The sequence below is a fragment of the Providencia sp. Marseille-Q8014 genome (assembly GCF_965112055.1).
This window is the reverse complement of the sequence record NZ_CBCOPT010000001.1, coordinates 2,422,200-2,883,572: the sequence shown is the minus strand read 5'-3', so window position 1 is coordinate 2,883,572 and position 461,373 is coordinate 2,422,200. Positions and strand designations below refer to the sequence as shown.

Annotated in this window: 412 protein-coding genes, 9 tRNA genes, 1 other RNA gene, 7 pseudogenes, 3 CRISPR repeat arrays, 1 riboswitch and 1 other annotated feature (2 of these 434 running past the window's edge); of the genes and pseudogenes, 214 read left to right on the top strand and 215 right to left on the bottom strand. The window is 39.9% G+C overall.

The features are described 5' to 3' along the window. The 22 genes from ACWPW6_RS12755 to tssB form a co-directional block, all read right to left on the bottom strand. On the bottom strand, positions 1-115 hold the start of the coding sequence (locus ACWPW6_RS12755; RefSeq protein ID WP_154635717.1) for a CPBP family glutamic-type intramembrane protease. The gene continues 608 nt to the left of window position 1, outside the view; only the first 115 of its 723 coding nucleotides appear in the window; the start codon lies at positions 113-115; its stop codon lies beyond the left edge, outside the window. 98 nt (positions 116-213) lie between these two features. Continuing rightward, positions 214-1,392, bottom strand: a complete 1,179-nt coding sequence (locus ACWPW6_RS12750; RefSeq protein WP_154623920.1) for a DUF3828 domain-containing protein — start codon at positions 1,390-1,392, stop codon at positions 214-216. A 52-nt stretch (positions 1,393-1,444) separates the two neighbouring features. Then, on the bottom strand, positions 1,445-2,797 hold the full coding sequence (locus ACWPW6_RS12745) for a VasL domain-containing protein (protein ID WP_196713458.1): 1,353 nt from the start codon (positions 2,795-2,797) through the stop codon (positions 1,445-1,447). A 56-nt stretch (positions 2,798-2,853) separates the two neighbouring features. Continuing rightward, positions 2,854-3,282, bottom strand: coding sequence for a type VI secretion system baseplate subunit TssE (tssE, locus tag ACWPW6_RS12740; protein WP_154623921.1), 429 nt, complete (start codon positions 3,280-3,282; stop codon positions 2,854-2,856). A 2-nt stretch (positions 3,283-3,284) separates the two neighbouring features. Beyond that, positions 3,285-3,824, bottom strand: a complete 540-nt coding sequence (tssJ, locus tag ACWPW6_RS12735; RefSeq protein WP_154623922.1) for a type VI secretion system lipoprotein TssJ — start codon at positions 3,822-3,824, stop codon at positions 3,285-3,287. 15 nt (positions 3,825-3,839) lie between these two features. Then, positions 3,840-4,931, bottom strand: coding sequence for a type VI secretion system baseplate subunit TssG (gene tssG, locus ACWPW6_RS12730; protein WP_454209808.1), 1,092 nt, complete (start codon positions 4,929-4,931; stop codon positions 3,840-3,842). Then, positions 4,907-6,658, bottom strand: coding sequence for a type VI secretion system baseplate subunit TssF (tssF, locus tag ACWPW6_RS12725; RefSeq protein WP_154623924.1), 1,752 nt, complete (start codon positions 6,656-6,658; stop codon positions 4,907-4,909). Before tssF ends, tssG begins: the two co-directional genes overlap by 25 nt. A 40-nt stretch (positions 6,659-6,698) precedes the next feature. Beyond that, complete coding sequence (gene tssA, locus ACWPW6_RS12720) at positions 6,699-8,309, bottom strand: type VI secretion system protein TssA (RefSeq protein WP_249999073.1); 1,611 nt, start codon at positions 8,307-8,309, stop codon at positions 6,699-6,701. 20 nt (positions 8,310-8,329) lie between these two features. Further along, entirely contained in the window at positions 8,330-11,686 is a 3,357-nt protein-coding gene (locus ACWPW6_RS12715; protein WP_282563463.1) for an ImcF-related family protein, read from the bottom strand. Position 11,687: 1 nt separating this feature from the next. Continuing rightward, positions 11,688-12,776 (bottom strand): hypothetical protein, encoded by a 1,089-nt coding sequence (locus tag ACWPW6_RS12710; protein ID WP_249999069.1) that lies wholly within the window; start codon positions 12,774-12,776, stop codon positions 11,688-11,690. Between the two features lie 21 nt (positions 12,777-12,797). Continuing rightward, positions 12,798-13,055 carry a PAAR domain-containing protein gene (locus ACWPW6_RS12705; protein WP_249999067.1) on the bottom strand — a complete coding sequence of 86 codons (258 nt, stop codon included), beginning with the start codon at positions 13,053-13,055 and terminating at the stop codon, positions 12,798-12,800. An 87-nt stretch (positions 13,056-13,142) separates the two neighbouring features. Next, positions 13,143-13,439, bottom strand: a complete 297-nt coding sequence (locus ACWPW6_RS12700) for a hypothetical protein (RefSeq protein WP_249999065.1) — start codon at positions 13,437-13,439, stop codon at positions 13,143-13,145. A 235-nt stretch (positions 13,440-13,674) separates the two neighbouring features. Continuing rightward, entirely contained in the window at positions 13,675-14,784 is a 1,110-nt protein-coding gene (locus ACWPW6_RS12695; protein ID WP_249999063.1) for a T6SS immunity protein Tli4 family protein, read from the bottom strand. Continuing rightward, entirely contained in the window at positions 14,771-16,474 is a 1,704-nt protein-coding gene (locus ACWPW6_RS12690; RefSeq protein ID WP_249999062.1) for a lipase family alpha/beta hydrolase, read from the bottom strand. Before ACWPW6_RS12690 ends, ACWPW6_RS12695 begins: the two co-directional genes overlap by 14 nt. 41 nt (positions 16,475-16,515) lie before the next feature. Beyond that, positions 16,516-19,038 (bottom strand): type VI secretion system Vgr family protein, encoded by a 2,523-nt coding sequence (locus tag ACWPW6_RS12685; RefSeq protein ID WP_249999060.1) that lies wholly within the window; start codon positions 19,036-19,038, stop codon positions 16,516-16,518. Continuing rightward, on the bottom strand, positions 19,035-21,698 hold the full coding sequence (tssH, locus tag ACWPW6_RS12680) for a type VI secretion system ATPase TssH (RefSeq protein WP_249999058.1): 2,664 nt from the start codon (positions 21,696-21,698) through the stop codon (positions 19,035-19,037). The genes ACWPW6_RS12685 and tssH overlap by 4 nt, the downstream gene beginning before the upstream one ends. Positions 21,699-21,868: 170 nt before the next feature. Further along, complete coding sequence (locus tag ACWPW6_RS12675) at positions 21,869-22,360, bottom strand: Hcp family type VI secretion system effector (protein WP_004912469.1); 492 nt, start codon at positions 22,358-22,360, stop codon at positions 21,869-21,871. Positions 22,361-22,362: 2 nt separating this feature from the next. Further along, a complete protein-coding gene (locus tag ACWPW6_RS12670) occupies positions 22,363-24,099 on the bottom strand; it encodes an OmpA family protein (RefSeq protein WP_154623939.1) in 1,737 nt (578 codons plus the stop codon). A gap of 2 nt (positions 24,100-24,101) precedes the next feature. Continuing rightward, positions 24,102-24,758: a type VI secretion system protein TssL, short form gene (tssL, locus tag ACWPW6_RS12665; RefSeq protein WP_154623940.1), complete on the bottom strand. Its 657-nt coding sequence runs from the start codon at positions 24,756-24,758 to the stop codon at positions 24,102-24,104. Continuing rightward, on the bottom strand, positions 24,755-26,092 hold the full coding sequence (gene tssK, locus ACWPW6_RS12660) for a type VI secretion system baseplate subunit TssK (RefSeq protein WP_196712939.1): 1,338 nt from the start codon (positions 26,090-26,092) through the stop codon (positions 24,755-24,757). Before tssK ends, tssL begins: the two co-directional genes overlap by 4 nt. Before the next feature lie 23 nt (positions 26,093-26,115). Then, a complete protein-coding gene (tssC, locus tag ACWPW6_RS12655) occupies positions 26,116-27,660 on the bottom strand; it encodes a type VI secretion system contractile sheath large subunit (protein ID WP_375097468.1) in 1,545 nt (514 codons plus the stop codon). 19 nt (positions 27,661-27,679) lie between these two features. After that, complete coding sequence (gene tssB / locus ACWPW6_RS12650; RefSeq protein WP_154623943.1) at positions 27,680-28,177, bottom strand: type VI secretion system contractile sheath small subunit; 498 nt, start codon at positions 28,175-28,177, stop codon at positions 27,680-27,682. A 1,067-nt stretch (positions 28,178-29,244) separates the two neighbouring features. Between tssB and ACWPW6_RS12645 the strand changes: the two genes are divergently transcribed. Next, positions 29,245-29,559 (top strand): hypothetical protein, encoded by a 315-nt coding sequence (locus ACWPW6_RS12645; RefSeq protein ID WP_196712940.1) that lies wholly within the window; start codon positions 29,245-29,247, stop codon positions 29,557-29,559. Between the two features lie 524 nt (positions 29,560-30,083). On the opposite strand, the gene ACWPW6_RS12640 is transcribed toward ACWPW6_RS12645, so the two are convergent. Together ACWPW6_RS12640 and ACWPW6_RS12635 are read right to left on the bottom strand one after the other, a co-directional pair. Further along, on the bottom strand, positions 30,084-30,407 hold the full coding sequence (locus tag ACWPW6_RS12640; protein WP_230085868.1) for a hypothetical protein: 324 nt from the start codon (positions 30,405-30,407) through the stop codon (positions 30,084-30,086). 367 nt (positions 30,408-30,774) lie between these two features. Continuing rightward, on the bottom strand, positions 30,775-31,662 hold the full coding sequence (locus tag ACWPW6_RS12635) for a PhzF family phenazine biosynthesis protein (protein ID WP_154623945.1): 888 nt from the start codon (positions 31,660-31,662) through the stop codon (positions 30,775-30,777). Positions 31,663-32,650: 988 nt separating this feature from the next. Between ACWPW6_RS12635 and ACWPW6_RS12630 the strand changes: the two genes are divergently transcribed. After that, positions 32,651-32,881 (top strand): hypothetical protein, encoded by a 231-nt coding sequence (locus ACWPW6_RS12630; RefSeq protein ID WP_231131744.1) that lies wholly within the window; start codon positions 32,651-32,653, stop codon positions 32,879-32,881. Between the two features lie 157 nt (positions 32,882-33,038). On the opposite strand, the gene ACWPW6_RS12625 is transcribed toward ACWPW6_RS12630, so the two are convergent. The 8 genes from ACWPW6_RS12625 to ACWPW6_RS12590 all read right to left on the bottom strand — a co-directional run bounded on the left by ACWPW6_RS12625 (position 33,039) and on the right by ACWPW6_RS12590 (position 41,045). Further along, the gene (locus ACWPW6_RS12625) at positions 33,039-33,788 is read right to left on the bottom strand and encodes an ankyrin repeat domain-containing protein (protein ID WP_154635716.1); all 750 of its coding nucleotides are present in this window, start codon (positions 33,786-33,788) and stop codon (positions 33,039-33,041) included. 186 nt (positions 33,789-33,974) lie between these two features. After that, positions 33,975-34,196 carry a hypothetical protein gene (locus ACWPW6_RS12620; protein ID WP_249999054.1) on the bottom strand — a complete coding sequence of 74 codons (222 nt, stop codon included), beginning with the start codon at positions 34,194-34,196 and terminating at the stop codon, positions 33,975-33,977. A 1,002-nt stretch (positions 34,197-35,198) separates the two neighbouring features. Then, positions 35,199-35,975, bottom strand: coding sequence for a 3-hydroxybutyrate dehydrogenase (locus ACWPW6_RS12615; RefSeq protein WP_196712943.1), 777 nt, complete (start codon positions 35,973-35,975; stop codon positions 35,199-35,201). Between the two features lie 130 nt (positions 35,976-36,105). Then, positions 36,106-37,500 (bottom strand): GntP family permease, encoded by a 1,395-nt coding sequence (locus tag ACWPW6_RS12610; protein ID WP_454210157.1) that lies wholly within the window; start codon positions 37,498-37,500, stop codon positions 36,106-36,108. Between the two features lie 45 nt (positions 37,501-37,545). Continuing rightward, positions 37,546-38,469, bottom strand: a complete 924-nt coding sequence (locus tag ACWPW6_RS12605) for a 3-hydroxyacyl-CoA dehydrogenase family protein (RefSeq protein WP_249999052.1) — start codon at positions 38,467-38,469, stop codon at positions 37,546-37,548. Next, positions 38,459-39,664, bottom strand: a complete 1,206-nt coding sequence (locus ACWPW6_RS12600) for an acetyl-CoA C-acetyltransferase (RefSeq protein WP_249999050.1) — start codon at positions 39,662-39,664, stop codon at positions 38,459-38,461. Before ACWPW6_RS12600 ends, ACWPW6_RS12605 begins: the two co-directional genes overlap by 11 nt. 14 nt (positions 39,665-39,678) lie before the next feature. Beyond that, positions 39,679-40,335, bottom strand: a complete 657-nt coding sequence (locus ACWPW6_RS12595; RefSeq protein ID WP_154623979.1) for a 3-oxoacid CoA-transferase subunit B — start codon at positions 40,333-40,335, stop codon at positions 39,679-39,681. An 11-nt stretch (positions 40,336-40,346) separates the two neighbouring features. After that, entirely contained in the window at positions 40,347-41,045 is a 699-nt protein-coding gene (locus ACWPW6_RS12590; protein ID WP_154623978.1) for a CoA transferase subunit A, read from the bottom strand. 142 nt (positions 41,046-41,187) lie between these two features. On the opposite strand from ACWPW6_RS12590, the gene ACWPW6_RS12585 reads away from it, so the two are divergent. The 4 genes from ACWPW6_RS12585 (at position 41,188) to ACWPW6_RS12570 (ending at position 45,910) form a co-directional block, all read left to right on the top strand. After that, the gene (locus ACWPW6_RS12585) at positions 41,188-42,078 is read left to right on the top strand and encodes a LysR family transcriptional regulator (protein WP_249999048.1); all 891 of its coding nucleotides are present in this window, start codon (positions 41,188-41,190) and stop codon (positions 42,076-42,078) included. Between the two features lie 551 nt (positions 42,079-42,629). After that, a complete protein-coding gene (locus tag ACWPW6_RS12580) occupies positions 42,630-43,559 on the top strand; it encodes a Dyp-type peroxidase (protein ID WP_154635618.1) in 930 nt (309 codons plus the stop codon). Positions 43,560-43,986: 427 nt separating this feature from the next. Further along, positions 43,987-45,363, top strand: a complete 1,377-nt coding sequence (locus ACWPW6_RS12575) for an alanine/glycine:cation symporter family protein (RefSeq protein WP_154623233.1) — start codon at positions 43,987-43,989, stop codon at positions 45,361-45,363. Between the two features lie 181 nt (positions 45,364-45,544). Continuing rightward, complete coding sequence (locus ACWPW6_RS12570; RefSeq protein ID WP_196712947.1) at positions 45,545-45,910, top strand: hypothetical protein; 366 nt, start codon at positions 45,545-45,547, stop codon at positions 45,908-45,910. A 39-nt stretch (positions 45,911-45,949) separates the two neighbouring features. On the opposite strand, the gene ACWPW6_RS12565 is transcribed toward ACWPW6_RS12570, so the two are convergent. The 5 genes from ACWPW6_RS12565 to ACWPW6_RS12545 all read right to left on the bottom strand — a co-directional run bounded on the left by ACWPW6_RS12565 (position 45,950) and on the right by ACWPW6_RS12545 (position 52,130). After that, positions 45,950-46,900: a substrate-binding domain-containing protein gene (locus ACWPW6_RS12565; protein ID WP_375097499.1), complete on the bottom strand. Its 951-nt coding sequence runs from the start codon at positions 46,898-46,900 to the stop codon at positions 45,950-45,952. Positions 46,901-46,993: 93 nt separating this feature from the next. Next, positions 46,994-48,034 carry an ABC transporter permease gene (locus tag ACWPW6_RS12560; protein ID WP_154622946.1) on the bottom strand — a complete coding sequence of 347 codons (1,041 nt, stop codon included), beginning with the start codon at positions 48,032-48,034 and terminating at the stop codon, positions 46,994-46,996. Positions 48,035-48,078: 44 nt separating this feature from the next. After that, a complete protein-coding gene (locus tag ACWPW6_RS12555; protein ID WP_154622947.1) occupies positions 48,079-49,581 on the bottom strand; it encodes a sugar ABC transporter ATP-binding protein in 1,503 nt (500 codons plus the stop codon). Then, entirely contained in the window at positions 49,578-51,089 is a 1,512-nt protein-coding gene (xylB, locus tag ACWPW6_RS12550; protein WP_196712948.1) for a xylulokinase, read from the bottom strand. Before xylB ends, ACWPW6_RS12555 begins: the two co-directional genes overlap by 4 nt. Positions 51,090-51,092: 3 nt before the next feature. Then, positions 51,093-52,130 (bottom strand): NAD(P)-dependent alcohol dehydrogenase, encoded by a 1,038-nt coding sequence (locus ACWPW6_RS12545; protein WP_249999046.1) that lies wholly within the window; start codon positions 52,128-52,130, stop codon positions 51,093-51,095. 212 nt (positions 52,131-52,342) lie between these two features. On the opposite strand from ACWPW6_RS12545, the gene ACWPW6_RS12540 reads away from it, so the two are divergent. The 5 genes from ACWPW6_RS12540 to ACWPW6_RS12520 all read left to right on the top strand — a co-directional run bounded on the left by ACWPW6_RS12540 (position 52,343) and on the right by ACWPW6_RS12520 (position 55,878). Continuing rightward, positions 52,343-52,894, top strand: a complete 552-nt coding sequence (locus tag ACWPW6_RS12540) for a D-lyxose/D-mannose family sugar isomerase (RefSeq protein ID WP_196712949.1) — start codon at positions 52,343-52,345, stop codon at positions 52,892-52,894. A gap of 76 nt (positions 52,895-52,970) precedes the next feature. Then, positions 52,971-53,984 carry a LacI family DNA-binding transcriptional regulator gene (locus tag ACWPW6_RS12535; protein WP_195848154.1) on the top strand — a complete coding sequence of 338 codons (1,014 nt, stop codon included), beginning with the start codon at positions 52,971-52,973 and terminating at the stop codon, positions 53,982-53,984. 160 nt (positions 53,985-54,144) lie between these two features. Then, complete coding sequence (locus ACWPW6_RS12530; RefSeq protein WP_249999044.1) at positions 54,145-54,738, top strand: YcxB family protein; 594 nt, start codon at positions 54,145-54,147, stop codon at positions 54,736-54,738. Between the two features lie 98 nt (positions 54,739-54,836). Further along, a complete protein-coding gene (gene aac(2')-Ia / locus ACWPW6_RS12525; protein ID WP_249999042.1) occupies positions 54,837-55,373 on the top strand; it encodes an aminoglycoside N-acetyltransferase AAC(2')-Ia in 537 nt (178 codons plus the stop codon). Positions 55,374-55,614: 241 nt separating this feature from the next. Then, complete coding sequence (locus ACWPW6_RS12520; RefSeq protein WP_154622954.1) at positions 55,615-55,878, top strand: DUF2798 domain-containing protein; 264 nt, start codon at positions 55,615-55,617, stop codon at positions 55,876-55,878. Positions 55,879-55,923: 45 nt separating this feature from the next. Here ACWPW6_RS12520 and ACWPW6_RS12515 read toward each other — a convergent pair whose 3' ends face one another. Beyond that, positions 55,924-56,367 carry a PACE efflux transporter gene (locus tag ACWPW6_RS12515; protein WP_154622955.1) on the bottom strand — a complete coding sequence of 148 codons (444 nt, stop codon included), beginning with the start codon at positions 56,365-56,367 and terminating at the stop codon, positions 55,924-55,926. 97 nt (positions 56,368-56,464) lie between these two features. Here ACWPW6_RS12515 and ACWPW6_RS12510 point away from each other — a divergent pair, with 97 nt between their 5' ends. The 7 genes from ACWPW6_RS12510 to ACWPW6_RS12480 all read left to right on the top strand — a co-directional run bounded on the left by ACWPW6_RS12510 (position 56,465) and on the right by ACWPW6_RS12480 (position 64,123). Continuing rightward, on the top strand, positions 56,465-57,370 hold the full coding sequence (locus tag ACWPW6_RS12510) for a LysR family transcriptional regulator (protein ID WP_249999040.1): 906 nt from the start codon (positions 56,465-56,467) through the stop codon (positions 57,368-57,370). Between the two features lie 30 nt (positions 57,371-57,400). Continuing rightward, positions 57,401-57,724, top strand: coding sequence for a YnfA family protein (locus tag ACWPW6_RS12505; protein ID WP_249999039.1), 324 nt, complete (start codon positions 57,401-57,403; stop codon positions 57,722-57,724). Between the two features lie 411 nt (positions 57,725-58,135). Then, on the top strand, positions 58,136-61,183 hold the full coding sequence (gene fdnG / locus ACWPW6_RS12500) for a formate dehydrogenase-N subunit alpha (protein ID WP_154624643.1): 3,048 nt from the start codon (positions 58,136-58,138) through the stop codon (positions 61,181-61,183). A gap of 12 nt (positions 61,184-61,195) precedes the next feature. Beyond that, positions 61,196-62,077, top strand: a complete 882-nt coding sequence (gene fdxH, locus ACWPW6_RS12495; protein WP_154624642.1) for a formate dehydrogenase subunit beta — start codon at positions 61,196-61,198, stop codon at positions 62,075-62,077. Further along, the gene (gene fdnI, locus ACWPW6_RS12490; RefSeq protein ID WP_196712953.1) at positions 62,070-62,723 is read left to right on the top strand and encodes a formate dehydrogenase-N subunit gamma; all 654 of its coding nucleotides are present in this window, start codon (positions 62,070-62,072) and stop codon (positions 62,721-62,723) included. Before fdxH ends, fdnI begins: the two co-directional genes overlap by 8 nt. Before the next feature lie 105 nt (positions 62,724-62,828). Further along, positions 62,829-63,509: a hypothetical protein gene (locus ACWPW6_RS12485; RefSeq protein WP_249999035.1), complete on the top strand. Its 681-nt coding sequence runs from the start codon at positions 62,829-62,831 to the stop codon at positions 63,507-63,509. 155 nt (positions 63,510-63,664) lie between these two features. Continuing rightward, the gene (locus ACWPW6_RS12480) at positions 63,665-64,123 is read left to right on the top strand and encodes a YbaK/EbsC family protein (protein WP_249999034.1); all 459 of its coding nucleotides are present in this window, start codon (positions 63,665-63,667) and stop codon (positions 64,121-64,123) included. 7 nt (positions 64,124-64,130) lie between these two features. Here ACWPW6_RS12480 and ACWPW6_RS12475 read toward each other — a convergent pair whose 3' ends face one another. After that, entirely contained in the window at positions 64,131-64,685 is a 555-nt protein-coding gene (locus tag ACWPW6_RS12475; RefSeq protein WP_249999032.1) for a GNAT family N-acetyltransferase, read from the bottom strand. 14 nt (positions 64,686-64,699) lie between these two features. Continuing rightward, complete coding sequence (locus ACWPW6_RS12470; protein ID WP_154624637.1) at positions 64,700-65,140, bottom strand: acetyltransferase; 441 nt, start codon at positions 65,138-65,140, stop codon at positions 64,700-64,702. A 309-nt stretch (positions 65,141-65,449) separates the two neighbouring features. Here ACWPW6_RS12470 and agp point away from each other — a divergent pair, with 309 nt between their 5' ends. Next, positions 65,450-66,703: a bifunctional glucose-1-phosphatase/inositol phosphatase gene (gene agp / locus ACWPW6_RS12465; RefSeq protein WP_163862415.1), complete on the top strand. Its 1,254-nt coding sequence runs from the start codon at positions 65,450-65,452 to the stop codon at positions 66,701-66,703. 87 nt (positions 66,704-66,790) lie between these two features. Then, a complete protein-coding gene (locus ACWPW6_RS12460) occupies positions 66,791-67,402 on the top strand; it encodes a GNAT family N-acetyltransferase (RefSeq protein ID WP_230085906.1) in 612 nt (203 codons plus the stop codon). Positions 67,403-67,583: 181 nt separating this feature from the next. On the opposite strand, the gene ACWPW6_RS12455 is transcribed toward ACWPW6_RS12460, so the two are convergent. The 12 genes from ACWPW6_RS12455 to ttrS all read right to left on the bottom strand — a co-directional run bounded on the left by ACWPW6_RS12455 (position 67,584) and on the right by ttrS (position 81,125). Continuing rightward, positions 67,584-68,021, bottom strand: a complete 438-nt coding sequence (locus tag ACWPW6_RS12455) for a universal stress protein (RefSeq protein ID WP_154624635.1) — start codon at positions 68,019-68,021, stop codon at positions 67,584-67,586. 223 nt (positions 68,022-68,244) lie between these two features. Beyond that, a complete protein-coding gene (locus ACWPW6_RS12450; RefSeq protein ID WP_154624634.1) occupies positions 68,245-68,811 on the bottom strand; it encodes a tetratricopeptide repeat protein in 567 nt (188 codons plus the stop codon). Between the two features lie 537 nt (positions 68,812-69,348). After that, positions 69,349-69,834, bottom strand: a complete 486-nt coding sequence (locus ACWPW6_RS12445; RefSeq protein ID WP_154624633.1) for an AmiS/UreI family transporter — start codon at positions 69,832-69,834, stop codon at positions 69,349-69,351. 3 nt (positions 69,835-69,837) lie between these two features. Continuing rightward, positions 69,838-70,851 (bottom strand): AAA family ATPase, encoded by a 1,014-nt coding sequence (locus ACWPW6_RS12440; RefSeq protein ID WP_249999030.1) that lies wholly within the window; start codon positions 70,849-70,851, stop codon positions 69,838-69,840. 205 nt (positions 70,852-71,056) lie between these two features. After that, positions 71,057-72,103 (bottom strand): aliphatic amidase, encoded by a 1,047-nt coding sequence (locus tag ACWPW6_RS12435; RefSeq protein ID WP_154624631.1) that lies wholly within the window; start codon positions 72,101-72,103, stop codon positions 71,057-71,059. A gap of 484 nt (positions 72,104-72,587) precedes the next feature. Further along, complete coding sequence (locus ACWPW6_RS12430; RefSeq protein WP_154624630.1) at positions 72,588-72,998, bottom strand: acyl-CoA thioesterase; 411 nt, start codon at positions 72,996-72,998, stop codon at positions 72,588-72,590. Positions 72,999-73,256: 258 nt separating this feature from the next. Further along, a complete protein-coding gene (locus ACWPW6_RS12425; protein WP_163862408.1) occupies positions 73,257-74,048 on the bottom strand; it encodes a PhzF family phenazine biosynthesis protein in 792 nt (263 codons plus the stop codon). A 155-nt stretch (positions 74,049-74,203) separates the two neighbouring features. Beyond that, on the bottom strand, positions 74,204-75,736 hold the full coding sequence (locus ACWPW6_RS12420) for a peptide MFS transporter (RefSeq protein WP_154624628.1): 1,533 nt from the start codon (positions 75,734-75,736) through the stop codon (positions 74,204-74,206). Between the two features lie 436 nt (positions 75,737-76,172). After that, positions 76,173-77,393 (bottom strand): multidrug efflux MFS transporter MdtG, encoded by a 1,221-nt coding sequence (gene mdtG / locus ACWPW6_RS12415; RefSeq protein WP_154623011.1) that lies wholly within the window; start codon positions 77,391-77,393, stop codon positions 76,173-76,175. 69 nt (positions 77,394-77,462) lie between these two features. Then, positions 77,463-78,407, bottom strand: coding sequence for a Kdo(2)-lipid IV(A) acyltransferase (locus tag ACWPW6_RS12410; protein WP_154623010.1), 945 nt, complete (start codon positions 78,405-78,407; stop codon positions 77,463-77,465). Between the two features lie 162 nt (positions 78,408-78,569). Continuing rightward, positions 78,570-79,166, bottom strand: a complete 597-nt coding sequence (ttrR, locus tag ACWPW6_RS12405; protein ID WP_154623009.1) for a tetrathionate respiration response regulator TtrR — start codon at positions 79,164-79,166, stop codon at positions 78,570-78,572. Between the two features lie 225 nt (positions 79,167-79,391). Next, complete coding sequence (ttrS, locus tag ACWPW6_RS12400) at positions 79,392-81,125, bottom strand: tetrathionate respiration histidine kinase TtrS (protein ID WP_249999029.1); 1,734 nt, start codon at positions 81,123-81,125, stop codon at positions 79,392-79,394. Between the two features lie 265 nt (positions 81,126-81,390). Here ttrS and ttrB point away from each other — a divergent pair, with 265 nt between their 5' ends. Genes ttrB through ttrA form a run of 3 tightly spaced genes read left to right on the top strand, consistent with a single transcriptional unit; the run spans position 81,391 to position 86,235 of the window. Continuing rightward, entirely contained in the window at positions 81,391-82,128 is a 738-nt protein-coding gene (gene ttrB, locus ACWPW6_RS12395; protein ID WP_154623007.1) for a tetrathionate reductase subunit TtrB, read from the top strand. Continuing rightward, positions 82,128-83,156 (top strand): tetrathionate reductase subunit TtrC, encoded by a 1,029-nt coding sequence (gene ttrC / locus ACWPW6_RS12390; RefSeq protein ID WP_154623006.1) that lies wholly within the window; start codon positions 82,128-82,130, stop codon positions 83,154-83,156. The genes ttrB and ttrC overlap by 1 nt, the downstream gene beginning before the upstream one ends. Then, positions 83,149-86,235: a tetrathionate reductase subunit TtrA gene (ttrA, locus tag ACWPW6_RS12385; protein ID WP_163862398.1), complete on the top strand. Its 3,087-nt coding sequence runs from the start codon at positions 83,149-83,151 to the stop codon at positions 86,233-86,235. The genes ttrC and ttrA overlap by 8 nt, the downstream gene beginning before the upstream one ends. Before the next feature lie 137 nt (positions 86,236-86,372). Here the strand turns inward: ttrA and ACWPW6_RS12380 are convergent, their stop codons facing one another. Continuing rightward, the gene (locus ACWPW6_RS12380) at positions 86,373-87,398 is read right to left on the bottom strand and encodes a nickel/cobalt transporter (protein ID WP_249999027.1); all 1,026 of its coding nucleotides are present in this window, start codon (positions 87,396-87,398) and stop codon (positions 86,373-86,375) included. Continuing rightward, positions 87,389-88,024: a DUF1007 family protein gene (locus ACWPW6_RS12375; protein WP_154623003.1), complete on the bottom strand. Its 636-nt coding sequence runs from the start codon at positions 88,022-88,024 to the stop codon at positions 87,389-87,391. Before ACWPW6_RS12375 ends, ACWPW6_RS12380 begins: the two co-directional genes overlap by 10 nt. 268 nt (positions 88,025-88,292) lie before the next feature. Between ACWPW6_RS12375 and trhO the strand changes: the two genes are divergently transcribed. After that, entirely contained in the window at positions 88,293-89,339 is a 1,047-nt protein-coding gene (trhO, locus tag ACWPW6_RS12370; protein WP_154623002.1) for an oxygen-dependent tRNA uridine(34) hydroxylase TrhO, read from the top strand. A gap of 31 nt (positions 89,340-89,370) precedes the next feature. On the opposite strand, the gene ACWPW6_RS12365 is transcribed toward trhO, so the two are convergent. From ACWPW6_RS12365 to ACWPW6_RS12345, 5 genes are all read right to left on the bottom strand, one after another. Beyond that, positions 89,371-89,964 (bottom strand): LuxR C-terminal-related transcriptional regulator, encoded by a 594-nt coding sequence (locus ACWPW6_RS12365; RefSeq protein ID WP_163862390.1) that lies wholly within the window; start codon positions 89,962-89,964, stop codon positions 89,371-89,373. 248 nt (positions 89,965-90,212) lie between these two features. Continuing rightward, positions 90,213-90,467 carry a biofilm formation regulator BssS gene (bssS, locus tag ACWPW6_RS12360; protein WP_154635662.1) on the bottom strand — a complete coding sequence of 85 codons (255 nt, stop codon included), beginning with the start codon at positions 90,465-90,467 and terminating at the stop codon, positions 90,213-90,215. Positions 90,468-90,679: 212 nt separating this feature from the next. After that, on the bottom strand, positions 90,680-91,729 hold the full coding sequence (pyrC, locus tag ACWPW6_RS12355; RefSeq protein WP_154624502.1) for a dihydroorotase: 1,050 nt from the start codon (positions 91,727-91,729) through the stop codon (positions 90,680-90,682). A gap of 185 nt (positions 91,730-91,914) precedes the next feature. Continuing rightward, positions 91,915-91,990: transfer RNA gene (locus ACWPW6_RS12350), tRNA-Asn, on the bottom strand. 259 nt (positions 91,991-92,249) lie between these two features. Beyond that, positions 92,250-92,325 (bottom strand) — tRNA-Asn (locus ACWPW6_RS12345). A gap of 221 nt (positions 92,326-92,546) precedes the next feature. Here ACWPW6_RS12345 and ACWPW6_RS12340 point away from each other — a divergent pair. After that, the gene (locus ACWPW6_RS12340) at positions 92,547-94,262 is read left to right on the top strand and encodes an arylsulfatase (RefSeq protein WP_249999025.1); all 1,716 of its coding nucleotides are present in this window, start codon (positions 92,547-92,549) and stop codon (positions 94,260-94,262) included. Positions 94,263-94,274: 12 nt separating this feature from the next. Continuing rightward, complete coding sequence (locus ACWPW6_RS12335) at positions 94,275-95,450, top strand: anaerobic sulfatase maturase (RefSeq protein ID WP_249999023.1); 1,176 nt, start codon at positions 94,275-94,277, stop codon at positions 95,448-95,450. Between the two features lie 49 nt (positions 95,451-95,499). On the opposite strand, the gene ACWPW6_RS12330 is transcribed toward ACWPW6_RS12335, so the two are convergent. Together ACWPW6_RS12330 and ACWPW6_RS12325 are read right to left on the bottom strand one after the other, a co-directional pair. Further along, a tRNA-Asn gene (locus tag ACWPW6_RS12330) sits at positions 95,500-95,575 on the bottom strand. 122 nt (positions 95,576-95,697) lie between these two features. Then, complete coding sequence (locus tag ACWPW6_RS12325; protein ID WP_154624497.1) at positions 95,698-96,216, bottom strand: YlaC family protein; 519 nt, start codon at positions 96,214-96,216, stop codon at positions 95,698-95,700. Positions 96,217-96,687: 471 nt separating this feature from the next. On the opposite strand from ACWPW6_RS12325, the gene cspE reads away from it, so the two are divergent. The 4 genes from cspE to mgtA all read left to right on the top strand — a co-directional run bounded on the left by cspE (position 96,688) and on the right by mgtA (position 101,148). Next, positions 96,688-96,900 carry a transcription antiterminator/RNA stability regulator CspE gene (cspE, locus tag ACWPW6_RS12320; RefSeq protein ID WP_008911725.1) on the top strand — a complete coding sequence of 71 codons (213 nt, stop codon included), beginning with the start codon at positions 96,688-96,690 and terminating at the stop codon, positions 96,898-96,900. A gap of 106 nt (positions 96,901-97,006) precedes the next feature. Then, entirely contained in the window at positions 97,007-97,198 is a 192-nt protein-coding gene (gene dsrB / locus ACWPW6_RS12315; RefSeq protein WP_195848191.1) for a protein DsrB, read from the top strand. A 395-nt stretch (positions 97,199-97,593) separates the two neighbouring features. Next, positions 97,594-98,292 carry an MgtC family protein gene (locus ACWPW6_RS12310; protein WP_154621814.1) on the top strand — a complete coding sequence of 233 codons (699 nt, stop codon included), beginning with the start codon at positions 97,594-97,596 and terminating at the stop codon, positions 98,290-98,292. A gap of 153 nt (positions 98,293-98,445) precedes the next feature. Further along, on the top strand, positions 98,446-101,148 hold the full coding sequence (mgtA, locus tag ACWPW6_RS12305) for a magnesium-translocating P-type ATPase (protein ID WP_249999021.1): 2,703 nt from the start codon (positions 98,446-98,448) through the stop codon (positions 101,146-101,148). Between the two features lie 478 nt (positions 101,149-101,626). Here mgtA and ACWPW6_RS12300 read toward each other — a convergent pair whose 3' ends face one another. Beyond that, the gene (locus tag ACWPW6_RS12300) at positions 101,627-101,938 is read right to left on the bottom strand and encodes a DUF5339 domain-containing protein (RefSeq protein WP_154621816.1); all 312 of its coding nucleotides are present in this window, start codon (positions 101,936-101,938) and stop codon (positions 101,627-101,629) included. Positions 101,939-103,132: 1,194 nt separating this feature from the next. On the opposite strand from ACWPW6_RS12300, the gene fliZ reads away from it, so the two are divergent. Beyond that, a complete protein-coding gene (gene fliZ / locus ACWPW6_RS12295) occupies positions 103,133-103,645 on the top strand; it encodes a flagella biosynthesis regulatory protein FliZ (protein ID WP_154624120.1) in 513 nt (170 codons plus the stop codon). 357 nt (positions 103,646-104,002) lie between these two features. On the opposite strand, the gene putA is transcribed toward fliZ, so the two are convergent. Beyond that, on the bottom strand, positions 104,003-107,986 hold the full coding sequence (gene putA, locus ACWPW6_RS12290; protein ID WP_249999019.1) for a trifunctional transcriptional regulator/proline dehydrogenase/L-glutamate gamma-semialdehyde dehydrogenase: 3,984 nt from the start codon (positions 107,984-107,986) through the stop codon (positions 104,003-104,005). 455 nt (positions 107,987-108,441) lie between these two features. On the opposite strand from putA, the gene putP reads away from it, so the two are divergent. Further along, a complete protein-coding gene (gene putP, locus ACWPW6_RS12285) occupies positions 108,442-109,926 on the top strand; it encodes a sodium/proline symporter PutP (RefSeq protein WP_154624122.1) in 1,485 nt (494 codons plus the stop codon). Between the two features lie 244 nt (positions 109,927-110,170). Here putP and ACWPW6_RS12280 read toward each other — a convergent pair whose 3' ends face one another. Both ACWPW6_RS12280 and cycA read right to left on the bottom strand, forming a co-directional pair. Further along, positions 110,171-110,917 carry a glutathione S-transferase family protein gene (locus ACWPW6_RS12280; protein WP_249999017.1) on the bottom strand — a complete coding sequence of 249 codons (747 nt, stop codon included), beginning with the start codon at positions 110,915-110,917 and terminating at the stop codon, positions 110,171-110,173. Positions 110,918-111,334: 417 nt separating this feature from the next. Next, positions 111,335-112,738: a D-serine/D-alanine/glycine transporter gene (cycA, locus tag ACWPW6_RS12275; RefSeq protein WP_249999016.1), complete on the bottom strand. Its 1,404-nt coding sequence runs from the start codon at positions 112,736-112,738 to the stop codon at positions 111,335-111,337. 224 nt (positions 112,739-112,962) lie between these two features. Between cycA and ACWPW6_RS12270 the strand changes: the two genes are divergently transcribed. Then, the gene (locus ACWPW6_RS12270) at positions 112,963-113,154 is read left to right on the top strand and encodes a hypothetical protein (protein ID WP_272657456.1); all 192 of its coding nucleotides are present in this window, start codon (positions 112,963-112,965) and stop codon (positions 113,152-113,154) included. 711 nt (positions 113,155-113,865) lie between these two features. Here ACWPW6_RS12270 and ACWPW6_RS12265 read toward each other — a convergent pair. Genes ACWPW6_RS12265 through ACWPW6_RS12250 form a run of 4 tightly spaced genes read right to left on the bottom strand, consistent with a single transcriptional unit; the run spans position 113,866 to position 118,532 of the window. Then, positions 113,866-114,855 (bottom strand): Csu type fimbrial protein, encoded by a 990-nt coding sequence (locus ACWPW6_RS12265; RefSeq protein ID WP_454209780.1) that lies wholly within the window; start codon positions 114,853-114,855, stop codon positions 113,866-113,868. 54 nt (positions 114,856-114,909) lie between these two features. Further along, positions 114,910-117,288, bottom strand: a complete 2,379-nt coding sequence (locus tag ACWPW6_RS12260) for a fimbria/pilus outer membrane usher protein (protein ID WP_249999014.1) — start codon at positions 117,286-117,288, stop codon at positions 114,910-114,912. Further along, on the bottom strand, positions 117,260-117,976 hold the full coding sequence (locus ACWPW6_RS12255; protein WP_249999012.1) for a fimbrial biogenesis chaperone: 717 nt from the start codon (positions 117,974-117,976) through the stop codon (positions 117,260-117,262). The genes ACWPW6_RS12260 and ACWPW6_RS12255 overlap by 29 nt, the downstream gene beginning before the upstream one ends. Before the next feature lie 31 nt (positions 117,977-118,007). Next, complete coding sequence (locus tag ACWPW6_RS12250) at positions 118,008-118,532, bottom strand: Csu type fimbrial protein (RefSeq protein WP_154623039.1); 525 nt, start codon at positions 118,530-118,532, stop codon at positions 118,008-118,010. Positions 118,533-120,464: 1,932 nt separating this feature from the next. On the opposite strand from ACWPW6_RS12250, the gene flhD reads away from it, so the two are divergent. The 12 genes from flhD (at position 120,465) to ACWPW6_RS12190 (ending at position 132,563) form a co-directional block, all read left to right on the top strand. Continuing rightward, entirely contained in the window at positions 120,465-120,812 is a 348-nt protein-coding gene (gene flhD, locus ACWPW6_RS12245; RefSeq protein WP_154622961.1) for a flagellar transcriptional regulator FlhD, read from the top strand. After that, complete coding sequence (gene flhC / locus ACWPW6_RS12240; RefSeq protein ID WP_154622986.1) at positions 120,812-121,399, top strand: flagellar transcriptional regulator FlhC; 588 nt, start codon at positions 120,812-120,814, stop codon at positions 121,397-121,399. Before flhD ends, flhC begins: the two co-directional genes overlap by 1 nt. A 96-nt stretch (positions 121,400-121,495) precedes the next feature. Continuing rightward, positions 121,496-122,383 (top strand): flagellar motor stator protein MotA, encoded by an 888-nt coding sequence (gene motA / locus ACWPW6_RS12235; RefSeq protein WP_163862359.1) that lies wholly within the window; start codon positions 121,496-121,498, stop codon positions 122,381-122,383. 7 nt (positions 122,384-122,390) lie between these two features. After that, positions 122,391-123,350, top strand: coding sequence for a flagellar motor protein MotB (motB, locus tag ACWPW6_RS12230; protein WP_154622962.1), 960 nt, complete (start codon positions 122,391-122,393; stop codon positions 123,348-123,350). A gap of 67 nt (positions 123,351-123,417) precedes the next feature. Next, on the top strand, positions 123,418-125,517 hold the full coding sequence (gene cheA / locus ACWPW6_RS12225) for a chemotaxis protein CheA (RefSeq protein ID WP_249999010.1): 2,100 nt from the start codon (positions 123,418-123,420) through the stop codon (positions 125,515-125,517). A 22-nt stretch (positions 125,518-125,539) separates the two neighbouring features. Further along, positions 125,540-126,037, top strand: coding sequence for a chemotaxis protein CheW (gene cheW, locus ACWPW6_RS12220; protein ID WP_154622964.1), 498 nt, complete (start codon positions 125,540-125,542; stop codon positions 126,035-126,037). 93 nt (positions 126,038-126,130) lie between these two features. Continuing rightward, positions 126,131-127,816, top strand: a complete 1,686-nt coding sequence (locus ACWPW6_RS12215; RefSeq protein ID WP_249999008.1) for a methyl-accepting chemotaxis protein — start codon at positions 126,131-126,133, stop codon at positions 127,814-127,816. Positions 127,817-127,928: 112 nt separating this feature from the next. Next, a complete protein-coding gene (locus tag ACWPW6_RS12210; RefSeq protein WP_249999006.1) occupies positions 127,929-129,494 on the top strand; it encodes a methyl-accepting chemotaxis protein in 1,566 nt (521 codons plus the stop codon). A gap of 69 nt (positions 129,495-129,563) precedes the next feature. After that, positions 129,564-130,400, top strand: coding sequence for a CheR family methyltransferase (locus tag ACWPW6_RS12205; RefSeq protein WP_154622967.1), 837 nt, complete (start codon positions 129,564-129,566; stop codon positions 130,398-130,400). Beyond that, positions 130,400-131,467, top strand: coding sequence for a protein-glutamate methylesterase/protein-glutamine glutaminase (locus tag ACWPW6_RS12200; protein ID WP_154622968.1), 1,068 nt, complete (start codon positions 130,400-130,402; stop codon positions 131,465-131,467). Before ACWPW6_RS12205 ends, ACWPW6_RS12200 begins: the two co-directional genes overlap by 1 nt. A gap of 40 nt (positions 131,468-131,507) precedes the next feature. After that, positions 131,508-131,900: a chemotaxis response regulator CheY gene (cheY, locus tag ACWPW6_RS12195; protein WP_154622969.1), complete on the top strand. Its 393-nt coding sequence runs from the start codon at positions 131,508-131,510 to the stop codon at positions 131,898-131,900. 24 nt (positions 131,901-131,924) lie between these two features. Further along, positions 131,925-132,563: a protein phosphatase CheZ gene (locus ACWPW6_RS12190; protein ID WP_154622970.1), complete on the top strand. Its 639-nt coding sequence runs from the start codon at positions 131,925-131,927 to the stop codon at positions 132,561-132,563. A gap of 100 nt (positions 132,564-132,663) precedes the next feature. Here ACWPW6_RS12190 and ACWPW6_RS12185 read toward each other — a convergent pair whose 3' ends face one another. Further along, positions 132,664-133,221 carry a hypothetical protein gene (locus tag ACWPW6_RS12185; protein WP_154622971.1) on the bottom strand — a complete coding sequence of 186 codons (558 nt, stop codon included), beginning with the start codon at positions 133,219-133,221 and terminating at the stop codon, positions 132,664-132,666. Positions 133,222-133,556: 335 nt separating this feature from the next. Between ACWPW6_RS12185 and flhB the strand changes: the two genes are divergently transcribed. Both flhB and flhA read left to right on the top strand, forming a co-directional pair. After that, positions 133,557-134,708 carry a flagellar biosynthesis protein FlhB gene (gene flhB, locus ACWPW6_RS12180; RefSeq protein ID WP_163862351.1) on the top strand — a complete coding sequence of 384 codons (1,152 nt, stop codon included), beginning with the start codon at positions 133,557-133,559 and terminating at the stop codon, positions 134,706-134,708. Then, positions 134,701-136,797, top strand: a complete 2,097-nt coding sequence (gene flhA, locus ACWPW6_RS12175; protein WP_154622987.1) for a flagellar biosynthesis protein FlhA — start codon at positions 134,701-134,703, stop codon at positions 136,795-136,797. Before flhB ends, flhA begins: the two co-directional genes overlap by 8 nt. Before the next feature lie 558 nt (positions 136,798-137,355). Here the strand turns inward: flhA and ACWPW6_RS12170 are convergent. From ACWPW6_RS12170 to flgA, 3 genes are all read right to left on the bottom strand, one after another. Further along, on the bottom strand, positions 137,356-137,796 hold the full coding sequence (locus ACWPW6_RS12170) for a flagella synthesis protein FlgN (RefSeq protein ID WP_154622973.1): 441 nt from the start codon (positions 137,794-137,796) through the stop codon (positions 137,356-137,358). Between the two features lie 10 nt (positions 137,797-137,806). Next, positions 137,807-138,109: a flagellar biosynthesis anti-sigma factor FlgM gene (gene flgM, locus ACWPW6_RS12165; protein WP_154622974.1), complete on the bottom strand. Its 303-nt coding sequence runs from the start codon at positions 138,107-138,109 to the stop codon at positions 137,807-137,809. A gap of 172 nt (positions 138,110-138,281) precedes the next feature. Beyond that, positions 138,282-138,938, bottom strand: coding sequence for a flagellar basal body P-ring formation chaperone FlgA (gene flgA / locus ACWPW6_RS12160; RefSeq protein ID WP_247047025.1), 657 nt, complete (start codon positions 138,936-138,938; stop codon positions 138,282-138,284). 276 nt (positions 138,939-139,214) lie between these two features. Between flgA and flgB the strand changes: the two genes are divergently transcribed. The 11 genes from flgB (at position 139,215) to flgL (ending at position 149,432) form a co-directional block, all read left to right on the top strand. Beyond that, the gene (gene flgB / locus ACWPW6_RS12155) at positions 139,215-139,628 is read left to right on the top strand and encodes a flagellar basal body rod protein FlgB (protein WP_154622976.1); all 414 of its coding nucleotides are present in this window, start codon (positions 139,215-139,217) and stop codon (positions 139,626-139,628) included. Between the two features lie 5 nt (positions 139,629-139,633). Next, a complete protein-coding gene (gene flgC, locus ACWPW6_RS12150) occupies positions 139,634-140,038 on the top strand; it encodes a flagellar basal body rod protein FlgC (protein WP_154622977.1) in 405 nt (134 codons plus the stop codon). A gap of 12 nt (positions 140,039-140,050) precedes the next feature. Then, the gene (locus tag ACWPW6_RS12145; RefSeq protein WP_154622978.1) at positions 140,051-140,884 is read left to right on the top strand and encodes a flagellar hook assembly protein FlgD; all 834 of its coding nucleotides are present in this window, start codon (positions 140,051-140,053) and stop codon (positions 140,882-140,884) included. A gap of 30 nt (positions 140,885-140,914) precedes the next feature. Beyond that, positions 140,915-142,135 (top strand): flagellar hook protein FlgE, encoded by a 1,221-nt coding sequence (gene flgE, locus ACWPW6_RS12140; RefSeq protein WP_154622979.1) that lies wholly within the window; start codon positions 140,915-140,917, stop codon positions 142,133-142,135. Positions 142,136-142,150: 15 nt separating this feature from the next. After that, positions 142,151-142,906 (top strand): flagellar basal body rod protein FlgF, encoded by a 756-nt coding sequence (locus ACWPW6_RS12135; protein ID WP_154622980.1) that lies wholly within the window; start codon positions 142,151-142,153, stop codon positions 142,904-142,906. Between the two features lie 19 nt (positions 142,907-142,925). Then, positions 142,926-143,708 (top strand): flagellar basal-body rod protein FlgG, encoded by a 783-nt coding sequence (gene flgG / locus ACWPW6_RS12130; RefSeq protein ID WP_154622981.1) that lies wholly within the window; start codon positions 142,926-142,928, stop codon positions 143,706-143,708. Positions 143,709-143,798: 90 nt separating this feature from the next. Beyond that, positions 143,799-144,566 carry a flagellar basal body L-ring protein FlgH gene (locus ACWPW6_RS12125; RefSeq protein WP_375097498.1) on the top strand — a complete coding sequence of 256 codons (768 nt, stop codon included), beginning with the start codon at positions 143,799-143,801 and terminating at the stop codon, positions 144,564-144,566. A 37-nt stretch (positions 144,567-144,603) separates the two neighbouring features. Beyond that, the gene (locus ACWPW6_RS12120; protein WP_154622982.1) at positions 144,604-145,707 is read left to right on the top strand and encodes a flagellar basal body P-ring protein FlgI; all 1,104 of its coding nucleotides are present in this window, start codon (positions 144,604-144,606) and stop codon (positions 145,705-145,707) included. Continuing rightward, a complete protein-coding gene (gene flgJ, locus ACWPW6_RS12115; protein WP_163862343.1) occupies positions 145,707-146,687 on the top strand; it encodes a flagellar assembly peptidoglycan hydrolase FlgJ in 981 nt (326 codons plus the stop codon). Before ACWPW6_RS12120 ends, flgJ begins: the two co-directional genes overlap by 1 nt. Before the next feature lie 140 nt (positions 146,688-146,827). Continuing rightward, on the top strand, positions 146,828-148,468 hold the full coding sequence (gene flgK, locus ACWPW6_RS12110; RefSeq protein ID WP_249999004.1) for a flagellar hook-associated protein FlgK: 1,641 nt from the start codon (positions 146,828-146,830) through the stop codon (positions 148,466-148,468). 28 nt (positions 148,469-148,496) lie between these two features. Further along, entirely contained in the window at positions 148,497-149,432 is a 936-nt protein-coding gene (gene flgL / locus ACWPW6_RS12105) for a flagellar hook-associated protein FlgL (RefSeq protein WP_154622985.1), read from the top strand. Between the two features lie 1,171 nt (positions 149,433-150,603). On the opposite strand, the gene fliR is transcribed toward flgL, so the two are convergent. From fliR to fliF, 13 genes are all read right to left on the bottom strand, one after another. Then, entirely contained in the window at positions 150,604-151,386 is a 783-nt protein-coding gene (fliR, locus tag ACWPW6_RS12100; RefSeq protein WP_154623806.1) for a flagellar biosynthetic protein FliR, read from the bottom strand. Between the two features lie 2 nt (positions 151,387-151,388). Next, entirely contained in the window at positions 151,389-151,658 is a 270-nt protein-coding gene (gene fliQ, locus ACWPW6_RS12095; protein WP_163862337.1) for a flagellar biosynthesis protein FliQ, read from the bottom strand. A gap of 46 nt (positions 151,659-151,704) precedes the next feature. Next, positions 151,705-152,448, bottom strand: coding sequence for a flagellar type III secretion system pore protein FliP (gene fliP, locus ACWPW6_RS12090; RefSeq protein WP_154623804.1), 744 nt, complete (start codon positions 152,446-152,448; stop codon positions 151,705-151,707). Positions 152,449-152,460: 12 nt separating this feature from the next. Further along, entirely contained in the window at positions 152,461-152,889 is a 429-nt protein-coding gene (fliO, locus tag ACWPW6_RS12085; RefSeq protein ID WP_154623803.1) for a flagellar biosynthetic protein FliO, read from the bottom strand. A gap of 19 nt (positions 152,890-152,908) precedes the next feature. Beyond that, complete coding sequence (gene fliN / locus ACWPW6_RS12080; protein ID WP_154623802.1) at positions 152,909-153,325, bottom strand: flagellar motor switch protein FliN; 417 nt, start codon at positions 153,323-153,325, stop codon at positions 152,909-152,911. After that, the gene (gene fliM, locus ACWPW6_RS12075) at positions 153,318-154,325 is read right to left on the bottom strand and encodes a flagellar motor switch protein FliM (RefSeq protein WP_154623801.1); all 1,008 of its coding nucleotides are present in this window, start codon (positions 154,323-154,325) and stop codon (positions 153,318-153,320) included. Before fliM ends, fliN begins: the two co-directional genes overlap by 8 nt. A gap of 5 nt (positions 154,326-154,330) precedes the next feature. Continuing rightward, positions 154,331-154,813 (bottom strand): flagellar basal body-associated protein FliL, encoded by a 483-nt coding sequence (fliL, locus tag ACWPW6_RS12070; RefSeq protein ID WP_163862334.1) that lies wholly within the window; start codon positions 154,811-154,813, stop codon positions 154,331-154,333. A gap of 163 nt (positions 154,814-154,976) precedes the next feature. Beyond that, on the bottom strand, positions 154,977-156,335 hold the full coding sequence (locus tag ACWPW6_RS12065) for a flagellar hook-length control protein FliK (RefSeq protein WP_249999002.1): 1,359 nt from the start codon (positions 156,333-156,335) through the stop codon (positions 154,977-154,979). Then, a complete protein-coding gene (gene fliJ, locus ACWPW6_RS12060) occupies positions 156,336-156,779 on the bottom strand; it encodes a flagellar export protein FliJ (protein ID WP_154623798.1) in 444 nt (147 codons plus the stop codon). Positions 156,780-156,786: 7 nt separating this feature from the next. After that, on the bottom strand, positions 156,787-158,154 hold the full coding sequence (fliI, locus tag ACWPW6_RS12055; RefSeq protein ID WP_163862329.1) for a flagellar protein export ATPase FliI: 1,368 nt from the start codon (positions 158,152-158,154) through the stop codon (positions 156,787-156,789). Next, positions 158,151-158,882 carry a flagellar assembly protein FliH gene (fliH, locus tag ACWPW6_RS12050; RefSeq protein WP_249999000.1) on the bottom strand — a complete coding sequence of 244 codons (732 nt, stop codon included), beginning with the start codon at positions 158,880-158,882 and terminating at the stop codon, positions 158,151-158,153. The genes fliI and fliH overlap by 4 nt, the downstream gene beginning before the upstream one ends. Then, positions 158,875-159,867, bottom strand: a complete 993-nt coding sequence (gene fliG, locus ACWPW6_RS12045) for a flagellar motor switch protein FliG (RefSeq protein WP_154623795.1) — start codon at positions 159,865-159,867, stop codon at positions 158,875-158,877. Before fliG ends, fliH begins: the two co-directional genes overlap by 8 nt. Next, positions 159,864-161,546, bottom strand: coding sequence for a flagellar basal-body MS-ring/collar protein FliF (gene fliF / locus ACWPW6_RS12040; RefSeq protein WP_163862325.1), 1,683 nt, complete (start codon positions 161,544-161,546; stop codon positions 159,864-159,866). The genes fliG and fliF overlap by 4 nt, the downstream gene beginning before the upstream one ends. 238 nt (positions 161,547-161,784) lie before the next feature. Between fliF and fliE the strand changes: the two genes are divergently transcribed. Beyond that, on the top strand, positions 161,785-162,096 hold the full coding sequence (fliE, locus tag ACWPW6_RS12035; RefSeq protein WP_163863616.1) for a flagellar hook-basal body complex protein FliE: 312 nt from the start codon (positions 161,785-161,787) through the stop codon (positions 162,094-162,096). A gap of 139 nt (positions 162,097-162,235) precedes the next feature. Here the strand turns inward: fliE and ACWPW6_RS12030 are convergent, their stop codons facing one another. Then, positions 162,236-162,958 carry a YadA-like family protein gene (locus ACWPW6_RS12030; protein WP_244316433.1) on the bottom strand — a complete coding sequence of 241 codons (723 nt, stop codon included), beginning with the start codon at positions 162,956-162,958 and terminating at the stop codon, positions 162,236-162,238. A gap of 814 nt (positions 162,959-163,772) precedes the next feature. Here ACWPW6_RS12030 and def point away from each other — a divergent pair. Further along, positions 163,773-164,276, top strand: a complete 504-nt coding sequence (gene def, locus ACWPW6_RS12025) for a peptide deformylase (protein WP_154624561.1) — start codon at positions 163,773-163,775, stop codon at positions 164,274-164,276. A 41-nt stretch (positions 164,277-164,317) separates the two neighbouring features. Here def and fliT read toward each other — a convergent pair whose 3' ends face one another. Genes fliT through fliD form a run of 3 tightly spaced genes read right to left on the bottom strand, consistent with a single transcriptional unit; the run spans position 164,318 to position 166,528 of the window. Next, positions 164,318-164,707 carry a flagellar protein FliT gene (gene fliT, locus ACWPW6_RS12020; RefSeq protein ID WP_154624562.1) on the bottom strand — a complete coding sequence of 130 codons (390 nt, stop codon included), beginning with the start codon at positions 164,705-164,707 and terminating at the stop codon, positions 164,318-164,320. Beyond that, on the bottom strand, positions 164,697-165,095 hold the full coding sequence (gene fliS / locus ACWPW6_RS12015; RefSeq protein ID WP_154624563.1) for a flagellar export chaperone FliS: 399 nt from the start codon (positions 165,093-165,095) through the stop codon (positions 164,697-164,699). Before fliS ends, fliT begins: the two co-directional genes overlap by 11 nt. Before the next feature lie 5 nt (positions 165,096-165,100). After that, a complete protein-coding gene (fliD, locus tag ACWPW6_RS12010; RefSeq protein ID WP_249998996.1) occupies positions 165,101-166,528 on the bottom strand; it encodes a flagellar filament capping protein FliD in 1,428 nt (475 codons plus the stop codon). Positions 166,529-166,877: 349 nt separating this feature from the next. Here fliD and ACWPW6_RS12005 point away from each other — a divergent pair, with 349 nt between their 5' ends. Next, on the top strand, positions 166,878-168,050 hold the full coding sequence (locus ACWPW6_RS12005; RefSeq protein ID WP_249998994.1) for a FliC/FljB family flagellin: 1,173 nt from the start codon (positions 166,878-166,880) through the stop codon (positions 168,048-168,050). Positions 168,051-168,265: 215 nt separating this feature from the next. After that, on the top strand, positions 168,266-168,991 hold the full coding sequence (locus ACWPW6_RS12000) for an RNA polymerase sigma factor FliA (RefSeq protein ID WP_163862319.1): 726 nt from the start codon (positions 168,266-168,268) through the stop codon (positions 168,989-168,991). A 172-nt stretch (positions 168,992-169,163) separates the two neighbouring features. Here the strand turns inward: ACWPW6_RS12000 and ACWPW6_RS11995 are convergent, their stop codons facing one another. Both ACWPW6_RS11995 and ACWPW6_RS11990 read right to left on the bottom strand, forming a co-directional pair. Then, positions 169,164-169,781, bottom strand: a complete 618-nt coding sequence (locus ACWPW6_RS11995) for a bifunctional 4-hydroxy-2-oxoglutarate aldolase/2-dehydro-3-deoxy-phosphogluconate aldolase (protein ID WP_154624566.1) — start codon at positions 169,779-169,781, stop codon at positions 169,164-169,166. 2 nt (positions 169,782-169,783) lie between these two features. Beyond that, positions 169,784-170,737, bottom strand: coding sequence for a 2-dehydro-3-deoxygluconokinase (locus ACWPW6_RS11990; protein WP_249998992.1), 954 nt, complete (start codon positions 170,735-170,737; stop codon positions 169,784-169,786). A gap of 239 nt (positions 170,738-170,976) precedes the next feature. Between ACWPW6_RS11990 and kdgR the strand changes: the two genes are divergently transcribed. Both kdgR and ACWPW6_RS11980 read left to right on the top strand, forming a co-directional pair. Next, a complete protein-coding gene (kdgR, locus tag ACWPW6_RS11985; RefSeq protein WP_249998990.1) occupies positions 170,977-171,762 on the top strand; it encodes a DNA-binding transcriptional regulator KdgR in 786 nt (261 codons plus the stop codon). 209 nt (positions 171,763-171,971) lie between these two features. Further along, positions 171,972-172,325 (top strand): hypothetical protein, encoded by a 354-nt coding sequence (locus ACWPW6_RS11980; protein ID WP_249998989.1) that lies wholly within the window; start codon positions 171,972-171,974, stop codon positions 172,323-172,325. A gap of 32 nt (positions 172,326-172,357) precedes the next feature. Here ACWPW6_RS11980 and ACWPW6_RS11975 read toward each other — a convergent pair whose 3' ends face one another. Continuing rightward, the gene (locus tag ACWPW6_RS11975; protein ID WP_249998987.1) at positions 172,358-173,308 is read right to left on the bottom strand and encodes a chitinase; all 951 of its coding nucleotides are present in this window, start codon (positions 173,306-173,308) and stop codon (positions 172,358-172,360) included. A 310-nt stretch (positions 173,309-173,618) separates the two neighbouring features. Further along, positions 173,619-175,661 (bottom strand): choline transporter, encoded by a 2,043-nt coding sequence (locus ACWPW6_RS11970; protein WP_154624571.1) that lies wholly within the window; start codon positions 175,659-175,661, stop codon positions 173,619-173,621. A 210-nt stretch (positions 175,662-175,871) separates the two neighbouring features. On the opposite strand from ACWPW6_RS11970, the gene betI reads away from it, so the two are divergent. From betI to betA, 3 genes are read left to right on the top strand one after another with little or no spacing between them, the layout of a single operon-like run. Beyond that, positions 175,872-176,468 (top strand): transcriptional regulator BetI, encoded by a 597-nt coding sequence (betI, locus tag ACWPW6_RS11965; RefSeq protein WP_154624572.1) that lies wholly within the window; start codon positions 175,872-175,874, stop codon positions 176,466-176,468. Positions 176,469-176,497: 29 nt separating this feature from the next. Then, a complete protein-coding gene (gene betB / locus ACWPW6_RS11960) occupies positions 176,498-177,976 on the top strand; it encodes a betaine-aldehyde dehydrogenase (RefSeq protein WP_249998986.1) in 1,479 nt (492 codons plus the stop codon). 39 nt (positions 177,977-178,015) lie between these two features. Further along, positions 178,016-179,683: a choline dehydrogenase gene (gene betA, locus ACWPW6_RS11955; RefSeq protein WP_154624574.1), complete on the top strand. Its 1,668-nt coding sequence runs from the start codon at positions 178,016-178,018 to the stop codon at positions 179,681-179,683. A 337-nt stretch (positions 179,684-180,020) separates the two neighbouring features. On the opposite strand, the gene cutA is transcribed toward betA, so the two are convergent. Continuing rightward, positions 180,021-180,368, bottom strand: a complete 348-nt coding sequence (cutA, locus tag ACWPW6_RS11950) for a divalent-cation tolerance protein CutA (RefSeq protein WP_154624575.1) — start codon at positions 180,366-180,368, stop codon at positions 180,021-180,023. 688 nt (positions 180,369-181,056) lie between these two features. On the opposite strand from cutA, the gene ACWPW6_RS11945 reads away from it, so the two are divergent. Next, the gene (locus tag ACWPW6_RS11945) at positions 181,057-182,529 is read left to right on the top strand and encodes an anion permease (protein ID WP_154622932.1); all 1,473 of its coding nucleotides are present in this window, start codon (positions 181,057-181,059) and stop codon (positions 182,527-182,529) included. 84 nt (positions 182,530-182,613) lie between these two features. Here ACWPW6_RS11945 and ACWPW6_RS11940 read toward each other — a convergent pair whose 3' ends face one another. Next, the gene (locus ACWPW6_RS11940; RefSeq protein ID WP_154622931.1) at positions 182,614-182,829 is read right to left on the bottom strand and encodes a 3-oxoacyl-ACP synthase; all 216 of its coding nucleotides are present in this window, start codon (positions 182,827-182,829) and stop codon (positions 182,614-182,616) included. Positions 182,830-183,137: 308 nt separating this feature from the next. On the opposite strand from ACWPW6_RS11940, the gene ACWPW6_RS11935 reads away from it, so the two are divergent. Next, positions 183,138-184,010 carry a DMT family transporter gene (locus ACWPW6_RS11935; protein ID WP_154622930.1) on the top strand — a complete coding sequence of 291 codons (873 nt, stop codon included), beginning with the start codon at positions 183,138-183,140 and terminating at the stop codon, positions 184,008-184,010. A 159-nt stretch (positions 184,011-184,169) separates the two neighbouring features. Further along, positions 184,170-184,490, top strand: coding sequence for a hypothetical protein (locus ACWPW6_RS11930; protein ID WP_154622929.1), 321 nt, complete (start codon positions 184,170-184,172; stop codon positions 184,488-184,490). Positions 184,491-184,544: 54 nt separating this feature from the next. On the opposite strand, the gene ACWPW6_RS11925 is transcribed toward ACWPW6_RS11930, so the two are convergent. Further along, complete coding sequence (locus ACWPW6_RS11925; RefSeq protein WP_154622928.1) at positions 184,545-185,636, bottom strand: NADH:flavin oxidoreductase/NADH oxidase; 1,092 nt, start codon at positions 185,634-185,636, stop codon at positions 184,545-184,547. 605 nt (positions 185,637-186,241) lie between these two features. Between ACWPW6_RS11925 and ACWPW6_RS11920 the strand changes: the two genes are divergently transcribed. From ACWPW6_RS11920 to ACWPW6_RS11910, 3 genes are all read left to right on the top strand, one after another. Beyond that, positions 186,242-187,558 (top strand): CitMHS family transporter, encoded by a 1,317-nt coding sequence (locus ACWPW6_RS11920; RefSeq protein WP_163862299.1) that lies wholly within the window; start codon positions 186,242-186,244, stop codon positions 187,556-187,558. 276 nt (positions 187,559-187,834) lie between these two features. Continuing rightward, a complete protein-coding gene (locus tag ACWPW6_RS11915) occupies positions 187,835-188,545 on the top strand; it encodes an RNA ligase family protein (protein WP_154623071.1) in 711 nt (236 codons plus the stop codon). Continuing rightward, the gene (locus ACWPW6_RS11910; RefSeq protein ID WP_154623070.1) at positions 188,542-189,663 is read left to right on the top strand and encodes an AAA family ATPase; all 1,122 of its coding nucleotides are present in this window, start codon (positions 188,542-188,544) and stop codon (positions 189,661-189,663) included. Before ACWPW6_RS11915 ends, ACWPW6_RS11910 begins: the two co-directional genes overlap by 4 nt. Before the next feature lie 67 nt (positions 189,664-189,730). Here the strand turns inward: ACWPW6_RS11910 and ACWPW6_RS11905 are convergent, their stop codons facing one another. The 8 genes from ACWPW6_RS11905 to citC form a co-directional block, all read right to left on the bottom strand. After that, entirely contained in the window at positions 189,731-190,786 is a 1,056-nt protein-coding gene (locus tag ACWPW6_RS11905; RefSeq protein WP_249998984.1) for a 4-oxalomesaconate tautomerase, read from the bottom strand. A 178-nt stretch (positions 190,787-190,964) separates the two neighbouring features. After that, positions 190,965-192,398 (bottom strand): anion permease, encoded by a 1,434-nt coding sequence (locus ACWPW6_RS11900; RefSeq protein WP_154623068.1) that lies wholly within the window; start codon positions 192,396-192,398, stop codon positions 190,965-190,967. Positions 192,399-192,634: 236 nt separating this feature from the next. Then, positions 192,635-193,519 (bottom strand): triphosphoribosyl-dephospho-CoA synthase CitG, encoded by an 885-nt coding sequence (gene citG / locus ACWPW6_RS11895; RefSeq protein ID WP_249998983.1) that lies wholly within the window; start codon positions 193,517-193,519, stop codon positions 192,635-192,637. Beyond that, positions 193,500-194,045: a citrate lyase holo-[acyl-carrier protein] synthase gene (gene citX / locus ACWPW6_RS11890; RefSeq protein ID WP_249998981.1), complete on the bottom strand. Its 546-nt coding sequence runs from the start codon at positions 194,043-194,045 to the stop codon at positions 193,500-193,502. Before citX ends, citG begins: the two co-directional genes overlap by 20 nt. Positions 194,046-194,049: 4 nt before the next feature. Beyond that, positions 194,050-195,576, bottom strand: coding sequence for a citrate lyase subunit alpha (gene citF, locus ACWPW6_RS11885; RefSeq protein WP_249998979.1), 1,527 nt, complete (start codon positions 195,574-195,576; stop codon positions 194,050-194,052). A 10-nt stretch (positions 195,577-195,586) separates the two neighbouring features. Next, positions 195,587-196,483 (bottom strand): citrate (pro-3S)-lyase subunit beta, encoded by an 897-nt coding sequence (citE, locus tag ACWPW6_RS11880; protein ID WP_154622462.1) that lies wholly within the window; start codon positions 196,481-196,483, stop codon positions 195,587-195,589. Then, positions 196,483-196,779, bottom strand: coding sequence for a citrate lyase acyl carrier protein (citD, locus tag ACWPW6_RS11875; protein WP_154622461.1), 297 nt, complete (start codon positions 196,777-196,779; stop codon positions 196,483-196,485). Before citD ends, citE begins: the two co-directional genes overlap by 1 nt. Further along, the gene (gene citC, locus ACWPW6_RS11870) at positions 196,776-197,852 is read right to left on the bottom strand and encodes a [citrate (pro-3S)-lyase] ligase (RefSeq protein WP_154622460.1); all 1,077 of its coding nucleotides are present in this window, start codon (positions 197,850-197,852) and stop codon (positions 196,776-196,778) included. Before citC ends, citD begins: the two co-directional genes overlap by 4 nt. Positions 197,853-198,220: 368 nt before the next feature. On the opposite strand from citC, the gene dpiB reads away from it, so the two are divergent. Further along, positions 198,221-199,849, top strand: coding sequence for a sensor histidine kinase DpiB (gene dpiB, locus ACWPW6_RS11865; protein ID WP_247047373.1), 1,629 nt, complete (start codon positions 198,221-198,223; stop codon positions 199,847-199,849). A 1-nt stretch (position 199,850) separates the two neighbouring features. Then, entirely contained in the window at positions 199,851-200,534 is a 684-nt protein-coding gene (gene dpiA / locus ACWPW6_RS11860) for a two-component response regulator DpiA (protein WP_154621838.1), read from the top strand. Between the two features lie 49 nt (positions 200,535-200,583). Here the strand turns inward: dpiA and ACWPW6_RS11855 are convergent, their stop codons facing one another. Then, a complete protein-coding gene (locus ACWPW6_RS11855) occupies positions 200,584-201,609 on the bottom strand; it encodes an SEL1-like repeat protein (protein WP_196712983.1) in 1,026 nt (341 codons plus the stop codon). 1,038 nt (positions 201,610-202,647) lie between these two features. Between ACWPW6_RS11855 and dtpA the strand changes: the two genes are divergently transcribed. Next, on the top strand, positions 202,648-204,117 hold the full coding sequence (gene dtpA / locus ACWPW6_RS11850) for a dipeptide/tripeptide permease DtpA (RefSeq protein ID WP_163862279.1): 1,470 nt from the start codon (positions 202,648-202,650) through the stop codon (positions 204,115-204,117). Positions 204,118-204,183: 66 nt separating this feature from the next. Here the strand turns inward: dtpA and ACWPW6_RS11845 are convergent, their stop codons facing one another. The 3 genes from ACWPW6_RS11845 to ACWPW6_RS11835 all read right to left on the bottom strand — a co-directional run bounded on the left by ACWPW6_RS11845 (position 204,184) and on the right by ACWPW6_RS11835 (position 206,904). Then, on the bottom strand, positions 204,184-204,672 hold the full coding sequence (locus tag ACWPW6_RS11845; RefSeq protein ID WP_154621837.1) for a DUF4822 domain-containing protein: 489 nt from the start codon (positions 204,670-204,672) through the stop codon (positions 204,184-204,186). A gap of 188 nt (positions 204,673-204,860) precedes the next feature. Then, the gene (gene glpX / locus ACWPW6_RS11840; RefSeq protein ID WP_154621836.1) at positions 204,861-205,844 is read right to left on the bottom strand and encodes a class II fructose-bisphosphatase; all 984 of its coding nucleotides are present in this window, start codon (positions 205,842-205,844) and stop codon (positions 204,861-204,863) included. A 136-nt stretch (positions 205,845-205,980) separates the two neighbouring features. Beyond that, entirely contained in the window at positions 205,981-206,904 is a 924-nt protein-coding gene (locus tag ACWPW6_RS11835) for an AEC family transporter (protein WP_154621835.1), read from the bottom strand. Between the two features lie 580 nt (positions 206,905-207,484). Here ACWPW6_RS11835 and ACWPW6_RS11830 point away from each other — a divergent pair. From ACWPW6_RS11830 to ACWPW6_RS11765, 14 genes are all read left to right on the top strand, one after another. Next, positions 207,485-210,217 carry a DUF2339 domain-containing protein gene (locus ACWPW6_RS11830; protein WP_249998975.1) on the top strand — a complete coding sequence of 911 codons (2,733 nt, stop codon included), beginning with the start codon at positions 207,485-207,487 and terminating at the stop codon, positions 210,215-210,217. Further along, on the top strand, positions 210,201-211,679 hold the full coding sequence (locus ACWPW6_RS11825) for a DUF3999 family protein (protein WP_272682958.1): 1,479 nt from the start codon (positions 210,201-210,203) through the stop codon (positions 211,677-211,679). Before ACWPW6_RS11830 ends, ACWPW6_RS11825 begins: the two co-directional genes overlap by 17 nt. Before the next feature lie 208 nt (positions 211,680-211,887). Beyond that, positions 211,888-212,169 carry a hypothetical protein gene (locus ACWPW6_RS11820; protein ID WP_154624558.1) on the top strand — a complete coding sequence of 94 codons (282 nt, stop codon included), beginning with the start codon at positions 211,888-211,890 and terminating at the stop codon, positions 212,167-212,169. Between the two features lie 47 nt (positions 212,170-212,216). Beyond that, complete coding sequence (locus ACWPW6_RS11815) at positions 212,217-212,621, top strand: GFA family protein (RefSeq protein WP_250000508.1); 405 nt, start codon at positions 212,217-212,219, stop codon at positions 212,619-212,621. Positions 212,622-212,827: 206 nt separating this feature from the next. Next, positions 212,828-213,244 (top strand): phosphate-starvation-inducible protein PsiE, encoded by a 417-nt coding sequence (gene psiE, locus ACWPW6_RS11810; protein ID WP_154624556.1) that lies wholly within the window; start codon positions 212,828-212,830, stop codon positions 213,242-213,244. A 292-nt stretch (positions 213,245-213,536) separates the two neighbouring features. After that, positions 213,537-215,090: an AbgT family transporter gene (locus ACWPW6_RS11805; RefSeq protein WP_154624723.1), complete on the top strand. Its 1,554-nt coding sequence runs from the start codon at positions 213,537-213,539 to the stop codon at positions 215,088-215,090. Positions 215,091-215,123: 33 nt separating this feature from the next. Next, positions 215,124-216,356, top strand: coding sequence for a peptidase T (pepT, locus tag ACWPW6_RS11800; RefSeq protein WP_154624724.1), 1,233 nt, complete (start codon positions 215,124-215,126; stop codon positions 216,354-216,356). Positions 216,357-216,576: 220 nt separating this feature from the next. After that, positions 216,577-217,263, top strand: coding sequence for a LuxR C-terminal-related transcriptional regulator (locus ACWPW6_RS11795; RefSeq protein ID WP_154624725.1), 687 nt, complete (start codon positions 216,577-216,579; stop codon positions 217,261-217,263). Beyond that, positions 217,230-219,062 (top strand): excinuclease ABC subunit UvrC, encoded by a 1,833-nt coding sequence (gene uvrC, locus ACWPW6_RS11790; protein ID WP_249998972.1) that lies wholly within the window; start codon positions 217,230-217,232, stop codon positions 219,060-219,062. Before ACWPW6_RS11795 ends, uvrC begins: the two co-directional genes overlap by 34 nt. Positions 219,063-219,119: 57 nt before the next feature. Then, a complete protein-coding gene (gene pgsA / locus ACWPW6_RS11785; protein WP_154624726.1) occupies positions 219,120-219,668 on the top strand; it encodes a CDP-diacylglycerol--glycerol-3-phosphate 3-phosphatidyltransferase in 549 nt (182 codons plus the stop codon). Between the two features lie 163 nt (positions 219,669-219,831). Further along, positions 219,832-219,907 (top strand) — tRNA-Gly (locus ACWPW6_RS11780). 24 nt (positions 219,908-219,931) lie between these two features. Then, positions 219,932-220,005: transfer RNA gene (locus tag ACWPW6_RS11775), tRNA-Cys, on the top strand. Between the two features lie 7 nt (positions 220,006-220,012). After that, positions 220,013-220,099 (top strand) — tRNA-Leu (locus tag ACWPW6_RS11770). A gap of 275 nt (positions 220,100-220,374) precedes the next feature. Next, entirely contained in the window at positions 220,375-220,665 is a 291-nt protein-coding gene (locus tag ACWPW6_RS11765) for a YdcA family protein (RefSeq protein ID WP_249998971.1), read from the top strand. Between the two features lie 20 nt (positions 220,666-220,685). Here ACWPW6_RS11765 and ACWPW6_RS11760 read toward each other — a convergent pair whose 3' ends face one another. Then, entirely contained in the window at positions 220,686-220,913 is a 228-nt protein-coding gene (locus ACWPW6_RS11760) for a hypothetical protein (protein ID WP_196712986.1), read from the bottom strand. Positions 220,914-220,922: 9 nt separating this feature from the next. Then, the gene (locus ACWPW6_RS11755; protein WP_250000507.1) at positions 220,923-221,102 is read right to left on the bottom strand and encodes an ogr/Delta-like zinc finger family protein; all 180 of its coding nucleotides are present in this window, start codon (positions 221,100-221,102) and stop codon (positions 220,923-220,925) included. A gap of 370 nt (positions 221,103-221,472) precedes the next feature. On the opposite strand from ACWPW6_RS11755, the gene ACWPW6_RS11750 reads away from it, so the two are divergent. From ACWPW6_RS11750 to ACWPW6_RS11740, 3 genes and pseudogenes are all read left to right on the top strand, one after another. After that, positions 221,473-221,652, top strand: coding sequence for a hypothetical protein (locus tag ACWPW6_RS11750; RefSeq protein ID WP_272682959.1), 180 nt, complete (start codon positions 221,473-221,475; stop codon positions 221,650-221,652). Between the two features lie 1,002 nt (positions 221,653-222,654). Next, positions 222,655-222,831 carry a hypothetical protein gene (locus ACWPW6_RS11745; RefSeq protein ID WP_249998969.1) on the top strand — a complete coding sequence of 59 codons (177 nt, stop codon included), beginning with the start codon at positions 222,655-222,657 and terminating at the stop codon, positions 222,829-222,831. A gap of 997 nt (positions 222,832-223,828) precedes the next feature. After that, positions 223,829-224,336: direct repeats of the CRISPR family, unit length 28 nt; unit sequence GTTTACTGCCGCATAGGCAGCTTAGAAA. 93 nt (positions 224,337-224,429) lie between these two features. Then, a pseudogene (locus ACWPW6_RS11740) lies at positions 224,430-224,720 on the top strand (DUF1367 family protein); the annotation flags it as partial. A gap of 534 nt (positions 224,721-225,254) precedes the next feature. On the opposite strand, the gene ACWPW6_RS11735 reads toward ACWPW6_RS11740, so the two are convergent. After that, complete coding sequence (locus ACWPW6_RS11735; protein ID WP_247048017.1) at positions 225,255-225,881, bottom strand: LysE family translocator; 627 nt, start codon at positions 225,879-225,881, stop codon at positions 225,255-225,257. A gap of 246 nt (positions 225,882-226,127) precedes the next feature. Between ACWPW6_RS11735 and ACWPW6_RS11730 the strand changes: the two genes are divergently transcribed. From ACWPW6_RS11730 to ACWPW6_RS11710, 5 genes and pseudogenes are all read left to right on the top strand, one after another. Next, on the top strand, positions 226,128-226,283 hold the full coding sequence (locus tag ACWPW6_RS11730; RefSeq protein WP_249998967.1) for a phage holin family protein: 156 nt from the start codon (positions 226,128-226,130) through the stop codon (positions 226,281-226,283). 152 nt (positions 226,284-226,435) lie between these two features. Then, positions 226,436-226,829: pseudogene (locus ACWPW6_RS11725) on the top strand (M15 family metallopeptidase). A gap of 348 nt (positions 226,830-227,177) precedes the next feature. Further along, positions 227,178-227,270 (top strand): lysis protein, encoded by a 93-nt coding sequence (locus ACWPW6_RS11720; RefSeq protein ID WP_250000505.1) that lies wholly within the window; start codon positions 227,178-227,180, stop codon positions 227,268-227,270. A gap of 462 nt (positions 227,271-227,732) precedes the next feature. Beyond that, positions 227,733-227,852, top strand: a pseudogene (locus tag ACWPW6_RS11715) (hypothetical protein); the annotation flags it as partial. Next, positions 227,831-227,965 (top strand): lysis system i-spanin subunit Rz, encoded by a 135-nt coding sequence (locus tag ACWPW6_RS11710; protein WP_336298468.1) that lies wholly within the window; start codon positions 227,831-227,833, stop codon positions 227,963-227,965. The pseudogene ACWPW6_RS11715 and the gene ACWPW6_RS11710, both read left to right, overlap by 22 nt. 5 nt (positions 227,966-227,970) lie before the next feature. Here ACWPW6_RS11710 and ACWPW6_RS11705 read toward each other — a convergent pair whose 3' ends face one another. Next, positions 227,971-228,465, bottom strand: a complete 495-nt coding sequence (locus tag ACWPW6_RS11705) for a hypothetical protein (RefSeq protein ID WP_154635773.1) — start codon at positions 228,463-228,465, stop codon at positions 227,971-227,973. 150 nt (positions 228,466-228,615) lie between these two features. Here ACWPW6_RS11705 and ACWPW6_RS11700 point away from each other — a divergent pair. From ACWPW6_RS11700 to ACWPW6_RS11680, 5 genes and pseudogenes are all read left to right on the top strand, one after another. Further along, positions 228,616-229,282: pseudogene (locus ACWPW6_RS11700) on the top strand (terminase small subunit); the annotation flags it as partial. Between the two features lie 564 nt (positions 229,283-229,846). After that, positions 229,847-230,188, top strand: a complete 342-nt coding sequence (locus ACWPW6_RS11695) for a hypothetical protein (RefSeq protein ID WP_154623575.1) — start codon at positions 229,847-229,849, stop codon at positions 230,186-230,188. Positions 230,189-230,642: 454 nt separating this feature from the next. After that, the gene (locus ACWPW6_RS11690; protein ID WP_154623574.1) at positions 230,643-231,356 is read left to right on the top strand and encodes a carbonic anhydrase; all 714 of its coding nucleotides are present in this window, start codon (positions 230,643-230,645) and stop codon (positions 231,354-231,356) included. Positions 231,357-232,587: 1,231 nt separating this feature from the next. Further along, positions 232,588-232,956 carry a hypothetical protein gene (locus ACWPW6_RS11685; RefSeq protein ID WP_154622959.1) on the top strand — a complete coding sequence of 123 codons (369 nt, stop codon included), beginning with the start codon at positions 232,588-232,590 and terminating at the stop codon, positions 232,954-232,956. Between the two features lie 944 nt (positions 232,957-233,900). Then, entirely contained in the window at positions 233,901-234,071 is a 171-nt protein-coding gene (locus ACWPW6_RS11680; RefSeq protein ID WP_167520921.1) for a hypothetical protein, read from the top strand. A gap of 284 nt (positions 234,072-234,355) precedes the next feature. Here ACWPW6_RS11680 and ACWPW6_RS11675 read toward each other — a convergent pair. Further along, positions 234,356-235,348, bottom strand: a pseudogene (locus ACWPW6_RS11675) (chitinase); the annotation flags it as partial. Between the two features lie 951 nt (positions 235,349-236,299). After that, positions 236,300-236,567: direct repeats of the CRISPR family, unit length 28 nt; unit sequence GTGCACTGCCGTATAGGCAGCTTAGAAA. Between the two features lie 276 nt (positions 236,568-236,843). Here ACWPW6_RS11675 and cas1f point away from each other — a divergent pair. The 8 genes from cas1f to ACWPW6_RS11635 all read left to right on the top strand — a co-directional run bounded on the left by cas1f (position 236,844) and on the right by ACWPW6_RS11635 (position 248,680). Beyond that, on the top strand, positions 236,844-237,821 hold the full coding sequence (cas1f, locus tag ACWPW6_RS11670) for a type I-F CRISPR-associated endonuclease Cas1f (protein ID WP_154623414.1): 978 nt from the start codon (positions 236,844-236,846) through the stop codon (positions 237,819-237,821). Next, complete coding sequence (cas3f, locus tag ACWPW6_RS11665; protein WP_249998960.1) at positions 237,818-241,345, top strand: type I-F CRISPR-associated helicase Cas3f; 3,528 nt, start codon at positions 237,818-237,820, stop codon at positions 241,343-241,345. Before cas1f ends, cas3f begins: the two co-directional genes overlap by 4 nt. Before the next feature lie 211 nt (positions 241,346-241,556). Then, on the top strand, positions 241,557-242,828 hold the full coding sequence (gene csy1 / locus ACWPW6_RS11660) for a type I-F CRISPR-associated protein Csy1 (RefSeq protein ID WP_196712995.1): 1,272 nt from the start codon (positions 241,557-241,559) through the stop codon (positions 242,826-242,828). Next, positions 242,825-243,772: a type I-F CRISPR-associated protein Csy2 gene (gene csy2, locus ACWPW6_RS11655; RefSeq protein ID WP_257759845.1), complete on the top strand. Its 948-nt coding sequence runs from the start codon at positions 242,825-242,827 to the stop codon at positions 243,770-243,772. Before csy1 ends, csy2 begins: the two co-directional genes overlap by 4 nt. A 2-nt stretch (positions 243,773-243,774) precedes the next feature. Beyond that, entirely contained in the window at positions 243,775-244,800 is a 1,026-nt protein-coding gene (csy3, locus tag ACWPW6_RS11650) for a type I-F CRISPR-associated protein Csy3 (protein ID WP_154623418.1), read from the top strand. Between the two features lie 8 nt (positions 244,801-244,808). Next, positions 244,809-245,450, top strand: a complete 642-nt coding sequence (cas6f, locus tag ACWPW6_RS11645; RefSeq protein ID WP_196712997.1) for a type I-F CRISPR-associated endoribonuclease Cas6/Csy4 — start codon at positions 244,809-244,811, stop codon at positions 245,448-245,450. 130 nt (positions 245,451-245,580) lie between these two features. Continuing rightward, positions 245,581-246,327: a CRISPR direct-repeat array (repeat unit 28 nt; unit sequence GTTCACTGCCGTATAGGCAGCTTAGAAA). Positions 246,328-247,105: 778 nt separating this feature from the next. Further along, the gene (locus ACWPW6_RS11640) at positions 247,106-247,888 is read left to right on the top strand and encodes an elongation factor Tu (RefSeq protein WP_247048133.1); all 783 of its coding nucleotides are present in this window, start codon (positions 247,106-247,108) and stop codon (positions 247,886-247,888) included. Positions 247,889-248,206: 318 nt separating this feature from the next. Then, complete coding sequence (locus ACWPW6_RS11635; RefSeq protein WP_249998901.1) at positions 248,207-248,680, top strand: anti-virulence regulator CigR family protein; 474 nt, start codon at positions 248,207-248,209, stop codon at positions 248,678-248,680. A gap of 254 nt (positions 248,681-248,934) precedes the next feature. On the opposite strand, the gene copM is transcribed toward ACWPW6_RS11635, so the two are convergent. The 17 genes from copM to ACWPW6_RS11550 all read right to left on the bottom strand — a co-directional run bounded on the left by copM (position 248,935) and on the right by ACWPW6_RS11550 (position 264,734). Next, a complete protein-coding gene (gene copM / locus ACWPW6_RS11630; RefSeq protein ID WP_154621784.1) occupies positions 248,935-249,300 on the bottom strand; it encodes a CopM family metallochaperone in 366 nt (121 codons plus the stop codon). A gap of 325 nt (positions 249,301-249,625) precedes the next feature. Further along, positions 249,626-250,057, bottom strand: coding sequence for a hypothetical protein (locus tag ACWPW6_RS11625; RefSeq protein WP_154621785.1), 432 nt, complete (start codon positions 250,055-250,057; stop codon positions 249,626-249,628). 750 nt (positions 250,058-250,807) lie between these two features. Next, entirely contained in the window at positions 250,808-252,451 is a 1,644-nt protein-coding gene (locus ACWPW6_RS11620; RefSeq protein WP_154621916.1) for a thiamine pyrophosphate-binding protein, read from the bottom strand. Between the two features lie 68 nt (positions 252,452-252,519). Beyond that, complete coding sequence (locus ACWPW6_RS11615) at positions 252,520-253,989, bottom strand: aldehyde dehydrogenase (RefSeq protein WP_249998899.1); 1,470 nt, start codon at positions 253,987-253,989, stop codon at positions 252,520-252,522. A gap of 13 nt (positions 253,990-254,002) precedes the next feature. Beyond that, positions 254,003-254,797 (bottom strand): aspartate dehydrogenase, encoded by a 795-nt coding sequence (locus ACWPW6_RS11610; protein ID WP_154621918.1) that lies wholly within the window; start codon positions 254,795-254,797, stop codon positions 254,003-254,005. Between the two features lie 10 nt (positions 254,798-254,807). After that, positions 254,808-255,602 (bottom strand): SDR family oxidoreductase, encoded by a 795-nt coding sequence (locus ACWPW6_RS11605; RefSeq protein WP_154621914.1) that lies wholly within the window; start codon positions 255,600-255,602, stop codon positions 254,808-254,810. A gap of 22 nt (positions 255,603-255,624) precedes the next feature. Beyond that, a complete protein-coding gene (locus ACWPW6_RS11600) occupies positions 255,625-256,455 on the bottom strand; it encodes an alpha/beta fold hydrolase (protein ID WP_247047560.1) in 831 nt (276 codons plus the stop codon). 15 nt (positions 256,456-256,470) lie between these two features. Continuing rightward, complete coding sequence (locus ACWPW6_RS11595) at positions 256,471-256,986, bottom strand: cupin domain-containing protein (RefSeq protein WP_154621913.1); 516 nt, start codon at positions 256,984-256,986, stop codon at positions 256,471-256,473. 30 nt (positions 256,987-257,016) lie between these two features. Continuing rightward, the gene (locus ACWPW6_RS11590; protein ID WP_249998897.1) at positions 257,017-258,291 is read right to left on the bottom strand and encodes an MFS transporter; all 1,275 of its coding nucleotides are present in this window, start codon (positions 258,289-258,291) and stop codon (positions 257,017-257,019) included. Between the two features lie 22 nt (positions 258,292-258,313). Further along, positions 258,314-259,528, bottom strand: coding sequence for an NAD(P)/FAD-dependent oxidoreductase (locus ACWPW6_RS11585; RefSeq protein ID WP_249998895.1), 1,215 nt, complete (start codon positions 259,526-259,528; stop codon positions 258,314-258,316). 4 nt (positions 259,529-259,532) lie between these two features. Continuing rightward, entirely contained in the window at positions 259,533-260,459 is a 927-nt protein-coding gene (locus ACWPW6_RS11580) for a VOC family protein (protein WP_251464366.1), read from the bottom strand. A 109-nt stretch (positions 260,460-260,568) separates the two neighbouring features. Beyond that, positions 260,569-261,345 carry an IclR family transcriptional regulator gene (locus ACWPW6_RS11575; RefSeq protein WP_154621909.1) on the bottom strand — a complete coding sequence of 259 codons (777 nt, stop codon included), beginning with the start codon at positions 261,343-261,345 and terminating at the stop codon, positions 260,569-260,571. A gap of 32 nt (positions 261,346-261,377) precedes the next feature. Then, positions 261,378-262,133, bottom strand: a complete 756-nt coding sequence (locus ACWPW6_RS11570; RefSeq protein WP_154621908.1) for an SDR family oxidoreductase — start codon at positions 262,131-262,133, stop codon at positions 261,378-261,380. After that, positions 262,126-263,163, bottom strand: coding sequence for an aromatic ring-hydroxylating oxygenase subunit alpha (locus ACWPW6_RS11565; protein ID WP_154621907.1), 1,038 nt, complete (start codon positions 263,161-263,163; stop codon positions 262,126-262,128). The genes ACWPW6_RS11570 and ACWPW6_RS11565 overlap by 8 nt, the downstream gene beginning before the upstream one ends. 63 nt (positions 263,164-263,226) lie before the next feature. Further along, positions 263,227-263,535 carry a recombinase-like helix-turn-helix domain-containing protein gene (locus ACWPW6_RS11560; protein ID WP_249998892.1) on the bottom strand — a complete coding sequence of 103 codons (309 nt, stop codon included), beginning with the start codon at positions 263,533-263,535 and terminating at the stop codon, positions 263,227-263,229. A gap of 2 nt (positions 263,536-263,537) precedes the next feature. Beyond that, positions 263,538-263,852 carry a Rieske (2Fe-2S) protein gene (locus tag ACWPW6_RS11555; RefSeq protein WP_154621905.1) on the bottom strand — a complete coding sequence of 105 codons (315 nt, stop codon included), beginning with the start codon at positions 263,850-263,852 and terminating at the stop codon, positions 263,538-263,540. Positions 263,853-264,308: 456 nt separating this feature from the next. Then, complete coding sequence (locus tag ACWPW6_RS11550) at positions 264,309-264,734, bottom strand: universal stress protein (RefSeq protein WP_154621904.1); 426 nt, start codon at positions 264,732-264,734, stop codon at positions 264,309-264,311. Between the two features lie 330 nt (positions 264,735-265,064). Here ACWPW6_RS11550 and ACWPW6_RS11545 point away from each other — a divergent pair, with 330 nt between their 5' ends. The 4 genes from ACWPW6_RS11545 (at position 265,065) to ACWPW6_RS11530 (ending at position 268,861) form a co-directional block, all read left to right on the top strand. Further along, the gene (locus ACWPW6_RS11545; RefSeq protein ID WP_154621903.1) at positions 265,065-265,262 is read left to right on the top strand and encodes a ParD-like family protein; all 198 of its coding nucleotides are present in this window, start codon (positions 265,065-265,067) and stop codon (positions 265,260-265,262) included. A 1-nt stretch (position 265,263) separates the two neighbouring features. Beyond that, positions 265,264-266,058 (top strand): type I methionyl aminopeptidase, encoded by a 795-nt coding sequence (map, locus tag ACWPW6_RS11540; RefSeq protein ID WP_154621902.1) that lies wholly within the window; start codon positions 265,264-265,266, stop codon positions 266,056-266,058. 876 nt (positions 266,059-266,934) lie between these two features. Then, positions 266,935-267,285, top strand: a complete 351-nt coding sequence (locus ACWPW6_RS11535) for a phage holin family protein (RefSeq protein WP_154624736.1) — start codon at positions 266,935-266,937, stop codon at positions 267,283-267,285. Positions 267,286-268,048: 763 nt separating this feature from the next. Continuing rightward, entirely contained in the window at positions 268,049-268,861 is an 813-nt protein-coding gene (locus tag ACWPW6_RS11530; RefSeq protein WP_251464362.1) for a bestrophin-like domain, read from the top strand. Positions 268,862-268,933: 72 nt separating this feature from the next. Here the strand turns inward: ACWPW6_RS11530 and ACWPW6_RS11525 are convergent, their stop codons facing one another. From ACWPW6_RS11525 to ACWPW6_RS11515, 3 genes are read right to left on the bottom strand one after another with little or no spacing between them, the layout of a single operon-like run. Next, entirely contained in the window at positions 268,934-270,190 is a 1,257-nt protein-coding gene (locus ACWPW6_RS11525; RefSeq protein ID WP_154624734.1) for a PTS ascorbate transporter subunit IIC, read from the bottom strand. An 11-nt stretch (positions 270,191-270,201) separates the two neighbouring features. Next, positions 270,202-270,489 (bottom strand): PTS sugar transporter subunit IIB, encoded by a 288-nt coding sequence (locus ACWPW6_RS11520; protein ID WP_154624733.1) that lies wholly within the window; start codon positions 270,487-270,489, stop codon positions 270,202-270,204. Between the two features lie 18 nt (positions 270,490-270,507). After that, positions 270,508-270,951: a PTS sugar transporter subunit IIA gene (locus ACWPW6_RS11515; protein ID WP_154624732.1), complete on the bottom strand. Its 444-nt coding sequence runs from the start codon at positions 270,949-270,951 to the stop codon at positions 270,508-270,510. A 235-nt stretch (positions 270,952-271,186) separates the two neighbouring features. On the opposite strand from ACWPW6_RS11515, the gene ACWPW6_RS11510 reads away from it, so the two are divergent. Together ACWPW6_RS11510 and ACWPW6_RS11505 are read left to right on the top strand one after the other, a co-directional pair. Further along, the gene (locus tag ACWPW6_RS11510) at positions 271,187-272,221 is read left to right on the top strand and encodes a LacI family DNA-binding transcriptional regulator (RefSeq protein ID WP_154624731.1); all 1,035 of its coding nucleotides are present in this window, start codon (positions 271,187-271,189) and stop codon (positions 272,219-272,221) included. After that, positions 272,221-272,967, top strand: a complete 747-nt coding sequence (locus ACWPW6_RS11505) for a YnfC family lipoprotein (RefSeq protein ID WP_163862093.1) — start codon at positions 272,221-272,223, stop codon at positions 272,965-272,967. The genes ACWPW6_RS11510 and ACWPW6_RS11505 overlap by 1 nt, the downstream gene beginning before the upstream one ends. 145 nt (positions 272,968-273,112) lie before the next feature. On the opposite strand, the gene ACWPW6_RS11500 is transcribed toward ACWPW6_RS11505, so the two are convergent. Beyond that, on the bottom strand, positions 273,113-273,403 hold the full coding sequence (locus ACWPW6_RS11500; RefSeq protein WP_154624729.1) for a hypothetical protein: 291 nt from the start codon (positions 273,401-273,403) through the stop codon (positions 273,113-273,115). A 1,009-nt stretch (positions 273,404-274,412) separates the two neighbouring features. Between ACWPW6_RS11500 and ACWPW6_RS11495 the strand changes: the two genes are divergently transcribed. Next, positions 274,413-274,802 carry a hypothetical protein gene (locus ACWPW6_RS11495; RefSeq protein ID WP_154635772.1) on the top strand — a complete coding sequence of 130 codons (390 nt, stop codon included), beginning with the start codon at positions 274,413-274,415 and terminating at the stop codon, positions 274,800-274,802. Between the two features lie 155 nt (positions 274,803-274,957). Here ACWPW6_RS11495 and fetB read toward each other — a convergent pair whose 3' ends face one another. Continuing rightward, positions 274,958-275,734: an iron efflux ABC transporter permease subunit FetB gene (fetB, locus tag ACWPW6_RS11490; RefSeq protein ID WP_249998886.1), complete on the bottom strand. Its 777-nt coding sequence runs from the start codon at positions 275,732-275,734 to the stop codon at positions 274,958-274,960. Between the two features lie 9 nt (positions 275,735-275,743). Beyond that, a complete protein-coding gene (fetA, locus tag ACWPW6_RS11485) occupies positions 275,744-276,397 on the bottom strand; it encodes an iron efflux ABC transporter ATP-binding subunit FetA (protein WP_163862089.1) in 654 nt (217 codons plus the stop codon). 262 nt (positions 276,398-276,659) lie between these two features. After that, a riboswitch (Fluoride riboswitch) is annotated at positions 276,660-276,732 on the top strand. Between the two features lie 113 nt (positions 276,733-276,845). Between fetA and crcB the strand changes: the two genes are divergently transcribed. The 4 genes from crcB to ACWPW6_RS11465 all read left to right on the top strand — a co-directional run bounded on the left by crcB (position 276,846) and on the right by ACWPW6_RS11465 (position 281,867). Beyond that, complete coding sequence (crcB, locus tag ACWPW6_RS11480) at positions 276,846-277,226, top strand: fluoride efflux transporter CrcB (protein ID WP_196713006.1); 381 nt, start codon at positions 276,846-276,848, stop codon at positions 277,224-277,226. Positions 277,227-278,149: 923 nt separating this feature from the next. Beyond that, entirely contained in the window at positions 278,150-279,373 is a 1,224-nt protein-coding gene (locus tag ACWPW6_RS11475) for a hypothetical protein (protein ID WP_154623350.1), read from the top strand. A gap of 3 nt (positions 279,374-279,376) precedes the next feature. After that, positions 279,377-280,615 (top strand): Zn-dependent hydrolase, encoded by a 1,239-nt coding sequence (locus ACWPW6_RS11470; protein ID WP_230086027.1) that lies wholly within the window; start codon positions 279,377-279,379, stop codon positions 280,613-280,615. A 67-nt stretch (positions 280,616-280,682) separates the two neighbouring features. Further along, on the top strand, positions 280,683-281,867 hold the full coding sequence (locus ACWPW6_RS11465) for a M20 family metallopeptidase (RefSeq protein WP_154623351.1): 1,185 nt from the start codon (positions 280,683-280,685) through the stop codon (positions 281,865-281,867). A gap of 756 nt (positions 281,868-282,623) precedes the next feature. Here ACWPW6_RS11465 and ACWPW6_RS11460 read toward each other — a convergent pair. Next, on the bottom strand, positions 282,624-282,800 hold the full coding sequence (locus tag ACWPW6_RS11460) for a DUF2526 family protein (RefSeq protein ID WP_249998884.1): 177 nt from the start codon (positions 282,798-282,800) through the stop codon (positions 282,624-282,626). A gap of 116 nt (positions 282,801-282,916) precedes the next feature. Here ACWPW6_RS11460 and ACWPW6_RS11455 point away from each other — a divergent pair, with 116 nt between their 5' ends. Next, positions 282,917-283,270, top strand: coding sequence for a hypothetical protein (locus ACWPW6_RS11455; protein WP_230085767.1), 354 nt, complete (start codon positions 282,917-282,919; stop codon positions 283,268-283,270). Between the two features lie 492 nt (positions 283,271-283,762). Here the strand turns inward: ACWPW6_RS11455 and ACWPW6_RS11450 are convergent, their stop codons facing one another. Beyond that, the gene (locus ACWPW6_RS11450; protein ID WP_154621824.1) at positions 283,763-283,954 is read right to left on the bottom strand and encodes a YegP family protein; all 192 of its coding nucleotides are present in this window, start codon (positions 283,952-283,954) and stop codon (positions 283,763-283,765) included. A gap of 270 nt (positions 283,955-284,224) precedes the next feature. Further along, complete coding sequence (locus ACWPW6_RS11445; protein ID WP_154621825.1) at positions 284,225-284,539, bottom strand: hypothetical protein; 315 nt, start codon at positions 284,537-284,539, stop codon at positions 284,225-284,227. 288 nt (positions 284,540-284,827) lie between these two features. On the opposite strand from ACWPW6_RS11445, the gene ACWPW6_RS11440 reads away from it, so the two are divergent. Continuing rightward, positions 284,828-285,838: a luciferase-like monooxygenase gene (locus ACWPW6_RS11440; RefSeq protein ID WP_163862079.1), complete on the top strand. Its 1,011-nt coding sequence runs from the start codon at positions 284,828-284,830 to the stop codon at positions 285,836-285,838. 305 nt (positions 285,839-286,143) lie between these two features. On the opposite strand, the gene ACWPW6_RS11435 is transcribed toward ACWPW6_RS11440, so the two are convergent. From ACWPW6_RS11435 to hxpB, 4 genes are all read right to left on the bottom strand, one after another. Beyond that, complete coding sequence (locus ACWPW6_RS11435) at positions 286,144-286,530, bottom strand: YkgJ family cysteine cluster protein (protein WP_249998880.1); 387 nt, start codon at positions 286,528-286,530, stop codon at positions 286,144-286,146. Between the two features lie 292 nt (positions 286,531-286,822). Next, a complete protein-coding gene (locus tag ACWPW6_RS11430; RefSeq protein WP_154621828.1) occupies positions 286,823-288,214 on the bottom strand; it encodes an L-cystine transporter in 1,392 nt (463 codons plus the stop codon). Positions 288,215-288,393: 179 nt separating this feature from the next. After that, complete coding sequence (locus ACWPW6_RS11425; protein WP_154621829.1) at positions 288,394-288,969, bottom strand: metal-dependent hydrolase; 576 nt, start codon at positions 288,967-288,969, stop codon at positions 288,394-288,396. A gap of 189 nt (positions 288,970-289,158) precedes the next feature. Then, a complete protein-coding gene (hxpB, locus tag ACWPW6_RS11420; RefSeq protein ID WP_249998879.1) occupies positions 289,159-289,824 on the bottom strand; it encodes a hexitol phosphatase HxpB in 666 nt (221 codons plus the stop codon). 324 nt (positions 289,825-290,148) lie between these two features. Between hxpB and ACWPW6_RS11415 the strand changes: the two genes are divergently transcribed. Beyond that, positions 290,149-290,688 (top strand): YniB family protein, encoded by a 540-nt coding sequence (locus ACWPW6_RS11415; RefSeq protein ID WP_154621831.1) that lies wholly within the window; start codon positions 290,149-290,151, stop codon positions 290,686-290,688. A 42-nt stretch (positions 290,689-290,730) separates the two neighbouring features. On the opposite strand, the gene ACWPW6_RS11410 is transcribed toward ACWPW6_RS11415, so the two are convergent. Further along, positions 290,731-291,600 (bottom strand): fructosamine kinase family protein, encoded by an 870-nt coding sequence (locus ACWPW6_RS11410; protein WP_154621832.1) that lies wholly within the window; start codon positions 291,598-291,600, stop codon positions 290,731-290,733. A 415-nt stretch (positions 291,601-292,015) separates the two neighbouring features. Here ACWPW6_RS11410 and ACWPW6_RS11405 point away from each other — a divergent pair, with 415 nt between their 5' ends. After that, the gene (locus tag ACWPW6_RS11405; protein WP_163862073.1) at positions 292,016-294,304 is read left to right on the top strand and encodes an FdhF/YdeP family oxidoreductase; all 2,289 of its coding nucleotides are present in this window, start codon (positions 292,016-292,018) and stop codon (positions 294,302-294,304) included. Between the two features lie 78 nt (positions 294,305-294,382). Here the strand turns inward: ACWPW6_RS11405 and ACWPW6_RS11400 are convergent, their stop codons facing one another. From ACWPW6_RS11400 to ACWPW6_RS11385, 4 genes are read right to left on the bottom strand one after another with little or no spacing between them, the layout of a single operon-like run. Beyond that, positions 294,383-295,249: a metal ABC transporter permease gene (locus tag ACWPW6_RS11400; RefSeq protein WP_154622294.1), complete on the bottom strand. Its 867-nt coding sequence runs from the start codon at positions 295,247-295,249 to the stop codon at positions 294,383-294,385. Beyond that, positions 295,242-296,132, bottom strand: a complete 891-nt coding sequence (locus ACWPW6_RS11395) for a metal ABC transporter permease (protein ID WP_154622293.1) — start codon at positions 296,130-296,132, stop codon at positions 295,242-295,244. Before ACWPW6_RS11395 ends, ACWPW6_RS11400 begins: the two co-directional genes overlap by 8 nt. Further along, complete coding sequence (locus tag ACWPW6_RS11390) at positions 296,129-297,019, bottom strand: manganese/iron ABC transporter ATP-binding protein (protein ID WP_250000501.1); 891 nt, start codon at positions 297,017-297,019, stop codon at positions 296,129-296,131. Before ACWPW6_RS11390 ends, ACWPW6_RS11395 begins: the two co-directional genes overlap by 4 nt. A 2-nt stretch (positions 297,020-297,021) precedes the next feature. After that, entirely contained in the window at positions 297,022-297,933 is a 912-nt protein-coding gene (locus tag ACWPW6_RS11385) for a metal ABC transporter substrate-binding protein (protein WP_154622292.1), read from the bottom strand. A gap of 267 nt (positions 297,934-298,200) precedes the next feature. Here ACWPW6_RS11385 and ACWPW6_RS11380 point away from each other — a divergent pair, with 267 nt between their 5' ends. Then, the gene (locus tag ACWPW6_RS11380) at positions 298,201-298,860 is read left to right on the top strand and encodes a transglycosylase SLT domain-containing protein (protein WP_163862070.1); all 660 of its coding nucleotides are present in this window, start codon (positions 298,201-298,203) and stop codon (positions 298,858-298,860) included. On the opposite strand, the gene ACWPW6_RS11375 is transcribed toward ACWPW6_RS11380, so the two are convergent. Further along, entirely contained in the window at positions 298,854-299,558 is a 705-nt protein-coding gene (locus ACWPW6_RS11375; RefSeq protein WP_154622290.1) for a MarC family NAAT transporter, read from the bottom strand. The two genes, ACWPW6_RS11380 and ACWPW6_RS11375, sit on opposite strands and share 7 nt — an antisense overlap. A gap of 556 nt (positions 299,559-300,114) precedes the next feature. Here ACWPW6_RS11375 and fos point away from each other — a divergent pair. The 5 genes from fos (at position 300,115) to ACWPW6_RS11350 (ending at position 303,138) form a co-directional block, all read left to right on the top strand. Further along, positions 300,115-300,531 carry a fosfomycin resistance glutathione transferase gene (gene fos, locus ACWPW6_RS11370; protein WP_249998877.1) on the top strand — a complete coding sequence of 139 codons (417 nt, stop codon included), beginning with the start codon at positions 300,115-300,117 and terminating at the stop codon, positions 300,529-300,531. A gap of 76 nt (positions 300,532-300,607) precedes the next feature. Then, the gene (locus ACWPW6_RS11365; RefSeq protein WP_249998875.1) at positions 300,608-301,132 is read left to right on the top strand and encodes a GNAT family N-acetyltransferase; all 525 of its coding nucleotides are present in this window, start codon (positions 300,608-300,610) and stop codon (positions 301,130-301,132) included. A gap of 129 nt (positions 301,133-301,261) precedes the next feature. Then, positions 301,262-301,663: a hypothetical protein gene (locus ACWPW6_RS11360; RefSeq protein WP_154623094.1), complete on the top strand. Its 402-nt coding sequence runs from the start codon at positions 301,262-301,264 to the stop codon at positions 301,661-301,663. Between the two features lie 118 nt (positions 301,664-301,781). Further along, positions 301,782-302,231, top strand: a complete 450-nt coding sequence (locus ACWPW6_RS11355) for a methyltransferase family protein (protein ID WP_249998873.1) — start codon at positions 301,782-301,784, stop codon at positions 302,229-302,231. Between the two features lie 307 nt (positions 302,232-302,538). Beyond that, the gene (locus tag ACWPW6_RS11350; protein WP_154623091.1) at positions 302,539-303,138 is read left to right on the top strand and encodes a LysE family translocator; all 600 of its coding nucleotides are present in this window, start codon (positions 302,539-302,541) and stop codon (positions 303,136-303,138) included. A 59-nt stretch (positions 303,139-303,197) separates the two neighbouring features. Here ACWPW6_RS11350 and ACWPW6_RS11345 read toward each other — a convergent pair whose 3' ends face one another. Together ACWPW6_RS11345 and ACWPW6_RS11340 are read right to left on the bottom strand one after the other, a co-directional pair. Next, a complete protein-coding gene (locus ACWPW6_RS11345) occupies positions 303,198-303,395 on the bottom strand; it encodes a hypothetical protein (RefSeq protein WP_154635597.1) in 198 nt (65 codons plus the stop codon). Between the two features lie 314 nt (positions 303,396-303,709). Then, positions 303,710-304,345: a lytic polysaccharide monooxygenase gene (locus ACWPW6_RS11340; protein ID WP_154623354.1), complete on the bottom strand. Its 636-nt coding sequence runs from the start codon at positions 304,343-304,345 to the stop codon at positions 303,710-303,712. Between the two features lie 555 nt (positions 304,346-304,900). Between ACWPW6_RS11340 and thrS the strand changes: the two genes are divergently transcribed. The 8 genes from thrS (at position 304,901) to ihfA (ending at position 313,066) form a co-directional block, all read left to right on the top strand. Beyond that, positions 304,901-306,829, top strand: a complete 1,929-nt coding sequence (thrS, locus tag ACWPW6_RS11335; protein ID WP_163862056.1) for a threonine--tRNA ligase — start codon at positions 304,901-304,903, stop codon at positions 306,827-306,829. A gap of 3 nt (positions 306,830-306,832) precedes the next feature. Continuing rightward, positions 306,833-307,372 (top strand): translation initiation factor IF-3, encoded by a 540-nt coding sequence (gene infC, locus ACWPW6_RS11330; protein WP_163863604.1) that lies wholly within the window; start codon positions 306,833-306,835, stop codon positions 307,370-307,372. Between the two features lie 441 nt (positions 307,373-307,813). Beyond that, positions 307,814-308,353 (top strand): translation initiation factor IF-3, encoded by a 540-nt coding sequence (gene infC / locus ACWPW6_RS11325; RefSeq protein WP_163863602.1) that lies wholly within the window; start codon positions 307,814-307,816, stop codon positions 308,351-308,353. Positions 308,354-308,445: 92 nt separating this feature from the next. Further along, positions 308,446-308,643, top strand: coding sequence for a 50S ribosomal protein L35 (gene rpmI / locus ACWPW6_RS11320; RefSeq protein WP_004263702.1), 198 nt, complete (start codon positions 308,446-308,448; stop codon positions 308,641-308,643). Between the two features lie 42 nt (positions 308,644-308,685). Continuing rightward, positions 308,686-309,042 (top strand): 50S ribosomal protein L20, encoded by a 357-nt coding sequence (rplT, locus tag ACWPW6_RS11315; protein WP_004263714.1) that lies wholly within the window; start codon positions 308,686-308,688, stop codon positions 309,040-309,042. Positions 309,043-309,131: 89 nt separating this feature from the next. After that, positions 309,132-309,256 (top strand) — a sequence feature (Phe leader region). A gap of 123 nt (positions 309,257-309,379) precedes the next feature. Continuing rightward, complete coding sequence (gene pheS / locus ACWPW6_RS11310; RefSeq protein ID WP_154623356.1) at positions 309,380-310,363, top strand: phenylalanine--tRNA ligase subunit alpha; 984 nt, start codon at positions 309,380-309,382, stop codon at positions 310,361-310,363. 14 nt (positions 310,364-310,377) lie between these two features. Then, positions 310,378-312,765, top strand: coding sequence for a phenylalanine--tRNA ligase subunit beta (gene pheT / locus ACWPW6_RS11305; RefSeq protein ID WP_249998871.1), 2,388 nt, complete (start codon positions 310,378-310,380; stop codon positions 312,763-312,765). A gap of 4 nt (positions 312,766-312,769) precedes the next feature. Continuing rightward, positions 312,770-313,066 (top strand): integration host factor subunit alpha, encoded by a 297-nt coding sequence (gene ihfA, locus ACWPW6_RS11300; RefSeq protein WP_004263721.1) that lies wholly within the window; start codon positions 312,770-312,772, stop codon positions 313,064-313,066. Between the two features lie 246 nt (positions 313,067-313,312). On the opposite strand, the gene ACWPW6_RS11295 is transcribed toward ihfA, so the two are convergent. After that, positions 313,313-314,311, bottom strand: coding sequence for a Rho GTPase-activating protein (locus ACWPW6_RS11295; protein WP_249998869.1), 999 nt, complete (start codon positions 314,309-314,311; stop codon positions 313,313-313,315). Positions 314,312-314,431: 120 nt separating this feature from the next. Between ACWPW6_RS11295 and btuC the strand changes: the two genes are divergently transcribed. The 11 genes from btuC to ACWPW6_RS11240 all read left to right on the top strand — a co-directional run bounded on the left by btuC (position 314,432) and on the right by ACWPW6_RS11240 (position 325,439). Beyond that, the gene (btuC, locus tag ACWPW6_RS11290; RefSeq protein ID WP_196713014.1) at positions 314,432-315,433 is read left to right on the top strand and encodes a vitamin B12 ABC transporter permease BtuC; all 1,002 of its coding nucleotides are present in this window, start codon (positions 314,432-314,434) and stop codon (positions 315,431-315,433) included. 2 nt (positions 315,434-315,435) lie between these two features. Next, the gene (locus ACWPW6_RS11285; RefSeq protein ID WP_231131755.1) at positions 315,436-316,212 is read left to right on the top strand and encodes a vitamin B12 ABC transporter ATP-binding protein BtuD; all 777 of its coding nucleotides are present in this window, start codon (positions 315,436-315,438) and stop codon (positions 316,210-316,212) included. 130 nt (positions 316,213-316,342) lie between these two features. After that, positions 316,343-317,488, top strand: a complete 1,146-nt coding sequence (gene arnB / locus ACWPW6_RS11280) for a UDP-4-amino-4-deoxy-L-arabinose aminotransferase (RefSeq protein ID WP_154623360.1) — start codon at positions 316,343-316,345, stop codon at positions 317,486-317,488. Continuing rightward, a complete protein-coding gene (gene arnC, locus ACWPW6_RS11275) occupies positions 317,488-318,480 on the top strand; it encodes an undecaprenyl-phosphate 4-deoxy-4-formamido-L-arabinose transferase (RefSeq protein ID WP_163862047.1) in 993 nt (330 codons plus the stop codon). Before arnB ends, arnC begins: the two co-directional genes overlap by 1 nt. Further along, the gene (gene arnA / locus ACWPW6_RS11270) at positions 318,480-320,462 is read left to right on the top strand and encodes a bifunctional UDP-4-amino-4-deoxy-L-arabinose formyltransferase/UDP-glucuronic acid oxidase ArnA (RefSeq protein ID WP_154623361.1); all 1,983 of its coding nucleotides are present in this window, start codon (positions 318,480-318,482) and stop codon (positions 320,460-320,462) included. Before arnC ends, arnA begins: the two co-directional genes overlap by 1 nt. Continuing rightward, entirely contained in the window at positions 320,462-321,355 is an 894-nt protein-coding gene (gene arnD, locus ACWPW6_RS11265; RefSeq protein WP_154623362.1) for a 4-deoxy-4-formamido-L-arabinose-phosphoundecaprenol deformylase, read from the top strand. The genes arnA and arnD overlap by 1 nt, the downstream gene beginning before the upstream one ends. Before the next feature lie 7 nt (positions 321,356-321,362). Further along, positions 321,363-323,021 (top strand): lipid IV(A) 4-amino-4-deoxy-L-arabinosyltransferase, encoded by a 1,659-nt coding sequence (gene arnT / locus ACWPW6_RS11260; protein ID WP_163862041.1) that lies wholly within the window; start codon positions 321,363-321,365, stop codon positions 323,019-323,021. Then, a complete protein-coding gene (gene arnE, locus ACWPW6_RS11255) occupies positions 323,018-323,365 on the top strand; it encodes a 4-amino-4-deoxy-L-arabinose-phosphoundecaprenol flippase subunit ArnE (protein ID WP_154623364.1) in 348 nt (115 codons plus the stop codon). The genes arnT and arnE overlap by 4 nt, the downstream gene beginning before the upstream one ends. Next, positions 323,362-323,760: a 4-amino-4-deoxy-L-arabinose-phosphoundecaprenol flippase subunit ArnF gene (arnF, locus tag ACWPW6_RS11250; protein WP_196713016.1), complete on the top strand. Its 399-nt coding sequence runs from the start codon at positions 323,362-323,364 to the stop codon at positions 323,758-323,760. The genes arnE and arnF overlap by 4 nt, the downstream gene beginning before the upstream one ends. 99 nt (positions 323,761-323,859) lie before the next feature. Next, positions 323,860-324,348 carry a C40 family peptidase gene (locus tag ACWPW6_RS11245; protein ID WP_154623366.1) on the top strand — a complete coding sequence of 163 codons (489 nt, stop codon included), beginning with the start codon at positions 323,860-323,862 and terminating at the stop codon, positions 324,346-324,348. A 74-nt stretch (positions 324,349-324,422) separates the two neighbouring features. Beyond that, positions 324,423-325,439, top strand: a complete 1,017-nt coding sequence (locus ACWPW6_RS11240; protein WP_249998867.1) for a lipoate--protein ligase — start codon at positions 324,423-324,425, stop codon at positions 325,437-325,439. Positions 325,440-325,516: 77 nt separating this feature from the next. On the opposite strand, the gene ACWPW6_RS11235 is transcribed toward ACWPW6_RS11240, so the two are convergent. The 11 genes from ACWPW6_RS11235 to ppsR form a co-directional block, all read right to left on the bottom strand. Continuing rightward, positions 325,517-327,094: a phosphoethanolamine transferase gene (locus ACWPW6_RS11235; protein WP_249998866.1), complete on the bottom strand. Its 1,578-nt coding sequence runs from the start codon at positions 327,092-327,094 to the stop codon at positions 325,517-325,519. Positions 327,095-327,423: 329 nt separating this feature from the next. Next, positions 327,424-327,795 (bottom strand): helix-turn-helix domain-containing protein, encoded by a 372-nt coding sequence (locus ACWPW6_RS11230; RefSeq protein ID WP_154622097.1) that lies wholly within the window; start codon positions 327,793-327,795, stop codon positions 327,424-327,426. A gap of 650 nt (positions 327,796-328,445) precedes the next feature. Continuing rightward, the gene (locus ACWPW6_RS11225) at positions 328,446-329,231 is read right to left on the bottom strand and encodes a heme ABC transporter ATP-binding protein (protein ID WP_163862038.1); all 786 of its coding nucleotides are present in this window, start codon (positions 329,229-329,231) and stop codon (positions 328,446-328,448) included. Positions 329,232-329,236: 5 nt separating this feature from the next. Further along, a complete protein-coding gene (locus tag ACWPW6_RS11220; RefSeq protein WP_249998864.1) occupies positions 329,237-330,238 on the bottom strand; it encodes a FecCD family ABC transporter permease in 1,002 nt (333 codons plus the stop codon). Further along, on the bottom strand, positions 330,235-331,056 hold the full coding sequence (locus ACWPW6_RS11215) for a heme/hemin ABC transporter substrate-binding protein (RefSeq protein WP_163862032.1): 822 nt from the start codon (positions 331,054-331,056) through the stop codon (positions 330,235-330,237). The genes ACWPW6_RS11220 and ACWPW6_RS11215 overlap by 4 nt, the downstream gene beginning before the upstream one ends. A 15-nt stretch (positions 331,057-331,071) precedes the next feature. After that, a complete protein-coding gene (locus ACWPW6_RS11210) occupies positions 331,072-332,121 on the bottom strand; it encodes a hemin-degrading factor (protein ID WP_163862029.1) in 1,050 nt (349 codons plus the stop codon). Positions 332,122-332,147: 26 nt separating this feature from the next. Beyond that, entirely contained in the window at positions 332,148-334,148 is a 2,001-nt protein-coding gene (locus tag ACWPW6_RS11205) for a TonB-dependent hemoglobin/transferrin/lactoferrin family receptor (protein ID WP_272682961.1), read from the bottom strand. 114 nt (positions 334,149-334,262) lie between these two features. Next, entirely contained in the window at positions 334,263-336,416 is a 2,154-nt protein-coding gene (locus ACWPW6_RS11200) for a TonB-dependent hemoglobin/transferrin/lactoferrin family receptor (protein WP_163862022.1), read from the bottom strand. 89 nt (positions 336,417-336,505) lie between these two features. Beyond that, positions 336,506-336,691: a hemin uptake protein HemP gene (hemP, locus tag ACWPW6_RS11195; protein WP_154622091.1), complete on the bottom strand. Its 186-nt coding sequence runs from the start codon at positions 336,689-336,691 to the stop codon at positions 336,506-336,508. 226 nt (positions 336,692-336,917) lie between these two features. Next, positions 336,918-337,967, bottom strand: a complete 1,050-nt coding sequence (locus ACWPW6_RS11190; protein WP_196713021.1) for a 3-deoxy-7-phosphoheptulonate synthase — start codon at positions 337,965-337,967, stop codon at positions 336,918-336,920. Positions 337,968-338,094: 127 nt separating this feature from the next. After that, a complete protein-coding gene (ppsR, locus tag ACWPW6_RS11185; RefSeq protein WP_154622089.1) occupies positions 338,095-338,955 on the bottom strand; it encodes a posphoenolpyruvate synthetase regulatory kinase/phosphorylase PpsR in 861 nt (286 codons plus the stop codon). 272 nt (positions 338,956-339,227) lie between these two features. On the opposite strand from ppsR, the gene ppsA reads away from it, so the two are divergent. Beyond that, positions 339,228-341,603, top strand: coding sequence for a phosphoenolpyruvate synthase (ppsA, locus tag ACWPW6_RS11180; protein ID WP_154622634.1), 2,376 nt, complete (start codon positions 339,228-339,230; stop codon positions 341,601-341,603). A gap of 392 nt (positions 341,604-341,995) precedes the next feature. On the opposite strand, the gene rprA is transcribed toward ppsA, so the two are convergent. Both rprA and ydiK read right to left on the bottom strand, forming a co-directional pair. Beyond that, positions 341,996-342,105, bottom strand: an RNA gene (gene rprA / locus ACWPW6_RS11175) — antisense sRNA RprA. 244 nt (positions 342,106-342,349) lie between these two features. After that, positions 342,350-343,465, bottom strand: coding sequence for an AI-2E family transporter YdiK (ydiK, locus tag ACWPW6_RS11170; RefSeq protein WP_154623914.1), 1,116 nt, complete (start codon positions 343,463-343,465; stop codon positions 342,350-342,352). A 267-nt stretch (positions 343,466-343,732) separates the two neighbouring features. Here ydiK and ydiJ point away from each other — a divergent pair, with 267 nt between their 5' ends. The 9 genes from ydiJ to ACWPW6_RS11125 all read left to right on the top strand — a co-directional run bounded on the left by ydiJ (position 343,733) and on the right by ACWPW6_RS11125 (position 354,734). Further along, positions 343,733-346,789, top strand: coding sequence for a D-2-hydroxyglutarate dehydrogenase YdiJ (ydiJ, locus tag ACWPW6_RS11165; RefSeq protein ID WP_249998862.1), 3,057 nt, complete (start codon positions 343,733-343,735; stop codon positions 346,787-346,789). Further along, a complete protein-coding gene (locus tag ACWPW6_RS11160) occupies positions 346,786-347,202 on the top strand; it encodes a hotdog fold thioesterase (RefSeq protein WP_154623916.1) in 417 nt (138 codons plus the stop codon). Before ydiJ ends, ACWPW6_RS11160 begins: the two co-directional genes overlap by 4 nt. Positions 347,203-347,572: 370 nt before the next feature. Next, positions 347,573-347,953 carry a Fe-S cluster assembly scaffold SufA gene (gene sufA / locus ACWPW6_RS11155; RefSeq protein ID WP_154625058.1) on the top strand — a complete coding sequence of 127 codons (381 nt, stop codon included), beginning with the start codon at positions 347,573-347,575 and terminating at the stop codon, positions 347,951-347,953. Positions 347,954-347,969: 16 nt separating this feature from the next. Further along, positions 347,970-349,469, top strand: a complete 1,500-nt coding sequence (gene sufB / locus ACWPW6_RS11150) for a Fe-S cluster assembly protein SufB (RefSeq protein WP_163862014.1) — start codon at positions 347,970-347,972, stop codon at positions 349,467-349,469. A 45-nt stretch (positions 349,470-349,514) separates the two neighbouring features. After that, complete coding sequence (gene sufC / locus ACWPW6_RS11145) at positions 349,515-350,261, top strand: Fe-S cluster assembly ATPase SufC (RefSeq protein WP_154625060.1); 747 nt, start codon at positions 349,515-349,517, stop codon at positions 350,259-350,261. After that, positions 350,236-351,540: a Fe-S cluster assembly protein SufD gene (gene sufD / locus ACWPW6_RS11140; protein WP_249998860.1), complete on the top strand. Its 1,305-nt coding sequence runs from the start codon at positions 350,236-350,238 to the stop codon at positions 351,538-351,540. The genes sufC and sufD overlap by 26 nt, the downstream gene beginning before the upstream one ends. 7 nt (positions 351,541-351,547) lie before the next feature. Then, positions 351,548-352,786 (top strand): cysteine desulfurase SufS, encoded by a 1,239-nt coding sequence (gene sufS, locus ACWPW6_RS11135; RefSeq protein WP_154625062.1) that lies wholly within the window; start codon positions 351,548-351,550, stop codon positions 352,784-352,786. 187 nt (positions 352,787-352,973) lie between these two features. After that, the gene (gene sufE / locus ACWPW6_RS11130; protein ID WP_249998859.1) at positions 352,974-353,390 is read left to right on the top strand and encodes a cysteine desulfuration protein SufE; all 417 of its coding nucleotides are present in this window, start codon (positions 352,974-352,976) and stop codon (positions 353,388-353,390) included. 270 nt (positions 353,391-353,660) lie between these two features. Beyond that, positions 353,661-354,734, top strand: coding sequence for a L,D-transpeptidase family protein (locus tag ACWPW6_RS11125; protein WP_249998857.1), 1,074 nt, complete (start codon positions 353,661-353,663; stop codon positions 354,732-354,734). 106 nt (positions 354,735-354,840) lie between these two features. Here ACWPW6_RS11125 and ACWPW6_RS11120 read toward each other — a convergent pair whose 3' ends face one another. From ACWPW6_RS11120 to ACWPW6_RS11095, 6 genes are all read right to left on the bottom strand, one after another. Next, complete coding sequence (locus ACWPW6_RS11120) at positions 354,841-355,077, bottom strand: major outer membrane lipoprotein (protein ID WP_004919171.1); 237 nt, start codon at positions 355,075-355,077, stop codon at positions 354,841-354,843. A gap of 544 nt (positions 355,078-355,621) precedes the next feature. Then, positions 355,622-357,034, bottom strand: coding sequence for a pyruvate kinase PykF (gene pykF, locus ACWPW6_RS11115; protein ID WP_154625065.1), 1,413 nt, complete (start codon positions 357,032-357,034; stop codon positions 355,622-355,624). Between the two features lie 409 nt (positions 357,035-357,443). After that, positions 357,444-357,520: transfer RNA gene (locus ACWPW6_RS11110), tRNA-Val, on the bottom strand. A 27-nt stretch (positions 357,521-357,547) separates the two neighbouring features. Next, a tRNA-Val gene (locus ACWPW6_RS11105) sits at positions 357,548-357,624 on the bottom strand. 26 nt (positions 357,625-357,650) lie between these two features. Next, positions 357,651-357,727, bottom strand: a tRNA-Val gene (locus tag ACWPW6_RS11100). Between the two features lie 158 nt (positions 357,728-357,885). Next, on the bottom strand, positions 357,886-359,259 hold the full coding sequence (locus tag ACWPW6_RS11095; RefSeq protein ID WP_163862008.1) for an MATE family efflux transporter: 1,374 nt from the start codon (positions 359,257-359,259) through the stop codon (positions 357,886-357,888). A gap of 283 nt (positions 359,260-359,542) precedes the next feature. Here ACWPW6_RS11095 and ACWPW6_RS11090 point away from each other — a divergent pair, with 283 nt between their 5' ends. Continuing rightward, entirely contained in the window at positions 359,543-360,199 is a 657-nt protein-coding gene (locus ACWPW6_RS11090; RefSeq protein ID WP_154625066.1) for a riboflavin synthase subunit alpha, read from the top strand. 183 nt (positions 360,200-360,382) lie between these two features. On the opposite strand, the gene ACWPW6_RS11085 is transcribed toward ACWPW6_RS11090, so the two are convergent. The 4 genes from ACWPW6_RS11085 to punC form a co-directional block, all read right to left on the bottom strand. Then, positions 360,383-360,670 (bottom strand): putative quinol monooxygenase, encoded by a 288-nt coding sequence (locus ACWPW6_RS11085; protein WP_154625067.1) that lies wholly within the window; start codon positions 360,668-360,670, stop codon positions 360,383-360,385. A 27-nt stretch (positions 360,671-360,697) separates the two neighbouring features. Next, on the bottom strand, positions 360,698-361,453 hold the full coding sequence (locus ACWPW6_RS11080) for a helix-turn-helix transcriptional regulator (protein WP_247047079.1): 756 nt from the start codon (positions 361,451-361,453) through the stop codon (positions 360,698-360,700). 158 nt (positions 361,454-361,611) lie between these two features. Continuing rightward, a complete protein-coding gene (cfa, locus tag ACWPW6_RS11075) occupies positions 361,612-362,760 on the bottom strand; it encodes a cyclopropane fatty acyl phospholipid synthase (protein ID WP_163862004.1) in 1,149 nt (382 codons plus the stop codon). A 362-nt stretch (positions 362,761-363,122) separates the two neighbouring features. Further along, positions 363,123-364,343: a purine nucleoside transporter PunC gene (gene punC, locus ACWPW6_RS11070; RefSeq protein ID WP_154625069.1), complete on the bottom strand. Its 1,221-nt coding sequence runs from the start codon at positions 364,341-364,343 to the stop codon at positions 363,123-363,125. A 123-nt stretch (positions 364,344-364,466) separates the two neighbouring features. On the opposite strand from punC, the gene punR reads away from it, so the two are divergent. Then, on the top strand, positions 364,467-365,372 hold the full coding sequence (punR, locus tag ACWPW6_RS11065) for a DNA-binding transcriptional activator PunR (protein ID WP_154625070.1): 906 nt from the start codon (positions 364,467-364,469) through the stop codon (positions 365,370-365,372). Here punR and purR read toward each other — a convergent pair whose 3' ends face one another. After that, the gene (gene purR / locus ACWPW6_RS11060; RefSeq protein WP_154625071.1) at positions 365,373-366,398 is read right to left on the bottom strand and encodes an HTH-type transcriptional repressor PurR; all 1,026 of its coding nucleotides are present in this window, start codon (positions 366,396-366,398) and stop codon (positions 365,373-365,375) included. Between the two features lie 281 nt (positions 366,399-366,679). On the opposite strand from purR, the gene cydH reads away from it, so the two are divergent. Further along, positions 366,680-366,763 (top strand): cytochrome bd-I oxidase subunit CydH, encoded by an 84-nt coding sequence (cydH, locus tag ACWPW6_RS11055; RefSeq protein WP_101495216.1) that lies wholly within the window; start codon positions 366,680-366,682, stop codon positions 366,761-366,763. A gap of 77 nt (positions 366,764-366,840) precedes the next feature. Here cydH and sodB read toward each other — a convergent pair whose 3' ends face one another. Continuing rightward, positions 366,841-367,419 (bottom strand): superoxide dismutase [Fe], encoded by a 579-nt coding sequence (gene sodB / locus ACWPW6_RS11050; RefSeq protein WP_154625072.1) that lies wholly within the window; start codon positions 367,417-367,419, stop codon positions 366,841-366,843. A 503-nt stretch (positions 367,420-367,922) separates the two neighbouring features. Here sodB and ACWPW6_RS11045 point away from each other — a divergent pair. After that, complete coding sequence (locus tag ACWPW6_RS11045) at positions 367,923-368,270, top strand: Grx4 family monothiol glutaredoxin (RefSeq protein ID WP_163861998.1); 348 nt, start codon at positions 367,923-367,925, stop codon at positions 368,268-368,270. Between the two features lie 106 nt (positions 368,271-368,376). Here ACWPW6_RS11045 and rnt read toward each other — a convergent pair whose 3' ends face one another. Beyond that, complete coding sequence (gene rnt / locus ACWPW6_RS11040; RefSeq protein WP_154625074.1) at positions 368,377-369,018, bottom strand: ribonuclease T; 642 nt, start codon at positions 369,016-369,018, stop codon at positions 368,377-368,379. 118 nt (positions 369,019-369,136) lie between these two features. Beyond that, complete coding sequence (gene gloA / locus ACWPW6_RS11035) at positions 369,137-369,544, bottom strand: lactoylglutathione lyase (protein WP_154625075.1); 408 nt, start codon at positions 369,542-369,544, stop codon at positions 369,137-369,139. 170 nt (positions 369,545-369,714) lie between these two features. On the opposite strand from gloA, the gene ACWPW6_RS11030 reads away from it, so the two are divergent. Both ACWPW6_RS11030 and slyA read left to right on the top strand, forming a co-directional pair. Next, positions 369,715-369,954: a DUF1289 domain-containing protein gene (locus tag ACWPW6_RS11030; RefSeq protein ID WP_154625076.1), complete on the top strand. Its 240-nt coding sequence runs from the start codon at positions 369,715-369,717 to the stop codon at positions 369,952-369,954. A gap of 543 nt (positions 369,955-370,497) precedes the next feature. Continuing rightward, positions 370,498-370,932: a transcriptional regulator SlyA gene (gene slyA / locus ACWPW6_RS11025; RefSeq protein WP_154635589.1), complete on the top strand. Its 435-nt coding sequence runs from the start codon at positions 370,498-370,500 to the stop codon at positions 370,930-370,932. A gap of 498 nt (positions 370,933-371,430) precedes the next feature. On the opposite strand, the gene ACWPW6_RS11020 is transcribed toward slyA, so the two are convergent. Continuing rightward, a complete protein-coding gene (locus tag ACWPW6_RS11020) occupies positions 371,431-371,898 on the bottom strand; it encodes an outer membrane lipoprotein (protein ID WP_249998854.1) in 468 nt (155 codons plus the stop codon). A 533-nt stretch (positions 371,899-372,431) separates the two neighbouring features. On the opposite strand from ACWPW6_RS11020, the pseudogene anmK reads away from it, so the two are divergent. The 4 genes and pseudogenes from anmK (at position 372,432) to pdxY (ending at position 376,773) form a co-directional block, all read left to right on the top strand. Further along, positions 372,432-373,550: pseudogene (gene anmK / locus ACWPW6_RS11015) on the top strand (anhydro-N-acetylmuramic acid kinase). Between the two features lie 24 nt (positions 373,551-373,574). Continuing rightward, entirely contained in the window at positions 373,575-374,228 is a 654-nt protein-coding gene (gene pdxH, locus ACWPW6_RS11010; RefSeq protein ID WP_154622764.1) for a pyridoxamine 5'-phosphate oxidase, read from the top strand. A gap of 159 nt (positions 374,229-374,387) precedes the next feature. Continuing rightward, a complete protein-coding gene (gene tyrS, locus ACWPW6_RS11005; RefSeq protein WP_154622763.1) occupies positions 374,388-375,662 on the top strand; it encodes a tyrosine--tRNA ligase in 1,275 nt (424 codons plus the stop codon). 247 nt (positions 375,663-375,909) lie between these two features. Then, positions 375,910-376,773, top strand: coding sequence for a pyridoxal kinase PdxY (gene pdxY, locus ACWPW6_RS11000; protein ID WP_154622762.1), 864 nt, complete (start codon positions 375,910-375,912; stop codon positions 376,771-376,773). A 48-nt stretch (positions 376,774-376,821) separates the two neighbouring features. On the opposite strand, the gene gstA is transcribed toward pdxY, so the two are convergent. The 8 genes from gstA to ACWPW6_RS10960 form a co-directional block, all read right to left on the bottom strand. Further along, positions 376,822-377,427, bottom strand: a complete 606-nt coding sequence (gstA, locus tag ACWPW6_RS10995; protein WP_249998852.1) for a glutathione transferase GstA — start codon at positions 377,425-377,427, stop codon at positions 376,822-376,824. A 371-nt stretch (positions 377,428-377,798) separates the two neighbouring features. After that, positions 377,799-378,587 carry an enoyl-ACP reductase FabI gene (fabI, locus tag ACWPW6_RS10990; RefSeq protein ID WP_154622761.1) on the bottom strand — a complete coding sequence of 263 codons (789 nt, stop codon included), beginning with the start codon at positions 378,585-378,587 and terminating at the stop codon, positions 377,799-377,801. A gap of 150 nt (positions 378,588-378,737) precedes the next feature. Beyond that, on the bottom strand, positions 378,738-379,541 hold the full coding sequence (gene sapF / locus ACWPW6_RS10985; RefSeq protein ID WP_154622760.1) for a putrescine export ABC transporter ATP-binding protein SapF: 804 nt from the start codon (positions 379,539-379,541) through the stop codon (positions 378,738-378,740). After that, positions 379,541-380,536, bottom strand: coding sequence for a putrescine export ABC transporter ATP-binding protein SapD (gene sapD, locus ACWPW6_RS10980; RefSeq protein ID WP_154622759.1), 996 nt, complete (start codon positions 380,534-380,536; stop codon positions 379,541-379,543). The genes sapF and sapD overlap by 1 nt, the downstream gene beginning before the upstream one ends. After that, complete coding sequence (gene sapC, locus ACWPW6_RS10975) at positions 380,536-381,426, bottom strand: putrescine export ABC transporter permease SapC (protein ID WP_154622758.1); 891 nt, start codon at positions 381,424-381,426, stop codon at positions 380,536-380,538. The genes sapD and sapC overlap by 1 nt, the downstream gene beginning before the upstream one ends. Beyond that, positions 381,413-382,378 carry a putrescine export ABC transporter permease SapB gene (gene sapB, locus ACWPW6_RS10970; RefSeq protein ID WP_154622757.1) on the bottom strand — a complete coding sequence of 322 codons (966 nt, stop codon included), beginning with the start codon at positions 382,376-382,378 and terminating at the stop codon, positions 381,413-381,415. Before sapB ends, sapC begins: the two co-directional genes overlap by 14 nt. After that, entirely contained in the window at positions 382,375-384,060 is a 1,686-nt protein-coding gene (gene sapA, locus ACWPW6_RS10965; protein WP_247047472.1) for an ABC transporter substrate-binding protein SapA, read from the bottom strand. The genes sapB and sapA overlap by 4 nt, the downstream gene beginning before the upstream one ends. 368 nt (positions 384,061-384,428) lie before the next feature. Continuing rightward, positions 384,429-385,037 carry a hypothetical protein gene (locus ACWPW6_RS10960; protein WP_163861993.1) on the bottom strand — a complete coding sequence of 203 codons (609 nt, stop codon included), beginning with the start codon at positions 385,035-385,037 and terminating at the stop codon, positions 384,429-384,431. A 210-nt stretch (positions 385,038-385,247) separates the two neighbouring features. On the opposite strand from ACWPW6_RS10960, the gene umoC reads away from it, so the two are divergent. Next, positions 385,248-385,676, top strand: coding sequence for a lysozyme inhibitor LprI family protein (umoC, locus tag ACWPW6_RS10955; RefSeq protein WP_154623861.1), 429 nt, complete (start codon positions 385,248-385,250; stop codon positions 385,674-385,676). An 86-nt stretch (positions 385,677-385,762) separates the two neighbouring features. Here umoC and pspF read toward each other — a convergent pair whose 3' ends face one another. Further along, the gene (pspF, locus tag ACWPW6_RS10950; protein ID WP_154623860.1) at positions 385,763-386,791 is read right to left on the bottom strand and encodes a phage shock protein operon transcriptional activator; all 1,029 of its coding nucleotides are present in this window, start codon (positions 386,789-386,791) and stop codon (positions 385,763-385,765) included. Between the two features lie 278 nt (positions 386,792-387,069). On the opposite strand from pspF, the gene pspA reads away from it, so the two are divergent. The 9 genes from pspA (at position 387,070) to ACWPW6_RS10905 (ending at position 394,048) form a co-directional block, all read left to right on the top strand. Continuing rightward, the gene (gene pspA, locus ACWPW6_RS10945; protein ID WP_154623859.1) at positions 387,070-387,741 is read left to right on the top strand and encodes a phage shock protein PspA; all 672 of its coding nucleotides are present in this window, start codon (positions 387,070-387,072) and stop codon (positions 387,739-387,741) included. 79 nt (positions 387,742-387,820) lie between these two features. Continuing rightward, positions 387,821-388,051, top strand: coding sequence for an envelope stress response membrane protein PspB (pspB, locus tag ACWPW6_RS10940; protein ID WP_154623858.1), 231 nt, complete (start codon positions 387,821-387,823; stop codon positions 388,049-388,051). After that, positions 388,051-388,407, top strand: a complete 357-nt coding sequence (gene pspC / locus ACWPW6_RS10935; protein ID WP_154623857.1) for an envelope stress response membrane protein PspC — start codon at positions 388,051-388,053, stop codon at positions 388,405-388,407. The genes pspB and pspC overlap by 1 nt, the downstream gene beginning before the upstream one ends. A 92-nt stretch (positions 388,408-388,499) precedes the next feature. Beyond that, entirely contained in the window at positions 388,500-388,682 is a 183-nt protein-coding gene (locus tag ACWPW6_RS10930; RefSeq protein ID WP_163861986.1) for a hypothetical protein, read from the top strand. A 119-nt stretch (positions 388,683-388,801) separates the two neighbouring features. After that, positions 388,802-390,199 (top strand): YcjX family GTP-binding protein, encoded by a 1,398-nt coding sequence (locus tag ACWPW6_RS10925; RefSeq protein ID WP_249998851.1) that lies wholly within the window; start codon positions 388,802-388,804, stop codon positions 390,197-390,199. After that, positions 390,196-391,251, top strand: a complete 1,056-nt coding sequence (locus ACWPW6_RS10920; protein WP_249998849.1) for a YcjF family protein — start codon at positions 390,196-390,198, stop codon at positions 391,249-391,251. The genes ACWPW6_RS10925 and ACWPW6_RS10920 overlap by 4 nt, the downstream gene beginning before the upstream one ends. Before the next feature lie 238 nt (positions 391,252-391,489). Next, entirely contained in the window at positions 391,490-393,055 is a 1,566-nt protein-coding gene (gene tyrR / locus ACWPW6_RS10915; RefSeq protein WP_154623853.1) for a transcriptional regulator TyrR, read from the top strand. Further along, complete coding sequence (locus tag ACWPW6_RS10910; protein WP_154623852.1) at positions 393,048-393,470, top strand: hypothetical protein; 423 nt, start codon at positions 393,048-393,050, stop codon at positions 393,468-393,470. Before tyrR ends, ACWPW6_RS10910 begins: the two co-directional genes overlap by 8 nt. Positions 393,471-393,673: 203 nt before the next feature. Further along, a complete protein-coding gene (locus tag ACWPW6_RS10905) occupies positions 393,674-394,048 on the top strand; it encodes an ATP-binding protein (RefSeq protein ID WP_154623851.1) in 375 nt (124 codons plus the stop codon). A 47-nt stretch (positions 394,049-394,095) separates the two neighbouring features. Here ACWPW6_RS10905 and tpx read toward each other — a convergent pair whose 3' ends face one another. Then, on the bottom strand, positions 394,096-394,599 hold the full coding sequence (tpx, locus tag ACWPW6_RS10900; protein ID WP_163861972.1) for a thiol peroxidase: 504 nt from the start codon (positions 394,597-394,599) through the stop codon (positions 394,096-394,098). A 502-nt stretch (positions 394,600-395,101) separates the two neighbouring features. On the opposite strand from tpx, the gene ACWPW6_RS10895 reads away from it, so the two are divergent. Both ACWPW6_RS10895 and zntB read left to right on the top strand, forming a co-directional pair. After that, positions 395,102-396,724: a peptide ABC transporter substrate-binding protein gene (locus tag ACWPW6_RS10895; protein ID WP_154623849.1), complete on the top strand. Its 1,623-nt coding sequence runs from the start codon at positions 395,102-395,104 to the stop codon at positions 396,722-396,724. A gap of 363 nt (positions 396,725-397,087) precedes the next feature. Further along, positions 397,088-398,071 (top strand): zinc transporter ZntB, encoded by a 984-nt coding sequence (gene zntB, locus ACWPW6_RS10890; RefSeq protein WP_154623848.1) that lies wholly within the window; start codon positions 397,088-397,090, stop codon positions 398,069-398,071. A 369-nt stretch (positions 398,072-398,440) separates the two neighbouring features. Here zntB and ttcA read toward each other — a convergent pair whose 3' ends face one another. The 3 genes from ttcA to ACWPW6_RS10875 form a co-directional block, all read right to left on the bottom strand. Continuing rightward, positions 398,441-399,355, bottom strand: a complete 915-nt coding sequence (ttcA, locus tag ACWPW6_RS10885) for a tRNA 2-thiocytidine(32) synthetase TtcA (protein ID WP_249998848.1) — start codon at positions 399,353-399,355, stop codon at positions 398,441-398,443. 719 nt (positions 399,356-400,074) lie between these two features. After that, positions 400,075-400,323, bottom strand: a complete 249-nt coding sequence (locus ACWPW6_RS10880) for a helix-turn-helix domain-containing protein (protein WP_154635587.1) — start codon at positions 400,321-400,323, stop codon at positions 400,075-400,077. 387 nt (positions 400,324-400,710) lie between these two features. Continuing rightward, complete coding sequence (locus ACWPW6_RS10875) at positions 400,711-401,403, bottom strand: aspartate/glutamate racemase family protein (RefSeq protein ID WP_154635586.1); 693 nt, start codon at positions 401,401-401,403, stop codon at positions 400,711-400,713. A 251-nt stretch (positions 401,404-401,654) separates the two neighbouring features. Between ACWPW6_RS10875 and ACWPW6_RS10870 the strand changes: the two genes are divergently transcribed. Further along, positions 401,655-401,987: an MliC family protein gene (locus tag ACWPW6_RS10870; protein ID WP_154635585.1), complete on the top strand. Its 333-nt coding sequence runs from the start codon at positions 401,655-401,657 to the stop codon at positions 401,985-401,987. A gap of 131 nt (positions 401,988-402,118) precedes the next feature. Here the strand turns inward: ACWPW6_RS10870 and ACWPW6_RS10865 are convergent, their stop codons facing one another. Both ACWPW6_RS10865 and ACWPW6_RS10860 read right to left on the bottom strand, forming a co-directional pair. Continuing rightward, on the bottom strand, positions 402,119-402,745 hold the full coding sequence (locus ACWPW6_RS10865) for a glutathione S-transferase family protein (protein WP_154623612.1): 627 nt from the start codon (positions 402,743-402,745) through the stop codon (positions 402,119-402,121). Positions 402,746-402,903: 158 nt separating this feature from the next. Next, positions 402,904-406,209, bottom strand: a complete 3,306-nt coding sequence (locus tag ACWPW6_RS10860; RefSeq protein WP_249998846.1) for a M66 family metalloprotease — start codon at positions 406,207-406,209, stop codon at positions 402,904-402,906. 512 nt (positions 406,210-406,721) lie between these two features. On the opposite strand from ACWPW6_RS10860, the gene ACWPW6_RS10855 reads away from it, so the two are divergent. From ACWPW6_RS10855 to ACWPW6_RS10815, 9 genes are all read left to right on the top strand, one after another. Further along, a complete protein-coding gene (locus ACWPW6_RS10855; protein ID WP_375097497.1) occupies positions 406,722-407,645 on the top strand; it encodes a substrate-binding domain-containing protein in 924 nt (307 codons plus the stop codon). A 55-nt stretch (positions 407,646-407,700) separates the two neighbouring features. After that, positions 407,701-409,257 carry a sugar ABC transporter ATP-binding protein gene (locus ACWPW6_RS10850; RefSeq protein ID WP_154622583.1) on the top strand — a complete coding sequence of 519 codons (1,557 nt, stop codon included), beginning with the start codon at positions 407,701-407,703 and terminating at the stop codon, positions 409,255-409,257. An 11-nt stretch (positions 409,258-409,268) separates the two neighbouring features. Then, entirely contained in the window at positions 409,269-410,288 is a 1,020-nt protein-coding gene (locus ACWPW6_RS10845; RefSeq protein WP_154622582.1) for an ABC transporter permease, read from the top strand. Positions 410,289-410,649: 361 nt separating this feature from the next. After that, positions 410,650-410,874 carry a stationary-phase-induced ribosome-associated protein gene (gene sra, locus ACWPW6_RS10840; RefSeq protein ID WP_249998845.1) on the top strand — a complete coding sequence of 75 codons (225 nt, stop codon included), beginning with the start codon at positions 410,650-410,652 and terminating at the stop codon, positions 410,872-410,874. A gap of 285 nt (positions 410,875-411,159) precedes the next feature. Beyond that, entirely contained in the window at positions 411,160-411,942 is a 783-nt protein-coding gene (locus ACWPW6_RS10835; RefSeq protein ID WP_154622118.1) for a YaeF family permuted papain-like enzyme, read from the top strand. A 371-nt stretch (positions 411,943-412,313) separates the two neighbouring features. Then, positions 412,314-413,243 (top strand): Gfo/Idh/MocA family protein, encoded by a 930-nt coding sequence (locus tag ACWPW6_RS10830; RefSeq protein ID WP_249998844.1) that lies wholly within the window; start codon positions 412,314-412,316, stop codon positions 413,241-413,243. Positions 413,244-413,523: 280 nt separating this feature from the next. Continuing rightward, positions 413,524-413,952, top strand: coding sequence for a universal stress protein (locus ACWPW6_RS10825; protein WP_154622120.1), 429 nt, complete (start codon positions 413,524-413,526; stop codon positions 413,950-413,952). A 186-nt stretch (positions 413,953-414,138) separates the two neighbouring features. Then, positions 414,139-414,477 carry a hypothetical protein gene (locus ACWPW6_RS10820; RefSeq protein ID WP_154622121.1) on the top strand — a complete coding sequence of 113 codons (339 nt, stop codon included), beginning with the start codon at positions 414,139-414,141 and terminating at the stop codon, positions 414,475-414,477. Between the two features lie 191 nt (positions 414,478-414,668). Further along, a complete protein-coding gene (locus ACWPW6_RS10815) occupies positions 414,669-415,106 on the top strand; it encodes a universal stress protein (protein WP_154622122.1) in 438 nt (145 codons plus the stop codon). A gap of 148 nt (positions 415,107-415,254) precedes the next feature. On the opposite strand, the gene ACWPW6_RS10810 is transcribed toward ACWPW6_RS10815, so the two are convergent. Beyond that, a complete protein-coding gene (locus tag ACWPW6_RS10810; RefSeq protein ID WP_154622123.1) occupies positions 415,255-415,548 on the bottom strand; it encodes a DUF5339 domain-containing protein in 294 nt (97 codons plus the stop codon). A gap of 243 nt (positions 415,549-415,791) precedes the next feature. Between ACWPW6_RS10810 and ACWPW6_RS10805 the strand changes: the two genes are divergently transcribed. Then, a complete protein-coding gene (locus ACWPW6_RS10805) occupies positions 415,792-416,199 on the top strand; it encodes a hypothetical protein (protein WP_163861954.1) in 408 nt (135 codons plus the stop codon). 4 nt (positions 416,200-416,203) lie between these two features. Here ACWPW6_RS10805 and ACWPW6_RS10800 read toward each other — a convergent pair whose 3' ends face one another. Next, a complete protein-coding gene (locus tag ACWPW6_RS10800) occupies positions 416,204-416,833 on the bottom strand; it encodes a TetR/AcrR family transcriptional regulator (protein WP_154622125.1) in 630 nt (209 codons plus the stop codon). Positions 416,834-417,035: 202 nt separating this feature from the next. Between ACWPW6_RS10800 and ACWPW6_RS10795 the strand changes: the two genes are divergently transcribed. From ACWPW6_RS10795 to ACWPW6_RS10785, 3 genes are all read left to right on the top strand, one after another. After that, positions 417,036-417,845: a threonine/serine exporter family protein gene (locus ACWPW6_RS10795; protein WP_163861951.1), complete on the top strand. Its 810-nt coding sequence runs from the start codon at positions 417,036-417,038 to the stop codon at positions 417,843-417,845. After that, positions 417,836-418,306: a threonine/serine exporter gene (locus ACWPW6_RS10790; RefSeq protein ID WP_163861948.1), complete on the top strand. Its 471-nt coding sequence runs from the start codon at positions 417,836-417,838 to the stop codon at positions 418,304-418,306. Before ACWPW6_RS10795 ends, ACWPW6_RS10790 begins: the two co-directional genes overlap by 10 nt. A 378-nt stretch (positions 418,307-418,684) precedes the next feature. Further along, positions 418,685-419,671 carry an endonuclease gene (locus tag ACWPW6_RS10785; RefSeq protein ID WP_410241965.1) on the top strand — a complete coding sequence of 329 codons (987 nt, stop codon included), beginning with the start codon at positions 418,685-418,687 and terminating at the stop codon, positions 419,669-419,671. An 80-nt stretch (positions 419,672-419,751) separates the two neighbouring features. On the opposite strand, the gene ACWPW6_RS10780 is transcribed toward ACWPW6_RS10785, so the two are convergent. Then, entirely contained in the window at positions 419,752-420,297 is a 546-nt protein-coding gene (locus ACWPW6_RS10780; RefSeq protein WP_163861946.1) for a toxin-antitoxin system YwqK family antitoxin, read from the bottom strand. A 511-nt stretch (positions 420,298-420,808) separates the two neighbouring features. Here ACWPW6_RS10780 and phoH point away from each other — a divergent pair. After that, positions 420,809-421,594, top strand: a complete 786-nt coding sequence (gene phoH, locus ACWPW6_RS10775) for a phosphate starvation-inducible protein PhoH (RefSeq protein ID WP_154623910.1) — start codon at positions 420,809-420,811, stop codon at positions 421,592-421,594. 61 nt (positions 421,595-421,655) lie between these two features. On the opposite strand, the gene zinT is transcribed toward phoH, so the two are convergent. The 6 genes from zinT to ACWPW6_RS10745 all read right to left on the bottom strand — a co-directional run bounded on the left by zinT (position 421,656) and on the right by ACWPW6_RS10745 (position 426,286). Then, positions 421,656-422,300 (bottom strand): metal-binding protein ZinT, encoded by a 645-nt coding sequence (gene zinT, locus ACWPW6_RS10770; RefSeq protein ID WP_154623909.1) that lies wholly within the window; start codon positions 422,298-422,300, stop codon positions 421,656-421,658. Positions 422,301-422,474: 174 nt separating this feature from the next. Continuing rightward, the gene (locus ACWPW6_RS10765; protein WP_249998842.1) at positions 422,475-422,657 is read right to left on the bottom strand and encodes a hypothetical protein; all 183 of its coding nucleotides are present in this window, start codon (positions 422,655-422,657) and stop codon (positions 422,475-422,477) included. A 154-nt stretch (positions 422,658-422,811) separates the two neighbouring features. Next, positions 422,812-423,651, bottom strand: a complete 840-nt coding sequence (locus ACWPW6_RS10760) for a siderophore-interacting protein (protein ID WP_163861943.1) — start codon at positions 423,649-423,651, stop codon at positions 422,812-422,814. 161 nt (positions 423,652-423,812) lie between these two features. Further along, positions 423,813-423,992 (bottom strand): DUF2474 domain-containing protein, encoded by a 180-nt coding sequence (locus ACWPW6_RS10755; RefSeq protein ID WP_154623908.1) that lies wholly within the window; start codon positions 423,990-423,992, stop codon positions 423,813-423,815. After that, complete coding sequence (gene cydB / locus ACWPW6_RS10750) at positions 423,949-424,959, bottom strand: cytochrome d ubiquinol oxidase subunit II (RefSeq protein WP_154623907.1); 1,011 nt, start codon at positions 424,957-424,959, stop codon at positions 423,949-423,951. The genes ACWPW6_RS10755 and cydB overlap by 44 nt, the downstream gene beginning before the upstream one ends. After that, positions 424,949-426,286 carry a cytochrome ubiquinol oxidase subunit I gene (locus tag ACWPW6_RS10745; protein WP_196713043.1) on the bottom strand — a complete coding sequence of 446 codons (1,338 nt, stop codon included), beginning with the start codon at positions 426,284-426,286 and terminating at the stop codon, positions 424,949-424,951. Before ACWPW6_RS10745 ends, cydB begins: the two co-directional genes overlap by 11 nt. A 247-nt stretch (positions 426,287-426,533) precedes the next feature. Between ACWPW6_RS10745 and ACWPW6_RS10740 the strand changes: the two genes are divergently transcribed. Next, entirely contained in the window at positions 426,534-427,958 is a 1,425-nt protein-coding gene (locus ACWPW6_RS10740) for an aminotransferase-like domain-containing protein (RefSeq protein ID WP_154623905.1), read from the top strand. A 99-nt stretch (positions 427,959-428,057) separates the two neighbouring features. Further along, positions 428,058-428,639, top strand: a complete 582-nt coding sequence (locus ACWPW6_RS10735) for a HutD/Ves family protein (RefSeq protein WP_247047530.1) — start codon at positions 428,058-428,060, stop codon at positions 428,637-428,639. A gap of 146 nt (positions 428,640-428,785) precedes the next feature. Here ACWPW6_RS10735 and ACWPW6_RS10730 read toward each other — a convergent pair whose 3' ends face one another. The 3 genes from ACWPW6_RS10730 to ACWPW6_RS10720 all read right to left on the bottom strand — a co-directional run bounded on the left by ACWPW6_RS10730 (position 428,786) and on the right by ACWPW6_RS10720 (position 431,347). Then, positions 428,786-429,382: a lytic polysaccharide monooxygenase gene (locus ACWPW6_RS10730; RefSeq protein WP_154623903.1), complete on the bottom strand. Its 597-nt coding sequence runs from the start codon at positions 429,380-429,382 to the stop codon at positions 428,786-428,788. A gap of 559 nt (positions 429,383-429,941) precedes the next feature. Continuing rightward, the gene (locus ACWPW6_RS10725) at positions 429,942-430,358 is read right to left on the bottom strand and encodes a structural protein (protein WP_249998841.1); all 417 of its coding nucleotides are present in this window, start codon (positions 430,356-430,358) and stop codon (positions 429,942-429,944) included. 443 nt (positions 430,359-430,801) lie between these two features. Further along, positions 430,802-431,347, bottom strand: a complete 546-nt coding sequence (locus ACWPW6_RS10720) for a hypothetical protein (protein WP_154621834.1) — start codon at positions 431,345-431,347, stop codon at positions 430,802-430,804. A gap of 1,078 nt (positions 431,348-432,425) precedes the next feature. Between ACWPW6_RS10720 and ACWPW6_RS10715 the strand changes: the two genes are divergently transcribed. The 4 genes from ACWPW6_RS10715 to ACWPW6_RS10700 all read left to right on the top strand — a co-directional run bounded on the left by ACWPW6_RS10715 (position 432,426) and on the right by ACWPW6_RS10700 (position 438,858). Then, on the top strand, positions 432,426-434,000 hold the full coding sequence (locus ACWPW6_RS10715) for a S8 family serine peptidase (protein WP_154635656.1): 1,575 nt from the start codon (positions 432,426-432,428) through the stop codon (positions 433,998-434,000). A gap of 426 nt (positions 434,001-434,426) precedes the next feature. Continuing rightward, positions 434,427-436,004, top strand: coding sequence for a S8 family serine peptidase (locus ACWPW6_RS10710; RefSeq protein WP_249998839.1), 1,578 nt, complete (start codon positions 434,427-434,429; stop codon positions 436,002-436,004). A 439-nt stretch (positions 436,005-436,443) separates the two neighbouring features. Next, positions 436,444-437,817 (top strand): ATP-dependent RNA helicase DbpA, encoded by a 1,374-nt coding sequence (dbpA, locus tag ACWPW6_RS10705; protein ID WP_249998837.1) that lies wholly within the window; start codon positions 436,444-436,446, stop codon positions 437,815-437,817. Positions 437,818-437,880: 63 nt separating this feature from the next. Continuing rightward, a complete protein-coding gene (locus ACWPW6_RS10700) occupies positions 437,881-438,858 on the top strand; it encodes a Gfo/Idh/MocA family protein (protein ID WP_257759849.1) in 978 nt (325 codons plus the stop codon). A gap of 81 nt (positions 438,859-438,939) precedes the next feature. Here ACWPW6_RS10700 and ACWPW6_RS10695 read toward each other — a convergent pair whose 3' ends face one another. Then, the gene (locus tag ACWPW6_RS10695) at positions 438,940-440,589 is read right to left on the bottom strand and encodes an alpha-keto acid decarboxylase family protein (protein WP_249998834.1); all 1,650 of its coding nucleotides are present in this window, start codon (positions 440,587-440,589) and stop codon (positions 438,940-438,942) included. A gap of 125 nt (positions 440,590-440,714) precedes the next feature. On the opposite strand from ACWPW6_RS10695, the gene ACWPW6_RS10690 reads away from it, so the two are divergent. From ACWPW6_RS10690 to ACWPW6_RS10665, 6 genes are all read left to right on the top strand, one after another. Next, on the top strand, positions 440,715-441,593 hold the full coding sequence (locus tag ACWPW6_RS10690) for a LysR family transcriptional regulator (protein ID WP_154624116.1): 879 nt from the start codon (positions 440,715-440,717) through the stop codon (positions 441,591-441,593). Between the two features lie 202 nt (positions 441,594-441,795). After that, on the top strand, positions 441,796-443,343 hold the full coding sequence (locus ACWPW6_RS10685; protein WP_249998832.1) for a type I restriction-modification system subunit M: 1,548 nt from the start codon (positions 441,796-441,798) through the stop codon (positions 443,341-443,343). Further along, positions 443,340-444,467: a restriction endonuclease subunit S gene (locus ACWPW6_RS10680; RefSeq protein ID WP_249998831.1), complete on the top strand. Its 1,128-nt coding sequence runs from the start codon at positions 443,340-443,342 to the stop codon at positions 444,465-444,467. The genes ACWPW6_RS10685 and ACWPW6_RS10680 overlap by 4 nt, the downstream gene beginning before the upstream one ends. Before the next feature lie 64 nt (positions 444,468-444,531). Further along, positions 444,532-447,771 carry a type I restriction endonuclease subunit R gene (locus tag ACWPW6_RS10675; RefSeq protein ID WP_249998829.1) on the top strand — a complete coding sequence of 1,080 codons (3,240 nt, stop codon included), beginning with the start codon at positions 444,532-444,534 and terminating at the stop codon, positions 447,769-447,771. Between the two features lie 829 nt (positions 447,772-448,600). After that, entirely contained in the window at positions 448,601-448,744 is a 144-nt protein-coding gene (locus ACWPW6_RS10670; protein WP_154635653.1) for a hypothetical protein, read from the top strand. Between the two features lie 848 nt (positions 448,745-449,592). After that, the gene (locus ACWPW6_RS10665) at positions 449,593-451,158 is read left to right on the top strand and encodes a DKNYY domain-containing protein (protein WP_249998827.1); all 1,566 of its coding nucleotides are present in this window, start codon (positions 449,593-449,595) and stop codon (positions 451,156-451,158) included. A gap of 384 nt (positions 451,159-451,542) precedes the next feature. Here ACWPW6_RS10665 and ACWPW6_RS10660 read toward each other — a convergent pair. From ACWPW6_RS10660 to pth, 3 genes and pseudogenes are all read right to left on the bottom strand, one after another. Further along, a pseudogene (locus tag ACWPW6_RS10660) lies at positions 451,543-451,903 on the bottom strand (Arm DNA-binding domain-containing protein); the annotation flags it as partial. Between the two features lie 201 nt (positions 451,904-452,104). Beyond that, the gene (gene ychF, locus ACWPW6_RS10655) at positions 452,105-453,196 is read right to left on the bottom strand and encodes a redox-regulated ATPase YchF (RefSeq protein WP_154622881.1); all 1,092 of its coding nucleotides are present in this window, start codon (positions 453,194-453,196) and stop codon (positions 452,105-452,107) included. A 120-nt stretch (positions 453,197-453,316) separates the two neighbouring features. Further along, a complete protein-coding gene (gene pth, locus ACWPW6_RS10650; protein WP_163861917.1) occupies positions 453,317-453,907 on the bottom strand; it encodes an aminoacyl-tRNA hydrolase in 591 nt (196 codons plus the stop codon). Positions 453,908-454,201: 294 nt separating this feature from the next. On the opposite strand from pth, the gene ychH reads away from it, so the two are divergent. After that, positions 454,202-454,474, top strand: coding sequence for a stress-induced protein YchH (gene ychH, locus ACWPW6_RS10645; protein WP_154623230.1), 273 nt, complete (start codon positions 454,202-454,204; stop codon positions 454,472-454,474). A 651-nt stretch (positions 454,475-455,125) separates the two neighbouring features. On the opposite strand, the gene prs is transcribed toward ychH, so the two are convergent. The 3 genes from prs to lolB form a co-directional block, all read right to left on the bottom strand. Then, positions 455,126-456,073 (bottom strand): ribose-phosphate diphosphokinase, encoded by a 948-nt coding sequence (gene prs, locus ACWPW6_RS10640; protein ID WP_006661866.1) that lies wholly within the window; start codon positions 456,071-456,073, stop codon positions 455,126-455,128. A gap of 64 nt (positions 456,074-456,137) precedes the next feature. After that, entirely contained in the window at positions 456,138-457,013 is an 876-nt protein-coding gene (gene ispE / locus ACWPW6_RS10635; protein WP_196713052.1) for a 4-(cytidine 5'-diphospho)-2-C-methyl-D-erythritol kinase, read from the bottom strand. Then, complete coding sequence (gene lolB, locus ACWPW6_RS10630) at positions 457,010-457,648, bottom strand: lipoprotein insertase outer membrane protein LolB (protein ID WP_375097495.1); 639 nt, start codon at positions 457,646-457,648, stop codon at positions 457,010-457,012. The genes ispE and lolB overlap by 4 nt, the downstream gene beginning before the upstream one ends. 572 nt (positions 457,649-458,220) lie before the next feature. Between lolB and hemA the strand changes: the two genes are divergently transcribed. The 3 genes in view from hemA to prmC are tightly spaced (at most 31 nt apart) and all read left to right on the top strand, a layout consistent with a single transcriptional unit that may run on beyond the window. Further along, the gene (gene hemA / locus ACWPW6_RS10625; RefSeq protein ID WP_154623341.1) at positions 458,221-459,483 is read left to right on the top strand and encodes a glutamyl-tRNA reductase; all 1,263 of its coding nucleotides are present in this window, start codon (positions 458,221-458,223) and stop codon (positions 459,481-459,483) included. Positions 459,484-459,514: 31 nt separating this feature from the next. Then, positions 459,515-460,597 (top strand): peptide chain release factor 1, encoded by a 1,083-nt coding sequence (gene prfA / locus ACWPW6_RS10620; protein WP_154623340.1) that lies wholly within the window; start codon positions 459,515-459,517, stop codon positions 460,595-460,597. Then, positions 460,597-461,373 carry the 5' portion of a peptide chain release factor N(5)-glutamine methyltransferase gene (gene prmC, locus ACWPW6_RS10615; protein WP_249998826.1) on the top strand. It continues 69 nt past the right edge of the window, so 777 of the gene's 846 nt are visible here — the first part of the coding sequence; its start codon is at positions 460,597-460,599; its stop codon lies beyond the right edge, outside the window. The genes prfA and prmC overlap by 1 nt, the downstream gene beginning before the upstream one ends.

Genomic DNA, 461,373 nt, shown 5'->3' with positions numbered 1-461,373 from the left:
AAATTTGCAATAAATTATAATCAAGGTTAAACCATATTACTGCCAAAGAAATAGCTAAAAAAATTTTCAATCCATTTTTTTCTTTTATTCGAGTTGTTATGTCAGTGAAGTTCACTTATTAGAATCCTTATTGAAATTAAAAAATCAGTCTGTTTTACCATTATAATAAACAGGGATTTGCATAAAATAGCGCTAACCAATTCATTAAAATAACTATTTAACCTTAACCTCATCAATTTGATTAATCATCCATTTTCCATCCGTGTTGATTAACCGAACAATTAAATGAAGCGGATAAGGTTTTCCCTCACCTAAAATTAAATCGACAATGGCATTTTGTTTGTTAATTGACAGTACTTTGGCTTTGCGATTCTCTACCCATGAATTAAGGACATCTTGTGACTTAGTATAATAGTTAGCGCCTCCTGGTATCCACGTCCCATCCCAATTACATCCTCGTTGATCGCATTCCCTTTCTATATCACAAATGGCTTTTTGCTCTGCTGAAAATTCATCTTCATCACCATAATCACATGTGATGGAGTTTGAAATTTTATCCAAAAGTTCAGGTGTAATGAAATCAGACTCATAGTTGTGGTGAAATGAGTAGTCAGAGGGGAGTAGGTCATTATCATAAAAGTCTAAAACAACGATATCTGGCGGTATAGCTGGCAGTTCGTTAGGGTCCATTACATTAGGCACTGAAACAAGCGGTTGTGTTTGTAGCCAGCCAAACGTATGTGTCCCTGTAGAGGAATGAGTAAAGCTTACAAAATAAAAACCATTAATGGGGTCCGGGTATACTGCTTTAACGCGGTCATTTTGAATTAAGTAACGTTTATTATCTTGGCAATCAAGATCTGGCGCGGAATATATGGGGGTTCTTGGATAATTAATCAAATAGGTCTGACCCATTCTTCCTTTTTGGGTGCTTGCTTCTTCCTGCGCTAATTTATTAATTTCATCACAGTTTTTTTCCTCAGAGGCTTCCACTTGACGTGTATCTATCCAGCCAAATACCCCATTATAACTAAGAAGTATATATGTATGCTCATCATTAACAATGGGGGGTTGAGTCGTATACCCGACGAAACCTAAACGGTCCCCAGGGATCACAAATTTATTTTCATAACGGCACATTTCTGATGGAAAGGCATGAAAATAGGCCCTTTCATTACCTGTTATGATAAAAGTACTCGTGGTAGGCAGTGAAGCCCTTAATGGTGTACTATCAATCAGTGTTTGGCAGGCTATTTCGCGTTGTTGACATTGCTCATATTTATCATTGTTTTGGTTGTATTTTTCACAGTTAAAAAGTGAATCAGATGGTTGTGCTACGACAACAATGGGGTAGCTCAGAGAAAGGAATACGGGCAATAAATATTGTGTCATTTTTTTACCCCATGAATGAAAGCAGTTGGCTTAAATGTAAGTGATAGGATATTCATGATTTTTCCTGCGTATCGCGTAACAACGCATATCGATTCAGTAATTGTTTAAAATGGGTATCGATACGTTGGTATTCCGATTCAGGTACCACACCTTGTGCTTGCCGCTCTTCCAAGCGGCGAAGTTCTTCCTCAAGGGGTAAACCTTGATTAAAATGCTGGCGAGCAGTAAAAATAATCGTTTTTAGTTCAGAGCCCGTGATGTAGCTGCGCGGTTTACCGTCTAATTTGTCCAATCGTTCACTCAAATGATTAAGCTGCTCCATTCCCTGAGACCACTGCCTCATTTGCGTTGCTGAAACGGCATTGATCTGCATGGCTTGTAGCCATTTATCATTCAATACGCGCACTTCAGGTTGAGTGCCAAATTGAGTTGTCAGGTAATTGACCATATTCCAGCTATATTGCTGTGCCCAAATCGGTGATACCGCGCCCAGTTCGGTTAGATAGCGGTCAATAGCACTCAGTTTCTCATTAGAAAAAGAAGTTGTTTGGTTTGGATTAGGTTGTAATTGTTGCTCAATTATCGATGCAATATTAGGTGTAAATTCAGGTAATTGGGGTAGTACTTGCGCTAAGATATGGTTATTGACTGGTGGATGGAGAATATATAATGCCCCAGCACAAAGTGTCCCTGTAAGAACGGTGCCCAAAGCGATCCCAATACAAAGTCCCTTACGATAAGATGGCTTAGTGGGAGGCGCAGTACTAATGGTTGCATTAGCCTTAATCGATACAGGTGTTGTCGCGATATTGGCATGAAACGTAGTAGGGGGGACTTTTGGTATCTGTAACGGTGTTGGTGGGATAAAACCACTGTCTGGCGCATCGGTGCTTTCTAATTGTTTTGCTTGAGTTGTCAGTAAGTTGTGCAGCCGTTCTAGTTGGGTAAGGTGTTTTAATTCTAGAGTTTGTAGCAACTGTCCAATCTGTTTGAGGTGAGATTCGGCTTGGTAAAGTGCAGAAAGGTCGGTATAGACAGGGGGATGACTTCGTAATCCAGTGATTAATTGTTGACTCAGTGTCGCCAGAATTTCAACACGAGCGTGAATTTGTTGCGGCCAGAGCCCTTGCCAGTGCTGATTCAATAAATGTTGAAGTAGAATGAGGCCTTCATTGAGGCCAACAATACCGTTTTGGTGTTGGCGAATTAAGGTAAACCAAGCACAAGTTTGTAAGTCAGCCCCGTTTTGATTGAATAAGGATAAGCACAGCTCATGTGCACGCGTCCAGTCAATATCGGGACGAGCAGGGTGAAAGCGTTTATTTAGTTCATTTTTTAGAGCAGAAAAATCAGCTAATGTGCGTGGGTCGCCGCCTAGGCGTAATGTGTTCAAATCAGGGGTCATCATCGTCTCATGCAATTGTTGGTCTAAATCGAAGAAAAAAGCACACTTGGTAGAAATTAAATTGTGTCAAATTGTTTTTTTAAATGATGGAGTAGAATACGTCCATCAGGTACAAACTCAGTACCATAGCGGATCAACCCTTTTTCATATAGTTCCACCTCAAGGGCATAACGTAGTGTCCCAAAACTATTTTGTGGCAATAACACTAATGAGAGTGACTTGATCCTCGGTTCATACTTTAGTAGCGTTTTTGATAAAAGATTCATCATATTATGAGCTGTTCCGGGAAGCCCTTGGATAAGTTTGCTCATATCAGGCAAACCATAATCAGGCAGGTGCTCAATGCTACCTGCGCGTGCGTTAAGGATACGACGGATATTATCCATGACAGAAAGGATCACCTGATCGTGTTCAGGAATGTCATCAATCATTAGCCCCCCAGCAAAGTAGCCCGTCAACATTTCATACAGCGAAGGTTGGGACATGATCATTTTTCTCCGAGTGGCTTTAAAGTCATAGTGTTATCGAGAAGAGTAAGTAGGCGAGGCTCATCAGGTAGTAAACGTTTTTTAGGAATAATTACTCGCCAGTTGTCTGTCACAAGGTCGGGATGATGGAACATAGCAGCAACCGCGACAAATTCAGCCTCTTTTTCGAGGGGCATATCGAGAGAAATCGATTCACCAGGACGAATTCGCAGGTCTTTTTGTGTAACTAATGAGGATTTGAGTACTTGGCTATCTTTAGCGAAAAGTGTGGCATAGTCGCTTTCTGCAAAGCTTTCGAAATTTTTTAGTTGATAAACACGGATAATGGTTGATAGCGAGGTGCCAGTATCATCGGTATTTAAGGCTTCTCGTGCAACAAAATCTAAGTGTACAACTTTGACTTGTTTGTAGAAAATCGCGTTTGCAGCACTACGAGTACCATCACTGACCATTTGGGTGAGCCCACAAGCCGTGAGGTTTATCGTGGCGATTAACAATAAAGCTTTACCGAAAAATGACAATAAAAGTCTCTGTTTCATGAATATATTCCAAAATTAAAATCGATAATTAGCATAATTTGTGGTGGGTATAGGTTGTGGTGAAGGAGTCAATCGCTGATAGCGCCCCAAATTTAACACAATCAAAGGGTCATTAAGGTTAGCTTGAGGGTTTAATGCGCCCATGGCCGCAGTGCGGCCTAGTTGTACTCCTTGATGAGATTGTGTACTTAACGCTGCATTAGGTAATAATGATCTCGGTAATTTTAGGCTGAGTCGAGCATTAACGCGCGAACCAAGATAGACATGAAGTAACGCGAGTAAATCCTGATACAACTGCCCATCAGGTAGCCAGTTGCGTGCCTCATTAAGGTTATCTGTTTGTAACATAATTAAGATTTGACTATTTACATCCGTTGCATACTGACCTAAAACGGGTTTGTTGATTAATGTCATTGGCTTTTGACAAGATAGCTTTGATAGACTTTCTTGCTCAATACGTCTCGGGTCATGAGGTTTTACTTGTACCTGAGTATCAGGAGCGAGTAATTTCACTAGTGAAATGACGCCTTCAGCAGTGCGCGTCGGAAAACGTAATGTGCCGAGTAAAGCTAAAAAGCGCGATAGTGGTGCTTGAATATGCTGCGCTGTTCCTGGGATACCTAAGCCGATTAATCCATATAAATACTGGGAAGTTTCATCTTTACCACCCGCTAAAAAAGTGGCTGGATAGGAATATTTACGCCATATGCGATAAAACTGGGTGATGAGCCGATGGTTAAAAATATCTAGAAAATCGGTGAGTGATTCAGTGCCTTCTCGCCTCTGCGCTATGTCATCAATATAGGCAGTTGGTAGTGGAGACGTTATACCATATAAGCCTAAAAAAGTGGTTCGAATACTGGGAACGGAGCTGTTTCGATATCTATCTTCAATATCCAGCCCTTTAATTTCAGTGACTGGAAATCCCATTCCGCGATGAGGGCGAAAGCGAATGGCGTCTGTTTTTGGATCTTGAGTGTTACCTAAAGGTAGGTGTTGCTGATTATACTGCTCTAGAAGTTGACAAAACCGATAGAAATTAACTAACGGAAGGCGTGCCCCAAGAGCATCAATAATTTGATTTACTGAGGGTGATTCTCTGTCCATGTTAGGCTATTTCCTGTCGGTACAATATGTAAAGTCAGTTGATTAAATAGGTGTACATCAGTATAGAGAGCAAAAAAGCGATTAAGCATTTCACCAAAAAGATGGATATCCCCATCACCATTAAAACCACTACTGTCGAGAGTGATGTCAATAGCAATACCACGTTGCAGAAAACCTTTCTCAAAACGTTCGATAAGATGCTGTTCAACATGGAGCATGGCGTCGAGTTTACGGCTGTTGAGATCATCTTCTCGCCAATCATAAAGCGCCAAAGTGCCACGTAACACATCCACATTGTCCATCATATTAAGAAAGCTAGCACCGAGATGGCTTAATACACGCCAGTGAAACCTATCTTCAGCGGGGGGATAGCATGGTAAGGTCGGTTTGCATAAGTTATGCACCCTTAAGTGGGTTTGTAAGGTTTCTTCAGTTCTATCGAGTATTGTACTCTGTAGTGATTTGCGAGGAAGCTGCCCGTTCGTACCTGTTAATTGTAGAGATAGTGTTTCGCTTTCAAGGGATGCGATTGGGGGTTCACGCTCTCCACCTAAAATTAACCAAGTGTCATGCAAACCGTTTACGCCACGCTTAATTCGCGTATGGTAGTAATGCTCAGGAGCATTGTGACGTAGCATACCTCCACGATGGCGAAAACTACTAAAAGGCACATAATGAATATGCTCTCCTCGTCGTGTGCCATGAACCTTATCGACAGCATAAATTTCTGTATGCCCATCTTGCAAGCGGCGAGGACGCAGTAAATATTCACTTTCTAATCCGTTTACAGTGAGTGGGTCGGCCTCAACATTGAATAAATTAATGACTGGAACGCTATGTAGTTTTAAATTATCTATACTTAACGGGATGTCACTATCCCATTGTGTGTTAAGCACAATATCCAACTCAAAATGGCTAAGCTCTGTGGGGAGCTGGATTTCCCCCAGTCCTTTCAAGTTGACGAAAAAAAACTTTTCACGAAAAGAAAAATACTCAAGCAGTAATTGATAACCGCTAAAGGTACTATCGGCTTTTGGCCAAAGACGGTCTTCTTCGGCAAATCCACCTGGTGAAAACCAGTATGGTAAACGAATACGATCAGGTGAAGAAGGCAAACGAATATAGGTTGCTGCAACTTGCTTTGTTAGCGCTAAGTGGAGTGCATATGTGGTTGGCACATCGCCAGCCAAATAAAAAGAAATTGTATTAAGGGAAATTTGTTTCCAGTCTGCTAGCTTTGCACAGTCGAAACGCAAACGCAAAACTGAGCGACCGTCGGGCTCAGTGGATAAATTGACCTCCGATAAGGCAATTGGGTTGAGTGTTAAATCGCGTGTTGTACGGTAGCGGCATACGGTTTTTTTGGGGCCTATAGGACGTGAAAGCACTTCAAAGCCAGCAGGGATCACTGATGAAAGCTTCATTTCCTGAATATCCGGCGATAGCTCAACAATTGACAGAGATGGAATTGTTTGCAAGTAATGTGGCCATAACAGACTTACTAGTCCTTCCGTTAACTCTGGCAAATCATCATCAATTTTTTGACGAAGTTGCCCCATTGAAAAGGCAAAACCTTCAAAGAGTCGTTCTACAAAAGGATCGGGAGTTCCGGCTTTATCTAAATCTAATAACGCTGCGCGATCAGGGTGAGCTTGAGCGAACTCTTTCGCTGCTTCACGCAAATATCGCATTTCGGCATCATAGTAGCGAAGGGTTAAATCATCCATTAGCGTGACTCTCCGTTCATCAAGTTTAATAGTGTTAATTTTAAGGATAAAGTACGAGTGCTCTCACGGGGTCTAACCGTGTTAATTGAGCGAGTAAATCTGTCATTTGATGATGTAAGTCGGCTTTATCTGGGGTGTTACGTTGGCATTTTCCTCGTAGTAAATGTAACTGGCGCGCTTTGATTTCGAAAATAAAATGAGGTTCCCAATCAGAAAGGTGCATTTGTTCAGCGCGATGGTCTAATTCTCGCAGTAAATTCAAGGCTAAATCATGGCGAGCAAATTGCTCTGCGACTCTTGCCATCACCAGTTGCAATAACCATTTTTGGCGGGAGGTTTGTATATGCGGACGAGACATTAACCACGCTAAAGCGGCCTCCACGCCTTCCATGTCGGCTTGGGTTAAGGCTTCTTGTTCTAACGCAAATATGGAACCGTTATCCCCTTCATCGGTATCTTGAGTGGGTATATGGTGTAGGGATTGCATATTCTCTTCAAGGATATGTTGTTTGATCCAAGCTAATGTGACTTCATCGGCAAAAGGAGTGCCATCTTCCCAAGCGAGATTTTCTAATCCAGGCAAACGAAGTAAAAATTGTTTTAAATCAGACGCAATCACGTCCGCCCAACCATCCCAAGGTGCAGGTGATTTACTCAATGCTTGATGTAAATACCACTGCACATCTAACCAAAAATGGTTAACACCCTCGGCAAATAATCGGTCAGCTTGCTCAGTTAGCTCTAGCCAATTTTGTTGTAAATATAAACGTTTTAATTGCGCTCTGGCATCTGAGCGTGGAGGGGCAAGTCGAGTACAACCTTGCTGATTTTGAGGAGGAGACTGGTGTAGGGTATCCCAACGTACTGATTTCATCAGTCGATGACCGGATAGCCAACCATTGGGTTGGTTACGTAGATAATTCGCTAATACTTTAGCTTGATCCAGTAACTCTCGACCCGATTGGATAGGGGCAATTGTGCTGATGCCTGAAGCCGTTTGTTTGGAGGATATATTTTCAGCAGCTTTGATATTCTGCGGAACAACAGTATTCGCTCCCCCCGATTGGGCGAGTCGGTTTTCCAATGCTCGTAGTAGTGGACTGAGGTTAGGGCGACTCGCTTCATCCCATGCCGTAAATTCTTCAGTAATAGCTCCAAGTAGTGCGACGATGCGAGAAAACTCGTTGCTATCCACTTCAGGGTAGAGAGACAAGCTATCAATAACACGTTGACCTGCAAGCCATTCAATGGCTAATTTCCGACTATTTGGGCGGCTTGGTAATAAGGTATCATGGTAACGGCGAAGTAACCCTGCGAGTAAACCTAATCCGTCGGCTAAACCTTTTTCGCCTTCTCGATGTAATCGCGCCCAAACGTAGTAAGTAACAACACGTACATCCTTACACCTGTTAGTCAGAAGATTTTCGGCAAGGGAACAAATCAATTCGGTATCTGATCCTGACAGTTTATTGACTTCTTCTTTCATGCGTTCGAAGTCATCATCATAGCCAGGATCTTCTCCAATTGGATTTTCGGGAGTAATAGGCAGTAACCAGCGTTCCCACAACACAACTTGTTGTTCTACTAATTGATCCGCAGCAAGTGGGTTACCTGTAAAGCAGGCTGTGCGTAATGCAGTCATTAAAGGCATGTAACAATTTCCTATTAGGACTAATCCAAGAAGATTTTTTCTGGCAGTACAAAGTTGCGAAGTTTTAATAATGCCAGTGGGCCTTGGCCCATTTCAGTGCGAAGTTGATAATTGAGCGTGCTACCATCAGGTGTTTTCCATGTCACAGTATAGCTACTGGTGCTTCCCGCATAGGGGGCAACATGGGCAGTTTCAAGTAAACGAATAAAACCCCATACTCCAGGGTAATCGCCATAGAGTCGTGTTCCCGTCGAAGTCGCCATCCAAGAAAGTGATGCACCAGACGCAACTGTATCGGCAGGCCACACAAAGCGTTGCCATTGCGGGAATTGGTTATCGTAGGTAAGTTTTTGCTTATCAATCACCAATATGGTTTGCATCACCTGTTTACTAGTTCCCGGACGTAGCTCAAAATAGAGGCGTGCTTCTCCATTGGCGAAGGCTACATCGCCTAATTCAGTGAGCGTGTTTAACGCTTTCAAAAATGCGGGATTAAAGTGTAACCCTTGCGCATTAGTACTATTTGGCACCCAGTGATTCCCTTCTTTACGTAAAACGCCTTGCAAACGAGTTTCTAAGAAGCGCTGAATACGGCCACTGTCAGGGCGCAGGTATTGTGCCATCAAAGGCAAAGAAATATTACTTTGGGTCTCTTTGAGTGGGTAGCGCCCACCAAAGGCGTTATTCCATTCATTGACAATGGCATTTTTCCATTCGCTATTGATGCCTTGAGCGGTTGGTGTCAGTAATTGTTGCCAAGCTTGGGTCATAGGTTCTACTAACAGTGCATCACCAAAACTTTGCCACTCTTGTCCAAAACTGGCGGCTATCAAGCTACCCATATCTCGTGTTTCGGAAAAATCAACGCTTTTTCCTTCTAAAATGCTTTGAGCAAAGGATTGGGACATCGCTTGTGGATCGGGGGCATTGACCACTTGCTGTAGTTTTAATCGTACGCGAGTGATACGGGTTAAATAGGCTTGCAAACTGAGGTTATCGCCAGCTTGAGAGTTGGCTTGCGGCTCGACAAAGTTCAGAATGGGAGCGAAGGTGTTTTCCAATGGCCCCGTAAACTCTGCTTTTTGGCTGATCACCGGTTTTTGTTCTTTGTTGAGAAGTTCTTTAGCTGAGTTGACAAAAGAGTCAGCCAGTTTTTCTGTTTGACGCCCAGTTTTACCTTGGTAAGCAAGGGTATTCATCAGTGCAATTACGGGGGACTGGCGAACATCGCTCATTAATGAGAGTTGGTCAATGGTATCGGATAGGCTTTCGGTATGTCGCCATTGCAGACTGTTCAAAAAGTTTAACCAGCTGCTTGAAAAATCGGCAAAATAACGCTCAGTTAGCTGCTGTTTGAGGACTTCTGGGGAAACCTCTTGGCTCAGTTCGTGCTGGCTATCACTCAGTACCCAATCAATTTCATTGCGGCGCGATTCGACAGTTTTTATGATTGCTGGCTCAATGGACTCTTCCCACGCTTTGCGGGTGAAAATTCCCGGTACAAACTCTTCAGTAGTTAATAAGAAGCTAACATCGGTATCGCCAGTCATATCATTTAATGTCATATCAGGGAATTGATGTTGTGCTTGCAAAAGCACCTTTTGATATAACGAGGCACTTTCGCTACGTTGGCCGATTTGTCGAATGAGCAACGTACGACTTTGATTGATAAGGTTATTATTAGATTTTAATTGCCACTCAGGATGTTGGAGTAGCTGCTGGGCATAGAACATTAACAACTCTTTTCCGAGTGTGTGCCATTCTCCTTCATTCATTCCTTTAGGTGCGGGAAGGTTAGTCAGAACGCTGTTGGTGAAAAAAGTCGGATCCATACGCTCTGGTGTACTCATCATTAGATAAGTTTTTAAATCTTGATACGCACTTTGAGTAGCTTGGCGACGTTCATCACTATTTGGTGATAATTGGGCATAGGCTTGTAATCGTTGCTCAAGTTGCTGGCGGATATTATCTCGCAGAGGAGGGAGTACTGTTTGCTGATACAGTGGCCATAAATGGGCTAATAGTGGCTGATTACTGTTTAGCCCAAAATGGAGCCAGAAAGGCACAGAAGTTTGTTCGCGATGATTGAGTAAACCTAGGGTTTGCTGAAAATCATATTGGGCTTTGAGGCGTTCTGTTTCAGGTAATTGGTTATTTGCGGCGACGGTGGCACTTTGATAGCTTTCTTCAATAAGTTGGCGGTTGGCAAGGTAAGAGACAATCATACCTACGCCCCAGAGCGTCATGGCAGTGGCGGCACCGTATTGAACGATACGTTTCTTATCAACACCTAAAGAAGCGGGTTGTAAAGCTGCTGCCAGTTCAGATTGCACATTTAACCAGCTTCTCCAACGGATATCAGGATGCCAGCTATTAGGTAAACGTTGCTGATTGGCGCGGCTGATCGAAGGGCTAAATGCGATCCCCGAAAAAGGCAGTGTACGTAATTGTGTATTGAGCGGCGCTAATGCAGTGGCGAGTTGTTGGCTTCCTCCAGCTTGTAAAAATTGTGCTAAAGCAAGCAGGTATGTGTGTTTTTGTTCACGTAGTAACGCTTGAGTTCCATTAACGATTAATGCAGGAATGAGGCTTAGCAGGCTGGGTGAAAGTGACTCAGCAGACATATTAGGCTCAGTCATACAGAGGATGGAAGGGGTTTCTGCTGCACTAAGGGATTGTTGTTGATCACTGACACTCCAAACCCAGACAGGGGCGCGCCAACCTAACGTTTGAAAGAGGTTTTGGATAGTCCGCCCCGCGTTATGAGCTGTAGCAGTATTCAGGTTGGTGAAGTTAATTTTGTTGTCTAAAAGTTGAGATGAAATGCTGTTTTCTGTCACCCAAATCACGCCATTGAGCGGGCGACGTCGACGCAGCTGTTTGAGGGTATTCAATCGCTCAGTGTCTACCGAACTACCAATATCCCCACCGTAGATAAGCAAGGTACCATCACACTCTTGCCAGATTTCTTGCGTCAGGCTAGGAGCAAGTTTTTCGACGGCAGAGTGGGAGCCGAGGAGAAGGTAAATGGAGACCTTGGAATGCCAGAACGTGCCGTATTGACGACGTAGTGATTGAATAATGTCATCATACAATAGACTAAATTTTTTAGTTTCAATATTTAAATCCATCGAGCTACTTTGCGGCTTAAATTCTTTTTGTTGTTTTTTTTGTGAAAATTGATTTTTTATAGGATAAAAATAAATGCCTAATAAAGTAATTACACTAACTATAGATATTCCGATATAGAACGGCATTAAATCAAAATGTTTATATTGATAAGCCACAAACAGAACAATTGATAAAATTACAAGTAAGAGTAAAAAAATCACAAATAGTTTCCCACGAGGAAAGCTTGCGGATATTTTATTTTTCATATTAAGACCTGTGAATGTAAACTGCGTAACTGGCACCGTGAGGATTTGGATGAATGAGGACTTGGTCTGTTTCTGTTTTTGTTGATATTTCTGTTATTAATGAAAGATACGTTAAAAATGCATTAGGATGAGGCTTTGAATAAGATAATGCTAAGGAACGAATAGGGTGGTGTTGATCATATTCAATATTTCTTTCTGTATAGGTGATGAGAATCTTATCTACTATATCTTGTTTAAGATCTGTTATCCAAGTCTGAAATTTATTTTTTTTCGATATTCCACTGTAATCAATATACTTTATTATTTCATTATCTATGTTTTGGATGTCTATTTCCATTATTCGTTCTATTTTTACATTCGTATCCTTTGAACTCATGAGCTGACTGTTTGTTGAAAACAGTTGAGCTGAAATAAATTCGCTATATACTGCTTGCGACTGGATCGTTATAATTAAAAAGGCCTCGTTTTGTTTGTTATCATCATAGACTGAAAAAATATCTTGATAGCGAGGTGATCGAATCGGTTTGAGCTGCCAATGTTCATAAATTAAATTTTCATTACTATTATGATTATTACTATCGTAGAGATAAATTTTTGAAAGATAACACCGATAATTAGGGCACTGTCTTTCGAGTTGTTTATCAAGGTTTGTAATGAAGTTGTTATCAAGTTGCAGAAGATTGAATAAACGACGTGGTTTATCAGGAAACATCGGAACGGCTTCTGCATCTTGAAAAAAAACGTCAGTACCATCTTTATCGGGGGTATAGATAACGTTTGCTATTGAGGTAATCGAAGATTGGCACCATATTTGCCATTCCCTTTTTGTGATTTTTTTCTCTTTTTCCCAGTTATGGCAAGTAACAACAGAATGCTGATAACGAATATACAAAAAACTTATACATGCAAAAAACAGGAGGGCGATAATGGGAAATGCAATAAATAATAATCGTGTTTTTTGCTCAGCCGGTAATGTGACACTATAAGTATAAATTGCCGCAACAATTGTCGTGAAAAAAATAAATATAATCTTATAGTTGGGTTTTTTTATCGGTGTTTTATCAGGGAGTGTAGGGATATTCCAATTCATAAATGCGATGTCCTTATCTGCTTATTCAGTATGTGTTTCAGACTCCGAGCTGATCACTCGGCACCCACAAGCACATAGGCACTGATCAACCACTATGGCAATGCCATTATCAAAAGCGGAAGCTGCCCCTTCAATAATGGGGTTATTTCCATGTTTGGGGCAGGAAACAATATCCCCGACGAGCGCAACTTGTTTTCCATTAATATACATTGTGGATGAAGCCGAAACTACATGGCCTCCATGAGTGTTTTTGTCGCCAAGACAGACAATTCCTTTCATAATAAACCAACTAGAATTAAAATTTTTTATTAATAAAATATCAAGTGACTATTATCAAATAAGATTAAGAATAGTGGTTAGATAATATTAAAGGCCCTGTTCTTTACAATCATTGTCTGACAATAATGATAATCTAACAGAAATATCTTTATCTGCAATTTCAGGTATCACTAAAGGGTGACCGTCTTTATCTAAACGGCCATAATAATCTTTATTTTCTGCGGTGATTTTATAGCATAGCCCTTCAGTAGAGCCACCAAAAGGGTTTTCTAAAGTAATATTTTTATTTCGCTCAGTGGTCATTGTTTTAGTTGCACAACCTGAAACAGTGGCGATACCGATAATTAATGAGGATAGGGTAAATAACTTTAAATAGGAGTTCATAATAGTTCCTTGAAGTAAAATAGAGAATAATGAAAGTGATTTTAATGCCTAACTATTTTCCATGTAGGGTGAAATAGTTACGATATAAATTATGTGATTTATCTTTAATAATAAATAGATTGCAAGATTACAGTTTTTTCATGATTGTATATTTTATTTAGAATATTCAAAAACATTTTAGCTTAGCAATCATCAATGATATTGACGTTTTTTCTAAATAGCATTGTTCCCAATATTAAAGTGAATTCGGTTTATACCGAAGAGAACCGACAATGCGATCCCAAATTTCGACCATTTGGGCTTGGTTATATTGGCTTTTCTTACTGGCGTTATTCATCCCAAAAGAAAGCCAAGGTTGTTGATAGGAAGCAATTGATTCATTTGCGAATAAAATAAAGTGATAAGACGGAAAAGGTTTACCTTGACCATGGAGATTTTGTTCACCTGAAATCAACCACTCTTGTGCTGGAATTTTTCCTAACAGCAATTCACCTTTCTTTATTGTGCGTTGATTAGATTTGAATAGTGCGCCATATACACCGAGACTCCTGCTTAATAACGTATCATCGGAGCCTAAAATAGTATCATCAACATCGACACCAAAGATAAGGTCATTATTCTCATATGTATATGAAATTCTATTTTTATGGGCATTATTATCATCAGCAATAAAACCATTGGGAATACAGATGCCTTTTTCCGTCGGAATAATCGTATCATTGAGGCGACCACTTAATCGTGATATTAGTGATTTCATTTGAGCGAGCCGTAAGGGCTTTGTATTTGTATCTTTCTCATTGAATCCTGAAATATTAATATATGAATATTTTTCTTCAGCATATTTCGGATCTGAGAGATCTATAATATCTGTTGTGATAATGAAAGCGATATTATCTACATAAACATGAGCTTCTAAAACTCGATATGCATCCTCAGCACCTGATTGATTTCTATCAAAAATAACACCTTTATTATCAGGAAGATAAATTATTTCTTTCACAAATGGAGCATTGTGTAATTTATTTTGAGGTTGATTGATAGCTTCATTTAGCTCTATCTCGCGTAATTCAACGCGCTGTTTAAAGGCTGGAGGGTAAATAAATTTGCTCTCTATCTTAAACTCATCAATAAAAATAAAGTCATTAAGTTGATTATTAAAGGATGCAGGAACATCTATGAGATAACGCCCAATACACTGAGGCTTGGTTTCTTCAAATAATGAATCTATCATAACTTTATCCTTTTTAGTTAGAGGAGAAGGTGAGGTATAAAGTAACCAACCGCCAATCGTGAGTAAGCAAATGATAATACCTAAAATCAATGTAAGATAATTATTGACTTTCACTTGATGGAATATCCTTAACCATTTTTGCAATTGCTCTTAGTGTAAACTTAATGGCCGGTTTATCAGAGATATTAGATAAACTAGCAGCCTCATAAGCACTTTGATGCTCTACATTAGTAGCAAGAATACTTTTAATCGAGCAACTGCTTTTTATAGCATCAAACGATTCTATAGGAACAGTTCCATCACCGGGTGTTTCGGATGATGTTAATTGAAATTCTTGAAGAGGATACCCAGATTCTAGTACTCTCCTATGTTTAGTGGGAGGCGGCCTAATTCCGATGTGAGGTGAATAATTTGCAGTAGAAACTACTTGATTCCATATTAATTTCCCATCACTTTTTTCTTTGTTTCCATAGAAAACATAAGTATTAGGGTGATATTCACAAGTCGCTAATTCAGTTATAAAACTCTTAACTTGGTTTTTCATTAATAGATTGTAACGGAACCAATTACTTTCACTAGTGACTTTATCTTTATCTATGATGTCAGACTCATAGAGACGCCACCATGCATCTTTTTGCAAATAAATCTCACTAAATGGATCATGATTTTTAGGGTAAAACACATCATTATCAATTGAGAAACGTGTAATAGTTAACCATGGAGAACGATATTTTGGTGAGGGTAACAATTGTAGTGCAGATGGCGCCTGTGCTAAAACAGGCATGAGTTCTTCAGCTGTAGAACCAAGTACATGCCCGGCGGTTCCTAAAAATCCCTCACCCTCAGCACCTACTTTCATTCTACGATAGGCTGCTGGTGAACCCAAATCAGGAATAACGCCGTGTATAATCCCCAATATTTTCTCTTTCATACCTAAAACTTGAGAGGTATAACGTGCGATCAAGCCGCCCATCGAGTGAGTCACTAGAATGACTTTTTCTTGTGCGAGTCCATATCCATGTTGTTCCCTATATAGCTTTAATACATCATCGATATAGGTTTTAAGCGATTCGGCAGATATTTTATTATCTTGTAACCAGTTATAACCAAACACATGAACTGGAAATAAAAAACGTTTGAAATGGTTAAACTCATTAGGTGTTAATGGTTCTTCGCTTTCTTTTTCATGGGTATCAAACTTTTTTCCAACAAGTTTGCTCACAGTGCCTGAATATTTTAGTGTTACACTTTGTATTTCAAATGTATCGGGGTCTCTATAGCTGTATTTTTTTTCATAATTAACAAGTTCCGTTTGCCAATCATCAAGTAATGCAGCTTGAAATACGTTCAAAAAACGGCCATAACTAAATCCAAGCGCAGCACCCCAATTACGATTTTTTCGGCTAGGAAATAAGCAACCATCATCAGAAAAAGGTGTGAGTATTTCCTTTTCTATATTGCCTCTGTTATCTACAATTGTGGTATTCGGGTCAAGTGATTGTTGCCGCTGACGCCCTCCTTTAGAATGCCATTCCCAATAAACACTAGCTAATGAATCTCCTCTCCAAATTTCTTTTTTATCGGAGTTTTTGGACATCAGGTTCGTCCCCATAATTCCCGGAATAAAAATCACAGGGATCACTTTAGTTGGTGGCACAATGCATTTAGCTTCTGCATTGAGGGACTTGCGTTGAAGTTGAATATTAATCCAACTACATTTTCCATTTTCATCCCATTGAGGAAGGTGATATGAGGTATGCTGGCATTCACTGGATATTGCTGACAGGTCTAATTTATCTGTCATAAAGGCTCCTAAAAATGAAATTTCAGACTGTTAGACAGCTATTATTTATCGTCAAGTTTAATGTCGAGTTGATCTAATCCTAAACCTTTACGTTCAGATAAATTTCCTTGAGCATCACTAGTACTAGTGCTCTTTGTGCCTTCAGCATAAATACCAACGGGTTTTGGTTGATGAGGGCTACCTAAATCTCCTAAATTAACCAGTTGAGGCTTAACTGCAAACTCAGAGCTTTCCCATGATTGCATTGCCTCACTGATACTTTGGCCGCCAAATTTTTGCCAAACAGCACCGCGTTCAATGATTTTATCGGGTGCGGCACATTCCACCGTACCATCTGCAATACGAATATAACCCCCACCACTAGTTAAAATAATTTCTTTTTTAGCTTTGATAATGACTTTGCCATCATGACTACTGATACTTAAATCCTTTAATGAATCTAATGACATTTCATCATGCTGTGCCTCAATAGCAATTTTTCCTTGGTTAGCAAAGATTTTTATGCCTAGTTTTTGGGCAAATAGGCTGATAATTTCACCTGCTGCAACGGTGAATTTTTTAGCAATGCTAAAATCGGCGCTTTGGCGAGCCGTATTGATGATATTTTCACCTGCCGATGTTTGAATACTTTTTGGGGTGGTATGCGCAATACCTGCTGGCGAGGAAACAAGCAGGGCAGATTGTTTAAGTTCATTGAGTGTTTCAGACAAGAGGTCTTTTTGTGCTTGTAAATCTGCAAGCTCAGCTTTTGCAACATTAGCGGCCTCTTTGAGGGATTCGGTGAGTTGTTGCGCTTGCTTTAACTGGGCTATTGCCTCTCCCATCGCCAGCACTTCACCACCGGCTTTGTCTTGTTTATCGGTGGTAATAAACAACCCTTTACCCGCGCGAATTGCGCCCCAGCTGTCGGTGCGTAGCTCAAAACCATCACCACGCTGTTCACGCTCGGCATTCACCAAATGCCCCAAATTGAGCTGGGTTTTTCCAGCATATTCGGTACTGAGCTTGATATGCTCTTGCCCGCGTTTATCCTCCATACGCAGTTTATTATTGGCAGGGGTACGGATCACATTGCGGGTGTTATTTTTATCCGTCACATGGTCAGGATGGCGGGAGTCATGGAGTGCATGAGCGATATAAGGGCGGTCAGGATCACCCTCATGGAATGCAATGGCGACTTCAGTACCTTGGATCAGCGGGAAATGCATCCCATACGTATCGCCAGCGTATGGTTTTGCTAAACGCACAGGCATACTTTCATAGCCTTTGGTTTTTTCATCGCGATCAGCGTCAAATTTTACCCAATAAAATCCGTGCTCATTTTGGTGGGCATAAATATCGTGGTCTTTCGCGCTGGTCACGCGTGCCATTAACGTTCCCGCAATGACTGGACGCGGTTTAAGGGCAGGGCGCCAACACAGCGACTCTGTGTAAGGTACGGCATCAAAACGTACGGTTAAGGCCTTATCTCGGCTAGCTGTAAAGCGTAATCGCGTAATTAGAATTGGCGATTTGAAGACGGTAGGCAGTGTTGAGGTAAGTGAGTTGTCTTGAATATTTAATACTAATAATGGTGTTAGGTCTGCTGCACTACTTTCTCCACGAAGCAATGTTTGCCTTGCTAAAAAACGTTCGTGGTCGAGTCTTGCCCAGAAGTTAGCGGTTTCAGTTTCAGGGTGAATTTTATCCCCACGGGTTAAGTGACGACCTTTATAGTGGTAAACATCGCCGTAGTTGGTTTTCTCTCCATCACCGTGCGTCATGTCAGCGACAGCGGAAATTAAGGTATCTTCCGCAAGCCGATGATTATAATCTTTGGCAAAAACAGTGCTTTCAACCACTTGATGACGTAAAGATAATCCCCAAACACTGTCAACATGGTTATCGCTCAGCCCAGATGGGCTATTTAATGGCAGCGTTTTGTCATACACATAGCCGCGTTGACTATCGGTAAAATGAAGTACCTCGGTTTGGGTTTCATCTTGTAAACCAAAACGATAAAAAATCCCCACTTCACTCAATAAACGTTCGATAAACTGACGGTCACTTTCATTGATTTGGTTAATTTGTTCGCGTTTAGGATACGTTTTTTCTAAATTAAACTCGAATTCCCAACCTTTAAAGTTATGTTCACGCAGAATCTGTTCAACCACATCAGGGATAGATTGATTGATAAAGAAACGGTGGCTACGAATTTGGTGACGTAATAAGGCGAAAAAAGGCTCAATCACCAGTTGATAGCGCGCTTCATCAGCAGAGCCTGAAAGGCGACGAAAATCGGTGACCACGCCATGGACGCGTTTGGCAACACTAGGTTGAGTGGCGAGTCCCATTAAGTTACTCATTGGCGCTGAAAAAGTCAGGTTGGCATTGCGGCGTAAGAATTGTTGTGCGGAAAGATCTTGGGCTGAACATGTAAATGTAATTTGATAGCGATAGGTATCGCTGGCGGCTTCACGCCCTGTAAAATGTTCAACATCTAATAATTCATTACAGCCTTGCACTTCAAGACGATAGCGATTTTGACCTTGTTGCAAGTTTTTGACTGTGTCGAGTAGGCTCATAGAGTCATCTCCTTAATATCACCAAAACTCAAGGTGATCCCTTCCTCTTCGCTGTAACCTAAGGTGAGGCTTTGAGCTTGCTGGTGGTTAGCTTGTCGCATGAGTAATTGTTGACTAAGTACTGGTAAAATTTGCTGGTTGAGTAGGCTATCAATATTGCGTGCACCGGTATCGGGTAATAAACAGGCACTCACGAGGGTGTCATATAGGGTTTCTTCCACAATGCATTCAAGTTTGTAGTGGGTATAGAGGCGTTTGATGACGCTGCCCAGTTTCATTTCGACAATTTTGTGTAGCGCCTCTGTTCCTAATGGGCGGTAAATTAGTGTTTGGAAACGGGCAAGTAAAGCGGGCTGGAAGTGGTCGCGCAAGGTTGGGCGCAGTAGTTCTTGTAGTTCCCCGTCTGTCGATTCAGGGAATTCTTCCAGTTGTTGCATCAATAAATCACTGCCTAAATTGGCGGTCATTAAAATCACGGTATTGCGAAAATCAATTTCACGACCTTCACCATCACGCATAAAGCCTCGGTCGAAGACTTGATAAAATAGATTAAGGACATCGCGATGCGCTTTTTCCACTTCATCGAGTAAGACCACACTGTAAGGACGTTTGCGTACCGCTTCAGTCAAAATACCCCCTTGACCGTAGCCCACATATCCCGGAGGGGAGCCTTTCAATTGGCTAACTGTATGAGATTCTTGGTATTCAGACATGTTGATAGTGATAAGGGATTTTTCACCGCCGAATAACACATCTGCCAAGGCTAAGGCAGTTTCCGTTTTCCCTACACCACTTGGGCCGACCAGTAAAAATACCCCTTGCGGGCCATTTTCTGATGCGAGTCCCGTACGAGCGGCACGCAGTCGTTGTCCAAGCCCCAATAATGGGCTTTCTTGACCAACTACGCGTTTGCCCAAAGAATCTTCCAGTTCAAGTAGTTCGGTTTGCTCGTCTTTTAATAAGCTGGATAATGGCACGCCAGTCCAGTCGGCAATCACAGTGGCCACCGTTCGCACATCGACATCAGGGGTGATCAGTGGTTCGCCTTGCTGCACTTGTTCTAATTGAGATTGGATGTCACTCACATCTTGTGATTGGCGGCGCTGCTCGAGTAGTTCACTGATAAGATTTTTTTCTTTCTCGAAGCGCTGTTCCAGCTCCGTTAGTTGTATCGCTATTTGTGCATCTTGAGTGACTAATTCACTCAGAAGGGTTTGGTTAGCGGTATTGCCTATGGCGAGATCATCAAGGATCGCCTGTTGCTCCAGTTCTAATGCATTGCGCTTGGCTTTTAAACACGTCAGCTCTTCAGGCAGCGTGTCGAGGCTCATACGAATACGCGCACTGGCAGTATCAAGTAAATCAACTGCCTTATCAGGTAGTTGACGACCGGTTAAATAGCGGCGAGATAAAGTAACAGCAGCTTTTACTGCATCATCTGTGATATGAACACCATGGTATTTAGCATAGCGTGATTTTAAGCCACGTAACATTAAGCAAGCTTTTTCATCATCTGGCTCATCGACTTTTACTACTTGGAAACGGCGTTCAAGAGCAGCATCACGCTCAAAGTATTGCTTGTATTCTGACCATGTTGTTGCAGCAATAGTGCGCAACTCACCACGAGCGAGAGCTGGTTTGAGTAAGTTTGCTGCATCGGCACCTCCTGCTTGGTTACCGGCCCCAATGATAGTGTGTGCTTCATCAATAAACAGCAAAATTGGTGTAGGGGATTGTTGTACTGCTTCAATGATATTCTTTAGGCGTTGCTCAAACTCACCTTTGACACCCGCACCTGCTTGCAGTAGACCTAAGTCTAAGGTGCGTAGCGCAGTAGTTTGTAAGCTGACAGGCACATTTCCCTCAGCGATACGTAGGGCTAAGCCTTCAACTAATGCGGTTTTTCCCACTCCAGGTTCACCCACTAAAATTGGGTTGTTTTTGCGGCGACGAGAAAGAATGTCCACCATTTGGCGAATTTCATCATCACGCCCAAACACAGGGTCAATCGCACCTTCACGGGCTTTTTCCGTGACATCGACAGTAAATTTATTCAGTACTGCAAGTAAAGCCTCATTCAGTGTATCGCCTATGGCATTCGGGGTTGTGTGGGCTTCTGTTGATGATGGCTCAAGTGGGGTTTCTCGGGATAATAATTGATTATGTGCGGCCAGTTGTTGTACGTTGGGACGCTCATCAGATTGAGCATCAAGCATGGGCCTTAAGCGTTGAAGTTGAGTTGCACTTAATGTCATTAGTGGCCATAAGTTATCGTTAGGCACCAGTGACGGTTGCTGAGTCATAGCAGACAATAAATGTACGCTGCGAATATGTTCGATATCTTCATCTAATGACGCTATTACCCATGCTTGTTGAATGAGTTTAAGTAGGGATTTCGATAAGGCAGGGCGGGTATGAATAGAACGCGGTAAGCTATCGATTTCAGTCAGTAAGTCTTGCCAAAGGGCGGAAACATCCCATTCGTAGCGACGAGCTAATACGGTGATATCACTTTCACCCATTTCCAATAATTTGAGCAACCAATGTTCAATGGTGATTTCCGCATGCGCTCGTGTCTGGCAGAGCGAAGCCGCGGCTTCTAATGCGCTGGCACAGTAAGGGTTTAGGCGACGTAATAGCATCACGGATGAATTGTCCATATTCTCTCTCTCGTATTGGGGGGAAAAGTTTTTTTAGGGGCAGCAAGGCATGCTACCGCCCCTAACCGTTAACCGAGGTTCATTAGGTATCAAGATAAATTGTGTGTTGTGTGTATCATTGGGGTGCAAATAAGCACAAAAAAGCAGGCGGCAAGCGCCTGCATAGATCATTAAGCGGTTGCACGCTCATTCCATGAGTCGGAATGAATGATGTTGCCGTCTTTATAAGTCCAAGTGATTTTTTCGTAGCGCAGCTCAATCTCTTCTAAGTGATTGTGCTTCTCTTTGTTTGGGTCTTTGATATCGTGCATTTTAGGCGCGACTTTCACGACTTTGACGTTTTCTAGTTTAGTGTTGAAATACTCAACTTCTTGCCCTGCATCATCAATGCGGTACCATTTGAATTCAGCCTCTTTCAAGGTTTGACCAGTGGTGACCGCTTTGTACAGATACGGGCTGGATGCATCAATTTCTTTCACAAAAATGAATGGTGTATGGATACGGGTTCCAGTTAACTTACCAGTATTATTATCGGTTGGTATGTATAGGTTATGGTCTTGTGCAACCACTTCAATGCTACCTTCACGATCTTGTACATTAACAGAGCCCTTGATATCCGCGCCACCGTCATCTTTTAGCCATAAATAAACAGGAATAGCCATTGTTATTTCTCCTTTTGGGTCGAATGTGTGTCATCGTCCATCGATGACACGATTTGAGTATTTGTTCCTTGACAAGCATCAGCTTGGGGGATCAAACGAATTTCAACGCGCCGATTCTTTGCTCGACCTTCAGCAGTCTGATTATCGGCAACGGGGTTATTTTGACCGTCTCCTCGAACGGCAAAACATGCTGGGCTGATATCACTGGTAGAAATCATCCAATCCCTGACGGATTCCGCACGTTTTAAAGACAGTGTTTGGTTAAGTTCAGCGTTTCCAGTGTTGTCGGTATAGCCGGAGACGACAATTAACCAACCGGGCTTCGCTTTAATATTGAGTAATGCATCTACCAAGACTTTAGTGGCGCCTGCTTTGAGTGTGTATTGGCCCACATCGAATAACGCTAAGCTGTCAAGCGTAACCACTTCTGGAGCATTTTGAATAATGGTAGGTGGTGATGGTTGTGGTGGTGCCCAACTACTTAATAGTGAGTGCAAGTAAGGCAACATACGATCACCTTGGTATAAGGCGAGAGAATAAGACGTTGGGATTCCCTCACGCGCCCAACTTGCTAATTGAGCCGCATCATCTTGCAGTTGCTGGTAAGCAGTCATTTTAGGGGGCAATGGGGTATCGGATAACTGTAAAAAACGCGTTATGTCTTCCCCTGTATGACGAATTAATTGCTGATTGTGGTAGTAACTACCAATTAAAGCGCCTATTAAGAAAATGCCAAAAATAAGTCCAGTCATACCGACAGTTTTCTCTGTACGACTTAAACTAATATCATGATGTAAACGGCGTAACATGACATCGGGTAAAGGTAGTACGTCGACTTTTTGAGTAGAGACAACGAGTGGTAGCGAGGTTTTCGCTTGAATGAATTGTTGCCATAAATTATTAGGCTCACTCGTTACATCAATCCATTGGATTGCCCATGCAGAGGGCGTCAGTTTAGGAGCGCCTGTTTGAGCTAAAGTAAACTGAGGAACTAAAATCTGATTTAACCAATGCTGTAAGTTATCAAGCCATAAAGAAAGTTGAAGGCGTTGCTCAGAATGACCAATATGTGTAGGTAACCATGCAGAGTATGCAAGGGAAATAGCCCCTTCTTGTTCTACTTGAAACTCTGTTTGATGACTGAGTAAGGTCATCCACGGTATCTGCCCATCACTTAGAGAGAAGATATCTTCAGATTGTTGTGGAAATGTCAGGTAAATAGTAACCCAAAACGGGAGTTTTACCCCTGTTTTTTGGCGACCTTCACCGATGGCTCTACGCCAGTTGAGGGCGTCTTGAGTGAGTGTTTCTTGTTGGGTCAATTGCTGCGGTAATACAGCATAAAGTAATGACATTTGCCCTGATAATGAGGGAGCATATTCCATCAATGCTACTAGTAAGTTAACGAGCTCTGGTGGATTAGGAACACGAAGGTACCAGCCTTGCTCGGTTTCACGATGCAATTGCTCATCAGGAAATAGTGCTTGTGATTGCCCGCATACCAGAATGACGGGACCTTGGTAATTATTGGCAGGAAGTACATCATGATAGTTATGCTGAGTGGAAAGCGTTTGCGCCCGTTGTTTGTATTGCCAAAATAGTACCCCGCTAGTGAGTACGAGGACTAAGATGGAAACAAAAAGGGTGACAGTTTGCCCAAGGGACCAAAATCCCCAGAGTAACCACAGAAAAAGTCCCATCGCAAAAAGCGTTAGGCATTGCTTAATTAGATTTTGCATGCCTACCCTTGTATCATCCATTGTTGCAATAATTGTTCTAAGGATGTACTGAATCCCCACCACATGGCAGCGAGCACAAGAATACCGGCGACCCAGCCAAACCAGTAAAGTCGGCGACGACTGAAACGTAGCTTTGGCTTCACCACAAGCGGAAGCTCTGACGAAATTAAGTAATCGGGTAGTTGGGTATTGAGCTGAACAACAATACGCTCACGTTCAGGTGCATCTATCCGGCGAAACTTTCCCACAAATCCAAGTGTAAGCACGCGATGAAAACACAGTAATACATCTTGGTTTGGCGTGGTTTCATTTAAGATCTCACGTAGGCGATCCCATAGTTTATCGCCCGCCTCTAGTGTATTGAAATAACGAGCTTGTAATGGGGATTGGAGCCAAGTGTTATAGCCTTCATCTTTTTGCTGACGGTTCATCACACTTTCGTCAATCAGTGCACATTGGGCATATTGCATGTGCTCAATAGCGGCTTCCGAATATCCGAGCTCAAGTAATTTTTGTCGAGTTTCATCGATTAATTGGCAGACTCGACGATAAAAACTATCACCGTGGGCGATAGATATTCCTTGATGAAGTTGACAGACCATCAACCAAGTTGGCGCAAAGATCATATCAATAGTATGGTGTGATGTAGTTTTATTCATGAACGAAGTACCGCAAATAGCTCTAATTGAACATCACCTAATGTACTGGGGACATAAAAAGCACACTGGCTAGAGGACAACATGGCTTGACCCTCTGGTGTTTCAATATCTAACGCGAAATATTGATTTTCTAAGCGAAGAGGAACTGCCGTTGGCACATGGCTAAGAGGTTTTAGCGGTATACCATTTAAAGCAATATTCACTACATCCGCGACATCGTCATAGCTACCAGCTTTGCACAGGAGAGGGAACTGGGCGATTAATAAATGCGCAGGTAAGGAGGAGCGAACAGATAAATAAAAATCGGCTTCCTCACGTAATCGACCATCATGGAGTTGCCCTTTCCAGAATGGACCTTCTTTTATCAGTTCAATATTGATGACGCGAGAAGGTAAACTGGCTTCAAGTAAGGTGTTTAATAGTGCAAAAAGTGGTGGGAAAACCTGTTCAGGTTGATCATGCTTATACAGCGGAATATCTTCCAGCTTACTTTCTAATGAGAAAGTTAATAAGCTTCCAGCTAAACGAGCAAGTTCCCGATAGAGTAATTCAGGATGACGATGTAATGCCGTACAAAATTCATTTAATACGGGTTCTGCACTATTTAGAGAATTTAATAGCCAAAATAGTGATACATCAGCCACCACGAAGTCAGCCATTTTTTCATTACTTTCACGGCGTAATGTCATTAAACGACGGCGTTTGGCCACTAAACGATGCATAAACTCAGAGAGCAGCTTTCGTAACTCGAGACTTCCCTGACAGGCAAGTAATGGTGGAATAAAATGGCTGTCGAACTCCCACATGCCTTGCGTATTACGTATGAGTCTAGCAACAGGGCAAGTCATGTAAGCTTTGTTTTCATCGTGGGCAAAACGCAGTGTTGCTTCATGGCGTAATACAGCAATATCCGTTTGTTCATGCCCCAGTAAATCTTGGACTTTAACCCATTCTTGGTTAAATCGACGTGGACGGTCTGTTCCGGTTTCAGGGACTAAGTTACCGCCATTAGCCAACATTAAAGGCAGTGCTAAAACGATATCTAATGACTGGCGATCAGCATAGTCATTGAGGGATAATACTGGAGGTAATGAATCAGCAAGAGCAGTATCAATGAGTGTACCATCTTGGAATCGCACAACCATTTTTTGAGCGCTGACTCGAGAGAGCGTTAAGGCGCTCTCATCAAATTCAACGTTAATCACACCCCATGTTGAGGCTATGCCCATCTTGGCAACGACTTCGGCAACATAGCTATCCCAACGGGATTGTTGCTGGAATTGTTGGGGGGCCAAAAAGGCCCCGTCAGTCCATAGGGGACGATAGATTTTCATCCTGAAATGACCTTTAATAACCGTTAGGATTTTGCTTTAGGCATCTGTGAAACTAAAGATAAATCGACATCCATACCTTCAACTTGGAAGTGTGGAACTGCATACAGTTTCACTCGGAAGAAGCCAGGGTTGTCTTCAATGTCCTCAACCACGACTTTCGCATCGCGCAGAGGGTGGGAGGCCTGTAAGTCATCACCTGGATCAGTCATTTCAGTCACTAAGCCACGTACCCAATTGTTGAGTTCTAGCTCAAGTAGGCGTCTATCTTTGGTCGTACCGATATTTTCACGCTGAATAAGTTTCAGATAATGGGCAATACGTGATAGCAAGAAAATGTATGGTAAACGGGAGTTGATGCGACTGTTAGCGGTTGCATCTGCCGTGTCATACAGGGCTGGCTTTTGCGCTGAGTTAGCAGAGAAAAAGCAGGAATAATCACGGTTTTTGTAGTATGACAGCGGAATAAATCCAAGATTTGCAAATTCAAATTCACGTGTTTCAGGGATCATTACTTCGGAAGGAATTTTCACCTGACTGCCAGTGCCTAAGTCAAATAAATGGATTGGCAAATCTTTAACTGCACCACCAGCTTGAGGCCCTCGGATTTGGACACACCAGCCATTATTAATAAAACTTTTCACCATATTCGCTGCAAACGCGAAAGTTGCATTTGTCCACAAATATTTCTCATGATCTGGCCCTTTAACTTCTTCAACATAATTGAAGCTACGAACAGGGACTGTATCGGGGCCATAAGGTAGACGACCCAACACACGAGGCATAGTTAAACCAATGTAACGGGCATCATCGGAATCACGGAATGCTTTCCATTTGATATATTCAGCGCGGTCAAAGTAGTTACCAATGTCTTTAATTGCAGCCACTTCTTCCATTGTATCTTTGCCGAAGAATTTAGGGCCTACTGAACCAATAAATGGCATATGCGCTGATGCGGAAACTTTTGAAATATTACGTAATAGCGCAATGTCTTGGGCACTACGGTCAAATTCATAGTTGGAGATCATTGCGGCAATTGGCTCACCACCTGGTGTGTCGTATTCGGCAATATAGGTGTGATGGTATAGACCACTTTGAATGACTTCTGGACTATCTTCAAAATCTTGACGTAGGTCGTCTTTTGAAATATCGAGCAGTTCAATTTTAACATTTTGGCGAAAATCGGTGCGATCAACGAGAAATTTCAACCCACGCCATGTTGATTCGACTTGTTGAAATTCGGAATGATGCATGACTTCATCTAGTTGTTGACTGATTTGTTTATCAAGCTCAGCAATATGGTGGTCGAGTAGATTGCGGTCTAAACGCTCCACTTTTTGACCTGAAGATTTCAAACGGTCAAGAAAGACTTGAACTGCGACGGTAACACGTTCATCTGCGGTTGCATCGGCTAATGCAGCATTATCTTGGAATGCATTAATATCACTGATACTTGCTACAGGGGTTAAATTAATTTTTTCAAACAAAGAGGCATAAACACCGTGATTTGAGGTGTCATCAAGTACCGTGGTTGCGCCTTGTGTTGGTTCATTTTTTACAGACATCAGCATAATCCTTTCGTAATCCAAATTAATCTTTTTTTGGTGCTAATTGAGCAAGCTCTTCACGCAACTCATCACTAAGTGATGGGTCTTTAAGGATATTTTCAAGTTCTCGACGGAACGTGGCGTTATCGAGCAGATTAGATTTCAGATCACGTAATAAGTTACGCATGGCTAACATGGCACGAAGCTGAGGAATCTGGCGAGCGACTTGCTCAGGTTCAAAATCTTTCATATTTTTAAACGTCAATGCGATGCTTTCTTCACTGCCATCCGCTGCAAGGGTGTTTTTGACTGTTAAGTTCACTGACGGGGAGAATTCGGCTAACACGCTATCAAAGTTATTCTTGTTAATATTGATTTTTTCGCGTTCAGATAACGCTCTATCATCCTGCCCGTGGCTGTAATCACCAACGGCTAATAATTTTAGAGGTAATTCGACTTTTTTCTGAGCGCCACCGGTGTGCAGATCCAATTTAATATTAACCCGAGCTTTGGGGACTTCATTTTGAAAGCTATCTGACATGCGAAGTATTCCTTGAATTTGTCACGCATATTGAAATGCATATTGATAAATGGTTGCAATAACATTGCGTTTATTTCACTTATGTTGTTATTCAATTTATATCTTTATTGATGGAATAAATCAACTTTTCTTATCAGTAAATGTGACGGTAAATTTAGTATATGGCCTGTTTTATTTTGCCTTAAATTAAAAAGTAAATAATATCAATTGGTAATATTGTTTTTTGTATGTCTACTTATTAAGATGTATCAAATAGATTTATACGCAATATTTGATATGTGAAAGTATGTGGGTGTCATATATAAGATTTTTTACTCGTTTTGTTAGTAGATTGTCGTTTTTTGATTAAAATAGTCTTACTATGAAAAAGGAATATATGACTGTCTATCAAAAATGATTGTTCCTGAGGTCTTTGGAAGGCATGCGGTATATTGAATGTCATTAGGGTTGCAGTAAAAAATACAGCGAACCTATACCGAAAAATACGGTGTAGCCACTTTGAAATTAAAAACACTCACGTTAATAACGTAACAAAATAATACTGAAAATAAATTACAGTGGTGTCATTGATTGAATCATATACAACACAATGTTTAACTATCTGTTATTAAATGTGATTTTTAATTTTTAATTGAGGTGTGCAGTACGTGCGTATTCAGTTTGGTATTAAGCTAGATTACTTATTTTTTGGAATTATCTTAATTGTTGAATTTATTATCTAAGGTGTCATGGGGTGGCTGGAATTTTATTTTAATTAGTATGCTTTCTGTGATTGTTTTAAGATGAATAAACCAAATAATGGAAGTTTGAAATCATTTAAGTTAACTGTCTCAGGGACAAAAATAAAAAATTTGTCATGAACTAAAATAGCGACAGATAAAGTTATCGCTATAATGACCATTCAGATTAAGAGCGACAAACGTAGCTCATCCAATGATACTCGATATTTGCGCGCTGGAGTTAATGACTTGCCAGAAAGTAAACAAAGTAACCGCTACAAGTCGTGATGATTGGTTTAATGGCTATCAGCTAATAAGAGCAATAACAATTTAATGACAATGGATAAAATGGAACACAAAGTTAATATTGTTAAAGCAATAAATATCATTGATGAAAACTCTAAAGTTCTTTACGGAATCTTTGGGATGATTGATAGCTCAGGTTATTTTCCTCCTTGTGATTTTTTGAATGAATTTTTATTTCATGGAAGCGACCCTTGTGACCAAGATTATAGAATGGGGGAATGGAAGCCTTTTATTCTCACAAAGCAAGAATATGAGGGAGTCAAAAAATGGTGGTATGAATTACATCCCGAAGCTATTGAATCGAGCTTAGACTGTAAATGTTGGTGCGATTGGGTACAGAAAATATTAAGTCAATAATTGACCTTTATTCATTTTTCGCAACGTTTTTAAGCCTTGGATTGTTCGGCAAGTACGCTAGTGAGTTTGACCTTTTGCGGCAATAATGAGTTTCTTTATCGGTTCATGATCGGGCTCAGTACGATGAACGAAATATAGATTGACTGTTTTTCATGTCAGTAAGGAGTCTCCACTCCTTAATCAAACGGGCTATGGTATAGCCATAAGTGACGGTTGACTCTTATTAAGTAAGACATAGTAATTTAGAGTTTTCTCGTTGTTTTCGATGTCTCTCCGTTGGGGGGAATTAAACTTTTATGAGTTTAGTTCAGTTCAATTCAGGTTGTAGCTTTGGCAGAAAATCTGATTATAGCTGTCTCACTTTAGGGGAGGTGGAGAAGTGTAAACACCTCAATAGCTGTTGAGTTTATTCATTAATTCCTAAGATACAATCTGGTAATACTCGCTAAGTAACTTTTAAAGAGTCTTTGCTTATGTTTATTGATGAAAGTCTATAATGCCAAACTTTGAGGCGTTAAGGTTAGCTAAGTCAACATTTCTTTTTTCCAAGTGAAAATATTAGAAGGCTCGATATATATACCCTTTTGAGGGTCAAAAAGTACGCCATCAGTTAATTTTATGAGGCAGTATATGGATATCACCGTTATGGTTAGTTCTAAGGGATTGTTACCGATTGAAAAACACATACAGAAATCAGCACTAGGTATATTAACCTCTTGTTTTTCTTCATGGTCTATAAACCATGAACAGTATTCAAAGCCCGTTACTTCTTGATTAAATTGAAAAGGCAGAAAGCCAGAGAAAGTGACTAAGTTAATGTCAGTATCCATAATCAGCGAGCTATTCATTTTTGTTATTTCCGCTTGCCATTTAGAAGGCGATGGTAGCGATTTAGTCGCGAGGTAAACGTGAAAATTTGTCGACATAAAGACCAACTTAAGCAAATATATTTTATGTCACATCAGTATACTCAATATTTTCCACTCATGAGTGTTTTTAGTCTTCGCCATCACAAATTTTCGGGTGAGTCTTCTTTCAGGTACGGTTGTTGCAATATCAACAAGGCGTGACATGCATAATCTATCAACACAATAATATTACGGGGCCGGATGTAGCAAAGATGCGAGTAAAGCATTTATATTGCTTTTGGCGATAATCGTAGCTTTTTACACTGACATTATCTGAGTTAAACCCACGTAATATTCATTTGTCTTTTTAAATTCTAACTATTTTTGTACCAACCATCGCAGCTTGCCCACCAACTCTGACACGATTTATTGTTTGTCCTTGTTTATTAATTATCACCTGAAGGAGGGAAGAACATGCCATAGCACGCCCTTGCTCTAACAGAAAATGCGTGTCATTAGGCAAGACATGCTTGACTAAATAGCATCCTAAAGCGCCGCTGGAACTCCCCGTTGCAGATTCTTCATTTATGCCATAAAGAGGTGCAAAGTTACGGCAGTGGGCGGTGATAGATGCATCGCTGCTTAGTTCAAATACATGGAAACCTATCGTATTAAATTGGCGACTTAGGTTGGTGATTTGCGCATAGTTTGGACGTAGGTCATCTAATTGGCCGGGCTGTACGGGAATAATAATGTCTGGTAATCCTGTTGAGATCACCTCTATGGGGAGACCCGTTGCCTCGATAGTTTCTTGTGGTATGCCAAGAGCGCTTGCAACATCTGCAACATCAGGTCCTTTGCGTATGATTGGTAAAGCTTGCTCCATGATGATCCCATCAGAACTGACATCGACACTCAGAATTCCAGCTTTTGTTTTCTGTGTATAATGCCCAGAAGTCAGCTGATGAAGTGAAAAAAGGGTAAAAAATGCGGCTAGTGTAGCGTGCCCACAAAAGTCTACTTCTGCTTCTGGAGTGAAAAAATCCACCTTGAAATCGGTTTTTTCGCCACGATAGACAAACGCTGTCTCGGAAAAGCCAACTTTCCGTGCGATGGCTATTTTTTGTGCATCGCTTAGCTCAGGGGGATAGAGCACGACCCCAGCGGGATTACCGCCAGAATTATTTCGTGTAAATGAATTTATGAGGTGTACCTGAACGTCGAGTCCAACCGAATCTAGTATCTCGTTTTGCATCTATTCTCCAATATTTTTTGACTCAGTTTGCTTGATTTTTCTGAGTATAAAGCTTTCTTATCGTTGATAGAGATAAATAATTACTATGAACGTTTACCATTTCAGCCGAAACATGGTTGCTTAATCGAATCGCGATGAAGTCGGTCAATAAATGGTCTAAAAAGGTCAAGCTTGAATAATTTTTTACAGCCAGATGGTCGGGATTTCATATTTTTGACTATTTCTCTATACAGGACTAGCGGAACTTATGACTCATTACCATCATCAAGTGGTTTTGTATAACAAAAATGATTTTTTCTCTCTTTTTAGGTAGAAAGTGGGTAGAACATCAATGCCCAGTTTGTTTAAAATCGGCTCATTAGTGATATCAGACAGGGTAAAGGAAAAAGACGAATTATAGAGTCCTCATTCTATTACAGTGGAGACTATGGCGCTTTATTGACCATTAGCTAACGCCTATTTGATCATCGGGTTGATGTATGCGGGGCTTACCTCTGCTCTGTAGTGACTCGCGATATACTTGATGTGACTTTTTGAGCGTTAACAGACATTGAGGACATTATTTTGGGTGTTATAGGAATAGAAGATTTTATGGTTATATCCTTACGATTATACGTGAAGGGTTGGTGATAATAGCAAGCTGGTAATAACGGTAAAGTGGCGATATAACAGTATCATGTCATCAATGGGATAATGATGAATGCTTGAGTCTTGTTGTTGATAAATTGAGCCATGTGACATATTTATGTCATGTACAATAGGAATATCATATCTGTAGGTTGAAGCTTATTTAAATTAGAGAAATTAAACCATGCAAGAGCGGTTAATTAGCCTTAGTGACAGATCATTGTCTAGAATTCAGTTAGATAATTTTCATTATGACTTACACGCTATTTCTTTAATTTTGAGTAGTGCAGAGGAAATATTCAAATTAACATTTGAATGGGTTTATTCATTTAGGGTAACGGATGAAGGAAACCTCTTAAAAATGCTTGACTATTTTGACGGTCAGATGACGACAGGGTTATATAAAGTCGCAAATTCATCCTATTTACAGTGGTTTCATGAGCAAAGTGCGAATATCCATGATGCGTGTGTTGAACATTATTTAGTTGTGACAAATGATGATGTGATAGACATTATCACATCGGCGAAACCTTTGTTTGAATCTTTATCAGAACCTAAAAAAACACTCGATTGTGATACTCTTTTGCGATAATGATGCGTGATTAAAAGTTATAGAAGTAATTAATTAACTCATTGAAATACCATCAAAAAACTAGTTTTTTTGATGGTATTATTATATGAAAGCAAAAACGATGTTAGCAAGGGTATTTTGATAAAAATACCGTCTATGGTAGACGGTATTTTCAGCGTTATTCGTCGCAAGATGGTTTACCCGTACGGTGATTTAATGCGCCATTAGCAATTAATAACTTTTGCATATCTGGCAGATTATTCTTACATGCATAGGTTAGTGCGCTTTGATCGTAGGAAGGGTAGGTTTTATCATCGGTTGTCGTGGAGCGATTAATATCAGCACCTTGCGATAAAAGATATTTTACGATATCAAGGCGGTTATTGCTGGCGGCGACCATAACAAGTGTTTCACCGTCGCTTTCAAGCGTTTGGTCATTTAAATCAACATCTTTTTTCATTAAATTATGGATTTTTTTAACGACATTAACATTATTCCCAAGCACTGCGGATTTTAATACGTTATACACATCTCCTTTATCAGTTGCCCATAGATTCGCATTCTGAGAGATAAGGTAATCAACCATTTCTTCATCACCGATAAATGCAGCCCAGCCAAGCGCTGTTTGGTCTAAACTACCAGTATCTTTTGCTTCGATATTTTGCCCATTAGCGACCATTTTTTTGACTTTGACTAAGTCACCTTGTTTTACTGCATCAAACCATTCAGCGTTTTCGCCTGTGCTGGGTGTTTTATAGAAAATTCTATGAGGTAAGCGATTTTCATTAGCTAATTCAATCATTTCAGAATAATTATATTTAAATGATTGATATTCTGGCGGATTATTTTTATTGATAACCTGAGCTTGAGCGTATGCTGCCACCATTGATAAAGATAATAGAACAACTTTTAATCCGAATACTCGCATTATTAACTCCAATATTATTTTTTGACGATCAGGTTATTATTTTAACTAAAAATAAATTATTTGCATTTAAATGATGCTAAAGTGAAATTGATTGTTTAATTGGAAATGTGGTTTATGTAATTATTTGATTTTATTTGATAAAGTGATTTTTAATCAATAAAAAATTGCTTAGAGGGCACTTGCTCTCTATAAAAACGTTTCGTTAGTTTTTTCTGGTGTCTTGTCCTTGAAGGAGCAGTTCTGTTTAAACTCAGGATTGGATATTGCTATGGTTGCAATAACAATACCTTTGGAGCTGGTTTTATGGCGGTCAGCGGGGGAGATAAACTTGATGTGATAGTTTGGCAAAGGGTCAACAATTTTAACGGGTGCCATGGCATCTAAGGCTTCAAACTGATCAAATAACACGATGTTAGCATGTGAGTTTTCATGGTGAGTTTCTTAATATCAGAGCAGTGTAGCTATAACGAGAGATATCGGAAGAGCCAAACAATGTGTTCGTGATATTGGATGTGAGTCTTATAAAAATATTCTAAAACTTCTGATAATGATAACTGTCTATGCCTGTTGAGAAAATAATGAGCGCTCACTTACACCATATCAAGCAAGCATCAAAAGGTCGTAATAGATATGATATTGTTGAGAGTGCTAGTGTTATGACGGTGTAGCAAAATAAAAATCGTCATGATGGCCAGTATTGACTCGGAAATAGTGTGCTCTTGTTATCACAAGGGCGTTGTTGAGCAATAGAGAGTTAGGTAACAAGCTATGATTGCCTTTCAATTTCTTCTATTCTTTTTATCACAGAGGTTGTATCGCTGTTGGCATATTCCATTGTACTCAGGTAGATAATATTTTTTGTGTCAAAATCCTTTTTGTAAAATTGGTATTTTAATCCTGGAATACAAATAAGCAGGGAGGCATTTTGTTGTATCAACATTTTAATATCTGACTCTGTATTATCCTTATAAACAATCTAATTTAAATTCTTTTTTTGGATAGTGGATTGTAATAGAGAGACATAGTGCTCAACGGTATTTCCTGACAATATACGGGCGATGAAATTAGAACCATCTAGCCATGTAAAGGCTGCTCTACCAAGTGTTGGACTAAGTTGATAAATAAGGTAGACTTTTTTTCTTCTATTGTCACGACGACTATCCTTATGAGGATGGAGATAGTTTTAAGGATTAAAACTATAGCATGCTTTGGTGTGATCAATGTTTTTATTTTAAAGAGTGATATTCACTAAAAATAAACGGATTCATTGATGATTTATTTTAAGTTTCAAATAATTTATCAGCGGAATATATGTTATCAAAAATAATAAATAAGGCAGTGGTATGGATGGTTAGTATTATTTAATAGTAGAATAATTAACCACAACGACTGCCTAACTTCAATGGGTGTTTATTGGGCTACCCATCCACCATCCATATTCCAAGCAACGCCTCTGACTTGTGTGGCGCTATCAGAACATAAAAAGAGGGCTAATTCGCCTAATTGTTGAGGTGTAACAAATTGGCCTGACGGCTGTTTTTCTTCGAGTAAGTCTTTGAGTGCTGCTTCGGGCTTTGCTCCATCAGCGATACGCTTATCGATCTGTTGCTGTACCAGTGGGGTTAATACCCATCCCGGACAAATGGCATTGCAGGTAACATTAGTGCGAGCGGTTTCAAGAGCGACGCTCTTGGTTAAGCCTATGACACCATGTTTAGCCGCCACATAAGCGGATTTATTTTTTGACGCGACTAGACCATGTACAGAAGCAATATTGATAATCCTTCCCCAATTATGTTTAAGCATATTTGGTAGGGCTAGCCGCGTGGTATGAAATACAGACGAAAGATTGATGGCGATGATAGCGTTCCATTTATCGACAGGAAAGGATTCTGTTGGGGAGACATGTTGGATCCCTGCATTGTTAATCAGAATGTCCACACCGCCAAATTCCTTATCTGCATAGTGCATCATATCGATGATTTGTTTTTCATCGCTTAGATCGGCATTGTGGTAACCCGGTATATTGCCATTTTGTTTTTGTGCCACCGCGGCTTTTGCCATCTCGATATCGCCAAATCCATTGAGAATAATTTTGGCGCCAGTTTGGGCGAATACTTGTGCAATTCCTAATCCTATACCGCTAGTGGAACCTGTAATAAGTACTGTTTTTCCATGTAAATTCATGATTATTCTCCTCAAATAAAGCGAACTGTATAAAACAAATCAATAAGGTGTTTTTGAGCTACCGTATTGTTAACGATCAATTTACTGTGCACTAACTTATGCATAATGCGGCTCATTTTGAACAGGAGGCTTACACAATACCTGTCATATAAAAGACACCGATGACGAAAAAGACGGCGAGACTTTTAATGATGGTAATAGCAAAGATCCCACCATAAGCTTGCCTATGGCTCAAACCTGTAATAGCGAGTAATGTGATCACCGCACCATTGTGAGGAAGGGTATCCATGCCACCACTAGCCATTGATGCTATACGGTGAAAGACTTCAAGAGGGATATGTGCAGCGTGAGCCGCCGCAATAAAATTATCGGCCATTGCCGCTAATGCAATACTCATTCCTCCGGATGCTGAGCCAGTGATACCTGCTAATGTCGTGATACTAATAGCTTCGTTAAGTAATGGGTTCGGAATGGTTGAAAGCGCGTTAGAGAGAACTAAGAATCCCGGTAATGCGGCAATAACGGCACCAAAACCGTATTCAGACGCTGTATTCATAGCGGCAAGAATCGCACCACTAACAGCACTTCGGCTTCCTTCAGCTAAACGCCCACGGATATTACGGAACCCCAAAATGATAACTAATAAAATACCGGATAGCAGGGCGGCTTCAACAGCCCAAATTGCAGTAATTTTACTTAAGTTAGTCATGATGGGCGCAGCAAGCCCCGGTAACATTAACTCGTGTTCTGGCCCATACCATTTAGGAATGAGATAAGTGAATACTAAGTTTAAGACACCCACTAAAATTAAAGGTGAAATAGCGACAATAGGATTAGGCAGATCAATATTTTTGGGCGTTTCTGGTTCATTGAGTAATTCGGTTCCATAACCTTCATTTTTTATTTTGGCCTTACGTCTTTGACGTTCTAAATAGATAAGGCCAAGTAAAATGATAAATAATGAACCAATTAAACCCAGCCAAGGAGCTGCCCAAGCGGTTGTCCCAAAAAAACTGGTTGGGATGATATTCTGTATTTGTGGGGTACCCGGCAACGCATCCATGGTGAAAGAAAAAGCACCAAGAGCGATTGTTGCTGGGATCAAGCGTTTGGGGATATTACTTTGCCTAAAGAGTTCGGCGGCAAATGGGGAAATAGCAAAGACCACCACAAATAAGGAAACTCCGCCATAGGTTAATAATGCACAGGCTAATACGATGACTGGAATAGTGTGGCGTTGCCCTAATATTTTGATGGCAGCGGCAACGATTGAATGAGAAAAACCAGATAATTCAATTAGTTTTCCAAATACGGCACCTAGAAGAAAGACGGGAAAGTATAATTTTACGAAACCGACCATTTTCTCCATAAATAGCCCTGTGAAGGCTGGCGCTACAGCACTAGGGTCGGTGAGTAATACAGCACCGAGAGCTGCGATTGGCGCAAATAGAATAACGCTATATCCACGATAGGCTGCCAACATTAGAAGGCACAGTGCGGCTAGGGCAATTAATACACTCATTATGGCACCTCAATTTTTTGCTTGTGCTTGTGGAAAATCAAAGAGACGTTATGGTTTTAAGCCAAAACGTAATTGGTGTTCTCTGCGTTTTTGAATGTATTCCTTGCGTGAATCATCCCAGCGATAAAACCCTTGCCCACTACGTATCCCTATATGCCCAGCCTTAATTTTTTCATCGATTAAGGCGACCATGTCACTTCCGTTTGCCAATTCAGGTAGTAAATGACGATAAATATCTTGCACAGTAGCAAGCCCGGTCATATCCGCAGCTTCAAATGGACCTATCATTGCATAGCGTCGTCCTAATGACGCTCTCATGACTTGATCGACGGTTTCAACGCTAGCAATGCCACTGTTCACGATGTGTAGCGCTTCTCGGAGTAAGGCAAATTGTAAACGGTTACCAATAAAGCCTGGTGCAGCACGGTTTAGTACCACAGCCTCCAATTGCATGCTAACGAGTATCTTTTGCAGCATATTGAGATATTCAGGTTGTGTGGCTGAACTAGGAACAATTTCTACAAGCGGAATAAAATGAGGAGGATGCCAAAAATGAGCGATTAATAAACGCTCTGGGTAGGTAAGGTTTTCTGCTAGCACATCGGGAAGAAAACCGCTGGTATTGCTAGCAATAATAGCATTTGGCGAAATAAGTTGTTCAAGTTGGGCATACAGTGCATGCTTTAAGTCCAATTTTTCAGGTATAGCTTCGATAATTAAATTCGATGGCGCGATGTCATTTAATGAAGTCGTTCCTTTTAAACGCAGGATAATCTGTTCTTTATCATCTGGAGAGCATTGTTCAGCGGCAATCAACTCATCAAGAATGTGGTTAGCAACAGTGCCGATTTCAGCAATTCTTGTATCATCAGTGTCATACAACCAAATTGTATGTCCATGTCTTGCAAAATGCGTGGCAATCCCAACGCCCATTAAGCCTGCACCGATAACGCTAAAATGATTATTCTGCATAAGACGCTCCTTTTGGTCGTTCAACGGCTAATGCAATGCCTTGGCCTCCGCCAACACAGAGGGTGGCTAACCCTTTGTAGACATCTCGACGAGCCATTTCATGAAGTAGAGTGACAAGAATACGGCATCCCGATGCGCCAATAGGGTGGCCCAGTGCAATTGCTCCCCCATTAACATTAACTTTTTCGCTATGCCAACCTAACGTATTGCTCACCGCGAGCGCTTGGGCCGCGAACGCTTCATTCGCTTCAATTAGGTCTAAATCGTCAATGCGCCATCCCGCTTTGGCTAAACAGCGACGTGATGCATCGACTGGACCAATTCCCATGATGGCGGGGTCAACCCCTGAGACCGCATAACTCACAATTCGAGCCAAAATTGGCAGACCGAGTGCTTGAGCTTTTTGTTCACTCATTAGCATGACGGCGGCAGCACCATCATTAATTGAAGATGAATTTCCAGCGGTCACTGAACCATGGTTAGCGCGGAATGCGGGGGGAAGCTGGGCTAACTTTTCAGCTTGAATATGCGGTCTCGGTTGTTCATCGGTATCGACGGTTATCGTAGTTTTATTCTTTTGTGGGATATTGACAGGAGTGATCTCACTGGCAAAGCGACCGGTTTCTATTGCCATTGCCGCTTTTTTCTGAGAATTCAAGGCAAATAGGTCTTGTTGTTCACGGCTTATGTTAAATTGTTCGGCTAAATTTTCTGCGGTGATCCCCATATGGTAATCATTGAAAGCATCCCATAATCCATCATGTACTAGGCTATCTTTTATTGTGTGATGACCCAGACGCATTCCTGAACGGGCGCCATCAAGATAATAAGGGGCTTTGCTCATATTTTCTTGCCCACCTGCAATCACAATGTTGGCATCACCACAACGAATCGCTTGAGCTGCCTGTTTCACTGCTGCAAGACCTGAGCCACAAACTAAGTTAATTGTAATCGCTGGGGGTGTTTCGGAGAGCCCCGCAGTTAAGGCAGCCTGTCTGGCAGGGTTCTGCCCACAGCCTGTTGTTAATACTTGCCCGAGTATGACTTCATCGACTTCATCTGCCGAGATAGCCGTTTTTTCGAGGAGTGAACGGATCACGGTCGCGCCAAGTTCAACGGCTGAAAGAGAGGATAATGCTCCCTGAAAAGCTCCAATAGGCGTACGTGTGGCTGCAACTATAACGACGTTTTGCATCATTTACTCCTTAATTAGGCAACATTCATTTCAGGAACATGTTCTGGAATAATTAATTTTCCAGCCGTTTTCATCGCGATTTCATCAATGCTTATTCCTGGAGCGCGTTCGCGTAAAATAAATGCTCCATCAGCAATATCAAGTAACGCTAAATCCGTTAGAACCCGTTTGATACAGGCAGCCCCCGTCAAGGGTAGAGTACAGGCAGGTAGTAATTTAGATTTTCCGTCTTTGGCAGTATGGGTCATCACAACAATGATATTGTCAGCACCCGCCACTAAATCCATTGCTCCGCCCATACCTTTAACTATTTTTCCAGGAACCATCCATGAGGCGATATTGCCATTGACATCAACTTCAAATGCACCTAATACCGTTAAGTCAACATGGCCGCCTCGGATCATGGCAAAGGATAATGCGGAATCAAAAATAGCCGCCCCCTTGCGAGCAGTAATAGTTTGTTTTCCTGCATTAATCATGTCTGGGTCAAGCTGTTCTCGCGTTGGAAAAGCCCCAATACCCAATAAACCATTTTCTGATTGCAACATGACATCGATGTCATCAGGAATGTAGTTAGCAACCAGTGTCGGGATACCGATGCCGAGATTCACGTAATAACCGTCTTGTAATTCACGGGCAATACGCATTGCCATTTGTTCGCGTGTTAACATGTTTATAGCCCTCAACTACGCAGAGTTTGTTGTTCGATGCGTTTTTCAAAGTGACCTTGTATTAGGCGGTCGACAAAAATGCCGGGGGTGTGGATCATGGCAGGGTCAAGCTCACCTGGAGGAACGATTTCTTCGACTTCGACAACGGTAATGCGCCCAGCGGCAGCCATAAGTGGATTAAAATTTTGTGCAGTATTACGGTAAATGACATTGCCATACCAGTCGGCTTTCCATCCTTTAATGAGTGCAAAGTCACCGGTGATCGCTTTTTCCATAATGTAGTGACGCCCATCAAATTCACGAACTTCTTTACCTTCTGCAACGGGGGTTCCATAACCCGTAGCAGTGAAAAAAGCGGGAATACCGGCACCACCTGCGCGTAATTGCTCAGCTAATGTGCCTTGTGGGGTGAGTAATGCTTCAAGCTCCCCATTGAGAACCTGTTTTTCAAATAAGGCATTTTCGCCGACATAAGAGGCAATGATTTTGCGTATTTGTTGTGTCTCAAGGAGTACGCCTAGACCAAATCCATCAACACCACAGTTATTAGATACAACAGTCAGTTCTTTCACTCTACGGCGACGAACTTCTGAGATGAGATTTTCAGGGATACCACATAGCCCAAAGCCGCCAGCAAGCACGACCATATTATCAGTTAACCCTTCAAGCGCGTCTTGATAGGAGGTAACACGTTTATCGAGTCCAGCCATAGAAATACTCCTTCAGTTGTCTTTACAGACATGATTCATGACCAAAAATGATTTGTTAATTTTAAATTTGTGACGGATTCATTTGTTTTTCTTATTAATATAATGTTAATTAAATGTATTCATAAAGTTAACGAGATTGGTCATGAGGATGAGTATCAAACAGCTACGCGCATTTTCAGCGGTAGCTCACACTTTAAGTTTTGCCCATGCCAGTGAACGATTAAATATGTCTCAGCCAGCACTTAGTTTGACGATTAAGGGGTTAGAAGAAACGTTAGGGGGACCGTTATTATTGAGGACAACCCGCAAAGTAATGTTAACGCCAGAAGGTGAAACTCTGCTGAAGATGTCTCGTCAGCTACTCTCTGATTGGGACAGTACAGAAGAAGCGATGCGCCAACACTTTAATCTTCAGTGTGGTAAGGTTTCTATCGCGGCTATGCCATCATTTGCGACGAATGTGTTACCACCAATACTTAAAACATTTCGTATGCGTTATCCTGGGATCAATATTACGGTTCATGATGTGATTAATGAACAAGTGATCGAGATGGTTCATGAAGGACGGGTTGAGATAGGTATCGTTTTTGAGCCTAATTGCTCTGAACAGGTTAATTTTACACCTTTAGGTCTCGAACGTTTTATTGCAATAGTGCCCCCTGATTGTCATCTAGCAAATCGTGAACGTATCTCATGGCGAGAATTGCTCAGCCTTGATTTTATTACTTTACAGCGTCCGTCATCGGTACGTTTTATGTTAGAAGAAGAACTGAAAAAAAATGGGCGTTCGTTGAAAGTGGCATTTGAGAGCCATCAACTGGTAACGGTTGGTCAATTAGTGGCAAATGGTTTGGGGGGAAGTGCTGTTCCTGCTCTGTGTCGTACTCAGATGAAAGAATTGGGTGCGGTGTGCCTTGAGTTGGATAATCCCGTTATTGAGCGTCGTGTAGGCTTGCTATATTCAGCACATAATCAGTTTTCTACTGCGGCACAGGCGTTGGTGAATACCTTAAAGAAAGCCTATACCCCCTAACGGGGCTTGTGGTTGTTGACAAAGTGGGATAAAAGCGTGGTTTTTCCCACTTTGTGTTATCAGCCGAAAATCAATAAATTGATTTTCGTAGTCTATTTTCAAAACTTATTCGACTTGCCGCCAAACATAATAGGTTTGTCAGCGGTCTGTAGTCCCTAACAGGGCTTTTTTGTCTCTATTTTAACCATGACAGCGAAAGTTTTATAAAGGCTTTATAGGATAGTGAATAGTGTGAAGCCCTTCCTTTCTAATTAATTTAGATGATGATATAACATTTTATATAGAGTTATTTTTTATTATCTGACAATAATAAAAATAAATTAAAGATGTTTTTTAATATTAGATGTTTTTTTTAGAATGTGATTGTCTTTTTTGGATTGAAATTTGATTTTCTTTGCTTGTTTATGGGGATTAATATTTTTATCGTTTTATTAAAAGTGCGTTAAAGGTGTTTTTAATAAAGGTTAATTTAAATAAAAGAGATAAATTATGATGTTTTTAAATCAAATAACAATCTTAAAATGAATGAAAATAGAAAGGGTATAAATTATATGAAATATCAAGATGTGACTAAAACCCCAGGTGAAAACTCTTACTTTCTTGTTTTTAATCTCTTAGATAAAGAAAAAAACCGAGATGAACTGGTGTCTTTTTGTAATAACTTATCAGGTCTAATACGTAGTATGAGAACACGTTTTCCAGCACTGGAAACGAGTTGTGTCATGGGATTTGGTGCAGAAGCTTGGGAACAATTATTTCCCCAATTGCCTAAACCTAAGCAATTGAGTCCTTTTAAAGAAATTAAAGGGGAGCATTACACCGCGGTATCAACTCCGGGCGATCTTTTTTTTCATATCCGTGCATTGAATGTTTCAGCCTGTTATGAGCTAGCCTCAATGATCAGCCAACAATTAAATGGAATCGTGACTCACATCGATGAAGTTCATGGTTTTCGCTATATGGACGGGCGATCAATTATTGGTTTCGTTGATGGAACAGAAAACCCAGAAATGGAAGATGAACGTGCTGAATATGCGGTGATTGGCGATGAAGATGCACAATTCGCTGGTGGCAGTTATGCATTTGTTCAAAAATATATCCATGATATGACAGCATGGCAAAACTTGAGTGTTGAAGAGCAAGAAAAGGTGATTGGTCGTCATAAGTTTAATGATATCGAATTAACGGATGAGCAAAAAATACCTAGCTCTCATAATGTCGTCACGAATATTAAAGATGAAAAGGGTGAAGATCTGAAAATTGTTCGAGCCAATATGCCATTTTCTAGTCCTTCTAAAAATGAATATGGCACTTATTTTATTGGTTATGCAAGATACTTTACAACAACGCGACGCATGTTAGAAAGTATGTTTCTAGGAACAGAAAATGGTGCAACAGATGAGTTACTCAAATACAGTACAGCAGTAACAGGTACTTTGTTTTTTGTTCCTTCACCGTCGCTATTAGATGATATTGAATAAAAGTGTAGAGTATTATTTTAAAGGTCATTTCGAGGTTATTAAATTAACCTCGAAGATTATGGCTTAAAATTTATGATTGAAACTTAGTCAGTTCGGTGAGCGATTTAAATAATTTTCGTTTAAATAAATAAAATATCCAATATATTCTTCCATTTCTTGTCGTCATGTAGATTAAACGAATCACAATAATAATCTTGAATGAGTCTGATGGATTTATTCAGGATGATCTGCGTCCAAAAAATAACTCGTATGATTTAAATTCAAATAGTAACTAGTGACGTCACTCACATTCTTTCACTAATAATGTCATTTTGTGAAATTTTTTCTCGCACTAAATCTGTTTATCGTCTTTATTAAAAATTATAAGAAAATGTTATGGATTTGTAATGGACAAATAAAGAGCAATAAAAAATGGGGGAAGGGTAGGATGGAGCTGATAACAACTTGGCTAGGTGAGTTAAACAGTATTGTATGGGGGGTACCGATGTTGATAGGTATCCTCGGCGTTGGGATCTATATGCAGCTACGGCTAGCATTTTTGCCTATTCGTAAACTCGGGACAGGGTTTAAATTATTATTTCAAAAGAATGAATCCCGAGGGGAAGGGCAAATCTCACCATTTAATGCCTTAATGACTGCATTATCAGCGACCATTGGTACGGGGAATATTGCTGGTGTTGCGACTGCTGTTGTTATGGGAGGGCCTGGAGCACTATTTTGGATGTGGATGACGGCATTAGTCGGTATGGCAACGAAATATTCTGAAGCTGTACTTGCGGTCCGTTTCCGTGAAGTTGACAAATATGGGCAATATGTGGGCGGCCCAATGTATTACATCAAAAACGGTTTAGGGCCGAAATGGATTTGGTTAGGAACGCTCTTTGCGCTTTTTGGTGCATGTGCAAGTTTCGGTATTGGTAATACAGTGCAAGCAAACTCGGTAGCAGATGTATTAGAAAGTAATTTTGGTATACATAAATGGTTAACTGCTGGGGCGCTTGTCATACTGGTTGGTGCTGTTTTAATTGGTGGCTTACGTCGTATTTCTGATGTGGCAGGGAAATTAGTGCCCTTTATGACAGTCGCTTATTTTGGTGCTGGCTTGTTGGTGTTAGGGATTAATTTCAGCGAAATTCCCGCTGCATTCTCTTTAGTTGTGACTTCTGCATTTACACCAGTTGCAGCTCAAGGAGGATTCGCTGGTGCGGCAGTTTGGGCCGCTATTCGTTTTGGTGTCGCTCGAGGGGTATTTTCCAACGAAGCGGGTTTAGGTAGCGCACCTATCGCACATGCCGCAGCGAAAACGCAAAATCCTATTCGCCAAGGTTTGATTGCCATGTTAGGCACATTTATCGACACGATTATTGTTTGTTCGGTAACAGGTTTAACGATCATTATTACGGGGGGATGGCTGACAAGTGAAACAGGTGCAACACTCACCGCATCTTCTTTCCAATCAGCAATTCCTGGTGGGAACTATATTGTTGCAGTTGCTTTAGCCATATTTGCGTTTACGACGATTCTTGGGTGGAGCTTCTATGGTGAAAAATGTGTGCAATACCTGTTTGGCTTGAGGGCAATTAAGGTATTTAGAATATTATGGTTAATTGCTTTACCTATAGGCGCGACACAATCACTTGATTTTGTATGGTTATTAGCTGATACCTTGAATGCCATGATGGCAATTCCAAACTTGATTGCATTGATCATGCTAAGCCCTGTGGTTTATCGGTTAACTCGAGACCATATTAAAGATGTCAATGCTGATAGCATTGATATGGCTAATAAGCTTTATGAAAAATAACTCGTTTAATATTAAAGCCCCGTCAGTATGAGGGGCTTTATACATGTGTGATTGAAGAATACATTAGGTGCTCAATTAATCATCAAAATTTTTTGCAATTGAGGGAATGAAATGTTTTTATAGAAGCCATCCTCAGACCTTGGATGAAGATGGTTCAGATTATTTTTAATATGGAGTCACAATGATAAAAAGGGTTTTTGCGATAGCTATGTTGTGTGCGGCTTATATGCCAGCGCAAGCCATGAAAGAATATCAGTTACAGTGTCCTGAAAGAGATGTGATGACAATACTCCATACCAATTATTTGATCACGACATTGAAGTGGGGCTCTAGTTTTATTATTTCTCATCCAACGGTTCGTTATAGCGATAATAATATCAAATATAAAATCTATAATTTTTTAAATGGAGATTCGTTAGTTAAAACAACAGGCGATAATAAGCATTACTATTTTGTTTATAAAAATGGTCACAAAGTAGAGTGTAATAAAATAAAGGAAACGGAATTAGAAATAACAAAATTACCAAGAGTGCATAATGTTGGGTAATTCATCGTCACCCAAGTGATGAGTGACGATGAGATGTGCTTATTGACGAGCGTCTAAGAGTTGTTGTGCGTTGTCTTTTGTGACAACAGTCCAAGGAATTTGATAACGTTTGTCTTTACCATCGTTCCACTGTAATTGATCTGCATACTGTTTCCAGATAGCAGACTTCGGTTGATAGCTATCACCTTTAACGGATTTCATGGCAATATCGATAGAGCCTTGCATTTGTGCGTTTGCATCTTGCAGGATAGATACCATTTCGCCATTTTGAACAGCAATGATGGCATCGGAAACCCCATCAACCCCGGCAATCGCAAAACTATTTACCTCAAGGCCCGCACCTTTGATTGCTTCGATTGCTCCCAGCGCCATTTCATCATTTTGCGCGATAACACCATTGATTTTGCCGCGATGTTTTTGTAACCAGTTTTCCATTAATGGCATCGCTTCTGCACGTGACCAGTTTGCAGTCTTGCGCTCTAATACTTTGATTTTACCTGGGCCACATTCTGCAATAGCTTTATCGTTACCTTCACCACGCTGGATTTCACCGCTACCCCCTTTAGGGCCTTCAATGATAACGACATTACCTTCACAGTTCATTTTCTCGAGGACATTTTTGGCTTCCATATAGCCACCTAAAACGTCATCTGAAACGACTTCCGCGGTCATTTTATCGGTATTAAGGCGTGCGTTAGTCACAATAACCGGGATTTTGGCATCATTTGCCATAGTGACGACATCAATGTTTGCTTCATAATCCATTGGATTGATGATAATCGCATCGGTCTTGGTCTGAATAGCCGTTTCTGCTTGGTTATTCTGTACCATCGGGTCATAACGGCCATCATAGACGGTAATTACTGCTTCACCGTCTTTAACCGCAGGGTGTTCTTTGGCCGCTTTTTCCATTAATTGCACGAATTCCGCTTTCATTCCATACATCAAAATAGCAATTTTGACGGGATCTTCTTTGGCGGCGATCGCCATATTACTGATAAATAATGCAGAGGTAAGAGCTGCAATTTTAGTCATTTTTTTCATTATAATACCTTTCACAGTTAGGGTTCAGTGTTGTTTTAATTAATCACGTCTTTGTTTACGTGAAGGGTCGAGCAGTACGGCAATGACGATCAAGGCGCCTTTAATAATTTGTTGGTAATAAGAAGGAACGCCCAATAAATCTAATCCATTGTTCATGACACCGATGATCAATACGCCAAAGAAAGTACCAACCAAGGTGCCTACACCACCAGACATACTGGTTCCACCGATAACAACGGCGGCGATGGCATCTAATTCATAAGCACCACCAGCACTGGTTTGTGCAGAACCCGTTCTTGCCGTTAAGATCAATCCGGCAATACCAGCTAACGCACCACACAGGGTGTAAACTAGGACTTTTACTTTGATGACACTGATACCTGATGTTCTTGCACTTTTAGGGTTTCCACCTACGGCATAAACATAGCGGCCGAATGTTGTTTTATTTAGCAGCACCCAAGCAAGTGCGAATATGACGATCAATAACACGACAGGTACAGGAATATCAAAGATGTAGCCGTTACCTAGCCACCTAAAGTCACTATTAAGTTGAGAAACAGGGTTACCGTCAGTGGTTAATAATGTTAAACCACGGGCTGCTGAGAGCATTCCCATCGTTACGATAAAGGGCTGGAGATTGAATTTAGCTAAAATAGTACCGTTAATCAGGCCACAGATAATACCGATGCCTAAGGCAATGATCATGGGCACCATCACGGCATTTGCAGTATCGCCAATCGATAAGCCAGCATTTGTTGTGGCAAAACGAGCAGCAACAATACCACTAAGAGCAAGAACAGAGCCGACTGATAAGTCAACACCAGCAGTAATAATAACGAAGGTCATCCCTATCGCTAAAATACCGTTAATGGATATTTGACGTAAGACAATCAGCATATTGTCTTGGCTAAGGAAATAGTTATTTGTCCATTCGCCGCGCGCCACTTGCACTTCACCAATAACAGCGACAATCAGGCAAAGAACAAAGAAAGCCATAATAATGCCGTACTTATGCATATTCTTCTTATTGCGAGCGAGAAAGGACATCCCCGGTGTTGGTGTAGAGTAAGTACTATTCATTGTTTTTCTCTTTATTATTTAAAATAAAAATCAATGTCACTGAATTAAACAGCAAGTTTCATTAATTCTGTCTGAGTTGCTTCAGCAGCAGAAAGTTCGCCAGCAAGCTCACCGTTACGGAAGACAATAATGCGATCGCTCATCCCGATAATTTCCGATAATTCGGAGGAGACCATGATGATCCCTTTACCTTTCAGAGCAAATTCCGACATATAACGATAAATCTCTTTTTTGGCGCCAACATCAATACCCCGAGTAGGTTCATCAAGTAACATCACTTCAGGGTCAAGCAGTGCCCAACGGCCTAGAACGACTTTTTGTTGATTACCGCCACTGAGATTTCCTGCCAGTTGATCGGCATCGGGGGTTTTAATGTTGAATAATTTGATCATGTCATCGGCGCGAGCTTGTTCTTTCTTCTCATTAATGAAACTGGCACGACTAATCTCTGAAAAAGAGGCGATGTTAATATTTTCATTAATTGAACGGCCTAACATTAAACCCGTTTCTTTTCTATCCTCAGTTACATAAGCAATACCAGCTTTGATCGCATCTTGAGGAGAGTGCTTGCCTAATTCAGTATTGTTAACTTTAATGGTTCCCGCAGAGGCGTGCTCAATACCGAAAATAAGATCGAGAAATTCACTTCGCCCTGAGCCGACAAGTCCATATATTCCCAGAATCTCCCCTTTTTTAAGGGTTAAACTGATATTTTTGATTTTATCGAGCCAACTTAACTGTTCGACAGTTAAGATCGTTTCATTGGTAGGCTGATTAAATTTGGCAAATTCATCTTTAAATTCACCACCAATAATATGTTCAATGAGCTGCTCACGTGTGATATCTGCAATTGCACCTTCTGTAATAAATGTGCCATCGCGGAAAATAGAAAAAGTGTCAGCAATTTGAAATATTTCAGAGAGACGGTGGGAAACATAAATAATCCCTTTCCCCATTTGCGCTAAACGAGTAATAACGTCAAAAATCTTTTGTGCATCTTCTTCACCAATTGCGGATGTCGGCTCATCCATAATGATGATATCAGCGTCAGAGTGAGACAGTGCTTTGGCTATCTCGACCAGCTGTTGTTCAGCAACACTGAGATTACGCACTTTTTCTGTGGGTGAGAGATCAAAATGCAAGTCTGCCATTAAATCAGCCGTTAGCTGATTCATTTTTTTGAAATCGACAAAGCCGAGCTTTTTAGGTTCGCGACCTAACCAGATATTCTCAGCAATGGTGAGATCAGGAATTGAGCTAAGCTCTTGTTGAACAATTGCAATGCCTGCATTAAGTGCATCTTTTGGTTGATGAAAATGGCAATGTTTGCCTTTCACTATGATGTCACCCGAATCAGGCTGGATGAACCCCATTAGGATACTTAAAAAGGTCGATTTGCCAGCGCCATTTCCGCCGCATAAAGCATGAATAGACCCTTTTTTCAGGCTAAATTGTGCATTTTTTAATGCCACTACAGGCCCAAATGATTTTTTAACCCCAGTGATATGTAAAAGTTCATCCGCTTGAATGTCCACTGAGTTTGTCATATTGCCACCTCTGGATATTCAGTTTGGAGTAACGAAAGGTAATCTTGATATAAACCTTCATAGCAAGATACGTTTTGGTTGTCGGGTATGACGAGTGTGCTCTCATCAAGATGCACAAATTGCCGACAAATTTTTTCTAATAATGCTGTTTTATCATCATGTTCAGTTAAGGTATCGCACCAGATAGCTTGAATTGCCGCGCCCAACGCCGCCGCTTCACTATTAGTGACGCAAATAACAGGAACATTCATAATATTTGCAACAATTTGACGCCATTTGGCACTTTTCGCGCCACCGCCAGTGAGACGAATTTCATGAGCATGTATTCCTTGTTTACGGAATAAATCAATACCAAAACGTAGGCCATAAGTTGCACTTTCAACAACGGCGAGGCTTAGGTTTTGAGCATTGAGATTGCTGCTATCAATATTATGAATACTGGCTTTAGCTTGCGGTAATTGTGGAACCCGCTCGCCATTAAAGAATGGCAACATTTTCAAACCATTAGCGCCAGGTTCGGTCTGTTCTAAGGCTTGATTAAAGCTCTTTAAATCAAGATTGAGGAATTTTTGTACTGCCGTGGTTGCTGAGGTCACATTCATTGTACAAATTAATGGTAACCAGCCATTTGTTGATGAACAAAAACCAGCAATCATCTCTGAATTTGCGACAACAGGCGTTTTCGAGTAGGTAAAGAGTGTGCCTGAAGTCCCCAAGCTCATTGTGATGATACCGGGTACAATATTGCCAGTGCCAATGGCTGCCATCATATTATCACCGCCACCAGTCGCCACTTTTGTTTGGCTCGATATGCCTAATCGACAAGCAATTTCCGGCAATACAGTACCAATACAGGTTTCAGCGGTAACCAACGGAGGAAGCGCTCGCTGTAAACGGCCTGAATCATCAATCAGATTGATGGTATGAGTATCCCATTCACGCGTGCGAATATTCAGTAGCCCAGTTCCTGATGCATCGCCAAATTCAGCAATACGAACACCCGTTAGCCAAAAATTAAGGTAATCATGTGGCAGCAACACCGTGTCTAATTGTTCCCAAAGTTCAGGATGATGTGTTTTTAGCCACAAAATTTTAGAAATGGTATAACCCGTTTGAGGCATTAACCCTAGTTGGGATAAAGCACCTTCTGTGCCACCTAATGCATCAACAATGTTTTGATTTTCTGCGGCCGTTTCAGTATCGCACCATAGTTTAACGGGGGCGATAACATGACCTTGACTATCGAGTGGAACAAAACCATGTTGTTGACCCGAAACGGCAACAGCAGCAATTTCTTTACCTTCAATTCCAGCGTTATTAATTGCTTGGTGAAATGCTATTTCCAGTGCATCTGTCCACCAAGAAGCATGCTGTTCACGGCGCCCAGATGCTTCGCTTATGAGAGGGTGAGGCGCGGAACCTTCACCCAATATTTGTGCGCTTTCGCTATCAACGATAACGACTTTAGTACTTTGCGTACCGCAATCGATCCCAGCATACAGTGTCATGTATTACTCCATTTCTAATACAATCTTAATATCGGTTGGGCGACCTTCGGCAGCGCGCTCATAAGCTTCAACACTGTCCTTAAACTTATAGGTTGCTGATAATAATGGTTTTACATTAAGTTTGCCGGCACTGAGTAAACGGATAGTACGTGGGTACATGTTTGCGTAACGGAAGATGGTTTTAAAGGTAATTTCTTTCGCTTGTGCAGACACGATATCTAAAGGTGCAGGATCGATTGGCATACCAACGAGCACAGCGGTTCCACCCGGCGCCATGTGTTCAGTGATGTTGGCAATAACGGCTTTGGCACCACTGCACTCAAACAGAACATTCACGCCATTACCTTCCGTCAATTCGTTAACTTTATCTGCGATGGCTTGGGTATCTTTACTGTTAATTGGGTGTAGCCCCGGATATTGCTTAGCAACTTCCAATTTTTTATCAAATAAATCACAGATAATAACGTCTGAACAGCCGCCAGCGAGCGCAGACAACGCGGTGATGATGCCGATGGTACCTGCACCAATAACGAGAGCGATATCACCGGGCTTAATTTCTGCTTTTGTCGCAGCTTGCATACCGATAGCAAGAGGTTCAACCATTGCGCCTTCAGCAAAAGAAACATTCTCAGGAAGCTTGAAGGTAAAGGCGGCTGGATGAATAACGCTTTCACGCAGACAACCGTCAATCGGCGGAGTTGCCCAGAATCGAACCGCAGGATCTAGGTTATAGAGGCCCGCACGTGATTGCATTGATTGTAAATTAGGAATGCCAGGCTCCATACAAACACGATCACCGACTTTTAAATGAGTGACATTTTTACCGACAGCGGTGATCACACCTGATGCTTCATGCCCTAGAATCATCGGTTTTTCAACGACAAATGGACCAATACGCCCATGTTGGTAGTAGTGAACATCACTACCGCAAATACCCACAGTATGAATTTTAATTTCGACGTCATCCTCACCGAGGACTTCAGGGCTTTGCCAATCCTGAATAGAAATTTTTCCTGCTTTTTCGAGTACTAATGCTTTCATGATTACCTCTGGCTCATTTCTATGGTATCGATATCATTTTAATGATGCGGATATTAGATCGAATTTTATTATTTTTATGTGATGTAGGTTGTAGTTTCATTAAATGAGTAGCATTTTTGTAAATGCAAGGGGGGAAATAGGCTAGTGGATCACATTTTTTGTAACCATGATGCCGCTATAATGTTATCGGTATCATTAAGGAGATTCATCTGATGAATAAAGCACAATATCAACAGCAAGTCGTTAATTTCCTAGAGAAAGCACAACTGCGTATCACTGAAGAAGAAAAAGCACGTATTGAGATTGCGAGTTTTGGATTACCTGATTATCCTCGTTCAGGCTTACAACTATTAACTTATTGTAATAACGAACGTTATTGTGCTAAAGAATTGGTTCTTTTTCCTGATCAAGTGTGCCCAGAACATCGGCACCCACCGTTCGGCTCTTCAATCGGTAAGCAAGAAACCTTTCGTTGTCGTTGGGGGGAGGTGTACTTGTTTGTTGATGATGACTCATTAACATTGAATGAAAATGAATCAGGTGAACCCATTTGTCATAAACCGGAAGGGGATGAGCAATGGTATCAATGTAACCGTTTTATTCTATTGAAGCCGGGGGAGCAGTACACCATCAAACCGAATACACTACACTGGTTTAAAGCGGGTAGCATGGGGGCGGTAGTGTCAGAGTTTTCCAGCGAAAGCCGTGATGAGTTCGATATTTTTACGGATCCTAGAGTACGTCGTTTAGAAGGTATTGAATAATATTGTGGGTTTTACATGACTGAAACGATTAAATGATACTATAATGGTACGAAATGATACTTAATTTAATAAGGAGATGAAATTGGCAGAGCATAAGTCACAGAAAGTGACGTTAGAAAACGTAGCGGCACTTGCTAATGTAAGTAAAATTACAGCATCTCGTGCTTTTTCTCAGCCAGATAAAGTTCATCCCGAGACGTTGAAAAGGATTTTAGAAGCGGCGGATAAAATCGGTTATGTTGTTAATGCGGTTGCTCGTAATCTACGTGCGAAATCATCAAAAACGATAGGCATCGTTACCCCTGATATGGGAAACCCCTTTTTCGGGGGGTTAGCGAAATTGATGACACAAGAAGCCTATCAAGTCGGTTATGATACATTAGTTTTTGACTCTTACGAATCGAAAGAAAATGAAGCGCGAATCATTGAAAAACTGATTGGTTACAATGTGGATGCGATTATTCTTTCGGTTGTTTCTTCTGACCGTTTTTATCAGCCCGCTTACTTTAAGCAACTTGAACTGCTTAATATTCCCGTTATCCTTGTTGATCGGGAAGTGGATATTAAACAATGTAGTGGTGTCTACATCGATAATTTAGATTGTGGGCTGCAAGCAGGGCGTTTTATCCAATCGCAGGATGCAAAAAGTGTTGTTATCGTATCAGGGCCTGAAGATTCAAATGTTGCCCGCGATAGGGTGACAGGGCTGAAAGCCGCTTTACAAGGTAGTGTTAATCATGTTGAGATTTTATATGCGGATTTTCTGATGGATGAAGCCTATAAGATTACAGATAGTTATCTTCAAAAAAATAAATCTCCCGATTTTTTTGTTGGTTGTAATAACCAAATTTCGTTAGGAATTATTAAGGCTTGTATTAAAAATCAAATATCATTGCGAGATGATGTTTCATTGTTCAGCATTGATGAAGTTTCTTATTCATCAATCTATGGTTTTAACTTCCCTTGTATTTCACACGATTTGCAAGAAATATCGTGGCAAGTGATTAATATGGCGGTGAGAAGAGCATCGGATGAAACGGCAAAACCTGCAAAGGTTATTGTTAGAGGGAAGCTTACGAATACATTTTAAACGCTATCTATTCGCGACGAGTGGGTATTATGCATTGTTATTCGATGACTTACCCACTGCGACAGGTATGGCATCTCTGTTTCATCGTGGCTATTAGAGTTAGCAATGTTATGATACTTTGAGCGTATCAGAGCCACTATCACTATTAAGTATCTGTAAGATGAAAGATCGCTACGAAGTCAAATTTTCACTTTCTATTTCTGAAATAAGAAAGATCCAAAAACAGATAAAAGAATATCAAAGAATTGAAATCGCTAAGCCTTATCAGTGGGTACTCTATTTAGCAAAGATCGGTTTATACAGCCTGAGTATTGGTGGCCTATTCATTATTTTTATCGTGTTATCTCTGCTAATGTTATCAACAGATATCGATCCTGAAATAGCACGGTTACAGAGAATGAGCTGGTTAGGCTTGGCTTTGGTTGTTGTTGCATTATTCGCATTTTTTCTATCTCAAAAGTTAGAAAATTATTTTATGAAAAAATATGAAAATAAAGAACAGAATGATGAAACCTATCTACGTCATATCAAAATAAATCGATATTTTATTGAGTTCATCCAAGATAACAGTAGTTATAAAGTGTTTTGGCCGCGAGTAAAAAAAGTCAAACGAGATAACGAACTGATATTTTTACAAACCAGTGACAACGATTTTATTATTTTTCCTATTCGTGCTGTTTCATCAATAGAAGAGTTTAATCAACTCTATCAGTTTATGAGTACACAAATAAAGCATCACATCACTCAGCCGTGAGGCGTTGAGTTCAACAGCACAGCACATTTTTTCCGTTATTTGATAAATGTTTTGAATATACTGACTACGACTTTTATCAATGCTTATATAGGATTTTTATGGCTATCGAATATCGCAATCTGCATACATCCCAATTATCACAAGATGAAAAAGAGAGGCTTTATCACTTGCTTGTGGAAGGCTTTGAAGGGGATTTTACGCATGATGATTTTGCACATACTCTCGGTGGAATGCATGTGGTTGCCTTTGACCAACAAAAAATGGTTGGCCATGTTGCGATAATTCAGCGTCATATGGCAATCAATGAAGCGCCTATTTCTGTTGGTTATGTTGAAGCTATGGTGGTTTTACATGACTATCGACGTCAAGGGATTGGGCGACAATTGATGTTACAAACGAATAAAATCATTGGTTCATGTTATCCGTTAGGTTTGTTATCGGCTTCGGAAGAAGGAGAGAAATTGTATCATTCGGTTGGCTGGAGAGTATGGAAAGGCAAACTATTCGAATTAAATCAAGGCCACTATATCCGCTCTATTGAAGAAGAAGGTGGGGTTATGGGCTGGAAAGCTGATGGTGAAATTGATTTGAGTGCTTCACTGTATTGTGATTTTCGCGGCGGTGATCAATGGTAATTAATCAGCAGAGTTGGGTTTGTAGAATAATTGCTCATTAGGTAAGAGCCAACCACATGTTATGGATAATTAAAATCGGAATTACTGTTGAGATATACTATTTGACAAGCAGAAAGATATACTTAAAATATGACTTTCTATTGGTCTAAAAGACTCGTAAGCGTTTACGTTAATCAACGCATATAACTTTGTTATGCAACAGTTATATGCTGTTGTATGCGTGTAATTTGGAGTCTATAGAATGTCATTAGAAAATAAAAATACAATTTTGGGGATCCCCAAACTTCCTACCAGAGCTTTGATTTTTCTTATTCCTTTTTTCTTATCATTAGTGATGAGCGGTATTGTTTCTTTTATTAGTATTGTAAAAGCCTTGGGCTTGAATAGTGAAATATTCGCACCTTGGTTAAGTTCTTGGTTGTTATCATGGATGATAGCTTTTCCGACAGTATTAATTGTTTTACCGCTAGCGAAAAAAGTGTCTTTATTTTTTGTTAAAAGCTAATGACTTTGCCATCTTTATGTAAGATGGCATATCATTAACGTCATATTACTGAATCATATTCTCTTCTTGTGGTAAGGCCGATTTAGGTAAGCCAAATATTTTGTCAAAAGCCCAATTAAAGAAGAAAGTATAAATAGGAATAAATATAATTAACGCAAAATCGAGTATTAAGGCTTGCAGCAAACTAACCGATAACCACCATGCAATAAGTGGAATTAAAAAGACCACTAAGGTTAGCTGAAATAAAATTGCATGGGCAAACCGTCGACGGAATGTCCTGATCCTCGATTTTTGTTTTGACTCCCAATATTCGAATGCGGTATTGAAAATAAAATTCCAGCTCACGGCAATCGTCGTGATAACAAGCGCTAATGGCCCTGTGGTTTCTGCCGAATTACCAGAAAGAAAGGCAAGTGCCAGTGATGAAATTAACCAGCCAATCACTTCATAGGCGGTAATAAAAACGACTTTTCGTTTGATACCTTGCATTTTTTATCCTACATACTGTGTGTTTTAGTCTGGTAAATTAAATCAACATTGATGATAATAAAAGTCAGCTAATATCAATATAATTGAAAGGTTGGATATGCCATTTAATAGCGAAAATCTCACTATCTTTTTGACTGTACTGGAGAAAGGCTCATTTTCGGCTGCTGCAAGAGCGTTGCATCGAGTTCCCTCTGCGGTGAGTATGGCGATCGCTAATTTGGAAGCTGAGTTGGGTTTTTTGCTGTTTGAAAGGCATACTAGAGAACCTAAGCCTACTGAAAAGGCCCTTTCTCTAGAGCCTTATGCGCGTACCATTGTCGATAATCTGCGGCAGTTAAATGTTTTTTCGCGAGAGTTAACACAAGGGGTGGAAAGCATCTTAACTATCGGGATTGTAGAAGGCATTAACCCCAATTTATTATTTGATTCATTGAAAACATTGAGTCAGCGTTATCCTTTAATGCACGTCGAGTTAATGACGGCCCCCCAAGATGACATTCTGTCGTTATTACACCAGAACCGCCTACACCTTGCGATTGCCTTTGGTGGTATTTCTGTTAACGCTCAAGAACAATTCCAATGTATTGGTTATGAATTGTTGGTTGCAACCATTTCAGCGGCTCATCCATCGATTAAACAGGCATCTTCTTTATATATGGAAGATCTTGTTCAAACTCGGCAGATTGTCATAACCAGTTTTGAACATGAGTTGAGTGATATTCGTGCCGTTGTGGCAAGTAATTATTGGCGAACGGATAACTTTGCAATGGCATTAGGTTTAGTTGAAGCCGGAATGGGGTGGGGTAACTTACCAATTTCATTAATTAAAGATAAGTTAAAACACGGTACGCTTAAGCGATTAGAGTTTAAAAATACGCCAAATGGGTTAGAGTTACCGATTCATATAGTTTGTTTAAAAGGGCAGGTATTAAAACGCGGTGCACAGGAATGTATCGAATTATTAAAGTCAAATAATCAAGTCATCAAAGTTCCTCGTGTTTGAGCCCTAGACCCTACGCTAGAGAATATTATTATGTCATTAAAAATTATTGGTTTGTTTTTCTTAACTGCGTTAGCTGAAATTGCAGGTTGTTATTTCCCTTATTTGTGGATGAAAAAACAAGCTGGTGCATGGGTATTATTACCTGCGGCGCTGTGCCTTATGGTGTTTGTGTGGTTACTGACGCTCCACCCTGAGTCTAGCGGCAGAATTTATGCAACTTATGGCGGAATTTATATTGCTACAGCATTATTATGGTTACGTGTGGTGGATGGCATCTCTCTAACGACAACCGATTGGATTGGTGCGCTGGTGGTATTTATTGGTGCTGGAATTATTATTAGCGGTTGGAAATAAAGTTAAATTAATTTGACATAAAAATGTAAATTTTAGTTATGGGAATAGAGTGCTTTTTTATTATTAATAAATTTTTTTAATATAGAAGGCGTGTCAGAGTAGAGATGGTTTAGTGAATACTGATAAGGAAAACTTAATTTAAATTAAGTAAGCGTTTATTATTGAGGCAAGTGTTATACGCTAAAAATTGATCCTGACTTTGTTTTTATATTTAATGTGTTTTCTTGTTATTTGATCTGTATCATTATTTTAAAATATTACTCTATTAGTAGTATATTTAATTGAGGATTAACTACTCAGTTAATATTAATTTACCTTTTATTTTCACATTCATTGATTTTAGGCAATATATAATTATCATACGTTGATATTCTCCCTCCGATTTATACAATAAATATAAAGAGGGAAGCAATGAACGTCAGTCGCAGAAAGTTTTTTAAAATCTGTGCCGGCGGGATGGCAGGTACGACAGTAGCTGCGTTAGGTTTTATGCCTTCAATGGCAATGGCTAATGTACGTGAATATAAATTACTCAGGTCTAAAGAGACTCGTAATACTTGTACTTACTGTTCTGTAGGTTGTGGATTATTAATTTATAGCATGGGCGATGGTGCCATGAATGCTAAATCTGCTATTTTCCATGTTGAAGGGGACCCTGATCATCCTGTCAATCGAGGAGCTTTATGCCCTAAAGGGGCTGGGCTACTGGATTATATCCATAGTGAAAACCGCTTACGTTATCCTGAATATCGCGCGCCAGGTTCTGATAAATGGCAACGCATCAGTTGGGATGATGCCTTTACCCGCATTGCACGGTTAATGAAAGATGATCGTGATGCCAATTTCATCGAAAAAAATGAACAAGGTACAACAGTAAATCGTTGGTTATCGACGGGGATGCTTTGTGCATCAGCGGCAAGCAACGAAACGGGTATGTTAACTCAGAAATTTGCACGTTCCCTCGGCATGTTAGCCGTCGATAACCAAGCACGTGTCTGACACGGACCAACGGTAGCAAGTCTTGCTCCAACATTTGGTCGCGGTGCGATGACCAACCACTGGGTTGATATTAAAAATGCGAATGTTGTTGTTGTGATGGGCGGAAATGCTGCGGAAGCTCACCCTGTTGGGTTCCGTTGGGCGATAGAAGCGAAGAATAACAATGATGCGACACTGATTGTGATCGATCCGCGTTTCACTCGTACGGCATCTGTGGCCGATCACTACATACCAATTCGCTCAGGTACTGATATTACTTTCTTATCAGGGGTTCTGCTATATCTGATTGAAAATAATAAAATTAATGCGGAGTATGTTCAACACTATACCAACGCAGCGTTGTTGGTCAGAGATGATTTCAGCTTTGAGGATGGTTTATTTAGTGGTTATAACGCGGAAAAACGTGCTTATGACAAAACGACATGGAACTACCAATTTGATGAAAATGGTCACGCACTACGTGATGACACGCTACAAAACCCACGTTGTGTATGGAACTTACTGAAGCAGCATGTTTCTCGTTATACACCTGAAATTGTAGAACAAATTTGTGGTACACCGAAAGATGACTTCTTGAAAGTTTGTGAAATCTTAGCTTCAACAAGTGTGGCGGATAGGACAACGACTTTCTTGTATGCATTAGGTTGGACCCAACATACGGTTGGCGCGCAAAATATTCGCACAATGGCGATGATCCAATTGCTATTGGGTAACATGGGAATGGCAGGTGGCGGAGTCAATGCGCTACGTGGACACTCAAACATCCAAGGTCTTACCGATTTAGGCTTGTTATCGACTAGCTTACCTGGCTATCTCACTTTGCCATCTGAAAAAATGCTGACGGTAGAGAGTTATTTGGCCGCGAATACGCCAAAAGCCACTTTACCTAATCAGGTTAACTATTGGAGTAATTATCCAAAATTCTTTGTTAGCTTGATGAAGTCTTTCTATGGTGATGCGGCACAAAAAGATAACCAATGGGGTTATGACTGGTTACCAAAATGGGATCAAGCTTATGATGTGATGAAGTATTTTGACATGATGAGCAAAGAACAAGTCAATGGCTATATTTGCCAAGGCTTTAACCCTGTTGCGTCATTCCCAGATAAAAACAAAGTGGTTAGCTGCTTAAGTAAACTGAAGTATTTAATTGTTGTTGACCCACTCGTCACTGAAACGGCTAACTTCTGGCAAAACCATGGTGAAATGAATGATGTTGATACGGCATCCATTCAAACTGAGGTATTCCGTTTGCCATCAACATGTTTTGCTGAGGAAGATGGTTCGATCGCTAATTCAGGCCGTTGGCTACAGTGGCACTGGAAAGCCGCAGATGCACCTGGTGAAGCACGTAATGATGGTCAAATCCTAACCGGCATTTTGTATAAAATCCGTGAGCTTTATGAGCAAGAAGGTGGTCAGGGTCGTGACCCGCTTATGCAGATGCGTTGGGATTACAAGCGCCAATTCCATCCAGAATCAGAAGAAGTAGCCAAGGAAAATAACGGTATTGCATTGGCTGACCTCTATGATGCGGATGGTAATTTGCAAGCGAAAAAAGGCGAGCTACTCAGTTCTTTTGCGTTATTACGCGATGATGGTTCTACGGCATCATCTTGCTGGATCTATACAGGTAGCTGGACAGAAAAAGGCAATCAGATGGCAAATCGTGATAATAGCGACCCATCTGGCATTGGTAACACATTAGGCTGGGCTTGGGCATGGCCACTCAATCGTCGCGTCATTTATAACCGTGCTTCTTGTGATACACAAGGTAAGCCATGGGATAAAAAACGCATCTTGATTGAATGGAATGGCAAAAAATGGGTCGGTAATGATATTCCTGACTTCAATGCTTCTGCGCCTGAAGTAGGAACTGGACCATTTATTATGCAACCGGAAGGTTTAGGTCGTTTGTTTGCGATTGATAAAATGGCGGAAGGTCCATTCCCTGAGCATTACGAACCATTTGAAACGCCATTAGGAACTAACCCGTTGCACCCGAATGTGGTTTCAAACCCAGCAGCACGTATTTTTGAGGAAGATAAAAAACGCCTCGGAAATCACGAGCAATTCCCTTATGTCGGTACCACTTATCGTTTAACTGAACATTTCCATACATGGACTAAGCATGCTCGTTTGAATGCGATTGTACAGCCTGAGCAATTTGTGGAGATTAGCGAAACTCTGGCAAAAGCGAAAGGCATCGTGAATGGCGATAAGGTTAAAGTCAGCAGTAAACGTGGCTTCATTAAAGCGGTGGCTGTGGTCACTCAACGATTGCAGACATTAATGGTGGATGGCAAACCGATCGAAACGGTCGGGCTACCTATCCATTGGGGCTTTGAAGGTGCAACCCAAAAAGGGTTTATTACGAATACATTAACTCCATCTGTTGGTGACGCGAACTCTCAAACTCCTGAGTATAAAGCGTTTTTAGTTAATATCGAGAAGGCGTAAGGGAGGGAACGAATGCAATCTCAAGACATTATTAAACGTTCCGCGACCAATAGCATTACGCCTCCCCCACAGGCGCGTGATGATAAGTTTGAAGTTGCGAAACTGATAGATGTGACATCCTGTATTGGTTGTAAAGCCTGTCAGGTTGCGTGTTCAGAATGGAACGATATTCGTGATGAAGTCGGTCATTGCGTTGGTGTTTACGATAACCCAATGGATTTGAGCGCGAAATCATGGACCGTGATGCGATTTAGCGAAACCACTGAAAATGGCAAGCTAGAGTGGTTAATTCGTAAAGATGGTTGCATGCATTGTACGGACCCTGGGTGTTTAAAAGCCTGTCCGTCGGCGGGAGCAATCATTCAATACGCAAATGGTATCGTGGACTTTCAATCTGAGCACTGTATTGGTTGTGGGTATTGTATCGCGGGTTGCCCGTTCAATATCCCGCGTTTAAATCCAAAAGATAACCGTGTTTATAAATGTACACTGTGTGTGGATAGGGTTGCGGTAGGGCAAGAGCCTGCTTGTGTGAAAACTTGTCCAACAGGCGCGATCCATTTCGGTACCAAAAGAGAAATGCTGGAGTACGCTTCCGAACGTGTTGATAAGCTACAAAAACGTGGTTTTAAAAATGCGGGGATCTATGATCCAGAAGGTGTTGGCGGTACTCATGTAATGTATGTGCTACAACATGCGGATAACCCAGAGTTATATCATGGTTTACCGAAAAATCCGCAAATTGATACCCCAATTAACCTGTGGAAGGCGGTGTTAAAACCACTTTCAGTGGTGGGCTTTATTGCCACTTTTGCAGGGCTAATTTTCCACTATGTTGGAATTGGTCCTAATAAAGAAGTGGATGATGAAGAGGAGGAAGATGGTCATGAGTAAAAAGAGCAAAATGATTGTTCGGACAAAATTTATTGACCGAGCATGCCACTGGACCGTGGTTATCTGCTTCTTTTTAGTTGCTTTGTCAGGGATTGCCCTATTTTTCCCAACATTGCAATGGCTGACAGAAACCTTCGGAACGCCGCAAATGGGACGGATTCTGCATCCTTTCTTTGGTGTATTAATTTTTGTGGTGTTGATGTTTATGTTTTTCCGTTTTGTGAAACATAACATTCCGGATAAACAGGATTTACCTTGGATTAAGAACATCGTTGAAGTTTTAAAAGGTAATGAACACCATGTAGCGGATGTGGGAAAATATAACGCTGGGCAAAAAATGATGTTTTGGAGCATTATGAGTATGATTTTTGTACTCTTAGCGACTGGCATCATAATATGGCGTCCTTATTTTGCGCATATCTTCCCAATGTGGATGGTTCGCTGGAGCTTATTTATTCATGCAGCAGCAGCCATCATCTTAATTCATGCCATTTTGATCCATATGTACATGGCTTTTTGGGTTAAAGGGTCGATTAAAGGCATGGTAGAAGGTAAAGTCAGCCGACGTTGGGCGAAAAAACATCACCCTCGTTGGTATCGTGAAGTTGAAGCGAAAGAGGCGGAAGCGGAAAAAAACCAACCGTAAGCTTATAAACTGCCGTTATTTGAGCCACCGTCATTTTATGCGGTGGCTTTTTTGTATGTTTTTTTGCTAATGTTCTTTATCACGAGTGTTGTCATAGGAAAAATAATGCGGGCTGATCAATATATTGCGTACTGTTTTGTGAGGGCAATGAAGCGGGAAAAAGATATTTTATTATTGCAAAAAATGTCTTATGTGAAACATTGGGTATTATGTAACCAAGCGGGTGTTGAGGTTATCAGAACGGTAGAAATTACATATTTCCTTGATAAATTACGCGATTATCTGGATGGAATGATAAGCAAACAGGTTTATTTCAATCAACAACAACAGATCGTCATCGCGGATGGTGATGTATGTGTAAAATTGTTTACTTTGGAATGGACGGGAGAAAATGCAGTTTTAATTGAGACAGTGGCGGAACAATCCATATCGTCATTGCAAAATGAAAGACATAATCAACAGGCATTTTTAAAGACGCTACAAGAAATTGAACGGCTAGCAATGCAAATTGGGGAAACAGGTTTTGCCGCTATTTTTAGATCACAAGCAGAAAAACTACTAAAACCAGTTAAAAATAATGAAATGCTTTGTGAATGCTTATTTGATGTGGCTTGTGGTGCTTGGGTTTTTGGTGGGATGGGCTCATGGAATGATTCAGCGCCTTTTTTAGCTTATGAAAAAGGCTTAGAACCTGAGTATGATAAGCTAACTCACCAATTATACCATCATATTCAGCATGCTCTCCGTTATTCAGCAAATCATTGTGATGTGAGCACCGAGAGCTAAAAAACGCACATTTTCTGAAAAGTTTTCATTAAAATCATCCTATTTTAGGGTGGTGGTTTTCATTAATTTGCGGTACCTAATGGTATTTTTTAATTTCTAAACCAATAAACGAAAAAATAATAATCACTTGCAAACCATAACAAAAGAGTACAACGATGAGTATAGAATCTGTTAGAAAGTTTATCGCCCAACATGCTCCTGATATTGAGATTATTGAGACTGACGGGGTGACAGCCACTGTTCAGCAAGCCGCACTTGTTCATAATGTCGAGCCTAATCAGATAGCGAAGACCCTATCACTAAAAGTAAAAAATGAGGTTATCCTTGTCGTGTGTGCAGGAGAGGCTCGTTTGGATAATCAAAAGGTCAAACAGGCTCTCGGTTCGAAAGCAAGAATGCTCAGAGCGGATGAGGTGATGGAGTTAACCAGCCACCCTGTTGGGGGTGTTTGTCCTTTTGGTTTGCCTTCAGCGTTAGCGGTATATTGTGATATATCGCTACAACAATATACTGAGGTACTACCTGCCGCAGGGTCGGTTAACAGTGCATTACGTATTTCACCTCAGCGCATGTTAGAACTTACTCAAGGTTCTTGGATCGATATTTGCCAATAATGATGGATTAATTTGATAAATAAGGGTTTTGTAGACGATATAATACATGCTCTTGTAGCCAATGGCCTTCAGGGAGGGCGGGATGAGCAAAGTTTTCAGGGTCTTTCGTCATGCCCAATTTTTTCATCACGCCCTCAGAAGGTGTGTTAGCGACCGCGGTGAAAGCAACGATCTCATTTAATTTCAGTTGATTAAAAGCAAACTGAATTGCAGCTTGAGCCGCTTCAATGGTATAACCTTGTCGCCAATATTGAGGACGTAATCGCCATCCAATTTCGGTACACGGCGAGAAAGGAAATTGATATTCGGGAATATTTAGACCAACAAAACCAATTAATTCATGTGTCGACTTTAATTCAACAGCCCACAATCCCCATCCTCCTTGGCTGGCAAATCGCGCCATAATCGTATCCATAAAGTGATCGCTTTGTGATTTATTTAATACGAAAGGAAAATAACGCATGACTTCAGGGGAATTATTCATTTCAAAAAACAGCGCTTTGTCTTGTTCAGTCCAGCCACGTAGAAGTAAGCGGGGAGTTTCAAGTGTAATAATTGACATATAAAAGCCTTATATTATTTTGTGTGTAGCCTCAGATGAAGAATGGGGAAGGGATTACCTTCACCATCTTTTTCTGAGCGTGCAAATTGCCTAAATCCCATATGCTGGTAAAAACCAATGGCCTGTGGATTTTGCTCATTCACATCAACGTCAGTAATTGCGAGTTGCTCAATAGCAAAACGAAGTAATTGTTTGCCGATCCCTGAACCTCGATGAGATTGTGAAATAAATAGCATCTCTAGTTTATTTTGGTCAACACCGATAAACCCAGTTATTTTATTATCTTCAGTAACCGCAACATAGACTGAGAGTTGCGGTAAATACTCTTTATAGATGGCGACTTTTAATTTCTGTAACGTTGCTTCAGGTAAAAAATCGTGTGTTGCTCTGACGGATGACTCCCAAACATCAATAATTTCATTGTATTGTGATGGGGTAGCGGCTTGAATTCTCATCGGAGTAAACTCCTAATTTGGTGAATAGAATATTGTCAGTCGTTGCGGTTAATATCAACCATGCCTTTATAGGGTTTCGCTAATATTCTTGGTTGAAGCGATTATAACAATAAATAGCCATTAATGACCTCGCTTAGTTCTTATTTCGTAGTGAAGTCTGTTTTTGAGATATTAATCGCAGAAAAAAAAGTCAGTTACTTCATTATAAGATAGCAGTAAATTCAACTAGAAATAGGAATAAGTTATTTATTTTACAATAAATTAATGTCATGCGACAAAATACAACAACAAAATGGTAGGGGTATTTCGATGAAATATAAGGTTTTAACACTCTGTTTATCTGCTGCACTATTGGCGCCAATCGCTCCTGCATTTGCAAATACCGATAATGCTGAAAATATGCAACTCGACCAAGTATTATTATTAAGTCGCCATAATTTACGAACACCTATTGTTAATACGGGGATCTTAACGGAAGTTACCGATAAAAAGTGGCCTGCATGGGATGCGAAGAGTGGGTATTTAACGACAAAAGGCGGCGCACTTGAAGTTTATATGGGGCATTATTTTCGGGAATGGGCGGATGAAAAGAAGTTACTCGCCGATGAATTATGCCCAACGAGTAATGAAGAATTATTTGTTTATACAAATAGCTTGCAAAGAACAATTGCGACAGCACAATTTTTCACCGCGGGTGCATTTCCCGGTTGTACTGTGAAAATTCATCATCAACCTGAAATTGGCACCATGGATCCCGTCTTTAATCCTATTATTACTAACGATAGCTCTGAGTTTAAGCAAAAAGCCTTATTAGCGATGGAAGAGCATTTAAAACAGCTCAACCTGAAACCAGGATATGATGAGCTAGATACTGTTCTTGATATTAAAAACTCGCCAAAATGTAAAACGGATAAGCTGTGTGAACTTTCATCACAAGATAATCGTTTTATTATTGAGGCTAATAAAGAGCCAGGTGTAGCTGGGGCGCTTAAAATTGCGAACTCAGCAGTCGATGCGATCGATTTGCAATATTATGAAGGGTTCCCAGAAAAACAAGTTGCATGGGGAATGGTAAATACAGCAGATAAATGGCGTAAGCTAAACACGTTAAAAAATGGCTATCAGGAAACTTTATTCTCTCCTAAATTAATTGCTAAAAATGTTGCTCATCCTTTATTAAATTACATTAATAAAGGCTTCGTTTCTGTCGATAAAGGAGAAACGGCAAAATTTATTATGCTGGTTGGTCATGATTCAAATATTGCTTCCTTAATGTCAGCCATGGATTTCAATCCGTACCAATTGCCAGAGCAATATGAATATACCCCAATTGGTGGAAAATTAGTTTTCCAACGTTGGCATGATAAGAGTGATAATAAAGATTATGTGAAGGTGGAATATGTTTATCAAACAGCAGATCAACTTAGAGATAATAGCTACCTTTCTTTAGAAACCCCACCTAAACACGTCACGTTATCTATGAAAAATTGCCCTATCGATAAGAACGGTTATTGTTCTTGGGAAGATTTTCAAAAAGTGATGCAATCTGCATTAGCGCAATAATGGTTTTATTGATACGCACTAGCCCGTGATAAAAGCGGGCTTTTTACTTTATTGAATCATTATCGTGTTGCGTTAAGTCGATAGTCAATGCGGCTTAACGATACTCAATTTAGCGAGTTATTAGCGAGTACTGGCGACTTGAAGAATGGCAACTCTCGTTGTTATTATGGCTGTTTATTAGCGGAATTCACGGATAAATTATATAGCATGGACATTCAACTACTGCACTTAAATCAAATAGACTGTAATGACATTATCGCACTCAATACGCATCCTCTCGTATTAGCACACATGCCTCTTGGAGATGACCAGTTTGATGAGCCATTTTGCCACCAATGGGTTAAGCAAAAAGAGCAACACTGGCATACACATGGATTTGGTGTATGGGCATTGGTTGTTGATGGTAGGTTTATTGGATGGGGAGGGTTTCAAGATGAAAATGGAGATGCTGATTTAGCGTTAGTATTACATCCAGATTATTGGGGGTGCGGTAAAAAAATCGTGAATAAAATGCTTGAACAAGCGGTGACTCATATGTCATTACCCTCAATAACCATTCATCTTCCACTCAGTCGTAAAAAACTGGGGGCTATTTACCGTTATGGTTTTGTGGAAGAAGGTGAAGTGAGTTTTGATGGGGTCATTTTCAAACGATTTAGATTGAAATTAGCCGAACTATCTAAGAAAAAACCCTGCTAGAAAGCAGGGCGTGAAAGCCACGAAAATGTTTATGAGGCTTCAATCTAACCTATAATCTTGTGTAATAGTCTTATAAATTGTGTGTATTTATTATCTCTTGAATTGGTCTTAAAGAGATGATCTCAATAAGATTAAAATCCAAACATTTCACTAAAAATGTTATTTTTTACTACCCTATATTTCAGCGGATCACCAAAACAGATGTTTTTGCGTAACGTACGACTGATGCAGCATTAGAGCCGAGTAAATAGGTAGACATGCTTGGGTGGCGAGAACCAATTAAAATGATATCTGCATTGATCTCTTCGGCGATAGCCAAAATTTCATCCTTAACTGAACCTACAGAGGATGTAACATGTACCTTATCAGCAGGGATAGCAAAGCGTTTTACTTTCTCTTTTAATTCATTGAGGATGATTTCCGCTTGTTTTTCATCATCGGGAAAATCGCCAGGAAGAATGGTTCCACCGTAGCGTAAATAGTTAGAAATGGGAGCACTAACAGCGAGAAAATGCACTTCGGCATTATTTAATTTCTGGATGGCAGTAACATGAGGGATGACAAGGTCGGTAAGTGCGTCTTCACTAACATCAATCGGAACTAGAATCGTTTTGTACATAAATCCTCCTTTTTGTCTTTTATTTTATAAGTTTAGAACATTTCCATGCATATTGAAATTAATCATTACTATTTTAAAGACAATGAACTATTTAGACTTAAATGGAGCAGATAGTGGGGGAGTAGGATGAAAAATAGAGAGGAGTATTATCAGGAAAATATAATATATCTAATCCACAACTCATAACGAATTTCGCTAGAGTTGTGGCACGATTTGGTATCAATTATTTTTTACAAGCTTCTTTTAAACCGCCTTTGCAGGCTTGACTCAAGTATTGTTTGGCTGCTTTATCATCTATTTCGATACCTTCACCATTTTCATACATTTTTCCGACTTGAAATTGTGCTGGTGGATATTTTTTATCGGCAGATTTTTTAAACCAGTCAAAAGCCACGATATAATTTTGTTTAACACCGATCCCTTGATAATAAATTTGCCCCATATAATTTTGAGCTTCGGGATTACCTTGGTTGGCAGATTTTTCAAACCATTGAATCGCAGTTTCAATATTAGGCTCAACACCGTTACCATTTAAGTACATATCGCCTAAAAAAAGCTGTGCATCTGCACTGCCTTTATTAGAGGCCATGGTTAACCATTTTTTAGCTTTCGGGTAGTCCTTCTTAACTTCATTTCCCAAGTAGTAGCCGATACCCAGCATGACTTGAGCTTTGATGTCACCTTTTTGAGCCTCTTTTTCAACCAATTTGATCGTTTCGTTAGAGACAGCGGCAAAGCTTGAATGCATCGAAATAATGAAAAGTAAAATGAATGAATAGATTTTATACATAATGTTGTGAATATCTTATATTGTGTCAGTGAGCAAGGTAAAGGTGGTTGTACGCGCTATGTTAAGATGATAGTCCAAACAAATAACAACATCATTAACACTCAGGATTAGCGTTAGCAACAAAATTTTACTTTAAATACTTTACGTCTCTAGGCATAGAATATCAATGTGTTTTAGTTTTTTATCTCACTTTGCTAACGCTTTTTAAAATAAGAATGTGCGTAAAGTTGTTTTTATCTCGTTCATTATCGTAATTTACTAGTTTTAGGTGTGTGTTATGCAGGGTTAGTATTGTAGTGAACGGATGTATTTTTATTTATAGGAAAATCCTGCTTTTTTAAAGAGGCAATTTCGTTGTTCTATTTTAAGAAAGTGCGATCGGTATCTCATACTCGTTAAGAATAGAACTATCACACGGTGATAGGCGTATAAAGTGAGGTTCTTCCTATTATAAGGGGTTAATTAACGTGAAATCCTGATAATGCTAATCCCCCTACAATATCTAGAGGGTACTAGCGATTTATTTATTGCTGTTGATTACCAGTGATTAGTCACCATCATTAGCCCGGGTATGGCGCAGGTAACAATACCAACGAGTAGTGTTAACGTACCTAGATGATTAATTTTAATATTCAGTGAGAATGTACAAAAAAACAGTAACCATAATATTGCCCATACTAACCAGAGCACAACCATGCGAATATCTGAACTGGCATAATAGGCATAAAATAAGGCATTAAAAAAGACAAAAAGACAATACCATCCAAATAATTTACCCGATAAGGAATATATTTTCACAAAACTTAAAAATAGATAAGTGAAGGTAAATAGCATAGATTGTGCTATTGCAGTGTAGGCTATACTCTCTTTAGCATTGATCATTAAAATGATATTACCAATTAAACAAAAACAACCAATAATACCATTAAATATTCCCGTTTCTTTATCATCATATCCTTTTATAATTGCGATTCCATTTATACTCAAAACACTACCAATAAAAATAAGTAATATCCCCTCCATCGTTCACCTCTTAATGATAAATTGATTATTATCGACAGTGAGCACTATATGCATTGAGTGCTCATTATTGAATATCGCTCTTGCGACTAAAGGTTCTATATGTATCTTAAAAATACGCTTTATATCTCTTACACCATAACGTGGGTCACACATTGAATTTATTTTCACTTTTGCTAAAACATCGAGTGTGATATTAATTGAATACTGTACTATTCTTTGATTAAGATTGGATAATTGCATATCAATTATTTTAATCGCTTGTTCAGAGGTTATTTTCTTAAAGCTTATTTTTCTATCTATTCGATTAATAAATTCGGGGTCAAACTGTTTTTCAAGTAATGAGATGATTTTATTATCATAGCTCTTTTTTGACCATAACTTAGTTATACCCTGTTTTTCATTTAAAATATCTTTAGACCCTAAATTAGACGTCATAATAATTATTGTATTTTTGAAGTTAATCGTTTTTTGGCCATTGGCAAGTTCTAATTCTCCAGTATCAAGAATATTCAGTAATGTTCTGATGACGCTTTTGCTGGCTTTTTCGATTTCATCAAATAATACAATGCCAGGAGTATTATAGCTGCCCTCTATTTTATCAGTATCAAATAACGAGTAGGACTCTTTACTTCCTGAATAACCTGGTGGTGCACCTGATAAAGAGGCTGCATAGTGATCTTGAGATAAAGTATTCATGTTTATTCGGCAATAATGCGCTTTACCATTATTGATTGCCTTCGCTAAAGCAATGACTGTTTCTGTTTTTCCTACCCCAGTTGGTCCTAAGAATAACAATGTAGTTAATGGTCTATTGGGATCAAATATATTGGTTTTAATGCAATAAAGAATATCTTTTAGCTGAGTTAATACTTCATCTTGCCCAATGATAGTTTTTTCAATATTCTCGATAACATTTTCTGGGTCAAAGATAAAACGAAAATGTCCTTTCTCTATTTTTAGAGATGAAGTGTTTTTTTCTTGAAGGTTCGATGCTAACATATCATTGATAAAAGGCATGTTTGTTCCTAATTAATGATAATGGATAAAGTAGTAATTCAAGAACAGCAGTGTATTTCTATTAATCATGCAAGTTGCTATTTATATAATATTTGGCTAATAGAGATGCCAAATACTCTCCATTTATCCTTGATGTAGAAAATTAATAGCAAGTATTAATATATTTAACGTTTATTCAATAATGAATTACTACTTCAGATTTTAGTTAACCAACATTTTTTATTTTATTTTCATCCGTGGGTAAATCGTAAACTTGGCATTCTGAAATACCGATAGTATCTCGAGTGATGCTTTCAACCTGTTCTTGCGTTTTTTCTGCATCAAGTACCCAGCTGCGATAAAATTCAAAAGGACACTCAGCAAGCCCTTTATTACCGTCACCCGAATTATAAATACCGGTATAGCCACGATGTAAAATCTTAAATAGATGGTTTTGTGATTGATCATATCGGCGAGCATCGCGGATTTCAGTTACTGAGAGTTGAGCATACTGCACACCCATTTCCTCTTCACCACATTCACCTAATGTATGTCCATCAAAACCAATAATCGCAGAATGCCCAAAGTAGGTATAAACCCCATCAAACCCAGTGCCATTTGCGACAGCAACATAACAGTTATTTGCCCATGCCATGGTTTTTGCCATCATTATCTGTTGTTCTTTAGCGGGATACATATAACCTTGACAACGAACAATGAGTTCTGCGCCTTTCATTGCGCAATCACGCCATATTTCAGGGTAATTTCCATCGTCACAAATGATTAGGCTTATTTTTAATCCTTTAGGTCCATCAGAAACATAAGTTTTATCGCCGGGGTACCAGCCTTCGATAGGGCACCATGGAATAATTTTACGGTATTTTTGGACTATATTACCGTTATCATCGATCAAAATAAGCGTGTTATAGGGCGCTTTTAAAGGATGTTCTTCATGTTGTTCACCCGTGATAGAAAATACCCCCCAAACCTTATTCGCTTTACAAGCCGCTGAAAATATTCTTGTTTCATCACCGGGAACCGTTGCTGCGGTAGCCATCATTTCTTCATGATCATACATGATCCCTTGGGTGCTATATTCAGGAAAAATAATAAGGTCAAGACCTGGAAAGCCTGTTTTTATACCCGCAATGACATCTGAAATTTTATTTGCATTTTCAATAACATCATCTCGGTTATGCAAGCGAGGTATTTTGTAATTAACGACAGCAACACCCACGGATGTAGGACTACTCGAAATATCACCATGTCTCATAGATTTCCTCTCTATATTATTTTTACTCGTTTAATGACTAAGTAAATGTAACTAAATGGAGGTATCAGGGGAGTTAATTCGCGACTATATGTGATAATTATCACGTTTTTTTGTAATCAGTTACTGGGGAGTATAATGTATTGATTTAAATAGAAAATACTTTTTTAAAAAATGACCCCTATAGTTTATTTGGTATTTTTATTGGTGAGTCATTGCGGTTTTTGTAGTGTGAAATGAGGTTAATCAGGCTGTGTAGGTATGTTATTTACTATGAATCATCTTTAAATATGGAAGGAAAAACTGGCAATATCGTCACATTGCTGCTTTTTAAAGTTATCTTTTAAGTAGATGGTTATTATTTTTTATTTCCAATAAGGCAGGATTAATGACTGATTACTCTGTGTGATAGGGTAGCGTTTAGAATAATACCTCAATACATTCATGAGGTAAGACTTTAGACTTGCTACCCAGATTGAATGCTGACCTATTGAAAATCGAAAAGTGGTGTTGGTTTACCATGATCATCGACAGCGACAAAGTTAAATTGACCATGGATCACTTCTTCGCGGCCTTCACGATACATATCTTCTAAAAAGATAGAAACATTTACTGTCAAACTTGTTCTACCAACACGGCTCACTTTACCCACTAATTCAACAATTGTGCCGGAGGGGATCGGGTGAGTGAAGTTGATTTTTTCGGTTGAAACGGTGACCAAACGTTTACGAGAAAAACGCGTTGCAGTAATAAAAGAGACTTCATCCATCCACGCAAGGGCGGTTCCACCAAATAAGGTATCATGATGGTTTGTGGTTGTAGGAAAAATAACCTTGGAAACACTGGTAATAGAATCTTCGATTTTTTGCGTGATTATCTCATCAACGTCAGAACGCATAATGTTGCCTTACAATTATTTGCTATGGGACTAAATTAGCCATATTTCACACCGTAGTGATGACTCGGTTTATATGTCCAAGCCATCCATATTGAATGTGGCTGGCGAATGATTACCTCATTGCTGCCACATTCCCCTTATTTAGGGTATATAAATTTATTGTTATACGCTATCCAAAATGAGTTACACCGGCGATGTTTCATTGATAATTATTTTTTGGGTCAATATAGGGACGTAGTCAAACACATATTCGTGAGCTTAAATATGGATGTTACCGGTTAAAAATAGCGTTGCTTCTCCAGTCAGTTTGACTCTCTCATTATCGACTGAACATAACACGACACCGCCACGAGCAGATATTTGATGACCGATTAGCTGATTTTTATTTAAACGTGCAGCCCATAATGGTGCGATAGCGCAATGCGAGGTACCTGTTACCGGATCTTCGTCGACCCCTTTGGCGGGAGCAAAGTAACGGGATACAAAATCAGCATTTGGGTTATCACTGAGGGCAGTAATGGTTAGGCCTGGTAGAGGGAGCGCGGCCATCGCGCTCAGATTAGGCGTACAGTTGGCAACTTGATTGGCATCACTTAAAAAGCAGACATAGCGGTCTTTAGCGAGCCATAATGATTCTATATCGACCCCTAAAATGTCGGTTAATTGAGGGTGATCGGTAACAGCAACCTGTTTTGTTTCTAGCACAGGGAAATCGAGTGTAAACCCTTTTTCATTTTTGTATACGATGAGTTCTCCAGAAAGAGATTGAAATACGAAAGGTGAAATCGGGTGTTGCTTAAACTGATGCAGTATAAATGCCGCCGCAAGTGTCGCGTGACCACATAATTTAACTTCTACGTTAGGTGTGAACCAGCGAATATGCTCTCCAACTAAGAATGCAGTTTCTGAAAGATTAATTTCAGCAGCAATAGCCATTAATTGATCATCTGGAAGCCATGTTTCGAGTAACACAATAGCAGCAGGATTACCGTGAAATTGTTGTTGAGTAAAGGCATCAACATAATAAACAGGAAAGGTTGTAGTACTCATAATGGTTTTCCAAAGGCAAGTTTAATAGGGTGCTAAATGAGTAAGAGGGAAAGGAGTATAGCGCTAATTAAGCATCAACATAATAGGTTAATGCTTGAAATAAAAATGCCCGATAGGCTGTAAAAACCTATCGGGCATAGAGACGTTAATGAGGATTATTCTGCTTTCGCTTCATTCTCATCTGCGTTTTTTAACATTTTTCTGACTGGGATAATTAAGGCAGCCAGAACAATGGCACAGATAACTAATGCTATTGAAACGTGTGAGAACAGCTCAGGCATTGAATTCAATTGTTCTTTATTGATATTACCACCCATAATACCAGCCGCAAGGTTACCGAGTGCGCTAGCACAGAACCACAGGCCCATCACTTGACCACGCATTTTTTGTGGTGCTAATAATGTCATTGTGGCTAACCCAATAGGGCTTAAGCACAGTTCACCCAATGTCAGCAACAAGATACTTGATACTAACCAGAAGGGAGAGACCCCCGTTTGTGTCGCTAGAACTTGATTAGCAGCCATCATCATGACCGCAAAACCTGCCGCAGCAAATAGGATACCAATGACAAATTTAGTCATGCTGCTTGGGTTCATATTGCGCTTGGCGAGGGAAGGCCAGAACCAGCTGAATACCGGCGCTAACAGAATGATGAATAATGCGTTGATAGATTGGAACCAAATCGTTGGGATTTCAAAGGAACCCATTTGGCGATCGGTATAGTCACGCGCGAAGATATTGAACGACGTTGGTTTTTGTTCAAACGCTGACCAGAAAAATGCGGCAGCAATGAGCAGTATTAAACAAGCCAGTAGACGTGAACGTTCGCTGCTATTTAGGCCTGCAAAGAAGAACATAAAGAAGAAATAGATACCAACACAAGTTGCAATGATATAAGCGGAGCTTTTTGCAATTGTCGATGCATTGAATGGGATCGTGCCATTATCGATTAAGATAACTAAGACTGCTAGCAATGCCATTGCAACAGTAACCCATTTACCAACATTTTTACGTTCTACAGTTGGACGGTTCCAAGTGGAATCTAATCCAACTTCTTTATCATATCGGCGCATTTGCGGAATGGCATAGAAACGGAAAATTAACAACGCGATCAACATACCGATGCCGCCTAGGCCAAAGCCGAGGTGCCAACCATATTTTTCATGTAAAGGGCCAATAATCAAAGGAGCAATAAATGACCCCATGTTAATGCCCATATAAAATAGTGAAAAACCACCATCACGACGAGTATCTTCTTTCTTGTACAGTGTCCCTACCATGACGGTGATACAAGTTTTAAATAAACCCGTACCTAATACAATTAGTAACAAACCGACGAAGAAAAAGGTATTACTCCAGAAGGCGGACATCGCGATGGATAGGTGACCGAACGCGATGATCAATGAGCCATACCAAACTGCTCGACGTTGCCCTAACCAGTTATCGGCAAGCCAGCCTCCAGGAAGTGAGGTGATATAAACACCACCAGCAAAGATACCGACAATTGCGGATGCTTGTTCAATGGGTAACCCCATTCCCCCTTGTAATAGTGCTGCACTCATAAATAATATGAGGAGAGGGCGTACACCATAGAAAGAAAACCGTTCCCACATTTCAGTGAGGAAGAGTGAACTTAGTGGGTACGGGTGCCCAAAAAAGGTTTTTGTTTTAGTCGCAGAATGACTCATCTGTGAACTCCGATAAATTATTTTTTGATTGGTTGTGCTTGGAAATACACCTAGCGAATCTGTAGGTGTTAAAATTTATAGATATGTTAACTTAATTTTGTAAACATATTTTTAACATACATTATTATAAAAACACTTATAAACAGAATATATTTCTTGTTAAAAGTGTATTTTTAAGGTGAAAAGTCGATATCAATCGCACTTTTCACGATAAGGTAGGCGACAATACAGGAATTTGGTTGACAAGAAAAGAGATGATTATAAAACAATCATAGCCTTCAAAAACATAAGCTTAAGTTATGTTTTCTCTGTTTTTTGCATAAAATGCTGTTATACCTACAATAAATCAGGGAAATGAATAAATAACTGCATTTATCAGCGGGCGGTATGGAACGAATTTTTTTAGCGAAAAAAAATTTTTTGCTTTCTATCACATTCAAACAGAGGGAGACTGACAACCTTGGGATTGTCGTTTAATGATGTACCATGAATAAATTAAATTGAATAACACCAAGGCTGCGGTAAAGAAAAACACAGCTCTAAAGCCATAACTTGCCGCAACAAATGATCCCATTAGTGGACCCGTGACGTTTCCCACATCACGTAATGCTTGGTTATAGCTAAAAATTCGGCCTGTCACTTGGTGAGAGATATTGTAAATAATTAATGTTTGTACGGCGGGTAATAAGGCCGCGTTTAATGCCCCGAGTAAAAAGCGTAGTGCGCCAAGCTCCCAATAATTACTGACAAGCCCCATCGGGAATAACACAAAAATAGAAGCGGCTAATACCGCCAGTAAAACTTTTTCAGGACCAATGCGGTCACTCAATTTACCTAACCGAGGGGCGCTAAGCAGGGCGGCGATACCGGGAATAGACGCGATGACACCACTAATAAAAGCTAAGTTTTCTGTTGTGCCAGCGAGATCACGAACATACAGTGTAATAACTGGGTTGATTGAGCCCATTGCTGCTTGGATAATCATGGTCGTAAAAAATAAGCTGATCACCAGATTTTTATTTTTTAGCGATGCAAAGACTTGCTTGTTATTAAGGGCATCTTGACGTGAAACTGGGGTAAAACGTTCTCGGACATAAAATAGCGTAACAATAAAGCAAATAAAGAGTACGCTAGCTGTAATAAAGAATACTGGGCGTAGGCCATATTGGTCGGCCAGTAATCCCCCAATAAGCGGACCAATTAATGCGCCACTTACCGCACCGGTTGCGAGCACGCCCATCGCCCAACCGCTTTTCTTAACCGGTACTTGCGTCGCAATTAATGCGTTAGCATTGGGAACAAATCCGCCGAGTAAGCCTAATAGCGCCCTAAGCGCGAGTAACTGCCAAATATTTTGAGCAAATCCAATTAATACCATTACGATGGCCATACCTAATGCCGAACGCAACAGCATTAACTTTCTGCCTTTTCGGTCGGATAATCGCCCCCAAAACGGCGCTGCAATCGCAGAAAACAAAAACGTAATACTGAAAACCGCACCTGTCCAAAGGTTTAAAGAGCTATGATCGGTCACGCCGAGTTCTTCGATATATAACGGAAGAAAAGGCATGATCAGACTAAATGCAGCCCCCGTTAAAAAACAACCAAACCAGACCACATAAAGGTTACGTTTCCAATAACTGTTTCTGTTTAACATAGACTCCTTACTCAACTGTAATGCTTAAAACACAGCGGCTGTCAGAAAACCGACAGCCGCTGTGTTTTATCAATGATGGATTTTGTCTAAATCACCGTACAATGAAGGTTCTCCTTCGGGACGTGTTTTGAACCGTCGATGTAGCCACATGTACTGTTCTGGGGCTAATAATATCGCTTGTTCAATGAGCTGGTTCATTTTTGTTGCCACCGCCACTTCATTATCAACGGGGAAGTTGTCGATAGCCGGTTGAATGATTAATTCATATCCTTTGCCGTTAGGTAATCGACGAGGAATAAAAGGTACAATTAACGGGTCGGCAAGGCGTAATAAAATCGCTGAACCATTTGTGGTTGCGGCATTTTTTACCGCGAACAGCGGTGCAAAAGAGCTGTTTCGAGGACCATAATCATGGTCAGGGGCATACCAGAGAATTTCCCCCTGTTTTAAGCTACGTACCATCCCTTTAACATCTTTCCGGTCTAACATATATTTATTAGAACGCAGACGCCCGCGAGTCTGTAACCAATCCATCAGCTTATTGTCATTTGGACGATAAACGCCAATGCCTGGATTAAGTATACCGAATGCTCTTGCTCCTAGCTCTAAGGTTAAAAAGTGGATCCCTAAAACGATAATGCCACGACCTGTTGATTGCGCCGCGAGCATATGTTCACGTCCTTCAATTTTAAACCAGCGACGGATACGCCATTCAGGCCAAAACCAAGCCATTCCTGTTTCAAAAACGCCCATGCCAACGGATGCAAAATTTTTGTTAATGTACTGTTGGCGTTTTTCTAAACTCATTTCAGGGAAGCAGAGTGCTAAATTACGATCGGCAATCTGTGCACGTTTTTTCAGTAACCGCTTCGATAGCATGCCTAAACGTGTGCCCATCCAATAGATCATGGGGTAGGGCAACAGAACGAGCAGGTACAGCAAGCCGATGCCAAACCAAGTGAGCCAGTAACGTGGGTGTAATAAACTTTTATGAAACTTTGGAGCTTGTATCATTGGTTTCCAAAAATTAGGTTAGTGATTTTATACCGTTGTTCGTTATTGACATTGTTATTATAACAACGATTAATCTATGGTTTTGACGACTAAAGCATCATGAAATGACTGATTTAGTTTAAACATTAGCCTATTTATCAATAATGTTCTTATTATAACAAATTATTCATTTAATAAATTAGCCGTCTGTAGCGTACTCATTAATTCAGCAATATTACGCACAGCCATTTTTTCCATCATTCGGGAGCGGTGTACTTCAACAGTTCGCACTGATACACAGGCGACGTCTGCAATTTCTCGGTTGATTAAGCCCTGTAAGACATACTTGCAAATCTCTTTCTCTCTCGGTGTCAGTGTTTGGTAGCGTTGCTGGATGAGGTAACTGGCCGTCGCTTGCGTTGTTTTTGTTTGAGCTTGTTCGAGTGTTTTAGCGAGCAATTGGCTATCAATGGGTTTTTGGAGAAAATCGACCGCACCCAGTTTGATTTGCTCGACAGCCATAGGGATGTCACCGTGACCAGAAAGAAAAATGACTGCTAATGTACTTTGCTGTTCTTTGAGTAATTGATGGACTTGGCGGCCATCAAGTTTTGGCATGCGCATATCGAGCAGTACCACACCTTCTTGATGAAGATTTGCTTGTTGGATAAATTGTTCACTGTCATTCCAAACCACAACGGTATAACCGAGTGTTTCAAGAAGAAATTGGCAGGCATCCGTGACAGCAGGATCATCGTCCACCAGATGTATAACAGGCATGAATAAGTACCTCATTTCATCAAACTGGGGTATCAATATCTAAACGGGTGAAGCGTGATTGTCTCATATTCACATGATTAATGTTATCAATAGTATGCGAAAGTAAATCGACATTCATTAAAATTTAGCGTGAGGGGATATGACTCCATTCTTATTGAACATCACCTTGAAAATAGATGACCTTCGCCTTCATGTTATCCGTCGATGTATGAAGGCGGTTGGTGTTTATACTTTTTCCTCATAAGGAAAGATTAAGGTCACTCTTAGGCCATTTAACCCCTCCTCACTCAGATTATTTTCAATACGAATATCCCCTCCTTGGCTTTGAATCAGCCGCTGACAAATCACTAAGCCAAGTCCGAGTCCCTCTTTTTTCGTCGTCGCAAAGGGCGTAATCCCTTGAGTGAGCTGTTCAGGCGCCATACCACCGGCATCATCTTGTAAAACCAATAAAAATCGTTCTGGTGCAAAGTGAAAACTAAAACATAAAGTCTTTGCACCAGCCTGTAAGCTATTACTGATTAGATTGGAGAGTAATTGGTCAAGTAGTGTTTCTGGGAGCTTCAAGCAGACATCATGGCTATTAGGTAAAATCAGTTTGACGAGAGGATAATGCTGTGGAACTCGTAGTAGCTGCCAGATATGTTGTATGGTCGGTATGACATATTGCTCACTTAAAGGTAACGCAACTTCTTGGTTTGGTTTTCCTGCCCATAACCGAAGATTGCGAATAATATCACCACCGCGCTGCGCTTGATTATCAATTTTAGTGAGGGCGTTAATCAGTGGATGTTCATCTGACTCTTTTTGAAGACGTAAAATACAGCCTTGGGCATAGTGGCGGATTGCCGAAAGAGGTTGGTTTAACTCATGAGCAAACCCAGAAGCCATTTCGCCTAATATATTCAGCCGTTGCGCCTTTGCTAAGTTGGCTTCTTGTTGTCGTAAGCGATTGTGCGCGTCTTCGAGTTGTCGACTTTTGCGACGAACTAAAAATGCGATCCAAACATGGTTGATGCCAAGTAGAATAAAAAACAGTACCGCGATGCTGATAGTGATTTGATGCTGGATCAGCCAACTCACAATATCTTGCCAAATTTGGCGTTGTTGTGGGTGTTGATTCACATCACGCAATAGCGTCTCAACTTGATTGACCGAGGCGGGGGCTCCCCAGCGCATACCTGACTTATCCGATGAAAGCAGTGTTTTAGTCACTTTATCAACTAAATTATCAGGAACATCATTCAGCGCGGCAAACGACCAATTCGGGTAGAGTTCTGTACTGGTTTTACAGGGTAAATTGCTCTCATGTTCGATTAAAGGACGGAAATGGTTTTTATCAATTAACCCTTCTTTATCCATATTCTCCAATAAACAGACAGGGATAATGGCCGCAGAAAGTGAGTCGTCCCGTAACGCATACAATAATGCATCGGCAGGAAAGCCGAGGAACTGCATGCGAAAATCTTTTTCGGCATCATAGCCCATATCTCGCAATACTTTATAACCTAACAGATAGCCTCCAAATGCATCCGGAGAAATTGCCCCCACCTTCTTACCGATGAGGTCTTTTATTTCGTTAACGTCGCTATCAGCGCGCACTAAAATAAGGCTACCAATCACATTGCGTGTTGTACTATCGGGTTCGACGGAAGAGCGTAAAGAGAGCAACCAACGTAGATGATAACGGCTATCTAATTGAATAAATTGTGCGGGATTAGTGAGTAAAAAGTCAATTTTGCGTTCTGAAATCGCATTACGCATCTCATCTAAATTAAGCGGCTGCAAAGTGAAATGCTCATCAGGCAGCGCATTATTCAATGTATCAATTAATGTTTGCCAATGGGTTTGGGTTGAGTTAGCACCGCGTAAGGCAAGCACCCCAATTTTCCATTCTGCTGCCATGGCCGGAAATGACCCGGCAATAAGAATGATTATCAGTAATCGATACAAAGACATAGAGTATTTCTTTAACATATTTGGCTTATTAGTTGCGTTAGATCAATTTAGCTACGGGTATGTGGTAAACCACAATAGGGTCGTTACGCTGCCCCTCTTACAATAAGACCAATTAAAGATAACACACCGTTTTTAAAGAGAAATAAGAATTACTGGGGTTATCAAAAATAGCTTGATGTAACAGGTAAATAAAACCTGTAAAACCAAAAGAATAGCAATTTTTATCCTCTATTTTAGCATTAGCAATGTCCTACTGGAGCCAATTATGGATCTGAGTAAACGAAAATTTCTACAACAATTAGGAGCTGTGACTGCCGGGGCATCGTTGATACCGATTGCTGAAGCAGGACTTAATTTCGCTCCAACTCGTCGTGAAGGTAATCCTGAAAAGCGTTATGGAATGCTGATCGATTTACGCCGCTGTGTCGGTTGTCAATCATGTACTGTTAGCTGTGCTGTTGAGAATCAGACGCCACAAGGCCAATTCCGGACGACGGTTAACCAATATCAAGTCTCTTTGCAAGGTGAAGAAGGGCTGACAAACGTCCTGTTGCCCCGTTTATGTAACCATTGCGATAACCCGCCTTGTGTGCCTGTTTGTCCTGTGCAAGCAACGTTCCAACGTGAAGATGGCATCGTGGTGATTGATAATGAACGCTGTGTTGGCTGCGCCTATTGTGTTCAAGCCTGCCCATACGATGCGCGTTTTATCAACCACACAACACAAACCGCAGATAAATGTACTTTCTGTGCTCATCGCCTTGAGGTGGGATTATTACCTGCTTGTGTTGAATCCTGTGTTGGTGGGGCACGCATTATCGGTGATTTAAAAGATCCGAATAGTACTATTCGGAAAATGCTCACAGAACATGAAGCAGAAATTAAAGTTCTTAAACCTGAAAGTGGCACATTACCGCAAGTGTTTTATTTAGGTCTGGATGATGCTTTTGTTCAGCCGTTAGCCGGCAAAGGGCAACCAGCACTGTGGCAGGAGGTGTTCTGATGAGTGAACAAGTGGCTTATATCTCAGAAATTATGGCTCAACCGCAAGAGTTTTTTTGGTTGCCTTGGGCGGTTCAGTATTTCTTTTTTATCGGTATTGCAGCATGTGCAACCTTGTACGCTTGTTACTTACACTGGCAAGCTAAGAGTGAAAATAGCCGTTTAGAAATGATAGCGGTATTTATCACGATAACGATGGGTATTACAGCACCATTAGCATTGACAGCGGATCTGCACCAAACGGCTCGTGTATGGCATTTCTATGCCCATCCAACCATTTGGTCATGGATGTGGTGGGGATCTGTGCTGTTGCCTTTATTTACGACCTTTACTGGCCTGTATTTCATCGCACTCTTGGTTAAGTTTATTTGGAAAAAAGAGTTTAAAGCAACGCGTTGGGTTGCGCTATTGTCTGCTCTATCCGCCATAGGGTTATTGCTGTATACCGGACGTGAAGCGTCAGTATTAATCGCACGACCAATTTGGTTTAGCTGGTGGATCCCAGTATTGCTATTCTTCAGTGCAATGCAAGCAGTGCCCGCTTTAATCGGTTTAGGTGCACGACGTGAGCCACAATATCAACAACGTCTAGCACGTTTTCAGGTCATCACCTTACTTTTATTAGCCGTGTGCTTCGCATTATGGTTATCAGGTGACACCATTTCAGGTATTGCAGTACGTCATCAACTCGATGTAGCAAGCCCTGGCTGGTGGATGTTAATGGGGATTTGTGCACTATGGGTTGCCGCGTTATTGATGTCAGTATTCAATCTGAAGGCGACTCGTTCGATAGGTTATATCACCGTTGCTGCATTAGTCGCGATGGGGCTAACTTGGAGTTTACGTTGGGTATTCTTGATGGAAGTTCAAGCGGTACCAAAATACAACGTTATCGTTAATCCATATCATTTCCCGATGGGCACTGATGGGCTACTCGCATTACTCGGTACATTCGGATTGTGGATTGCACTAATTATTATCGTTCGTGAAGGTGTTCGTTGGTTTGCAAGGAGAGTGCAACATGGCTAAATTCTCAAGACGTCAATGGCTTAAAGGTGGTTTAGTTGTCGGTGGATTAGCACTGTTTGGTGCAGGTTACCGTGACGTTGCTAAGCGTGCAGTCGATGGCCTCGCCAATGGCACCTCCGGTAAAGTGACATTAGATCGTATCAATGGCAACTCATTACGTCCTGAAGGCCAAGCGAATGGTGGCTGGAAGGAAAATCCAGAACAAGTCGTTGCCATGACACAATGCTTCGGTTGTTGGACACAGTGTGGTATTCGCGCACGTGTTGATACGGCAAAGAATGAAGTATTACGTATTGCAGGTAACCCATACCATCCACTTTCTCATGAAAAGCATTTTCCTTACGGTATGCCTTTGAAAACGGCCTTCAACAAAATGGGGGGAGAAAGTGGTTTAGAGCATCGTTCAACGGCATGTGCACGTGGTGCGACGTTGATGGAAGGACTAACGAGTCCGTTACGTATCCTAGAGCCAATGAAGCGTGTTGGTCAGCGTGGTGAAGGTAAATGGGAACGTATTAGTTTTGAGCAACTGATTAAAGAAGTGGTTGAGGGCGGTGATTTATTTGGAGAGGGACATGTTGATGGACTACGTGCTATTCGTGACCTCGAAACCCCTCTGGATCCTGCACAACCCAAATTAGGTCCAAAAGCAAACCAATTATTAGTCACTAATGCTGGGGATGATGGCCGAGATGGTTTCATTCGACGCTTTGCGCAAAATGCGTTTGGTAGCAAGAACTTTGGTGCTCACGGCTCCTATTGTGGTTTAGCCTATCGTGCGGGTTCTGGTGCATTAATGGATGATTTGGATAAAAACGCACACGTCAAACCCGATTGGGATAACGTTCGTTTTGCCTTATTTATTGGAACCTCACCAGCACAGTCAGGTAACCCATTTAAACGTCAAGGTCGCCAATTAGCGTCTGCTCGTTTACGAGATAATTTTAACTATGTCGTAGTTGCGCCTGCATTACCGTTAACGACAACACTTGCTAACGATCATGGTCATTGGGTACCTGTTCAACCGGGTACTGATGCCGCGCTCGTCATGGGAATGATCCGCTGGATCATCGAAAATGAGCGTTATAATGCGGCCTATTTGAGTGTGCCGAGCGAAAAATCGATGCAAGCAGCGGGGGAGAAGAGTTGGACTAACTCGACGCACTTGGTGATCACTGATGACGCACATCCATTAGCGGGACAATTATTACTTGCTTCACACTTGAATGGACAAGTCGCGGATGATGAACAAAGTAAAAAAGCATACTTGGTACAGGATGCATCGGGTGAGCTAAAACTTGCTGATGATGTCACGAATGCACAACTTTTTGTGACGCGTAAAGTAACGTTACATGATGGTAGTGAAGTTACTGTGAAATCAAGTTTCCAATGCTTAAAAGAAGCGGCTGAGCGCATGACTCTAGAAGAGTATAGCGAACGTTGCCAAGTTCCTGTGAAGACGATCGAATCATTGGGTCGCGCCTTGACCTCTTATGATCGTCAAGCCGCTGTAATTTCCCATGGTGGGATGATGGGAGGCAATGGTTTTTATACCGCTTGGTCGGTCATTATGTTGAATGCACTGATTGGTAACTTAAACCTCAAAGGGGGAGTCTCTGTTGGTGGCGGCAAATTTAACGGCGAAACCGATGGTCCTCGTTATAAGATAGCGAGCTATGCAGGTAAAGTGAAACCAAAGGGTGTCGTATTATCACGTAGTAACGAAGTCTATGAAAAATCTGATGAATTCAAGGCTCGTGTCGCTGCGGGTGAATCACCTTATCCTGCGAAAGCACCTTGGTATCCGTTTGCTAAAGGCCAATTAACAGAGCAATTAGCATCGGCACTGATGGGATATCCCTATCAATTGAAGGCGTGGATCACCAATATGACGAACCCTGTTTACGGTATTGCAGGGATCCGTCAAGTGATGGAAGAGAAACTGAAAGATCCAAAACATCTTCCTCTTATCATTGGTATTGATGCCTTTATGAATGAAACCACCGCATTGGCTGACTATATCATTCCTGATACTCATAATTTTGAAAGTTGGGGATTCAGTGCTCCTTGGTCTGGCGTCCAGGTCAAAGCAAGTACAGCTCGCTGGCCGATTGTTGAGCCGCGTACCGCGAAAACGGCGGATGGTCAGCCTATTTCGATGGAAGCATTCTGTATTGCGGTCGCTAAAGAACTAAACCTTCCAGGATTTGGTGATAACGTTATTGAAGATATGGATGGCAATAAACATTCATTGAACAGTGCAGAAGATTATTATCTACGTGTGGCAGCGAATATGGCTTGGTTGGGTGAGAAGCCTGTACCAGAAGCGGCAAGCGAAGACATTCAGCTCAGTGGTGTGGAACGCATTATGCCAGCCATGGAGAAAACACTAAAACCTGAAGAGATCAGACGCGTAGCCTATATCTATACACGTGGTGGTCGTTTTGCTCCTTATGAAAAAGCATGGGATGGTGATGCGACAGGACCACAATGGAAAAAAGGTTTACAGATTTGGAACCCAACGGTTGCGGTTAATCGCCATGCCATTACAGGCGAGCGTTACAGTGGATGTCCAACCTATTATCCACCGCGTTTAGCTAATGGTGAGGATGTAAACAATATCTTCCCACCAAACGAATGGCCATTAAAACTCATGTCATTTAAATCACATGTTATGAGCAGTTCTACCACGATGATTGAACGCTTACGCCATGTGAAGCCGACCAACCTTGTGGCTATTCACCCTAATGATGCACAAAAAATGGGGGTTAAACATGGCGATTGGGTCAAAATCACGACGCCAGGAGGCCATGTAGAAGCTCAAATCAGTGTATTAGACGGTGTGATGCCAGGGGTACTTGCGATTGAACATGGCTATGGTCACAAAGAAATGGGGGCGAAACAGCACTTTCTTGATGGTGAACCGATGCCGATGAATGCAGCGAATGGTTCAGGTATCAACCTAAATGACCTAGGTTTTGCCGACCCAACGCGTGAAGTGGCAAACACGTGGTTAGATTGGGTTTCAGGAGCATCGGTAAGACAAGGATTGCCTGCTCGTATTGAACTTATTGGTTAGAAATAACAGGTGGCCAGAGAGGAGGGTTCTGGTCACATTCAGTTTAGACAGTTGACATTGCGCTTACGATGTAGCTACCTCATCGTAACTTCGGCAGATGCCAAGGAGGGGGAGCCCTCCTTTTTTTCGCATATTACTCAGTGTATTCGAGGCGTAAGTAAAGGTGAACTCACTTCATTGAGTGTTAAGCTTTGGTACATCAAGACACCTAACAAGATAAACACAATCCCAGCACATAAGCTAATCGCTATTCCCCAATACGGCGAAAAAGGGGGACTGCGCGTTTTCGTTATCCGCATTGCGCTATCACGCATAAAATAGACAAAACAAGCGATTAAACAAATCGTTAAGGCTGTCCCCATTGCCATCGCTAGGGCGGCAAGTACTCCCCACAGATAAACGCCTATTACTGACGAAAATAGCAAAACAAGTATCGCCCCTGAACAAGGGCGTAGCCCCATAGAGAGCACGACAAGGATTTGTGTACGTATACTCGTTTGTAATTGACTACTTGAAACAACGTGTTGATGACCACAACCGCAAACAGCATCCGTGGAAAGTGTCGGTTTAAGAACGGCGCCATGGCTTAGTTTCGATGGTGAAATTGTGTGTATTTTCCATACAGATGCCGGGCGTCTTTGAGCGGTTTTATACCACTGGTGAATCGCCTTTAAACAGAACAAAAAACCGAGCAAGATGACGAATGCATAGCTGAGTTTTTCACTGTATAAGCTGACTATATTGAGGTGGCGGGTGGATAATTGGAAAACGACTAAGATAACGGAGACGAGGACAATCGCCATACCACCTTGTAACAGGGAGGCCAGTAAACTGAGTAGGACACTCTGTTTTAGGCGAGTTGGTTGTGTTGCAATATAAGTACTAATAATCAATTTACCATGGCCAGGGCCAACCGCATGTAAAAAGCCATAGAGAAAGCTGACCGCGACAAGTAAGCTTCCTGCTTGTAAAGGGGCTCGTTGAGTTGATTGCAATAACTCAGTCAGAGAAAGATTTAACTGACGTTGCCAAGCAACACTGGTTTGTAACCAAAGGGGCCAGTACTGGTAAATTTGATAAGCAACAGCGCTAAGAGTTACGAATAATAAGAGACTGATGACAATTTTGGGGCGTAAAACTTGAGCTAATCGACTTATTGGCATTGTATTTTTACCTTCTGAGCAAATTGCAGCCCTAAGGTTGTGTCCTCTTCAGGTGTCTGATTAATATCAAGTGAATAAGCATAGAAACGTAATTCGTCAGACACGTTAGGCTCTTGCAAGGTGAGGTGGCATGATGCGGCATTAAGCGCTTGTGGGGCAATCACCGATTGCTGATTGGGGTAAGTCATGCTGACAAAAAAGGTGGGGTCATAGGTCATGAACTCGATATTTGAACCTTTTATCGCGATAGGCTGTTTCAAAACCATGCTAAAAGAGAAAATTAGTTGCAGCCCTTCACGGCGTAATTGGTAATGGCTCGGTATTGTGTGGAAGGCCACTTTTTTGCCTTGCGAATAAAAATCGGTGAAATAGTCTTGAGCTAGAATATTTGCCATAAGCGTTGCTGCCTGAGCTTTCCATTTAGGGTCATCTTCCTTACTATTTTTCAGTTCATAAGCAATATCAGCGGACGTCATGGGATCCATTTTCCAAGTAAACGTTAGGCCAATAAATTGCTGTTGCTTGATATCTGGCACTACTTGCATATCGATAAAGCTATGAGGATGAGAAATACTTTTTGCTGTGAATATTAAACAGAGAACAAGAAGCAACGCTTTGAATTTCATAGGCGATCTATGTTAATGAGTCGGATTGAGTAAATAATGTCAAATTTTAATGTTATAATGTAACTTAATTTCACGTTGAAATAAACTCATCTATTACGGTAAGTTTCCCTTTTGTATTACTGAAAAACAAAACCCCTTAACATTAGGGGTTTTTTATTAACAAAATAACAGCGATAATATTGGCGAATGAGCTCGTGTGGACACTTCGTGGACACCATCTGATTTTAAGCTTTAACGATGAGTTAGTTACAAAGGAAAAGAGAACACCATGCCAGTGTTACACAATCAAGTTTCGAATAAAATTCTTAAAGAACGTATGTTGGCTGAGACTGAGCCGCGAACAACGATTTCTTTTTATAAATATTTCAATATCCAAGATCCGGTCGAGTTTAGAAATGATTGGTATGTGAAATTCAAAGCACTTAATGTGTTTGGGCGAGTGTATATTGCTAAAGAAGGTATCAATGCGCAAATCAGCATACCTTCATCAAAGGTTGACGCACTACGCGAACTTATTTATCAGACTAGCCCTGAATTAGATGGCTTACGCCTTAACATTGCTATCGACGATGACGGAAAATCTTTCTGGGTACTTCGCATGAAAGTTCGTGATCGTGTGGTTGCTGATGGTATTACAGATGATTCGTTTGACGCTTCAAAGACGGGACAGTATCTCAAAGCGGAACAAGTGAATGAGATGATTGATGATCCAAACACTGTTTTTGTGGATATGCGCAACCATTATGAATATGAAGTAGGCCATTTCGAAAATGCACTGGAAGTGCCATCTGATACTTTCAGAGAGCAACTACCAATGGCTGTTGACATGTTGCAACAACAAAAAGATAAAAACATTGTCATGTACTGTACTGGTGGGATCCGTTGTGAAAAAGCTAGCGCATACATGCTGCATAATGGCTTTAAAAACGTCTACCATGTTGAAGGTGGTATTATTGAGTATGCGCGTAAAGCGAGAGAACAGGGTTTACCTTTGCGTTTCAAAGGGAAAAACTTTGTGTTCGATAACCGCATGGGAGAGCGTATCACTGATGAAGTATTAGCGCATTGTCACCAATGTGGTGAGCCTTGTGACTCACATACTAATTGCCGGAATGATGGATGCCATTTATTATTTATCCAATGCCCATCTTGTGCTGAGAAATATGAAGGCTGCTGTAGCGCTGCATGTACTGAAGAAATGAAATTACCTGAAGAGCAGCAACGTGCCCGCCGAGCAGGCCGTGAAGTCAGCAATAAAATATTTAATAAATCACGTCATCGTTTAGAGGATGGCTTATTAAATAGTGATAATTAATTTTTAAAAAAGCCCTATGTAGGGCTTTTTTTTAATAGAGATATTTAAAAATATTATAAATAAAGAAAAGCTCTATACGATTTTTAACATACACTTTTGTGACGATATGCCTCTTTTGTGAATAAACCGTACTATTACTGATCCCCAATTTCTTAGAAATAAGGTGATTAGGTGTTTCATTCATCCAACTATTAATAATGCACTGTTCTTTTAATGTAAATATTGATGAGTTTGATTTATTTGTTAGTTTTATTGTTTCCTTGATATGTTCTGAATCATTAATCACTTTATCTAAAGTAGGAATAATGATTTTTTTAGACATAATAAAATAGTTGTCCTTTAATAATAATGGCTTGTCTGATATTGGGTAGGTGGCATTGATATAAATATAAAACCTTGTTTCATTCGATGATGTTAAAAGTTTTTTTAGTGATAAGCAATAATTAGAGTGATGGCAATAGTAAGTTAAATTCACAAGGACTATTGTCGGTTTGGTGTCATTAATACAACTAATCGCTTCATCAATACACCCCACACTGATAAACTCTAATTTTTTATTAGATGATAAATATTCGGTAATGCCAATTCGAGTATAATAACACTCATCAATCACTAGTATTCTCATAAGGAACATCCTTGTTCGAAAAGAATATTACAATAAATTGTAAGGGATATTAAAGTCAATAAACTAAAGATAAAAAATAATTAATTTTGTTTGTTTATGATAATAAATCGAAAATAACAATTATCAATTTTATGCTATTAATATTAACTATATTAAATATAAAGATTGAATCTATTTAAATTAAGAATAAGAAGGCATTGAATGTGCTAATGGATATTGGGGATAAACCCGAATATCCATTACTTTCTCTAGTGCGTTTTAAAATCTGGTTCTACATAATCACCAGATTCTATTTTATCGATACCGGCTTGTAGAATATTAATCAGCTGCCTTGCTACATCGGTTGTTAACCACATTGTCTTGTCAACAACAGCACTTTCACTATTTTCACTTTTTTCTGGCAAATAATGCAAACGCAGCATCATTGCATCATAGGCATCAACGGTACTGATGTCCCAACCAACAACAGGGTGGGTTTGAATCACATCATTTTTTCTATTCATAGACACCTCCTAATCATACTACGTGATAAATACATATCGATAACTGACTAAGGGCGAGATACTCATAACGAGTATCACTTAGTATAAAAGGATTTTGTCATTTGAAAAGAGGAAAGTCGTTTTTTTTGCATCTAAATGACAGATTATGCAAAAAAGTCACAGAAAAGGGATTAATAGACTAACGGGAAGTGATTAGCTTCCCGTCAAAATGATTAGCTAACAACGCGTACAGACCAAGATACATCTTCATCAGCGAGAAATGGGATCAATTTATCATGACCGCAATCAATCGATGAGGCAGTGATATTTTTTTCTTTTGTTAATTGGATAAAGCCCTCATTAACAGGAAGATTATAGAACTTAGGCCCATTTAATGAGCAAAAGGCTTCAAAATGTGCCAGTGCACCGAGTTCTTCAAATACCGTTGCATAAGCTGCGAGTGCGGTCGGTGCATTAAATACGCCCGCGCAACCACAAGATGACTCTTTACGATGTTGTACGTGAGGCGCCGTATCGGTCCCTAAGAAAAAGCGCTCATTACCAGATGCAACGGCTGCACGTAGTGCTTCTTGATGCACATTACGCTTTAAAATAGGTAAGCAATATAGGTGAGGGCGTACACCACCCACTAACATGTGATTACGGTTAAACATTAAATGTTGCGGTGTTAATGTTGCAGCTAAATAATTGTCTGCCTCTTGTACATATTGAGCAGCTTCTTTTGTCGTGATGTGCTCAAACACAATTTTTAATTTAGGAAACCTTTTTCTGAGTGGTTCCATGACTTGCTCGATAAAACGCGCCTCGCGGTCAAAAATATCGATATCACTTGAAGTGACTTCACCATGGATCAATAGTGGCATGCCAACTTGCTCCATTGCAGCAAGTGCTGAATAGATATTTTTGATATCAGAAACACCATGACTTGAATTGGTTGTTGCATTAGCAGGGTATAACTTACACGCTGTAAATACCCCTTCTTGGAAACCACGAATGAGTTCATCGGCATTCGTCGTATCGGTTAAATAACAAGTCATTAATGGCGTAAATTGATGACCCACAGGAACCGCTTGCATAATGCGTTCACGATAGGCTTTAGCCATTTCAATGGTCGTAACTGGGGGGACAAGGTTTGGCATGACAATGGCACGACCGAAAAACTGACTAGTATAGGGCACTACAGTTTTCAGCATATCACCATCGCGAAAATGAACATGCCAATCATCTGGGCGGCGGATCGTTAAAGTTGTTGCAGTTGTCATGAAACCGGCTCCATAAAGGGGGAAATAGAGTAATGAGCAAGATGCTCAAGCCGGAGCAGAATAATAAAACGAAAACGATAAAATAGCTACGCTAATTGACAATTATCTTGAAATATAAGCGTTTTCAATTTGGATTTATCATAAAGGAAAAAACAGGGAGTGTACTAAAGGTAGGTGAATTAAGTTGGCTCCTCCAGCTGGACTCGAACCAGCGACATACGGATTAACAGTCCGCCGTTCTACCGACTGAACTATGGAGGAACTCCTTAAAGCGAGAGGAATAGTAGCGTTACTGGATCGAAATGTCAAAGAAGAAACGGTAAGAAAAGTTTGATTGCTTGTTCTGTGATCGAATTGCTGTAAGTTTCATCGAATAGGGCATGGTAACGTGCTTTCGAGGGGGAAAGACGTGATGAATAAACGACGATAGTAGTGAAAAATAGTAGTGAAAAATAGTGATAGGAAAAGCGAGGTTATCTTCAAATAGCAAAAGCCCGCTATAAAGCGGGCTTTTTAAATTTGGCTCCTCCAGCTGGACTTGAACCAGCGACATACGGATTAACAGTCCGCCGTTCTACCGACTGAACTATGGAGGAATTGCGATGTTCCTGAGAACGAGGCGAATATTACCCATCCTATTGATGCTTGTAAAGCATAAATATGAAAAAAATTGCCAAGTGATTGCTAAATAAACAATATGGCGGTTATGTCAGCAAAAATAGGATCAATAGATATCGTACCTAAGAACGATAGTCATTAATGAAAACTATATTTAACGTTAAAGCTACAAAAAAATTAACAATGAGAGTGAGCTTGAATGAAAAAAACACTGTTAGCTGTCGCTTTAACCTCTGTGATTTCTAGTACAACATTTGCTGCACCTATTGATAAGCCTAATGTTCTGATCATCATTGTCGATGACATGGGATATTCTGACATTAGCCCATTTGGAGGGGAAATCCCTACGCCAAATTTACAAGAAATGGCTAATCAAGGTGTTAGGATGAGTCAATATTATACCTCTCCGATGTCTGCGCCTGCGCGCTCGATGCTGTTGACGGGGGCAACCAACCAACAAGCAGGAATGGGGGGAATGTGGTGGTATGAAAATACGGTAGGGCAACCTGGCTATGAGCTGCGTTTAACCGACCGAGTGGTCACTATGGCGGAGCGTTTCCAAGATGCTGGCTATAACACCATGATGTCAGGTAAATGGCATTTAGGTTATACCAAAGGAGCAAGGCCAACGGACAGAGGTTTTAATCAATCATTTGCATTTATGGGAGGCGGAACCAGTCATTTTGATGATGCGATGCCACTTGGAACAGTTGAACGTTTTCATACTTACTATACGTTAAATGGCGAAAAGACATCATTGCCGAGTGATTTTTATTCAAGTAAAAATTATGCGCAACAACTTGAACAATGGATAAAAGAAACGCCGCAAGACCAACCTATATTTGCTTACCTCGCTTTTACTGCCCCGCATGACCCCATTCAAGCGCCTGACGATTGGATCAGTAAATTTGATGGAAAATACGATGAAGGATTTGGCAAAGTTTATCGCCAACGTATAAATAGACTCAAAGAATTGGGTATTATCAATGATAAAACCCCCATGCCCAATTTGGATTTAGATAAAGAATGGCAGCAGTTAACGCCTGAAGAAAAGCGTTATGCTGCGAAAACAATGCAAGTATATGCTGCAATGATTGCCTATATGGATGATCAAATTGGCGGTGTCATAAATACATTAAAGGCCACTGGTAGAGAGAAAAATACCATTATTATTTTTGCTACGGATAATGGTGCTAATCCAGCTTCTGGTTTTTATTATGAATCGGATCCGCAATATTGGGAACAATTTGATAATAGTTATGAAAACCTTGGTCGTAAGAATTCATTTGTATCTGTTGGGCCTCACTGGGCAAATGTGAGCAATGCCCCTTATGCAAATTTCCATAAAACAACCAGCGCGCAAGGTGGAATTAATACTGACCTGATTATTACTGGCCCTGGTATTGGCAAAAAAGGCAGTATTGATCATACACCGATGGCTGTTTATGACATCGCTCCAACGTTATATGAATTTGCAGGTATTGATGCAAATAAACAAATTAAAAATATCCATCCATTACCGATGTTAGGCACAAGCTTTAAATCCCATTTCCTAGGTGAAAGCACGGTTAATCCTCGACATTTATTTGGTGTGGAATTACATAATCAAGCTGCATTAATTGACGGGGATTGGAAATTAAGACGTTTAGTGAAAGGTTCGTCAAAAGCGGAAATGGCACCTTGGCAGCTCTTTAATTTAAAAGAGGATCCACTAGAAACACATGATTTAGCGTCGAAATACCCTGAAGTTGTAAAAAAATTAGAGGGGCAATATCAACAATTTGCTGAGACGGGCATGATTATCGAGGCTAAAGGCGAAGCGATAGATTATATCGGCGTCGATGAATCAACGGGGCATTATATTGGTATCGATCCTAAAACGAACCAACGTATCGAGTCGAAAAAAGGGCAGTAATAGGAGGATAAAATGAAAATTGCGTTTTATGATCCACCTGTCGTTGATAAAAAATCGGTCAGATCGGCGATTCCTTTTCATATTTTATTAAAGCCCGTTGGTTCGGGCTGTAATTTAAAATGTGACTATTGCTATTATCCACAAAATAATGAGCAAAAAGCGGCACCGATGATAAAGGATATGCTGGAGCCTTTTATTAAAAATTACATTGCATCCCAGCCCATCTATACCAAAGAAATTAATTTTGTCTGGCAAGGTGGGGAACCTCTACTCGCAGGATTAGATTTTTATAAACGAGCGATGTCCTTACAACAAAAATATGTGCCTCAAGGTGTCCGCATTATTAATACATTGCAAACAAATGCAACGTTATTAACGCCGGCATGGTGCCGTTTCTTTAAACAGCATGATTTTATCATTGGCGTTAGTCTTGATGGTCCAGAACATATTCATAACCGCTATCGCCATGACAGACGCGGTAATAACGGAAGCTATCTGGCTGTGCTACAAGGCATTAAATTACTGCAACAGTTTGCTATTGAATTTAATATATTAACCGTTGTTCATGATGGGGTTGCTCATTTAGGCAAAGAAATTTATCTCCATCTGGTTGAGCTTGGCGCTCATTATATTCAATTTCAGCCCTTGATGTTAGAAGGGGATGCGATTAACCAAGGGTTTACCTTAAGTGCAAACAACTGGGGGCAGTTTTTAAGTTCAGTGTATCGACAGTGGCAGGCGTCGGCGCATATTGGCAAAGTCTATGTAATGAATATCGAACAAGTATACAGCCAATATTTTACCCATGTAAGCACAAGCTGTGTTCATTCGGAGCGCTGCGGCACGAATATGATGATGGAAACAAAAGGTGAAATTTATGCTTGTGACCATCAGGCAAATAAAAGTCATTATCTTGGCAAATTTAATGGACAGCAGGGATTCAGTGAATTTGTCACTTCTGCTATTTCGCTCCCTTTTGGACAAAATAAAAGCCGCCGTAAAGAATGCCAGCAATGTGCGGTGAAAATGGTGTGTCAAGGTGGTTGTCCCGCGCATGTAAACCTATTAGGTCGCAATCAATTATGTGAGGGATATTTTGCTTTTTTTAGCTTGGTGTTAGAGCCGATAAGGCAATACCAGCGAAATGCGCAAGGTGTGCAGCGTTGGCGTAATGCTATGTTGAAATAAAATGAACATTAATAGCAAAAAGCCCGCTATAAAGCGGGCTTTTCAAATTTGGCTCCTCCAGCTGGACTTGAACCAGCGACATACGGATTAACAGTCCGCCGTTCTACCGACTGAACTATGGAGGAATTGCAGTGTTCCTGAGAACGAGGCGAATATTAACGATATCGCCTCAGGCTGTCAACGATAAAAACACAAAAATAATTCGTTTGGTTACGGACTGTGCATTATGGTTGATTTTTACTCTAGCTTATTGATATTGCGCTTTATTCTGAGTCATTAATGGTGTTTCTACTCGTGTAGGAACTTCCGGATAGGCAATATGATAAATATCATAAAATGAAACCATCCCTTTAAGTTCGACCAAACGTGTAATTTCTTGTTTGATTGCACTACTAACATCATTCGAATCAAGGATTTTTTGAATCGAGGTATCAGAAACTTTCTCGGTTACAAACCATTCACCGTTATAGCAAACGCGTAAATCAAGGACACCGATATCTTCAAAACGATATACAGGTTTAATATCAAATAGCAGAACAGCCGCTAAAATGATAAATAATGCGGTAAAACCAAGCATCCAGTACAACCCAAAATAAGGGGCATAGAGGACTAAAATCGCTAATGGAATATAAGCGGCAACCATACCGATACATAAATAGGGATGGTTAGCGATAAATTGACTGTTGAAGTACGGCTTACCATCACGCTTTTCGCTTTTATTGATAGTGTCCAAATCTTCGATAAGTATTTTTTTAATGATATCCATGGTGTGATAGCTCTCTGTAAGACATCTATGCAATGAAGAGTATCATGCGTAAGTCGAATTGTTATATATCAGTTACGAAAAAAATTGAGTGTAATTGTCACGGCATAAGAATTATCTTATTGATAGCGTTTGGATTGACTCAATAATTCTTTCAATCTATCAACAAAATGCGAAAAAATTGTTAATTTAATAGCGTGAAAAGTGACGTAGCCTAAAAAACAGCGTTTTTTTCAGGGGAATCTCTATAAAATAGTTGCTATTATCCTTAACTCATGAGTTAATGGTCATCGGCCTGTTTAGCAGTCCTATTTGATGTATGATTACTGAGTTAGTGTGTTCTAAAGAAGAAAGTTATCCCAGATAGCCTTTGACCGTGACGCTTCATCTTGGTTTTTTCCTGATTAAATAGCTGACTCTGGCCCATATATGCCGAAAAGGCAAGTTTTTTTGATGTTATATAGGAAAAGTCAAATGTCCGACAAAATGAAAGGTCAAGTTAAGTGGTTCAACGAGTCTAAAGGCTTCGGTTTCATCACTCCTGCTGATGGTAGCAAAGACGTTTTCGTTCACTTCTCTGCCATTCAGGGCGCTGGTTTCAAAACTCTGGCAGAAGGCCAGCAAGTTGAATTCACCATTGAAAATGGTGCGAAAGGCCCAGCAGCTGCTAACGTAACTGCAATCTAAGCTTAATTGCTTAACTGATTTTCTAAAGCCCGTCATTTTTAATGACGGGCTTTTTCATTCCCGCTACACTAGGTTTCAGTACACTTTTACTGGAGACCGCCATCTGATGAAAATTAATGATCGTGTTTATGTCAAAACTGACGGCCAAGAACGACGTGAAGGCAAAATATTACTCATTGAAACTTTTAATGAAGGCATAATGTATTTAGTTTCTCTACCTGAATACCCAGGTGGTATCTGGTTTTTTAATGAAAAAGAAGGGGGAGATGGGATATTTGTCAGTCCCATAGAAAGCTAATTATTATGAAATATTATTTTAAAGCTTTACTTCATAAATAACGCAATCTATACTTCTTGCAAATTTCGTTAGGAGATAATTACTTGGACAGTCAGAGTTGTAATAAAAATTTAATTTTATTGGCAAGTAATTAATTATTCCTTCTATTAACTGCTTGCCGCGATGGTGGGCAGTATCAAGCGTTGACTCTCTCGATACTCCTTAATTAAATAACTATTGTTTATCAATAGGTTGTATTTTTTGTGAGTAAAGGTCATGAATCTCTATTTCTATTCATTATTTCCTCCAGGTAATAGCCTATAACGTTGAATAATTATTTTATTATTCATGCTTAAGGCTAGGTGAAATATATTTTACCTATTTTTATTATCCAATTTATTTTTGGAGGGATCATCATGTTATTTACTCCCGATATTTTAAATTTAGTTTTCGCAATGTGCTTAGGCGCTTTAATTGGTGCGGAACGTCAATGGCGTCAGCGCATGGCGGGTTTACGCACAAATGCGTTAGTCGCAACAGGGGCTGCCGTATTTATTCTGAGTTCGGTCACCACCTCACCTGATAGTCCAGGAAGAATCGCAGCACAAGTTGTATCTGGAATAGGTTTTCTGGGAGCCGGGGTTATCATGCGTGAAGGGATGAATATTCGTGGTTTGAATACGGCGGCCACACTTTGGTGCTCTGCTGGTATTGGGGTGTTATGTGGCCTCGGGCAGTACTCTTTAGCGACGATGGCTACGATGCTTATCCTTTGTGCCAATATTCTACTGCGTGAAGCGGCACAAAGAATTAATAAACAACCACAAACCCAAGCGCTTGATGTTGAACAACGTTATAAAATTCGTGTGATGTGTCATCAAGACGATGAAATCTTAGTTAGAACATTAATTTTACAAGCAATAAATGGATTACATATCCGGCTGCAATCATTAAGCAGTGCCGATACGCTTAGACCGGAACAGTTAGAAGTTATTGCTGAATTTTTAGCAACACCGGCGGAGCAAAAAGAAATTGAAGCATTGGTTTGCCGGATCAGTATTGAACAGAGTGTCAGTGCAATTAACTGGAAAGTGGCATCAGAGCTACCAGCCTAATGCTGAATAATTATTAACTAAAGGAGCCGAAATGGACGATCACCCTCCGTCATGGAGTAAAAAATGGGAGCTATCTAGCTATGAATAAATAATTTATTTTCAGTTAGATAGCGTTCAATTAGCACGGTAAATACCGTATTAGAGATAAACGTTATGACTGAAATCAGGCATCCGCGCAAAAGTGCCAAGACCACTGCGCGCCAAAAATATATTGTTGGCGAACAAGCCAACAAAACAATGGAACAAGTGCTTAATGAATATCAAACTAATTTATTAGGTTTGACAGATAATGAGGCACTCGATCGATTAGTTGAACAGGGCGAAAATGAAGTTGCCCATGAGAAAGCCCCTCCAGCGTGGAAGCAGCTCCTCTCCTCATTTAAAAATCCTTTCATTTTTGTCTTAATGACATTGGCAATAGTGAGTTTTTTCACTGACTATTTCATCCCTGAACGCCAAGGTGAAGAAACTGATTTAACAGGCGTTATTATTATTGTCACCATGGTGTTATTAAGCGGATTATTAAGGTTTTGGCAGGAATATCGAACCAATAAGGCTGCTGAAGCGTTGAAATCCCTTGTTCGTACCACCGCAACGGTGTTCCGTCGAGACAATAAAACAGGGCGTTCAGTACGCAAGGAAGTTCCCATCAAGTGCTTGGTTCCAGGAGATATTGTCTTGTTATCTGCTGGGGATATGGTTCCAGCAGATCTAAAACTGGTTGAGTCTCGCGATCTATTTATTAGTCAGGCGATATTAACTGGGGAGTCGATACCAGTAGAAAAATATGACACGCTGGGGGATGTCAGTGCGAAAAGCATTGATCCCATCTCACCAACCGAAAATGAATTGTTGGAAATCTCTAATATTTGTTTGATGGGAACCAATGTGACCAGTGGAACAGCGAGAGGGATCGTTGTAGCAACGGGCGCAAAAACCTATCTTGGCTCACTGGCCAAATCGATTGTTGGTAGTCGTGCGCAAACGGCGTTTGATCGTGGAGTCAACAGCGTTAGTTGGTTACTCATTCGCTTTATGTTGGTTATGGTGCCTATTGTTTTACTTATTAATGGTTTTACAAAAGGTGATTGGTTTGAGGCAACGTTATTCTCTCTGGCTGTTGCGGTTGGCTTAACGCCTGAAATGCTACCTATGATTGTCAGTTCAAATCTAGCCAAGGGCGCAATTGCTATGTCTAAACATAAGGTGATTGTAAAAAGGCTCAATGCGATTCAAAACTTTGGGGCAATGGATGTACTTTGTACTGATAAAACAGGCACATTAACGCAGGATAGGATTATTTTAGAACATTATTTAGGAAGTAACGGTGAAAAAGATAATCAAGTTTTGCAACTGGCATGGTTGAATAGTTTTAACCAAAGCGGTGCTAAGAATATGATGGACCAAGCGATCATTCGGCGCGGCAGAGGAAAAAATGCAATAGAGCAATTGCGTGCTTATCAAAAAATTGATGAACTTCCCTTTGATTTTATTCGTCGTAAGCTCTCTGTATCGGTGAGGACCCCAGCAGGAGAGGCACTATTAATATGTAAGGGTGCAGCAGAAGAGATGCTTGCTGTATGTACGAGTTATCAACACAATGGTCAATCTCAGCAACTTGACTCCCAAGCGAAACAACAGATTACCGAATTAGTCAGTGATTATAATCGACAAGGTTTTCGCGTGTTGCTATTGGCCACTCGCTCACTAAATAATGATGAAGCCAGTTTGCCACTTTCTGCCGTTGCGGAACAACAGTTAGAATTGCGTGGTATTTTAACGTTTCTTGATCCGGCGAAAGAAAGCGCAATTTCAGCGATTGCAGCTTTACGTGAAAATGGTGTGACCGTAAAAGTATTAACGGGTGACAACGCCATTATTACGGAAAAGATCTGTCACGATGTAGGTTTAAATGTGAGTGAGATTATGACTGGCCTTGAAGTTGAGGCTATGTCAGATACAGAATTAAAACAGAAAGTTGAGCAAGTCTCGGTATTTTGTAAGCTAACACCATTACAAAAGTCCAGAATTTTAAAAATATTGCAAGCCAATGGTCATACCGTGGGTTTCTTAGGTGATGGAATCAATGATGCACCGGCATTACGTGATGCAGATGTGGGGATTTCCGTTGATACAGGAACTGATATTGCAAAAGAATCTGCTGATATTATTTTGTTAGAAAAAGATTTAATGGTATTGGAACAAGGTGTGATTAAAGGACGAGAAACCTTTGGCAATATCATTAAATACCTAAATATGACGGCAAGTTCTAACTTTGGTAACGTATTTTCTGTTTTGATCGCTAGCGCCTTTATTCCATTCTTACCGATGTTAGCGATTCATCTATTAGTACAAAACTTGTTATATGATATTTCCCAACTGGCTTTGCCTTGGGATAAAATGGATAAAGAGTTTTTAAAACGTCCACGCAAATGGGATGCAAAAAACATAGGCCGTTTTATGGTATGGGTAGGTCCTACATCATCCATTTTTGATATTACTACCTTTGCTTTGATGTGGTACGTTTTCCAAGCTAATAGTGTTGCTCATGAAGCATTATTCCAATCAGGTTGGTTTGTTGAAGGGCTATTATCACAAACCTTAGTTGTTCATATGTTACGTACGCAAAAAATACCGTTTATTCAAAGCACTGCGGCGTTACCCGTCTTATTAACCACAGGGTTGATAATGGCGCTTGGTCTTTATATTCCGTTCTCCCCATTCGGTGAGTGGATCGGATTACAACCATTGCCAATAGAATATTTCCCTTGGCTAGTGTTAACGTTAGTCAGTTATTGTGTTGTTGCACAGCTAATGAAACAGTTTTACATAAAACGTTTTGGTACTTGGTTGTAGATAATTAAAACGTGGTAGTAAGGCTATTTTAATCGCCTTACTACTCAGCTAAATACAGAGATTAAAGCGTCATTTGCTTGTTTTGAAAGATAATAACAACAGGGTAGTCTTCATTCAATTTACTGCCTTGAACAGCTTTAATAATAACAGTGTATTTGTGACATATTTTTATACTGGGACATTTTTACTGAATACAGGATGATTATTAAAAATAATATGAGAAACATCTCTTCGATAGGGGGGGTAGAATAGGCTTTGAGAAACTATTTTCTGGGTACTCAACAGTTCAGCATGATGACGCTATTTTTTATCATTATTGAATGGCCGATTTTCAGGAAATTATAATAAGCCATTTTTATTGTTATAATTGAGTATGAAGGGAGACAGGACGAGACAATATTTGAAGGCTTGCGATTGTACTCTCATTATAAAAATATGGAGCCATATATCTATAGCCCCATGGTATAGAGAAATCTTATTACTGTAGGCCTAAAGCAGATTTCATTTGTTTCATTGCATCAATACCTTGTTGGCAAGCTTTATCTTGCTGATCTTTAGGTAGTGCTGCAACTTGTTTTTTACCTTCTTCTAATTGGCCTTTCATAGCATCTAATTGAGCTTTTGCTTCTGGATTTTCAGACGCTTTTGCAATCAGAGAATCAATCTCAGCAAAGTAGGTATTACAAGTTTCTGTTGCACCCGCAACTTCTGATTTTTTCTCTTCATCAGAACAAGCTGTGATCGTTAATGCCATTAAACCCATACCGCAAGCTAGAATTAACTTTTTCATAATCAACCTTAAATTATTTATTTTTGAAGTAGCAGAGGGAGTATATAAAAGTTTTTCTCGATATCAAACGTAACAAATCCTAAAAAATAACTCGAAAAATACCTTATAAGTTAGCTTAAAACTGATATCTAAAATCTATGAGCCAAGATATTTGGCATTTTAATCTAAAAGATGAGTGTGATGTATTGAAAATATATTACAAGATGCCGTAATAACATAGGCCATTGACAAGATAATGTTGTCTGTTGTTATCACAAGCGGGGCATTTGCAGTAATGGGAATATTTTAATATAAGTCGACTGTTTTTTATTCAATTTGCTTAAGGCGTGGTATCACCATGAATCAAGAAAGTTATCCACAGACTGAGCGTGAATTTACCCACAGAAAATGTGGATGGTATCAATTTATAGGTGTCGTATATTAGCGATGTGGTATGAGTGATATCAGTGTAACGACCTTAATAAGTGAATGGGTAAATTTACTTAAAAAAATAAATTAATATCTCAGATGGCTGTTTGGGGTGAAATTATAATCTATAAATTAGATATATCTTTTGGTTATGAGCTATAACTTTTTTGCATATGTTAAAAAAATAAATTCATATGCTTAATAAGCACATAAATGTAAAATTAAATTTACAACTTTTCTTTTATATCAGCTTATGAGCTATTTAAAAAATTAATATCTACGCAGAGAATAGTTAAATTTTGGTTATGTTAGGTGAGTTACTTCACATTTTTACTATTTTAACGCCAATTTAACTATCAAACTGATTTATAAATTAAATTTTTATTGAATGCTCGGTTGATTATCGGGTAAAGTCATCACTTTAACTGTTGGTATAGTTAGCGACTTATAATGCTTTATTGTGATTTTATTCTGTGCAAAGGCAATAAATGACTGGTTTAATAGGTTGACGCTAAATCAAATTCGTACCAAACTCTAGTCTTCGCAGAAATTCGCCAAAGAGTGATAGACGCGATAGAATGCATTTCACAGAGGGAAAATAGCTCATACCGTGTATTTTTAGTATGAACTAGTCTCTTAAGAGAAAGCAAAAGAGCTTGATACAGATAAATCTGTATTATTATGCAACATAGCGGATAAATAATAATGCTATGGGCATGCTAAGTATGTAGCGTGGATACCACGTTACAATTTTAATTTTAGACTTACACACAGGGCTTTATCATCATGTCTGCTTCTATTGTTAAGAAACGGCCGCTGAGTCGTTATATCAAAGACTTTAAACACAGCCAAACTCATTGTGCACATTGTCATAAAACACTGGATCGTATCTCTCTAGTCTTTAATGATAGCATCTTGAATAAAGAAGCTATTGCGGAGATGACCGAGCTAGTCGATGAAAATACATGGGTTGAATTACAAGATAAATTTACCGCACTTTGTCGTTTTTGCAGTGAAATTTATTGCAATAGTAATACTGATTTCTTTGACATCATGTCATTTAAACAGTATTTATTCTTACAGACTGAAATGAGCCACAGCACAGTTCGCGAATATGTTGTTCGTTTGCGCCGTCTTGATGAACTTCTCTCATCGTCTAATTTTTCAATGAAAGAGTTTACAGCGAGCAAAATTCAAGAGCAATTAAGCGATAAAATGACTGAATCTGCTTTTAGCAACTACAATATTGCGCTACGTAAATATGAGCAATACTTGTATTGGGAATCAGAGAAAAATTAATCCATAGCAAAGAACCTAGTTAACAACTTGTTCAGTGCAATACGGTTATAGTACGTCAGGTGTCCATTATGGGCACCTTTTTGTTTCTAATGAATATAGTGATTTTCTTCGTCATTAATCGAGGTTAATTAGAACTGTCTATTGTGATGGTCATATTAAGAATAAGTACTAACCACAATGGATAATTATTTAGATTCAATCTTAGCTCAATATTATTAATTACCAATATTGAATATCTGGTTATTAAAAGAACAATACAGATTGGGTTGAAATAATAAAGGGCATGACGGGAAGGTAGGAAGCAAATAAATAAAACGACGCCTGAACCTAATATTAACTAGGCTCAGGCGTTTTTAATTAGCCAATGGTCATTAGGCTTGCATTACCACCTGCTGCTGCGGTATTGATGCTCAATGAACGTTCATGGACTAATCTTTCAAGTAATAAGTTGGTTTCACCACGCTCGAAACCTTGTACTGAAATGATTGGGCCTTTACGTTGAGCGATACTCTCGCAGACAACTTTGAGTTGGTCACTGTCACCATGATAAATAACGGCTTCAATATGGCCATGATGTTCTTGCCAATTTTTTGTCATTGCAACTGCATGACGCACTTTTTCAGGCAGTGATTTGTAGAGCTTTTGGTGGATCTCACTTTCAGGCCATAATGCTTGGCAGCCGCTGGCAAGAACCCCAGCCAATTGCACTAAACAGTCTTTTTCATTATCACTAAGACATAAAATCGTGCCACGTGGTGTTAAGGTATACGTGTTCTTTTCACCCGTAGGTCCCGGTAGTAAACGTGATGTACCTGCTTGTGCATGGCGTGCAAATTGCTCTAAGACTTCAGATTCTATATGGTGTTCTTGTTTCTCTAACCATGTAGAAAGGGCATTGAAAGACTCAAGTAGAATAGGGCGTGCAGTGGCATCTAGTGCAAGCTCGCTATCTTGTCTTTCGAGCGTACGAGAGACAGCATTATCTGGACGCTCACTTAATAATCGATACAGATAGAGTGGTCCACCCGCTTTCGGTCCAGTACCCGACAGACCTTCACCACCAAATGGTTGAACACCGACAACCGCACCAACCATATTCCGGTTAACATACAGGTTGCCAACTTTGGCTCTTGCAACGACTTGGTTGATGGTTTCATCAATTCGAGTATGAACGCCTAACGTTAATCCATAACCCGCAGCATTGATCTGCTCAATAATATCAACGAGTTGTTCTCGTTTGTAACGAACAACATGTAGCACAGGACCAAAGATTTCTTTTTTCAGTTCACTGACGTTATCCAATTCAATCAATGTTGGTTTCACATAAGTACCTTCAGATTGCTCATGGAGATCCTCATTATGATTGAATACGGCTTGGAACACCTCTTTGCCTTTGCTACGCATTTGTTGAATATGTTGCTCAATATTCTCTTTAGCTTCGCTATCAATGACAGGCCCAATGTCAGTATACAGATGCTCAGGATTCCCCATACGGCACTCTTCCATCGCACCTTTAAGCATACGTATTGTGCGATCCGCGACATCTTCCTGAACACACAAAATACGTAAAGCCGAACAGCGTTGACCCGCACTATCGAACGCGGAAGCGACCACATCGGTGACAACTTGCTCCGTTAAGGCTGATGAATCCACGATCATCGCATTCAACCCGCCCGTCTCGGCAATGAGTGGTGTTGGGCGGCCTTGAGCATCCAGCCTGCCTGCAATGTTACGTTGCAATAAACCTGCCACCTCAGTAGAACCAGTAAACATAACGCCACGAACTCTTGTATCACCAACCAGTTTCGCGCCGATAGTTTCCCCTTTACCCGGTAAAAATTGCAATACTTCACGTGGAATACCCGCCTGATGGAGTATCGATATTGCAATTGAGCCTATAAGAGGAGTTTGCTCCGCCGGTTTTGCTAATACGGTATTACCTGCCGCTAATGCTGCCGCTATTTGCCCTGTAAAAATAGCTAATGGGAAGTTCCATGGGCTAATACAGACGACAGGACCTAGTGGTCGATGCGTATTGTTATCAAAATCATCTCTGACTTGAGTTGCATAATAATTGAGGAAATCGACGGCTTCTCGAACTTCTGAAATCGCATTCGCGTAGGTTTTACCCGCCTCACGAACAAGCACATCTAACAATGGCTGTAGCTGTTGCTCCATGATATCAGCGGCACGTAGTAATATCGCCGCACGCTCTGAAGGTGGAGTAGCAAACCAAATCGCACCGGCATCACTGGCGATATTTAATGCATATTCAGCTTCCTCTAACGTTGCTTCACGCACGTGACCAACAATATCGGAATGGCAGGCAGGATTAATGACAGGCACTCTGTTTTCGGCTGCTTCCGTAGTTTGATAATCCCCTCCTAACAGTGGCTGAGCTAATTTTTCCTGCATTGCAGCCGTTAAAAGAGCGCTAGAAAGTGAAGCTAAACGGTGCTCATTTGACAGATCCAGCCCCATTGAATTGACGCGACACTGGCCATAAAGATCACGAGGTAATGCAATTTTAGGATGCGGTAAACCAATTTGTCCTTCGACTTTAGAAAGCTCAACTACTTCTTTCACTGGGTCAGCAACTAACTCATCAAGAGGAATCGTTGCATCCGCAATACGGTTAACAAATGAAGTGTTAGCTCCATTTTCGAGTAGACGACGAACCAAATAGGCTAACAACGTTTCATGAGTACCAACTGGCGCGTAAATACGGCAAGGACGATTAAGCTTGCCGTCAGCAACTTTTCCAACCACTTGTTCGTATAGCGGCTCCCCCATGCCATGTAAGCATTGGAACTCGTATTGGCCTGGATAGTAATTTTTCCCTGCAATTTGATAGATAGCAGCGAGGGTATGAGCGTTATGTGTTGCAAACTGTGGATAGATAAGGTTTGGAACAGACAATAATTTACGAGCACAAGCCAGATATGAAACGTCAGTATAGACCTTACGTGTATAAACAGGATAACCTTCTAAGCCATCAACTTGTGCGCGTTTGATCTCGCTATCCCAATAAGCCCCTTTAACTAGACGGATCATTAATCGACGCTTACTGCGTTCTGCAAGATCAATAATAGAGTCGATTACAAATGGGCAGCGCTTTTGGTAGGCTTGGATGACGAAGCCAATCCCATTCCAACCGGCAAGTTTAGGCTCGAAACAGAGTTTTTCGAGTAAATCGAGTGAGATTTCTAAGCGATCTGCTTCTTCCGCATCGATATTGATCCCCACATCATATTGATGTGCTTGTAGCACTAATGATAATAAACGAGGATACAACTCTTCCATGACGCGCGAATATTGTGCGCGACTATAGCGGGGATGCAAGGCAGATAATTTAATAGAAATGCCTGGGCCTTCATAGATGCCTCGGCCATTAGATGCTTTACCGATTGCATGAATAGCTTGTTGGTATGACACCATATAATCTTGGGCATCTTTTTCTGTTAGTGCTGCTTCACCTAACATGTCATAAGAGTAGCGAAACCCTTTTTCTTCCAGTTTCCGAGCATTTGCTAATGCTTGTGCGATAGTTTCACCAGTAACAAACTGCTCACCCATCAAGCGCATCGCCATATCAACGCCTTTGCGGATTAATGGTTCACCACTCTTACTAATAATACGGTTTAAAGAGCTAGAGAGTTTTGCTTCATTATGTGTAGAAACTAATTTACCAGTGAACAATAAGCCCCAAGTTGCTGCATTGACAAACATTGAGCTACTTTGCCCTAAATGGGATTGCCAATTACCCGTACTGATTTTATCTCGGATCAGTGCGTCACGTGTTGCTTTATCTGGGATACGTAATAGCGCTTCAGCTAAGCACATGAGCGCAACACCTTCTTGTGAAGAAAGTGAAAACTCTTGTAATAAGCCTTGAACTAATCCAGAACGACCAATGCCATTTTTTTGGTTACGTAGTTTTTCCGCTATGGAGTAAGCCAACTGGTGTGCTGCATCGGCTTGTTCAGCGGGCAATTGCGCTTGTTGCAATAACATGGGAAGTGCTTGCGTTTCAGGAATGCGATAAGCGGATGTAATCGCTGAGCGTTTAACCGATTGGGGTAAAATATGTTCAGCAAAATCCAAAAAAGGCTGATAATTCGATTCTGTTAGTGATTCTTCTTCTGATATTTGGCCGTCTTTGTTATCTTGTCCTGCGGAGATCTCAGGGATGAACTGCTGATTATCAAGCTGTTCAAGATAATTGAATATGGCTTGCTTAATTAGCCAATGCGGCGTGCGGTCAAGACGTTGAGCAGCAGTTTTAATGCGTTCACGAGTCGCTTCATCAAGTCTCACACCCATAGTTGTCGTACTACTCATCCCATTTCCTCTAAATAATTAGCTACTAGAAACAAAAAAGTTACACATCAATAGCATGATGTTGCAACTTTGTGCAACGTTGTTAAAGCCTATTCTAAAGGAATTGTGAAATATATCGTATTTTTATTTGTTAAATGAGATGGTCAATAATAACAAATTAATTTTTTATTGAAAATCAATCGGTTGAATTTAACCCCTTAATGAGTGGAATGTTAATCAATCTATTAACTTTAGTACCACTAATTTAACATTTGTGATATGGGTATCGTTTATGGAATAAAATGGCGTTAATTTCTTGTTAAATGTAAATGAGTTTGTCTAGCATGCTAAGGTGATATTTTTTATTAAGTGCAACACAACACAAACACAAGACACATAAATTTATAATTTAATTTGTTGACGTGCAATTTAGTGCAACAAACCAAAAAAGAATAACTATTCTATGGAGAAGACGGATGACTGTAAGCACTCCGATGATCATTATGTTCATCGTATATATTACTGGCATGTTACTTATTGGCTATTTAGCTTATCGCTCAACGAAAAATTTTGATGATTATATTTTAGGCGGGCGAAGTTTGGGTAGCGTGGTAACAGCCTTATCGGCCGGTGCCTCCGACATGAGTGGGTGGTTGCTAATGGGGTTACCTGGCGCTATTTTCCTCGCGGGTATTTCGGAAGCTTGGATTGCGATAGGATTGAGTTTAGGCGCTTACCTCAATTGGCTATTTGTCGCTGGGCGTTTACGCGTTCAAACTGAGAAAAATAATAATGCGTTAACCTTGCCTGATTATTTTACTAGTCGCTTTGAAGATAATAGTAAAATTTTGCGTATTATCTCCGCTGTTGTCATTTTAGTGTTCTTTACCATCTACTGTGCTTCTGGTGTTGTCGCTGGTGGCCTATTGTTTGAAAGTACTTTTAATATTAGCTACGAAAAAGCAATGTGGCTTGGGGCATTAGCAACAATCGCATATACATTCCTAGGGGGATTCTTAGCGGTAAGTTGGACAGATACCGTCCAAGCCTCGTTAATGATATTCGCATTGATTTTAACGCCTATCGTGATCATCTTCTCATTAGGCGGTGCCGATACCGCAATTGAGGTGATTAAAGCTAAAAACCCTGAATATTTAGATATGTTTAAAGGGTTGAATTTTGTTGCCATTATCTCGCTATTAGGGTGGGGGCTAGGCTATTTCGGGCAACCACATATTTTAGCTCGCTTTATGGCTGCGGATTCTCATCGTACTATCCGTTCTGCTCGTCGTATCAGTATGACTTGGATGATTTTGTGTCTTGGTGGAACGACGGCTGTTGGTTTCTTTGGTATTGCTTATTTTGAAATGAATCCTGCATTAGCCTCTTCGGTTATGGGGAATAATGAGCGTATTTTCATGGAGCTAGCGGGGATACTCTTTAATCCTTGGATTGCCGGTATCTTATTATCCGCTATTTTAGCCGCGGTTATGAGTACATTAAGTTGCCAATTATTAGTATGCGCAAGTGCTTTAACTGAAGATTTGTATAAGCCATTCATTCGTAAAAAAGCAAGCCAGAAAGAACTCGTTTGGGTTGGTCGTTTAATGGTTCTGTTAGTGGCAGCGATTGCGATCTACATCGCAAGAGACCCTGATAGCAAAGTTCTGGCACTGGTTAGTAATGCATGGGCTGGTTTTGGTGCTGCTTTTGGTCCCGTTGTCTTAATGTCAGTATTGTGGAAGCGCATGACACGAACAGGGGCTCTTGCAGGGATGATAGTTGGAGCTGTCACAGTATTAGTTTGGATGAAGTACAAGTGGTTTGCACTGTATGAAATTATTCCTGGCTTTATTCTTGCGACTATTGCAATTGTCCTTGTTAGCCTATTAACAAAGGCACCAAGTGCTGCTGCTCAGGCGCGTTTCGAACAAGCTGAGGCGGAATATAAAACGAAGTAATTTATAAAATAAAGTCCCCCCAGTAGTTGGGTAATCAACTGCTGGGGGTTTTTTATGAGCAAATAGAAAATGACTATTGAATATTGTTCATTGATTTTATTTTGTATAGCCTTATTTTTTGAGCATTCAAATCTGAGCTTGTGGGGATGTTTATTCACCGCAAGTGATGGTAAAAATAATCAACTTTGAGTAAGGCGCTCAGTTTGTTTCCTTTAGACTTGTCTAAACCGCTTATCCGCTTTTGTTACCCGATGACTTGTTCACAAGTATCAGCTATCCACGCTGGAGACCCTTTAGAACCCCCGCTTAGTGCCAGTATTTGTGGAACAATGTAATCCCATGCTTTATGTGAAAGCTTATAACTAGGCCTTGACTCGAGCTTTGTTAACCAGCCACAGATATTAGGGTATCTTTCTATTATTTGCTTAAAATTGGGGTCAATCCTTAAAGCAAAAATATCGCAAGCATAGAGTAAATCTGCGGCGGAAATATCATTTCCAGATAAGAAATCTTTGCCTTCAAGCAGAAAATCTAAATTTTTAAACATAGCATGAAGTGCATTTAATTTAGCTTCAATCTCAATTGCTGAGGGTTTTGCTATCCCAAGATATGCAGGCATTAATAGTACGGGAAGAAAATATTCCAATGTTGAAATTTTACGAAGATTCGTATGATACCAAGATAAATGTTTATTGATGACAGCCTTAGATCTATGGTTCGCTCCAAACCATTTATCACTACAACCGTGAATATCGGTAAGGTAGTTCATGATTGCCGTTGCTTCGGAAAGGCAAAAGTCGTTGTGCTGCATTGCGGGTATCTGATGCAACGGATTGACGGCTAAAAACGCCTTAGAAAGATGTTCTCCTCGCGTCAACCACGTGTATTTGATATCGATGGGAATATTAGCCTCAATACAAAGCCAGTGAACTGCTCTACTTGGCTCTGAGGTAGGATCATGAAAAATAGTCAATGCGGATAAATTTGTCATTTTTTACCTTTAATTTAACGTTGCTCATTAGACATAAAGTGAACTTTACGATCATGTTTATGACTTATCTCTTTCAATGTAATACCAAAATAAATTAATAAATAACAGCTCAACTGCTTAATAATCTGTCGATATTTATTCTCTACACTAACTTAAGTAAACGGCGGCATTAATAAAAGGTGCTTGTACGGTTAGGAAAAAGTGCATTGAAAATGTACTAGCACAGATGAAGAAGATTGAGCTGATGATATTTGGTTCAGAAATAGCCATATCGATAGGCTATAGGTATGAATGCATAAGGTATTACGAAGTCGATAAAAGTTAAAAGGCCTGAGTTCAGGAGTGTCTTGAATTCAGGCCTTTTAAGCTATTTGAATAACATATTCAATTTTATAGTAGCGCTTTACTATCTGGTCTTTAATGCGTTTTCTTACGGCGTTTAACGACTTGGTAACCAATTAATAGAATGATAAGCCAGACAGGAGTCGCGATCAGTGCTTGTCTTGTATCATGCTGAAATGCCAGTAGCACTACCATAAATGCGAAGAAAGCCAAACAAATCCAAGACATCACAATACCCGCAGGCATTTTATAAAGTGAAGCTTTATGGAGCTGTGGGCGATGTTTTCTAAATTTGAGGTAACTGTATAAGATCATACTCCAGATAAACATAAATAGGATCGCTGATACAGTCGTGACTAATGTAAAAGCATGCATGATATCAGGAATAAAATAGATCAGTACGATACCAAAGCTGAGACAAATACAGGTAAAGATCAGTCCCGTGGCTGGAACAGCTTTTTTTGATAAACGACTAAACTGTTTTGGTGCATCGCCTTCTTTTGATAGGCCAAATAGCATGCGGCTGGTTGAAAAGACGCCACTATTAGCCGAAGAGGCTGCTGATGTCAGTACAACAAAGTTAACAATACTCGCAGCTGCCGGTAAGCTAATCAATACAAACATTTCAACAAATGGGCTTTTATCCGCTAAAATTGTGCGCCATGGCGTTACCGCCATAATCACAATCAGCGATAACACATAAAAGGTAATGATCCTAAAAGGAATAGCATTAATTGCTTTTGGCAGAGATTTCTCAGGATCACGGGTTTCTGCTGCGGCAGTGCCGACCAATTCTATTCCTACAAAGGCAAAAATGGCGATTTGGAAGCCCGCGAAAAAGCCACTCATTCCCATCGGGAACATGCCGCCATCATTCCAAATATTACTTAATGATGCAGTATGACCTGCCGGTGATTGAAAGTTCATGGCGATTAAAGTGCCACCAACGGCGATGAGCGTGACAATGGCAACAATCTTGATCATGGCAAACCAGAATTCGAGTTCACCAAATAGCCTGACAGACACTAAATTCAGCGTTAATAGAACGACAACGCAAATAAAAGAGGTCACCCATTCAGGGAAATCGGGGACCCAAAAACTGACATAGGATGTAATGGCGACAATATCGGCAATACCTGTAATGACCCAACAAAACCAATAAGTCCAGCCGACAAAAAAGCCAGCCCAAGGACCAATGAGGTCGGATGAAAAATCACTAAAGGATTTGTAATTGAGGTTGGAAAGTAATAATTCGCCCATGGCTCGCATGACAAAGAAGAGCATGAAGCCAATAATCATATAGACAAATATGATTGAAGGGCCCGCGAGTGAAATGGTTTTCCCAGAACCCATGAATAGCCCAGTTCCGATCGCGCCACCGATAGCGATAAGTTGGATATGGCGGTTACTTAGGCTACGTTTTAGCTGTTGCCGATCAGCAGACGAGCGTGTTGATGTTGAGGATTGATTTTCTTCCATCGGTATTTATCCAAAGAGGTTGGTTAGTGCGGTCACAGTATATTTTTAGTTGTGTGACAGTGTTTGCATAAATATTGTGACACAAATCTCAGTCAGTGTAAGGAAAACTTAACTGATTGTAAGTAGAGTGGTGATATCTTAATCCAAAGATAACACCAAATTAACATCAATAACCAAAATTTAATTATATAAATAAAATAGCAGAATAATGTAGATTCTGCTAAATGAGAGAGATTAAACAAATTTATCGGATTGTCAGCTCTGTAGGTAGAGCGATTGGTTTTGAGCCACAGCCAAACAGTATTGAGGTCGATCATCGAATCGCGAAAGCATTTTTTGAAATGAATAGTTCTATTCTTGATGGATATTTTAACTTAATTTCAAGCGTTATATTACTTAGTTTTCAATCACACTGATCGCCTACAGATTCAGGAATATTAGCCTCGGCGTTTATCAGGAGTTAATACATTAAGCAATCGATTGTTTATGATTACTTGATATTGTATTCCCATAAAATGTTCTAATGGGAGAGTGACTAATGTTTCTAAACTAGGGCTATTGAATCAGTCATCTTCATATGACTGATAACTCTGAAGAGTAATACCTTTGTTAACCTTGAAAAAATCTTTGCTGCTTGATGCAGCAAAACGACACGGTTATAAAAGTTAAATGGGATATAAAAAATACTCATACCGACTACGAAAAATAGCGGTTAATTATCCATTCAATGTACGCATAAAAAAGTGAGCGCCCGCCAAACGCTGCTCTTCTTTCGCAACAATGCAATGATTGCTAAGAAGCTCCCCTTGTAATGACCGTTTTGATAATAAATAAGCCAATTGCCGGATAATTAGATTATGTATTATCAAATTCTGGCTTGCTTGCGCATCCCACAAATCGTAATATGATACCAACAAGGCTAATTATCATTCAATTATCATTCAATTATTATTCAATTATTATTCAATTATTATTCAATTCTCATAATATTAATTTTTTCCAACCAAGAGCGAAAATATTAGAAAAAATCTATGTGTATTAAGTAACAAATTACTTGAGAATAACCTTTGGGAACTGTTTTTTTCTTATCTGGGTGACGCAAAATACGCTAATGATTCTCTGGTATTTTAATAGGTTACATTAATAGTGACGGTATCGCTATAACTGCCTGGAGGATAATTTGTTGATGGTACCGTGACATAAACCGGGTAGTCTTTAGTGATCCCCGAGCCGATATCGGTAATTAAATTTAAAGGATTATTTCCCCACGTTGCGCCATTTAACCCCGGTGTTGAGTTTAATTGATAAGGAATTTTTTCAGTAGTCGAAATACTTTGTAAAACCCCTGAACCTTGTAAATTATTATTTGAGGGTAAGAGTCCGATACTAAACGGTGTTGTATTTGTACAAGTGACCGAAATATGGCCACTAGCCGCAGCATTATTTGTTGAGCTCTGTACACTGCCAATATTAATGTCTCCATTACTTGATACTAGGCATTGATCAGTAATTGTTGCGGTTACGACAAAAGGAAAACTAGGGCCAACAATTGAACCACAGCTATTAGGCGTACTAAGGATACCAAGATTTAAGGTTGAGGTGGCTGTTAGTGAGGTATAAGTGTCAATATAAGTTGCAGGAATAACACTTGATTGATTAACTGATAGTTGAGCGTAAATAGTCACTGAACCAGTCGCAGGTGTTAGTCCTTGGTTTAAGCTTAATTTAATCATAATTGGACTGGAGCCAGAAATATGTTGACTCCCCCAGATTAGACTATGATTTGCATTTTGATAGAGCTGATAATTAATGGGACTATTTAATCCAACTGGTAACATTTGGCGAGAGGTAATTTGTCCAGAAACGCTGGAGATACCAATATTTAAACAAAGTGTGGCACCAACAAGTGTTTCGAGAGTTTCTTTAGTACAGCTATAATTAAAGGTCAAAGAGGTGGTTGCCACGTTATTCGTTAAAGGCATTATGTGACCAAAATTCAATGTGCTAATATTTGAAATGGAGCAAGCTAGGCTATAAGCGTGACGAGGTAAATTTAAAGACAGAGATAAGAAAAAAACAATGCAAGATATTTTATATTTTCTATGAAGAGTTAACATTTTTTATCTCCTATTCAATTTGTGATTGAATATAGTGAGTAAGTATTAGGATACTTACTCTGAATGGCAGCGTAATGGCCCAATTTGAGGAATAAGTTCCTCCGTTTTGGGATAGTGGAAAGTGAGGCTACATTGCTCTTTACCGTAATTAATGAAAAGCGTATTGCTTTCTTGTAATGTATCGAAATAAGCCATTCCATCGTATCCAATTGTGATTAGATTTTCTTTTTGATCATTTAATTGAACTAGGCTACCTGCGGGCAACAGTCTTCCTTCAGCATCTGAAAGAATAACGAGTGCGGAATGTGTTTTTAATAGTTCAAATGTTGCTAAAACACCGGAATGGTATTTAGGTATGACTTGTATACTCGATTGCTTGACCTGTATATTGGCTGGAAGGTCTGTGGAATCTAAAGCTAGAATATTTTTTTGATAACTATTGAGTGACGGTATTAACAGTAACCCGTCATCATCAGTAATACCAACAATAGAGTTTTCTAATTTAATTGGAATATGGCTGATACCGTTAGTTGAAACGATAGCAAAACTGTTCATGATGGATTTTGAAATAAATAAACCATTACCGATAGTTGCTATAGCGCCACTCGCGCCAAGATATTGTGAATTCATTTGGTTTATTTTATTCATACCCGCGCTGACATCTATTTTATCGGTAAGATAACGAATATCTATTTGATGATGGCTTTCATCACCTTGTTTACTTGCGGTTATATCCCAACCTAATCCACCTTCGTTAGTGATCGATTTATTGGTATTAATTTGATGCAAGAATCCATCTTTATTGTGTTGGCTAGTCATGCGGATACTCTTGTTATTTTCAAATAGCAGAGTCGCGGCAAGATAAAAAAGGCTTTCTTTATCATCATTGAGTTTTTTATTCATGCTGGCGCTAAGATATAGATTATCACCGAGGGATTTATACCAACTCACTCCTAAATAATGAATGGCATGATCATGCTGAGGACGAAAACCTAAATAGGATAGATTAATATTGCCAAGGGTTTCAAAGTGATAACCTATAGTGGTATTACCGTTAAATGCATAGGGTGGGGATGAATAGGTTGCGGCAATATCTTGATATTTAGAGGTGGTAGTGGTGGCGGATGCCCCGAAATTAAAGTGATTATTTGACCAATAGTAACTTGCATAATAAAGCCAGCCTTGGCTATTTAAATCAGAGCTTACGGCAACAGCCGTTGAGATTGTGCCGCCTCCCATTTTTGGGATCCAATCACCTTCAATACCTAAATTGATTAAATCAGTTGTTAATTCAGAATGGGCACTTGCAGTGAAGTGATTATTCATACCATAACGCAATGTGGTACTTGCAATCGGTGAATTGGCATAGTCAAAAGATCGGAGGGCATAATTTTCGCGTACGACACCAAATTCAGTGGACCAATCAAAAATGCCTTCACGTAGTAATGTTTGGTCATTATAGAATGAAATGTTTTGCACGTTTGCTCTACCTAGAGAATCAGTCAGGATGATTTGTGCATTTCCCTCTCCATTAACGCTCGGCAAACTGTTCAAGGTAAAATGACCTATAGGAACTTCACCGCTATAGCGTTTGATACCATCAATATATAACTCAACATTTGAAGGAAGTGTGGCGGAGCCATAAAAAGCGATTAACGGGGCGGTTGGAATATAAGGCTGCAAAGAAAAGTCAGTCGCTATTTGTAGCCCTGCTATCCGAGTTGCTCGTGACCAAGTTAGTGAACGAGTTATGGTATCGCCGATATTTAAAAATAGTTTTTTATCTTCAAAAGAAGAACGCCAAGTTGTGTCTAAACGAATAAAAGGTTGGCTGAACTCGCTGTGCCCAAACGTGTTTTGGGTTTGTTGTGTCGTACTAAATAAGCCTTGTTGATTAAATAATCTCAATTCTGAAAAGCTACTTAATACAGTGGTTTTATTTTTTACAACACGTAAATCATAGTTGAGTAAAGCACCAGAGGAGGATTTTGCCTGCACTTGTTCCGATGGGATAAGTTCGATTGTTGTCGAGCCGAGTTCTAATAATGAAAGAGGAGAATGAATTGCAACGGCTTGTTGGTTGGGATCATAGTGGTAGCTAAGGCCGGTTAATTCATCCAAACAAATAGTCTTAGCATGCGTTTTTATTGCTTTGAAACGCAGTTGTTTCAGTGTTTCTGTCGTGGTACACAGCCGACCATTATCGTAGCCAAAACGAGCAATACCAAAATGAGTTTGGTTAATTGTGACTTCAAGATACAGTTCGGTACCTGATAATGGCGTTGTGTCATTGAACACATATTCAACTGTCGTAGAGGTGATATCGGATTGAGCGATAACAAATAGGGGATAAAACATCACGCATAGCAGTGAGATATCTGCTAAGTAATGATGATGAAAGCGATTAGAGGGGGTAGGATTGTCGCTCACCATTGATCATAACTTTTATTTGGTTGTTGGGGGCAGAGCATAGGTCAGTCAGTTTAATATTCCATTGCATAGTGGATTGCGGTAAGACGTATCCTAATAAACCTGAATTAATTACCGTCGTTTTACCTCTGCAATTTATCAAACGAATATCTGACAGCTGGGCATGCGTATTGCCTCTGTTATGTACAACTAGATAGCTTTGGGATTGGAATTTTTTTATTTGCCATTCTAATAACGTGCTGGGAGGAGGCATGTTTAAAGGTTGAATAAAAATAGGCAATGAATAATGTAAAACAAGCCGTAAATGACTGCTGTTTTTCTGAGGTAATGGAATTTCATTAATTGAGAGTCGATATGCTTGTTCTTGGCTCCCTAGTAGGTTGTTGTTACGAATAACCCTGATAAGCTGTTGTTCATTGGGGAGAAGCTTTATCATTGGTGGACTAATAATGATATCTCGAGTTGGTGTTAATTGGTTACCTAAATTCTTTTGTTGCCAGATAAATGTTCTCACCTGAACTTGTATAAGGTCTTTTCCATTATTACTTAACCAAATTCCGGCTGCTTTTTGTTGCGCGGTGAATGTCAATGTCACGGGGGTGACTTGCAACCCACTCGCACTTATCTGGTTGGAAAAACTGATAGTAGCGAGTAGGTTGATGAACAGTAGAATAAGGGGGCATTTAATCAATTTGCTCTTCCTTATACTGAAACAGTTACGTTTAGTAATTAACGTTGACCGTAACTACATCAGAATAGGTATCCGGTGTAAAATTGGCATTCGTCACCACGGCATAAACGGTGAAAGTTTGCGTTTCTCCATTACCTGTTCCAGACACCCCATTCCCTTCATCAAATAATGTTGTTGTATTTCCCCAATTAGTGCCAGTTGCAGAGGTTTGCTTTAATTGATAGGGGATCCTATCTGTATTGCCTGTTGGATTGGTGAGTGGTGCTAAATAGCCACTACCTTCGTCAGTACCTTTATTTGCAAGAGAGGGAGCGAGTCCAATATTAAATGGTGTGTTTTTTGAGCAAGTGACACTGAGTATATTACTTGAAGATAAATTGGTGGTATTTGAAGTGACTGATCCTAAGTTGATATTTGAGCCAACACTGATCTGACAAGTACTGGTGACTGTCATGAGTACTTGAAAGGACGTTGTTGCTAAGTTAGCACCATAAAATGGCGATGATACAAAAGCTAACCCAATAAGAAATTGTGTTTTCTTCACTGTCAATAGCATAGAAAACCTCGCATAGCCGTCTCTGGCATAGATATATATTAATCATGGGTTTTTCTGTTTTAACAACTCAGATGTGTTAATTGTTTAATCATAATTGGAGTAAAGGCAATATTATTATCCATTATTTTTTGTATTTTAATCTTTGATCATCCTGAGGCTCTAGATAACGTATTAATAATGTTTACATTTTTATTGTTCAAAAAACGAACACTGCTTGAGCGGCATTGTGATTTTAAGCAGTAAAAAATGAAAACTAAATCAGTTGTTTGAATTTTGGTTTGCAAATAAAGCTGATTATTAGGGGATTTTCTTGTTTATGTTTGTCTATGTTTTTATTTGGTTTTTTTGTATTTTTAATCGATTAAATAGCAAGCGTTTCGTAAAGTAGATAGCTTTCCATGGCAGTTAGCGTAACTCAGCAGCAGAATATTTTGTTAATGCTTTGGGGCATGACAAGGTGAATTTGCGTCACGAGTTTTCATCAAAATGAGCGAATTAATTAGAAAATTTTCAGAAACTCCAAAATGGATTGTGATGTCATTCACATTTTCATCATCACTTTTTATGTCTAAAAAGCTAGCAATTTAGTCTTAAAATCAAAATTTACGCTTCAAATGAAAATTTGAAATGAAAAGAGAGAGTTGATGGTTAGGTCGAATGGTGACTAAGAAATTTTACTTATGTTGCCTTTGAGGAAATGAGTGGATTGTTAAAATAAAAATATATAGTAACATATATTGATAATCTCTTTTGGTTACTATTTAGTGTCCACTATGAAAGCAAATTTTATCTCTATTAAAAAAAAGCGTTAATCGGATAATCCTTGAAAATTTATGGTTTTTCACAAACAGTGAAATAACAATTGAAACAAAAAATTAATAAAAAATGTATTTTTAACATGCGAATAATTTGTCTTTTTAGCTTTAATGACAGTAGCTTTGGAAATGTAGGTTGATCATTTCATTAAAAAAAACAGCCTAGAATAATTTACTCGTAAAAAGGAAATTTATTATGTAATTAATAAAAGTGTAATACTTTAAATAATTAACTTAACCAAAATAAATATTAGTCAGCTGAATTTACATATATAGAAATTCAGTTTTATATGAAAAATGACCTACTCTTTTATGAGTAAAAATCACCCTAAAAAGTAAGGGTGAATAATAATCAATAGCATCTCATTTATAAATTTTACTTATCAAATATTAAGTGGAATTAATAATGCATCATTTAATATTCTGTATTTAAAATAGCCACTCTATGTTGAGAAATTTTGAATGAATAATATTGGGTTTATCGAACTAATTGAAATTTAATAGATAAAGTGAAATTTGTTGTAGCTGTTATTTTGACCTACCACGAAGTTGGTCTGGACTTTCTTAATAACTTTGTTTGATATGGATCAATATCCTGTTTTGTATGTTGTGATTGGTTATTTGCGTTGTTTATTCAATAAATAGGAGTGAAAAAATCAACTAAAACCCTATCATTTGGTTTAAGTTGATCTTATGTGTCGCGGTTATTTGAGATATGGAAGAGTAAGATAAAGATATAATGAAGAAATCTTTATGAATCGATGGATTGTTACCCTAAAGGAATAAAAAGAAACATAAGCATCTTGAATAGTTAATCCAGTGGTGCATAATAAATACCGACTGAAATTGATATCGGTAAATTCCGACATTTATTCAAATTTTAGCTTTGCCATTATTGTCTGTAGGTATTCAGGAAATAGATTTAATTTAAGTTTTAATTTTTGAGTATTTTATACCCCTTACTAGGTATTCGCTTAATGAATCACATGAAAAGGCAATGGAGACTGTCACCTAGTATATTTTTCTAATTATTAAAAATTAGGTTATAGAAACACATTTAAACTTCATGTTTGTCCTATTTGAACGTAGATGTAGGTAATATTTAAAAGGAAAAAAAATGACCTCAACAACTGATTTTCTGAAGCATATATACGATATTAATCTTTCATATCTACTGCTTGCTCAAAAACTTATCTCCCAGGAAAAGGCCTCTGCTATGTTCCGGCTTGGTATTTCTGAATCAATGGCGAATACATTAGCAGATCTTTCTCTCCCTCAATTGGTCAAATTAGCAGAGACAAACCAGCTTATCTGTCAATTTAGATTTGAAAACAGTGGCACAATAGAGAAATTAACTCGTGACTCAAGGGTAGATGAATTACAACAAATTCATACAGGTATATTACTTTCAACTCACTTGTTGCAAACGCACAAGGCAAATGACAATGAAACAGCGAGAAAATGATGAGTAGCATTACTGAAAAAAGTATTGTTAAAGAAGCTAGCGATATTCGCCTTGCGATGGAACTGATTTCTTTAGGTGCTCGTCTCCAAATGCTAGAAAGTGAGACTCAAATTAGCCGCGGGAGGTTAATTCGTTTATATAAAGAGTTAAGAGGGTGCCCACCACCAAAGGGAATGTTACCGTTCTCAACAGATTGGTTTATGACATGGGAACAGAATATCCATTCATCCATGTTTTATAACGCCTATCAGTTTTTAATCAATACAGGGCGTTGCAAAGGTGTGGATGCCATTGTAAAGGCTTATCGTTTGTACTTGGAACAATGCGCACCACAATCAGAAGAACCATTATTAGCTTTAACACGCGCGTGGACACTTGTTCGTTTTGTTGAAAGCGGCATGTTGCAAAGCTCTGTATGTAGCTGTTGCCATGGCTCTTTTATTACTTATGCACATATACCCGAAAATAGCTTTACTTGCAGTTTATGCCAACCGCCATCAAGGGCAATAAAAAAACGTAAACTTTCCGAACATCTCGCCGATATAACGGTATATCGACAGGATGGCATTACTAAAGCGGTAATGTGATTGGATTGATTTGGTCAACAGGTCTTAAGATTACCTGACTTTCCTTATATTCCCTTTAACTGCCATCTGTTACATAACTGAGTTGAAGGGAATATTGTGTTAATACTCATCGGATATATCATTGTTACAGGTACAGTTATCGGCGGCTATTTGATGCTCGGTGGGCATTTAGGAGCGCTTTATCAACCTGCGGAATTCGTTATTATTTTAGGTGCTGGCTTCGGTGCATTCGTTGTTGGTAACAGTGGTAAATCGATTATCGCCTTATGCAAAGTGTTACCACGCTTATTTCGCCGTTCTTCCTACAACAAAGCAATGTCGATGGATTTGATGGCATTGTTGTTTCAGTTATTAAATAAGTCACGCCAAGAAGGCTTGCTCGCACTTGAAAAAGATATTGAAAATCCTCAAGAAAGCGAAATTTTCTCTCAGTATCCCCGCGTTTTAAAAGATCAAACTACGCTGATGTTCGTGGTGGATTATTTGCGTCTAATGGTGACGAGTAATCTTCAAAGTCATGAAATAGAAGCTCTGATGGATGAAGAGTTAGAAACTTTTCGCCAAGAAAGTGAAGTCCCCGCTTCTGGGCTGAATATGGTCGGTGATTCGATGCCAGCATTCGGTATCGTTGCGGCAGTATTAGGTGTGGTGAATGCATTAGGTTCAGCGGATCGACCCGCTGGCGAACTGGGGGCATTAATTGCGCATGCCATGGTTGGTACTTTTTTAGGTATTTTAGTGGCTTATGGATTTATTTTACCGCTTGCCGCACTTATTCGTTTACGTACGAGTGAGCAACTCAAAATGATGGAATGCATCAAAGTGACATTCCTATCTGCATTGCAAGGGTATGCACCACAAATCGCTGTCGAATTTGGACGTAAGGTTTTATACAGCACGGATCGTCCTTCTTTTATTGAGTTAGAAGAGAGGGTTCGTGAAGTGAAAGTGGGTAATCGTTCACAAGTTCAGAACGAGGAGTGAGCAGCCGATGAGAGCAAATAACGCCCATATTATTCGTGTTAAAAAGCGTGTTTCAAGCCATCAAGGTGGACATGGTGGCTCTTGGAAAATCGCCTATGCGGATTTTATGACGGCGATGATGGCATTTTTTTTAGTTATGTGGCTGATTTCTATATCAAGTCCACAAGAGCTAACTCAGATAGCGGAATATTTTCGTACCCCATTAAAAACAGCGATTAATCCGGGTGCGAAAAGTGGTGATGCGACAAATCCAATACCAGGAGGGGGCAAGGACATCATATTTCGTGATGGAGATGTTTTGCCTGAACCGAATAATGAGATTCAAGGTCATGCTAATTTTCAGTTTGAAAAACTAAAGCGTTCGCTTGAGCAAGCCATCCTCAAAGACCCTCGATTAAATGAACTCAAGCCTCACTTGTTGATCGATATGATTGATGAGGGGTTGCGTATTCAAATTGTTGATAGTGCAAATCGTCCTATGTTTATGGTCGGTTCGGCACATGTCGAGTCTTATATGCGTGATATTTTGCGCGCGCTTGCTCCGTTACTTAATGACGTTCCTAATAAGATCAGCATCTCAGGCCATACGGATGATCTGCCGTATGCCAATGGCGCAAACTATAACAATTGGGAACTTTCCGCGGATAGGGCAAATGCCTCACGCCGTGAATTGATCGCTGGCGGACTCACCCAAGATAAGATTTTACGGGTTGTTGGTATGGCTTCCAGTATTCATCTCGATAAAAGCAACGGATTAGCGCCGATCAATCGCCGTATTAGCATCATTGTATTAAATGAAAGTGAAACGGAGCAAATCTTACATGAATACGATGGCGCAACAACCTTGAGTGAAGTGTTACATAAATCTTCATCAAGGCCTGAGCCTTCCTCAATTGGAAATGCAGAAAATGCAACCAATGAGGACGCTCATTCATCATCAATATCAACACCAACACCTTCAAACTGATTGAGTTGTATCGCCATTTATCGGCCTACAACATGAAGTGAAACCTAAGCTAAATTGGATAAGAACCATGGATATTACTGAGTTTTATCAAACGTTTTTCGATGAAGCTGATGAGTTACTTAGGGATATGGAACAACATTTGCTTGAGCTCGACCCTGTCGACCCAGATAGCGAACAGTTAAATGCAATCTTCCGTAGTGCTCATTCAATAAAAGGTGGAGCTGCGACCTTTGGTTTCACACAGCTGCAAAACACCACGCATACATTAGAAAACCTGCTCGATAAGGCACGTCATGATGAACTGACATTAACACCTGATATCATTGATATTTTTCTTGATGCAAAGGATGTGATGGCCGCACAACTTGAAGCTTATAAAAATGATTCATTACCGGATGAAGAATCATTTAAGCATATTTGTGAAGTACTTGGACGTGTAGAGCAGAAAGCCGAAGAAGTGGTTGTTGAAGAAACCAGCATCGCATTACCCTTGAGCCAATCAACCTCTGTTCAAGTTGCTGAAGACACGATAAAAAGTGAATACGAGCATTATTTTATCATCACGCTTAATCAATTAAAAAAGAATGAGGTAGAGCTATTAGCGGAGGAGTTAGCGCTATTTGGCACCCTGTATAACACACAAAAAACAGCAGATAGTTTAACGGCTTGGGTTGGAACCAATACAGCAATTGAAGATATTTGTGGCGTGTTATGTTTTGTTGTTGATGAGTCACAGATCAGTCATCAATTAACCAATGCACAAACTTGTTTAGCTTACCTACTCGCAGACAGTAATAATGAATTAGAAGCGGCTGATTCAGCAAATGTTGCTTCAGAAGCGGTTGATTCTGCAAAAGAGGTTGAACAGGACCTTAACAAGGAAGCGCCTTCAACCGCGGCAGTCAAGCCTAAAGCAAATGCAGACTCTCGCAAAGCTGTCTCTTCAAAAACAAAAGCCGATTCTAGTAGTATTCGTGTCGCCGTGGAAAAGGTTGATCAGCTTATTAATTTAGTGGGTGAGTTAGTGATTATTCAGTCCATGCTGACTCAACATAGTCAGCAGCTCGACCACAATGAATATGGTGATTTACTGAGTTCGATAGTGCAATTGGAACGTAACTCTCGTGCATTGCAAGAGTCCGTTATGTCGATTCGTATGATGCCGATGGATTACGTTTTTAGCCGTTTTCCTCGAATGGTGCGTGATATTGCCACTAAGCTCAATAAAAAAATTGAGTTAAAAGTCGAAGGTAGTGCGACAGAGCTCGATAAAAGTTTAATTGAACGTATTGTTGATCCCCTTAATCACCTCGTTCGTAACAGCCTTGACCATGGTATTGAAAAGCCAGATGTTCGGGTTGCTAATGGCAAGCCTGAAACCGGTACATTAACACTCTCGGCATCACATCAAAGTGGCAATATTTGTATTGAAGTTCGGGATGATGGCGCAGGTCTCAATCGTGAACGTATTCTTGCAAAGGCTCGCTCTCAAGGCATGAGTGTTCATGACGGCATGAGCAATGAAGAGATTGCCATGCTGATTATGGCACCGGGCTTTTCAACCGCAGAAGTTGTCACCGATGTTTCTGGGCGTGGTGTCGGTATGGATGTTGTAAAACGCAATATTCAAGACATGGGTGGACGCATTCAGATTGGTTTCACCGAAGGAAAAGGCACCATCATTCGTATCTTACTGCCGCTTACCTTAGCCATCTTAGATGGTATGTCAGTGAAAGTTGCAGAGGATGTATTTATCGTTCCACTAAGTGCCATTATCAGTACGTTACAACCACGCCAAGAAGATATTTATCGCCTTGCGGGCGAAGAAAAAATGTTATTGGTCCGCGGCGAATACCTTCCCTTAGTTGAATTACATCAAGTGTTTAGTATCACTGGCGCTGAGCGCGACTTGGCCAATAGTATCGTGCTGATCATTCAACATGCCGGACATCGTTTTGCATTATTGGTTGATAAGTTGGTGGGGCAGCAGCAAGTCGTTGTTAAAAATATTGAAAGTAATTACCGCAAAATTCCGGGAATTTCTGCCGCTACCATTATGGGGGATGGCTCTGTCGCACTGATTTTAGATGTGGCTGAGTTACAACAGATGAATAACAGCATCTTGCTGAAAAAGAAGCAGCAAATTGCACAACCCGTTCTGCACTAAATAGAGATAGAGGCTAAACACTATGTCAATGTTGGATGATGATTTAAATAAGCTTGATGAAGAAAAAAATGGGGAAGGTTATCTCATTTTTACGTTAGGCGAAGAAGAATACGGCATCGAAATATTAAAAGTACAAGAAATTAGAGGATATGAGCAAGTTACTCGTATTGCTAATACACCTGATTTCATTAAAGGGGTTACCAATTTAAGGGGAGTGATTATCCCTATTATTGATTTACGCATTAAATTTTCCCATCAAAACGTCACCTATAACGACAACACGGTGGTGATTGTTGTGAATTTAAAAGACAGGGTTGTTGGCATTGTTGTTGATGGTGTATCCGACGTATTAGTGCTGAATGAAGAGCAAATTGCTGCTCCGCCAGATTTTGCCGTCACATTATCAACGAAATATCTGACAGGGCTTGGTACTGTGGGAGAGCGTATGTTGATTCTTGTGGATATTGAAAAACTGTTAACCAGTGACGAAATGGCGCTGATTGACAGCATGGCTGAGTAACCCTCAGCCATAAATATTCTCGTTTCAATGGCTAAAGTTTTTAGCCTTACGACCGATACCAAAAATACAACAACATTATGTTAGTAAAACGTCATGCACAGCCGAATTAAAATCGTATCAGGACTTTTGTCCGTCATTGTTGTCTTTATTCTGTTGCAGTTAATATCCAGCAGTTTGATGTTTAATAAACTGGGCGATAATAGTGACAGTATTAATTATTTGAATTCGCTCCAACGCCAAAGACAAGTATTAACCGAAAGTTGGGTTAATCTTTTACAAGCTCGCGCTAATCTTAATCGCTCAGTCAATGCCTATTTATTGGAAGGGCGCGCCTATCAGGATGATGCTTCCGCTGACGACTTGATTAAGGCAGCAAATCGTAATTTTAAAGCCGCGGATGCTGCCTATCAGCGTTATAACAAGCTGATGTCAGAAACAAATTATGATAAGGCTAAATTTGAAAAGCTCTTTTCAACTTATGAAACTTACCGTAATGCGTTAATTAAATTAGGGGAATACGCTCAAAAAGGTCAATTAGAGCAATTCTATGCACATCGTACGTCAGAACATCAAATTAAATTTGAAGAACAATTTAATGCTTATTTTGCTGACATTTCAGCGGATTTCCAAAGTGAAGTTAAACGTGCCGATGCTAATTATCGCGAATCCTTATATTTAATTATCTTTTTATCAGTTGTATTAGCACTTATTGGCTTCTTGAGTTACCGCTATGTACGTAAGGGAATTATTGAACCTTTAGGGCATTTAATTCAACGAATCAAAATTTTTGCTGCGGGTGATTTAACACCAACCGTTGATACCAAGGCGACCAATGAAATTGGTGAATTGGCTCGGGGTGTCGAACATATGCAACAAGAACTGATTAATACGGTTCGTGGGGTTCGTGATGGTAGTGAGACTATTTATCAAGGAACCAGTGAGATAGCCGCGGGTAACAATGATCTTTCTTCTCGTACTCAGCAACAAGTTGCGTGTTTAGAAGAAACTGCCGCGAGTATGAGTGAGCTGACCGCGACAGTAAAACAAAATACGGAGTACGCGCATCAAGCTAGCGAGTATGCAAGTCAAGCTTCAGCGATTGCTAAAGAAGGCGGGAAAGTGGTGTCCAATGTGGTAAATACCATGCTGAATATCGCTGAAAGTTCTCAAAAGATCTCAGATATCACTGCTGTTATCGATAGCATTGCCTTCCAAACCAATATATTAGCATTGAATGCGGCGGTTGAAGCGGCACGTGCTGGTGAACATGGGCGTGGATTTGCGGTGGTGGCCGATGAGGTTCGTAACCTCGCGCAGCGCAGTGCAAACGCCGCAAAAGAGATCAAAGCATTGATTGAAGACTCTGTATCAAGAACCGATACAGGCGCGCGTCAAGCTGGTGATGCGGGTGAAACAATGACAAAAATTGTTGAGTCCGTTACTCGTGTCACTGACATTATGTCCCATATTGCATTGGCATCGGATGAGCAGAGCAAGGGAATTTCACAGGTCAGTATTGCCGTTGCTGAAATGGATAAGGTGACTCAGCAAAATGCTTCACTCGTTGAACAATCTGCGGTTGCGGCAAATGTTTTGGAAGAACAAGTCGCTAAGCTTGCTCAACTGATATCGATTTTCCGTTTGCCTGCCATGAAGCAAACAGAGCGCCAAGCGACAGAGCCTGCGGCAAGAACAATTTCAAACGTCGTGAAGACGCCAGATTTGAAAAAAATAGCATCGAAGAATCATCAAGATGATGACAATTGGGAAACTTTCTAAAGACTCAGCTCAGCTTAGCGCTGCCAAGTTTTACGCTTGGCAGCGTTTCTGTACATCACTGAAATAGTGATTGTTACATAGAAATCTTAGCTGGCGTATGTGGGGATAAAATATGTTTGGTAAGAGTATAAGGATTTCAGTCAGTTTATATCTACTGCTTATTATGTTTTGTGGGATGCAGATAGTATCTAGCGCCCTTTCATTGGGAATAGTGTCTAGCGAACTCTCTTCTTTAGAACGTATCGATCTCGGTTCGAAAAAACGTGATTTACTCGAAACCACCTATGAAGATCTTATGCAAGCCCGTAGTACTCTGACCCAAATCGTGGTGCACATGAAAGTGGATTCTGACACGAAGAGCATTGAGCAGGCGAAAGGTGTTTTTGATCAATTTCTACAAAAAGCGGCTGACGACTATGAAAAATTTAAAGCTCAGCCGCTATTGAATGAGCATGAAAATCTCGCGGCAATCGAAGAGAGTTACCAAGCTTTTGTGGCAATTTTAAAAGAATTAAGAGCGTTGATTGAGAGTAATGACATTCCTGGCTATGTCGCATTGCCTGCACAGCAGCATCAAGATCAGATGGCTGAAATTATCGACCAATACCTTGAGTTACTGAATAACGACAGCAAAAACTCACTAGATTCTGCGAATTTCTATAATCAAGTGGCCTGGTTTATGTTCTTTGCTGTGACCTTCATTATTTTAGCCGTTTCTGGTTTAGCGCATTTTTGGATGAAGCGTAAAGTCATTTATCCACTCATGAGCATGAGTGAACACTTTATGAAACTCGCGCAAGGCAAACTGAATCAAGATATTCGCGTCACAACCCGAGATGAAATTGGTGAAGTATTTGAACAACTTAAACTGATGCAAGAGTCACTTGCGACTTCAGTTATTAATTTACGCATCAACACTGACCAAATGTATACCGGTATTCGTGAGATTGCGTTGGGCAATAACAATTTATCCTCTCGCACGGAGCAACAAGCTGCATCATTAGAAGAGACGGCAGCGAGCATGGAAGAATTAACCGCGACAGTAAAACAAAATGCGGACAACGCACGTCAGGCAAGTGAACTCGCGATCTCAGCATCAAAAACGGCAACTAAAGGCGGTGATATTACTGTCGATGTTATTGAAACAATGACAGAAATTTCACACAGCTCACAAAAAATCAGTGCCATTATTAGTGTGATTGATGGCATTGCCTTCCAAACCAATATTCTCGCTTTAAATGCAGCAGTAGAAGCCGCTAGGGCTGGCGAACAGGGACGTGGGTTCTCGGTTGTTGCAGGTGAAGTTCGTGCATTGGCTCAGCGTAGTGCTGAAGCGGCGAAAGAGATTAAAACATTGATTGATGAATCCGTCGGACGAGTCAACCAAGGATCTCAATTAGTTAACGAAGCGGGACAAACCATGAATGAGTTGGTGGCGGCAGTGAATCAGGTCACTGAATTGATGGGGAATATCGCGTCTGCTTCTAATGAACAGAGCCGAGGTATTGAACAGGTTGCAACAGCAGTGAGCCAAATGGATTTAGTGACGCAACAAAACGCCGCATTGGTTGAGCAATCGACCAGTGCAACAGCGGCCTTGGAAGACCAAGCCAATAACTTAGTTGATACCGTTGCATTCTTTGAAGTATCGGAAAATAAAGTCGCACACATTCGTTAATTCATTGCTAGGCATTAAGCAGCCGTTTATCGGCTGCTTCTGGGTTTTTATTAAATAGGACAAAGTACGATGCTTTTTGCGCCACAGATAGAACCATTGACCGATGAAGAGTTCGGTCGGGTTTGCCGATTTATTCATAAAAAATCAGGCATCGTTCTTACCATGAATAAAAAAAACATGGTGTATAACCGGTTATTAAAAAGGTTACGAGACTGTAATGTCAGTAATTTCGCTGAATATCTCCATATGTTAGAGCGAGAGCCGTTACATCCTGAATGGCAAGCATTTGTGAATGCATTGACGACAAACTTAACCGCTTTTTTCCGTGAACCTCATCATTTTGTCACTTTGGCCGATTTTGTTCGTTCTCGTAAAAATAGCAACATCAATATTTGGTGTGCGGCTTCTTCAACAGGGGAAGAACCTTATTCTATTGCGATGACACTAAGCGATGTGCTGGGTGCTCAAGCCTCTAATGCCAAAATCATCGCAAGTGATATTGATACAGAGGTATTAGATAAGGCGAAACAAGGTGTGTATCGCATTGAAGAACTCAAATCACTCAGTGCATTACAGCGGCAACGCTATTTCATGAAAGGGGTGGGAGATTTTGAAGGCTACGCACGTGTTAAACAGACATTAAGGCAGATGATTGAATTTCGGTATTTAAATCTTAGCGATAACGATTGGCAGCTGCAACATCGCTTTGATGCAATTTTTTGTCGTAACGTCATGATCTACTTCGATAAAGAGATGCAAATCAAACTATTAGAGCGGTTTGCGCCATTACTCAAACCAGACGGTTTGTTATTTATCGGCCATTCAGAAAATTTATCACAATTATCACAACGATTTGTAATTAAAGGACAAACAGTCTACAGCTTACAATCGGCGAGGAGGGGGTGATGAACAAAATTAAAGTGCTTTGTGTTGATGACTCAGCATTAATGCGTCAAATCATGCGTGAAATCATTAATAGTCACTCCGACATGATGGTTGTTGATACGGCACCGGATCCCTATGTGGCGCGTGATTTAATCAAACAACATCAACCTGATGTCTTAACGCTTGATGTTGAGATGCCGCGGATGGACGGCATTGATTTTTTAGAGAAATTGATGAGGTTACACCCATTACCTGTTGTTATGGTTTCTACGCTCACATCCAAAGGCTCTGAAGTCACACTGAAAGCATTAGAGCTTGGTGCGGTTGATTTTGTCACTAAGCCACAAATTGGTATCCGTGAAACCATGATGAGCTACCGTGATGTGATCGGCGAAAAAATCCGTGCCGCGGCCATGTCAAAAATTACTCAGCGAAATCGTTTTGCGCGTCCAGAAAAGGGGGTTGCTGAGCCAACAAAAATGGTTAAGCCACTGTCACCCTATGTTTGTCATAGCAGAGTGATTGCTGTAGGGGCATCAACTGGCGGGACAGAAGCTATTCGCCAATTTTTAGAAATGCTCCCTCGTGAATGTCCTCCGGTGGTGATTACACAGCATATGCCTGCCGGTTTTACGCGTTCATTTGCTGAAAGGTTAAATAAATTGTGTTCGTTGACCGTGAAAGAGGCCGAACACAATGAACCACTACAGAAAGGCCATGCTTATATTGCCCCCGGTGATTCACATATGTTGGTAGTCGATAACGGCCGTGGTTATCACATCCGTTTACAGCAAACGGAACCTGTAAACCGCCATCGCCCTTCTGTGGATGTGTTATTTGACTCCGTGGCGAAATGTGTTGGTCGTAAGTGTGTGGGTATTTTATTAACCGGAATGGGTATGGATGGGGCAAAAGGCATGCTGAACTTGCGTCAACAAGGCGCGGTCACCTACGCACAAAACGAAAGCAGTTGCGTGGTATTTGGCATGCCGCGAGCAGCTATCGAACTCAATGCTGTCGACGAAATTCAAGATATTGCCAAAATTGCGCCGAGTGTTTTGGCTCGACTTTCATCTGTGTCCGCATAACGGTTGCAGAATTTACAATTGTATTTTTGAAGGAGTGGTTATGGCCGCTAAAGATCTGAGTTTTTTGGTAGTAGATGATTTTTCCACGATGCGACGTATTGTTCGTAACTTATTAAAAGAACTTGGCTTTAATAAAATTGAAGAAGCGGAAGATGGCATTGATGCCTTAGAAAAAATCCGTGCCGGACATATTGATTTTGTGGTTGCGGATTGGAATATGCCTAACATGGATGGCTTAGAGTTATTGAAAACTATTCGTGGCGATGAAGCGTTGAAACATATTCCTGTTTTGATGGTGACTGCTGAAGCGAAGAAAGAAAATATCATCGCAGCAGCCCAAGCGGGTGCGAGTGGCTATGTTGTGAAGCCATTTACCGCGGCGATATTAGAAGAAAAATTGAACAAAGTATTTGAAAAGATGGGATTGCAATAAACGCACCTGCTGAAGGAGAGTGTGATGACAGAACAAATAGTAACGGCGAGCAGTCCCACTGGTAATGACGATTTAAAACAGGTCATTACTCGGATTGGTACCTTGATGAGAACTTTGCGCGAAAGCATGCGGGAACTTGGCTTAGAAAAAAGTGTTCAGCAGGCTGTTGCTAGCATTCCTGATGGCAAAGACCGTCTACGCTATATTGCGCAAATGACGGCTCAAGCAGCTGAAAAAACATTAAATGGTATTGATGTAATCAAACCACTGCAAGCCCAGATGCATGACCAAGCGCTAGCATTGCAGCAGCAATGGAATGGTGTGACTAATAACCAAATTAGTGCTGAATTACAGCAATCTACGAATGATTTTCTCGGCCGAGTGATTACTGATAGTAATACGACTAAAGCAGAATTACTTGAAATCATGATGGCACAAGACTTTCAAGATCTGACAGGGCAAGTCATTAAAAAAATGATGGAAGTGGTCGAAGAAGCAGAGAAACAGCTACTCGCATTGTTAATGGAAAATACGCCACCAGAAATGCGAGTTAAACAGCAGAATGACAGCTTATTAAATGGCCCACAGATTAATAAAGACGGTGCGAATGTGATGGCATCACAATCGCAAGTCGATGATTTGTTAGATGAGTTAGGTTTCTAACTGGCGGTAGATCCCCCTTCAACTATGATGCAGGGGGATTTCATCATGTAGAGAATATGTCGCTCAAGTCATGAAACAGAGCACGCTATCGACCTATTACTTAGTCATGTTGATAGACTTCAACAATTTTGCCACCAAATGCTTCAGTAAATTGCTGAATGAAATCATCACTCATATCCCAACTATGAAAACTGAATCCTAAATCACCAAATGCCCATGGTGGGTCATAATGCCAGTCTGAAATAGGGGCGTGATAATCACAATTGACACATTCTAAATCATGAGGATGACCTTCGTACCAAGCCGTCACCGCATCGCTCCAACGTTCACTTTGCTCGCTTTGCTCATTTTTACACGTTGGGCAGTAGATACCCAGACCATTTCCTCCGGCATGGAAAACCGTACGCTCAGTGGTAATGGTTAAATAGTTTTTCAGTATGTTTTCGGGAAGTTGTGTCGGTACGATTTTATCATCAATCACATATAAGATGGGTTGTTTATACGCTGGCGTCGGGCGATACAACACTTCATCATCTTCTAGCTGCTGATAATCAGGGTCAATAATACCTTGTTGTTTTAACCAATTTAGCATGCGTTCCGCTTCTTTTTTGGCATCTTCAGCTAAAACCTCTGGGGCGACAAGATGGCAACTATCCATATCGTGGTGACCTTTAAACAAGAAAGTAGCTGATTAGCTTACCTTCTGACATGACCGAACAAAATAGGATTCGGTGTATTTATTTTGCAGTACTGATCATGCCTACGCTTAATCAGCATACTCAGGATTTTCGTCTTTATTTTTGTCATGTAATTTCGACATCTTTTTAATGCACGATGCCGTTATTTTTTGCGTAACGTTTCGCAAAATAGCTGAAATATTACTCAATGGGTAAATAACCCTAGTGAACGTCGTCTATTTTCTTGCATTGATTTTTTTACACTCTGTCATGCTATAGCCCAAACTTCCAATCTGCTGACCAGCAAGGAAATGGCGTGTCCGACGACAGTGATGTAGAAAAAACAGAAGAACCCACGCCCCATAAAAAACAGAAAGCAAAAGATGATGGGCAGATAGTTCGTTCAAAAGAGCTAAGTTCGCTAATGATGATGTTGGCGGGTATCAGCCTATTATGGCTAAGTGGTGGGCACCTTGCCGACGAGTTGCGGCAAATTTTTCGTCAAGGCTTTATTTTTGATGGGCACTATATACAAAACACCTTGTTGATGGTGAGTTACTTTGGACAAATGGTAGGGGAAGCATTATTTGCACTCTTACCTGTCATTGGCGGGTTGGCGTTAGTTGGTATTTCGGCATCTTCACTTGTTGGTGGCTTATTATTTAATAGTAAATTAATTAAATTTGATTTGAAAAAGCTTAATCCAATCAGTGGATTAAAACGAATTTTTTCGATGAACGCACTCTCTGAACTGTTTAAAGCAGTCCTAAAGTCGATGTTTGTTGGATTAGGGGCGGCCATTTTTTTATGGCAAAACTGGCCATCATTGTTGCATCTGGTAACCGAATCACCAGTAAGTGCGTTAGAAAACGCGATGTACAAGGTGATTTTTGCCGGCTATTTAATTGTATTTTTGCTGATCCCGATGGTGGCATTTGATGTGTTTTATCAGTTTCGCTCTCATTTGAAAAAATTACGAATGAGCCGTCAAGAAATCAAAGACGAGTTTAAACAGCAAGAGGGTGACCCTCAAATTAAAGCAAAAATTCGTCAGCAGCAGCGAGCAATAGCGCGTAATCGCATGATGGCGGATGTGCCTCAAGCCGATGTGATTGTCACCAACCCGACTCACTATGCAGTCGCATTAAAATACGATGACAAACATATGGGGGCGCCGAAAGTATTGGCAAAAGGCGCTGGCGTGTTAGCGCAACGCATCAAAGAAATCGGCCAAGAGCATCGAATTTTACAGCTAGAGGCTCCCCCATTAGCACGGGCTCTCTATCGCCATGCTGAAATAGGGCAAAGCATTCCTGTCGCACTGTATGCTGCGGTGGCAGAAGTCTTAGCATGGGTTTACCAACTGCGTCGCTGGCGGCGTGAGGGTGGATTAAAACCAAGAAAACCGAAAAATTTACCAGTGCCACCGGCGCTGGATTTTGCTGGAGAAAACAATCGCGATGGCTAATTTGGCTGCATTATTAAAATTGCCTAAAAATTTACAGGGTACACAGTGGCAAATTCTTGCTGGTCCAGTGCTTATCTTACTTATCTTATCAATGATGGTACTGCCGCTACCGGCCTTTATTTTGGATTTGCTATTTACCTTTAATATCGCGCTATCCATTATGGTGCTATTAGTGGCAATGTTCACCAAGCGTACACTTGATTTTGCCGCTTTCCCAACCATCTTACTGTTCGCGACATTATTACGTTTATCACTGAATATCGCCTCAACACGTATCATTTTGCTGGATGGCCACACCGGTCCTGATGCGGCAGGGCGTGTTGTTGAAGCCTTCGGTCACTTCTTGGTCGGCGGCAACTTTGCGATCGGGATTGTCGTTTTTATCATCTTAGTGTTGATTAACTTCATGGTGATTACTAAGGGGGCTGGACGAATCGCTGAAGTCGGCGCACGTTTTGTACTCGATGGTATGCCTGGCAAACAAATGGCCATTGATGCGGATTTGAATGCGGGAATTATTAATGATGATGAAGCCAAAAAACGTCGAGCAGAAGTCACTCAAGAAGCTGATTTTTATGGTTCGATGGATGGTGCGAGTAAATTTGTGCGTGGAGATGCAATCGCGGGGATCATGATCATGGTGATCAACGTCGTTGGTGGACTGATAATAGGTGTTGGGCAACATAATATGACGCTAGGTGATGCAACCAGTGCTTATACGTTGCTGACTATCGGTGATGGCTTAGTGGCTCAGATCCCTGCTCTGATTATCTCCACTGCCGCGGGGGTGATTGTGACTCGTGTGGCGACCGATGAGGATGTGGGTGAGCAGATGGTCACCCAATTATTTAATAACCCACGAGTTATGTGGCTCAGTGCAGGGGTATTAGGGTTAATTGGCTTAATCCCAGGCATGCCAAACTTTGTTTTTTTACTGTTTACGGTGGCGTTAGCTGGATTGGGTTGGTATTTAGTACGTAAATCAAAACAGCCTGAAAACCAAACTGAGGATGGTCAACTCAAACAGTTTCAAGAGGCAAATAAAGTCGTTGAAGCGACGTGGGACGATGTTCAATTAGAAGATTTGTTGGCAATGGAAGTTGGCTATCGGTTGATCCCTTTAGTGGATAACGACCAACAAGGCGAATTGCTTGGACGTATTCGTGGGCTACGCAAAAAATTTGCTCAAGAGGTGGGGTATTTGCCTCCAGTTGTTCATATTTGCGACAACTTAGAGCTTTCCCCTTGTGAATATCGCATCCTTATCAAAGGTGCGGAGGTTGGGCGCGGTGAAGCTCAACCAGGGCGTAGTTTAGCCATTGACCCCGGTAATGCAGCAGGCACCTTACCTGGTGATGCGACTAAAGAACCCGCCTTTGGTCTGCCAGCTGTGTGGATTGATGATGATTTACGTGAACAGGCTCAAATTCAAGGATATACCGTTGTCTCCGCGAGTACGGCTGTGGCGACGCACTTTAATCAAATTCTGCTACAGAACTCCAGCACATTGTTTGGTCGTCAAGAAGCTCAATTGCTGTATGACCGAGTGAAAAAAGAGATGCCGAAGTTGGCTGATGACCTGATCCCTGACACCATTTCTCTGACAATACTGCATCGTGTATTGCAGAATTTATTGGCGGAGGAGGTGATGATCAGAGATATGCGGACGATCCTTGAAACACTCGCTGAAATGGCAGGTGAAAATGGTGAGCAAAAAGATACTGACTATTTAACATCGCAGGTGCGTATCGCGCTAGGACGAGCAATAACCCAACAGTGGTTTGGTCATGCAGAAGAAATTCAAGTGATTGGATTAGATGCCGGTCTTGAGCAAATTTTATTACAGGCGGCAAAAAATGGCGGCGGGTTAGAGCCTAACTTAGCACAATTTATTCAAAATCAGGCAGAAGAGGCGATAAGGCATCAAGAAGCCATGGGAGCCCCGACGGTATTGTTAGTTAACCATGGCTTACGTTTGATTCTTTCTCGTTTTTTACGTCGAAGCTTGCCACAGCTGGTCGTGATGTCAAATCTTGAACTAAATGATCGTCGTAAAATTCGTATGACATCCATGATCAGTGGCAGCTAAATCCGTTTATGAAAGCGATGAGTATTTAATAAAAGAGTACGATGCCTTATTGGGTAATCCAGTCAGGCATCACACACTGTCCGCCATGGCATTTTTATCTTTGGATAAAAGAATAACCTCCCCATAATCATTGCCTATCGATATCACACAGCTATCACTGGCAGAAGACATAAAAAACGCAACGTTGATGTTTGATAGAAACGCTTTTGTGACGTTGATGATGTCACGTTGAATTCTAATGGCTTGAAACATACCAACAGTTATATCACCAATAGGTATGATGCCAATTGGATCATTATTATGTTTTGTGGCTGCTGGCTGTTGTGAAGTTATAGAATAAGATGCTTGGATGAGTCATCTATTACTATTGGATAGATCTAGTTGCCCAGCGAAAGGGCGAGATTGGTTTAACCAATGATATGCCTTAAATGATAGCTTCTCTTTTATTGGCTCGTAAACGCGATGATGATGGGATGCGACGATAATAAAAATAAATGATTCTTCAATGATATACCGACTTTAGCTAGCGAGTCATAATTGACCAGTATATCACTGAGATTAAATAGAGATTTTCTTCCCTAAAACAGGGCGTTTCTCTTCTAAACCATCCGCACCATAAGTTGATTGATTATTATGCTTTTTGACAAAAGCAAGTCGCTGATTATTCAGTTCAATGTGCAACTGCAACATTTGGTGGTTACGGTAATTAAGCTCTTTTAACGTCGTTGTTAGCGCTTTAATTTCAGCCCATAGATGATAAAGAGCAGGATGTTCATCATAAGGTGCGGCAATACCAAGTTCTTGCTCAAGACGTAACCGATTTGTTTCACCATGGCCTATCGTGGTGACTAAATAGCGTTTTTGCTCAGTCGCTTCCTGAAAAGGTGAAGGTGGAACACGGTGGTAGCCTAACAACAGCTCTTCATTCTTCATCACAATTTGTAATGACTGCAAATGTGTTAGCTGTTGTTCCAATAATATTAATAATTCGTCGTTCATATTAACTATCTTATTTCATCGCCAGCATACATTCATGGGCATCGCGTAAAATACCGTCAGCAATTTTTCCTGCATCCATTTGCAATGTTCCCTCTTTAATGGCTTGCTTAATTCTTTCAACCTTTTCACTATTAATATCGCTCGCCTGAGGCTGGAGTAATTTCTTTTTGAGTTCACTTGGTGAAAAAGTACTTTCTTTGACTGATTCGGCTTCTGAGACTTTTTTCTCGCGAAGTTGTGCCGCAGGATCTTGAGGGTCACGGTTTGTGACTTGCGTTAACGCTGAAATTGCAGATGTTTGCTCAATAGCCATAGTGTTTTTCCTGTTCCGATATTTTTATGAATGGAATATCGGCATTAATTACGAGTTCTTTAATGTTATGCTTATCTTTAAGACAATTCTAATATTTGAAATGATGCCGCTACTATTCATTATTAGCGGGTACATACTATATATTATGTTATTGAATCTCAATTAAAATTTGCTACTTGAGCGCTATCTGAACACTGCCATTTTCGAGGGCCGAGCCATTCACAACTTGGCCGTTAATGAGACGCACGCGTATATTTTCACCTATGGCAGCATTATTGATGGCTCGTCCTTCATATTTCACAGAAAAATGATTTCCATTGGCAAAAACATAGACGTTTTGTCCTGCTTTAATAGCCCATGGTTTACGCATCATGGATTGCGTCAGCGTCTGTCCTGCATTGATATCACGTAGTGCGATACTATCGCGTATTGCGACTTTATCATTTATCGTGCCAGAGGGTAATTTGTGTAATAACCCCTTTTTGGTCCCGATATCAACAAATTCAATTTTTTCACCACGGGTGATATTGCGTGTTGCAACATGGTACTGCCCTGTGACATTAACGGTTAATTGGATAAATTGCTTCTTTTTACCGCACTGTACAGGTAATGAAATATTTCCCATATTTCGCCTACCGACGGGTGGGAAAATGTGTGGTTTTTCACAATTGGGCCAACGTTCTATTGGGGTTTTTATCTCAATAGAAACTTGATTAGGTTTTGTGTGTATTTGGCGAAAATAGTCGTTAATGTCTTGAGGTAAAGAGGCTTCAGCGGTGGCTGTCAGTAAAATTAATGTACTGAATATTGTTGTTTGAAAACCATTCATCGAACTGGCACCTTATCAACATACACTTTTTAGTTGCTCGCATTCTACGCATGCCATCAATATTGAATGGGGCAAATAGGTCAATAATTTTGCCTTTATCCTGCCATTAGATTTTTTGTCATACCGCTAATATAAGCGCGTCGAATTTTAAATTTCAGCGTTTTCTGCATTGCTATTCTTTGAAGAATCGCGTTGGCGAATGACGTGACATATTCCAGCTTATTTAGAGCGATAAGATTGAAACGCTAGGTAAGCACATATTTATCGAGGGCGAACATGATTGATAAATTAAATGCCACATTTGCTTTTCAGCAGCAGGCATTATCAATACGCGAGGCAAGACAAACTGTATTGGCCGCAAATATTGCGAATGCGGATACACCCGGATATCAGGCGCGAGATATTGATTTTAGTCGTCAGTTACAACAGGCGGTCGATCGCGCAGGGATCAACGGTAAAGGTGTTGCGCTTGCAGTGACAGCAAAGGGCCATATAGAAGGCCGAGGCATGAAAGCCCCCGCTCTTGATCTTAAATATCGTGTGCCATACCAAACGTCAATGGATGGTAATACGGTTGATATGGATATAGAACGCAGCCAATTTGCAGATAATACCTTGAAATATCAGGCAGACCTGACATTCATTAATAGTCGCGTTAAAAGCATGTTGGCCGTGCTACAACAAGGGTAATGATTATGGCTTTATTAAGTATTTTCGATATTTCAGCATCTGCATTGACGGCTCAATCACAGCGCCTCAATGTGAGTGCCAGCAATATGGCTAACGCAGAAAGTGTCGTTGGCCCTGACAGTGAACCTTTCCGTGCGAAACAAGTGGTCTTTCAAATGTCGCCTCAAGGTCGCAATGAAGTCGGTGGTGTGCGAGTCAGCCAACTGATTGAAGATCCTACACCGCCACGTATGGAATATAAGCCCGGTCATCCATTAGCCGATGAGAAAGGTTATGTACGTATGCCTAATGTCGATATGGTTGGTGAAATGATCAACACGATTTCTGCTTCCCGTAGCTATCAAGCGAATTTAGAAGTAATGAACACCGCGAAAACGTTGCTTCAAAAAACCTTAACCATAGGCCAGTAACGAGGAAGCAAAATGGGCATTGCAGCCACAATGTATGATTCTTTGGATAATACAACGACTGGCCCTGAGCCATTGAAAAGTAATATTCCAACAAAAAGTCAAACAGATGATATGCGTGACACATTTTTAAAAATGATCGTGACGCAGATGCAAAATCAGGATCCCACCAAGCCGATGGAAAACACGGACTTGACGAGTCAACTTGCCCAAATTGCAACTCTCGAAAGCATGAATAAGTTGAGCGATAAAGTCAGCGGGATCTCAAGTCAAATCGGTTCAGGTCAATCGTTGCAAGCAACCCAATTAGTAGGAAAAGGGGTTTTGATACCGCGTAATGAAATTGTGCTTGCACCGCTTAAAAAACAAGAAAGTGGTGAAAATAGCGATATTTCTAAGCCAACAAATCCTCTACCTGATGATGAACTCAACCGTAGTTTGTCGGTGTTAAATGATAGTGGTGATGAGAGTGAGGTATCTCAAGACGATTACATTTCTTCACCATTTGGTTTCTTCCTACCTAAACACGCAGACAGCGTTGAGATCACCATTCGTGACAAAAATAGGGCAGTGGTTCGTACGATTTCTTACGAAACAGAAGTAAAACCCGATATTTACGATATGTCGTGGGATGGCCGTGATAACAACGGTCAATTAGTTGCAGATACTAAAAGTAAATATTTCTTTGATGTAAAGGCCATTAAAAACGGTGCTGAGATAGAAGTCACTAAGCTGGGTTATACCCGAGTGAATGGTGTCACACCGGGCACTGATGCGCCTTTATTGGATGTTGGGATAGGGCAGAGTGTGCCACTTAGCAGCATTTTTAAGGTCTACCCATCATCTTAATTTTATTCCCCAAACCGTCATGGAGAACACATGTCTTTTTCACAAGCAGTTAGTGGCTTAAATGCCGCCTCAGCGGGGCTTGATACGATTGGTAATAACATTGCCAACTCCGCAACCAATGGTTTCAAAGGGGCGACCACCTCTTTTGCCGATATGTTTGCCGGTTCAGGCGTAGGTCTGGGTGTTAACGTTGCGGCAGTCACTCAAAATTTTAAAGATGGTCCAATTACTCGGACGGATAGACCGACAGATGTGGCAATTTCTGGTAATGGCTTTTTCCGAGTTCAAAATCAAAACGGCGATATCTTTTATAGCCGTGATGGACAATTTACGCGCGATAAAAGCGGTAATCTGGTGAATAACCAAGGAATGATTATTACGGGTTACCCAGCGGGTTTAGATGAAAATGGCAATATCGTTGTTCAAAGCGGTGGCGTACCTCAAGGATTAAATATCCCAACGGATATGATGGATGCAAGAGCATCTGATACGGCAAAGCTCACTATTAATCTAAACTCCGAAGATAAAGTTAAATCAAAACCATTTGATGTTAATAACCCTGATGACACAGGAAGTTATAACTTTAGTACCACAATGAGTGCCTTTGATAGCCAAGGTAACACCCATGAAATTTCAGTTTATTTTGTTAAAACGGATGACAATAAATGGACGGCTTATGGAAGAGACTCAGGCGATAAGGTGGCGAAAAAATTAGGTGACCTAGAATTCGATGGTAATGGTCGCTTAGCCAGCCCAACGAATGCCGTTTTTGCATTTGATTACAACGGATTGAATGGCGCTAATGATGGCACATTGCAGGTTGACTTAAATAAAACTCGTCAGCAAAAAGTCAGTGAATCTTCTGTCAGTGCTATTGATGTTAATGGCTATCCTGCCGGTGAGTACACCAATTTTAAAATAGAAGACAACGGTCTGATTGTTGCTAACTACTCAAACCAACAAAAGCGAGTGGTTGGTCAAGTGGCCCTGTCTGCTTTTGCTAATCCAAGTGGTTTAGTTTCACAAGGCGGTAACGTGTGGGCATCATCAAATGCGTCAGGTAACCCAATGGATGGCGTACCGGGGGTTGGTCAATTCGGGAAATTGACGAGTGGAGCGTTAGAGTCTTCTAACGTTGATATGAGCCAAGAGCTGATCAATATGATTGTGATGCAACGTAACTACCAATCGAACGCGCAGACAATCAAAACCCAAGATCAGATGCTGCAAACGATGGTTAATTTACGTTAATAGTAGAGGGTGGCCATGGATCACGTCATTTATACCGCAATGGGTGGAGCTCGACATGCGCTTGAAAACCAAGCGATTGTTTCTAACAACATTGCGAATGTTTCTACCTCTGGTTTTAAAGCACAGTTAGCGGCGATGCGCGCTGTTCCGATTAATGGTGATAGCGAGCAAACACGTACGTTAGTCGTTGCTTCAACGCCAGGCGCTGATATGAGCCAAGGGCCGCTTAATTATACCGGCCGGCCGATGGATGTTTCATTGAACGATAAGCATTTCTTAGCGGTTGAACTTGCTGATGGCAGTGAGGCTTATACACGTAACGGGAACATCCAAATTTCATCTGAGGGTGAGCTGGTGATTGGTGAACACCGTTTACAAGGTGATGGCGGGCCAATTAACGTTCCCCCAAATGCTGAATTAACCATTGGTGAGGATGGTACGGTCACCGCGCTACTCGCCACCGATCCGCCAACCATGTTAGGTCAAATTGGTCGTTTGAAAATTGTGGAAGCTCAACCTCAGGATTTGCTACGCGGTGAAGATGGATTATTTCATCTCTCACCACAGGCAATAGCCGCGAATGGTGATGTGCTGGCACAAAGTGAACGAGCATCACTCACATCGGGAGTGATTGAAGGCAGCAATGTTAATGCGGCTGAAGCTATGGTGTCGATGATCGCCAATGCGAGATATTTTGAAATGCAGATGAAAGTGGTACGTAGTGCGGATGAAAATGCACAAAAAGCCAACCAACTGCTTGCCGTTAGCTAATTTTTAGTAAGGAATCACCATGATCCGTTCTCTATGGATTGCGAAAACTGGGCTTGATACCCAACAAACCAACCTTGATGTTATTTCCAACAACTTGGCAAACGTCAGTACTAATGGTTTTAAACGTCAGCGTGCTGTATTTGAAGACTTGTTATATCAAAATGTTCGTCAACCGGGGGCAATGAGCTCAGAGCAAACGTCTTTGCCATCGGGGTTACAATTGGGTACGGGTTCCCGTCCTGTCGCAACAATGCGTATACATAGCCAAGGTGCGTTGAATAAAACAGGGAATACCACGGATATTGCGATTAAAGGGCAAGGTTTTTTACACGTGCAGATGCCTGATGGTAGCGACGCTTATACCCGTGATGGCGCTCTACAGCCTAATCAGGATGGCCAATTAGTCACCTCCAGTGGTTACCAGATCGTGCCGGCAATTACCATCCCAGATAATGCAAATAGCCTTTCTATTGCCTCGGACGGTACCGTTTCAATCACAGTTTATGGTGATAACCAACCACAACAAATTGGGCAAATCACACTGACAACCTTTATTAATGATGCAGGCTTAGAAAGTATGGGGGAAAACCTCTATATGGAAACTGCCAGCTCAGGCGCTCCAAATGAAAGTGCGCCGGGCACTAACGGTGCTGGCTTGCTGTATCAACATATGCTGGAAACCTCGAACGTTAACGTTGCAGAGGAGTTAGTCAATATGATCCAAACTCAACGTGCCTATGAAATTAACAGTAAAGCGGTTTCTGCTTCTGACCAGATGCTGCAACGTTTAACACAACTTTAATTTGATGGAATAGCAATCCAGTACAAGCTAAATGGCAATTTGCGGATGATTGCAGGTTGTCATTTGGCGAATGAGAGGGAATTCAACGTGATGATAAAACAGATACAGCAGCTAAAGAGCACCATGATGATGAAAAGCGGTATTGTCCCTCAAAATAAGGAAAATTCATTATTTTCACCCAGTAAGGTTCTCGTGCTGACATTGGTATTCGCTATCAGTGGCTGCGCTTATGTCAAACCTCGTCCTCTGGTGGATACGCAGACAAGTGCGTTACCGACAGCACCGACCGCACCTGCACCTAATGGCGCCATTTTTCAAAGTGCACAGCCTGCATATTATGGCTATCAGCCACTGTTTGAAGATAGGCGGCCTCGTAATGTGGGGGATATTTTAACGATTAACTTGCAAGAGAATGTTAGCGCCAGTAAGAACTCATCGGCCAATGCGAATCGTAGTGGCAAAACAGGTTTTTTAGCCGCCATTTTACCCGGTTTTATGCAGGGCTGGTTAGGGGGTAGCAATACCGAATTGGATGTGAAAGGAAGTAGCGATTTTACGGGGAAGGGAGGAGCAAATGCTAATAATACATTTAAAGGCACAATCACCGTCACGGTCGATCAACTCTTAGCGAATGGCAACTTACATGTTGTTGGTGAAAAACGCATTGCTATCAATCAAGGTACAGAATCGATTCGCTTTTCGGGTGTTGTGAACCCTCGAACAATTGGTGCGGATAATAATGTCAGTTCCACACAAGTGGCGGATGCACGTATTGAATATGTCGGTGATGGTTATATTAACGAATCACAAACCATGGGCTGGTTGCAACGCTTTTTCTTAAATGTTTCGCCTTATTAAGGTGAAAATTGAGCTGTAAACTCGTAGAGATAATCGAATGAATAAATTAGTGACCCTTCTGCTGACACTACTCTGTGTGTTTGTTGCCCCCGTTAATGGTGAGCGCATCAAGGATTTAACTACGGTGCAGGGTGTGCGTGATAACGCGTTAATTGGTTATGGATTGGTGGTCGGGCTGGATGGCACGGGTGACCAAACCATGCAAACGCCATTTACCACCCAAAGCTTGAGTAACATGTTATCTCAGATGGGGATCACGGTTCCTCCTGGCACCAATATGCAATTGAAAAATGTGGCGGCCGTTATGGTCACCGCTAAATTACCGCCTTTTGCTCGTTCTGGTCAGTCACTCGATGTTGTTGTTTCTTCAATGGGGAATGCGAAAAGCCTACGCGGAGGAACATTGCTAATGACGCCTTTGAAAGGGGTTGATGGACAAATTTATGCGATGGCACAAGGCAACATTTTAGTCGGGGGAGCAGGCGCCAGTGCGGGGGGGAGTAGTATCAAAGTTAACCAATTGGCTGGTGGGCGGATCACTGGAGGAGCCACGATAGAACGTGAACTCCCAACGAGTTTCGGCCAAAATGGTGTAATCAATCTACAACTTAATGACGATAGTTTCACATTAGCTCAAGATATTAGTGATGCGATCAATCGGTTACGTGGGGCAGGCACAGCAACACCATTAGATTCTCGCACAGTACAGCTACGTGTGCCGATGACGAATAGTGAGCAAGTACGTTTTCTTGCACAAGTCCAAGAGTTGAACGTTCGCACGCCGATTGCTGAAGCGAAAGTTATCCTTAACTCGCGTACAGGTTCAGTCGTGATCAATCGCAGTGTGACATTAGAAAGCTGTGCCGTGGCACATGGCAGCTTATCTGTGATGGTTGATAGGCAAACGCAAGTAAGCCAACCGGACACGCCGTTTGCTGGCGGACAAACCGTAGTGACGCGTAATACGAATATCGGCCTTCGTGAGCAAGGTGGCGCGCTACAAAAAGTGAACGCAAGTGTACAGCTGAACCAAGTCATACAGGCGCTGAATACTTTAGGCGCAACGCCAACAGATTTAATGTCTATTTTACAAGCGATGGAGAGCGCGGGTTGTTTACGTGCTAAGTTGGAGATCATCTAATGAATGATATGCAACTCATGCAAGGTGCGGCATTTGATTTGCAGTCGCTCAGTAGCCTAAAACGTGAAATTGCTGATTCCCCAGATAAAGGGTTACGTCAAGTCACCCAACAACTGGAAGCGACATTTGTGCAAATGATGTTGAAAAGTATGCGTGATGCGCTACCTCAAGATGGCTTATTTTCCAGCGATCAAACACGCATGCTGACCAGTATGTATGATCAACAAATTGCTCAAGATTTGTCGAATAAAGGATTAGGGTTCGGCGAAATGATGTATCAGCAGTTAAAACAAACTCAAGGTGAGACTTCCTCCCCCGAAGAACCAATAAAGCCATTCAGTATGGAGAGTAAGTTACTGGATTCGCTGCCTAATCCAGCAATGGCTCAAATTGTACGCCGTTTTGCGCCATTAGGTGATGCATTGTCATCACCAATGGGAAAAGTCAAATCCCTCTCGCTAAATAGCCAAAACTTTATCAGTCAGCTTATTGAGCCAGCCAAAGCCGCGAGTCAAAAAAGTGGTATATCGCCTCTGTTAGTGCTTGCTCAAGCCGCGCTGGAAAGTGGTTGGGGTCGCAGAGAAATTTTAACGGCAGAAGGGAAAGCCAGTCATAACCTATTCGGTATTAAAGCAGGGAAAAGCTGGCAAGGACCTGTGACTAACATTATGACGACCGAGGTGATTAACGGTAAAAGCATGAAAATGCGTGATAATTTTCGCGTTTATGCTTCTTATGAAGAAGCGATTGCGGACTACATTAATTTACTCACCGAAAACCCTCGTTATCACAGCGTTAAGCATGCGCAATCACCGGAAGTTGCGGCACGCCGTTTACATCAAGCCGGTTATGCAACAGACCCTAACTACTCGGATAAGTTAATTGCTTTGATTAACCAAATTCGTAGTCATCATGGGGTCGATAAAACAGCCTCGAAAGCGGTTCAAGCGTATACCGTCGATCTCAGTGATATTTTTTAATTTTTTATTAGAAAGGTGCCTTAAGCACTAAATGTTTACGGCATTTTTCCGATAACTAAAGCAATGAAAAAATTTGGGTTGATATTGCGACGGTTTCATCGATAAGCCATGGCGATAAGCACCAGATAAAGGAAAAGCTTATGCTGAATAATGTAATGAATAATGCGCTTAGTGGTGTGAATGCGGCACAAGGTGGGTTAAGTGTTATTTCTAATAACTTAGCTAACGCTGGTGTCGGTTATTATCACCGCCAAAGTGCTGTTTTCGGGGAGAATCCCGGCACAATGACACCTAACGGCTATTTTGGTAACGGCACCTATTTCAGCCATGTTCGCCGCGAATTTGATGAGTTTATCAACCAGCAATACGGTCAATCACGGGCTCGTAGTGGTGAATATGAGGCTTATGCGAAAAACAGTAGCCAAGTTGATGATTTGCTCACTAATGATATCGAAGATATTTCCAGTAATATCGGTAGCTTCTTTACTGCTCTTGATGCTGCGAGTAGTGATGCGAGTGATAAGACACTGATTGATGTTTTTTTGGGTAAGTCAAATGCATTAGTTGGTCAATTTAAAGAAGCAAATCGACGACTGCAAGACATGGAGCGTGATGTTAATCGCCAAATTGAAACTAAGGTGAGAGACATTAATACCTATGCGGAAAAAATCGCAGGTCTGAACCAGCAGATTGCTCGAGTACGCTCTGTGAGTGGTTCCGAACCGAATGACCTGCTTGATGTACGTGATCGCTTAGTCAGTGAAATTAACTCATTAGTTGGTGTAAAAGTCATCGAACAAAATGGGAATTATAACGTTACCTTCGCAAATGGCTTGCCATTAGTCACAGGGGAACACGCTAACCGTTTAGAAGCGGTTCCGTCCTCACAAGATGATAGCCGTTTCAGTATTGGGTTTGTGGGAGCGAATGGGCAAGCGCGAGAAATTCCGGATGATGCATTTCGTGGTGGCGAGCTCAGTGGTGTTTTACGTTCACGCAAAGAAGTTATTGATCCTGCTTATCAAAAAATCAATAAATTAGCATTGGTCTTTGCGAGTAAATTTAATGAGATCCATCAAAAGGGCTTTGACGCTAACGGCAATACAGGTAAGGACTTTTTCGAAATTGGAAAAGGGAATGTCGTCAGCAATACCTTTAATCGGGGCCAAGCGGATTTCGATTTTCACTACAGTGATGTCTCTCAAGTGACGGGTAATAATTATGAGATGCGCTTCGATGGTAAAAATTGGGATGTCACAAGGTTACCAGAAGGGACTAAAGTCACTGTGGATACGTCAACCGCGGATACACTGAAGTTTGATGGTATTACGTTGAAGATTAGCAATAATAATGCACAAAGTGGTGACGCATTCTTAGTAAAACCAGTCAATGGTGTCATCAACGGTATGCAGACGTTGGTGAGTGAGGCGGCAAATTTTGCTGCTGCGGGCAGTAAAGGTAGTGGCCCTGGTGATAATGAAAATTTAAAAGAGCTAGTAAAACTCCAAGATCAAAAATTAGTGGGGGGAACATCGACATTCTCAGATTATTACGCCACTATCGTCAATGATGTTGGTAACCAAACAAAGCAAGCGCAAATTGATTCCGAAACACAAAATAAAATGACAGAAAGCTTCTATGAGCAGCAGCAGGCTATTTCTGGCGTCAATATGAACGAAGAAAGTATTCAGATGCAAAAAATCCAACAGTTTTTTAATGCCAATGCACAGGTACTAAAAACCGTTGATGACCTGTTCAATGCCTTGATGAGAGCGTTCTAAGTTTCAGTGAATTAAAAAGGATTCTATTATGCGTTTAAGTACTAATATGATTTATCACCAACGTTTGCAAGACATGAACAATGCACAAGCACGTTGGATGGATGCAGGCAGTCAATTAGCGTCGGGAAAACGAGTGAGTAAGCCATCGGATGACCCTCAAGCATCCTCACAGGCGGTACGAATTAATCAGTCAGAAAACCGTAATCAGCAATATGTCGCAAGCCGAGGGTTTGCAAAAACCGGTATGTTGTTGCAAATGAGTATTTTGACTCAAATGACGGATATAACAACTCAGATCGATACAACTATTATTCAAGCTTCCAACCAAGCCAGTTTAAGCGATAGCGATAGATTATCTCTTGCAGAACAATTAAGTGGCTTAAAGGACCAGTTGGTTGCTTTGGGTAATACAACCGATGGTAATGGCCGTTATATTTTTGCTGGTTTTAAATCGGATAAGCCCCCATTTGAGGTCGATGCAAGTGGTGAAGTGATCTATAAAGGCGGCGATAAAGCGATTATGCAGAATGTATCGAGCGATCGCGAAATGACAACCTATTTCACTGGTGCTCAAGTATTTACAACAGATAGCACGAATACGGTTGAGGTGTTTAAAAGATTAAATGCAGGTATTGCTGCATTGAAAACACCACAAGAAAATGCGACTCAAGCTGAGCGAGAGGCTGCTCAAAAAGCATTGGGTGAGGCGAACTCAGCAATTAAATCGGCGTTAGATAAGATTTCAAACATTGAGGCTAAGCAAGGGTTGCAATTGCAAGAAATTGATAAGTTAGATTTCCTTGCAGATACGCGCAGTATTCAAAATAGTCAGCGTATGAGTAATTTGTTAGATACAAATTGGACAGGGGCAACATCAGACTATTATAAAGAGATGGCAATGTTCCAAGCGTCTCAGGATATTTTTAAAGATTTAAATAGCATGTCACTGTTTGGCGGTCGCTAATTTATTAGCCAGCTTCAATTGGGTTGAGGCTGGCTAATTGGTTTACCCACTTCTTTTTCCCTCTTGTTCATATTTTTCCTATCAAACCATTGTATTTTTCTTCGTATGTTTTACCCTTTATTTACCTTTTTATTTTTGCTCTTTAAAAATTTCTGATAAAACAAGATGTTACTAAGGTAGTAAAAAAAGAAGGTATTTAGCCAATAATTAGCTTAATTTATTGTTGTCTAACGCATTTTATTTGCTAGGCTATCGTTTACTGCCGTATAGGCAGCTTAGAAATATTAATGCCATCTGGAATTACAATACCTCCAGTTTACTGCCGTATAGGCAGCTTAGAAATTGCAAATATATCCTTTGGTTAAATCACATAAGTTCACTGCCGTATAGGCAGCTTAGAAATGTCGATTGAGGCGTTGACCCTGCTGTAACTTGTTCACTGCCGTATAGGCAGCTTAGAAATCACGAAATCGACGCTATATATTAATGAATAATTAGAATACTTTTATAATGAATAGGTTTTAGTCGGAGATATAGAGGTTAATATATATTAATAAGAGTGATCATTTCAATTATTAGATACTTTATCTCTATCAATATTTGATTTGGCATGTTAAGGCGAGTGTGTTACTTTTATCAATACTTAACGTGATATGTTGAAATTAATTTATGTGGTTTTATTGATATTCAAAATAATACATTTAAGTCGCTTTTTAAATGTTTCTCGTTAACTATTTATTATATATGTTAATTTTACTGATATCTTATCAGCTTAGAAATCGATGATTTTACTGTTAACGTTCACTGCCGTACAGGTAGATTAATACATAAACCATATCAAGGTGATAGCTATTATAGGCTTGTTAGCCTTTAGCGAGATGAACAAATGATGATTTATCAACTGATATCAATTATAGGTATATGGTTATATGTTTAATGACTGTTGTTTTTTATAATTTTAACCTCGATAATTTTACTGTTAATATGGATTTTTTATTTACTAAGGTATATTAAGGACTAATTATGTTTATTGAAATAGTTATTATAACAAAGCACCTTAAGTTAAGGCTGCTGTTTAACTTACTCTTATTAATGTTTAAATGAAATATAGGTGTGCAAATAAGTAGTTATATGCGGTACTACTTATTTTAAAATTATTCATCTGTATTATTTATCCAGAAAATAACCCAAACATTAATGAAAGCTGTTCAAAAGCTTGGTGGATAAGGCGTTCACTATAACGCGGTAAAATTGAAATAATCAACCCGAGCATGCTAATACCAATCGTGAGTGTCAGTGGGAAACCGACCACAAATACAGAAAGTTGTGGTGTCATGCGATTCAGAATACCCAGTGCTAAGTTAAGAATTAAAAATAGCGTAATAAATGGTAATGCCAACATTAACCCATTGATAAAAATGCTATTGGCAAATTGCACCAATGACCAAAATCCATCGCGATTTAGAGGCGAAACCTGAATTGGGATCAGCTCAAATGAATGAACAAGAATATAAATCAACCATAAATGTCCATCAAATGAGAGAAATAACAACAGCATAATCAGATTTAGAATTCGACCTAAAATGGGCATATTAGGGCCACCTGTAGGGTCGAAAAAGGTGGCAAAAGATAATCCCATCTGTAAACCAATCACTTCACCTGCATGGCGTACAGCAGCAAATGCCATCTGCATGGTTAAGCCTATAGCAACGCCAATAACCAGCTGTTGCACTATCACCCATAAGCCCATTGCTGAAAATAATGGAATATTCACGACAGGAAGTTGAGGCGATACGATCAAAATCACAAAAAAAGCTAATATCACTCTGACTTTAGTAATCGATTGTTTTTCATTAAAAAAGGGCGCTGTACCGAACAGCGCTAAAAGGCGTATGAAAGGATAAAAGCCTTGGCTGAGCCAGAGAGTGAGTGTTTCACTAGTCATCGTTAACATGATTAGCCAATGATGAATGGTAAATTACTGAATAGGGTGCGCATATAGTCCAGCAATAAATTGAGCATCCATGGACCCGCAATAATAATGACAGCAATAACAGAGAGAATTTTAGGAATAAATGATAGGGTCATTTCATTCACCTGTGTAGCCGCTTGCAGCAAGCTAATGATCAACCCCGCGAATAGTGCAGCGAGCAATAATGGGGCGGCTAACATTAAAGCAATCTTCATCGCTTCGGTACCCATTGCCATAACTGATTCAGGTGTCATCGTTATTCCTTATTTAAATAACTCAATGAATAAATGATGTTTATTGCTAATTAAAAAAGCTTTGTGATAAAGAACCGAGTAATAACTGCCAGCCATCCACTAAAACAAATAACATCAATTTAAATGGCAACGAAACTGTCGCAGGTGGAACCATCATCATACCGAGCGCCATCAAAACACTAGCAACCACTAAGTCTATGATTAAAAATGGAATAAAAATGGTAAATCCGATTTGAAAAGCGGTTTTGAGTTCGCTGGTAATAAAAGCCGGCACCAAAATTCGCATAGGAACATCTTTAGCTTCTTGGATATCACCGACTTTTGCTATTCGAGCAAACAGAGCTAAATCAGTTTCACGGGTTTGTCCTAGCATAAAGGTACGAAATGGGGCGGTTCCCCGTTCTAAAGCCGTTTCTAAACTGATCTTATCTTCACTAAACGGTTGATAAGCTTCGCGATAAGCTTGGTCTGCAACAGGTGACATCACAAAAAATGTCAGAAAGAGCGCAAGTCCTAATAACACTTGGTTTGGTGGCGCTGAAGGGGTACCAAGAGCGTTACGTAATAGACCTAACACAATGATAATGCGTGTAAAGCTGGTCATCATTAACAAAAGTGCAGGAATAAAACCAAGCAAAGTTAAAAAAAGTAGCGTTTGAACGGGCAATGACCAGCTTTGACCCCCATCAGGTAGCGTTTGACTCATGATGGGAGGCAAAGCCGCCAGAGCGTGTGTTGGTAGTATGAATAATAATGAAGCGATCACAGTGGTAGATTTCAAAGGGAACATGTGTGCTTCCAATTATTGACAAGAGGAGATGTTGGAGGCCGCTTGCTGAGCGGCTTCTTGTTTTTTCTTCAGAAGAGACTGAAATGTCAGTGGTTCAGTCACCGATGTTAACGTTGTTGCTTGCTTAGCAGGGCATTGATGCAACAAATTCACGGATTGTGCAGTAACACCTAACACTAACCATTCATTATTTATCTCAACGACCACAACACGCTCTTTATTACCGAGTGAACAGTGACTTTTCACGTTCACTAATGGGTTTTTACCAAAACTTTTTGGGGCAAAACCGATTTTTTTTACCAACCAAGCGCCAGCGAGTATCAATAAGATGATGCCGCCTAAAGCGCCTGAAATTTGCGCTAAGCTGTCACTGTTGCTAATTGCCGGGGGCGTTTGGCTGCTAGGCTGTTCTGTGTGGCTAATAAATGGTGTTGTTTTCATGTCACTCCCCATTGCCATATTAACGACTTAAACGGCGCATACGTTCCGATGGCGTAATAATGTCGGTGATGCGAATACCATAGTTATCTGACACCACGACCACTTCACCTTGGGCGATTAAATAGCCATTAATGAGGATATCCAAAGGTTCACCCGCTAATCCATCAAGCGCAACGACAGATCCTTGCGATAAACTTAATAGCTTCTTGATCGTCATTTTGGTACGCCCTAATTCGACTGAAAGACGAACGGGGATATCCATAATCAGGTTAATATCAGACAGCTGATTGAGTGCATTTTGGCCATCGAGATTTGCAAACGCCTGTGCACCGGCAGAGGCGGATTCCGCTTTCTTTTGTTGCTCTAATGCCTCAGCCCATAAATCTTCACTGTCGTGATTGGTTGATGCATCAGGAGAATTTTTCGCCTCACTCATTGGTACTTTCCTCATCTAGAGTGTTTAAAACAGGGTTAATCAAATGTTCTACACGCAATGCATATTGGCCATTTTGCGCGCCGTATTGGCTGGTTAATACTGGCACACCATCAACGCTCACGATGAGGCGATCTGGCTTCTCGATAGGAATAACATCCCCTTTTTGCAATTGCAGTAAGCGAGATATTCGTAATGGAATATCGACAAAATTCGCGACGAGTTCTAACTCAGAACGTTTGACTTGTGTGACTAAATTACTCACCCAAGCCTCATTTTCTTGGTGGCCTTGCTCTACTGGCGGGTTAATTAACCGTTCACGTAAAGGTTCTATCATGGCGATAGGAATACAAATACTAAATTCACCGATGGTATTGCCGATTTCAACCAAAAAGGGGGTTGTCACCACAATGTCATTCGGTGACGTTGTGATATTGGTGAATTTCACCTGCATTTCCGAGCGCACATATTCCACATCAATATCTGCGATAGGTTTCCAAGCATCGCGATAAGCGCTAAGCGCTAGCTTTAGCATTCGGTTGATGATGCGCTGTTCAGTATTGGTGAACTCCTTACCTTCTGAACGAACGGGAAACCGGCCATCACCACCAAACAAGTTATCGACAGCGATATACACTAAGGCCGGCTCAAAAGTGAATAAAGCCGTACCGCGCAAAGGCGGCATATGAATCAGGTTCAAGTTAGTAGGAACTGGCAAGTTACGAGCAAATTCATGATAAGGCTCGATCTTTATTCCCCCAACAGTAATATCCGGGCTACGGCGTAACATATTAAACAACCCCATCCGAAATTGACGAGCAAAGCGCTCATTAATAATTTCGAGAGATTGCATGCGTTCACGAATAACGCGACGTTGCGTATTTGGGTCGTAGGGACGAATGTGTTCTTTGTCTTTCGATTGTGTCGCTGATTCATTCGACGCCGGTGCGTCATCATTGAGCAACGCATCGATTTCAGCCTGAGATAAAATATTATCGCTCATCTGAATTACCGTAAAATAAATGTCGTAAATAGTACGTCTGTGATTTGCTGATCTTTTTCACCAGGGATCATCGTCGGCGACAAAGTGTCTTTAATAGATTGCATTAATTGCAATTTACCTTCATGACTACTGAGGACTTTTGATTTTTGTTCCGATAGCAGTAATAGCAGTCGGCTACGTACTTCGGGTAAGTAGTCATGCAGTTGCTTACGTGATTTTTCATTGCCTAAACGTAATGTAATATTGATATACAACACACGGTCAGGGGCTTCATTGAGGCCGGGAAGATTGACCGTAAAAGGTTCTAAATCCATAAAAATAGGTTGGCTAATGTTAGATGGGGTGTCTTCTTCATTTGCTGATTTTGCTATCTGCTGTGTTGTCCACCATGTATAACCACCAAAACCTACACCGGCAATGGCAAGAAGGGTAAGCAGTACGAGCAGCCCTTTATTTGAACTTTTAGATGCATTGCTTGAAGACGACATGTTAGCAAAATTCCTATTTATGAAGACCAAACCCAACATGGGCTTTTTATTTTGTATCTTTAGCATTATGGCTTGCTTGAGCCAGACTAAAGGGGGGAAAAACGAAACAAAAAGGGGGTAACTCGACGCTTTAAATAGGAAATCACCACCTCTTGTTTAAAAATTAAGCGAATGTGTCGATTCCTCCTCGAGAGTGAGCAATCGAGGTAATATGCGTGGCGGTTACCGAGTCACTATTCACAACGCCTCCCACAGAATGGCGGGTATGAAGTTGGTGTTCATGGCTGTTTTGCGAATGTGCATCTGAGCCATTTTGATCACTAAAGTTATCTTGCCCAACCGAACCTTGAGCAAGATGAATGCCACTTTCCTGCAACGCATTACGTAGCATCGGCATCATCGTCTCCATGGCGGCCCGTACGTGGCTATGTGGCGAAACAAAATGCATTACCGCTTGGTTATCTTCAATACGCAGATGAACATTCAAGGAGCCTAGCTCTTCTGGATGTAAACGTATTTGCGCATGTGAAATACCTTGGCGTGAGAAAAACAACATGTGTTGGTTTAATTGCTGTTGCCATGCGTCACTCCCTAAAGGCACAGCGGATGGCATTGGCACAACAGGCATATTGGCGGAAGCTGCATGTGAGTTAACGAGTGGTGCTGCCAAATTGACAGTTGTGCCTACCACGGTTTGTGTTGGTGTCACCTGAAAGGAACCATTCTCCACAGTTGATGTAAATGCTCCTTTGATATTTTGACTGTTATCCATAACGGAGACGTTTTGTGTTACAGAAAGTGGGTCTTTATCAGCCAGTTTTTTATTTAATGGCATAAAGTCGTGAGTTAACTCTTTAGCCGGTATTTCGCGTTTATCGTTAAGGGAAAATAGCGGCTGGTCTTTACGTTCTTGTTTCTCGTTTTTAATAAATGCCGCGATTGATGTCGACTCCTCATCTTCAGCTAGCTGCATTTGTGCACGAAAATCAATGCTCTCATCAGCGTCGGGGTTAGCGACCAATTGGCTATTGAGTGGTGATGTTTTTTGCGCAAAAGGCACTAAAGCTGAACGATGACCATCGGCAAACTTCGTGGATACCGACGCAAGCGCTTGCTGATTTAAATCACTTTTTAGGTTGGTTAACCACACTTGTTCGACAGCATCTGCTTGGTTCAGTAACTGTGCCTGTAACGCCGGTTGGTTCGCTTCGTTGCGTATGTGGCGGCTATAATTGAGCTGGTCAATCGCGTGTTCAGTTTTATCCTTAATCGGTGAGGTATCACGCTCAGCCGCTGCTGTCGGCGTATTTGTCGACACCGAGGTGCTGTTAGGCGCATTTTCTAACGTAGAATAATTAGTCGATGTTTTTTGTGGCGCTGGCTGCTGGTTATCCAACACGGCTTGAAAAGGCACCGCAGGCGCTTGGTTATCCTCAAAACGCGGCTCGTTTTGTTGTGCGTTACCGATATTTTTACTGTTTGTGATGGCTGCCTTGGCGGCGTTATGCGTATTGACGTCCATTTATTGGTTTCTCCGTAACGTTGCACGTTGAGCATATTCATCCATTTGCTTTTGCTCTAATCGGCTTAAGCGCTGATTTTTAGTCTGCTCAGCACGTTGAATTAAAGTATCGAAAGCATTGACCCGCTGTTGTTTTTCCTGCCAGTGACGGTTTGCTTCATTGACACGTTGTTCCCATAGGGATAACTGTTGCTGCTGTTGCTCAATTGTCAGCTCTAATGTCACTAAAAACTGTTGATAGTTTTGCCATTTATCGGCATCTATTCCGCTATGCAGTGTCTGATTGAGCTTTTGTCGGTACTCAGTCTGATAGTTTTCTAGCATATTGAGTTGTTGAGTCATCTGTACTTGCGTTTGTCTAACTTGGGCTAAAACCTTTGCGGCTTCCTCAGAAGCCTCAATAGCCAAACTCAATAATGTAGTTAACGCATTGTTTTTACTCATCTAACCCTCATGACTCATTAGGAACCGCATGCGCCAATTGTTCACAAGCGCTTTGATAGTCGCAGCGCTCATCGATGTCTTGTTGCAAAAATTTAGACATACGAGGGTAATATTGAATGGCCATATCTAGCAGCGGATCGCTGCCTGCTGCATAGGCACCCACATTAATGAGGTCACGATTTCGTTGATAACTGGAAGTCAGCTGCTTAAAGCGTTGAATTTGGCGATAATGTTGTTTATCAATTAATTCAGTCATGGCTCGGCTGATTGAGGCCTCAATATCAATAGCGGGGTAGTGACCTGATTCAGCCAGCGAGCGTGATAATACGATATGGCCGTCAAGAATAGCGCGAGCAGAATCCGCGATAGGGTCTTGCTGATCATCCCCTTCCGTTAGCACCGTATAAAAGGCGGTAATTGAGCCACCATTTTTGCCATTACCTGCGCGCTCAACCAATGCGGGTAATTTGGCAAAAACAGATGGCGGATAGCCTTTGGTCGCAGGCGGTTCTCCAATGGCTAAAGCGATTTCCCGTTGTGCCATGCTATAACGCGTCAGGGAGTCCATAATCAGTAAAACATTCTTACCAAGGTCACGAAAATACTCGGCGATACGGGTAGCATAGGAGGCACCTTGCATGCGTAGTAATGGTGAAACATCAGCAGGCGCCGCAACAACCACTGCTCGTTTTAAACCTTCGGCACCTAAAATATTTTCAATAAAATCTTTAACTTCGCGCCCACGCTCTCCGATGAGGCCAACGACAATGATGTCAGCTTGTGTGAAACGCGCCATCATCCCAAGCAGGACACTTTTCCCCACGCCAGAACCGGCAAACAGGCCCATACGCTGCCCTCGACCCACAGTGAGTAGGGCATTGATCGCTCGAACCCCCACATCCAAAACACTGTGGATAGGTGTACGCTCTAGTGGGTTGATTGGTGGAGTGATCAAGGGAGCACGTTGCTTAACATCAAGCGGCCCCTTGCCGTCAAGAGGGGTGCCTTGCGCATCTAAAATACGCCCTAATAGCTCATCCCCGAGAGGTAATAAACGGCTAGTTTGCCCATCATCTCCCGTTGTTTGTGCATAGACACGCGCTCCCGGCGCAATGCCTTCGAGATCCGCAAGCGGCATCAGTAACATGCGCGAACCATTAAATCCAACGACTTCACAAACCACCTCGTCATGGCGGCCATTGATAGTACGCTCAATAATACAAGTGGCTCCCAATGGCATTTTGATGCCTTCAGCTTCCATGACTAAACCGGTAATTTTAGTCAAACGCCCATAATGGCGTGTCATTGGGATCCCTTTCATACGTGATTCAAACCCTTCCAGTGCGGCAATCCAACGGCTCATTCGTACTGTCATGATAGGGTCTCCGGCGCATAAAGACGGCACAATTCCTGCCAGCGTGTTGCAACGGTCATATCGATTTCACCCTCTTCAGCGACAACGCGACAACCCCCAAGGTGTAACTTGGGGTCACCCACTAAGCGCCAGCCGTTTAAGCTCAGCAGTGAGCCTAAATGCTGTTCGATCAGTTCGGTATGCGCTGGGTTAACGTGTAACTCAGGCTGCCCAGTAAAAATAGGTTTTTGCTGTAGCAGATGGCTGATTTCTTCAAGTAGAGCGGTACCGTCACAGATGGTTGATTGCCCCAGTACCTGTTTTGCAGCGGTTAAAGCGATTTGCAACAGCTTTGTTGTGATCACGGTATCGAAACTATCTAATGAATAATTAAACTCAGAGAGTAGTTTTTGCCATGTTTCAATAATGGGTTGCTCTTGCGCTAATGCTTGTTGGCGGCCTTGTTCTTCACCCGCGCGAAGCCCTTGCTCAAAGCCTGCTTGATAACCTTCTTTTTTCCCAAAATCATAACCTTGTTGATAGCCAGCACGATGCGCTTCTTCTTTTAGGTTATCGAGAATATTAATCTGCTCTAGTACCTCTTGTGGTTCAAGGCAGGGCACTTTAGGTTTATCAGGTTCAGGCTGTTCATCAGCGGAAGGTAACCCTGAAGAGTTAAGGTCCCACTGGTTCAACTCGCGTAATTGCCAAGGCTGCCATGCATGCGGAGGAATCGATGAATTAGACATAGACATCATCTCCACCACCAATGGTGATTTCGCCTTTCTCTGCTAGGCGGCGAACGATCATAAGAATCGCTTTCTGCTCGTTTTCGACTTGAGACATGCGTACTGGTGAACGGGACTCCAAATCGTCACGAACAATTTCAGCAGCACGAACAGCCATATTGTTGAGGAAATGGTCTCGTAGAGCTTGATTGCTGCCTTTGAGCGCGATAACCAACGAGTCGTTGGAAACTTCTTGTAGAATGCGCTGAATGCTGCGATTGTCGACTTCGATAAGATTTTCGAATAGGAACATTTCATCAATAATGCGTTGTGCCAGTTCGCCATCGTAATCACGCATCGCATTAATAACGCTTTCTTCTTGCTGATTTTTCATCAAGTTAATAATTTCAGCAGCAGTTCTTACGCCACCCATTTTGCTGCGTTTGAGGTTTTGTCCATCAAGCAGGTTATTTAGCACTTCGGTCAATTCAGCTAACGCTGCTGGTTGAACGCCACCAAAGGTTGCGATACGTAGCATAATATCGTTGCGTTGACGCTCTTCGAATAGCTCTAAAACATCCGCAGCCAGGTTACGCTTCAGATGGACTAAAATCGTAGCAATAATCTGTGGATGTTCGTCACGAATAATATCGGCAACGGTTTGCGGTTCCATATAATTGAGGCTTTCAATACCTGAAGTGCTTTCCTGCTTATCAAAGATATCTTCAAGTAAGCTAGCGGCACGCTCTTCACCCAGTGCTTTCACAAGCACGGAACGTAAATAATCATTCGTATTGATATTGAGTGCGGCAAATTGAATGGCGGATTCCTCAAATTCTGTTAAAACCTCCGCCAACTCATTGTTAGAGATTTGGCGCATATTCGAGACGGCCATACTCAATTGCTGCACTTCTTTAGGATTCAAATGCTTGAAAACTTCAGCTGCCTGATCTTCGCCGAGTGTCATCAGCATCACGGCACTTTTTTCGGTTCCACTTAATATCATTGTGCTTTTCCTAACCACTGGCGAATGACCATAGCCACGACTTGTGGATCTTTTTCTGCCATTTCACGAATACGCTGACTTTGGATTTCTGCGCTGACACGTTGGCGAGTGAGACGGCGACGTGTTTGTTCATCCATATCTTCATTAATTTCTTCTTCAACGACGAGAGGGGTTTTAGGCTGAGCCGCAACAAACACCTCTGCTGCTTGGGCTTGCTGTGTTTGACGGTATTTGAGCCATTGAGGCTTGATACCAAAACGCCACATAAACCAAGCAATAATAGCGATTAAGATAATTTTGCCGTAATCCAATACTTGTGCGAGAAGTTGTGGGTTCTCAAGCATTGAAGGTTGTTCTTCTACGACGCTATCGTTGGTGAACAGTGAATTTGTAATACTCAATGAGTCACCACGATCAGTCGAATAGCCCATTGCCTCACGGGTAAGTGATTCAATTTGTTCCATCATTTCCGGTGATAACGGCTGCATTTGTGGACCATTTTCACCTTCTTGCGGTAAATAGTTGATGATCACTGCAACGGACAACCGTTCAACGACACCTATTTGGCGCTGAGTATGGCTAATTTTACGGTCGACTTCATAATTGGTGGTTTCATCACTTTGAGAATGACTTGAACCATTATGAGAAGCACTGCTTTGCTGTGATGTTTGTTCTTTTTTATCCGTCGTTATTGGTGCACTCGGAGCACTGGGTGGTTGATTCGACAGCGCCCCAGGTACGCCACCGGTACCGCTAGCATTGTTCTGCATGCTATGGCTATTTTGACGAGAACGTATCGCCGCACTATTGGGGGTTTGGTTTGGCTTATATTCTTCAGAGGTTTGCTCAACTTTTGAGAAATCCATCTGTGCGGTAACTTGAGCATGAACGTTAGCACGCCCAACTAAAGGCGAAATAATGTCTTCAATACGTTGTTTGAGATGAGACTCCATCTCTTTCGTCATTTTTATTTGCGCATTGTTAGCCGATTGCTGGCTATTGTCATTGTTAGTCAGCAACCGACCTGTTTGGTCAACAATCGTCACATTTGAGGCTGTTAAACCTGTTACACTGCTCGATACCATGTGGATAATGGCATTGATTTGGCCCTCATCGAGCATACGACCAGGGAGTAACCCCACGGTAACAGATGCAGTCGGTAATTTTTGTTCACGGACAAATAAGGTCGGTTTAGGAATAGCCAAATGAACGCGAGCATTTTGCACTGGACTGAGTGATTCAATCGTGCGCGATAACTCACCTTCTAATGCACGTTGATAGTTAACTTGCTCACTAAATTGGCTAATACCAAACTGTTCTTTATCTAACAGCTCAAAGCCTGTATTTCCGCCCTTTGGTAAACCTGACTGGGCTAATTTTAGGCGCAATTCATGAACTTTATCGGCCGGTACCAAAATTGCACTGCCATTATCGGCAATTTGATACGGCACGTTCATTTGCGTTAATTGACTGACGATATCACCACCGTCTTTTGCGCTGAGGTTACTCAGAAGTACGCGGTAGTCAGGGCTGCGTAGCCAAAGAAGTAGGGCGACAACGACCGCAATCGCGGCGGCGCCAGCAATCATTAATGGGATTTTTGGGGAAGTCTTAAAGCGTGATGCAATAGATGCAAACCCTTTGGTAGCTTCTCCGGTCTCTTTAGATGCGGCACTCATAAATATTCCCTGCCTTGCAGAATCAACAGATGAAAACACTTTTGGCGAAACAATGTTATTCCCTCTTCGTACATCACTTTTTTACGTTGCTATTATTGATGACTCTGATAAATCTAATGACGGAATCAGCCCATAATTTTGGTGTTATTTATCGGCTTCAAGTTAAAAAGGCTGTGCTAGGGTATGCATGCCAAATAAGACAGCGACGATGGCTCGCACAGAAATTGAAGGGAAGAAAATGACAATCCAAGCTATTGAAGGCGTATTATCGCAGCTACAAATGACCGCATCACAAGCTGCAAATCACAGTAAGCCCGTGATTGAACCTGTTGGTTTTGCTGATCATCTTGTTTCTGCCGTAAATCAAATTAATTCTGTTAGGAATCAATCGGCAAAACAGATTGAAGATTTTACATTGGGCAAAAGTGATATTTCGCTGAATGATGTTATGGTGGATATGCAAAAAGCCAGTTTAAGTTTACAAATGGGTATCCAAGTGCGAAATAAACTGGTCGCGGCATATCAAGAAATTATGGCGATCCCCGTTTAAACAATGATTTTTAAATTATGATGATATGAATTTTATCGTTGTTAGGATTTTGGCATTAATGATGCAATGGAAGCGTTCACTTCCTGTGGTATGGGAAGTGAACGTTTAAAGATATCAAAAAAGAGTGTGGCGTAGCCAACTACCAACCAATGGCAATACCAGCACCGACCACGGCGCGGTCTGAATTATTCCAAGAGATAGAGCTACGAAGGTTAATATTCTCTTTTACTTGGTATTGTGCGCCAGCCGCGATAGCATGACCATCATGATAATGACCTAGGCCAACACCTGCACTAAAACGGGTATTCATGGTATAGGGAATATTCGACATCGCCGCAACAGAAGCGATGCCTGAATTAGCTTGCTTGGCTGTTTTATCAATTTTTTTATCCAGCTTAGTAAAACGTGTGTTATTGATATTCTGAGTTTTATCTATGCTTTGGTGTAGGTTAGCAAACTGATTCAAATTATCTGTCTGAGCTTTATGATGCTTCCTCTTAAGTAATAACCATTTTTTTTCGCTATTATGGGAATACATGCTTAGCTGAGCATTAATATAATGATTATTATTTTCTATTGATTGTTTTATGTTTTCATCTACTTCAGACATGGTGGGTGTAAAACTTTTGTCTACTTTTTTTAATTGTTCCAAAAGAAGCTCATCAAAGGTTTTAAATTTTGATTTTTGCTCTTTTTCAGCGAGATGTTGTTTGATTTCTTTTCCGAACTCTTGCAGTTCATAGAGTGTCATGGCTGAATCCATTAATAATGTTGAAAAATGAATAGGGGCGGCGAGCGTGGCACTTGAAAGAGAAACGATTGATAGGAAAGTCATCGCCTTTAGGGGAAAGTGTTTTTTCATCTTGATTCCTTTATTAATGAAATAAATCCATCTACTTTAATTAACTCAATTAATATAGTGCGTTCTGTTTTTTATAATAAAGTTAATTGATTTTTATTAATATTCTGAATTTGTTTTTAATTAGCTCGTGAAAAGTGATTTTATTTGAATTAAATTGAAGGCTATTTATTTCTTTGATAATTTTGGTGAATGAAATAACCGGAGTGAAGCAGCATATTCAGTGTTAACTTTATGATAAATGGTTTTAAATATAATCCTGTTGATATAGGAATTGATAGGTTCCTGAAGCTCAATCAAATGACACAAAAAATAACAAAAAGCGATAAGCAGGTAATGTCTTACTGGCGACCCTATTAATTTATACATAGATAATGTTTTTATCGCTTACTCCGCCAATTTCATTCTATTGATGAGGGAAATAATCTAGGCTAAAAATAGAGCAGATTGATTGTGGGCTAAAAATGATTTTAGATGTATATTATTATGATAAATCCCCTCGATAAGTAAGGCTATTATTGCAGCATAGCGAATGAGATGATTAATCCTTATTATAAATTGGGTTATTTATCATTAATTTGAATTGTTTTGCTGTTTTAGGTCTATTTTTGGTGTTTTTTCCCAGATTACATGTTATTTTTCTGTGAAATTCCATTATGTATTCTTTTACTTTAGGCGACGTAGCGGTAACCTAATTGATTGTTATGTGATTTTTTCATTGAGTCATAATGCCATTTTTTGCATCTTATCGTAAATTTAAAAATACGATAATGATAATAGTTTGAATAAAGAGCACGACAGATAGGATTTTTGAGATATGGCAGTAAAAACGATTATTGAGATACCTGATGAGCGCTTGCGAATCAAATGCAGTCCAGTGACTGACATTGCGGCGGTACAAACATTAATTGATGATTTATTAGATACCATGTATAGCACCGAGAATGGTATTGGTTTAGCAGCAACGCAAATTGCAGCAACACAATCGGTAATGGTAATTGATATTTCTGAAAATCGCGATCAACCGATGGTATTTGTTAACCCTGAAATTATTGAAAGTGAAGGTGAGACGAGCTACCAAGAAGGATGCTTATCTGTACCTGAAATTTATGCAGATGTTGCGCGGTTTAAACGTGTGAAAGTCAAAGCGTTAGATAGAGATGGAAAAGAATTTACTCTTGATTCTGACGAGTTTTTGGCAATTGTGATGCAACATGAAATCGACCATTTACATGGAAAAGTGTTTCTTGATCATTTATCGCCACTAAAGCGGAATATGCTGTTGAAAAAATTAAAGAAACAGCAGCGCTTAAGGCAATAAGTTATCCATAAGTGTCAGGTAGGGGCGCCTGACACACATGGCTATTCAATGGGTTTAATTGTCATTGGTGTATCTGGCTCATTAAATTGGCCATAACTGTTATTGATGACCCGTGTTTGATCCAACTGCTTCATTTCTTTACTTAAAAAATCTAAGTGTTGTTGCAAATAGGTTTTAGTGATCTTTTCATTTTCGATAATTTGATGCAATAACCCCACCAGTTCATCTGTGATGGGGTTCTGTGCTTCGAATTCATGTGTTAATTGCGTTAAATTTTCGACGGCATACACATACTCTGTTTCTTGGGCAACGAGTTGTTCCCACTGTTTTGCTTGTGCTAGCGCGACTAAATTTTCGCTTAATACTAAAACATCACGATAGATTTCATATAAATCAATAGGTTCTTTATTATTCACCTGTTTATCTTTCATCCACATTTGCCCCGATCTGTTGCCAAGCTGACGCGATATCGGAGAGTAATTGGTAAACTTCTTGGATATAAGCCACATTATTTTCAAGGTTAGCATTTAATAAGCGCATAATCATGTAATCATATAGACGATCAAGGTTTTCCGCGATTTCGCCACCCGCGTCATGATTAAGCGCTTGTTTCAAACCCGTATCAATAATATCGATGGCTTTTGTAATTTCTTGGCCTTTTGCCGCGATATTATTCTGTTGCATAAAAATTTCAGCACGTTTTAGGGCGCTTAACGCCCCTTTATATAGAATAGTGATCAATTGATACGGTGTCGCGTTGGTAATTTCACTTTCCAAATCGACTTGTTGGTAGGCTTGTTTTGCTTTTTGTTGATACATAATTATTAACCTAACAGTCTGCCTAATGAGTTACTGGTGCTATTGAGTGAGCTCATCATTTTATCTAAATTCTGGAATTGACGGCGGTATAAATCCATAGTGTTTTCAATTTGTTTATTTGTTTGTTCAATGCGTTTATCAAGGCTTTTCTTTTTCTTTTGCACGCCATCAGTTGCGTTATGCAGTGTGCCATCTTTTGTATCTAGGGTTTTTTTCAAATACTCAAAATTTTCTGTACCGAAACCTGTCTCTTTACCATCGCCCATAAAAAAGGCTTTGACACTAGCAGAGTTTTCTTTGAGTGCTTCTTCAAATTTCTTATTATCAATTTCTAGCGTGCCATCGAGTTTTTGTTTGATCCCCATTTTATTAAGAGTATCAATCTCACCACTTTTTTGTGCCGCACGGACGTGGGTACGCAACTGACTCTGAATGCCTCTTAATGTGGAATCGCCAATCAGTGGACCATTGGTTTTATCTGGGGCGGTACCTTTGTCTGTTGGGGTGTATTTAGTTAACTCAGTTGCAAGCGTTTGGAATTCATTATAGGCATCTACCCAGGCTTTAATTTTTGCTTTAGCAGGTTCAATATCTTCAGAAACGATCAGATGATCGGGTTTTTTATCTTCACTCTCTTTTTTTAGTGTCAGAGTTAAACCAGGAAAGAGATCTTTTGCTTCATTGCTTTGTGATTCAAGTTCAAAACCATCAATATTTAACAAGGCATTTTGGGGGGGAACTTTTTGCTCCATGCCGATGTTTTTTTCATCTTTTAAGACGACATTGCCATCACTGTCTAGTTCTGACTTAACATTCAGTATTTTTGCGAGCTCGTCATCACCTTCAACATTAATACTAATACGGTGGTCTGTACCTTCTTTTTTGGAGGTAACAACAAGGTGATAATTATTCGTTTTATCTTTAATCACTGCTGCGGTAACCGTTTTATCGGTCTTATTAATCGCATCTGCTATTTCAATTAATGAGGTATGTTCATTGTCTAATTTAATGACAATCGGTTTCTTTTCTGCAGGTTGAGTAATGGTGATGGTGCGTTCCGCACTGCCATTCCCTAATAATTTTTTATTATCATCATGGCCTTTAGTGGCGATAGTTTGCGCTTTGGCTAACTGGGTGACTAATACATCATGTACACCCGCTACCGCTTTGCCGTCTGTTTTTACATCAAAACTCTTATATTCGCCATTGACTTTGGTGGTACTGATATCACCATATTTTTTAAGATCTTCAGCCGCTTTTTTTAATTTTTCGAGTGACGATTGCATTTTACCAAAGGCACTGATTTGCGCATCATAGCTGGCTTTTTGAGTGGTTAATGGTTCCAAGCGGCGTCTTTCAACTGCTTCTATTTGATCCATCTGATTATTTAAATCTAAGTTAGCTCCAATACCGAGTGTCGCTATACCAGCCATTATTCTCTCCTAAAAAATTATTCTCATTTACAGGGTTATCGGCGAGAAGAACGGAAATCTTAGACTAAATCGATAAATAATGATGGCAGGAGTTGACCCTACAAAACAGGGTATTTGTCTCTATTGATAATCAATAAGTTAAAATTTGCGGTTTATAAATGTATTTTGACAAAATAATTTATCGCTCGAGGTGCTGTGGTTGCTGGTTTTTTGGCTTTCAGATAAAAATTTTTTGTTGAAAGCCCTAAAGCCCTTTTTTATGCCGCCGATAATGGTATTGCTGGCAACAAACTGTAAAGCCTAACAGATTGGCTAACTCTATTATTACGGAATAACAAGGACATATATTATGGCACAGGTTATCAATACCAACGTTTTATCTCTGACCACTCAGAACAACTTAAACCGCTCACAAGGCGTTTTGGGGACAGCGATTGAGCGTCTATCTTCAGGTTCACGTATCAATAGCGCAAAAGATGATGCTGCGGGTCAAGCGATTGCTAACCGCTTTACATCTAATATTAAAGGGCTGACTCAAGCGTCTCGTAATGCTAACGATGGTATTTCAATGGCGCAAACCACAGAAGGTGCGTTGAATGAAATTAACTCTAACTTGCAACGTATTCGTGAACTGACCGTTCAAGCCAAAAACGGCTCTAACTCTGAGTCAGATATTAAATCAATTCAAGAAGAAGTCGATCAGCGTCTAAAAGAAATAGATCGTATTTCTGAGCAAACTCAGTTCAATGGTGTTAAAGTTCTGAGCGGTGATAAACCAACCATGACTATTCAAGTTGGTACTAATGATAAAGAGAAAATCAGCTTTGATCTGAAAAAAGTGGATAGTGAAACATTAAAAGTTAAAGGGTTTAAAGTTGGAGCTGAATCTGCTGATACTATTGTGACCAATATGGACGCACAAGCGATTTCTAAGGCCGATAACGGTATTGGTACAGAGGCCACAGAGTTAGGTAAGATTACAGTTAATTATGCAGGTAAGGATCAAACAGTTGATGTTACTAGCGCTAAAGTAGATCAAAATGGTCAGTATTATGTAGAGGCTACAGTTAAGGATGCTGATGATAATGATGTAACGGTTGTATTTAAAGCAGATATGACGGTGAAGGCTGGCTCATCTGCTACTGAAGCAAAAACTATTTCATTCAAAGGTAGTGAAGTTGTTGATGCGAAAGAGGTTGCTAAATTTGTAGATTCTACATCAGAAGCTGGTAAAGCGGCTGAAAAAGCAGCTCAACAATTGAAAGATCTGGATGATGCAATCAATTCAGTTGATGCAATGCGTTCTTCATTAGGTGCGATCCAAAACCGTTTCCAATCTACCATCAATAACCTAAACAACTCAGTCAACAACTTGAGTGCGGCACGTAGCCGTATCGAAGATGCTGACTTTGCAACTGAAGTGTCTAACATGAGCCGTGGTCAAATCCTGCAACAAGCGGGTACCGCAGTACTGGCACAAGCAAACCAAGTTCCACAAGGTGTTTTGAGCCTGTTACGTTAATTCGTTTCACTCTCTCGTTTATAAGGCCAGAATATTCTGGCCTTTTTTGTATTATGATGACGGCATGAATTTCATTTCGGTGCGATACCATTTTGCCAGTAAACATTTGTGTTAGGGAAAATAGCGCTAATTTACCTCATTACTCAACGGATTGAATTATTAAGTCACTAGCATAATGAATACCTTTATATCAGTCTTAAAGGGTGATTCCGGTTGTGAGTGATTTGTATACTGCCGAAGGTGTAATTAATAAAAATAGCCTATGGGAGCGTTATTATCCCTTAATACGACATGAGGCCCTAAAGTTACAAGTGAGACTGCCAGCCAGTGTAGATGTTGATGACCTCATACAAGCGGGAGGTATTGGGTTATTACATGCATTGGAACGTTTCGATGCTTCTCAGGGGGCGTCATTCGCCACCTATGCGGTACAGCGTATTCGTGGTTCCATGTTGGATGAATTACGCAGTCGCGACTGGGCGCCTCGTAGTGTACGCCGCCAAGCACGAGAAATGGCAAAAGCGATTGGTGAGCTTGAACAAACATTGGGTCGTACAGCCACTGAAAGTGAAATAGCGCAATCACTAAAAATAGATATTACTGAATATCGACAAGCCTTACTGGATACGAATAACAGCCAACTCTATTCCTATGATGAGTGGCATGAAATTCATGGCGAGAGCTGTGAACCCGTCATTGATGAAAGTGATGGTGGCAACCCATTGAATTTTTTGATGGAGTCGAATTTGCGTTCACAGGTGATTGATGCCATCGAGCAACTCCCTGAGCGAGAAAAGCTTGTGCTGACGCTATATTATCAAGAAGAATTGAATTTAAAGGAAATTGGAGCGGTGTTAGAGGTTGGGGAGTCACGTGTTAGTCAGCTGCATAGCCAAGCTATCAAGCGCTTACGTGGTCGTTTAAAGTCTATTTCCGAGTAATATTGCGGCGTTCGCCGCATTCGCGATAGTCACAGAAGCCGCGTTAGCATACTGATGATGGGGTGATAGGACTAAAAAGTCCGCTTAGTTAACTATTTTGCTGTGGAGAATGACATTTCTTTGTTGAATAAGCGCTCCCTACATCATGGCGTCAGGAGCACTTACTTGAGCATTAAAGGCTGGCAGCCTCAGCGATCAGCTTCCCTAACTCATGCCAATTTTCATTATCAATCAGGTCATTAGGTACCATCCATGAACCACCACAAATAAGGACAGAAGGTAGCGCCTTATATTCGTGGATATTTTTTGGACCAATTCCCCCCGTAGGCATAAAATTCACAGGGTAGACGGCACTTAACGCTTTTAACATCGCTACGCCACCAGAAGCTTCTGCTGGGAAAAACTTCACTGTGGTTAAATTAAATTCTAACGCCTGTTCAACTAAGCTTGGATTATTGAGCCCAGGGATAATAATGACATTTTTTTGCTGGCAATAAGCGACGATTTTAGGGTTAAAACCTGGGCTTACGATAAAGTCCACGCCTGCATCAATGGCTTGATCAACCTGTTGAGTTGTCAGTACTGTGCCCGCCCCAATCAGAATTTCAGGGTATGCCGCTCGCATATTTTTGATGGCTTGTACGGCAGCAGGAGTTCGAAAAGTCACTTCTGCACACGGCAGCCCATTTTCCATTAACGCTTTAGCGAGGGGAGCACCATGTTCTGCATTATTGATAGTAATAACAGGCACGACATTAATTTTTTTTAATTTCTCGATGAGTTGATTCATGTTTAGATCCCTTTGATATTGTTTAGCTCTATGATGGGCATCGCTTCACGCGGAATAATGGCACCTCGGTGTTGGATCACGGTTCCTGCAAGTAAATGGCCTGTGCGAGCCGCTTCTTCAGGTGAGCCACCCAGAATTCGACAGGCAAGATAACCAGCGCTGAAAGAATCACCAGCAGCGGTGGTATCAATGACTTGCGCCACTTTATTCGCGGCGACTTCGAATTGTTGGTCGTGAATAATGATATAGCAGGGTTTTGCTCCGCGTTTAATAATGATCTCTTCAACGCCATGCTGCTGTGCACGTGCAATTGATTGGCTTTCTTGCTGATCACCATACAGCAGTTGCTCATCATCAAAAGTTAAAAATGCGATATCAGTCAGCGATAACATCTGTTGGTAGGCTTGCTGTGCCGCCTTGACAGAAGGCCATAATGCCGGACGATAATTATTGTCAAAAATGACCTTAGCGCCTGACTGGCGAGCTGTTGCTAACAGTGTAAACAGCAATTGGCGAGCGGCTTCAGGTAAAATAGCTAAGCTGATGCCACTTAAATAGAGATATTGTTGTTGATTCAGTAATTGTTGGGTGCGCTCGGCGGTTTGCGCATTTAACCAAAATTTCGCTGCTGAGTTATCACGCCAATAAAAAAAACGGCGCTCACCCTCTTCTGAAGTTTCAATTAAATACATACCGGGGAGGTGTTTTTCGGCGATCAGCACATGGTCTGTATTGATCCCTTCAGCTTGCCAACTTTCTAACATTTGTTGGCTAAAAGGATCTTGACCCAGTCCCGTTAAATAGCGAGTGATAACACCTTGTTTATGGGTTAAACGTGCAAGATAGAGAGCGCTATTTAGCGTGTCCCCACCAAAAGTTTGCTTAAATAATTCCCCTGATTTTTGTAACTCAACCATACATTCGCCAATCACGGCAACTTGCAAAGCTGTAGCCATTTTTACCACCTATCGTTTTTATTTTTTATCACTCAATTGAGTAAAACTTCATTAGCTAATAGCATTAAAACCTATTTTTTAGACAAGTTCAAATAAAAATGAAACGCCGTTTTAAAAATATCGAATCAGCGTTCTTGTTTTTCATGAAAGTGATCTTTATGCTGTTGAGTAAACATAAAATCGGCACATCAAACCATCTGATATGGCTATCATATTGGTTTGAATAAATAGGAAGGTGAATGGTGGATAAGGTCACGCAAACGGATGCCGTTTCGTCAGTAGTAAAAGTATTCAGTATTCTCAATGCATTAGGAGAACAAAAAGAGATAGGCGTGTCTGAGCTTTCACAACGACTGCTGATGTCAAAAGCCACCACCTATCGTTTCTTGCAAACCATGAAACAATTAGGCTATGTGGCGCAGGAAGGGGAGGCGGATAAATATTCATTGACGCTTAAACTATTCGAATTAGGTGCTAAATCTTTAGAGTATGTTGATTTAATTGAAATTGCTGATAAAGAAATGCAGCATATTGGTCAATTAACACATGAAGCTGTGCATCTTGGTGCTTTCGATGATAACGCCATTATTTATATTCATAAAATTGATTCTAGCTATAACTTGCGTATGTATTCGCGGGTCGGGCGGCGTAACCCATTGTATTGTACCGCTATCGGCAAAGTACTTTTAGCTTGGCAAGATGAAGCCACGGTAAACAGCATTTTAGAGAATGTGGAGTTTGTGAAAAAAACGGCGACGACGATCCTCAGTAGCGAACAATTTATGCGAGAGCTTGCTGAAGTGCGTAAGCTGCATTATGCACAGGATAGAGAAGAGCAAGAGCTGGGGCTACGTTGCATCGCAGTGCCTGTTTATGACCGTTTAGGCCATGTGATTGCTGGGCTATCAATATCTTTTCCTACCATTCGCTTTGATGAACAGCAATTGGAATATTATATTCGTTTGCTAAAGGTTGCTGGACGTCATATTTCAGAAAAAATGGGCTATCACGATTATCCGTTATAGTAGGGGGTTAAACCTGTAATTCTTCACTAAGCTGTATATGAGTGAATATTTAACCTTTAAATTTAACCAAATCAATCGTTTGAAATTTGGTTAAATGATCACTTTTTTGCAGATAAAAAGGGCAGTCACACAAGTTTTGGCTGATAAAACTCGCCATTTCATTCGTCATATCTATAATTTTGGCATTATTTTGTGATTAAAATATGATTATGCTTAAAAATTTATTGATATTTAGCCTATTTATTATCCCTATCCAAGCCATAGCAATGGATTATACCTTCCCAGAAAAAGCGCCTGCTGACCGTGTATATAATGAAGATTATCAAGGTATTGATATTATCAAGCAGCAACAAGGTTTCATTTTTGATCCGAAAAAGAAAGTGGCTGAAGAGGATCGCCGCTATGAAGACTTACTGGCTCAAAAACAACAAAGTGACGAGTGGGATAGTTGGAATAATGGTGTCTGTCATCATGCTTTCGCCACGATGGGATGCCCGGGGGAGCCAGCCTGGTTGCATGACCCGCAACAACTGAAGCACATGATTGAACAAGCGAAGAAATAAGGCGAGGCAATGTATCGCCTCACCTTGGCCCGTTATTTCAGTGCGTTAGTAAAGCGTTCCGTGTATTCAAAATCTTTGGTTTGCTCAGGGTTGCCTGAATTAGAGGCTGATGCGAATTCGCCGACGCCGACCCTATCGCGGGTTAAGCTCCACATTGAAATTAAGTTCACGCCATTGGTTTTCGCGAAATTACTTAATGTATTGATATCATTAAAATTAAACATGGATCTATCATCATTAAGACCAATCATTGGAGTGACTTGTACTAAATCATACAGCTCTGCATCTGTTAGTGTTGGGTAGTAGGTTTTTAATTGACCTTTTAGGCTGGTTGCCACATCTGCGGCGGCCTGCCCCATATTTTTATCAGTTCCTTGACCATAATCCATAGCCATACCATTCACTTTCATTTTTAAACCTGCATTAACAGATTTTTGTACTAGCGCTAACCCTTTTTCGACAAGGCCATAAGGCATCACCGGTAACGTTAGGCTCAAGGTGATATCAGGGTTATTTTTTACTGTGGTTGATAGCGCGGTGAAGGTTTTATCGGCATCGTATAAATCATTTTCAAAATCAAAATCTAGCTGCGAGGCGCCAAGAATATCAATGACTTCTTGGTAGGTTGCAATCAGTTGGTCAACAGTTTGCCTTGCAGAGACATCATAGTTAGCCGCACCTCCGAATGACACAATCACTTTGATATTGGCTTCAATTAACGCATCACAAAATGGTTTAGCCCAAGAGATAGGCATACTGGAGTATGCTCCCCATGCGGCATTATTATTAGGATCCGCAGTTAAAAAAGCCAAGTACACACCATCAACGCTATGACTTATCGCGGCTTGGCTATATTTAGGGTTTGGTTTGCCGTTAGGAGCAAGTGGGTCGTTCCAAATAGCATCAACGGTAACATCGAAATAAGGTGCAAATAGTGTCTTATTCATCATCATTTCTCTTTTAGTCGGGGGAATTTTAGCCATCTGGCATCGCGCCATTAATGATCAAAATACGCGATCTTTATTGGTTAAATGATGAACAGATTAATGACTTGTCATGAAATTTATTTCAAAAACAGGCATGTTATTGTTATTTAAAAAGGGGCCTAATTGGCCCCTTGAGGTGGTTGGCAAAGCGGGATAAAAGCCTGGTTTTTCCCGCGTTGTGTTATCAGCCGAAAATCAATAAATTGATTTTCCTCGTTTGTTTTCAAAACCTATTCGACTTGCCGCCAAACATAATAGGTTTGTCAGCAGTCTGAAGGGGACTCATTGCCCCCTTGCAGTAAAACGCTTAATTAGTTTCAGGGAAGGTCAATGTTGCCCCAGGTGCTTCTCTACTTAAGTGAATGAAATTCAGATGTTTTTCGTATTGATCTAAAATGTCACTGATCACCTGTTCTTTGGTGTAATCCATTAAGTCATTGCCTTGTGTTCCCTCCCAAAGGAAGGTCTCTAAGCGATAGTAATGAGATTTTCCAGAACGAGCTCGGTAAGTAAAGCCCGGCACAGAGTAACGCTGAGGCCAAATTTGATAAATAAAGTTCTGCTCTTCGGCCAGATCAACGACAAGTTCTAAGTGATTTAAACGTTCATCGCCAACGGGGGGAAGGCTATTAAATTCAACGTTAGCACCACGTAGCGATAACTCTTTTGCTACTTCTTGCATTGCGGGTGTACAGACTAAATCCAACATACGCTGTGTATAGGTGGTACCTGGGAAGTTCATCACACGACCTAATCGCTGTTTCCAGTTTAATTTTCCGTTACCGTATAACGGGGCTGGTGCATTGGTCGTCAGTGAACTTACTCGTCTGAAATCTTCCACTTTTAGTGACTTATACAGCCCAGCCATAATAAAGAAAATAACAAAACTGAAAGGTAAACCCATAATGACGGTTGTGTTTTGTAACGCTGCCACGCCATCGGTCATTAACATCCCTAAGGTTAATAAACCAATTGCGACAGACCAAAAGATACGTAACCAGTTCGGCGCGTCATTGTTGATATCGCTTAAGTTTGACGTGAAATTACCAAGGACTAATGAGCCTGAGTCCGCGGAGGTCACATAAAAGAGTAAGCCTGTGATTGTCGCAACGGAAGCGGTTAAACCAAAACCTGGGTAAAGTTCAAGCAGTGAATAAAACCCTTTTTCAGGCGCCGCTAGAACGGTTTCAGCAAGTGCTTTATTGCCATGAATGATTTCGTATAACGCACTGTTACCGAAAATAGATAACCAGAGAAGGGTAAACACAAAAGGGATAATCAGTGTGCCAATGACAAATTGGCGAATGGTTCTTCCTCGTGAAATACGCGCAAGAAACAAACCAACAAATGGCGACCATGCGACCCACCAAGCCCAGAAGAATAAGGTCCAGCTATTCATCCAATCCGTTGGGCGGTCAAAGGCAAAGCTATTGAGCGTCATCCCCATAAAGCGATTAATGTAATCACCGACATTAAGGACTAGCGCATTGAGTAAGAACTCAGTATCACCAACAAACAAAATGAATAAGATCAAACCTAATGCGAGCAATACATTAAGTTCCGATAAAATACGGATCCCCTTATTGACCCCAGAAGTGGCTGAAATCACGGCCATGATGACGGAGAGCAAGATTAATCCCCCCTGAACACCAAGCCCTTGCGGGAGGTCAAACAGGACTTTTAAACCATAATTGAGCTGAACAACACCAATACCGAGTGTGGTTGCAATACCAAAAATAGTACCAATAACCGCGGCGACATCGACGGTATGACCGATAGGCCCATAAATACGTTTACCAAAAATCGGATAAAGTGCAGAACGGATGGTTAACGGTAAATTGTAGCGGTAGCTAAAGTAACCAAGCGCAATTCCCATTAATGCATACATAGACCAGCCCGTCAGGCCATAGTGGAAGAGAGTCCACACCATCGACTGACGAGCTGCTTCTAATGTTTCCCCTTCGCCTGTAGGTGGCAGCATATACTGTGTCACGGGTTCGGCGACGGAGAAAAACATCAGGTCGATACCGATTCCGGCAGCAAATAGCATGGCAGACCAACTGAGTACACTAAATTCAGGCTTCGATTGCTCTGGACCTAATTTGATATTACCAAAACGAGAAGTCGCTACGAATATCACAAAGACAATATACAGCGTTGCGGCTAATAGATAATACCAACCAAACGTTTTTGATACCCATCCAAGAGTGGCAACGATCCACTGATTGGCCGTTTCTGTCATGAGTATGGTGAAAAATGAAAATGCTAGTATTAAACCAGCAGAAGTGAAAAAAACCACAGAGTTTAATTTGTCTTTCTGCTGATTTTTTGGACTATTTTGAATTGTCATCGGCAGTTTCCACAATTTTATTTATTCGAAAGTTAAAAGTTACATTCTTTGCTAATTTGTTGAATTAAAAGCAAAGAGTTAAATTTTTACGCCTATCCTCTCCTTATGTTTGTAAAGTAATTGTGATAAAATATAGTTAATATTGATTGAATGTTCAATTAAAAAAAAGTTTAATAAATAGGTTCACTGTATTTTTTGGGTTAAGAAATCATGCCGAAAATAGGAATGCAATCGATACGTAAGCAGCAGTTAATTCAAGCCACACTTGATGTGATTAATGAAGTCGGTATGCAAGAGGCGAGTATCGCTTTAATTGCCCGAAAGGCGGGGGTATCAACCGGTATTATTAGTCATTACTTTCGTGATAAAAACGGTCTACTAGAGGCGACAATGCGCCATATACAGTACCAACTAGGCGTTGCTGTTGCGATGCGTTTAAGACTGTTGAGTCATGCTCAGCCAAAGCAGCGTATTCAAGCCATCGTTGAAGGTAATTTTGATTCTTCACAAATAAGTGAAGCGGCGATGAAAACATGGCTGGCATTTTGGGCAAGTAGCATGCATCAACCGAGTTTAAATCGGTTACAGCAAGTGAATGATAGACGGCTGTATTCCAATCTCAGTTATGAATTTTCGCGTGTACTTGATAAACAATCTGCACGCATGGCTGCTAAAGGATTAGCGGCATTGATCGATGGGTTATGGTTGCGTAGTGCCTTGAGCAATGAGGCTTTTCCCCTGCAAGATGCTTTAACCATTACGAATGAATATATCGATATGCAATTTACTCGGCATAAGGATAGCTAAGCCAACCGTTTTAACAGAAAGGAGATATTATGCACCAACCACAATTACATAAACTTTATATTCATGGTGGTTATGTGGATAGCTCACAACCTGAATGTGGGCAGTTTGATGCAATGAATCCAGCGAATGGTGAAGTGATCGCATGTTTACAATCTGCAACGCGTGAAGACATTGATTGGGCTGTGGAAAGTGCCAAACAAGGGCAAAAAGTATGGGCAGCGATGACGGCAATGGAGCGTTCTCGTATTTTACGCCGTGCTGTTGATATTTTACGTGAGCGCAATGACGAATTGGCACACTTGGAAACGTTGGATACCGGTAAACCATTATCTGAAACACGCTATGTGGATATTGTCACGGGTGCTGATGTTTTAGAGTACTATGCAGGCTTGATCCCCGCGTTAGAAGGAGAGCAAATTCCTTTACGTGAGAGCGCATTCGTCTATACACGCCGCGAGCCACTTGGGGTTGTTGCTGGGATTGGTGCGTGGAACTATCCAATTCAAATCGCACTTTGGAAATCTGCACCCGCTTTGGCGGCAGGTAATGCCATGGTATTTAAGCCAAGTGAAGTCACATCGCTGACCGCACTAAAACTGGCTGAGATTTATACGGAAGCCGGACTGCCAGCAGGCGTTTTTAACGTTGTGACGGGCGCTGGTGCGGATGTGGGTCAATGGCTAACAGAACACCCAGGGATTGCAAAAATATCCTTCACCGGTGGTGTTGCGACAGGCAAAAAAGTAATGGCAAGTGCTTCGGGTTCGACATTAAAAGATGTCACGATGGAACTTGGTGGCAAGTCACCGCTTATTATTTTTGATGATGCTGATCTGGATAACGCAGCAGATATTGCCATGATGGCCAATTTCTATAGTTCAGGCCAAGTTTGTACTAACGGCACTCGAGTTTTTGTGCCAGAAAGCTTAAAAGCACAATTTGAAGAGAAAATTCAACAACGTGTGGCGCGCATCAAAATAGGTTCACCGCTCGATGAGACAACTAACTTTGGTCCATTGGTGAGTTTTCCACATATGGAAAATGTATTGCGCTATATCGAAATAGGCAAACAGCAGGGCGCTAAATTACTTTGTGGTGGTGAGCGTTTGACTGAAGGAGCATTTGCTCAAGGCGCTTATGTGCTGCCAACCGTCTTTACTGATTGTTCTGATGATATGCAAATCACCCAAGAAGAGATTTTTGGTCCTGTGATGAGTATTTTGAGTTATCAGTCGGAAGATGAAGTTATCGAACGTGCAAACCATACGTTATATGGCTTAGCCGCAGGGCTTGTCACTCGTGATATCTCACGAGCGCATCGAGTCATCCATCAATTAGAAGCGGGTATCTGTTGGATAAATACTTGGGGGGAATCACCAGCACAAATGCCTGTTGGGGGCTATAAGCACTCAGGGGTGGGTCGTGAAAATGGCCTAGTAACACTCCAAAATTATACTCAAATAAAATCAATACAAGTCGAACTTGGGGAGTTTGCCTCGGTATTTTAATCGCTTATTTTAAATTTGACTGAAACAGAGGAGATAACAATGGTCTATGACTACATTATTATCGGTGCTGGTTCAGCCGGTAACGTTCTTGCTACCCGCCTGACAGAAGATTCTGATGTTACTGTGCTGCTCCTTGAAGCTGGAGGACCGGACTACAGGTTCGATTTTCGTACACAAATGCCAGCGGCTTTAGCCTATCCATTACAAGGTCGACGTTATAATTGGGCCTATGAAACTGATCCTGAACCGCATATGAATAATCGCCGTATGGAGTGCGGACGAGGAAAAGGATTAGGAGGCTCATCACTGATCAATGGCATGTGCTATATCCGTGGTAATGCATTAGATTTTGATGGGTGGGCTCAAGCACCAGGCTTAGAAGATTGGCGTTATCTCAATTGTTTGCCCTATTTCCGCAAAGCAGAAACGCGTGATATAGGGGCTAATGATTATCATGGTGGCGATGGCCCCGTGAGTGTGACGACACCGAAAAATGGCAATAACGTGTTGTTTCATGCCATGGTTGAGGCTGGCGTTCAAGCGGGTTATCCGCGAACTGATGACCTGAATGGCTATCAACAAGAGGGCTTTGGCCCTATGGATAGAACAGTAACGCCAAAAGGGCGTCGTGCGAGTACGGCTCGTGGTTATCTGGATCAAGCCAGAAAACGTCCTAATTTAACTATTATCACGCATGCTACGACAGATATTATTGAATTTGAAGACAAAAAAGCAGTCGGTGTGAAGTTTTATCAAGGAAATAATAAAACGGCCGTTCAGGCAAAAGCACGTAAGGAGGTCCTATTATGTGCTGGGGCGATAGCTTCACCTCAAATTTTGCAACGTTCGGGGGTTGGGCCTGAAGATGTTCTGCAAGAGTTTAATATTCCTGCTGTACATGTCTTACCGGGAGTAGGGCAAAATTTACAAGATCATCTGGAAATGTATTTGCAGTATGAATGTAAGCAGCCTGTATCTCTCTATCCAGCATTAAAGTGGTATAACCAACCCGCAATTGGTGCTGAATGGTTATTTAAAGGTACGGGGATTGGTGCCAGTAACCAATTTGAAGCTGGCGGATTTATTCGTACCAGCGATAAATTTGCGTGGCCAAATATTCAATTTCACTTCTTACCTGTAGCCATTAACTATAACGGCAGTAATGCTGTAAATGTGCATGGCTTCCAAGCACACGTTGGGTCGATGCGTTCACCTAGCCGTGGTCGTGTAAGATTAAAATCCACGGATCCTTATCAGCACCCTAGTATTTTGTTCAACTACATGTCCAGTGAACAGGATTGGGAAGAGTTCCGCGCAGCCATTCGTATTACACGTGAAATCATGGCACAGCCAGCACTGGATCCTTATCGAGGTAAAGAAATTAGCCCTGGTAAGCATATCCAAACGGATGAAGAGCTGGATGCATTTGTGCGTGAACGTGCTGAAACAGCATTTCATCCCTGTGGTTCATGCAAGATGGGATATGATGAAATGGCCGTTGTTGACGGTGCAGGTCGGGTTCATGGGCTCGAAAATCTCAGGGTAATTGATGCATCAATTATGCCGCTGATTATCACGGGTAATTTGAATGCAACAACCATCATGATAGCTGAAAAGATGGCGGATAAAATCCGTGGTCGTGAGCCGTTACCTGCGAGCCAAGCAGACTACTATGTTGCAGGTGATACGCCTGTACGCCAAATTTAATCATCATTCATTTTATTTTCGCCCCCGATTTATTGGGGGTTTCTTGTTTTATTGAACAGTAAAAATAAGCGTATATCACAGTAGGTGAAGTTACTTATTTAACTCCGTTGATTTTCAAGTGACCCCTCTTTAAATGAGGGTCTTTTTTATACTTTTATTGATATGTTTTAATAGGATAAAAAAGCCCTCCTAAAAGAGGGCAAATAAATCGAAAACGAGAACTTCTGTATAACATTAATTTTTTACTTACCAGAGCTGACCAGTTGTTTACCCTTAGATAATGAGAGATGTGATTGAAATATTGAGAGCTTACTCACTATTTAGGATGATTATTGGTTCATTTTACCGCTTTTATTAACCACTCTAGATAACGGCTATCGATTTTATCTAAATCTAGGCTAATCAACTCTGGGGTTTCGTATGGGTGAATTTCCTTGATGGCAGCGAATAATTCAGGCTGATTTTTATGCGTAGATTTAATGAATAACATTATTTCTTTATCTTGTTCGATCGTGTTTTTCCATTGATATATCGATGTTATCTCGGGTAGCAAAGAGACACATGCCGCTAACCGTTTATCTAATAATTGCTGAGCAATTTTGATGGCATTGTTTTGGCTATTCGTCGTGCATAAAATAATACAAGGCTGTTGTTCTTTATCATAACTAACATCATTTTTTGTCATTTATATTTCCTCAGAGTCGTGAGTTTATTTGGAGTATATTCATGATTAAGGTTAGATTAAATAGCCATACAGGGTATGAAATTCAATCAACAGATAATTGTAGTGCAGAGAGTAATAGTTTCATACCTTAATTATCATGATGGTAAGAGAAACAAAATTATGAAAGAGAAAATAGGTACAAAGAGATTATTATTTGAACACTATAGTAAATGAAGATTGAAGTCTTTTATTTAATGTGATTATTGCATAATAAAAGCTGTTTATATTAATAATTCGATTCAGCCTTCATTTTTGTTAATTTTAATATAAATTAGTCTGGTTTTTTGTATATTGTGGTGTTTCACTTTCATATTGCTTTAATAATTAATCCGATATTCTTTATGAGGGAAAATGAATTTAAAGATTAGGGAGGATCTTATAAATGGCTATCTTCAATCATCTCATTTTCTCAATTAGGAATATGTTAATTCTATGATAATTACTTGTTAATTGTTAACAATATTTTTTGTAATCATGAATTACATTCTGTTACTAAATTAAAATCGTTTCTTATATGTAAAACTAAGTAACTCAATGATAACGATCAAAGTCTGGCGGAGATATTTCGCTAACATGTTTACAAAGATAGAAAATATATGACTAGAAAAAATTTTATTTCCATTTTTAAAACTCGTATGGATATCCTGATATGAATAAACTGACCCCTCTAAAACCGATACCTACATTGATTGCAGTTGCAATCACACTCATTATTTGGTTCCTTATCCCCGTACCGGAAGGCGTTAATCCGAATGCTTGGCATTTATTAGCGCTATTCGTTGGTACGATTGCCGCTATTATTGGTAAAGCACTACCAATTGGTGGTGTGTCTATTATTGCTATCGCGTTAGTCGCCGTGACGGGAGTGACTAATCCGAATTCAACAAAGGCTGCGATTGCAGATGCATTAAGTGGTTTTTCTAATGACCTGATTTGGCTAATTGGTATTTCAATCATGGTCTCTATGAGCCTAAATAAAACCGGATTAGGCGCTAGAATTGGTTATTATGTTATTTCATTGTTTGGTAAAAAAACGTTGGGGATAGCTTATTCACTTGCCATTGCTGAGACAGTACTTGCTCCTGTAACGCCAAGTAATACTGCTCGAGGAGGGGGGATCATTCACCCGATTATGCGCTCAATTGCTGATAGCTTTGGCTCTAAAGCGGATGATGGTACTTCTGGGAAAATAGGTCGTTACCTCTCGTTAGTGAACTACAATATTAACCCTATTACTTCTGCAATGTTTATTACCGCGACAGCACCAAACCCACTCATTGTCAGTTTGATCGTCAGTGAAGCAGGGGGAGCGAGTGAATTAACATGGTCAATGTGGGCTATTGCAGCATTTGCGCCCGCTTTAGTTTCATTAATTTTGATGCCTTTAGTCATCTATTTTATGTATAAACCTGAAATCACCTCAACACCCGATGCGCCTAACTTTGCCAAAGAGCGTTTACAGCAATTAGGCCCTATTTCATTACCTGAAGTTATTACACTCGGGGTATTCGTATTATTACTGTTAATGTGGGCTGGGGTACCGGCAATGTTATTTGGCCCAAGCTACAGTGTTAATGCGACAACAGCAGCATTTATTGGGCTAGGTATTTTACTCTCAACTGGCGTAATAAATTGGGATGATGTATTAAAAAATAAAGGCGCTTGGGATACCGTCGTCTGGTTTGCTGCTTTAGTGATGATGGCGAGCTTCCTTGGTAAATTAGGGCTGATTAAATGGATGTCTGTCTCAGTGGGAACTTCGATTGATAATATGGGACTGAGCTGGGCGTCGGGAGCCTTAATACTTGTTCTAATTTATGTTTATTCGCACTATTTCTTTGCAAGTACAACAGCGCATATTACCGCGATGTTTGGTGCTTTCTTTGCTGCTGGATTAGCACTTGGCGCACCTCCAATGTTACTTGGATTAACATTGGCATTCTCATCTTCGTTAATGATGTCATTAACGCATTATGGTACAGGGACGGCACCGATTATTTTTGGTTCTGGTTATGTAACATTAGGTGAATGGTGGAAAGCCGGTTTTGTGATGAGTGTTGTTAACCTAATTATTTGGATCGGCTTAGGTAGCGTTTGGTGGAAATTCTTAGGTTATTGGTGATTAATTAAATGAATTAGTTTGGTCATTTTGAAGAGACCCCCAGTAGTTGAACCACTAATTACTGGGGGCTTTTTTATAATACAATTACAGCAAATAATTAATCAGTAATATTAACAGGGCACTGACTAAACAAGCTGTCAACATAATGCTTGACCAACTGATGTTGAATGATGAATCCCTTGTGTTTTTCCATAATAAACTGATTTCCGCAGGATACGCATATTTACGAGCCTGAATAGCACGCTTAATATTCTGAACGGCCGCAGGATCGGTATCCGCGTTTTTAGGAATATTCCTCATATTGACCCGCCTTTTCAAATATAGTTTTGATCACGTCTTGGCATAAAACTGAAGATATTATGTCATGCTTAAAAAGGAGAAAAATTGACGGATTAAAGAGCTGATTTCCTCATTTACGAAATGAAAAACAGGAAATAGAGGAGATGGCAACGAAAAAAGCAAACTTCGGTGAGACGAGTCATTTATAAAGAGGAAATTTTGTTGCTATAAAGGTCTTATTTGATTGTGAATATAAAATATCGATTGGCATAAAACATATAGGCAGTATGATTATCACTAATAAACATAATCAATAGGTAAAATAAATTATGCAGCCACAAAGAAAAGCGGAAGTGTTCTTAGTGCTGACTACCTTTATTGCTGCATGGGGATGGGTATTTTCCCGTGAGTCCGTGCAAGGTATGCCAATCTTTGCTTTTCTCGGAAGCCGTTTTTTACTTGCAGCGGTTATTCTCCTACCTTTTTGCCTAGGTAAACGAAATCGAATTCAATTACAGCAAATTCCGAGCATTTTAATGACCGGAGGATGGATGGCTCTTAACCTCGTCTTATGGATTTATGCGGTAGCGACAACCGATTCATTAGGTGAGGGGGCATTTATTATGAGTTTAGCGATGCTATTTGTGCCATTAGTCGGATGGGTTTTGTTAAAAATTCGTCCTACACGTTACTTTTGGCAAGCACTACCTGTGGCAGTCTTAGGTCTTGCCTGTTTGACCCTATTTAAAGGGCAAATCCAATTTAAAAGTAGTCAACTTTGGTTTTTAGCCGCAGCAATCGTACAAGCAATTTACTTTTGTTATACCAGTGTTTATGCCCGCAGTGTGCCTATTTTACCGCTAACGACCATTCAATTAGCTTGTACAGGTATCGTTGGGCTAATGTTGTCTTTCTTTTTAGAAGAGTGGCCTACAACGATAGCCACATCGACCTTAATGTGGTTTATCGCAAGTGTGGTGATTGCAACGAGTTTACGATTTATTTTGCAGTTAATTGGACAAAAAAATACGACTGCTGCAAATGCTGCGATCATTATGATACTCGAGCCTGTTATGACGGTATTTGTTGCCGCTATTTGGTATCATGAGAGAATGCCTGCCATCCAAATTTTAGGCTGTATTCTTATTTTAAGCGCATTGTTTTATTATCGATGGCGCTCTTTTCGCTTATTATCGAAATAAGACGGCAATGAAAAATAGCCTTTATACTAGAGATTTTTTAATCTAAAGCAGCTATTATTATTCACATGTAAAAGGTATGGGGAATTAATCTAAATATGATTTTCTCATTTGGTTTTTTAGATTAATCGTAATGCAAACTAAATTTATAATAGGCTAAAGATGAAAAAGATCGCATTAGTTTTGGGTATGGCAGGCGTTATGACTTTATTGGCAGCATGTTCGGATGATAAAGCGGAAATTGCTGAATATAAAGCAAGTTTTGTGAATGATTGTGTAAAAGCATCCGGTAGCCCAGCCGGTGAAACCGCAGATGCTATTAGTGCTATCTGTGGTTGTGCCTATGATAAGACTATCGAAAAATATGGTTTGAAAGAGTTCAAACGTATTGAAGGTGAATTAGCGAAATCAGCAACCGCTGAATCTGATTTCCAAAAATCAATGATTGAATTTGTTAATCAGTGCACGCAGGCTGAGCGTTAATTAGCGTCAATCACAGCGGCGGTTAAATCATCTACCGCTGTGATTGCTTCTTTTTTAGCTAAATAATTGCTTAAATTGATGTGGCGCACTTCGCAAATATTGTGGGGCGACTTTGATGTGTTCTGCTAATTGTGTCGCTGCATGCCATGGCCAACGTGGGTCAAACAACATTCCTCGGCCGATCGAAACAAAATCAGCTTGCCCTGTTGCAATAATGGCTTCTGCCTGAGCAGGCTCCGTAATTAAACCAACCGCGATAACAGGCATAAAGGTATGCTCATTGATCGCTTGAGCAAGTGGGACTTGGTAATTTGGGCTGATTGGGATCTGTTGTTGTTCAGATAACCCACCGGAAGAAACATGGATATAGTCGCAACCTAATTCTTCCAATAATTCGCTAAGTTCAATGGATTCAGGCACATTCCAGCCACCATCAACCCAGTCCGTTGCTGAGATCCTTACACCAACAGCAATATTAGGGCTAATGGCCTCTCTGACTTCCCGAAAAACATCAATTAATAAACGGCTACGATGAGTAAAACTACCGCCGTATTCATCTTGTCGTGTATTTGATAATGGGGATAAGAATTGATGCAATAAATAACCGTGTGCCGCATGAATTTCAATAACGTCAAACCCAGCATATTCCGCGCGTTTAGCGGCATCGACAAAATGTTGTACTGTTTCAGTGATCTCTTGTTGACTGAGTTCACGCGGTGGATGTGCATGACCAAAAGGTAAATTGGATGCAGACACTGTCTGCCAACCATGCGGTTGTTCTTTGGCTAAACTTTGACCGCCAAGCCAAGGAAGGTCGGAAGAGGCTTTTCTACCTGCATGAGCGAGTTGAATTCCTAAGCGTGCATCAGCAAACTGTCTGATATCTTCTAACATTTTTTTTAATGCATCGGCTTGTTCATCATTCCACAGACCTAAGTCTTTATAGGTAATGCGTCCTACAGGCGTCACTGCACTGGCTTCAATAATGACCAAAGCAGCCCCTGACAAGGCAAGGTTCATATAGTGGGCATTATGCCAAGCTGTTGGCATGCCATCGGTAGCAGAATATTGGCACATTGGTGGAACAATGATCCTGTTATTTAAGGAGACCTGCCCAAGAGAGGCGGGAGAAAATAGGAAGCTCATTTGTCTTGTTCCTTAGTGGTCGTGAGTCATTTGTCTATAGTACTCATAAGTTTAGTCTTATTCTGTGCTGTTCATGTGGTTTTATCCTATCCATGATCTCGCGCTAGTAATAACGGAATAATGCAAGTGAATAAGTATAAATTTGAGTGTTAAGTGAAAAAGTATAATTTCCTGCTTCTCACCGGTGATTGGAAAACAAAAAAGCTAAAAAAAAATAGAAAATATAAACTGATTTAATAATTTAAAATAATTACTGTCTGATATTCGCTAGCTTAGCAATTAAATAAATAAAAAACAAATCTAATTGGCGTTAATTTTCATTAATGGTTTTAATGGAGTTAATAGGTTTTTTATCTGTTTTTTTATTTTAAATGCTAATTTTACTTGTTGATTTATCGTCATTTATTCCGCAAAAAAGACAAATGACACTTGCGAAATTGAATTTTGATTTATATAAGAGCTGATAGGTAGATGTGTTTACTTGAGCATATTAAAAATAAATGTCTCACGATTGAAATTAAACAATGAAATAAATCAATACACATTTTAAGTATATTTAATTTTTAATATTCACCTGAAAATATAATTCTAATAAGGAACTCAATGTGTTAACAATTATTGGTATCTTGATCATTCTTTCTATCGTCACCCTACTGATGATGGGCAAAGTTAGCCCTATCATTGCTATGTCATGTATCCCCTTTATTGGCGCATTAATAGCGGGATATTCAATAGCAGAAATATCGACTTTTTTTGAAAGCGGCATTAATAAAGTTTCCAAAGTGGCTGCGATGTTCTTGTTCGCCATTTTATTCTTTAGTTTGATGAAGGATCTGCATATTTTTGATCCGCTGATTCGTTTGATGGTTAAAATGACGCGAGGCAATGTCATTATTGTCTGTGTTATGACCACATTAATTGCGGGCCTCGTACACTTAGATGGCTCAGGGGCTGCGACTTTCTTAATTATTATCCCTGCGTTACTGCCACTATATCGGCAGCTTGGCATGAGCCCTTACTTAATGCTGCTATTGATGTGTGCCAGCATGGGGATTATGAATATGGTGCCGTGGGGAGGCCCATTGGGACGTGCTTCGGCGGTAACAGGAATTGATGCGGCAACGTTATGGCAGAGTTTAATTCCAGTACAAATCATTGGCATGGCTGGTGCTGCCGTTTTCGCTGCACTAATGGGAGTACGTGAAAAACGTCGTATTGCTGCCGCTGCCGCTAAAGGCACTACGCCATACATGATGGATTCCTTGTTGCCAGCAAATGAACAGATGGCAGATATTAGTGAACAAACTCATAAACCGAAAAAACCGTGGATTAATGGTGGGTTAATCCTAGCCTCCGTGATTTGCCTTGCTTTTGGGCTACTTTCGGCGCCGTATGTCTTTATGATCGCCTTATCGATAGCTTTGCTAGTTAACTTCCCTAATCCAAAAGATCAGATGAAGGTGTTATCACAACATGCTCCACAGGCATTAGGCATGGTCGCTATTATCTTAGCTGCTGGCGCGTTTCTTGGAATTCTATCCGAGGGAGGCATGCTGAAATCTATCGCGGAAGACTTAACGGCAATATTGCCAACAGAGTGGGTATCTAAAATTCATATTTTTGTTGGAATTTTAGGTGTGCCGATGGATATTTTCACCAGTACGGACGCGTATTATTTCGCGCTATTACCGATCATTCAACAAATTGCTGAAACAGCTGGAGTCGATCCTTCATCTGTCGTATATGCGATGGCGATTGGGAATAATGCGGGGACATTTGTGAGCCCATTCTCGCCAGCAGCTTGGCTTGCGATGGGGCTAGCAGGAATTGATATGGGACGTCATTTACGTTATTCATTCGGATGGATTTGGTTGTTCAGTTTCTTTACTTTAGCCATTGGTGCTGTGCTCGGGCTTTATTAGATGCTAGCCGTTTGACCAATATTTCACAAACCGTAGCCTAATTGGCTACGGTAATTTGTTGAATAGTATAAATTCGGATTAATTTCCTCGCTTTTTGCTTCACTGTTAGTCTAGAATGCCCCCGCTTTAATACAAAGGTTTTAAATCTATACCACTCCATTATGAGGCCGTTTCGCGGAATTAATATGTAATACCAACTCTTGATTTCTCATATAACGCAGAGGCAAATCTTGCGAAAAGATTTGTTGTTTTTTCTATTTCTGTAGAGAGAGCATAATGACTATGCAATCAAGAAAGTATGGTAGAACGTATCACTATCCGTTCTCACCTGGCACCACTAGCGATGATCGTATCAATAGCGATTGGTGGTCACACATCCAGAATATTAAGCAGCTGGTACATACTGAAAAACTCGATGGTGAAAATAATTGCTTAAGCCAATATGGGGTGTTTGCTCGTTCTCATGCGACGCCAACGCAGTCCGCATGGAGCCAACAGATACGTCAGCGCTGGCAGTTAATCAAGCATGATTTAGGGGATATCGAGCTATTCGGAGAAAATCTCTACGCCGTACACTCTATTGAATATCAACATATTGAAGATTATTTCTATATTTTTGCCGTACGACAAGGCCGCTACTGGTTAAGTTGGGATGAAGTCAAGTTTTATGCAGCATTGTTTGATTTTCCGACAGTGCCTGAGCTTTCCCTGAGTATTAGCCAACAGCAAGGGCCGCAAGTGTACGCACAACAACTCATCGAGGCGGCTTCACAGGATAGCCATTTCGGTGCTTGCGATACGCATACTCAACTCCCTTGCAGCATGGAAGGGATTGTCACTCGCGATAGCCAGCGCTTTTTAGTCGATGATTTCATGTCGCATGTGTTTAAGTATGTACGCAAAAATCATGTTAAGACTGATATTCATTGGAAAAGAAACTGGCAGCGAGCAAAGTTAGCGTTCGAGCGCAAAAAGGAGGCGAGATGAATTGGCAATTAACGGACACAACGGAGTGGTCACAATTAGAGTCTCAATTTGAGTTTGTTCGTGATATGCGAGGGGTTCCTCAAGATGGATTACATCATGCCGAAGGCGATGTTGCGATACATACCCAAATGGTGCTTGCAGCGTTAGAAACATTGCCTGAATACCAGCAACTTTCTGACTTGCAGAAAAATATCGTATGGACGGCGGCACTCATGCATGATGTTGAAAAGCGAAGTACGACGCGCGAGGATGAAAACGGGCGCATTATTTCGCCGGGTCATGCTAAAAAAGGTGAGTTATCAACGCGGCAAATTCTTTTTCGGCAGGTTGAAACGCCTTTCATTATTCGAGAGCAAATTGCCGCATTAGTTCGCTATCATGGCTTACCATTATGGGTGATGGAAAAAAAGGATCCTGAAAGAGCGCTCTTTGCCGCCTCTTTACGTGTCGATATGTCGCTGCTGTGTTTGTTAGCAAAAGCGGATGTATTGGGGCGTATCTGTGAAGACCAAGCGGAGCTCTTATCTCGCATTGAATTATTTGAGCTATTTTGTCGTGAACAAGGTTGCTGGCAACAACCAAAAGCTTTTGCTTCTATGGCTGGGAAATTTCATTATTTCCATTATCAACGGGGTACACCTGATTATGCACCGTTTGAGGAAGCCGGAAGTGAAGTTATCATGCTGTGTGGATTACCTGGAATGGGGAAGGATCACTTTATTTCTCAGTACTTTCCTCAAAAAGAGGTTGTGTGCCTCGATGAAATTCGTCGCAAACATAAAATTAATCCAGCGGATAGAAATGCCCAAGGTTGGGTGGCACAGCAGGCAAAAGAGCAAGCCAAAGGGTTATTGCGTGAAAAGCAGGATTTTATTTGGAATGCTACGTCACTCAGTGCGTCATTGCGCGCCAGTATGATCGATTTATTTGCGCGTTATCAGGCTAAAGTTCATCTGATTTATTTAGAAGTACCTTATAAACAGTGGCAGCAACAAAATCGCCAACGTCAGTATGCGGTGCCTGAAAAAGTGATGTCGCGTATGGCCGATAAACTGGAAATACCGACACCCGATGAAGCACACCAAGTCTCTTATTTTATTAATGGTGAGTTTCAATAGCGAGATACTGCAAGGAAGTGGCGTCTATGATGAGTAGGCGCCATTTTTCAACTTACATTGTGACGGGTTAAGGGACATAGACATCCCCAGCAAATAGTTTTCTTGCTGTTCTGATAATTGAGGCTTGTAATCCTTCAGGGAAATGTCCTCGCTGATTGAGAGACACATCAAAATGCCCACTTAAATGTTCGATAGAGATGTGCTGCATATCGACTTTTTGAGATAAATATCGTTTTATCACACTGTTTTCTAAAATAGTGCCGGTTGCAATGGCAATAGCACCAGTGACAGCCAGTGCACCATGGCATTTATGTGGCATAAAGTAGCGTACGTTGACGGTTCCGCCATGAATAGCTGGGGAGACTAATATGGGTTTAGGGATAACTTTTTGGCTCACATCACCTAACCCCATTGCAAGGCCTGCTTGCTGGCGAATGCTTTCTAAGCGTTGCATAAACGTCTCGTCTGCTTCAAGCTGCTCCGCCGTTTCATAACCTGTTTTATTCAGTTGTGGAGCATCGATTAAAACAACGGGCATCGCCATATCGATGCAACTCACCTCCACCCCATCAAAAATATCGATTTCGTGCCCAGTGGGGAGCAATTTTCCTGTTTTGGTGCCACATGCATTTAAAAAGGTGAGGGAGATCGGTGCTGCCTGGCCCGGCACACTGGCGATAGTCGTACTTCCCTCGTACAACACTTGTCCATTTGGCGTTTGCACTGTGGCATTGACGAAGGTATGAGTATTGATGTTGCGAATACGAATGATCGTTTCATCGCCTGTAACTGGTATTAAACCTTTTTCTATCGCATATGAACCTACCGCACAGAGTATATTGCCGCAGTTCGGTGCCGTATCAACAAGACGATCGGTAATCGATACTTGTGCAAATAAATAATCAATATCTGCATCAGGGTGAGATGAACGACTGATAATCGCAACTTTACTGGTTTGTGGGCTGCCTCCTCCAATACCATCAATTTGCAAGGCATGACCTGACCCCATAATGGCTAATATGAGTTCATCACGTTCTTGGATATTTTGGGGTAAGTCATCCGCTAATAAAAATACGCCTTTAGATGTGCCTCCGCGCATCAACATACAAGGTATTTTTTTCATGTATTTTCCTCTGTAGAGTATCGCTTATTATTATTTATGCTGTTGATGGCATGAAATAAGATAACCGCTGCCCATAACACAGCAAAATAATAGAAGAGGGAGGTTTTATATTTATATGGGACCCAAATAATACTTGGATCCCATGGGTTATTTTTACGTTTAGGCTAAACGTTATTATTTAAATTAAACCAGCACTGATTAAGATTTCCCACCAGCCTAAACCAATGGTCATATGTACCAGTAAACTTAAGAATGCGACGATACCCCCAATAATCCACCAAGAACGAATGTCGTTATAACCAGCACCGAAAACAATTGGAGCTGCCGCGCCGCCATAGTGAGTTAAGCTACCGCCATATGCATTAGAGAACAGTAAACCTAGTGCTAGTAACATTGGCGGTGCCCCAGCCACCATACCCACGGTTGCAAATACAGGAACCATCGCAGCGACATAAGCACCACCAGAGGCGAATAAATAACGTATCGCAACACTGATAAACATGATCACAAAGAAGGCCAGCATTGTTTGATCGCCAAATGAAAGGTGTTGCCCCATCACATCAGCTAACCATTTGAAAAAGCCAGCTTTCGTTAGCACGCCAGACATTCCGATGATACCGCCATACCAAATTAAGGTATTCCAGCCACCTTTATTTTTTAACACATCATCCCAAGTCACCACGCCTAGAATTAATGTTAAGGCCATAACACAAATCGCAACAGTGGAGGCGCTAACGCCAATTTGACCTGCAAATATCCATCCCGCCAAAGCTAAGATAAAGATAATACTGAGCAGTTTTTCTCTTACCGTCATTGGGCCGAGGTCAGCTAATCCTTTCGCAGCAATCTCTTTATTGTTGACTTTTTTCAACTCAGGAGGATACAACTTGTAGATGATAAGGGGAGTCAGGATCAACATAATTAGCCCAGGAATAGCGGCCGCAAGCGCCCATCCACCCCAACTTAAATGGATCCCCATAATGTCAGTCATCATGGCTAACGCTAATGCATTTGGTGCCATCGCGGTTAGGAACATATAGCTGGTGGTTTTTGTCACCATATAAACGTTCACTAACAGGTAATGGCCGGCTTTACGAGGGCTTTTTTCTGGATCTGAACCTAATGCCACCGCTACGCTGTTAATAATTGGAAAGACAATTCCCCCTGCACGTGCCGTATTTGATGGCGTTGCTGGTGCAATAATTAAGTCAAGAATTGCGGTGACATAACCAAGACCTAATGTTGTTCCACCGAGCTTGCCAATTAAAATATAAGAGAGCCGTTTACCTAAGCCTGTAATCACGAATGCCGCACTGAGCGTAAAGGCAGCAAAGACGAGCCAGGTTGTACCGGAGGCATAGCCATTAAGCACTTCACTGACTTTGACATCTTTAGTGCCTGTCACACCAATGACCACTGCGCTGGCAGCGATAGTGGCTAACAAAATAACAGGTTCAGAATAGGGCTTTAATACCAGCCCCACGATAGCGGCTAAGTAAAGACCAAATAATAACCACGCAATGTGGGGTAACCCTTCCGGTGTTGGGATTAACGATATGATTATGGGAATCGCTATGAGAAGAAATAGCTTCCATATTTTATCTTTTTGCATAGGCCAATTTCCTTAATGAATACTAAATTTGGTTAATATTAAAATTTATTATTTAATATTATGAATTTGTGTCTGGTGTATTTGGAATACAGCTATGCTTTGAATGGATATTGGAAATCCTTCAATGCCAAATACGGGATAAATTCGTTAAAACAGTAATCAATAATTAAGTTTTTTATTTTTGTTAATTAAATTTTATTTTTCCTGTGTCGGTTAATATTGAATTGGTGTTAATTTTATTTTGAATAAGGTAAGCGAGCTAAAAACCAAGTGAGAATTAATAAGTCTGCACTTCCACCTGGACTTAAGTTTTTTAGAATGCATTGCCTATCGAAGCGTTTAATTTTTTCTAAATCTGTCGAATCAACTAATCCACCTTGGTCAAGTACCGCTTGTGCTTGGGTTTTCAGCCATGATAAACCGGCTAGTCCGCCACGATTGGCCACATTGGTATCATCATTGTTTGCCATTAATAAGATGAGTGTTTCAAGTAATGCGAGTTGTTGAGGTTTACCTTCAATAAGTTGTTTTAAATAATAAGGCAGAGATAAATCAACCACGAGTCGGTAACCACTTTCCGCTTCACCACGAGCACCTGTTAAACCAAATGATTGGTATAAACGCTGGCCTGCGGTAGGCGTATCCGTTATTTGCATTAATTCAGTCGTAATACCTTGGCACATCAGTGATACGTCTTGACTGATAGAGGCAGCCGAAACCGGTTTCTGTAACGCTAATTGACGGCCGATGATGGTTAATACTAATCCTAGAGAGAAGATTGAACCTTTATGCGTATTAACGCCTTTTGTCGCACGAAACATCGATTGTTCACATGCAATACCAATTGGGCGAATTTTTTTCAAAACATGCTGAACAGGGAGTTGTTTATACTTTGCGCCAGCGAAGAGAAAATCAGGAAAATGCTGAGCGATAGCACGGGCACTGAGATGAAAATCAGTCAACGCCATATCCTTGTGAGCCCCTGTATTCCATGCATCAACAAGGCCGGGTTTTGGGGTTAGATTCACCTCAGCCATCATGGCTTGCCAACCCAGTTGGCTATAATAATGTACGGCCTCATGTGTGAGCCGTTCTGTTTGCTCAATCGTTAGCGGACGCATTAGCTAGCACCTCGATTTGAGTAAGAATCTCATTCAGCGGATGGATACGCTCCCGAGCACAAATTTTGGCATCTTTTTCGCACAGCAAGCAGCGTCTAGCGGGAAGGCCTAGCTTGGCGCGTGAATATTGCCGCCCCTCAGCGTCAAAGACATCAAAATCCCATAAACGACCTACGTGAGATAACGCTTCTGCTTCAATTAAGGCATGTTTTACCTCAATGGCACTGGCATCTACTGCGACGAAACATTCAGGCCCCGTCGATAAGGCAAAAGATTGTTGCGCTAAAAGTACCCACTGCCTGCGTTGAGCGACCTGTTTAAGCGCATTTAATCCCTGATTAAAGATCAATCTGACAAGATGATTATCTTTGACAGGACCAGGAAAAACGACAGTAAATGAAATCAGGGTTACCTGATGGAGACCAATCCACTGCTGCTGTCTAGCCTGACGGTTATCACGGCTTTGTAGCAGCTCAGGTAAAGAAATTTCAGGTTGCTCTATGGTATCAGGCAGTGGGTAAAACATGGTGTTACTCCTTAATTTGATGCACGATATCAATCACAGAGCCATCTCGGTAGCGAACAACGGCGACGATTTTATCAGTGAATTCAATAGGATTAGGTTTACCTGTTAATAACTCAGCCCGTTCACGTAGCCAATCAATGGAAACGGTATTGATTCCTTGGTTTTCCAATTGTTGTTTCAATTCGGGGCGAGCTGGATTAACAGCGATACCATGGTCTGTGACTAAAATGTCGACACTAGACCCGGGTGTAACACAGGTGATCACTTCATCGACAAGCGTTGGTATACGGCCACGTACTAACGGTGCAACAATGATGGACAGTTTTGATGCAACAGCAGTGTCACTGTGACCCCCTGATGCGCCACGTATCACGCCATCGGATCCTGTCAGTACGTTAACATTGAATTTTGTATCGATTTCGAGTGCACTTAACACCACCACATCCAGCATATCCACCGAGGCACCTTTGGAATCAAAGCAGGCGTATTGATTGGCACTGATTTCGATATGATTTGGGTTGCGAGCTAATGACATTGCAGCGGCACGGTCAAAGCTTTGCACATCAATTAATTTACGAATAAAGCCTTTTTCATGTAAATCGACTATTGTGGATGTGATGCCACCGAGGGCAAAACCGGCACAGATATTGTGACGGCGCATTTTATCTTCTAAGAAACGGGTAACAGCAAGTGACGCACCCCCCGTACCTGTTTGTAATGAAAAGCCTTCTTTGAAATAGCCTGACTTTTCGATAACGTCGGCGGCAGTTCGAGCGATCAAGAGTTCTCTAGGATTCGAGGTCATGCGGGTCGCATCGGCACCAATTTTATCGGCATCACCAACCCGTGGCACTTTGACAATATAGTCCACTTCATCCTGTTTAATACTTGCGGGATTGTGTGGGTATGGCAGTAGTTCTTCCGTTAACATGATGACTTTATTGGCAGTTTCAGCATCAATTTTGGCATAACCGAGTGAGCCACAACAGGCCTCACCAGTGTAACCATTAGCATTGCCATATTCATCACAAGAGGGGACCCCGATAAAAGCGACATCGATACTGAGCTCACCGCTGTGAATAAGATTAGCTCGACCACCATGAGAGTGGATTTGTACGGGTTCAGTTAGCTCACCACGAGAAATGGCTTCAGCTAATGGGCCTCGAAGACCTGAAGTATAAATTTTACGTACGACACCATGGCGAATATGCTCCACTAATGGTGAATGACAGGCACTTAACGAGCTTGAAGCCAGTGTGAGATGACGAAAACCCATTTCTGCGATGACTTGCATAACAAGGTTAATTGTTAAATCGCCACCACGAAATGCATGATGAAATGAAATAGTCATGCCATCTTTTAAACCCGCACGGCGAATAGCGAGTTGCAAGTCTTCACACAGTTTACGATTACGTGGTTTTTGCACCTGCTGCTGAACCTTGCCAATATCATTAAACTGACGATGTGATTCGTCTGTCATAAGGTCAAAATAGGCTGATACGCGAGCCTGACGCTGTGTCATATTTGTCATTTTTTATGCCTCACTCTTCCCGAATTCCTGATAATGCCGCTCGTGAAAGGACTAAACGTGCTCGATCAATCACTGGGCCATCAACCATTTTCCCGTTTAATGAAACGACACCACGACCTTCTTGCTCAGCAGCATTAGCTGCATCAACAACACGTTGAGCATGATCCACTTCTTTTTGGGTTGGGGCATAAAGGTTATGCAGTAGCTCGATTTGACGAGGGTTAATTAAGGATTTGCCATCAAAACCAAGCTGTTTAATGTGAGCAGCTTCTTTTAAGAAGCCTTGTTCATTATTCGCGTCAGAGTACACGGTATCGAATGCTTGAATACCTGCTGAACGCGCTGCCTGTAAAATAGCGCACCGAGCATAGAGGAGTTCAATGCCTTCTGGAGACCGCTCGGTACGCAAATTGCGAACATAGTCTTCAGCACCTAATGCGATGCCAATAAGTCGGGGTGATGCGTGAGCAATATTGACTGCTTGTGTAATCCCCATGGGTGATTCAATTGCTGCGAGTAAACCGGTGCTACCCTGTTCACGACCACAGCTTTTTTCAATACGTAAGATTTCATTTTCGATATCAATAACGTCTTGCGCCGTATCTGTTTTTGGCAGACGTACGATATCGGCACCACCACGAACAACGGCTTCTAAGTCAGCGACACCGAAGGCCGAATCAAGGGCGTTCACACGTACAACCGTTTCAACGTCCTGATATAGCGGGTGCTGTAGCGTATGATAAACCAAGCGACGAGCCGTATCTTTTTCACGGAGTGTGACAGAGTCTTCAAGGTCGAACATCAAAGCATCCGCTTTATAAATAAAGGCATTACTTAGCATGGCCGCATTGGAGCCAGGCACAAATAGCATACTTCTACGGGTGCGATTTTTTTGTTGTGGAGTCATTATTGCTCCTCCCAAGGTAAGGCAGTTATGTCAGCAGCTCTGGCAAATAAAGCTTCTAAGCGTGCTCTAAGAACACATTCCAGAGCGCCTTTATCGTCAACAATAATTTGAGCCCCTTGGATGTCGTGTTGTTTAACTAGCTCAAGCACTACGTGTTCAATTGCATCGCCAAACTGTTTTTCAACACTACTGCTGATTTGTATCGAGACTTCTTGGGTGTCTTCTAAGGGTTCTATTCGTACCATGACATCACTTGATTCAAGCGTGCCAGCAACGGCTGCGTGGAGTATTTTCATAGTTCACCTGTGACTAATTCAGAATTTTCGATGCGGTGAGAGGCAGATGGTGAGCGGGAAGCTAACATATTCTCTAAATAGTGATAGGTTGCTTCAGGCACAATCGGCTTGATCGCCGCCAGATCTTTTTTAGCAAGTAGCCTACGTACTTGTGAGGCGGAAACTGCCGTGCCGTCGTAGACCATTCGCGGAGATTCAACCAGCTCAATAGGTGGGGAGTTGAGCGTGCGAGTTTCGAGCCAAAAGCGCATGTCTTCGTTATATTGATGAGTGACTTTGCAAAAAGGCTCTGTTCCAACAAAACGGTGAGTAATACCAAGTGCGGGGGCAATATATTGTCGAAAAATTTTAATATCGATTTCGGTATAACAATTATCAACAACCGCTTTATCTTTAATGAAATAACACGGGAAAGTTGCTCGAGAAATAATGTATTCAGAGCCTCTATGAATGGTAAGGTTCTCTATTCCTTGAGTGCCAGCTTCAATTAACTGTAATCTGACGCTGTAAGGGAAGCGAGAGGTATCTTCTTTGACAACAAAAAGATGAAGCCAATCACAGGATTTGGCTGCTTTTTCAATTAAATAGCGGTGCCCTAAAGTAAATGGATTGGCATTCATCACAATCGCGCCAATTTTTTTGCCTTCTTTATACTGGGCTTTTAAACTTTTAATATAGCGTTTTAGATAACAACAGCTGTTCTCCATTAACACCATAATATTCGGCACGGTGGCTAGGGTATGGAATCCACACTGTTGAAATAAACTTTCATTTTGTGTTTTAGTATAAATAAATAAGTGAGTCGTATTATTTTCATAGGCAAGGTTAACCAATTCGGTTGCTAGCTTTAACGCTAAACCTTCACCACGAACATGATCACTAATTGCAACACATTTAATAACATTTTTAGCGAGGCCACCACACGCAATTAATTTATCATTACGCGTAATCGTAATAAAAACGTCAATACTGGAATCTATATCTAAATCGTTTTCTTTTAAAAACTGAGCTATTTCAGCTAGTTTCCTGTTCTCATGACGTTTTACTTGGTTAAACGTTATGTTTTCGAACATATTAGTATCCTGCATCTCATATAGAGATGTTTTTAAGTTGTTACTAATGTTAAAGTTAATTAAATAAAAGTTCAGATATTAATTTAATAAATAACTCATTAGCTTTTTATTTAATTACCCTGTTCGATATTAATATTAAAGATTATCTCATTATTATATTTGACCTATTTCATGTTTCTAAAAGGAGTTTGTATTTGTTTTATGGTTTTAATGTGTTTAATTATGGGATATGTTGTTTATTGCTTGGTTTTAATGTATTTAATTATTAATATGTCTCTTATTCGTGAGCTCAGTTAGCTTCATAATGCGCTAATCGATGTTTTTTCGTGTAACAATATTTTTACTTTTCAGTAGGTAATAGGATATCCATGAAAAAAGAGTACCCGCGGTCTCCATTTAGAAAAAGCCACTCGATATCCTTTTCTGTGCGAGTTTTCTTTCTTTTATTACTCGTTTCCGTTGTGTTGACGTTTAGTTTGGGTAAGTACTTCACCGAAACCGCTGAAAATCGTTTAATGGCGAATATTCGCTCACTTGCAATGAGCCAAGCGAAGTTGATCGCCTCCATGGAAAGTATTATTCAGTCCGTTAAGACACGCGATATCCCAAAATTAAAGATAATTGCGGATAAACTTAATCAAGATTCTGACTATGATTATGTGGTCATCGGGGATGAAAATTCGCTACGCCTATATCACCCCAATGAAGAAAAAGTTGGCTTCAAGATGCAGTGGAACAAACCCGGTGCATTAGAGCGGGGGGAAAGCTATTTTATCGGTGGGGAAGGTTCTATAGGCAATGCCGTTCGCGCGAAAACCCCGATATTTGATGAAAACAATCAAGTGATTGGTGTTGTCTCTATTGGTTATCTCACGAATAAAATAGAGACGTCCAGAAGTGAATTATTGGTTCAGACGGGAGCCATGTTTTTTGGGGTGTTAGTGATATTGTTATTCCTATCATGGGCCTTTACTCGCTTGATTCAGCGGCAAATGTTGGGGATGGAACCTGAGCAAATTACACAAATGGTTGTCGTACAAAAAGGAATATTTGAAGCGGTTTTTGAAGGGGTGATTGCTGTTGATTGCGCAGGAAAGATCATTAATATCAATCATAATGCACGTAAAATGCTTTCGTTAAGTGAACCCTTGAACCATTTAGTTGGGCGTTCAGTGAGTGAGTTGATTACCCCAGAGACTTTCTTTATTAATGATATCGCAACAACGCAGCATGATGTTATTTGTTCATTTAATGGTTTGAATGTTATCGCTAACCGCATTGCTTTATTAGATGAAAATCATCTCATTGGTGCGGTGATTAGCTTTCGTAGCCAAAATGATATTGAATCCCTCAACTCACAATTGACACAAGTGCGTCAATACGTTGAGAATCTTCGCTCATTACGTCATGAGCACCTTAATTGGATGTCGACACTAAGTGGTTTATTGCAAATGAAGGAGTATGACCAAGCATTGGCAATGATAAGGGGGGAATCAGAGTCACAACAGCATCTCATTGATGCGCTACGTCAACAATTTGCGGATAAACAGGTCGCAGGTCTACTGTTTGGAAAATATCACCGAGCCAGAGAACTCGGGTTGCAGTTGGTGTTCACGCCGGGTTGCCAATTGAGTTCACTCCCACCGTTATTAAGCAGTACTGAATTCTGTGCAATTTTAGGTAATCTTTTGGATAATGCATTTGAAGCAAGCCTAAAAAGTCAGGAAGGAAACAAGCAGATTGAATTATATCTCTCAGATGAAGGTAATGAGTTTGTTATTGAAGTGGCTGATGAAGGCTGTGGTTTCCCTTCAGAAATAAAAGATAAATGGTATGAAAGGGGCATAACGACAAAAACGGAGTCTGTCGATGGGCATGGGATCGGCTTGTATCTGGTGGCTTCGTATGTCAAAAGATGTAATGGTGTGATTATTATTGAAGATAATCAACCAAATGGTACTCTATTCTCAATTTTTATTCCAAAAGTGAAGATATAAAATGATGAAGATAAAAATCCTCATTGTGGAAGATGAACTGCTGCTCGCTGAGATGCATGGCGAATACATTAAATCCTATCCTGCTTGCGATAAAGTTTGGGTGGCAGGGGACTTGGCACAGGCCAAAAAAATGATCGAATATATGAAGCCTGACCTGATCTTACTGGATAACTATCTACCTGATGGAAAGGGGATAGATTTGGTTCATGAATTAATCCAAGAAAGAAATAGTGCAGATATTGTTTTTACAACGGCGGCGAGTGATATGGAAACCGTCTCTGAAGCGATTCGTTTAGGGGTTTTTGATTATTTGGTGAAACCTATTGCTTATGAGCGATTAGGTCAGACACTGGATCGCTATATTCAACGTAAATCGGTCTTGCAGGCGAGCCGTAAAACGAATCAGAGCCAAATTGATGATATGTTTAACACATATGCACGCGGTGAAGCGAAAGAGGAACTGCCAACGGGTATCGATGGGTTAACGTTAGAAAAAGTCTTGTCACTATTTACGCAACCAGAAGCGGAGCATACTGCGGAAACAATTGCGGAAACTATCAAGCTCAGCCGTACTACAGCGCGTCGTTATCTAGAGTACTGCTTGGCACAACACAAAATAGAGGCAGAAATTGAGTATGGTAAGGTAGGGCGTCCTCAGCGTATCTATCGCGCGGTTCAAAAATAAGCTTATCATTAGCGTCTGCATAACGTGATTTTTATGCAGACAACTAACACTATTTTTTTAAATTATTTTCAAGTATCAACACTTTTTTCTCTGCTCTTTCATTGCCGTGTGCGGCGGCGAGTTTGTACCAATACAGTGCTTTTTTATCATCCTGATTGACGCCCATGCCATATTGGTAACAGGCCCCAGTGGCATACTGCGCGTCAGCACTGCCATGTTGTGCCGCACGAATAAACCAGTGGCAAGCTTTTGCTTGATCAGCAGTTACACCATCGCCTCGAGCATAGATCAAAGCGAGGTTAAATTGCGCCGAAATTTCACCTTGTTCAGAAGCCAAAGTTAACCATTTTATAGCAGATTTAATGTCCTGTTTGACGCCTTGTCCATGCAGATACAGCATACCTAAACTATTTTGTGCAGGAGAGAAACCAAGCTGCGCTGAACGTGAAAAATAGTGATAAGCTTGTTGATAGTTAACTTTATCATACATGCCAGTCGCGGCCTGATAACCTAATAGATAAAGTGCTTGAGGTTGATCTTGTTTCGCCAACGATAGATAGATTTGCTGGGCCTTTTGCGGATCTTCAGTGACTGCAATACCTTTTTCATACCAATAAGCCAGCATCAATTCAGCCGGTTGGAAATGTTGTGCTGCGGCTTTAACTAACCACTCTTCAGCGTGCTGTTTGTTTTGTGGCAGTAAATTATGTATCCCCGTTAAAGAATATTCGGCCATATTTAACTGACCGAGAGGATCACCGGCGGTGGCGGCTTTTTTCATCCATAACAGCATTTGCTCTTCATTCTTATCTACCCCTTTACCTTGTTGATACATAAGGGCGAGATTAATTTGTGCCTTTGTAAATCCTTGCTCTGCGGATAAACGATACCATTTAGCCGCATCGGCAAGTTGGTTTTCGGATTGATATAGCATAGCAAGGTTGAATTGTGCCTCGGCCTGCCCATTTTGTGCATTTTCGTACAGTTTTTGTTTATCTTGAGGCGCTGGCTCAGCGTAACTGTGCAGCGCGAAGGCATTGAAAATAATAAACAGCGATAACAAAAAATTTTTCACGGGAGACCCTTTTATCGTTTTTTCTACGAGTAGGTTAACTTGCTGTTTTCACTTAAGCAATAATGAATATAACTAGGACGTTTTTCGTGAACAGCGTGCTTGGTGATGTCAACAGAGAATTTTTTCAAGGAAATAAGAAAAAATTATGAACCTTTATTAAGGGTAAGAGGTCTTATTAGTAAGTATATCTGTTTGCTTGCGTAAACATTCATATATTTACCCTCAATATTCATTTCTTTACATGAAGTAATGCAATAATGCATCTAAGTAGTGAGAGTTTCACTCGTAGCAACGAAGATCCTTAAGTAGAATGCATTATGCCCAGCCGATTTGCTGGGCTTTTTTTTATCTAAATTTCCTCTCAACAACCCCCGTTATCCTTTTCATCTTAGTTGTCTGCATTGTTATTCATATTCTATGTTGATTTATTTTTAATCAAATTATTGTGTGTGAGATAACGACACGTTTTGACGAATAGCGCTATTCAACGGCTGTTTTATGGAAGTAAAAATAAGAATGTGTAGTTGATTTACACATTAGCACCAAGGAGATATAAATTTTGTCGCTATGCGCTTTAAATCAGAACAATATGCTTAACATATGATATACAATTGATTAATTAATGTTCGTTGTGGGTGGTGGAAACTGGCTGTATAAGTGAGCTTAATCACGATATAAAACTATTGATGGGGTAATTAGTGCTAGCTAAATCTTTATTTTTGGTGCATAAATAGCGTATATTGCTTAATTGATTTTCGCATTCCTAGCGGTGTTTATCCCTATAAATGTTGAATAAATAATCAAATCTGCTTTAACTCATTGAATTTTATGTTTGTGATTCATAAACATCGTTTTACACACAGAGATGTTAATTTTGAAGGTTAAATCTATGGAGCCTAAGGTCAGGGATTTTGACGTCATTAGCCCGCAAAGTTTGGATTTTTCAACTTTAATTCTTGAGACAATAACAATGCTGAGGGTACAGACAGTACCCCATTTTGCTTTTTGCTTACGTACAGGTTGTCATAGAGGTAACTAGTGTCCACAACTAACAACAAAGAGGAAATCAGTCTTAACGCGTTTAAGCAACCTCGCTCGTTCTATCTTATATTCTCCATCGAACTCTGGGAGCGTTTCGGTTATTACGGTCTTCAGGGGATCCTTCCTATTTATCTTAGCCAAGTGCTGGGAATGTCAGAAACAGAGTCAATTACGCTGTTTTCTGCTTTTGCTGCTTTAGTATATGGCTTTGTGGCGATAGGAGGCTGGTTAGGTGATAAAATCCTAGGTACTAAACGTGTTATTGTGCTTGGTACGCTGGTTTTAATCGCCGGTTATGCTTTAGTGGCCTATTCTGACCATGATGTCTCCATGGTATATGTCGGTTTGGCAACCATCGCCGTAGGTAACGGCTTGTTTAAAGCTAACCCATCATCATTATTATCAACCTGTTATGCTAAAGACGATCCACGTTTGGATGGTGCATTCACGATGTACTATATGTCTGTTAACATTGGTTCCTTCTTCTCTATGTTAGCAACACCGTGGTTAGCCAAACATTATGGTTGGGATATTGCATTCTCACTCAGTGTTGTTGGTCTTGTTATCACCTTGATTAACTTCTTTATGTGCAAAAAATGGGTCGCGGCTCATGGCTCTAAGCCTGACTTTGTACCCATGGTCATTTCAAAGCTCTTAGCCACGCTCGTTGGTATTGTTGCACTGATTGCGATTTCAACTTGGCTACTGCACAACATGGATATTGCTCGTGCAGCGCTAGGGATTATTTCATTAGGTATCATTGTTATCTTTATTAAAGAAACGGTCGCGTTAGATGGAATAGCACGTCGCCGTATGATCGTTGCGCTGATCCTGATGTTAGAAGCGATTGTGTTCTTTGTTTTGTATAGTCAGATGCCAACATCTCTTAACTTCTTTGCGTTACATAACGTTGAACATGAAGTTTTAGGTTTCAGCGTTGAGCCTGCACAGTATCAAGCTTTAAACCCACTGTGGATTATGATTGGTAGTCCGATCCTTGCGGCTATTTATAATAAGATGGGCGACCATCTACCGATGCCGCATAAATTTGCTATTGGTATGCTGCTTTGCTCTGCGGCGTTCCTTGTGTTGCCATTGGGTGCAAAATTCGCTAACGAAGCGGGTATTGTGTCAGTCAATTGGTTGATCATCTGCTACGGCTTCCAAAGTATCGGTGAATTGATGATTTCTGGTTTAGGTCTGGCGATGGTGGCACAATTAGTTCCACAACGTTTAATGGGCTTTATCATGGGGTCATGGTTCTTAACAAACTCCGCAGCGGCATTTATTGCTGGTTATGTTGCTTCTATGGCAGCAGTGCCAAAAGGGGAACTCACGAGTTCTGTTGATTCTCTGGCGGTGTACAGTGATGTGTTCTTGAAAATAGGTGTTGTTACAGGTGTGATTGCGATTTTGATGGTCGTCACCGCACCAATGTTAAATCGTATGACATTAGAGCGTGATTAAACGAATTTTATTGCTCGATGATTAAATAAAAGGGCCGAAACAGGCCCTTTTGTTATTTATGAAAAATTATTTTTTCACTTTATGGACGATATCAACATATTTTGAGGTATCGTCTTGTGATGGATAGATGCGGTAAGTGTATTCCTCTGGAGTCACCGTCACGTTTTCGACAACGCGAGTAAATAATACTTCACCCTTATCATTTTTGGCGGTAAGGGAACGGCTTTTTCCATCTTCACTGAATGACCAGTCACCTTGCATTTTCGGCTTACCCTCTAAAGTGGTCATCTTAAAAGTACCATCTGGGTAGTATTCCGCAAGTCCGAAGAAGTTAGCCACTTGCTCATTGGCAGGGTCAACACGTTTTTTGTCTTGATCAAGTGCTTCTGTTGTCACCCACACTTTATCTACCATGATATCTTCATACGCATTGAGTTTCTTTTCGACAGAAGCTGATAAACCAACAGAGGCTGTTGAATTTGTATTAGCTTGGACTGTGAACGCCGCAACACTAGACAGCGCAATGATAGCGGCAATAAAAGGTTTCAATTTCATAAATACTCCATTATTAGATGACATTATAGATTGATTAAAGAGAGTCCTTATATAAAACTAGAAGATTAATGATGAAATGTGAAGGCGTAAATTATTGCCAATTATGTCTATCGTATAGTTATCTTTACGCAATAAATGCGTGTGAAGAAACTGGTACTTAACCAAAATACCAGTTTTAGGGGAGGCCGTCAGTTGAAGTGACGGTTGTTAATTATTTTTAATGAACGATTATTACCATTAATTAATAGTGTACTTGAAGTACGGCCATTCGCGTTATAAGCGATCCCTGACATTAATACGGTAGGAGTAATGGCGGTGGCGGCAAACATAACATCATCGGTACTGACCATCGTCTCTAACGTCAGTATCTCGCCGATAGCGACACCCATTTGCTGGCAACGTAACGCTTCTTGTTCGGCTAATAATCTATTTTCTGGGCTATCGCCTTTCGCTAAAGTTCGGGTAACTAAGCGGGCTTGCATGTCTCCACCTAGCGCACGTGCAATAGCAGCACTAATAATCCCTTCTGGGGCACCACCCGTGCCATACATCATATCGATAGGTTGTTCTGGCAATATAGCTAATAGTGAAGCTAAAACATCGCCATCGGGGATGGTAACAACATTCACACCAAAATGACGTAGTGTTTGCATAATATGCTGGTGGCGAGGCTTATCTAAAATAGCAATTGATAGATCAGCAATGGGTTTATTGAGTGCAGATGACAAATTCTCAAGGTTTTTTTCTAATGGATTGGCAAGATGGACCGCACCTTTAGCCTCTTTGCCGACAACCAATTTTTCCATGTACATATCTGGTGCTTGTAAAAGAGCGCCTGTTGGGGCTGCGGCTAGCACCGCAATCGCATTATGTTCATTACAGGCAACCATGCGCGTACCATCGATAGGGTCAACAGCGATATCTAACTTCTGTTTTGCAGAAGGGTTTCCAACCTGTTCCCCAATATACAGCATAGGCGCTTCATCAATTTCACCTTCACCAATCACCACTTGCCCGTGAAAATCAATGGCGTTAAGGCGATTACGCATTGCTTCGACGGCGGCTTTATCTGCCGCATGTTTATCTTGTTTACCCACCCAATCGTGAGCTGCTAAAGCTGCAACTTCTGTAACGGAAGCGATTGCATAAGCTAGTTCATCGCTAATTTGCATTATTTATTCCCTGAATAGTAAAACATCATATCTAGACATATAATACTTTTTTTGTGATCTATCTGGCAAATCGTTGGTGAGGAAAGCGGCTGGAGAAATAAAAGAAAAGCAGGCTAATTAGTAGCCTGCCTGTGTGTTATAGCGCTTCAACGATCGCAATACCGCCAATAATCGAAATTAAAGCGGCGAGCGTACTGAGTAATACGGTTCCTGCCGCAGTCTCAGTATAAGCCTTATTACTGATGGCTAATGCTGGAACGGCTGTCGCTGTCGGCAATACCCCAATAATAAAGGCAGATTTTAACATATCGCCTTGTAAGCCAAGAGCAATACCGGTTCCCAGTATTAAGGCAGCTTGCACAAAGTTCTTCACAAAGACGTTGAAAACGATCTCGACGCTAATTTTTAGCTTAATTCCAGACAGTAGTAAGCCTAGGAAGAATAATGCGACCCCTCCCGCTGTTTTACCTAATTCGTTTACTGAGTTTTGCAGTATTTCAGGTAACTTAACGCCAAAAATAGCGAATAAGGCACCTAGAATAGGTAGGAACACTAACGGTTGTGCGACGGCTTTACCAATTGATTTTAAAATACCGTTGTTTTGTTGCTTGCCACTAATCAGCAACAGGGTAAAAGGAATGATAATAATGGTATAAATTAAATTTCCTAGCACCATCGCAATAAGACCAGATGAGCCTACTGTTGCTAAAAGCACCGGTGGCCCACAATAGGCCATATCAGGGAAAGAAACGGATAGCGCTTGCATCGCTGAGTCTTTTTTATTATGTCGGAAAAAAACTTTACCGACTAAGAAACCGATTATATAAGAAACGATCAAGCCAACAGCTAATGCTAATAGATAGTCAATATTGAGCAGCACAGAAGGTGGGGCTTGTGCTGCGGCAAGGAATAGGGCAAAAGGTAGTGCAATTTTAACAACAAAGTCAGCAAATGCTTGGGAATATTCACGTTTTATAAAGCCGTATTTTCCTGATAGCCAACCGACCGCTAAACCGAGAATGATTGGTCCAAGTGCGGCCATTATTACTTGTAATAACATAATGTCCTCATGAGATGAAATAAAATATTACCCGAATAGACAAATTATGACGCACGAAAATTCACCACTTAAAAAATTATCTTATTTAGATAATCTTATTTGTGCTGATTTCAAGTGTACGGGCAGTACCTCTTTTAGTGGTAGTGTTCACTGTATTATTAATTAGCGCTAATTTTTAATAACGCAAATATATAAATATCACAAATAAATTAGAAAATATGGAAAAATAATCATTATCTATTAAATAAGGTCGTTAATGACAAAAAAAGAGGTTCTTAATAATAAGTAAACATAAAATGAGGGTCATTTTTACAATAAAATAACGCTATTTTAGAACAGTCTTGACTCGACTACGGATAGTGACCTACTGTTCATAATAACTCTTTTTTTGACTAGTATTTTGAGGTATTGTTCAGCCTTGGCTTTAATTTGTAATAATTTATTACAGCTAGTTGGCAATAGGTAGAATGCTATCTACACTAGTCCAATATTTAGATGCTCTTTTTTTGGCTAATTTAATGATGAGGGAAGCCTATTTGTGGATATTTTGATACTAGTAGGGTTCGTAGTTATTCTTTTAATGGTAATTTCACCTATACTTGCCATTATTGCGATGCATCGCGTAAGTCGAATGAGATCTCAGCTATCAGAGTTAAATCAACGCGTTATTTCATTAGAACAAGCGTTAAAGCCTGATGCTGATAGCTCGGAAAATCGCCAATCGGAGCTAGTCCATACAGCGGAAATGGCCTCGTCAGAAAAAAAACAAACGCCGCCAATTTTATTTCAAGAAACTCCTCATTATCCACACAGTTTAACTGGTCATTCAACCACAAATGCATCATTGGAGCCGCATTCGCAAACTGGCGTAATAATGTCAGCACAGGAATCGCAAACATCCGTGGATGTTAATCGCTTTGAGCGTCGTGCAAATAATAAAACGCAATTACAAAATGACAGTAATTGGTCTTTATTTAGTCACTTTTTTAGCTGGGTTTGGAAAGGTAATCCGCTTGCTAAAATCGGTATTTTATTATTATTTTTTGGTATCGCATATTTATTGAAATTTGGCGTACAAAATAACGTATTATCCCCACAATTACGTTTAATAGTCAGTTCGATTGGTTGTTTGTTACTGCTTGGTATCGGTTGGTATTTACGGCATAAAAAGACGTTATTTGCATTAATATTACAAGGTGGCGCCGTAGGGTGTTTTTATATAACCGTTATTGCAGCATTTAAAATGTATTCGCTATTGCCATACGGTATGGCATTTGTGGCAATGCTGATAATTTGTGCCGCCAGTATTGTGCTTGCTTTATCGCAACGAGCGATCAGCTTAGCGATTTTAGCCTCGCTCGGCGGATATTTAGCACCTATCCTGCTGTCTACTGGTGGTGGTAATCATATATTTCTCTTCTCCTATTATTTGATGCTATCTGCCGCTATCTTAATTATTAGTGTCTGGCAAGCTTGGCGCCCGCTTAATCTAGTCGGTATGTTTATGACTTATTTTGTCGCGGTTCTATGGGGTTGGGAATACTATCAAACTGACTATTATGTCTCTAGCCAAATTTTTCTTATTGCAAATTTGATTGTCTTTAATGTGTTAACGCAACTATTTGCTTTACGTTACCCACATGATAAGCAATTAGTTGTTGATAATACGTTATTATTTGTACCTCCTTTTATTAGCCTTGCGATACAGTATGCTATTTCTTGGCAAATCAATGTTGTTCCTGCATTTGTTGCATTGTTGCTAGGCGCATTTTATTTATTGGCCGGTTTCCGGATCCATAAAAAATATGCAGCCACCGGAAAAGAACTTGCATTGGGAAATATGATTATTGGGGCAAGTTTTGTCACGTTAGCGATACCCTTGGCGCTTTCATTCGAATGGACATCTATTATTTGGTCTATTGAAGGGCTATTGCTGCTGTATTATGGGTTTTCGGTACAAAATAAAAAATTGTCTACAGTTGGAGTATTGCTTATTTTAGTGAGTGCGATAACGCTATTAGGTGGTTTCTCACTATATACTTGGAGCCGTTCCAGTGTTTATATGGTTCCTGTTTTGTTAGCAGCCTGTTTTAGTGCAGGGGCTATGTTCCATGTTCGACGTGAAACGTCAACCAACTTCAATATTGTGAGCCATGGGTTATTACTTCTAGGATTAGCCGTTTGGTATTTTTGGCTCCCAGCCATAACGGATATTTTGTCTTGGAGTGGGGAATCTGAAAGCTTCATCATTATGGCATTAGTGATTATTTCTGCCTGGCTCTGGCGAATATTAGCCATTAAAGCTGATTGGATTGCACTATTATTGTGTCAGTCCTTTATTTGGCTGGTGGGGTATTACTATCTTGCCGTAGATTTTATTCAAGATGAAAACCCTATGGGTAGAGGAGAGGGGTCTCTTATTTGGCCCGTCATGTTGGGTAGTTCGGTGTTATTCGCCATGCATGCCCAAAAAGCGCATTATATTTGGATGCAACGTATTCTCCATGGCGCAACATTTTGGCTAATCATCGCGTTTATTGCGGCACAAGTGAATTGGTTTGTTGCGATCCTCCCTTGGGGGATGAATGAGTTAGGTTATTTTATTTATGTCATGACGATAACCTTAACGACGCTAGTGTTGTATTGGCTACAAAGCCAAAAAATGCCACCAATGAAGCGAAATGGTATTATTTATTGGTATAGCTTCTTGCCAGTTATTCTTGTGCTTATTGTGTTGTCATTTGTCGCTAATTTAGAGGATGGCAAACTGACATTCTGGAATTATGTTCCTCTGATTAATCCATTAGATGAAGCTGGGTTATTTAGCATCGCATCATTACTATTGATGCGTCGTGGTTTAGTACAAAAATTGAAAAAAATAAGGGTGTTCGATCTCTGGGTTATTAGGGGATTAAGTCTTGCTGCTATTGTTCTGAGCATATTATGGTTTAATGGCATTATGCTTCGAGCAATATCTGATTTTGCCGAGATTAACTGGAATGCTCAAGTACTCTTTGATTCTCGCTTGGTGCAAACTATTCTTTCTATTAGTTGGTCATTAGCTGCTTTAGCTTTTATGATTTTTGCCAGCCTCAAACAAAACCGTCTCAGTTGGCTGTTTGGCGCGGGAATTTTTGCCTGTGTAGTCGTGAAATTATTCTTGGTTGATATCTATGGGCAGGACGGTTTATTCCGCGCTATAAGCTTTATTGTTGTCGCAATACTTATTTTAGTTGTTGGTTATTTTTCTCCACTACCACCAAAAATGGCTCAAGAGAAAGGACTTAATGAGGCTGATGATGAAACTAAATAAAAATCCAAGGAGTTGGCTGGTATTTGTGATGCTAGCTTTTTTTCTCTTATTCTCGGGGACAATTTATGCCGAAAATAAAAAAATATTAACACCTTATGATTTTTATCAGGGGGTTGAGTTAAAAGAGTCCAGTCATAACATTCCATTTGCTTGGGTTGAACTTCCCGTTGAAGCCTATGTTAATTCTGCTTACCCTAAAACGTTACAAGATGTCAGGGTATTTAACGGTACGGGTCAGGAAGTGCCTTCTGCGCTCTTTTACCATTCAGAAGAAAGCAGTCAAACATCACCAATTCGTTTCTCTTTACAGCCTTTAATGACGCGTGAAGAACAATTAAACTTAAAAGAAGAAACAGAGGACGATAAACAGTATCTTTTGGTGGAAACCATACCGAATAAACTGACTCGCCTAGAATTACCCTCTATACAACAGTCGAAAGATACACGGTATCAAGCTTATCTTTTAACTCGCCAACAGGATCAACAAGCTCTTTTCCCTGCTCAAACATTAAATTTAGAGTGGGGAAAGAGTGATCAAGATTGGCAAGGCAAAGCATTTATTTATGCTAGTGATGACAAACAACATTGGGTAAATATTTCAGCTTATCAGCCAGTGATGAATCTCAGCTCGGATGTCGGTGTTATTCAAAATAATACAATTGAATTATTAAAGGGGAATGATTCAGCGCTAAGTGCGCCTTATCTAATGGTGATTATTGTTACGACTAAAGATACAACCCTACCTGAACTCAAGACAGTACAGGGAATTGGTAAAACATTCCATGCAACAAGACAGCAAGAAATTTGTCGTTTTATTACTCAGAATGAAGGTGTCTCTTTAAATCAATTAATCTACCGTTTACCTTCACCTCAGCCATTGAGCTCAATTGTCATTCAGTTACAACAAACAAATCGCGTAATTCCATTACAAATTGAATATGCCTCTAATTCAGGCGAAAATTGGCTACCGTTGACAAATATGGTTGCTTACCATCAAGTGAATAATGGAGAACAAACTCGTAACCCAGAGATAGCGTTAAATGACTTAATGATTAAAAAACTGAGGATTACGGCATTGAAAGGGAGCTGGGATGATAAGCCCCCTTATATAGAAGGAAAACGAGATGCGGTTAATTTAGTTTTTAATGTACAAGGTGCGTCGCCTTATTTATTAGTTTGGGGGAGTCACCTCGCTAGTATGGATGGGCTAAATTACCAAGAGCTTATTGGGCAATCATTAACGGTTGAGCAGCTCATGCATAATTATCCTGAATTATCACTCGCAAAAGAAGTTATTGAGTTAGGTGGTGAAGAGCAGTTAACCATCAATGGCTCAGAGGGTAATAATTTTGATTGGATGATCCTTGTTATCTGGTTGTTGTTAGGGATTGGGATTATTGCCTTACTGTATTTCTGTTGGTATCTCTTAAGAGAAATTAACACTAAATCGACTAAAAAATAGCACAATGCATTATTTGTGTTCCTGAATCAATAAAGTGGGTGAGTTAAACGGCTTCATCCACTTTATTATTATTTGGCCAGCCTATTCTTAAATAAAAAAATCTACCACACTAAAAAATTTACAATTTTTTCCAAATGATTACCTTCAGACAGTATATTTTGATGCGGTAATGCGCTAAAACAAATACTTGGAAACAGGAGGGTGACCAATGAAAAGAGGTTTTTTTTCAAAGCTATTTATCGCTATTGCATTATTAACTAGTGCTTCTATCGTTGCACAAGCAACGGATACTGTGAATTTGCATGATTACGAAAAAGTGAAAATAGTATATTCATTGAAACAGGATAAAATGCAAGATTCAGGTGATATTGAATCACTACGTGAACGAGTAGAAGTCAATCGCGCAGAGCTAGAGGAAATGAATACAGACCGTCGTCTTAGTGATCGACAATTCCGTATTCATCATAAAAAAAATCGCTTTTTTCATTAGCCGATTCTATAGTGATACAACAACGTTAATAATAAAAAGGAACGACCCTGTATCAGGGGCAATGTCTTTGTGGGGCGGTAAAAATAGTCACGTCTCAGCCTATCGATAAAATCAGTGTCTGCCATTGCAATAGCTGTCAACGTTGGAATGGCAGCCCTAGTTTTACTCTTGATTGCAAAGAGGATGTGATTATTGAAGGGGAAAATAGCGTAACGCGTTTTGCCTCATCGCAGTGGGGGGAACGTGCATTTTGTCAGCGATGTGGTACACATTTATATTATCACTCTCATTCACCTTCTTCTTATTATGTTTCCGCCGCTTTATTTGCAGAAAGTCGCCATGCTAATCTTGCTATGCAGATATTTGTTGATAGCAAACCTAACTACTATCACTTTATTGAAATAATACCAATGCTGACAGAGCAAAATATGATAAAGTTGATGAATAAATAGACTATGTAGAGAGCGTTGCTGCGAGCTATTCAAAATATTATCGGTTTTGTTTTCCTTCTATCCTGTTAATGTCATAAATATCGATTACAATAAATAAAAAGACTTATCACTTGTTATAGATATTCATTTAACGCTGTTTATTTGATATAAAAAAGATAGATGAATGCCCTATAGTAATATGACGCCTAGTTTAGGAAATTTAACTAATGAATAGTATGAGAAATATGCGACATGCCAGCAATATCGCATGGGTATTGCAATGGGTGCTGAATATTGGATTGATAGCATTAGCGATCGTACTTGTTTTCTTTTTGGCTAAAGAAACATACACCATGGCATCTTTAATGTTTAGTGGGCAGAAGGAAGCAACAGCTTATGAATTATTAGAAGGAATTGTCATCTATTTCCTTTATTTTGAGTTTATTGCTTTGATAACTAAATATTTTTTATCTGGTTACCACTTCCCATTAAGGTATTTTATCTATATCGGTATTACTGCCGTGATACGCTTGATTATTGTCGATCACAGTGACCCCATGACGACGTTACTTCATGCTGGCGCGATTTTAGTTTTAGTTATTGCTCTTTATATCGCCAATACCGAAAAACTCAAACGAGAGTAGAATATTTAAAATAATTTTTGTTTATAAAAAGGAATGTTACACATTCCTTTTTCTTATATTTCTTTAGTTAAAATATAGCCATTAATATCTTAACTAAAAAATTTCCCCTTACCAAAAGCCTGTTCTATTTTAGTGGAAAACATTAAGTAATTTGTAATGATAAATTATCTTAATGCAAGTGTGGGCAACTGGTTTATCCTGTTAAATATTCGAAAGAAAGTATTTTACTTTTTATAAAGGGTTATTTAGTGTGTAAAAGTTTATTACTCTAATAACTTAAGTACTTGCGAATATGACAACAAATACACTCCCTAAAAAAAAGGGCTTCTTAAATCGCGTTGAGCGTATTGGTAACGTTATGCCTGACGTTACAATGCTATTTATTTATGCCTTGATAATCTGTTGGTTTTTATCTTATTTACTCTCATTTGTAGATTTTAATTACTACCATCCAGTGTCAAAAGAAAAAATATCTGTCGTAAATATGTTTAACTATGAGGAAATCATATTATTCGTTACGTCGGCAGTGAAAAACTTCATTAACTTCCCACCTCTTGGAATAACAATCGTTGCAACTTTGGGGATAGGGATCGCTGAGAGTAGCGGCTTTATCAATACAGCCTTGAAAAAAATGCTCTCGTTTATTACGCCAAAAATGCTGACACCAACAGTGGTTTTTGTGGGTATCGTTTCTCACATCGCGTCTGACTCCGCTTATGTTATTTTAATGCCGGTCGCAGCGATGATGTTCTACGCAAGTGGTCGTCATCCATTAGCAGGTATAGCCGCCGCCTTTGCAGGCTTAGCGGGTGGGTTTACAGCAAGTTATACACCTTCAATCATTGATCCAATTATGCAGAGCTTTACACAAGATGCAGCGCAAATGATGGCTCCAGGCTATAGCGTTAATGTCTTATGTAACTATTTCTTCAGCCTTGGTGGTACGTTTGGTGTTATTTTTACGTGTTGGTTCATTACTGAAAAAATTGTCGAACCTTGGCTAAATAAAAACTGCCCAATTACAACAAGCCAAGTTGATACTGACGCAGAGCAAAATTTAGGCAAAATTACACCGTTAGAAAATAAAGCATTTCGTGTATCAGGCCTTGTTGTGCTTGCACTGGCTGCTGGTTTATTTGCTTTATTATGGCCAGAGAATTCATTATTACGTGGTCCTGACGGTAGTTTGACTAGCCCGAAAGCCCCAATAATGCAAATTGTTGTGCCATTGCTGTTTATTTTCTTTGCATTGCCGGGCATTGTATATGGTTATATGACTCAATCTTTCACATCGACTAAAGATGTTGTGAAAGCGATGGAAAATATTACTAAGTCATTAATTCCATTTATTGTATTTGCTTTCTTCGCGGCGCAGTTTCTATATTCATTTCAGCATTCAAACCTCGGCACATTATTGGCGCTATCGGGTGCTGAATTATTGCGTACCTTAGATATGCCTTCAGAATTGACGGTATTCGGTGTCATTTTATTGACTGCAATATTGAATATTATGATCACATCAGCAACTTCCAAATGGGCGATTATGGCACCTGTTTTGGTACCCATGTTGATGGCGGTTGGGATCTCTCCGGAACTAACACAAGCGGCTTTCCGCGTGAGTGATTCAGCGATGAACGTCAGTACACCGATGTTCCCATTCTATCCGTTGATTTTGATGTATTGCCAAAAATATTACAAAAATGCTGGTATTGGAACACTTTGCTCGATGATGATACCGTTCACGGTCGGCTTGTTGGTAACATTAACTGCGACGTTGTATCTGTTCTGGGCATTTGATATTCCAATTGGTTTTGATAGTGGTTACACATGGCAACCAACGCCATAAATAAGTTGGCGGATTGAGTAAAAGGAACAAAAAATGAATGAATTAGGTAAACAGCTTGAACAACGTTTCTTTCGCTATCTAGCAATAGAAAGCCAAAGTGATGCAGCAGCAACGGTTGTTCCAAGCACGGAAGGACAACGTGACTTAGCAAAATTGCTGGCAAAAGAGCTAGAAAGCTATGGTTTAAAAGATATTTATATCGATGACCATGCTATTTTGTACGCGGTTCGCCCTGGTAATAATCCTTCAGCACCGAAAATTGGTTTTGTGACCCATTTAGATACCGTAGATGTTGGATTATCACCCGTCATTAAGCCTCAAACCTTAAAATATGAAGGTAAAGATCTGTGTTTGAATGCACAAGAAGATATTTGGTTTAAAACAGCAGAGCACCCAGAAGCGGCACCTTATGTAGGGGAAGAGATTATTTTTAGTGATGGCACGAGTGTACTCGGTGCCGATAATAAAGCGGCGGTCACTGTTGTTATGGAGTTAATGGATAAACTGCAATATGCTGATTTTGCATGTGGCGATATCTACGTTGCTTTCGTTCCTGACGAAGAGATTGGGTTGCGCGGCTCAAAAATCATGGACTTGTCACGCTTTAAAGTCGATTTCGCTTACACTATTGATTGCTGTGCATTGGGCGAGGTGGTTTATGAAACCTTTAATGCGGCTTCTATTGATGTTTCGATTAAAGGAATAACCGCACATCCAATGTCTGCAAAAAATGTGTTGTTAAATCCAATTCGTGTGGCGCATGACTTTATTGGTTGTTTTGACCGTTTTGATACGCCTGAGCATACAGAACAGCGTGAAGGCTATTTTTATGTGACTGACTTAGTAGCCAATCCGGATAATGCAAAAATTAAAATGGCTATCCGCGATTTTGACCGTAATAGCTATGAAGCTCGTAAGCGTTATATCGGTGAAGTGGTTGAGTTGATAAGAGCACGTCATCCAAAAGCAAAAATTGAATTCAAAATAGAAGATGTGTACAGCAACATTAGTGATTCACTAGGTAGTGACCGTACTGCTATTGATTTAATTTTTGACGCGCTAAAAATTCAAGGTGTCGAGCCAAATGTTATTCCTATGCGTGGAGGCACTGATGGTTCAGCTCTGTCAGCAAGAGGGATTTTAACGCCTAACTACTTCACGGGTGCGTTGAATTTCCATTCTCGTTTTGAGTTCTTACCATTAAGTTCTTTCGAGAAAAGCTATTTGGTTTCAGAGAGCATTTGCCGCTTAGTCGGCCAAAAATAGTTTATGACAAGTCGTTTCTCTCATTATCAAATAACCATGTTTATGCATGGTTATTTTATTTGTATTCAGTATGGTTTTTAAAAATCCATTTTTAATTTTTATTAAACTGCGGAATATTAAATCCATCGGCTAATGATGAAATAAAAAAACTGTATTTTATCTTATAAAATTGCTATTTATGGAGATGGATATTAACGTGCAATAACATATAGAGAAATAAATGATTAATATTATAATTATTGACGATAATAATATTTTAATTCGCGGGCTGGAAGCTATTTTTAATCGTCATAAACGCTGTCATGTTGTCGCGTCATTTCCCTTTATCGAGCAAGCCATTTCGTGGAATAGAAAACAAAAAGCCAATATTATCTTAATTAATAGCGATAATTGCCAATTTGAATCATTAAAAAACTTGCAAACCTTAAGACGGACTCAACCTGATGTCGGAATTATCATTTATAATATACACAATCACTATGCTTTTTTATTAAAGGCTCTTGAGCTTGGGATCCAAGGTGTGTTGAGTGCAAAAATTGAAATTAATGAATTTTTAGAAGCCATACAGATAGTCAATGCGCGCAGTAAAATTATTTCCCCCGATATTGCACAAGCCATCGCATTGAAACGCATTCATCAAAACGATCAGACGGATATCTATGAGTTATTATCCACTCGTGAACTTGAAATCATGCTCTTCATCACTCAGGGGATTTCGACCAAACAGATTGCACAGCTTCTTAATTTGAGCCCTAAAACGGTAAATACCTATCGATATCGAATGTTTGGTAAACTTAATATCCGTAGTGATGTAGAATTAACTCATATTGCTATCAGCTATGGGTTAATCGTAGCCAAACAGGGTTTATTAGGGTGTCAGAACAGTTCGAACCAAAAGCTTTCTTAAAAACAGTCACCAATCAACCTGGCGTATATCGAATGTATGATGCTGGGGGAACAGTCATTTATGTTGGAAAAGCTAAAGATTTAAAAAAACGGCTTTCCAGTTACTTCCGAACGACAGTCAGTAGCCGAAAAACTGAGCAGCTAGTAAAAAACATTGCCTCTATTGATGTGACGATCACACACACAGAAACCGAGGCCTTGTTACTTGAACATAACTATATCAAGCTTTATCAGCCACGCTACAATGTTTTGTTGCGGGATGACAAATCTTATCCTTATATCTTTTTAAGTAAAGAAACACATCCGCGACTCTCTATGCACCGTGGAGCAAAACACGCGAAGGGGGAATACTTTGGTCCGTTCCCTAATTCCTACGCGGTTCGCGAAACATTAGCGCTGATGCAAAAATTGTTTCCAATTCGTCAATGCGAGGATAGTGTTTACAAAAACCGTTCAAGGCCTTGTTTACAGTATCAGATAGGTCGCTGCTTAGGGCCTTGTGTTAAAGGGTTAGTTAGCGATGAAGAATATGATCAGCAAGTCAATTACGTACGTTTATTCCTAACAGGCAAAGACCAACAGGTCTTAACAGGATTGATAGAACGGATGGAAAAGGCAAGTCAGGAGCTGCGTTTTGAAGATGCTGCACGTTTTCGCGATCAAATTCAGGCCGTACGCGCAGTCACGGAACAACAATTTGTCTCTGGTGATGGTGAAGACCTTGATGTTATCGGTGTTGCATTCGAATCAGGGCTTGCCTGTATTCATGTGTTATTTATTCGACAAGGTAAAGTATTGGGAAGCCGTAGCTATTATCCAAAAGTTCCAGCAGACACTTTACTTGAAGAAGTAGTACAAACTTTCTTAGGGCAGTTTTATTTGCAAGGCAGTGAAAATAGAACATTACCCGGTGAAATCCTCTTAGATTTTTCATTACCAGAAAAAGAATTGCTAGCAGACTCTTTATCACATATTGCAGGTCGAAAAGTGCAGATCCAAACTCAACCTCGAGGGGCGAGGGCGCGCTATTTAAAATTAGCTCGAACGAATGCGCTTACTGCACTACAAACTAAGCGTGCTCAGCAATCAACCATTCATCAAAGAATGGCATCTTTAGCAAAAATTGTGGGTATGGATGCCATAGCACGTATGGAATGTTTTGATATTTCCCATACGATGGGAGAGCAAACGGTCGCATCGTGTGTTGTGTTTGATAAGAATGGCCCCGTTAAATCAGAATATCGACGCTATAACATCACAGGAATTACTCCCGGTGATGACTATGCAGCCATGCATCAAGTTTTAACCCGTCGCTATGGTAAGCATCTGGATGAAAGTAAAATACCCGATATTATTTTTATCGATGGTGGAAAAGGGCAATTAGGGCAAGCGAAAGATGTCTTTGATTCACTGGATGTTGATTGGGATAAAAATAGACCTCAACTTATTGGCGTTGCAAAAGGGAGCGATCGCAAAGCGGGCCTTGAAACGCTATTTTTTAAGCCTGAGGGCGAGGGCATTGCTTTACCGCCTGACTCACCTGCATTACATGTGATTCAACATATTCGTGATGAGTCACATAATCATGCGATAACAGGACATCGCCAGCGTAGAGCAAAGGTAAAGAATACCAGCGCGTTAGAGTCAATTGAAGGTGTTGGACCAAAACGTCGTCAAATGCTACTAAAATATATGGGAGGCTTACAGCCACTGAAAAATGCGAGCATAGAAGAGATAGCAAAAGTGCCCTCGATCTCATACGCGTTGGCAGAAAAGATTTATAATGCATTGAAACAGTAGGTGTCTTAGGGCACCATACTTATTAAATCCAATTTGGTCAAAAAGTTACTGAGCATGATGAAATTAAATATTCCTACGTGGTTGACCCTGTTTCGTGTCATCTTGATACCGTTTTTTGTGCTAGCTTTTTATTTACCTGTAAGCTGGGGCCCATTTGTTTGTGCATTAATTTTTGTTATTGCCGCAGTAACAGATTGGTTTGATGGTTATTTAGCGAGGTTATGGAAGCAAACAACTAAGTTTGGTGCCTTCCTAGACCCTGTTGCTGATAAGGTGATGGTGGCGACGGCATTAGTTCTTGTCACTGAAAGTTTTGATGTTTGGTATGTTACCTTACCTGCCGCCACAATGATTGCACGTGAAATCATTATTTCATCATTAAGAGAATGGATGGCTGAAATTGGTAAAAGAAGTAGTGTCGCTGTGTCTTGGATAGGTAAATTTAAAACAACCGCTCAAATGATGTCTTTAGTTGGGTTGTTATGGCGTCCAAATTTACTTATTGAGAATCTGGCTATCGCATTATTGTATGTTGCCGCTATTTTAACGTTCTGGTCAATGTATCAATATTTGAAGGCTGCATGGGCAGATTTGAGCGAAGCTTGATCGAAATGATTGAAAAAACAGCGAACGAACGGTTTTAAGTGATTTTTTTAAATAATTGTGTTGACTCAAAATGTGAAATCAGTAGAATGCAACGCATCGAACGGCAACACGGTTTACGAAAAAAAATAAGTAAATCAGCCAGTTTGAAAAGCGAAAGCTTTAGGCGGGAATAGCTCAGTTGGTAGAGCACGACCTTGCCAAGGTCGGGGTCGCGAGTTCGAGTCTCGTTTCCCGCTCCAATCTCAGTAAGAGATTAAGAAGAAGGCGCGTTAGCAAAGCGGTTATGCACCGGATTGCAAATCCGTGTAGCTCGGTTCGACTCCGGGACGCGCCTCCAAAATTTAGCCCAGGTGGTGAAATCGGTAGACACAAGGGATTTAAAATCCCTCGGCCTTTAGGCTGTGCGGGTTCAAGTCCCGCCCTGGGCACCAAATAAAAACCGCGTTGAATAACAACGGGTTAGGGAAAGAAAGAAGCCACCTTTAAGGTGGCTTTTTTGCATCTGAAATTTGTCACTGAAAATCAAAAGTGGCAGCGGAATAGCGGCACTGTTTATAATTACAGTATCCTTTCTTCATAATAGTCATTCTTCATAACAGTGATATTTGTCACGTTCTTCAGATAAAAAACATTCGCTCCAAGTATACTTAACGTAAATATTGATTATAGTCACTGTTCAATAAATTTTATAAATAGGATGCGAGTAGTGAAAAAGTTTGTTATAGGCATTTCCGCAGTTTTAGTGATGTTCATTTCTTTAACAAATTCAGCTAATGCAAGAAATTACCCCTGTTCTGGCAGTAAGGGAGGGGTAAATTATTGTGAGAATGGAAAGTTTGTTTGTAACGATGGTTCGATAAGTAAATCTAAAAAAACTTGCTCTGGATATACAAAGCAAAATACTGCCAACAGCAAGTCATCAACAACAACGAAAAAACAATCCCCGCCAGCAAAAACCAAGCCTACAAAAAATACAGATAAAACTACCAACAATTAAGACCAGCCCCATGTAGGGGCTTACTTCCAATCTCTGTAAGTTAGCTTAACGTCATCTCGTTTGGCGATAACGTCACATAAACTTTCAATTTTTTGATACTGCTCTTTGTCTTCTTTTTCTTTGAGGCCATACATTACCGCTTTGATAGAGTAAACCCCAAATAGAGCAGCAAACGCACATTTAAAAAGCGTTGCAGAAACAGCTAACCGCTTTTTTAATGAACCCGTAATATAGATAACTTTTAACATAACGAATCCTTAAATCTGCATTGTGTATTGATCATTTTTATAATGTGCAACTACAGCATCAATAAGTTGAGTCTTAACGATGTATCGCGCCACGGACTCATGACTTACAAAAGTGGTGCTGCAATTGATATTTTGGCACTGATTATAATTTTCTTTGGTTTCGTTGGTGATATAGCGTGAGCTACGAATGCGGGTAGGTTCATTATCTCACCTAATGTCTACGCAGATTCTTTAATTGAAGATCCAGTAAAAATATTTGTGATGATAAATTATAACTGGGGAATAGGCCACACAGGTTTAGTTGTAGGGGAAGGCGAAGAAGCGCTTCTTTATGATCCCTCTGGAGAATATAGTAAATGTGGATCTGATGATTGTTTCGGTAGTATAGAAGCATATCGACTTCCTAGAAGTCCAGGAGAGTTTTTTTAGCTATCCTGAGTTTACATGGAATGATTATCTTTCATTTCAAAAATGGGATAGTGAAGATATTCAACTGATTGAGTTTACAGTACCTAGGGCGCAAGCTGAAAAAATCACAGAATTAATTTATGATCATGGTATGGCTGGATGGGTTATGTGTTCAGATATTGTATTTACTATTTTGAAGCAAAGTAGTGGCATCTTTAGCTCTCTTGAAGCGAATTCGCTGATGCGTGAAGACCCATGGACGTTAAGGCATAAATTACTTGAATTGTATTTTCCAAGTACAAGAGGTTTTATGACCTACACTGTAAAATAGTGTTTTATAAATTACAGGAATATTTAAAAGTTATGAATGACGCTAAATTAAAATTAGCATATATCTTATGCTTCACTGTTCTTTAGTGTTTTGTTTTTTTATCTTGAATTAGTTCATGAGTATTTTTTTCGATTCTATCCTGTTTCGGTTAACTCAAGTTTAATAATGCCCTCTATAAAATTAATCTCTTACTCTTTATTTATATACTTTGTGCTGCTTTGTTTTTTTATTGTGTTTTTATCAAAAAAGTCATTAATGATCAGTAAAAGATATCGATTAACTGTTTATTTTTTAATTCCATATTGGATTAACATTGTTGTTTGGCTTTCTAGTGATAATGTAATAAATGGTTCTATGAAGCTTAGCGTTATTTTTTCGGCTACTTTTATAACCTCTTATATAATTCAATTCGTTTTTCTTGTAACACTCATTGCCTATTTAGTTGATTATTTATTGAGGTTAATTATTTTTAGAAATAAAAGTGAGTTAGTACATTTATTTTAGTATTTGAAAAATGAAGTCAGGCTTATCTGGCAGCTATAGTATAACCGTTATTAATGTTTATATTAATAGTGGTAATTTTAGGTGAAATTGATGGAGATAATTTTACGATTAAATCGTCATGGTAAAGCGAGTATTACTTATGCTTGATTGGCTAACTTGTATATCAAAAATATCAGTCAACGAGATGTAGAACCATTGGTATTTAAAGGGTAAGAAAACAATCGAAGTTCCTCTCGAAAAGGATAACAAAACCCAAAGCGCATTTTAAGCTGTTAATAATGTTCGGCCAAGCCATTGCCCCATAAAGTAGAGACAGACCATGATAATCAAAGATCTTATCACACACGAATTACACGTGAATGATAACAGGCATACTTTTCCTGATGATGGTTGTGACTATTCACAATGTCATATCGACTGCCTTCATGTAGCAGCAAGGGCGAGAATGAAAACACCTTATCAACCCAAGTTAAAACCACAAAAAACGACGAGGTAGTTATGCCAGGCAAATATTTGCCTGATGGGTTACCGCTCAATCGTGCTTTGTGGCCAGAAAAGTATCAAGAGCTGGAGCAGCTTGATTTATTGGTGAGTCAGCCAATCCGGCAACTGAAAAATCAAAAAATAAACAGTGAACGCATGCTAGCGTATATTGAGATGGCACTGGCAGTATAAGAGAGAGGCTGAATTATTGACGTAAGGTGATGCCAGAGAAAGAGTCGCATTTGTTACTTACTGAAGTAAGTTCTCATGCACCAATATGAGATTTCACAGTCACCGGAATTGATATATCCAACAAGGTCATAAAGAGTCGCAATATTAATAGAAAACATCACCGTTATAGTAAGGAAGTAAAGAATGCCAAGCTTGGTTAAATCATTTGTTAGTCGTCGAAATAGTCCTATTAAAATTAAAGCTGAAACTAAAGTCTGTAGGGTTCTAGATGTTGCAGTGAGATAAAGCACAGTCTCTATTCTGTATGATGGATTTGTACTGGGAAATTTTTCAAAAACAAAGCTAATAAAAGTGGTGACCAAATACCAAGAAATGGCCAAGAAATGAATTGAATATTTGCCTCTAATAATTCCGTTTAGCAACTCCATTATTTATTTCCCTTAATAAATTTGAGGTACGGAAAATACTATAAGTGAACATTTAACGCAAATTTTGAAATAGGAGAACTAACAGTGAGCGACAACGAAATGGTCTATACAGCCACTTAGATTGCTCCAGTATTTACTGAAGTACCAATCTTGGCACTACTGAGTCTGACTGGAATTCTGTGAATGAAGATGAACGAGAGGAGGCTATATCGCATTGTATTGCAGACATTGTTGATCTGTGCGTAACGCCAAAAGACGATTAAAAGGCAATACTAATGAAATGACTACGTCAGAATGGTGAAGCTGAGCAGGGGGACAGGCATAAGTAGCATGGCTTAGTTAACGTTGATGTAACAAAGCATTACAAATAGTTCAAATTTAAAATATCGCTATTAATTTTAGGTGGGGATAGAAGATGTGCTGTTTTCCTCTTTTTTACCCTTTATTTTCTCACTTAGAATATATTGTTTAAAAATCAAAAAGTTAAATAGTGTTGAAATATAAAAGGTATTTCTCATAAATCAGGTGTAATTTATTGTTGAATATGGTTTTTTTCATGATAAGTTATAGTTTACTGCCGCATAGGCAGCTTAGAAAAAACATGGAAAGAGGGTGGAGAAACAGCCATTGTTTACTGCCGCATAGGCAGCTTAGAAATGTTTCTAACATCGTCAATGTGACGGTGAATAGTTTACTGCCGCATAGGCAGCTTAGAAATACAGGCTGGAATTACCCAAGAAGAAATCATTGTTTACTGCCGCATAGGCAGCTTAGAAACATAATTACGTCTCCCCACTACCGCCATGCTTGTTTACTGCCGCATAGGCAGCTTAGAAAATGCAAGATGCGAGCGCACCACATCACGGCTCGTTTACTGCCGCATAGGCAGCTTAGAAACAATTATGCCGTCGCGGTCATCTTTTGGTATTGTTTACTGCCTCATAGGCAGCTTAGAAATATCAAAACCGAAGTTGCAAACATGACTTCACGTTTACTGCCGCATAGGCAGCTTAGAAAATCGACGGTACTCAGTTCCGTTTTGCCGACTTGTTTACTGCCGTATAGGCAACTTAAAAAATAAGGTTTGATGACATTAACTGGTTATATAATTTACTTATTGGCCTGAACACCCAATCCTAACATTTGCTGTGTCTACTGAGAGAAAAAAGTATGGCACAGCATAGCGTTATCAAAATGTTTAACGACACTCTTGTACCGGCTAATCCCGCTGCGAGAGATGTTTTGCATCCCAAAATCAAGTGTGATGATGTACTTTCGTCTGATTTCAAGAAAGCTCGTAACCCACGATTCCATCGCAAGTACTTTGCACTCCTCAATCTAGGGTATGAATACTGGGAACCAACCGGCGGTACCATTTCGCCTGAAGAAAAAGAGTTGGTGCGTGGTTACGTCAAATTCCTCGCTTACTACACCGATAACGATAATGCTCTTCAGTTTGCTCATTAAATCGCATTAGAATTGTGTGAAAAAGAAAGTCGTTACTGCTTACGCACTTATCAAGATAGAGTTAAAGCATCGCTCAGTGTTGCTGAGTTTATGTTGTATCGAATGTACGATGAATTCGATAGAAAATATCACTATGATGAATAAAATCTCACTATTATGCCGAAATGGTTATGGTTTTTATATTTGCTGAGTGAAACTTTAAACGCAAAGCAGGAAATGAATTTAAGGCCTCGCTAATTGTGGTTTTTTACTTTCTAGACAATGAAAACTCTATTTGCCAGCTTCTATCTTTCATATAGGGGCATTAAAGCGAGTAGGGCTCTCATTGTGGAAAGCTGTGTAATTAGGGACACCAGATGATGTTTTGGCCGACGGATATCTGGTGTCCCTTCTATTTTAATTACCCCGAATTCGAGGTTTTTAACTCTTACCTCAATTTTTAAGTTTTCGGTAAAGATGAAACTCTTATTTATATTCAACCTGTAAGTAATCCTTACAGGTCACATATTCGTTGTTAAGGTGTTTTATTTAATTGCTTTTTGGGGAAAGTAAAAGCATTACTCCAGCACCTGCTAAAAGGCCGGAACAAGTTCGATTAAAGATAGTCTTAGCCTTTGGTTTATTGAGTAATTTTTTCATGTGTAAACCCAACAAGGCGTACAATATGATCGCGATGAATTCAAGAAGTAAAAATAGTGAACCAAGCACTAAAAATTGTTGGCCAGCCTCAATTTGTGGGTCAATAAACTGAGGAAGAAAGGCTGTGAATATTAGGATTGCCTTTGGGTTTCCTCCCGCAACAAAAAACTCCTGTTTTGCTAATTTAAATATGGATGTATCTGTCTTGGATTCGGTGATACTGAATTCTGAGGTTGGGGATTTCCATAATTGGTATGCTAGCCACAGAAGATAAGCCACTCCAGCAAATTTGATTGTACTGAAAATGACTTCTGATGTTTGTAATACAACAGCTAGTCCAAATGAAGCTAGGACAATCATAACCACAAACGCGAGCAATCTGCCGAGACCTCCGACGCATGAACGAGTGAATCCATAGTATGCTGCATTGCTAATTGAAAGCAGGTTGTTTGGTCCCGGTGCGAGATTTAAAGCAAAGCAGGCTGGGATAAAAAGAAGTAGCGTTGAAAGTTCCATATAATTCCATTTGTATTTTTTTATGTATGTTTGCAAGATAATCATACATATAAGTTGAAAAAGAATCATTCAGAAGATCGCTTAGGCGGTCTTTTTTCGTATACGCCGCCACAGAATTCTAATCACACACACTTAATTAACGCAAGAGCTGTGCGCGGCTATCTATTAACTAAATATCGGACACTCCAATGGGGGGCGTATGCGTATGCCTGATAAAAATCTCGATATCTGGGCGCAAATCTTGCGTTGGGTACAAATCAATTTGCTTTTTTAAGTGGTGTAACGCTAGCGACCTTCATTGCATTTGTTCGTGAGCGCCGCGAAGGAAACACTACACGCCAATCATTTGCAGAAGCTGTGCTTTGTGGTGTGCTAACCGTCGGTGCTATTCGAGCCCTTTAATGGGAGCTGTTATATATGGGCTTCTCTGATGGTTGGTCATCTCTGGCTGAGTTCTGCGACGCCATGGTGGGTTTTGTCGGTACCAAAAAGTTAAGTCGGATTATCGATGCCGTATTCATGTTTATTAAAAATAAGTTTGGAGTAAATAGGTAATGTCGAAATATGTATTCAGTAAACGCAGCGAAGAGAACTTGCGCGGCATTCATCCTGATTTAGTGAAAGTAATACGGCGAGTGCTCGAGTTAACCGATATTGATTTTATGGTCATCGAAGGCAAGCGTAACGAAACTCGTCAGCGTGATTTAGTTGCAATTGGTGAGAGTCAGACGATGAATAGTCGGCACTTAACGGGGCATGCTGTAAATTGTGCGCCGTTAGTTAATCGTGATATTCCCATGGAAAGACTGGCCTAATTTCAGGTTAGTTGCGGATGCAGTACTTCAAGCTGGTAAAGAGCTTGGTATCGATGTTGAGTGGGGCGGAAACTGGAAAAGCTTTAAAGATGGTCCTCATTTCCAATTAACACATAAATCATATCCGGCTTAATGCTTATTGGGGTTTGTAATGAAATTCGATAAGTCATTTTGGCTATTTATCATGGTGGTAGGGTTGGGGTGGTTGTTACTGTTCTCGATAGCAACAAGCTACTGAAAAAAGAAAATTCAGAACTCATTGATAGCATTAAAAACTACGAAAAGCGCATTAACTCCCTTCACAAACTCGACACTAAACATCCCCAAGAGCTAACAAATGTAAAACTGAAATTGACCAGTTGCGTATTGCTTCTGAGCGTAATCCTGAACGGGTGTACATTCAAGCCAGTTGTAAAAAGCTGAAAGCACCACCGCCAACGGCTTGGATGATGCAATCACCCCCAGATCTACTAACACCGCTATTCGAAATTATTGGTTACTCAGAGAGCGAATTGCAGAATCAGAGCAAATGATACTTGGCTTGCAAGATTACATTAGAACGGAGTGTTATTAGAGGGCTGTTAATATTTGGTAATGATTCATACGCATCAGCTTTCCTTGTCCTAGGCATTGTATGTGCTGTGCTTGGATGGGTAATAATCGAAGGCCTGATTTATCTCTGCAAGTGGATATTTTAGATAAGAAAGCAATATGTGTTACTGAGGTTAAATAATAAGAGTGATGAAAAGCAGCATTGCACCATATGCTGAAGCAAGAAAAAAAACGACACCAATTAGCGTTCTAAATGCTGCTCCCGATGGGGATGCTTCTTTTATATCTTTGAAGCAATAGTATGTGCACATGATTAACATAAATTCAATTACAATCCCTGTCATGTGATATTCATTCATAATTAGCGCTCTTTACTTGGTTAATTGCAACTAATTGTACATAAGTTAAATACTAATAGCTATCAACTAGTTATTGGTGTTTTTTTATGTAAGAAAGCAATACGTGAAATTGAACAACAACGAGTATGACAATAAACATCTACAGTATTGCTTCTGAGCGTCATCCTGAACGGGTGTACATTCAAGCCAGTTGTAAAAAGCTGAAAGCACCACCGCCAACGGCTTGGATGATGCAATCACCCCCAGATCTACTAACACCGCTATTCGAAATTATTGGTTACTCAGAGAGCGAATTGCAGAATCAGAGCAAATGATTAAAGGATTGCAGAGCTCTATAAGAACAGAGTGTATCTGGTGAATTAGTTAATTTTCATATTTATGGATCATAACACCATCAACATTTAGGAATGCGTCTCTTAATATTCCAAGGGACAGTAATTCATTAAATTTCTGATAGTAAGTAAGCTCTACTTGTTCGCGAGAAAGACCAGTGAGGAAATCTTGTTGTTGGTTTGTTTCCCAGTAGATTTCTCCTTTACCTTGGATGAAATGCCCTCTTAAAATACCTGACCACTTCTCATTTTTTTTAGACATTAATAAGCTATGACTATTTTCTTTTATTGGCTTAAATTCATAAAAAAAATTACCTTTAAAAAGGAATATATTATTGCAATGGGTACATTGATATATATCTCTAATATATTTGAATAATATAGAAGCAAAGTTATCTTTGGAGCCTTCTTCTAGCTCGTCAATAAAGTCGTACAAGTCTTGGTCAGCTATGTAATGAGCCTTGTAACTGAGGTAATCAGTATTATCCCTAATTATGTGACCACAACTACATTGAAATTTAGACATTCATTAGTGTCCTTATGGTATTAACTTACGAGTAGGGAAAGTTCTAAATCTTATAACAATATATAGTTTTAGAGGAAATTATCAAAACTATCATAAAGCTTACCTTAAAAGAACTAGTGGGCTTTTTAATAGGCTAAGGAGATAAACACAATGGCTAAACCGGATTGGGGGACGCTACAGCAACAGTTCCTCGCCGCTCATGCTAAATCAGGAATATCCCCTAAAGAGTGGTGTGAAGACCAGGGACTTAATTACGCAACTGCACGACGATATATTAAAAAGCCAGCTGCGCAATCTGCGCAAAAAACTGCGCAAAAGAAACTGAGCACTGCGCACGAAAATGAATGTGCAAAAGAACCATCACACAATAGTGATATATCAATTACGCAGAGTAGAGAACAAGATAGTACGCATGATGATGAAAAATACCTTTGATGTGCGCAATTACGGGCTTAGTGACCTACAAGCCAAATTCGTTAATGAGTATCTAATCGACTTAAATAGAACTGCCGCATATAAGCGAGCCAGTGGAAATGGCAGAGGTAATACTGCATATGTTGGCGCCACCCGGATGTACAGAAATGCTAAGGCCAATCGCGCAATTACAGACGCACTGGCGGATAGGGAACGTAGAGCTTAAATCACCCAAGATGCCGTATTAAAAATGTGGTGGGATATTGCGACTGCGGACGCTAACGAACTTACTGAATATCGCCGATTATGTTGTCGTCATTGTTGGGGCTTTGGCTTTAATTATCAGTGGTGTGATGCGGTCGAATATGACGATGCTGTGAAAAAAGCCATGTTAGCAAATAAAGCGCGTGGGTGGCTACGGGCACCTGTGAGGAAGCATGATAGCCAAGTATGCATTGGTTAGATCCAAAGGGGAGCTGAGATGAACTGGTATGGTGAACTCAATGTCATGAGGAAGGTTACTGCGAAAGTGTAGCTATTTTCTATAACGATAAGGTAACTTTAAGTAGTAGGCCTGCTGCTCTTGAAATCCATTCGAAAAACTGGGAACTACCTTTTCGTTGTGGAGAATGCCAAAGCTAATTGGCTAAATATCAGTAGAATTTAGAGGTCCACATGAGCAACATAAATGAAAGAAATGCGAGTATTACACCAACAGATATACCGAAAGTTCCTTTGCTTTGGCTGGACGAAATAATAATTATGAATGAGATCGCAAACCCAATTATAGGGGCGGCGACTAATAATTGAACAATACCATCAAGCATAGTAAATCCCATTTAAGTGATTGTGTTCTATCATGCATGAATAAAAGACACAACCGCTATATTTTGCTATTAACTATTTTCCTTTTTAAAATTTAGAACTATAGTGTACTTAACCTAAATTTCAATGAAAGTGAAAATATATGAGTACGGAAAAAGTAGAATATAAAGTAGTTGGAAAAGGAATTTTAAATGCATTCTGGTTCGGGCTTATCGTATTCATCATTGCATTGATCATCAATCATGTTAACCCACATAGTCACTATGGAGGATGGTCAACCCTTTCCAGAGGGTTGTCGATGGTATTTATTATTTTTGGTGCTGGCGTTTATTGCTTTTTTTGTTTCATAATTGCTATAAATGAGTGGTTAGATAACAGGAAAAAGAGTCATGTTAATACTGAAAAGGCAATGATAGCCACATTTTTACATGGTACCGTTGCTTTGTTTGTGGGGGGTTGTACGTTGATTATCTTCTATCAGTAGCTTTTCCTTTTTATTCAAAAAATTACGCAAAGGCTACACATTGTGTAGCCTTTTTCTATTTAGGAGAGGTGGTTGTGAGTCAAAATACCAGCAGTAATGATATCTCCATCATAATTTAGACCACCTAATTGGCGGTTTTTTTATCTCTAAAGGAGGCGTGACATCATTAATGGATATATTCTGTTCAGATTTTTGAGTTTGATACACGCCAAGCCGGTGGAGCATCTGATCGTGTTCGGTTCCCAACAGATGACATTATTACTGCCATTAAAGGTGCACAACAATCTGCAACTGAGGGTAGAAATAATGGAATATAGTATGTTTTATTTTAGATAAGATGTGCTATTAATTGTTATTATAAGATAAATCCTAATGATATTTGTGTGAGCCAAGGTGTAGCTTTAGAATTCACATTGACAACTTGAGTTACTATCACATGGGTTACAATAAGGCTATGTTATATATCTTAGCTACTCTCACTTTTTCATCACAAGCTAATTCATTATGGACTTACGAAGGTAGTGGAGCACCTGAAAATTGGGGGAAGCTGAGCGACGAATTCAAAGTTTGTGAAAATGGATTTAACCAATCCCCGATTAATATTGATAAGGTCATTGATGGCAAATTAAAGCCATTATCTATAAACATACATACCCACGCACAAAAAATCATCAATAATGGGCACTCAATACAAATCAATGTTAATGATGATGATGACTTTTCTATTGATGGAGCAACTTACCAATTAAAACAATTTCACTTTCATAGCCCAAGCGAAAATGAAATAAAAGGTAAGCAATATCCATTGGAGTTGCATTTTGTTCATTCCAAAAATGATGGTGGAGTTGCTGTACTCGCAATTATGTTAGAGGAAGGTGATGAGAATCCTGCCATCGAGCAAGTGTTGAGTAATATACCGGAAGAAAAAAATCAGGAAAAAGAGTTAGGTACAAATATTAACTTAGCTGCTCTTTATCCAGAAGACAAAAGCTATTATCGTTTTAGCGGTTCTTTAACGACACCACCGTGTACTGAAGGCGTGGTATGGTTAGTGATGAAACAGCCGATAAAAGCATCAAAAGAACAAATAAAGAAATTTCAACAAGCCTTGGGGCATTCAAACAATCGGCCCGTTCAGCCATTATATGGTCGGTTGATTGTAAACTGATATAAGCTTCAGTATAAAGCGCCAACGGGAGTAGTTGGCGCATTTTCAAATCACATAAAGTGTTTTTTATGGCCTAATTCCTATGTTTCAGGGTTACCATAAAAATGCTTTTCCAGTTGTTTCAATCAATCTTTAGCTATCTGTTAATGTATAAAAGACTAAAGAAGTTCTTTATTAACTGTTTCCATTTTTAAAACATCTTTATGAAAACGAGGAGCAGGTAATGTCATTTTTATCAATAAAACATCGGGGATAAAGAAAGCTCTTTTACTAAAGAAATGAGTTTAACTTAAATTTTCTCGATTTTTATTTAAATAGTAGTTGAATTGAAAAGAGGAGAGGCGAAATGACAGCGTGTCATGCATTGTTTATAAAAGCGGCTTAGTAATGTATAATAAGCATTGCTAAGTTAACTTACGGCTGCGGCCGGAGTTCTAGTAAAAGTGATAATAACTGACCCTATCTTATTTTGTATAATCTTCGGCATTGCTTTAGTCGTAGCTGTAATCTTTGAAATGATATCTGAAAATAATAGTGCTAACGAACTGAATTCAATGGGAGGTCATATGATGAAAAGATTTTCAAAATATATCAGTAAAATGTGTTTTTTTGCAGTAACAGTAACCTTATCAACCTTTCTAGGGCAGCCGTAAGTTAATTTTAACACTATGTACCATCCTGATTAGCTATAGTTCTCATTTTTCCTATGTTGTATTTGTCTTATTAGTCAGCCAGTGACTTAATTTTTTCAAAAAACATCCATTTAATTATTGAATAATGTGTCAATTATACGCTTAGTTAACGAAACGATATATGGGGCTAACTGTTTTAGTGATTCTTTGAATTAGATACTCATATTCCTACACGGTTCTAATGCCAATCATTGCGTTTTCTAAAGTGCTTATCACCTTTTTTATCAGTTGCAGCTTCTGGTAGTGATTTTTGCTTGAAAAGGTCTTTATCTATCATCGCTCATTTATAGTCATAGCCGTCTAGTTATTTAGCCTGACTATTTGGCTTTTCTAAAAATATTTTTCACCTTAAGTGTTTGGGTGACGGAATATAAAATGGGTAAAATAGGAATATTACTGATGATGATAATTTACTGAAATAAAATGCAAAAAGTGGTAGCCATCGGTGGTTAATGAAAATGTTTGTGTTATTAGAGAATAAAAAGGAAAATAGATATTCAGAAAATAAATAAAGGTACCTTAGTATGTTTAAGAAGTTCATGTATATCTTATTATTAACGTCAGGACTGGCTAGCGCTGAAAATCTTAAATTTGATGATTTTTTTCGCGAGAATCAAGACTTGAACACGCCTCTTTTAAAAAAGGTTATCATGGCGCAAGCGATTGGTATATATGAAATAGAAACGGTTCCAGAAAAAGAACTCAGGATATTAAATTTTGATCAGTCAGAACGAGAAAAAAGAGAAATGATCAAAAAACTATTAATTGAGCTTGATCCTAAAAGTTATGAGTATGCTAAAAAAGCGTTGATATTTCTACAAGACCTCTGTGATCAAGGCTATGGCTCAATATACAAGTTAGATGATGAAAATTGCGACATAATTAAAAAGCATAATCAAAAAGCATAACCAATGACGGCAAATAAAACTTTTACGAGAAATAAGCAGCCACTTGTGTATGGGCGTAATAACCTTTCAGAGTTGTTGTTATAGTGTTTTACTATCCTATTGATTTAATTATTTATTAAGTTAAATGATTGTAGTGAAAGCGTTATATCATTATTTGAAATATACAGTTAAAAGTGAATTTAAAATCTCTTGATGCAAAGTCGTGAAGGGGCTTCTCCTGTCTTGTGTGTCAAATAAAATAGCTTTTAATAATAAAGGGTTAGGAAAGAAAGAGCGACCTTTTAGGTGGCTTTTTTGTCATTGAAATCCTCTTTCGCTACTCACTTAACCATTCATGAATGGTTTTCTCTCCAACCGCTTCAGGAGCAGTGCTCTTCGAGCAAACTAAGTTGTTTTTGATGACGTTTGTGGTTAGAAAGACATTGTTTCTCATCAATAATGCCTGATAGGCCTAATATTCGTTTCACCTTCAAAACATGAAACGTTAAAAATCTAATTAGATGAGCTGTTTCCAGCTTCCTCTTTGGTTTTTGGTTAGTGGGATTAAATCTACTATGGAGGTACATTGAGTTTATCGGTTGAGATAGGCATCAAGGCGGCTCACTTCGCCATAGCGGTATGAGACAAATTACAGTTCATAGCCCTGCATGCCATTCAAATAAATCAAACATACATTATAACTAGAAATAATTTGATTATTAGCTAGCCAGTTTGTTCGATATCTTAAAAGTTTGATGCGTTTACAGAGAAAAAATTGAAAAATCGCTAATGCGGCATGGGACATGTTCTAGAGGTTGGTGAGTTATCAGCAATAGGTTATGAGAATATGACTGACGATACACTTGGAAAAAGTAAAATCGCTCCCATCATATAACTACATATTTTATAGCGGATAGACAGCCGTTTTGTCATAAGGTTATTGAATGTAGTGAGTTGGAGTGAAAATGAAAAAGTCGGTTTATAAAGCTAGCGGTTTATGGAACGAAAAATCTTTCATAACTCTTTTTATTGCAACAAGTGAAAAAGATGTTCTCTCAACAATCGCATTCTGGGCAAACTTAGATGGCGCCAGAGTCGATGAGCTATCTATCGAGCATTTCTGTTCTGTGCACTGATGACATTAGGATGAAAGAGTTGAGTTATTCATTTAGCTTAATCTCTTTCATCATGAAAAATTAACGGGTAGCAAGAGAATGACTAAAAAATTAGCTCTCAAAGAAGAGAGATAAACTCTATCAGGTTGGTTGTATTTGCTGATGTGGTCTGGTCTATGATGCTAGTTAAGCGAAAGCAAAAATGACTCGCCTCCGAATAGCCGGAGGCGAGGGAATGTTATATTGATAAGTATCAAGTACATTACTTGGCAGCTAGCTTGCTAGTTTCAAAAGCTATTTATTCAGAGTAGTGCAGCGTAACGAGTTTTAAATTCCCAGTTATACGCTACGCCAGCCTTACTTTTTCCATTGTCCCAGTTCACTGACCAAGTCATTAAGCCTTTGATGGATAGGTTTTGAGCATCAAGACGTGAAAAAGCGTTATAAACTGCTTGCTTATCGACGACATAACCGCTACCAGCGGCATCATTATTACTTGGTAAGCCAATAACAAATTTTGACGCTGGGATCTTAGTGTAGCCGCGAGTACCCGTTACTAAACTTTCGGTGAGGTAATACAGAAAATCTTCCTTCATGGCGTCGTTATTTTGAGCGAGCCAAGCACCTGTACCAGCTGTTGTTTGATCGACCCAGATACCGTCACCACCTTGGTTATAATATTGCGGTGCGATGAAATCATAATAGCCTTCGAGCGCGGTAATATAGTCAAGATAAGTCCCATTAATACGTAAATAAGGAAATTCAGGCGCCATACTAATAATAAAGTTTTTACCTTCTGCCGCATAATGTGCTTTTATTTTTTTCAACGCGGCAGGTAAAACAGTTTTATTATTGGCAGCACCAATGGCAGCCTGTTCTAAATCGATATCCAGACCATCGAAACCGTAGACTTCTACCAAACGGATAATTTCATTAGTCAGCTTGTCTTCATCGCCAGATGTCAACGCGATATGTGCATCTGCGCCACCGAGAGAGATCAACACCGCACGACCTTGGCTATTTAGTACGCCGACTTGACGACGAAATTCGGTGTCAGTCAGATTATAAGGCTTGAAGGTTGGAATGCCTTCTCCCTTCATGAAGGCGACGGCGACAACGTTATATTCTACGGGAATATCAGTTAGATCCATGTTGGTGAATTGGCCTTGTTGATAACCATCACTAGTCCCTGCGGCCCAGTTATGCCAAAAACCCATCATGATTTTTTTATTGGATATATCAGGCATAGTGGCTGCATCATCGACAAGGGATGTATTGGTAATGTCATTTGAGCTCATAGTAACCTCATTATTGTAGGTAAGATTAATTCCACTCGTTCCCAATATTCAATATTGGTAGAACGTAAAGATATAGTGCGAATTTTCTATGAGGCTGTGCTGAAAAATTTTCCTACCAATAATAAATTAAATTCAAACTAGCAATAATACGCTATATTCTAGCGTTTGAGTCGTCATCTAATATTAGAGTAAGCTATCGGCGATAGCGAATATAAGGTCGATTATTTAGATAGTTATAAAATAATAACTTTACTTTTATAATAAATGTTTTTCAAAAGTCATTATTAACAAATAAAGGTGGTTTATGTTCTGCTAGGTAATATATTTGTTACTAACAATACTAACTCATTGCCTGAAATTAATGGTTGCTAAAGAAGAAATGATAGAGTCAGCGTGAGTGTTTGAGGGGATAGGGAATGGAGAGAGGCGAATATACCATTTATGTCCTATTTTTATATTTTGTGAAGCGTAATACTGTTAATATTCAAAAGCATACTCTTCGTATTCCAGTGATTATATTTTATTTCTGATGATAAATTGCTTCTATTTGTTAATGAAGAGGTTATTCACAAGATGATATGGATTGCTTTTACACATAAACAAAAGTATTTATCTAGTAGAGTTTAAATACAAGAGACAAAAGAATTACGTTAGGTGACTATTCTTTTGATAGCTAACTTAGCGAGCCGACTTATGCAACCGATGAAAATCGAAAAATTGGCAGAAGGGCGTGTGTTATTCAAAATTGAAAATTCTTAACGTATTTCTATCTTTTTTGAGGGGATGATATCAGTTTATATAAGGTTCAGTATTTTTTACTCCTTTATTTTTCTGGCTGAAATGTTTCTATTAAAAATCAACTGGTTATATGTCATTAAAAAATAAAAGGTATTTTCCACAAAATCAGATGTAATATATTGTTGAACTTAGATTTTTTGCTGATAATTTATAGTGCACTGCCGTATAGGCAGCTTAGAAAGTATGTTAGAACTATCAATAATTTGCAGTTATGTGCACTGCCGTATAGGCAGCTTAGAAATACACGGCAGTGAATGTTAACAGTAAAATTATGTGCACTGCCGTATAGGCAGCTTAGAAAATGCTGCGAGTTGTCGATGAGTTAAGTAATGCGTGCACTGCCGTATAGGCAGCTTAGAAATGAAATTAACGGGGATTCCGTGAATGTATCTAGTGCACTGCCGTATAGGCAGCTTAGAAATGTGACCTACGGCATAGAAGGCCGTAGGTCACTAGTGTGCGATTATATCAGTGGCTCAAAATCCTCTTATCACTATATGCCTGCAATACTGTAAAAATTATTATCTGTTAGTCTTAATACAACATATAAGTTATTTTTATGATATGGATTGGGATCTGCTTCCCAAAATTACCTTATACACTATGAAATTAAAGGCGTAACGATAGACGTAGCCTAAGTTAAATTGTATTAATATAGCAAGGTGGCTTATCAAAACAAACGGAAGGTTGGCTTAGCATGGATGATCTCTCTCCGTCAGATTTAAAAACAATCCTTCATTCTAAACGTGCCAATATGTATTACTTGGAGCATTGCCGAGTGATGCAAAAAGAGGGGCGAGTTCTCTATTTTACTGAAGCAAAAAATGAAAATCTTTACTTTAATATTCCGATAGCGAACACAACGGTTTTACTATTAGGAACCGGCACCTCTATTACTCAAGCGGCGATGAGAATGTTATCACAAGCAGGGGTACTGGTGGGGTTCTGCGGCGGTGGTGGAACGCCTTTATATATGGCTACCGAAGTTGAGTGGTTTACACCACAAAGCGAATATCGGCCAACGGAATATTTACAAGGTTGGATGAGCTTTTGGTTTGATGAACAGAAACGCTTATCCGCTGCGAAAACGTTACAGTGTTCACGTATTAACTATTTACAGAAAATATGGCAAAACTCTCGGGAACTGAAAAGCGAAGGGTTTATTTATGACGACACAGTTATTCAAAACGCATTAAAAACCTTTCAAACGCGAACTGATGAAGCCAATGACACACAAATATTATTATTAATCGAAGCACAGTTGACTAAAGTGCTATATAAATATGCGGCAAATAATACTGGGCAAAACAATTTTACCCGTCAGCATCAAGCAATAGATAAAGCGAATACTTTTTTAAACCATGGTAATTATTTAGCGTACGGTTTAGCTGCAAGCTGTTTATGGGTTCTGGGGATCCCTCATGGCTTTGCAGTGATGCATGGAAAAACGCGCCGTGGTGCTTTAATATTTGATATTGCAGATTTAATTAAAGATGCCATTGTACTGCCATGGGCATTTATTTGCGCTAAAGAAGGGGCTACAGAACAAGAATTTCGTCAGCAAATTTTACAGTCTTTTATTGATAATCACGCTTTAGATTTTCTGTTTGATACCGTTAAAGCTATTGCATTACAAGCGGGGTCACAGCAACACATACAAAGGTCAGAATTATGATGGTGACTTTTGTTTCACAATGTGAAAAACATGCTTTAAAAAGAACTCGGCGTGTATTAGACGCATTTGCCAATCGTATTGGCGATAATACATGGCAAACGCTTATTACGGAGGAAGGGTTACTTACCGTAAAAAAAATGTTGAAGCAAAGCGCGAGTCGCAGTACTGCTGTCAGTTGTCACTGGATACGCTCTCGCTCACGTTCGCAACTTCTCTGGATTGTTGGAAATCGAAATAAATTTAATTCACAAGGATATGTGCCAGTAAATCGCACTGAAAAATCATTTTTGGGGCGAGAAGATGAAAATGATTGGAAATACCTTTCTTTAATTAGTACTTTTGCAAAATTAGCCGCTTTATTTCATGACTGGGGTAAAGCGTCACGCTTATTTCAAGATAAGCTCAATCCTGCAATTAAAACGACATTTAAAGGTGACCCTGTTCGTCATGAATGGGTATCCACAATATTGTTTAGTTTATTAGTTAAAAACCAAGGGGGTGAGAGCGATGAGCAATGGCTTGAAACCCTCATTAAGAATGAATGGGATGAACTGCAATTACAGCAAGGGGCAACTGAAAATTATTTATTACAATCACCGTTGGCTAATTTGCCTGATGCCGCAGCTTTGCTAGCATGGTTGATATTATCTCATCATCGGTTGCCTTTTCTTAATGAACAAGAACTTAAAAATTGGCAAGACATAGCGCTTAATACACATAATCAGTTACTAACTGAAATAAGGCAAAATTGGGGTTATGAAAATAATGATGATATATCTCAATTTCAACGACGTATTAAGATGTGTTTTGAGTTCCCTAATGGCTTATTAAGTCACTCGACTGTTTGGATTCGCACCGTTCAGAAAGTCGCAAATGAGCTAAAAAATCAATTACCGTTATTTCGACAAGCAATGACCGATGGAAGTTGGAGAGTGATTGCCCATCATGCACGCCTTTGCTTAATGTTGGGGGATCATAATTATTCATCCAAAGGGAATGATCCTCAATGGCGCAGTGAGATAGCGCTATATGCTAATACCCATAAAATTAATCATATCCCCCAATTTAAACAAAAACTTGATGAACATCTGGTGAAAGTAGCAGAAATAGCCGGTGATATTGCAGAAACGTTACCTTATTTTGAAAGCGAACCATCTCCTGTCAGTGATATTCCTCAGTTAGCTTATGATAAAAACAGTAAAGGGAAATTTAGCTGGCAAGAAGATGCAGTTAATTCAATCTATCAATATCGTAAAAAGCGCGATGATGAGATAAAAGGTTATTTTATTGTCAATATGGCGAGTACTGGCTGTGGTAAAACACGCGCGAATGTCAAAATTATGCAAGCGTTATCAGAAGATAAGCAAAGTTTTCGTTTTATTTTATCGCTGGGGCTACGTACGTTAGCATTACAAACAGGGGATGAATATAAAGATAAAAATAGTATTGGGTTAAATGAGGGAGATATTGCGGTTTTAATTGGCTCTAAAGCGGTCGCTCAGTTACACCAACAAGCAAAAGAGAATGACGATAACTTAAAAGCCCATGATCAAGATTCATCGCCGCAGCTTAATACCAACTCGAATAACTTATTGCCTTATCAAACCGGTTCTGAATCACAAGAAATGTTGTTCGATGAAAATGAAGAAGAGCTGAGATGGGCAGAAGATAAATGGCAGGGAGTTCTCCCTGAGGAACTGTTATCAACGGTGCTTACTAGAGCAAAAGATCGGGCTCTACTCTATGCACCTGTTTTAGCTTGTACTATTGACCATATCATGGGAGCCACTGAAACAGTTCGTGGAGGTCGCTACATTTTACCTTGTTTGCGGTTAATGTCTTCAGATCTTGTCATTGATGAAGTGGATGACTTTACTGATAGTGACTCGATAGCCGTAGCGCGTCTTATCTATATGGCTGGACTATTAGGGCGTAAAGTCATGATCTCCTCTGCTACGATAACCCCAGATACTGCGTTAGCTTACTTTCATGCGTATCAGTCTGGGTGGTATGCCTATGCTAAAAGCCGTCAACAGCCCTTAGAGGTTGGTTGTCTATGGGTGGATGAAGGTGAATACGACTCAATAAAAGATAAATGTCAATCTTCAACCTTGGCGGCGACATTAGTCGCTAATGATGACAATACGCCTTATTTATACCAGCAGTACCATGACAAGTTTATTAAGAGAAGAGTCAATGTGTTAGCGCAACAGCCTGCACGTCGTAAAGCATTAATAGTACCTACACCGAAGGATAATACTCAAGATAGTCAACAATGTTATTTTAATCACATCCTCAATGCAGCATTAGCTCAACATGACCAGCATGCCTTTCTCGATAAACGTACGGGTATTCAAGTTTCATTTGGTGTGATACGTGTTGCGAATATTTTACCTTGCGTTGATTTAACACGTTTCTTACTTGAATGTGCATGTCCTGAAGGTGTTGAAATTCGCACCATGGCTTATCACAGCCAGCAAGTTCTTTTACTACGTCATGAGCAGGAGCAACATTTAGATAGCGTTTTAAAACGTAAAGAGCAGGTCGGAGAAGAGGCGAATGCACTCAATAATCCAATTATTCGCCAGCATCTAGAAAATGTGAGCATAGAAGGGAAATCTCAGCATTTGCTATTTATTTTAGTTGCAACTCCGGTGGAAGAAGTAGGGCGTGACCATGATTTTGATTGGGCTGTTGTAGAGCCATCATCTTATCGTTCTGTTATTCAAATGGCAGGGCGTGTTCGCCGACATCGAGAAGGCGAAGTTCAGCAGCCTAACATCGCATTACTGCAATACAACAAGAAAGGGTTTGAAGGTGGGATAGATAATCCTTTTTCTCGCCCTGGCTATGAAAATAATCATATTGGACTTGGCTTATCTACTCATAACCTTTGTGATCTTGTTGATGAGCAACAGTTACTCAAATCAGTTGATGCGACACCACGGATACAACAGCAAACTAATTATGAAAATAAAAAGCACGGGGATCTAGCTTGTCTAGAACATGCGGCAATCAAGTATACACTTAAAACTGAATATATTTTCCCTCCTAAACAGGTAGAAAAACCGGTGGCTACAAAAAGACGGTCGCAAAGTAAAAATTATCATACGTTACCCCGTAATGCGGCATCGCATATTTGGGGATACACCCATGGTTGCTGGTGGATGACCGCAGTGTCCCAGCAACTCGCCTCTTTTCGCAGTCAAATGCCATCTTTTCGGCTTGTTTTGGAAATATCACCAAAAGGCACAATACAATTTAGTGAATATACTCGAGAAAGTGGGTGGATATCGGTAGGGCCTCAAAATGGCATTTATTACAACAAATTTCCTGAGTCGATAAAAAAACGATTATGGTTGGTTCGGGACTATGAACAATCCATTCAATCGCAGGGAATGGATGGGAAACAAGCGACTTCACTGTCACGGTTTTATGGTGAGTTAACATTTTTAAAACAGCAGAATAGAGACGTTATCTATCATTATGATGACCAAATGGGGATCTATCCGGTAATAAGATAATGAAGATAAAAGATACCTTTTGATCATTCGATGTTGGACGGTGATGTAAATCTAAAAGCGTTATATAGATGATAAATAATTACATTTAACTGAATGAAATTATTCGATGTAGATAGATGAAAACCATGGTGGTTATGTTATTTGTGGTATGAAGAGTCAATATTTTGTTCAGCTAGATTAATGTATAAGTTTAGTCACAAGGACCCTAGATATGTTAGATCCAGCAATAGAGGCCTTTTTTGAAGAACGTAAAGAAGGTTGGCTTAAAAAGACTTTAAAGGCATCAATGAGTGAGGATGAGGTTAGTCAAATAAAGCAGAAGTGTGAGGAGGTATTTGCGCTATCACAGTGGTTACCAAATGCTGCAAAACGTGCTGGACAGATATCACTTTCGACTCATCCTTGTACTTTCAGCCATCCAAGCGCCCGTAAAAACAAAAATGGCTCTGTGAGTGCAATCATTGCTAATGCAAAGGCCGCTAATGACGGTTTTTTACGTTCAGGTAATGTGGAAGTCGAACCCGATGCATTAGGCAATGCTGCTGCATTAGATGTTTATAAGTTCTTGACCTTACAAATGTATGATGGAAAAACACTGTTGGCACATATTGAAGCAGAAACTTCACTTGCTAAATCGTTGCTTACTTTCGAGGGGATGCCTTACGAACAATTAAGAGAAGGTTTTTTAGCAATGAGTGCAGCAGATGATTCAGTCGTGACAAGTTCAAAAATTAAACAGGTTTATTTTCCTGTTTGGACGGATGAAGATGATTACCATCTACTCTCACCTTTGACGCCTTCTGGATTATTATTTGAAATGCGTCGTCGTATTGATGATATTCGTTTTTCAGAGCAAACCAAGGAGCTGCGGGAATTAAAACGTAAAAGGGAATATAGTGAGATTGGCTTCAAAGAAATCTATGGGATCACCACGATCGGCTTTGGCGGTACTAAGCCACAAAATATTTCCGTTTTAAATAACCAAAATGCAGGGAAAGCGCATCTATTGCCTTCTTTGCCTCCGGTATTAAATATTCGCGAAACGCGTTTACCTAAAACTAATTTCTTTACTGATGTGATAAACCCATGGCATAGCAAGGAAACATTTCAAGCATTTCACGGATTAATCACACTTCCTAAAGAAAAAAGAAATAGCGACTTTGCTGAATATCGGGATAACCGCATTCAAGAATATGTGGATTATATCATCGTCATGATGTGGAAAATTCGCCGTATATTAGAACAAGAAAAAGTCGTTCTTCCTGTGAATATTGCGAAGTACCAACAAATCTGGCTATTTCCTGATACTGAAGAGCAACGAAATAATATGGAGGATTGGCTTGAAATATTAATTCCAGAAATCGCTCGTCAATTTATAGCAGGCTATAAGGCTGTTAATGGTAAGAAAGCATTATTCTTAGGTAATGATGAGTTTAATTTCATTAAGGATCTTGTTGCGAAAAATAAGGAGCTGCTGAGATGAGCAAGCCAATGAATTTACTGAAGCTCCCACATTTGAAAGTGCACAATGCCAACGCATTATCAAGCCCATTTACAATCGGATTTCCTGCAATGACTGCGTGGCTAGGGTTTATGCATGCATTGGAACTTAAATTAAGAAAAATTGGTTTTTCGGCGTTAGAGTTTGAATCAATCGCTGTTATTAGTCACGAGTGTAATTTACAGACATATCGTGGTCGTGATGACTTTGTGAATTCAATTATAGGAACGGGTAATCCTCTGGATAAAGAGGGTAATCGCTCTGCATTTATTGAAGAAGCGCGCTGCCATTTAGATGTTTCATTGGTGATTCACTTTTCTGATACTGATAACGAGCAAGGTGACGTGTTATCAGATACCGCCAATATACATCGTGTTGCTGAAATTCTTTCTACTATGAAGTTAGCGGGTGGAGATATTTTATCGGCTAAAAAACCTGAAATATATTATTTACCTGCCAATGATAGGAACGGTAGTTATAAGCGTAACTTACTCAATAGCTTAATGCCTGGTTATGCTTTGGTTGAACGTAGGGATTTAATGGTGGCTTCAATGGAGGAGGGGCAAGATGCAATGGATGCACTATTGGATTATGTGACAGTTAATAACCAATGTATTGAAATAGAAAGTAAAAACGAATCAAAAGATAAGTCGTTTGAATGGAAAACACAACGTAAAACGAATGGTTGGATTGTTCCCATCGCGACGGGTTATCAAGGTATTTCCTCTTTAGGCATCGCTAAAAATCAGCGTGACCCCAATGTTCCCCATCGGTTTGCAGAAAGCGTTGTAACGCTAGGACAATTTGTCATGGTAAACAAAATTGGCCATCTAAATGAAATGTTGTGGGAATATCACACTGATTTAGAAAATAATCTCTATTTATGTCAACAAGTTGAATCTCAATATTTTACGCGCGGAGAGTAAAAATGGCAAAGAATAATGATGTAGCATCCGTATTGGCATTTGAAAAAAAATTGGTTCCATCGGACGGGTATTTTTATGGTACGAATTGGGAAAATAGAACGGAGTGTATACCGCTTGCTTTGCAAGAAAAATCGGTCCGAGGAACAATCTCAAATCGTCTCAAAGGCCCTGTCAAAAACGATCCGCTAAAATTAAATGCTGAAGTTGAAAAGGCGAACTTACAAACAGTCGATGCTTGTGCATTAGGTACACAGCAAGATACCTTAAAACATCAATTCACCTTGAAAATCTTAGGTGGGGTAGAAACGCCATCCGCTTGTAATAACGCACTGTTTAAAGAAAGCTACACAAAAGCGGCAAAAGAATATATTGAAAAAGAAGGCTTCCGTGAACTTGGCCGCCGTTATGCCCATAATATTGCGAATGCACGTTTTTTATGGCGCAACCGAGTCGGCGCTGAAAAAATAGAGGTTGAGGTAAAAATCTTGAGTGAAGGTCTCGAGCAACAATGGACTTTTGATGCAACGCAATACAGCATTCGTAGCTTTGACCAGCAAGATGAAAAGGTGAATGAACTCGGTGCTAAAATTGCTGCTGCCTTAGCAAACAGTGAGGGAGCATTACTTCTTGAAATAACAACTTATACTCTGTTAGGCCAATCTCAAGAAGTTTATCCCAGTGAAGAGTTGGTATTAGATAAAGGTAAAGGGAGTAAAAGTAAAATTCTTTATCATGTGAATGGGCATGCCGCAATGCACTCACAAAAGATAGGTAATGCATTACGTTCCATTGATACTTGGTATCCCGATTATCATGATGACGTGAATAGTGGTGGTGCTATCGCTATTGAACCTTATGGAGCGGTGACTAATCTTGGTCGAGCTTATCGAACACCAGGAGCAAAACAAGATTTTTATACTCATTTTGATAAATGGGCTCGTGGTGAAAAGTTGGCACGCATTGAAGAAGAACACTATGTTATGGCGGTATTAGTGCGTGGTGGTGTCTTTGGCGAAAGTGACAAATAAGGTGAACTATGAACTATTATCAGGAGATTACACTACTACCTGATTCGACGATACCGTTGGACTTTCTATGGCAAAGGGTTTACCAACAAATACATATCGCATTGGTAGAAAATAAGTCTGAAACGGGTCATAGTGAGGTTGCTGTTGCTTTTCCTGAATATGGGAGTGTCGGGTTCCGTTTAGGTAAAAAGATACGATTGATTGCAAATACAGAAGCTATGCTTGCCCAGCTCAATGTCAATCATTGGCTAGCACGGTTATCTGATTATGTGCATGTTAAGTCGATTCTGACAGTACCAGAAAATGCCATACCAGTCAGTTATGTACGACAACATGTGAAAGGTAAAAAACGGACTGAACTGGATATACAAAAGAAAGCGCAATTTCTCTCAATAAAATCGGGGCAGCCTGCGGAAGTTTGCTTACATGTGTTGAGGAAAAATCAGGTTAATGAATTTAGTCGATTGCCTTTTATCTGGATGGAGAGTCAACAGAGTAAATCTAAATATGAAGGAGCTATTCATCGCCCGTTTCCGTTATTTATTCGCTGTATTTCTGCGGGAAAAGCACAATTAGGTGGGTTTAACTGTTATGGATTAAGTCAGCAAGTCGGAAGAGATGTTGAGTTAGCGACAGTTCCTCATTTTTAACCTTATTATTTTGCTCTTTAAAAATAAAATTATAAAACAATGAGTTACAATTAACGGTAAAAAAGAAGGTATTTTCTCTAAAATATCACTAACTGTTTGTTGTAACTTATTTTTTATTTGATAAGCTCGCGTTCACTGCCGTATAGACAGCTTAGAAACGATAGCGATATTGAAGTTTTTGTTTTCCACCGTTCACTGCCGTATAGACAGCTTAGAAAGCGCAATTCCGCTAAAAAGATATGGTCAGGCTGTTCACTGCCGTATAGACAGCTTAGAAACTAATAATCTTAATGAATCAATATAGAGATTTGTTCACTGCCGTATAGACAGCTTAGAAAGCTAAAATGAAGAAAGGGGATGCCGCGGTATTGTTCACTGCCGTATAGACAGCTTAGAAACCTCAGTTACTGTCAGCAATATCCGAACTTACGTTCACTGCCGTATAGGCAGCTTAGAAATCAAGCTCAATGATTCGGTGATTAGCCTCTTCGTTCACTGCCGTATAGGCAGCTTAGAAAAATATCTGACATTATCGTGCTGGCTAGAGAGCGTTCACTGCCGTATAGGCAGCTTAGAAAAAGGAATAAGGCTGACCCAACACATTCGGGACGTTCACTGCCGTATAGGCAGCTTAGAAAACCATGATAACCACCCCAGCTCGCATCTGGATGTTCACTGCCGTATAGGCAGCTTAGAAAGACTGAGCGCAGTTCTTCTAGCGTTTCCGCGTGTTCACTGCCGTATAGGCAGCTTAGAAATGGCTATTCTTTCATCTTCCTCGGCTTTAGTGTTCACTGCCGTATAGGCAGCTTAGAAAATATGATGAATGGGCCATCAAGATGGACAAACGTTCACTGCCGTATAGGCAGCTTAGAAATGGCTTTTTATGAGCCAATGGTAATCAAAACGATCCACTGCCGTATAGGTAGCTTGTTGGTGTTTTAAATAAGTGAAATATACCATCATCATAAAAATGGGAACTTATAGTCGCTAGTGTTGTTTGTGAGATATCATCCCATTAATAGTTAAAGCTGAAGATAATATATAAAAAGAATCTATCAATAGAGCGGTAAATAATACTGCACATCAAATACGTAACCTAATAAATAGAATGATATTATTTAGTAATAGTCAAATTTACGTTTTAGTTGTTATGATTTAGATAATGTTTAGCGTATTTGTAAATATTCGCTAAATAACATTGCTATTGATATAAATAGTAAAAAATAGCCCCAAGATATATTGGGGCGAAGCTTAAAATCAGCATTACAGGGAAAATCCAGTAATCAATGCATTCTCTCGTAGGGGGAGAATGTGATAAGTATAGTACAGTAGTTTTAATTAATTGCATAACAAGAATATGTTACCAAATACTGAATGGAATGTACTGTTTTGAACTATTTTAGTGAATGAAAGACAATGTTATTGATAAGGTAATATAAATAAAAAAGATAATTTAATTTACACTTTTAAAGTGTTTTGTATATTAATAGCAATATATGATCAGAGGAGACGAAATCCTTGATGAAATAAACGGTTATCACGATTTACTCTTTCGTTTATATTGTTAGTATATAGTGGTGGGGGCAGTTTCTGTAGCAGAGCATGATATCAAAGAAACTGTAGAGATTATCTCGTCATAGGTGTTGGTTTCCATGAAGGCGTTCGTTGTATTCTTAGGAGGATTGTTATTTTCATCCTTAGCATTTTCATCTGTCAATTCTGTTATGCTTCTTGGGGATGATTACCGCTACAATTTAGTTAACGCGTTCCCGAACAAAAAATTTGTGGCACCTAAAGTTAGTAATTCGCTAATTCAAGATGTTAAACAGGCATTTAGCCAAGAAAGTATCATCCTAGTTGTTAATATGGCTGATGGACCTACTCAAAAACTTAGAGAATCAATTTTAGTTGCAAGGCAATCAGGTCATAACTCTGTCCAAATCTACTTTCACGGTAAACATCTACCAAAAGAAATGCTGGATGACGAAGATTTTCAGCAACTTATGTCATTAGCTATTGAGGAAGTGAACGAATTATTAAACTTATATGATATGCGAATAACCGCAGTTTATCATGATTGGTTAGATGATTCGTTTGAAAAATTTCTATCCCAGAAAAATACTGTGGAGAGAGTTCTACCAGAAAAAGCGATATTAATGAATCAAATCTATAGCCACGCCTATATCTTCAGTAAAGAAGAAGCGGCAAGTAACGACGCTATTATGGATGGAACAGTTATCGAATTTGCTTGTCAGGATGTCATAAGCAGTGGCACCGTACGAGTGCAAGAGCCTATTCAGCGAGGTGAGACTTATTCAAACATTATACTACAATTAGAAAATCCAACACTTATTCCAATTTATGCACGTTGCTTAGGGACATTAAATAATAAATTAAGTATGGCTTTCATTACGATTTCTAAAAATGATATTTAAAGCGCGTTAGTCTTTGTTAAAGATATTATAACAAGATTAGTCTGGTTTTATGTGACTAAATTAGGGTGTGTCAATTGTAGGGTAATAGGCTAACGTAATCAGCACAAAATGATATTGTTAGTCTTATTGATATATTCACTTTATAAATCTGTCTTAGTTAGCTGCCGATTTTAGAGTAAATGACTGCATTAATGTGCTATGTCAGGGTTATGGATGATAATATTCTTTAATTAGGGCTTTATTCTAGGAATATTACCTATAGAGGCAAGGTCTGTTGAGGTGTATTTTGGATGCTACAGCGTCAATGAGGGTATCATCATGAATAAAATGACTAAATTGTCAGGCCTATTGATTTTAGCGACAAGCTTATCATTAGCGCCGTACGTCTCTTACGCGGAGCCAAATGGTGGCCAAGGTCATGGACAAAATAAAGAGCACCCTAAAAATAAAGGAAATAAGAGTAATCAGGGGAACGGTAAAAATAAAAGGCATGACGCTTCTTCAGATAAAAATAATACCTTATCAGTGGCGTTGACATACAATGAAGCGAGAGCATTGGCTTTAGATAGTGGTATTACAGGTTATAACGCCTTACCGCCGGGTATCGCCAAAAATTTCGCAAGAGGTAAACCATTGCCTCCGGGAATTGCTAAGAAAGCCGTTCCTCAATCCATGCTACTTCAATTGCCACATTATCCAGGATATGAATGGAATATTGTAGGTAATGACTTAGTATTAATAGCGTTGAGTACAGCAATCGTGACTACAATTATTAATGATGTTTTTGATTAATTAACTTTAAATAGTGGGTTAGCGATTCAATAATTATTTTATAGCCCCCGTTTAATTTAGATAAATTAAATGGGGGCTTTATTGTTTGCAATATGCCTTAGGCATACATCTTGGTGACTCAGCGATTAAACACGCAGGAATCTAATTAAAGCGAGAGATAAATAGCCACTATTGGTTTTTTAGATAAACACTCTTAAATGGATACTACGATTAATACTCGCTTATTGGATTCTTAGTGATAAAGATAATGTATATTACTTTTTATCTTTATTTTTTTCTAACCACTTTTGCATTTGCTCTATTTCTGGGCCTTGGGCATTAATGATTTGTTCTGCGAGTTTTTTCATTTCAGGATCTGTACCATATTTTAGTTCAATTTTAGCCATCTCTATTGCCCCTAAATGGTGAGCGATCATGCCTTGAGCAAAGGCGACATCTGCATTTTGTTCATTCATGCTTTTGGCCATATCTGAATGCATTTTATCCATAGATTGGTTTAACTCCTTCTGCATTTCATTTGTTGTTGAAGAAGACATATGCATTGAATGACCTGAGTTAGCGAAAGCACTCAATGAAACGCTAGCGGCAATAAGTGTGGCGATAGGAAGTATTTTTTTCATGGTAATGTCCTTATGAAATGATAGATTAAACGGAAGTAACCATAAAGCTTCCCCTAAGGTTAAGGTCAATTGGCCCTATAACAAATTTAACTTATTTTACATATGAATTGATTGTGAATTTTTAATTCGATATAGGGTGGTGAAGATAGCGGATTGTTTAATGTGGGTTTTGCTGAGAAGAGCGATACAATGGCATTGATAATGCAGAGCCTATTGCGGTACAAAAAAGCCAATCAGCGGGTGCTCCCCCTGTTGGCTTTAATCGTCTGGCGCTATTTGAGGTTGAATTTAGATCTCTGATACTAATAGTAAAGGGCTAGAGTCATCAATCTGTCACTGTAGATATTTTTTCACTGATATAATTAATCGTTGAAACACCTTTTTCACACGCTGTTTCTTTGAGTGCAGAAGGGGCTTTTTCTGCTGATTTTTTTAAATTATTTAATTGTTTAATATAGGTCTCAGCACCAGCAATTGTTGGGTTTGCTGTTAAATATTCAGTTATTGAGTCTATATTTTGGTAGAAATAGGCACACTGACTTTGGCCAGGTTGAATTGTATCGATGCGCTTTAGCCCCTCAGGAATTAATTTGGCTGTATTATCTTTAATTAATTCAGCATATTGACCATTTTTTATTTGTGCAACCGTTGTATCAATTTTGCCTTTTAAGTTAAAAAATAGTGTTGCCATCACGATAATAGCGATAAGTAAAACGAGATTGATGAAGAGGCTAATGGGTAGTAAATATTTTTTCATTATATTCCCTTAAAAATTATTACTGTAGCAGAGGTGTTTGTTTTCCTATTACTCATAATATAACATCTACCTTTAATGACAGTGAAATAAAATAGGTAAATATTTGTAACCTTATATCTTAATTATGCGAGTAAACCGAAGGCTTTTTATGGTCGAGAAACGGCTAGAAAAGAGATAACTTTTTACGATAAAAGAAGATACTCAACTAGGTAATATCTGTCGCTCAACTTTATTGAGAACCGCTACGGGGTTGCATGAAGTGTAAAAATTTCATGTTAATTTTTCAGCATGTAGGGCGACATTGACCGTATTTTCTGTACCTTCAAAGCGCTGTGGTTGATGCGTTATGTTATCCATCAAGCGATGTGACATGTTTTAGCGGTTATATTCCTTTTAGATCTTTATTTAGAATATTGTAATCTGACAAACAAAAATAACTTTAAAATAAAGGTTATTTATTTGGTGTTACTTTGGGGCAGTATAAATGATGATTATTTTAAACGATTTTTCATCTTTCAGTATTGAAATCGTTCAAAGTGAATCTAAACAACCCATTTTTACTCTTATAATATCTTGATTAATTTAAGTTTTAACATATACCAGCTATTTTAAACGAACCACATTAGGCTGTGTGACATACAGAAAAGCTAAAAATCCATCAATTAAGTAAAATAGAGTGAGGCTATAAGACTCACTCTATGGTGTGATCATCAGAAATCGTTGTAGATGAATAACGTTAATAATAAATGATTAAAATAATTTTTTCTGAGGAGGCCCAGAGAAATTCATTTTACCAATATTTTCCATTAAAACCTCGATAACAACAGGTTGTTTTAAGTCGACGGCAAGCTGTAAAGTTGACTTAAAATCGTCTGCTTTATCAATAGTTAATGCTTTAATTCCCATTGATTCGGCTAATCGAGTGAATGAAGGTGTCAGTAGGTCATTATAATATTGGCGGTCAGCAAAATATTTTTCTTGGATCCCGCGCATAACACCGTATCCATGATCGTTCATGATAATTAAGACAATGGGTAATTGTTCTTGGGCCATGGTGGCGAGTTCACCGACACCTAACATCAAACCACCATCACCGACTAAACCAATAACTGGAATTTGTGGGTTGGCTTTGGCACTGCCAATCGCCATGGCTAAACCAAGGCCTATAGCTCCAGCTAACGAATGTATATTATGCCGTGGTTGAGTGGCCTTTAATAATCGGCTCCCCCATAAACTACCCGAAACTGTAATATCTCGAACAAAGATACCTTGAGTCGGTAAGGCGTGTTCGACGGCATCACTGAGTTGGCTGTAGGGGCCACACTGTTCTCTAAGTTGTTGTTCTGCTAAATGAGTCGCCTCTTGCACTTGTTGTCGCCATTGCGGTGAAATCACACTATTCGCTTTTTCAAGTCTTTCAGCCAATGCACTTAGAATGCTGTGGCAATCCGCGGTAACGACAAGGTCTGCACTATAGTTGCGATTGGTCGCTTGAGGATCAATATCAATTTGAATTAAAGGTTGCGGTAATGGCAATGACCAGGTTTTGGTTTCATTGCTGCGTAATCGTGAACCTGCAACGAGTGTGATATCACAAGTGCGCATTAATTTATCAATTGAATCCGCATTATGGAAAGCCCGTAAACTGAATGGATGGTCATCAGATAAAATGCCTCGACCATGGGTACTACTTATCACGGCGACGCCTAAATCGGCTAGTTTTTTAACCGCTGCTGAAGCATGGAGAGCACCGCCTCCAATCCATAATAAAGGGCGTTGTGCATGTTGTAATCTTTGCCAAATCGCATCAACTTGATCTGTGGTTGCGGCGGGTAGCGGTTGAGTGGTCAGGGGAGTACTGAGTATTGATAAGGGAACGGGGGTATTTTGAATATCAATAGGAATTTCGATAGAAACAGGTCCGCAAGGGATGGTTTGAGCCACTTGAATCGCTTTATGCAAAATTGCGACTGCTTGGGCAGCGCTGTGAACACGAAAAGCCTGTTTAGAACTGGCTCTTAAAAAACCGAGTTGATCACGTGTTTCATGAATAAAGCCAGCATCCATGTCGAGATAGGCTTTTTCAACTTGCCCAGTTATGTGAATGAGTGGTGAGCACGCGTTCATTGCTTCAATCATCGAGCCTACAGCATTCCCCGCACCCGCACCTGTGCTGGTTAAGGCAACGCCTAATCCTGTAAAGCGGCTATGTGCATCAGCCATGGTAACGGCTCCCGCTTCCCCACGACTAGGTGTGAAATCAATAAGGCCTCGTCGACCAATGGCATCGGCAATGGGGAGATTGTGGATTGAGATAACGCCATAAACAGTGCTAACTTGATATTGTTCTAATGTTCTGGCGATCGCCTCGCCAACCGTGATTGTCTCATGCATAGTGTTCTCCTTAAGAATTTGATAACCAATTAACAGCGACGTGTGTAGGGCTGCATATCAATGGTCATTTATTCACACCAACGGTTTGGTTGTGGGTTTAGTGCCAGAAAAATACTTTTTTGTTGCATATAAGCTTTTAGGCTTTCTAAGCCTTTTTCTCTACCGAGTCCGCTCTCTTTGAACCCACCAAAAGGTGTTGAAATGGAGAAAACTTTGTAGGTGTTGATCCAAACTGTGCCAACATCTAATGCATCCGCGAGTTTAAATGCACGTGTATAGTCTTTAGTCCAAATACCTGCTGCGAGGCCATAAAGCGAGTCGTTGGCTTCTTCTATCAACTCCGCTTCATTATCAAAAGGGATCACGACTAATACAGGACCAAATATTTCTTCTTGGCATACAGAAGCTTGATTATTTAGTCCTTCAATAATGGTCGGTAAGAAATAATTACCTTTTTGTAAGTGAGGATCTTGAGGTATTGTTCCGCCCAAGCGGATACTGCCGCCTTCTGTTATTGCTTGAGCGACATAGCGCATTACACTTTCTCGATGCGCTGGTGATATTAATGGGCCAACATGCACACGCTCTTGACGGGGGTCGCCAATAATTAATTGTTGTGTGAGTGCAGTTAACTTTTCTAAAAACGGTTGATAAATTGCACGTGAAACAAAGAGTCGAGAGCCTGCGATACATGCTTGACCCATCGAGCTAAAGATGCCGTAGCAAACACCATGTGCAGCAAGATCGAGATCCGCATCTTCTAAGACGATGGTAGGTGATTTGCCTCCAAGCTCTAATGAGGTGGTGATCAATTTGTCAGCAGCGATATGAGCGAGTTGTCTGCCGGTATTGGTACCACCAGTAAAGGATATCTTTCTGACTAATGGATGACGAACAAGGGCATCACCCACAACAGAGCCTTTACCGGGCAACACGCTGAGTAGCCCTGAGGGCAATCCGGCTTCTTCAAATAATTCGGCTAGTTTTAACGAAATTAATGGGGTTGCTTCCGCTGGTTTTAATATCACCGCATTTCCCGCCGCTATTGCTGGAGCAATTTTTTGCATATCACTGGCAATAGGGGAGTTCCATGGCGTTATCGCGGCGATAACGCCAAGAGGTTGGTAGGTACTTAATGTCATCATATCAGGTTGGCGGCGAGGGGGTAATTCGCCACCACTGACCTCACAAACGGCGGCAAAATAGCGCGCTGTTGCCGCTGCACTCATTACTAAGCCACGGGCTTCTGCCCATGGTTTACCGTTATCGAGAGTTTGTAAACGTACTAATTCCTCAGCGCGTTCTTCAATGAGTGCACTGACTTTCAGCAGAATTGCGGCTCGCTGGTGGGCGGGCATATAGCGCCAATCGGGGTCACGCCATGCGTTATCCGCGGCGAGAACAGCCTCTTCAACATCGTCTAAACTGGCGCTGTTAAGTGTTGCAACAATATGTTGATCACCAGGGAAACGTGAATGCATTTCGTGACCACGGCCTAGTTGCCATTTTCCCCCGACAAAGATATCGATTTTTTTCATGGTCCTACTCCAGTCAGATAATGGCTTTTTGTTCTGCAATGCGACGACAAATTTCGACGGCGCTTAATGCTGATAACAAAGATGTTTTGGCATTTAAAGGCAGCGGATTACCGTTTAGTTCGATACAAAAATGGCCGAAATCTCCCGAGACATCGATGCGATGACTATTTTGGGTGGTGATTGGATCAACCATTAACTCAACTTTAGTCTCATCCATGCCAATACCATAAAGAGCGACAGTTGCTGCGACATTGGCATTGGCAGGAAATTTCAACGCCGCTTCTCGTGCAGTTCCACTAAAAAACACCGTCGGTTCGGAAACCGCATCAAGGTCGATATAATTTTCAGCGGGGCCATTACGCCAACTGGCAGGGCTCTTTCTTGATTGGTAGGTCACTTGATTGATCGTGGCTTCTTTTGCGCAGCGTAGGCCATCCAATCCAGCAACCGCACCTGATAAGGGTATCAATGTGCCTTGATGCTGGTGAGCTTGATGACGGAGAGTGTCAGCGAATTGCGCATCAGCAAGAGCACCGGTTGAAATAATCGCGAGTGTCCACCCCTTTTCTAATATTTTGGCAGCATATTGTTTTACAGCTTGTTGACTTGCACACTCTAGAACCAAATCAGGTTGTTGTATGGCCTGAGTCGGCGAGCTGAGTGGCGTCACACGGTTTTGAAAGCGTTGTTGGATATCAGGATGATGATGTTCTCTTGCCACTATCCAACGCAATTCAATGCCTTTGGGTAAGCGACTAATTACTTCATTGGCCATTGCACCATATCCGATCAGCATTAATGTTTTCATCATAATTCCTTTAAATGTGATGGCAGAAACCACCTGAAACATCCAATGCCGCACCTGAGGTAAAAGAAGCCATTGGTGAAGCTAAAAAGACGAGAGCTCTAGCTGGCTCTTCAGGTTTACCAAGGCGTTGCATTGGAATACCGCGTTTTTGGGCAATCTCGCCAATCCAACTTTCCCAATTAAGGCTTTTATCACTGCGCTGTTCAAAACGGCGCCGCCACTGCTCTGATTCAACCATGCCGAGCAAAATAGAATTCACACGGATACCTTTTGGTAAGAGGGTTTTTGATAGGTTTAGAGTGAGGTTGAGTAATGCCGCACGTGCAGCAGAGGTTGCTACCATGTGAGGTTCTGGTTGTAAGGCTAACAGTGAATTGACACAAGTAATGGAGGCAATCTCAGATTGCTCCAATAATGTCATAAATGCATTAACGGGGTTAATGACACCAAATAATTTTAGTTGGGCCTCGTGTAACCATGCCTCTTCGGGCGTGTCGGCATAGTGAGCGACATACCCTTGTCCCGCATTATTGATCAGTAAATCAGCTTGGCCAAAGTGCGACTGTACTTGTTGTGCAAAGGCTTCTGTTTGTGTTTTATCCATAACATCACAGCAGACAGCAAGAAGCTCCGCTTGTGGATAATCAGCTTGTAACATCGTGAGTGTTTGCATCAATTTGTCTTGATTACGCCCACAGAAAGCCACTTTACATCCCTCTTCGAGCAATAATTGAACGGTTGCTAATCCAATCCCTGAACTGCCACCGGTGACGACGGCAACACGATTTTTTAGCTGTAAATTCATAGCGCTTTCCTTAATTAAACGTCTACAACGGCAGAGTCGCCAAAAATTGTTTCAGGTAATGATTAAATGGCTGAGATGCATCGAGATAGCTTGCATGTCCAGCCTGTTCGATATAGACGAGTGAACAACCTTGTTGTTGAGCGATCGCTTGGACTTTTTGAGGCGGCGTAATGGTATCATCAAGGCCTACCAGCATCTGGAGCGGACCAGAATAATGGCTGAGATAACGATTAATATCATCGTATGCCAGCATCCAAGCCGCCGCTAAGAATCCTTTAGGATTGAGTTTACGCATCGTCTGCCTAACCCAATCTATTTGTTGCTCACTGGCTGTTGGGCTTAACAAGGCGGCTGCACGTTGTTGCGCATAATTTTCAATCCCGGAATTGAAGACGATAGTCTGTCTTTGTTCATAAACTTGTTTTTGTTCCGTTTTGTCTTTAGTTCCATAACCTTGCGCTGGGTTAGCTAATAGTAATCCTTTAATACGCTGTGGGTATTTTGCCGCAAATGCACTGGCTATAATGGCACCAAGGGAATGACCAACGAGCACCACTTGCGAAATAGCTAAACCGTCAATCAAAGCCACTAATGCCTCTGCATAATCGTTAGCTGTTGGTGTGTCGGTCGTCAGAGCTAGACTATTGAGGTAACCCGGCGCCTCCCATGCGAGTAGTCGGTATTGTTGAGTCAGTGATGAATCCGCCAGTTGATAAATCCACGATGCAGATCCAGAGCTGATACCGTGAAGTAAAATGATAGTTTCTCCTTCACCTGCTTCACGCCAGTTAACATGATATTGACCAAAATCAGCGGACTGAATAGTTGGCAATTGTTCAATAGGCAGTTTCATCACTCAATTCTCCTGTTAACCACGTTTCACTTTTGATAATGGATGATCGTCTGGATAGGTTGGAATCGCAGGTTTTGGTGTACCAATCATGACGCACATTAATGCTTCTTCTTCACCATGGTTGAATAGGCCGCGATAAATACCTGCTGGAACTGAAATCAGGTCGCGCTCTTTAAGTATCGTTTCATATTCTTCATCACCATCCTTAATGAATAGGGTAATTGTTCCTTTTAGCATGAAGAAAACCTCTTCAACATCAGGGTGTAAGTGAAGAGGGCCCTCACATTTTGAGGGAAGAACCATTGTTGAAAAGGTAAAATTTTCAGCGGGAACGGTATTTACATCGTTAGCAACACCTGTCGCGCCTGTACCGATGTAGCGCATCTGTGCACGGCGATATTTGGGATCAAAATCAGCCTGAAATTTCAACGCGTTCCAATCATATTTACGACCTTCGAAGCGGGCGATGCGTGATTCAACCCAATCTGCCATCGAGGTGTCTTGTGGTTTTATTTGGGCTTGTTGTGACATAGTGATATCTCCGGATATTGAGTAGTAAAATCAGTATTTTTTGATGATAGGTAGCAACAAGACGCTACCGATTAAACCGATAATGACGATAAATAGTAGGCCGCTATCCATATCGTGGGTCAGTGTGATTAATACCCCCATCAATAACGGTGCTGCCGCGCCAGCAAGATTGCCGAGTCCATTAAATATGCCACCAGCGAGTGCGCTGACTTGTTTCTGTGTGGCTTTGGCGAGTAGTGCAAAAATATTGGGTGCTCCCGCCCCCCACATGAACATGCTAAAAGCCATCATTAAAATGATGCTGTAGGTCGTACTTAGGAATAACACGCCTGCCAATCCAGCGACGGCGCCTAGCAATGAGATAAAGCAAACCAGAGCGCGACGGTCATAACGATCTGAAAGCCATGCGCCTATCGCCTCACCAAACAACATGGCGATAAAGGGGAGAGAAGAAAGGATCCCTGCATGCTCTAAATTGATGGATTTACCCTTGATTAAATAACTGGGTAACCAGCCATTCATTCCCCATAGATAAACGAGGAACGCAATATTAAATAAGCAGATAATCCAAAAATGGCTATTGCGTAAGAGGATGTTGCGTTGTGTTTTGGTTTCAGCGAGTTCGGTAATGGATACTTTTCCATCAACTTTTTTAGCGTGTTGATTGACTAAATTAGGGTGGCGAATACCAATAACGACAAGCCACCACACAGGCACCGTGAAAGCCGCCATAACAAAAAAGGTGCTTTGCCAGCCAAAACTGTGCAGTAAATAGATAGAAATAGGAAAACCGAGTGCGGCACCAATCGGTGTACCTAATAACCAAAGCATTGTCGCTCTTGCTTGCATTTTTTGTGGAAAGGTGCGACGAACAATGGCATAAGAAATCGCCAGTAAGGGGCCTTCAGCAATGCCCAGTAAGACACGTAAGACAACCATCGTTGTGTAGTGATGGGTAAAGCCCATAAAAATCATCAAAATACACCAACTGCTAATCATAAACAGTAGCATTTTTGTTGGATGAAATTTATCGCCAATACCACTGAGTAGCATGGATGAAATACCATAAGAAAACAGAAAAGCACTCATCAACAATCCAAGACGAGTTGGATCAAAATCAATCCCTAATGCTTTTTGGAATTGTTCATCAGAAAATAAAGCGGCGATGCTGATTTTGTCGAAAAAGGCTAGCAATACACAGGAAAATAGAGCGATTGGGATGAGCCAATTCACTTTTTCTGTGTGTTGGGTAGCTGTTTCACCGGTTTGTGTCACTGAGGGCACAGATATTGATTGATTAGCCATAGTATGTCTCCTGTCTGTACATTTACTTCAGTGACATGAGTGAAAATTGAGGATCAGCTAGCTCTAAAGGGGATAATTGACGGCTGTTTTGCATCCACCTTTTGCCTAATTTAATGGTGCGAGCATCGTTAAATGCGACCATTTGAACTAATTCATTGTCATTATTCAGTGAAAAATGCACTTCGGACGTTGGCGTTATTCGTTGAATATGTTGGGTTGCCTGTGAAGTAGGGACTCCTAAAATCTGGATATTATCTTGGTATTGGTCTGACCATAGCCACGCGAGCTCATTAAACCCTTCACTATGGTGGTTAAGCATAGCCTTTGCGGTGCTAATGGCTTGGTTCTGTGCATAAGCCCAAGATTGCAAACAAAGGGATAACGTGGGGTGACAAGCGACATCGCCAGCGGCATAAATATCAGGGTGTGAGGTTTGCCCCTGTCCGTTGACAACGATGCCATGGGTTAATTCAAGGCCTGCCTGAGCCGCTAATTCAAGATTTAATTCAACACCAATTCCCATGACGGCAAGGTCAAATGATTGGTTAGGTCGCTTTGCACAGCGAATACAGAGTTCGTCTGTATTTTCATCAAGTAAAATTTCACCGCAATCGGTAATAACATTCACGCCAGCTTGTTGGTGGCGTAGGGCTAATGCGTTTGATACGCTGCTGGGCACACTTCGCTGACATAAACGCTCTTGGCGTTCAAAAATAGTGACATCGATCCCCATTAGGCGTGCGGAGGCAGCGACTTCTAAACCTATCCATCCACCACCAATAATGGCAATTTTTTTGGCTGATAATAGCGCGCGGCGTAATTTTTGCCCGTCATCCCAAGAGCGAAGGGCAAATACTCGTGGGTGGGACTGCCAAGCAGAGGAAAGGTAGCGAGGCCGCCCGCCTGTAGCAATCAATAGCTTATCAAATGTTAAGCCGCGTCCATCACTGAGTTGAACCTGTTTTTTCTCGCTATCAATACCAGTGGCCCGAATAGGGCGATACCACGTTAAATTTAACGCCTTGGTTTCTTCTTCACTGAATAGACGTGATAATGTGGTGTTTTCTTGAACAAGGGCTGCTTTTGATAACGGTGGTCGTTCATAGAAATCATGTGGTTCATCACTAATGACGGATAAACGCCCTTGATAACCTTGGTCCCGTAATGTTTTGGCTGCCCAGCCTCCGGCTTGTCCACCACCGATAATCACGATACCGCCTTCAATTAATTGTTTCATCGCTTCACCCCTGACCTTTTTTCACTTGTCGACGAGTTTCATGGTCGATACCGCCTTCCACAGCCCATTCGGTAAAGGAAACGAGGGAATGTTCAAGTTCACGTGGTTGCCATTTTTCGGTTAAATAATCGTCATTGGTGTAGTACTCAAAAGCCCCGCCAGTTGGGCTATTGACATACCAGAAATAGGCTGACGAAATAGGGTGACGACCGGGACCGATAAAGGTGCTCCATTGTTGCCGGTTCATTGCGAGACCGCCGCCAATAACCTCGTGGATATCGCGAACGGTGAAGGCTACGTGATTCAAACCACGCCCACGATGAGGGAGTTTGAGTAAAAATAAATTGTGATGGCAGCCATTAACTTGCGTGCGTAAAAAAACGGCACGATCGATATAGCGATCAGAGACTTGAAAACCGAGCTTATCGCAATAAAATGCTTCTGTTGCTGCTAGGTCATCAACAAAAAAGACGACATGACCAATATTAATAGGGGTGGCTTTGTCGTAAACAGGGCTTGGTGCATCAATACGTCGAATATCTCCCCATTGGTTGATGGGCGAAATATCAACGGAGACTTGTTGTTGTTGCGTGATACAAAAAGCGACAGTCATTCCATTAGGATCAAGGCATTGTGCGCCATCAGGCGTCAATTGGAAATTGGGGCTGTTTTCGATTTGTTGAATAATGTGTTCAAGTTCTGTACGAGTATTCACGCCCCAAGTGATTCGGCGCAAGGTCGAACCGGATTCAAATGGGGTGGGTAAGCGGGGATCATCAATGGCTGATAATGTCACGCTAGCACCGGACAGTGTTGTAAAATAAGAAGGGGTATTGGGTGATGCTTGCAGACCGAAATCCTGTAAAAATTGCTGACAATCGGCAATGTTATCCACACCAAATTCTAATTTTTCAATACCAATGACTGACATAATTTGACCCTCTATGTATGCATTTGTTATTGCCCACCTTGATTTTGGGCAAGCAGAAACCCGAGGCTTATGGCAATAAACCTAATGTTTGATTTTTTTATGGGTAACGCTATATCGCTTTAGCGGATGTCATACCACCTATAAACTCAGTAAGTTTTTGCGCGGCGCTGCTCACTTCATTCTGTAGCCGTTGTCGTTCCTGTACAGGGATGGTATCCATAGGAACCATAATACTGATCACAGCTTCCACACCGTTATCACGATTGAAAACAGGATAAACAATCGAGGAGATGCCTCGGCGGTAAAATGATTCTCCAATCACGTAGCCACGTAATCTATCCGCTTGGATCATTGCCCAAAACGCTTGTTTACTGCCTGCATCATCCGGTAGTTCATCATCGGGGTAGAGAGCATCAAATTCCTCTCGGCTCAATCCACTGAGTAACATACGACCAAGCGATGTTCGATGAGCTAATAAACGTGTTCCCACGCTGACATGGTTAATTTTTGACTCTGCGCCACTGACCCGAGCAATGTAAATAATGTCACGCCCATCACGTATGACTAAATGGCTGTTACATTGGCTACGGTCACGCAATTGTTCAATAATGGGCTGACCTAATTGTGTAAGATCCAGTGACGCGATATAGCCCAACCCTAAGCTAAGTACTTTGCGACCAAGTGAAAAAGCCCCAGTGCGTGGGTGTTGCTCAATAAAATCTAAATGTACTAACGTCTGTATCGCGCGATAAGCAGTGGCCTTTGGCATATCAACTAGGCGTAAAATCTCAGCGAAGGTTAGCTCGCGGTGCTGTTGTGCGAGGAGTAACAAAAGCTGCAATCCTTTTTCCAGACCCGGGATCAAATACTTGCATGTTGAACTCAAATCCTTAACCTCCCCGCATTAAAGCGGCGCCTTTAGTTAAATACAAAACCACCATTCACAGGGATGAGTTGCCCAGTGACGAAATTGGCCAGCGGTGACAGCAAATATAAAACCGTACCAGTGACGTCTTCAGGTTTTTGTTCACCTTGAAGAGCTCGCCCATTTTCGTATAGCTGGTGGCGCTCCACAGGAACATATTCGGTGGCTTCAACTTTGGTTAACCCAGGGGCGATAGCATTGACACAAATTCGTTGTTCACCCAGCTCTCTTGCCATAGAACGTGTCATGCTGATAATGGCTCCTTTGCTCGCAACATAAGCCATGAGTTTAGGGGCACCCCATAATGCCGTATCGGAGGCGATATTCACGATCTTGGCATTGTTACTCTGGCGCAAAAAAGGCAGCGCGGCTTTGGTCACGAGCCAAGTACCTTTCACATTGACCGTCATAACACGATCCCATAACTCTAGGTCGTATTCTTCTAATGTCTTACCCCCTACGCCTGTTGCGAGGGCTGCGTTATTAATCAAGCCGTCTATCTTGCCTTGCTGACCAATAGTCTGGAATACATCCTCTATCGCTTTGGGATCGGCAATATCCAGAGTCAATCCATCGGCAGCCAAACCTTCTTGACGTAGCTGAGCAACGCTTTGTTGCAAGCGATCACTGAGGATATCGCAAAGCACCACTTGCGCTCCTTGTTGAGCAATCGCTTTGGCAAAATCAAACCCTAGCCCTCTCGCTGCGCCGGTGATCACAATACGTTTGCCTGCCAACAAATCATGCATTTGACGTTTCCTCTTTGTAGATTTGGTCAAATTGTTTTTTGGCTTCACGTTGCATAATTCGACGAAGACGCGATAACCCGACATCATGTTGGTAGAGGAATTCACGCTGACGTGCATTAGGCGCCATATTTTCAAGAATAACTCTGTCTTGTTCTAAAACATCCCAGTGCAAGCCCTCTAGGCGGTTGCGGTACATAAAACGCCAAAGATCTCGTTGCCAATCTTTAACTTTACGGATACGCCAGAAGAAGACTCGGGTATTGTCTCTATCTTCAGGCACGACCATACCGATAATCCAAAAATGGCCACCTGGCCCGAAACGCTTTTGGTAAGGGATAGAGAGTCGAAGCCAATTAGCGCCGGTGCTCGCGAACTCTACCCAGTCAAAATTGACACCCATTTGGTCATTTTTGCGAAAGATAAAACCATTTTGGGTCGGTTCTAAGATCATTTCAGACTGTTTGTCACCGTCAGCCATGGAATGTGAAGAGGAGTGTAAATAAGTGCCATGCATTGGATCCATGACGTTTTCCAGTGCATATTGATAATTACAATGCCAAGTTGCAGTACATAAAAAGTGGCTATGGTTTTCACTATCAGCAAGCTCTTCAGGGAATGCGAGCTGCGGTGGTGTTTCATCGGCGATGGCGAAATAAAGAAAAATCGCGCCATGACACTCTTGAACTGGATAGGTTTTTAGGCATTTTTGGCCTTCTAATGGGCATTGATTAACAGCCGGCACATCTTTAACAACGCCATCACCTCCCACCTCAACACCGTGATACCAGCAAGCGATACGTTCACCAAGGTTCCATCCCATCGATAAACGAGCGCCGCGATGTGGGCAACGGTCTTCCAATGCGTGAATTTGACCTTGTTGGTCTCGCCATAAAACAATTTGCTCTTCTAAGCGAGTAATTCCGATCGGATTACTGGTGACTTCCCAGCTGGATAAAACAGGGTACCACTGGCCTCTAAGGCCAATGTCTAAATAATCTTGATAGTTCTGAGGTTGTGTATTAGTTGTCATAATTTGCTTCCTGTTATCAGCGGTATCATTCTTTATTATTATTTCTGCGCTAGCGGCAGTGAATTAATACCCATTTACTTGGAGAAATTCGCGGAAACTTGCCTCATTCCATGGTTGGCCTTGCCTATCAAACACGTGTTTTTGATTGAGTGTACTGATGATTTGTTCGAGAGCCTCAATACCGGAATCAAATAGGGTCTCTAATGCGGCAATGAGTGCGACTTCGTATTCATCGGGGAGCCGTGAACGAGTTTGCCAAATAATATTGGGTGCTGTACCAGGCGACTGGATTTGCCCTTTACCGCCTTCACGTGCAGGTATAATCTGATGATTAGCAGGTAAATAAGGGTTGAAATTCTGTATCGGTTCCATTTCTACTCCTCAATGAAGCTAATTTCGATTTGGTTGTTATTAACGCGAGTTTGATAAGTTTTTAAGTCACGTCCCCCAGGCTCGCGCAGACATTTTCCTGTTTTGATATCAAATACTGCTTCATGCAGTGGGCATTCAACTTTGCCATCTTCAACAAAACCTTGGCTCAGTAAAGCGTAAGCATGGGGGCAAACGTCCTCCATGGCGTAGTACTGGTTTTCCACTAAGAAAATACCAATCTCTGCATCATTGACTCTGGCGGAATAAGGAAATTCTTCTTGTACTTGTGAGACATTACATACGGCGACCCAACTCATATTACTTCCTCCACAGCAAGACAGTTTGTTTCATATATAAAACATTGTTTATTATTTAAAACCAGACTAATGGGCTGAGCGATAAACAGTCAATCTAATGTTGCGGATATGTAAAATATTTGTTTTAAAATGTGCGTTGTGTCGAGCTTATCGTTATTTCTGGTTTCATATAAGAAACCGTATCGGGAAATACAGCATAAGGGTCGCTTATACATTGAATTGTCGAGTATTCAGTTTAGGCTAGCGTGCCTACAGCAAGGAATAATGACTGTAAAAAGAGGTGGTTAAGAAAAGTTTAAACGATGAGGTGGTAGAACGATTCTGAATATTATTTTGGCGTATATCCCACGGGTAGGGAGGTGAAACTTGTCAGCAAAGACGGGTTGATAAAACCATGTGTTGTATTATTCGTTAACTGATAGGTATTAACACCCACCGATAAAGTGGGTGCAAATATTAACGTATAGTTAAAACAGAAATGTTAGAGTTTTGGATAATCATTGAGGCGGTAGAACCTAAGAAGTAGGTGGACATACCGGGCCGTTTTGAGCCGATAACAATCAAATCTGCTTGTATCTGATCTGCAATACGTAAAATTTCATCTCTAGGTGTGCCCATAACAACTTGAGCCGTATATTTTTCTTTTGATAATTTGAAATCTTTAATTATATCAATCAATTGATTGGTCACTTTATCTTGTTCACTATCCGCTTTTTCAGCAAAACCAAATCCCATAGAAGTATAAAAAGGAATGGTTGGAATGACGGCTAAAAAATGAACGTGAGCATTTTCTTCCTCAGAAAGGTATTGAATGTGAGGAAGGACAAGGTTCGCTAAATTTTTTTCTGTGATATCAATGGGGACTAAGATTTTTTTGTACATATTGTTCTCCGAACAATCATGAATAGTATGCTCAAAACTTATCTGATTAAAACAATCGCTGGAAACAACATTTACCCTAGCTTTTGCACGGTAAAAAACTCTCTCTTAATACAAGTATAAATATAGCGCTAACTAACAATTAGAGTACAACATGATAACGTTTGATACTTTGACGGAGGATTCAAGTCAGAAAATTAAAATTGGCTGTTTTAAACAGGTTCATTCGTGCGATTTATTTCTAGATAGTTATTTAACACCTATCTTTATCATGGTAGATATTATATGGTTTATATATAAACCATAACGTTTTATATGCTTTGAGGGACTATTTTGGGAATTGTCAAAATTTCAGATGAATTACATGACTATTTGCGTCGTGCTAGCCATGTTATGTCACGTTCTATTAATTCTCAGGCGGAATTTTGGATAAAAATAGGTATTCAAGCAGAATTAAATCCAGACAAAACCTTCACGACACTGATTAGTGAAATGTTAGAAAAAGAATCTGTTAATCATAAAGGGAAGTAGCATGAGTAATATCACAATCAAAACAGCGGAAGAAATTGAATTGATGCGTGAGTCAGGCCGCTTGCTAGCTAAAGTATTTGCCATGCTGGATACGTTTATCGTGCCAGGTATTACCACCATGGAAATCAATAATAAGGTTGAAGACTATATTGTAAACGATCTACAAGCTAGGCCGGCCAGTAAGGGGCAGTATGATTACCAATATGTGTTAAATACCTCGTTGAATGAGGTCGTTTGCCATGGCGTACCGAAAGTTGATGAATATTTAAAAGCCAAAGATATTATCAACGTAGATATTACATTAGAAAAAAATGGTTTTATTGCTGACTCAAGCAAAATGTATGTCATGCCAGAGGCTTCTCCACTTGCGCGTAAACTAGTTAAAGATACTTATGAAGCGATGTGGGAAGGGATCAAGCAGGTCAAACCTGGTGCAACTCTGGGAGATATTGGTGCCGCAATTCAACACCATGCACAAGCCAACGGGTACAGTGTTGTGCGTGAATACTGTGGTCATGGTATAGGCCGCGAAATGCACGAAGATCCTCAGGTCCTCCACTATGGCGTACGGGGTCAAGGTGCGGTGTTGAAAGAAGGGATGACATTTACAATCGAACCAATGATTAACCAAGGTGGCATGAAAATTAAAACTAAAAAAGATGGTTGGACTGTGGTGACTCGAGACAAGAAGTTGTCAGCACAATCTGAGCATACGATTTTAGTGACAGCAACAGGTTATGAAGTGCTAACCCTGCGCGATGAAGAAAAGGCTTATGTCGCTAAACATCACCTCTAATAGAGCGAAAATGAGTGTAAAAAGCCGCTTATGCGGCTTTTTGTCTATTTATTCCTTTATTTACTAAGGGAATGCGTGGCTGTTAAAAGCTCAGTTTGATTTTACTGATTTCACTCAAGTTAATATGCTGCATTGACAGTAGAATAACATCACCTCTAACAGATTTTTGATTGTATGAATCGATTGACTCGCCATTGGCTTGGTCATATACCATTTTGTCGTTGTCGTGATAACACTGATGTTTTTAGTCACTTTTACAATGCTAAGTTGCACATTTAAATCCGACATCATGTTATTGAGTTAATCAGATGTATAATTTTATAACAATTTGATTTTATACAATAATAGCTATGTTTTGGCGATGACTCAGTGAATAAATTCGCGCTGGCCATTCTGTTTCAATAAATAAATTTATTAGGTTTTACCAATATAGCGAGTTATCGGCGTTTTTGAGTACTCGATTCACATTAAAAATGATAATTGAAAGTCATAATTACAAGGAAATACCTTTAATTATTAGAGAGCTGCATGGTATATAAATAATAGCGTTTTTTACATTTTCTTGGTAAGCGTAATTATTATTAATGACTAAAAAATTAACGTCTTTAATTTGGCTTTTGTGTGTGTGAGGATACAAATCTATCAGCTGCTATATATAAAAATAATATAAAGTTAAATATGTTTTCAATTAATGCTTTTAGTTTTATTTCTCAAAGTTAAAAGGAGGTTTTTGCAATAATGTCATTTGGGAGATTTTTCTGTGTCAGTAGCGATAAAAAATATCAAGGGTAATTGAGATTAATTACGACTTGATATCAATGATAAGGGGGCTTCATTTATTGATAATAATTTTCACTCCATTTAGGAGGTTTCATTATGCATGAGAAAAATATTGATTTTTGGGAGCAGGTTTTTCGCTGGATTCAACTCAATTTTCCTTTATTAAGTGGTGTTATGTTGGCAACGCTAATTGCATTTATTAGAGAATGGCGAGATGGTAACAGCGCATGGCAATCATTAGCCGAAGCAGTCATTTGTGGTGCTATTACCGTTAGTGCTATTCGTACTCTACAATGGTTACTTGTATATATGAATTATTCTGAGGCTTGGTCATCCCTTGCGGAGTTTTGTGGAGCGATGATAGGTTTTCTTGGGACAAAAAAATTAAGTTGGATTATTGATTCTTTTTTAATTTCAATAAAAAAACGCTATGGAGATAAAGAGTAACGTGTCATTTTAGTTTCCGAGTAATGAAGAATGAAAACTGAGTAGTACGATAAGCCCTAATGAGGCTTATCGAAGTATATTGTTATTCATAAAAAGAGTAATCGCTAATATAAAACTTAATTGGCTCGTCTCATCAACAGAGATAACTTATATCCATTAATCCATTAATCCATTAATCCATTAATCCATTAATCCATTAATCCATTAATCTATTAATCCATTAATTCATTCCTTTCATTGGGTTATTCTTGCTAAGATTTATAATTCAATTTATGCGTTTTCCAGACGTGCGGTCATGTGTGTGAACAACGCGTCAGAGATCCGGTCAAAATTATCTTATTGTAGAGAAAAGCCTAGGGCATTTGATCTGCTGAGCTAATCGACTTTGCCAAGGGAACGATGTTACCTCATTTCATACACGTGGCGGTAGATATTCTGACTGTATGCAAACACTAAAACTAGGTTGATGAAATTTTGTATTAAAAGGGACTTGGGTTAATTCACGATGACACACTGGGATTTAATTGGGGAAGCTCGAGGAGTGTATGCCAAAGCTTGAATTTGAACATCAAAAACCAATTAAAAAACAGTAGGTTAACTAGCTGTTTTTTTGGGTGTGAACATGAATAATGGCAAGCAAATAATCATTTTTAGATGGCATTTTAGCGTTAAAATCTGAACTTGTTTTTGGTCGTTAAAAAGCTAGAAAGTGTTATTCTGGATATGTTATATCATCGAGAAATTTCTTATCTGGAACTTCTCTATGTTTAGCCTTTCTGAATTAATTAATGACACACCTATTGACTCTATTCTCTTATTTGTTATTACGTTTATTTTGTTAGTGATTTCAGCTTACATCGGTAAATTTATATTTAAGCGTAGGAATGCACATGAAGACATTGCGGATGACGAAGCGAAAATAATATTAGGCGCAATTTTATCCTTACTGGGGTTATTGATTGGTTTTGTGTTGTCAATTTCAATCAATGGCTATAATAACCGTCAACAAACTGAGGAAAATGAAGCGATTGCGATTGGCAATGCTTATCAACGGATACAAATACTCAACAATAGCGATAAAAATGATGCAATCCATCTATTACAGCAGTATTTAGAAGCAAGAATTGAATTTTTTAAATCGGGTATCAGTGATGAAAATAATCAATGGCGAAGGGTATCTTTAGAAAAGCAAGCCGCACTCTGGGATATCGCCGTTAAGGAAGCGAACCAATCTCCCAACCCTGTTATTGCTTCTGTACTCACTGCGTTTAGTGACCTCTATCTTTCACAGCAAAAAACCATGGCAAGTTGGCGTCATCAAATACCAAACGCAGCTTGGTTTTTACTCATTTTCTTTGCGATTTGTTCTAATATCTTGATTGGATACAACATCCGAGGTACGAAAGGAAAGAACGGGTTAATTTTAATATTGCCTTCCTTAACAACATTAGCGTTATTTATGATTGCAGAGATTGATATTCCGGGAGAAGGGGTTATTCATGTGACACCGGATGATTTGATTTCTTTGCAGGAGTTCTTATTTAAAGAAGGGGCGTTAGTGGGTAAGTTGGGCTAATAGCATTTGGAAATTGATTGCTTAATGAAGTGAAAAATCCCCGTAGCCAAGGTGGCTATGGGGATTTTATTTCTAGCGTACAATAATACCTAACAGAATACCGATAGCTCCAAAGTCAGCATCACTAAATGTTGTATTTGCGATACCGATATCACCAAGAACAGGTAATAGGAATACAGGTAAGAAGGTAATCAATAAACCTTGCGCAAAGGCACCTAAAATGGCACCTCGACGTCCGCCTGTTGCATTACCGAATACGCCAGCTGCTGCACCAACGAAGAAGTGTGGCACAACGCCTGGAATAATGACGGTCATATTGAGCGCATAGAGAATAAACATACCGATTATTCCGGCAGCAAAGCTACTTAAGAAACCGACTAATACAGCATTTGGCGCATAAGGGAAGACGACAGGGCAGTCTAGAGCTGGTTTTGCATTTGGTACTAATTTATCCGAAATACCTTTAAAAGCAGGTACGATCTCAGCAATCACCATACGAACACCTTGCAGGATAATATAAACACCCGCAGCAAATGTAATAGATTGCATTAATGAGAACATGAACCAATTTTTACCGCCACTCACTTCACGTACATAATCACCACCCGCGAATAGGCAGGTAATAATGAAAATAATGAACATAGTGAATGAAATAGCCACTGGGGTATCACGTAAGAAAAGCAAGCTCTTTGGCACATTCATATCTTCAGTTGAATGTTCTTTATTACCAAATTTACTGCCAATAAAACCGGCGAGGACATATGAAATAGTGGAAAAGTGACCAATGGCGACATCATCAGAACCCGTGACTTTTTTCATGTATGGGTGCGCGATGGCTGGGAAAAACACCATACAAAAGCCGACAATCAGTGAACCAACGACGACTAACATTGTTCCTTGCATTCCAGCAGTTGCTAGAATAACGGCAACCATCATTGACATGAATAATGTGTGATGGCCGGTGAGGAAAATAAATTTCCATGGTGTCAGGCGTGCAATGAGTATGTTGATTAACATGGCAAAGAACATAATCATCGCCATTTCACGGCCAAAGCTCTTCTGAGCGATAGAGACGATCGCTTCATTGTTTGGAACGACACCGTTAATGCCAAAGGCATGTTGGAAAATCGCTGAAAAATCACCGAGTGAACTAACGACTAAACCAGCACCTGCACCTAAAATGACAAAACCCATGATGGTTTTGATGGTGCCTTTAATGCATTCGGTCACCGGTTTTTTTTGAGCAATCAGACCGATAAGTGCGATCAGACCCACTAATATAGCGGGTTCTGATAGCACATCTTCCATCAGAAAACGAAAAAATGACATACCGCCTCCGTTTATAGCGCGCCGAGATTACGCAGAGCGACACTCAAATGTTCTTTCATTGCAACTTTGTCGATCATATTTTCTAGCGCAACAATTTCACCATTAACGTGTTGTGCGACTAATTGCTCCGCGATATCTTTAGTTCCGACATAAATATCACTTGCAGTCCCTTTTGCTGAACCAAGATCAACATGATCAACATCTGCATTGACTTGCAAGTCTTTCAAAATTGTTTTGATGCTCATTTCCATCATTAGGCTAGTACCTAAACCATTTCCGCATACGACTGTGATTTTCATGTGATTTCCTTTTAATAATTAGTAACGAGCGATGATATTGAGAATGTCATCGATGTTTTCTGATTGCATAATGCTGTCAATATCTTCTTGATTATCAAAAAGTTCTGCAAGTTTAGCGATGGCGCCAATATGGCTATCACTGTCAGTTGCAGCAAGAACAATTAACAGCTTGATTGGGTCGTTGCCTTCAGATCCAAACTCCACACCATTCTTGATAACGGTTAAACCCAGTGATAATTGGTTAACACCGTCTTCCGGGCGAGCATGGGGCATTGCAATGCCTGGACCTAGGACATAATAAGGACCAATTTTTTCATGTGAATGAATGATGGCATCAATATAAGAAGGTTGAATGGAATTGTTTTTAATCAAGGGTTCGCAAGCGATATTAATCGCCTCTCGCCAATCAGTGGCGTTTTCGACAACCTGAATAACATTGGGGGTCAGTAATGTCGTTAGCATTAAATTTGCTCCTGGTAATGTAAAACTCTTTTTTTAGCTTTTCTTCTAACTAAGAGCATAGTAGTGATCAATGGTAGCGCTATCTAGTTGAATTATTCATTTTCGTGATAGCGCTATCATTTCGCAAAAATAAAGCGAATAAAAAGCAAAGAGCATAAAAGTCCGCTCATTAACAAAACTAACCTGTGGTAACTTATAGCCAGATAGAGAATGAAATAGAGCAAAAAAACCTTTTATGGAAAAAATACGCAAAAGAAAAAATACAGGACGGGTAACGCTTCAGGATGTGGCCAAATATGCAGGTGTGGGATCAATGACTGTATCGAGAGCGTTGCGTACTCCTGATTTGGTATCAGATAAACTGCGAGAAAAAATTAATGAAGCCGTTGCCGAGTTGGGATACATACCAAACTCTGCGGCTGGAATATTAGCATCAGGCCAAAGCAGAACCATAGCAGTGTTAGTTCCGTCATTAAGGGACTACGCGAGTTCGGCATTCCTGCAACCATTACAAGACGTGCTGAATAAAAATAGTTATCAGGTTGTCATTGGTAGTCATGATTATCAGCAAAAAAAAGAAGCAGAGGTTCTATTTACGTTATTACAAAGTAATCCTGCCGCTGTAGTGATTTTTGGGGCAATTAATTCCGAGAGCGTTTTTAATTACCTTAAAAATATTGATATTCCCGTCATCGGTGTTGCAGGTGAATCGAATTATCCGCTGTCATTAAACATCAGAAGTAATATTGGTGAAGCCGTGTTTTTTTTAACCCACTATATGCTGCAAAAAGGGTATCAAAGAATTGGTTATATAGGCGCCCAGATGGATAGCAAAGTACAAAGTCAGCAATTGAGTGGTTGGACAAAAGCCATGCTCAGTCACTATCATAGCGCTGAACAAAGTATTACGACGCCCTATGTTGCGACGATGGATTTTGGGCGCCAAGCGATTAGCGAAATGCTAACACGGCAGCCTGAGCTTGATGCCGTCATATGTAGCCATGAAATGATTGCGTTAGGTGTGCTATTTGAATGTCAAAGAAGACTCGTAAAAGTACCGTCTATGTTAGCGGTTGCTTGCGTTGAAGGATCATCTAATTGTGATTATATTCATCCATCATTAACCTCTGTGCGTATTGATTATAGCAAAATGGCAAAAGAGACGGCGAAGAAACTACAAAAATGGTTAGCAGATCCTGATAGTGATTACTCGAATCAACACGAAGAGATCATCTTTCCTTATAAATTTGAAGCAAGGCAAAGTGCATAATGATGAAGTTTATAACTTTCGCTTTCACATTAGCGAGTTTATTAATGTCGACGGCATCAGCAGAAAAGGGATATCTGCCAGCAATACAAAATATATACGCATTGTACAGTGGTGTATTAATAAAGGGGCCTGTAAAAGAAATAAATGCGACGTTTTATACTGAAAATAATATAGTCGCTCATGAGATTAACTTAAAATTGGACGAAAACAGTTGTATTGAGAGTTTTGAGTCCATTTCTTCTGCCGCTAACCAGCATATACAATTAGCAAGAGAAGATAACCAATTAAAAGGTCGTAGCGCTCAAGGGGAGATTATTATTAATTTAGACGACCAATGTCGTTTTATCTCTCAAAAAGATCATTATGGTACTGCGTATTTTGAATACAATGAACGGGGTTATATCAAGAGTATTACCAATAGCAGTAGCGATACCATTGATACATTAGTTTATAGTCATTTAGGTGAGCTTCAGGAAATGAATTACTATGATAACAATCAGTTGTATATGCAGACGATCTACACGCCAATAGCCGATAGTGAGCGTTATGCGGATATTCGGATAGAACAGAAAATGCTTGGTGATTTGGGGTATAGCGTTGACAGAAAATGTCAATATAATCCGTCGGGAGCACCAACAACTTGCCAAGTTTTAACGACCTATGATGTTGATGGAAAAATGCAAACTCAAAAGCAGTCTTTAGTGATTGAAACACAATTCTATGAGGTTCAAGGGGAAGGTAAATAACTTACCGCTTAAGTGATAAGTGAGTGTGACAGTTATCGATATGGTCGTAAGGATTGATGCTTTCTGAGTTGCTGTCCTTTGAATGAAATGCGCTATATCTCCGGTGAACGCCTCTTTAGGGCAAGTTAAAGAGGCGTTTGATTTCTTATTTTTTATTAATCAACGTTTTATTATAAATAAAACGCGCTTCCGCTTGTTGCAAATAACTCAGAATGAGTTGATAGATCTGCTCAGATTTATGGCATAAATTGCTATTGCTCGCCAAAGTGGGTTCCACTTGTTCGATAAATTGTTTTAAAAAATCATCAATACTTAGATTCTTATGAGCAATTTGTGTATGGTAAAACTGATATACATATGATGCTTGTGTATCTGAAAGATCGATATTTGCATTTATATTGTTGATTGCAAGTAAGAGCAATTGAGTATTTGTCATAATACACCCTATCACAGAGACGTATAAATGCTACCTGACTAAAATGAAATCCATTGTCAAAATTGGCCGTAAAATTTTAGTTTTCTCATTCAAGATAGATTTATAGGAATATTCTGTATTGGTACGCCTGCTATTTTGTGTCCGCAATCAATAAGGCATGGTGTATTCACTATTTCTATTGGGCTTTTAAGTATATTTTTAAGGGGTATCTGGCGCAAATTGCACTTTAAAAGCGTGTTGAATGCTAACTCCTTATTCTATTGATGTACTGAGTTTCTCACTATGTCGTGTTTTGACGCGCTATGGTGATGTGAGATTAGAGTCATATTTTCCCAGATGAGTGAAGCGCGATTAGTCTAGTCGGCGAGAAAGGTAAATTAGCACAAAATAGAAAAAAGTGGTTTATTGATTCATCTGTATAAATTAAAGACCGCCGGTACTGGTGATATAGCCGAACGACAGATAACAAATTTAGATTGTATTATGAATTATCGTTATGATTTCTATTTTTTATCCTTCATTTACTCCTTTTGCGGGAGTGTAAATATTTAGATACAAATATTTGCTTATTGAAGGAAATATTTTTATTTATTCATGTTTTAAAATGCCATATTATTTGTTCTTAAGTTAAATGTTTTATGCTGATTATGCTGAAAATATTCTTTTTCGCTAAAAGAAACAAACTGTAACAGTTTGGTGGGGCAATAACTCTTATTTTCAATCGTTATTACTGATAGGATTACTCTTTGATTGTGTGAGACGAGTTAAAATAATTTAATTTTATTAAACTGAGTTATTTTTAACTGTTATATTTTCATCGCTGTCTCTCGCCTTATCATAATTATTTTTAATAGATAATAGTAAGAAAAATTTAAGTTATTAATGTGAGACGTATCGTTACCTAAAGCTGTACTCTACCTTATACTATTTAGAGATGCTTTAATTAACACGCTTGTTAAATATCTTTTTGTTTAATTATCAATGTGTTGGCTTTTTAAGAGCGTAAAGTATGAATATAGTCAAATTGCTCACGATCGTGCTGATTGTCGGTGGTGCATTTCTATTAGGGGTTATTTTTAATTATAAGCCTCAACCGGACCTGATCAAATCGGTTAAATATAGTGTAGTGGATTATTTGTCTTATCCTGAGTCAGCGGCATTTAGAAATATAAAATATAATTTTATTCGTGCAACAACTGACAAAGGGGAAGTCGGTTATGTTTGTGGGGAAGTATTAAGGGTAAAAAATGCAAAAATAGAAGGATATAAACGGTTCACGGTAAAGGTTTACAAAAATCAAGACGGCAGAACAGTATTGTCAATTCCATTAGTTGAAGGGGATTATGATCTGTTACCGTTGTCAGTGATGGAATCGTTATGGAAGCGATATTGCAGCTAAATTAATGCTTAGTGAATTTAGCTGTAATAGAGAATAGTATATAACCACTCAAATAACTTATTTTTATGATCTAATAGCCAAATCGGAAATTGCGAAAATTCGCTTTATAAGAAAACACTGGATAATTGCGCTGTTACCCAGTGTTTCCTCTGTGATTACTTATTTAGCGTGTTTATAAGTAGCTGATGACGATTATTATAAAATTTAAGGTAGGTCATATATCCCGTTAAAATGGTCGATAAACTGGCCGTAGCTAATAACATAAATGTTACCATGATCTGATATTTAACTGCTTCCAATGGATCAACACCAGCAAAAATTAATCCAGACATCATTCCGGGTAAACTGACGATACCGACTGTTTTTGCTGAGTCAATTGTTGGGATGAGTGATGCTCGGATACTATCACGAATGATAGAAATAGAGGCCGTTTTTGGGGTTGCACCTAGGCTTAGCATCTCTTGTATTTGCTGTTGTTGATTACTAAAACGCTGCCCTAAATTATTAAAACATAAACCGACAGCAATCATCGCATTGCCGGCAATCATGCCTGTAATTGGAATCACCTGCATAGGTGTAAAGACAATGGCTTTGGTGATAATCAAGATCAATAAGGTTAAAAGTGTGCTCGAGGTAATGGCGATAAAAGCGGTTACGAAAACTTTTTCTATATATTTACTTCTCTTTCTCGCATTCCAGGCGGCATTAAAGCAGATAAACATAACCATAGCGATAGTGAGAATTTCATGATCAACATGAAAAATATACTTTAGAATATAACCAACAATTAATAGCTGGACGATCGCACGGCATGTACTCCAAATGATGTCTTTTTCTAGAGTGAGTTTTTCTTTGTGACTAATAAAAATGGCAACCAGAACAAGTATGATAGAGAAAGCCAAGGATTCATTGGTAATATTAGGTTGGTGCATGGCTTATTCCTATTTTTCGGTATGATGAGCGGGAAGGGTAATCATGTTATCTGCATGTGAAATTTCATCTTGGTCATGTGTAACCCATAAGATGGCAATATTTTGTTGTGTTGCTAATTGATGGATTAATTCATTGACTTTCACTTTATTCGCCTCATCCAAAGCGCTGGTTATTTCATCTAATAATAAAACTTTAGGTAAAAATTGAAGGTTACGAATCAATGAGATACGTTGTTTTTCTCCTCCAGATAGCTCATTGATGCTTTTTTCTAAGATAGATTCGGGTAAAGAAAAATAGCTTAGATCTTGAAGCACTTTGTTTTTATTAAAAGTTTGCTTACGTATTTGATAAGGAAAAAATAGGTTGTCGTAAACAGTAGAACCAAATAAAGAGGGAGTTTGTGTACAGTAAGAAACTTGTTGGCGATATTCTTCCGGTGAGAGAGTCGTATAATCATGACCATTAAAAAGCAGACGTCCAGAAGTTGGCGAGAGTAACGAAGCGATTATTTTTAGTAGTGTGCTTTTTCCGCAACCAGAAGGCCCTGTTATTAATTTGAATTCACCTTCATATAAACGAAAATCTACTTTGTCTAGTATGACTTTATTATCAATGACGTATCCAATATTCTCCGCGGTCAATAGTGTGCGTTTTTTATCCATTTTAGATTTATCCTATGAAAATTAATCTGACTTCATGTGGAAATTTTATCATTGATTATCGATCTCAATAGTGACATGAAACGATATAAGCCGTTATATGCTTTGCAGTGCAAAACATTATGCGCCATTTACGTTAAAATTTACATATTAAGACGAAATAGAATGCCAATCGGAAAAAGATATTAATAAAATTTACGTTTTATTGTTGAGTTAATATGACTGCAAGACTCGGCGCTTTACCTTAATATTCATTATGGATATCCTATTGATAGGAGATGGCATTCCTCCTATCAAAAACCGCCCAAAGAAAAAGGGCTAATGATGCCTACGTTAACCTTTTCAATTGATAGGGGGCGTAGCGATTATGCGCCCTGAATATTTTGGGGCATAAATGCTTTCAACGTTTCCTTCTCATTTATCCCCTGTTTACAGCTATAAGGGATTGTCTATGTATGCATCACTTTTTTCTATTGCGTTAGGTTCCGTCTTGGGCGGTTGGCTAAGGTGGTTTGTCAGTTTAAGGCTTAATCATCTTTATCCAAACATTCCAATGGGCACAGTGTTTGTGAATTTAGTCGGGGGCTTTGTTATTGGTTTTGCTATTGCTTATTTTGCTAGCTCAAATTTAAATCCAGCTTATAAATTGTTTATTGTGACTGGTTTTTGTGGTGCCTTTACGACGTTCTCAACGTTTTCATGGGAAGTTTTGATGCTGATTCAAGAAGGAAAATTGATGATTGCGCTGAGTACTATCGCAATTCATGTTGTAGGAGCGTTATTTTTTACCTTCTTAGGTATGCTTTGTCATCATTGGCTATTGCAACAGTAATGCCTGAAAACGGCTCTTCCATTGTGGATGATGATTAACGATAAATTGAATATTTTCGGCTGGATGCATAATAGGCGAAAAATAGGAGTAAGCGCACAAGGGCTGCTTAGAAGAAAAGTATTGATATCACCGCCTTACTCTGGTTGCAAAAACTAGGCGCTTATTTGTTAATGACAACGGGTAAGGTGGGTATTTATAAATATTAAGATAATTTTTATAAATGAATATTCCTTATTAATCCCTAATTACGATCAGTTATTTTAAAGGAGACGATATTGAATCTCTTTATATTGTATTTACGTTTCTCAATGAGTGAAATTTTGTCTAGTTAAAAATATGATCAATTATCCTCACATCGTATCTTTAAAATGAAGAACGCATTATTTCAGAATGGCTTTTAGCAAAAAAACACTTTTTATACACTAATTTTAACAAAATGCTAATAAAGTAGATTGTTTGGAGTAATTTGATTCTATTATGAGAAAAACAACCTTTTTTCCTAAATCATAAGTGTATTTTTTGGAATTATGGCGGTCGACAACAGAATATAATCTCGTTGAACAAAAAATAAACCAAGAAATCATTTATTGCTAACTCTGGATTTTGTGAAATATAACGCTAAAAAATCACGTTATTATCAGCGTATTCCTGATGTTGCAATGATTTTTTTATTATTTATCACTATTTTAATGATGAGTTTTCTATTTGGCAATTTGCCTAGTCTTCCAGAGCGTTATCTATACATATTGATTTTCGATGATATTATGATTTTTGTTGCTATTTTCCATTATCGATAGCGAAATAATCTCATATTTGGCTATATATCAAACTAACTATGAAGTTATATCGCGCGTTATAAAAAATAATAAAACGTATAGCCTTAAAAAAATTGAATTAGAAAAAGATATTGACGGGGAAAAGTTATGTCACAGATGTTAGCTCTGTTTATCATAGTTTTGATATTGTATATCGGCGATGCAATTGCGGTGAGAACCAAAGCTTGGATCCCTTCTGTATTCGTGTGTGCCGTTTTATTCCTATTCGGTTATTGGACATTCTTTCCAAAGGATATTGTAAGTATTGCTGGAATACCGCAAGTGGTTGCAGTGATGTTGATGTATCTGTTAATAACCAATATGGGAACACTGTTATCGCTAAAGGAACTTTTACGGCAGTGGAAAACCATTTTAATTTCCTTATCTGGAATTTTAGGCATTATTATATTTATATTCGCTGTGGGAATGGTGTTATTTGATCTCAATACAATCTTGGTTGCTATTCCACCCTTAGTGGGGGGAATTGTTTCTTCACTTATTATGTCTAAAGGGGCAGCGGATGCTGGCCTGATTGATTTATCCGTATTTGCTATTTTAATTTATGTTATGCAAGGTTTTGCCGGATACCCATTAACAGCGGTCATGTTAAAAAGAGAAGGGCGCAGAGTTCTTGAACAATACCGTAATGGTCAATGGAACGCGTCATTATCTGTTGAAGGGGCAAAAGATGTTGCAGTAAAAACGGTGGTTTCTGAAGAAGAGATGCCGCGTTTATTCAAGAAAATACCTTCACATTACAATACCAGTTATTTTAAGTTTTTACGCTTAGCAGCGGTTGGGTATCTTGCCTATTTAGTTTCAACATGGGCTGCCCCTATTGTGAGCATTAGCCCATTTGTATTATGTCTGTTATTTGGGGTTATTGCTTCTTCACTCGGCTTTTTAGAAAGGCAACCTTTACAAAAAGCCAATGGGTTTGGCTTTGCCATTATGGCGTTGATGCTGTTTATTTTCGATACCTTAAACCATGCGACTCCAGATATGTTATTACGACTGGTTTATCCAATGATTGTTTTAATTGTTGCCGCAGTAATTGGGATGTATCTCGCTTCTTGGATAGTCGGAAAGATACTGGGTGTCTCTAAAGAAATGGCATTCGCCGTATCGTTAACCGCACTCTATGGTTTTCCAGCCGATTATATCATTACGAATGAAGCGATTAATGCGCTGACGAAAGATGAGAAAGAAAGGCAAATTCTGACCGGCCATATGTTAGGACCCATGTTAGTCGGTGGATTTATTTCAGTGACCATGGTCTCTGTGGTACTTGCTGGAATTATGGTTGGTTTTATTACACCACTTGCAGGGTAAATGATGATGGAAACAAGCACATTCAGAATTCAACGGCATTTAGAGCAGTTGGCCGAATTTACATCGACACCGGGTCAAGGAACGACTCGTATGAGCTATAGTGAGCAAGATAAGCAAGCTAGAGCATATTTAAAAGAGCAAATGCATCTGCTTGGCTTACAGGTACGTGAGGATGCCATCGGTAATCTCTATGGACGATTAGAAGGCACGGAAAGTGGGTTGCCTGCCGTTATGATTGGTTCACATTTTGATTCTGTACCCAATGGTGGCGCTTTCGATGGGCCAGCAGGGATTGTGGCAGGGTTGGATGTTGTGGCGCGTATTCGTGAGCAACAACTTCAACCACGTTATCCCCTTGAAGTCATTGCATTGGTTGAAGAAGAAGGAACCAGCTTTGGGCGGGGTTTGATGGCTTCGAGTGTGATAACAGGTCTGATTGGTCGCCAAGAATTGCACCAATTAACTGACAGACAAGGTATTTCTGCGGCACAACGTATGGCTGATGCGGGATTTAATGCCGATAAAGCAGCAGAAGCCGTACTTGTACCGTCGACAGTGAAAGCTTTCTTAGAACTGCATATTGAGCAAGGCCCCGTCTTAGAGCAAGCAAATGAAGACGTTGGCATTGTTGATATCATTGTTGGTATTGCTCAGCTTGAAGTCAAATTAACGGGTAAAGCGGGGCATGCAGGAACGACACCAATGCATATGCGTGCTGATGCATTGGTGTGCGCGAGTCACATTATCAGCCAAATTGCGAACATAGCGATAACAGTAGGTGAAAGTACGGTTGCAACAGTCGGAAGATTGAATGTGTTACCTAATGGGGCAAATGTGATCCCGAGTGAAGTCACATTCAGTGTTGATATTCGTTCGAGAAATGAAACGGCGTTACGTCAAGCCATTGCACAAATCATCGCGCTGGTTGAGCAGGAAAGTACTAAGAGGAATATTCAAAGTGATGTTATTCAGCCTCTTTATGTTTCACCCACAAAATTAGCTCCTGAAATTCATCAGTTGATGGTAAATCATGCACAAAAACAGGGATTACGTTATCGAACGATGGTAAGTGGTGCAGGGCATGACACGATGATTTTTGCCGGTATCACAGCCACTGGGCTAATTTTTGTACCGAGTCGTAATGGATTAAGTCATCATCCAGATGAATGGACGGATTATGAGCAAATCGCTCGTGGTGTTGACGTTATGTTTGAGTCTGTGCGGTCATTAACCGAATGTTGAACTCATAATCAGTCTTATCGTGATTAAGCAGATGAAGAGATCTCTGCTCTGAGGTAAAGGTAGAACAATGGTAAATACAACAATTACTGAAGCAATCAAAAAATACACAACAGCGATGATTGCCTTTCGTCGAGACCTGCATGCGCATCCTGAATTACCGTGGGAAGAAATACGGACAACAAAACGGATTGCAGAAGAGTTAACTAAGATTGGTATCGAATATCGACTAACAGAGCCAACAGGGATTATTGCTGAAATTAAGGGCGGAAAACCAGGCAAAACGGTGGCGTTACGTGCAGATATTGATGCGTTACCCGTGCTGGAATTGAATGATTCTTTGGAATATAAATCACAGAATCAAGGAAAAATGCATGCATGCGGACATGATGCACATACCTCGATGTTATTGACAGCCGCAAAAGCGCTATACGATGTCCGCGCGGATTTGAAAGGCAATGTGAGGTTGATTTTTCAGCCGGCTGAAGAGATAGCCCAAGGCGCTAAAGAAATGGTGAAACAAGGTGCCGTGGAAAATGTGGATAATGTATTTGGCATGCATATCTGGTCAACGACGCCTTCCGGAAAAGTCTCTTGTAACGTAGGGGGGACATTTGCCTCCGCTGATTTGTTAGTCGTGAAGTTTAAAGGGCGTGGTGGTCACGGTTCAATGCCTGAAGCCACAATTGATGCCGCTGTCGTGGCATCTTCTTTTGTGATGAATCTACAATCAGTTATTTCTCGTGAGACATCGCCATTGGAATCAGCGGTGGTCAGTATTGGGAAGATGGAAGTTGGTACTCGCTTTAATGTGATTGCTGAAAATGCGGTATTAGACGGAACTGTTCGCTGTTTTAATCTTGAAACTCGCAGTCGTATTGAAGCAGCAATCAGACGTTATGCAGAACATACCGCCGCAATGTATGGCGCGACAGCGGAAGTTATTTATACTTATGGCACACTTCCTGTGATTAATGAGGAACGTAGTGCATTGTTGGCGCAATCTGTTATTACGCAAGCATTTGGTGAAGACACGTTGATGTTTGAGAAACCAACAACGGGTGGTGAAGATTTCAGTTTTTATATTGAAAACATTCCTGGCTGTTTCGCTTTATTGGGATCAGGTAATCCAGATAAAGATACACAATGGGCACATCATCATGGGCGTTTTAATATTGATGAAGATGCAATGGTGACAGGCGCTGAACTTTATGCTCAATACGCTTGGTCTTATTTGCAACAAGATGAATTTTAATTAACCGCGTTAACCTTGTCGTGACGATAGCGACAAGGTTTATATTTTTGACAATATAAGCCGATTCCCTTCTCAAAAACGTCTCTCCACTGCCTATTTTCAAACTCATGATCGCGCTATGACAATCATCACACTTTATCCTGCATATGAAAAGAAGGGTTCTTGTCATCAAGTAAAATGCTATTGAGGTGAGTTAGGCGTAAATGAATAAAAATAGTACGGTTACTTTTAAAAATGAACATAAAAATTCTCATATACAATCTATTGATTATTTAATTGTCGATAATTAAATTTCAAAAATAGGTAATGCTAGATGGTTTTTTTGAATTTAAAGGTGCTAATGGTTTTTATGTGTTTAATTTTTAGAGAATTGCCTTACTATATAGGGTGTTATTATTGGGGGTATTCAGGATTGTTTAAAATAAAACCTATCATCATTATAACTTGTTGAATTTAAATAGGTAAGTTAATCAAGTTAGAGGTTGGTAAGCAAGTAAAATAAAGAGTGAGAGTTTAAGGGAACAGTTATTTATGATTATTTATAGAGACAAAGCCGCGCTGAAATGACGAATAAATAAAATAATTATTATTGTTTTTAATATACACTGATATTAATAAACTGATTTAATTTAAACAATCGATTATATATTTAGCGTAATTGATGCTATATATTGACATGACCAATTTAATTAGACAAAATTCGATTAAGCATGTGATGGGTAATAAATGTTTTATTTTATACTCATCACATTGGCTTTACGATTCATGATGTTTAAAAATTGCGTTTCTTAAGCGTTGCTGTTGTTCGAAGCGTTGCTCTTGTGTTAACAATTCATCGTGGGAAAGTTGGATAAGTAACGCATTTATATTAGGGATCGAATTCTCTTCTAATAGCGAATCGACGTGTTTAACGATATTTTTATAGTGTTGCATAGCATCCTCCAATCGTTGTGATGAAAAGATTATAACATATGGAATGTCGGTCTCCTTATTTATTATAAGTAGTGATTAGCGTATTTTTATATTAAGACAAGCATAGGAATAAGATATTGAAATTAACCGTTATGTTGATGTGTTTGTTGTTATTTGCCTGCACATCAAAATGGGAACCCGTAGGTTTATCTGAATGGACATATCAGGAGGCGGATTCACAATGTGAATTTGATGCCTTTAAACGATTTCCCGTTCGTAACGAAGTCGCCCAGCACACTGTGTATGAAACCATTTCAAAAAAGTGCAAGAAAGACGATGAATGCGGTAAAGAAAAAACTTATGAAGAGAAAGTACCGAAGACAGAGAGCTATGTTTTAGATGTTAATAAAGAGAGTCGTCGTCAAGAATATGTTCGTTGTATGAAACGTAAAGGCTGGCAAGAAAAAAACGATTATTTTTGGCAGTCGTAAACGTTTCTTGCATTATCAGTCGTAAACTTTTCTTGCATTATAAAGTGTAGGTTCAGTGAAGTTTATCACAAAGCCCTCATCATCATTAGGGCTTTAATTCTTATCGCTGTGGCAAGTGATCGTGTGTGACTATTTATAACGTTACATGGAGATTATCTCTGTCAGTGAAGTGGTATTTTATTATCGCTGCTGGAAACTGACTGGATAGGTGCATTGGAGGGATCTGATAATAGGAAAGCACGATTTCAGCTATGGCTATTATGACGTTATTTCCAGAAGCAATGACATCAATGGCTTTTGAAGACGAACACTTTTCTGACATAACAAAGTCATGGCAATTTCGGTTGGTGATATCAGAATCCTTTTATTACCCCTGTACGATGAGTCTTTGTCGTGACTGAATGAGTGTGCTTTATTAGGCGAGTTGCGCATAAAACGCCTCGTAGGTTCACAAGGCGTTTCAGCCGTTAAGTCGAAAAACCTTTTTTGACGCTATGAAGCGGTGAGATCTTTGATTTCCTCTGTTGCGGCATTTTTTTGGACAGATGCAATTCCTTTTAATGCAGCTTGCTTCGTCGAATACATCTCGCTACTTGCGATGATTTCATGATTTGCAGCTTTAAGAACAAAATAGTATGGCTGAGCCGTATCTTTTGTCGATTTTTTCAGTTCGAAATAACCCATGATTTGCTCCAACGGTTGTATAAAAATAGATACTCAAGTCTACACAATACTGTTTGTTGCTTATTAAGATTAGAAATAAATAAGGAAATTTACTAGTTTTAGACTAAATTTAATTAGGATAAAAAAAAGCCTCTATAAATAGAGGCAATTCGTAGGATTAATAGATCTACTTGTTATTTGCTTAAGATAACGAACATTTGCAAGAGATGCTATTTGATTCTGCGTATTAGTCTAAAAGGTAATACCTATGAGGTATTTTATCTTAAAAAACTATTGTGCTGGAGTCGTTGTAGCTGCATTGGCCGGTTGCGGTGCTGCACCTCGTTTCATGGGGGCATACTCAGGCATTTCTACAATGCTCATTTTAACCATGTAACGTTTACCTTCTGCCACTTTGGGTGCATCATTAGCAAGTTTTTTCAATGTTTCATTTGGGGTTGTTGTCTGTTGAGTCACACTGAATAGCATATTAGGGTGATTCCCCATATGGCTGCGTGGCACTTTATTATTAGGGCCATTAGCAGCAGCCGAAAATCCAATTGACATCAACATGATAGCAAGTAAACCAGAATTTAATTTTGTCATTGATATATCCTCTTATTTGCACTGATTTGAATAATCAATGAATTGGTTTTTTACCGCAATCGGTTTTACCTGCTTTGACTGAAGCTTCACAATTGCTGCACTTTTTCCATATTTTCTACTTATTTAGCCTCCTAACACAAATAGCAGAGTCAATTAAGGCTTTATTATGGGGTGTTAGTATAGCGAGATAGCATCACTTGTGCTGTAGGAAACAGAGTGACTGGCAGGTGAGAGAGTAATCGATTAGCATGTTGTATAACGAACAAAATGATAACAAAGTGAGTCATTATGTCTGATATCAATATGCCTTTTTCCGTGTTAGATCTTGCGCCTATCCCTCAAGGTGCTACCGCTAAGGAAGCCTTTTCTCATTCTCTCGATTTAGCCCAATTAGCTGAAAAACTCGGCTATCATCGATATTGGTTAGCGGAACATCATAATATGACTGGGATAGCAAGTGCTGCCACATCAGTGCTGATTGGCTATCTTGCTGCGAATACCACAAGGTTACGTGTAGGTTCGGGAGGCGTTATGCTACCTAACCATTCACCTCTGGTGATCGCTGAGCAATTTGGAACATTGAATACTTTATATCCAAATCGAATAGATTTAGGACTAGGGCGTGCTCCGGGAAGCGATCAACAGACCATGAGGGCACTACGTCGGCACATGAGTCAGGATATTGATAATTTTCCGCGAGATGTGGCTGAATTAGTCAATTGGTTTGATGCAATAGATCCTAACCCACCTGTTAGGCCTGTTCCCGGTTATGGCGAAAAAATTCCAGTTTGGTTATTAGGTTCAAGTTTATACAGCGCACAGCTTGCTGCTCAGATGGGCTTACCTTTCGCCTTTGCATCACATTTCGCACCTGATTTGTTACTACAGGCACTGCATGTATACCGTGAAAACTTTCAACCTTCAGCAAGGCTTGAAAAGCCTTATGCAATGGTTTGTATCAATATAATTGCAGCTGATACGGTGCGTGATGCTGAATTTTTATTTACATCAATGCAGCAAGCTTTTGTTATGTTGCGTAGAGGACAGCCTGCTCAATTGCCACCGCCTGTTCAAGATATGGATAAAATTTGGTCTCCAGCCGAGCAATTGGGTGTGCAGCAAGCCCTAGGGATGTCATTGGTAGGAGATAAGGCGAAAGTTCGTCATGGGATAGCGTCTATATTGCGGCAAACTCAGGCCGATGAAATCATGGTTAATGGGCAAATTTTTGACCATCAGGCTCGCTTATATTCATTTGAATTAGCAATGGAAGCCATGACAGAGTTAAGGGAAGAATAAACATATTAGCGTTTTTTTGCGTAGATAACGCTTTAACATCCGCAAAACAAAGAAATAGTCCTTGGAAGCCATTTAAATCCTCAACATAACCCATTCGGATTATGTTGATTGACGTTAGATAAACAGTCGATCTGAATATCATTCAGAGGCATCAAAGAAGAGGGGATGTGGCTAAAGGAGATGACCATTTTTCATTGTTATTCAATTAATCTATTGAGATGAATAAGCTCAATTTCTTCATCGAAGTAAGATGTATCATCAATGGATTCAAAGAGATAACCCAGAGTGACCTGGGTCATAGACGGTTAACACGCGATCTGTGGCAAGTGAGTTTCTAAAGGCGGAAGGCCATGGGCTGCTCGAGCTCGGTCACAAGCTTCATTGTGAACTCCTGATAACCATGATTGTTCAAACTCGCGGCAAGGCGTTGGTCGTTGTGTGTAAATTGAGCAAGAGACACATTCGCCAATGGTACCTGTCAATGCGGTGCAGCGCGTATTGTGTTTTTGGTTCGTCCCTTTCATTGCACTCATAAAGGGGGTGATCTGCTCAGTTAACTCTTGAGGGACTAACCCACCACCACTTTCACTCTCAGCCCAATAGAAAGAGACGCGAAAATAAGCGCAACATGCACCGCAACTTACACATGGGTTATTTTCAGGATCAGTTTTTAGTATATGAATATTGGTCATATATAAAATCACTAAAAAATATTGATGATGGTGACCCGCAGAACACGGGCTGACGTAACATAGGCAGATAGCCTAGAATCGTTACTCAGCCGCTATTATCTTACGTACTATTGACTATTGGCAAGGTATTTTAGAATTAAACACTGAAATTTATCGTTATCCATACGATAAATAAATTTAATTAAAGGCGTGAGATAAAAAAACACCCTGTCAGCCTAAGACTCACAGGGTGTGATTGTTATTTTACTAACCGAGCCCGATAGGACGGTGAGTAGTTAATCATGAGCGAAGATTAGACGTGTTTTAGTTCGCCATCCTCTTCCTGGTTATAAATTGTTTTGTTGGTTTCACCCATTAACTGACTGGTTACGGTACCCGCAGTCATTGAACCGCTCACGTTTAATGCGGTACGGCCCATATCAATCAATGGTTCAACGGAAATCAATAATGCCACAAGCGTGACGGGGAGACCCATCGCTGGCAATACAATTAATGCCGCAAATGTTGCACCACCACCAACACCCGCAACCCCAGCGGAACTGATTGTGACGATACCAACCAAGGTGGCAATCCATAGAGGATCAAATGGGTTAATTCCCATTGTTGGCGCAACCATTACCGCCAACATCGCAGGATAAATACCTGCACAACCGTTTTGGCCGATAGTGGCACCAAAGGAAGCGGAAAAGCTAGCGATAGACTCTGGCACACCAAAACGGCGAGTTTGCGTCTCAATATTTAATGGAATACTCGCTGCACTAGAACGGCTTGTGAAAGCGAACGTTAATACTGGACCTGCTTTTTTGAAAAATTTAATCGGGCTTAGGCCAGTTACCGCAATGAAAATACCGTGGATAATAAACATTAATCCGATTGCGACATAAGAGGCAATAACAAAAGTACCTAAGTTGATGATATCGGATAAGTTAGAGCTTGCGACAACTTTTATCATTAGTGCCATTACACCATACGGTGTTAAACGCATCACTAAACGAACCAGTTTCATCGCCCAAGCTTGTAACACATCGATAGCCGCTAATGCTTTCTCACCACGCTCTTGGTCATCTTTGAATAATTGTAAGGCAGCGACACCTAAGAAGGCTGCAAAAATCACGACGCTAATAATTGACGTTGGGCTAGCCCCAGTCAGATCAGCAAATGGATTTTTTGGAATAAAGGATAAAATTAACTGTGGAACAGCTAGATCGGATACTTTACCGACATAGTTATTTTGAATCGCATCAAGACGAGCGGTTTCTTGCTGGCCTTGAACCAAACCTTCGGCCGTTAAGCCAAACAGATTAGCCATCAAAATACCAATCAGTGCGGCAATGGCTGTCGTTAATAGTAATGTACCAATCGTTAAAAAACTAATTTTTCCTAAAGAGGAAGCCTTGTGTAGGCGTGCAACAGCGCTGAGTATTGAGGCAAATACCAATGGCATAATAACCATTTGTAATAATTGCACATAACCATTACCGACGATATTAAACCAGAGAATGGAATCCTTCAGCGTTTGGTGACCAGTACCATACACATAGTGTAGCGCTACACCATAAGCAACACCGAAAACCAAGCCTAATAAAACTTTTTTAGATAGACTCCAGCCCTTTGCCCCTAATTTTGCTAGCAGTATAAGCAGTGCTACAAAGATGAGCACATTAATTATTAAAGGAATATTCATTCCGAACTCCAATCGCAGTTTTTGAATTATGTTATTAGCACTGTAAACCTTAAAGGTTATAAGGGATTAGCTTATCCTAACAACTGGTTATATGTTAACAGTAGATAAAATACAATTCTTATAATGAAAAGTAATAACATATAAAGATTGATACTTACAGTATATTACAAAACGATTGATTAGGTAGGTAAGTATGTATCTATTTGATTATGAATATATTTTATAACGCTATCAAATTGTGAGTGCAGATCAAAGTTGTAGCCAGCAGGTAGAAGGCAAGCACAAACCGTCAATGCAATAGCAACAAAGCGCTCAGCCCGTTTATTTGACTTACTACGCAGTAGTGGCAGGCAAAAACGCAACGGCAGTGGCCATAGGAATGGCACTCCAGAAGGCGTTAGTATATCTGCAATTAAGTGGCTGATATAACCGAGTAAGAATGCTTGCAGTAAATCATTCGGGATAGCCCATTGTGATGGTAACCACTGGTAGCAGGCGATCATTAATAGTAGCCAAGCAATCAAGCTATGCGTGAATCCACGGTGTCCGCATAATTTAGAAATCGGTATTGATAAGATCCTTAATAGCCGCCCTGGAATAGAAGAAGGGTGATCGATATCTGGCAATAAGGCACCCAGCAGAACGCCTGGCACCATATGTAGCCAGTCACCTTGAGCAAGCTCAGTCGTGATTTCTAGCTTATGTGCCATTATTAATGAGGCGACAGAAAATAGCAGGTGCCCTTCAGCAGTCATGGTGGATAAATTACCATCTGTTTATCTATACAGTTAGGCGGGAAGTATAAAGTGTTTACAAGGAATATGATAGGTGAGTAGCGAAAAAAACGCTTATTTATTAGCGAATAACATCAGAGCTTTATACTTTTTCGTAATATCCCTATCAAAAAATGATAGGGATTAGATAAAAAAAGAAATGAATAAAAATTAACGCAAATGTTTTTCAGTTAATTCATTGAGTGAAGATAGCTTAACATCAGCGAGGCCCCAACGCGAGTCATTAAAATGTTGTTTATCGGGTACGACGATCGAGCGCATCCGTGCTGCTTTAGCGGCAATCATGCCATTAAAGGAATCTTCTAATGACACACAATGAATAGGCTTGGTGTCTAACAACGCTGCGGCATTCAGATAAACTTCTGGGTGTGGTTTGCTGTGAGGTAAATCAGCAGCAGAGACGACCGCAGAAAAATAATCGCGAATATCAAATAAGTTTAAGACTTTTTCCAGCATATAGAGTGGGGATGCTGAAGCGAGCGCGATATTGAGATCCATTGAACGGCACAGTTCAAGGGCATGATGCACACCAGGTAGGAGAGGTCGTTGTTCCTCAACTAATCCAATGACTCGGTCAATAATCATTTGCTCAACTTCTTTGAGGCTATGGCCTTGCCATGGAGAAGCGTGGTACCAAAGCTCTACAACATGGTCGATACGTAAACCGAGAGTATCAGGTAATTTATCGGCAATAGACAAGTCGATGCCTAACTGAGAAAACACCTCTCGCTCTCCCTGTGCCCAAAAAGGCTCAGAATCAATCAGCAAGCCATCCATATCAAAAATAACAGATTGGATGGTTAAATTATGGTACATGTCAAAACTCCATTCATGTATGTGTGACCTTGCCATGCTTCAATCCGTTGTATGCAGTGAAATGATGGATTGATTTCACTGGTCACTTGGTTAATGAGTGGCATACAACTTGAAATGCTTAGCCCTTTCGTGTGACGAGATATTGTAGCAAGTCATTACTTGATTATATATATCAGAACGGGGATCTTTGTTAATAGCCTTAATAAATAACAAGTTAAAAAATCTGAAAATAGTTGGAACACTATTATTCAGTGTTGTAAATTTGGTGGGTTTATGAAAATTCAGTTATGATTAGTTATAAAAAAAATTTTTTGAGGGTTAATAATGAATTACCAGACTGCAAGTTATGTCGCAATCGGCAAACGTATTCTCGGTTGGATTGTTTTTCTTGTAGCATTGCTTTCTACCTTAGCTTCACTCATCAAACTTGCAGCAATAAAAGGGCTGGAAGGTGAGGGAATTAACGCGGTCGCCAATGATTTTATTAAATTAATGGCTGAAATGACCCGTCAAAGTACACCATTTCTCAATCTGTTTTGGCATAACTCTCCCATTCCCCGAGTCTCTGAAGGGTTTGTCGGGGCGAATATCGGTTTTATAATCATTTTTATTTTTATCTTTGTTGGTATAGCGCTAAGTGCGTCGGGCCTACGAATGTATCGACAAATTAAGTTTATTCGTGAAAGTATTGAAGACCATGTGATTTTAGAAAAGGCGAAAGGTAACGACGTTTCGAAAGAGGAATTGGAAGCTAAGGTTACGATCCCTCGTCATACCATTTTTACTCAGTTCTTTATTCTGTATTTTTGGCCGATCGTGTTAGGTGTCGCAATTTATTTCGCGTTAAAATTTTTGAATTGGTAATCAGTCAGGCCCAGTCAAACAAAACTGGGCCAAAACACGTCGTTACTTTTCACCAAGTAACTCATCGGTAATCGTTCGAGCATGCAAGTAGCTCTTTTCAAGCCCAAATATGTTTGACTGACAAAGTAAATAGTACAGTTGATAAAGGGGCTGCCTATCGAGAAAACCGCTTGGTAATGGCCAAACACTTTGATAGCCATCTATAATCTGGATTGGTAATTCTTGATACAGCGGTAACATTGCGATATCACATTCTCTATCCCCCCAATAACAAGCGGGATCATATAAAATACCGTTTTGCTCCAAGGTAATAGCGCAATTGGCAGGCCATAAATCACCGTGTAACAATGAGGGTTGAGGCTGATGTCCTGCAAGGCGTTTTTTGACAATATCAACGATTTGTTGAATATCACCAAATACCATACCTTTTTCTGCTGCAAGTTGTAATTGTAGGCCAATGCGTTTTTCAGCAAAAAACGAGTTCCAACGCTTTTCCCATCCGTTTGGCTGAGTGATGGTCCCTAACATGGTGTCAAAGTCAAAACCATAACTAGGCTGCTCTTCCCATTGGTGAAGTTGTGCTAATTGTTGACCAAAGCGCCATGCATTGGTTGCATCAAATTTTTTCAACGGAAAATATTCGAGTAGCAGGAAGCTATGGTGTTTATTACTTCCGACGCCGTAGACTTTTGGCACGGTGATAGTATTGCTTTTGGCAAGCATCTCAAGCTGCTCAGCTTCTTGTTTAAACAAAGGCAAAAATTCACGCAGGTTCTGTTTGACGAAAATGGTATGTTCACCATAATCGATTTTCATCGTGTGATGAATGTCTCCTCCAGACAGGATCTCTTTGTTATGAAGTTCTGCTTCACCCAAGTGTTCGCTTAATAAACGATACATTGCTTGCCACATGACACACCTCGCTTTGCTTTGGTCTTCATTAACACAATTCTATAGCGACAGTTTAGGAATTAACAGCAATAATTATTTAAAAAGAAGAGCCTATCACGAAATTACCCAGTGATAACATTTGATGGAATATGGCTTTTTTGAAAATTTGTTGTAATTAAATAATCATTATGACGTTGATAAATCATCGTAATTAAATATTGAAATATGACAATAAATAGAGTGAATTAAATTTGAGTCGTAATAATGACATATTTTTAATTCTATTTGCCTATTAATAAAAATAATGGCTTATTGTTATTAATATTATTTGCTATATTTTTCTATGTATATAATTAAATAAAATTTAATCAAAATTAGATTGTAATTATTTGATGTTCATTATTTGTAATATTTTAAATTTAAAAGAGTAATGAAAATGAAAGAAAAAATTGAAAATTACACTGGCCCGGCTGCGGGCTGGGGCGCGGTAAAAGCCGTCGCGGAAGCCATTAGAGGCCAAATGGATATTGGTCATGATGTGATAGCAATGTTTGAAATGAATAAACCTCAAGGATTTGATTGTCCAGGTTGTGCATGGCCTGATCCAAAACATTATGCCTCATTTGATATCTGTGAAAATGGCGCAAAAGCCATGTCATGGGAAGCAACATCAAAAAGAACCACACCTGAATTTTTCGCTAAATATTCTGTTTCCGAATTATTAAAATGGGATGATTACGATTTAGAAAACGAAGGTCGATTAACGCATCCAATGAAATATAATGCACAAACTGACCATTATGAGCCGATTGAATGGGAAGACGCATTTGCACAAATAGGTCAGCTTTTATCAAGTTATCCTGATCCAAACAGTGTAGAGTTTTATACTTCAGGTCGTACGTCAAATGAAGCCGCGTTTCTCTATCAATTGTTTGCGAGAGAATACGGTACTAATAATTTTCCCGATTGCTCCAATATGTGCCACGAACCAACGAGTGTTGGGCTTGCTGCATCGATAGGTGTTGGTAAAGGTACGGTTTTGCTGGAGGATTTTGATAAGGCCGACTTAGTCATTTGTATTGGTCATAATCCGGGAACGAATCACCCAAGAATGTTAAGTTCATTGCGTGAGGTGTCAAAACGAGGCGCTAAAATCATTGCCATTAATCCGTTGAAAGAGCGTGGATTGGAGCGTTTTGAGTACCCTCAAGACCCGATTGAAATGTTAACGTTTGAATCAACGCGGTTAGCTGAGCACTATTATAAAGTACGCATTGGTGGTGATACCGCTTTGATAAAAGGCGTGATGCGTTGTGTGATTGAGCAGCATGAAGCTGCGATTGCACAAGGAAAAGCACCTATTTTGGATAACGAATTTATTCAAACTCATACTGTTGGTTTTGAGGCCGTTAAGCATGATGTCATGACAACAGGCTGGGAAGATATTTTACGTGTTAGCGGTCTCTCAAAAGAAGACATTGAACAAATAGCACAGTTATATATTGAGGCGGACAGAACGATCATTTGCTATGGCATGGGGATCACTCAGCATCAACATGGTACGCAAAATATTCAACAATTGGTCAATTTACTCTTGCTAAAAGGCAATATTGGTCGTGAAGGGGCGGGTATCTGTCCTTTACGTGGGCACTCCAATGTTCAGGGTGACCGTACTGTCGGGATCACCGAAAAACCAAGCCAATCTTTCTTGGATAAACTTGAGCAGCGCTTTGGATTTAAACCACCAGCTCAGTTTGGTCATGCCGCAGTTGCAAGCATGCAGGCAATCGCGGAGGGAACAGCTCGCGCACTGATCTGCATGGGAGGAAATCTAGCAGTAGCAATGCCTGATCAAGATGCTTGTTTTAATGGCATGAAAAAATTAGATTTGGCGGTACATGCAGCCACAAAACTGAATCGCTCACATCTATTAACGGCAAAAAATACCTTTTTGTTCCCTGTATTAGGGCGTACTGAACGTGACATGCAAAAAACAGGGCCACAAAGTATTACAGTGGAAGATTCCATGTCGATGGTACATGCTTCTCACGGTAAGTTAAAACCAGCTAGCCCACATTTAAAATCAGAATGTGCCATTGTTGCTGGTATGGCAAAAGCCACATTGCCAAATACTAAAGTGGAATGGGATGATTTTATTGATGATTACGATAAAATCCGCGACGCAATGGAAGCTGTTTTACCTGGTTTTGACGATTATAACGCGCGTATTCGTGTGCCTGGCGGTTTTCACCTCACTAACGCGGCGTCAGAACGACGCTGGCTAACGAAGTCTGGTAAAGCAAATTTCATGACCACAGAAGGGGTGATTGAAGATCCTAAATCAGCCGTGAACAGCGAGTTAATCTTAGCGACAGTTCGCAGCCATGATCAATATAACACCACGATTTATGGATTAAATGACCGTTATCGAGGCGTGTTTGGTCAACGTGACGTGATGTTTATCAGTGAAGCGCAAGCGAAAAAACAAAACTTGGCAGCTGGTGATAGGGTCAACATTATCGCACTTGATAGTGATCAAAAACGCACTCATCGCCGTTTAGATAACTTGAAAGTCGTGATTTATGATATGGCAGACCGTTGTGTTGCGACCTATTTTCCTGAAGCGAATAACCTAATCGCATTGGATAATTTTGATCCACAAAGCGGTATTCCTGCTTATAAAAATATTCCAATCGTATTGGAAAAAGTTGATGTAGCTTCTTAAGTACTCATGATTAATCTGCATAGTCAAAGGCCGCTTCTTATAGGAAGCGGCCTTTATTTTTTAATAACAAAAGAATTTTTAGGCTGATTGTAACTTTTCTTGCGGCATTTTAGCTCTTTTGCGTGTTAATACCATTTTGCTGTAGAGCAGAGCAATAATGAAATAAACCGCTTGGGTAATCACGATACAAGGGCCGGTTGCCCCATCAATGTGGAAGCTAATAATAGTACCAATCACGCTGGAAGTGACGGAGGCGATGACGGCAACCACCAACATCCATCCAAAACTTCGACATAGCACGAATGCGATGATCCCCGGTGAAATCAACATGGCAATAACCAAAATGATCCCGACGGCTTGTAGCGAGGCGACAATAGTTAAAGCAAGTAAGGACAGTAAACCATAATGGATGAGTTTAACGGGGAGTCCAATGACCCTTGCCTGATTAGGGTCAAAACAGTACAACATAAAATCTTTACGTTTTAGTAAGATTATGGCGATCGTGATACCTGCAAACCATAAGTTCTGTTTAAACTCGGCATCAGTAATTCCCAAAATATCACCGAATAAAATATGGGTAAGGTGTTGTTCTGTATCGATTTTAGCAAACATCACTAAACCGACGGCAAACATGCCGGAAAACACAATTCCCATCACGGTATCTTCTTTTATTCGACTGTTCTCTTTTAAATAACCCGTCGCGAATGCGCAAAATAGCCCTGAAATAAAGGCGCCTATAGCAAGAGGAATACCTGCCACAGAAGCGATGACGATACCTGGTAATACGGCATGAGAGATAGCATCCCCCATCAATGACCAGCCTTTTAGGACTAAAAAGCAAGATAAAATGGCGCATACAGCACCTGTCACGATGGCGGTGATGATCGCTTTTTGCATAAAAGGGAAGAGAAACGGCGCCGTTAGTAAGTCAATAAAATCACTCATTAGAGGCTCCTTGTTGCTTTATTTTATGCAAATTCTCCACTTCTTGTTTTGCTTTGCGTCGTGATGCAAAAATACCGTGTTTTGGTGCAAAGAAGAAAGCCAACAAGAAAATAATTGTTTGTAAAGTAACAATTAATCCACCAGTTGCACCATTGAGGAAATAACTCGCATAAGCACCAATTGCACTGGTTGCTGTACCAATAGCCACCGCAATGATCAATAAACGTTTAAATTGGTCAGTCAGTAAGTAGGCGGTTGCCCCAGGTGTCACGACCATTGCAATAACCAAAATTGCCCCAACTGTTTGTAACGCAGCAACAGTACAGGCGCTCAGCAAGGTAAAGAAGATTATTTTTAAACGTAGTGGATTTAACCCAATTGAACGCGCGTGGCTTTCATCAAAAAATACTGCGAGTAGATCTTTCCAAAGCGCGAGTAATACAATGAAAGAGACGGCAATAATGATTTCAACTTGCAGCACATCGGCATCTGCAATACCTAAAATATTACCAAATATAATAGTCTGCACATTCACTGAAGTGGGGTTTAACGATACGATCAATAAACCCGCAGCAAAGAAGGTGGAAAAGATAAAGCCAATTACGGCATCTTCACGCAAACGGGTGATATGCTTGATAAACGTCATCGCAAGAGCTGCCAAGATCCCAGTAAAAAAAGCACCAGCGGCGTAAGGCAACCCTAACGCATAAGCGCCTGCTACCCCAGGAACAACAGAATGGGAAAGGGCATCCCCCATTAATGACCAGCCTTTGAGCATCAAATAAGCGGACAGAAATGCACAGACGGCACCTACAATGGCACTTACCCAGATGGCTTTAACCATATAGTTGTACTCGAAAGGCTGAAGTAACAACTCGATCATTCTGAATCCTTAGGTTGGTTCGTTCTAACGGGTGCATCGTGGTCGTGACCATAGAAGACAGCAGCCCTTTCATCATCGGTAATGACCGTGATAGAGCGGGGGTCATCATCATCATGAAGCTCTTGTCCGGAGAGATTGATATGACGCAGTACGCCACCAAAAGCAACTTGTAAATTCTTTTGGGTAAAGGTGGTTTCAGTTGGGCCACTGGCCAGTACTGTACGATTAATCAAAATCACTTGGTCACAAAATTCGGGTACGCTACCTAAGTTGTGGGTTGATACTAAAATCAGGTGGCCTTCATCGCGTAAACTGCGTAGTAAATCAATGATGGCATTTTCAGTTTTAACATCAACCCCAGTAAAAGGCTCGTCGAGCAACAGAACTTCACCTTGTTGAGCAAGAGCACGAGCGAGAAAGACCCGTTTTTTTTGGCCTCCAGACAGCTCACCTATCTGGCGATGCTCAAGCCCTGCTAAGTCCACGCGCTCTAGCGCTTTTTTGACTGCTTCTTTATCTTCATTTTTGGGGATACGGAAAAAGCCCATTTTACCGTAACGTCCCATCATCACTACATCAGAAACGAGCACAGGGAAGTTCCAATCAACTTCCTCTGTTTGTGGAACATAGGCGATAATATTTTCTTTTAGCGCAGCTTTAATTGGCTCGCCATTTAAAGTGACGCTACCAGATGATGGGGTGACTAACCCCATGATCGTTTTAAACAAGGTTGATTTGCCACTACCGTTGACGCCAACGAGTGCGCAAATTGAGCCACCAGTAATATTAAAACTTGCATCATAAATAGCGGTATGACCGTTGTTATACGTTACAGTGGCATCATCAACAATCAATTTAGGGTGTTCAAAGCGGTTTGAGCTACTCATCATTACTGATCAAATCCTTTCGCTATGGTGTCTACTGTTGTATTTAGCAAATCAATATAGGTGGGTACAGGGCCATCAGCAGTTGATAATGAGTCCACATACAGTACCCCACCATATTTTGCCCCAGTTTCTTTGCTAACTTGGCGTGCGGGTTTATCTGAAATAGTACTTTCGCTAAAAACAACAGGGATATTATATTCGCGTACGGTATCGATAACTTTTTTAACTTGCTGTGGGGAGCCTTGCTCTTCAGCATTGATAGGCCATAGATACACTTCTTTTAAACCGTAGTCTTTTGTTAAATAACTAAATGCACCTTCACTGGATACTAACCAACGCTTATCTTCAGGGATACGGTTAAGACGTTCGCGAAGCGGTGTATCAAGTTGTGCGATTTTTTCAGCATACTTTTTAGCGTTTGCGTTATAGATTTCTGCATTTTCTGGATCATACTTTACCAAGGCTTTGCGAATATTTTCGATGTAAATTTTGGCATTGGCAGGAGACATCCAAGCATGAGGGTTTGGGTTTCCTTTATATTCACCTTCTCGAATTGGCATAGGTTCTATACCTTCAGTGACTACGACGGCAGGAACGTTTTGAAAATTCTCAAAGAAACGTTGAAACCACACTTCAAGGTTTAGACCATTCCATAAGATTAAGTCAGCATCATAAGCTTTCATAATATCTTTCGGGGTAGGTTGATAACCATGGATTTCTGCCCCAGGTTTAGTAATGGACTCTACGATTGCGGCATCACCCGCCACGTTTTGTGCGATATCTTGAATAATAGTAAAAGTTGTGACGACCTTAAACTTTTTAGCCAAAGCAGGTTGACTGACTAGTAGAATAGCGGATAAAGCAAAGAGAGCAGAAAGCAGTGGTTTAGAAAAGAGCGAAAATTTTTTGTTCATAGTTCAGACCCTGACATCATTGGCTTAGTGGATTTTTTAATTGTACTGTTATTAACAAAAAAGCATAACAGGATTAAAACTCAATTGATAATGATTATCAATATCAATTGGATAAAGTCAAGACAAAAAGTGTGTGATTCATCAATTATTGTGATTATATATTGGTATGAATAGAACATGTCTTAAAGTAAAAGTTAAGTAAAAATTGTTTTATTTTTCTTACGATTAGTTATTCTTCCGTCAGTTTTGTTAGCAGAGGATATCTCGGTGAAAAAAAATATCGGTGGCGCATTGGTATTTCTGTTACTGGCGGGATGCTCCAGTGAACCAGAAAAACAAGTATCAACACAACGGATGTTAAATAAAAGTAGCAATTTATCAACCGTACAGCAAAATATTTCATTCCCTCGCACGCCATTTGATGAATTTATTCGAGAATCAGCAAATCGGTATAATGTCGATGAAACGTTGATTAGAGCGATAATTGAGGTCGAATCCAACTTTAGACCTGAAGTGGTGAGTAAATCCAATGCTATTGGCCTAATGCAAATAAAAGCATCGACAGCGGGTCGTGATGCTTATCGTTATCAGGGTAAGTCGGGGGAACCGTCAAGTCATGAATTAAAAGACCCAAAAACCAATATTGATATCGGTACCACCTATATTCGTATACTTAAAGAGCAGCACCTAGCGGGGATTAATCATCCACAAACCATGTACTATGCGACTGTTGTTGCTTACGTTAATGGTGCAGGGGCGTTATTGCGAACATTTGATAATGATAAGGGCAGAGCTATTGCGATGATTAATAGTTTGACGCCTGAAGAGTTCTACCAGCACGTTCAATCTAAGCATCCAGCGCCTCAAGCTCCGCGCTATTTGTGGAAAGTGAAAAATGCTTATAATGCATTAGCCATAAACTATTGATGTGTTGCGATTAAATGTGGGAGTTGTGCGACTATTTCAACGATACCGTTGATAACGAACTGGACTCCCATACAAATTAATAAGAATCCCATAATACGAGAAATAGCATCAATCCCACCGTTACCTAACCATTTCATAATTGAAGTTGCGCCCCTTAGCGCTAACCACACGATTAGGCTGACAATAAAAAATGTCAAAACAGGAGCAACTTTTAAGATCCAAGGTGCAAATCCGACATCACCTTGCAAAGATGCCGTAGAACTAATGATGATAGCGATAGTTCCTGGTCCAGCAGTACTTGGCATGGCGAGGGGAACAAAGGCAATATTTGGAGATCGTTGACGTTTTTTAGAAATAGTCGAATCATCAGGCGCTAATGCACTAGTGTCATCATTATTTTCACTGCTAGGGAATAGCATTCCAAATCCGATAAAGGCCACAATGAGCCCACCTGCAATTCTTAAACCGGGGATGGATATACCGAATGTATTCATGACTAACTGCCCAGCATAAAAGGCAATTGTCATGATTGCAAAAACATAGATGGCAGCCAAAAGTGATTGATGGTTTCGTTGTTCTTTGGTCATATTGCCAGACAAACTGAGCATTACAGCGATTGTTGTCAGAGGGTTGGCAAGTGGTAGTAATAAAACCAATCCAATACCGATGGCCTGAAACAGTTCCAAAATATCATTCATAATAGGCAAATTAAGCTCTTATAGATGTTAACAATTTTGAGTATGAATGAGCACTATAACAAAAATTATTATTGTATGCCCCGTAAAAGCACTCCGACTGCTGTTTGCTAGTGAAGTTAACGATAAAATATTGCCATGACGAGTCTCATAATGACATTTCTAAATTACAAAGAGGTGTATTCAAATAATATGAAATAAGAGCAGTTGTTCACATTAACTGTGGATAACATTAGCATTCCATTGTGAATAACTTATCTTATTTCTTATATAACAGTTAGATAGGCTTGTGTTTTAAAAGTGTTCAATTTTTAGGGTAAAAAAAACCCTTTTTATGGGGGACATAAAAAGGGAAAGGGCATCTATTAGTAGGTTGTCAAAATTTCGATATGCTTTAAGTTATACGCTTAATTATGTTAGTTAACTATTGGTTATGTAAATTCATTAAAAGAATAAACATTTATTGTTTATTATTATCGAAATACCCATCCGTATATTATTTAACTAATTGAATATATATAAAAACATATTTTTTCTGGCAATTTAATATAGAGGTTATATGCTTACGGGGATTAATCATTTGACTCTGGCAGTCACAGATATTAAGAACAGTCTGTTCTTCTATCATTCAATATTAGGAATGAAGCTTCATGCAAGATGGAAAAATGGTGCTTACCTCACATGCGGGGAGTTATGGGTATGTCTTTCAGTCGATCCCACCCGAAAGGCCCAACGACTAGAGAAGACAGACTATACGCATTATGCTTTCACCGTATCATCAAAAGACTTTTCTACGGTAGTTGAAAAGCTACAACGTGCAGATGTTACCGTTTGGAAAGATAATCGTAGCGAAGGGGATTCGTTTTACTTTTTGGATCCGGATGGCCATAAGCTAGAAATTCATGTTGGTTCATTAATAGAGCGTTTAGCACATTGCCAAAAAGCACCTTATGAGAATATGGTGTTTTACGATTAGTTTCCTTGTTAACTGGCCTTTACAAAATAACTATTTTTGATGCTAATAACAAAATAAGGTATTAAGGAAAAATACAATGTCTATCAAAGAAATGACATCTATAGAAGGCATAGAACAGCAGTTAGAGTCTCTATTAATCGATAGTGTTAATAGTGGAGCATCAATCGGATTTATTGCACCATTAATGCTGAAGGACGCCCGGCAGTATTGGCAAAAGGTCGATAATGATTTACGTAAAGGTGAGCGCCTATTAGTGGTGAAATATATTGATCAACAGTTAGTTGGCGCCATTCAACTCTCTTTATGTTTAAAAGCAAATGGACGTCATCGAGCAGAAGTTGAAAAACTCATGGTACATACTGCTTTTCGGGGGCATGGTATGGCGAAACAGTTGTTGATGAATATTGAGCAGTTAGCGCTTAATCATAAACGGACATTATTGGTACTGGATACCCGAACGGGGGATACCGCGTCTCATTTGTATTGTAAACAAGGCTATATTAAAGCGGGAGAAATCCCTCATTTTGTGACAAATGCACAGCATGAATTTGAAAGTACAACACTCTTCTATAAATTATTGGACAATAACGTATCATCTTAATTTGTCTGCTTTTATTAGCAAAATACGCTTGCTAAAGTTTTCTTTACAAACAATTTTTTATTATAAAAATTGCTTTACGCCTTATGCAGTATCCTAGAGACAGTGAAACAGGACAGTTTGGGGTTGTAAATGAAAAATGTAATGACGGCTCTAACAGCCTTAGTGATGCTGATTGGTATCTCAATGGCTGCACTATTTATTGTTTTCCCACAACAATGGAAACAAAATATTTATCCTAGTGTTGCAAACCTTTTGCCGGAATCCATTAGCTCATTAATACCAAGTCGGGATGTCAATAATAATGTATGCGATAGTTTAGAAAGTAACCTACAAACGTTCGCAGACTATTTAAAGACCAATGAAGATATCGTCAGTATCAAAGGGATGAATGGGCTAGATGATCAACTCAATGGAATTCGCTCGCGTATTGATAGTATGCCAATGCAAGTGCGTAAATTAGTTTGTCAGCAAGAATATGCTCGTCTCGAAGGATTAAAAAGTGTTTTCTTTTTAGGACATAATCAGCGTTGATGGTACAAACGCACAGCCGCTTTATCCCCCCAAGATCAAAAAATATGATTGGCGACTTAAAACAAGCTAATTGATTTATGTTAGTCTACGTATGCTAGGTTGATTCAGGAAGATTGTCATGAGCATATTTAGATTACCCTTCTTAAATTGGTTAATTTTAAACACAATTGCCTTCTATGCGCTCTACGCAAAAAACATATTGGCGTGGAGTTTTTCTGGTTGGACGGGGATTCTAGGTATCTTAGTTGCTTTAGAAAGTTTTGGATGGATAGCCGCCAGTTTATATTATTTTTATCGTTTCAAAACGTCTCCTAATCCTATCAGCCCTGCGACAGCTTTAATTACCGAAGGCCCATTTAGATTTTCTCGCAACCCTCTCTATCTCGCTTTTACTTCAATGTGCGTTAGCTTAGCGCTATTCACTCAATCCCCCTATTTTTTGGTGTCTGGCCTAGTGTTTTGGTTAATCACCGATTTGTATACCATCCCGCAAGAAGAAAAATGTTTAGCGGAACACTTTAAAGCAGAGTGGCAACGTTATCGCCAACAGACTCGGCGCTGGTTGTAACCATACACAATAGAATCGTGACTAAAATAGCGACTAAATATTATCTCTCTTTATGACAGCTAGAGAAATATATCGCGATTGACCACATAGTTTGATTTATAGATAGGTAGAAAAAGCAATGACCAGTTATATCTGTTTGTGAATTAATGGGGTTAAGCTAAGCATGCGCACGTAGAGATAAAAAAGTTGAAATCAAACCGCTTTACACTGCGAGTTACTCAGTATTCAGCGGGATAAAAGTTGCTGCATTGAGTAAAGGTTCTGTGGTTATTTTTTATTAATAATTTGCTCAATAGATGCACACACTATGAATATTGAAACTTTCTTATCTTTATCGATGTTTTCTTTCGTAACCTCCATCACGCCTGGACCCAATAATATTATGTTGCTTGCGTCAGGAATGAACTTTGGATTGAAACGGACTATGCCGCATGCTTTAGGGGTATCCCTTGGCTTTTTTGTGATGTTGGTTGCTGTTGGCCTAGGCGTAGGGGCCTTAATTCAATCTTCAGAAGTGGTTTACAATATTCTGAAATATATAGGCATTATTTATTTATTGTGGCTGGCATGGAAAACGACGATTAGCCGTTCAGTTGGCTCACCGAAAGACGGTAATGAAAAGCCATTAACCCTATTAGAAGCCGCACTCTTTCAATGGGTTAACCCTAAAGCCTGGATGATGGCCGTGTCAGGGATGGCTTTGTATACAGAATCTATGAATCCTTATAGCTCCATGTTGATAGTCGCCATTATTTTTAGTTTGATTAATTTTCCGTGTGTGACGATTTGGGCAATGTTTGGTAGTGAATTAAGAGAGCGATTGAAAAATCCACAGGTATTGAAAAAATTTAACCTAGTGATGGGGTTATTATTAGCAGCCAGTGCAATATCTGTTCTTTTTCAATAATCAAATCATACGAGTACTATTGTCCATGATGGGATGTTTAAATAGTACTCATATTTAAACTATGTTGTTTTGTCGGTAGCTTTATTGATATTAACGCGAGTGGCTTTAATCTCGATATGTTCTTTTTTATCGCTGATATTTTGCTTGATGTCTTGAGAATGAATACCCAAACGTTCATCGATTTGCTTGGTTGCTTGATCTTTAATTGCTTTTTGTGTGTCACAACGGCCGGAGATTCCAATTTTTTGATCCAACATTTTATTCCTAGCGGCTTTTTTTAAATGGCAATCAGCTAAAGAGGCTGTTGATACAAAAAAAAGTCAGTAACAGTATAATTTTTTTCATAAAAACACCCCATAAAAAACCGATGATAGAGATCTATCTCGCGGCGGCAAGAAATTAACGGTGACAAAGTATATTGCTGATTATTGATAGTTTTTAAGGATATCAATAACGCTAAGTCGATACTGAGATAATCTGTTGGTTAATCCATCATGACTTGAGTGTAGAGAGGCTCTTCAATTAAAGAGCCTCTCTTCTTAATAAAGGGATAAAGAGAGCCATTATTGCGTTAATTGCTTAAATTAACATCAATAACTTGGTAGAAAGCATTATTCGTATCAGCAACATCCCATATTGCGAGAATAACATGGTAGCCTTCTCGGTCCGTCGGAATATAACATTTAAACTCTATATTTTCTTTTGTGGGTGGATTAATGCCACTCACACTGATTGGCTCAGGATCACAAATAGAGTTTTCTAAATCAAATGCTGCTCGAGTTAAAGCTTCTGATTGATTCCAATCTGCTTTAGTGATGAAAAAACGCCATGAAGCCGATGTATGGCTCATTGTTAAATACCAAACGAAAGTATTCTCGCCGGTTTTCATATCAACTTTTGTCCAACGATCTGGGGTTTGTACATCCAACTCAGAATAGGTTGAAATATTTCCGCTCGCAATATGACCATCTGGAGGGCCAGCTTCTGGAAAACCTTTATAACCTTCAATACTTTGTGGGTCAGATGTGCCTCTAATACCACAATCAAAGTTGGTTGGTTCTTTGCCATTTCCATAGCCATTATAGCATTGGTAAGCACGGCTTTCAGGGCTTAACACGTAACCATGAGCACTCACTTGGGATGACGACAGGAGTAACATAACACCAATAGCACAGAACGATAGTATAGCGTTACATAAGCTTTTCATATTACACCTCACTTATGCTCCTTATAAGTCAAGTTGTGCAGATAATAAGATTGGCAACGACGCTATCTGAGTTAATTCACTATTAACGATTATCAGATCTGATTATGTGTTGTCTAAGCACAACCTAATTTATTTGGAGTCAATGTCAGTTAGATAATTACTGTTTGCTGACTTGTCGCTGAGTATACGGCTAGGCTAGCGATGATGAATATCAGCAACTTTATATTTACGCTTTTCAATGGGGTGAGTTGCTGAATAATTTTGTGCAGTATTGATTAAATTTTCGAACCTTTTTATACAGGCATATCTTTTTTAGCGGCTTTATATAATGGATTAATAATCTTATCTCTCTATCGCCTTAAAATATGTCTGTGTTATTATTGTCTTTGAGTTGCATTTAATGTGCATAGTATTTTTGTCATTTGTGTACAGACTGGTGTGCATACCTCGCATTGTGCAGCGAGAAATTAAAGGTAACGTATTGATTTATAAACTTTGGAATAATCAAGCAAGTGATCTTTCGTGTGGGTCACCACTGCTGATAAGGATTTATTAATGCCTGTTATTACTCTTCCTGATGGAAGTCAGCGTCAGTTCGACCATGCCGTTTCTGTCATGGATGTTGCGCGCGATATTGGCGCAGGTCTAGCAAAAGCGTGTATCGCGGGTCGTGTAAACGGTGAGCTAGTTGATGCTTGTGAAATCATCGAAAATGATGCCAATCTATCCATCATCACAAGTAAAGATGACGATGGCCTTGAAATTATTCGTCACTCTTGTGCTCACTTGTTAGGTCATGCCATTAAGCAACTTTGGCCAAATACCAAAATGGCTATCGGTCCAGTGATTGATAACGGTTTTTACTATGATATTGATCTGGACTATGCGCTGACGCAGGAAGATTTGGAGAAGCTTGAAAAGCGCATGCTGGAGCTTGCCAAAACAGATTATGACGTAATTAAAAAACGTGTTTCTTGGGCTGAAGCTCGTGAAACATTTGTTGCGCGTGGTGAAGATTATAAAGTGGAAATTCTTGATCAAAATATTAGTCAAGATGATCGTCCTGGTTTATATCACCACCAAGAATATATTGATATGTGTCGCGGTCCACACGTGCCAAACATGCGTTTCTGTCATCACTTTAAATTACAAAAAGTGGCAGGCGCATATTGGCGTGGTAATAGCGATAATAAAATGTTGCAACGCATTTACGGCACCGCATGGGCAGATAAAAAACAATTGAATGCCTATTTGCTTCGTCTTGAAGAAGCCGCTAAGCGTGACCACCGTAAAATTGGTAAGCAATTAGATTTATACCATATGCAGGAAGAAGCGCCTGGTATGGCATTCTGGCACAATGACGGTTGGACTATCTTCCGTGAATTGGAAACCTTTGTACGCACTAAATTAAAAGCTTATAACTATCAAGAAGTGAAAGGTCCATTCATGATGGATCGCGTACTTTGGGAAAGAACAGGTCACTGGGAAAACTATAAAGACGCGATGTTTACAACCTCTTCAGAGAACCGTGAATATTGTGTTAAACCAATGAACTGCCCAGGACATGTGCAAATTTTCAACCAAGGTTTGAAATCTTATCGTGATTTGCCGTTAAGAATGGCGGAATTCGGTAGCTGCCATCGTAACGAACCATCAGGTGCACTGCATGGATTAATGCGCGTACGTGGTTTCACACAAGACGATGCGCATATTTTCTGTACCGAAGAGCAAATTTTAGGTGAAGTCACTAACTGCATTAAAATGATTTATGACGTTTATGCAACTTTTGGTTTCGAAAAAATAGTTGTTAAATTGTCTACACGCCCAGAGAAACGTATCGGTACTGACGATATGTGGGATACCGCAGAAGCGGATCTGGCTCAGGCATTAAAAGATCAAGGTATTGAATTTGAATACCAACCAGGGGAAGGGGCATTCTACGGTCCTAAGATTGAATTCACGCTGTATGACTGCTTAGACCGTGCTTGGCAATGCGGAACTGTCCAGTTGGACTTCTTCTTACCAGGGCGTCTCAATGCATCTTATGTCGGTGAAAACAACGAACGTATCGTTCCTGTGATGATTCACCGTGCGGTATTAGGTTCTCTTGAGCGTTTTATCGGTATTTTGACAGAAGAATATGCAGGTTTCTTCCCAACTTGGTTAGCGCCGCAACAAGTCGTTGTGATGAATATTACGGATGCTCAATCAAATTATGTTCAAGAATTAGTTAGCAAGCTACAAAGTGTTGGCATTCGTGCGAAAGCGGATTTACGTAATGAGAAAATCGGCTTTAAAATTCGCGAACACACCTTGCGTCGTGTTCCTTACATGCTAGTTTGTGGTGATAAAGAAGTTGAATCAGGTAAAGTCTCTGTTCGTACCCGTCGTGGTAAAGATTTAGGCAGCCTAGATGTTAATGAATTTACAAGCAAACTGCTGGAAGAAATTCGCAGTCGTCAGCTCAATCAGATGGAGGAATAAGGTATTAAAGGCGGAAAAAAACTCCCAACAGCACGTCCAAATCGTATTAACGAAGAAATCCGTGCAACTGAAATCCGTGTCACCGGTTTAGACGGTGAGCAACTCGGTGTAATGAGTGTTCGTGAAGCACTCGCTAAAGCGGAAGAGGCTGGTGTTGACCTAGTTGAAATTAGCCCTAATGCTGAGCCACCTGTTTGCCGAATCATGGATTACGGTAAGTATCTTTATGAGAAGAGTAAATCTCAAAAAGAGCAGAAGAAAAAACAAAAAGTTGTTCAAGTGAAGGAAATTAAATTCCGTCCAGGAACAGATGAAGGTGATTACCAAGTTAAATTGCGTAGCCTCATTCGCTTTTTGGAAGATGGTGACAAAGCCAAAGTGACATTGCGTTTCCGCGGTCGTGAAATGGCTCACCAACAGATTGGTATGGAAGTGCTTAACCGCATTAAAGCTGATCTGGATGAACTGGCGTCAGTGGAATCATTCCCTTCAAGAATTGAAGGTCGCCAGATGATCATGGTATTAGCACCAAAGAAAAAATAATTAAGTCATAATGACCAGCACCCACAGTAAAAGTGGGTGCTATACTGCCCTATTGTCATTGGCAAGGTTATTGAGTGTACCGGCGTTAATAGCCTTTTTGCCTATACGCTAGTGGTATATTGAATGACGCGATGCCACGGCAGACCAAATAACCTAAAACGTGTTTATTTGTTTATATTTCGTTCTGTTAGGCCCTATTGGTAATAACAAAAGGCAACGATTAATGCGAAAAAATTGATTATCTACTTGAGTAATCGGGCAATAAGCATTAAAATCCGCGGTCGAATCGCCATATCGGTCCGTAGAGATTGGAACCCATATAGGCAAATGAATATGACATTTTAGTAATCAACATGTTGAATATGTTACCTTTAATGATTATTGAAATGTATGCTTTAGAGAAGATTAGCAATTCTCTTTATCCAGTTGGAGGAATAAAGTATTAAAGGCGGAAAAAGAATCCCAACAGCACGTCCAAATCGTATTAACGACGAAATTCGTGTGACTGAAGTCCGTTTAACCGGTTTAGACGGCGAACAGCTTGGCATTATGAGCTTGCGCGATGCGCTAGAAAAAGCAGAAGAAGCAGGGGTAGACCTTGTTGAAATCAGCCCAAATGCCGAACCGCCAGTTTGTCGTATCATGGATTACGGCAAATTCCTTTATGAGAAGAGCAAATCTCAAAAAGAACAGAAGAAGAAGCAAAAAGTTGTTCAGGTGAAGGAAATTAAATTCCGCCCTGGTACAGATGAAGGTGATTATCAGGTCAAACTACGCAACCTGATTCGCTTTCTCGAAGATGGTGACAAAGCCAAAGTTACACTACGTTTTCGTGGTCGTGAAATGGCTCACCAACAAATCGGCATGGAAGTACTTAACCGTATTAAGGCTGATTTAGATGAGCTGGCGTCAGTGGAGTCATTCCCTTCAAAAATTGAAGGACGTCAGATGATCATGGTGCTGGCACCGAAGAAGAAATAATTAGGCCATCAAGTAGTAACTGTGCAGTAATGCACGATTATTCGCCTAATTAATTCGTAGTTTATCACAATGCGAAGTTGGAAATTAAAGAAATGCCAAAGATTAAAACTGTACGTGGCGCAGCAAAGCGCTTTAAAAAAACTGCAGGCGGTGGCTTTAAGCGCAAGCATGCAAACCTTCGTCACATTCTGACTAAAAAGTCTACTAAGCGTAAACGCCATTTACGTCCGAAAGGAATGGTATCTAAGGGCGATCTGGGTCTGGTAGTTGCCTGCCTGCCTTACGCATAAGTAAACATTGGTTAATAAGATTAAAGACGATAGGAGATAGCTATGGCTCGCGCAAAACGTGGTGTAATCGCCCGTGCACGTCACAAAAAAATTCTGAAGCAGGCGAAAGGTTACTATGGTGCACGTTCTCGTGTTTACCGCGTAGCATTTCAAGCGGTAATCAAAGCTGGTCAATACGCTTACCGTGACCGCCGTCAACGTAAACGTCAGTTCCGTCAACTGTGGATCGCGCGTATCAACGCTGCGGCTCGCCAGAACGGTCTGTCTTACAGTCGTTTCATCAATGGCTTGAAAAAAGCGTCTATTGAAATCGACCGTAAGATCCTAGCAGACATCGCCGTATTCGATAAAGCAGCATTTACTGCTTTAGTTGAAAAAGCGAAAGGCGCTTTAGCTTAATGTTTGCTTGAAAAGAGGAAGGTAACTTCCTCTTTTCATTTATGTTGTTTTATGTTACTACATTAATAGTACACATTATTTACCGAGTTAATTATATGCTAATCGTCGCTTTTCGTTTCTTCTTTTACTTTAGCACCTGAATGTCGGGGGCTTTCGCGCGTAAGAAAAGAAACTAAAAGTTACGCTAAAGCCTCCGCTAGGAGGCTTTTTTGTTTTTGATTGAAGAAAAATGCAGTAAAATCAGTTAAGTGCTTATCCATTTAACGAATGGCAAGTGATAACTTAATAAATCGGTGAATAACTAGCAAAACGACCAGAAGGTCATAAAGGGGAAACAATGCCACATCTCGCTGAGTTGGTTGCACAGGCAAAAGCAGCCATTGAACAGGCCCAAGATGTTGCTACGTTAGAGTCAGTTCGTGTTGAATATTTAGGCAAAAGTGGCCACTTCACACTACAGATGAAAACGTTGCGTGATCTGCCAGCTGATGAACGTCCAGCAGCAGGGGCTGTGATTAATGAAGCCAAAGTACAGGTACAAGATGCATTAAATGCGCGTAAAGAAGCCATGCAGGCTGATATATTGAATGCACGCTTGGCATCGGAGAAGATCGATGTCTCATTACCTGGCCGTCGTATGGAAAATGGTGGATTACATCCAGTTACCCGTACCATTCAGCGAATTGAAGAATTTTTTGGTGAGTTAGGCTTTAGTGTGGAAACGGGGCCAGAAATTGAAGATGATTACCACAATTTCGATGCCTTGAATATTCCTGCTCATCACCCAGCACGAGCAGACCATGATACTTTCTGGTTTGATGCTAAACGCTTATTGCGTACCCAGACTTCGGGTGTACAAATTCGTACTATGAACGGTCAGCAACCGCCAATTCGTATCATTGCCCCAGGCCGTGTCTATCGAAACGACTATGACCAAACGCATACCCCAATGTTCCACCAAACAGAGGGGCTGATTGTGGATAAAGATATCAGCTTTACTAACCTTAAAGGCACATTGCACGATTTCTTGAATAACTTCTTTGAAGAAGAAGTCCAGGTTCGTTTCCGTCCGTCCTATTTCCCATTCACAGAGCCTTCTGCTGAAGTGGATGTTATGGGGAAAAATGGCAAATGGTTAGAGGTGTTGGGCTGCGGTATGGTTCATCCAAACGTTCTGCGTAATGTGGGGATTGACCCTGAAGTCTACTCTGGCTTTGCATTCGGAATGGGAATGGAGCGCCTTACAATGCTGCGTTATGGTGTTTCTGATCTACGCGCATTCTTCGAAAATGACCTTCGTTTCCTCAAACAGTTTAAATAAGGCGGGACTTTCTCATGAAATTCAGTGAACTTTGGTTACGTGAATGGGTAAACCCAGCCATTAGCAGTGAAGCATTATCTGAACAAATCACGATGGCCGGTTTGGAAGTTGATGGTGTTGAACCGGTGGCAGGGCAATTCACAGGTGTGGTTGTTGGTGAAGTGGTTGAGTGTGGCCAACACCCAAATGCGGACAAATTACGTGTCACAAAAGTCAATGTGGGTGGTGAGCGTCTACTCGATATCGTGTGTGGTGCCCCAAACTGCCGTCAAGGTTTGAAGGTCGCAGTTGCAACGGTAGGTGCCGTGTTGCCTGGTGATTTCAAAATCAAAGCAGCAAAATTGCGTGGTGAGCCTTCAGAAGGAATGCTTTGCTCATTCTCTGAGCTCGGTATTTCTGATGATCATAGTGGTATCATAGAATTGCCACTTGATGCGCCAATTGGTACTGATTTGCGTGATTATTTGAAATTTGATGACCGTGTTATTGAAATTAGCATTACACCGAACCGAGCGGATTGTTTAAGTATTCTCGGTGTTGCTCGTGATGTTGCGGTGATTAATAAGCATGAGCTGATCGAACCGCAAATTAACGCAGTGAAAGTAACCACTTCAGAGACATTCCCGATCCGTGTTGAAGCACCAGAAGCTTGTCCTCGTTTTCTTGGTCGTGTCATCAAAAATATCGATGTATCCGCACCAACTCCGATGTGGATGAAAGAAAAATTACGTCGTGGTGGTGTCCGTTCAATTGATGCGGTTGTTGATATTACCAATTATGTACTACTCGAATTAGGCCAACCTCAGCATGCTTATGATCTTGACCGCTTAAACGGTGCTATCGTCGTTCGTATGGCGAAGCAGGATGAGAAGCTAGTCTTGCTAGATGGTAGTGAAGCGACACTGAAAACGGATACATTAGTCATTGCCGATGAGCAAAAAGCACTAGGTATCGCGGGTATTTTTGGTGGTGAACATTCTGGTGTTAACAGTGAAACGAAAAATATTCTTTTAGAATGTGCATTTTTCAATCCACTATCTATTACGGGTCGTGCGCGTAATTATGGTTTGCACACGGATGCGTCTCATCGTTTTGAGCGTGGTGTTGATCCTGAATTGCAATTCAAAGCAATTGAGCGTGCGACACAATTAATTTTAGATATCTGTGGTGGGGAAGTCGGTGAAATTATCGATGTGACCCATGCAGAATATTTACCAAAAGCAGCAAATATTACGTTAACACGCAATAAACTCGATCGATTGATTGGTTATGTTATTGCCGATGATGTCGTGACCGATATTTTGACGCGATTAGGTTGCCAAGTTGCGGTGTCTGAAGGCCGTTGGGATGTTGTTGCACCTAGCTGGCGTTTCGATATGCAGATTGAAGAAGATTTGGTCGAAGAAGTTGCACGGGTATATGGGTATAACAATATTCCTGATGTACCGTTACGTGCCGATCTTGTCATGACCGAACACAAAGAGGCTAAACTGCCACTTAAGCGTATCAAAGCGCTGTTGGTTGACCGTGGCTTCCAAGAGGCGATTACTTATAGTTTTGTCGACCCTAAAGTACAAGCCTTGCTTCACCCTGAACAAGAAGCGTTAGTGTTACCAAACCCAATTTCAGCGGATATGTCAGCGATGCGTTTGTCGCTGTTAACCGGACTTTTGACAACCGTCGTCTATAATCAAAATCGTCAGCAAAATAGAATTCGATTATTTGAAACAGGCCTACGCTTTATCCCTGATAATCAAGCAGAATATCAAATACGCCAAGAAACCATGCTGGCGGGCGTGATCGCGGGAAATCGATTCGAAGAACATTGGTCATTAGATAAGCAAGTTGTGGACTTCTTTGATTTAAAAGGTGATCTCGAAGCTGTTTTAGAATTGACTGGCAAACTGAATCAAATTACATTTAAACCTGAGGCACATCCAGCGTTGCATCCTGGACAAAGTGCTGGGATTTATCTGGAAAATGAACATATTGGTATCATTGGTGTTGTTCATCCTGAGTTAGAACGTAAACTTGATTTAAATGGTCGTACAGTGATTTTTGAGGTTCGCTGTGATGCGATAACAGAACGTGTAATCCCTGATGCAAAGGCGATTTCACGCTATCCATCGAACCGCCGTGATATCGCTGTTGTTGTGCCAGAAGACGTTGCCGCCGCAGATGTTCTGGCAGAGTGTAAAAAAGTTGGCATAAATCATATAGTTGGCATAAACTTGTTTGATGTGTATTGTGGTGAAGGGATAGCAGATGGTTACAAGAGTCTTGCTATCAGTCTCATCTTCCAAGATACCGCTCGTACCATGGAAGAAGAAGAGATAACCGCGACCGTTGATATGTGTGTTGCTGCGTTAAAACAGCGATTCCAAGCCTCCTTGAGGGACTAAACCTATGGCGCTTACTAAAGCTGAAATGTCAGAAAATTTGTTCGAAAAACTGGGTGTTAGCAAACGTGATGCTAAAGACCTTGTGGAAACTTTCTTTGAAGAGGTCCGCCTTTCCTTAGAAAATGGTGAGCAAGTAAAATTATCTGGATTCGGTAACTTTGATTTACGTGATAAAAATCAACGTCCCGGACGTAACCCAAAAACTGGGGAAGATATTCCAATTACTGCACGCCGTGTTGTTACTTTCCGCCCTGGCCAAAAATTGAAAAGCCGTGTGGAAAAAGCAACACCGAAAGAGTAATTGCAAACTTGCAGTGCTAATAAAAGACCGCCTAGGCGGTCTTTTGTTTTTTTAATAGCAAAGCATTATCTCAATAAATTTTATCTATCTATATTGAGGCAGAAGAGGACTTTCAGACGGTCAGTTAAAAAATCGTTAGAGGTTATTGAGAATGGATAACACGAATGTATTTATCGATATTTTAAATAGCTACCAATGGTATCGGTAGCTATAGATTTAAAGGTGCAAAAATTTATATTCAGACGTCTATCTATGCAACAATGCGCTAAAATAATGAATCGGTAATTGTGCAAGTTCTATTTGTTTGAGTTGATCAAGCGGATTTCCCGTTGTTTTAGAATAATCGGTTCTATCGAGAGTCGGGGCAAAGGCAATCGATAAATTTTCTGGGGTCATCTGGTGTTTTTCTGCATGACGGCCAATTTCGATCAGCAGAGGTACTGCTATTTGTAATATCAATGGCTGTTTTTTTAGTGGTGGCAGTGAGTCTGCAATTTTTGTATCAGAAACGGCTAAAATATGATTTTCGTTTGTTGCTAATGTTGGTTTTGTTTCAATAAAACGTTTAACGGTGGCTTTGTTTACGACGGCATCATGATATTTTGTGAAGAGAGTCGATAATGTTTTTCGTTCACTCGATGAGCCATCTAACACGTTGCCAACTAATTTTTTATATGCTGATGTTAGATCAGATACTTCAATATTATTTTGTTGAATAAAAAAGGAATCAATAGATTTATTACTAGCGAGATGCTGCAATATTATTTCAACTCTCTGTTTGTTGCCTGAGATTCGAAAGGGTCCTGTTTCATGTAAGTAATTTGGATGAGATAAAATAGCCGTACCAATCTCATTAATTTGTTGGTATTTAAGGCGATCTTCATAAGCGATACCAATATATTCATTGATAGCGCATACATTCTGTTTTTCAATCCGTTTTGCTGTTTGTTGTTGTGTTATTCTTGATTCCATCTCTTGTAATTCATCAAATGTTTTATAATGCGAAGGTGGCAACAAAGATTCTTGCTCCTGTATATCTAATCTTTTGATACTTATTGGCTCAATAGATTTATTTTTTTGTTCTATTAACTCATGCTGATATTGAGCAGGAATGCCAAAGTAACTTTTACAACAATTAATGATCTTGCGAATAGAAGCCAGAAAGCCTTTTTGCTCATGATGAAAGACGGGTTCAATCAACGATACGGGGTTATTTATTGGAGTGTTTGAAGTTTTTATAGCCATATAATACCTTATTTAATAATGATCTTAGAACTAAGCTGGAGCATAAAATCGTTGCTTTGGTTTTGCTTTCATAAAAAGCTATAATCCTTTAATCCATTGGAAAAATCAGATAATTTTTAAATGAATCAATCGGTTGAATACTTACAGGCCAAACAGCGTAAAACAGACTGCCGACGTATTGCTGTACTAGGGCTATTGCTGATAGTGATCGCACTATTTTCTCTTTGTGCGGGGGAAGTGTGGTTATGGCCTCATCAATGGCGTGAAGAGGCAGCGCAATTATTTGTTTGGCAAATTCGTTTTCCTCGCTTATTGGCTGTTATTACGATTGGTGCATCTTTGGCGGTGACGGGGGCTATTATGCAAGCCCTATTTGAAAACCCATTGGCGGAACCAGGGCTATTGGGTATCAGTAATGGGGCGGGGGTAGCAGTCGTATTGACCGTCTTATTATCCCATGGCATCACTCAGTATGGGTTAATCAGTGTTGGTGCCATTATTGGTGCATTATTATTAACCTTACTATTATCTTTTTTCGCACGTGTAAAACATTTTAATAATAGTAGCTTGTTGCTTGTAGGGGTTGCCCTTGGCGTAATATGCGGTGCCATCATGACATGGATGGTTTACATGAGTAGTAACTTGGATTTGCGTCAGCTACTTTATTGGATGATGGGCAGTTTTAGCGGTATCGATTGGCGTCAATTTGGATTAATTGTGGCATGTGCTCCTTTTTTGTTATGGGCTATTTGCCAAGGTAATACACTTAATTATTTGTCCCTCGGTTCGTTACAAGCTTATCAACTTGGTTTTTCTCATCATCGTTGGCGCCTTGTATTAATTATAGTAACAGGGGTTTTAATTGGATTGAGTGTTGCTATTGCAGGGGCTATCAGTTTTGTCGGTTTGGTGATCCCACATGTTTTACGTTTAATTGGCTTGACGGATAATCGCACATTATTACCAGGATGTGCCATTGCGGGGGCAGGCGGGTTATTATTAGCCGATATTTTGTCCCGAATATTAATTGCTAATGCCGAAGTGCCAATTGGCGTGATAACGGCAACCTTAGGAGCCCCTATTTTTATTTGGCTTTTAGCGCGTAATAACCAATGGCGATAAATATGAGCATGAATGAACAACCCACCATTGAGCTAATTCAATTTTCAATAGACCATCGACTTATCAATATTAATGAATCCGTATTTCCGGGTGAGCAAATCCATATACTCGGCGCAAATGGGGCTGGTAAAAGTACGCTGTTGAATGGGATGAGCGGTTTTTTGAATTTTACAGGTCAGTTAAATATCAATGGTAGGGCACTTAAAGAGTATCGAACTCAAGATCTACGTCAACAGCGAGCCTATTTTCCTCAGCAAGTTGCGACACAGCCTATTTTAAAGGTGTTTCAATATTTAACCCTTTTCCATTCGTCAACGGATTATCAAATTGCACTGTTTGAGGAACTATGCCGAGATTTTCAGTTAACATCGTTGCTCATGAAACCTATTGCACAACTTTCAGGTGGTGAGTGGCAGCGAGTACGTATTATTGCAACTTTTTTGCAAGTTTGGGATCGTCAAGATTTAAGTGGAAAATTTATCCTATTTGATGAGCCAACGAACAATTTGGATATTATTCAACAATCCAGATTCGATAAATGGGCGAAATATTTTTGTGATTGCCAAGGAACGGTTATAATGAGTGGTCATAACCTTAGCCACTCTTATCAACATGCCAACCGAATTTGGATGTTAAAAGAAGGTAAAATTATTTTTTCAGGTAAACCTGAGCAAGTTATGACTGAGGTTAATTTATCTGAGATATTTGCAAGTAAAATAAGTTTAATCACAAATAATGATGCCAAAAGTTGGCGAGTAATTAGTTTTGACGATGAGTAGAAAAATTGTTTTAATCGTCTGTTTGGTTATGCTTTATGTAATAATAAATGTTTTCAGGTGTTGATGTTCGGTTAAAGTAACTTTGACTAGAATACTCTCTTCTTAATAAAAAAATTAGGCTGCAAACTATATGAGCAATTTCCTTCCGTTTTCAAAACCGGCAATCGGTGACGAAGAGGTTAAGGCAGTAGAGAAAGTTCTGCGTTCGGGGTGGATCACTACGGGTCCTCAGAACCACCAGTTAGAGCAAGATTTTTGTGAGCGTTATGGTTGCAAGCATGCCATAGCATTAGCTTCAGCCACTGCGGGTATGCACGTTGTGTTAATGGCATTGGGGATTGGTCCCGGCGATGAAGTTATCACGCCTTCACAAACGTGGGTATCCACCCTCAATATGATTGAGTTACTAGGTGCGACACCGGTTATGATCGATGTCGACCGTGATACACTAATGGTGCAACCTGACGCGGTAGAAAAAGCGCTCACTGCGAAAACGAAAGCGATAATTCCTGTGCATTATGCAGGTGCTCCTTGTGATCTCGACGCTTTACGCGCTATTGCGCAAAAAGCGGGGGTTCCATTAATTGAAGATGCTGCCCATGCGGTCGGCACCCGTTATAAAGAGGAATGGGTTGGTCAACACGGCACGGCCATTTTTTCTTTCCATGCCATTAAAAATGTCACCTGTGCAGAAGGTGGTCTTGTTGTTACTGATGACGACGAGCTGGCGCAACGTGTTCGTACATTGAAATTCCATGGACTTGGTGTTGACGCTTTTGATAGACAAATGCAAGGACGAAAACCACAAGCCGAAGTGGTTGAACCCGGTCTAAAATATAATTTATCTGATATTCATGCTGCGATAGCTGTTGTTCAGTTGTCCCGTGTTGAAGAGATGAATCAACGACGCGCACAATTGGTGGCACGTTACCGTGAAGCGCTGAAAAATTCGCCATTGCAAATGCTTTCAGTTCCTGAATACCCGCATTTACACGCCAATCACTTATTTATGGTGCGTGTTGATAAAAATGTCTGTGGTATTGATAGAGATAGCTTTATGGAAAAATTGAAAGCGTATGATATCGGTACAGGTTTGCATTTCCGTGCAGCACATACACAGAAATATTACCGTGAGAAATATCCGCAACTCTCACTTGTAGAGTCAGAATGGAACACCGCGACGCTTTGTTCTCTGCCTCTCTTCCCTGATATGTCTGATGCAGATGTTGACCGGGTTGTTAAAGCGATAAATGAAATCCTTTTGGAGTCAAAATAGTGTCATTTGTAGATGAATTTGAAGAGATCAAAAAGGTCTCTGTTGTAATCCCTGTTTATAATGAAGAGCAAAGTCTTCCTCAGTTACTTGAGCGTACAATTAAATCATGTAAACAACTTACGCAAGATTATGAGTTAATTTTAGTTGATGATGGCAGTAGCGACCGTTCAGCTAAAATGTTAACTGAGGCGGCAGAAAATCCTGATAACCACGTTATCGCGATTATTTTGAATCGTAATTATGGGCAGCACTCTGCAATTATGGCTGGTTTTAATCAGGCAGATGGTGATTTAGTTATCACTCTGGATGCAGATTTGCAAAACCCTCCAGAAGAGATCCCACGTTTAGTCCAAACTGCGGCTCAAGGTTATGATGTAGTTGGTACGCGCCGAGCAAATCGTCAGGATTCTTGGTTCCGTAAAACCGCATCTAAAATGATTAATGCGATGATCACGAAAGCAACTGGCCGCTCAATGGGCGATTACGGTTGTATGTTACGCGCTTATCGTCGTCACATTATTGATGCGATGTTGCAATGCCATGAAAGAAGCACATTTATTCCAATTTTAGCAAATACGTTTGCGCGTAGAACCATTGAAATTGATGTCGCTCATGCTGAACGTGAGTTTGGTGATTCAAAATACAGCTTTATGAAGCTGATTAATTTAATGTATGACCTACTGACTTGTTTAACAACGGCGCCTCTACGTTTGTTAAGTGTCGTTGGTAGTATTATTGCAGTCGGTGGTTTCTTGCTAGCAGTGTTGTTAATTGTATTACGTCTACTCTTCGGTGCAACTTGGGCTGCCGACGGCGTATTCACACTGTTCGCCATACTGTTTATGTTTATCGGTGCACAATTTGTCGCGATGGGCTTACTAGGTGAGTATATCGGCAGAATTTATAATGATGTGCGCGCGAGACCCCGTTATTTTATTCAAAAAGTCGTCGGTGCTAGTGATAAGACTGACAAAAATCAGGAAGAAAACTAATGAAAGCTATTGTTTTTGCCTATCATGATATTGGCTGTGTAGGGCTGAAAGCGCTTAAAAAAGCAGGTTTCGACATTCAGGCAGTCTTTACTCACACTGATGATCCTAACGAAAACCACTTTTTCTCTTCAGTAGCGCGTGTCAGCGCAGACATGGAACTTCCTGTTTACGCGCCAGAAAACGTGAACCATCCACTGTGGATTGAACGTATTCGTGAATTAAAACCAGATGTGATTTTCTCATTCTATTATCGTGATATGTTGAGTGAAGAACTGTTGGCTCTCGCTCCTAAGGGTGCATTTAACCTACATGGTTCTTTATTACCTAAATACCGTGGCCGTGCACCTATTAACTGGGCGCTATTGAACGGTGAGAAAGAAACTGGCGTCACATTACACAAAATGGTTGCGAAAGCGGATGCTGGTGACATTATTGCGCAAGAAAAAGTCGCGATTACTGACACAGATACCGCATTGACTTTACATGCAAAAGTTCGTGAAGCTGCTGAAGTTTTGTTAGACAAAACATTACCATTAATTGAAGCGGGCAGCTATAAAGCGATCGCTCAAGATGAGAGCCAAGCAACCTATTTTGGTCGTCGTACTGCGCAAGATGGTTTGATCGATTGGAATCGTTCTGCAAAAGAGATTGATTGCTTAGTTCGTGCAGTGACTGAACCATATCCAGGAGCATTCACCTATTTAGGTGAGCGTAAAATGGTTATTTGGCGTGCCCGTGTATTAGATGACAATCAAGGTAAACGTGCGGGAACGGTACTCTCAAGCGATCCTCTGCGTATCGCTTGTGGTGAAGGTGCGATTGAAGTCGTTAGCGGACAAGGCGATTCCGGCTTATATATGCAAGGAAACCGTCTGGCGAACGAAATGGGCATCGTCACCGATGTTCGTGTAGGACCGAAGCCAACCGCTCAAATCAAGCGTCGTAAGCGTGTTCTGATTCTTGGTGTTAACGGGTTTATCGGTAACCATTTAACTGAGCGTCTATTGCAAGATGATAATTATGATATTTACGGTATGGATATCAGTTCATCGGCGATTGATCGTTTCATTGGTAACCCACGTTTCCACTTTATTGAAGGCGATGTCAGCATTCATACTGAATGGATTGAATATCACATCAAAAAATGTGATGTCATTTTGCCGCTGGTGGCCATTGCAACGCCAATTGAATACACGCGTAACCCACTGCGTGTCTTTGAATTAGACTTTGAAGAAAACCTGAAAGTTGTGCGTTACTGTGTGAAATATAACAAGCGTATTATCTTCCCATCGACCTCTGAAGTTTATGGTATGTGTGATGATAAAGAGTTTGATGAAGACGAATCACGCTTGATTGTTGGCCCAATCAACAAACAACGTTGGATCTATTCCGTGTCTAAACAATTGTTAGACCGAGTGATTTGGGCATACGGTGCGAAAGAAGGCTTGAAGTTTACACTATTCCGTCCATTTAACTGGATGGGACCACGTTTAGATAGCTTGAATTCGGCTCGTATCGGTAGTTCACGCGCTATCACGCAACTTATTTTGAACTTAGTTGAAGGTTCGCCAATCAAGTTGGTGGATGGTGGTGAACAAAAACGCTGCTTTACTGATATTAAAGATGGTATTGAAGCACTGTTCCGTATCATTGAAAACAAAGATGGTAAATGTGACGGTCAGATTATCAATATCGGTAACCCAACGAACGAAGCGAGCATTCGTCAGTTAGCGGAAATGTTGCTTGAAAGCTTTGAAAATCACCCATTACGTGGCCACTTCCCTCCGTTTGCGGGCTTCCGTGAAATTGAAAGTAGCAGCTACTATGGTAAAGGTTATCAAGACGTTGAGCATCGTAAACCAAGTATTGAAAATGCGCGTCGCCTGCTAGAGTGGGTGCCAACCATTGACATGAAAGATACCATTGAAGAAACGCTGGATTTCTTCTTGCAAGGTGCAGTGGAAGAATTAGGTAAGAACTAATGAAAAAAGTTGGCTTGAGAATTGATGTGGATACCTATCGAGGCACATTAGAAGGTGTACCACAGCTACTCAAAGTGCTTAAACAGCATAATATTCAGGCCAGCTTTTTCTTCAGTGTAGGACCCGATAATATGGGGCGCCATTTATGGCGCCTTTTGCGTCCTAAATTCCTGTGGAAAATGCTAAGGTCGAATGCAGCTTCTTTATATGGACTCGATATTTTACTTGCGGGTACGGCGTGGCCCGGCAAAAAAATAGCTAAAGATTTAGGCTATTTAATGAAACAAACCTTAGATGAAGGCCATGAGGTTGGATTACATGCTTGGGATCATCAAGGTTGGCAAGCTAAAGTCGCCAAATGGAGCGATGCTCAATTGACTGAGCAAGTTAAATTGGGGGTCGATGCATTGCAGCAAGCGATTGGGCAACCAGTGACCTGTTCGGCTGTTGCAGGGTGGCGAGGTGATGAGCGTGTCTTGGAAGTTAAACAAAAATTTGGGTTTCACTACAACAGTGACTGTCGTGGTAAATACCCATTTCGACCTGTTTTACGAGATGGTTCAATAGGTACAGTACAAATTCCTGTCACATTACCCACTTATGATGAAGTTGTTGGGACTGTTGTGAGTGATGAGGATTTTAATGATTTTATCCTACAGGCCATTAAAGATGATCTAGGTGTGCCTGTTTACACCATTCATACCGAAGTTGAAGGGATGTCGAAATCACAACAATTTTCACAATTATTGGAACGAATTGCCCAAGAAGAAATCCAATTCTGTACATTGAGTGATTTACTGCCAGAAGACATAAACACACTGCCTAAAGGAAAAGTGGTTCGTGCACCATTCCCAGGGCGTGAGGGCTGGCTTGGCTGCCAAGAAGAGGGATAGTATAAGCATGTTGAATAACCGAGCGAGCAAAGTAGGAGCCTCTCTGCTGGCTCTTTTTTTTATCTTAACTTATTTGCTACCGTTAAATAGCCGTTTACTTTGGCAACCAGACGAAACACGATACGCAGAAATTAGCCGTGAAATGCTGCAACGCGGTGATTGGATCGTGCCGTATATGCTGGATATACGCTATTTTGAAAAGCCTGTTGCGGGCTATTGGATTAACAATATCAGCCAAATGATCTTTGGTGATACTAACTTTGCGGTTCGTTTTGGTTCAGTATTCTGTATCTTGCTCAGTGCGCTACTGATTTATCGCATGGCAAAAATGATGTGGCGTAACAATCATGTAGCTTATGTTGCCAGCTTCATCTATGTGTCTATGTTTCTCGTATTTGCCGTAGGAACATACAGTGTACTCGACCCGATGTTATCATTGTGGATTGCGGCAAGTATGTACTGTTGCCTATGGGCGATGAAGGCGAGAGGGATAAAAGAAAAACTAGGCGCTTGGATATGCCTTGGTTTAGCGTGTGGGATGGCCTTTATGACAAAAGGCTTCTTAGCATTAGCGATTCCTGTGATTGTGATGTTACCGATTACCCTTTATCAAAAACGCTTCTTAGAGATGGTGAAGTATGGGCCATTGGCGATTATTTCCGCAGTAATCATTAGCTTACCTTGGGCACTATCTATTGCTAAGCAAGAGCCTGATTATTGGAATTACTTCTTTTGGATAGAACATATTAAGCGTTTTACCGCTGATGATGCTCAGCATATCGCCCCATTTTGGTATTACATTCCTATTATCCTGTTAGGAAGTATCCCTTGGGCTGGTCTGCTACCAGGCTCGCTAATTAAAGGTTGGAAAGAGCGTAAATCCAATCCAGATATGTTTTTCTTGTTTTGTTGGTTTATTGTGCCAGTTATTTTCTTCAGTATCTCGCGCGGTAAGCTTCCTACGTATATGTTGCCATTTATGGCTCCGCTCGCATTACTTATGGCCAAATATGGTGTGGATTGTGTGCGTAGCGGTAAAATGAAAGCTTTAAAAGCCAATGGGATCATCAATGTTGCAATTGGTGTTCTAGCAGTGATCGCAATTATTGTGGCGGGAACGGTGATTAAGCGTCCTTTGTATGAAGCGGATGAGTGGTCGAAAATGGTGCTTGGTATCGTTGCTTTCTCCATTTGGGGCATCATTGGTTACCTATGTACCGTGTTAAATGCGAAGTATTGGTTATGGGCTGCATCTTGTTCACTCGCAGTAAGCTTATGTATCGGTAGTGCTCTGCCAAACAACACCATTAATTCAAAATTGCCACAAAGTTTTATTCATAAGCATCATGATTTATTGATGGATAGCAAATACTTAATGGCAAGTAACGTTGGTATTGCGGCTGGACTGGCTTGGGAAACTAAAAACTCAAATATTTACTTGTATAATAGCAGTGGTGAATTGACTTATGGCCTAGAGTATCCAGACAGTCAACATCGTTTGGTGAAACCGGATCAATTTGCAGCTTGGCTAGCAAAAGCGCGTCAAGAAGGTCAAGTAACGGTCGTCTTCTTGCTCGGCCGTAAAGAGGGATTACCTGACATTCCTAAACCTGATGAAGTCATTAGTAATTCGCGTATTGCGATAGTGGTATATCACAAACAATGATTGCACAATTATTCCTATTGCTTTTCGTCAGCGTACTAACGTGTCTTGGGCAAATTGCACAAAAACAAGCCGTTGTCTGCTGGCAAGGTGATAAACATAATAAAACAGCAGCAGCCATTCGTTGGCTGCTGCTAGCAGTATTGATGCTTGGGTTAGGTATGTTGTTTTGGTTAAAACTACTGGAAAGCATGCCACTCAGTATTGCTTACCCTATGCTCAGTATTAATTTTGTGTTAGTTACCTTAATTGGCCAATTTGTTTACCATGAACCTACAGGTCTTAATCATTGGTTAGGGGTAGCGGCAATTATGTTTGGTATTTTCTTGATGAGTATAAGTGGATGAATAAAGGCTATTTTTGGGTAATAGGTAGCGCACTATTAGTCACGATTGCACAATTAAGCTTAAAAGCTGGCGTTGTGGGATTGCCTTCATTTACTTTAGGCTGGCATTGGTTGCAGCTCGAATGGTTAATCGCCAATGTGGTTAATCTGAGTATTGTATGCGTTGGTTTAGTTTGTTATGCCTTATCGATGCTGTGTTGGCTATTGGCATTAAAATCAATTCCACTTAATAAAGCCTATCCATTGATTAGCTTAAGCTATGTTTTTGTTTATCTATTAGCCGTTATTTTGCCTTGGTATAATGAGCCTGCGACATGGCTAAAAGCAGGGGGAATTGCTTTTATTATTCTGGGCGTCTGGTTGATTAGTCGACCTGTGAAAGCAAAGTCTCAATAATAGAATGAGGTAGTTTAAACTTCTGATTATTTATTTTTCATCTTTCAGCGGCTATGATAATAAATTAAACATGTCACTGATTTATTCACAGGGTGCAGCATGATAATAAAATGGCAGTATCTACCATTATTGTTTTCATTGGTGTTAATCGGCTGTTCGTCTACATCGGTAAAAAAGACGCCGCCCCCGCCATTAAAAACACAATTATCGGATCCCATTATGACAATTGCTCAACTTAAGGAGCAATTACAACAGTGGTATGGCACGCCTTATAACTATGGTGGGATGAGTCAAAGCGGTATTGATTGCTCTGGTTTTGTTTATCGAACCTTTAATGATCGTTTTGCCATTCAATTACCCCGTACCACGATAGATCAAACCCGATTAGGTACCCGTATTGATAAATCAGATTTAATGCCAGGTGATTTGGTTTTTTTCAAAACCGGTTCAGGTGAAAATGGCTTACATGTTGGGATTTATGATACAGATAATACCTTTATTCACGCTTCAACCAGTAAAGGTGTCATCCGTTCTTCAATGGATAACGTCTATTGGCGAAAAGTGTTTTGGCAAGCTCGCCGCATCTGATTTCATTGTTATTGCCTCATTTTTATCTTCATTTATGCTATCTTAAGAGCAAATTTTGCTTTTAAGGTAGCACTATGTCTAGCTTACGTTTATTGATATCTGAATCGTTCGATCCTTGGTTTAACCTTGCTGTAGAAGAAACTATTTTTCGCCAAATGCCAGCAGACCAGCGGGTCATGTTTTTATGGCGCAATGCGGATACCGTCGTCATTGGACGCGCGCAGAACCCATGGAAAGAATGTAACACGCGTCGTATGGAAGAAGATAATGTCCGCTTAGCTCGCCGTAGTAGTGGAGGAGGGGCTGTTTTTCAGGATTTAGGCAATACCTGTTTCACCTTTATGGCGGGCAAACCTGAATATGATAAAAGTATATCGACAAAAATTATTGTTGATGGTTTGATGCGTGTGGGGATCGACGCTGAAGTTTCTGGACGCAATGATTTAATCTTAAATACGATTGATGGGCCGCGTAAAATCTCCGGCTCAGCGTACCGTGAAACAAAAGATAGAGGCTTTCATCATGGCACTTTATTAATTAATTCAGATTTAAACCGTTTAGCTGATTACCTCAATCCCGATCCCAAAAAATTACAGGCGAAAGGGATCACCTCGGTTCGCTCACGAGTGGCTAATTTGTGCGAATTGGTCGCGGATATTAGCCATGAAAAGGTGTGTGAAGGCATTATACAAAGTTTCTTCGATTATTACGGCGTAACTGTTGACGCTGAATTTATTTCCCCTGAAAAACTGCCAGATTTACCCAATTTTAGTGACACTTTTGCGAAACAAAGTCGTTGGGAGTGGAATTTTGGGCAAGCCCCCGCTTTTACTCACTACAGTGATACTCGTTTCCCTTGGGGAGGTATTGAGTTTCATTTTGATATCGAGAAAGGGGTCATTAAACGTTGCCAATTTTTCACGGATAGTCTTGAACCATCACCGTTAGAATGGCTTAGTCAGCAGTTGAGCGAACAAGTTTATCAAACTGACACTGTCCGTAAACTGATTGTACAAATGCGTCAGATGTGGCCTGAACTGGCTGAACAAATTTCAGACCTAGAAGGTTGGTTAATACACGAGTTAAGCTAAATAAAATTCACCTTTCGTTAACGGTTACTTAGCCATTGAACCTAAATAGATGGAGGCTAAGTAACAGTTAACGTTATTTATTTTCCTTGAATATTAATTGCATCATCCATTCTAGCTTCGAGTGTTTCACTTAAGCCAAAATCTTCTTCATCGCTCTCTGGAGTAAATAAATGATAGCTTTCCTTTAAATGTGGGTTAGAAATACCAAGCCAACTTGCTAATCCATTAATAAACATCATGCCTGATTTTTTAGCGATAATATATTGTGTCGATACCTGATCTGAAGAAAGCTGAATTAAAGGTACGCGATACGCATATTTCGTTTTTCCATGCATAATTTTTATTTGTTCTTCTGTGTCTTGATGAGAAAGACCATGGTCAGCAAAATAAATCACTGAGAATGTACGATCTTTTTGTTTGTATTGCTTTTCTAGTAATGAGTAAATTGCCTCAATCACTTCATCTGTTTTATTGATGCTAGCGACATAACACGAGATATTGTGATATTTAATATCTTTAGTGGTAAACGGATTATCATAGTCCTCAATTCTGCCACATGGGTTCGGGTGAGAGCCATAGAGATGTATAATAAAAAGCCTTTTTTGCTTTTTTTGAGTCGGGCTAGTCAATTCTTTTTTAAAGAGAGGGATCAGTGAAAAATCACTCTCATCATTAGAATTAAATGCGCCAAGTTTATTAAATCTTTTGACATCGGCATGTTTTGCGATAAACGTAATCGGTGTATCATGTTGACCAATATAACCTTGATTAGATATCCAGTATGTTTTAAAACCTGCTGATTTAGCTAATCCAACAATATTAAGTCCGTAATTTGGTTTAACTGTTTCTTTATCCGATAACGTTAGCATTAACCGCAATGAACCAATGGTGTTGTTATCTGCGCTGTTTAAACCATCAATAATGGTACTATTCACGCGATTCAAAAATGGCGTATTGTTTATCGGGTATCCGTAAATTCCCATATAATCACGGCGCACACTTTCACCAATGATTAACACATAATCATCATAATGTTGGTTATTATCTAATGTCGATTTTCCCCACTCACTAGATTTAGTAAAATCACGTAGTGTGATAATTTCTTCTTTCACCTTGGTGGCAGATTCATAAACGTTATAGAAATATTCAAATGGAGATTGATTAATCAAGGCGATTATGACTAAAACAATCATTAATGTTTTGTTGCGATAGTAATTAATATTTAGCTTAGAGCATAATTTTTTAAAGGCTAAAATACCAATAATAATTAATATGGCATAAAAATAATTTACTATTGAAATCTGTGTAAAAAATTCAATCCCTTCGATCGCATCGGTTGCAATAACCGATGCAAAATATTGATATGTCGGTTTATCAAATGTTAAGCCAATGGGCGTATAAATTGCATACAGAATAGCAATTGGTATTCCTATCCATACATAGGCTTTCTTGGATGCATAGAGAATAATATAAAGAGCACAAACGAGAGTAATATCTCTAGGGGTTGGATGGGCGTAGCCTGATCCCTTCAACATTAATTTAGATGAAATAATAAGTATGATAAGAGGGATAATGTAGATAAGTAAGTTTTTTATTTTTACAATCTTATCTTGTAACTTATTTTTATACCATTCAGATAATCTGGGGTGTTTCACAAATAGCCTTTAAAATATACTTAAGAGTGACTTAATTATAACGCTGTAGAATAATTGAAAGAAGGTTATTGCTTTTTTTGTAGAATGTCAAAAGATCATAGCGAGCGTTTTATTTAAAAAGAAAGCGAACTTAAGCGATTATTGGAACGAACGTAATAGTAGCAGGCGGAAATTTTTCTCTTTTTAAAGAAAGATTCAACGTTAGTGTGGGGCTGACGTGGTATAAAAAAGAGCCGGTATTTACCGGCTCGGACATAGACTTCAATGTTTAGGGAATGAAAAAATTGTTAAGGGGATTAATAATACTCAACTATATAACTGAAATTTACTTAGCTATTACAATTGCAAGACATAAAGGTTTTACACTCAGGCATTTGACCACTTTGGCGAAATTTTGCTGGAGTGATATCAAAATGTTTTTTAAATATACGTGTGAATGTCGCTTGTGAGCTAAAGCCATACTGTAGAGCAATATCTAAAATAGGTAGATTACCATCACGTAATGATTTTGCTGCTTCGAGTAAACGACGTTTACGGACGTATTCGCCAAGCGTGCAGCCTTTCATTTCTTTGAAAACACGCTGTAAATGCCATTTAGAATAACCACTTTTATCGGCAATAGTGTCGATTTTGATGCCTTCATTGCGTTGTAACTGACTTTCCAGCCATTTAACAATATCGTTGACTACACTCTCAGACATATTTACCTCCCACTGCTATGGGTTATTGTTCATTAATAACTAATAATAACTAAAGAAATTAGTATCTATTCTTCCTATTTTTCCGATATATCGATAGGCATAACGTGCTTTTTTTTAATGAGAATAATAATAACTTCGATAGTTTTTACCAATCGGTCAATTTTATACATACATTAGTGTATGTTATTTATTATTTCAAATCAATATGATATGAGTTGTGTGTTTTATTTTAATCAATCTGTATCCTTATCTGACCCCTTATTCAAATTTTTTGTCGGAAGCATTCGAAATTATTAACCAAGTAAAATATTGAAAAATTAATTTTGCTTAAATCTGTAGTGAGACGCGATTTTAACCATCAATCGTTAGGAAATACCGAGCTAATAGTGATGAATGTAAATGCTTTATAATTTTTATTTTTCAATGTTATTAACTGTATTTTTAATTTTAGGAAGTTAATTTGACAAGTAATTCGTATTAACTTATTGGTAACAACCTAAAGAGTCATTTATCGATGATAATAAAAGGTCAGTGATGGGAGAGGGGGAAGCGGTCATGACGCATATTTGTCGCGACTGTATGGCGTGATAAATTGATAAAAAGGAAAGAAGGTTTCTTGAATAAAATGCGCCAAGAAACCTAAGAGATTGTTAGCGTCGTAGGTATACGTGAGGTGTTGCAATTTCTGGGTGTGAGATCACACCGAGATCGGCTTTATACCATTGCGTTAAATTTGCGGTAGTGAGTACCTGTTCAGGTGTACCTGTTGCAACGAGTTGCCCTTGATGAATTAAATAAACCCGATCAGCATAAAGTGCAGTGAGGTTGAGATCATGCAAAACACAACATACGCCAAATGGGCGCTCACGAGTTAGCTGATGCAATAAACGTAAGCTATGTTGTTGATGATAAAGGTCAAGAGCAGATGTTGGCTCGTCCAGAAATAAACAGGCTGGCGTCGTATTTGGTTGCCACACTTGCGCCAGTACTCGCGCAAGTTGAACCCGTTGCTGTTCACCGCCTGAAAGTTGGCGAAAATCACGCTGGCGTAGTTCAAGACAATCTGTTTGTGTTAAAGCTTCTTCGATGGCTTGTTGCTTATGCTCTGAACCGTAAGGGCTTCGCCCCATGGCAACGACGTCTTCAACGGTAAAAGCAAATGATAGGCTATTTTGCTGCTTCATCACCGCACGTTTTTTTGCTAATGCCTTGTGTTGCCATTGGCCCAGCGCTATGCCTTCTAATAAGCATTCGCCGGTGGTTGGGGGCGTAAATCCAGTTAATAGCTTTAGTAGACTGGATTTACCTGCACCGTTAGGCCCAATAATGACAACCATTTCATGCGGTTGTATGGATAGACTAATGTCCTGTATTAGTCGCTTATCACCGATTTGGTAACTGAGATTGCGTGCCTCTAGGAGAGATGATGTCGTCATGGTTTTTAAACCCTCCCTGTTGGTTGACGTAAAATTAGCCATAAGAAGTAAGGGCCACCAATTAAACCGGTAAGTAACCCAACTGGGATTTCAGCGGGGGAAACCGCGATCCGTGCAAGAGTATCTGCGACTAGGAGTAACGTTGCGCCAACAATTGCGGAACCTGGGATCAGCCAACGATGATCTGGACCCAGAGTCATGCGAATGAGATGAGGCACGACTAATCCCACAAACCCAATCACACCACTCATTGCGACAGCGCACCCGACAAGTAGAGCGCTGAGGAAAAGCAAAATAAATTTTGTGCGTTCAACGTTTAATCCGAGATAGTGCGCATCTTCATCACCCAGTTGAAGTAGGTTAAGTTTATTACCTTGCCAAAGGCAGACAAAGCAGGTAGGTAAAATCACACTAGCGGCAATGGCCAGTGAGGACCAATCGACATTCGCCAGTGTTCCCATCATCCATAAACTAAAGGTACGTAATTGTTGGTCATCACTGATATAACTTAACACCCCAATGAATGACATACATAATGCATTGATAGCAATACCAGCAAGTAATAAGCGTGACAGGTTGCCATGAGAGTAACGATTCAAGCTAAAAATAATCACTGAAACAATAAGGCTGCCAATGAAAGCCGCACCGATATGCCCATAGTTAAGTAAGACACTTGGCAATGAAAATGAAAAAACGATAAAAGCGGCAACGCATAAAGCCGCACCGCTACTGATCCCTAATAAGCTTGGGTCGGCGAGAGGATTACGGAAGAGTCCTTGCATAATAGCGCCAGAAACGGCAAGCGCTAAGCCGACTAAAATAGCCAATAAGATACGCGGTAGGCGAATGTTAAGCCAAATTTGCCAAACGGGGTCTGTGGCTGGTGTTTGCCACAGAGTCTTAAAGGAAACATTCATTGCACCCGCATTGGAAGCGAGTAAGGCAATGACGCTCAAAACCAGTAAAAGGACAACAATAGCTAACCTTGGGTGTTTAATTCGATTCATTGAAACTTCTCTAATGCCTCTCGCATTTGCTGCATGACTTTTGGCGTACCGAGACTAAAACCAAGCATTCCCATATCATCAACAACGATCAGGGCTTTATTTTTTGCTGCCGGAGTCATGGCTAATCCGGGGAGTTTCCAAACGTTATCTTCTCCACCTAACGATTTAATGCCTTCATGAGTCACGATAATGAGGTCAGGTTGGCTCGCGATAACCCCTTCTTGTGATAAAGGTCGATAGCTATTAAAGCCTGTCATTGCATTTTTAGCCCCTGTTGCTTTGATAAGGCTATCTGCGGCAGTTTGTTGTCCAGCGGCAAGAGGGAGTACACCACCATGACTCATGATAAATAATACTTTTTTATCTATTGGTGACGTATTTACGGCGGCAACTTGTTGATTAAATTGTTCCACCAACTGTTGACCTTGTTCTGTTTTGCCAACTGCGTTGGCAACAGTCGTAATTTTTTCTGGAATGGCTTCTAATGCAGGTTTACCAGTGACTTTGATAATCTTTACACCACTTTTTTCTATTTGGGAAAGTGCGATTGAGGGTTTTGCTAGTTCACTGGCTAGCACAAGCGTTGGGCGCATAGAAAGTACGCCTTCAGCGTTGAGCATTCGCATATAACCGACATCGGGTAGCTTAACAGCTTGAGCGGGATGAAGGCTGGTGCTATCCCGAGCAACAACTTGTGAACCTGCATCAAGCTCAAAAACAATTTCAGTGACATCACCACCAAGTGTGATGATACGTTCTGCCGAGTGAGCAGTGAAGCTCATGATTAAAGTGACTGCAATTAGAAGCCATTGTTTCATTTTATTTACCTACGATTAAATGTGCGGTAGCGCCATAACCTGATTACGCCATTGTTCTTGCTCAGGCGTACCTTCTGTACGTTGCCCATACATCTGTACAATTTGATGACCGTCTTTATCGAAGACTTCAAGGCTTGTTACGAAACCATCTTGAGTTGGTTTGCGCGTTACCCAACACTCTGAAACACCATTTTCAATCATATGTAAGGTAAAATCTGGGTTGAAAATATTCAGCCATTTAATATCAGAACCTTCAGCTTGATATGGCATCAAACGTTTGAGTTGGCCTGTAAAAATTTGTACGCAACCGCGGTTACCGACAAAAATCATAATTTCATTTTGATCGTTAAACGCAGTATTAACCAATTGGTTAAATGAATCAGCAGGCACTCGCCACGCGAGATCATCACTGACAGCGCGGAATACTTGTTGGCGACTTAAATTGTTTTTCTTCAGTAAGATAAAGAATTGGTGAACATCGGTCATGTTGCGCCATTCTTGCTCAAGCTGTTGTTTCAATTCATCGCTGATAGGCTGTTCAGAGAAAGGCTCTGCGGCTTCAATAACCAATGGAGGATTATCAGAGGTTGCATATTGTTCAATCAATGCATGCCAAGCAGCCATGTCGGTCTCATCTGTAGTATAGACCTTATGTAGCGCATCACCTTGTTTGTCAAAAAACTGAATGCTATGACGTTCACCGTTTTTAGCGTCTTCAGTCAAGGTGAAAACCGAATCCCAATGGCTGAAAAACATGCGTAAATCGAGTGCGCGTGGATTTAAAATCAATCCGGCATGCGCACTGAATTTAGCATTGTCATAACGACCAATTTGTTCATGAACAACATATTCATTGCGAGTGATGGCTTTAACATTGCCAACCGCCGCTAACGCTTTGAGTAGTGTAGGGGCATCAACATTCAGTCTTTGCGCTTTGTCATGGCCAACACGGCTATGTAAAAGTTCGCCTTCCGAAACATTGAGATAAGCAGCTAGATCACGAGCATATTTGGCTTTGTTTTCTACTTTTGCTTGTTGATAACGCTCAAACAGTGTTGAACTCACAGTGTATCTCCTTAATTAACAATAAATTACCATTGGAAACTGACAAATAGCTTCGCATTACGTCCATCCTGCGGGACGCCTTGTGATGAGTAGTATTCTTTATCGAAAGCATTGCCTAAAACGACACTGGTTCCTAGGCCTTTTAATTGGCCTTCACCTTGATAGCTAACGTAAAAATCATGAACAGCATAGCCTGCTTGGCGTGGTGCTTTGGATGCATCGTTGAAATCGGTATGACGAGTAAATTCACCTAACCAACCCACAGAAAAACCACTGTCTGAAATGGGGACGTTAAGGTTGCTGGTTAGCGAGTCAGGTTTAATGGAGGTAATTGATTTACCATTTGATTCGTCTTTACCTTCGGTATGGTTGTAAGCCAGATTCCAACCAAAATAGTCGTTTTTATAGTCCATTGAAGCATCCCAACCCCAAATTTTAGCTCGTTTTGTATTGATGGAGGTTGTGTAGTTATTCTGAGGATTTCTAAAGTCAACATTCACATAGGTATTGATATAGTCTTTTGCTTTAGTATCAAAATAACTAGCTTTAAATTGTAGATTGTCACGCTCAGTTAGGAGGTCATCAAACCTTAGCCCAAACCCATATTCAGCAGTACGTATAGACTCTGGTTTGAGGTTGGGATTTGGTCGCCATCTATTGACTATTGGGCCCATTTGGAAATGAATTTCATCGTTATACATTTCCATCATAGAAGGTGCTCGGAAAGCTTCTGAATAAGAGGCAAATAACATTGACCAGTCTGTTGGGGTAATGCTAACGGCGCCTTTAGAAGACCATTTGCCTTCTTTCACGTCCTCATTATCTTTAGCGGTTGCTTTATAATGGTCATAGCGAGTGCCAACAATAAACGATACAGGTAAATCTTTTAAGGCGATTTCATCTTGCAAGAAACCGGATGCAAAGGTGATATCAGCATCAGGGAATTGCGTTGTTGACGCGTAAGGTGTTTGATTTTGTTTGTATGTTTCGCCGCCATAAGTAAAGTTATGGGCTGCGATAGGTAAATCATACAAGTGTGTTTTATTATCAACTTTCAGACCATAAGTTTTTTGGGTACGGCCTTCATAGTGAGTATTTTTACCTTTAGCGGTAATATTGACGTCAGAATAGTAAGTGGTCGCTTTAAGATTTAACCAATCGTTTGATTCTGGATTTAATTGGTAAGTCGCTTGGGCATCACGTTGACGTGTAGTGCGGTTAACCTTTAGATTATCCTTAGTAATATCGATTTGTTGTGGGTCTTTGGGTTCATAAGCATTGTTATTGTAATAGCGCAGTTGCCCTGACAATTTTTGGTCATCATTCACCTGCCATGTGCCTTTGGCAAGCATGTTGGCTATGGTTTCTTTGTTTTCCATATCATCGCCATTACTCAAGCGAATATCACCCACTTGTTTGGTGACAAAACTGAATAAACCATCAAATTGTTCAGTTCGCCCAAAAGATGTACCACCGAAACCAAAACTATGATCCCCTGTCGCCGCTTGGCTAAAAACACGGAAACCGCTGTTTTGACCCTCGCGTAATAGATCTTTAGCGTCTACGGTTTCCCAAGCGATCACACCGCCCATTGCGCCGCTACCATACAGTAGAGCTGAAGGACCGCGAACAATTTCAACTTGTTTTATCAATGCCGGATCAATAAAAGTACCATTTACATGGCCAGTATCAGTACCTTGGCGCACATTATCGACTAATGTCAAAATACCGCGACGGTCGAAACCACGCATATAGATATCTTGCCCATTTACACGGCTGGTGCCTGTGACACCAATACCCGGAACTTTACGTAAGATGTCATTTACAGTACTTGCCGTTTGTGTTTCAGGTGAATTATTTTTGATAACAGTCACCATCATCGGGGCATCGAAGCTATCTCTTTCAGTACCTGTAGCATAGACGGTCATCACATCATTGCGATTTGATGTTGTTGTTTCTGCATGAGCGCTTGCCATAACGGAAAGTATTGCGCTTGTCAGAACGGATAAACGTAAAACATGAGACATATAGTTATACTCCATAAAGTGTTACCGGTTTGCTCCCTAAGTTTCGATTTTGCCTAAAGCCGTATGCAGGGAAACAAACCGGCGAGTATTATTTATTTTATAATTATTAAATGGTTACCATTGATAACTCACATTGAAATAGAAATTACGGCCTTCTTGGGGAACCCCCATCGAAGAGACATATTGACGATCAAAGGCGTTTTTCATCGTTAATGTCGTATTCAACCCTTTTATAAATTGGTCAGCTTGATAGTGCATATAAAAGTCATGAAGGCTATAGCCTGCATACTGGATGACTTCTTTATGGTAACGATCGAGTCCATGCTGAGATTTGTGTTGTTTTAATTGGTACTTAGCATTGCCTTGGAACTGTGTTTTAGCCGCAAATTCACCTACCCAGCCAAGACTAAGGCCAGTGGTTGCAATAGGGGCATTGAAGCGAACAAGTAACGTTTCAGGGCGAATGGAAGAGAGGGAATAGCCTGTGCCGTCCTCTTTACCTGTTGTTTTGTTATGACTGATATTTAAATCAAACCAGTGGGTTTTATAGCGAATAAAGCTATCAATACCTCGAATGGTGGCGGAAGGAATGTTGCTAAAATAAATTTCATTAGGGAACCATTGATATTGCCCTTTCATGAAATGGTATTTTTTGGTGTAACGACCTTCAACGGCAATATGGTTTTTCGCTTTGGTATCAAAATACGTGGATCCGAATTGCAGCTCATCGCCATTTGATAACAGATCATCAAAACTTGCTTTTAAACCAACTTCTACTGTTTTATTTGTCTCAGGTTGTAAGTCAGGCGTAGGTCTAAAATCGGAAGTTAGCCAGCCGCCCATCACCGAAAAGTGATTAGAATTGTTATACAGCTCTGCCATACGAGGCGTCCGATAACCTTCGGAGTAAGAGGAGTATAGGTTTAACCAATGTGCCGGCGTGATACTGACCGCAAAACGTGACGACCAATTCGTGTCTCTATTTTTTGCAAACCCTTGGCGTGAAGCTTCATAGCTTGTGAAACGGGTTCCCGTTGAAAGCGTAATAGGCAGGTGGTGCAACGTCATATCGTTGTTAATCCAGCCCGAAATATTAGCGAGTCGAGTCGGGGGATAGCTGATTGCGTGTTGATTGGGTTTTTGTTGTTGTTGATAATACTCGAGACCACTTTCTATTTGGTTGTTCACCCAACTCTCAATAGGGACGATAACGTGATTCGTCAATTTTGTACCATAGGTATATTGCGTCCGCTTTTCGCGTTGATATTGATGATCGGCTTTTGCTTTTTCTCTATCTAACTGACTCAAAGCGAGGTCGGTATAGTACAGCTCCCAATTTGTTTGCCAGTTAGGAAAACGGTTTGACGTAATATACTGACTAATTGAAACATCACGCTGGTGACTATTGCGCTCGTGGGGCGTGTTTTTAAAACGCGTATCTGCGAAATTGTTTACTGTCGGTTGTTTGAGACCCAATCCATCATTGCGATATTCACGTAGTTGTAGGGCTAAATGATAATTAGGCTGTGCATACCAAGTGGTTTTTAATAACCAGTTATGCACTTTCTCGTGATTATCTTGGGTCGGAAAATCCGCAGATGTGAGTGAGTATTTTTTACGTTGGCTATAACTCAATAGCATATCCAGAGGGCCTGTATGTCCGTATACAGATGCCCCAGCAAGGTAGCTATGGTCATTGCGGTTGATCCCACTGAATAAACGACCACCTACACGCTGACCTTCTTTTAATAAGTCGGCAGCATCAACGGTTTTCATTGCCACAACACCTGCTAATGCGCCGCTACCGTGTGCAACAGAGGATGCACCTTTATGGATAAAGACGTTTTTTACCAGTGACGGGTCAATAAATGTCGCGTTATATAACCCAGAATTAAAATCTTGAGTGACGTTATCCACCGTGATTTTTACTGCGCGAGAATCGTAGCCACGCATATGAATTTCTTGGCCATAAGTTCCCCCAGTACCTGAAACAAAGATACCTGCTTGGCCTTTGAGCAAATCGAGTGCAGAAGTTGCTGATTGATATTCAGGGGTTTGCGCATCAATGACATCAACTTGCTCGGCGACGGCAATGTTTTCATGATGATAAGGGGGGGCGGTGACATGAACTGTATCACCTATCGTTTTTTTTGCTGTTGCCACCGCGCTAAATCCTGAAATAGCAAGTGTTGTCGCAATGGCGGAAGCGGTGAGTTTTGATCCATTTAACGATAGGGTAGGTGTAGCAGACATCAGTTTAAACTCCATAGGAAATCCTTTCCTTATGTGGTGAATTAAGCTGGCTGCCTTGATACGAGATCTGGGTGGCTTGCTATGAACAAATTTTGAATAAAAAACTATTTAGTGAGAATAAGTTTTCCAGCGCGAGTTTGCCTTAATTGGTAAATCTCTCCATGATGTTGAATGGTCAGTTTACCTTCAGAACCTAATAGTTGCAGGCTATCGACAACATCAACTTTGACTGGTTGAACCACGGGTTTGGCGATATTTTTAACGGCTGGTTTTGTCATGTTATCAGTCATAATCAACCCAAGTGATAATAAAACTCATAGTGAGAATCATTATCTTTAAGTTGTTTGGTAACATCAAGAGGTTTTTACATTTAGGTGACAAAATGGCGACAATCGGTATGTTAATCGTTTACCTAGTTGAATAGCTGGGGGATTTGTTCAGAAAATTTGAGAGAAATCGGCTTTTTTACTCAGGATAGGATGAAAAAAGCCGATGTGGTTAAATCATTCGTCGATATTATTTGAATCGGCTTTCTACCGCTTCCACTAAAACGTCGATTAGTTGTTCAGTATCATCCCAACTTAAGCAAGGATCAGTAATGGATTGACCGTAAGTGAGAGGATGGTTAGGTATAATTTTCTGAGTACCTTCGATTAAAAAGCTTTCAGCCATAACCCCACTAATGGCTGTAGAGCCTCCTTTGATTTGTTCCGCGATATCTCGAGCCACTTCCAGTTGGCGACGATGAATTTTTTGACAGTTGCCATGGCTAAAATCAATGACTAAATGCTCAGCTAATTCAAACTCACGCAATGTATCGCAAGCGGCGGCAATATCACCAGCAGAGTAATTTGGTTGTTTACCACCACGCATGATGATGTGACCATGAGGATTACCGCTGGTTTGGTAGATGGTCATTTGGCCATGTTTATCTGGGGACAAAAACATATGTTGTGCTTTTGCCGCACGAATAGCGTCAATAGCAATTCGAATATTGCCGTCAGTGCCATTTTTGAAACCAACCGGACAGGAAAGGGCCGATGCCATTTCGCGATGGATTTGGCTTTCGGTTGTTCTCGCGCCAATTGCCCCCCAGCTGATTAAGTCGGCGATATATTGTCCAGTGACCATATCGAGAAATTCTGTCGCAGTCGGTAGCCCAAGTTGGTTAACATCAATAAGCAGTTTTCGCGCGAGACGGATCCCGGTATTAACTTGGCAAGAATTATCTAAATTGGGGTCAGAGATTAATCCTTTCCAGCCAACAACAGTGCGTGGTTTTTCAAAATAGGTCCGCATGACAATTTCGAGGCGATCTTGGTAACGTTCACGTAATACATTAAGCCTATTTGCATATTCTAGAGCGGCATCAATATCGTGAATAGAGCAAGGACCCACGATCACCAATAAACGAGGATCTTCACCCGATAATATTTTTTCTATGCGTTGACGTGACGCTGTCACGTTTTGTGCGACTTTTTCAGAAATAGGAAATTCATCAGCGAGTGCTTGTGGTGTAATCAAGCTATCAACACGCTGAGTACGTAGTTCATCAGTTTTTTGCATTCTTTTTTCTCAAAAGCGGTAATAGGCTGAGCCATATCAGTGATTGAGATCACAATAAACGAAAATGGCTCAAATTCAACCAACAACATGAGATTGAATGAAAGATTTTTTTAAAAATGCTGACGAATTAAAAAATTCGTCGTTGTAAGCCCATTGTATCAATGACTTTGGCTGAAATTTCTTCTACAGAATAGTTGGTTGTATTGAGGTAGTTAATTTTGTTTTGTCGAAACAATGCTTCTACTTCTGCAATTTCAATACGACACTGCCTCAATGAGGCGTAACGACTATTTTCCCGACGTTCTTCACGAATGGCAGCTAATCGTTCTGGGCTAATGGTTAAACCAAATAATTTGTGAGTATACGGGCGTAATGCGGCTGGCAGTTGTAAATTATCCATATCATCGGCAGTAAAAGGGTAGTTTGCTGCTTGAATACCGAATTGCATGGCTAAATATAGGCTGGTGGGCGTTTTGCCACAACGGGAGACACCCAGCAAGATGATTTGGGCTTGATCCAAATTACGTAATGAAATGCCATCATCATGCGCTAAGGTATATTCGATAGCGGCAATACGGGCATCATATTGGTTGATATTTTGTAGGGATAAACCGTGAGTGCGATTCAGTTTAGGTTCTGGTTCAAGGCCCACTTCTTGTTGGATGGGGGCAACTAAGGTTTGTACGATGTCCTGACAAAAACCGGCGCTTTCAGTAATAATTTTTTTAACAGAAGGTGAAATAATGGAATAGAACACGAGGGGGCGATTTTGTGTTTCTTGATAAATGGTATCTATTTTCTGTTTTATCTCTTGAGCACGTGCTTCTGTCGTGACGAAGGGCAGCGTATAAGAGTTGAAAACTAAAGGGAATTGCGACAAAACAGCATGCCCTAATGTTTCTGCGGTAATGGCTGTTCCATCAGAAATAAAGAAAACAGTTCGTTCTGCGAGGTTTGTTTTACGATTAGTTGCGGTTATTTCACTCATATATTTTATCTTTTATTGTATTTTTCGTTGGTTTTAGAGAGATATTATATTTGATTAAAGTTTAAAAAATAGTTTATAGGGGAAAGTATAGCCAATATTTGAACAATTTTTAGAACAAAAATTTTTTCTTGTTAGTTGGAACGATTCACCTATCTATCTTCATATATTGTCTGTGCTAGTCTATTTCGTGAGGCGAATTATCGCCAATGAGATTTTTTTACGATTTGTACCTTGTCACTAAATTGCTAGATAAAGATAAAGGATCGCTTTCAATGTCCACAAATGGCCTCACTCCGTGTAATGTACTTTGGTATAACCAATTAGGGATGAATGATGTTGACCGTGTTGGCGGCAAAAATGCCTCGCTCGGTGAAATGATTACCAACCTGTCCGATCTTGGTGTATCCGTACCTAACGGATTTGCGACAACCGCACAGGCGTTTAATGATTTTCTTGAGCAGAGCGGCGTCAATCAACGCATTTATCAGCTGCTAGATGAAACGGATATTGATGATGTTAATCAACTCGCTGCCGCGGGTGAAAAGATCCGTCAATGGGTAATTGATACACCTCTCACACCACAGTTAGAAAGTGATATTCGCGCCGCGTATCAAACGTTGTCGGAAGGCGAAAAGGATGCTTCATTTGCTGTGCGTTCATCTGCAACGGCAGAAGATATGCCGGATGCATCATTCGCTGGGCAGCAAGAGACTTTCTTGAACGTCCAAGGTATTGATGCGGTATTGGTCGCGATTAAACATGTTTTTGCTTCCTTGTTTAATGATCGTGCGATTTCCTACCGTGTTCACCAAGGTTATGACCACCGTGGCGTTGCGCTTTCTGCGGGTGTTCAACGGATGGTTCGTTCAGACTTAGCGTCTTCTGGCGTGATGTTTACCATTGATACTGAGTCAGGATTTGATCAAGTCGTGTTTATTACCTCCGCCTATGGTCTAGGTGAAATGGTTGTACAAGGCGCGGTTAACCCTGATGAGTTTTATGTTCATAAACCGACGTTAATCAATCAGCGTCCAGCGATCGTCCGTCGTACCCTTGGCTCTAAAAAACTGCAAATGGTTTATGCAGATAGCCAAGAACATGGCAAACAGGTACAGATTGAAGATGTACCAGAAGCATTGCGCAATCGTTTCTCTTTAACTGATCTGGAAGTGGAAGAGTTAGCTCGCCAAGCGTTGCAGATTGAAAAACACTATGGCCGTCCGATGGATATTGAATGGGCAAAAGATGGTCATAATGGTCGTCTGTACATTGTTCAGGCTCGTCCGGAAACGGTTCGTTCAAATCAGCAAGTGATGGAACGCTATCAATTAAAGCAGCAAGGTAATGTTTTGGTTGAAGGGCGTGCAATTGGTCATCGCATAGGTGCAGGGCGAGTTAAAGTGATTCATAACTTAAATGAAATGGATCGTATCCAACCTGGTGATGTATTAGTGACGGACATGACTGACCCAGATTGGGAACCTATCATGAAAAAAGCCGCCGCGATCGTCACTAACCGTGGGGGGCGTACTTGCCACGCTGCAATTATTGCGCGTGAATTAGGTATCCCTGCTGTTGTGGGTTGTGGTGATGCAACAGAACGCCTAGCTGAAAATAGCCCAGTCACTGTCTCTTGCGCAGAAGGTGATACGGGGTTTGTCTATGAAGGTGAACTTGGCTTTGAAATTCATAGTTCTGCTGTAGATGAAATGCCTGCCCTTGATGTCAAGATCATGATGAATGTGGGGAATCCTGATCGTGCATTTGACTTTGCTTGCTTACCTAATGAAGGTGTTGGTTTAGCAAGGCTGGAGTTTATCATTAACCGCATGATTGGTGTTCATCCAAGAGCATTACTGGAGTTTGACGCTCAAACACCAGCGCTACAAAATGAAATACGGACCATGATGGCAGGTTATGATGACCCTATTGAATTCTATGTGGGTAAATTGACCGAAGGGATCTCAACGCTAGCCGCTGCGTTCTGGCCAAAACGTGTGATCGTGCGTCTGTCTGACTTCAAATCTAATGAATATGCCAACCTTGTGGGAGGGGATATTTACGAGCCTGAAGAAGAGAACCCAATGTTGGGCTTCCGTGGGGCAGGTCGCTATGTGTCTGACAGCTTCCGTGACTGTTTTGCACTTGAATGTGCAGCAGTTAAACGAGTACGTAATGATATGGGCTTAACGAACGTTGAGGTTATGATCCCATTTGTACGTACCGTTGCTCAAGCTGAAGCGGTTGTAGACGAATTAGCGAAGCACGACCTTAAACGTGGCGAGAACGGCCTGAAAGTGATTATGATGTGTGAGATCCCATCTAATGCGTTATTGGCTGATCAATTCCTTGAGCATTTTGATGGCTTCTCAATTGGCTCTAACGATATGACACAGCTAACGTTAGGCTTAGACCGTGACTCAGGTGTGGTATCTGAATTGTTCGATGAGCGTAATGATGCCGTGAAAGCAATGCTATCGATGGCAATTCAAGCCGCTAAACGTCAAAATAAATACGTCGGTATTTGCGGGCAAGGTCCTTCAGATCATCAAGATTTTGCACAATGGTTGGTTGAAGAGGGGATTGATAGCCTCTCTTTAAATCCAGATACTGTTGTCCAAACTTGGTTAACATTAGCGGATTCTTAATAACTTAATACGTTATTTAAGACGAGAGTCTCAAGCCGACAAATTTATTGTCGGCTTTTTTATAAATCAAATTGAATATACCAATTAAAGAAATTAATAAAATCTATCGATAGGTTTCATTGCCGTTATTGGTTTTAAAATAAAAGAAGCTATTTGATAAGTCATAAAAAATTTAATTAGAACTACTCATATTAGAATCCTAAGAAGGTTAATAAACCGATCCATTAGTGTTAATCATTTTAAGTAAAATTCGAATTGAATAAGTAAATAAACATATAAACCCAATGCGATAATGCTTTACTCTAAATTAGAGTAATGTCATGGGGGAAATTATTGCTATGGAAACGTGTTCGCTTAGGGAATATGAATAAACTTCATGTTGAATGGGGAGATAAAAAAAAAGCCTATCATGGGCTGACAGGCAAAGACTACACACAGCAATTCTATTGAGACAATCACGCTTAAAAAAGAGGCATGATTTTGAGATCTGTATTAATCAAAACGTAAATCATTAGCTTACTAATAATAATTTATTTAAAATTTATATTCATTAAGAAGACTCTTAATGTAAACTTTAGTGACTGTAAGATAAATAGAATTCGTTTCAACGCAAAGGATAATATCACAAATAAGTTTGAATACTAATATAAGTCTGTTAAATATTGTTTCTAAATATTAATGAGAATAAACATTAATCCAACAGTATGCTTAATAGCAAGCATACTGTTGGTGAATTTTACTTTAATTTATTTTTTACTCATAAACTCTTCCTCAAGAAACTTTTCGGTTTCTTCAAGGTTTTCATTTGGCATTGCGACTTCATTCATCCACGCTTTTAATAGGCTATATGAAACGGCAAGTACGACAGGACCGATAAATAATCCAATCATACCAAAAGAGAGGATGCCGCCGATCACGCCGACAAGAATGAGTACCATAGGTAAGTCAGCACCCATTTTTATTAGCCACGGGCGTAACACACCATCCATGGTTGCGACAACGGCAGCCCATATAGCAAGGATAATCGCCCATGTTGTATCCCCCGTCCAAAATAACCAAATCACAGAAGGAACCATAATCAAAAGGGGGCCGAGTTGTGCGACGCAACAGATAAACAATAATACGGTGAGGATAGCCGCGTAGCCGATACCTGATAGTGCTAAGCCGATACCGCCGACAATGGCTTGAATTAATGCCGTTACAACGACACCTAATGCTACTGCTCGAATAGATTGTGCGGCTAATACCACCGCTGCATCACCCCGGATCCCTGCTAATCTAACCGCAAAATGGCGGATACCAAGCATCACGGATTCCCCTTTTAGGTACAGTAATCCACTAAAGAGCAGCATTAATGCAAGATGGAACATAAAGCGTCCTGCATTGATGGCTTGAGCGAGAAACCAGCCAGCCGCTTGGCCAAAATAAGGTTGAACTTTCGCTAATAATGCGTTGCCTCCGCTAGCCACTAAGCTATGCCAAGCATAATAAATTTTTTCACCAATAAAGGGGACTGTATTAAGCCATTCTAAATCCGGTAAGCGTAAGCTGTTTGGCGATTTCGCCAATTCAACAAGCGGGGTGCTATTTTGAATGATACTACCAATGAGAATACCGAGAGGTATTACAAATAGAAGGAGTATTAATGAGACCATGATCAAGGCTGCAAGCCAGCGCTTATTCCATAATCGAGATTCGATACGTAACAGTAAAGGCCATGTAGCAATCACCATCATACCAGCCCACACAAAGCCAAGAATAAAGGGATTTAGTACCCAAAAGCAGGCGGCTATCATTAAAATGATAGATGCCAATCCAAAGATAAGTTTGGGTAAGTCGAGTCGTTTTTGCGATTTTTCCATTAATGCCTAATCCTTAACAAATAAAAACACTGCAAGTGAGCCGTTTTTTTAGGTGAAAATAATGTAATTTTTTTTCACGATCAAAAAAAAACAATATTGTGATATGGTTCATCACTGACAATGTCATCAGCGGTTGTACTCTCTCTATCAACAACAGGTTTTGCAGGAGAAACTCTGCAAACCAATCAGGCACTATTGTGCTACTTAAAGTAAAGATAGTACATAACGAGTAATGCGAACACTAAACAACAAGAGTCATCGTTAATAATGATCCCGCGTATAATAGAAGCACCTAATTTAAGTAAGCTTGTCATTGAATTTCTACATCAACTGCAAGAGCACGGTTTTACCGGTGATAATGGTACTAGTTATGCAGAACGTCTATCAATGGCAACGGATAATAGTATTTACCAATTATTACCTCAGGCGGTCGTCTTTCCACGCTCCAGTGCCGATGTGCAAATTGTTGCTCGGGTCGCTGGGCTAGAGAAATTCCGTGAGCTGACTTTCACTCCAAGAGGTGGGGGAACGGGCACCAATGGTCAATCGCTAACGGAAGGGATTGTGGTGGACATGTCCCGTTACATGAACCGCATATTAGAGATTAATCCTGAGCAAGGTTGGGTGAAGGTGGAAGCGGGGGTGATCAAAGATCAGCTAAACCAATTCCTCAAGCCTTATGGCTATTTTTTCTCACCTGAGTTATCGACCAGTAACCGCGCGACGTTAGGTGGCATGATCAATACCGATGCGTCTGGACAGGGCTCTTTGGTGTATGGCAAAACCTCTGACCACGTTCTCGGCGTTAAAGCAATTTTATTGGGGGGCGAATGCATCGATACTCGCGCTATGCCTGTTGCGCTTGCCCAAACGATTGCGTCAGAAGATTCTGTGACGGGACGTATTTATAAAACTGTACTTGAGCGTTGTTTGGAGCAACGCCCTTTGATTGAAGAAAAATTTCCCAAACTCAATCGTTTTCTAACTGGGTACGACTTACGTCATGTCTTTAATGACGATCTCAGCGAATTTGATTTAACGCGTATTTTAACGGGTTCAGAAGGCTCGTTAGCTTTTATTACGGAAGCGACGTTAGATATTACGCCTTTACCAAAAGTGCGCCGTCTGGTTAACGTAAAATATGATTCATTTGAATCCGCCTTGCGTAATGCCCCTTTTATGGTGCAAGCGAAAGCACTATCTGTTGAAACGGTCGACTCAAAAGTATTAAACCTAGCGCGGGAAGATATCGTTTGGCATTCAGTAAAAGCATTGATTACCGATGTGCCTAATAAAGAGATGCTTGGCCTGAATATTGTCGAGTTTAGTGGTGATGATAAAGACGAAATTAATCATTTGACAATGAGCTTGTGCCAGCGTCTAGATGAGTTAATGGAGCAGCATAAAGCGGGTGTGATTGGTTACCAAATTTGTGATGACCTAGATGATATCAACCGTATTTATAATATGCGTAAAAAAGCCGTTGGCTTATTAGGGAACAGTAAAGGCGCGGCGAAACCAATTCCATTTGTTGAAGACACCTGCGTGCCCCCAGAGCATTTAGCCGATTATATTGTTGAGTTTAGGGCGCTTTTGGATAGCCATAATTTAAACTATGGTATGTTTGGTCATGTGGATGCTGGGGTGTTACATGTTCGCCCAGCCCTAGATATGTGTGATCCACAGCAAGAAGTATTGATGAAACAAATTTCGGATGAAATTGTTGCGCTCACCGCAAAATATGGCGGCTTGCTATGGGGAGAACATGGTAAAGGCTTTAGGGCAGAATACAGTCCTGAATTCTTTGGTGAAGTGCTGTACGGTGAGCTGCGAAATATTAAAGCCGCTTTCGACCCAGACAATCGCCTTAACCCCGGAAAAATTTGTCCTCCCGCTGGTCTCGATGCGCCGATGAAACAAGTTGATGCGGCGAAACGAGGCACTTATGATCGCCAAATACCCATATCAGTACGTCAAGAGTTTCGTGGCGCTATGGATTGCAACGGTAATGGCTTGTGTTTTAATTTCGATGTAAAAAGCCCTATGTGTCCATCGATGAAAATCAGTGGGCAGCGAATTCACTCCCCGAAAGGTCGTGCGACCTTAGTGCGTGAATGGTTACGATTACTTTCCGAGCAGGGAGTAACCCCTGAAAGCCTTGAAAAAGGTATCAAAGAAGATCGCCCATCACTACGTGGATTAATAGATAAAACTCGTAACACATGGCGGGCACAAAAAGGGGATTATGATTTCTCTCATGAAGTTAAAGCGGCTATGTCGGGATGTTTAGCCTGTAAAGCCTGTTCAACGCAATGCCCGATTAAAATTGATGTACCTTCATTTAGAGCAAAATTTTTGGCGTTATATCATGGGCGTTATTTGAGGCCGATTCGTGATCATATCGTTGCGGGAGTCGAAAATAGCGCCCCTTTATTGTCTAAGGCCCCTAGCGTATTTAATTTCTTCTTGCGTCAACCTTGGGTACAAAAGTTAAGTGAACAAACCATTGGCATGGTCGATTTGCCTTTATTCTCACAGCCAACATTGAAACAGCAACTCTCCGGCCATGCTGCGATAACTGTGACGCTCGAGCAGTTAGAAGCGATGTCTGCATTACAACGTGAACATTATGTTTTGGTTGTACAAGATCCCTTTACGAGTTATTACGACGCCAAAGTTGTCGCGGATTTTGTTAAATTAGTCGAAAAATTGGGCTTTAAACCGGTATTGTTACCATTCTCTCCAAATGGTAAAGCCCAACATATCAAAGGCTTCTTATCTCGTTTTGCTAAAACAGCACAAAAAACAGCAACGTTTCTCAATAGAGTGGCTAAGTTAGAACTGCCTATGGTGGGTGTGGATCCTGCGTTGGTACTGTGTTATCGCGATGAATATCATGAAATCTTAGGAAAACAGCAGTGTCAGTTTACTGTGCAACTTGCGCATGAATGGCTTGCTACATTGCCAGAGCCGCCACAACGCCAAACAGCACCGTCGGAGCCGTGGTACTTCTTTGCTCATTGCACTGAAACCACAGCACTGCCAAACAGTGGTTCCCAATGGGCAAACTTATTTAAACGTTATGGGCAAGAGTTGAAGAATATCAGCGTGGGTTGTTGTGGGATGGCGGGAACATATGGTCATGAAGTTGCGAATATCAAAAACTCAAAAGGCATCTATAATTTGTCGTGGAAGCCAGCAATAGAGAAGTTACCTAAAGAACGTTGTCTGAGTACTGGGTATTCATGCCGTAGCCAAGTGAAGCGGATGGAAAATACGCAAATTAAGCACCCTATACAGGCGCTATTGGAGATAGTTGAATGATTTGGAAACGTAAATTTACGCTTGACCATATGTCGGAAATGGCAAAAAACTGTATGTTAGGCCATCTCGGCATTGAAATCACAGGTTATGGTGATGATTATATTGAAGGAACGATGCCTGTTGATCAGCGTACCAAGCAACCATTTGGATTATTACATGGTGGCGCCTCAGTGGTTTTGGCGGAGTCATTGGGGTCAATAGCAGGTTATCTGTGCAGTGAAGGTGAACAGCGTGTTGTTGGCCTTGAAATTAATGCCAATCATATTCGTTCAGCGACACAAGGTACGGTTAAAGGTATTTGTAAACCGATTCACCTTGGACGCCGTCAGCAGGTCTGGAACATTGATATTTTCAATGAGAAAGGGCAACTGTGTTGTACTTCTCGATTAACAACAGCAGTACTCTCTGATTAATCCTCGTTAACCTCAATTCATATCGAGTTGAGGTTACTTCAACTATTTCATTATAATTTCAATTCTTGTTGAGTAAATTAAGTTGTATAATAAATGTATGTTTATTAATTTGTGCCATTTAAATGTATTGATGAGTACATAATATTAAAAAAAATGTAACTTTTTTTAATCGTTAATATTTAATAAGTTAGAATAGCTTCTTGCTCTGTTTGCCTAATAAATAGGCTCATAATGCCTAAAAAATAGACTGAAATAGGTATAACCTTTCAAAACAAATGGTTGAAGTGACAAGGGTTATCGCTACCATAGTACAAACGGAGTGAATTCTCCTGATAACTGGCTGAAAAGCCATGAAAATTGTGGGGTCAATATGACTGCAAAAATGAATGACAATGTAGAAACTTTTTCTATAGATGAAACGAATTGGCAGGGTGTTAACCTGACTGACAGCGCAGCGAAACAAATCAAAAAATTGATGGAACAACATCCTGAAACTAAAGGGCTTTCGCTGGGAGTTAAACAGTCAGGCTGCGCCGGTTTTGGCTATGTTTTCGAAATGATAGAAAACCCAACAGAGAACCATTTACTCTTTGAGCACGATGGTGCATGTCTATTTGTACCTAAAGAAGCAATGCCATTTATCGATGGCACAGTGATCGATTATGTCCAAGAAGGTCTTAATCGTATATTTAAATTCAATAATCCGAAAGCGCAACATGCCTGTGGGTGTGGTGAAAGCTTTGGTATTTAATATGTGAAGTCAGATTATGTCTCAGAGCAATGTAGAAATTGGCGATGAAGTTCAAAGCTGGCTTAATGACCAGCGTTATAAAGAAGGCTTTTTTACAAATGTCGCGACAGATGAAATGGCCAAAGGGATCAACGAAGATGTTGTCCGGGCTATTTCCGCGAAACGTAATGAACCCGAGTGGATGCTAAAATTCCGCCTTGATGCTTATCATCATTGGAAAGGTATGGAAGAGCCACATTGGTTAAAAGCCCATTACCCAAATTTAGATTATCAAGACTACAGTTATTACTCAGCACCGTCTTGTGGTTCGTGTGACGATAGTTGTGGCTCGCAAACCGGTGCGACACAAGCAACTGGCGTGACAGAAACGAATAATTACCTGACAGCTGAAGTTGAAGAAGCATTTAATCAGTTAGGGGTTCCTGTACGTGAGGGGAAAGCCGTTGCTGTGGATGCGATTTTTGACTCAGTGTCTGTTTCTACTACATATCGTGATGATCTTGCGAAACACGGTATTATTTTCTGTTCATTCAGCGAAGCAATTCAAGAGTACCCTGAGCTGGTACAAAAGTACTTAGGTACTGTCGTATCCAGTCACGATAACTTCTTTGCCGCTTTAAATGCAGCAGTTGCATCAGATGGCACCTTTGTCTATATCCCGAAAGGGGTACGCTGCCCTATGGAACTTTCGACTTATTTCCGTATTAATGCCGCAAAAACAGGGCAATTCGAACGGACTATTTTGATTGCCGACGAAGGTAGCTATGTTAGCTACATCGAAGGATGCTCTGCACCTGTGCGTGATAGCTATCAGCTGCATGCCGCGGTCGTGGAAGTTATTATTCATAAAGATGCCGAAGTCAAATACTCAACTGTACAAAACTGGTTTTCAGGTGGAGACAGTGAGGAAGGGGGCATCCTTAACTTTGTGACCAAGCGCGCGTTATGTGAAGGTGAAAATTCGAAAATGTCATGGACGCAGTCTGAAACAGGCTCGGCTATCACATGGAAATACCCAAGCGTTATCTTAAAAGGGGATAACTCTGTTGGTGAATTTTTCTCTGTCGCACTCACGAACGGTAATCAGCAAGCGGACACGGGAACAAAAATGATCCATATCGGGAAAAATACCCGTTCTACGATCATTTCTAAAGGTATATCCGCCGGTAAAAGTCAAAACAGCTATCGCGGCTTAGTCAAAATATTACCAAGCGCTCATAATGCACGCAATTTCACTCAGTGTGACTCAATGTTAATTGGAACTCAGTGTGGAGCACATACCTTCCCTTATGTTGAAGTCAAAAACAACACTGCGCAACTCGAGCACGAAGCAACCACCTCCCGTATTGGGGAAGATCAGCTATTTTACTGCTTACAGCGTGGAATTAGTGAAGATGATGCGATTTCAATGATCGTAAATGGTTTCTGTAAAGATGTTTTCTCGGAACTTCCATTAGAGTTTGCGGTAGAGGCACAGAAATTGCTGGCAATCAGCTTAGAACATAGCGTCGGCTGATCACAATCAGGTTTATATGCGCAAAAGCGCCAAAGGCATGTTGATATGTTAAGTGTTAAAAATTTACATGTAAGTGTAGAAGGTAATGAAATTTTAAAGGGCTTATCACTGGAAGTTAAACCGGGTGAGGTTCACGCCATTATGGGCCCAAATGGTTCCGGTAAAAGTACGTTATCTGCGACGTTAGCTGGCCGTGAAGAATATGAGATTGACGGCGGCGAGGTGATCTTTAAAGGGAAAGATCTACTCGAGTTAGACCCTGAAGAACGTGCAGGGGAAGGTATCTTTTTAGCGTTCCAATATCCGGTTGAAATTCCGGGTGTGAGTAACCAGTTTTTCTTGCAAACAGCCGTGAATGCGGTACGTGAATATCGTCAGCAAGAACCCTTAGATCGTTTTGATTTCCAAGATTTTATTGAAGATAAAATCGACTTACTTGAAATGCCACAAGATCTACTGACTCGCTCAGTGAATGTTGGCTTTTCGGGGGGGGAAAAGAAACGTAATGATATTTTACAGATGGCAGCTCTTGAGCCACAGCTGTGTATCTTAGACGAAACCGATTCAGGTTTGGATATTGATGCATTGAAGATTGTTGCAAATGGTGTTAACTCACTGCGCTCTCCAGAACGTTCTTTTATTATCGTGACGCATTACCAGCGCATTCTGGATTACGTCAAACCTGATTTCGTGCATGTACTGTATCAGGGGAAAATCATCAAATCAGGTGATTTCAGCTTGGCGAAAAAACTGGAGGAGCAAGGTTATGGCTGGCTTATTGACCAACAGTGAAAGAGCAAACAAACGTGCTCAGGTCGCTGCACTAAATGAGCAAGCAATGGCGCGTTTTGCAACACTTTTCGAACAACGTTCTGGGGATAAATCCCAGCATGCAGCAGCACATTGGGAAAAAGCGAACCACGTTGGCTTACCTGCCTTTCGTCATGAAGATTGGCATTATACGCCATTGCAAACGGTCTTAAATACTCAATATCGCTTTGCTGAAAACGTTGTTGATGAAAAAGCATGTGAGTTATTGGCATTACCTATCGATGCTTACCGAATTGTACTTGTTAACGGTCGTTATAATTCGACACTCAGTTCAATTGATATGGGGCCGTTCAAAGTTGCGTTATTAGACAGCCAAGATATGTTACCAGATGCTGTTAATGGAGAGGTTTTCTTGCATTTAACAGAAAGTCTTGCGCAACAACCGATTGTTATTCACCTCGGTGCAAACCAAATCGCACCAAAACCACTTTATCTGCTGAATATTTCGAGTGGTGATGATGAGGAAACCGTGAATCACAGTCATTATCGTTATCACATGACATTGGATACCAATAGCAAGGCACAAGTGATTGAGCACTATGTCAGTGTTAATGATAAACCGCACTTTACGGGTGGTCGTTTAACGGTTGAGGTGGGCGATAACGCACAATATCAGCACTTCAAATTGAATAACGAGAATAACCAAGCACAACATTTTGCGCATAATGACATCATCGTTGGTCGTGATAGCCAAGTGTTGAGCAGCAGTTTTCTGCTTGGCGGTACTTTGACTCGCCACCATACTAGCGCACAGTTATCGGGTGAAAATGCTGACTTTTCATTGAATAGCATGTTATTGCCTAAAGATAATGAAATTGTCGATACTCGTACCTATCTCGAACATAATGTCGGTCACTGCGAAAGCCGTCAGTTACATAAAGTTATTGCGATGGATAGCAGTAAAGCCGTCTTCAACGGCATGATCAAAGTTGCTCCGGATGCGTTGAAAACAGATGGTCAAATGAGTAATCACACCTTATTATTGGGTGATAAGGCCGAAGTTGATACTAAGCCTCAATTAGAAATCTATGCTGATGATGTGAAATGCGGACATGGTGCAACGGTTGGTCGTATCGATGATGAACAATTGTTTTACCTGCGTTCGAGAGGGATCGACGGTAAAGCAGCAAAACATATGATTATTATTGCTTTTGCAGCTGAATTGACAGAATCGATCGAATCTGAAGAACTCAAACAAGCGGTTATGGCGAATATTCGTCAGCGCTTAGCAGAGGTCTAATACGCGTATGACATTCAACGTAGCAGCAGTTAGGCAGGATTTTCCTGCCTTATCCCAAAGTATCCATAATCATCCTTTGGTTTATCTTGATAGCGCGGCTAGTGCACAAAAGCCTCTTCAGGTGATTGAAAAAGAGAGCGAGTTTACGTTGCATCAATATGCTGCGGTACATCGGGGCATACATACGCTTAGTGCTCAAGCCACAACGATGATGGAAAACGTTCGCCAAAAAGCCGCGGATTTTATTCATGCCGCCTCAGCAGAGGAAATTGTTTTTGTTAAAGGAACAACAGAAGCAATTAACTTGGTAGCGAACACTTTTGGCCGCAAATTTATCGGTAAAGGCGACAATATTGTCATTACCGAGATGGAACATCATGCCAATATCGTTCCTTGGTATTTATTGGCAGAGCAGATCGGCTGTGAAATTCGCCTCATTCCTGTTTCTGATCATGGTGAGTTAGAGTTAGCAAAACTTGACGCATTGATTGATGCGAATACGCGCTTGTTGAGCTTTACTCATATCTCTAATGTGCTCGGTACTGTCAATCCTGTGAAAACCATTATTCAAGATGCAAGAGCGATTGCCGCCGAGCGTGGTGCAGAGCTTTATGTACTGGTTGATGGTGCTCAAGGCGCAATGCACAGTGTTGTTGATGTGCAGGATTTAGATTGTGATTTTTATACTTTTTCTGGACATAAATTGTATGGGCCAACAGGGATAGGTATCCTTTATGGCAAAAAATCCCTTCTTGATAAGATGCCGCCATGGGAAGGTGGTGGAGCAATGATCCGCCATGTTAGCCTTAAGAAAGGTATTACCTATGCCGATGCGCCATGGCGTTTTGAAGCAGGAACCCCGAATGTCAGCGCAATTATTGGCCTAGGTGCAGCGTTTGATTATCTGAATGCTTTAGGAAGAGCTGACGCATTTGCTTATGAAAAAGCAGTGATGGAGTATGCCACCGAAAAGCTGAAACAGATTCCATCGTTAACGTTATATGGTAACGACCAGCGTGAAGGGGTGATCGCTTTCAATCTGGGAGTTCATCATGCTTATGACGTCGGTTCTTTTTTAGATCAATACGGTATCGCCATTCGAACTGGGCATCATTGTGCACTGCCATTAATGGAGCGCTATAATGTTCCTGCAATGTGTCGGGCATCCGTGGGTATCTATACGACGAAAGAAGAGATAGACTCTTTATGTGATGCATTACTGCGCATTAAAAAATTATTAGGCTAAGCATTAACGCCTGATGATTTTTTGTTATTATTGACTGAAAAAGCCAATCACGATTGGCTTTTTTAATTATTAGCATAACGAGTTTTGTACTGAGTTAGCCTTATCTCCATCATGAATCGATAATAAACAAAGCGTTAATCAGGCCAACTAAGCTTAGATACATTTGTGACTTATTAAGGAAAGAAGTATGCCTGCTTTACCCGATGAACATAAATTGCTACGGAATTTTGCACGTTGCCAAAACTGGGAAGAGCGTTATCTGTATATGATAGAGCTTGGTGGACGTTTAACGGCATTAACAGAGCAACAGCGTAGTGACAAGAACCTGATTGCAGGTTGTCAGAGCCAAGTATGGATAGACATGCAAAAGCAAGCGGATGGCCGCATTCATTTTGCTGGTGACAGTGATGCAGCTATTGTGAAAGGGTTAGTGGCAATAGTCATTATTCTTTTTCAGGATAAAACAGCAGTAGATATTCTGTCGTTAGATGTAAAAGCATTTTTTTCGCAACTTGCTTTAGAGCAGCATTTAACCCCGTCACGCACTCAAGGGTTAAATGCAATGATCCGTACCATTTTGTCTCGTGCAACCGAGTTACAATAAGCGTTAAGCAGGGGAATGCATTTCCCTGCTCTTTTTTCGTGTTATTCCTATCAACGGCACTTAAGTGAATTGTTAACCTATTCATTAATGATTGTATGTCGTTTCGTCAGCCCACGGCAGCGGTTACAGCCTAAAATATTTAATAGCTATTAAAGATATGTAATATAGTTGCTATTATGTACATCTCTCACTAAACGGTATACTCATGAGGCTTTAAGTTGCACCTTGAATAATTAGAGTATGCATATGGTATTATTCCCTGGAGTCGGTATGAAGAAAGTGTTAACTGTAGCAAGTTTGTTTATAGCGAGTGCATTGCTGTCGCCAGTGCAAGCAATGGATTATCCATTACCAGATAGCAATACGCGTCTTATCGGGGAAAATGCGCGTTATGTCGTACCTGATGATGGGCGTTCGCTAGAAATGATCGCCAGTGAATATCAAATCGGTTTACTTGCGATGTTAGAAGCGAACCCAGGTACTGATCCTTATTTACCGGAAGCGGGAAAAGAGTTGATTATCCCAACTCAAATGTTACTCCCCGCCACGCCTAGAACGGGCATTGTTATCAACCTTGCTGAATTAAGGCTCTATTACTATCCTGCTGGTAGCCAAGAAGTGGTCGTCTACCCGATCGGTATTGGTCAATTAGGTCGTGACACACCGGAAATGGTGACGTCGGTCAGTCAATCAATTAAAGATCCGACGTGGACACCTACAGCCAATATTCGTAAAAATTATGCAAAAGAAGGTATTACATTACCAGCGGTAGTACCTGCTGGGCCAGATAACCCAATGGGACTCTATGCACTACGCTTAGCCTACGGCAGAGGTGAATACTTAATTCATGGGACTAATGCCGATTTTGGGATTGGTATGCGTGTGAGCTCGGGATGTATTCGTTTACGCCCTGATGATATTGAAGCCTTGTTTAAAACGGTACCTAAAGGAACGCGCGTTCAGGTTATTAACCAGCCTGTTAAGTATTCCAAAGAGCCAGATGGTAGCTACTATATTGAAGTACACCAACCCCTTTCGAAGAAAGCGACAGATGATCCCCAAACGATGCCTATCCCGCTATCTGATGATTTCAAACGTTTCCTTGAGAATGAAGGCATTGATAAATCCTTAGTGGAAAAAGAGCTGGCAAGACGTTCAGGGTTGCCTGTGAAGGTGAATGTAGAGCAGGGCGTAGAGAGACAATATGAACCTGAATACGCAGTCAACGGACCAGAAAAGAGTGAGGAAGCTTCTGATCAGGGGCATTATCCTGAATTAAAACCGATCGATCAGTTTACCATTACACAGCCTCAGCCTGTGTATCAGGAGTCTGAAAGCCACTGATTGGGGTTTTAAAGTACAAAAAATAAGGGCCTAAAAATTAGGCCCTCTTATTATTATTTATTGTACGATATCAAAACATACTTGCTATATCGCAGCTAATTTAAACTTACTTTTTGTAAGAACGAACTTGGTTATCAAGACGTTGGTTAGCACGAGCTGCTTCTTGTTGTGCAGCTTGTACTTCAGCACGGATAGTCTGAACATCGTTGCTCAGTTGATCAACTTTACCATTCAGAGTTTGCACGTCTGAAGAGAGTTTTTGCACTTCAGTGCTGTTAGAACAACCCGCCAGTAATGCTGAAGCTAATACGATAGAGCCCAGTACAATTTTAGTACGAATCATTATTTTACCCTCTAGATAGATTTATCTTGAAAATATCAAAGTAAGCTACCAACAAAATAGATATTAGATTGCTCCACATCTACTTATCCACTTTAACACTTAATGTGTTGTGGAATGGTACCCACTTAGTCTTATGCTAGTACTTAATTTCCAGTTTTGCTAGAAATACTTTACGCCAGATAGTAGGAAAAATAAGAAAATTAATTTTTAACTCTCAAGGCTATTATTCGGTAGAACTCAGTTAGCTCTCAGATATTAGTCTAATATAGCAAATGAATAATAGATTGCAATAATGTCATAAATTAAAAAGTTATCTAATGAAAGCATTTTATGTTAAACCAAAATAGCCTTCTATATTAGACGAATAGTATTAGTCTGAAATTAGCGGATAACGACGACCTGTTTATTGCGCTAGGACAAAGTCCTGTGAATTGTGTTATTGAAATGTCGGAGATAAATAAAAAAACGGGAAAAAGTGAGTTTTTCCCGTTTCAAAGATAATCGGAGTACCTATAGTAAAGTCATGCTATAGGTAATATTACGATTATAAAACGTGTACTGATGAAGTATTTGTTGTTCCACTTGGTACGAGTGCGCCAGAAACCATGACAATGGCATCACCTTCTTTAGCGAGACCACTATTTAGCGCTGCACGTTTACCTTCACGATAGAAGTCATCTGTTGATGTGAATCCACCGACCATCATTGGAATAACCCCTTTTACCAATAACAGCTGACGCGCCGTCTCTTCATTGGTGGTCAATGCTAAAATTGGTGCGGTAGGGAAATATTTACGGACCGATTTTGCAGATTTACCACCGAAAGTCGCCACAACAATCAGTGGTACTTCCAATTTTTGTGACATTTCTACTGCACCACGGCAAACGGCTTCGGTGACGCGTAAACGCTGACCAGGTTTTTGGTTATCGATACGTGAAGGCATAACACGGTCAGTACGCTCACAAATCGTTGCCATGATAGTGACTGCTTCAATAGGGTATTTACCTTTCGCACTTTCACCAGAAAGCATCACGGCATCGGTACCATCGAGGATAGCGTTCGCTACGTCACCCGCTTCGGCACGAGTAGGGCGAGGGTTTTTGATCATTGAATCTAACATTTGTGTTGCTGTGATAACCACTTTGCGTGCAGCAATACATTTTTCAATCATCATTTTTTGCGCGAAAATGACTTCTTCTACTGGGATCTCAACACCCAAATCCCCACGAGCAACCATGATACCGTCAGAAGCTTCAAGGATCTCATCAAAATTATTTAAACCTTCTTGGTTCTCAATTTTTGAGATAATTTGAATATTCTCGCCGCCATGTTTTTTCAGATGCGCACGAATTTCTTCAACGTCAGAACGTTTACGGATAAAAGAGGCAGCGACAAAATCAACGCCTTGTTCACAACCAAACACCAAGTCTTCTTTATCTTTTTCTGCGAGAGCAGGTAGGCCGATAGATACGCCTGGTAGGTTAACGCCTTTTTTCTCGCCTAAGTCACCATTATTTAAGACTTCACAGATAACTTCTGTTGCGGTGACATCTTTCACTTTCATACCAATCAAACCATCATCAACTAAAACGGTATCACCAGCATTCAGATCAGACGTTAAACCTGCATAGGTTACGGCAACTTTATCTTTATTACCGATGACTGAGGTGTCTGTCGTGAATGTGAAAGTTTGACCAGCGACTAAAGAAACGTCATTACCGCCTTCGAGTTTCATTGTGCGGATTTCTGGTCCTTTAGTATCAAGCAGGATAGCGGCTTGTTTGCCTGTTCTCGCACAGACTGCGCGTAGGTTTTTGATACGTTGACCATGTTCTTCATAGTCGCCGTGGGAGAAGTTAAGACGCATGACATTCATGCCTGCATCAAGAAGTTGACTCAATTTTTCTTCTGATTCGGTTTTTGGGCCGATGGTACAAACAATTTTGGTTTTTTTCATGGCAGTCTATCTAAAGGTTATAAAGGAAATCGGTATCGTCGCCGGCTTATTTACGGTGCGCAGAATATTAAAAGTTGCGCAACACATTGTATTAAGAATAGGCGACGGTCTGGTGTTTAATCCAATTATGTTGTGAATTAGATCTCATTTTTTATGCAAATTATTGTTATTGTAACCTAAATCACTAAAGCTAACTTACTGATTTATTTTTGATGAAACCTTTCAGCTAGTGAGCTTATTATAGACAACAAAAAACTGTGAGACAAATCAAATTTTACAAAATTGAGCGAAGGGATATTTCAGATCAAAAAATGATGGTTTTAAGATGGGAAGTTGCGCAACAAAATCAAGTTATGTGCACTAATGCATGAATATAAGCGGATATTGATGATACTAGAGAACGATAAGATGGTGCGTCCGAGTAGACTCGAACTACCGACCCCCACCATGTCAAGGTGGTGCTCTAACCAACTGAGCTACGGACGCATTACAATTTCGTTGACGTCTTTGAAATGGTGCGTCCGAGTAGACTCGAACTACCGACCCCCACCATGTCAAGGTGGTGCTCTAACCAACTGAGCTACGGACGCATTATGATTTCATTGACGTTTTTGAATGGTGCGTCCGAGTAGACTCGAACTACCGACCCCCACCATGTCAAGGTGGTGCTCTAACCAACTGAGCTACGGACGCATTTCAAAATTGTCTGGGTGACAACGGGAACGAATATTAACTTTCTGTCGCCGTTCTGGCAAGGGGAAAATGTATTTTCGTGATAGTTTGCTCGTATTTACAGCGACTAAGTCGAAAATACATTCCCCAATACGATAATTTGCTGATTATTCGCTCAACTAGCGTGTTGATCGTAACAGCACAACGCTATCAGGTTGTTTATGGATCCACCAAATACGCGTTGCCATACCGATAGCGGCAGCGCTCAGACCAACAATAAAGCCAATCCAAAAACCTTGAGGCCCCATCGCTGGCAATAGGATATCTGTTAAAGCGAGCACATACCCAATAGGTAACCCTAAAATCCAATAGGCGGTAAAAGTAATAAAGAAAATAGAACGAGTATCTTTATAGCCACGTAGGATACCTGCACCGATAACTTGTACTGAATCCGATAACTGATAAATGGCTGCAAATAGCATTAAGCTTGAAGCCAGTACGACGACTTCAGGACTCTTGTTATACATTAAGGCGATAGGTTCACGTAAGGTTGCAGTGAGGATCGCCGTCATGCAAGCGACTAATAACCCAACAACCAAACTGGTATAAGAGGAGACTTTGGCGGCCTCAGTGGATTGCTGCCCAAGGTTATAGCCAACACGAATCGTCGCTGCAATGCCTAATGACAATGGGAACATAAACATCACTGAGCTGAAGTTTAATGCAACTTGGTGACCCGCTACAGCGACAACACCTAATGGCGCGACCATCAAGGCAACGATGGCAAATAATGTCACTTCAAAGAACAACGCTAAACCAATAGGTACACCTAATACAAAAATACGTTTCATAATTTGTGGGTTAGGGGACGCAAATCGTTGGGTCGCTCTAATATCACGTTGTGTCGGCGCTCTTCGAACATACCAACGCATCATTAAACACATAACCCAATAAACCGACGCCGTTGCAACACCACAACCCACGCCACCTAACGCAGGCGCACCAAAATGGCCATAAATAAAGATGTAGTTAATCGGAATGTTAACCATTAGACCCAGAAAACCAATCACCATCCCCGGTTTGGTTTTTGACAGGCCTTCACACTGGCTACGGAACACTTGATAAAATAAATAACCAGGCGCCCCCCACATAATGGCATGCAAGAAACGAACCGATTTATCTGCCAGTTCTTCATCAATATGTGGCATGTTGCCGATGATTAACTTGCTATTATAAAGTAAAAAAATCACGCCAAGTGAAAGAAAGAAGGCGAGCCATAATCCCTGCTGAATTTGATTACCAATTAAATTACGGCGACCGGAACCATTCATCTGAGCGACGATAGGTGTCAATGCCATTAATAGCCCTTGACCAAAAAGAATAGCTGGCAGCCAGATAGAAAATCCGACTGCAACTGCTGACATCTCAGTTTCACTAACGCTACCTGCCATGACGGTATCCACAAAACCCATTGCAGTTTGTGAAAATTGGGCAAGAATGATCGGAATGCCGAGAGCTAGCAAGCTACGCGCTTCTGTAAAATATTTCTGCACGCATACACCTTTAGAGTAATAAACACTGATTAATAGAATTTAGAGAAAGAAATGCTAATGATTTTTGATATATCAAATAGTTAATAGCAACGTTATATTTTAACTCTTTTAATAATTTAATCCAATGGCTCGCAAGTCTGAATATCAAATAAAGTCATCAATAGACAAGTGTGATGGCCTAGAAGAATTCATTACGAGGTTAGATAAAACCACTCAAATTAGGTAGATCTCTAAGAAATGTCAGGTAAACTGAGTCTATCAATTCACAGCACTGAGAATCATTATGTTTACAGGTATTGTTCAAGGCACAGCCCCAATTATTGAGGTCACGGAAAGAGCGAATTTTCGTACCCATGTGATGAAATTTACACCAGAACTACTTGTCGGGTTAGAAACCGGCGCTTCAGTTGCGCATAATGGTTGTTGCTTGACCGTGACAAAAATAGATGGCGAGTATGTTAGTTTTGATCTCATCAAGGAAACATTAAGGCTGACCAATCTTGGCGAATTGAAAGTTGGCGATGTCGTTAATATCGAAAGAGCCGCGAAATATGGTGATGAAATAGGTGGTCATGTGGTATCAGGACACATTGTGACGACCGCGGAAATTAGCAAAATTTTCACCTCAGAAGATAACCATCAAATTTGGCTGTCTATTTATGACAAATCGCTGATGAAATATATTTTGCACAAAGGGTTTGTTGCGATTGATGGTATAAGCCTAACGGTAGGCGATGTTATCAATAATCGTTTTTGTGTTCATTTAATTCCTGAAACCCTAGCAAGAACGACATTAGGTAAAAAACGCTTAGGGGACAAAGTGAATATAGAAATAGACCCACAAACGCAAGCCATTGTAGATACAGTGGAAAGGGTTTTAGCGCAGAAAGAACAAGAAAAGAAAGCCCAAGAAGCGCTTACACAAGAGAGCGATAGTTAAATACCCGAGCGGGGTAGGCAGTGAGGCTTACTTAAAATGCTATAACACCGTAAGATCAACGGCGGTTATAGCATTAAAAAATTCAAACAAATTAAAGGTGTTATGCATTAGCGTGAAAACCTATTTGTTTGAAAAGTTAACGGTGAGGGGGCGCTTTGCAGCCCTTGCCATTAACTTACTTAATTAATCTTTGCATTGATAATTTTCACTAAAATTAATCGAGATGCTTGCATTATCACGTTCAATAGCTTCAACCAACAGTTTAAAATGCGCTGATTTTTTATGCATCTCAAGAGCATCAGCACTTTCCCATTCTTCAAAAACAATGTAGCCATCATCTTTAGTGAAGAGGTCGTATTTGATACACCCTTGTTCACGTCGACTTAATTTAGCTAAATTTTTGATAATATCCTTGGTTAAATACCCATCCTTATTTTCCGTCGTGATTTGTGCATATACAACAATACTCATTCCGTTCTCCTTAATGTGTATTGAGAACTATCTTAAAGGGTACTTGGCTTTTGTATTGTAAAAAAACGAATAGCTGGACTTTAAGAAGGCGGACGGGGTCATGGTAAAATAACGCTTAAAATCACGGTAAAAGTGAGACTGATCATAATAGCCTGTTTCCAGCCAACGATAGGTATCTTGCTCGTGAAGCATGCTTTTAAGTAATTGTTCTAAACGGCAATTTATCTGATATCTTTTAGGCGTGATCCCATATTCTTTGACAAATTCTTTTTGGATAAAACGTGCACTATATCCCATTTCATCGGCAATATCGTTAATCTTTTTGTTTGGATGGCGATAGAGAATAGCCAATATATCATCGACTAATTGATGCTGTTTTGAGGCCTTAGTCACAGTAAAACATTCTAATAGCTCTTTAAAAGAAGCATTGATTAAGTTTTGATACCAAGGTTCTGACCATATGCTCTCAAGCGAGGTGGGATTATCCGTATAAGCTAAGGTACGTTGAGGCAGTAAAAAACGCACCGCATCATGACGCACACGTAATATAATTAATTTTCCTTGATTCGGTTTTGCTGTAAATGTCTCGACTCGGGGAATGACAAGTTGATATTGGCTAACTTGTTGTTGGTGTGCTGTTGATAAATGTAACTCTTTGGTGGAAATCCAAATCTCAGCGCCAGTACCAGGAAAAATTTTAATGGGTTTAGTAAATTTTTTAAAAATTAAGATGGAGCTAATAAAACCATTCAATTCAGCTGGTGGATAATACTGTTTGAGCATAGTCTATACGTAAAGAGTTATTAAGATAACATATAATAACGTTTTTTAGTCGAAAGACTAATAAATTAATACTCACGACGAAATTAAGGCTCTATCAAGAGATTTTTTCTCAATAATAGAGCCTTAACGACGGTTTTAAAGAATACTCGCTTGGTTAATTAACGTGGTACTCTCATTCCGCCGCTGACCCCATTGGGGCTCCAGAGAATTTGCCATAGCTGAATATCTCTGGCTCGAAAAGCACCAGCACAGGAATTTAAATAATAGCTAAACATACGTTTAAAGCGAGGCGTATAATTCTCGCTTAATTCAGGCCAGCTATTTAAAAAGCGCTCATACCAAGCCATGAGCGTTTTGTCATAATCAGCACCAAAATTATGCCAATCTTCCATGACAAATTTTCCTTCACTGGATTGACCTATATTTTGAATGGAAGGAAGTACGCCATTGGGGAATATATATTTACCGATCCATGAGTCGACATTTACCTTATTTTTATTAGAGCCAATGGTATGTAACAAAAATAAGCCATCGTCTTTAATATTGCGGCGTGCTACATCAAAATAGGTTGCATAATTTTTAGGTCCAACATGTTCGAACATACCGACAGAAACGATACGATCGAATTTATCATTTAGTTCGCGATAGTCTTGCAAGATAATATTAACATCTAGGCCAGCGCAACGTTCTTGAGCCAATTTTTGTTGTTCTTTAGAAATGGTAACACCGGTAACAGATGCGCCATAATGGCGTGCAGCATAAGCACTTAGGCCACCCCATCCGCATCCAATATCTAACAGACGCATACCCGGCTCAATTTGCAATTTGCGACAGATTAAATCTAATTTATTTTCTTGTGCTTGCTCAAGTGTCGTTGCATGATTCCAATAGCCACAAGAATATTGCATATAAGGATCTAGCATTAGGGTAAAAAGATCATTTCCCAAATCATAATGTTCTTCCCCAACAATCCAAGAGCGTTTCTCTGTTTGCAAATTTCGTAGGCGCGCCATGGCGATTTTCATGATATCTGTGAGGTTATTTGGCAGCTTTGTATCAAGCTTGGCTTTTAAAACTTTATAAAAAAAGATATCCAAGCGTTCACAGTCCCACCAACCGTCCATGTAACTCTCGCCTAGACCGAGAGAACCTTTTTGCAGAACCCTTTTATAAAAATCAGTATTATGTATTTGGATGTCGAACGGTCTAGAGCCGTTTATTTCAATTCCAGCTTGATTTAATAAAGATTCTGCGATTCTTTGCCAATTAGAAACTTTAGTTTTGGTTTCATCTACACAAGTGCTCATATGCTCTCCAACTTGAGATGAAGGTTTTTGAGATAGAATTTCAGCTTGCTGAAGGTGTAGGATTGCGAAGAATTGCTTCACAAAGACAGGAACGCATTTATACCGTCGCGCCCTGAGTTTAAACCATGAATATCGTATTAACTCAAAAATCACTTCGGACTAAGTATTATCCGAGTATAGAAGTGATAATTTTATTTAACAATGGCGAAAAATGTCACTTTTGGTAAAAAAGGAGAATTTTAAGCGATAACACTGAATTAGAGTATCAGATAAGGTGTGGATAATCATAGAAAGATGGTCGGAAGAGGGTTTTTTGAGGAAATCAGCCACGACAAAGCAGTGGCTGATGAGTTAACAGGTTGTTAATTCTGATAACTTGTTCTTTCATTAGTCTGTTTGGTGCAATCTTTTGTATATTGCATAAAATAACCAATAACCATCGGTATGATGGTCACCGCCATGACACCGGTTGTCGATAATAAAGGATCGAAAGGTAACGCTGAAACCAATAAACTGGCTAAAAAACATAAACCAAGTTGCAAAGCATTTTGTAATGCAGCGGCTTTACCGCTAGCCTGTGGATAGGTATTGAGTGCTTTTGACACCGCGATTGGATAAGACGCCCCATTCATTGCTGCCATAAAACAGAATGGAATTAAGATCATGGTGAGGCTCGGTGTTGTGTATATCGCCATCAAAAAGAGTATCGACATGCTCACCGCATAACCGACCAACAGTAATGGAAATAATACTTCAGCACGAATTTTGATTAATAGAAAACGGCAGCCATAGCCACCAATAATAAATGCTAGCGTTTGTGGGATGTAGCTCAAACCAATATCAGCAGGGTTAAAACCCATATTTCTTAAAATAAATGGTGAACCTGTTAACCAAGCAAAAAAACCCGCACTACATGAAGCGTAGACTAACACGTTACCACTATAGATACGTGAACCCAGTAGTTTTAAAAACGAAATAGATTCTTGGTCATGGGAATCCACCGTCATGTCTTTTGAAGGATTCTTTTTCAATAACAGGGTTGGAATTAACAATAAAATACCAACAGCCATTAAGACAATAAAAATAATTTCCCAATTATAATGTTCAAGAACCCATGCACCTAATAACGGTGCTAAAGCCGGAGAAAGAGCCACTAAAGGCATAATCGAAGCAAAGACTTTTTGAGTGCTCGCAGCATCATAGCGGTCAATGACCAGAGCTTGCCAGAGCACAGCCGCACTACAGACGCCAACCGCCTGTAAAAAACGCAAAATAAGGAGTTGAGTCGCATCCGTTACCCATAAAATGCCTAAACAGCTCACAATGAATAACGATAAACCTGCGATCAATATCGGTTTGCGTCCCAGTTTGTCAGATAATGGCCCCCACAAAAGTTGTGCAAAGGCAAAACCAGCTAAGAAAATGCTCAAAGAAGCACTAATCGCACCTTCAGAAGTGTTTAATGCCGTTTGCATTGAACCAAATGCAGGCAGGTACATATCGATGGCTAAAAAACCAAGCATACTCAAACCAGCAAGGTAAAGCATAAAGCCTGGGGAGTTTTTTGTCGCAGAATTTGTCATGGAAGCTTACTTATCCAGAATTTACATAATTGTTAACAGAGACTCTATTTTATAGGTTGTATTTTTACATTGTGAAACGGTAATATTTGGAATCTGCTATCAAAATTTTTGAAGGGTATCATTATGTGGTCAGCTCATGCTCTAGAAGTTATTGATGCCGTTGCAAGAACGGGAAGTTTTAGTGGCGCTGCGGAAGAACTGCATCGTGTTCCTTCTGCAATTAGCTATACGGTTAAGCAAGTAGAGGAATGGCTTGCTGTACCTATCTTTGAACGTCGTCACCGCGATGTTGCCTTAACTGAGGCAGGGGAGATTTTCATCAAGCAAAGTCGCTCCGTTATCAAAAAAATGATACAAACGCGTCACCAATGTCAACAGGCAGCAAATGGTTGGCGAGGGCAGTTTAGTATCGCGGTAGATTGTATTGTCAAACCTCAGCGAACAGAGCAACTGATCTTAGATTTCTATCGTCATTTTCCTGATATCGAATTATATATTCATCCTGAAGTGTTTAACGGCGTATGGGATGCACTCGCCGATGGGCGTGTTGATGTTGCGATTGGTGCGACGCGCGCTTCACCCATCGGAGAGCGTTATAGTTTTCGTGATATGGGGTTTATGTCATGGCGTTGTGTGGCCAGTCCAAACCATCCTCTGGCACAGCTAAAAGGAAAATTGACAGACGATCAAATGCGCGAATACCCAAGTTTATGCCTTGAAGATACCTCACGTAACTTGCCGAAAAGAGATACATGGGCATTAGATAATCAGCGGCGTTTAGTGGTGCCTTTTTGGGAAAATGGTATGACATGTCTTGTTAATGGCTTATGTGTTGGCATGGTACCTGAGCACCGAGCAAAGCCCTTTTGTGATGAGGGGAAATTAGCCCAATTGCAGCTATCTCAGCCATTCCCTCCGAGTCCTTGCTGTTTAACGTGGGTGGAAAAGAATACATCACCGGCGTTGAGTTGGTTACTTGAATATCTTGGGGATAGTGAAACACTCAACGCCGAATGGTTAGCGCCTTAATTAACGACGGTAGTCAATAAATGGTCCGTCAGCAACAGAACGACGCTCAACTAGGCGAGGATGGACTTCAATCGTTTGTGCATCTTCGCGCTTGTTCACAATACGATCAAGCAGCATAGCGAATGCCATCTGGCCTAGACGCTCTTTAGGCTGGTGGATAGTCGTCAACGCGGGAGTAAAATAACGCGCATTGCGCACATTATCATAGCCAATGATAGAAATGTCTTGAGGAACACGCAATCCCATCTCATCCGCAGCGCAAATTGCGCCCATCGCCATAATGTCACCGCCACAGAACACGGCAGTAGGTTTTTGCTTATTGCTTAAGATCTGCATCATTGCTTTATAACCAGATTCTGGTTCAAAGTCGCCTTGCACGATCCATTCATCACGTAAAGTCACTTTCGCTTCTTCCATGGCTTTTTTAAAACCCGTCAGTCGACCAATACCGGTGTTGCGTTCTAAAGAGCCAGGGATCACGCCGATGTCACGGTGACCACGATCAATTAAATAACGACCTGCGAGGTAACCGCCATGAAAAGAGTTATCAATGATACTGTCGGTAAAATCACCACGGGAAGTGCCCCAGTCCATGACGACCATAGGAATATTGCGATAATCTTCCAGCATATGGATTAGTTTATCGGGATATTCAGAACACATGACGAGTAGCCCATCAACACGCTTTTGCGCAAGCATTTGTAAGTAAGCTTGTTGCTTACCTAAGTTATTATGAGAGTTACATAAAATAAGGGTATAACCTTTCTCATAGCAACTATTCTCGACTGACTCAATCACTTCAGCAAAATAAGGCGCCTCACTTGATGTCGCGAGTAGGCCAATTGATTTTGTATGATTAACTTTCAAACTACGAGCAACAGCACTCGGTGAATAGTTGAGTTCTTTTATCGCAGCCCAAACAGCCGCTTTAGTATCATCAGCTACGAAGCGCGTTTTGTTTATTACATGGGATACGGTTGTGGTGGAGACGCCAGCGCGCTTCGCCACATCTTTAATCGTTGCCATGGGAAAAAAAAACTCCTGACCAATAATCGGTCTTGTTATGAATTCTTATTAAAAAATTACCTAATATTACCTACATATTGAGGCATAGTGCCTTAACTGGCAATAATTTAGCGATTAGTTATCGATTTTGTCTGATCTAGCGCAAAAACAAAAGAAATAATTGATGTTATAACCTGTGATATAGACACTGGTTTTTATAAATCGTCATGTCATACTTATTTAACCATGTATAAGTTATGGTTATTTTGCTGGTTAACTGTTCGTTATGATGAGAGGGACTCATGGATACAGATTTTAAATTTGGACTATTAGCAGCGTTAGGTTCTTTGGCTGTGATCATTGCTTTTGCAGTACATATTTTTTAATTTTACTGTTTAATTAAAGGTGAAATTAAGAAGGGCGAGTATTGACTCGCCCTTTAGCTATTCTCTAAAGAAAATGATTAAGCGAGGTTTTCTTCAACGAATTTCCAGTTGACTAAGGCCCAGAAGTTCTCTAGGTATTTAGGGCGCGCATTACGGTAATCAATGTAATAAGCGTGTTCCCAAATATCGACAGTGAGGATAGGTTTATCATCACCAGAGATAGGGGTTGCCGCATTTGATGTATTCACAATAGCTAAGCTGCCATCGGTTTTTTGAACCAGCCAAGTCCAACCGGCACCGAAATTTTTAATCGCAGCATCTGTGAACTGTTGTTTGAATTCAGCGAAAGAACCAAAAGCTTTATTAATGGCTTCAGCAACTTTACCGGTTGGTTCTCCACCCGCATTTGGTGCTAAGCAGTGCCAGTAAAAAGTATGGTTCCAAACCTGTGCGGCGTTATTAAAAATACCCGCATCTGAAGTCTTGATGATCTCTTCCAGTGATTTACCTTCGAAAGCCGTACCTTTGACTAAATTGTTGAGATTAACAACATAGGTATTATGGTGTTTACCATAGTGATACTCTAAGGTTTCTTCCGAGATATAAGGTTCTAGCGCATTTTTAGCATAAGGTAGAGCGGGAAGTTCAAATGACATTGCGTACTCCTTGTTTGCGTTTAAAACAACACATATGGGTGTGGTGCTCATAAAAGTGAGCAAATAATTTAATACGTATATCTTGCTATGAGTTATACACGAACCGAACGTTCATGCGGTCTTGCTTATTCTTTAATAGATTAATAATAGCATGAGATGCTTGCCGAGTTATAGGCATGGATATTCTGCGTCATATATTACCAAATTTTTTCAACAAAAACACCTTAAAATCATAGAGATAATTATCTTAATCAATAGAGTTTAAGATCGCGCTTTTCTGCCTTGCTGAAGGAAGTTCGTGTAACTTAAAACGGGATTCTAGAAAAAATCCCTTTTTCCAGCTTGGAGTGCTATAGTAATACCCCTGTAAAACTGGCATATTGTATGAAACAATCACGTTTTAACATTCCGGTCAAATATTCTAGCTTAGTCGCCATCGTTGAGAAAATGGCTGACGATGGCGACTGACTGCAAATCAGCACCCATGTTCTAAGGAAGTAAAAATGACGACAATTGAAAGAATCGAGCGCCAAATTAAAGAAAACCCAATCCTTCTGTACATGAAAGGCTCTCCTAAGCTCCCTAGCTGTGGTTTTTCTGCTCAGGCAGTTCAAGCTTTATCTGCTTGTGGTGAACGTTTCGCTTATGTCGATATTCTGCAAAATCCAGATATTCGTGCAGAACTACCAAAATACGCTAATTGGCCAACTTTCCCACAATTATGGGTTGATGGTGAGCTAGTAGGCGGTTGCGATATCATCATGGAAATGTATCAGCGCGGTGAACTCCAGTCACTGATTAAAGAAACTGCTGATAAGTATCGCTCTGCGGATGAGACTCGTGCGGAGTAAGTATCTGCTTAGTTAAGAACGCCGAGTAAATCTAAAAAACCGTATTAGCCCCATAGGTTAAGCTAATGCGGTTTTTTTGTATCTTAAGGGGCTTAAGGGGGCGGGGTTACTCTTGCTCTGCGAGTGGCCAACCACCTAGCTTTTTCCATTTATTTACTAATTCACAGAACAACAGTGCGGTACGATTCGTATCATATAAGGCCCCGTGAGCTTGCTTGCCATCAAATGGAATACCCGCTGTCACACAAGCTTTCGCTAAAATCGTTTGTCCGAAAACCAGACCACTTAATGCCGCAGTATCGAATGTGGCAAATGGGTGGAATGGATTACGTTTTAAGCCTGCACGTTCAGCTGCATTCATGACAAAACTATGATCGAATGTCGCATTATGAGCAACAATAATGGCTCGATTACAATCGGTAGCTTTCATCCCTTTGCGTACCATTTTAAAAATAGCGTGCAAAGCGTCGTATTCACTAACTGCACCACGTAATGGGTTAGTGGGATCAATGCCGGTGAAGGCTAAAGCTGTTGGTTCTAAATTTGCTCCCTCAAAGGGTTCTACATGAAAATGTAAGGTCTCATCAGGGGATAACCAGCCGTCTTTATCCATTTTTAAAGTAATGGCGGCAATTTCAAGTAGGCCATCCGTTTTGGCGTTAAACCCACCCGTTTCCACATCAATGACGACAGGATAGTATCCTCTGAAGCGGTTAACGAGTGCATTGGGATTATTTTTATCAGACATTAGGTTTTTATATTAGGTTTCTGGTTAGTGGCTATTATGCCAAAGCCAAAAAAATTTTGCAGATAAACTAAAACTAGGCAGGAAGCACACTGCCTAGTGATTCACTCATCAAGGTAAATTAATTACCTAGGCCTTTACTGGCACTTTTATTTTCAATCAACTCGATTTTGTAGCCATCGGGATCTTCAACAAAAGCAATAATCGTGCTGCCCCCTTTTACAGGGCCTGCTTCTCGAGTGACGTTACCACCCGCGTGACGAATATCTTCGCAGGTTTGAGCAACATTATCGACACCAAGCGCAATATGGCCAAAGGCGGTTCCCATCTCGTAGCTATCAACACCCCAGTTATAGGTTAGCTCAATGACTGCACCTTCACTTTCGTCACTGTAACCGACGAATGCCAACGAATATTTATACTCAGGGTTTTCACTGGTACGCAGTAGACGCATACCCAAAACCTTAGTATAAAAATCTATTGAACGCTGCATATCTGTCACACGTAACATAGTATGTAGTAAGCGCATAAAGAACTCCCTTAAAAGTAACTAAGTGAAACTGAATCGTTTAACGATCAATATAACGCACCTATAGGATCGAACACAATGAAATAGGTTTATTTATTAACCAAATAGTAGATATAATCTAATTCATGGAGTATATCATTAATGGGTGTTTTTAGTTAGGTGATATCAATATGGCGGAGCAACTCGAGTTTTTTGAAATTCAAAGCCCTTGTCGTGGAATTTGTCAAACCAATGAACAAGGTTATTGTCGAGGCTGTTTTCGTTCGAGGGAAGAACGCTTTCAGTGGTTAAAATTTACAGATAGCCAAAAACGCAATATTCTACGTTTATGTCGCCAGCGCTACCTTCGTTCAATCTCGGTTAAAACACAAAAAGATGAGCCACCTTCAACGCAACAAGAGTTGTTTTAGTCGATATCTAAACTGAAATAGAGAGTAACTATTTTAAAAAGTAAATTTTATTCGAATATAATTAATTTCAATTCTAATTAATTCAAAAAAGTTAATAACCACACATATTCTTCAATTAAATTTTAGTTATTCAAAATAATTATTAAATAAAGTGTCAGTGATTAAAAATAGCATGATTTTAAGAATAACTATATTTAATTGTTTTTTAAGAAGTAATTTGGAATTGTCTTTTTTATTGTTAATTGTAATTACTATAAGGGTTAAAATAGATAGATTTGAAAGAAGAGTAAGGCTATTCTTATTAACAAGATAATTGAGAGTTCATATTAGTGAATAAAATGATATTTAATATATAAGAAAGTTGAATTTGATTTATGATGGAAATCACAAATCAAATGATTGACTATGACCATAAATGGGTATTTATCATGGTTATTTTTAATAATTAGTTGTCATAGCGAGAGGGAGTGAATATATAATTTAAAAAATAATTTATTGGTTGTATATTTGTTAGGCAGAATAGTGTTATATAAGGAGGGAACATTGGAGTCACAAATAGGAACTGATTTATCACGTGTGGTACGCATGTGGAGATCACTCATTGATCATCGTTTGAAACCGCTTAAGTTAACGCAAACGCATTGGATTACATTGCACAATATTAGTCAATTACCACCTGAACAGTCTCAAATTCAACTCGCAAAAGCTATCGGTATTGAGCAGCCATCATTAGTGAGAACACTTGATCAGTTAGAAGAAAAAAAACTGATATCTCGACACACTTGTGTCAATGATAGACGTGCGAAAAGAATAAAGTTAACGGAGGAGTCTGAACCTTTTATTAAGAAAGTAGATGAAGTTATTGATAACACACGGAAAGAAATTTTAGGCAATATATCTCAAGATGAGCTTGGTCAATTATCCGTTCTATTGTTAAAGCTAGAAAAAAATATCTTAAGATTACAAGGAGATTTGTAGTTAGAGTTTAATAATAAATTAAGTGTATTATTAGTGTTTCAATTATTACAGCAGAATTAATTTTCTATTTTGCTGGGGCCATTATTGTTCTGAGTTTTTGCTAAATAGATGTTTTTTGATATTTAATTATTGATTAAGCTTATTGTTTAGTAATAACTCGTTTTTAACTAAATTGACCAATTAAAGATGAAAAGTTATTCAAAGCGGTATTCATGACAAGCTTTAGTATTCATAAACTTTTGTAAGATTAACTGGTTTTTAAGGAATAAGTCACACAGAGCAAACAAACAATAAATCAAATAGGATTGGCAATTGATGGTGGTAAATCACTTATACATTATCAATCGGTTATTAGAATCCAAGATGATGTAAATACAAATTAGGTGAGTATATAGACAACTAGAGGTATGAAGAGGCTATACGGAAATAGTTTATAAATTCCCTAAGATAAAAAGTATGTTCACCGGTAGGGTACCGGTGAACATATACTCATTATTATTAACGTGGTGATACAGTGACTGTGCCGCCACTATTTGCAATCATGACACGTTGGCCAGAGCGGAAAACACTTGGATCTTGTTTTTGAACAACGACGATATTTTTACCGCTATCAAGACGAATTTCTAATTGTACACCTTGGCTCTTATTCAGCGCACCTTGAGCTTGTTGGCCGGCTAAGCCACCCGCAATTGCTCCCGCTGCGGTAGCAAGCGTTTTACCAGAACCGCCACCAATGGTATTACCCAATAGGCCGCCTAGTACTGCACCACCAATCGCACCGATAACATTTTCATCTTCACCAGCTTGGATGGTAATAGGGCGTGCATTCAATACAGTACCGTAAGTTACAGTCTGTACTTGTTTAGCGTCTTTAGCTGAAATAGTATCACCAGAAAGTGTACTGGTATTGACACAGCCAGATAATACAATGACTGCTACAACACCGACGAAAACTTTCTTAAGCATAATTACTCCTATGAGACTTGCTGTCTGTGGCACTAACATAGCATTGGATAGTTGTTTTAACCATATTCGCAATATGAATGTTACATTTGGGTCAAGTTAAAACGGGTATAAGACTACTGATTCTGATTTAAACAGAGTGTAAACACTAGGTAAAATATCTCAAAGTAGGAAATATTTCATAAACTAAGGCACACTTTGTTAAATTCTTCCATGATACAAATTCATGAACAATCGTAATTGAGTATTAATCATACAAAAAATATGTTCTTACGATCAATTATCTTTGTCTTTATTAAATTCAGTTTAGTAATTATACACTAAATTATAATTAGTGAGATATAGATATCAGTGCGTTCAAATAATGAGATTTGTGTATATTTTAAACATAGAAGGGGATCATTTCGTTAACTCTCTTTTTTTCTGCGAGTCAGCCCGAGAAATCACAATGTCTGGTTGACAAAAACTTCCATCAAAGCACAATCTTTTTAGGTTTAAACTCACAAGCCGTAACGCTAACTAAAGGAACGATAATGATAAAGCAAGGTCGTTATATAGGGATCATGTCAGGAACCAGCTTAGATGGGGTCGATGTTGTTCTTGCAGCGATCAGCGATAAATTTGTTGCTGAGCAATCAAGTATTAGTATTGCGTTTCCTGTTGAGTTGAAAAAAAGAATTCTCAATATATGCCAAGGTCAGGAAACCACATTATCTGAAGTTGGAAAAATTGATCGTGAGTTAGGTTCTCTTTATGCAGATGCTGTGAACCAGTTGCTAGCTAAAACGGGAGTCGCGGCTACCGATATCATTGCAATAGGTTGTCATGGGCAAACAGTTTGGCATGAGCCTGATGGTGAAGCACCTTTCACAATGCAACTTGGTGATAATAATCGGGTCGCCGCATTAACGGGTATTACGACAGTCGGTGACTTTAGACGGCGAGATATGGCGTATGGCGGGCAGGGGGCTCCACTTGTGCCTGCCTTTCATTTAGCGGTATTGGGTCATGCGATAGAAAAAAGAATTATATTAAATATTGGTGGCATATCGAATATTACAGCTTTACTGCCAGGCGCTTATGTCAAAGGTTATGATACCGGGCCTGGGAATATGTTGATGGATATATGGGTATGGCGTCATAAACAATGTGGCTATGACGAAAACGGTAATTGGGCAAGCTCGGGAATTGTGCATCAACCACTACTTAAAGCGATGTTACGCGATCCCTATTTTAGACGTTCGGCGCCTAAAAGCACGGGGCGAGAATATTTTAATATGCAATGATTAGATAAACATTTAGCGAATTTCCCCGCACTGTTACCTCAAGATGTGCAAGCCACCTTATGTGAATTAACCGCGGTGTCCATTGCTGAACAAATATTGCTTTGTGGTGGCTGTGAGCGTTTAATCGTGTGCGGTGGCGGAGCAAAAAATACCTTTTTAATGCAGCGCCTTGCTGCGTTACTGCCGGGAACAGAAGTTGGCCCAAGCGATAAATATGGATTAAGTGGTGATGATATGGAAGCGCTGGCTTTTGCTTGGCTCGCTGCACGAACGATCGCGAATCTACCGGGTAACCTTGCGTCAGTGACAGGAGCTGAGCGTGCCACTGTTCTTGGCGCGATTTACCCTGCCAATACCGATGAAAAATAATTGCGTTAAGGAAATGAGACAACGATGAACGACGCACAAAACTTAAAGCTTGCAGCACTACGCCGTGAATACACTCAAGGCGGCTTAAGACGAACCGATTTAACGCCAGAACCTCTGGCATTATTTGAACGATGGTTAAAACAGGCCTGTGAGGCAAATCTCAGTGATCCAACGGCTATGTGCGTCGCGACGGTTGATGAAACAGGTCAACCTTATCAACGTATTGTGTTATTGAAGCACTTCGATGAAAAAGGGTTAGTTTTTTACACGAATATGGGGAGCCGTAAAGCTCAGCATCTAGAAAAAAATAATAAGGTGAGCTTACATTTTCCATGGTATCCACTTGAGCGACAAGTGAGTTTTTTAGGTGTGGCAGAACGTTTGAATCCGATTGAAGTGGTGAAGTATTTTCATAGTCGGCCAAAAGATAGCCAAATTGCAGCTTGGGCATCTCAACAGTCATCGAGAATTTCGGCTCGAAGTATTTTAGAAGGTAAGTTTTTAGAGCTAAAACAAAAATTCCAAAATGGCGAAGTACCTCTTCCTAGTTTTTGGGGCGGGTTTCGCGTGGTCTTTAATAGTGTTGAGTTTTGGCAAGGGGGAGCTAATCGTTTACATGACCGTTTTATTTACCAGCGTGATGGGGACGGATGGAAAATTGATAGGTTAGCGCCGTAATAAATTGTTTTTTAGCTGGCACTTAAAAGCTAGGCGCTTTATGCTATAGCTTCGTTTACGAAAACTGACAAGCGATCCCCATGAGATCGGGAGAGTCTTCTCATCTTAGGGGCTTTTTATTAAAAATAGATAGACAAAATTCAACTGATGGAGTCATTGATGTCTAGCAATAACCTGATTAAACAATTGCAAGAGCGGGGCCTCGTTGCCCAGGTAACGGATGAGGATGCGTTAGCAGAGAGACTGGCGCAAGGCCCTATCTCTCTCTATTGCGGCTTCGACCCTACCGCCGACAGCTTGCATTTGGGACATCTGGTTCCCTTGCTGTGTTTAAAACGATTCCAACTAGCCGGGCACAAGCCTGTGGCGTTGGTCGGTGGCGCGACGGGTCTGATTGGTGATCCGAGTTTTAAAGCCTCTGAGCGTAAATTAAATACCGCAGAGACCGTCCAAGAGTGGGTGGAAAAAATCCGTAATCAAGTTTCGCCTTTCCTGAGTTTTGATTGTGGCGATAACAGCGCTAAATTAGCCAATAACTATGACTGGTTTGGCAAAATGGATGTGCTGACTTTCTTACGTGATATCGGCAAACACTTCTCTGTTAACCAGATGATCAATAAAGAAGCCGTTAAACAGCGTCTAAATCGTGATGATGTAGGTATCTCTTTTACTGAGTTTGCTTATAACTTACTCCAAGGCTACGACTTTGCAAATCTGAACAAAGAGCACGGCGTAGAATTACAAATTGGTGGTTCAGACCAATGGGGTAACATTACCTCTGGGATCGACTTAACCCGTCGTTTACATCAAAACCAAGTCTTTGGTATGACGGTGCCACTCATCACAAAAGCTGACGGGACAAAATTTGGTAAAACAGAAGGTGGGGCAGTGTGGCTTGATCCGAAGAAAACAAGCCCATATAAATTCTACCAATTCTGGATCAATACCGCAGACGCCGATGTTTATCGCTTCTTGAAGTTCTTCACTTTCATGGAGTTAAGTGAAATTGACGCCTTAGAAGAAGAAGATAAAAACAGTGGTAAAGCTCCACGTGCACAATATGTTTTGGCTGAAAATGTCACGCGACTGGTACATGGTGAAGAAGGCTTAGCGGCTGCTCGTCGTATTACTGAAAGTCTCTTCTCAGGCGCTGTTTCTGATTTGACTGAGGCGGATTTTGAACAGCTTGCTCAAGATGGTATGCCATGTATTACGCTTGAAAATGGTGCGGACTTACAACAAGCATTAGTTGATTCAGAGCTAACACCATCACGTGGCCAAGCAAGAACAGCGATTAGCTCAAATGCTGTAGCCATTAATGGTCAGAAACAAACTGACCCTATGTATGTATTTAATGATTCTGACCGCTTATTCGGTCGTTTCACATTGATTCGTCGTGGTAAGAAAAACGACTGTTTAATCAACTGGAAATAACTCTGACTAACCGTTGTGATAATAGCCCGAGAAAATCTCGGGCTATTTGTACTTGTGATAGTTCAAGCTACTTGGCAGGTGTGATGTCTTAACGTGCTTTACGGATTGCTTTGCATCGACAGTTGGCAAGATAACAATAGCAAGCAGTGTTTGTCACCAATGCTATGTCTCTGAATTATTAGCGTATATCGACAATGGCTAATCACTAATTTCTCTTCATTCGTCATAATAAATCCTTGGATTTTCCATGAAAAGTATTCTTTCAATTCAATCCCACGTAGTTTTCGGTCATGCTGGAAACAGTGCTACGGTATTTCCTATGTGCCGTATGGGGGTCGATGTTTGGCCACTTAACACTGTACAGTTTTCGAATCATACGCAGTATCCACAGTGGACGGGAACGGTTTTTCCAGCTCAGCATTTGACAGATATTGCCAGTGGTTTAGCCAAAATTCATAAACTGGAAATATGTGATGCTGTCCTAAGTGGCTATATTGGCTCAGCGGAACAAGGTAAGGATATTCTATCGATTGTTAAGCAAGTCAAAGCGGCTAATCCACAAGCAATTTATTTTTGTGACCCAGTAATGGGGCATCCTGAAAAAGGTTGTATTGTTGCACCGGGAGTGGCTGAATTTCTTTGTCAGCAAGCCCTACAAATGAGTGATGTGATTGCGCCTAACTTACTAGAGTTAGAAACGTTATCAGGTGAAACGATTGTAACGGTAGAGCAGGCGGTACATGCGGCACGGCAATTGTGTCGTAAAGGACCTAAAATTGTTTTAGTCAAACATTTGAGCCGAGCTGGCTATCGTGCTGATCGTTTTGAAATGATCTTAGTGACGGCTGAACACAGTTGGCATGTAAGTCGTCCACTGGTTGATTTTGGCGAAAAACAGCCCGTGGGCGTAGGTGATTTAACCAGCGGTTTAATGTTGGTGAATTTATTAAAAGGCGCAAGTTTACCAAAAGCTCTGGAACATGTTACCGCAGCAGTGTATGAAGTGATGCTAACCACCAAAGAAATGGGCGAGTATGAGCTTCAATTAGTGGCGGCTCAAGATAAATTAGTGACGCCAAACCATAAATTTTGCGCCACAGAACTCGATTAATATTTTTATCGTTTACATAGCGCTCCAGTGATGAAGCGCTATGATAAATTAGATCAGCCCTTCAGCCGATAATGCTTCTTGAACTTTAGGACGTTTAGCAATTTTGCCGCAATATTCAGTCAAATGTTTCAAGTGAGTAATATCAACACCCACTAATTTTGCCCAATTGCTCACGGTGAATAAATAAGCATCTGCAACAGTAAAGCTATCATCTGCAAAGAAAGCTTGTTTATCTAATACATCATCAACATATTGGAATTTTCTTGAGAGAGTTGCTCTGGCTATTTGCTTGTATTCTTCAGGGGTTCCTGGTGTGAATAAAGGCGCAAAATTCTTATGTAGCTCAGTGGAAATAAAATTCAGTGCTTCAAGTTGATGATAACGTTTCATCGTGCCAGCAGGGGCGATTAAATGTCTATCTTGTTTTTGGTCAGCGAGATATTGCACAATCACTGCACCTTCCGTCAACTGTTCACCATCATCTAAAATCAAGGTAGGAACTTGCCCTTTAGGGTTGATAGCTAAGAAATCTTGGCCATCTTCCGTTGTTTTATCTTTTAAATTGACGCGTATAATGCTGAAGTCCAGCCCTGTTTCGCGCAAGATAATGTGAGGAGAAAGAGAACAAGCACCGGGAGCATAATACAATTTCATCATAAAACTCCTAAATAGTTATGTTGGCAATCAGAAGACACATATTTTATAGAGTATATCATGACTGGCGGGAAAGAATTTGCTTTAAGGTGTCAGTTTAATCGCAAAATAGTTAATTGGCTTAATGCAAACCGATAAATCGCGCGATATCAATAAATAATTACGATTGTTCCTTGCTTTGATTTTGAAGATATCCAGCTTAAATGGAGGCGTGATTAATGATGTATACAGGGGAGTGGAAGGCTTAGCCATGATTGGTGAGCGTGACTTTTATGATTATCGTTCACCTTAGCGATATAAAAGAAAGGTTGCTATTGGACGTTAAGAGGAAAAACGCCATCATAAGATGGCGTTTCAAGATAAACTGACACTTATTTTAGTTCTAACTCATTCATCGCAGCGATGCTGAAACCACCGTCAACGTGAACGACTTCACCAGTAATACCGGCAGCAAGGTTAGAGCACAGGAAGGCGGCTGTATTACCAACATCTTCGATCGTGACAGTACGGCGGATTGGCGTTACAGCTTCACAATGCGCAAGCATTTTACGGAAATCTTTAATACCAGATGCCGCTAGTGTCCGGATTGGACCGGCAGAAACCGCGTTCACACGGATACCTTGAGGACCCATAGCATTGGCCATATAACGCACATTAGCTTCCAAAGAGGCTTTTGCCAGGCCCATGACGTTATAGTTAGGGATCGCACGCTCAGCACCTAAGTAGGTCAGCGTTAACAGAGAGGCATCTGGGTTCAGCATTTCACGACATGCTTTTGCCATTGCAACAAAGCTATAAGCACTGATGTCGTGAGCGATACGGAAGCCGTCACGAGTGACCGCATCAACATAGTCACCATCGAGTTGGTCTGCTGGAGCAAAGCCGATTGAATGGACAAAGCCATCAAATTTAGGCCAGGATTTTCCTAATTCAGCAAACAGAGCGTCAATACTTGCATCAACAGCAACGTCACATTCAATAACGAGGTTAGAGCCTAAAGATGCAGCAAACTCTTCAACACGCGGTTTTAATTTTTCGTTTTGATAAGTGAACGCCAGTTCAGCGCCTTGATCATGCATTGCTTTAGCAATACCGTATGCAATTGATAATTTACTGGCAACACCAGTGATTAGAATGCGCTTGCCGGTTAAAAAACCCATAGCATTATCCTTGTTTATTTTCTATTGAAAGCGCGAATATACCAGAAGACACCGTGTCTTGGGTAGTTTTCGCGTTCCTTATTGACGAATTATCGATATCTTACCATGTATTACATTAAGAAGGGTATTTTGCTGTTCTCCTCGGAGCAGTCAAATATCCTGGCGCCATGCATCAATGGATAGTGGTTCACCGAAATGGCTCTCAATTAATCGGCGTGTCACATCATGAAGTGGTGATGCGAGTACCTCAGCGGTATTGCCCCGTTCGACAACAACGCCTTTATCCATGACGAGCATTTTATCGCTAATATGTTTCATCATCCCTAAATGCTGGGTTACGTAAATATAGGCAATATCTTGTTTGGCCTGTAGTTCTAACATGAGGTTAATGATTTGTGAACGCATTGACATATCGAGTGACGCCAATGCTTCATCCGCAATAATAATTTCGGGTTGTAAAATCAGTGCCCTTGCGAGCGCAACACGCTGTTTTTGACCAGATGCTAGCATATGCGGATAATATTCTGCATGATCGGCTAATAAGCCCACTTGCCGTAGTGTTTGAATAATACGGCGTTCTCGTTCAATTCCGGTCAAATCAGTATTGAGCTTTAACGGTAATTCAAGTGTTTGCCCAATACGTTGTCGTGGGTTTAATGAGGTACTAGGATCTTGAAATATCATACGCACCCGCTGGCTACGATAGCTATAATCGCCATAGCTAAGTCGATGACCGCGGATCATAATTTCACCCGCGGTCGGTTCAGTGACACCTGATAGCATGCGCGCCAGTGTTGATTTTCCTGAACCATTCGCGCCAATAATCGCTAAAGTTTGCCCTGCTTGCAGATTAAAACTTAACGGTTTAACGGCTTCTAATTCATATCGGCGGAATAACCCTTCACGAAAACGAAATGTTTTTGTGAGGTTACGTACCTCAAGTAAGGTATCCATCAGTTTGGTTCCTCCGTATTTAACGGGTAGTGGCAAGCAAATAGATGGTTTTTAATATTACGTAAAGGGGGGGCCACGATACAGGTTCGTTGAGCATAAGGACATCGAGGGCCTAAGCGACAGCCAATGGGTAAATGCTCCAGTGATGGGATCGCACCGGGTAACGTATTTAACCGTCCTTTATGCGGAATAGGGCTTTCGAAATCAGGTATTGAACGAATAAGTGCTTGCGTATAAGGGTGATGAGGTCGCTGTAGAATATCTTCAGGTGTGGCACTTTCAACGGTTTGCCCACAGTAAAGCACATTAATTCTATCGACGAGTTTTGACATCATTTCCATATCATGACTGATCAATAAAATAGTCATGTTATTGTTTTGATTTAGCTTATCGAGTAAACGAAAAATTTGTGCCTGCGTCGTGGATTCCATCGCGTTAGTGGGTTCATCAGCAATTAATAAACGAGGCTGATTAGCAATAGCGATAGCGATCATCACTTTTTGGCATTCACCATCGGTCAGTTCATAAGGGTAGCTACGCATAATATCTTTATGATCTTTAATACCAACACGATGTAACAGTTCAATAGCACGACGTTTTCGCCAATTAAATCGCTGCCACCAACGGCCTTTATACGTCCATCTTGGGATGGCTTGTATTAATTGTTTGCCAATATCCTCAGCAGGATCAAGGCAAGATTGTGGCTCTTGGAAAATCATCGAGATATTGTGACCAATTAGTTTTCGGCGTTTACGCGGACTCAATTTTAATAAATCGATATCTTGAAAACGAAAGCGGTCTGCCGTGACGCGAATATTGTCTTTAGTTACCCCACAAATGGCTTTTGCGATTAAGCTTTTACCTGAGCCTGACTCACCGACTAAGCCTCGAACTTCACCTTCGGTCAGCGTCATAGAAATACGGTCAACCGCCTTGACGGGGCCATTGGCGGTCATAAACTCAATGGTTAAATTGCGGATGTCTAGTAAAGGCATTATTCAACCCCCGCATTAATGGCTCGATGTAAACCATCGCCTAATAAGTTGACGAATAAGACACTCATCATAATGGCAGCGCCAGGTAAAATCACAGACCAAGGTGCAACATAGATCAGTTCCAAGCTATCACCGAGCATAGCGCCCCATTCTGAAGAGGGTAATTGTGCACCAAGGTCAAGAAATCCTAAAGCCGCAATATCTAAAATGGCAATAGAGAGCGCTCGGGTTAATTCGGTGACTAATATCGGGGTGATGTTAGGTAACACGGTATACCACAAAATAAAAATATTTGAAGCGCCATCAAGACGTGCCGCAACAATATACTCTTTATCCAGCTCATCGTGAACGGCGACATAGATGGTTCTGACCATGCGAGGGATCAAGGCTAAGCAGATAGCCAGCATCGCATTTTGTAAGCTCGCCCCCATAAATGCCACGACAATAATTGCAAGTAGCAGAGAGGGAATTGAGAGAAGGGTATCGAGTATATGATTAAAAATGGCGGATTTTAAACCGCGTGTCATACCGGCAAGACAACCAAGCACCAGCCCTATCATGGTGGCTATAAATGTTACCAATAGAGCCGCACCGAAAGTGGATTTAGTACCCAGAATAAGCCGGCTAAGGATATCCCTTCCAAGGTCATCTGTACCCAGAAAAAATGCCACATTACCGTAATGAGACCAAGAGGGCGGCAGTAATTGATAACCTAGAAATTGCTGGTCGATAGTATAAGGTGCGAGGTAACTGCCTATAAAAGAAAGGGCTAATAAAAACAATACGCCATAGAAGCCAATCATCGAAATAATATCAGATGAAAAAATATTCCAAACTACCCGCGTTGGGGAAGGCATTTTTTGTTCACGATAAAAATTATCTGAGGACATACCAATCCTTATGTTTTAACGGATCCATCATCGCACCTAAAATGTCTGATAACACGTTAACGGCAATCACTAAGGCTCCGATTAGCATGACACCTGCTGAAATAGCGGAATAGTCTTGTTGGCGTATCGCTGTCACCAACCAACGGCCTAGTCCGGGCCAGTTAAATACGACTTCAGTCACCATGGTTAATGTTAGCATGGTAGAAAACTGTAAGCCTAATTTAGGAATAATGGGGGGAATTGCGTTATGAAAAATATGGCGGCGAATAATCGTCAGCCTTGATAGCCCACGCGTTGCAGCGGCTTTTATATAGTTTGCGCTGGCAATTTCCTCGGTACTGTTTCGCACTAAGCGAATGACTTCGGTTGTTGGTGCTAACGCGAGAGTTAATACAGGAAGCACCATATGTTCTAGCACATTGATAATCATCTGTTGGCGATAAGGTGAATCAGAAAGCCAAGCATCGATTAATGCAAAGCCAGTAATCGGCTTTAAATTATAGAGAAGGTCAATACGTCCAGAAACGGGGAGCCAACCGAGCCGCAATGAAAAGAACAGTGTGAGTACTAATGCGAGTACAAATACAGGCACCGAAAAGCCTAATAATGCAAACGTACTGATTGCGACATCAACAGGTTTATTGCGCCAAAATGCGGCGATCATACCAAGAGGAATACCGACGATGAGAGCAAACATGAAGGCTAAAATACACAGCTCCATGGTGGCGGGGAAGGTATCCTTTAATTGCTCGGTAATAGGTTCGCCATTAATGCTGGAAACGCCAAAATCGAAATGGAGTAAACCATCGAAATAGAATAAATAAGCATCAACTAATGAGGCACCACTTAAAGGCGCATTAGGCGTAAAGTAGCTGAGGCTAAAACTTACCAATGAAAGGAAAAAGACGGTAACTAATAGCAACAGTATACGGCGCAGCGAATAGATGATCATGGTTGCTGCTCCTGTTTAGGTTTGATTTTTTGAGCATATTCACTCATATCTCGGTATACGCCAGCAAACGAGGTATTGCCAAATGCACTGATCACTAATCCTTTCATATCAAAACGGTATGCCTGCAAACGTAAAGAATAGGCTAGGGGTAAAACAGGCAAATCATCACTTAATATCTGCTGTGCTTGATGATAATAATCAATTCTAGCGGCAAGTTGTTCTGTCAATAAAGCTTTATGCAATATCTCATCAAAGGAGGGGCTACACCAATGACTTAAATTGGTTTGAGAGGCTATCGCGGCACAACTTAACAGCGGACGGAAGAAACTATCGGGATCGTTACTGTCAGTTGCCCAGCCAGCAAGGGTCATATCATGGGAGCGATCCATTAATTGGTTTTCCTGAAAACGCCCTTCAACAGAACGAATGTTCATGGTAATCCCAACTTGTGCTAGATCGGCTTGGATAAGCTCTGCCATTTTAAGTGGGCTGGGATTATAGGATTGTGAGGAGATAGGCACCCACAAATCAAGGGTCAGGTTTTCGAGACCTAGTTCTTGTAGCATCTTTTTTGATAGCTCAGGATTATAATCTGTTACTTTGGCTTGATTATCATAAGCCCAAGACGCGCGAGGAAGAATAGAAGCTGCTGTTTCCGCGGTACCATAGTAGATTGATTGCATTAAACGTTCATTATTAATTGCATAAGCAATCGCTTGACGTACTTTCAATTGGTTAAGCGGTGGTTTGCTAGTGTTAAACGCTAAATAAGCAATGTTCATACCTGAACGCATCGAAATACGTAAACGAGGGTCATCACGTAAGACAGAAAGTTGGCTAGCTGCGGGATAAGCCAGTACATCGCACTCACCCGTTAGTAATTTTGATATGCGCCCTGTGCCACCCGCTCCCATATCGATAACAATTTCCTCCATACGAGGCTGACCTTTCCAATAGTGATTGTTACGCAGTAAGCGAACAAATTGTCCTGCTTGGTAATCATCAAAACGGAATGGGCCGGTTCCTACTGGACGCCAATCAATCATTTCTTGTCGATTGATACGAGAAAGATGGTCTGCATACTCGGCTGACAAAATGGGGGCATAGTGTGTGGCTAAATGCCATAAGAAAGAAGCATCGGGCGCATTAAGACGAAATTCGACAGTGTAGTTATTCAATTTACGGACACTCTGCACACTATTAGCAAACTGCAAGCTATCAAAGTAGGGGTAATGACCCCCACTGATATAGTGATAGGGGTGATTGACTTCAAACATGCGGGAAAAACTAAAAACGACATCATCCGCATTCATATTACGTGTTGGTGTAAACCACGGCGTCTCTTGAAACTTTACGTCTTTACGCAGTGTTAATCGGTAAGTGGCACCATTATCAAGAACCTCCCATTTAGAGGCGACCTCCGGAATTAGCCGATAGGTAAAAGGGTCAACATCCAGTAAACGGTCATAGATTTGTGCTGCTAAAGGATCGACGATCAGGCCACTGCTCGCTAACTGTGGATTAAATGTGGTGACAATGCCATTAACACAATAGATAAAGCCATTTTGGCGGATGTTCTCAGGAACATCGTTTGCCATGGTATCTTTGTATGACATATTGCCACTAAGAGCCTGAGCTGTTAGTGAAAGAGTATATAGAAGCCAAAGAATTATTAGGCGCATAGCACTGATATCGTTAACCTTAAAAAACGTATTGTATCGTAAAAATGGTTCAACAGGGTATAAGCAAAATCGTGCTTATTTTTCGTTCTAATACCAATGATTATGATGAAAAATTATCTAAAAAGAAAATATAATTATTTTTAAAATCATATTATTACCTTTTAATGAGAAAAAATCTCATTAAAAAGCTTTACAAATGGTACTGATAACTATTATCATTCGCTTTGCCACCTAAGTGAAAAGCTTACGGTCTGGCATGACATTGCTCACATTGCTTCCAGTGTTTTTTTATAGCCAGCATGGGTGCTGGCTTTTTTTTATCTAAAAACTATGGATTTAAAGTGGTTTTTAGCTAGTCTGTGTGAGAGTTAATTGATTAAACCCACTGTTTTCAAATCATTCTCATTCACATTACCCTGTAAAGTACACATTATCCTGACGATCCCACTTTCCTTGTTTGCTTCAATAAAAAAGAGTTTTTCTGCCCAGTCATTTGTTGGGGAGATACGACTAATCGGCGTTAAATTTTTTTGCCAAGGCGCTGAAATAGCATCTCTTATCATTGAATTAGCGACATAAAACTCACCTCCCTCAGTGAGTGGGATCTGGGTGGATAAACGTTGAATGACCTCCTGTTCAGGTAGCGATGTTTCAAACCCCCAATAATAAAAGGTTTCATCAATTTTATTATTCGAAATTTTGTTGTCACGCTCGAGGTCAATCGCGATAGCCACAAAACGAGTCAACTCAATGCCTTCTTCGGTCGTGTATTGCAGTGGAATGGTGAGGCCGGAATCACTAAATAATTGTGAAAGCGTGATATTTTGAGGAAGGGTATCAAGTTGCGAATCGTGTTTGACTTTATCAAAAAACCGATGATCGCAGAACGAGAGGGATTCGATAATACTATTGGCATTGACAGAGTAGGTAAGACCCATAAATAAAAAAAACAAGGTCACTTGTTTAATGATTTTCATTTATTACCCTCAAATAGTAGTCATAAGCAGTTATAAGTGCAAATAATGAGTAAGTTAGAAATTCAATTGTTATCGATATAAATTAAATTAAAGTAAATGTCATATATTTTCGTTATGAATTATTTTATATTTATTTGATTGTACGTAATTTTACTCATTTGGTGTTGAGGTGGTTAAATCTCAATATATTAGATAATAGTAGAGTGATATATGAATATTAACAATATGAAAAAAACAATGCCTATTATTTTAACTACGTTATTATTATCTTATTCAAGTATGTTATTCGCTGCAAACGGAAATATAGCGAATTCATTAGCGCAATGTTACCAAGAAATAGGTGATAATCCACGTACACAAATAGCGGATTGCTTAAAAGTCAAATTAGTTGTTGCAGAAAAAAATATGAATGAATCTCTGTTAAAAGCCAGAGAAAGCTTAGCTGCCGTTGATTCTAGCGCCACTAAACCAGCACTTGAATCATTGGCGACATCGCAAAAAGATTTTATCGTATATCGTAATAGCGAATGCCAACGTCAATCAGATACCCTTTTAGGGGGGAGTGGCGCAGGCGATATTTATCTCGCTTGTCAAATAGAGCAAACAGAAATGAGAACGAAAACATTACAAGAAAAATAATGCATTGATGATGAGTAAGCCGATTGTTTAGACTTACTCAACTCATGTGTTATTTTACAAAAATAATGAATAAATTAAATATGATTTCAATTAGAAAACTCATCGTTATCAAAATTTAAATTAAGTTCAATCTGATGCTTTTTAATTAAACCTCTGATTTGATCGTAGCTCAGAGATAATCGTTGAGCCGCTTTTCGTTGATTAAATTGACTCTGCTGTAAAGCTCGCTCGACTAATTGTTTTTCACTTTGTTGCTGCCAAAGGCGTAAATTACACGGTAAAGAAGGAAGGGATATAGACTTATGCACTATTGGCGTATTTGTATCTGAAAGTTCAGCGAGTTTTTCGCCGAATGGGTCAAAAATAATAGTATCAACAGGCGCTTCTTTGTTTCCATGACGATAAACGGAACGCTCTACAACGTTTTTTAATTCACGGATATTGCCGGGCCATGAATATTGCTCTAAGGCCTGTTGGGCCGCAGAGGTAAAACCTGTGAAATAAGGGCGTTTTAGTTCACCACTCATGGCGATAGCAAAGTGCTCCGCGAGCAACATAATGTCAGATATTCGTTCACGTAATGGTGGAATGCGGATGACTTCAAACGCTAACCTATCGAGTAGATCTGCCCTGAAGCGGCCTTCCTTCGCCAATATCGGTAAGTTTGCGTTAGTTGCACACACCAGACGAACGTCAACTTTTAATGATTGGCTACCGCCTACTCGTTCTAATTCACCATATTCGATAACGCGCAGGAGCTTTTCTTGTACTGACATGGGCGCAGTAGCCAGCTCATCGAGAAAGAGTGTGCCTTTATCGGCGCGCTCAAAGCGGCCTTGATGTCGTTTTTGAGCGCCTGTAAAAGATCCCGCTTCGTGGCCAAATAATTCAGAATCCAGTAAATTCTCATTGAGTCCGCTGCAATTGAGAGAGATAAAAGGCTCTTGCCAGCGAGGTGAAAGATAATGCAGACGATCTGCAATGAGCTCTTTTCCGGTTCCTCGTTCACCAATAACTAATATAGGTTTATTAAGTTTGGCCAGTTCTGAAGTTCGCTCAAGTACATCTAAAAAGTTGGAAGAATTACCAATAATGATATCGTTCGTATTTTTCATGGTTATTTTCACCAATAGTTGGTTTTATTGACCAGTTTAAGACTATAGTCTAGAACGAGAATGATTGATACTAAAATAATTAATTCATTATAAATCAATGTGTTGTATTTTATTTTTATAAGTTGGCACAGTGGTTGCAATATACTGATTGTAATAAGCAAGATATCACTGCCATCATTTGGCTAAGTCAGTTTTACTATGGAGCGTCACGTATTGGTTGGAAGCCAAAGTGGGTTGAGGCTCTACTGAATGATAAATCCATCAAGAGGATATAAATAATGGGTATTTTTTCACGTTTTGCCGACATCATTAATGCAAATATCGCATCTTTACTCGATAAAGCAGAAGATCCACAAAAAATGATCCGCCTGATGATTCAGGAAATGGAAGATATGTTGGTTGAAATTCGTTCTACATCGGCTCGAACTTTGGCAGAGAAAAAAGGTTTAGAGCGCCGAATCGAAATGGGCGAAAAACAGATTGCGGATTGGCAGGAAAAAGCTGAGTTAGCCTTAGTTAAAGACAAAGAAGACTTAGCGCGTGCCGCACTGATTGAAAAACAGAAAGTTAATTCAATGGTTGATACCTTGAAACATGAGCTTATTATTGTTGAAGAAACGCTGGCTCGCTTAAAAGGTGAAATTACTGAGCTCGAAAACAAACTGCAAGAAACTCGCGCAAAACAGCAATCAATGGTGGTTCGTTTAGAAGCCGCGCAATCAAGCCGCAATGTACGTCGCCAACTTGATAGCGGTAAACTTGATGAAGCGATGGCGCGTTTCGAACAGTTTGAGCGTCGTATTGACCATATGGAAGGCGAAGCGCAAAGCTACGGTATCGGTAAGCAAAAATCGTTGGATCAACAATTCGCTGAATTAAAAGCGGATGATGAAATCAGTGCACAGTTAGCTGCTCTTAAGGCTAAAATTAACACTAATAAAGAACAGTAATTTATCATCCTAATCCCTAGTGCGGTTCACGATTGCACTAGGGAGAAACGGATATAACCATTTGATATAAGGAAATGTGATGGGCTATGTTTTTCTGTCTCTCGTCTTAATTGTTTTTCTTATTTTTATTCTGCCATTTTGGTTGTGGTTGCATTACAACAAGCAAAATAATAGGCAGGGGAGCCAGCTAACAGAAAATGAAATTCAGCGTTTAGTGCAGCTTGCAGAACAATCACAGCGTATGCAACAACGTATCAAGACGCTAGAAGATATTCTGGATGCGGAACATCCTAATTGGAGGCAAAAATAATGACTGATTTTCGCAACCGTAAATTATATCGTTTAACTGACCGCCGTGTTTTTGGTGGGGTATGCTCTGGTATTGCACAGTTTTTAGACCTACCGGTTGCATTAGTCAGAGCATTAGCTGTATTAGCACTGTTTATGAGCTTTGGGATAACACTGATCCTCTATATTGTGATGTGTTTTGTGGTGCCGAAAGCACCGAGTGGTTATCAAAGCGAACAAGATATCAGTGTGGAAGTAACGAATTTATTTAATGAGGTTGATGCGCAGTTAAAATCGGGAGAACAACGTCTACGTCAAATAGAACGTTATGTCACGTCTGATACCTATACCGTGAATAGTAAGTTCCGTCATTTATAATACATGAATGCCCTCACATTTTCGGGGAATAGAACTCGGGTTTTATTCCCTAAAATGGCTTTCTTGATTCATTAAATTCATGTGGTAGCACCATGCAAATGGATATTAAACGTAAATTAAAACGGCAAGCCAAAAAGCAAGCGATTAGTAAAGGGTTAAAAATCATTGTCACTCTTGCAATCACTTATGGGCCCGGTGGGATTATTGGTAAAATATTAAAAATAGTAGGCAGTAAATGGGTGATAGGCTATTTCACAAAAAGGATGGTGAAATAATCATATTAAACGTTGTGTTTATTTATTGAACGATATAAAAACAATTTGCACTCAACAAATTAGAGATGCTGAATTTATGCTAAATTAGGCATTAATAATATTGAGCGAGTGGGAGAACTATGAAACGGCTGCAAAATGAATTGACCGATATGGTAAATCGTAGTGTCGATCGCCATGTCAAACTCGCAGTAACCGGACTTAGCCGTAGTGGAAAAACGGCATTTATTACTTCTCTTGTGAATCAACTATTGAATGTGAATAGTGGTGCTCGATTACCGCTATTTTCTGCTGCGCGGGATAAACGTTTACTTGGGGTAAAGCGCATTCCTCAACGTGATTTTTCAATTCAACGCTTTACCTATGATGAAGGCATTGCGCAACTATATGGCAATCCACCTCAATGGCCAACACCGACGCGCGGCGTGAGCGAAATACGTTTAAAATTACATTATCGTTCAAATGACTCTTTTTTTCGGCGGTTTGTGGATAACTCATCGTTATACCTTGAGATCGTCGATTACCCCGGCGAGTGGTTACTTGACCTCCCGATGCTTGACCAAAACTACGTAGATTGGTCACTTCAAATGCAAAAACTGCAAAATGGGGAACGCGGTAAATTAGCGCAAGAATGGTTAACTTTGTGTGAGTCCTGTGACCCATTGGCACCCGCTGATGAGAATTTATTGGCAGCGATTTCGACAGCCTACACCGCTTATTTAGAGCAGTGTAAAGCACAAGGACAGCATTTTATTCAGCCTGGACGTTTTGTTCTGCCTGGTGAATTAGCAGGTGCACCGGCATTACAATTTTTTCCATGGCCTAATATTGAAAAATATAGTGAAAAACAACTTGCTCAGGCTGATAAACATACCAACTTTGGCATGTTACAGCGTCGCTACCAGTATTATTGCGAAAACGTGGTAAAAGGTTTTTATAAAGATCACTTCCAGCGTTTTGATCGCCAAATTGTGTTAGTTGATTGCTTACAGCCATTAAATAGTGGGCCTGATGCTTTTAATGATATGCGTATGGCGCTGACGCAATTGATGCGTAGCTTCCATTATGGTAAGCGTACTTTACTAAGACGCCTATTTTCTCCCTGTATTGATAAACTCTTGTTTGCGGCAAGCAAAGCAGACCATGTCACGCCTGATCAACATGCTAATTTAGTATCGCTATTGCAACAGCTGGTACAAGAAGCATGGCAAAATGCAGCATTTGAAGGGATCAGCATGGACTGTATGGGGCTAGCCTCAATTCAAGCTACCGAAAGCGGCATTATTGATTATCAAGGGGAAAAGCTACCCGCATTAAAAGGTGAGCGTTTGAGTGATGGTCACTCAATGACATTCTATCCTGGCGAGGTGCCGAAAAGATTACCGAGTGAAACATTTTGGCAAAATCAGCGGTTTGAGTTTGAAAATTTTCGTCCTCGACAAACACCGTTTGACCAGCCGTTGCCTCATATTCGAATGGATAGTGCGCTTGAGTTCTTGTTGGGAGATAAATTGAAATGAATGAACCTATCAAACAACGCGTCGATTTTAATGAAAATAGTCGTGTTGAACAGACTGAAACATTAAAAAAAGCCCATCATTTTGATTCACAAGAGCAACATAAATTTATCCCCGTAGAAGCTGAAGCGGAACAAGATATTCAGGAAGGGGAAGTGGAAAGTCTCATCAATGAGGCGCTAAGACCAAAACGTAGTTTTTGGCGTAAGCTAGTCGGGACAGCGATAGGTATCTTTGGGGTGAGTGTGATCGCGCAATTGGGGATCTGGATCCATACCTCATGGGTAACTCAAGATTGGACAGCACTAGGTACTGCGGCAGCTGGCGGATTAATTGTTGTTGCTGGTGTTGGTTCTGTGGTCACAGAGTGGCGTCGTTTGTATCGTTTAAAAGAGCGCGCTCAGGAACGTGATATTGCGCGTGAGTTACTCCATAGCCATGGCATGGGGCAAGGGAAAGCATTCTGTGAAAAACTGGCCAAACAATCCGCCCTTTCTGCTCAACACCCAGCAGTACAGCATTGGCAGGCCACGCTTCATGACTCGCATAACGACCGTGAAGTTGTTGAGTTATATAGCCAGTTAGTTCAACCCGTTCTTGACGAACAAGCACGTAAAGAAATTAGTCGTTCATCGGCAGAGTCTGCTTTGATGATTGCAGTCAGCCCACTTGCAATTGTTGATATGGCATTTATTGCTTGGCGCAATATTCGCTTAATAAATAGAATTGCAGCCATTTATGGTATTGAGTTGGGCTATTACAGTCGCATTCGATTATTCAGAATGGTACTGATTAATATCGCTTTTGCGGGAGCTTCGGAATTAATTCGTGAAGTAGGCATGGATTGGCTATCTCAAGATATTACGGCTCGTTTATCTACACGTGCGGCACAAGGTATTGGTGCAGGACTATTAACCGCTCGATTAGGCATCAAGGCGATGGAATTGTGTCGACCATTGCCATGGATTGAGGATAAGCCAAGGTTAGCCGATTTTCGTGGACAATTACTGAGCCAAATCAAAAGGGCAATGCCCAGTAAAAAAGCGCCCCAATAAATCACGATATTGCTGGTAGGTGGACTGAATAGTAAAGTACACTTTCCAGCAAAAAAACGCCTAATTGTTATTTGTCCGATTAAATGCGTTTATTATTCCTTGTTCTAATAGTGATTTTCTCTGTTTTTCCTTATTGTAAATCACGGGTGTCAACAATATGTGACACATGTGCTGTATTCTTACCGTAAATCAAGCTAAAATAATAAGCCTATATCATTTCTGCTAAAGGTTTTTATCCATGCGTCTCGAAGTAACTTGCCAAGATCGGATCGGTCTAACACGTGAATTGCTTGACTTATTAGTCTTACAGAATATTGATCTTAAGGGTATTGAGATATCAGCACAGAGACGGATTTACCTTAATTTCACACCTGTTGATTTTCAGGTATTCAGCACACTAATGGCGGAGATACGTCGTATTAATGGTGTGATTGATGTTCGTCGCATCTATTTCATGCCGTCAGAGCGAGAGCATAAGGCGGTATGGGCACTGTTAAACTCATTCCCAGAGCCTGTCCTATCCATTGATAATAAGTTGAATATTGAATTAGTTAACCCGATGTCATTACAGATTTTTGGGGTTGATGAAAACAAGATAAAACAAAAAACCTTTTCACAGCTCGTTGGCAATCATGGTTTACAACGTTGGTTTGAACGCGAAGATCCCGAACCTTACACAGAAAGAGTCACCGTTAAAGGCAATGATTATCTGATGCAAGTTACGCCGATTGTTTTGGCGGATGAGAATGGTAAGTTGCACTGTACCGGTGCTGTTTTATTATTAAAATCTGTCGCGTTACTCGAAAAGCAACGAAAACAAATCGTTGGTGTGGATACGGAAGGATTCGATTTAATTATCGCCAATAGTCCCGCAATGTCACATGTGGTTGAACGTGCAAAACGCATTGCCATGTTAGATGAACCATTATTATTGGTTGGGGAAACTGGCACAGGAAAAGATATTTTAGCGAAAGCATGCCATTTGCACAGTCCGCGTGGTAATGCGCCTTTCTTAGGTTTAAATTGCGCATCAATGCCTGATGATGTGGTTGAAAGTGAATTATTTGGCTATGCGGCTGGTGCATATCCAAATGCAGTAGATGGTAAAAAAGGTTTCTTTGAACAAGCCAATGGTGGAACCGTCTTATTAGATGAAATCGCCGAAATGTCGCCACAAATGCAAATCAAGTTACTGCGTTTTTTAAATGATGGCACATTTAGACGGGTGGGTGAGGAGCGAGAAGTGAAAGTGGATGTGCGGGTTATTTGTGCAACACAAAAAAATCTGCCAGAACTCGTCGCTCAGAAGAAATTCCGAGAAGACCTTTATTATCGCTTAAATGTTTTGACGTTAACTATTCCGCCACTACGTGAAAGACAAGAAGATATATTACCCCTCACAGAAGCTTTCGTAGCTAACTTTTCTAAAGAACTGAATATTACAAAACCACGACTAGCACCGTCTCTAATTGATTATTTAAGCCGTTATTATTGGCCTGGTAATGTCAGACAACTACGAAATGCGATTTATCAAGGATTGATACAGCTAGAAGGGGAAGTGCTAAATTCACATGATATTGATTTACCAGAAACAGATAATTTGCCCGCAGTAGCTGTTGATTCATTAAATGGCTCATTAGATGAAATAACCAAACGCTATGAAGCCTCAGTGTTATCACGTTTATATCGCGATTACCCAAGCACGCGTAAACTCGCAAAACGTCTTGAAGTGTCTCATACCGCGATTGCCAATAAATTACGTGAATATGGGCTAAACCAGAAAAAAGAGCCGGATAATGAATAAGTCCCTCATATTAGGCTTTTTATTCGTCTGCTTCATTGGGCCGAGCTATGGGCAGGAGTCAACACATTCACAAGTATTAGAGGATCTGTGCCGCAATCAACAACAAACACCTGAAGAGATTTATGAGAATGGTTATTTAATCGAATGTCATTTTGATGGGGCAGATATTCCTTCGGCATTTGAACGCTATAAACAGCTGGATATTGAAAACAACGCTAACTTTATTAACAAACTGGTTAGAAATAAAAATATGAAGGTGACATGCAGTCAAGGTGGTTGCGTTGAAGCAGAGTATTATTGGCCGAATGATAAACAGCTAGATATCAGTTTACTATTTGAAGGTGGAGAAACAACTTACAAATATACTGAAGAGGCAAAGGGAACTAAGCTCGAAATAAGGATGTTTCCTGATTAATCAGGCTGCACTCTATGCAAGTAACTCATCATTTTTTGAAAATATGTGATCGTTGGCGATTTTTTCGACCACAGTGATATCTTTTAGCACAGAAAGCAAACTATACTTAAATTAACTGAATATTCATTTGAAGTGTTAAAGCGATATTTTGATTGATGATAACGAAAACAGCAAGGCCGCCCGTGTGCCTGCAAGGAGTTGCTATGGATCAATTTGCTCTTAACTTTATTGTGAATACCAAACTGCGAGAATATCTCAATCAACGTCATTATCAAAATGATATGTTTGAGTCCGCCGCTTCAGCAGCAGAGTTATATTTAATGAATAGAGCGGCAGTGCGTTACCTAGAAAAAAGAAATCGTTTCACTTGGGAAGCGTTGGTCAAAAATGGTAACAAACCCCGTGATCTGATTATTGATATTCTCACCTCATCATGCCCTGCCAATAAAGAGCAGGCACTGAAAATTCTCAGCTGTTGTTCTCACTCACTCGTGAATATGATGAGTGAAAATAAGTTATTTGCGAATGTGGTTAACGCAAAACAGCATAAAACCCTCAATTGGCTTTACGTAGAGTGATTGATTAGGGATGAGCAGCCAGTTTGAAACTGGCTGCATAATAGGCATTATTTTAATGCATCAAGTGCTTTATCGTAATCAGGCTCTTCTGTAATTTCTGGAACCAATTGGCTATAAATCACTTTATCATTTTCATCTAACACAACAACGGAACGCGCAGTTAAGCCTTTCAGTGGGCCACTGGTCATTGCAACGCCGTAGTTTTGAGCAAACTCAGGATTGCGGAAAGCGGAGAGGGTAACGACGTTATCTAAACCTTCTGCACCACAGAAACGTGCTTGTGCAAACGGTAAATCAGCTGAAATGCACAGTACAACAGTGTTGTTAAGGTCATTTGCTAATTGATTAAATTTGCGCACAGATGCCGCACAGACGCCGGTATCGACGCTTGGGAAAATATTCAGTACCTTACGTTTACCTTTGTAGTTTTCTAAAGTGACTTCAGACAGGTCTTTAGCCACTAGAGTGAATGCTTTTGCTTGTTGGCCAGCTTGTAAAAACTCACCGCTAACAGTGACATCATTACCTTTTAATTTAACTGACTGTGACATATCGATTTCTCCCATTAATGAGTCAGTGCGTGAAAGCGTGGATATTATTATTGATCAATTTGTTAACGACCAAGCTAGCACTAGATGCATTCAATATCAACATAGCACAGTGATTTTGGCTTCGGGGTGGATGCCGTTGCGGATAGCTGCGTTTACGCATTATTGCGCGAAAAAAAGTCAGCTAAGCCGATGAACAATCATATGAATTGATAAAAAATTGTTCATAATACCTTGAAGAGATTAGGATAAATTTTAAAAGTATGAAATGCTTACAGATTAAGTCATCGTGTATAGATTTTTAATCGCTGAAAGAATATGATGCTGGAAAGGTTTTTTTGGCCGTTTTATAACGTCAGCAACCTTTAACCGAGGTATTTTATTGATTAATGGTATTTAAAGTACCTTCTTATTTGCTTAGTTAATTCTTTCTGTTTGTCCATTGACTTATATCCATAAGAGAGAGTTGCTAGTTCACTTTTGCTAATACGACAGAATTCCCAACATGCATAAACGCACACTTTCATCTTTAGCGATTGTTTTCACCGCGATGTTTACAGCAGCTCCTGTTATTTCGGCAGAGGTTCCTGCCGGAACAGTACTGGCAACAAAGCAAGAGGTAACCCGTCATCTTAAAGATGAACCGGCATCATTAGATCCAATAAAATCGGTTGGGTTGACCGAAGCACAAGTTATGCGTGACTTATTCGAAGGATTAGTGAATCAAGATAAGCATGGCAAACCGATTCCTGGCGTGGCTCAAAGTTGGAGTACGACGGATAATAAAACATGGCTTTTTAAATTACGTCCAGAAGCGCGCTGGTCGAATGGCGAACCTGTAACAGCGGACGATTTTGTCTATAGTTGGCAACGTTTAGTGACGCCAGAAAATACCTCTCCATTTGCATGGTTTGCGGCATTAGCTGGGATCAATAATGCACAACAAATTATTGATGGAAAACTACCTGCTGAGCAATTAGGCGTTGAGGCCGTTGATAAACAGACGCTTAAAGTCGTTTTAGATAAACCAGTTCCTTATTTCCCTTCATTAACGGCTAACTTTAGTTTATTTCCGGTTCATGCGAATACGGTTAAAAAATATGGCGCAGACTGGATAAAAGTGAACCACTTAGTGGGAAATGGCGCATTTAAACTTACCGATAGAGTGGTTAATGAAAAAATCGTTTTAACCCAAAATCCATTCTATTGGGACAATGCGAATACGGTGATCACCAAAGTGACGTTTGTGCCAATAAACCAAGAGTCCAGTGCGACTAATCGTTATTTAGCGGGAGATTTAGATATTACTGAATCATTCCCTAAACAACGTTATCAAAAATTACTTGCCGAAATACCGAATGAGGTGTTTACCCCTGATCAACTTGGCACCTATTATTATGCCTTCAACACGCAGCGAGCACCGACTAACGATATTCGTGTACGCAAAGCGTTAGCGATGACGATAGATAGGCAAGTGATAGCCAAAAAGGTATTAGGTACTGGAGAGAAGCCTGCAAACCGTTTTACACCGGATGTAACCGCTGGTTTTAAACCACAAAAAAGTATTTATGAAAATTACACTCAAAAAGAATTGGATGAGCAAGCCAAAGTCTTATTGCAAGCGGCTGGTTATGGGCCCAAAAAACCACTTGAATTAGTGCTTTTATACAATAGCTCGGAAAATCACCAAAAAATTGCGATTGCCGTTGCCTCAATGTGGAAGAAAAAATTGGGCGTTGAGGTTAAATTAGTTAACCAAGAATGGAAAACTTATATTGATAGCCGCAATACAGGTAACTTTGATGTGATTAGGGCATCTTGGATAGGTGATTTTAATGAGCCATCAACCTTTTTGTCGCTATTAACCTCACAGCATAATGGCAATATTCCAAAATTTAATAATAAAAATTACGATGCGGTGATGGCTTCAGCAAGTATAGAAACTAACGAAGATTTACGTAATCGTTATTATAATCAGGCGGAAGCGATAATTGCACAAGAAGCGCCAATAGCGCCAATTTATCAATATACTAATGGGAGATTGATTAAACCTTGGCTAAAAGGATACCCGATAGAAAACCCAGAAGATGTGGCTTACAGTCATAGTTTTTATATTATTGCACATTAATCGTACATTCAGCCTATATAGGTGATATGGGCTGTCTCTTTGTACGACTAAAAAAGAAAAAACTCCTTCTGCTGGAGAGTCAGAAGGAGGACCAAAAAAGGAATAAACACTACACAGAGAATACTAGTGTAGTCCGATGTTAATTTATTGTTCTTTTGTGGCAAAAAGCCGTTGTTATTTAGCAATTATGGCGGTTCGGTGTTTGTCGTTATTTCATGACCTCTCCTTAATTGCAGGTTTTTTAACATTAGGTCTCAGTGTTATTCTCAATATGCGCTTGTTTTATAACCTTTGCTTGATATTCCTGCTGTATTCCCTCTATGCTATAACTAATAAATCGCTTAAATGGAAGGAGAATGCCGCATGGCGCTGATTTATGGTTCATTATTTCAGAGCTCAAACCCCGTACATGCATTTCAATTAAATGGAGACGGTGGGTTTCTTCCCATTGATGTTAATGCGAGTGCAACTCAGCAATCTCCTTTTTGGTTGCATTATGACTATAAAAATCGTGAGAGTGAGAAATGGATCCAACGGTCAGAGCTACTTGGCGAACAAGTCAAAGCGGCACTTTGCGGTCATGCTGGCCGTTGGCGGATCTTACGAGTAGGGGATGGTGTTTTATTAACGTTACAAACATTAAATACGAATGCTGGCCAACGTCCCGAACAACTCGTTGCCTTTCGAGTATTTATTAACAGCCGCCTCATCATTTCCAGTCGCCATCGAAAAGTCAATTCATTAGATTCTGTGATAACAGACCTGAAAGAAGGCGTGGGTGCACAAAGTACCGGAGATTGGCTGGTGGAGGTTGCTGATGCCATTACCGATGAAATCAGCGATTTTACAGATACCCTACATGAACGTTTGATAGAAATGGAAGATACCATTCTCAATGGTGATATCCCTGAACGTGGTGAGCTCGCATTATTGCGTAAACAGATTATTGTCATACGCCGTTATATGGCGCCACAGCGTGATATGCTGGCACGTTTAGCGACGGAAAAACTATTGTGGATTGACGATACAGATAGAAGACGATTACAAGAAATTTCAGATCGTTTAGGTCGTTGTATTGAAGATTTAGACGGATTTGTAGCACGTACCGCGATTATGTCCGATGAAATAACGAACATGATCACCGAGATGATGAATCGTCGTATTTATACGATGTCTATGTTAGCGATGATTTTTTTGCCAACTACCTTTTTAACGGGGCTATTTGGCGTCAATTTAACCGGTATTCCTGGTAGTGAATCCAGATTCGCTTTTAGTGTATTTTGTCTTTTACTTGCTGCATTAATCGGAACCGTTTTCTGGTGGTTGAGAAAAAGTCGCTGGCTGTAGTCTGCAAGTTATTGGCATAAACCGACCCTAGTTTGAGGTAAATCAATAAAAGACCTATGGTTTTGGGGCACTATTAATCCCGCAGGTGAATGCAACGTTGAGCGATGAACGTTGTGCTCCATAATTGTAGTTTTTCTCATATTGAGTTCTTATACAGAATAATTGACCACTGTAATGCCGATGTATGTTACATCGGCTTTTTTTTATTCTAAATTTACGCAATCCACAGCCATTAGCGGTGTTTGAAGCATTAGCGCTGCAAACGTTCACTTTACAGATAGCTTATCGGGAGTGAATAGATTCTGTGAGTAAGGAAATAAATGCTCAAATGGGGAAAACAACCACCCTCTATCAAGGGTGGTGGGCTGGTTATTTAACTTCAATCACATCCAGACGTTGTGCCGTGAATGCCGGTCGCTCATCGTCATCGAGCTGAATTTGAGCAGGCATCTCTTCTCGATCAAAGGCAAGATCACCGCCATTAACAACTTCATCACCATGAGAAATATTTTTAAAATCAAATAGCTCAGTATCACACAAGTGAGATGGAACAACATTTTGTGTTGCTCTAAACATCGTTTCAATACGCCCTGGGTAACGTTTATCCCAATCACGAAGCAGATCTTTGATCACTTGACGTTGTAAGTTAGGTTGTGAACCACATAGGTTACACGGAATAATTGGAAATTCTTTTGCCTGCGAATAACGTTCAATATCTTTTTCACGACAGTAAGCAAGAGGGCGGATAACAATATGTTTTCCATCATCACTCATTAGTTTAGGGGGCATCCCTTTCAATTTACCACCGTAAAACATATTCAGAAAAAGTGTTTGTAATATGTCATCTCGGTGGTGTCCTAGCGCAATTTTAGTTGCGCCTAATTCTGTCGCTGTACGATATAGAATACCTCTACGTAAGCGTGAACATAATGAACAGGTCGTTTTTCCTTCAGGGATTTTTTCCTTGACGATGCCGTAAGTATTTTCTTCAACAATTTTATATTCAACCCCTAAATTATCGAGATATTCAGGCAAAATATGCTCGGGGAAGCCGGGTTGTTTTTGATCTAAGTTAACGGCAATCAGCGTGAAAGAGATTGGCGCACTTTTTTGTAAGCTTTGCAAAATAGATAGCAAAGTATAACTATCTTTACCACCAGATAGGCATACCATAATGCGATCACCCTCTTCAATCATATTGAAATCGGCAATAGCTTGTCCTACGTCACGGCGTAATTTTTTTTGTAGCTTATTGAAGTTATATTGTTCTTTCTGTGCGTTCATGTTTTGCTGTTCTGTACCGTTGCTGATTATACGTTAACTTAATGATAATTAATGGCTTATGTGTTCTTTTTGGATGCTAAGTTGATATAACAATTTGCACAACCTATGAATATTTTCTCTCACAAACAGAAAGAATAGGCTGTTACATGTGACAAACGATCCATTAAATTATCAAAAAGGAGGCCATAATAACAGATACAGGGGGGGTTTTGGTATGGATAAGTCTAGACAGAACAATTTTTTTGGGGCTGTAGTGGGTCACTGCGCCTCTATCGGGGTGCAATACAAGCAGAAGCCAAATGAAAAAATGAATATTATCAGACCAGTATTATGATTATTGTGGGGGTGATCATTTTGTATCTAACTGATTTATATTAATTTAAAAAAATTTTTGAGTATTCCATTCTGAAGTGTAATAACGGAATAAGTATAGCGTTAATACTATTATAAAATACAAGTATTTATCAAAATCTGCCGTCATTAAAGTAAAAACAGCTTTATAAAATAAAATAGCATAGGGTTATATCGATTACTCAAAATATGATTATTATTCTCTGTGAAGCGATAATATAAAGATATATGAATCATCAATTTTTAAAATGTCGACTAATAATAGTACGGAGAGGATTTATAAAAGATAATAAATATGATGATGCTTGAACAGTAAGGGGGGGGGGCCTCACTGCTCACTCTATAATATTCAACGAATGATGGACTTTTTATATCCATATGTTTTTTTCTGCGCCTTCGAAAGCATTAAGTAGATGCTTAATATCAATATCAAGAATACTTGAGATAATCACAAGATGCTCAACATAAATAGAAGAAGTTCCTGTTTCATATTGAATATAGTGACTCTCTGATATCTCCAGTGCCGTTGCCATTGTTAATGTTGAAATACGACGGGATATACGTAATTCTCTAATATATTTACCTAAAGCGATCCCTCTAGAATTTGAGTGCCTCATGATTCTATTATCCCTAGCATAAAAGAGTAATACTATTATCAGAAATAAAATGGATAATTCAATAGTCTAATTCCTATGTTAAATAAAAATAAAAGCGATAAAATGTCGCTTTTATTAAATATTGGATTTACCCATAAATTAAGTAAAAAAATAGCTAATTGGTGAATTTGAAGAAAATAAAACTAATTTACGATTATGGAGATACTATGGCTAGATTAACCATATAAAATATGCTTATTCATTTATTTTTCATTGTAAATATAAACTAAGATTAAAAATGAAATTTAATATCAATTAGTTACTTAGTCTGATGAAAAAAGTGTCTGCCATTTTAATAAATAGCAGACATGTAATCATAGTGAGTCCAAATATGACTTAACGCAATATTTAGCTTAAGGCCAATTCAATGGCTTTTTGTGCGTGTAGGGCGGTTGTATCAAAAATAGGCACGGAAGTATCGTCTTGATTGACTAAAAGGGTTATTTCAGTACAGCCTAAAATGATCCCCTCAGCACCTCTTTCTACTAATGAAGCCATGATTTGTTGATACTGTTTCTTTGATGCATCTTTCACTTCACCCATACAAAGTTCTTGATAAATAATGTCATGGATAATTTTTCGTTCTTCAGGCATTGGCGTGATCACGGTAAGGCCATATTTATCTTGAAGTCGCTGTTTATAGAAAGGTTGCTCCATTGTAAAAGCGGTTCCTAATAAACCGATGGTCTTTATTCCAGACTCGATAATATTTTCTCCAGTTGCATCTGCAATATGAAGTAGTGGGATATTAGTGCTCTCTTCAATATATTCGGCGACTTTATGCATCGTGTTAGTACATAACACAATAAAATCGGCTCCAGCGCTTTCAATACTTTTTCCCGCTTGCGCCAAATGTTGACCAGCCAGCGCCCATTGACCTGTCGCTTGCATATGTTCTATTTCAGCAAAGTCGACACTGTATAAAACAATTTTTGCTGAATGAAGGCCACCCAGTTGCCGTTTGACACCCTCATTGAGTTGCTGATAATAAAGTAAAGTTGATTCCCAGCTCATTCCCCCGATTAAACCAATGGTTTTCATTTTTATTTTTTCGCCTATTCCGTTTAAAAACATATTCTCGTTATAACAATAATGTCATTAAATGAACAGCATTAGCATGTAGTTTATAATGATACTAATTTAATAAGTATAAATTCTTATTTTAATTTAATGGGCGAAATTTACAGGTCAAAAAAAGAGTAATTACGGATGAATCTTATGTATCAAATAACGATTTTTGTAATGATATAGGCGTAGAGTCATAATGGTTCTAAGTGTTTCAAGGAGAATTTATGCGTAAAGTTATTACAGTTTCGGCAATAGCGCTTTTATCTGCATTAACAGCATCTTCTGCTTTTGCAGCAAAGACAGATACCTATAAGTGCGAAGATCAAAAAATTAGAGTTTCATTCCCAGACGAAGATACGGCTGTGATGCTTTATAGCGATGAACTTATCGTATTAAAAAGTGCTCCATCGGCAAGTGGTGCTCGTTATGTTGGGGAAAATATGCAGCTATGGGCTCAAGGAAAAAATGAGTTTAATCTAGCCTCAATTTCTGAAGATGATGTCGTCAATAAACGCGTTTCTGATGACAAAGGCCGTATCTGTAAATTAGTGAAGTAGGCAATTACTCTCAACGAGTTGTCTATTTTTTATTAATAAATTTAAATATTTATTATTGATTCTATAAAATAAAGTGGGGCAGTTATCTCTGCTACCACTTTATATAGGTTATTTCTGCTGCTATAACGGGTTTAAGCAATATTCGGGTCTAAATATAATTTTGCAGTAGGGCGAGCTAACATTTTTTGATAATAATGAGCGATCGCGGGAGCTTCTGGCCGAGTAATAGGCGTAAGTAACCAGCGATGAATCGATAACGCAATTGTAATATCTGCGACAGTAAATTGCTGACCACTAATAAAGTCACCGTTTTTTTCCAGCGCCTTTTCAAGAAGTAACATTTTACTATTCCAATCATGGGTACTCTTAGCAATTAATTCAGGGTATTGACTAAAACTGTCACTGTTGCGAACGAGAGTTAAAAAAGCGGCTCTCCATGCACTATTGAGTTCTGTTGCTTGCCAATCCATCCACTTTTCAACATCTGCTCTTGCTTCAGGATTTTCAGGTAAAAGATCGACACGTTGTGCCTTTGTGGCAAGATAGCGACAAATCGTATTACTTTCCCATAACACGCCACTGTCATGGATAAGTACGGGAACCAGCCCATTAGGATTGAGTTTAAGATAATCAGCTGATTTTAAACTTAATTCTTTTCCCCACTCAGGTTCATGAATAAAAGGTAGCTGAGTTTCACTTACAGTCCAAAGCACTTTTCTAACATTGATGGATGTAGTACGACCTAAAATTTTTAGCATAGTGGCCTCAAAAAGCATCAATAGAGATACTGGAAATAGCATAGCCTCGTAAAAACTGCAATTTGAAAGTCGTTATCGAGGGAAAAATAGCCATTATTGCTAATGCAAGAAATGTTCTAGCCCTTTATCAATAATAAAAAGGGCTAGAAGGCATCAATTTATTGAATAATACCGTTTACCATCGTATTAAGAGAGAGATTGCTAAGTGCTATATCTCTTGATGAAATAAGCTGATCATCAATAAATAACTCCGCTTTTATTGGGTTTAAATCACGCTCAATATTGATGTGGAATTTATTCATTAAATCTTTATTCGTTTGTTTTTCATCAAGCTGATATTTCTTTTTAGTTCCATCTGCTAATGTCACTGCAATATAAGGTTTGGTTTTATTAATCGTATGAGTGTCATACACCATACCATAAGATCCTTCTAAAGCAGGGTAAATATAACTCTTTAATTGATTGTTGGTATCATAAAAACCTACCAAGGTGACAACGGGAACACCTTGTTTATAAGGTGTCTTACTGTAAGTATATTCAGAATGAGTCTCCCATGTGTTTCCATTTGAAATATAGTAAATTTTTGTATTTTCTTTGATTGTTTCAACCTGATCATTAACGTGTAGCGCTATACTGAGCTGAGAAGTACAATCGATTTCAATGACTTTATTGATATTTGTTACATCTGCTTTTGGTATATAAACATTTGGTGGGTAATGCGCGTTATAGCTATTGATTTTTATATGGTCATTGACGTTAAGTAAGTCTATTAGCTGAGTTTCGGTTACATCATGACCGTTTTGGATTTTTGCCTCAATGAATATATTCTTTAGGCTATGAGGAAGTAAAAAATCTTCCATTTTTTGTGTATCTGAATTCCATTTTTTATAACCTGTTGATGATTCTTTACTAAAGACCGCATTATTTTCGAAATACTGTTGAATAGCTTCTGAACTTGCAGGCGTGTGTAATGTATAGGCGTTATAATCTACATCATAGATTTCTCCGCCAGACATCGCATCTTTCGCCATAGAGTGTTGCATAAAGGGTTCTGCCGCCATTTCACCTTCTTTCTTCTCTTTTAAATAGGTTGTTTGGTTTCGTTGTGCCTTTTCAAAATTTGGAATAAAGAAGTTATTGTCTGCATCCCAGCCCCAAGTTGAATTAGGTTTATCGGCTGTCGCATGAACGCCACCATGGAATCCTTTAAAATAGTGGCTTATGTGGTAGTTATGACCAAGTTCATGGCTAAATTCATTATCTACTGATTTCGACAATGTGGCTTTTCCTGCACCGCCAGACCAGCCGTGTACTTGTAGGCCATTTTTATACCTACCACGTGAATGATGGAGAGTGATTTGTGAGGTAGGTAAAAAACGGTTTTCTTCTAGTGAAGAAGAGTTAACCCCATAATTTGCCAAGTTAATGCCATCGGAAATCAGGCCTTTACCGATTATTTCCCTCATATCACCTTTATGGCCTCCACCTTCATCCGTTGAACGTTCAATTAAATATTGCCCATTAGGAAAAACAATTTCTTTTAAATAGACAGGGGCATAACTAGATACAATCATACGATTGACAGGAATTTGTTGATAGTATTGACGCTGAAGCTCAGGGTCTGTTTGAAACGCGAATTGATTTTTGTTTGGCGTTAACATTCCAATATCAATTGTATGCAATAAGAGCTCACTAGCAGCTCCAACTTTAATATCCGATAAAGTACCTTTCTGGTTTTTGTAATTAAATTCAAGCTCAATGCCGGGTTTAATAATGTGTTTAGGGAGAGAAATAGACCAACCATTTTCGATATATTTTATCTCTTCAGTTAACTCATTGATCAGTGGCTCATCTTTAGAAGTGCGCCAAAAGCCGTTTTCATCACAAACAAACAACTGATTTTCATTCGTTTTTATGGTTAATTTTTTATCGCCATAAAAAACATGACTACTATAATCCGCCTCAGAAGAGAAATAGATTTTTTTATTTTTAAATTTAACGTTGTTTTCTAATGTAAAATGTCTTGCCCAATTTGCATTGCGTGTTGCGATATGAATTGTATCATTATTTTCGATGATTTTATTAAAATAATCAATATCTCTGGATAGGGTTAGTAATTCTTTATTGGTGTTAATCTTTAAAGTAAATGAATTGGGAATATCATAATAGCTGTTTTCTTGGGTATTAGATTGAGTCTTTGCGATGGACCAAATACCATTTTGATCACTGACAAAAAGGAGACTATCATTAGTGACGATGCTGACTTTCTTATCCCCGTAAACAACATCACTATTATAATGTGCCTTAGACGTGAACAGTATTTTTTTATTGGCATATTGACGACCATTAGGAATAATAAAGTCTTTTGCCCAATGGCAATTTTTGGTCGCTATTTTGATAGCATCATTTTCACTGATAATTTGATGAAATAGCTTTGTATCATTGGATATTTTGTTAATATCGGCATTAGTACTAAACTCAGTGTCAAAAGAGTCTGGGATTTGATTTTTATGTTGATGTAACGCTTGTTTTAAATGTTGATTGAGTCTAGCCTCATCGCGGCTATACCAATTCCCAGAAGCATCACTTACCATAACAAAGGATTGTTGGTGTTCTCGTGAAATTGATTTATTTTTGTATTTTATATTAAGTTTAGCATTATCATCTAATTTAAATATAATTTTTTTATTAACATGATTTTTTAATGCATTCAAATTAATGTTTGATGTTGAATTGCCAATATCTAGTTGTATGATATTGTTTTCACTTATAATTTGATTAAAGTAACTTTTATCTGTCATGACTTTTTCAAGCATGTCGGATGAATTAATGTATAAATCACTTGCCTCGGGTATGTTAAAATCACTAGGTGTTAAATGGGTAAAGCTGTATTTTTTCCCTGCAATACTGGGGAGTTGAGACGGTGATAATAAATGAGTTGAATATATTTCTTCTTTTTTATCATTGTAGACTTTTACTTCAATATTTTCATTCTGCTTAATGGTTTCATGAGGTTTGAAAATAATAAGCGTTTTACGATCAGGAACAAGGTGAGGGTGTATATCACCGTCTATCCGGTTAACAGCGGGAATAATACTATTTTGAGCATAAAATACGTTCCCTTTAAGGTCGCCGGCGGTATCACTCGGGTAATTATTTTGATTAAAATAAAAAACCTTACCTAATTTTTCTCTATAATCAGATAGTAATGCATTATAGCGTCTATCTTCATTTTTATTTTCAAGGGCTAATTTTCTATTATGCAAGGCCACCTCTAAGTGATGAGAAATTGAGGTGTTTTCATTCAGGAATTGCCATATATCATAGAGTGATAGGGTTTTACTGTGTAATGGATCAGAGGCTCCAGTGATAGTTGAATTATTTATATTTTCATTAAATGAATTTGTGACCGGAATAATATTGTTTTGCTGGTTCTGACATACGCATATCGTGCAAATTAACATATAAGTTCCTTTTAAGTGATTAATACTTTACTAATGAGTCCATCCTATTAACTAACGTTAATCATATATAAAAAAATAAAAATGATAAGAGAATAATTTTATAGTTAATCTTAAACTGCTACTTAATTATTCATTAAATAAGTAGCAATAAAATAGGGATTATCAGTGACTGCTTACCTATTGATTAGATTAAAAATAATCAACAAACACATCAAATGAAACAAACATTTCATTTTTATTGTAAGGAAATATAGGTGAAATGTCATGAAAAATTCAGCGATATACTGTCAACTATTGCTGCCATAGCGGGAATAATCTGTGATCCTCTTAACACTATTTTATGACTTTTGGCTTAATTTCGTTATCAACGCTACAAAAATAAAATTTTCATATAATAAAAATTGGAATGTATATTTCATTGATGTATACCTATGTTATCACCATGTTAATAATTGGTGAAATTTAAACACATCTCTATTCATAATCAGTGGAAGGGCAAAATGAAAAATATCATGAAATTAACCGCGCTGGTTGCTGTACTTGGCTTGTCATCGCATGCGATGGCAAAAAATGAACAAATCGTATTTAGTCCACCAACACTGGCAAGCCCATTTGAAGTGCATATGCAAAAATCGGCGGTGAAAGTGGCCAAGGAACTGGATGTGAATATTCAAGTCTTGGATGGACAAGGTAGCTCACCTAAACAAGTTGCGGACATCGAAAACGCCATCACGCGTGGCGCACAAGGTTTCATTGTTTCACCCAATGATGTTAATGCTATCGCTGATGCCGTCGTTGAAATTCAAAATGCAGGCCTACCCGTTGTGACTCTGGACCGAAATATTAATGCTGAAAAACCTGTACCGCATTTTGGTGCCAATAATTATAAAGGCGGTTATGCCATCGCAGAGTATGTTAAGCAGCAGTTTCCTAATGGTGCTGATTTAATCTTAATTACAGGCCAACCAGGCTCCTCTTCTAACATTGAACGGACAAAAGGTATCCGCGACAGCTTAAAGGCAGGGGGGAGTAAATACCATTTAGTTGCAGATCAAAATGGTAATTGGATGAGAGCAGAAGGTATGAGGATCACGGAGAGCTTATTACCATCCTTACCCAAAAAACCGGATGTCATTCTCTCTGCTAATGATGATATGGCACTCGGCGCGATTGAAGCATTAAGTGCACAAGGATTTAAACCGGGTGAAGTGCTAGTGACAGGTTTTGATGCAAGTCCAGAAGCGCTTAGCCGTATCAAAGAGGGTTGGATGGCAGTAACGGCCGATCAGCGGGCAGGGTATGCAGTGAAAATGGCGATGGAACAATTGGTGAATAATATTCGCGATAAGCAAGAAATCACGGGGGCGGATTACCAACCGACCATTATTAGCAAAGATAACCTTGAACAAGCTGAACGTATTGGTGAATTGAAATAGTTACTTAGCATTATTCGGGGCTCTACGAGCCCTGTTTTCCTGAAAAGGAGTTTTTATGTCAGAGCCATTACTTAAAATTACTAATCTTGCCAAAAGCTTTTCAGGGATCTGGGCATTAAGCCAAGCACAGATGACTGTGATGCCAGGAGAGGTACATGCTTTATTGGGTGAAAATGGCGCAGGTAAATCGACCTTCCTCAAAGCATTAGCAGGGGCTCAACCGCAAACCAGTGGCGATATTTGGTTTAATGGTGAAATGTTGTCAGCCGTAGACTCTCCAATAGATCGTCAACAAAAGGGCATTATCACGATTTATCAGGAGTTTAATCTCCTTCCCAATATGACAGTAGCTGAAAACATGTTTCTCGGACGTGAAGCGCTTAAAATGCATTGGATGGTGAATGAAAAGGTGTTGAATCAAGAAGCTAAAGCGATTCTTGATTACCTTCAATTAGCGATTTCGCCAACGACTCAAGTCGCACGGTTAAGTGTGGCTCAACAGCAGATGATTGAAATTGCTCGAGCGTTAACCCTTAACGCTAAGCTTATCGTGATGGATGAGCCGTCTGCTGCACTAAGTGATACAGAAGTCGAAAGTTTACATCGTGTTGTCAGAGAATTGAAGAATCGAGGCGTAAGTGTCATCTATGTTACACACCGCCTACATGAGGTGTTTCAAATCTGCGATAAATTTACCGTGTTTCAAGATGGTCGCTATACGGGTTCAGGTAATGTGGCAGAAACAACCGTCCAAGAAATTATCCGTATGATGGTAGGCCGTAACGTTATTTTTGAACGTCGACCAGCGAGTGAAACCTATCATCGTGATAAGCCTATTCGTCTATCGATAAGGCACTTATCTAAAGCTAAGCCTCCACTCGACCCGCACGGTATTGCGCTTCATGATATTAGTTTTGATGTGCATGAAGGTGAGATTCTTGGCATTGCAGGATTAATGGGGGCTGGCAGAACTGAGATTGCACGTTGTTTGTTTGGGGCGGATAAATACACCACTGGGACGTTTTTTCTCGATGGAGAACCATATCACCCAACAACGCCAATGAATGCGTTAGACAAGGGAATTGCCCTGGTTCCTGAAGACCGCAAAAAAGAAGGTGCGGCATTGGGGCTGTCGATTCGCTATAACCTTTCGCTTTCCGCCTTATCCCATCTATTAAAAATGGGATGGATAGTGGATACCAATAAAGAAAACGCCTTGATAGACAGTTATCAGCAAGCACTACAAATAAAAATGGCCAGTAAAGAGCAAGAAGTGCGTAAATTATCGGGCGGAAATCAACAAAAAGTGATTCTTGCACGTTGTATGGCAATGGATCCAAAAGTATTAATTGTGGATGAGCCAACCCGGGGAATCGATGTTGGTACCAAATCAGAAGTGCATCAGGTCATTTTTGAAATGGCTAAAAAGGGGGTTGCAGTTATCGTTATTTCGTCTGATTTACCTGAAGTTATGGCTATTTCAGATAGGATCATCACATTAAGTGAAGGGCGATTAACTGGAGAAATGACGGGTGATGATGCGACAGAAGAAAAATTAATGACGATGATGGCGATTTGTCATCAAAATTTATCAGCAGAAGCTGCCGTATAAGAGAGGTTAATATGTTGCAACAACAATCTTCTACGGCAGTTAGCCGTAAAAAAATAGATTTTATTGCATTTTTCGAACGTTTTGGCGTATTGATTTTCATGGTACTGCTGGTGCTCTTTTTTCAAACACAAAACAGTAATTTTCTCACTGAACGTAATATTACTAACATACTCACTGAAGTCTCTATCTATGGAATTATGGCTGTTGGTATGACACTCGTCATTCTGACAGCAGGTATTGATTTATCGGTGGGATCGATATTGGCTGTTTGTGCAATGACAGCGGCATTCGTGATTAAAGGTGACAATTTAGTTGGTTTAGATCCGAATGCATGGGGGGGAATGAGTTGGTTAGTGGGATTAGCTATCTGCCTAGCAGTAGGAACAGGCATTGGTTTTTTACACGGTCTCGGTATCACTCGATTAAATATCCCCCCTTTTATCGTGACATTAGGCGGAATGACAATTTGGCGTGGTTTAACGTTAGTGATTAATGATGGCGCACCAATATCAGGTTTTGATGCCGGCTATCGTTGGTGGGGAAGAGGAGAATTATTAGGGATATCGGTGCCTATTTGGATTTTTGCGTTAGTGGCATTAATCGGTTATTTGGCTCTGCATAAAAGTCGTTGGGGACGTTTTGTTTATGCCGTGGGTAGCAACCAAGAAGCCGCACGATTGGCTGGAGTGAATGTAAAACGCGTTCTCGTGAGTGTTTACGTGGTCATTGGTTGTTTAGCTGGTCTGGCGGGGTTTGTATTAAGTGCTCGTTTAGGGAGTGCTGAAGCTGTGGCAGGTATGACGTTTGAGCTGCGTGTGATCGCCTCGGTCGTGATTGGAGGGACATCATTAATGGGAGGATATGGGCGTATAGGCGGGACAATAATTGGCTCAATCATCATGGGAATATTAATTAATGGTCTAGTTTTAATGAATGTCTCAGCGTATTACCAGCAGATCATTACAGGTTTAATTATTATTTTAGCTGTTGCTTTTGATACTTATGCGAAAAATCGCCGAGGGGCGAGTTAAATAATTAACCAATGATGATAGTACAAACACCTTTTTAAATGAATAAAAAGGTGTTTTTTTTATCATAAAATAAAGTTAACCTTATAAATTAGTTTATTTTCAATTTGTGGATGTCGTTATATTTTATTTTATGATTAGCACTTAGTGAGGTTTTAAGTATATATATTTTCTCTCTCACATAATTACGCCATGAAACTAATTAGTTTAATTTCATTCACTTATGTTTTATTGCTGCTATAATACTATCGTTATTTTAGCTTCCCTATGGAAAGAAAAAAATAACACCATGTGGTCAACACTGACTATGTTTTTGATATTCAGCATATCGCTGAATTTAAATGTTGTAGTTAAGGAGTCGATAATGGTAAGTAATAATACAGCACGTCGCTTATTAGGAATGCCTTATAAATTGAGTCGTTCTAAAAAAAATATGCGTGTTTCCATCATTGCAAAAGAAAATGCAACTCAACAACTGCCTGCTGAGTTACAAAATAAATCAGTAGTTGCTGCATTAAATAATAAAGCGACAGAGAAAAAAACATATCATTCAACGACAGTATTCTATCCAGAATATGTTATTAGTTAATTGAATGGATGTTAACCCTCTGGCATCGCTAGGGGGTTAAAGAACAAAAAAATAATCATTTTGATATGCTGATTTACTAATAGCATACCTGTCTTATTTCCCCCAACATATTGATTGTGAGATAAATATTCAGTTTTAACGTGATTTAACGAGTCAACATGTGATGTGGTAAGCGTTTCTACATCACGAATAACATCGAATATTAAGATATTTCCGATGAAAAAATAGCAGAACTTGGTTACATTAAATTAGCTCATAAATATAAAAATTAACTAGGTATCTCTATTGATAAACTTCAAATATTTATTCTGCTATTTTTGTCTTATTATTGTGACAGGCTGTTCAACCGGATTTAAAAAAGATGAAGAAAGTAATCGGCTAAAGTTTAGCATTCAGCAGCCGAACACCATACCGATTAAAGAGTCGGTAGAAGTGCTGGCCGTCTCTGATATGTTACCTGGTGATATTTTATTATCTTCAGCAACAGGACTGAATTCATGGGGGATCCGACTATTCAGTATTAGCGGTGTTAGCCATGCATCAATCTATTTAGGCGCTGGTGAAGTCGCTGAATCAGTAGGGAGTGGGGTGAGGATTATCTCTCTCGACCAAGCAATTGCGGATTCAAATAATATGGTCGTTTTACGGCAAGCAGGTTTAACCTCTATTCATGCGGATAAACTTCGCGAATTCTCAATGCAAAATGATGGTAGCAAGTATAACTATAAAGGTATTGTGATGATCGCCCCTTGGATGCTCACTAAACGTGTTTGTGAACTTCCCTTTATTGGCCAAACAATACGTAATTTTTGTTTAAAAACGCTTGCGACAGTACAACTAGGTGATGATGTTGATCAAGCGAATGGTTTCTTTTGTTCGCAGTTTGTCCTAGACGCATATAAATATGCGGGGCTGCCTTTGTTTGAAGGTAATTCTGCATGGATAACGCCAGCAGATATTCTGCATATGCGAACAGGAGATGTTCCAACCTTTGTGCCAACTCAGCGCTTAAGTTACGTTGGACATTTAAAATCATGGAGCTTTTCCAGCGCAATTAGTCGGAAATAATGCAGGACGCCAAACGGAGTATTGGCGATATTTATTGAAAAAAAAGGCCAACTCAGAGAAGTTGGCCTGCTAAAACTGGAAGCAATGTGAGCAATGTCGTTTACGAAAGCTTGAGTAAATTACTCAGGTATTCGTTAGGTAAAAGATAACCATTCTCATTTAATAAATCAACCCCTTTTTTCTGTGTTAACATGATTTTATTTTCTTACGCATTAATCAGTCTTAAAAAAAACTGAAATTTCAAGTTGTTACCTTTTGACGTTTTTATGCGATAGGTTTTAAATTCTAAGAAAACAATGGGTTTATAAAGAAATTATTCGTTATACTCAGCGGAATGCATTTGTGAAACCTCATATACAGGTTATGGTTTAATGAGAAAACTACGTGTCGGCATTGTTGGTTTGGGGGCTATTGCACAGAAAGCCTATTTACCTGTGCTCAGTAAAACTGAGAATTGGCAACTTATGGGGGCTTTTTCGCCTAACCAAGCGAAAGCGAAAATCGTTTGTGACAGTTATCGTATTCCGTTGTATTCAGGCATAAAATCACTAGCAGCAGACTGTGATGCGGTTTTTGTTCATAGTAGTACCTCAAGTCATTTTAGTGTGATCCACAGTTTGCTATCGGCGGGTGTGCATGTTTATGTCGATAAACCACTCGCCGAAACCCTGACTCAATCAGAACAGCTTATTCATTTAGCATATAAACAAAAACGCTCGCTGATGGTTGGCTTCAATCGACGTTTTTCACCTTTTTATCAGCAGCTAAAACAACAAATTAATCAGGTCTCTTCGATACGGATGGAAAAGCACCGTAGTGATAGTGTTGGCCCTAACGATGTGTGTTTTACTTTGCTTGGTGATTATTTGCATGTAGTGGACACCGCTATTTGGCTGGCGGGAGGCCATGCGTCGTTAGTAAGCGGTAGTATTAGTACGACAGCGAATCGAGAGTTATTTTACGCTGAGCATCATCTTAATGCTAATCAATGCTGGATAACGACATCAATGCATCGTCGTGCAGGAAGTCAACAAGAGCAAGTCTCGGCCATCTGTGATGGTAGTGTTTATCAAGTGACAAATATGAATCATTGGGTCAGCGAAAATCAACAAGGTGTGATACAAAAACAGCCTTCTAATTGGGACTCGATATTAGTGCAGCGTGGCTTTGATGGCGCGATCCGTCACTTTATTGAGGCAGTAAGCCATAATACGCCACCGGATATTAGTGGAGAGCAAGCCATATATGCGCAACAAATGATTGAAAAAATGTGGTCTATGGCTGAGTCGCGTTTGAGATAAGCGGAAGGGATTAACCGCAAACAGTTATATGATAATTGCGCTATAAAAATTATTCCGTTTAGGTTTTTCAGCGCATGATGTTGGAGAAGGACGTTATTACTCAATTCTTGGATCCTAAAAATACATTCGTTGGATTAACAATTACACGATGGCTAAAAGAATAATCGTTAATCATTTGTAGCGGTAGATCTCATTTATCTTGTTGTTTTAGAGACATTCTTGAGTATTCGATTATAATTTTACCGTTAACTTAAATTTTATTTTCTATCAGGAGGGGTATATGTATAAAACGATTCTGGTTCCTATAGATCTCACCGAAGATGAACTAACAAGTAAAGCTGTTCGTCATGCGGTTAATTTAGCCAAACAATCAGGTGCAAAAATTCACTTGATTCATGTATTGCCAATTTCTTCTGCGATTATTAATGCATACGCGCTGGGTTATATGGAAATAAAAGACCGAGCAACGGTTAAAGCAGAAGAAGATATGAAAATGTTAATGGACTCCATTGATTTACCTATTGCCGATGTCAGCTATACCATTACGTTTGGCTCACCTCGTGATGAAGTCATTAATACAGCGAAAGATATTAATGCAGATATTATTGTCATCGGTTCGCGCCGTCCTAATATATCCACTCACCTCTTAGGTTCAACAGCCGCAGGAATTGTTCGTTACGCAGAAACTTCTGTATTGGTTGTCCGTTAATATTGACCGTGAGCCTATGCTAATGCTTAGGCTCATGGAATTGTTCACTAGGCTTTCTTTTTATTTTATTCATCGTTAAATGATGATTTACGATTAGATTCGTATTTTACTGTTATTCACCTAATGCATTGAATGTTATAGTTCAACCTGATTATTGTTATTTCTATCGGGATGGTAAACGTATTTATGGAAAAGTTTTCTCAAGAAGTGCTGAGAATTGAGCATTTCGTATTAAGGGTATTACGATTCTATTTTATATCATTACTGGTTTTTTTCCTTGGGCTATTACCGGGTATTCTTGGTTTTTATGTTATTGAAGGACATTCGTTAATGGAGTCGATGCTTAACGCATTATCGATGTTAAGTGGTCAATCAATAGAACCAGCGCCAATAACTCAAGGTGGACGATTTTTTATTGCTATTTATGGCTTATTTTTACAGAGTGTGTTCATTATCAGTATTGGTTTAATTGTCACGCCTTTTTTACACCGTATTTTGCATAAATGGCATTTAGAAGATAACTAGTGTCTTGATAAAATTGTGAACTCGATTTTACAAATAGTCTGGTAGCTCACGGCAGTTTGATTTTATTAATACTATACTTTTAGTGAACAAAAATGATAAGCATCCAACAGTGTCTCCTTGTTATCAGAACTTAGTCATAAATGGTTTAAGTGACTGATAACAAAAATATAAATAATTAATGGGGGTATCGCATGTATAGTAAAATTTTGGTTCCTGTAGATATTTCTGAGGATATTCTGACAGATAAGGCATTAAAACATGCAATTTATTTGGCAAAAGTGTCAGGAGCAAAAATACATCTTTTTCACTCAGTTCCCGATGTATCAAGATTTTCGATGAGCTATAGCTATCATTATGATCTTTTATCTTCATTCGCCAAAAAAGCGGTTGAACGCTCAGAAGAGCAGTTAAAAGAAATTATCGCTAAGATCGATTATCCGCATGAAGATATCTCTTATAAAGTGGCTTTTGGATCGCCGCGCGATAAAGTACTCGCGGAAGCGGAAGAAATTGGCGCTGACTTAATTGTTATTGGCTCACGTAACCCTAGTATTTCAACACATTTATTAGGCTCAAATGCTTCAGGTATTGTTTCTTATGCGACAATCTCTGTGTTAGTCGTGAGATAATATTATTAAGGGTAAGACCAGTATGATACTGGTCTTACCCAAGTTAAGTTAATGTAATGGCATATTGAGAGATAATATATTGTTACGTTAACTCGAAGGGCATTTATCCCCATATAAGTGAAGTGCTATGGGTATAAAAATAAAACGATTATTTACCTTCTACGGCTTCTTTCGCTTTTTTGATTGCTTCAATACCTTGTTGACAAGCTTGTTCTTGAGCTTCTTCAGGGTAATCAGCAAGTGCTTTTTTGGCATCTTCCAATTGCTGTTTCATTTCAGAAATTCTTTCTTTCACATTAGGATCACTTTTGTACTGCTCTTCCGCCTGTTTAACAAGCGTATTCATTTCTTGAAAATAAGTATCACAATTTTTTCCTGCATTCGCGCTAAATGCAGTTAATGCCGTCAATATCCCGAAAACAACTGGAAGTAATTTTTTCATAATTTATTCGCTTTTTTGATGTAACAATAAGCCGAGAATAGCATCCCATATTCAAAAAGACACCTCCTCCATCAATCAATATTTTCAGCAGAAGGTGTTTTTTAAGCATATTAGGAATAATCTGTAATATTGGCATTATCAAGATAGCATAAATTGCATAAATATTAATGAGAATCATTATTGACTCACTGAACTTTAAAAGTGTACAGTTAAGTACACTTTTAGTCATGAAGGAAATAAGGTATGCAGAATAAAATAGTGATTGATACGACGGAATGGCCTGTTTGTGTCATAAAATCATTCCCTGAAACAGTGGATGAGACTCGTTTATGGCTAGAGGAGATGGATCTCTTATTAGCAAAAAGAATGCAATTTGCGTTAGTTTATCCACCCGTTAAACAGAAAAAAGGGAAAGCTTCAGATGAGCATATCGCCGCGATGAAATATGTCCGCCGTTGGTTAAAACATGCGAGAGAACCCATGTTAGAACATTGCCGAGCCATGATTGTGACATTACAACCTGATGCAAGTGATAAAGAAGATATGGAACAAATGGCGCCGTTACTTTCTGCTTTATATGGACCTGAGGTATTGATTGAAAATGACACCGCCGCAGCAAAACGACGTGCTACGGCATTGGTCGCATCATGACAGGTTATTGGCTAATTTTTCGAATATAACTGGCGATGATATCTACGGAAAGCGTAATTTGCTTGGAGATAAATTCATCGCTAGGTTTAAAGTTAGAGACACAGAAAGTTTTAATAAAAACATCGGCTTTTAACATTTCTAAAAATCGAGATGAGATGCTTAATAATGTTTGTTCATCGACTTTGACTTCAGGTAGGCTGAGCAGCTTTTCAGTTAATAGCCGATAGCTACGAACAGGGCCCTGTTCGAAAAAAGCATGGCTAATTTCAGGGAAACGATTATATTCTCCGAGGATTAACCGATATAAACCAATAGATTGTGGCTTGATCACATTTAATAAAAAGCGAGCGCCATAAAAAGATAAAATGGATTCAATAGTCTGTTTGGTCGGTGTGCTGTCATCATCATCGGTGAAAATATCATCAATCATAGACTCAATAACGGCAGCAAATAATCCTTCTTTATCTCCGAAGTTTTTATATAAAGTCGACCGAGAACCTCCCGCACGCTCAATTATCATATCAAGCGTTGTTCCTTCAAACCCATATTGAATAAAAATATCAGAGGCTGCACTGATTAATGCTTTATTACGGCGCTGTCCTTTAGGGGTTTTGGCAGGAAATGGGCTATTCATGCAATGTTTATCCTAGAATTATGATTTTTTACGATTAATTTTAACTATTCTTAACACGAAAGATGCAGCTAGTGCTGACTAATCATGCTTTAACCTGAAAGAGATCATGATTCAGGCTATTATTTCTCTTTATGATATTGTCAAAGATTATCATGTTTAAATAATTATCTGAATAATGGCGCTGTATTCGAGGGGAAGGGGAATGAAAGGATATGCAAGTGATGAGTGGCAGGGGGAGCATGCCGTATCTGAGATGCAAAGAGAAATCACACGATTGTGTATGCAGTGTGGCCTGCTATTGCTTCAGCATGGTGCCGAAAGCATGTTGGTCGAACAGTTAACAACTCGTTTAGGTATCGCTCTAGGCGCAGATCAAGTTGATAGTGCTATTTCTTCAAATTCATTGGTTTTGACAACCATCATTAACGACCATTGTTTAACTTCTACTCGACGTATTATTGACCGTGGAATTAATATGCATGTCGTCACGGAAGTACAGCATGCCGTGATATTAGTTGAGCATCATTTACTCGATCGTAAACATCTACAGAAAAAGTTATCTTCTATAAAACCGCTACGCTATCCACGTTGGATAATGGTTTTAATGGTGGCACTATCTTGCGCCTGTTTTAGTAAATTAAACGGTGGGGGATGGGATGGTTCACTAGTGACCTTTATTGCGAGTGGCTGCGCCATGTATATTCGGCAGGTACTCACTTCTCGACAAATGAATCCATTAATTAATTTTTGTATTACTGCTTTTATCGCCACTTCCGTGTCAGGCTTATTACTTAAAATGTCTTATTTTGCACCGACGGCAAGTATTTCTATGGCAGCAAGCGTATTGTTATTAGTACCTGGTTTTCCATTAATTAATGCGGTAGCAGATATGTTTAAAGGACATGTTAATACCGGACTCGCCCGATGGACGATGGCCAGTTTATTGACGCTTGCGACCTGTATAGGTGTTGTTATTGCAATGGCTGTGTGGAATTTAAGGGAATGGGCATGAGTTTTTTATTCGCACTCTTAGAAGATATGTTGCTTGCGGCAATTCCAGCGGTTGGCTTTGCAATGGTATTTAATGTGCCGGTTAAGGCATTAAAATATTGTGCTTTGCTCGGGGCTATTGGCCATGGTTCCCGTATGACCATGATGACGTTAGGTCTCAATATTGAATGGGCAAGTTTTATTGCTGCTATTCTTGTTGGGGCGATTGGGATCCAATGGTCAAGAACGTGGCTTGCACACCCTAAAGTATTTACTGTGGCAGCAGTTATTCCCATGTTTCCTGGCATTAGTGCTTATACAGCCATGATCTCTGTTGTAAAGATTTCTCATTTAGGCTACACCCCCGAATTATTTGAAACATTGGTCACTAACTTTTTAAGAGCTTCATTTATTGTTGGCGCTCTATCAATCGGATTATCCCTTCCTGGTTTATGGTTATATCGTAAGCGCCCGAGTGTATAACATTGAATAGAAACCTTTGGCAAATATAATATTGCTGAAGGATTCTATTATCTTCGTTTTTATAAAAATATTGCAATTGATAAAATAGATGTTAAAGCTATTTAATTAGCTTTTATTATTAAATATTCGATTAATTAATAGACAGACACTACCGACGATTAAGATAATTGTGATTATCAAATTGCTTTAATATCAGTATATGATGCCCTATTGGGAGTATTCTTTAATTGTAAAATAGTGTGCCTCTAATATTCATTCACGACAAAAAAGCTTATATTTAGCTAACTGAAGCTGCGTTCAGAAAATATGCAGTATATTACGGGATGCAGTAAAGCATCTATGTTAATCGTTTAATCTTAAACCATCAGTGGTGTTATTTTGAGTAGAACAGATGTTTTTTGGTGCCCAAAATGGGTGCTATCATTTTTATTATTGTTATTTACATTCCCACTTATCGCAGCTCCAGCTACATTTGATGAAGCAAAAGTCTTAAGTAAAACCAAAGTGTATATGGATCAAAACCATCAAGGAGAGGGAACGCTATATTGTGGATGTGAATGGAACTGGGCAGGAAAAAGTGGGGGGGTAGTCGATTTAGCCTCATGTGGTTATCAAGTGCGCAAACAACAAAATCGAGCGCAACGCATCGAATGGGAGCATATTGTTCCAGCATGGGTTTTTGGTCATCAAAGACAATGTTGGCAAAATGGTGGGCGTAAAAATTGTGTGTCAACAGATGCTATTTTTCGCAAAATGGAAGCGGATATGCATAACTTAGCACCATCAATAGGTGAAGTTAATGGTGACCGTAGTAATTATAGTTATGCTCAGCTACCCGCAAATGCCGCGTATGTTTATGGACAGTGTCGTAGTCGGGTGGATTTTCAACAGCGCGTTTTTGAACCTCGTAATGAAGTCAAAGGGCAAGTTGCACGTGTCTATTTTTATATGCACGATCGCTATAATCTTTCCATGTCTCGTCAGCAGCAGCAATTATTGATGGCTTGGGATAAACAATATCCACCGAGCCAATGGGAAAAACAACGTGACCAACGTATTGCCGCAGTGATGGGACACCATAATCCATTCGTGACAGGAGAAATGAAATGGGAATTAGGGCATAAAAATAGCGGGCAAGGGATAAAGACACCCGAAAAGGCGTCATCACAACCAATGACAAAGGCATTAAAAGCGGAAACGCCTAAAGCCACGACGCAGGTAAAAGGAAATCGTAATTCGCATAAATACCATTTGTCACATTGTTCTGGTTTTAAAACCACGGCAGATAAAAATGCGGTAATGTTTGTTGATGAATCTGCGGCACAAGCTGCGGGATATGAATTAGCAGGTAACTGCAAACCTTAACGTCATCAGGTAAAGGGCATTTTAGTTTTATCTTCTCAGTAAAGGATCCCCCAATTATATTGGTTGGGGGATTTTTACGTTTATTGTGCAGTCACTATCTTGCCATTGATGACATTAAATTTTTGGATTAACTGGCCATTCTCATCAAATTCTGAAATAGTGCCTTGAGGTTCACCATTTTTAAATACACCAGAAGCCTGAAGTTTGTTGCTTTTGGTATCATGATAAACTTTAAATGGACCCGTTAATTTCCCATTGCTTGCGGTCATTTCGAGATCTTTACGCCCATCTTCATGATATATTTTCACCAGTCCATTGACCTGACAATTTTGAATTGGCGTGTACATTTTCGTTTTACCATTTTCATAGAAGTATTCAAGATAACGATCTAAACAACCATTCTTCACCCAGCTTTTTGACTCTAATTGACCATTATCATAGTGGAACTCATAAGGGCCATTCGGTGTACCTTTAGGTACTTGAGTTGAAGGGAATTCGTAGCCTTTAAGCTCATTAAGAGCATTCAAATCTGATTGAGAGGAGGTTGGTGTGAGTAGCTGACAACCCGAAATAAGCAAAGCGAATGAAAAGGATAATGTTGGTTTTAATAGATTTAGCTTTAGCATAATATCCCTATTGATAGAGGTATGAAATTTTACTTAAGTAGTGATAAATAATGTTTTTTCCAATAAGTATCAATAAACTATAGTCATAATAAGCCAGATATCAGTCAGAATTTTCTTAAGCTAGACTAAAACACAAATTAAATACGCAGTGAGAAAAATGTTAATTTATTGTTGCATACAACGTGAAGGCAGAGTTATAGTCTGGTAATAGGAATAAGCGTAACTCAATAATAGCCAAAGCATTTAAGTTTTATCGATTTTGTCATAATAGTGTCATAGAAATTCATTAGTTTACGGGTATAACCTAGCAGGGAGGAACTAATGGGAACTAAGTCTTTGTTTGTATGCGTACAAGACCGGTTACTACTCCATCATGTTGTTGTCATGGTGAGATAAGTAACCGGTTTTTTTATTGCATGTTCAACCAACATGAGCTTGAAGGGAGCTCCTCTCTGTTCTGAATAGTCCGTCATTTGAATTGACTTTAACGATACCTGGAAGGGTTAATACTATGAGTAGACAGAAAGCTGCAACAAAGACGCGCCGTGAAATGAAACGTTCATTACGTAAAGAACGCGCTGGTCGTTACGAAATGGCAAGTGTATCCTCTTTTGCTGATTTTACTGGGATTGAGCCAATCGGCATGGCAAAAGAACGACGTGATATGTCGCCAATTACCCCACGTAATGATGCTCAAAAGCTCTATATTAATTCCATTAAACATAAACAGTTAATTTTCGCTAATGGTGAAGCTGGCTGCGGTAAAACTTATATTAGTACCGCATTGGCGGCTGACGCGTTAATTAATAAAGATATCAATAAAATTATTGTCACACGACCTGTTTTACAAGCAGAGGAAGACCTAGGCTTTCTGCCCGGAGATATGGCTGACAAATTTGCGCCATATTTCCGTCCTGTCTATGACGTATTAGTGAAAAGGCTTGGCAGCTCCTTTTTACAATACTGTTTGCGGCCTGAAATTGCGAAAGTTGAAATTGCGCCATTTGCTTACATGCGTGGTCGTACGTTTGAAAATGCCATTGTGATTTTAGATGAAGCGCAAAATGTCACCGTTAGCCAAATGAAGATGTTTTTGACGCGGCTGGGGGAAAATGTCACCGTAATTGTGAATGGTGATGTGACTCAGTGTGATTTACCTGAAGGTGTCATATCGGGGTTGGCCGATGCATTGCAACGTTTTAGCAGCGATGAAATGGTCTCGATGGTGAATTTTTCAGTTGATGATTGTGTTCGTTCGACACTGTGTCATCGTGCATTATTAGCTTATAGCCATTAATAGCTTGTTAAGCCCCAGCGGCGAATTAGCTCGCTGGGGCTATTTAAAGTATTAATGCCAATTAGTGGTGTAGCATTTCATGAACAATTTGTTCATCATTTAGCGAATATGGGTAATAAGTCGGCCAGTTATCCATTTGTTGTAATAATTTTTCATGGGATTCATTCCCCATATAAAGATGGAAATGACCTGAAGGTTGCGGTTCTATAATATGGTCACTAAATTGAATATATTTAGGGGCTTTCGATGCCGCATCTTGGCATTCAAATAAATAGCGAACGCCTTTCTTACCTGATGCATACTGTAAGATCTTAAATCCTGAATAATGATATTCGCAGCGGCTGACATGACCATTTTGGCTAAACTCAATGATATTGTTTTCAATACTAATATTATCGACGTCTGTTTTATAACCTTTTTTATAATAATCGCGATATTCTTCAATCGTTTTATCTTTATTGGTTTTTGCTTTATGTTCTAAAACAGGATCTAATTTCCCTGACAATAACAGTGGGTTAATAGATTCCCATATCCCATCCCAATCACTGAGTTTTCTATCTTTGACATCTGCATCATCAAAAAAGCCTTTGCTGGCTTGTTTGGCTTTTTCTGACTGAGGATGTGCATGGCTGTGGGCTAGAGCATTAACACTCATCAATAGTGAGCTGAGACTCAGAGCAATAGCAATAAAGGGTTTGTTAATCATTGAAATGTTCCCATAGTCATAAATGAATTCCATTATGTTATAACATAACATTTATTGGATGCAAAAATTTATTTTTAAATTTGAATAAATAGAATTTATGGGAATATGTCTAATCATTTGAAATAAAAGGAAAAGAGTGCAATAAATCTTTTCCTTTGATAATTGATAAATGAGTCATTGATTATCTAGGTTTGCTTTCTTGTTGTTTTTTATAAATGTCCTGATTTTTTTGATCGTATTTAGCACGCTATCTTCATATGGGTCGCTCTTTACTTGAACCTCTTTTTTATCATCAGGGGAGGGGGTTGAGCATCCTGAAAGGACGACTATCAAAGCGGTTAATAATCCTATACGCATAAGAACTCCTTCTTAAAGTTAAGCAAATACAATAGATCACATGATAATTATTGAAAAGTGAGTGGCAGAATAAAGCACATATTGACACGCATTGCGCTATAGAAAAAGTGATGGTAATAACCATCACTTTCATGTTATTCGCTATTGTTACTTCTTAATCGTCAGGGTTATCCATGACGTGATGTCTTTCTTGATGATAACCTTCCTCATCATAGCCATAACGCCAATAAGGAATAGCATAAATGCTTTCACGACCAAAGCCTTTATCACGACGTACAAAACGGCGTAAATCGCGAATTATTTGATCTTCGCCAGCGATCCAAAATGAAGCATCTTCAGAGGGAATATCCCAAGATTTGAAGGTATTGATTAATTCTTCAGTTTTGTTGATGCCGCCACAAACCCATATCACCTCAATCCCTGCTGGTTTGATTAATTCACGCATATCGTCTGGGTGGTCTAAACGTAAAACCACTTTACCGGTTGCTTTTGCATGCATTTTTTCCAGTAAGGCTGCAATGGCGGGCAAGGAGCTAGAGTCTCCAGCCATAAAATAATGCTGGCTATGCGGTAATAATGGGTCTGGACCACCTGGGTTGGTTATTCCCATCCAGTTACCTTCTACAGCATCACGAGCGAACAAGTAAGCAGGACCTTCATTACCGTCATGCATGGCGAACTCAATATCTATTTCTTTCACTTCCGGACGGATCGCACGCACCGTGTAGGTACGAACAAACGGACGCGGCTTATCGGTAGGCCAACTACGGCCATGTTCACTGAGGATAGGTAATGCAGGCTGGCTTTTTAAATCGGGGGCAAGGAAAATTTTAATATGGCCACCTTCACATTGGGTTGGATAGTCACCAAGCCGTTCGCCAGTGAAAGTGATACTACGAATTGAAGGGCTAATATCGGTAACAGATTTGACCTGAATCAGCTGTGGTGGCGCCGGGCGGTAAATATTTTTTTCGACTGGTTTGTCATTTGCCACAGGCGGTCTCCTTTTATTAATGATAATGATAAAATTATTATTTGGGAATTGTTATCATTATCATATCATGCTTTTCTTGAATATAAATCACCGAAAACCAAACATTTTTAGAGTAAAAAAATGCCGTATTTGACACAATACGGCATTCCAAACAACGAAATTTATTTCACTTTCATTCCCGCGGCGGTCATTAACAGCCTAAATAGGGATGAGAAGGCAAATAACGCTAGGACACTCCCAAACCAAATTATTGCCATCCAACCTATTTTTTTCCACCATGGCGATGAAACAGTGTGATTAGTGGTAGCCTTGGTCTGGGGTAATTTTTCCTCTGAAGACATAGTAACTCCAATAGGTGTAAACCAAAATAATAGGGATAATAAACAGTGCGCCAACCAGCATGAAGCCTAAACTTTCCATTGGTCCTGCGGCATCACGGAAGCTAATCGCAGGTGGGATCAGGTTTGGCCAGATACTGATGCCTAAACCAGTAAAGCCAAGGAAAATCAATGTTAAGGCCGCTAAAAAAGGCACGCTGTCTGACCGTTTGCGTTTGGCACTGATTAACATGATATAGACACAACCAAGGACTAATAACGGTACTGGTAGGAAGAAGAATAGGTTTGGAAGGCTAAACCAGCGCTGATAAATAGCCTCATTAAGGACAGGCGTCCATGCACTAATGACCGCGATCACGGCAAGCATTAATAACGTTAATGGGCGTAATAAACGGTACATTGTTTGTCGTAAGTGTCCTTCGGTTTTCATAATCAGCCAGCCACAAGCGAGTAGGGCATAAGCAATAACTAAGCCGAAACCACAGAATAATGGGAATGGTGAGAACCAATCAAAATAGCCTCCCATGTAAACACGGTTTTCGACATGGAAACCTTGAATAAAGGCACCAACAACAACACCTTGTACAAAAGTGGCAAAGATAGAACCCCAGATAAAGGCATGATCCCAATGCTTGCGGTGTGATTCATCGGCTCGGAAACGAAACTCAAAAGCAACCCCTCGGAAAATCAAGGCCAATAGCATAAAGGTGAGAGGAATCGATAGCGCATCCAGTACAATGGCATAGGCGAGGGGGAAGGCACCAAATAAACCCGCACCACCTAATACTAGCCATGTTTCATTGCCATCCCACACAGGCGCGACACTGTTCATCATCAAGTCGCGATCTTGGCTATCTTTCAAGGCTGGGTATAAGATACCAATCCCTAAATCGAAACCATCCATAACAATGTACATCAAAATACTGAATACAATGATGACAAACCAAATAAGTGGTAAATCAATGCCCATGAGTTGTATCCTCCTGGATCCCTTTGCGAATTAATTTCATCATGTACATATAGCCAATACCAAAAACACTACCGTAAACAATAAAGAATGCTAATAGACTGATACTCATATGCATTTCGCCATGAGCACTGACGGCATCGGATGTCCTTTGTAATCCATAGACGACCCAAGGCTGACGTCCTATCTCTGTGGTAAACCAACCGGCTAAAATAGCGATCAAACCAGAGGGAGCCATGACAAACATAAAACGTAAGAAGGTTTTTGATTCATAAAGATTTTTACGGTAGCGCAACCATAATCCCCAAACGCCAGCGGCGATCATCAATAAACCCAGCCCAACCATGACACGAAATGACCAGAACACCATAAACACATTCGGTCTATCTTCGGGGGGATAATCTTTTAACGCGGGAACTTGCTTATCCAAGCTGTGTGTCAAAATGATGCTCGCAAGATAGGGAATTTCGAGCGCATATTCAGTTTTCTCTTTTTCCATATTAGGAATACCGAACAGGATCAATGGGGTAGCTTCACCGGGTTTATTCTCCCAATGTCCTTCCATCGCGGCGACTTTAACGGGTTGATGTTTCAATGTATTTAATCCATGAGCATCACCAATGAGCGCTTGAAGAGGTGCTAAAATTAAGATTAACCATAGTGACATGGAAAACATTTTCTTCATGGCGGAAGAGCGATTGCCTTTAAGCAGGTGCCATGCCGCTGACGCCCCTATGAAAAATGCCGCCGCGAGGAAGGCCGCCGTTGTCATATGCAATAAGCGATAAGGGAAAGAGGGATTGAAAATAACGGCTAACCAATCAACGGGGACGATACGGTTATCAACAATTTCAAATCCTTGTGGCGTTTGCATAAAGCTGTTGGATGCAAGGATCCAAAAAGTTGAGATAATCGTCCCGAGAGCAACCATACAGGTCGCAAAGAAATGTAATTTTTCCCCAACACGGTTCATGCCGAATAACATGACACCGAGAAATCCTGCCTCAAGAAAAAAGGCAGTAAGTACTTCGTATGTTAATAAAGGTCCAGTCACACTACCGGCAAAATCAGAAAAAAAGCTCCAGTTAGTGCCGAATTGGTATGCCATTACCAAACCAGACACCACTCCCATACCGAAATTGACCGCAAAAACTTTCGACCAGAAATGAAATAATTTTATATAGTCCTTATCCCGAGTTTTCAGCCATAAGCCTTCGAGTACCGCAAGGAAACTCGCGAGCCCAATGGTGATCGCTGGGAAAATAATATGGAACGAGACTGTAAACGCAAATTGAATACGAGCCAGTTCCAGCGCAGTTAGTCCAAACATATTGACCCCTGATTGGAATTGATAATGCGCACGCTGCATGTTTGATATTCAGCCAACAATAACGGTGCTATCCATAGCAAAATTACCGGTTAAAACTGTTGGTTTGTGACAAATCGCAAACCTATCGAAAAATGCATTGTGCTTATAGTGAAAAAAGTCAGGTAAATGTATGGATAAGTAGAACATGAGACGATAAACTATAATAGTAACAATTTTTTAGTTATTAACTATAACAGTTGAGGCGGGTATGACGCGATACGAACAACTGGCTGCACAAATACGCCAACAGATTGAAGATAATATCTGGCAAGTTGGTGATAGGTTACCGTCACTTAGGGAAAGTGTAAAACAGTCTGGATTGAGCTTGATGACAGTAGTGCAAGCTTATCAATTACTTGAAAGCCAAGGTTGGATAGCCGCACGGCCACAATCGGGATATTATGTTGCCCGCAGAAATACCAATTTCGCTGCGGCAAAAGGCGGTAAAGGACTACATCTTAATGAAAATGTAGAAATCAATGCGTCGATTTTTGGTGTCCTACAAGCCTGTAAGGATCCTGATATTGTTCCATTTGGTTCGGCTTTCCCTGAACCCGCACTACTTGATGAGCCTAAATTAGGAAAAACACTAGCCTCAGTAGCTCGTCGTTTAGCAAGATTTAATACAACAGCCAATTTACCGCCGGGTAATGAACAATTACGACGAAATATTGCTCAGCGATACGCTAGCCAAGGGATCCACGTGGCTCCCGATGAGATAGTGATCACCGCAGGAGCGATGGAATCGTTAGTGCTGAGTTTACAGTCAGTGACCCAACCTGGTGATTGGGTTGTTATTGAATCACCGGCCTTTTATGGTTCATTGCAAGCGATTGAGCGCCTCAAATTAAAAGCAATCGCAATTAAAACAGATCCTTTGTTTGGTATTGATTTGGATGCGCTGGAAGATATTGCGGCAAAATATCCAATCAAAGCGTGTTGGCTCATGACTCATTATCAGAACCCGTTAGGAGGCACAATGCCACCTGCCAATAAAAAAAGGCTGGTGGAGATCCTCAACAAGAATCAAATTGTTCTCATTGAAGATGATGTGTATGGCGAGCTTTATTTTGGTAATCAACAACCGATACCCGCTAAAGCCCTCGATGTGAAAGGCAATTTTTTTCATTGTTCGTCATTTTCAAAATGTTTAGCACCAGGCTACCGTGTCGGTTGGGTGGCTGCCGGTAAGCATGCGAGCAAGATTCAACATTTACAAATGATGAGTACAGTATCTGCCAGTGTGCCAACCCAGCTTGCCATTGCGGAATACCTTACTCAAGGTGGATATGACAATCATTTACGTAAGCTACGGCAAACGATGGAGCAACGCCAACATCAAATGTTAGGCGCTATAGCGCAATATATGCCATCCTCAGTCAAAGTGAATACACCAAAAGGTGGCTATTTCTTATGGTTAGAATTTGAACCTCCATTTAATGCGATACACCTTTATCAGCTCGCACTTAAAGAGGGAATCAGTATTGCTCCAGGCAGCATGTTCTCAACCAGTGATCAGTTCAATCATGCATTTAGATTAAATGCGTCATTCACTTGGAATGAGCAGTTGGAACAGGCAATGAAAACTCTGGGTCGTTTATGCCATTCGTTGATTGCTGAGAAACGCGGCTAGTCACACTTTACATGTAGGAACATTGCCTTGGGCGGTTAACTTTGCCACTCTTAATACGAGAAACGAAAGTTAATGGACAGCGATTGCTCGGGGGAATGTATGAAAATTAAATGTTTTGATGCGACTGAGTTACCGATCGAAGAATGGCAAGAGAGTTATGGTACTAATGCCGAAATTTTTTGTTGGCCTGTCGCATCTGACTTCTCACTACGAGCAAGTCTTTCGCAGGTTAGCGATTCGAATTATTTAAAGCAATACACAAAAGGGAAACGTCTTTGTGTTTCTCTTGATAACGGCAATTTGTCGATTGTTGATTATCAACAACAGAGGCATTCAATGGCCAAAATTGGCGATACTTTTTATGCTCCTGCCCAGCAGCTTGCCAAGCTTGAATTACAAGGTTCATCTGTTCGCTTACTCAATCTTTTATTTAACCCTGAACGCTGGTCGGTGACGAGTCAAATTATTACTCAGGAACATCGTTTACCAATAGGACAGGCTGGCATGGTATATGTATTAGCGGGTGAATGGGATGTGTTTGGTGCGAATTGTAATAGCATGAAAGTAAACCAAGGAGGGTGGTGGTTGCCCGATATTGGTGAAGGGCATCTGACTCCCAGCGAGGCGGGTAGCAAATTAATATGGCTTGATATCACCGCATATTCGGTTAATAAGCTATAAGTAGAGGGGAAAATATCTACTTTCCAATAATGGTTTTCTCATCATATTAAAACGTTTTTATGCTCTTAAGTTAGTTTTCAAATAACGCATTGTTTAGCGGATTATTTAAACAACGCGTTATTTAAATAATACTCTATAAATACGCATTATTTAGCTGACATATTGGCATCGATAACCTGATAGAATGCATTAGAGGTATCAGCAATAGTCCAAACACCGAGAATAACCTGATACCCCGTGCGTTCTGGAATATTACAGTCTATTTTCACTCTATTTATTGGGATATTCCCATTATCATATTGTTCACAAAATGGTTTTAGATCAAAATCAGCACGCGTTAAAGGTTTATTTTGTTGCCAATCTGGCTTAGTGATAAAAAATTGCCATGATGTGGTTCTGTGTGGCGCGGTTAATGACCAAGAAAATATATTTCTTCCACTACGGATATCGACTTTATGCCAACGCTGAGCAGTTTGTTCATTTAATGTAGAAAAATTCGCATTGCCACCACTGGCGATTTCTCCATCTCTAGGGCCACTATCTGGAAACCCTTTTGCTCCTTCAACCGACTGAGGTTCATACTGGACGGCGCCACACATTTTATTGAGATTATTCCCCATTGATGAACAGAGATATGCTCGGCTGGGTGGATTATCAATATAACCGTGGCGGGAAGTCGTATCATAAGCTAATGTGGTTGTTGAGATAGATAACACCGATAGAGTGATAAATGTCTTTTTCATCAGAAGTGCCCTTATATTATATATTTATCAAAAAATATTTTAAAAGTGATTAAGAACGATGAGGTCAGCGCCTCTCTATGGTTTTTTACTATTTTAAAATAGTAAAATATCATTACTTATATTGGTCTTGATTCAAGTAGAAATATAAATAGCAATATTGTTTTAAATAAAAAACAAATTAATGGTTTTTTGAAAAATGAATAAGTAGTTATAATTTTAGGTTAATCATGTTTTTTCAAAAATCACTATACGGTTTGTGTTATTATGTTCCGAACCCTGATTGATGGCGATATTCGTTTTTTAACTTGTTGAGCAGTGGAAAAACAATTACAGATAATCAATCGATTGTCTATTAATTAATTTATCCACTCTCTCCATTATATTCTGTAAACTGAGATATATATCAACAGGTTCAGATAAGTAAAACTGCCAATAGTTTAAAATGTCATAAATAAATTTTCTAAAAATCACTTAAACTCAAAAGCAGCTGAAAGCTCTCCACTTGGAATACTAAATCATCAGTTTAAAATACACATCGTTAGATGATTTAAGACATTCATTACAGTAAACCCCATGCCTTTTCAAAAATTAATTCATCATAAGGTTGTGAGTTGTTTTCATACTTAATGATTGACGTCGAAAAATTGATTAAAATGGTTTTGTTTTCAAGGTTAATAAACGTATCAGGGGACACATTTAAACTTTGAGCAACATAATGAATATAATCATCTGTATTATTTTCATCGGGTGGTGCCCATCGTGTGATTAATTGCGATACGGTTTGTAGTGAGTATCTACGTTGATAGGTACGAAGTAAGGCGAATAATGCCCGAACACCATATTCCGGAGATTCAAAACGACAAAATTTATCTTCAATAGAACTATCATGTGGTAGCTGTCCTTTCCAATAATGAGCCTCATTGTAATTGATATTACCAGGGTTATTATTTCGTACACCTCGAGACATTTTTTTCATTTTTAACTTACTCCAAATTGCGAAAAAATTAATACAGTTAGATTTAGAATTAAATTTTCATTAAAGTAATGATTGACAATATTTAAAAAGATATTGTCTTAATAATAGAGGCCGCTTAAATGTCGAAACACACGAGTCTTATGTAGTGTTTTATTTGACTTTTGGGTTAAATTAGCTCGCTGCCATTGAATAAAGTACATTCGGTTTTTAAAGTTAATCATATGTTCGTTTTATTTATCCTTCTATTTTTGATGATGAATTTTATCTATAAAATAAATCTGTGTTGGCGCGAAAATCAATGAAATATAAAGCTCAATGAGCAAATGGTAATTGCTCATTGAGCAATATGACAGTAGATAGATTAATATAATAAACTCATAATTAAATATGTATGAGGTCATATTAGTTATTTATTAAAGCATAAATAAAAATTAACCTGTACATTATAAATAAATTACTGAGTTATTGTCTTTTGTTGGTAGGTCATTACCATTCTCATCTGTCGCACCCGTATCATCAATAGGGTTACCTGCACTCGCAATTCTAAATGTATTACCTGTTGAGTTTTCAATTTGGAGAACATTAACATAAGCCATAGCAGTGACTTCGACATTAGGATATAAACCTGTCACGTTCATATCAATAGTCACTCGACCAGTCACTTTCTGAGAGTTCTGTAATTGTTCGAGCACCTCATGAATTTCTTCCTTATGAACTTCAGCATTAACGCTAAGCCCAATCCATGTAAAGAAGCCTGAAACGCCTCCACCAAACTTATACTCATTGAGTAATTTATTGTAGGTTGACGAAGACTCTAGACTTATAATATCAAAAGTCATATCACCTTTAAGTTTAACTGTTGCACCTAGGCCTGATACCGCACCAGTAATCCCCGTCAGCATACCTTTCTTTTGTGAGATTTGCCAAGACTCGCCATTATTATTACTTGCAAATGCAATGCTGTTATTTTCAATAAATGTTGTACTCATTTTAATACCCCTTACTTTTAAATAAATTAATGTTTGAGTGTTAAATAAACGGATAAGTGGTTTATGCTCATACCACTTCCTATTTAACGGTGGTCATATTATTTGATATTTTATGTTGATAATGTGATCAATAGTGGATTTTTGTATTGTTATGTAAAGTGATTTTGGTGTATTAAACTAAATGATTGTTTTTTTTGATAATTTGGATCAAAGTATTTACAAGTTGGATATTTATTTGAAAAAATGACGGTTATTTTGTTATTAGTTGGTTTTGTTTTTGGTATATCAATGAAAATAAAGATGATTTTTCAATTTCGTTATCTTGTGCTGAACTTTTTTTGTTGTTATTAACGATGTCATGCTGTTTGATTTTTATAAAAATGAAATGGTATGGATACAGCATATCATGCTTATAGTTATCCATATGGCGATATGGATGCGAAGTTTTGCGAATAAGACAATGTTTAATAAAACTGCATAGTTTTAAATAAAAACTATACAACATGACAAGTAATTGACTATTTTTTAATGATGCTAAGTTGATAGTTGTGTTTCATTTGTCTTTTTAGGGTTGACTGACATTTTTTTAAACGTCTTAACGAGGATGAATTGCTCGATTACCATTATTCTAGAAATAGTTGTTATCCTGCCAATTTAAGGATGTTTTATAAGAATGATATAAAACTATTATAAAAGGATGAATCGAATTAAAATAAAAAATTATGCATAATAATTGTATTAACTATAAATCAATCTTATAAAGGATATCTTTAATTAATGTTTTAAGGCTATTTTATTATTCAGGTGATCTCTTGATTCATTATATGAAGATTTTTTATATTAATGTGCATTACTATAAACTATATATATTATAACGTGACTATAAAGATATTCGTGTGATGATGCTATTCTTGGTTTTACATACTGTAAATGATATCTGAAAATGAAAAGGTGTAATTTAATATAAGAAAATAGCACTTCTATTCGATTTTTTATTTTTATTTGTTGGTAAGCAATGAAAATAAGAAAAAGCACTCTAATATTAAATTGATTGATAAAACCAAAAAAGGATAAAGTTATGAAAAAAACAGTTAGGTTGATTGTTAAAATAAAATTAAAACATATTTTAATTGATAATGTCTTAAGATTTAGAGTTAAAGAGGATATGATAAACGATTATCAGCTAAAGAATTATCATTTCATCCCAGCTATGCCAGATTCGTTTGTTATGAAGCTTAGTAATAATAATAACAAATTGAATACAGAAAATCTTTTAGGTATCTATTATGTTGACTTAAAAAAAGAGGTTACTGATGAACAATTGAATAAAATAATCAAAAAGCTATCATTGCTTCCTTATTTTGAATATGTTCAGAAAATATCAGAAGTACCGCCTCCAACAGTATCATTACAAACCTCTTCATATGATACGCCTGATTTTACCTATCGCCAAACTTACAAAAATGGATTTATGGGTAATTATAGCGGTATCGATATGGAATATGCATGGTCTCTCGGTATTGCAGGTCAAGGTATTAGAATTGCAGATATAGAGTGGGGTTTTAATTTTGACCATATTGATTTAAAAAGAGAGAGTTTTATTCAATTAATCCCACTGACAAGACATGAGCATGATTATCATGGAACGGGTGTTGCGGGAGTATTGTATGCAAAAGATAATGGTTTTGGTGTTACAGGTATGGTCCATGATGCCGATGTTCTATATGGTGTTACTGAATACATTAATGGTGATGGCGCTCGCCCAACCTGCATCGCGATTGGATTAGAACAATTAAGGGCGGGGGATGTTTTTTTATTCGAAATGCAGGAATATCATGGAGAACCTGCGGATTATAATAAAGCCGTTTGGGATATGATTAAAGTGGCGACCGATGCGGGTATCATTATTGTCGCGACAGCAGGTAATGGTAACTGGGATTTAGATAGCGAGCAGTTTGCCGAGTATCGAAGTTGGGGTGACAATGGCGTGATTATGGTCGGTGCGGGAACCGCAATAGGCCGTAATAGATGCAATTTTTCTAATTATGGAACAATGGTTCATGTACAAGGATGGGGCGATTGGTCTGTTGTCACAACAGGGGGCGGGAACTTATATAATGGCCTCCCTGATGGCGATAATGATTATACAAATACTTTTTCTGGTACATCTGCCGCTGGGCCAATCGTGACTTCCGCAGTTGTAGCGATTCAATCTTGGTATAAAAGAGAAACAAACAATGTTTTATATCCAGAGGAAATGCGAAATTTACTGATTGAAACGGGTCTTGCCCAAGGTAATGAAGTCCATGGTCATATCGGGCCTTTGCCTAATATTAGGAATGCAATTGAAAAGCTAGAAAAATCTATTACTTATTTTAACGTTATCAATAATGAAAATATTTACGCAAATGAAATTAATTCTTATCTTAATAATTATCAAGTAGTTATTATTAATTTTGGCAATGGCAATTGGAGTAATACAACTTATATTCCTGCGGCATCGGGATTTAATATGGGTAAACGAATCTATATTAATAATTATGCGACACTTGATGCAGAAGTCTATTTTAACTTTAGTTCAACTCCTGTTGTTTTAGAAACGAATGAATCTATTTCGTTGGTTTCTGATGGTGAAGAGTGGAATGTCAGATAATAATTCATGTAAAAAAAAGATAATTTATTATCGCTTTCTATTTTAATAAATACTATTAAGCATTTAATTGTGATGAATACCTATCTCAATACTTACCAACACGGAGGGTATTGAGTTGGTATTCTTTAACTTATTTATTGACTAATGAGTATGTCAATATTTGATAATGTTATATATTAAACTCTATTTTCAATGCTCATCTTATGAGATGATTCGGGGTGTTAAATTAAGGAGATATTCTGATATTTTTATACTGCATTATGTTATGAAGTGTAAATGTAGTTATTGATAGGATAGGTCTCCATATAGTGGAGTTATGACTGCCTTACGCTGGAACATCAAAATACGAAAATAAAAGCATTTGTCTTTAATTGAAGGTTTGAAAATCATTAATGATTTTCAATTTTGCAAAAAAGGAAGTCAGTTGTGAAAAAGCTACAAAGATTAATTGTTAAGGTGAAATCTCGCTATTTATTAATCAATGATGGATTGAGCATTAATATTAAGGATTGTATTAGAGAAGATAATCCATTAAAGAATTTATATTTTATTCCTGCTATGCCAGATTCTTTTATTAGAAATAATAATAAAAATAATAAAGTTAATACAAAAAGTTTAGTCGGTATTTACTATGCTTGCATTAAAAAAGAAATGAATGAAGAGCAACTCAATGCCACAATAAACGCGTTGTCAATGTTACCTTATTTTGACTATATCCAAAAGATACCGGAAACGTCCCCGTTGCCTCCAGCAGTTTCAATAAATAATACTTTTTGTGATTCTCCTAATTTTACGCATTACCAAGATTATAAATATGGGAATAGGGGACATTATTATGGTATCGATATGATGTATGCGTGGTCTCTTGGTATTGCGGGCCAAGGTGTTAGGATCGCTGTTATCGATTGGGGTTTTAACTTTAACCATATTGATTTAAAAAGCGCGCGTTTTGTTGAGTTAATTCCATTATCAAAGCATGAGTTTGATTACCATGGCACGAATGTAGTCGGCGTATTATATGCAAAAAACAATGAGTCTGGAATTACAGGCATGGTCTATGATGCCGATGTTGTGTACGGTGTTACTGAATTTACAGAGGGTTACAGCACCCGGCCGACCAATATTGCGATTGGATTAGAACAATTAAGGGCTGGCGATGTTTTTTTATTCGAAATGCAGGAATATTATGGAGAGCCCGCAGATTACAATAAAGCTATTTGGGATATGATTAAAGCGGCGACCGATGCCGGTATTATCGTGGTCGCGACAGCAGGTAATGGTAATTGGGATTTAGATAGCGAGCAGTTTGCCGATTATCGAAGTTGGGGAGACAATGGCGTGATTATGGTGGGGGCGGGAACCAAAATAGGCCGTAATAAATGCAGTTTTTCTAATTATGGAACAAGGGTTCATGTACAAGGATGGGGTGACTGGACTGTTGTAACAACGGGGATTGGCGATCTATACGATGGTGTGCCGGCCGGTGATAATGATTATACGCATACTTTTGCGGGTACTTCATCTGCTGGCGCTATAGTGACTTCTGCGGTTGTAGCGATTCAATCTTGGTATAAAAGAGCAACAAACCATGTTTTATATCCGTTGGAAATGCGAAATTTGCTGATTGAAACGGGGCTTGCTCAAGGGAATGAAGTTCGTGGTCATATCGGTGCGTTGCCAAATATTAGAAATGCCATAGAAAAACTCAAAAGGGTCATCATTTATTTTGATATTAAAAATGATGAGGATATTTATGCGAATGATATTAAAGGATACCTGCAAGAACATGAAGTCGTTATCATCAATCTTAGCGATAGTGAATGGAGTGAATCCATTTTTATTCCAACAGCATCTTTACTTAATAAAACGAAAAGAATTTATATCAACAATAATTCTCAATATACCTCCGAAGTGTATTTGAATTTTAGTGATAATCCGCGTTTTTTGAAAAAAAACGAATCGATCTTATTAGTTTCTGATGGTCAAGAGTGGCGTAATAGATAAATAAAACATAAAAGATTGAGTTTTATTTAAGTTAATCTATCAAGAAAGAGTGACTAAACCGAACATTTTTTATTTGCTGGATAGCGGTTCTACAGTGAGACTAAGAGATAAAGGATAGGGATACAGGAAAATCGCAAAAGCAGCGCAATAATCAGTGATGAGATGTTGAAATAAAATAGTCTCTAACCTTTTATTTTACGAAATTTATATATTCGATATGTTGTGAAGTTTGCCGTATTTAAAGCATGAAATTGAGTCATTAATAGCAATAATAAAAATTGCTAATAGGCTCTATATAGGTAAATACGGGTATGAACATTGAAAAAAGCGATAAAGCGACTTGCTGAGGTGCCATTTATGTAAATTCCTCACGACATGCTAGGAAAGGGATAGTATCATGGCTATCCATTAGCTTTTTATTATACTCGGAATTTTTATTGTGACCTCATTTGCTGAACTTAACACGCTCCCTGAAGAACAACTTACCAACCTCACTGAACTAGGTTACTTAACGATGACGCCCATTCAGGAAGCGGCGTTACCCGCTATCCTGGCGGGCAAAGATGTTCGTGCACAGGCAAAAACAGGGAGCGGTAAAACAGCCGCTTTTGGATTAGGTATTTTACAACATATTGATGCGAAACAGTTTAATACGCAATCTCTCGTTCTATGTCCAACCCGTGAATTGGCAGATCAAGTCGCGAGTGAACTACGTCGTTTAGCACGTTATATGGCCAATATTAAAATTTTAACCCTGTGTGGTGGGGTGCCATTTAGTGTGCAACGTGATTCTTTGATTCATGCCGCGCATATTATTGTGGCGACGCCAGGTCGACTCCTTGATCACTTAAGTAAAGAAACAGTCAAACTGGATGCGCTGCAAACTTTAGTATTGGATGAAGCTGACCGCATGTTAGATATGGGATTTGCTGATGATATTGATGAGGTGATGAGTTATGCCCCTGTCGATCGCCAAACACTATTGTTCTCAGCAACATGGCCGGAAACTCTTCCTGCGATGAGTCAACGTATTCAGCGTAACCCAGTAACGATTGAAATAAATACTGTCGATGAATTACCCGCGATTGAACAGCAATTTTATGAAGTTGCTCGCCATGAAAAAATGGATTTATTACAGAAGTTACTGAGTCAACAACAACCCGCTTCTTGCGTTGTCTTTTGTAATACCAAAAAAGATTGCCAAGCAGTCTATGATGCCTTGAATGAAAGTCGTCAAAGTGTATTAGTTCTTCATGGTGATATGGAACAGCGTGAACGAGATCAAACATTGGTTCGCTTTGCTAACGGTAGTAGCCGTGTATTAGTGGCAACGGATGTAGCAGCACGTGGCCTTGATATAAAATCACTCGAAATGGTGATTAACTATGAGCTGTCATGGGATCCTGAAGTGCATGTTCATCGTATCGGTCGTACCGCACGAGCTGGGGAAACGGGGCTAGCGATCAGCCTGTGTGCTCCCGAAGAAGCTCAACGTGCAAACGTGCTAGAAGAGATGTTGCAGATGAAGCTTAACTGGAAACAGCTGCCAACAGGGTTAAGCATCACACCGCTTGAAGCGACAATGGCAACCTTGTGTATTGATGGTGGTAAAAAAGCGAAAATGCGTCCGGGGGATATTTTAGGTGCTTTGACTGGTGATCTGGGCTTTGAGGGCGCGGATATTGGTAAAATCACTCTTCATCCGACACACGCTTACGTTGCGATAAAACGCTCTATTGCTCATCAAGCATGGAAACAATTGCAACAAGGTAAAATTAAAGGCAAATCAGTGAAAGTGAGATTGCTAAAATAAATTATAACGGCGGGCAATATGCTCGCCGTTTTTGTATAAGCCTATTAGATGGGTCGATAACATATGAAGATAGCACTTATTGGTTCTGGAAAAATAATCATGTCAGCTTTAGATGCTTTAACAGAGGTTTCGGGCATTGAGGTGATGGCTTTATGTGTTCGAGCATCAAGTATTGCAAAGGGTGAAGCGATCTGTCAGCAATTTGCTATCAATAAACTTTACACAGATTACGAGGCGCTATTACAAGATACAGAGATTGACGTTGTTTATATTGGCTTGCCAAATCATTTGCATTATAGCTATACGTTTCAGGCATTAATGGCAGACAAGCATGTCATATGCGAGAAGCCATTTACGCCAGAATGGCAGCAGTTACAGGAGCTTGTGCTGTTAGCGAAAAAAAAGAGACTGTATTTATTTGAGGCGATTACGGCAATACACACCCCGGGCTTTCATTTCATCCAACAAAATATCAATAAAATAGGGGAAATAAAGGTTATACAAGGCAACTATTCACAATACTCAAGCCGATATGATGACTATTTACGTGGTAGCGTGCATGCAGCATTTGATCCACAGCAAGCCGGCGGTGCTCTATACGATATTAACCTTTATAATATTTATGTGTTATCTGCACTAATGGGCGCTCCTGATAATAGCCATTATGTGTGTAATAAAGGTTATAACGGCATCGATACCTCAGGGATATTAACACTACAATTTGGTTCAGCCATTGCCGTGTGCTCAGGTGCAAAAGATTCTGCTAGTCCAGGTTACTTTATTATTCAAGGGACTAAAGGATACATCCGGGTCGAAGGTGCACCGAGTCTTTGCCAATCTGTGGAAGCTTGTATTGAAGGTCAGGTGACCTCAGTTGCGCATGAAGCATCAAATAATCATATGATATTTGAATTCGCTTTCTTTCGAGATCAAATCGCATCGCAAAAGTTGACGCTATGTTATGAACTGCTCGAATTAGCGCTGACGGTTTCAAAAATACTCCATAAATCAAGAAATGATGTGGATATTTCTTTTTCCTGACTGTATCAGTGACTCAGGGCATCGCTGGCAACCTTGATATCCATCGTCAAAGCTGCCAGCAATAACATCAATCAAAATCATTTAGAACGAATATAAAGACGCAATGGATTGCCCCAGTTTTTCGGCAAGTTCTGAGGATGCATATCTATCCATCACAATCTCGATATAAGCCGCACTGTCTTGAGATTCTGCATGTTGAATTGCCTTATCTAATTCATCACAGGTGGTGACTTTTTGACAATACCAATCATTGCAGCCAAGCGCGGCAGGTAATTGAGCATAATTCCACTGTGGCAGGTCGTTGTAATACGCTTCAGGATCTTTACAGAGTAAACGTTCAATAAGATAACCATCATTATTAAGTACAAAAATAATGGGTTTTAGGCCAAAGCGAGCGAATTGACTGACTTCTTGCGCTGTAAGTTGATGGGAGCCTTCACCGGTGACTAAAATTACTCGGCGGTGTGGTTCGGCGATTGCAGCTCCAAAAGCAGCAGGTGTCGCCCAACCGATCGAACCCCATAAGGTTTGATTGTGGAACTGTGCATTTTCAGGAAGCAAGGCAAACCCTAATCCCATTGAGGCAGTTCCTGTTTCCGCGATAATAATATCATCTTTTTTAAACATTTTTTCGAGGCGAGGGTACAAATAACCCGCCGTAATTTGCCCATTTTCACCTTGTATAGGCGCCCCAAGATCTTGAGCTTTGATACCTGGGTGATTTAATGCTGGAGCCAGTTGCTTAAGTTGAGCGAGCACGTCATGCATATAGACTTGCGGATAAATGGCTGAGCCAACCTTAACATGATCCGCAAGAATATTAATGCGGTTTTCTGGGCGGATGGTTGCGGTAAAGCTTCCGGAGTTAAAATCTGTCAACACAGCGCCAATTCCCATCACACAATCACAACTTTCAACAAAGTTGCCAACTTGTGTGTTCATCAATTTACCATTGTAAATGCCCATATAAGATGGATTGGACTCGCTGACAATACTTTTATCCATAAACATCGTGGCATAAGGTAATCCTGTTTTATCAATAATTGCTTGAACATCATCGGCATAGCCTAAACGAGCACTTAAGATACCAGGAATAATACAGGCTTTTTGGCTTGAGTTGAGTTTTTCCAAAATAGCAGTAACGGCGGATGATAATGACTCACTATTACTTTTATGAATAATGGTTTCTTCAGTGTTTTTATCTGCTATAACGGGCATTACTGCATAGTCTGATGGTAATCCTATGTAAACCGGTCGACGCTCATGAAGAGCCGTCGCTATCAAACGTTCTGTTTCGGCAATGCAGTTTTCAGGTGTCAAAATCGCATGAGCACAACTTAAATGTTGGCTCATCTGATAGAACACGTCGAAATCACCATTACCAAGTGTATGGTGGACTAAGCGATGGTTTTTTTGTACACCACTGGTAGGCATACCAACTAAATGAAAAATAGGAAGATGTTCGGCATAAGATCCAGCAATACCGTTTAATGCACTTAATTCACCGACGCCAAATGTTGTAGAAAGGGCGGCAACGCCTTTAATACGCGCATAGCCATCTGCTGCATATGCTGCATTCAGTTCATTGCAGTTACCTATCCAGCGCATATTCGTGCTTTCACAGACGGCATCCTCTATTGGAAAGGCATAATCACCTGCAACACCAAAAATATCATTGATGCCGATCTCATTTAGACGAGCTAAAACATATTCGATGACGGTTTTATTCATTATATTATCTCCTAATACTTAATATGGTCGATAATTCTGCTTTTTATTAGTTTTAGCGTGGATTTTTCTTTAACGGGAATTATTTATAATTATTCTATCTATAACTAAAAGTCATAGGGGGAGCAATGGATATACGTTCATTACGCTATTTTGTTGAGGTCGTACAACTGAATGGGTTTAGCCGAGCGGCAGAACACTTATTTGTCACCCAGCCCGCCATTAGTCGTAGTATAAAAAAACTGGAGCAAGAGCTTGGTTATACATTATTAGTCAGAGAATTTGATGGGGTCAGACTGACAGATGAAGGCGAGATTTTATTCAGTCATGCAAAACAAATATTGATGCAATTCCATAGTATGAATAAAGCACTCAAAGAAAGAGCAGGGCCGTTATCTGGCGTTTTAAATGTCGGACTTCCCCCTGTGATTGCATCGACGTATTTTGCTGACATTATCATGGTGTTCAGTCAACGTTATCCGCAGATAGAATTAAAAATTATTGAGCTTGGCTCTCGTAAAATGATGGAGGCGATGCTGAAGGGCGAAGTCGAAACCGCCGCAGTCATGCTCCCATTCGAAAATGAACAATTTGATTTACATGTTTTTTCATCGGACCGACTAATGTTACTGGTGAGTGAACAGCATCCATTAGCGCTGCACAGCTCGGTAAAATTTGCAGAGGTTGTCGATGAACCATTTATCTTTTTCTCAGATGATTTTCGAATTAATGAACTCGTCACTAGTGCGTGCGGGATTTATGGGAAAAAGCCTACGGTTGTGGGGCGTAGTGGCCATTTAGATTTAGTTACTGCAATGGTGAGAGCAGGTGTCGGCATCACCTTGCTGCCTGATAGTATGTGGAATAAAACGCGGGCTGATGGTTTATCGATCATCCCTGTCGTTGAGCCAGTACTTTCGTATGAATTAGCATTAGCAACACTGAAAAATATACCGCAAAGCCGTAGAGCGAAAGCATGGCATGATTTGGCGATAGAAATGTTGTAGTTATTGTAAAGATTATAGATATCAACATACTGTGACTATTTCTATGATTTTTATCCCCATAAAAAGTGGTGGCCTTTTTATTGATGGATATCGAGGTAGTAAAATCGGCCTGATCCTTAAAATAAGCCATCCATAGTTAGATTTTCATCAATAAATAAGTCACAATAGTTCCATTATCTTTATTGATGTAAGTAATGGAATCATGGCAAGAAAACCAAAAGAGACAAAAGTTGAACCATTAGAAGTTATTCTGTGGAAATCAGCAGATAAGCTGCGTAAGAATATTGATGCTGCCGAATATAAACATGTTGTTCTTGGACTGATATTCTTAAAATATATTTCTGACTCTTTTGAGTCGCATTATGAAAAGCTCAAAAAAGGTGAGGGTGAGTTTGCTGGTGCAGATCCTGAAGATCGCGATGAATACATGGCTTATAACGTTTTCTTTGTTCCAGAGAAAGCCCGTTGGTCAAACCTTCTCAGTAACGCTAAACAACCGAATATTGGTAAATTAGTCGATGAGGCAATGGAGGCGATTGAAGAGGATAACCCGCAACTAAAAGGGGTGCTTCCGAAAGTTTATGCACGTCAAAACCTTGATGCGACGGTATTAGGGGAATTGATTGACCTTATTGGTGATATTGCTTTAGGGGATGCTAAATCACGTTCCGCTGACGTCTTAGGCCATGTTTTTGAATATTTTTTAGGTGAGTTTGCTCTTGCGGAAGGTAAGCAAGGCGGCCAGTTCTATACACCTAAATCGATAGTTTCTCTATTAGTGAATATGCTTGAGCCTTATGAAGGTCGTATATTCGATCCATGTTGTGGTTCCGGCGGTATGTTTGTGCAGTCTGAAAAATTTGTCGAGTCACATCAAGGAAATATCGATAATATTTCGATTTATGGGCAAGAATCTAACCAGACCACATGGCGTTTGGCGAAGATGAACTTGGCTATCAGAGGCATTAACTCTGAACAAGTGAAATGGAATAGTGAAGGCTCGTTTCTTAATGATGCTCATAAAGACCTACGTGCTGACTTTATTATTGCTAACCCACCGTTTAACGTTTCTGATTGGTCTGGTGAACAGTTGCGCAAAGATGCCCGTTGGCAGCATGGAGCTCCACCTGTAGGTAATGCTAACTTTGCATGGATGCAGCACTTCTTGTATCACTTGTCACCAAAAGGACAAGCCGGTGTTGTATTAGCGAAAGGCGCATTAACGTCGAAAACTTCAGGCGAAGGCGATATTCGTGCAGCATTAGTTAAAGATGCCAATGTAATCGATTGTATTGTTAATCTGCCTGCTAAGCTGTTTCTTAATACGCAAATTCCAGCGGCATTATGGTTTATGCGTCGTGACCGTAAGAACTCTACTCAATATCAAGATCGGAGTGGTGAAATTCTGTTTATTGATGCGCGTAATCTTGGTCATTTAATTAATCGCCGCACTAAAGTGTTATCCGATGATGATATTAAGCTAATTTCGGATACTTATCATAATTGGCGTAATAAAGACGGTGTTTATGAAGATGTTGCGGGTTTTTGTGCATCGGTTTCCGTTGAGAAAGTGGCTGAGCTGGATTATGTGCTAACTCCAGGTCGTTATGTAGGACTTGCCGATGAGGAAGATGATTTTGATTTTAAAGAGCGCTTTACCCAGTTGAAAACGGAGTTCGAAGCTCAATTAGAAGAAGAAGCAAAACTCAATCAAGCAATTGCTGAGAATTTGGCGAAGGTGATAATATGAGTGAGTGGCAAAATGTGAAACTAGGAGAGATTGTCACCTTACATTATGGCAAAGCTTTAAGAGCCCAAGATAGGATAGAGGGAGATATTCCTGTTTATAGCTCTGCTGGGATCACAGGATACCATAATGTCCCTTTAGTTATGAGTAAAGGTATAATTATTGGGCGAAAAGGAACTGTGGGGAAAGTTTATTACTCTGAAAAACCATTTTGCTGTATAGATACGGCATATTATATTTTACCCAATGAATCAAAATATGATTTTATATGGTTATATTATCAGTTAGGGACAATTGGTTTAGAAGAATTAAATGAAGATAGCGCAGTACCTGGTTTAAACCGGGAGACAGCATATAGTCAGGAGATACTACTTCCAACTATATCTGAGCAGAAAGCCATCGCTTCGATTTTATTATCTTTAGATAATAAAATTCATTTACTCCATCGTCAGAACAAGATATTAGAAGATATGGCTGAAACTCTTTTTAGACAGTGGTTTATTGAGGAAAAATGCGAAAATTGGAAAACATTTACTTTAGGTGATGTATCAACTGTATTGATTGGCCGGACTCCACCGAGAAAACAAACTCACTTATTTTCTCGAAATGATGCTGATATTAAGTGGTTATCAATAAAGGATATGGCAAAACCAAGCATTTATAGAACTTGTACTGAAGAATACCTACCAGTATCAACAATTAAAGATTTGAAAATTCCCATTATATCGGCTAATACGGTTGTTTTAAGTTTTAAAATGACAGTCGGCAGAGTAGGTATTACGTATGAAGATATGGTTTCAAATGAAGCTATTGCTCAATTTAAAATTCAAAAAATCATAACTACAGAGTTTTTATATTGTTTTTTAAAGCAATTTAATTATGACTCGTTAGGAACTACTTCAACGATTGTTACATCAATAAATACCAGCTTAATAAAGTCTATTAAGTTTAGTATTCCGAATGAAGAAAAAGTTATAAACTTCTCTAATATTACAAAGCCTTTATTTGAAAAGGTAAAGAAGAATCAGGAAAAAATCCAAACCCTAGAAAAACTCCGTGATACCTTACTTCCTAAACTGATGAGTGGGGAAGTGCGCGTAAAATATACTCCAGAAGCAGAACAATAATTGTAGTAGGCAGCGTGAATTGAACGCTGCTTTTTTATTACCTCTACCTGATAGGATGACAATAATGTCAAAAATGACGGAATCCGATATTGAAAAAATGGCGATTGAGCAATTACAACTGTTAGGCTATAAATATGTTTATGGTCCTGATATAGAGCCAACAAGCATTAATTCATTACGCGCCTACAACCAAGTCATCCTTCAGGAAAACGTATTAACAGCATTAAAGCGTTTAAATCCTCATTTAAGCGAAGAAAAATGCCAAGAAGCACTGAAACAAGTTACACAAATAAACACCCCAGATTTAATGAATAATAACCTCAATTTTCATCGTTTATTGACGGAAGGAATTAATATTGAGGTGACCAAAAATGGTCATACACAAGGTGAATATATTTGGCTGGTGGATTTTTCACAGCCCGATAATAATGAATTTATTGTTGTTAATCAGGTAACCATTAGAGAAGATCGTAAAGAGCGTCGACCTGATGTAATTATTTATATTAACGGCTTACCGCTTGTCGTTATTGAACTAAAAAATGCGACTGATGAAAATGCCACGATAGAAGGGGCATATAAACAAATAAAAACCTATCAACAGGATATTCCATCCTTATTTACCTACAACGCTTTTAGTGTTATTTCTGATGGATTGGAAGCCAAAGCTGGAACGTTATCGGCTGATTTTGAGCGTTTTATGGCATGGAAAACCGATAATGGCATGACTGAAGCGAAAAGAACGCAACCACAATTAGAAGTATTAACGCAAGGTTTACTAAATCCAGTGACCTTACTCGATATGATCCGCTATTTTATTGTATTTGAGTCGAGCAAACAGGAAGATAAAAATGGCATTATCTCGATCAAAACGGTCAAAAAAATGGCCGCTTATCACCAATATTATGCAGTGAACGCAGCGGTACTTTCGACAATACGTGCCGCAAATGTGAATGCAGACTCCCCGTCAGCAGAAGTTGCATTACGTTATCAAGGGCGTAATAAGCAGCACTTAGTACAAGAACAAAAAATAGGTGATAGAAAAGCAGGGGTTGTTTGGCATACACAAGGTTCTGGTAAATCGCTTTCTATGGTGTTTTATACCGGAAAAATTGTATTGGCACTCGATAATCCAACCGTAGTGGTTATTACAGACCGTAATGATTTAGATGATCAGCTTTTTGGTACCTTCTCATCTGCGGTGCAATTATTACGTCAAACACCAAAGCAAGCCGACAACCGCGAAGAATTGAAAGAATTACTGAAGGTTGGTTCGGGTGGCGTGATATTTACGACTATTCAGAAATTCCAACCCGATACGGGTAGCAGTATTTATGAATTACTTTCAGATCGCAGCAATATTGTGGTCATTGCTGATGAGGCGCATCGTTCTCAATATGGTTTTGGTGCAAAAGAGGTTGATGTTAAAAATGAACAAGGAGAAGTTGTTGGTAAGCGAACCGTTTATGGGTTTGCTAAATATATGCGAGATGCGTTACCTAACGCAACCTACCTTGGATTTACAGGAACACCGATTGAAAAAACGGATGTGAATACACCAGCTGTATTCGGTAACTATGTTGATATCTATGATATTGCCCAAGCAGTGGAAGATGGTGCAACAGTACCGATTTATTATGAAAGCCGCTTAGCCAAAGTCAAAATTAGCGAAGAAGGCAAACAGCTTATAGAAGCTTTTGATGAGGAATTTAGTGAAGAAGAGCTCACATTGACTCAACAGCAGAGAGCAAAATGGGCTCGTATTGAGGGAATTATTGGTAGCAAGGAACGAATTAAAGCGATCGCTGAGGATTTAGTGACCCATTTTGAAGAACGTTTAGTCGCGAATGCTAATCAAGGTAAAGGCATGATCGTGGCAATGTCACGTCGTATTGCTGTGGATTTATATAATGAAATAGTTGCGTTAAAACCTGAATGGCACAGCGATGACCTTAATGACGGCGTGATTAAGGTTGTGATGACATCTTCTGCATCTGATGGACCTGAAATATCTAAACATCATACAACGAAAAGAGATCGACAGCTATTAGCTAACCGTATGAAAGATGAGGATGATAAACTTAAATTAGTCATTGTCCGAGACATGTGGCTCACAGGATTCGATGCTCCAAGTATGCACACCTTATATATCGATAAACCGATGAAAGGCCATAATCTGATGCAGGCCATTGCACGTGTTAACCGAGTGTATAAGGATAAATCAGGTGGGTTGGTCGTTGATTATTTAGGTATTGCGGCTGATTTAAAATCGGCGCTATCTTTTTATTCGGATGCGGGGGGGAAAGGTAAACCAACCTTAGATCAGGATGAAGCCGTTACTGTGATGCAGGAGAAACTAGAAATTCTGCAAGGAATGCTATTTGGTTTTGATTATAGAGAGTATTTTACTGCAAGTACTTCTCGTAAATTAGCCATTATTTTAGAAGCAGAAGATTTCATTTTAGGGCTGGATGAAGGTAAAGGAAAAATACGTTTTCTCACCGCAGTGACAGCATTGTCTCAAGCATTTGCCCTAGCGACTCCTCATCCCATAGCAATGGAATCCACACCCGAAATCGCTTTTTTTCAAGCGGTGAAAGCGCGCTTGGTGAAATTCGATAATACGGTTGGAGGAATAACAAGTAATGAAAATATAGAGCTAAGAGTTAAACAAACTATTGATCAGGCATTAGTGACTGATACAGTTGTGGATGTTTTTGATGCTGCTGGAATTAAAAAACCGGATATATCAATTCTGTCTGACGAATTTTTAATGGAGATGCAAGACTATCAACATAAAAATATTGCATTAGAAACATTGAAAAAGCTATTAGCAGATGAAATAAAAGTTAGAACCACCACTAGTATTATTCAAGGTAAAAAACTAATGGAAATGCTTAGTGGAGCGATAAAAAACTACCAAAATAAAATTTTAACGGCAGCTGAGGTTATCGATGAGTTAATCAAATTAGCTAAAGATATTAACAAAGTAGATGCAGAGGCAAATGAGCTGAAATTATCGCCATATGAATATGCCTTTTATACTGCGGTTGCTGAAAATGACAGTGCTAAAGAGTTAATCGGCAAAGATAAACTGAGAGAACTCGCGGTGGTTTTGACTGAAATGATTCGTAGCAATGTAACGTTAGATTGGACAATAAAAGAATCTGCTAGAGCAAAAATCCGAGTGATCGTAAAACGCTTACTTAACCGCTATGGCTATCCGCCCGATATGTCATTGTTGGCAACAGAGACTGTACTGGCACAGGCTGAATTACTATCAAATGAACTATTAAGTTCGGAGTGAATGAAGCTCGATTTATATTTATGCGCTAACAGCGAAGAAGGGGCACTAATGGAGTGCCGGAGTGAGATAAAAGTGAGCTAATAATCTAGTGATGACAGTATCACTTTAAGCTAAGTAGACAAGGATGTCTTTGCACTATGGATAAAACAAAAAATTATCGTCTCTCTTGTTATTAATGACCGCACTCTATAAAGATATACCTATTTATCGTTAATAAACGTAATCATCTTATCTAAATCTCGAAAAATATTAGTTGATTATCAATAACGCGAGTCATGATATAACGAGTAAAATCGATGCATAAGAATAAAGGCTGATATAATCAATGTTACTCTATAACTAATAATAGGCTTTAATATTTATGATGATTAATAAAATATAGACATAAAATTACTGATTAATTAAATGATAATATCAATAAGATGAAACTTTTTTTCATGTGCTCACTTAATAACAGTTTTTATTGTTATGTTTTATGATAAAGATAAGAAAATGAAGTCATTAGTGAGAGAATATATGGATATCAATCATAATAAGTATTAAATATAAGGTTTTTCTTCCTATTTTATTTTCTGCAAAGCTATTTGTTTTTATTTTTTACTGTAAAGGTGTTTTTTATATTCTATGCTATAGTTTAAAGAACTACAGATATCAAAGAGGAATTTTATCTCTAGTGGTGGATCCCATCAACGGTATCTTATTGTTATATAAATATTAAATATGGGCATCATTTTAAGAATGAATAATGATTTTAATGAAATGTTTTTATGGATTATCGATAATAGAAAAATCAATTAATGGTGATAATTAAATGTGATGAGGTGAATTTATGAATAAAATAACAATGGTGATAATGGTTTTATTAACGACTTTTTTATTAGCATGTCAAGATAGCATCATCAATAATGAAGAGGGTGAGGTAAGTTCAAGTCAAGAAATCTTATCAAACAATGATACAGCTGTAGAACGTTAAAATATAACTCAATCAATTCATTATAAAGTGAATTTATGATTGGTGCTATATGAACAGATAATAGTATTATTTATATTGAAAATTAAATTCCTATATAGAAGCATAGAAAATGCTATTTGATATTGTTATTTCAATATCTTGGATATTAAAGTTAATCCAAAAAACAAGCAAAATAGAAGGAGGAATACCATTGGAATTATAGGAGAAAATGTGAGAGTAATGAGAATGGCTCATGATGTCTATAAAATAACTGAATAAGATTTATGTATATTCACTCAATGATTTTTTAGTATATTTAATAATGAGCCTATTCTTAATAATAAATACAAAAAAGTCATTGTCACTAGCCCCATGTAATGGATTTTATTGTGGGTAATATAACAAAATCAAACTGATATGATATATCTTATTGTGTTTTTTGTTTGAGTAATTCTTATGATTAAATATCATAACTATGTTTGTTAGAGATTTTCCAATTAGATTAGCCTATTTATCATGATGATGGTCAAATGTATTTAAAGTGATATTTTTGTTAATTTAATTTTAAATGTCATTCTCTATATCATGAATACAGAGGCGCAGATTTATTCACGAAACGCTAAGCGGTTTCTAAAAAATATTTTCCCTACTAACAAAATAACGGGTAATATTGTTACCTAAGTCAATTTATTGTCTATCCATGATGCACGGTTATCATTAAAAGACACTGACATCTTTGTCTATCCCCCTAAATTGCATTTGAGGTATATTCCTTTATCGATGGCTATTTATTGAAGGGAAATGTAGGTTTACTTACTCTTAGGGAGACAAGACGATAGAACATATGCGTTAATAAGAGGGAATATATTATGGCAGAACCGCAGTATTTATTTGGAGAAATACCTTTATCACGGGCAGCCTTTGAGCGTTGGTTAAAATCAGAATTTACGATAGCAGAAGCATCAGGTCATGCCCAGAAATTACAGCAACAAACCATTGCTCAATCGTTTTTAACTTATCTCAATGCCCCTTCAGATGAATTACGCTTTTTGTTGTTACATGATAAACAGCAGGCAGTTTTACGTTGTGGATTATGGTTAGTATCGGATGAGCTTAGTGATAATATTTTACATCTTGTTGAGATTTTAAAAACAACGGCCTCTTTTGTCGCAAGAAATACTACCGCGACGGTAATATATGGTGAAAATATCGCAGGTACTTTGATCGTTGAAAAAGACAAATCAACCCTATCAGATAAAGTCACTCGTTTTGATACTCCAAACTGGGCACAGGAGTGGTTGCAAGAGCTTGAGGATGCCAGTGAAGATAATATAAAAAAATGGATTGATAGCAAATTATGGAATCAAACTAAACGTCAGTACAATATATATTTGCGTAATGCGACCCCAGATAACCGTATTCATATTAAAAACACAGATTTCTTCTCTAATGGAACTCAGGTTGTTAGCTGGGAAAATGAGGTATTGCCTAATGCTAATCCTTTCACGTTTAAGCGCATATTTACCGATAGTTTAAACAATATCTATTCTGACAATAATTCGGTATGGCTGCATCCTAAACTATCGTTAAATATGCCCATATTGATAGATACGAATTTATTAGGAAAAACGATTCGTTTGCTTGAGGGGGATTACGACACTGACTTTATATTACAAATCGACAATACATTATGGTTTTCTGTGATAGAAAATCGTCAATTTAAGCTTGGCTCTATCACCGTGGATATGGCAACTTTTCAAAAAATCAATGATAGCCATTATATCGATAAAAATGCTTTTTACGGCTCAAACCACCAGCAGGGAGTTTTTAAAATTGAAGGAGTCGACCCTCGTACTGTGACAAAATTTGACAACATATTTTCAATATCGGGTAATCAAGTCTTTTATTATAACGGTGTGTTAGAACATGCTGACGCAGCAACATTTCGCCAACAAGAAAATTATTATCTCGATAAAAAACATGTCTGGGAGGGAACAAAATTATTAGAAGGTTTCGATCCCCACAGTTTTGAAATTGTTGATTGGCGTTTAGGGTTAGTGAAAGATGCTAACAATGTTAGGATTTGTTGGAAAAATATAGAGAACGCTGATGCGTCAACAGTAGAACTCATTGATGTTTATCATGGGGCTTATTGGCGTGATAAGCAGCATATATGGTACTTCAATCAACAACTTCAACCATTAACACTACCTGATGATGGTGAATTATATTTTTATCCAAAAAGCAATTTTTGCCGTGTTGGGCAAAACATCTGGTGTCAGGCACATTTACTTGAAGGTGTTGATGTTGAGACCTTTACAGTGATTAAGCCTACTATTGGGCGTGATAAAAATTATTATTACTACGAAGAGCATCGATATACACACCAAGAGTATGCGGAAAAGGATGTTGAGCGTTATTACACTTTTGGTTAATTCAACAGTGAGTATTTAGATAATAAGTGGCCAAGGTCACTTATTATCATGATGACTCGCTAAAAGAAGTTATGCATTGCTCATCATTTACTTGATAGCATTGTTGTTCTAGCAATCACATCATACTGTTCTCTTTGAAATTAATCTTTTCTTATCTTTCGAGTGTTAGAGATAACAGTCTATTACTATTGAAACTGTTTTGTCAGTGAATAAATATACAGCGCCTTTAATTAAATAATATATTATTAGACTCTCTTTATGAAAATTTAGGATGATTATAGTTAGATTCTCTATATTGTAATGGAGAAGTTAACATTAACAATTTTACTATGCTTATGGCCGTAAGAAATTACAGATACACAGAATTATTTACAGGGTCTATCAAAGGCGACGGTATTTGGTCACATCAGCCCAATCTTTCATTTGCAACCATTCTTTTGCGATGATTTGAAATGTATTTGCGGATTCGTTCGCTTTTCTGATCTTATCTAGTCGCTTAGCTTGTGTTGGATTAATCCCTTCTGAGACGAGTTTTCTAGCATCATCACATTTAGAGCTGGCTTCAGCTAGTGTTACCAATGGGTAGTTGCCTAATGCCAGCATGCTCGATTTTCCATTTATTTGAAAATGAAACTGCCAGCTTTTTTACCATTAGGTATCACCTCAAGGTACAAACCGTTGAAATCATTGATACGGAAAGTTTTTCTTTAGATTTTGCTGTTCTGTATTTTGTGTCAGTAAATATAATAAATTCAAGTAATTATGTGGATTTATATGATTATACTCACTGAAAAAAGAGAAGATAAATAAGCAATATATTTATTTAGGTGTGAGTTTTCATGAAATTCAGTGAGACATTAAACAGCATAAAACCATAGTAATATTATGAATTTTATGCTGTTTTTAAATGATGCTTAATGGGACAATCTTAAACTAGAGTATAGGCTTACACATTAAACAAGAAGTTTAATACATCGCCGTCTTGGACAATGTAATCTTTACCTTCAGCACGCATTCTACCGGCTTCTTTTGCTCCTTGCTCACCGCGATATTTAATAAAATCATCAAATGCGATGGTTTGAGCGCGAATAAAGCCTTTCTCGAAATCTGTGTGAATTTTGCCTGCCGCTTGAGGTGCAGTTGCGCCAACAGGAATGGTCCAAGCTCGAACTTCTTTTACGCCTGCGGTGAAGTAGGTTTGAAGATTCAATAATTCATAACCTGCACGGATCACGCGATTCAGTCCGGGTTCTTCAATTCCCAAATCTGCCATAAATTCATCACGTTCTTCATCTTCAAGTTCAGCGATATCTGACTCGATTGCAGCACAAACAGGAACAACGACAGAGCCTTCTGCTTCAGCGATCTTATATACCGTGTCAAGATATGGGTTATTTTCAAAGCCATCTTCATTCACGTTTGCAATATACATCGTTGGCTTGAGCGTTAAAAAACTTAAGTAACGGATGGCTGCTTTGTCTTCAGTGCTAAGGTCTAAAGTTCTTAACATGCCGGCTTTTTCAAGGTGCGGCAAACATTTTTCCAGAACTTCGAGTTCCGCTTTCGCATCTTTATCACCGCCTTTGGCGCGTTTTTGAATACGATGGATCGCTCGTTCGCAGGTATCAAGATCAGCGAGAGCCAACTCAGTATTAATAACATCAATATCTTCCGCTGGGTTTACTTGACCCGCAACGTGAATAATATTGTCATTTTCAAAGCAACGAACAACATGCCCGATGGCTTCCGTTTCACGGATGTTAGTTAGAAATTGGTTACCTAAACCTTCACCCTTTGATGCACCTTTAACCAAACCAGCGATATCAACGAATTCCATCGTAGTGGGTAAAATGCGTTGTGGTTTTACAATCTCAGCCAATTGATCAAGACGTGGGTCTGGCATTGGCACAACACCTGTGTTCGGCTCAATCGTACAGAAAGGAAAGTTGGCTGCTTCGATGCCGGCTTTGGTCAACGCATTAAACAGTGTGGATTTACCCACGTTAGGCAGACCAACGATACCGCATTTAAAACCCATATGTTTCTCACCTTAAAATAGCAAGGGGCAGGCGAGTGCTGCCCTGAATGTTAGAAAATTGGCGCTGATTATACACAAAAAGTTGTTTTTGATGAAATGAACTCTTTGTATAGGCTGATTTTACGCTGTCGCTTTAAAACTATGCAGACGGTTTATTGCTTTATCCATTCCATCACTGAGTAAAATGTCGGTACAGCGTAATGATTCATCGATAGCTTCATCAATCAGCTTTTGTTCCGTAGCAGTTGGTTTGCCGAGAACAAAACCAACCACTTTATTTTTATCGCCTGGATGGCCGATACCAATACGTAAGCGGTAAAAATTAGGGTTATTGCTGAACTTGTTTTGGATATCTTTCAAGCCGTTATGACCACCGTTACTGCCGCCAAGTTTCATCTTAGCAACACCTGGAAGTAAATCTAATTCGTCATGAGCGACTAAAATTTCATCAGGATTGATGCGATAAAAATTAGCCATGGATAAAACTGCTTTACCACTTAAATTCATGAAGGTCGTCGGAACGAGGAGTCGTACATCATGACCATTCAAATTGATACGGGCGGTGTAGCCAAAAAACTTGGCTTCCTCTTTTAAGGATTGATGGTGACGTTCTGCCAGCTGGTCGACATACCATGCTCCAGCATTATGACGAGTTTGGGCGTATTCAGCACCAGGATTGGCAAGGCCAACAATTAGTTTTATTTTGCTCACGGCTAATAGTTCACTGTCAGTTAATTCAATTATTAGGCCTAGTTTACCCTGAGAGGGGAAGATGTACAAAATTGAAATAGCGCTGATGCGGGCTTATTTAATATAAAATGTAGTTATGGGTAAAATATTTTTATAAAAAGCATCTTTTGTACAGAAATAATGAAAAAAGTCTAACCCTGTGATTGCCATCGCAAATAATTTTACTTAATGCACTATAATAACAGCATAAAGATATATTTTTTCGGAAGTTTCAAACATGCTTTGCTTATCAATCTACTGATACGGGAGGTAGATATGAAACGTAAAACAGCTCTCTTAATTGGTAATATTTTAATGGCGTTGGGTCTAATTGTCATGATAGGAAGCATTGCGCTGAATTTATCTTCTCATGTATTTAGTCTTAACTTACCAGATATGCTTACGATGGGGTCTTTATTTGGTATTTTTGTCGGCGCTATGATTTGGCTGGCGGGTGCAAGATTAGGTGGAAGAGACAAAGTTGCCGACCGTTACTGGTTGATAAAACACTATAACCATTCAAACCGTGATAATCACCGCTATCCATAAGTCATTTTGTCTGATTTAATACAATTTAGAATTATTGTGTTAAATAAATTGAATTAAGTAAAACAACTTATTCAAGTCAATTAAGCGTTTCTAAGGGTGCTGATTACAGCACCTTTATTATTTGGGGACCCGCTATTATTTTGTGGATTGAATACCAATGTTTTGAGTGAATGTTACTGTAATAATGACTGGAGCATGGGCAACTATGTGTATTGGTGTATGAGTAGCTGATTATTTAATGACTATCTTTAGATAGACTGAAACACACTGAATTTGTTTTGCGCATTTCTTCTGATTGCAACCCAGTATATTACCAACGTTATTCCTACCTCTATTTTTATTTCTTTTATGTGATAGTTAAAAGCGACATAACAGTTGAAATAAACAGGCGATAATACAGCCTATTAATAAAGAATGGCCTCAAGGTTATCATCAATATCTTTTTATTTTTTCATTTGAGTTCAGATTGACGGTGAGTGAAAGATGTAGATAACAATAAATAACAGAGTTAGGTAAGGGAATAACGTTGTTGTATGACAATACATAAAGCCCCTACGGTTGAATATCAAGCGTAGGGGCGCTACTTAAATCATGACGTTCTGCTGCTGAGCAAATAGAAAAAACGAGGTAGTTATACCTCGTTAATAATGCTTAGTGCTCAAACATCGCAGAAATTGACTCTTCATTGCTAATACGGCGAATTGCTTCGGCTAGCATGCCTGAAAGCGTCAGCGTACGAACTTTGTTCAACGCTTTAATTTCAGGTGAAAGAGGAATTGTGTCACAAACAATGACTTCATCAATAACTGAATTTTTGATGTTGTCGACGGCGTTACCTGAGAAAATCGGGTGAGTCGCGTAAGCAAATACGCGTTTTGCACCACGTTCTTTCAGTGCTTCAGCCGCTTTACACAGCGTGCCACCAGTATCTATCATATCGTCGACTAAAATGCAGTCACGACCAGAAACGTCACCAATGATGTGCATAACCTGAGAAACGTTCGCACGTGGGCGACGTTTATCGATAATAGCCATATCAGTGTCATTTAATAGTTTCGCGATTGCTCTAGCGCGTACGACGCCGCCGATGTCTGGAGATACAACGATTGGGTTTTCCAAATCTTTCTGGAGCATGTCTTCCAGAAGGATAGGGCTACCAAACACGTTATCAACAGGAACATCAAAGAAGCCCTGGATCTGCTCAGCGTGTAGGTCAACGGTGAGAACACGGTCAACACCTACACTAGACAGAAAATCGGCAACAACTTTAGCGGTGATTGGTACACGGGCAGAACGTACGCGACGATCCTGTCTAGCATAACCGAAGTAAGGGATAACAGCGGTAATACGACCAGCAGATGCACGGCGCAGCGCATCGACCATAACAACCAATTCCATTAGGTTATCATTGGTAGGTGCACAGGTTGACTGGATGATAAAGATATCACCACCGCGAACATTTTCATTAATTTGAACACTGACTTCGCCGTCGCTAAAACGACCAACAGCCGCGTCTCCAAGATTAGTGTAAAGGCGGTTAGCAACACGTTGTGCTAGTTCCGGTGTAGCGTTACCAGCAAAAAGCTTCATATCGGGCACGAGAAAAACCTCAGGCTTGCGTCCAGAGAGATATTGTTGACCAATAAGACAGTTAAGTTTGTCACTATTGGTGCAATACACGGGTTATCCCAGCGCGGAACTTGTGCAGTGGCGATTCGTTCACTCCTTGAGCGACGAAACCATGCACCCACGATGGGGCTTTATTTAACACCTTTAGGGCATCGGCTTGCGTTTCAAATTCAGAAAAAACACAAGCCCCTGTTCCAGTCAGGCGAGACGGAGCATATTCTAACAGCCAAGAAACGAGCTGTTCAACCTCACGAAAACGTTTTCTTGCAATTGGTTCGCAATCATTTGCGTACGGAGCCAGTAATAATGCGGGTAGTGGGCGTTTTGGAGAATTTCTATTTAATTGTGGATCTGTGAAGATCATCGGGGTTGAGATTTCAATTCCTGGGTGAGCAACCAGATACCATTTCTCTTTAGGCGTGGCTGGAGTCAGAATTTCACCAATGCCTTCCGCAAAAGCAGCGTGTCCTCGAACAAACACCGGAACGTCCGCACCGAGTTTTTTACCTAATTCGGCTAAGATTTCATCTGAAATTGCAGTTGCCCAATGTTCATTTAAAGCAATTAACACGGTCGCCGCATTGGACGAGCCACCGCCGATACCACCGCCCATTGGCAAAATTTTATTAATGTGAATATCAGCACCCAGCGGTTTGGAGAGGTTAAGGACATCACGACAATAGCATTGGAGTAATTTAGCCGCTTTGACGATTAGATTTTTTTCTGGCTCAACACCAGCCATGGTGGTGAGTAGATTGATTTGATCGTCAGCTCGAGTGGTTATCGTAATCTCATCGCCATAATTGAGGAATTGAAACAGCGTTTGTAGCTCATGATAGCCATCTGCTCTACGACCGGTGATATAGAGAAAAAGATTTAATTTTGCAGGTGAAGGCCATGTTAACGTCATTTTTGTAAGGTCCAACTATCCATTTTTAGCTTAATTAGGCGCGAACCCTGACTCAGTTCAAGGTTGCTTGGTAACATTGGTTTAGTGCTGGTATCGTAGGAAAGATAGTTAAGCTGCCATTTTTCACCATTACCTTGTTGTAAGGTGACGGATTTGAGTAAATGGTTATCATCGAGTTCATATTCTGTCGCACGTCCCGGAGAGCCCGTTAGCCAAGCTGTTAGGTCGTCAAGAGGGATCTCCATGCCTGTAAGTTGATAAATCAACTCTGAAGGCACGTCACTCATATGAGTTTGTCCATCTTTTGTCGTCAGACGCGCTAAATCGGGCTCTACGGTGAGTTCTAACTCACGGCTACCCAGAGGGTTTGTTAACAATAAGCGATATTTTTCAGGTGTATATTGTTGCCAGAAGAATTTGGCATAGGTTTTACTTTGACCACCATCGTAGACAAAAGAGCCACGTGTTTGGTAATTCCGAAGCGCGTTCACTTCTTGTAAGTGAGCTTTCCATTCAGGATCCGCAGAGGAACCAGTACCTGATGTTGTCGTCTGTTTTGTGGTGACACACGCCGTTAGCAACAAACAGGAAAGTGGTAATAAGCGCCAAAAGCCTCGAGTGGAGGAAGGACCCAGAAAAGACCAAGTAGTAAACAGTTGCATAGCGACTCTCAAAAATCATCGGGTGAAAAATAACAACGCGTCTTTCAATAATGGTGACTCTTGCCGAAGCATCTCTGTTATCGCAATCGAGAAAATTATCGTCATGGATAACATGGAAAGAGAAAATAGCGCGACAAGGAACGGAAATATTGCGTTAAAACGACCAAATTATCAATCGGATTGAAGAAGTTTTGCCTATCTATACAATAGGAAAACGAGAGTGATCATGGATTTGATCTGTTAAGTGACCGTATTCTCACTATATATTATCAATATTGATAATTTCTTAATATATATAATAAAAAAATGGTACATCTCGAATATAATCCGGTGTAAAATAACATGACTAATAGTATTGTTATCGGCTAACTTCTTCATCATTGGTACTGAAAAAGTTAGGAGTTGATCATCTTTATGGTTTTCATTACGTGTAGACCATAGAAAGCGTGGCCTAGATCATCTACAATAGCGGGTAAACAATTAACAGTGGTGTGGTTATACTGCTGAAAAAATAATTAGCAATGTGAGCAATGTAGTTAAGCACAATGACCCTATTAGCATTAGGCATCAATCATAAAACGGCACCGGTGGCCTTGCGTGAGCGAGTGGCTTTCGGACCAGAAAAAATTGACCATGCACTTGAGGAGTTACTAAAACAGCCCCAAGTTAGCGGTGGCGTCGTGCTGTCGACCTGTAATAGAACCGAACTGTATTTGAGTCTTGAATCACAAGAGCGTGCTCAAGAGCAACTGATCCAGTGGTTATGTGAGTTTCACGATATCAACGATCATGATTTGAAACCAAGTTTGTATTGGCACGAAGGTGATCGCGCGGTTAGCCATCTGATGCGAGTAGCTAGTGGTTTAGATTCTTTAGTTCTCGGTGAACCTCAAATTCTCGGTCAGGTCAAAAAAGCGTTCGCACTTTCACAAGATAATCATTCTTTGTCGAGTGAACTAGAGCGTTTGTTCCAAAAATCATTTTCTGTCGCAAAACGTGTTCGTACCGAAACAGAGATCGGTGCGAATGCGGTTTCTGTTGCTTTTGCTGCCTGTACTTTAGCAAGGCAAATCTTTGAGTCACTTAAACACCTGAATATATTGTTAGTAGGGGCGGGCGAAACGATCGAATTAGTGGCTCGTCACTTACGTGAACATGGTGTACAGAAAATGATGATAGCAAACCGTTCTCGTGAAAGAGCTGAGCTATTAGCCAATGAGGTTAATGCGGAAGTGATCACACTACCTGACATTGATACTCGGCTGGCGCAAGCGGATATTGTTATCAGCTCAACGGCAAGCCCATTACCGATTATTGGTAAAGGGATGGTCGAAAGAGCAATGAAAATCCGTCGTAGTAAACCAATGTTATTAATCGATATTGCGGTTCCTCGCGATATTGAACCCGATGTTGAAAAGCTTAGGGATGTTTATCTGTATACAGTGGATGACCTTGAGTCGATTATTCAGCAAAACTTAGCTCAGCGTAAAGCAGCAGCGGTTGAAGCGGAATTTATCGTTGAACAAGAAAGCAGCCATTTCATGGATTGGTTGCGCTCGCAAGCCGCAGTGTCTACAATTCGCGATTACAGAGCGCAGGCTGAGGCAATCCGCGCGGGTATGACAGAAAAAGCACTCGCGGCGATTAGTCAGGGTGCAGACCCTGAACAAGTTATCACACAACTTACCCAACAATTGACCAACCGCCTGATCCATGCACCGACTAAATCTTTACAGCAAGCCGCTGGAGATGGTGATATGGAACGTCTGAATCTACTTAGGGACAGCTTAGGGCTGAACCATCAATAACCACATTTTAATTATGGGTCTGATATAACGAATGAAGCCTTCTATTGTCGCAAAACTGGAAGCATTACAGGAACGCTATGAAGAAATTCAAGCACACCTTGCCGATGCAGGTGTGATTGCTGATCAAGGGCGCTTCCGAGCCCTTTCAAAAGAGTATGCTCAACTGACAGATGTCGCTAAATGTTTTTCAGCGTGGCGAACTGTACAGGAAGATATCGAAACAGCAGAAATGATGTTAGATGATCCTGAAATGAAAGAAATGGCTCAGGAAGAGCTGAAAGAAGCTAAAGAGCGCAATGAAGAGCTTGAACAACAATTACAATTGTTGTTGCTGCCAAAAGATCCTGATGACGAATATAACTGCTTCTTAGAGATCCGCGCAGGAGCTGGCGGCGATGAAGCGGCTATTTTTGCCGGCGATTTATTCCGTATGTATAGCCGTTATGCAGAAGCTAACCGTTGGCGTGTCGAGCTAATGAGCACGAGTGATGGTGAACACGGTGGCTATAAAGAGGTTATCGCCAAGATTTCTGGTGAGAGTGTTTATGGACGCTTGAAATTCGAATCTGGTGGTCATCGTGTGCAGCGTGTGCCAGAAACGGAATCTCAGGGACGTATCCATACTTCAGCTTGTACAGTGGCCATCCTTCCTGAATTGCCTGAGGCTGAACTGCCAGAGATCAATCCAGCTGATTTACGTATCGATACCTTCCGTTCTTCCGGTGCGGGTGGACAGCACGTTAACACCACCGATTCGGCAATCCGTATTACGCATATTCCAACTGGCATTGTGGTTGAATGTCAGGATGAGCGTTCACAACATAAAAACAAAGCCAAAGCGATGTCTGTATTAGGTGCGCGTATTCGACAAGCTGAAATGGATAAACGTCAAGCAGCAGAAGCTTCAGAGCGCCGTAACCTTTTAGGTTCGGGTGATCGTTCTGACCGTATTCGAACTTATAACTTCCCACAAGGTCGGGTCACGGATCATCGTATCAACCTGACACTTTACCGTTTAGATGAAGTGATGGAAGGAAAACTTGATGGGCTGATTCAGCCAATTATTAATGAATATCAAGCAGATCAACTTTCTGCATTGTCTGAGCAAGACTAATGCAATACGGCGAATGGGTGAATCAAGCGGTTGCGAGATTGTCGAGCAGTGACAGTGCGAAGCGAGATGCTGAAATTCTGCTCCAACATATTACAGGGCAGAGTCGTAGTTTTATTTTTGCATTTGCAGAAACGACCTTAACACCCGAGGAGTATCAAGCTCTCGAAGCATTATTGAGCCGCCGTGAACAAGGTGAACCCATTGCCTATATTATCGGTGAGCGCGAATTCTGGTCTTTGCCTTTATTTGTCTCACCAGCTACTTTGATTCCGCGTCCTGATACTGAATGCCTTGTTGAACAGGCTTTATCAAGACTACCTCCTCAAAGTTGTCGTATTCTTGACCTCGGTACAGGAACGGGGGCTATAGCGCTAGCGCTTGCTTCTGAACGCTTAGATAGCTCAGTTGTTGGTGTTGATTTTAACCCTGAGGCCGTGTCTTTAGCACAACGAAACCAACAACGTCTCGCCATTGATAATGTGCAGTTTTTACAAAGCAATTGGTTTTCCTCACTTTCTTCACAACATTTTGATATGATTGTGAGCAATCCACCTTATATCGATGAAAATGATCTCCATTTACAACAAGGTGATGTAAGATTTGAACCTTTAACTGCATTAGTGGCAGATAATCAAGGACTGGCAGATTTAGATCATATTGTCTCTAAATCGAGAGAATACCTAAGCCAGCAGGGTTGGTTGCTTGTTGAACATGGATGGCAGCAAGGTGTGGCAGTTCGTGAGTTGTTCAAACAGTATGGTTATAGCAATATCGAA

What these genes read in the sequence shown, in the direction of transcription:
- ACWPW6_RS11610 (WP_154621918.1), bottom strand. Translation starts at nt 254,797, where the DNA reads ATGAAAACATTAATGCTGATCGGATATGGTGCAATGGCCAATGAAGTA.
- ACWPW6_RS11680 (WP_167520921.1), top strand. Translation starts at nt 233,901, where the DNA reads ATGAAAAAGTCGGTTTATAAAGCTAGCGGTTTATGGAACGAAAAATCT.
- csy1 (WP_196712995.1), top strand. Translation starts at nt 241,557, where the DNA reads ATGTTAGATCCAGCAATAGAGGCCTTTTTTGAAGAACGTAAAGAAGGT.
- ACWPW6_RS12515 (WP_154622955.1), bottom strand. Translation starts at nt 56,367, where the DNA reads ATGCAAGGTATCAAACGAAAAGTCGTTTTTATTACCGCCTATGAAGTG.
- ACWPW6_RS11245 (WP_154623366.1), top strand. Translation starts at nt 323,860, where the DNA reads ATGATAATAAAATGGCAGTATCTACCATTATTGTTTTCATTGGTGTTA.
- ttcA (WP_249998848.1), bottom strand. Translation starts at nt 399,355, where the DNA reads ATGAACGCACAGAAAGAACAATATAACTTCAATAAGCTACAAAAAAAA.
- ttrB (WP_154623007.1), top strand. Translation starts at nt 81,391, where the DNA reads ATGGATCTGAGTAAACGAAAATTTCTACAACAATTAGGAGCTGTGACT.
- ACWPW6_RS11995 (WP_154624566.1), bottom strand. Translation starts at nt 169,781, where the DNA reads ATGAATCAACTCATCGAGAAATTAAAAAAAATTAATGTCGTGCCTGTT.
- ppsA (WP_154622634.1), top strand. Translation starts at nt 339,228, where the DNA reads ATGTCCACAAATGGCCTCACTCCGTGTAATGTACTTTGGTATAACCAA.
- ACWPW6_RS12325 (WP_154624497.1), bottom strand. Translation starts at nt 96,216, where the DNA reads ATGGATATCATTAAAAAAATACTTATCGAAGATTTGGACACTATCAAT.
- ACWPW6_RS12190 (WP_154622970.1), top strand. Translation starts at nt 131,925, where the DNA reads ATGACAGAACAAATAGTAACGGCGAGCAGTCCCACTGGTAATGACGAT.
- ACWPW6_RS11915 (WP_154623071.1), top strand. Translation starts at nt 187,835, where the DNA reads ATGACTATGCAATCAAGAAAGTATGGTAGAACGTATCACTATCCGTTC.
- tssH (WP_249999058.1), bottom strand. Translation starts at nt 21,698, where the DNA reads ATGGACAATTCATCCGTGATGCTATTACGTCGCCTAAACCCTTACTGT.
- fliI (WP_163862329.1), bottom strand. Translation starts at nt 158,154, where the DNA reads ATGACAGTACGAATGAGCCGTTGGATTGCCGCACTGGAAGGGTTTGAA.
- ACWPW6_RS10675 (WP_249998829.1), top strand. Translation starts at nt 444,532, where the DNA reads ATGTCAAAAATGACGGAATCCGATATTGAAAAAATGGCGATTGAGCAA.
- cspE (WP_008911725.1), top strand. Translation starts at nt 96,688, where the DNA reads ATGTCCGACAAAATGAAAGGTCAAGTTAAGTGGTTCAACGAGTCTAAA.
- pspF (WP_154623860.1), bottom strand. Translation starts at nt 386,791, where the DNA reads ATGAAAAATACGAACGATATCATTATTGGTAATTCTTCCAACTTTTTA.
- ACWPW6_RS12635 (WP_154623945.1), bottom strand. Translation starts at nt 31,662, where the DNA reads ATGCAAAACGAGATACTAGATTCGGTTGGACTCGACGTTCAGGTACAC.
- ACWPW6_RS11685 (WP_154622959.1), top strand. Translation starts at nt 232,588, where the DNA reads ATGTATATCTTATTATTAACGTCAGGACTGGCTAGCGCTGAAAATCTT.
- crcB (WP_196713006.1), top strand. Translation starts at nt 276,846, where the DNA reads ATGTATGCATCACTTTTTTCTATTGCGTTAGGTTCCGTCTTGGGCGGT.
- fliS (WP_154624563.1), bottom strand. Translation starts at nt 165,095, where the DNA reads ATGTATCAACAAAAAGCAAAACAAGCCTACCAACAAGTCGATTTGGAA.
- tssA (WP_249999073.1), bottom strand. Translation starts at nt 8,309, where the DNA reads ATGCCTTTAATGACTGCATTACGCACAGCCTGCTTTACAGGTAACCCA.
- ACWPW6_RS12380 (WP_249999027.1), bottom strand. Translation starts at nt 87,398, where the DNA reads ATGCCAATAAGTCGATTAGCTCAAGTTTTACGCCCCAAAATTGTCATC.
- ACWPW6_RS11595 (WP_154621913.1), bottom strand. Translation starts at nt 256,986, where the DNA reads ATGTCACAACAAGCCCAAATAAAACCACAAGACACCTCGATGGCAGAT.
- ACWPW6_RS11430 (WP_154621828.1), bottom strand. Translation starts at nt 288,214, where the DNA reads ATGAATATTCCTTTAATAATTAATGTGCTCATCTTTGTAGCACTGCTT.
- ACWPW6_RS11470 (WP_230086027.1), top strand. Translation starts at nt 279,377, where the DNA reads ATGATGGAAACAAGCACATTCAGAATTCAACGGCATTTAGAGCAGTTG.
- ACWPW6_RS10680 (WP_249998831.1), top strand. Translation starts at nt 443,340, where the DNA reads ATGAGTGAGTGGCAAAATGTGAAACTAGGAGAGATTGTCACCTTACAT.
- ACWPW6_RS10720 (WP_154621834.1), bottom strand. Translation starts at nt 431,347, where the DNA reads ATGAGTACAACATTTATTGAAAATAACAGCATTGCATTTGCAAGTAAT.
- ACWPW6_RS11395 (WP_154622293.1), bottom strand. Translation starts at nt 296,132, where the DNA reads ATGATCGAGTTGTTACTTCAGCCTTTCGAGTACAACTATATGGTTAAA.
- ACWPW6_RS11190 (WP_196713021.1), bottom strand. Translation starts at nt 337,967, where the DNA reads ATGCAAAAAACTGATGAACTACGTACTCAGCGTGTTGATAGCTTGATT.
- ACWPW6_RS10800 (WP_154622125.1), bottom strand. Translation starts at nt 416,833, where the DNA reads ATGAATAGCCCATTTCCTGCCAAAACCCCTAAAGGACAGCGCCGTAAT.
- flgJ (WP_163862343.1), top strand. Translation starts at nt 145,707, where the DNA reads ATGAATGATATGCAACTCATGCAAGGTGCGGCATTTGATTTGCAGTCG.
- ACWPW6_RS12505 (WP_249999039.1), top strand. Translation starts at nt 57,401, where the DNA reads ATGTCATTAAAAATTATTGGTTTGTTTTTCTTAACTGCGTTAGCTGAA.
- ttrA (WP_163862398.1), top strand. Translation starts at nt 83,149, where the DNA reads ATGGCTAAATTCTCAAGACGTCAATGGCTTAAAGGTGGTTTAGTTGTC.
- dsrB (WP_195848191.1), top strand. Translation starts at nt 97,007, where the DNA reads ATGAAAATTAATGATCGTGTTTATGTCAAAACTGACGGCCAAGAACGA.
- ACWPW6_RS10845 (WP_154622582.1), top strand. Translation starts at nt 409,269, where the DNA reads ATGTTGCAACAACAATCTTCTACGGCAGTTAGCCGTAAAAAAATAGAT.
- flgL (WP_154622985.1), top strand. Translation starts at nt 148,497, where the DNA reads ATGCGTTTAAGTACTAATATGATTTATCACCAACGTTTGCAAGACATG.
- ACWPW6_RS11565 (WP_154621907.1), bottom strand. Translation starts at nt 263,163, where the DNA reads ATGACAACTAATACACAACCTCAGAACTATCAAGATTATTTAGACATT.
- ACWPW6_RS12185 (WP_154622971.1), bottom strand. Translation starts at nt 133,221, where the DNA reads ATGGATAGTTGCCATCTTGTCGCCCCAGAGGTTTTAGCTGAAGATGCC.
- ACWPW6_RS12745 (WP_196713458.1), bottom strand. Translation starts at nt 2,797, where the DNA reads ATGACCCCTGATTTGAACACATTACGCCTAGGCGGCGACCCACGCACA.
- flhC (WP_154622986.1), top strand. Translation starts at nt 120,812, where the DNA reads ATGAGTAGCATTACTGAAAAAAGTATTGTTAAAGAAGCTAGCGATATT.
- ACWPW6_RS12435 (WP_154624631.1), bottom strand. Translation starts at nt 72,103, where the DNA reads ATGAGACATGGTGATATTTCGAGTAGTCCTACATCCGTGGGTGTTGCT.
- ACWPW6_RS12530 (WP_249999044.1), top strand. Translation starts at nt 54,145, where the DNA reads ATGAAAGATCGCTACGAAGTCAAATTTTCACTTTCTATTTCTGAAATA.
- ACWPW6_RS11705 (WP_154635773.1), bottom strand. Translation starts at nt 228,465, where the DNA reads ATGTCTAAATTTCAATGTAGTTGTGGTCACATAATTAGGGATAATACT.
- ACWPW6_RS11980 (WP_249998989.1), top strand. Translation starts at nt 171,972, where the DNA reads ATGCTTAAAAATTTATTGATATTTAGCCTATTTATTATCCCTATCCAA.
- ACWPW6_RS10810 (WP_154622123.1), bottom strand. Translation starts at nt 415,548, where the DNA reads ATGAAAAAATTACTTCCAGTTGTTTTCGGGATATTGACGGCATTAACT.
- ACWPW6_RS10765 (WP_249998842.1), bottom strand. Translation starts at nt 422,657, where the DNA reads ATGCGTATAGGATTATTAACCGCTTTGATAGTCGTCCTTTCAGGATGC.
- mgtA (WP_249999021.1), top strand. Translation starts at nt 98,446, where the DNA reads ATGACTGAAATCAGGCATCCGCGCAAAAGTGCCAAGACCACTGCGCGC.
- rplT (WP_004263714.1), top strand. Translation starts at nt 308,686, where the DNA reads ATGGCTCGCGCAAAACGTGGTGTAATCGCCCGTGCACGTCACAAAAAA.
- ACWPW6_RS11640 (WP_247048133.1), top strand. Translation starts at nt 247,106, where the DNA reads ATGAAGGCGTTCGTTGTATTCTTAGGAGGATTGTTATTTTCATCCTTA.
- pykF (WP_154625065.1), bottom strand. Translation starts at nt 357,034, where the DNA reads ATGAAAAAAACCAAAATTGTTTGTACCATCGGCCCAAAAACCGAATCA.
- pheT (WP_249998871.1), top strand. Translation starts at nt 310,378, where the DNA reads ATGAAATTCAGTGAACTTTGGTTACGTGAATGGGTAAACCCAGCCATT.
- ychF (WP_154622881.1), bottom strand. Translation starts at nt 453,196, where the DNA reads ATGGGTTTTAAATGCGGTATCGTTGGTCTGCCTAACGTGGGTAAATCC.
- tssG (WP_454209808.1), bottom strand. Translation starts at nt 4,931, where the DNA reads ATGGACAGAGAATCACCCTCAGTAAATCAAATTATTGATGCTCTTGGG.
- fos (WP_249998877.1), top strand. Translation starts at nt 300,115, where the DNA reads ATGCTTACGGGGATTAATCATTTGACTCTGGCAGTCACAGATATTAAG.
- ACWPW6_RS11425 (WP_154621829.1), bottom strand. Translation starts at nt 288,969, where the DNA reads ATGACTGCTGAAGGGCACCTGCTATTTTCTGTCGCCTCATTAATAATG.
- sufA (WP_154625058.1), top strand. Translation starts at nt 347,573, where the DNA reads ATGACTGCAAAAATGAATGACAATGTAGAAACTTTTTCTATAGATGAA.
- ACWPW6_RS10755 (WP_154623908.1), bottom strand. Translation starts at nt 423,992, where the DNA reads ATGTCTTCAGAGGAAAAATTACCCCAGACCAAGGCTACCACTAATCAC.
- ACWPW6_RS11945 (WP_154622932.1), top strand. Translation starts at nt 181,057, where the DNA reads ATGAATAAACTGACCCCTCTAAAACCGATACCTACATTGATTGCAGTT.
- ACWPW6_RS12690 (WP_249999062.1), bottom strand. Translation starts at nt 16,474, where the DNA reads ATGACAGATAAATTAGACCTGTCAGCAATATCCAGTGAATGCCAGCAT.
- ACWPW6_RS12575 (WP_154623233.1), top strand. Translation starts at nt 43,987, where the DNA reads ATGGAGCTGATAACAACTTGGCTAGGTGAGTTAAACAGTATTGTATGG.
- ACWPW6_RS12125 (WP_375097498.1), top strand. Translation starts at nt 143,799, where the DNA reads ATGATAAAACAGATACAGCAGCTAAAGAGCACCATGATGATGAAAAGC.
- csy3 (WP_154623418.1), top strand. Translation starts at nt 243,775, where the DNA reads ATGGCAAAGAATAATGATGTAGCATCCGTATTGGCATTTGAAAAAAAA.
- ACWPW6_RS11620 (WP_154621916.1), bottom strand. Translation starts at nt 252,451, where the DNA reads ATGCATGAGACAATCACGGTTGGCGAGGCGATCGCCAGAACATTAGAA.
- ACWPW6_RS12460 (WP_230085906.1), top strand. Translation starts at nt 66,791, where the DNA reads ATGCGGCTTAACGATACTCAATTTAGCGAGTTATTAGCGAGTACTGGC.
- fliR (WP_154623806.1), bottom strand. Translation starts at nt 151,386, where the DNA reads ATGTTAACGATGACTAGTGAAACACTCACTCTCTGGCTCAGCCAAGGC.
- ACWPW6_RS12570 (WP_196712947.1), top strand. Translation starts at nt 45,545, where the DNA reads ATGATAAAAAGGGTTTTTGCGATAGCTATGTTGTGTGCGGCTTATATG.
- ACWPW6_RS12480 (WP_249999034.1), top strand. Translation starts at nt 63,665, where the DNA reads ATGAGTATAGAATCTGTTAGAAAGTTTATCGCCCAACATGCTCCTGAT.
- ACWPW6_RS11760 (WP_196712986.1), bottom strand. Translation starts at nt 220,913, where the DNA reads ATGTTAAAAGTTATCTATATTACGGGTTCATTAAAAAAGCGGTTAGCT.
- flgA (WP_247047025.1), bottom strand. Translation starts at nt 138,938, where the DNA reads ATGAATGGTTTTCAAACAACAATATTCAGTACATTAATTTTACTGACA.
- flgG (WP_154622981.1), top strand. Translation starts at nt 142,926, where the DNA reads ATGATCCGTTCTCTATGGATTGCGAAAACTGGGCTTGATACCCAACAA.
- ACWPW6_RS12685 (WP_249999060.1), bottom strand. Translation starts at nt 19,038, where the DNA reads ATGAGCCTACTCGACACAGTCAAAAACTTGCAACAAGGTCAAAATCGC.
- ACWPW6_RS10730 (WP_154623903.1), bottom strand. Translation starts at nt 429,382, where the DNA reads ATGAAAAAGACATTTATCACTCTATCGGTGTTATCTATCTCAACAACC.
- ACWPW6_RS11215 (WP_163862032.1), bottom strand. Translation starts at nt 331,056, where the DNA reads ATGAAACAATGGCTTCTAATTGCAGTCACTTTAATCATGAGCTTCACT.
- rpmI (WP_004263702.1), top strand. Translation starts at nt 308,446, where the DNA reads ATGCCAAAGATTAAAACTGTACGTGGCGCAGCAAAGCGCTTTAAAAAA.
- ACWPW6_RS10820 (WP_154622121.1), top strand. Translation starts at nt 414,139, where the DNA reads ATGGAAAAGTTTTCTCAAGAAGTGCTGAGAATTGAGCATTTCGTATTA.
- fdnI (WP_196712953.1), top strand. Translation starts at nt 62,070, where the DNA reads ATGAGTAAAAAGAGCAAAATGATTGTTCGGACAAAATTTATTGACCGA.
- ACWPW6_RS12430 (WP_154624630.1), bottom strand. Translation starts at nt 72,998, where the DNA reads ATGCGTTCTGACGTTGATGAGATAATCACGCAAAAAATCGAAGATTCT.
- betI (WP_154624572.1), top strand. Translation starts at nt 175,872, where the DNA reads ATGCCGAAAATAGGAATGCAATCGATACGTAAGCAGCAGTTAATTCAA.
- ACWPW6_RS11365 (WP_249998875.1), top strand. Translation starts at nt 300,608, where the DNA reads ATGTCTATCAAAGAAATGACATCTATAGAAGGCATAGAACAGCAGTTA.
- ACWPW6_RS12565 (WP_375097499.1), bottom strand. Translation starts at nt 46,900, where the DNA reads ATGGCGATCGCCGCCAAAGAAGATCCCGTCAAAATTGCTATTTTGATG.
- ACWPW6_RS11510 (WP_154624731.1), top strand. Translation starts at nt 271,187, where the DNA reads ATGGAAAAAATACGCAAAAGAAAAAATACAGGACGGGTAACGCTTCAG.
- ACWPW6_RS12440 (WP_249999030.1), bottom strand. Translation starts at nt 70,851, where the DNA reads ATGCCTTTTATCAATGATATGTTAGCATCGAACCTTCAAGAAAAAAAC.
- xylB (WP_196712948.1), bottom strand. Translation starts at nt 51,089, where the DNA reads ATGACACTGTATGCTGGGATCGATTGCGGTACGCAAAGTACTAAAGTC.
- ACWPW6_RS11360 (WP_154623094.1), top strand. Translation starts at nt 301,262, where the DNA reads ATGAAAAATGTAATGACGGCTCTAACAGCCTTAGTGATGCTGATTGGT.
- ACWPW6_RS11230 (WP_154622097.1), bottom strand. Translation starts at nt 327,795, where the DNA reads ATGTCTGAGAGTGTAGTCAACGATATTGTTAAATGGCTGGAAAGTCAG.
- mdtG (WP_154623011.1), bottom strand. Translation starts at nt 77,393, where the DNA reads ATGTTAAACAGAAACAGTTATTGGAAACGTAACCTTTATGTGGTCTGG.
- ACWPW6_RS11690 (WP_154623574.1), top strand. Translation starts at nt 230,643, where the DNA reads ATGTTATATATCTTAGCTACTCTCACTTTTTCATCACAAGCTAATTCA.
- ACWPW6_RS11500 (WP_154624729.1), bottom strand. Translation starts at nt 273,403, where the DNA reads ATGACAAATACTCAATTGCTCTTACTTGCAATCAACAATATAAATGCA.
- def (WP_154624561.1), top strand. Translation starts at nt 163,773, where the DNA reads ATGGCAGTAAAAACGATTATTGAGATACCTGATGAGCGCTTGCGAATC.
- citG (WP_249998983.1), bottom strand. Translation starts at nt 193,519, where the DNA reads ATGCGTCCGCTAACGATTGAGCAAACAGAACGGCTCACACATGAGGCC.
- ACWPW6_RS12715 (WP_282563463.1), bottom strand. Translation starts at nt 11,686, where the DNA reads ATGAAAAATAAAATATCCGCAAGCTTTCCTCGTGGGAAACTATTTGTG.
- ACWPW6_RS11460 (WP_249998884.1), bottom strand. Translation starts at nt 282,800, where the DNA reads ATGCAACACTATAAAAATATCGTTAAACACGTCGATTCGCTATTAGAA.
- dpiA (WP_154621838.1), top strand. Translation starts at nt 199,851, where the DNA reads ATGATGAAGATAAAAATCCTCATTGTGGAAGATGAACTGCTGCTCGCT.
- ACWPW6_RS12205 (WP_154622967.1), top strand. Translation starts at nt 129,564, where the DNA reads ATGCTTTTTGCGCCACAGATAGAACCATTGACCGATGAAGAGTTCGGT.
- ACWPW6_RS11905 (WP_249998984.1), bottom strand. Translation starts at nt 190,786, where the DNA reads ATGAAAAAAATACCTTGTATGTTGATGCGCGGAGGCACATCTAAAGGC.
- ACWPW6_RS11205 (WP_272682961.1), bottom strand. Translation starts at nt 334,148, where the DNA reads ATGTCTCATGTTTTACGTTTATCCGTTCTGACAAGCGCAATACTTTCC.
- ACWPW6_RS12250 (WP_154623039.1), bottom strand. Translation starts at nt 118,532, where the DNA reads ATGCTATTGACAGTGAAGAAAACACAATTTCTTATTGGGTTAGCTTTT.
- cydB (WP_154623907.1), bottom strand. Translation starts at nt 424,959, where the DNA reads ATGGGCATTGATTTACCACTTATTTGGTTTGTCATCATTGTATTCAGT.
- hemP (WP_154622091.1), bottom strand. Translation starts at nt 336,691, where the DNA reads ATGACTGATAACATGACAAAACCAGCCGTTAAAAATATCGCCAAACCC.
- ACWPW6_RS11400 (WP_154622294.1), bottom strand. Translation starts at nt 295,249, where the DNA reads ATGAGTGATTTTATTGACTTACTAACGGCGCCGTTTCTCTTCCCTTTT.
- ACWPW6_RS11515 (WP_154624732.1), bottom strand. Translation starts at nt 270,951, where the DNA reads ATGCTAACGACATTACTGACCCCCAATGTTATTCAGGTTGTCGAAAAC.
- ACWPW6_RS11600 (WP_247047560.1), bottom strand. Translation starts at nt 256,455, where the DNA reads ATGAAACTGCCTATTGAACAATTGCCAACTATTCAGTCCGCTGATTTT.
- ACWPW6_RS12640 (WP_230085868.1), bottom strand. Translation starts at nt 30,407, where the DNA reads ATGAATAGCTCGCTGATTATGGATACTGACATTAACTTAGTCACTTTC.
- ACWPW6_RS11845 (WP_154621837.1), bottom strand. Translation starts at nt 204,672, where the DNA reads ATGAAATTGAAACCTTTTATTGCCGCTATCATTGCGCTGTCTAGTGTT.
- ACWPW6_RS12750 (WP_154623920.1), bottom strand. Translation starts at nt 1,392, where the DNA reads ATGACACAATATTTATTGCCCGTATTCCTTTCTCTGAGCTACCCCATT.
- ihfA (WP_004263721.1), top strand. Translation starts at nt 312,770, where the DNA reads ATGGCGCTTACTAAAGCTGAAATGTCAGAAAATTTGTTCGAAAAACTG.
- ACWPW6_RS12280 (WP_249999017.1), bottom strand. Translation starts at nt 110,917, where the DNA reads ATGACAAATTTATCCGCATTGACTATTTTTCATGATCCTACCTCAGAG.
- ACWPW6_RS12645 (WP_196712940.1), top strand. Translation starts at nt 29,245, where the DNA reads ATGGAACACAAAGTTAATATTGTTAAAGCAATAAATATCATTGATGAA.
- ACWPW6_RS11940 (WP_154622931.1), bottom strand. Translation starts at nt 182,829, where the DNA reads ATGAGGAATATTCCTAAAAACGCGGATACCGATCCTGCGGCCGTTCAG.
- ACWPW6_RS12005 (WP_249998994.1), top strand. Translation starts at nt 166,878, where the DNA reads ATGGCACAGGTTATCAATACCAACGTTTTATCTCTGACCACTCAGAAC.
- ACWPW6_RS11835 (WP_154621835.1), bottom strand. Translation starts at nt 206,904, where the DNA reads ATGTTATTACAAGTAATAATGGCCGCACTTGGACCAATCATTCTCGGT.
- ACWPW6_RS11220 (WP_249998864.1), bottom strand. Translation starts at nt 330,238, where the DNA reads ATGAATCGAATTAAACACCCAAGGTTAGCTATTGTTGTCCTTTTACTG.
- citF (WP_249998979.1), bottom strand. Translation starts at nt 195,576, where the DNA reads ATGACAAATATGACACAGCGTCAGGCTCGCGTATCAGCCTATTTTGAC.
- arnD (WP_154623362.1), top strand. Translation starts at nt 320,462, where the DNA reads ATGAAAAAAGTTGGCTTGAGAATTGATGTGGATACCTATCGAGGCACA.
- sapF (WP_154622760.1), bottom strand. Translation starts at nt 379,541, where the DNA reads ATGGATACCTTACTTGAGGTACGTAACCTCACAAAAACATTTCGTTTT.
- hxpB (WP_249998879.1), bottom strand. Translation starts at nt 289,824, where the DNA reads ATGTACCATAATTTAACCATCCAATCTGTTATTTTTGATATGGATGGC.
- ACWPW6_RS11200 (WP_163862022.1), bottom strand. Translation starts at nt 336,416, where the DNA reads ATGGAGTTTAAACTGATGTCTGCTACACCTACCCTATCGTTAAATGGA.
- tssL (WP_154623940.1), bottom strand. Translation starts at nt 24,758, where the DNA reads ATGAATAAAACTACATCACACCATACTATTGATATGATCTTTGCGCCA.
- ACWPW6_RS10735 (WP_247047530.1), top strand. Translation starts at nt 428,058, where the DNA reads ATGAAAATTAAATGTTTTGATGCGACTGAGTTACCGATCGAAGAATGG.
- pepT (WP_154624724.1), top strand. Translation starts at nt 215,124, where the DNA reads ATGAATGAATTAGGTAAACAGCTTGAACAACGTTTCTTTCGCTATCTA.
- sra (WP_249998845.1), top strand. Translation starts at nt 410,650, where the DNA reads ATGGTAAGTAATAATACAGCACGTCGCTTATTAGGAATGCCTTATAAA.
- ACWPW6_RS12425 (WP_163862408.1), bottom strand. Translation starts at nt 74,048, where the DNA reads ATGAGTACTACAACCTTTCCTGTTTATTATGTTGATGCCTTTACTCAA.
- hemA (WP_154623341.1), top strand. Translation starts at nt 458,221, where the DNA reads ATGACCCTATTAGCATTAGGCATCAATCATAAAACGGCACCGGTGGCC.
- agp (WP_163862415.1), top strand. Translation starts at nt 65,450, where the DNA reads ATGAAATATAAGGTTTTAACACTCTGTTTATCTGCTGCACTATTGGCG.
- thrS (WP_163862056.1), top strand. Translation starts at nt 304,901, where the DNA reads ATGCCTGTTATTACTCTTCCTGATGGAAGTCAGCGTCAGTTCGACCAT.
- arnT (WP_163862041.1), top strand. Translation starts at nt 321,363, where the DNA reads ATGTTGAATAACCGAGCGAGCAAAGTAGGAGCCTCTCTGCTGGCTCTT.
- ACWPW6_RS10870 (WP_154635585.1), top strand. Translation starts at nt 401,655, where the DNA reads ATGCGTAAAGTTATTACAGTTTCGGCAATAGCGCTTTTATCTGCATTA.
- ACWPW6_RS11355 (WP_249998873.1), top strand. Translation starts at nt 301,782, where the DNA reads ATGAGCATATTTAGATTACCCTTCTTAAATTGGTTAATTTTAAACACA.
- ACWPW6_RS11045 (WP_163861998.1), top strand. Translation starts at nt 367,923, where the DNA reads ATGACGACAATTGAAAGAATCGAGCGCCAAATTAAAGAAAACCCAATC.
- ACWPW6_RS11125 (WP_249998857.1), top strand. Translation starts at nt 353,661, where the DNA reads ATGAAGAAAGTGTTAACTGTAGCAAGTTTGTTTATAGCGAGTGCATTG.
- sapA (WP_247047472.1), bottom strand. Translation starts at nt 384,060, where the DNA reads ATGCGCCTAATAATTCTTTGGCTTCTATATACTCTTTCACTAACAGCT.
- ACWPW6_RS10895 (WP_154623849.1), top strand. Translation starts at nt 395,102, where the DNA reads ATGCATAAACGCACACTTTCATCTTTAGCGATTGTTTTCACCGCGATG.
- sufC (WP_154625060.1), top strand. Translation starts at nt 349,515, where the DNA reads ATGTTAAGTGTTAAAAATTTACATGTAAGTGTAGAAGGTAATGAAATT.
- cfa (WP_163862004.1), bottom strand. Translation starts at nt 362,760, where the DNA reads ATGAGCACTTGTGTAGATGAAACCAAAACTAAAGTTTCTAATTGGCAA.
- arnE (WP_154623364.1), top strand. Translation starts at nt 323,018, where the DNA reads ATGATTGCACAATTATTCCTATTGCTTTTCGTCAGCGTACTAACGTGT.
- fliM (WP_154623801.1), bottom strand. Translation starts at nt 154,325, where the DNA reads ATGAGCGATAATATTTTATCTCAGGCTGAAATCGATGCGTTGCTCAAT.
- fliP (WP_154623804.1), bottom strand. Translation starts at nt 152,448, where the DNA reads ATGTTCCCTTTGAAATCTACCACTGTGATCGCTTCATTATTATTCATA.
- fetA (WP_163862089.1), bottom strand. Translation starts at nt 276,397, where the DNA reads ATGGATAAAAAACGCACACTATTGACCGCGGAGAATATTGGATACGTC.
- ACWPW6_RS11520 (WP_154624733.1), bottom strand. Translation starts at nt 270,489, where the DNA reads ATGAAAATCACAGTCGTATGCGGAAATGGTTTAGGTACTAGCCTAATG.
- ACWPW6_RS10825 (WP_154622120.1), top strand. Translation starts at nt 413,524, where the DNA reads ATGTATAAAACGATTCTGGTTCCTATAGATCTCACCGAAGATGAACTA.
- ACWPW6_RS10930 (WP_163861986.1), top strand. Translation starts at nt 388,500, where the DNA reads ATGCAAATGGATATTAAACGTAAATTAAAACGGCAAGCCAAAAAGCAA.
- ACWPW6_RS12580 (WP_154635618.1), top strand. Translation starts at nt 42,630, where the DNA reads ATGAAATATCAAGATGTGACTAAAACCCCAGGTGAAAACTCTTACTTT.
- pdxY (WP_154622762.1), top strand. Translation starts at nt 375,910, where the DNA reads ATGAAAAGTATTCTTTCAATTCAATCCCACGTAGTTTTCGGTCATGCT.
- ACWPW6_RS12365 (WP_163862390.1), bottom strand. Translation starts at nt 89,964, where the DNA reads ATGAGAATACTAGTGATTGATGAGTGTTATTATACTCGAATTGGCATT.
- ACWPW6_RS10740 (WP_154623905.1), top strand. Translation starts at nt 426,534, where the DNA reads ATGACGCGATACGAACAACTGGCTGCACAAATACGCCAACAGATTGAA.
- flhA (WP_154622987.1), top strand. Translation starts at nt 134,701, where the DNA reads ATGGCTAATTTGGCTGCATTATTAAAATTGCCTAAAAATTTACAGGGT.
- ACWPW6_RS10745 (WP_196713043.1), bottom strand. Translation starts at nt 426,286, where the DNA reads ATGTTTGGACTAACTGCGCTGGAACTGGCTCGTATTCAATTTGCGTTT.
- citD (WP_154622461.1), bottom strand. Translation starts at nt 196,779, where the DNA reads ATGAAAATACTCCACGCAGCCGTTGCTGGCACGCTTGAATCAAGTGAT.
- zinT (WP_154623909.1), bottom strand. Translation starts at nt 422,300, where the DNA reads ATGATTAACAAACCCTTTATTGCTATTGCTCTGAGTCTCAGCTCACTA.
- ACWPW6_RS11605 (WP_154621914.1), bottom strand. Translation starts at nt 255,602, where the DNA reads ATGAATTTACAGCTAAAAAATCGTGTTGCCGTCGTCACCGGTGGCAGT.
- purR (WP_154625071.1), bottom strand. Translation starts at nt 366,398, where the DNA reads ATGGCAACGATTAAAGATGTGGCGAAGCGCGCTGGCGTCTCCACCACA.
- ACWPW6_RS11445 (WP_154621825.1), bottom strand. Translation starts at nt 284,539, where the DNA reads ATGACAAAATTAAATTCTGGTTTACTTGCTATCATGTTGATGTCAATT.
- ACWPW6_RS11925 (WP_154622928.1), bottom strand. Translation starts at nt 185,636, where the DNA reads ATGAGCTTCCTATTTTCTCCCGCCTCTCTTGGGCAGGTCTCCTTAAAT.
- ACWPW6_RS12145 (WP_154622978.1), top strand. Translation starts at nt 140,051, where the DNA reads ATGGGCATTGCAGCCACAATGTATGATTCTTTGGATAATACAACGACT.
- pyrC (WP_154624502.1), bottom strand. Translation starts at nt 91,729, where the DNA reads ATGACAACTGCAACAACTTTAACGATCCGCCGCCCAGATGATTGGCAT.
- pheS (WP_154623356.1), top strand. Translation starts at nt 309,380, where the DNA reads ATGCCACATCTCGCTGAGTTGGTTGCACAGGCAAAAGCAGCCATTGAA.
- ACWPW6_RS10850 (WP_154622583.1), top strand. Translation starts at nt 407,701, where the DNA reads ATGTCAGAGCCATTACTTAAAATTACTAATCTTGCCAAAAGCTTTTCA.
- cheY (WP_154622969.1), top strand. Translation starts at nt 131,508, where the DNA reads ATGGCCGCTAAAGATCTGAGTTTTTTGGTAGTAGATGATTTTTCCACG.
- fabI (WP_154622761.1), bottom strand. Translation starts at nt 378,587, where the DNA reads ATGGGTTTTTTAACCGGCAAGCGCATTCTAATCACTGGTGTTGCCAGT.
- ACWPW6_RS12455 (WP_154624635.1), bottom strand. Translation starts at nt 68,021, where the DNA reads ATGTACAAAACGATTCTAGTTCCGATTGATGTTAGTGAAGACGCACTT.
- trhO (WP_154623002.1), top strand. Translation starts at nt 88,293, where the DNA reads ATGCCAGTGTTACACAATCAAGTTTCGAATAAAATTCTTAAAGAACGT.
- ACWPW6_RS11635 (WP_249998901.1), top strand. Translation starts at nt 248,207, where the DNA reads ATGAATAAAATGACTAAATTGTCAGGCCTATTGATTTTAGCGACAAGC.
- zntB (WP_154623848.1), top strand. Translation starts at nt 397,088, where the DNA reads ATGGCGCTGATTTATGGTTCATTATTTCAGAGCTCAAACCCCGTACAT.
- betA (WP_154624574.1), top strand. Translation starts at nt 178,016, where the DNA reads ATGGTCTATGACTACATTATTATCGGTGCTGGTTCAGCCGGTAACGTT.
- ACWPW6_RS11085 (WP_154625067.1), bottom strand. Translation starts at nt 360,670, where the DNA reads ATGAGTATTGTTGTATATGCACAAATCACGACGGAAAATAAGGATGGG.
- fliO (WP_154623803.1), bottom strand. Translation starts at nt 152,889, where the DNA reads ATGAAAACAACACCATTTATTAGCCACACAGAACAGCCTAGCAGCCAA.
- ACWPW6_RS11090 (WP_154625066.1), top strand. Translation starts at nt 359,543, where the DNA reads ATGTTTACAGGTATTGTTCAAGGCACAGCCCCAATTATTGAGGTCACG.
- pgsA (WP_154624726.1), top strand. Translation starts at nt 219,120, where the DNA reads ATGAAATTAAATATTCCTACGTGGTTGACCCTGTTTCGTGTCATCTTG.
- gloA (WP_154625075.1), bottom strand. Translation starts at nt 369,544, where the DNA reads ATGCGCTTACTACATACTATGTTACGTGTGACAGATATGCAGCGTTCA.
- ACWPW6_RS12270 (WP_272657456.1), top strand. Translation starts at nt 112,963, where the DNA reads ATGAGAGAGATTAAACAAATTTATCGGATTGTCAGCTCTGTAGGTAGA.
- copM (WP_154621784.1), bottom strand. Translation starts at nt 249,300, where the DNA reads ATGAAAAAAATACTTCCTATCGCCACACTTATTGCCGCTAGCGTTTCA.
- cas1f (WP_154623414.1), top strand. Translation starts at nt 236,844, where the DNA reads ATGGATGATCTCTCTCCGTCAGATTTAAAAACAATCCTTCATTCTAAA.
- ACWPW6_RS10815 (WP_154622122.1), top strand. Translation starts at nt 414,669, where the DNA reads ATGTATAGTAAAATTTTGGTTCCTGTAGATATTTCTGAGGATATTCTG.
- ACWPW6_RS12705 (WP_249999067.1), bottom strand. Translation starts at nt 13,055, where the DNA reads ATGAAAGGAATTGTCTGTCTTGGCGACAAAAACACTCATGGAGGCCAT.
- flhD (WP_154622961.1), top strand. Translation starts at nt 120,465, where the DNA reads ATGACCTCAACAACTGATTTTCTGAAGCATATATACGATATTAATCTT.
- ACWPW6_RS12200 (WP_154622968.1), top strand. Translation starts at nt 130,400, where the DNA reads ATGAACAAAATTAAAGTGCTTTGTGTTGATGACTCAGCATTAATGCGT.
- fliQ (WP_163862337.1), bottom strand. Translation starts at nt 151,658, where the DNA reads ATGACACCTGAATCAGTTATGGCAATGGGTACCGAAGCGATGAAGATT.
- ACWPW6_RS12410 (WP_154623010.1), bottom strand. Translation starts at nt 78,407, where the DNA reads ATGATACAAGCTCCAAAGTTTCATAAAAGTTTATTACACCCACGTTAC.
- fliF (WP_163862325.1), bottom strand. Translation starts at nt 161,546, where the DNA reads ATGAGTGCCGCATCTAAAGAGACCGGAGAAGCTACCAAAGGGTTTGCA.
- ACWPW6_RS11585 (WP_249998895.1), bottom strand. Translation starts at nt 259,528, where the DNA reads ATGAAACAATTAATTGAAGGCGGTATCGTGATTATCGGTGGTGGACAA.
- fdxH (WP_154624642.1), top strand. Translation starts at nt 61,196, where the DNA reads ATGCAATCTCAAGACATTATTAAACGTTCCGCGACCAATAGCATTACG.
- pdxH (WP_154622764.1), top strand. Translation starts at nt 373,575, where the DNA reads ATGAACGACGCACAAAACTTAAAGCTTGCAGCACTACGCCGTGAATAC.
- sapC (WP_154622758.1), bottom strand. Translation starts at nt 381,426, where the DNA reads ATGTCCTCAGATAATTTTTATCGTGAACAAAAAATGCCTTCCCCAACG.
- ACWPW6_RS12470 (WP_154624637.1), bottom strand. Translation starts at nt 65,140, where the DNA reads ATGAGAATTCAAGCCGCTACCCCATCACAATACAATGAAATTATTGAT.
- fliZ (WP_154624120.1), top strand. Translation starts at nt 103,133, where the DNA reads ATGTCTGCTTCTATTGTTAAGAAACGGCCGCTGAGTCGTTATATCAAA.
- citX (WP_249998981.1), bottom strand. Translation starts at nt 194,045, where the DNA reads ATGTTTTACCCACTGCCTGATACCATAGAGCAACCTGAAATTTCTTTA.
- ACWPW6_RS10725 (WP_249998841.1), bottom strand. Translation starts at nt 430,358, where the DNA reads ATGAAAAAAATGTCTCGAGGTGTACGAAATAATAACCCTGGTAATATC.
- fliE (WP_163863616.1), top strand. Translation starts at nt 161,785, where the DNA reads ATGACAATCCAAGCTATTGAAGGCGTATTATCGCAGCTACAAATGACC.
- ACWPW6_RS12675 (WP_004912469.1), bottom strand. Translation starts at nt 22,360, where the DNA reads ATGGCTATTCCTGTTTATTTATGGCTAAAAGATGACGGTGGCGCGGAT.
- punR (WP_154625070.1), top strand. Translation starts at nt 364,467, where the DNA reads ATGTGGTCAGCTCATGCTCTAGAAGTTATTGATGCCGTTGCAAGAACG.
- ACWPW6_RS12215 (WP_249999008.1), top strand. Translation starts at nt 126,131, where the DNA reads ATGCACAGCCGAATTAAAATCGTATCAGGACTTTTGTCCGTCATTGTT.
- ACWPW6_RS12700 (WP_249999065.1), bottom strand. Translation starts at nt 13,439, where the DNA reads ATGAACTCCTATTTAAAGTTATTTACCCTATCCTCATTAATTATCGGT.
- ACWPW6_RS11535 (WP_154624736.1), top strand. Translation starts at nt 266,935, where the DNA reads ATGCATGAGAAAAATATTGATTTTTGGGAGCAGGTTTTTCGCTGGATT.
- ACWPW6_RS11590 (WP_249998897.1), bottom strand. Translation starts at nt 258,291, where the DNA reads ATGGCTAATCAATCAATATCTGTGCCCTCAGTGACACAAACCGGTGAA.
- ACWPW6_RS11415 (WP_154621831.1), top strand. Translation starts at nt 290,149, where the DNA reads ATGAATTACCAGACTGCAAGTTATGTCGCAATCGGCAAACGTATTCTC.
- cas6f (WP_196712997.1), top strand. Translation starts at nt 244,809, where the DNA reads ATGAACTATTATCAGGAGATTACACTACTACCTGATTCGACGATACCG.
- ispE (WP_196713052.1), bottom strand. Translation starts at nt 457,013, where the DNA reads ATGACGTTAACATGGCCTTCACCTGCAAAATTAAATCTTTTTCTCTAT.
- ACWPW6_RS11745 (WP_249998969.1), top strand. Translation starts at nt 222,655, where the DNA reads ATGCCAGGCAAATATTTGCCTGATGGGTTACCGCTCAATCGTGCTTTG.
- ACWPW6_RS11820 (WP_154624558.1), top strand. Translation starts at nt 211,888, where the DNA reads ATGAAAAGAGGTTTTTTTTCAAAGCTATTTATCGCTATTGCATTATTA.
- fliT (WP_154624562.1), bottom strand. Translation starts at nt 164,707, where the DNA reads ATGAAAGATAAACAGGTGAATAATAAAGAACCTATTGATTTATATGAA.
- ACWPW6_RS12535 (WP_195848154.1), top strand. Translation starts at nt 52,971, where the DNA reads ATGAAATTGGCAGAGCATAAGTCACAGAAAGTGACGTTAGAAAACGTA.
- ACWPW6_RS10860 (WP_249998846.1), bottom strand. Translation starts at nt 406,209, where the DNA reads ATGTTAATTTGCACGATATGCGTATGTCAGAACCAGCAAAACAATATT.
- ACWPW6_RS11375 (WP_154622290.1), bottom strand. Translation starts at nt 299,558, where the DNA reads ATGAATGATATTTTGGAACTGTTTCAGGCCATCGGTATTGGATTGGTT.
- flgK (WP_249999004.1), top strand. Translation starts at nt 146,828, where the DNA reads ATGCTGAATAATGTAATGAATAATGCGCTTAGTGGTGTGAATGCGGCA.
- ACWPW6_RS11975 (WP_249998987.1), bottom strand. Translation starts at nt 173,308, where the DNA reads ATGGCTAAAATTCCCCCGACTAAAAGAGAAATGATGATGAATAAGACA.
- ACWPW6_RS12710 (WP_249999069.1), bottom strand. Translation starts at nt 12,776, where the DNA reads ATGAATTGGAATATCCCTACACTCCCTGATAAAACACCGATAAAAAAA.
- ACWPW6_RS12475 (WP_249999032.1), bottom strand. Translation starts at nt 64,685, where the DNA reads ATGTCAATTATTACACTTGAAACTCCCCGCTTACTTCTACGTGGCTGG.
- ACWPW6_RS11495 (WP_154635772.1), top strand. Translation starts at nt 274,413, where the DNA reads ATGAATATAGTCAAATTGCTCACGATCGTGCTGATTGTCGGTGGTGCA.
- pspB (WP_154623858.1), top strand. Translation starts at nt 387,821, where the DNA reads ATGGGCTATGTTTTTCTGTCTCTCGTCTTAATTGTTTTTCTTATTTTT.
- tssJ (WP_154623922.1), bottom strand. Translation starts at nt 3,824, where the DNA reads ATGAAACAGAGACTTTTATTGTCATTTTTCGGTAAAGCTTTATTGTTA.
- ACWPW6_RS12630 (WP_231131744.1), top strand. Translation starts at nt 32,651, where the DNA reads ATGCTTGACTATTTTGACGGTCAGATGACGACAGGGTTATATAAAGTC.
- cydH (WP_101495216.1), top strand. Translation starts at nt 366,680, where the DNA reads ATGGATACAGATTTTAAATTTGGACTATTAGCAGCGTTAGGTTCTTTG.
- ACWPW6_RS12335 (WP_249999023.1), top strand. Translation starts at nt 94,275, where the DNA reads ATGAAAATTGCGTTTTATGATCCACCTGTCGTTGATAAAAAATCGGTC.
- ACWPW6_RS12120 (WP_154622982.1), top strand. Translation starts at nt 144,604, where the DNA reads ATGAATAAATTAGTGACCCTTCTGCTGACACTACTCTGTGTGTTTGTT.
- ACWPW6_RS12585 (WP_249999048.1), top strand. Translation starts at nt 41,188, where the DNA reads ATGAGGATGAGTATCAAACAGCTACGCGCATTTTCAGCGGTAGCTCAC.
- ACWPW6_RS12260 (WP_249999014.1), bottom strand. Translation starts at nt 117,288, where the DNA reads ATGGTGAGCGACAATCCTACCCCCTCTAATCGCTTTCATCATCATTAC.
- map (WP_154621902.1), top strand. Translation starts at nt 265,264, where the DNA reads ATGAGTAATATCACAATCAAAACAGCGGAAGAAATTGAATTGATGCGT.
- motB (WP_154622962.1), top strand. Translation starts at nt 122,391, where the DNA reads ATGAGAGCAAATAACGCCCATATTATTCGTGTTAAAAAGCGTGTTTCA.
- fliH (WP_249999000.1), bottom strand. Translation starts at nt 158,882, where the DNA reads ATGTCTAATTCATCGATTCCTCCGCATGCATGGCAGCCTTGGCAATTA.
- ACWPW6_RS11450 (WP_154621824.1), bottom strand. Translation starts at nt 283,954, where the DNA reads ATGGGTTATTTCGAACTGAAAAAATCGACAAAAGATACGGCTCAGCCA.
- ACWPW6_RS11410 (WP_154621832.1), bottom strand. Translation starts at nt 291,600, where the DNA reads ATGTGGCAAGCAATGTATCGTTTATTAAGCGAACACTTGGGTGAAGCA.
- ACWPW6_RS11695 (WP_154623575.1), top strand. Translation starts at nt 229,847, where the DNA reads ATGAGTACGGAAAAAGTAGAATATAAAGTAGTTGGAAAAGGAATTTTA.
- ACWPW6_RS11830 (WP_249998975.1), top strand. Translation starts at nt 207,485, where the DNA reads ATGGTAATTTCACCTATACTTGCCATTATTGCGATGCATCGCGTAAGT.
- betB (WP_249998986.1), top strand. Translation starts at nt 176,498, where the DNA reads ATGCACCAACCACAATTACATAAACTTTATATTCATGGTGGTTATGTG.
- ACWPW6_RS12310 (WP_154621814.1), top strand. Translation starts at nt 97,594, where the DNA reads ATGTTATTTACTCCCGATATTTTAAATTTAGTTTTCGCAATGTGCTTA.
- ACWPW6_RS11615 (WP_249998899.1), bottom strand. Translation starts at nt 253,989, where the DNA reads ATGAAAAAAATCGATATCTTTGTCGGGGGAAAATGGCAACTAGGCCGT.
- ACWPW6_RS12375 (WP_154623003.1), bottom strand. Translation starts at nt 88,024, where the DNA reads ATGAAATTCAAAGCGTTGCTTCTTGTTCTCTGTTTAATATTCACAGCA.
- cutA (WP_154624575.1), bottom strand. Translation starts at nt 180,368, where the DNA reads ATGACAAAAAATGATGTTAGTTATGATAAAGAACAACAGCCTTGTATT.
- ACWPW6_RS12135 (WP_154622980.1), top strand. Translation starts at nt 142,151, where the DNA reads ATGGATCACGTCATTTATACCGCAATGGGTGGAGCTCGACATGCGCTT.
- gstA (WP_249998852.1), bottom strand. Translation starts at nt 377,427, where the DNA reads ATGAAATTGTATTATGCTCCCGGTGCTTGTTCTCTTTCTCCTCACATT.
- ACWPW6_RS11550 (WP_154621904.1), bottom strand. Translation starts at nt 264,734, where the DNA reads ATGTACAAAAAAATCTTAGTCCCCATTGATATCACAGAAAAAAATTTA.
- ACWPW6_RS10790 (WP_163861948.1), top strand. Translation starts at nt 417,836, where the DNA reads ATGGGCATGAGTTTTTTATTCGCACTCTTAGAAGATATGTTGCTTGCG.
- ACWPW6_RS12600 (WP_249999050.1), bottom strand. Translation starts at nt 39,664, where the DNA reads ATGCAAAACGTCGTTATAGTTGCAGCCACACGTACGCCTATTGGAGCT.
- ACWPW6_RS11900 (WP_154623068.1), bottom strand. Translation starts at nt 192,398, where the DNA reads ATGCAAAAAGATAAAATATGGAAGCTATTTCTTCTCATAGCGATTCCC.
- ACWPW6_RS11240 (WP_249998867.1), top strand. Translation starts at nt 324,423, where the DNA reads ATGTCTAGCTTACGTTTATTGATATCTGAATCGTTCGATCCTTGGTTT.
- flgB (WP_154622976.1), top strand. Translation starts at nt 139,215, where the DNA reads ATGATTGATAAATTAAATGCCACATTTGCTTTTCAGCAGCAGGCATTA.
- tyrR (WP_154623853.1), top strand. Translation starts at nt 391,490, where the DNA reads ATGCGTCTCGAAGTAACTTGCCAAGATCGGATCGGTCTAACACGTGAA.
- phoH (WP_154623910.1), top strand. Translation starts at nt 420,809, where the DNA reads ATGAGTAGACAGAAAGCTGCAACAAAGACGCGCCGTGAAATGAAACGT.
- tssB (WP_154623943.1), bottom strand. Translation starts at nt 28,177, where the DNA reads ATGTCAGATAGCTTTCAAAATGAAGTCCCCAAAGCTCGGGTTAATATT.
- arnB (WP_154623360.1), top strand. Translation starts at nt 316,343, where the DNA reads ATGAGCAATTTCCTTCCGTTTTCAAAACCGGCAATCGGTGACGAAGAG.
- sufB (WP_163862014.1), top strand. Translation starts at nt 347,970, where the DNA reads ATGTCTCAGAGCAATGTAGAAATTGGCGATGAAGTTCAAAGCTGGCTT.
- csy2 (WP_257759845.1), top strand. Translation starts at nt 242,825, where the DNA reads ATGAGCAAGCCAATGAATTTACTGAAGCTCCCACATTTGAAAGTGCAC.
- ACWPW6_RS12555 (WP_154622947.1), bottom strand. Translation starts at nt 49,581, where the DNA reads ATGACAAACTCAGTGGACATTCAAGCGGATGAACTTTTACATATCACT.
- ACWPW6_RS11475 (WP_154623350.1), top strand. Translation starts at nt 278,150, where the DNA reads ATGTCACAGATGTTAGCTCTGTTTATCATAGTTTTGATATTGTATATC.
- ACWPW6_RS11345 (WP_154635597.1), bottom strand. Translation starts at nt 303,395, where the DNA reads ATGTTGGATCAAAAAATTGGAATCTCCGGCCGTTGTGACACACAAAAA.
- umoC (WP_154623861.1), top strand. Translation starts at nt 385,248, where the DNA reads ATGAATATTAACAATATGAAAAAAACAATGCCTATTATTTTAACTACG.
- ACWPW6_RS11970 (WP_154624571.1), bottom strand. Translation starts at nt 175,661, where the DNA reads ATGACAATTCAAAATAGTCCAAAAAATCAGCAGAAAGACAAATTAAAC.
- fliN (WP_154623802.1), bottom strand. Translation starts at nt 153,325, where the DNA reads ATGAGTGAGGCGAAAAATTCTCCTGATGCATCAACCAATCACGACAGT.
- sufD (WP_249998860.1), top strand. Translation starts at nt 350,236, where the DNA reads ATGGCTGGCTTATTGACCAACAGTGAAAGAGCAAACAAACGTGCTCAG.
- fliG (WP_154623795.1), bottom strand. Translation starts at nt 159,867, where the DNA reads ATGATATTAAGTGGAACCGAAAAAAGTGCCGTGATGCTGATGACACTC.
- ACWPW6_RS11385 (WP_154622292.1), bottom strand. Translation starts at nt 297,933, where the DNA reads ATGAACAAAAAATTTTCGCTCTTTTCTAAACCACTGCTTTCTGCTCTC.
- ACWPW6_RS12340 (WP_249999025.1), top strand. Translation starts at nt 92,547, where the DNA reads ATGAAAAAAACACTGTTAGCTGTCGCTTTAACCTCTGTGATTTCTAGT.
- fliL (WP_163862334.1), bottom strand. Translation starts at nt 154,813, where the DNA reads ATGTCGTCTTCAAGCAATGCATCTAAAAGTTCAAATAAAGGGCTGCTC.
- putP (WP_154624122.1), top strand. Translation starts at nt 108,442, where the DNA reads ATGACTGTAAGCACTCCGATGATCATTATGTTCATCGTATATATTACT.
- citE (WP_154622462.1), bottom strand. Translation starts at nt 196,483, where the DNA reads ATGACTCCACAACAAAAAAATCGCACCCGTAGAAGTATGCTATTTGTG.
- ACWPW6_RS11570 (WP_154621908.1), bottom strand. Translation starts at nt 262,133, where the DNA reads ATGCATGATTTGTTGGCAGGCAAACGTATTGTGATCACCGGCGCAGCG.
- ACWPW6_RS11795 (WP_154624725.1), top strand. Translation starts at nt 216,577, where the DNA reads ATGATTAATATTATAATTATTGACGATAATAATATTTTAATTCGCGGG.
- fetB (WP_249998886.1), bottom strand. Translation starts at nt 275,734, where the DNA reads ATGCACCAACCTAATATTACCAATGAATCCTTGGCTTTCTCTATCATA.
- tssK (WP_196712939.1), bottom strand. Translation starts at nt 26,092, where the DNA reads ATGAAAATCTATCGTCCCCTATGGACTGACGGGGCCTTTTTGGCCCCC.
- glpX (WP_154621836.1), bottom strand. Translation starts at nt 205,844, where the DNA reads ATGCAAATTAGCGATGAACTAGCTTATGCAATCGCTTCCGTTACAGAA.
- ACWPW6_RS11525 (WP_154624734.1), bottom strand. Translation starts at nt 270,190, where the DNA reads ATGTCATTTTTTCGTTTTCTGATGGAAGATGTGCTATCAGAACCCGCT.
- btuC (WP_196713014.1), top strand. Translation starts at nt 314,432, where the DNA reads ATGAATCAATCGGTTGAATACTTACAGGCCAAACAGCGTAAAACAGAC.
- ydiJ (WP_249998862.1), top strand. Translation starts at nt 343,733, where the DNA reads ATGATCCCGCGTATAATAGAAGCACCTAATTTAAGTAAGCTTGTCATT.
- cheA (WP_249999010.1), top strand. Translation starts at nt 123,418, where the DNA reads ATGGATATTACTGAGTTTTATCAAACGTTTTTCGATGAAGCTGATGAG.
- ACWPW6_RS12265 (WP_454209780.1), bottom strand. Translation starts at nt 114,855, where the DNA reads ATGTTAACTCTTCATAGAAAATATAAAATATCTTGCATTGTTTTTTTC.
- punC (WP_154625069.1), bottom strand. Translation starts at nt 364,343, where the DNA reads ATGACAAATTCTGCGACAAAAAACTCCCCAGGCTTTATGCTTTACCTT.
- tssF (WP_154623924.1), bottom strand. Translation starts at nt 6,658, where the DNA reads ATGGATGATTTAACCCTTCGCTACTATGATGCCGAAATGCGATATTTG.
- ACWPW6_RS10700 (WP_257759849.1), top strand. Translation starts at nt 437,881, where the DNA reads ATGAAGATAGCACTTATTGGTTCTGGAAAAATAATCATGTCAGCTTTA.
- sufE (WP_249998859.1), top strand. Translation starts at nt 352,974, where the DNA reads ATGCCTGCTTTACCCGATGAACATAAATTGCTACGGAATTTTGCACGT.
- ACWPW6_RS12670 (WP_154623939.1), bottom strand. Translation starts at nt 24,099, where the DNA reads ATGCAAAATCTAATTAAGCAATGCCTAACGCTTTTTGCGATGGGACTT.
- ACWPW6_RS10795 (WP_163861951.1), top strand. Translation starts at nt 417,036, where the DNA reads ATGAAAGGATATGCAAGTGATGAGTGGCAGGGGGAGCATGCCGTATCT.
- ACWPW6_RS11735 (WP_247048017.1), bottom strand. Translation starts at nt 225,881, where the DNA reads ATGGAACTTTCAACGCTACTTCTTTTTATCCCAGCCTGCTTTGCTTTA.
- ACWPW6_RS10665 (WP_249998827.1), top strand. Translation starts at nt 449,593, where the DNA reads ATGGCAGAACCGCAGTATTTATTTGGAGAAATACCTTTATCACGGGCA.
- ACWPW6_RS11030 (WP_154625076.1), top strand. Translation starts at nt 369,715, where the DNA reads ATGGCGGAGCAACTCGAGTTTTTTGAAATTCAAAGCCCTTGTCGTGGA.
- ACWPW6_RS10695 (WP_249998834.1), bottom strand. Translation starts at nt 440,589, where the DNA reads ATGAATAAAACCGTCATCGAATATGTTTTAGCTCGTCTAAATGAGATC.
- ACWPW6_RS12065 (WP_249999002.1), bottom strand. Translation starts at nt 156,335, where the DNA reads ATGGACGTCAATACGCATAACGCCGCCAAGGCAGCCATCACAAACAGT.
- ACWPW6_RS10865 (WP_154623612.1), bottom strand. Translation starts at nt 402,745, where the DNA reads ATGCTAAAAATTTTAGGTCGTACTACATCCATCAATGTTAGAAAAGTG.
- ACWPW6_RS12485 (WP_249999035.1), top strand. Translation starts at nt 62,829, where the DNA reads ATGCGGGCTGATCAATATATTGCGTACTGTTTTGTGAGGGCAATGAAG.
- ACWPW6_RS12540 (WP_196712949.1), top strand. Translation starts at nt 52,343, where the DNA reads ATGAATAAAGCACAATATCAACAGCAAGTCGTTAATTTCCTAGAGAAA.
- flgC (WP_154622977.1), top strand. Translation starts at nt 139,634, where the DNA reads ATGGCTTTATTAAGTATTTTCGATATTTCAGCATCTGCATTGACGGCT.
- prfA (WP_154623340.1), top strand. Translation starts at nt 459,515, where the DNA reads ATGAAGCCTTCTATTGTCGCAAAACTGGAAGCATTACAGGAACGCTAT.
- ACWPW6_RS10830 (WP_249998844.1), top strand. Translation starts at nt 412,314, where the DNA reads ATGAGAAAACTACGTGTCGGCATTGTTGGTTTGGGGGCTATTGCACAG.
- putA (WP_249999019.1), bottom strand. Translation starts at nt 107,986, where the DNA reads ATGAGTAGTACGACAACTATGGGTGTGAGACTTGATGAAGCGACTCGT.
- ACWPW6_RS11080 (WP_247047079.1), bottom strand. Translation starts at nt 361,453, where the DNA reads ATGCTCAAACAGTATTATCCACCAGCTGAATTGAATGGTTTTATTAGC.
- ychH (WP_154623230.1), top strand. Translation starts at nt 454,202, where the DNA reads ATGAAACGTAAAACAGCTCTCTTAATTGGTAATATTTTAATGGCGTTG.
- ACWPW6_RS10690 (WP_154624116.1), top strand. Translation starts at nt 440,715, where the DNA reads ATGGATATACGTTCATTACGCTATTTTGTTGAGGTCGTACAACTGAAT.
- flgM (WP_154622974.1), bottom strand. Translation starts at nt 138,109, where the DNA reads ATGGCTATTGAGCAAACATCTGCAATTTCAGCGTTAACGCAAGTCACA.
- ttrC (WP_154623006.1), top strand. Translation starts at nt 82,128, where the DNA reads ATGAGTGAACAAGTGGCTTATATCTCAGAAATTATGGCTCAACCGCAA.
- ACWPW6_RS11990 (WP_249998992.1), bottom strand. Translation starts at nt 170,737, where the DNA reads ATGGCTACAGCTTTGCAAGTTGCCGTGATTGGCGAATGTATGGTTGAG.
- ACWPW6_RS11555 (WP_154621905.1), bottom strand. Translation starts at nt 263,852, where the DNA reads ATGAGTTGGGTCGCCGTATGTAATGTCTCACAAGTACAAGAAGAATTT.
- ACWPW6_RS12210 (WP_249999006.1), top strand. Translation starts at nt 127,929, where the DNA reads ATGTTTGGTAAGAGTATAAGGATTTCAGTCAGTTTATATCTACTGCTT.
- ACWPW6_RS10925 (WP_249998851.1), top strand. Translation starts at nt 388,802, where the DNA reads ATGAAACGGCTGCAAAATGAATTGACCGATATGGTAAATCGTAGTGTC.
- sapB (WP_154622757.1), bottom strand. Translation starts at nt 382,378, where the DNA reads ATGATCATCTATTCGCTGCGCCGTATACTGTTGCTATTAGTTACCGTC.
- ACWPW6_RS11435 (WP_249998880.1), bottom strand. Translation starts at nt 286,530, where the DNA reads ATGACCAATATTCATATACTAAAAACTGATCCTGAAAATAACCCATGT.
- fliJ (WP_154623798.1), bottom strand. Translation starts at nt 156,779, where the DNA reads ATGAGTAAAAACAATGCGTTAACTACATTATTGAGTTTGGCTATTGAG.
- ACWPW6_RS12615 (WP_196712943.1), bottom strand. Translation starts at nt 35,975, where the DNA reads ATGAATTTACATGGAAAAACAGTACTTATTACAGGTTCCACTAGCGGT.
- ydiK (WP_154623914.1), bottom strand. Translation starts at nt 343,465, where the DNA reads ATGGAAAAATCGCAAAAACGACTCGACTTACCCAAACTTATCTTTGGA.
- ACWPW6_RS10920 (WP_249998849.1), top strand. Translation starts at nt 390,196, where the DNA reads ATGAATGAACCTATCAAACAACGCGTCGATTTTAATGAAAATAGTCGT.
- ACWPW6_RS12590 (WP_154623978.1), bottom strand. Translation starts at nt 41,045, where the DNA reads ATGGCTGGACTCGATAAACGTGTTACCTCCTATCAAGACGCGCTTGAA.
- ACWPW6_RS11930 (WP_154622929.1), top strand. Translation starts at nt 184,170, where the DNA reads ATGAAAAAGATCGCATTAGTTTTGGGTATGGCAGGCGTTATGACTTTA.
- ACWPW6_RS11625 (WP_154621785.1), bottom strand. Translation starts at nt 250,057, where the DNA reads ATGAAAAAATATTTACTACCCATTAGCCTCTTCATCAATCTCGTTTTA.
- ACWPW6_RS11825 (WP_272682958.1), top strand. Translation starts at nt 210,201, where the DNA reads ATGATGAAACTAAATAAAAATCCAAGGAGTTGGCTGGTATTTGTGATG.
- ACWPW6_RS11530 (WP_251464362.1), top strand. Translation starts at nt 268,049, where the DNA reads ATGTTTAGCCTTTCTGAATTAATTAATGACACACCTATTGACTCTATT.
- dpiB (WP_247047373.1), top strand. Translation starts at nt 198,221, where the DNA reads ATGAAAAAAGAGTACCCGCGGTCTCCATTTAGAAAAAGCCACTCGATA.
- ACWPW6_RS11405 (WP_163862073.1), top strand. Translation starts at nt 292,016, where the DNA reads ATGAAAGAAAAAATTGAAAATTACACTGGCCCGGCTGCGGGCTGGGGC.
- ACWPW6_RS10855 (WP_375097497.1), top strand. Translation starts at nt 406,722, where the DNA reads ATGAAATTAACCGCGCTGGTTGCTGTACTTGGCTTGTCATCGCATGCG.
- ttrR (WP_154623009.1), bottom strand. Translation starts at nt 79,166, where the DNA reads ATGCCTGTTATACATCTGGTGGACGATGATCCTGCTGTCACGGATGCC.
- ACWPW6_RS12595 (WP_154623979.1), bottom strand. Translation starts at nt 40,335, where the DNA reads ATGTTAACACGCGAACAAATGGCAATGCGTATTGCCCGTGAATTACAA.
- ACWPW6_RS10905 (WP_154623851.1), top strand. Translation starts at nt 393,674, where the DNA reads ATGGATCAATTTGCTCTTAACTTTATTGTGAATACCAAACTGCGAGAA.
- ACWPW6_RS11560 (WP_249998892.1), bottom strand. Translation starts at nt 263,535, where the DNA reads ATGGAACCGATACAGAATTTCAACCCTTATTTACCTGCTAATCATCAG.
- ACWPW6_RS12450 (WP_154624634.1), bottom strand. Translation starts at nt 68,811, where the DNA reads ATGTATAAAATCTATTCATTCATTTTACTTTTCATTATTTCGATGCAT.
- ACWPW6_RS11505 (WP_163862093.1), top strand. Translation starts at nt 272,221, where the DNA reads ATGATGAAGTTTATAACTTTCGCTTTCACATTAGCGAGTTTATTAATG.
- ACWPW6_RS12030 (WP_244316433.1), bottom strand. Translation starts at nt 162,958, where the DNA reads ATGAAAAAACACTTTCCCCTAAAGGCGATGACTTTCCTATCAATCGTT.
- ACWPW6_RS10960 (WP_163861993.1), bottom strand. Translation starts at nt 385,037, where the DNA reads ATGAAAATCATTAAACAAGTGACCTTGTTTTTTTTATTTATGGGTCTT.
- ACWPW6_RS11910 (WP_154623070.1), top strand. Translation starts at nt 188,542, where the DNA reads ATGAATTGGCAATTAACGGACACAACGGAGTGGTCACAATTAGAGTCT.
- ACWPW6_RS12560 (WP_154622946.1), bottom strand. Translation starts at nt 48,034, where the DNA reads ATGAATAGTACTTACTCTACACCAACACCGGGGATGTCCTTTCTCGCT.
- ACWPW6_RS11285 (WP_231131755.1), top strand. Translation starts at nt 315,436, where the DNA reads ATGAGCATGAATGAACAACCCACCATTGAGCTAATTCAATTTTCAATA.
- ppsR (WP_154622089.1), bottom strand. Translation starts at nt 338,955, where the DNA reads ATGAGTGAAATAACCGCAACTAATCGTAAAACAAACCTCGCAGAACGA.
- cas3f (WP_249998960.1), top strand. Translation starts at nt 237,818, where the DNA reads ATGATGGTGACTTTTGTTTCACAATGTGAAAAACATGCTTTAAAAAGA.
- ACWPW6_RS12300 (WP_154621816.1), bottom strand. Translation starts at nt 101,938, where the DNA reads ATGAAAAAGTTAATTCTAGCTTGCGGTATGGGTTTAATGGCATTAACG.
- ACWPW6_RS11160 (WP_154623916.1), top strand. Translation starts at nt 346,786, where the DNA reads ATGATTTGGAAACGTAAATTTACGCTTGACCATATGTCGGAAATGGCA.
- ACWPW6_RS12170 (WP_154622973.1), bottom strand. Translation starts at nt 137,796, where the DNA reads ATGAACGACGAATTATTAATATTATTGGAACAACAGCTAACACATTTG.
- ACWPW6_RS11465 (WP_154623351.1), top strand. Translation starts at nt 280,683, where the DNA reads ATGGTAAATACAACAATTACTGAAGCAATCAAAAAATACACAACAGCG.
- ACWPW6_RS12605 (WP_249999052.1), bottom strand. Translation starts at nt 38,469, where the DNA reads ATGCAGAATAATCATTTTAGCGTTATCGGTGCAGGCTTAATGGGCGTT.
- ACWPW6_RS12545 (WP_249999046.1), bottom strand. Translation starts at nt 52,130, where the DNA reads ATGAAAGCATTAGTACTCGAAAAAGCAGGAAAAATTTCTATTCAGGAT.
- ACWPW6_RS11390 (WP_250000501.1), bottom strand. Translation starts at nt 297,019, where the DNA reads ATGAGTAGCTCAAACCGCTTTGAACACCCTAAATTGATTGTTGATGAT.
- sodB (WP_154625072.1), bottom strand. Translation starts at nt 367,419, where the DNA reads ATGTCATTTGAACTTCCCGCTCTACCTTATGCTAAAAATGCGCTAGAA.
- bssS (WP_154635662.1), bottom strand. Translation starts at nt 90,467, where the DNA reads ATGAATAGAAAAAATGATGTGATTCAAACCCACCCTGTTGTTGGTTGG.
- ACWPW6_RS11120 (WP_004919171.1), bottom strand. Translation starts at nt 355,077, where the DNA reads ATGATTCGTACTAAAATTGTACTGGGCTCTATCGTATTAGCTTCAGCA.
- ACWPW6_RS12420 (WP_154624628.1), bottom strand. Translation starts at nt 75,736, where the DNA reads ATGAGTCATTCTGCGACTAAAACAAAAACCTTTTTTGGGCACCCGTAC.
- ACWPW6_RS11295 (WP_249998869.1), bottom strand. Translation starts at nt 314,311, where the DNA reads ATGGCTATAAAAACTTCAAACACTCCAATAAATAACCCCGTATCGTTG.
- ACWPW6_RS10875 (WP_154635586.1), bottom strand. Translation starts at nt 401,403, where the DNA reads ATGAAAACCATTGGTTTAATCGGGGGAATGAGCTGGGAATCAACTTTA.
- ACWPW6_RS11580 (WP_251464366.1), bottom strand. Translation starts at nt 260,459, where the DNA reads ATGTCAGTCATTGGTATTGAAAAATTAGAATTTGGTGTGGATAACATT.
- ACWPW6_RS11805 (WP_154624723.1), top strand. Translation starts at nt 213,537, where the DNA reads ATGACAACAAATACACTCCCTAAAAAAAAGGGCTTCTTAAATCGCGTT.
- tssC (WP_375097468.1), bottom strand. Translation starts at nt 27,660, where the DNA reads ATGCTGATGTCTGTAAAAAATGAACCAACACAAGGCGCAACCACGGTA.
- citC (WP_154622460.1), bottom strand. Translation starts at nt 197,852, where the DNA reads ATGTTCGAAAACATAACGTTTAACCAAGTAAAACGTCATGAGAACAGG.
- ACWPW6_RS10780 (WP_163861946.1), bottom strand. Translation starts at nt 420,297, where the DNA reads ATGCTAAAGCTAAATCTATTAAAACCAACATTATCCTTTTCATTCGCT.
- ACWPW6_RS10910 (WP_154623852.1), top strand. Translation starts at nt 393,048, where the DNA reads ATGAATAAGTCCCTCATATTAGGCTTTTTATTCGTCTGCTTCATTGGG.
- sapD (WP_154622759.1), bottom strand. Translation starts at nt 380,536, where the DNA reads ATGCCTTTACTAGACATCCGCAATTTAACCATTGAGTTTATGACCGCC.
- ACWPW6_RS10805 (WP_163861954.1), top strand. Translation starts at nt 415,792, where the DNA reads ATGCAGAATAAAATAGTGATTGATACGACGGAATGGCCTGTTTGTGTC.
- ACWPW6_RS11340 (WP_154623354.1), bottom strand. Translation starts at nt 304,345, where the DNA reads ATGAAAAGCTTATGTAACGCTATACTATCGTTCTGTGCTATTGGTGTT.
- fliD (WP_249998996.1), bottom strand. Translation starts at nt 166,528, where the DNA reads ATGGCTGGTATAGCGACACTCGGTATTGGAGCTAACTTAGATTTAAAT.
- ACWPW6_RS10685 (WP_249998832.1), top strand. Translation starts at nt 441,796, where the DNA reads ATGGCAAGAAAACCAAAAGAGACAAAAGTTGAACCATTAGAAGTTATT.
- ACWPW6_RS11225 (WP_163862038.1), bottom strand. Translation starts at nt 329,231, where the DNA reads ATGACGACATCATCTCTCCTAGAGGCACGCAATCTCAGTTACCAAATC.
- tssE (WP_154623921.1), bottom strand. Translation starts at nt 3,282, where the DNA reads ATGTCCCAACCTTCGCTGTATGAAATGTTGACGGGCTACTTTGCTGGG.
- ACWPW6_RS11350 (WP_154623091.1), top strand. Translation starts at nt 302,539, where the DNA reads ATGAATATTGAAACTTTCTTATCTTTATCGATGTTTTCTTTCGTAACC.
- ACWPW6_RS11020 (WP_249998854.1), bottom strand. Translation starts at nt 371,898, where the DNA reads ATGCTTAAGAAAGTTTTCGTCGGTGTTGTAGCAGTCATTGTATTATCT.
- sufS (WP_154625062.1), top strand. Translation starts at nt 351,548, where the DNA reads ATGACATTCAACGTAGCAGCAGTTAGGCAGGATTTTCCTGCCTTATCC.
- arnA (WP_154623361.1), top strand. Translation starts at nt 318,480, where the DNA reads ATGAAAGCTATTGTTTTTGCCTATCATGATATTGGCTGTGTAGGGCTG.
- tpx (WP_163861972.1), bottom strand. Translation starts at nt 394,599, where the DNA reads ATGTCACAGTCAGTTAAATTAAAAGGTAATGATGTCACTGTTAGCGGT.
- ACWPW6_RS11935 (WP_154622930.1), top strand. Translation starts at nt 183,138, where the DNA reads ATGCAGCCACAAAGAAAAGCGGAAGTGTTCTTAGTGCTGACTACCTTT.
- pspA (WP_154623859.1), top strand. Translation starts at nt 387,070, where the DNA reads ATGGGTATTTTTTCACGTTTTGCCGACATCATTAATGCAAATATCGCA.
- ACWPW6_RS10880 (WP_154635587.1), bottom strand. Translation starts at nt 400,323, where the DNA reads ATGAGGCACTCAAATTCTAGAGGGATCGCTTTAGGTAAATATATTAGA.
- ACWPW6_RS10715 (WP_154635656.1), top strand. Translation starts at nt 432,426, where the DNA reads ATGAAAAAAACAGTTAGGTTGATTGTTAAAATAAAATTAAAACATATT.
- cheW (WP_154622964.1), top strand. Translation starts at nt 125,540, where the DNA reads ATGTCAATGTTGGATGATGATTTAAATAAGCTTGATGAAGAAAAAAAT.
- cycA (WP_249999016.1), bottom strand. Translation starts at nt 112,738, where the DNA reads ATGGAAGAAAATCAATCCTCAACATCAACACGCTCGTCTGCTGATCGG.
- ACWPW6_RS12520 (WP_154622954.1), top strand. Translation starts at nt 55,615, where the DNA reads ATGTCATTAGAAAATAAAAATACAATTTTGGGGATCCCCAAACTTCCT.
- tyrS (WP_154622763.1), top strand. Translation starts at nt 374,388, where the DNA reads ATGTCTAGCAATAACCTGATTAAACAATTGCAAGAGCGGGGCCTCGTT.
- ACWPW6_RS12510 (WP_249999040.1), top strand. Translation starts at nt 56,465, where the DNA reads ATGCCATTTAATAGCGAAAATCTCACTATCTTTTTGACTGTACTGGAG.
- ACWPW6_RS12445 (WP_154624633.1), bottom strand. Translation starts at nt 69,834, where the DNA reads ATGGAGGGGATATTACTTATTTTTATTGGTAGTGTTTTGAGTATAAAT.
- flgE (WP_154622979.1), top strand. Translation starts at nt 140,915, where the DNA reads ATGTCTTTTTCACAAGCAGTTAGTGGCTTAAATGCCGCCTCAGCGGGG.
- ACWPW6_RS11440 (WP_163862079.1), top strand. Translation starts at nt 284,828, where the DNA reads ATGTCTGATATCAATATGCCTTTTTCCGTGTTAGATCTTGCGCCTATC.
- ACWPW6_RS11750 (WP_272682959.1), top strand. Translation starts at nt 221,473, where the DNA reads ATGGCTGGATGGGTTATGTGTTCAGATATTGTATTTACTATTTTGAAG.
- psiE (WP_154624556.1), top strand. Translation starts at nt 212,828, where the DNA reads ATGAATAGTATGAGAAATATGCGACATGCCAGCAATATCGCATGGGTA.
- ACWPW6_RS10670 (WP_154635653.1), top strand. Translation starts at nt 448,601, where the DNA reads ATGAATAAAATAACAATGGTGATAATGGTTTTATTAACGACTTTTTTA.
- ttrS (WP_249999029.1), bottom strand. Translation starts at nt 81,125, where the DNA reads ATGTCTTTGTATCGATTACTGATAATCATTCTTATTGCCGGGTCATTT.
- pspC (WP_154623857.1), top strand. Translation starts at nt 388,051, where the DNA reads ATGACTGATTTTCGCAACCGTAAATTATATCGTTTAACTGACCGCCGT.
- arnF (WP_196713016.1), top strand. Translation starts at nt 323,362, where the DNA reads ATGAATAAAGGCTATTTTTGGGTAATAGGTAGCGCACTATTAGTCACG.
- rnt (WP_154625074.1), bottom strand. Translation starts at nt 369,018, where the DNA reads ATGTCTGATAAAAATAATCCCAATGCACTCGTTAACCGCTTCAGAGGA.
- ACWPW6_RS12625 (WP_154635716.1), bottom strand. Translation starts at nt 33,788, where the DNA reads ATGCGAGTATTCGGATTAAAAGTTGTTCTATTATCTTTATCAATGGTG.
- kdgR (WP_249998990.1), top strand. Translation starts at nt 170,977, where the DNA reads ATGGTGGATAAGGTCACGCAAACGGATGCCGTTTCGTCAGTAGTAAAA.